Source organism: Streptomyces sp. NPDC014882 (assembly GCF_043081325.1).
Classification (GTDB): Bacteria; Actinomycetota; Actinomycetes; order Streptomycetales; family Streptomycetaceae; genus Streptomyces.
In genome coordinates, this window is sequence record NZ_JBIBWL010000005.1 from 1 (window position 1) to 451,943 (window position 451,943).

A 451,943-nucleotide genomic window follows, 5' to 3' on the forward strand; every position below is an offset into this window, starting at 1 on the left:
TGGTACTGCAGGGGGGACCCTGTGGGAGAGTAGGACGCCGCCGAACAATCATTCCGGGAGACCCCCGTGCCACTGGCACGGGGGTTTTCTGCATTTACGGGACTCACGGGAGTTTCCACGTGGGTTTATTCGGGTGAGTGCGTCGGCGCCCCGGTACTACGGTGGCCCCATGAGCTACCTGATCAGGTCCGTGCGCGCCGACGAGTGGCCGGCCGCGAAGGAGCTGCGGCTCCTGGCGTTGCAGGACCCGGTCGCGCACCTGGCCTTCCTGGAGACGTACGAGCAGGGGCTGGCGAGGCCCGACTCCTTCTGGCGGGAGCGGACGGCGGGAGCGGCCGAAGGGGCCGAGCAGGCGCAGCAGATCGTCGCCGAAGGACCGGACGGGGAGTGGGTGGGGACGCTCACCGTGCTCGTCGAGGAGGCCGGGACCGAGGACTGGGCGGGATTTCCCGTCGAGCGGCGGCAGGGGCATGTCGTCGGGGTGTTCGTGCGGCCCGAGTGCCGCGGGATCGGGCTGACCGAGGTGCTCTTCGACGCCGGGCTCGAATGGGCGTGGTCACGCGGGCTGGAACGCGTCCGGCTCATCGTGCACGAGGACAACGGCCGGGCCCGGACCTTCTACCGCAGGGCCGGCTTCGTACCGAGCGGGATCGTCGTGCCGCTGGCCGAGGACTCCGGCGGCCGTGAGCTGGAGTACGTCCTCGAGCGGACCCGGCAGGTGTAGGCGGACGCGGCTGTCACACCGGCAGTTCGCGGTGGGGCCAGCGCGCTCGCGCCTGCTCACGGGAGCGGAGCAGGGCCAGGGTGGGAAGACCGAGGCCGGTGCCCTCGGCGAGGAGCTCGGGGAGCTGGGCGAGCGGGGCCACGGCCGCGACGTCGTCCAGGACCAGGGTCAGTGGTGGGTCGAGCCGACCGGAGGATGACCGTTCGGCCACGCGCCGGCCGCGCTCGACCACGCTTGAGACGAGGGCCGTGAGGAAGGGCATCGCGCCGGGACGGGTCCTCGGGTCCTCGATGGATTCACCGACCACATAAAGCGTTCCCCCTTCGGCGACGAAGGAATCCAAGGCGAGGGCGTCAGTTCGATGAGGAGTGCAGGCCTCGCGGACGTTCACCGTCGAGAGGGCGGACAGGGCACGCGTCGTCAGTTCCTGGGCGATGTCGCGCCGTTCGGGGTGGGCCGTGAGGGCGGCTTCCAGCTCGCCCGCGGAACCGGCCGCGGCCTTCGGATTCGTACGCAGCGTGCGGACCGCTTCCTGGAGGGCGGTGCCCTGGGACCAGCGGTGCACGTGACGGACGGTGCGGCCGTCGATGGCGGCGGCGTGCAGATAACTGCGCAGGAGCGTCTCGGCGGTCTCGGCCACTGCCTGGTCCAGGCGGGCGGTGGGCCGGACGGGCGTGAGGAGGGCGCTCGCGCGGGCGGCCGCCGTCGCCTTGTCCTCGCAGCCCGCCGTGGGTGACCAGTGCAGGCGGGCCGGGGTGTCGCAGAGGTGGACGGGGTCGTAGAGGAGGACCGGGCCGAGCTTGGCCCGGGCGTCCTTGGTGTCCTGCCAGAGGGCGGGGCGCGAGGTGAGCACCAGGACGGCGCCCTCGGCGTCGCGTGCGGCCCGGGCCGCGGCGGTGTGGCGGACGTCGGGCGCGGCGTAGAGGACCGCGCCCTCCGGCCGGGACGCCGCCTCCGGGCCGACCGCCGGTTCGGTCCGGATGACGGGAGCGACAGGGGCGACGGGGAGGGGCTCCGCTGCCCGCGGTGCGGGTTCCGTCCGGGGGGCGGGCACCTCGTGCTGGACCGGCCGGGCCGCCGGCTCCGGGACCGGTGCCGGCAGGGGCACCTCGTGGCCGGGTGGCGTCCCGCGACCCGCCCGTACGGCCCGCCATCTCGCCACCGTGCCCAGCGCGAACACCGTGAGGACCAGGAGGATCATCACCTGGCCGATGAACAGGCCCCAGAACAGGCCGTAGCCGGAGAGGGCCGACGGGTCGGCGGCCGGCCAGGCGCCGGCGACGTCGTGCGGCCGGCCGACGAGGTGGCGCATGGCCAGGGGCGTGCGGGGGAAGGTGACGCCGGCCGGCCAGGAACCGTGGGCGAAGAGGGCCGCGAGGCCCGTCGCCGTCCACACCAGCAGCGTGATGCCGAGCAGGAACGCGAGCAGTCCGATCAGCAGGCCGTCGGGGACGCCCCCCTGACTCCGGCCCTGAATCCGGTCCCGGCCCTGGCCGTGGTGGTCGCCCGCTCTCATCGCACCGCCTCCCGCGCCTACGCCACCGTCGACTCGGACGAGCCGTCCAGGTCGGGCAGGTGCTGCTCCACGAAGGCCGCCGCCCGCCGCTCCTGCTCCAGCTCCGCGGCGCGCAGCGCGTCGTCCTCGGCGAGGTCGGCCGACGACTGGGTCATCGCGCGGTCGGTGAAGACCAGCGGGCGTTCCGTCTCAGTGATCAGGTGTTTGACGACCTGGACGTTGCCGTTGACGTCCCACACCGCGATGCCCGGGGTGAGGGTGGGGATGATCTCCACCGCCCAGCGGGGCAGGCCGAGCACGCGGCCCGTCGCCCTCGCCTCGTCGGCCTTCTGCGCGTAGATCGTCCGGGTCGACGCCATCTTGAGGATGGCGGCGGCTTCCTTCGCCGCCGCTCCGTCGACCACGTCGGACAGGTGGTGGACGACCGCGACGAAGGACAGACCGAGACGGCGGCCGAACTTCAGCAGCCGCTGGAACAGCTGTGCCACGAAGGGGCTGTTGATGATGTGCCAGGCCTCCTCGACCAGGAAGATGCGCTTCTTCCGGTCGGGGCGGATCCAGGTGTGCTCCAGCCACACGCCGACGATCGCCATGAGGATCGGCATGGCGATGGAGTTGCGGTCGATGTGGGACAGGTCGAAGACGATGAGCGGGGCGTCCAGGTCGATGCCGACCGTCGTCGGGCCGTCGAACATGCCGCGCAGGTCACCGTCGACGAGGCGGTCCAGGACCAGTGCCACGTCCAGGCCCCACGCCCGTACGTCCTCTATGGCGACGTTCATCGCCTCGGCCGACTCCGGCTCGGGGTGCCGTAGCTGCTCGACGATGTCGCTGAGCACCGGCTGGCGTTCGACGATCGTCTCGTTGACGTAGGCGTGGGCGACCTTGAGGGCGAAGCCGGAGCGCTCGTCCAGGCCGTGGCCCATCGCGACCTCGACGATGGTGCGCAGCAGCGCCAGCTGGCCCGTCGTCGTGATCGACGGGTCCAGCGGGTTGAGGCGGATGCCGTGGTCCAGGGCGGCCGTCGGGTCCAGGCGGATGGGGGTTATGCCGAGCGCCTGCGCGATGAGGTTCCATTCGCCGACGCCGTCCTCGCCCTGGGCGTCCAGGACGCACACCTGGCGGTCCCGGAAGCGCAGCTGGCGCAGGACGTACGTCTTCTCCAGGGCCGACTTGCCGTTGCCGGACTCTCCGAGGACCAGCCAGTGCGGGGCCGGGAGCTGCTGGCCGTACAGCTGGAAGGGGTCGTAGATGTAGCCCTTGCCCGAATAGACCTCGCGGCCGATGATCACGCCCGAGTCGCCGAGGCCGGGGGCGGCGGTCGGGAGGTAGACCGCCTGGGCCTGGCCGGTGGAGGTGCGGACGGGCAGGCGGGTGGTCTCGACCTTGCCGAAGAGGAAGGACGTGAAGGCGTCGGTGAGGACGGACATCGGGTCCCGCATGTAAAGCCCTACCTTCGGATGCCGGTGGCGAACGGGAGGGTGTTCACGAACGCGCGGTGGTGCTCTCGGTCGCACCACTCCAGCTTGAGGTACGACTTGCCCGCGGACGCCCTGATCGTCCGCTTGTCGCGGGCCAATGCCTCCGGATTGCGGGAGGAGACGGTGATGTAGCCGACGAGGTTGACGCCGGCCGCGCCGCTCGCGAGGTCCTCGCCGCGCTGGTCGATGCGGGAGTGGGCGGCCACGTCGCGCGGGTCCACCGTGCGGTTCATCTTGGCGGCCCGGCTCGCCTCCGCCTCGTCGTTCGTCTTCTCGGTCAGCATGCGTTCGATGGCGACCTCGGTGGGTTCGAGGTCCATCGTCACGGCGACCGTGCGGATGACGTCCGGGGTGTGGACGAGGAGCGGGGCCAGGAAGTTGACGCCGACGGGCGTCATCGGCCACTCCTTCACCCAGGCCGTGGCGTGGCACCAGGGGGCCCGGGTGGAGGACTCGCGGGTCTTGGCCTTGAGGTAGGTCGGCTCCATGGCGTCCAGCTCGGCCGGCCAGGCGTTGCGCCGGGTCATCGCCTGGATGTGGTCGATCGGGTGGTCCGGGTCGTACATGGAGTGGATGAGCGAGGAGAGGCGGCCCTGGCCGAGGGGCTGGCGGACCCGGATGTCCGCCTCCTGGAGGCGGGAGCAGATGTCGGTCAGCTCGCGGGCCATGACGACGGCGAGACCGGCGTCGCGGTCCAGTCTGCGGCCGTTCTGCGGGCGGGCGGCGCGGGCCATGGCGTTGGCCTCGGCGGCCAGTTCGCGCGTGTAGTGCATGCAGGCGACCAGGTAGGCGCGGTGCTGCTCGCTGCTCGTCGACACCATCGACTGGAGCTGGTCGTACGACGACTGCAGCCATGGCAGGGACTTGTCGTCGCCGCGCTGGGTGACGTCCTTGGCGTGGGCGTCGGGGTCGGCCGGGAGGGTGCGGGCGAGCATCTGGAGGCGGGTGACGAAGCCGTCGCCGTTGGCCACGTGCTTGAGGAGCGTGCCGAAGCGGTCGACGAGGGCCTCCTGGTCCTCGCTGTCGCGCAGGCCGACGCCGGGCCCCTCGATCTCGATGGCCGCGGTGACCGTACGGCGGTCGGCGTGCAGCAGGACGGCGATCTCGTCGGGGCCGAAGGGGGCGGCGAGCCAGCTGATCCGGCCGATGCCGGGCGGCGGGCCGATCTCGATCTCCTGACCGTCGATCCGGGTGCCCGCCTCCATGGCGGCCGAGCGGTAGACCGTGCCGCGGCGCAGGGTGCGCTTGTAACTGCGGTTGATCTCGAACCACTTGTAGAACGTGCGGTGCTTGTACGGCATGTAGACCACGGCGATCGCGATCATCGGGAAGCCGGCGAGCAGCACGATCCGCAGGGCCAGGAGGGGGACGAGGAGCCCGCACATCATGCCGAGGAACGCGCCGACGACGATGAGCGCGATCTCTCCGGACTCGCGGTTGCGGCCGACGATCGCGTTCGGCCGGGCGCGGCCGATCAGATATGTACGGCGGGGCGTGACCGCGTGGGACACGTGGGAATCAGTCGTCAACGCCCTTCACCTCCCGTGCGGTTGGTACTGCTGTTGCGGTTGTTGCCGGCGTGCGGGGTGTTCACCGGGCTGGCGGCGCGGGGCGCGGGTGCGGCGGAGGGGACGGATCCGCCACCTCCGTTCGCGGTGCGCGAGCTGTGCGCGGCCATGCCGCCGGAGGTCTGGTTGGCCGGGCGCTGACCGCCGGAGGACCCGCCGCCGTTGCTGTCGGCGCGGGTACTGTGGGTCTTGATGCCCTGGGCGACGAGGGTGGCGGGGGAGCTGATGACGGCCGCGGCCTTGCTCTCGGCGCCCTGCATCATGCGGTTGTTGCGCGAATGGGCGATCTCGTCGCCGAAGCCGGGTACGAAGCGGTAGATCATCGCGCTGGCGAAGATGGCCAGCAGGATGATGGACAGCCCGGAGACGACCGCGCCGAAGGCGCCCGGACCGTCGTCGGCGGAGAGCGCGCCGGCCAGGCCCAGGACGATCGCGATGACCGGTTTGACCAGGATGACGGCGATCATGATGCCGGCCCAGCGGCGGACGTGGCCCCACAGGTTCTTGTCGACGAGGCCCGCGTAGACGACGGTGCCGAGCAGGGCGCCGACGTAGAGGAGGGCGGCCCGCAGGACCAGTTCCAGCCACAGGACGCCGGCGGCGAGGATGGACACCAGGGAGACCACGATCAGCATGATCGGGCCGCCGCCGATGTCCTCGCCCTTCTCCAGGGCGGCGGAGAAGGTGCCGAAGAACGTGTCGGTCTGGTTGCCGGTGGTCTTCGTCAGGACCTCGCTGATGCCGTCGGTGGCCGAGACGACCGTGTAGAGGATCAGCGGCGTGAAGGCGGAGGCGAGGACGGTGAGCCACAGGAAGCCGACGGCTTCGCCGATCGCGGTGGTGAGGGGGACTCCCCGGACGGCCCGCTTGGCGACGGCCAGCAGCCACAGCAGGAGGGTCAGGACGGTCGACGCGGCGAAGACGACGGCGTACTGCTGGAGGAACCGGGCGTTGGTGAAGTCGACGTTCGCGGTGTCCTGCACGGCGACGCTGAGCTTGTCGACGGTCCAGGCGGCGGCCTCGGCACAGCCCTTGGCCAGCGAGGAGAGGGGGTCGACGGTGTCGGAGACGCTGGGGGTGGTGCCGGAGCGGTTGTTGCCCTTCTCGCAGTACTCCTCGGCGGGTCCGCGAATGAGGTCACAGGTGCTGTCACTGGGTGACGGGGATGCCGACGGAGAGGGAGTCGGGCTGGGTGTCGGCGCGGCGAGGGCACGGCTCGCCAGCAGCACCACGGTGCTCTGAGCGGCTACGACGGCAGCCGTCAGCTTCAGGGGGAGGTGCTTAGCGCGCATACGTGAACCCTCCGTACTCCTCGACGGCCTTCGTCATGTCGTCGGCGGTGGAGGCCTTCTGGTCGCGCCCGACCGGAACGGGCCCGTCCTTCTGCTGGAAGTCGGCGACCTTCCAGTCGTTGTTGATCCACTTGAGCTGGTAGGTGGTGGTGTACCAGCTCTCGGACACCGGGTTGGTCGATGCTTCGCCCGAGAGGCCGAACAGCGACGTGTACCAGACCTCGACGGTGGCCGCGTTCACGCTGTATGCCGTGGTCTTGGTGCCCACCGGGACGATGCGCGAGACGAATGCCTGGCCGTTCGGCGCGGTGCCGTCCTTGTCGAGGCCGATGTTGCTCAGGAACGTCTCACTCGAGTACGCGGCGTCCAGGGCGGACCGACGTGCCGCGGCGACGTCGGGCGCGTACACGGTGTCGACGATCTGGCGCCGTCTGGCCGTATCGAACATCTCCGCCGATCCCAGGACCACGGCGAAGTTGGCGGCCGCACTCTGGGCACCCTGTTCGTCGCGGGCGTACCCCGAGGGGATTCCCGCACTTTTTGCGTCCACCGGCTTCGTCCCGCTCGCCGCCGTCGACGAGGTCCTCGGCTTGTCGCCGTTGCCCTCGCCCGTGGCCGCCGTGGAGGAGGAATCGTCTCCTCCACGGTTCGCGAAGGCGATCGCGGCGATCAGGAGGACGACGACGCCGACCACCATGACCAGGTTGCGCGAGGACGAGCGGGCGGGGCGGCGGGCGCCGCCGTAGGGGTCGGCGTCGGGCAGGCGCACGCGGGTGCCCGACGGCTCGCCGTAGTCGTGTTCGTCTCCGGGACTCATGCCGTGTACGCCCCCTCGCTGCCGTACCGGAACGCGTGGTAGTACGACGGTAGCCGTGCTGGTTCCCGCGCGGGCGCGGTGTGGTGACTCGACATCAGGGAGACGCAACCTCAGCCGGTGGGCACGACGGGTGGGTGGGGTGGAGGGGGCCGGGAGTGCCCGGGACGGACTGGCGGCGGGCGGCGACCGCTACACGGCCATGCCGTACACGATCGTGAACAGGGTGCCGAGGGACCCGATGATGAAGACGCCCGTCAGCCCGGCGATGATGAGGCCCTTGCCCTGTTCCGCGCTGAAGGTGTCGCGCAGGGCCGTCGCGCCGATGCGCTGCTTGGCGGCGCCCCAGATCGCGATGCCGAGGCAGAGGAGGATGGCGATCGCCATCACCACCTCGATCATCACCTTGGCCTCGTTGCCCAGGCTGCCGAAGGGGCCCCAGTCCGGAGCGATCCCGCCGATGATGGTGTTGATGTCGCCCTTGTCGGCCGCAAAGAGCATGTAAGTCACCGCCCCTGGTGGGTAGTTCCGAGAGGCCCCCGCGGTGTGCAGAGGTCAGGTCTCATTGTCGCCGACAACGCCGCCTTCGTATGTCGACTTGGCGTCATTGACGGGCGGGATTCGTACGAATAGCACGCACTCGTCACTCTGTGTATCACGGCAGGTCACGCCGGGCAATGAAGTCGGAGCGGAACCCGTCGTGCGGTTCCGTCGTTGACCCACTTCACGGCCGTGCGCCGTTTCTGACGGCTGGTCGGGTGAGCGTCCGTTTCCGATGGTCTCATGACCGACGGCGAACGGGAGGCGGGGCCGTGGCCCGCCGTCCGCGCGCTTCCCGACCGTCCGTCAGGGGAGCGGGCGGGCGGTGGTCCCCGCGTCGCCGTCGGCGTCCGCCGTCCCCTCCACGCCTTCCACGAAGTGGTCGAACTCCCCCGCCCGCACGCCGAGGACGAACGCGTCCCACTTGCGCCGGTTGGTCGTGACCACGTTGTCCGGGTCGCTGGTCTCGCGGAGGTAGACGGGGGCCTCCGCGTCGTCGCCCTCGCCGAAGGCGATCTCGATCCAGGGGCCGGGGCCGGTCGCCTCCGGCGGCGCGGCGCGGACCCACGTCAGATCGGTGGGGATGTCGGTCACGGGAGATTCCTTCCGCACGGGCCTCGGCGACACGAGGACGATAGCGGGACCCGGTCCGGCCCCGCCCCGGCCGGGGCGGCGCACCGCCCGGGGCGGCGCACCGCCCGGGGCGTGAGGGGGAAGCGCCGGTTGCGCGGGATCCCGCGGGGGAAGCTCATACACTGACGCGGGCGGAAAGCCGTACGGGCGAGGGGCGGTTGACGGTGCGTAAGGCGTGGATCCTGGCGGGTGCCGCGACTGCGGCGGGACTCAGCTTCGTGATGCTGCTGGTCGTCGGCGTGTACGTCATCGCCGGGAACCTCGCGGGCGGCGCGGGCGGCAGGAGCGTCGGGCTGGCCAAGGGCGCCGTGCCGGCCGCCTACCAGGCGCTCGTGCAGAAGTGGGGCAACCTCTGCTCCGCGATCGATCCGGCGCTGCTCGCCGCCCAGCTCTACCAGGAGAGCGGGTTCAACCCGAACGCCAAGAGCCCCGCGGCGGCCCAGGGCATCGCGCAGTTCATCCCCGGCACCTGGGCCACCCACGGCATCGACGGCGACGGGGACGGCGACCGTGACGTGTGGGACCCGAATGACGCGATCCCGTCGGCCGCGTCGTACGACTGCGAACTCGCCTCGTACGTCAAGAAGGTGCCCGGCGACCCCACCCACAACATGCTCGCGTCCTACAACGCGGGGGCCTACGCGGTCATCAAGTACGGGGGCGTGCCGCCGTACCGGGAGACCCGGAACTACGTGAAGACGATCACCACGCTGGCCAAGAGCTTCGCCGCGCCGGTCACCCGGGTCGATCCGTCCGAGCAGGCCGCCGGGGCGATCTACTTCGCGCAGAAGAAGCTGGGGACGCCGTACCTGTGGGGCGGGAACGGCACGCCTGAGCAGGGCGGACGGTTCGACTGCTCGGGGCTGACCAAAGCGGCGTACGAGAGCGTCGGGATCACCCTGCCGCGGGTGGCCAACGACCAGTACAACGCGGGTCCGCACCCCTCGCGGGACGAGCTGCTGCCGGGCGACCTGGTGTTCTTCTCGACCGATCCGAACAACTCCCGGGCCATCGACCACGTCGGCATCTACGTCGGCGGCGGGTACATGATCGACGCGCCCCGCACGGGGGCGGTCATCCGGTTCGACCCGATCGACACCCGCAAGTACTTCGGTGCCACGCGGGTCACCGAAGATGGCGCGAAAGCGCTCCCCGCGAGGGTCTGAACCGGGCGGGGACCCGTTGCCTGAGCTGCGGAGACGTGTTTCTCTTCGATAACGTCTGCGTGATCATTCGGTGGAGGGCGGAACGTATCGGCGGGGGCCGTGCGTTCCTGTTGACGTAGCCGAGCGATGCCCGTGCCGACCGGCAGGGCGGCGGGCGCGGATCTACGACCACGGGGGTGGGTACGAGCGGCGTGCGTGAGGCGCGTCCGGCAGCAACGACGAAGGGGCCGCAGCACCATGGCTGGACTCGCCGCATCCGGGTCGAACCCTGACGTCGACCTGCTCTACGACATCAACGGCCTCGCCAGGGAGGCCCCGCACTGGTTCGACCGGATCGTCGAGTTCGTCGGCGAGTACGGGCTGCTCCTGGCGATGGTGCTGCTCGTGCTCTGGTGCTGGTGGACCGTGCGGCGGCGGCCCGTGCCGGCCGAGGACGCCGCCTCCTCCGTGGCCGCACTGGTGTGGGTGCCGCTGGCCGCCGCGGTCGCGGTCCTGGTGAACGTGCCGATACGCGGGTTCGTGGAGCGGCCCCGGCCCTTCCTCGACCACCAGGGCCTCGAGGTCCTGGTCTCCGGGAAGACCGACTACTCCTTCGTGAGCGACCACGCGACGATCACCATGGCGATGGGGGTCGCGCTGTTCGTCGCCCACCGCAGGTTCGGGCTCGTGGGGATCGGGCTGGGGCTGGTGGAGGGGTTCTGCCGGGTCTACATGGGGGTGCACTACCCGACGGACGTCGTCGGGGGGTTCGCGCTCGGTACGGCGGTGGCGCTGCTGTTGTCGCCGGTGGCCTCGATGCTGCTCACCCCCGTGCTGAAGGCGGTCGAGGGGACGGCGTGGCTGGGCTGGGCCGTGCGGGCGCGCTCCGCGCGGGGCGCGGGGCGGGACGCCGTGGTCCCGGGGGCCCGGGTCGAGACGGCCTCCGCCGAGGAGCGGGACCTGGCCGCGTAGGCGGTCGCGCCGGCCGCGGACCGTCACCGGCGGGCAGCGGGCAGCGGGCAGTTGCCGGCCGCGGGCCGGGCCGGTCCCGTCACAGCGACTGCGGGTACGTGAAGAAGCCGGTCGGGTCGTACGTGCGCTTCACCCGGGTGAGGCGCGGGAGCGCCGGGCCGTAGTACGCCTTCCTCCCGTTCGGCAGGGTGGGGTCCGCGTAGTTCTGGTAGGCGGCGCCCGAGGCGTGCGGGGCCATGGCGCCGTGGGCCTCGGCGAGCCAGGAGCGGGCCGTCGCGCCCGTCGTGCCCGCGCGCCACGACACCAGGTACTGGGCCAGCATCCGGGAGCGGCGGTGGACGAACGCCGTGGCCGTGGGGGAGACCCGGTTGACCGCGCCGCCCAGGGCGGTGAGCGCGACGCTGCCCGAGCCGCCCCGGACGCTCTCCAGCTGCCGGAGCAGGGCCCGCACGCCCGCCTCCGGCAGGGAGCGGTCGAAGAAGTCGGAGCGGGCCGCGTAGGTCTCGCGGCCCAGGGCGCCCCGCGGGGAGCGGCCGGGGGTCGGGCCGGGCAGGTGGCACTGGGCGTCGGTGGCGAAGGAGGAGCACCCGGCGTAGACCTCCATGGCCTCCTCGTAGGAGCGGCGGCGCAGCGACACGGTCGTCGCGGAGGCGCCCACGCGGTGCGCGAGGCGGTCGACGGCGTTCTGCAGCTGGCCGTGGGTGCCGATGCAGAAGGCGGACACGGAGATCCTCGGGGTGCCGCCGGGCGTGCTCGTCAGGTGGAGGGCGGACCAGATCTCGTCCGGCTGGGACGGTCCCCATTCCTGCCAGGCCCGCACCACCGCCGCGGCCCTCGACCAGGGCCAGGAGAGCCGGCCGGTCACCGCCCGGGGAGCCGGGTGGGTGGCGAAGCGCAGTTCGGTGACGACGCCGAAGTTGCCGTGGCCGGCTCCGCGCAGCGCCCAGAACAGGTCCTCGTGGTGTGTGGCGTCCGCCGTGAGCAGCCTGCCGTCCGCCGTGACGACGGTCGCGCCGGTGAGGCTGTCGCAGGTGAGGCCGTAGGCGCGGGAGACGACGCCGTGGCCGCCGCCCAGGACCAGACCGGAGACGCCGACCGTCGGGCAGGAGCCGGCCGGGATCGTCACGCCCCTGGCGGCGAGCGCGCGGTAGACGTCGATCAGTTTGGCGCCGGCGCCGACGACGGCCGAACGGCCGCTCGCACGGACCCGGTTCAGCCGGGAGACGTCGAGGATCAGCCGGCCGTCGCCCGAGGACCAGCCGCCGTAGGAGTGGCCGCCGTTGCGGACGGCGACCCCGGTGCCGTGGGCGCGGGCGTAGGCCAGGGCGGTACGGACGTCGTCGGGGTGGGCGACGTAGGCGACCGCGGCCGGCCGGAGGGTGTCGAAACGGGTGTTGTACAGCTGCCGGGCCGCCGTCCACGAGGCGTCCCCGGGGCGGATCAGGGCGCCGTCGAGGGAGCGGTCGAGGGCGGCCCAGTCGGCGGCGGCCACGGCGCTCGCGGTCCGCAGCGGGACCTTGCCGTCCGCCGTGCCGGAGAGGGCCCGCGAAGCGGAGCCGGTCCCCGGGACGAAGCCGGTTCCGGAGGTGGATCCGGTGCCGGAGGCGGAGGCGGATCCGGTGCCGAAGGAGCCGCCGCCGGCGCCGCCCGGCCGGCCCGCGGCCGTCGCGACTGCCGCCACGGCGGCCGTGCCGCCCGTGAGGAACGTACGCCGGTGCATGTCTGACCGCCCCCTGTGGCTTTCGTCTGCTTCATGGAGGCAGACGGGACCCCGGGCCGGGGGGTTCCCGGGGAGGGAGGGGAACGTCAGCCGTGGGTGTGGCCGGCGGCGTCCGTCCTGGCGAGGCTTCTCGCCCTGCGCGCCGGGCCGTGCCAGCCGCAGGTGCAGCGGGCCAGGCAGAAGGGGCCGCGTTCGACGGTCGTGGTGGTGTGGGTTTCCCCGTCGCCGGGGGAGGAGACCGAACGGTCCTGCTGGGTCACGCAGTCAACCGTACCCAGCTCCGCGGGAAAGGACGCCTGCGGTCATCGCGGGTCCCGGTCGCGCGTGACGGGGGCCGCCCGCCCGTCGTTATCGGGAACGACAAGGGGCCCGTGACGCACGTACCGGCTGGGGGTAGACAGGCGATGACTCAGCGGCAGCAGCGGCGGTGGGGCACGGCGGTCGTCGCGGGGCTGGCGGCCGGGGTCTGGGCCGGCGCCGCCGCCGGGTGCGCCGGGCCCGGGAACGCGGCCGAGGACGCGCGGGCCGCCGACCCGGTCGAGACGCTCCGCCGGGCGGCCGACGCGCTGGTGGCGGCGGGCAGTTCGAAGGCCCGGACGTCGATGGAGATGGCCACCGGCGGGACCCGCGTGACGATCCGTGGCGAGGGCGTCTACGACTACCGCCGGCGGCTCGGGCGCTTGAAGGTGGTGCTCCCGCAGGATCCGGCCGGCGCCAGTGAGCACCGGCCCATCGTCGAACTCCTCGCGCCGGGTGCGCTGTTCATGAAGAACCGGGGTGCGGGCGTGCCCGCCGACAAGTGGGTGCGGGTGGACACGGCGACGCTGTCCGACGGGAACCTGGTGACCGGCGGCGCGACCGACCCGTACGCCGCCGCCGAGGTGCTGCGCGGGACGCGCACCGCGACCTACGTGGGCCGGGACCGGCTGGCGGGGACCGACGTGCGGCACTTCCGCGGCACCGCCGACCTCGCGGCGGCCGCGAAGGGCGCCTCGGCGGGCGGCCGGGACTCGCTGGGGGCGGCGGCGAAGGGGTTCGCCACCGCCCGGGTCCCCTTCGACGTCTACCTCGACGACGAGGGGCGCATCCGCAAGGTCCGGCACCGGTTCACCTTCGTCAACGGACGGCAGAAGGAGGCCGTCGCGGTCGCCTCGACGACGCTGCTGTACGACTTCGGGGCGCCCGCCGACGTACGGCTGCCGGCGCCGGCGGACATCTACGCCGGGCGGATCGCGGAGGAGTGAGCCGGACGGATCCTGGGAAGGAGCGGCCGGCGATCGTCCGGTGGGGGCCGGATCCGGCCAGAGAACCGGTATGAGGACTAGCCCGTCCGTGCCATGCGCGGTCCGTGCGTCGCTCCCTACTCTAGGAAGTCGGTGACGGCAGGGACGAGGTGATGCGCGTGGCTCCGGTCGGCGGTACGGCGGTACAGGACCACGTGGCCCTCGCCGAGATCGAACTGTGCGGGGAGCTGATCATCGCGGCCTCCGCCGCCGAGGAGCGGCTCAGCCTGGAGAGCATCGACGAGGTGCTGAGGGTGGCCGAGGAGCGCGAGGCCCGCGCCGGCTGACGCGCGGGCCCCGCTGCCCGGTGCCAGGGGGCGGGGCCAGGGACCAGGGGCCCGGGGCGGGGTCGTGGCCGGATCAGGTCCGCAGCAGGCGGCCGATGGCCTTCGTGGCCTCCTCGACCTTCGCGTCGATCTCGTCGCCGCCCTTGACGGCCGCGTCGGCGACGCAGTGGCGCAGGTGCTCCTCCAGCAGCTGCAGCGCGAAGGACTGCAGGGCCTTGGTGGAGGCGGACACCTGGGTGAGTATGTCGATGCAGTAGGTGTCCTCCTCGACCATGCGCTGGAGGCCCCGGATCTGCCCCTCGACGCGGCGCAGGCGCTTGAGGTGCTCGTCCTTCTGTTCGTGGTAGCCGTGCACACCGCGGTCGTGGTCGGTCACGGCCTCTTCGGTGGCCGCCCCGGCCTCGGTGGTCGTCATGGTGTCCTCCAGACATATACCCCTACTGGGTATATCGTACCGAACTTTGCGGGGTAGGGGGGATGTGGCCGCGGTCGTCCGCGGTCCGGGGAGCGGACCACCGGGCCGCCCCGCTGCCGGTCGTCCTCGTCCATGGGTGACACTGGTGGGCGGCCCGTTAGCCGTGGCCGGATGATGCGCCTAGCATCAGCCTGACCGAAACCGATGCACCCTGAGGACCCCACGTGCGCTTTCGTCTGACCCCGAGGGAGACGAGCTTCTACGACATGTTCGCCGCGTCCGCGGACAACATCGTCACGGGCTCGAAACTCCTCATGGAACTGCTCGGGGCGGACACCGCCGGCCGGGCCGAGATCGCAGAGCGTATGCGGGCCGCGGAACACGCCGGTGACGACGCCACGCACGCGATCTTCCACCAGTTGAACTCCTCCTTCATCACGCCGTTCGACCGCGAGGACATCTACAACCTCGCCTCGTCCCTCGACGACATCATGGACTTCATGGAGGAGGCCGTCGACCTCGTCGTCCTCTACAACGTCGAGCACCTGCCCAAGGGCGTCGAGCAGCAGATCGAGGTGCTGGCGCGGGCGGCGGAGCTGACCGCCGAGGCCATGCCGAACCTGCGGACCATGTCCAACCTCACCGAGTACTGGATCGAGGTCAACCGGCTGGAGAACCAGGCCGACCAGATCCACCGCAAGCTGCTCGCCCACCTCTTCAACGGCAAGTACGAGGCGATAGAGGTGCTGAAGCTCAAGCAGATCGTGGACGTGCTGGAGGAGGCCGCGGACGCCTTCGAGCACGTGGCGAACACGGTGGAGACCATCGCGGTCAAGGAGTCCTGACCCCTTCATGGACACCTTCGCTCTGGTCGCGACCATCGGGGTCGCGCTCTTCTTCACGTACACGAACGGCTTCCACGACTCGGCGAACGCGATCGCGACGTCCGTGTCGACGCGGGCGCTGACGCCGCGGGCGGCGCTGGCGATGGCCGCGGTGATGAACCTCGCCGGCGCCTTCCTCGGCTCCGGGGTCGCCAAGACCGTCAGCGAGGGGCTGATCCAGACGCCCGAGGGGTCGCAGGGGATGGGGATCCTCTTCGCGGCGCTGGTGGGCGCGATCACCTGGAACCTCGTCACCTGGTACTTCGGCCTGCCGTCCTCCTCCTCGCACGCGCTGTTCGGCGGCATGGTGGGCGCGGCGCTGGCCGGCGGGACACAGGTGTACTGGAACGGGGTGCTGGAGAAGGTCGTCATCCCGATGTTCGTGTCGCCGGTGGTCGGCCTGGTGGTCGGTTACCTGGTGATGACGGCGATCATGTGGATCTTCCGGCGTGCCAACCCGCACAAGGCCAAGCGGGGCTTCCGCATCGCGCAGACGGTGTCGGCGGCCGGCATGGCGCTCGGCCACGGCCTCCAGGACGCGCAGAAGACGATGGGCATCGTGGTGATGGCGCTGGTCATCGCCGACGTCGAGGACTACGGCGACCCGATCCCGGTCTGGGTCAAGATCGTGTGCGCCGTGATGCTGTCGCTGGGCACCTACGCGGGCGGCTGGCGCATCATGCGCACGCTCGGCCGGAAGATCATCGAGCTGGACCCCCCGCAGGGCTTCGCGGCGGAGACGACCGGTGCCTCGATCATGTTCGTCTCCGCGTTCCTGTTCAAGGCGCCGATCTCGACGACGCACGTCATCACCTCGGCGATCATGGGTGTGGGCGCGACCAAGCGGATCAACGCCGTGCGGTGGGGCGTCGCCAAGAACATCGTCCTCGGCTGGTTCATCACCATGCCGGCGGCGGCGGTCGTCGCGGCCGGCGCCTTCTGGGTCGTCGACCTGGCGTTCCTGTAGGGCGCCCGGGGCCCGTCCGGCCCTCCCCGCAACGCACGAGCCCGCCCCCCGGGAGCCAGGGGGCGGGCTCTTCTGCGTCCTCGCGGTGGCACCGCCATGCAGCACCGCGAGGGGTCCGTACCCCCTAGCCGAAGCGGCCGGAGATGTAGTCCTCGGTGGCCTGGACCGACGGGTTGGAGAAGATGCGCTCCGTGTCGTCGATCTCGATCAGCCGGCCGGGCTGGCCGACGGCCGCCAGGTTGAAGAAGGCCGTGCGGTCGGAGACGCGCGCCGCCTGCTGCATGTTGTGCGTGACGATGACGATCGTGAAGCGTTCCTTCAGCTCGCCGATCAGGTCCTCGATGGCGAGGGTGGAGATCGGGTCGAGCGCGGAGCAGGGCTCGTCCATCAGCAGGACGTTCGGCTCCACCGCGATCGCCCGCGCGATGCACAGACGCTGCTGCTGGCCGCCGGAGAGGCCCGAGCCCGGCTTGTTCAGGCGGTCCTTCACCTCGTTCCACAGGTTCGCGCCCTTGAGGGACCTCTCGACGACGTCCTGCAGCTCGCTCTTCTTGTAGCTGCCGTTCAGCCGCAGGCCCGCCGCCACGTTGTCGAAGATCGACATCGTGGGGAAGGGGTTCGGACGCTGGAACACCATGCCGACCTCGCGCCGCACCGACACCGGGTCGATGCCCTGGCCGTACAGGTCCTCGTCGTCGAGCATCACCTTGCCCTCGACGCGGCCGCCGGAGGTGACCTCGTGCATGCGGTTCAGCGTGCGCAGGAACGTCGACTTGCCGCAGCCGGAGGGGCCGATGAACGCCGTCACCGAGCGCGGCTCGACGGTCATCGAGATGTCCTCGATCGCCTTGTGGGAGCCGTAGTACGCGGTCAGTCCGCTTACGTCGATTCGCTTCGCCATGTCTTCTACTTCACTTCCAAAAGTCCGGTGGGTCGCTGGGGTCCCGCGCGGCGGCAGCCGCGGAGCGGTGCTCAGCGACCGGTCTTCGGGGCCTTCCAGCGGGCGATGCCGCGAGCCACCAGGTTGAGGATCATCACGAAGGCGATCAGCGTGAGCGATGCCGCCCAGGCACGGTCGTACGCCGGCTGCGAACCGGCGCTCTGCGCGTACTGCTGGTAGATGTACAGCGGCAGCGACGCCTGCGCACCCTCGAAGGGGTTCGCGTTGATGAACGGGTTGCCGAAGACGAGGAGGAGGACGGGGGCGGTCTCACCCGCGATGCGGGCCACGGAGAGCATGACGCCCGTGATGATGCCGCCGATGGAGGTCGGGACGACCACCTTCAGGATCGTGCGCCACTTGGGGACGCCCAGCGCGAGGGAGGCCTCGCGCAGCTCGTTGGGGACGAGCTTGAGCATCTCCTCCGTCGAGCGTACGACGACCGGCATCATCAGGATCGCCAGGGCCAGCGAGCCCGCGAAGCCGAAGGGCTGCATGTCGAACATCAGCATGAGGCTGAGGATGAACAGGCCCGCGACGATCGACGGGATGCCCGTCATGACGTCCACGAAGAAGGTGACGGCGCGGGCGAGGTTGCCGCGCCCGTACTCCACCAGGTAGATCGCGGTGAGGATGCCGATCGGGGCGCCGATCAGGGTGGCGAGGCCGACCTGCTCCAGGCTGCCGAGGATGGCGTGGTAGATGCCGCCGCCGGCCTCGGAGTCGGCGACGACGCCCATCGAGTGGGTCAGGAAGTAGACGTCCAGGACCTTGGTGCCGCGCTCCACGGTCGCCCAGATCAGCGAGGCGAGCGGCACGACGGCGATCAGGAAGGCGACCCAGACGAGGGCGGTGGCGATGCGGTCCTTGGCCTGGCGGCGGCCCTCGACGCGGGCGGCGATGCCGTAGGTGGCCAGGAGGAAGAGGAGACCGGCGATCAGGCCCCACTGGACGCGGCTGTCGAGGCCCCCGGCCAGGCCGATGACCACGGCCAGCGCGATCGAACCGCCGGCGATGGCCCACGGGGACCACTTCGGCAGGCTGGCGCCGCGCAGCGTGCTGGGGCGCTTGTCGTTGACGACGGCGTGGCTCATGCGTTGGCCCCCGAGTACTCCTTGCGGCGGGCGATGATCGCGCGGGCCGCGCCGTTGACCAGCAGCGTGATGACGAACAGGACGAGGCCGGAGGCGATGAGCGCGTCCCGGCCGAACTCGTTCGCCTCGTTGAACTTGCTGGCGATGTTCTGGGCGAAGGTGCCGCCGCCCGGGTTGAGCAGGCTGGCGTGGATGTCGAAGTCGGGGGAGAGGACCGTGGCGACGGCCATCGTCTCGCCGAGGGCGCGGCCGAGGCCGAGCATCGACGCGGAGATCACACCGGAGCGTCCGAACGGCAGCACGGACATCCGCACGACCTCCCAGCGCGTGGCGCCGAGGGCCAGGGCGGCCTCCTCGTGCATCTGCGGGACCTGGCGGAAGACCTCGCGGCTGACGTTGGTGACGATCGGCAGGATCATGATCGCCAGCAGGATGCCGACGGTGAGCATCGAGCGCGGGGCGCCCTTGTCCCACGAGAAGATCCCCGTCCAGCCCAGGTACTCGTCCAGCCAGCTGAAGAGGCCGTTCATGTGCGGGACGAGGATCAGGGCGCCCCACAGGCCGTACACGATGGACGGCACGGCGGCGAGCAGGTCGATCACGTACGAGATCGGGCTGCGCAGCTTGCGCGGGGCGTAGTGGGTCAGGAACAGCGCGATGGCGACGGCGATCGGGACCGCGAGGACCATGGCGACGATCGAGGAGACCACCGTGCCGAAGGCGAGGACGGCGATGCCGAACTCCGGCGGCACCAGGCTGGTGTTCCACTCGAAGGCGGTGAGGAAGTTCGCTTCGTCCTCGCTGATGGCCAGCGAGGCCCGGTACGTGAGGAAGATCGCGATGGCGGCCATGATCGCGAGCAGCAGGATGCCCGACCCGCGGGAGAGACCGAGGAAGATCCGGTCACCGGGTCGGGTGGCGCCGCGCGCCGCGCGCTTCTGCTCGGCCGTGGCCGGCGGGGCCGTGGGTGGAGGTGCTTCGTCTGTCTTCTGCATCGATATGTCCATGGGGTTCTCCGGTCTGCGGAGCCGCTCGTGGGTGGGCGGCTCGGGCGGGGCCGGGTGTGCGTGCGGCCCCTGGCGGCGGTGCACCGGACGGTGCGGTCCGGGCCGGGTGGACCCCGGCCCGGACCGCACCTTCAGATCAGCTCAGGCCCTCGACGGTGGTGCGGACCTTGGTGATGATGGAGTCGGGGATCGGCGCGTAGTCGATGCCCGAGAGGATGCCCTGGCCCTGCTCGCTGGCCAGGTACCGCAGGAAGGCCTTGGTGGCCGGCAGGGTGTCGGCCTTGTTGCCCTTGTCGCAGACGATCTCGTACGTCACCAGGGTGATCGGGTACGCGCCCTCGGCCTTGGAGGTGTAGTCGATCTTCAGCGCCAGGTCGTTGCCCGTGCCGACGACCTTGGCGGCCGCGACGGCCTTGGTGGCGCCGTCGGAGGAGGCCTTGACCGGAGCGGCGGCGCCCGTGTTCAGGGCGACGGTGCCGAGACCGTCCTTGGCGTACGACAGCTCCATGTAGCCGATGGCGCCGTTGGTCTGCTTGACGCCCTGCGCGACACCGGAGGAGCCGGACGCGGACTGGCCGCCCTTGGCCTGCCAGGCCTTGCCGCCCTCGTACTTCCAGTCGTTCGGGGCGGCGGCGATCAGGTACTTGGTGAAGTTGTCCGTGGTGCCGGACTCGTCCGAGCGGTGGTACGGCTGGATCTGGAGGTCGGGGAGCTTCGCGCCGGGGTTCAGCTTCGCGATGGCCGCGTCGTTCCAGTTCTTGATCTTGCCGTCGAAGATCTTCGCCAGGGTCGGCGCGTCCAGGACGAGGTTCTCGACACCGGAGAGGTTGTACGCGACGGCGATCGGGCCGGCCACCATCGGCAGGTCGATGCCCTGGCCGCCGGTGCAGACCTTCTTGGAGGCGGTGACCTCTTCGGGCTTCAGCGCGGAGTCGGAGCCGGCGAAGGCGACCGTGCCCTGCGTGAACGCGGTGATGCCGGCGCCGGAGCCGGAGCCCTTGTAGTTGACCTGGACGCCGTTGCAGGCCTGGGTGAAGTTCTTGACCCAGGCGTCGATCGCGTTCTTCTGCGCCGAGGAGCCGTCGGCGAGGAGCTGGCCCTTGGCGTCGTCGCACTTGATGTCACCGGCGCCCGCGGCGGCGGAGCTGCTCTTGCCGCCGTCGCTGCTCTTGGAGCCGGTGTCGTCGGAGCCGCACGCCGTGAGGGCCAGGGCGCCGGAGACGGCGAGAGCACCGAGGGTGAGGGCCCGCCGGTTCATGCGCTGAAGCTTCACTTGAGGGAGATCCTTCCGAGAGCCGCCGTCCTGAATCCGGCGGCGTGCGAAGACTGGGCGGTACGAGCGCTTCCCTGGGGCCGCGCACCGCACCGGGTAAGGCCGAAATTAGGCAGAACAGGTGAAGCCGCCTACGGGGCCGAATGAACGGGAGGTGAACCCCTGAGGGCGGTGCGGTTAGGTCACGGAAAGCTCACGCCGAGGACACAGGGTGATTCCGGCCGGGTGCGGCCGCCGTCCCGTGCCGGGTGCCACGCCTGTGTCGTACCGGGTGGGGCTCGGGTCCTGTGTCGTGCCGGGCGTGGCGCGGTCCCTGCGCCGTCCCTGGCAGGGCGTGGCCCGGTCCCGTCCCGTACCGGGCGGGGGCCGCGCCCGGCGCGGGCCGGAGCGGTGTGCCGGGGCCGGAGCTATGCCAGGCGCAGGGCGGTGAGGAGCGCGTCCACGAGGGCGCGGTCCCTCGGTTCCGTGAGGCGGGCGCGGGCGGCCGCCGGGGGCAGCCACAGCACCCGGTCCACCTCGTCGTTCGGCGTGAAACGGCCGGCACCGGCCTCGGCCGCCCAGTAGCGGACCTCCTTCGGGCGGCCCTGGGCCAGGTAGCGGGCCGTGGGCAGCCGGGGCCCCGGGTGCGCCGCGTGGCCGGTCTCCTCGGCCACCTCGCGGACGGCGCACACCAGCCAGTCCTCGCCCTGCTTGAGCTTTCCCTTGGGGTGCGACCAGTCGTCGTACTTCGGTCGGTGGACCAGGCATACCTCCAGCTCACCGCCGAACGGCGACCGCCGCCACAGGACGCAGCCGGCCGCCCGCACCGGAACCTCTTCGGACGTGCCGTCGGGATGGCTCACCGGTCACCGCCTCCTGGACGAACGGGGTCCTCGCGGGCTCACGACGTGGTCGTGCCCACGGTCTGCTTCTGCCACGCATGCCGGAAGGCGTACCGGGCGGCCTCCACCTCGTGCCGCTGGTCCGCGTGCAGCACGCCCAGCGCGTACGCCGTCGCCGGGGCGATGCGGGGCGTCCGGGCCGCCTGGGCCGCCGCGGCCGCCGCCTCCGAGGCGTCGCGGTGGCGGTCGAGGGCCTGGCCGGCCGGGAGCAGCCGGCCGTCGTCGCCGTACGGGCCGTCGTCGCCGTGCAGGACCTCCAGGGCGTAGCGGTGCAGGCGCAGCAGGAGGCGGACCTGGTGCCAGGGCGCGTCCTGCGGGTGCGGGGACGGGTCCGGGGACAGGCCGTGGATCAGCGCCTCCGCGTTGTACGGATGGCCCGCTGTCACCAGGGGCAGCGCGGCCACCGCGTCCGCGAGGCGTTCCTCGGCCGCGGCGGCCAGCGGGCGCGGGTCGGCGGTGGCGGCGTGCGGGGTGAGGGGCACCTCGCTGGCCAGGACGGCGACCTTGTCCGCGACGGCGTGGAAGCGGGAGGAACCGAGGGCCTGGAGGGCGGTGGAGTGGGCCCGGGTGCGGGCGAGGGTGAGCTGGCGGTCCAGGAGGGCGCCCGCCTTGGCCGCGCCCACGGTCAGATTGCCGCGGTCGGGGGCGGTGTTCGCCGCCCCCGGCGCGGCTGCCTTGCGGGAGCCGGCCACGGACACGGCCGTTCCGCCGGCAGCGCCCGTCGCCGTCCCCGGCGCCTGGGCCGGTATCACCGTCGCCCCCGACAGCCGTTGCAGCGCGAGCAGCAGCCGCTCCAGGCGGGACGCGCAGGCGTGCTCCAGGGCCAGCGTGCCCGACACCCAGGCCAGTTCGGGGCGTATCTCCTCCGACCAGCCGGGGTCGAGCAGCGGGCGGAAGGTGTGCAGGCTGCCGCTGATCCGGCGGGCCGAGCGGCGCAGGGCGCGCGCCGGGTCGACGGCGTCCGCCGTGCCGCCGCCCGAGCCGTTCTGCCCGCCGCCGGTCTCCCGGTGCAGGCGCAGTGCGCGCAGGAACTCGGTGGCCTGGCCCCGGAGATAGCCGGCCAGGGCCTCCCCGGTCACGGGTGGGGCGACGTGCCCGGCCGTGGAATCCGTCAGGTCATGGTGTCGCGGTGCCACGCCGGCGCCTCCGGGCGTCTATGAGCATCTCCTGGACGTTGCGCAGGGGCTGGCCGTCCGTGTCGGTCGCGTGCCGTGTCCACTCGCCGTCCGGGCCGAGGTGCCAGGACGCGGTGGCGTCCGACATGCCGGTCTCCAGGAGCCGGTTCAGGGCCGCCCGGTGGGCCGGGTCGACGACCCTGACCAGGGCTTCGATACGGCGGTCGAGGTTGCGGTGCATCATGTCGGCGCTGCCGATCCACACCTCGGGCTCGCCGCCGTTGCCGAACCCGAACACCCGGGAGTGCTCCAGGAAGCGGCCGAGGATCGAACGGACCCGGATGTTCTCCGACAGGCCCGGCACGCCCGGCCGCACGGCGCAGATGCCGCGCACCCAGACGTCGACCGGGACACCGGCCTGGGACGCCCGGTAGAGGGCGTCGATGATCGCCTCGTCCACCATCGAGTTGACCTTGATGCGGACGTGGGCGGGGCGTCCGGCGCGGTGGTGCTGGACCTCCTTGTCGATGCGCGAGATCAGGCCGTCGCGCAGGGACTTGGGGGCGACCAGCAGCCGGCGGTAGGTCTCGCGGCGGGAGTAGCCGGAGAGCCGGTTGAAGAGGTCGGAGAGGTCCGCGCCGACCTGGGGGTCGGCGGTGAGCAGGCCGAGGTCCTCGTACAGCCGGGCCGTCTTCGGATGGTAGTTGCCGGTGCCGACGTGGCTGTAGCGCCGCAGCGTCTCGCCCTCCTGGCGGACCACCAGGGACAGCTTGCAGTGGGTCTTCAGGCCGACGAGGCCGTAGACGACGTGGCAGCCGGCCTCCTCCAGCTTGCGCGCCCACTTGATGTTGGCGTGCTCGTCGAAGCGGGCCTTGATCTCGACCAGCACCAGGACCTGCTTGCCGGACTCGGCGGCGTCGATGAGCGCGTCGACTATCGGGGAGTCGCCGGAGGTCCGGTACAGGGTCTGCTTGATGGCGAGGACGTCCGGGTCGGCGGCCGCCTGCTCCAGGAAGGCCTGGACGGAGGTCGAGAAGCTGTCGTACGGGTGGTGCAGCAGCACGTCCCGGTTGCGCAGGGCCGCGAAGATGTCGGGCGCGGACGCCGACTCGACCTCGGCCAGGTCGCGGTGGACGCCCGCGATGAACTTTCGGTACTTCAGCTCGGGCCGGTCCAGGCCGTGGATGCGGAACAGGCCGGTGAGGTCCAGGGGGCCCGGCAGCGGGTACACCTCGGCCTCGCCGATCTTCAGCTCGCGCACCAGCAGGTCGAGCACCTCGCGGTCGATGGACTCCTCGACCTCCAGGCGCACCGGCGGTCCGAAGCGGCGCCGCATGAGTTCCTTCTCCAGGGCCTGGAGGAGGTTCTCGGCGTCGTCCTCCTCGACCTCGAGGTCCTCGTTGCGGGTGAGGCGGAAGGCGTGGCTCTCCAGCACCTCCATGCCCGGGAACAGCTCCTCCAGGTGGGCGGCGATGACGTCCTCGACGGGGACGTACCGGCCCGGGGAGCACTCCAGGAAGCGGGACAGCAGCGGCGGCACCTTCACGCGCGCGAAGTGCTTGTGCCCGCTGACCGGGTTGCGCACGATCACCGCGAGGTTCAGGGAGAGACCCGAGATGTACGGGAAGGGGTGCGCCGGGTCGACCGCCAGGGGCGTCAGGACGGGGAAGATCTGGTGCCGGAACAGCGTGAACAGGCGGGCCTGCTCCTTCTCCGTCAGTTCGCTCCAGCGGACCAGGTGGATGCCCTCCTCCGCGAGTGCGGGGGCGACGTCCTCGTGGTAGCAGGCGGCGTGCCGGGCCATCAGCTCGCGGGAGCGGGCCCAGATCATCTCCAGCACCTCGCGCGGCTGGAGGCCGGAGGCGGAGCGGGTGGCCACGCCGGTGGCGATGCGCCGCTTGAGTCCGGCCACCCGGACCATGAAGAACTCGTCCAGGTTGCTCGCGAAGATGGCGAGGAAGTTGGCCCGCTCGAGCAGGGGCGTGTTCGGGTCCTCGGCGAGTTCCAGGACCCGCTCGTTGAACGCCAGCCAGCTGCGCTCCCGGTCGAGGAAGCGGCCCTGCGGCAGCTGGGGCCCGTCGTACGGCGACTCCTCGTACCCGTCGAGGTCGGCGTCGATGTCGGGTTCCAGATCGGATACCGCGGCGGCCACCGTGTGCGGGCGGTGCGCGGCTATGGAGCCCACGGAGGGCTGCTCGTGCTGGACCTTGGCCTGGGCGTTCGACTGGCTCATGGATCCATTCTTCCGCGCCGACGGCGAGACAGGCGCGTCGGATCGTGCGCGGGGGAGCGCGGCGGCGTTCCCGTCGAGGAGTCTGTCCTCGGGGGGCGGCGAGGGCTCGGGCACGGCGGGGTTCATTGGCCGAGCGTCGCAAGGTCGTCTGAACCGATGGTTACGGAGACATGGCGTGCGGGATATCGGGCGGCGGCTCGCGGGGGTGGGGCGGGGGAGTGAGGAGGGGAGCGAGGCGGGGGTGGGGCTGGGAGCGAGGGCGGGGAGTGAGGCGGGAGCGAGAGTGGCGAGCAGGGCGGGGCGGGCGGGATCAGGCCGTCGGCGGTGCGGGTGGCCGGTTCGGCGGTTGCTTCCCGTACCACCGGGGTGGCCGGCTCCCGTGGGGTTCCGGGCGGCCCCTGCGACGTCGGGCCCTGTACGTCGTTCCCCCTGGTGGAGGGACGTGCAGGGCCCGTGGCGGCGGAGGTGCCGGGCGGGTCAGGCCGTGCGGCGGCGCAGGAGGCGGAAGGACACGGCGCCGGCCGCGGCGGCGACGGCCAGGAGGAGAACGGTCGTGGTCAGCTGGAGGGGCCAGTAGTGGGACTCGGGGTGGTACTCCGTGAAGAACCCGGTGGCGTCGAGCCTGGCGTACACCTCGGTGCAGTCCTTGACGAACGACGGTCCGCAGCCCGGATCGGCGAGGTGCGCGCCGTCCGCGGTGACCAGGCCCGAGTCGACCGCGACGCCCGCCGTCACGTAACCGGTGTCGAGGCCGGTGACGCGCGTGACGGGCGGCCACAGGTACGGCATGACCAGGTCGGCCGCGAACCTCAGGACGAGGGTGAAGCCCAGCGCGGTGACCAGCGCGGGCAGCGTACGGCGCCACAGCAGGCCCGCGAGGACGCCGGCGGCGAGGCCCGCCAGGGCGAGGGCGACCGTGGTGGGGCCGTTCGCGTGCAGGGTGGGGGAGTCGTACCAGCTCTTGGACGTGTCGATGCGGTGCCGGTTCGCCGACCAGGCCAGGCGGTGCAGCACCACCAGCAGGCCGGTGCCGGCGGTGACCAGGGCCGCGGGCGCGGCGATCTTGGCGGCCAGCCAGCGGGTCGGGGAGAGGCCCGTCGTCCAGGCGAGGTGGGCGGTGCCGCTCTCCAGCTCACGGCCGACGAGGGCGGCGCCGGCCCAGGCCGCGACGAGGAAGGGCAGCGCATTCACGGCGAACGTCGTGTACGTGTACACGTCCCGGTACCGGACGATCGCGTCCTGGTCGTAGCCGCACGGTCCGTCGCCGACGCATGCCCGGTACTGCCGCCAGCCGTCGGCGGCCGCGTCACCGAGCGGGCCCCACAGCGCGAGCAGGGCGAGGGCCAGGACGGCGACGAGACCGGTCCACACGGCCAGCCCGGGGCGGTGCAGGCGCAGCAGCCACGGCAGCACACGGGGCGCCGGTGCGGGGTGCGCGGTGGCGGCCGGGGGCGGGGCGGGGGTGGCGGTGGCGCTCATACGGCGGGCTCCGGGTGGGCGGGGGCGAGGGGGGCCGCTCCGGGGTTGCGGAGGTAGGCGAGGACGAGGTCCTCCAGGGACGGCGCGGTGGGGCGCCAGCCGGCGGCGAGCGGACCCGAGGGGCGCAGGAGGGCGGTGAACTGGCGGCCGGTCACGCGGGACTCGACGATCGTGTGCGCGGCGAGGGCGCCGGCCTCCGCGGACGGGGCGGGCGCGCTCACGCGCGCGTGTGCGGCCAGCAGGTCGTCGATCTCGCCGGCCAGGCGGACCCGGCCGCCCCCGATCAGCAGCAGGTGGTCGCAGGAGTCCTCCAGTTCGGCGACCACGTGCGAGGACATCACGATCGTGGTGCCGTGCTGGGCGGCCTGTGCCATCAGGGTGCCCATCAGTTCGTGCCGGGCCAGCGGGTCGAGGTCGGCCATCGGCTCGTCCAGGAGGAGCAGTTCCGGCCGCTTGCCGAGCGCCAGGGCGAGCGCGACACGGGTGCGCTGGCCGCCGGAGAGGGTGCGGATGCGGGCCCCGGGGTCCAGTCCGCCCGCGGAGACGACGCGCTCGGCGGCGGCGGCGTCCCAGCGCGCCGGGTTGAGGTCGGCGCCCGACAGCAGCGTCTCGGCGACCGTGAGCTGCGGGTACAGCGGCTTGTCCTGGGCGACGTGACCGACACGCGCGCGTGCGGACGCCGGGTCCGTGCCGAGGACCGTGACCGATCCCTCGGAGGGTGCCAGCAGGCCGGCGGCGAGAGCGAGGAGCGTGGACTTGCCCGCGCCGTTGGGGCCGACGAGGGCGCAGACGCGCCCGGTGGGCAGCCGGAACGCGCAGTCGCGCAGCGCCCAGTCGCCGCGCCGGCCGAAGCGTTTGCCGAGCGCGGTCGCCGCCATGGCGGTGTCGGTCATGAAGGGTCCCCCTGGGAGTGTTCGCGGTGGGTGGCGGGGCCGGTGCGGCCGGGGCCACCGGTGGTGTCGGTGCGGTCGGTGCGGTCGGTGCGGTCGGTTGGGTCGGTGCGGTCGGCACCGGGCTGTCCGGGGGCCTCCGTCCGCCCGCGGCCGTCCGTGAAGTGCTCGTCCAGTACGGCGGTGAAGAGCGCGCTCACGTCGTCCCGGTCGAGGCCGGCCTCGCGGGCCCGGTCCGCCCACTCGTCCAGCTCGGTACGCAGGGGCGAGTCGGCGGGGGCGGTGCTCAGTCCGCGCCGGACGAAGGTGCCCAGGCCGCGCCGGGCCTCGACGAGTCCGTCGCGCTCCAGTTCGCGGTAGGCCTTCAGGACGGTGTTGGGGTTGATGGCGGTGGCCTCGACCACCTCGCGGGCCGTCGGCAGCTTGTCGCCGGGGCGCAGCATGCCGAGGCGGAGGGCCTGTTTCGTCTGCTGGACGATCTGGACGTAGGTGGCCACGCCGCTGTGCCGGTCGATGCGGTATTCCACCACTCGACAACCACCCTTTCACTAATTAAGTAGTGAAAGGGTGGTGCAAGGTTCCGAGCATGTCAAGCGGAGCCCGTGGGCCGGTGGGGGACGCGCGGAGAGAAGCGAGGTGAGGAGGGAGGCGAGAAGCGAGGTGAGGAGGGAGGCGAGAAGCGAGGTGAGGAGGTGGGCGAGGAGGGAGGCGGGAGGAGGGGGGAAGGGCTGGGCGCCGGGCGAAAAAAATCGGGTGCCGGATCGTGAACCGATCGGCGGGGCTCGTCCGATGAGGGGATGTGAGCGAAACGAGAAGCGACGGGGATCTGCTGCGGGCCATCGCGGCGGACGGTGACCGTCACGCCTTCGAGGAGCTGTACCGGCGATACGCGCCGTGGCTGACCGCGCGCATGCGCGGCCGCTGCGCCGACGCCGCGATAGTCGACGACGTCGTCCAGGAGACGTTCCTCGCGGTGTGGCGCGGCACCGCCCGCTTCCACGAGGGCCACTCCGAGGACGCGGCCGGCTGGCTGTGGCGCATCGGTGCCCGCCGCCTCGTCGACGCCGTGCGCGGTGACGGCGCGCGGGGGCGGCTGCGCCAGGCCCTGGCCCGGCTGCGCCACCGCGACGAGGCCTCCGCGGAGGAGCGGGTGCTCGCGGGAGTGGAGCACGGGGATCTCTCCGGGGCCCTCACCCGCCTCTCCCCGGAGCTGCGGGCGGTCCTCCAGGCCACCGTCATCGACGGGCTCACCACCCGGGAGGCCGCCGTCCTGCTCGGCATCCCCGCGGGCACGGTCAAGACGCGGGCCCAGCGGGCCCGCAAGCAACTGCGGGAGGCGCTGGCATGAGGCGGCACGTGACGGAAGGGTGCCCGCGCGGACGCGCGGAGGCCGACAGACTGAAGGAGGCCCTGGCATGACGTGGCACGTACCGGAGGAGGACCTGCGCGCCTACGCGCGGGGCGAGCTGGTGGCACCCCTGGTGTGGTCCGCCGACACGCATCTCGCGGGCTGCGCGCGGTGCCGGTCCCGCCTGGCGGGGGCGGTCGACCCGGTCGCGCTGGACGCCGGCTGGGAGCGGCTGGACGCCGAGCTGGACGCGCCGCGGCCGGGCCCGGTCGAGCGGCTGCTGGTGCGGCTCGGCGCGGCCGACCACACCGCCCGGCTGCTGACGGCCACCCCGGTGCTGCGCCGGTCGTGGCTGCTGGCCGTGGCGTCCCTGCTGGTCATGACCGTGCTGGCGGTCCACCTGGTGGACCGGCCCGCGCTGTTCCTCGCCCTCGCCCCGCTGCTTCCGCTCGGCGGGGTCGCCCTCTCGTACGGACCGGCCCTCGACCCGGCGTACGAGATGGCCGTCGTCGCCCCGATGCACGGCTTCCGCCTGCTGATGATCCGGACGGTCGCGGTGCTGACCGCGGGCTTCGTCTTCAACGGTCTGGCCACCCTCGCCCTGCCGGAGTACGGGCTGCTGGCCCTGGCCTGGCTGCTGCCCGCGCTCGCCCTGACCGCGACCGGACTGGCGCTGACCCCCCGGCTCGGTCCGGTCCTCGCACCCGCCCTGGTGGGAGGGGCCTGGCTGACGCTGCTGGTGGTGGCGCAGTCGCAGGCGCACTCCTCCGCCACGCTCGTGCCCTTCACGGCGGCCGGGCAGTCGGCCGCGGCGGCCGTCGCGGCTCTCGCCGCCGTGCTGCTCCACCAGATCCGGGACCGCTTCGACACGCGTCCCGTGGGCGGCTTCCCGGACGGCGGCGCCGTATGACGCCCGCGCCTGCTCCCGTGCCCGCCCCCGCCCACCGACCGGAATCCCAGGAGTCCCGCATGACCACCCCGCCCACCACCGTGACGGCCACCGGCCTGTCCCTGCGCTACGGCGGCACCCACGCCCTGGACGGCGTCTCGCTGCGCCTGACGCGGGGCGTGACCGGCCTGCTCGGCCCCAACGGCGCGGGAAAGACCACCCTGTTGCGGGTGCTGGCCACGGCGGTGCCGCCGGACCGGGGCGAGTTCACCGCCCTGGGCCACGACCCCGGCACGTCGGCCGGCCGCCTGGCCCTGCGTCGCACGCTCGGCTACCTGCCGCAGACGCCCGGCTTCCACCCCGACTTCACGGCCTTCGAGTTCGTCGACTACGTGGCGATCCTGAAGGAGCTGACCGACCGCGCCGCCCGGCTCCGCGAGGTGCGGCGCGTGCTGGACGCCGTCGACCTCGCCGACGTGCGGGGCAAGCGGATCAAGCGGCTGTCCGGCGGCATGCGGCAGCGCGTCGCGCTGGCCGCCGCGCTCGTCGGCGACCCCGGCTTCCTCGTCCTGGACGAGCCGACCGTCGGCCTCGACCCCGAGCAGCGCATGCGCTTCCGCGGGCTGATCGCCGAGGCCGGTGAGGAGCGCACGGTCCTGCTGTCCACCCACCAGACCGAGGACGTGGCGATGCTCTGCCACCGGGTCGTGGTCCTCGCCCGGGGCCGCGTCCGCTTCGAGGGCACCCCGGCGGAGCTGACCGCCCGCGCGGCCGGCCGGGTCTGGAGCAGCTCGGAACGGGACCCGGCCGCCCTGGCCGGCTGGCGCACCGGCACCGGTTCCTTCCGCAACGTCGGAGACCCGCCGCAGGGCGCCGACCTCCTCGAACCCACCCTGGAGGACGGCTATCTGCTCGCCCTCGACAGCGACGACCGGACGGTGACCGCATGAGCACCACGATCACGACGGCGCGGGAATCCGCCCCCACGCTCCCCGAGCCCCCGGGGCCCGGCCGCCGGACCGGCGCCGTGCTCGCCCTGGCCCGCTTCGAGGCCCGCGAACTCCTCCTCCAGGTCCCGATACTGGTCTTCCTGTTCCTCTACGTCGGCCTCACCACCGCACGGCTGATGTTCCAGGACGGCATGAGCGACTACCCCGTCCTCAACACGGTCGACCGCGACACCCAGACGTCCCCCCTGCTCCTCGCCGTCGCCCTGCTCGTCTGCACCAACGCCGCCGCCCTGCGCTCGCGCAAGCACGGCACGGTCGAGCAGTTCGACGTCATGGCGATGGAGCCCTGGCGGCGCGTCCTCGCGCACCTCCTGTCCGCGGTGCCGTTCGCGGCGCTCACCGCGGTCGTCGTCGGGGCCGGGTTCACCCGGGAGGCGCTGAAGCCCGGCGCGATCGGCCACGGCTCCGTCGCCGAACTGGCGGTGGGGCCGCTGGTCGTCCTGATGGCGGGGGTCACCGGTGTCCTGCTGGCACGGCTCGTGCCCACGTCCTTCGCCCCCATGATCTTCGTGGTCGCCGTGTATCTGCTCATGGTCCTCGCCACCGACGCCACCGAGTCGCACGAGCCGGGGGTGGGCTGGTTCTCCCCCATGGTCTTCTCCGGGATCTCCGGCGGCGATCCGGTCCCCAGCGACCTCCTCGGCCGCCCGGCCGCCTGGCACGCGTTCTACCTGCTGGGCCTGTGCGCCGTGCCGGCCTGCGCGGCCCTGCTGCTGGCCGGCGGCCGTACCCGCGCGGTCAAGGCGGCGACCGCCCTCGCCCTCGCGGTCACCGCGGCCGGCGCGGTCGGTCAGTTCCCGCGTGACACCGACGCCCTGGAGGCGGCGCGCAGGACGGCGTCCACGTCCCCGCAGAAGGTCCAGTCGTGCACGGAGCACGGCGGGTCGACCTACTGCTCCTTCCCCGAGTGGAAGGGGGTGCGGGACGACTGGGCGGCGGTCGTCGACCGGATCCGGTCCGCGGCCGGCGGCAGCGCGGCGACGGCACCCCTGACGGTCCGCCAGCGCATCGACACCAGCGGCGGCATCGAGGCCGACTCCGCGCTGACCTCCTCCACCACCCCGGGCCAGGTGACGGTCGGCACCCGCTGGGGCGGCAACCGCGTCCCCGAGTTCGCGGTGGGGGCGGCCACCGTCCTCGTGGCGGGCACGGAGGACGCCACCACCCGGAACATGTGCGACGCCCGCGCGGTGACGATCATGTGGCTGGTGCTGGGCACCGACCCCACCCCGAGCGCCACGTTCGCGGACGTGCGGCTGGACGACAGCACCACCGGCTCGGGCCTTGTCCTGGCCCCTACGAACGGACTGAGCCTGTCGGCCCACCAGACGGAGGTCATCGGTGAACTGCTCGCCCGGCCCCGGGCCGAGATCACCGCGCGGGTCAAGGCGCACTGGTCGGAACTGACGTCCGCGCGGACCTCGACGGCCGAGGCGGCGAAGCTGCTGGGCGTGGCGGCTCCGCGGGGGGTGGAGTCATGCGGCGAATAGGAGACGCGACCGGGGCGGGAAGCCCCACCCCGGGCAACTCGGGTGACTCCGTCCCCGGCCACGACCCGGCACCGCCCGCCGGCCGCGGCCCGACCCGCCGGCTCCGCACCCTGTTCAGGTCCCTCGCCCCGCCGGTGTGGCGGTCCCTGCCTTGGGCGGCGTTGACCGCGACGGCCGGTTCGGGACTGCTGTTCGCGGCGAGTACGCGGCTGCCGGACCAGGCGCCGGGGGCGGACTGGGGACTGGTGGTGCTGCGGCTGACCGCGCTGACCGGCGGGGTGGGCCTGGCCTTCCTGCTCGACGACCCGGCCCGGCACACCACCGCGGCCAGCCCGCTCGGCCGTCCCCTCCGCGCCGGCCTGCGCCTGGCGATGGTCCTGCCGCTGACGGCCCTGTGGTGGACGGCGGTCCTGCTGGCGCTGCCCGGGCCGACCCGCCCGCCCCTGGGCCCCGTCACCCTGGAGGCCCTCGCCACGGCCGCCTCCGCCCTCGCCCTGGCGGCTGCCGCCGTGCGCTTCACGGACGGTGCGCGGGTGGGGAAGAGGACGGCCGCACGGCTCGGCGCGCTGGCGGCGGTGGCGGTGCTCGTCCCGGCACGGTGGGGACTGCTGACCCTGCCGGGTGACCGCTGGTGGGAGGAGACCCACGTGCGGTGGGCGGTGCTCCTCGTGCTGACGCTGGTGTCGACGGCGCTGTGCACCCCCGAACCGCTCAGACGCCCTCGGGTGCGCCTCGGTCTCCCCGTCGGCACCCCCGTCGGGCGGGAGTGAGGGGCGGTCAGGTCTCCGTGCGGTACATCAGGTCCGTCTCGTACGTGACGAACCCCAGCCGCTCGTACACCGACACGGCCGCCTTGTTGTCCGCGTCGACGTAGAGCATGGCGGTGGGCAGCCGCTGGGCCGCGAGATGCCGCAGGCCGATCGTGGTCAGGGACTTGCCGAGGCCGCCGCCCTGTGCGCCGGGGGCGACCCCGAGGACGTACACCTCGCCGAGTCCCTCCTCGGCGTGGACCTTCGTCCAGTGGAAGCCGACGAGCCGGTCCCCGCGGAAGGCGAGGAAGAAGCCGGCGGGGTCGAACCACGGCTGGGCCTTGCGGTCGTCGAGGTCGCGCTGGGTGAGGGAGCCCTGCTCGGGATGGTGGGCGAAGGCGGCGGCGTTGACGGCCAGCCAGGCACTGTCGTCCTGCCCCGGGACGAAGGTCCGGACGGTCACTCCCTCGGGAAGCACCGGCTCGGTCAGGTCGAGGTCGGTCAACGGCCTGCGCATCTGACGCAGTTCGCGGAACAGCGCCAGCCCGAGCACCTGGGCGAGGTGCCGGGCGGCGGCGTGGCCGCCGTGGGCCCACACCCGCAGGCGTTTGCCGGAGGCGGCGAGCAGGGCGGAACCGAGCGCCCGGCCGTGCCCGTGCCCGCGGTGCGCGGGATGGACGACCAGCTCGGCGGCCGGGGCCTCGACGGGGTCGGTGTCCTCGAGCTGCGCGTAGGCGACGAGTTCGCCGGCCACGGAGAGCAGGAGGTGGGAGACGCCCTCGCGGGGGCCGCCCCGCAGTTGCAGCCGGCCCTGTTCGGACACCGCCTGCCGGCCGTCGCTGCGGGCGGCCTCCGCGAGGAGGTCGAGGACGGCCTCGGTCTGCGCGGGGGAGAGCGCGGAGAGGGTCTCGATGGATCGCTGGCCGGGGGCCGATGCCGGGACGTCGCTGGTCATGCGTACGAGGGTAAAGGGCGGGCTCGGCAAAGTGGCGGCATCGGGTAAGGGGGCGCGGATCCGACCGGACAGGGCATGCCGACCACGGGGGAACGGGGACGCGGACCACGGGGAACGGGGTCGCGGACCACTCCGGGACGGGGGACGTGGACCACTCCGGGACGGGGCTCCGAAGCGCCGGTGAACGGGGGGCGGCACGGGCGGAACACGGCCGGGAGCTGGGAGGACGACCGGAGGACGGCAAAGGGAAACCAGGATGTAACCATGAACCCCCTGTCGCGCTACGCGCGTTGACTCTAGGCTGCGGCCCGACGGGGCCACCGGCTCAGACGCCTCGCCGGGCCCCTCGGCCCCGAGGACGTCGACACCACAGCACACACCACAGGGGGGCGCATGCCAGCCACTTCCCACTCGCATTCGAGCCGCAGACGCCGTACGTACGGGCTGTTCGCGGCGGCCGCCGGTCTGGCCACCGCCGGCGCACTGGTCGCCGCGCTGCCGGCGGGTGCGCAGGACGCACGGCACGGAAAGCCGCTGCCGAGCCGTTACCAGGACGTGCAGCTGCTGTCGTTCAACGACCTGCACGGCAACCTCGAGCCGCCGAGCGGTTCCTCCGGCCGGGTCACCGAGGTCCAGGCGGACGGCACGACGAAGACGATCGACGCGGGCGGTGTGGAGTACCTCGCCACGCACCTGCGCCAGGCCCGCGAGGGCAACAAGTACTCCATCACCGCGGCCGGCGGTGACATGGTCGGCGCCTCCCCGCTGATCTCCGGCCTGTTCCACGACGAGCCCACCATCGAGGCGCTCAACAAGCTGGACCTGGACGTCACCTCCGTCGGCAACCACGAGTTCGACGAGGGCGCCCAGGAGCTGAAGCGCCTTCAGAAGGGCGGCTGCCACCCGACGGACGGCTGCTACACGGACGAGGAGTTCGGCGGCGCCGACTTCCCGTACCTCGCGGCGAACGTCCTGAACGAGAAGTCCGGCAAGCCGGTCCTGAAGCCGTACTGGGTCTGGAAGAAGAAGGACGTCAAGATCGGCTTCATCGGCGTGACCCTGGAGAACACGCCGGGCGTCGTCTCCGCGGAGGGCGTCAAGGGCCTGAAGTTCAAGGACGAGGTCGAGACGATCGACAAGTACGCCAAGGAGCTCCAGCGCCAGGGCGTGAAGTCGATCGTGGCGCTGATCCACGAGGGCGGCCAGCCCGCCTCCACCTCCTACAACTACGACTGTGACGCGCCGGGCGCGGGCGACGGCATCTCCGGCCCGATCGTCGACATCGCGAAGAACGTCTCGCCGTCGGTGGACGCCCTGGTCACGGGCCACACGCACGCCGCGTACGCCTGCACGATCAACGACCCGGCGGGCAAGCCGCGCACGGTGACCTCGGCCGCCTCGTTCGGCCGTCTCTACACGGACACCACGCTGACGTACGACCGCTTCACGGGGGACATCGCCCGTACGGCGGTCAAGTCGGCGAACCACGTGGTCACCCGGACCGTCCCCAGGGCGACGGACATGACCGAGCTGATCGGCAGGTGGAACACCCTGGCGGCGCCCATCGGCAACCGCGCGATCGGCTACGTCTCCGCCGACGTGCCCAACACGGGCACCGAGTCCCCGATGGGCGACCTGATCGCGGACGCGCAGCTCTGGTACGGCAGGACGCTGGACGCGGAGACGGACCTGGCGCTGATGAACCCCGGCGGGGTGCGGGCCGGTCTGACCTACGCCGCCAAGGGCACCGAGGGCGACGGCGTGGTCACCTACGCCGAGGGCTTCACCGTCCAGCCGTTCGCCAACACCGTGAACCTCCAGGACTTCACCGGTGCCCAGCTCATCCAGGTGCTCAAGGAGCAGGTGAGCGGCTCGAACGCGAGCGCGCCGAAGATCCTCCAGCCGTCGGCGAACCTGACGTACACGCTGGACCTGACGAAGAGCGGCGCCGACCGTGTCGTCGCGGACTCCGTCAGGCTGAACGGTGCCGCCGTCGACCCGGCCGCCACCTACCGCGTCGCGACGAACAGCTTCCTCGCGGGCGGCGGCGACGGCTTCACCACCCTGGGCCAGGGCACGAACGACCTCGTCGGCCTCGACGACCTGGCCGCCCTGGCGCAGTACCTGACGGCCAACTCCTCGGCCGCCGCGCCGATCGCGCCGCCGGTGACCAACCGGATCACGATCGTGCAGTAATCCGGGGTCTTCCCACCTCGCCCCCGGGAACCCTCCCACCGCAGAGGCGGCCGCGTCACCGACGCGGCCGCCTCTGCCGTCGGTGCGGGAAGGCGTCGCGGCGCGCGGCGCGGAGCCGCTCGCGACCGGTCCCCTGCGGGATCCCGCGGCGCGCGGCCCGGTCGCCGGGGGCCGTCTGCCGGTGGCGGGGTGCGGATCCACGATGCGCGTCACGTTTTATGCGAAAAAATTTTCACGTAAAGGTTGACGCGTTTCCCGGTCGGCGGGGACGCTGGAAGAGGTCTTCTTCCCTCTTCCGGAAGGTGTGACGGTCATGCCCTCCCTCCGCCCGCCCTCCTCGCCCGTCCCCGGCACCGCCTTCGCTCCCCGCCGTGTGCGCCTGCGGGCCCCCGTGGCCGCGGTGCTGGCCGACCGCCTCGATGACGTCTCCGTCGTGGACGACGCTGTCCGGCTCGCCGCCGCCCGCGGCGCCCCGCTGCTGCTGATCGCCGTGCTGCCGCCGCTGCCGCCGCGGACCGCGGCGTCCCGCCCGGACGGTGCGGCGGCCCGGGCTGTGCTGGGACGGGCGATGCCACGCGTGGCCCGCGCCGGGATCCCCCACCGGCCGGCCGTCTGCCACCGCCCCGCCGGGCGGGACGGACGGCTGGGCGCGGCCAAGGGGCTGCTGGGCGTGGCCGTCGCCCACGGCTGCCCGGTGCTGGTGGTCTCGCGCAGCGGGCCGCCGGGACTGGACGCGTGCACGGTGATGGAGGCGGCCGCCATCCGCGGCGGGCCGCTCGTCCACGCGGCATCACCGGTGCCCTGGGCCCCTTTGACCGCACCCTGCCGTCCTCCCGCCTGACGGACGCGCCGGGGCGAGGGGGGCGCGGCCCTCCGGCGTGCGCCCCCTCCGGCGCGCCTCCGTGGCCTTCGCCGAACGGCGTGTGGGCTCGGGCGAGTCCCGCTCCGGGCCCGGCGGGCTGCCGTCGCGGGCGATGGGCGGCCGCGCGGGCCGAAGGAGGTTCAGCCGGCCAGCGAGCCGGCGAAGATCTGCCAGGCCAGGAGTGACTTCGCCACGAGGCTGAGCACCAGGTAGGCCTTCTCGCCGTACGCGTGGTCGGACCACCGGCCGACTCCGCGGTACTGGAGCCACTGGTTGAGACCGAAGCTGAAGAAGAGGCAGGCCTGGACGAGGACGATCCCGTACACGAAGCCGGGGACGGTCCCGGCCACGATGACGTTGTACGCGATCGAGATCCACGGCGTCACCCCGACCAGCGTCCCGAACCAGAACGGGAGCATCGTGGTCACCGCCCGCCCCGGCGGGTTCATCACCTCCTCGACCCAGCCGAAGAGGATCATCCCGATGTTGGCGCCGGCGACGGCGATGACGGCGTTGAGGTTGGTGATGCCCGCGTAGAAGCCGATGAGGAGCACCATCAGGGTCGCGCTCAGCGTGTACTCCAGCCACCGGAAACGGTTGATGCCGTGCCTGAGGTCGCGTTCGTACGTGGTGCGGCACACCGTCGCCGTCAGCAGGTGGTCCAGTGCCGCGAGGGCGAGGAAGACGGCGACGGCCCAGCCGATCGGCACGTCGAACAGCGCTTCGGGGGCGGGCGCCTCCGTTCCCGGCGGCCCCTCGGGAACGGAGGAGGTGACGGTGATCGAGAAGCTTCCGGCGAGGAGGACGATCACCACGGCCTGGACCAGGTGCAGCAGCGTGAGCCCCAGGTTCCACGAGCGGAGCCCGGCGAGGCGTTCGTCGGTGACACCGGTTGCCACCGGTGTGCCGTCCTCTCCCGTCACAGTTCCTCCCGGGGCCGGCGCCGCAGTACGCCTGCATGGTCGTACCGGTCCGGGCGGGAATCGCGGCAGCCGCCCCGCGCCCCGCCGGAAGTCCCCCGAGTGGCTCCCGGCGGCCAGGTGCTCAGGAGGCGTCGCGCTCCGCTTCCTGCGCGGGCGGATCCTCACGGAGCAGGAAGGTGGCCAGCAGGTCGCCGACGGGGTGGCCGGCTTCGGCGGGGTGGCGCAGGGCCACGGTGGGGTCGATGGTGTAGCGGTTGCGGCGGCCGACGCGGGTGCGGGTGAGGTACCCGGCCGCTTCGAGGTCGGCGACGATCAGCTGCACGGCGCGTTCGGTGATGCCGATCAGGTCGGCGACGTCCCGTCCTCGTGCCTGCGGGTCCTGGGCGAGGGCGATCAGGACGCGGGCGTGGTTGGTCAGGAACGTCCACCGGTCGCCGCGCGCGGCGGAGGGCTGGCTCATGACCCTCATCATACGAATCCGGCTTCGCGTGACCAACATCATTTCACGAAATTCAATTGGCGAATTTTTTTTCGCGTAACTCTTGACGCTCCTCGGTGTGCCGGGTGACGCTGAACACATCCCCGCCTCTCCCCTTCGGCCTTCTCCGTCCGCCCCGTCTCCGTCCCAGGAAGCCGATCGACCATGAATGAACTGTCGTTCACCGTCCCGCTGTGGGCATGGGCCGCGGTCACCGTCGGCATCGGCGTCATGCTCGCCGTCGACCTGATCGCCCACCGCGACAACCACGTGATCGGCTTCCGCGAGGCCGCGCTGTGGAGCGCGCTGTGGATCGCCGTCGGCCTCGGCTTCGGCCTGATCCTGCTGGCCTGGCAGGGCGGTGAGACCGCCTCCACCTACTACGCCGGCTACCTGATCGAGAAGGCCCTGTCGATCGACAACGTCTTCGTCTTCGCGCTGGTCTTCTCGTTCTTCGCCGTCCCCGACGCCTACCAGCACAAGGTGCTGTTCTGGGGTGTCCTCGGAGCGCTGGCCGCCAGGCTGGTGTTCATCTTCGTCGGCGCCGAGCTGCTGCAGGTGTTCTTCTGGACCGCCTACCTGTTCGGCGCGTTCCTGATCTGGACCGGCTGGAGGATGGCCGTCTCCAAGGACGAGGAGGTCCACCCCGACCGCAACCCCGTCGTCCGCCTGGTCCGGAGGATCGTCCCGACCGACCCCCGGTTCCACGGCAGCAGGTTCTTCGTGCGCCTCGACGGCAAGCGCGTCGCGACCCTGCTGTTCGTGGTCCTGGTCGCGATCGAGGCCACCGACCTGGTCTTCGCCGTCGACTCCGTCGCCGCCGTCCTCGCGATCACCACCAACACCTTCCTGGTGTGGACCGCCAACGCGTTCGCCGTGCTCGGCCTGCGCAGCCTGTACTTCTGCCTCGCCGGGCTCCTGCGCCGCTTCCCGTACCTGCACTACGGGCTCGCGGTCCTGCTCGCCTTCGCCGGCGTCAAGCTCATCCTGTCCGAGACCCCCGTCGGCAAGCTGCCCGTCCCCCTCACCCTCGGCGTCATCGTCGTCACCATCACGGTGTCCGTCACCTGGTCCCTCGTCGCCACCCGCGGCCGGACCGACGGCACCGCGGCGGACGCGGACACGGACCGTCCGGACGGAGCCGGCGACGGCCCCGGCACCGGCCCCGGCGACACCGCACCGGCCACCGGCACCCGCCCCGCCGCCTCCTCCGCTCCCGCGCACCGCACGGAAGGACCACCGCCGTGACCGTCCCGCCGTGACCGCCCCGCCGGACGGGCTCGCCGTGGACGGCGTTCCCGCCCCACCCGGCGTACGGCCGGGACGCGCACGGCCGCACCGGTGGCGCCTTCACCCAGGCGTCCGGTGCGGCCGTGCGGCCGGTCCGGCGGGGGCGGGCGGTCAGGAGGCCGTCGGCGTCCAGTCGCCCAGCCAGTCCGCGACCTCCTGGTTCGCGGCCTGGGCGTCGGTCAGCTGCGGCCGGTCGCGGCTCGCGGCACCCGCGCCCGCCCCGGTGTTCCTGTACTCGGCGAAGCGGTCGTCCTTCCAGGAGAAGCCGCTCATGTCGGTCCAGGGGGTGGTACGGATCGCCGCGCTGAGCGTGGTGTTGCGGACCGTGGTCTGCGGGTCGAGGGTGGCGTCGCCGCCGGCGTGCCAGGGGCGGCCGAGGTGGAAGGTGCGGTCGGAGACGTCGCCGTTGACCGTGGAGTTGGCGATCAGGATGCCCTTGCGGCCCGCCGCGGTGCTGGGGGCGGTGACGTAGCCGGCCGAGGTGCCGTTCCAGCGCTTCTTCAGGGTGATGACCGACTTGTCGATGACCGCCGTCGCCCGGCCGAAGATGAAGTCGACGTTGCCGACGACGTACGAGTTCGTCATGTAGACCCGGCCCAGCCTGTCCTTGGCCGCGGTGTCCACCAGCAGGGTGTCCTGGTCGCCGCTGACGATGACGCCGTCGAGGAAGATCCTGTCGGCGGCGGTGCGCAGGGCGACCGCCTGGCCGGCGATGTCCTGGTGGGCGCCCTCGTCGAAGTCGTTGGAGATGGTCAGGTTGCGGGCCTGGAAGTCGTCCGCCTCGACGGCGACGGTGGCGCTGCCGCCGGTGCCGTACGTGCCGCCGCCGGGCTTGGGCGTGCCCGACGCGTTGTTGTAGACGATCGTGGTGTCCTTGCGGCTGCCGCCGGTGCCCTGGATGGTGACGTGCGGCTTGTCGGACGGGACCTTGACCAGCTCGCGGTACGTGCCCGGCCTGACGGCGATCACGACGCGGGAGGGGTTGTTCGCCGGTACGGCGTTCACCGCGGCCTGCACCGTGCGGTACTGGCCGCTGCCGTCCGCCGCGACGGTGAGGGTGGTCGCGGCGGCCGCCGCGGTGGTGGCGCCCGCCGCGGTGGTGGCGGCCGCCGTCGTGCCGATGGCCGAGCGGGGCCCGGCGCCGGCCTTGAGGAGCGCGGGCACGTCGGCGGTCTTGTCGAGGGTGTAGGCGTAGAAGGCCTCGGGGTCGAAGGCGGTGCCGCCGCTCTCGTTGCGCCCGGACGTCCCGACGAACGTGTTGCCCTTCTGGACGATCGTCGCGGTGCTGTCCTTGGTCACCGGGTTGTTCATGCCCTGGAAGTAGGAGTTCTCCAGGACCATCTTCGTCCGGCCGCGCGAGTAGTTGCCGTACGACGACTTGATCGTGGTGCCGGCCACGTCCTCGAGGAAGTTGTTGTAGAGGTGCGCCTGGGCGGCGTTGTCCGTCGAGGGGTTGCGCTGCTCGGTCTCACGGATCCAGTTGTGGTGGACGGTGATGTCGGTGACGACGTTCTCGGTCCAGCCGATGCCGAAGGCCTTGTTGTCGTCGCTCAGCTTGTTCCAGGACACCGTGACGTAGGTGCTGTCCTTGCGGATGTCGATGAGCCCGTCGGCCATGTGCCGCAGGTCGTTGTGGTCGATCCAGACGTGGTGCGCCCCGTCCGTCTGGATCGCGTCGAAGTCGTGGTCCTTGTCGTTCCAGACGCCCTGGTACGCGTCCCGGATGGTCAGGTTCCGGATGATCACGTTGTGGACGCCCTGCCCGAGGAAGAAGCCGCCGCCCACGATGTGCCCGGAGGTCCCGGAACCCACGATCGTCTTGTCGGAGGCGACCTTGATCTCCTTGCCGACCGGGTTCATGGTGATCGTCGCGGCGACGACGATGACGTACGGTTCGGCGGCGGTCGCGTACTTCTCCAGGTCGGCGAGCGTCCTCACGGTCACGGTCCTGCCGTCCCGGCCGCCGTACGTCCCGTTCTGGCCGAGCGCGTTCACCGAGGCGAAGCCGTCGGCGGTGGCGGTCGCCCAGGCGGGGGCGGCGGGGGCGGCGGACGCGGTCGCCTGCGCCTGCGCGCCGAACAGCCCGAGGTCCGTGCCGTAGACGAGGGTCCCGGCGGCGGTCAGGACCAGCGGCACGCCCAGCGCCATGCCGGTCCTGCGCCTGCGGTGCCGGGGTGTGCGGACGGTGTCGGTCATGTGAGGGGTTCCGTTCCGTGGGAGGAGGACCACCCGGAAGGGGTGCGGGTCACGCGATGGTCGCCGCTCACGACGGAAAGGTTGCCGAACCCGCCGCAACACGTGGGCGGTACGGCGAACGCGGGGGAGGTAAGGCACGACGGGCGCGCGGGGCGGACGGCCGTCACGGTCGCTACGGCCGCTACGGCCGCTACGGCAGCTCGGGCGGAGGCGTCGGGGCGCCGGGGAGCCGTACGGTCACCAGCGTGCCGTCGCCCTCCGCGCGGGTCACCGTGACCTCGCCGCCGGCCTCGCGCACCGTGCGCGCGACGATCGACAGGCCGAGGCCCGATCCCGGGAGCGCCCGCGCGCCCGGGGAACGCCAGAACCGGTCGAAGACGTGCGGGAGTTCGTCCTCCGGGATGCCGGGGCCGTGGTCGCGGACGGTCAGCACGCCGTCCGAGAGCCCGACCTCCACGGAGCCGCCCCGCGGACTGAACTTCACCGCGTTGTCGAGGACGTTGACCACCGCCCGCTCCAGCGCGGCCGGTTCCGCCCGCACGTACCAGGGGTCCAGGGCGGCCGTGATCGTCAGCTCCGGTCCCCGCAGCCGCGCCCGGCGCAGGGCGGACTCCACGGTGTCCCCGAGGGAGACCACCTGGACCCGCTCGCCCCGCTGCCCCTCCGAACGGGACAGCTCCTGCAGGTCACCGATGAGCGCGGCCAGTTCGGTCATCTGCGCCTTCACCGACGCGAGCAGCGCCTTGCGGTCCGTCTCCGGGAGGGGCCGGCCCGTCTCCTCGCTGCGGGTGAGCAGTTCGATGTTGGTGCGCAGGGAGGTGAGGGGGGTGCGCAGTTCGTGGCCCGCGTCGGCGATGAGCTGCTGCTGGAGATCACGGGAGCCGGCCAGGGAGGCGGTCATCGAGTTGAACGACCGCGACAGGCGGGCCACCTCGTCCTCGCTGTCGTCCTCGACGGGGATGCGGATGCCGAGGTCCTCGGTGCGGGCGACGTGCTCGACGGCCTCGGTCAGCTTGTCGACGGGGCGCAGACCCGCGCGGGCGACGGCCAGACCCGCGGCACCGGCACCGACGACCCCGATCCCGGAGACGAGGAGGAGGACGAGGGCGAGTTCGTTGAGGGTCTTCTCGGTGCTCTTGAGCGGCGTGGCGAGGACGAGCGCCACCGGCCCCGCGTTGGTCTGCACGGGCAGCGTCAGCACGCGTACGGCCTCACCGTTCTCGGCGGTGCCGTCGTGGAACATGCCGTCGGCGCTGTCGTCCGCGTTCGCGATCACCTTCCGGTCGGTGGCGGAGACCTTCACCTTGCCCGCGGAGAACGCGTTGACGCAGACCGTGCCGTCCTCCGTCACGACCTGGAAGTAGCTGGTGCCCGGGTAGCCGGAGTCGGCCCGGGTGTCCTGCGGGCACGTCCTGAGCACGCTCTCGATCTGGTCGTCGAGCCTGGGCTGGGCCACCATCCTCTTCAGGTCGCCGTCCACCTGCTCGTACAGCTTCCCCTGCACGATGAACCAGCAGGTCACCGACACCGCCGCCACCGCGAACGCCACCGCGGCGGCGACCAGCATCGACAGCCGGGCCCGGATGGGAAGGGTCCGCAGCCGTCGTGCGACCCGGTTCACTCCGCGCCGCCCTGCCGCAACACGTAGCCCACGCCCCGCACGGTGTGCACGAGGCGGGGTTCGCCGCCGGCCTCCGTCTTGCGGCGCAGGTACATGACGTACACGTCGAGGGAGTTGGAGGAGGGCTCGAAGTCGAAGCCCCACACGGCCTTGAGGATCTGCTCGCGGGTGAGCACCTGGCGCGGGTGCGCCAGGAACATCTCCAGGAGGGTGAACTCGGTGCGGGTCAGCTCGACGGCCCGCCCGGCGCGCGTCACCTCCCGCGTCGCGAGGTTCATGCGCAGGTCGGCGAAGGTGAGGACCTCGTCGTCGGTGCCCGCGGCGGCGGCCGCCGCGGCGTAGGAGCTGCGCCGCAGCAGGGCCCGTACGCGGGCGAACAGCTCGTCCAGTTCGAACGGCTTGACCAGGTAGTCGTCGGCGCCCGCGTCGAGCCCGGTGACGCGGTCGCCGACGGTGTCGCGGGCGGTCAGCATGAGGATCGGGGTGGTGTCGCCGGCGCCGCGGATGCGGCGGGCGGCGGTGAGGCCGTCCATGCGGGGCATCTGGATGTCGAGGACGACCAGGTCGGGCCGGTAGCCGGTCGCCTTCTCCAGGGCGTCCGCGCCGTCCACGGCGACCTGCGTGTCGTAGCCCTCGAAGGCGAGGCTGCGCTGGAGTGCCTCGCGCACCGCCGGCTCGTCGTCGACGATCAGGATGCGCTGGGTGTCACGGTCGCCTTCGACGGGGCTCATGGCGTGGATTCCCTCGGGTGCGGTGGGGGCGGCGGGGCGCTGGGGACGGGACCCTCTCAGCCTCGCATCGTAGTGAGCCGGCTCAGCGGCACCTTGCGGCGGTGCGGGCGGGCGGCGCCGGTGCGCAGGCCCATCAGCTGCGGGACGGCGATCTCCGGGGCCCGGGGCGGCGGTGTCGGGGCGTGCAGCTCGTGCGCCAGGTCGAGGGCCAGGGCGAGGTCGGCCGCGCCGACGCCGGTCACCCGGTGCGAAACCTGCTTGACCTGCTTGATCATGACGTACTCCCTGAGCGCTGGAAGGGATTCAGCTGTCGGAGCCGCCGGCCCGCAGCGTGGCGAGGTCGGCCTTGACGGTGTCGATCGGGATGGCGAAGCCGAGGCCGACGCTGCCCGCGGCGGAGGAGGAGGCGGCGTCGGCGGCGGAGTACATCGCGGAGTTGATGCCGATGACGTTGCCGCCCGCGTCGATCAGGGCGCCGCCGGAGTTGCCGGGGTTGAGGGAGGCGTCCGTCTGGAGCGCCTTGTACGTGGTGGTGGACGAGCCGGTGTCGCCGTTGAACTCCTGGCCGCCGAACTCGAACGGCCAGCCGCCGCCCTGCTGCTGTTGCCGCTGCCCCTGGCTCTCGTCGGTGGACACCGTCACGTCCCGGTCGAGGGCGGAGACGATGCCGCTGGTCACGGTGCCGGTGAGGCCCTCGGGGGAGCCGATCGCCACGACCGTGTCGCCGACCTTGACGCCGTCGGAGTTTCCGAGGGCGGCCGCCTTCAGGCCGGAGGCGTTCTCCAGCTTGATCAGGGCCAGGTCCTTCTTGCTGTCGGTGCCGACGACCTTCGCCGTGTACTCCTTGCCGTCGCTGGTCGACACCTTGATCGAGGAGGCGCCGGCGATGACGTGGTTGTTGGTGAGGATCTCGCCGTCGCCGGTGATGATCACGCCGGAGCCGGTCGAGGAGCCGCCGCCGAGGGTGGCGTTGACCTCGACGACGCTCGGGCCGACCGCGGCGGCGATGCCGGCGACGTCACCGGTCCTGGCGGCCGGCACCACGCTGGTGGTCGTGGAGGAGGCGGCCACCTGGTCCTTGCCGGTCAGTTCCTGGATGCCGTAGGCGGTGCCGCCGCCGATCGCGGCGGCGACGATCGCCACGGCGGCGAGCAGCGACACCGGACCACGAGCCGCGCGCTTCCTCGGGGGAACGGGCGCGGGGCCGGCGGCCGCGGGCATCAGGAGAGCGGTTCCGCCGCCGCCGTTGCCGCCGCCGTCACCGGCCGCGGCGTCGTCCCGGTCACCGGCGGGCCGGTCCGGCGTCTGCCGTCCGGCGGCCGGCCCGGCGGGCCGCGACGTGACGGGCTGCGACACGGCGGCCTGCGACGCGCCGGGTGCCCCGGCGGCCTGCGGCGCGGCCGGGCGGTGTGCCGGCGGGGGCGGCCACTCCGGGTTCACGGGGTTCACGGGGTCCACGGGGTTCACGGGGGCGAAAGCGTGCTGCGGGGCACCCTGGTACGGGTTCTCGTGGTTCTCGTACTCGCCGCTGCGGCGGATGCTCTCGGTCATGGAACAGAGCTTTCCCCCCGACCATGAGAGCCGCCTGAGTGCTTCCTGAGAAGCCCGGCAGAACCTCGTACGCCCGAGATGAGAGGTGGTCGCGCGGGGGCGGTCGCTCTCAGGGAGGTCTCATGCGGCCCGGCCGGGAGCGCGCGGGATCACTCGCAGCCGCAGGAGCGGCGGACCACCAGGCGGGACGGGAACACCTTGAGCCGCTCGCGGCGCGAGCCCGCGACCCGCAGCCCGTCGTCCAGGACCAGGTCGACGGCCGCGCGGGCCATCGCCGAGCGGTCGGAGGCGACCGTGGTCAGCGGCGGGTCGGCGAGCGCGGCCTCCTTGATGTCGTCGAAGCCGGCCACGCCCAGCTCGCCGGGCACGTCGATGCGCAGCTCGCGCGCCGCCCGCAGCAGACCGATCGCCTGGTCGTCGGTGGAGCAGAAGACGGCCGGCGGCCGGTCCGGGCCCGCCAGCAGCTCCAGCCCCACCTTGTAGGCGTCGTAACGGTTGTAGGGGGCCTCGAAGAGCCGGCCCTCGGTGGGGATGCCGGCCTCGTCCATGGCCCGCCGCCAGCCCTCGACGTGGTCGGAGACCGGGTCGCCGACGGAGGGCGTCTCGGCGGTGCCGCCCACGCAGGCGACGTACGGGTAGCCGTGCTCCAGGAGGTGGCGCACGGCGAGCTGGGCGCCGCCCAGGTCGTCGGTGACGACGGCGACGTCGTCGATGGCCTCGGGCCGCTCGTGGAGCAGCACCACGCGGGCGTCCCAGGCGTCGATCTCGGCGGCGGCGTTGTCGTTCAGCGCGTGGCTGACGAGGATCAGGCCGGAGACCCGCATGCCCAGGAAGGCGCGCAGGTAGTGGACCTCGCGTTCGCCGACGTAGTCGGAGTTGCCGACCAGCACCATCTTGCCGCGCTCGGAGGCGGCCTGTTCGACCGCGTGCGCCATCTCCCCGAAGAAGGGCTGGCGGGCGTCCGGCACGATCAGGCCTATGAGGTCCGTGCGCCGCGACGCCATCGCCTGGGCGACCCGGTCGGGCCGGTACCCCAGCTCCTTGATGGCGGCGAGGACACGCTCGCGCGTGGCCGGGGCGACCGGCCGGGGTCCGTTGTTGATGACATAGCTGACGACGGCGGTGGAGGTCCCCGCCAGCCGCGCCACGTCGTCCCTGGTTACCTTGGCCACGCGCGGAGTCTACGCGGATGGATCCGCCGCGGGCAGGGCGTCGGCAGGCTTCCCGTGCGGGAGCGACGCCCGGCCTGAGCGGCGGCTATGCCTCCGCGGAGATCCCCTCGGCGCCCACGGGCACCCCGGTGTCCGCATCTTCCGGCTTTGCCCGGCCCGCCGCGGCCTTGGCCTCCTCGGCGGCACGGTCGACCTTCTCGGGGGTAACGAATCGGTAACCGACGTTGCGGACGGTTCCGATCAGCGACTCGTGCTCCGGGCCGAGCTTGGCGCGCAGCCGCCGTACGTGCACGTCGACCGTCCGGGTGCCGCCGAAGTAGTCGTAGCCCCAGACCTCCTGGAGGAGCTGGGCGCGGGTGAAGACGCGGCCCGGGTGCTGCGCGAGGTACTTCAGGAGCTCGAACTCCTTGAAGGTGAGGTCGAGGACCCGGCCCTTGAGCTTGGCGGAGTACGTCGCCTCGTCGACCGACAGGTCGCCGTTGCGGATCTCCATGGGGGAGTCGTCGTTGACGATCTGCTGCCGGCCCATCGCCAGCCGCAGCCGTGCCTCGACCTCCGCCGGGCCGGCGGTGTCGAGCAGGACGTCGTCGATGCCCCAGTCGGCGGTGACGGCGGCGAGGCCGCCCTCGGTGACGACGAGGACGAGCGGACAGCCGGGGCCGGTGGAGCGCAGCAGCTGGCACAGGCTGCGGACCTGGGGGAGGTCGCGGCGCCCGTCGATCAGGATGACGTCGGCGCCCGGGGTGTCGACGAGGGCGGGGCCTTCCGCCGGGGCCACCCGCACGTGGTGCAGCAGCAGTCCGAGCGCGGGCAGCACCTCCGTCGACGGCTGGAGGGCGTTGGTCAGGAGCAGCAGAGAACTCATACGTCTGGTTCCTCCTCGGTCCCTGCGAGGACGTTTGCGGCACTGCGGCGTTGCGGCACTGCTCTGCGCGTCCCGGGGCCCCGTACACCCGCGGTTTCCCGCTTCGTATACAACGCTTCCGAAAGCACGAAAGGACCCGGGGGCTTCACTGCCCGAGTCCTCTGCCCAGCAGAATAGCCCACATGAGCAACGGTCCGGCAGGTCATGTGGCACGTTCCACCGTTCGTCCGAACCCTGAGACGGGCACGGGCGCACCATTGCGGACGTTTCTGCCCACGGCCGACGGGGTTTCCGTCGATTCCGTATACGACCCGGGTGCGGTCGTACACGACTCCCCGGAGTCACCCTCCCGTGGCCTGGCGTTCGTCGTGGCCCACGGCTTCACCGGGGACGCGGACCGCCCGCACGTGCGCCGCATCGCCTCGGCGCTCGCCCGGTACGGGGCCGTCGTCACCTTCTCCTTCCGCGGGCACGGCCGCTCCGGCGGCCGCTCCACCGTCGGCGACCGGGAGGTGCTCGACCTGGACGCGGCCGTCGCCTGGGCCCGTCGGCTCGGGCACCCGCGCGTGGCCACCGTCGGCTTCTCCATGGGCGGCTCGGTGGTGCTGCGGCACGCGGCCCTGCACACCGGCACGGTCGACGCGGTGGTCTCCGTCAGCGCCCCCGCCCGCTGGTACTACCGCGGCACCGCCCCCATGCGCCGGCTGCACTGGCTGGTCACCCGCCCGGCGGGCCGTCTGGTCGGCCGCTACGGCCTGCGCACCCGCATCCACGACCGCGACTGGGACCCGGTCCCGCTCTCCCCGGTGGAGGCGGTCCCCCGGATCGCCCCCACACCCCTGCTGATGGTCCACGGCGACCGCGACGGCTACTTCCCCCTCGACCACCCGCGCATGCTGGCCGAGGCCGCGGGCGGCCACGGGGAACTCTGGGTGGAGCCCGGCATGGGCCACGCCGAGCACGCCGCGGCCGACGACCTCGTGCACCGCATCGGTGCCTGGGCGGCCGCCCGGGCGGGCTAGCCTGACCCTGTCGAAGCAACAGGCCGACCGAAGAACGACCGAAGAACGATCGAAGAAACCGACTGAGGGACGAGATGGCGAAGGTCACGGTGCGCTACTGGGCGGCCGCCAAGGCCGCGGCCGGAGTCGCCGAGGAGCCGCACGACGCGGACACCCTCGCGGAGGCGCTCCGGGCCGCGCGTGAGCGGCACCCCGGCGAACTCGTACGGGTGCTGCAGCGGTGTTCGTTCCTCGTCGACGGTGACCCCGTGGGCACCCGCGGACACGAGACGGTACGGCTGGCCGACGGCGGCACGGTCGAGGTGCTCCCGCCGTTCGCAGGAGGGTGAGATGACCGACCAGCAGCCGTACGAGGGGGGCCGCTACCCGCAGGGGTACGACCCGTACCAGCAGCAGGCCCCGCGGCAGCAGGAGTGGCCGGGCCGGCAGGAGCACGGGTACGAGGACCCGCAGGCCCACCTCCAGCACGCGCAGCAGTGGCAGGGCGAGACCTGGGAGACCGGCGTGCAGCCGCCCGTCACGGCGGCGGACCCGGCCGAGACGGCGTACCTGCCCCCGCAGACGGGCGAGGCCCCGGCCTGGCAGCAGCAGCCCCCCGGGCACGGGCAGGACCGGTACCCGCAGCAGGGCCAGTACCAGCAGAACCAGTACCAGCAGAACCAGTACCAGCAGGGCCCGCCCCCGCGGCATCCGCAGGAGCAGCAGGGCCGACACCAGGCGTCGCACGGGAGCCATGCGTCGTACGGGGGCCACGTGGCACCCGGGGACCAGGCGTCGTACGGGGACCACGTGGCGTACGGGCACGAGGCGTCGTACGGGAGCCAGGCGTCGTACGGGCGCGAGGCGTCGCACGGCCGGCCGCAGGCCGCCCACGCGGCCCCGGTCGCCCCCGTGGTGCCGCCCGAGGGCGGGGCCGGGCCGTCCTACGGGCCCGCCACGACGGCCGGCAACGCGCGCGTCACCGACGCCCAGCGCGCCCGCCTCGAAGGCCGTTCGCCGATCATCGAACCCGGCATGCAGCCCGCCGCGCTCACCGCCCTCCTCGGTCTGCTCCTGTCCGGTACGGCGGCGATCGGCACGTACGCGCTGCTCGTCCCGCTCGTCGTCCTCCAGGCCGTCACGGCGGCCGGCTGGTTCCGGCTGAACGGCATGTGGCCGGCCCGGCAGGGCATCGCGCTCGCCTTCCTCGGCGCGCTGGTCTCCGACGCGGCGCTCCTCGCGGCCGGCCGCGCGAACGCCCCGGCCGCGATCCTGGGCACCCTCGGCGTCTGGGTCCTGCTCTGCCTCGTCCTCCAGCTCCGCTCGCACGCCGATCCCGACGAGCGCATGTACGGCCTGACGGCGACGGTGACCTCGGCCGCCCTGGCGATCCTGGCCACCGGCCACCTCGGGGCCGACCCGGACGCGGTGACGGTCGGCGCCGCCGCGGTCGCCGTCGCCGTGGTGGCCCGCGCGCTGCCGCTGCCGACGCCCGCCTCGGTGGTCGTCGCGCTGCTCGCGGCGGCGGGCGCGGGCATCGCGGTCGGCGGGATGACCGGACTGGGCACCGGGGGCGCGCTGCTCGGCGCGGGCGCGGCGGTCTGCGCACTGATCGGCCACCGGGTGGCGAGCTACGACTACCCGTCGCGTTTCGTGCACTTCACGGCGGGCGTCGCCCTGCCGCTGGCCGCGGCGGCACCGGCGGTGTACGTGCTGGGACGGGCGCTGGCGTAGGGCGGGCGGGCGGTCGCCCGTGCCGGTCGCCTGTGTCACAGGTGATCGACAAACTCCGGCCGCCCTCCCCCCGCGGAGTTACCGTGAGTGGTCACTGTCTGTCTGTCTGGCCGTCCGGGTGGGGGAACAACCGCATGCGAGCACTTCGAATACTGCTGGTCGTCGTCGTGGTCCTGGGCGGCCTGTTCGTGCTCGCCGACCGCCTCGCCGTCAACTTCGCCGAGGGCGAGGCCGCGGACAGGCTCCGGGCCGACGAGAACCTCGCCACCACCCCGGACGTGTCCATCAAGGGCTTCCCCTTCCTCACCCAGGTCGTCGGCGGCGAGCTGGACGACGTCGAGGTCGGCATCGACGACTACGAGGCCGTCGCCGGCGACGGGGGCCGGAAGATCCGCATCGCCGACCTCCGGGCGAACATGAAGGGCGTCGAGTTCTCCGGCGACTACAGCTCCGCCACCGCGGCCAGCGCCACCGGCACCGCGTCCATCGGCTACGCGGAGCTGCTGAAGACCGCCGCGTCCGAGCCCACCGAGATCGGCCCGGTCACGGCCCGGGTCGTCGGCCTCTCCGACGGCGGCAACGGCAAGATCAAGGTCACCGTCGAGGCGAGCATCGGCGGCACCAAGCTGCCGCAGCCGGTCTCCGTGCTCAGCACGGTCACCGCCGAGGGCGACACCGTCCGGGTGCACGCCGACTCCCTGCCCAGCTTCGGTCCGTTCCAGGTCGCCGAGGACCAGGTGCGCGGCATCACCGACTTCGAGCAGAAGATCGACGACCTGCCCGGCGGCATCCGGCTCGACAAGGTCGAGGCCGCGAAGAACGGCGTGGAGATCACGGTGAAGGGTTCGAACGTCCGCCTCGCCGGGTAGCCGACCCGCGGTGGACGAGGGATGTCCGACAGGCGAGACGTCGCCGTCCGTACCGCAGATGTGACGGCGGACACCGACAGGAGCGAGCGCCCGGAGGCCGTGCGGCGACGGCCCGGGCGCTCTTTGCTTCTCACTATTCGGACGATCGCGTCTCACCATGCGGAGTGCTGGTGACACGTCCGCCCCTACGTCCCTACGATCGACCGCATGAAGCAGCGACAGGCGGATCTCACGAAGCGGCGGGCAGTAGACCTGTGCCGCGTCGCCGCCATGCTCTGTCGCCCTGTCTGAGCGGAAGCGTCCCCCTTCCTTCCGCGTCCTCCCGGCGTCCTCGATCGAGGACGCCCTCGCGCCGGCCGCCGGCGAGACCCGGCCGCGCACCCTCCTTTTCTCTGCACACCCCCGCCGCAACTGCCCCGGAGGAGAACAAGCATGAGCCGCAGCGACGTCCTGGTAGACGCCGACTGGGTCGAGGCCAACCTCGACAACCCGGACATCGCCGTCGTCGAGGTCGACGAGGACACGTCCGCGTACGAGAAGAACCACATCAGGAACGCGATCCGGATCGACTGGACCCAGGACCTCCAGGACCCGGTCCGCCGTGACTTCGTCGACCAGGAGGGCTTCGAGAAGCTCCTGTCGGCGAAGGGCATCGGCAACGACACCCTGGTGATCCTGTACGGCGGCAACAACAACTGGTTCGCGTCCTACGCCTACTGGTACTTCAAGCTGTACGGCCACGAGAACGTCAAGCTCCTCGACGGCGGCCGCAAGAAGTGGGAGCTGGACGCCCGCGAGCTGGTCGAGGAGGTGCCCGAGCGCCCGGAGACCAGCTACCAGGCCAAGCCGCAGAACACCGCCATCCGCGCCTTCCGCGACGACGTCGTGGCGGCCATCGGCTCGCAGAACCTGGTCGACGTCCGGTCGCCCGACGAGTTCTCCGGCAAGCTGCTCGCCCCGGCCCACCTGCCGCAGGAGCAGTCGCAGCGTCCGGGCCACGTCCCGAGCGCCCGCAACATCCCGTGGTCGAAGAACGCCAACGACGACGGCACCTTCAAGTCCGACGAGGAGCTCAAGGCGCTCTACGAGGACGAGCAGATCGACCTGGCCAAGGACACGATCGCCTACTGCCGCATCGGTGAGCGCTCGGCCCTGACCTGGTTCGTGCTGCACGAGCTGCTCGGTGTCGAGAACGTCAAGAACTACGACGGCTCCTGGACCGAGTACGGCTCCCTCGTCGGCGTGCCGATCGAGCTCGGCGCCGGCAAGTAACCCCACCGACCCGACCTTCTGGTCAGACCCCCTCTGGAGAAAGACATGTGTGGAGCGAAGGCCGGCGGCCCGGACGCCTCGACGATCAAGCCCGGTGAGACCACCATCCAGGGTCAGGTGACCCGCGACGGCGAGCCGGTGACGGGCTACGTCCGACTGCTCGACTCGACCGGCGAGTTCACCGCGGAGGTCCCCACCTCCGCCACCGGACAGTTCCGCTTCTACGCGGCCGAAGGCACCTGGACCGTGCGCGCCCTCGTCCCCGGCGGCACCGCCGACCGCACGGTCGTCGCCCAGCAGGGCGGCCTCGCGGAGGTCGCGATCGCCGTCTGAGACATCCGCCGACGGACGCAGACGTCCGCAGACGTCCGCCGACGGACACAGCCGGCCGCGGGGCCGCACCTCTCGGGTTGGACACCTGAGGTGCGGTCCTGCGGCTTTTCCGGCTCCCGTCCGCCTCGCGCCGGACCGCCCGGACCGGCCTACCCTGGAGCCATGTACGCCCGCCGCCGGCACGCCTACTTCGCCATGATGGGCACCTGCATCGCGCTGTTCGTCCTGGCCTGGGGCGTCGTACGCCTCTGGTCGGTCCCGGTGGCCGTCGGGATGTGCGTGGTCGCGATGGTCATCCCGCCGGTGGCCGCGGTCGTCGCCAACCGGCGGGGCCCCGAGGACCGTTGGTGGGACGACCCGTCCGGGGACCCCGAGTCCGACGACTGGTGGGACGAACTGGACGGGAAGAAGCGGCACCGGTAGGACCGCGGAGCCGCCCCGGAGTCCCTCGGCACCTCCCCGTGCCTTCCTGTACCTTCCCGCGCCTCCCGGTGCCTCGCCGCGCCTCCCCCGTAAGCCTCGGCGCGCCTCAGTAGACGAGCGCCTGGGTCCCGTCCGCGAGGGCCTCCTGCACGAACACCTGCGCCCCGGCGATCCGTACGCCCTCCAGCACGTCCTTCTCGGTGATGTCCCGCCGGGCCGCGCACTGCGTGCACAGCGTGACCCGGCCGCCGAGCAGGAGCGAGTCGAGCAGGTCGGGCAGCGGCGCGGCGTGCGGCAGCTCGAACCCGGCGGCCCGGCCCGGCAGCGCGAACCAGGCGGACTCCCCGGTCAGCCACAGGGAGACCTCCACCCCGCTGGCCACGGCGACCGCCGCCACCGTGAACGCCTGCGAGCACCGTTCGGGAGCGTCGGCCCCCGCCGTCACCTTGATCACGAGCTTCTTCGCCATGCCCGAATCGTAATCAAGATCGCCACAACTCCCTCAGCCGACCGTGAGTCACCTGTGGAGCGCGCATACGGAACGCGCGCTTCACGTCATGAGGGGGACGTTGTGGAAGAACCCGAGGGGACGGCGGAACCGGAGGCCGGACCGGCCGGCCGGGAAGCCGCCGCGCCCCGGCCCCGCCGCCGGGGCCGCACCACGCTGCTGATCGCCGCGGCCGCCGCGCTCGGCGTCGTCGCCGGCACCTGCACCGGCTACCTGGTCCAGGCCGGCCGCGAGCCGACGAAGCTGCCGCCGCTGTCCCAGCCGGTCCTCACGCAGGCGAAGGGGCCCGGACCCGAACCGCTGTCCGCCGCCCAGGACCGCAGGCTGCGGACCGACGGCGACCTGCGGAAGCTGCTGCTGAAGAAGCCCAAGGGCGCCAAGGACGCCGAGTGGCTGGAGGGCCTGGACGGCTGGATGGACATGAGCGGCTACGCCGGCCTGTACGAGGAACCGGACGACGTGTTCCCCGGCCTCGTCGAGGACGAGTTCCGGAGGGCCGCCGTCACCGGCTGGTCCGAGGGCGAGACGTACACCGTGGAGATCCGCCTGGTGCAGTTCCGGCAGGAGGAGCTCCTGGGGGCCGCCGACTACAGCGACAACAACCAGCACTGGGCCGACGAGGAGGCCGCCACCGACAGCTGGGACCTCCCCGGCACCGGGGACGGCATGGTGTACGTCCACCGCAAGCCCGAGACCGAGCCGGGCTACCTGCCCGTCCACACCGCCGAGGCGCACGCCTGGCGGGGTGACGTGACGGTGGAGATATGGGTCTCCGGCACCAAGGCGATCCCCAAGAACAAGATCATGGATCTGGCCCGCCGGCAGATGGAGCAGTTGTGAGCGAGCAGGAGAACCCTCCGGCGGAGCCGCCCGTGACGACCGCGGCACCCACGGAGACCCCGGCGTCCATGGAGACCCCGGTGACCCCGGCGACCCCGGCGACCCCGGTGTCCTCCGACACCTCGGTGTCCCCGGCGACCCCGGTGTCCTCCGACGCCTCGGTGTCCCCCGGGACTCCCGTGCCCGCGGAGACCCTCGCGTCCCCCGAGGCCTCGGCGTCCCCCGACCCCGGGGCGTCCGTCCCCGCCGGGCGGCGTCCGAACGGGCGGCGCGTCGCCCTGGCCGCCGGGGCCCTGCTGCTCGCCGGGGCCGTCGTCGCCGGCGTCGGCACCACGGTCGTGATCGTGCGGGACGCCGACCGGGACGCGGGCGCGCCCGGCTGGAAGTTCCCCGCGGTCACGGCGGACGAGCCGGAGGCGGCCCGCGGACAGGGCCTCGCCGGGATGCTCCTGCCGTACGGGGGCACCGAAGGCTGGACGCGAGGGCCCGACCTCGACGAGTTCGGCTCCGACGTCCAGCTCAGCGGAGCGCAGGCCACGGCCCTGCGCAAGAAGTCGCTGAGCGACCTGCCCCGGTCCCAGCGCCTGCGGCTGGAGAAGCAGATCGACAAGCAGCGCATCCAGGGCATGGCGATGCGTAGTTACTACAACCGCCCGGCCGACACCTACTCCTCCAACGAGGACGTCTACTCGGTGAGCGTCGTGCTCTCCCAGCTGGACAGCAAGGCGGCGGTCCGCGAGATCGCCACGTTCCAGAGCGACTTCCTGGACGCCCTGGACATCTTCCGCAAGGGCCCCGAGATCAAGGGCCACAAGAACGCCAAGTGCTTCCTCCCGCCCAAGGACGACGACAGCGGCCTCAGCGCGATGTACTGCTCCGCCTACGTCGGGAACGTCCTGGTCAGCGCCACGGCGCAGGGAGTGGAGCCGATCGACACCAAGGACGTGGCGGCGTTTCTGCGCGCGCAGCTCGACCGCGTGGCGAAGCCCGGGGAGGCGGTATGACCGAGCAGCAGCGACTCACGGAGGCCACGGAAGCCGTGGACGTCACCGAGTCCCCCGCCCCCACTCCCGATCCCGCCCCCACTCCCGATCCCGCCCCCACTCCCGATCCCGCCTCCGTCCCTGCTCCCGGCCCCACCCCGGCCCCCAAGGACCGCAGGGTCCTGCGGGCCGTGCTGCGGTGGACCGCCGCCGTCGTCGTCTTCGCGGCGGTCGGCACCGGGTCGGCGTACGGCATCGCCGCGATGGAGCGCACGGACGTGCCGGGACTGGCGACCGAGTCGGACGGGCGGTGGGCGTACCCGACGCTCAGCAAACCGCCGCTGCCCTCGGGCAGTCCCGGGCCCTTCGCCGGGACGAACCCGGCCGGCACCCACCACGCCGACCTGCGGGCCCTTCTCCTGCCCGCCCCGCGGGGCGCCACGGAGGACAAGGCGCTGCGCGGCTCGGACGGCTGGCTGGCGACGAAGGACTACCTCGCGGAGTACGAGCAGGAGGAGCACCGCGAGGAGCTGGGCCAGAAGCTCGTCGACCACGGGCTGCGGCACATCGCCGCCCGCGGCTGGACGACCCCGGACGGCACCCGGACCCGCGTCTACCTCCTCCAGTTCGACACGGCGGCCGTCGTGGACCAGCTGCTGGCGAGCGAGGCCGTCGCCTTCGCGCCCCCCGTCCACCAGGTGCGGGGCGCCGCCGAGGCCGAGTACGACGAGGACTTCCCGGAGCGCGCCGCGGTGCCGGAGGTGCAGAACGTCCCCTACACCGAGACCGAGCCGTACGGACCGGAACAGGTGCGGTTCGCCCACATCGCCGCCGGTGACGTCCACGCCCTGGTCGTGCAGTCCCGCAAGGGCACCGCCGCGGCCGTCCCCTTCCAGCAGACGGTGACGCTGCAGAGCCAGCTGCTGGGGTGACGCCGGCGAGGGCCACCTCGCAGGGAGGGCCGGCCCCCGGCCGCGTAAGCTGGGGCCCGGCCCTGTAGTACGTAACCCCGAAGCACGCTCATCCGAGGAGCACCCCGTGGAGATCTTCTTCGAAGCCCTGCTGGTCCTGGTCTGCGTCGGCGTCCTCGCCTTCGCCGGGCTGACCGTGAAGAAGCTGTACCAGGGCCAGCGCTGACCCACGTCTAGGAAGTACCACCGATGATCGAGATCCCGTCCGACCTCCACAAGGACCTCGTCCCCCTCGCCTTCCTGCTGGGCACCTGGGCGGGCGCGGGCGTGCACGACTTCCCCGGCGCCGAGAAGTGCAACTTCGGGCAGGAGGCCACCTTCACGCACGACGGCCGGGACTTCCTGGAGTACCACTCCCGCACCTGGGTCCTGGACCAGGACGGCAACAAGGTCCGGGCCCTGGAGACCGAGTCCGGCTTCTGGCGGATCGACGCCGACCGCAAGGTCGAGGTGACGATGGTCCGCGACGACGGCGTCGTCGAGATCTGGTACGGCGAGATGGCCGACAAGAAGCCCCAGATCGACCTGGTCACGGACGCGGTGGCCCGCACGGCCGCCTCCGGCCCCTACACGGGCGGCAAGCGGCTCTACGGCTACGTCAAGAGCGACCTGATGTGGGTCGGCGAGAAGCAGACCCCCGAGGTCGAGCTGCGCCCCTACATGTCGGCCCACCTGAAGAAGGTCGTCACCCCGGAAGAGGTCGAGCGCTGGGCGAAGGCCCTCCCGGACGACATGCCGGACGACGGCATCGCCTTCTTCAAGTAGGCCCCACCTCCTTCTCGGACCCCGCTGCTCCTGTCAGCGGGGTTTGTTTCGCTCAAGGGGTTAACAGTTCGAGCAGCAGGGCAATGCGGTTGCGTAGTGCGTGGCCGGGCATCTACAGTGGGGATGTCTTCGCGGGAGTCCGTGTATGCAAGAAGTCCCGACCGCAACACGACTGCGGTCGGGACTTCGAAAGCCGTGCCCTGAGCGGCATGCGAAGCAGAGGCGGACTCGGGGCTTACATCAGGCAGGCTACCACAGCGTACTTATGGGTGCGCGTACCTGTCGCCGAGCAAGGGGGAAAACATGGACGACCGTCTGCCCGTATGGCTGTTGAAAGCGTTCTCCAAGCCGCGCATGGCTTCCTATCTCGCGGCGGCGAACGGTGACACCGCAGTGGCGATGCGCCTGTACTGGTGGAACGTAGCGGCTTCGGCCGCGCTGTACGGCCCCCTGCACTGCCTTGAAGTCACACTTCGCAACGCCCTCAACGACCAGCTCGCACAACATCATCGTCGCCCGGACTGGTGGTCGAACGCGCCGCTGAACCGCAACGGCCTTCGGCTCGTCGATGAGGCGCGCGAGAAGTGCGAGCGCAACGGAACCGCTCCGGCATCCGTGGACGGTATCGTCGCCGAGCTGTCATTCGGCTTCTGGATCTCCCTCGTCAGCGGTGCGCGGGGCTACGACCGAGGGTTCTGGGTGCCCGTCGTACACAAGGCGTTTCCGCACTACAGGGGACGCCGGGCGGATCTGCACGACGCCCTGCTCTCGCTGGTCCGGTTCCGAAACCGGATCATGCATCACGAGCCCGTCTTCCACCGGCACCTCGCCGCCGACCATGCGAAGATCTACCGCGTGCTCGGTTACCTCAGCCCCGAAATGGCTGCGGAAGCACGAGCCATGGACCGCTTTCCGGCTGTTCTGGCAGGTCGGCGAGCCGCTCTCCGCGGCAGCACGCCGCCGCAGTTCTGACTCGGGGAGAGACCGTGACCGACTTCGACACGCGTCCCGCCGCTGGGGCCGACGGCGCGTTCCCCGGTGTGCTCGTCTCCCGGCCCGACATCGCGCGCCTCGCGGGCGTGAAGCGCCCCGCCGTCACGAACTGGGAGCGACGGCACGCGAACTTCCCCACGGCGGTGAACCCCGGCGCCGACATCGAGCGGTTCCGCGCCGACGACGTGCTGGCCTGGCTCTCCGAGCGGGCCGTCCCCGCGAACGCCCGGCGTCCGGGCGAGGCTGCGGGCACGACCTACGGCGACCGGTTCCGCGCGGGGCTGTCCGGAGGCGCCGTCGGCGGCCTGCTCCGGGCGGTCGAGCGGTTCGCCGGACCGGAAGCGGACCGGCTGCGGGGGTCCATGCCCCTGGACCGTTACCTCTACTGGCTGTTGTACCTCGTCATGAACCAGATCGTGGAACCCGACGACGGTTTGGCGAACGCAGTCGATACGTTCCGCGAGTCGGACCGGGAACACGACCTGCCGGAGGACGTGTTTCCGCGCCACCTGCTGGCCGAGCTCGCCGACACGCTCGGCCGCACCCCCGCAGGCTCCGCGCAGGAGAGCCGAGCGGCCTTCGACCACGTTCTGGTGCTCTGGCGGGCCGCTTACGCGCGCGAGGGCGGCGCCTTCTTCACCCCGCCCTCCGTGAGCCGCGTCATGGCCGGGGCACTGGCCGCCGTACGGCCCGGTGCGGTGCGCGTGCACGATCCGTACGGCCGTACCGGAGAGCTGCTCGTCGCCTACCTGGACGCGGTCGCAGCGCAGTGCGGCAGTGCGCTGCCCCAGGTCCGGGGCCGGGTGCCCGAGCGCCTGGAACGGCAGGTGGCCGAATGGAACCTGCGGGTGCACCACGGTGGCTCCGTGCGGCTGGGCGAAGGACGGCTTACCCCGGCGCTCGCCCCCTTCGCCGACCCCCCGGGCGCCTTCGACGTGCTGCTGACCAACCCGCCCTTCGGCCGACGCCTGGAGGACGTGGCTCCGCCCTCGTACTGGACCTACGGTGCTGCCCGCCGGACCGAGTTCGACTGGCTGCAGTACGTCGTTTCGCTGCTGGCTCCGGAAGGACGGGCCGCCGTACTGCTGCCGGCCGGAGCCTCCTTCAACGCCGGGGCCGCCGAGACCGTACGGGCCGGGCTGGTCGAGGCCGGTGCCGTGGAGTGCGTGATCGCGCTCCCCGCCGGGCTGTTCACGCTCACCGCCGTGAAGACCCAGATCTGGTTTCTTCGCCCGCCCGGGTCCACCACGGCGGCCGACCCCAAGGTCCTGTTCGTGGCGGGTGAGCACTTGGGACACCGGCTCACCCGGACCCAGTGGACCCTGTCCGACGACGACGTCGCCCGGCTGGTGGGGGAGTACGTGTCGTGGCACAGGGCTCGCTCGGCAGGCCGTTGCTTCCCCGGCACCCCCGGCCTGAGCCGGGCTGTGCCGGTGCCAGGCATCGTGGAGCACCGCCACAGTCTGGATCCCGCACGCTATGTCCGGCCGCCAGGCCACGGTTCGGCCGCCGGCGCACCCGGCCCGGACGAGACCCGGGACGTCCTGGCGAGGCTGTCCCATGAGATCGCGAGTCTGCACGCGCGAGCGGAGGCGGCCGACGCCGAAGCGGCCGGGTGGCTCGGGAGGTACGGACTGTGAGGACGGCTGACGAACTCGTGCCACCGCCCGGCTGGTCGCGCCGGTCCTTGGCAGAGCTGTGCCTGTCCATCAGTACGGGCCCGACCCAACGTGCTGAGGACAAGGGCCGTACCCGGGCGGACGGCGGAACCCCCCTCGTACTGCCCCGCGACCTGCGCGGCCGGCGGATCGTCACCGTCGAGGACGCCGCGGCCGTACCGGTGATCCCCTGGGACCGAGCGCGCACGCTGGCGAAGTACGAGTTGGCCGAAGGGGACGTTCTGCTCACCCGGACCGGTACCGTGGGCCGTTGCGCCCTGGTCACCGGGGAGCACGTGGGCTGGCTGTTCCATCCCAACCTGGTCCGGCTCAGGCTGCCGGAGGCGGGGCCGGTCGGAGCCGCGTACCTTGCCGCCTATCTGAGTGCGACGGCGGCACAGGAGTGGATCAGGGACCGGACGTCCGGATCGGTCATCCCCTCGCTGAGCATCCGCACCTTGAGCGAACTGCCCGTCCTCCTGCCGCCGGCTGCCGAGCAGGCGGCGATCGGTGCCACGCTCGCCGCCCTCGACGACAAGATCCAGGCGCACAACGAGATCGCCCGCGCGACCCGCGCCTACCGTGGCGTGCTCGCCGATGCCCTGATGAACGGCGTCTTGTCGGCCGAGCCATGACCGGGCCCGGCCACCCTAGACTGGGGAGCGTGGTGAGCACCGACTGGAAGAGCGATCTGCGGCAGCGCGGCTACCGGCTGACCCCGCAGCGGCAACTCGTCCTCGAAGCCGTGGACACCCTGGAGCACGCGACCCCCGACGACATCCTCGTGGAAGTGAGGAAGACGGCGTCGGGGGTCAACATTTCCACCGTCTACCGCACGCTCGAGCTGCTGGAGGAGCTGGGGCTGGTCAGCCACGCCCACCTCGGGCACGGGGCGCCGACGTATCACCTCGCCGACCGGCACCACCACATCCACCTGGTCTGCCGCGACTGCGGCAACGTGATCGAGGCGGACGTGGAGGTGGCCGCCGAGTTCACGGCCAAGCTCCGCGCGACCTTCGGCTTCGACACCGACATGAAGCACTTCGCGATCTTCGGCCGCTGCGCGGACTGCGCGGCCGGCGCCGACGAGGGTGCGACCGGAGAGGGTCCGCCCACCGGGTCGTAGGCTTGCGTCCATGAAGAGCCCTCTGCTGTCCCTGCCCGGCGCCGTCCCCGCCGAAGGCGTGGACGAAGGCGTCGCCGCCCACTACGGCGACCTGTTCCGCGAGCAGCGCGCCCTCGCCGAGGGCACCGGCTTCGTCGACCTCTCGCACCGCGGAGTCGTCACCGTCTCCGGTGACGACCGGCTGAGCTGGCTGCACCTCCTGCTCACCCAGCACGTCAGCGACCTGCCCACCGGCCGCGCCACCGAGGCGCTGATCCTCTCCGCGAACGGCCACATCGAACACGCCCTCTACCTGGTGGACGACGGCAGCACCGTCTGGGCCCACGTCGAACCCGGCACCCAGGACGCGCTGATCGCGTACCTGGAGTCGATGAAGTTCTTCTACCGGGTGGAGGTGGCCGACCGCACGGCCGACATCGCGGTCGTGCACCTGCCCGCCGGTTCCATAGCCGAGGTCCCCGAGGGCGTCGTCGTCCGCGAGACCGCGTACGGCCGTGATCTGTTCCTGCCGCGCGCGGACCTCGAGTCGTACGCCGCGAAGGCCGGCCCCGCCGCCGGGATCCTCGCCCACGAGGCCCTGCGCGTGGAGCAGCACCGGCCCCGCCTCGGCTTCGAGACCGACCACCGCACCATCCCGCACGAGCTGGGCTGGGTCGGCACCGCGGTGCACCTCCAGAAGGGCTGCTACCGGGGTCAGGAGACCGTCGCCCGCGTGCAGAACCTGGGCAAGCCGCCGCGCCGGCTGGTCTTCCTGCACCTCGACGGCAGCGACGTGCACCTGCCCCCCGCCGGGACCGAGCTGCGCCGTGCCGACGAGGGCCCCGACGCCCGCAGGATCGGCTTCGTCACCACCTCGGTGCGCCACCACGAGCTGGGCCCGGTGGCGCTGGCCCTGGTCAAGCGGAACGTCCCCCTGGACGCGCCGCTGCTCGCCGACACCACGGCGGCCGCACAGGAGGTCGTGGTCGAGCCCTGAGGGCCGGCCCCGGCCCGGGCCGACCCGCTCCCCAAGCCGACCCGGCGCCCGCCCCGTCCCTGAGGACCCCGTCCCGAGGCCGCCCCGGCGCCCGGGCCCCCGAGGCCGCCCCGGCCCGGGCCGCCTCCCTCACATCTCGATCAGCACGGTGAACGGGCCGTCGTTCGTCAGCGACACCCTCATCCGCGCGCCGAAACGGCCCGTGGCCACCGTCGCGCCCAGCGCGCGCAGCCGGGCGACCACCTCGTCGACGAGCGGTTCGGCGACCTCACCGGGGGCGGCCGCGTTCCAGGTGGGACGGCGGCCCTTGCGGGCGTCGCCATAGAGCGTGAACTGGCTGACCACCAGGAGCGGGGCGTCGACGTCGCTGCACGACCGCTCGTCGCTCAGCATGCGGATCGACCACAGCTTGCGGGCCAGCTGAGCCGCCTTCTCCGGGGTGTCGTCGTGGGTGACCCCGACCAGGACGCACAGGCCCTCGCCCTCGATCGACCCCACGGTCTCGCCGTCCACGACGACGCTCGCGCCGTCCACTCTCTGCACCACTGCACGCATGCGCCCCATCATGCCGTGCGGCCGGGGGGCCTCCGCGGGGGCTTCCGCTCCGATCCCGTTGCCGCCGTCTGGGCCGTTCGGGGGCACTCGGTCACCGGAGGACCACGCGGAGTGGCACGATGCTTCCCACACGCCGGTCGAGGGGACGGGTAGAGCACATGAGCACACCGAGCACCGGGCGGCTGGGCCTGACCACCCAGCGTCCGCCCGCGCAGCGCAGGGGCAGTCCGCCCTGCCCGCCGCCGGCGGAACCGCCCCCGCACGAGCTGGCCCGGCTGAGCCTGCCCGAGCTGCGCACCCTGCGCCGGGACGCCCAGCGCGACGAGGCCGACCTCAGCTACGTACGACGGCTGCTGCAGGGCCGTATCGACATCCTCGGCGCGGAACTCGCCCGGCGGTCCCCCGCCGGGGCGGCGTCGGTCGTGGACCGGCTCCCGGAGATCCTCACCGACGCCCCGGCCCGGCACCGTTCCTCCGCCCGGCACGTCACGCTCGGCACCCCGCAGGGCGAGGAGTACCGGCGCCTGGCGTCGGAGATGCTCTCCGAGGTCGAACTCTCCGACCTCGGTGCCCGCACCGACCCCGAACTCCACGAGGCGATGGCCCGCCTCATCGGCTACGAGCAGTACGTCTCCCGCCGCCGCCAGCACTTCCAGCGCACGGCCGACGGGTGCGGCGAGGAGATCACCCGCCGCTACCGGGACGGCGAGGCCCAGGTGGACGACCTCCTGGTGTGAACCCGCCGGCGACGGGGGAGGGACGGCGCGGGGAGGGGAGGGCGGGGCGGGGGCGGAAAAATTCCCCGCCCCGCCCTCCCCTCCCCCCCTACCGTGACCCCATGACCACCACCCCCGCCGGCATGGACGTACGCCCGATCACCGACGCCGAACTCCCCGCCTGGATGCGCACCGCGAAGACCGGCTTCCTGCGCGCCCCCACCGTCACCGAGGCCGACGTCGCCGCCCGCCGCACCGCGCACGTCGGCTCCCGTACCTACGGCGCCTTCGACGCGGGCGCGTGCGTGGCCACCTTCCGCTCCTTCCCCCAGGAGCTGACGGTGGTCGGTGGCGCCACGGTGCCCGCCGACGCCGTCACCAACGTCGCCGTCCTGCCCACCCACCGCCGCCGCGGCATCCTCACCCGCCTGATGACGGAGGACCTGACCGCCGCCAAGGACCGCGGCGACGTCGTCGCCACCCTCATCGCCGCCGAGTACCGCATCTACGGCCGCTACGGCTTCGGCCCGGCCACCAGTGCCGCCGAGTGGACGGTCGACGTGCCGCGCACCGGCCTCGACCCGAACTGGCCGGGTCCCGGGGACGGCGGCCGCATCGACCTCGTCGGCCCGGAGGAGGTCCGCAAGATCGGCCCCGAACTGCACGGGCGGCTGCGCCGCGGCCTGCCCGGCGCGGTCAGCCGCACCGACGTGTGGTGGGACACGGACACCGGTGTGCTGCGCGGGTTCGGCGAGTGGAGCGAGCCGTTCTACGCCGCCTACCGCTCGGCCGACGGCGAGGTGCAGGGGCTGGTCTCCTACAAGGCGGACGACCACTGGGGCGACGCCAAGCAGCCGCTGAACACGGCGACGGTGGAGTGGCTGATCGCCACGACCCCGGCCGCCGAGCGCGCCCTGTGGCACTACCTCTGCTCGATCGACTGGGTGGTGCGGGTCAAGTCGGGCCCCCGCGCTCCCGACGACCTCCTCCCGCACTTCCTGCCGGACCCGCGGGCCGCGCGCGTCACCACGCAGGCGGACTGGCTGTGGGTGCGGATCCTGGACGTCGTACGGGCCCTGGAGGCGCGCACGTACGGCGGGTCGGGCTCGTTGGTGCTGGAGGTGACCGACCGGGCCGGGTACACCGGGGGTCGTTTCCTGCTGGAGGCCGGCCCCGACGGGGCGTCGTGCACGCCGACCGGCCGCGCCGCCGACCTCACCCTGGACGTGGCCGTGCTGGCCTCGCTGTGGCTGGGTGACGAGTCGGCGCCGCGGCTGGCGGCGCTGGGACGGCTCGGAGAGGAACGAGCGGGCGCCGCCCTGGAGGCCGACGCCCTGCTGCGTACGCCCGGGCGCCCTTGGTGCCCGGACATGTTCTGACGTCTCCTCCCTGCCACGACCGTGCGGCCGGCCGTCCCTGCGGGTCCTGCATCCGTAGCTGTTCAGTTGTGGCTGTGCGCTGGTGCCCTGTGAAGTTGTGGCTGTGCGGAGCTGTGAAGTTGTGGCTGTGCGTCGGTGCCGGCCCTCCGGGCTCCCGGCTCCCCTCCGGAAGGGAGCCCGACTGGCCAACCGTCTGGAAGTTTGACCACGTTGTCGAAGTTGGCAGCCAACTTCACTGTTCTTATGTCCGCTTGGAAGCGACCTATAACCATCTCTCCGTGAACTGCCGCAAGATGGCGGGAAGTTGTACTGTTTGGCCGTGGAGACGGAACATGCCTCCGTCAAAGGGCGGAAGAGACCGGAGCGGTCGCCGCGACCGCAGCCGTCCCCCCGTGACGTGGCCGACGAGCTGCGCACCCGGATCAGGACCGGGGTGCTGCGGCCGGGCGAGCGCATGCCCACCCAGGCGCGGCTCGCGGACGAGTTCGGCATCGAGCGCGGAGCCGTCCGCCAGGCCCTGCGCATCCTCCAGTCGGAGCGCCTGCTCACCAACGTCTCCAAGGGCGCGCCGGCGACGGTCGCCCCCGGTCCGGGTGTCGGCGCCCTCCCGACCGGCCCCGGAGCCCCGCCGCAGCCCACGATGGTGGCGCTGACCCCGCGCATCGCGGAGGCCTTCGCCGCCCCGCACGTGGAGATCGACGCCCTGTGCCTGACCGCCGTGTCGCTCACGCTGGCGATCGGCGAACCGCTGCGCCGGATCCACGCGGGGGAGCTGAAACCGGCCAAGATCGACGTCCGGGTCCTGCTGCCGTCGCGGAACATCGACCTGGCCTTCCCGGCGGCGGTGGACGGCGCGGCGACCGGCCGGCTGCAACGGCACTGGCTCGCCCACCGCAACGCCCAGGGCCAGGTGCTGCGGCACAACCTGCTGACGCTGCGCGCCACCCACGGCATCGACGTCCGGGTCAGCTTCCGCGCGCTGCCCTTCACCCCGCCGGTCAAGCTGTACCTCCTCAACGGGACGGAAGCGCTGTTCGCCTACTACACGGTCGAGCGGCACGAGCAGCAGATCGACCACGAGCGGCTGGAGACGTACGACGCCGAGGGCACGCGCTCGGTCCTGTTCCCCTTCGCGCAGGGCGCCGGGGCGCGGGACACGACCTTCGTGGAACAGTCGATGCTGTGGTTCGACGCCCTGTGGGAGACGATCAGTTCGGAACTGGTGCTCACGAGCTGACGGCGGGCCCGGTGTTCCTCCCTTCGTGAGGCGGGAAGCGCGGGGAGGTGCGGAGACGGGACATCCGCCAACTCGTCAAAGCTGGCAGCCAACTCCATTCATGTTGAACCCGTTTGGCGACAAACACTAAACAACTTCCGGGTAACTCCCGCCAGATGGATCGAAGTTGTACCGTTTGGTCGTGACCCAGGAGAACGCGGCAGCGAACGTGGCAGTGAACGGCAGCCGCAGGCTCTCGCCCCAGGAGATCGCCGACGTCCTGCGCGAACGCATCCGCGTCGGGGATCTCCGGGCCGGCGACCGGCTGCCCACGCAGGCCGAACTCGCCGACGAGTTCGGCGTGGAGCGCGGTACCGTGCGCCAGGCCCTGCGCGCGCTCCAGGACGACGGTCTCCTCACCCACGTGAGCAAGGGCAGCCCCCCGCGCATCGCGGAGCAGACCCCGGCCCGGGAGGAACCCAGGCCCACCATGGTGGCCCTGGCCCCCCGGCTGACCGCGGCCTTCTCCGCCCCGCACGTCCGCATCGACGCCGCCTGCCTCACCGCCGAGAGCCTCATCCCGGCCCTCGGCGAACCCCTCCGGCTGATCCACGGCGGCAGCCTCCGACCGCGGAAGATCGACGTCCGCATCCTGCTGCCGTCGCGCGACATCAACCTCGCCTTCCCGGTCCCGGTGGACGCGAGCGGGAGCGGCGACCCCGTCCACGAGCGCTGGCTGGCCATGCGCAACGCCCAGGGGCACGTCCTGCGCCACAACCTGCTCACGCTGCGCTCGCACGGCATCGACGTGAGCGTGTCCTTCCGGGCGCTGCCCTTCACCCCGCCGGTGAAGCTGTATCTCCTCAACGGGCAGGAGGCGCTGCTGGCGTACTACATGGTGACGCGCCGGGAGGAGCCGACGGACACGGGAGTGCTCGACATGTACGACGTGCTGGGCACCGAGTCGCTGCTGTTCTCCTTCGAGAGGGCGACCGGCGCGCGCGAGGCCACCTTCGTCGACGAATCCCAGAAGTGGTTCGACGCCCTCTGGGAAACCATCACGTCGGACCTGACACTCTCCTAGTGACTTCTGATACGACGCGGACCGAACAGGTGGCATCCGAGACCGACGACGACCGGAAGCCGGCGCTGGACGAACTGCTCACGCCCGCCCGCGTGGTCCTGTGGGACTTCGACGGACCGGTCTGCCGGCTGTTCGCCGGGCACTCGGCGGAGCGGGTGGCCGTCGGCCTGGTGGAGTGGCTGGAGGCCCAGGGGCTGCGGGGCCTGCTCACGGAGGACGAGCGGGAGTCCCCCGACCCCCACGCCGTCCTGCGCGCCGTGGACCTGCGCCACCCCGGCAGCGACCTGGTCGCGGAGCTGGAGGAGCGCCTCACCCAGGAGGAACTGCGCGCCGCCGCCTCGGCGATGCCCACGGCCTGGGCCGACCCGCTGATCCGCACCCTGGCGGCGGTGGGCCGCCGGCTGGCCGTCACGACCAACAACTCGCCGCGCGTCGTCACCGCGTACCTGGCGAGCCGCGGCCTCACCTCCTGCTTCGCCCCCCACGTCTACGGCCGCACCCGGGACCTGCACCTCCTCAAGCCCGACCCGGACTGCCTGCACCGGGCCCTGCGCGCCGTGGGCGCCGCGCCGTCCGCCGCGCTGATGATCGGCGACACCCCGTCGGACTGCCTCGCCGCCCGGGCGGCCGGGGTGCCCTTCCTCGGCTACGCCCGCACCCCGAAGAAGGAGGAACGGCTCAGGGGCGCGGGCGCGACCCACGTGGTGGACTCGCTGGAACCGGTGCTGGCCGCGGTCAGACGTCACGCCTGAGCCGTCATCACCACCGGCACGACGGCGGCCCCGACGGCCGGCCCGCCGTGCCGGGTGCGGACGCCCCTCCCCGCCATGAGCACGAGCCGCACGCCCAGCACACCCAGCACACCCGGCACGGCCGGCACACCCGGCAGACCCGGCCGTGTCCGCGCCAGGGCGGCAGCGGCGACGCCGGGGAGCTCTCGGAGCGCCGACGACAGGAGCGTGCCCTTCCCCTCCCGAGCGCTCTCGCGGATCGCCGGGCGGGCGGGGCGGGGCGGATCCTCTGGGCGGCCGGGCGGCCGGGCGGCCGGGGCGGATCGCCGGGGGAGGCCGAGCCGGTGCGCTAGCATGCCCGCATCGCGCGAGCCACGGCTTTCACCCTTCCGTGGGAGACGGCGAACCGGCCGTTCCCGGGCGGCCCGGCGCGGACGAAGGGCAGACCACCCGTTCGGCCACTTCCCCGTCGCTCCCGGTCGTTCGGCGCCCCGTCCGGCGCTTAACGTGTGCCGTACCCATCCGATCGAGTGTGAGCAACCGGAGCGGCCCGTGGTCGAGCCCCTCGTTCCCCGTGACCTGCTCGGGGTTCGACCCGCCGGTGACCCGTCCGACGCCCTGCTCCAGCGGTTCGTCGCGGTCGCCCGGTCCACTCCCGCCACCGGCGGGCACCACCACCGGAACCACGTGCTGCCCCTGACGGAGGACGTGGCGGCGCTGCTGGGCCGGCCGGCCGGTACACCGGTGACCGTGCGGATCCCGCGCGCCGACGCGCTGCCGGTGGTGATCAGGACCTGGCGGGACGAGGCCGCGATCCTCGACGCGGTCCACGAGGTCCTGCCCCACGTGCCCACATGCCTGGTCAGACGGCCGGGCTTCGCCCTCCACAGCTACGTCGAGGGCGTTCCGCTCTCCGCCGTCTGCGGGAACGGCAAGCCCGTCGACGCCCTGCTGACAGAGGCACTGGCCGAGCTGCTGTGCCGGCTGACCGAGGTGCGCCGGACCGCGCTGCCGCCCCTGCCGGCCGGCTGGCCCGGCAACCACACCGACAGCCAGGGCTTCCTGAAGTCCCTCGCCCGCCTCGCCGACCGGCAGATCCGCCGCCCCCACTGGGAGCGGTTCGGCGGCCTCTTCACGGCCCTCGGCATCCCCGAGGACGCCCTGCGGGCCCTCGCCGACCGGATCCCCCCGATGACGCGGCGGCCGTACAGCCTGCTCCACGCAGACCTGCACCGGGACAACCTGATCATGTCCTACGACGGCTCCCCGCCGCTCGTCTGCGTCGACTGGGAACTGGCCACCTACGGCGACCCCCTGCACGAACTCGCCACCCACCTGGTGCGGATGCGCTACCCGGACAGCCAGTGGCCGGAGGTGGTGGAGGCGTGGGCGCGCGCCATGGGCCGCCACCGCCCGGCCGCGGTCAACGGCCTCGCCAAGGACCTGCGGCACTACCTCGACTTCGAACGGGCGCAGTCGGTCTACCCGGACGTCATGCGGGCCGCGCGCGCGGTCCAGGGCCCCTTCACCCAGCAGAGCCTGGACGAGGTGACGGCGGAGGTGGGCCGGGCCCTGGAGGCGGCGGCGGAGCCGCTGCGGCTGCGCGACGTGCCCGCCCGCGGCGAGATCGAGGGCGCCCTCTTCCGGTGGCTAGCGTCGCGCGGCGACGTCAGCGGCCGGTCCTGGGCGGCGAAGGCCTACGACTGGCGGCCCGACCCGCGCCTGCCCGAGCGCGACGACTTCCCGGCGTCCGCGGTCCGCGAGGCCCTGCTGGCGGAGGGCGCCGCCCCGGCCGACCGCGTCTTCAAGGGCACCGCCCACCTCAACTCGGTGGTCTGGGCGGGGAACCCGGGCGCCCCCGTCGTCGTACGGCGCAAGCTGCCCGGCGTCACACGGCGCGAGCCCAGTCACCTGAGCGAGCACACCGTCCTGGAGGCCATCCAGCGGTCCCGGGCGCAGGTCGCCGCGCCCCGGGTCCTCGCCCTGGGCGAGAGCTACCCGAACGAGCCGTTCGCGATCCACACCTACGTCGGACCGCCCCGCCACCCGGTCGACGGCCTCCTCCCGCACGAGGCGGACGCCCTCGTCGACCAGCTCTGCGCGCTGACCGAGGTGGACCACGGCCTGGTCGAACCCGACGTCCACGAGGTCGACTTCTACCTGTGGCTCACCGAACAGCTGGTCGGCCTGGTGCGCGGCCTGCCGAAGGAGTCCCTCCAGCTCGCCCGGACGCTCGGCCTGCCCGACGACACCCGGCTGCGGCAGCTCCTCTCCCGGCACGGGCTGAGCCACCGCGAGCCCGCCCTGCTGCACGGCGACCTCAACCCGTGGAACCTGGTGCGGCGGGACGACCGGCTGGCGCTGACGATCATCGACTGGGAGATGGCCCTCGTCGGCGATCCCCTGTACGACCTGGTCCGGCACATGCACCTGACCCCGACCAGGCCGGAGATCCGGGAACGCATGTTCTCGCGCTGGGAGCGGAAACTGCCCGCCGCGCGCACGAGGAACTGGCGCGACGACTGGCGGGTCTACCGGTGGATCGAGATCGTCCGCTCGGCCTACATCGACCTCGACCGGCTGCGGACCGGCGCCGGCCTGGACGCCCCCAACGTCCGCCGCGCCGTCGACTCCTACGCCGAGACCCTCGCCGCCGCGACCGCCTCCCTGGGCCTGCCCGTGCCGGCCACCGCGAACCCGTTCCTGGCCCGGGCGCTGGCGTAGGCCGGCCCGGCGCCCCGTGCAGGCCGTCCCGCGCCCGGCGTGCCCCGGCGGGTCCGGGGCACGCCGGGCGGCTCGGGTCTCCAGCCGCGCGCTGCGCCTTTCAGGAGCGCTCACGCCTCCCGTCGCGCGCTCACGCCTTCAGCAGCACCTTCCCGACGACCGCACGCCCCTCCACCGCCGCGTGCGCGGCCGCCGCCTCCGCCAGTGGGAAGACCCGGCCCACCACCGGCCGCAGCCGTCCGGCCGCGGCCTCCCGGAGCGCGGCCGTCCGCAGGCGTCGCACCTCGTCCTCGCCGAACTGCACGTCCGCGATGCCGAAGAGGGCGATGTCCCGGCGTCCCGCCTCCGCGGGGTCGACGGGGGCGAAACCGCCGGTCGGGGCGCCGTGCGCGGAGAAGCGCCCGCCGTCGGCCACCAACGCGAAGGAAAGGGCGCCGAGTTCGCCGCCGACGCCGTCCAGGACGACGTCCGCGCCGGAGCCGCCGAGGGCCGCCCGCGCCGCCCCGGGCCACCCCGGCGCCGAGACGTCGACGACCGCGTCCGCGCCCAGTTCCCGCACCAGCGCCAGCTTCCGTCCGCCGCGCGCGCAGGCGACGACCCGGGCGCCGCGCGCCTTCGCCGACTGCACCAGCAGCGTCCCCATCCCGCCCGAGGCGCCCAGGACCAGCACCCGGTCGCCGGCCCGCACGCCCGTGACGTCGAGGACGCCCCGCGCGGTCACCCCGTCGTGCACCAGGGCCGCGGCGGTGCGCAGGTCGAGGCCGTCCGGGACCGGGGTGAGGGAGGTGACGGCGGCCGTCGCCCGCTCGGCGTAGCCACCGCGCACGAACGAGGCCACCCGCCGGCCCAGCCAGCCGTCCGCCACCCCCGCGCCGACCGCGGCGACCGTGCCGGAGACGCCGCCGCCGGGAACGTACGGCGGCTCGGCGTCGAAGTACTCGCGGCCCCAGCCCGCGCGGATCTGGGTCTCCACGAAGATCGTGTCCACGTGGTCGACCCCGATCAGGACCTCGCCGGGCCCGGGGGCCGGGTCGGGGAGGTCGGCGGTCTCCAGGACCTCCGGTCCGCCGAACGCCTTCACCTGTACCGCTCGCATGACGACTCCCTGCCGTGAATCCGATGCATGTGCATACGTGTGTGCGGGGACAGCCTCCGACCTCGACCCGACTCGAGGTCAAGGCGCGCCCCGTCCGGTCGTAGGCTCGGTCGACCCGGCCCTGGGCCCCGCGCTCCTGGCCCTCGGCTGCGACCTGGTGTGGGCCACGACCTGGGGCGAGGACGCGAACGCGGTCGTCGGCCCGCGGCTCGGACTGCCGCCGCTGCCGGTGGCGGACCTGCCCGAGGAGCCGCCCCCGCCCGGCGTCCACTGGAAGACGCGCCCCCTGCTGTCCCGGGCGGCGGGGCGCCCCTTCGTCTGGCTCGACGACGAGATCACCCCGGCCGACCGGGAGTACGTCGAGGCCTGCCGGCCCGCTCCCGCGCTGTTGTACCGGGTGGCCCCCGAACGGGGCCTGGTGAAGGGCGACCTCGAGGCGGTGGCGGCCTGGCTGTCGCGGACACCGGTCAGGAGAAGTCGTACACCGTGAAGTCGGTGAGCGGGACGTAACCCAGGCGCCGGTAGAGGGCGTTGCTGGTGGGGTTGGCCGCGTTCGTGTACAGCACCACCTCCTCGGCGCCCGCGGCGAGCGCGGCACGGCTGACCTCGGCCGTCACGGCGCCCGCGTAACCCCGGCCGTGCAGGTGGGCCGGGGTGTGGACGGGGTCCACCCGGACCTGGCCGCCGGCCATCGGGTTCGCGCCCGCCATGGAGACGGGTGTGCCGTCCGGCGTCTCCCAGAAGGTGTAGTGCTTCTCGGCGAAGCGGGTGCCGGCCCAGGTGCCGGCGTCGATGGTGACGTCCTCCGCCACGTCCGCGGCGAACTCGCGGCACCAGCGCATGAGGTGCTCGTGGTCACGCTCCCCCGCGAGCCGGGCCCGGCCCGCCGGCATCGGCTCCGGCGGGGTGAGCGTGCCGAGGCGGTGGAGGCGGAGCCGCACCCGGACCGTCGGCGTCGCGCCCGTGCGCCGCCGCCAGGCCTCGGCGAACGCCGTGGCGGTGCCGTCGTCCGCGGTGACCCACGGGAGGGAGTGCCCGAGGGCGATCAGGCGGGCGGCGAGCGCGTCCGCCTGCCCGGGGGTGAGGGAGGTGACGCTCAGGCCGCGGGCCGGGAAGCGGTAGAAGGTCGCCTCGACCTCGCCCGCCCGCTCCAGCGCACCGAACACGACGCCTTCGGTGGGCTGCGTCCGCAGCTTCTCGGTCACCGACAGCGGCGTGGTGTGCAGGGCGGGGCGCGAGCGCAGGAACCCTCCGGCGCGGGCGAGGAATTCGTCGACGTCTTCGGTGAGGTGCCAGTCATCGGTGCGCATGCCCCATCCTCGCGCGGCCCACTGACAACGGCCGGACCGCTCACGCCGGCAGGGCCCGTCGGCCGGGGCCGCACGGCCGTTGCGCGGATCGGGTGGTCCCCGGCGTGGCGTGGCGCACTTTTGCAAGCGAATGCTTGCAATTGTTAGCGAGAGTGGGGCACTGTGGAGGCATGGCATCGCTCAACGTCGGCAATCTCGGTGAGTACCTGCGCGAGCAGCGGCGAAACGCCCAGCTCTCGCTGCGGCAGCTCGCCGACGCCGCCGGGGTGTCCAATCCGTACCTGAGCCAGATCGAGCGCGGGCTGCGCAAGCCGAGCGCGGAGGTGTTGCAGCAGGTCGCCAAGGCGCTGCGGATCTCCGCCGAGACGTTGTACGTCCGGGCCGGCATCCTCGATGCCGAGCGCGACCGGGACGACGTCGAGACGCGGGCCGTCGTCCTCGCCGATCCCACGCTGACCGGGCAGCAGAAACAGGTGCTGCTGCAGATCTACGAGTCCTTCCGCAAGGAGAACGGGTTCGCGGGCGGCGACGGCACGGTGGACGCCCAGCACGGTGAGGGCGCCGTACCAGGCAGCACCCGCACGGTCGGCGGCACCGACGCCGATCCGCAGCAGACGGCCGGTTGACCGGTCCAGGGGACCGGCCGCCCGACTGCGGACCCGCACCAACCGACATCGACGAACGCGACGCACGCGAATACGGGAGGACCATCACCATGGCCATCAACGACGACCTGCGCAAGACCCTCAGCGACCCCACTCCGCTCTACTTCGCCGCCGGCACCGCCGACCTGGCCCTCAAGCAGGCGAAGAAGGTCCCGGGCCTGGTGGAGCAGCTGCGCACCGAGGCGCCCGCCCGCTTCGAGGCCGTCCGCAACACCGACCCCAAGGCCGTCCAGGAGCGGGCCGCCGCCCGCGCCAAGGAGGCCGGCGCCAAGGCGAAGGAGGCCCAGGAGACCTTCCAGACGAAGGTCACCGAGTTCCTCTCCTCCCTCGACGGCGACCTCAAGAAGCTCGGCACCACGCTCGACGCCGACCTGAAGAAGCTCGGCGAGTCCGCCCAGGACATCGCGCTGCGCGGCGTCGGCGTCGCCGCCGAGTACGCCGTCAAGGCCCGGGAGACCTACGAGAAGGTCGCCGAGCACGGCGAGCAGGCCGTGCGGACCTGGCGCGGCGAGGCCGCCGAGGACATCGAGGAACTGGCCATCGTGGTCGAGGGCCGGAACGAGCCGGTGACCGAGCCGAAGTCCGGCCCGGTCGCGGCCAAGGACGAGCCGAAGCCCGGGCCGGTGGCGGTCAAGGACGAGCCGAAGCCCGCCGCGGCCGCCATGGCCGACGTGGACGCCGCGGCGAGGAAGGCGGCCCCCGCCAAGAAGGCCCCGGTCGCCCGGAAGACCACCGCGAAGAAGACCACGCCCCCCGCCAAGTGAGACCGGCGGCCGGCACGCGGCGCGGACAGGGAAACGGAAACGGTGACGGGCCGGGCACTCGGGGAGTGCCCGGCCCGTTGTCCGGGTAGCGCGAGCGCGGTTGCGGGTACGGTGACCGCGTAAGGACGAGCGATGTCGTGCCGAGTCGGGTGGTGGACGTAGTGCTGATGCAAGGTTTCGCCGGGTTCATGTCTTTGCTGAGCCTGGCCCTGATCGTCTTCAGCGGCTTCGCCCTGTTCGATGCGGCGATCCGCCGCGAGGACGGCTACCGGGCCGCCGACAAGCAGACCAAGCCGTTCTGGATGATCATCCTCGGGCTCGCCTTCGTGGTGAACCTGATCTTTCCCATCCTGTCGTTCCTGCCGATCATCGGCCTGATCGCGACCATCGTGTACATGGTCGACGTCCGGCCCGCCCTGCGCTCCCTGCCGGGCGGCGGCCGCAGCCACCGGGGCGGCGGCTCCAGCAGCGACGGACCGTACGGGCCGTACAACGGCGGACGCTAGGCGGCCCCGTCGGCCGCCTGCCGCAAGAGCTCGCCCTGAGCGCCTTCCGCAGGAACCCACCGTGAGCGGCCGCCGTGCGCGTCGGCCGTGAGGACCGGCCGCGCTACAGCAGGCGGTCCAGCAGGACCACCGCCACGTCGTCCGTCAGCTCGCCGCCGTTCAGGTCGCGGACCTCGTTGACCGCGGACCGCAGCAGATCCTCGCCGCGCAGGCCCGCCGCGAGCTGGCGGCGGATCATCTCCACCATGCCGTCCTGGCCCAGCCGCTCCCGGCCGTCGCCGACGCGCCCCTCTATCAGCCCGTCCGTGTAGAGCATCAGGCTCCACTCCGCGCCCAGCTCGACCTGCATGCGCGGCCAGCGGGCGCCCGGCAGCAGCCCGAGCGCCGGGCCGTTGTTGTCGTACGGCAGCAGCCGGGCCGGCCGGTCGGGACGGGCGATCAGCGGCGCCGGGTGCCCGGCCAGGCACAGACCGGCGCGCCGGCCGTCGGGCGCGATGTCCACCGTGCACAGCGTCGCGAAGATCTCGTCGTCGTCGCGCTCGTGCTCCAGCACCTGCTGCAGCGTGTTCAGCAGCTCGTCGCCGCACAGTCCGGCCAGGGTCAGCGCCCGCCAGGCGATCCGCAGCTCCACGCCGAGCGCCGCCTCGTCCGGGCCGTGCCCGCAGACGTCGCCGATCATCGCGTGGACGGTGCCGTCCGGCGTGCGGACGGTGTCGTAGAAGTCGCCGCCCAGCAGCGCGCGGGAGCGGCCGGGGCGGTAGCGGGCGGCGAAGCGCAGCGGGGAGCCCTCCAGCAGGGGCGTGGGCAGCAGGCCGCGCTCCAGGCGGGCGTTCTCCTGCGCGCGCAGCCTGCCCTCGGCGAGCCGCCGCTCGGCGGAGTCCGACCGCTTCCGCTCCACGGCGTACCGGATGGCGCGGCTCAGCAGCCGCCCGTCCAGCTCGTCGCGGAACAGGTAGTCCTGGGCGCCGACGCGCACCGCCTCCGCGCCGCGCTCGGCGTCGCCGGACGCGGTGAGCGCGAGGACGGCGTGCCGGGGCGCCAGCTCCAGGACGTGCCGCAGCACGGCCAGCTCGTCGTCGGCGGCGGCGCGGCCCGGTGCCGGCAGGGCGAGGTCCAGCAGGATGCAGTGGACGTCGTCGGTGAGCAGCCGTCCGGCCTCGGTGAGGTTGCGGGCGGTGCGCACCCGGATCGGCTTGCCGGCCGAGTCGAGCAGGTCGGGCACGATCGGGGCGGCCGTGGGGTCGTCCTCGATGAGCAGCAGTGTGAGGTTGGTGTGGCTGGGGCCCGCTCCGTGCGGGACGCCGTCGCCGGGTGCGGCGCCGTTCCCGGCCTTCGCTTCCTTGCGGTCGTCACTCCGGTCGTCCGCGCGCGGGTCCACCTCCGGGGTGGTGCCACCGGCTGCGGGCGCGGCCTGAGCCTGACCACACTCCGCGGCCGGGATCGCTCTCTGCCGCGGTACGGGTACGGGCATCGTTTCGGGTTCCTTCCCTCCCCCCGAGGGCATGGCGGGGACGAGGGACCTCGACCCACCGACGGGGACCATAGCGGCAGAAGGCGCCGCAGCGGAATGGTGTACGGCACGTCGGTTGACCTCTGGTCACTGTCATATGCCGCGATCCCTACCGCAGTTGGGCAGGCCGGTACGGGGGCCGGAATGACGAAGGTCACGTCCGCCCGGGGTTTGGTGCCGGGAGGGCGTGCCGTGGGTCACGTGGCCACGGTCACGCGGGCCGGGACGCGCCAGGGGCGGTGCGGGGACGGGGGTTTCGACGACCGCCCGGCGCCGCGTCCGGGCCCGGTGCCGGGCACGGCACCTTCCGGCCGGTGTCCTACGCGTCGGGCCGCACCACTCCGAGGATCGGCATGGACCCCGCTCCCGCGAGGGTGATCGTCCGGCCGGGGCGCGGGGCGTGGACGATCGTGCCGTTGCCGACGTACATCCCGACGTGGCTGGCGTCGTCGAAGTAGATGACGAGGTCGCCGGGGCGCATGTCCTTCACGGCGACCCGCTTCAACTGCCGCCACTGCTCCTGCGAGGTGCGCGGGATGACGACACCGGCGCCGGCCCAGGCCCGGGAGGTCAGGCCGGAGCAGTCGAAGGAGTCCGGGCCCTCCGCGCCCCACACGTACGGCTTGCCGATCTGCGTGGTGGCGTACCGGACGGCCCTCGTGCCCTGCGCGGTGCCCTTGCCGGCGGTGGCGCCGTCGAGTACCCCGGTGTCCAGCCAGGCGGTCTGCGCCCGCTGCGCGGCCTGCTCCTGGAGGAGGGCGAGGCGCTCCCTCTCCTCCTTCTCCAGCTCCGACTCGAGCTTCTCGGCCGCCGCGATCTGCTTCTCGATCTTCTTCTGGGCGGCGGCCCTGGCCTTGCGGTTGGCCTCCAGCGTCTGCCACCGGGCGGAGGCGTCCTTGGTGTACTGCTCCAAGTCGTCCTGGGTGCGCGTCATTTCGCCGAGCAGGCCCTTGGCGGCGTGCTGACCCCGGATCACCCGGCCGGCACCGTCGAGGAACTCGCCCGGATCGTCGCTGAGCAGCAGCTGCGCCTCGTCGGGCAGGCCGCCGCCGCGGTACTGGGAGCGGGCCGCGGCACCGGCGCGGTTCTTCAGCCCGTCCAGCTTCTCGCGGCCCTCGACGATCTTCTTCGCCAGTTCGACCAGCTCCGCGGACTGCTTCTTCGTCTGCTCCTCGGCCGCGTTGTAGGCGTCGGTGGCGACGGCGGCGTCGTGGTACAGGGTGTCGAGCTTCTCGCGGACCGCCTCGAGCTCCTCGTCGGCCGCGGGCGGCGGGGTCAGGTCGGGGGCGGTCGTCGGGGCCGGGGTGGGGCTCGGACTCGCGAACGCCGTGCCCGGCACCGCCAGGACGGTGACCGCGCACACCACGGCCACGGCCGCCGCGAGCAGCCCGCGCTTGCCCGTACCCATAACGCCCCCCAGAGCTGATTTACCGTCAGTAACTTGTGGTCGCCCGGGGGATCGTGCCACGCCGCGACGGAAAACGACAGAGGAAGTCCTTCCCTCCGCTTCCGTCCCGGCACGACGATCTCCCCGCCTTTGTGACGAACGCCTCACGGGGATCGTTCCCGGGGCGGGTTCGGGGCGGGTTCGGGGCGGGTCCGAAGTGGGCTGGTCGGGGCGGGCCGGAGCCGGATCAGGTGAACGAGGCGCCGCCGGGCAGGTGTTCTGTCCGGTGTCATCCGGATTCCGCCGGATGCCGTCCCGGGCGCGGCGCCGGGCCGCGCACGAGAGGCCGCCCCGATTCCCGCCGCGGTCCCGGCCGGGGCCCGCCGGGACCCCGGCCGTGTTTGCCGTGCGCTAACCGCGCGGCGCCAACGCCTCCCACGCCACGGTCACCTCTCCCTGCCGCCACCGTGCCGGCCCGTCCGTCACCGGCCAGTCGGCGGCCAGGGCCCGCGCCGCGCGGATCCACCGCTGGCGGGCGCCGTAGGAGGCGTAGGGGGCGGCCGCGGCCCAGGCGCGGTCGAAGTCGCGGAGGAAGGCGTGCACGGGTTCGCCGGGCACGTTGCGGTGGATCAGCGCCTTCGGGAGCCGTTCCGCGAGGTCCGAGGGCCGCTCCAGGGAGCCCAGCCGGGTCGCGAAGGTGACCGTGCGCGGCCCCTCCGGCCCGAGCGCGACCCACACGTGCCGCCGCCCGATCTCGTCGCACGTCCCCTCGACGAGCAGCCCGCCCCGTCGCCCGCTCGCGGGGTCGGCGGGGGCGAGCCGGGAGCGCAGCCGCTCCCAGACCGCGGCGACCTCGTCCTCGTCGTACTGGCGCAGCACGTTCGCGGCGCGAATGAGGTGCGGCGGCCGGGTCACCGGGACCTCGAAGCCGCCGTGCCGGAAGACGAGGCCCTCGCGCTCGTACGGTCCCGCGGTGGCGACCCGGGCCGGTTCGATCTCGACGCCCACCACGCGCGTGCGCGGTGCGACGGACCGCAGCCGGGACAGCAGCTCGACGGCCGTCCAGGGCGCGGCGCCGTAGCCGAGGTCCACGGCCACGGGACCGTCGGCGCGGCGCAGCTCGGACCCGTGGACCGCGGCGATCCAGCGGTCCATGCGACGCAGCCGGTTGGGGTGGGTGGTCCCGCGCGTGACCGTTCCCACGACGGAGTTCCCCCCGCTCGAGCGAAGCCGAGAGCGGGGGAGGGACGGCGAACGGGGAGGCATGCCCACGAGGGTATGCGGTACCCGGCGGGGGAGGACCCGCCGGTCACCCGCCCCCTGACGCCTCCCGCCCTCGAACGGTTGAGCGACAAACGGTAACGGCCAGGCAAAAACCGCCCGGCAGCACATCCGTACGGAATGGGACTACCTCGCTCCGGCGTTGCAATCCCTCGGAGGGCGCCCCACACCCTCCGCCCGGCATGTCCGCAGCAAGGAGGAAACGCCACGTGAGCCAGTACGTCAGCAGGCTCGGGCGTCGCTCTTCGGCGGCACCCCCACGGCTGCGGCTGCACCGCCGTCCCCGGCGTGTCGCCATGCTCTCCGTGCACACCTCGCCCCTCCACCAGCCCGGCACCGGCGACGCCGGCGGCATGAACGTATACATCGTGGAGCTGGCGCAGCGCCTCGCCGCGATCAACATCGAGGTGGAGATCTTCACCCGCGCCACCACCGGCGGCCTCCCGCCCACCGTCGAACTGGCGCCCGGAGTCCTCGTCCGGCACGTCGACGCCGGCCCCTACGAGGGCCTCGCCAAGGAGGAGCTGCCCGCGCAGCTGTGCGCCTTCACGCACGGCGTCATGCAGGCCTGGGCCGGACACCGCCCCGGCCACTACGACCTCGTGCACTCGCACTACTGGCTCTCCGGCCACGTCGGCTGGCTCGCCGCCCAACGCTGGGGCACGCCCCTCGTCCACGCCATGCACACCATGGCCAAGGTCAAGAACGCCAGCCTCGCCGACGGCGACACCCCCGAACCCGCCGCCCGCGTCATCGGCGAGATGCAGATCGTCGCCGCCGCCGACCGCCTCATCGCCAACACGGCCGAGGAGGCCGGCGAACTCGCCCGGCACTACGGCGCCGACCCCGGCAAGATCGCCGTCGTCCACCCCGGCGTCAACCTCGACCGCTTCCGCCCGGCCGACGGCCGGGCCGCCGCCCGCGCCCGCCTGGGCCTCCCGCAGGACGCCCTGATCCCGCTCTTCGCCGGCCGCATCCAGCCCCTCAAGGCCCCCGACGTGCTGCTGCGCGCCGTCGCGGCCCTCCTCGACGAGCGCCCCGACCTGCGGCCGACGATGGTCGTCCCGGTCGTCGGCGGCCCCAGCGGCAGTGGCCTCGCCAAACCGGAGGGCCTGCAGAAGCTGGCCGCGCGGCTCGGCATCTCCGACGTCGTGTGGTTCCGGCCGCCCGTCGGGCAGGAGCAGCTCGCCGACTGGTTCCGGGCCGCGTCCGTGCTCGTCGTGCCGTCCTACAGCGAGTCGTTCGGCCTGGTCGCCATAGAGGCGCAGGCCACCGGCACACCGGTGCTCGCGGCCTCGGTCGGCGGACTGCCGGTGGCCGTCCGCGACGGCGAGACCGGCTTCCTGGTGCGGGGCCACGAACCGGCCCCCTACGCGCGCGTGCTCGCCGAACTCGCCGACCACCCCGAGCTGACCGCCCGCATGGGCGCGGCGGCCGCCCGGCACGCCCAGTCCTTCGGCTGGGACACCGCGGCCGCCGCGACCGCCGACGTCTACACGGCCGCCGTGCAGGCCCACCGCCGTCACGTACGCTCCCAGCATGGGTGACGCCAGCACGAGTGATGCCAGCACCGGTGCTTCCGGCAGGAGCGGTTCCGGCGGGAGCGACGCGGAGAGGACGGCCGCGCGGGTCATCGAGGACGTCCTGAAGGACGCCGAGCTGGAGTGGGAGAGCCCCGATCCCGGCAGCTACGTCGTCCAGCTCCCCGGCACCCGCAAACTGAGGACGACCGTCTCCCTCATCGTCGGCCGCCACTCCCTGTCGCTGAACGCCTTCGTCATCCGCCACCCCGACGAGAACGAGGCGGGCGTCCACCGCTGGCTCCTGGAGCGCAACCTCAAGCTGTACGGCGTGAGTTACGCGGTCGACCCCCTCGGCGACGTCTACGTCACCGCCCGCCTGCCCCTTGCCACGGTCACCCCCGAGGAGACCGACCGCCTCCTCGGCCAGGTCCTGGAGGCCGCCGACGGCGCCTTCAACACCCTGCTGGAGCTGGGCTTCGCCTCCGCGATCCGCAAGGAGTACGCCTGGCGCGTCTCCCGCGGCGAGTCCACCCGCAACCTGGACGCGTTCCGCAACCTGACGCGACGACCCCCCGAGTAGCCACCTGCCCTCCGTCGCCGACCTGCTGCCGTCCCGCCACCGGTCCACAGCGGCCCCCCGGTCCCCGCCGGCCCGAGGAGGTCACGCGCGTACGGGGCCGAACCGGCCGCCCAGGGGGCGCGTTCGCCGCACGGGCGGCCGGGTGCAGGGCGTCCACGGTCGCGGGCGGTCGGGGGTCAGGGCGTCCACGTCGACATCGGGCAGCCGCCCGCGGAACCGGGGGCGCGCACGGGCCCGAGCGCGCCCCCGGAGCCGTACCGTCCCGGTGTCACCCCCACCAACCTGCGGAAGTGCCGGGTGAGATGAGCCTGGTCGTAGAAGCCCGCGGCCACCGCGACCTCGCCCGGCGGCAGCCCGTCGAGCAGCAGCCGGCGGGCCCGGTCCACCCGCCGGGCGGTCAGGTACTGGTGCGGCGCGATGCCGTACGCCCCGCTGAACGCCCGTACCAGATGCGTCGGATGGGCCTGGAGCAGTCCGGCCGCCGTGTCCAGCGTCAGTCCCTCCGGCACGCGCGCGTCGAGCAGTTCCCGCAGCCGGCGCGCCAGGACGGGGTCGCGCGACGGTGTCCGTACGGCCCGGCCGGGCCGCAGCAGTCCGCGCAGCCGCTCGCCGACGAACGCCAGCCGGCTGTCGGCCTCCAGCTCGTCGCCGGGCCGGGACAGCGCGCCGTGCAGCCGGCCCACCCGCCGCCGCAGCACCGGATCCCGCAGATCGGGCCCGTCCACGGCCGGCCCGATCAGCTCCTCGCCGAGCACGCTCGCGTCGAGGTACAGCACCCGCTTGCGGAAGCCGTCCGGGGTGACGGCGGAACCGTTGTGCGGCACGTGCGGCGGCAGCAGCGACACGGTGTCGTGCGGGGTGCCGTGCTCATGCCGGTCGAGGTCGTACCGTACGGCCCCGTCGTCGACGATGAGCAGCGTCCACGCCTCGTGCACGTGCATCGGATAGGCGTAGTCGGTGAAGCGGGCGTGGAAGACCTCCACGACACCCGGGACCTGCGGGCGCCAGGCGCGGACGTCGGCGGTCGGCTGCCGGGCCGGGCGGGAAGCGGCCATGCAAAGAACGTACAAGACGCCCCCGTGTGCCGGACGGCAGTCTCGGGGCATGAGCACCGAACCCCTTCGCTTCGACACGAAGATCGCCGTCCTGCTGCGCGAGGACCTGGAGACCTGGCAGCGCCTGAACGTCACCGCCTTCCTGGTCAGCGGCCTGGGCACGGAGGTGCCCGAGGTCGTCGGGGAGCCGTACGAGGACGCGGACGGCGTCCCCTATCTGCCGATGTTCCGCCAGCCCGTGCTGGTCTTCGAGGGCGGCAAGGAGACCCTGGCGGCGGCCCACGCGCGCGTGCTCTCCCGGTCCCTCCCGCGCGCCGTGTTCACCGGCGACCTCTTCGCCACCGGCAACGACCGCGACAACCGGGCGGCGGTACGGGCCGTGCCGACGGGCGCACTGGATCCGGTGGGCCTGGCGGTGTACGGGCCGCGGAACGCGGTGGACAAGGTGCTGAAGGGGGCGCGGATGCATCCGTGAGGATCCGTGAGGCAGGCGGGGCGGGCCCCGCTCAGGCGGTCGCGACGTCCGCCGGGGCCGCGGCCGGCCCCTCGCCGGCGAGGTCCGTGGCGCGCTCCGCGGCGGGCTCGCCGGTGCGTGCCGCCGCCGGCCCGGTCGCGGGCTCCTCCGCGGGCAGGCGCCGCATCAGCACCGCGTACCCGGCGCCCGCCGCCGTCCCGACGACCGCGCACAGTCCCCACAGCCACTCCGCGCCGTACCGGTCGATGACGACACCGGACATCAGCGGGGCGACGAGCGAGGCCACCGCCCACGACAGGGTGTACATGCCCTGGTAGCGGCCGCGCCCGTGGACGGGGGAGAGGCGGACCACGAGCCCGGTCTGGGTCGGCGCGTTGACGATCTCGGCGAGCGTCCACACGCAGACGGTGAGCGCGAACACGCCGACCGATCCCGCGAAGGCGGTGAGCCCGAAGCCGTACCCCGCGAGCACGGACGAGACCACCAGCAGCCGGCCCGGGTCGCGGTGCTGGATGAAGCGGGTGACGGGGATCTGGAGGACGACGATCAGGACGCCGTTGACGGCGATCGCCATGCCGTAGTCGGCCGGGGTGAAGCCGGCCGCGCCCATCGCCACCGGCAGGCCGATCGCGCCCTGCTGGAAGATGAACGCGACCAGGAACGACAGCCCGACCACCCCCATGAACCGCCGGTCGCGCAGGACGGTCCCCAGCCCGACGGCCTCCTCCGGAGCACCCTTGCCGCCCTCGTCCCCCTTGCTGCCCTTGCTGCCCTTGTTGCCCTTGCCGCCCGCGCCCGGCTGCTCCGGCCGTGACTCGGGCAGCTTCAGGAAGACGACGATCGCGCAGGCCAGGGTCATGCCGGCCTCGATCAGGAAGCCGGCGAGGTAACTGAACTCGGCGATGAACCCGGCGCCCATGGACGAGATCGCGAAGCCGAGGTTGATGGCCCAGTAGTTCAGGGAGAACGCCCGGACCCGGTCCTCCGGCCGCACGATGTCGGCCATCATCGCCTGCACGGCGGGCCGGGAGGCGTTGGAGGCCATGCCGACGAGGAAGGCGACACCGGCGATGGCGAGCGGGTGGTGCACGAAGCCGAGCGCCGCCACGGACAGCGCGGTGGCGGTCTGCGCCACGAGCATCGTGGGCCGCCGCCCCAGCCGGTCGGCCATGACGCCGCCGCCGAGGGACGAGACGACCCCGCCCAGCCCGTGCAGCGCGGCGACGAGACCGGCGTACGAGGCGGAGTAGCCGCGGTCGAGGGTGAGGTACAGCGCCATGAAGGTGGCGACGAAGGCGCCGAGCCGGTTCACCAGGGTGCTGATCCACAGCCACCAGAACTCGCGGGGCAACCCGGAGACCGTCTCCCGGGCGGCATGCCGGAAGGCTCTGACGGAGACGACGGACGGCATGACGGATCCCCCGGATGTAAGCGGCGCAGGCGGTGCCTAGAACTTACGAGGGGCCGGGCCCCGGCGACCACTCGATTAACAGATCCCGTCAACCGTCCGCCGGCTGTCCGCCCCTCGGGCACGGGGCACCGGCCCCCAAAACCTTGGATTACGCTCATAGCCATGGCCGACGCACCGTACAAGCTGATCCTCCTCCGCCACGGCGAGAGCGAGTGGAACGCGAAGAACCTGTTCACCGGCTGGGTGGACGTCAACCTCAACGAGAAGGGCGAGAAGGAGGCGGTCCGCGGCGGTGAGCTGCTCAAGGACGCCGGCCTGCTGCCCGACGTGGTCCACACGTCCCTCCAGAAGCGCGCGATCCGCACCGCGCAGCTGGCCCTCGAGGCCGCCGACCGCCACTGGATCCCGGTCCACCGCTCCTGGCGCCTGAACGAGCGTCACTACGGCGCCCTCCAGGGCAAGGACAAGGCCCAGACGCTCGCCGAGTTCGGCGAGGAGCAGTTCATGCTCTGGCGCCGCTCCTACGACACCCCGCCCCCGCCGCTGGACCGCGACGCCGAGTACTCCCAGTTCGACGACGCCCGTTACGCGACCCTGCCGCCGGAGCTGCGCCCCCGGACGGAGTGCCTGAAGGACGTCGTCGTCCGCATGCTCCCGTACTGGTTCGACGCCATCGTCCCCGACCTCCTCACCGGCCGCACGGTCCTGGTCGCCGCCCACGGCAACTCGCTCCGCGCCCTGGTCAAGCACCTGGACGGCATCTCCGACGCCGACATCGCGGGCCTGAACATCCCCACGGGCATCCCCCTGTCCTACGAACTGGACGCCGACTTCAAGCCGCTCACCCCCGGCGGCACCTACCTCGACCCCGAGGCGGCCGCAGCGGCCATCGAGGCGGTCAAGAACCAGGGCAAGAAGAAGTAGCCTTCGCGATCACGTCCCCGGCCTGCGCTTACGGCGTGGGGCGGGGGCTTTTTCATGGTCCGGTCTCTCTGCGGGACCTCGTCCGGCGGGGTTCTGGGGCGGTCGGAGCGCATGGTCGAGTGCCGTCCGGGACGCAGCGGATGCGGAGCCTCGTGCCGCATCCGAGCATGGGTCCATGGGCGAAGGACACCGCAGCGCAGTGGGCCGGGACCACGGGATCAGCCGCGTGGCCGTGGATGACGTCCGCCGACCGGTCGAGGAGGCCTGCCGGGCTCTCGTCTCGGTGGGCTGCCACGTCATGGCGCCGCCCGCCGTCTCGACGTGTCTGGGCACGGACGAGCAGGGGTGGGCGCGGTTCGCCGCGCACTGGGAGGATCTGGCGCCGGACCCCTACGCGGCCGAGACGGGGACACGGCGGCTGCGACGCTACGGGCACTTCTCCCTGTCCCGCGCGGGGGAGCTCCGGACGAGGCCGCACGGCGCCTTCGTCCAGCCGGAGGAGAGCAATCCGCTGTATGTGGAGGTGAACCGTCACTTCGAACCGTTGACCGATGCCTTCCTGCGTGAGCCTCTGCTGGCAGCACTGCTCCGCATGCTCGGCCGGGTCGCCGCATGCCTGGACGCCGCGGACGAGTGGAGTGCCGAGGTGCACCCCTTCAGGGTCGTGGCCGAGGCCGGCAACGGGGGGCGGCCCACGCCCGAGGGACGACACCGCGACGGAGTCACCCTGGTCACCTCCTTGCTCATCGACCGGGTGAACGTCGTCGGTGGCGAGAGCACGGTGTCCACCCCGGACGGCGCCGAACTGCTGACCGCGACTCTCAGCCGTCCCGGCACCCTGCTCCTGGGCGACGACCGCACGACGTTGCACGAGGTCTCACCGGTCCGCCCGCTGGACGCCGGCCGGCCCGCCCACCGAGACGTCCTGGTCACCACCCTCGCGCGTGGCTGAGCGCGCCGCCCGGACCGGGGACACGCGTTCACGGCCGTCGTCACCCGTCCGACCCGCCACCGCGGAAGTGACCGGGAGGACTAGGATCCCGGCCGGGCGAAGCCGTAGCGCAGAGGTGGTCGCGCGCGGTCTCCAAAACCGCGAGGACGCCGGTTCGAATCCGGCCGGCTCCGCCCGCCTCGGCCACGCGTCCACGGGCAGGGCGCAAGGTCGCAAGGGCGCGGGAAGTCCCGTCGGCGGCGGTACGGATCAGGTGCGGCCGGGGATCGGCCGAGTGTCCGACCGCGCTGTGACAGTCCCGTTCCGGAGTGTCTCCGACGTCCACGGCCGACATCGGCAACGCCCGGCGCGGGCGTGCGCCGGTGTCCCCGCCCGGCCGTCGTACCGGTCGACGGCAGCGGTGCGGGGGGCCTGCCGGTGGGGCCGGGCACCGTCTCCGTGGGCCGGGACCGTCTCCGTCGCCGATGGCGCGGGCCCCGGTCACACCGACAGTGGCACCGCGTGGATCTCGTCCGCCTTGTGGCCCGCGCGTTCGTGGACGCGCTGGACCGCCTCCGCGGAGGGGCCCTCGGACAGGCAGTAGACGGTGCCGGACTCCGGGTCCGCCCAGGCGCCCTCGAAGTGGACGCTCTCCTCCGCCTCGATCGCGAGGTCGGCCTGGTGGGCCTGGTGGAGTTGGTCGGCGGTGATGCCCTTCATGCCGTGGTGGACGTCCATGAACCTGGTCATGACCGCATCCCCTTTCTCACGCAGGCACGCCGCGCATGAGGGCCCGCCTGCCGCCGCTCTCTCCATGCTGCGCCCGTACGTCCGCGCTCGCGCGGGCAGGGGACGCGTCAGGGGAGGAGCCGGGAGGGCGAGGAGGGGCCCGGGAGAGGAGCAGGAGGGAGCCAGGGGGGAGCCAGGGGGACGGCCGGGAGGGGAGGAGCGTGAGAAGAGGGGGCCGGCGCGTCCCGCGGCCGGCCCCCTCTCCTCGTAGCGTCTCAGCCGCACTGGCAGGGGCTGCCCGACTGGCAGCCGCAGCCGCACCCCGAGCCGCAGCCGCACGCCGCGAGCAGGGGCATGTTCCTGATCTCGGCGGGTTGCTCGGTCGGGTGGTCCTGGGTGGGGTCGGGCTTGCCGGGGGCTTCGGCCATGGGTTCCTCCTGGAGGCCTGGAGGCAGGAGCGCCTGTGCCCAGTTCACGCCCGTGGGGGCGGGCGCATCAACGGCGCACGGGGGCTTCCGGGAGCCTCCGGCCCGTGCCGGAGGGGACGTACCGCGCCCCCTCCGGCGACGCGCCCACGGGACGGACCGCGCGGACCGCGCCCCTCGGGCGGCCCCGCCGCAGAGGGCTCGACGGACCGCGCCGACCCCGGCCCGTTCCACCAGCGCGCCGGCCACGCCTCCTCCACCAGCGCGCCGGCCACGCCTCCTCCACCAGCGCGCCGGCCACGCCTCCTCCACCACCGCGCCGGCCGCGCACCCTCCGGCCGCGCGCCGGCTACGCCTCCTCCGGCCCCGCGACGGGCTGGATCTCGGTCGCCAGGTCCTGCTGGAGGTTGTCCGCGTGTTCGCCCGTCACCAGGAACACGACGCGCTTGGCGACGGCCACCGCGTGGTCGGCGAAGCGCTCGTAGTAGCGGCCGAGCAGCGTCACGTCGACGGCCGTCTCGATGCCGTGCTTCCAGCGGTCGTCGATCAGGTGCTGGAAGAGAGTGCGGTGCAGCAGGTCCATCGCGTCGTCGTCGGTCTCCAGCTGGAGCGCGAGGTCGACGTCCTTCGTGATGATCACCTCGGCCGCCTTGGCCATCAGGCGCTGCGCGAGCTGCCCCATCTCCAGGATGGTGGCGTGCAGGTCCTGCGGCACCGCCCGCTCGGGGAAGCGCAGCCGGGCCAGCTTCGCCACGTGCTGGGCGAGGTCGCCGGAGCGCTCCAGGTCGGCCGACATGCGCAGCGACGTGACGACTATGCGCAGGTCGGTCGCCACCGGCTGCTGGCGTGCGAGCAGCGCAATGGCCCGCGCCTCGAGGTCGTGCTGAAGCTCGTCGACCTTCTGGTCGGCCTCGATCACGCTCTCGGCCAGCTTGAGATCGGCATCGAGGATGGCGGTCGTGGCGCGCCCGATCGCCGACCCCACCAGCCGGGCCATCTCCACCAGACCGTCGCCGATCGAGTCCAGTTCCTCGTGGTACGCGTCCCGCATCAGGGTTCCCTCTCGTACGTGGTTCTCCGGGGTTCCGGGGGCCTGAACCGGCCATGGAACCGGCGCTGCGAACCCCACGGTGCCACGGTCCGCCCCGTACGCGTCGGATTCCGTCACCCCAAATGAACCACCCCTGGCTCCAAGGTGAACTCTGGGCGACGAGTGTTCGAGGTCGCACCTCGATGGCTGTGGCCAGGCCGTACGGCATGCCTAACCTGGACGCATGGACGTGAACGCGGCGGTCGCCGCAGCGGCAGCGATCGCCGGGGTGCTCACCGGTGTCATCGCCGTGCTGGCGTTCCGTTGGAGCGAACGCGACCAGAACCGACCCACCAGGACCTCCTTGCACACCGATCCCGTGCTTCCGCCGGGCGTGGACACCGTCCTGTCCGTGCTCCGTTCCTCGGCCGTCGTCCTCGACGAGGCCGACGCCGTCGTCAAGGCGAGTTCCGCCGCGTACGCCCTCGGGCTGGTCCGCGGCGGCAAGCTCGCCGTCGAACCGATGCTCCAGATGGCACGCGACACCCGACGCGACGGCGAGATACGGCAGGTGGAGCTGGACCTGCCCCGGCGCGGCACCGGCCGGGGCGAGGCCCTCGCGGTGTCGGCCCGGGTGGCTCCGCTCGGCTCCCGGCTCGTCCTCCTGCTCGTCGAGGACCTCACCGAGGCCCGGCGCATCGAGGCCGTCCGCCGCGACTTCGTCGCGAACGTCAGCCACGAGCTGAAGACCCCGGTCGGCGCCCTCTCGCTGCTCTCCGAGGCCGTCATGGACGCCTCCGAGGACCCCGAGGCGGTGGAGCGCTTCGCCGGCCGGATGCAGATCGAGGCGACCCGTCTGACCAACCTGGTCCAGGAGCTGATCGACCTCTCCCGGGTCCAGAACGACGACCCCCTCGAGGACGCCGAACCGGTCCGCGTCGACGAACTCGTCGCCGAGGCCGTCGACCGCTGCCGGCACCAGGCCGGCGCCAAGCAGATCACCATGGCCGCGAACGTGGGGGCGGCCGAAGGACTCGAGCCCGGTGCCGGTCAACGGGCGGAGGGCACCGCCGACCTGCGCGTCTGGGGAAACCGGGGCCAGCTGGCCGCGGCCCTCGGCAACCTGGTCGAGAACGCCGTCAACTACTCACCCGCCCGCACCCGCGTCGGCATCGCCGCCCGTCGGGTCACCGTGCACGGCGGGGAACTGATCGAGATCGCCGTGACCGACCAGGGCATCGGCATCTCGGACAAGGACAAGGAGCGCATCTTCGAGCGCTTCTACCGGGTCGATCCCGCCCGCTCCCGTGCCACCGGCGGTACGGGCCTCGGGCTGGCGATCGTCAAACACGTGGCCGCCTCGCACGGCGGGGAGGTCACGGTGTGGAGCGCAGAGGGACAGGGCTCCACGTTCACGCTGCGACTGCCGGAGGCGGGCGCCGCCCGCGACCGTGCCCAGCAGCACCCCGACCTCGACGACCACGTGGAGGGCGGGTCCTCCGCCGGCACCCCCCATGCCTCACCCGCTTCACCTGCTTCACCCCCTGAGTCAACCGCGTACCAGACGCTTTCCGCCCCGGAGGTCCTTCCGTGACCCGTGTGCTCGTCGTCGAGGACGAGGAGTCCTTCTCCGACGCCCTGTCGTACATGCTCCGCAAGGAGGGCTTCGAGGTCGCCGTCGCGACCACGGGGCCCGACGGGCTCGACGAGTTCGAGCGCAACGGCGCCGACCTCGTGCTTCTCGACCTGATGCTGCCGGGGCTGCCCGGCACGGAGGTCTGCCGCCAGCTGCGCGGCCGCTCCAACGTCCCCGTGATCATGGTGACGGCCAAGGACAGCGAGATCGACAAGGTGGTCGGCCTCGAGATAGGTGCCGACGACTACGTCACCAAGCCGTTCTCCTCCCGTGAGCTGGTGGCCCGCATCCGCGCGGTGCTGCGGCGCCGCGGGGAGCCGGAGGAGGTCGCCCCGGCGGCCCTGGAGGCCGGCCCGGTCCGGATGGACGTCGACCGCCACGTCGTCACCGTCTCCGGTTCCAAGGTCGACCTCCCCCTCAAGGAGTTCGACCTCCTGGAGATGCTGCTGCGCAACGCGGGCCGCGTCCTGACCCGCATGCAGCTCATCGACCGGGTCTGGGGCGCGGACTACGTCGGCGACACCAAGACCCTCGACGTCCACGTCAAGCGCCTCCGCGCGAAGATCGAACCCGACCCGGGCGCCCCGCGGTACCTGGTGACGGTGCGGGGCCTCGGCTACAAGTTCGAGCCGTAGACCGCGAGCAGCCGGCAGCCGGCAGCCAGCCGTGAGCCGCGAGCCGTGAGTGGTGATCCGTGAGTGGTGATCCGCCGGGGCTCATGACGAAGGGGCGGCACCCCGCCGGGGGTGCCGCCCCTTCGCCCTGCGTACGTGCCGGGCGTACGGCGCCCGGCCCGCTGCCGTCTCCGACTACGAGGCGCTCGGGGAGGCCGTGCCGCCCGGGCCCTGGCTCTCGGTGCCCGGGCTCGCGGAGGCCGACTCGCCGGCGGACGGGGACTCGGAGGCGGACGGCGACTCGGAGGCGGACTCCGCCGGAGCGCTCGGGACGTCGCTCGGACCCCACTCGGCGAAGTAGTGCTCGGCCGGGACGACGAAGGCGCGCAGGCTGATCTCGCCGGTCTCGCTGAAGGTGAAGGTGACCTTCTGGGCGTTGCCGTCCTGGACCGCCTCGGGGGTGCTGGAGAGGCTGGCGGTGGCGTTGTTCTCGCCGCCGATGACGACGGAGCCGCCGGCCGGGACGGTCAGCTTGCCGTCGCCCTTCGCGGGCTTGATCTCGGCGGTGCCGGGGGCACCGTCCACGGCGATGGACTCCAGGGTCTGCGCCTTGCTGCCGCTGTTGAAGACGGTCGCGGAGATGGCGGCGGGGCCCGTGGCCTCCGGGTCGGGCTGGGTGATGATGACGACGTTCTGCAGTTTGATGTCGCCCACGCTGGTGGCGGCGTTGTCCGGCTTGATCTGCAGTGTCTGGGGGTCGTTGCCGGCGCCGCAGGCGGCGAGCGTGGCGATCGAGAACACGAGGGCGGAGGCGGCGAGGGCGCCGCGTCGAAGGCTGCTGCTCACGGCGGCGGCAACTCCTTGGGAACGCAGGGGCAGCTCCTTGGATAAAGCCGCCCTAAGGGTCTGTCAGCGGCCTTAGGTTACCGAGCCGTTCCCGCACGGCCGCACCCGACCCGCCTCTGGAGCGGTCCGGGCCCACATCGGCCGCCGTGAGAGGCCCCTCGTCACCGTGGTCACCACCGTCCTGGCGGCCATAAGCGGCCTGTGAGCCGCATCGTCTTCCGGGCGATCGCGCCGGGACGTGGCCGCGCATTCACATAAGCGCCGCTCACCGGTGGTCGTGGATTTTCCGTGCGGGAATGCGGGGGCGTCGGGAGAATTGATCATCGCCTGTTCGGCCGGTCGTGTGATCAATTCCGGAAACGGCTCGGATCCTGCTCCGGACGCCGAACGGAGTAGCGGAAGTCGCACATCTGGAAGCGGACATTTGGGGATGTTCGGACACCTGGAGGGGTCTCCGGGCGCGTGTGACATGCGCGTTTCGGCGCCCGCGGAGAGCCGCTCCGACCTGCGAATACCTGCTTCCGTCGCCCGGTCGCAGCACGTTCCTGTTGCTGTTGTCAAGCCCCGAGATATGCCCTGACCTGCGAAAACGTCATTCAGAACCCGCAGTTTCCGTGTTACCCTGGATAGCCACGGAAGGGGTACCTGTCACATGACGTTCAAGGTTGGCGACACCGTGGTCTATCCCCATCACGGGGCCGCGCTGATCGAGGCCATCGAAACTCGCCAGATCAAAGGCGTGGACAAGACCTACTTGGTGCTGAAGGTCGCCCAGGGTGACCTGACGGTACGTGTGCCGGCGGACAATGCGGAGTTCGTGGGCGTGCGTGATGTGGTCGGTCAGGACGGGCTGGACCGGGTCTTCGAGGTGCTGCGCGCGCCGTATGCCGAGGAGCCCACGAACTGGTCGCGTCGTTACAAGGCAAATCTGGAGAAGCTCGCCTCCGGCGACGTCATCAAGGTCGCGGAAGTCGTGCGTGACCTGTGGCGCCGTGAGCGCGAGCGCGGACTCTCCGCCGGTGAGAAGCGCATGCTCGCCAAGGCCCGCCAGATCCTGGTGAGCGAGCTCGCGCTCGCGGAGAACACGAACGAGGACAAGGCCGAGGCCCTGCTCGACGAGGTCCTCGCGTCCTGACGCCGAGACCCGCCGGCCTCAGCTCGCTCAGCGCAGTGAACATGCCGTGGTGCCCGATGACGTATCCCCGTCGCCGGGCGCTGCGGCATGTTCATGCCCGAAACGCCGGCATTCCGAAACGCCGACGCGCCTGCGCCGATTGCCGTGCGTGTTCACCTCGGACGCACACCCCGAAATCCGGATGCGCACCCCCGGAGTCCGGCGTGCCGGGCCCCGGCCGCTCACTGCCTCGACCGGTGTCACGGAAGGGGTCGGTCAAGGCGTCGCGCCCGGCACGCTGTCTCCGTACCCACGTAGGCCGAGCACACAAACCTGACAGGAACCGATGTCTGACGATTCGCTTCCCGCCCCCGTCCCCGCCCGCACGGCCGCGGTGATCCCGGCCGCCGGCCGGGGCGTACGCCTCGGTCCGGGCGCGCCCAAAGCGCTCCGCACGCTGGGCGGGACCCCCATGCTGATCCACGCGGTGCGGGCCCTGGCCGCGTCCCGCGCCGTCTCCCTCGTCGTCGTCGTGGCCCCGCCGGACGGCGCCGCCGAGGTCAGGTCGCTGCTCGACGCGCACGCGCTGCCCGACCGCACCGACTTCGTCGTCGTCCCCGGCGGCGAGACCCGCCAGGAGTCGGTGCGGCTCGGCCTCGACGCCCTGCCGCCCGGCCACGACATCGTCCTCGTGCACGACGCCGCCCGGCCGCTGGTGCCCGTCGACACCGTCGACGCCGTGATCGAGGCCGTCCGCGACGGCGCCCCCGCCGTCGTGCCGGCGCTGCCGCTCGCGGACACCGTCAAGGAGGTCGAACCGGCCGAGGTCCCCGGCGCGCCCGAACCGGTCGTCGCCACGCCCGAGCGGGCGCGGCTGCGGGCCGTGCAGACGCCGCAGGGCTTCGACCGCGCCACCCTCGTGCGTGCCCACGAGACCGTCACCGACGACGTCACCGACGACGCCGGCATGGTCGAGCGGCTCGGCCTGACCGTCGTGGCCGTCCCCGGTCACGAGGAGGCCTTCAAGGTCACCCGCCCGCTGGACCTCGTCCTCGCGGAGGCGGTCCTCGCCCGCAGGAGGCTCAACGATGGCTTCTGAGACGACCCCGGCGCCGCCCCTGCCGCCCGTGCTGCCCCAGGTCGGCATCGGCACCGACATCCACGCCTTCGAGGAGGGCCGCGAGCTGTGGTGCGCGGGCCTGCGGTGGGAGGGCGAGGGACCGGGTCTGGCCGGTCACTCCGACGCGGACGTCGTCGCGCACGCCGCGTGCAACGCGCTGTTCTCCGCCGCGGGGCTCGGCGACCTCGGACAGCACTTCGGCACCGGCCGTCCCGAGTGGTCCGGCGCCTCGGGCGTGACGCTGCTGACGGAGGCGGCCCGGATCGTGCGCGCGGCCGGCTTCGGCATCGGCAACATCGCCGTCCAGGTCGTCGGCCCCCGCCCCAAGATCGGCAAGCGCCGCGAGGAGGCGCAGAAGATCCTCTCCGAGGCGGCGGGGGCGCCGGTGTCGGTGTCGGGCGCGACGACGGACGGGCTGGGCTTCCCCGGCCGGGACGAGGGCCTGATGGCGGTGGCGACGGCACTGGTGGTGCGGCGACAGGGCTGAGGACGGCGGCGACGCGGGGACGGCGGCGACGCGGGGACCGCTGAGGGCGGGCCCGTCCGCGCCCGTCCGGTCAGTCCGGGCAGTCCGGGCAGGCGCGGACTTCCGGCCCGTCCGGCCCGATCGGACGGGCGTGGGCCTCCGGTGCCGTCGGCTGCGGGCTCGCGGCTCCGCCAGTAGCGGGCTCCCGGCTCCGTCGGCCGGAGGCTCTCGGCCTCATCGGCTGCGGGCTCGCGGCTCCGCCAGTAGCGGGCTCCCGGCTCCACCGACCGTGAGGCCCCGGCTTCGGCGGTCGTGGGCTCCCGGCTCCATAGGCCGCAGGGCCCCGACTCCCTCGGCCGCGGGACCCCGCCACCGTCGGCCGGTGGGCCCCGCCACCGCGGGGTCACCGGCAAACCGGTGAAGGGTGTCGGGCACCCGCCCACGCCCACTACCCTGGAGCGGTGACCATTCGCCTGTACGACACCAGCGCCCGGCAGATCCGTGACTTCGCCCCGCTCACGCCGGGTTGCGTCTCGATCTACCTGTGTGGTGCCACCGTGCAGGCGGCCCCGCACATCGGGCACATCCGCTCCGGCCTGAACTTCGACATCATGCGCCGCTGGTTCACCCACCGCGGCTACGCCGTCACGTTCATCCGGAACGTCACCGACATCGACGACAAGATCATCGCCAAGTCGCGCGACCAGGACCGACCCTGGTGGTCCATCGGGTACGAGAACGAGCGGGCGTTCGGCGACGGCTACCAGGCCCTCGGCTGCCTCCCGCCGACCTACGAGCCGCGGGCCACCGGGCACGTCCCCGAGATGATCGAGATGATGCGCGGGCTCATCGAGCGCGGGCACGCCTACGAGGCCGACGGCAGCGTCTACTTCGACGTGCGTTCCTTCCCCGGCTACCTGGCGCTGTCCAACCAGGACATCGACGACCTGCGCCAGCCGGCCGAGGACGGCATCACCGGCAAGCGCGACCCCCGCGACTTCGCGATGTGGAAGGCCACCAAGCCGGGCGAGCCCGACTGGGAGACCCCGTGGGGCCGCGGCCGTCCCGGCTGGCACCTGGAGTGCTCGGCGATGGCCCACAAGTACCTGGGCTCCGCCTTCGACATCCACGGCGGCGGCCTGGACCTGATCTTCCCCCACCACGAGAACGAGATCGCCCAGGCCCAGGCCTACGGCGACGAGTTCGCGCGGTACTGGGTGCACAACGCCTGGGTCACCATGAGCGGCGAGAAGATGTCCAAGTCGCTCGGGAACAGCGTGCTGGTCTCCGAGATGGTCAAGCGGTGGCGCCCCATCGTGCTGCGCTACTACCTGGGCACCCCGCACTACCGCTCGATGATCGAGTACAGCGAGGAGGCCCTGCGCGAGGCCGAGTCGGCGTTCGCGCGGATCGAGGGCTTCGTGCAGCGCGTCGTCGAGATGGCCGGGGGAGTCGTCGAGCCCGCCGCCGACGTGCCGCCCGCCTTCGCCGAGGCGATGGACGACGACCTGGGCGTCCCGCAGGCCCTCGCCGTCCTGCACACCACCGTCCGGCAGGGCAACTCCGCCCTGGCCGCCGACGACAAGGAAGCCGCCGTGGCCCGCCTCGCCGAGGTGCGCGCCATGCTCGGCGTCCTCGGCCTGGACCCCCTCGACCCGCACTGGGCCGGGGAGACCGACCGGGGCGAGGACCTGCACGGCGTCGTCGACACCCTCGTCCGCATGGTCCTCGACCAGCGGGAGGCGGCGCGCGGCCGCAAGGACTGGGCCACCGCGGACGCCATCCGCGACCAGCTCAACCAGTCCGGGCTGTCCATCGAGGACGGCCCCCAGGGGCCGCGCTGGACGCTCGGCCCGCGCTGAGCGGCCCTGATCGATCCTTGATGCATCCTTGATCGATTGTGCCGCCCGGGTGTCCGGGCGGCACACTGCATTACGTACGCACGCACGCTTCACGACAGACGGGTAGGTCATGGCAGCCAACAACCGCCGCATGTCCGGCAAGAAGGGCGCGCAGGTCGGCAGTGGCGGCCAGCGGCGCCGGGGCCTGGAGGGCAAGGGTCCGACCCCGCCCGCCGAGATGCGCAAGGGCCACAAGAAGAACCGCCTCGCCACCGCGAAGGCCAAGCAGACCGCGCGCCGTCCGGTGCCCCGCGGCCGCGGCGGCAAGTCGGCCTCCGAACTGGTCGTCGGCCGCAACCCGGTCGTGGAGGCGCTCCGTGGTGGCGTGCCCGCCTCCACGCTGTACGTCCAGCAGTTCATCGACAACGACGAGCGGGTGCGCGAGGCGCTCCAGCTCGCGGCCGAGCGCGGCGGCATCAACCTCATGGAGGCCCCGCGCCCCGAGCTGGACCGCATGACCAACAACCTCAACCACCAGGGCCTGGTCCTCCAGGTCCCGCCGTACGAGTACGCGCACCCCGAGGACCTGGCGGCCGCCGCCTACGACGACGGCGAGGACCCGCTCATCGTGGCCCTCGACGGCGTGACCGACCCGCGCAACCTCGGCGCCGTCGTCCGCTCGGTCTCCGCCTTCGGCGGCCACGGCGTCGTCGTCCCCGAGCGCCGCGCGGCCGGCATGACCGCCGGCGCCTGGAAGACGTCCGCCGGCGCGGCGGCCCGCACGCCGGTGGCCCGCGCCACCAACCTCACCCGCGCCCTGGAGGCGTACAAGAAGGCCGGCATCACGATCGTCGGTCTGGCCGCCGACGGCGAGACCGAGATCGGCGAGCTGGCGGCCCTGAGCGGCCCGGTCGTCATCGTCGTCGGCAGCGAGGGCAAGGGCCTGTCCCGTCTCGTCGGCGAGACCTGCGACCACCGGGTGCGCATCCCCATGCCGGGCGGCGCGGAATCGCTCAACGCCGGTGTGGCGGCGGGGATCGTGCTCTACGAGGCGGCCCGGCGCAGGGACTGACACGGGCCGGATCCGCAACGGGGGCCCGGGGCCGGGGCTGCCTCGTCCCGGACCCGGCGGCCGGTGGCGGACGGTTCGCACGCCCGTCCGCCGGATCCCCCTCGCGGGGTGATTCCGGCGCGTCGGGCAACCTTGACGCTGTCCGGACAGATCCGGCGGGTCAAGGCAGTGTCCTAAGGACACATCACTCGGTTAGATGAGTGTGGACACCAGAACACCCCGCACACCCACGGGGGACCTCTCGTCGGGCTTCGACGACGCTCCCGCGCTGAGCATGGTGAAGGTGCCGAGCGACCCGGCGCAGATCATCGTCAATCACGCGAGTTTCCGCGTGCAGCTGGGAGCGTCGGCACGACGCAGCCCGTCCCCGCGGATCTCCCGGCACGCGAGCGTCGCCGGGGACACCGCGCGCATCCCCGTCGCCGGGGGCGGTGCCGCCCGTCGTCGGCCGGTCGTCTGGAGCGGCCGGTCCGCACCGGACGACACCGGCGCCCACCGGCTGCTCCAAGCCGTGCGGGCGGGCAGCGTCGGCCACGGCGAACCGCCCGCCGACGCCGGAGCCACCCAGGTCATCCCCCGCGTGGGGACCGACGACGGCTACGCCGGCGACTTCACCGCGCACACCCTCGAAACCCCCCTCGTCGGCGCCCAGCGCACCCACGGCGACGGCGAACAGCGGATCCTGCCGCAGATGCGCACCGTCGGCAGCGCCTACGACGAGCCCGGCCACGGCGGCTACGGCTACGGCTACGGCTACGACCGGTCCGGTCACGGCGACTCCGGGTACGGCGACTCGGGGTACGGCGACTCCGGCTACGACCGGCCGGCCCACGACGACGGCAGGTTCGAGGAGTTCGCGGAGGCCGCCGCCGCGGCGGACACCGGCCCGCGCGGCAGACGGCACGGCAGCGACCCGGCCCGGCACGTCTACTACCCCGGCCGCCGGATGAACCTCGGCGTCGTCCTGCTCCCGCTGCGCATCCTCCTCGGCTTCATCTCCGTCTACGCCGGCATGAGCAAGCTGTGCGACCCCGTCTACTTCGACGGCGGCGAGCGCGGCTCCATGGTGAAGTGGCTCAACACCCTGCACCCGTGGGAAGTCGCCGAGCCGCTGCGCCAGTTCGCCCTGCACCACCCCGTCGGATCCGGTCTCGTCATCGCCTTCCTCCAGGTCGTCGTGGGCGTCCTCACGGTCCTGGGCTGCTGGCAGCGGGTCGCGGCCGGCTTCGGCGCCATGCTCTCGGCCGCGCTCCTGCTCACCGTCAGCTGGAAGACCGTCCCGGTCTACGAGACGCCCGACATCATCTACCTCGCCGCCTGGTCGCCGCTGGTCATCGCCGGCGCCCCCGTCTACTCCGTCGACGGCCGCCTCGCGGCCGCCGCCTGGCGGCGGCTCGGCCCGCGGTCCGACCTGTGGGAGCTGCGCCGTTACGTGCTGCGCCGCGGCACCCTCGTCACCGCGATCGTCGTCGGGCTCACCCTGCTGACCGGATCGCTGCTCGGCGCCGCCGTCCGCGACGCCGACCGCGTCGTCGTCCCCGGCCCGGGTGAGGCCCCGCGCAACGAACTGCCCGGCTCGCCGCTCCCCGAGGAGTCCGACGGGCGCCGGCCGAGCAGGACGCCGTCCGCCTCCACCTCCCCGACACAGGGCAGCACCTCCGAGGCGCCGGCGCGGGACGAGGACTCCGCCCCGGACGCCACGCGGGACACCGGGACCGCCACGAGCGGCGCCCCCAGCCAGACCCAGGGCACCGGCGGCGGCGAGGCCCCGCCGGAGCGGTCCAGCCCGGTCGAGGAGGCCCCCAGCACCAGCGCGGGACCCACCTCCGGCGGCACCAGCACCTCCGGTTCCACCGGCGGCTCCGGCGGCGGCTCCCCGTCGGCGGACCAGCCCGGACTGGTGGGCGGCCTCCTCGGCTAGACGGCCGCCCCCGCCCGTACGACGAGGGGCCCCCCCCCGCCCCGGGGGGGGGGGGGGGCCCCCCCCCCCGGGGGGGGGCCCCCCCCCCCGGCCGCGGGCCGCCCCGTGCGTGGGGGGCCCCCGCCCCCCCCCCCCGGCGGGGGGGGCGGGGGCCCCCCGGGCGCCCCCCCCCCCCCCCCCCCCCCCGGGGGGGGGCCCCCCCGGGGGGGGGGGCGGGCGGGGGGCCCCTCGTCCCGTCGGGTGTCAGGCCGTCAGCGGCCGAGCGCGGCCAGTTCCTTGGCCGCCTCCGTGAGGTCCTTCGCCGTGTCGATGGCACGCCAGTAGGCGCCCTGCGGGATCGGGAACCCGGCCAGCCGCAGCTCGCGGGCCAGCCGCGGGAACGTGGTCCGCTCGTGGTCCCCGCGCTCGGGCAGCAGCCCGGCGAACTCGGGGGAGAAGACGTAGACGCCCGCGTTGACCTCGTACGTCGTGGGCGGGGCCTCGATGAAGTCCGTGATGTGACCGAAGCCGTCCGTCTGCACGGCCCCCCAGGGAATGCGCGGCCGGGCCAGCGCGAGGGTGGCGACCGCGCCGCGCTCGGTGTGGAAGTCCGCCATGTCGCGCAGCGAGAAACGGGTCCAGATGTCGCCGTTGGTGGCGTACCAGGGCCGCTCGGGGTGGGGCAGGCGGGCGGCCGCGTACTTCAGGCCGCCGCCGCGGCCGAGGGGCTCGGTCTCGACGACCGTGGTGACCCTCAGCGGCAGGTCGGCGGAGTTCAGCCAGTTCTCCAGGACGTCGGCGAGGTGGCCGCACGAGACCACGACGTCCGTCACGCCCTCCTCGGCGAGCCAGCCCAGCTGGTGGCCGATGATCGGCGTCCCCGTCCCGGGGATCTCGACCATCGGCTTGGGCCGGTCGTCGGTGTAGGGACGCAGCCGGGACCCCTGGCCGCCGGCCAGGATGACGGCTTGCGTGGGTCGGGACGCGGCGCGCGGATCGGTCATGCCCGAACTGTACGCGGCGCCCCCGACCCGTCGGGAGGCTCCCCTGCGAGGCCGTCCGGGGTCCTAGCCGCGCGCCGCCAGGACGCCCGAGGCGAAGGACGTGTCGCACACCGGGCGGGTGTAGGACTGGGCGCGCGAGGGGCCGTAGATGCGGACGGCGGCGCGGCCCAGGGCGCGGGCGATGGAGGTGCAGTGCCTCGCCAGGGACGGCTTGCCGTTCACCGCGGCCTGCAGGTGCGTCAGCGCGGTGCCCGGGTCCTTCTCCTGGAGCTCGGTCAGCAGCCGCTCGCGCAGGACGTCCTGCGGGGCCTTGGCGGCGTCCCGCGCGGTGCGGTGGACGGTGGAGACGTCGGAGGCGGTGAGCACCGAATCCGAGGGGTTCCCCGACCAGTCGACCCGGGTGACCGCGAGGGTTCCCGAGAGCACCATGACGACGGGCAGGACGAGGGCGAGCGAGCGGCCGATCCGTCGGGCGGGGCCCTGGCCGCGTCGCGACGGTTGGGTGGCGGAGTGGTTCACGGAGTGCTTCACGCGTGTGAGGGTAGCGCGGGGTAATGATTTGGCGACATTTAGTCACCCGGTCGGGGGATGGAGTAGTGCCTCTTTTTGGGTAAGGCGTTGACGCCCACTGCTCGAAACGCCCGTTGTGCCGGGGTTTCCGGCGTCCGGGCGGACCCACGCGAGAAGGGCCCCGCGGCAGCGGCCGCGGGGCCCTTCTCGTCGGTGCGGGTGGTGCATCCCGCCGAGCGCGTTCCGGACGCCGCTCGGGGCGTCGCCCGGGACGTCGCTCAGTCGGAGAGGCGCGCGCCCGTGGAGGTCGAGAACACGTGGGTCTCGCCGGCGCGCGGCACGACGTGCAGCGTGCTGCCCTTCTCCGGGACGTTGCGGCCGCCGACGCGGACGACGAGGTCCTTCGACTCGCCGCCGACCGTGGCGGTGCCGTAGACGAAGGCGTCGGAGCCCAGTTCCTCGACCACGTTCACGACGACCGCGAGGCCCTGGTCGGAGTCGGCGCCGGCCACGTCGAAGTGCTCGGGACGCACGCCGACGGTGACCGTCTTGTCGGTGGCGGCGGAGAGCGCGTCACGCTGCACCGGCACGACCGACTTGCCGAACTTCACGCCGCCGTCGGCGATCGGGACCTCGACGAGGTTCATCGCCGGGGAGCCGATGAAGCCGGCCACGAAGAGGTTCGCCGGGCGGTCGTACATGTTGCGCGGGGTGTCGACCTGCTGGAGCAGACCGTCCTTGAGGACCGCGACCCGGTCGCCCATGGTGAGGGCCTCGACCTGGTCGTGGGTGACGTACACGGTGGTGATGCCGAGACGGCGCTGGAGCGAGGCGATCTGCGTACGCGTCGAGACGCGGAGCTTGGCGTCCAGGTTGGACAGCGGCTCGTCCATGAGGAAGACCTGCGGCTCGCGCACGATGGCGCGGCCCATCGCGACACGCTGGCGCTGACCGCCGGACAGGGCCTTCGGCTTGCGGTCCAGGTACTCGGTGAGGTCGAGGATCTTCGCGGCCTCCTCGACCTTCTGCCGGATCTCCGCCTTGTTGACGCCGGCGATCTTGAGCGCGAAGCCCATGTTGTCGGCGACGGTCATGTGCGGGTAGAGCGCGTAGTTCTGGAACACCATGGCGATGTCCCGGTCCTTCGGCGGCAGGTGCGTGACGTCGCGGTCACCGATGCGGATGGCGCCGCCGTTGACGTCCTCGAGCCCCGCGAGCATCCGGAGCGAGGTGGACTTGCCGCAGCCCGACGGGCCGACCAGGACGAGGAACTCGCCGTCCGCGATGTCGATCTCGAGCGCGTCGACGGCGGGCTTGGTGGAACCCGGGTAGATCCGGGTCGCCTTGTCGAACGTGACAGTGGCCATGGTGATGGGCCCCCTTCTACCGGCAGGAACGTGCCGGACGATCCGTTGTAGGAAGGTGGTGAGCCGTCCCGGGCAGCACCCGGGAAGGTGTAGTCCACACGAGTGAACCGGATCTGGACGCTACCTGGCGTTCGCCCGGTCTGTCAGTACCCGGAGGCATGTGAACTTCGCGGAAATTCTCGGCGGGCGCTCCCGGCGACCTGGGTACACTGCTCGGGCGCGCCCGCGGCACGCGACGCGCACGCCTCCTTAGCTCAGCTGGTAGAGCACCGCTCTTGTAAAGCGAAGGTCGTCGGTTCGAATCCGACAGGGGGCTCCGCGCCCGACCAGGGACGACGCCCCCGCGATCTTGGACCGTGGGGGGCGTCGACGGTGGTTCCTGACGGCGGTCCCGTTCGGCGACGCCGTTTGAGCGGGCAGCCCCTGAACCGGGTCCCGACGCCTTCCGAGAGCGATCGAGGGCAGGGGCGGCGCCTTGCGAGGCCCCGTGGTCGCCACCGGAACCGGACGACTCACGGCTTCGGCCGGCGGAGTACCGGCAAGCCGGGACATCGTCACGGGGGAACCGGCCGTGAACGTGATGCGCTGCGGCGCGGGCGCCGGGAGCGTCGCCATCGACGTCCAGGAGGACGGCGTGCGCCGCTTCCGGGGCAGGGGCACGGGCGGCCTCCGGAGCCGACCGGCGTCCTGCCCCGGGCGTCGTCCCCCCTCGGGGACGGTCCTGAGGGCGCGGACCCTGTCCGGCTCCTCCCGGTTGTCGGCCGGGTCCGCATGGTGCTGGAGACGGACGCCCTGCCCTGACCGGCGCCCCGGCGCCGGGCACCGGCCGGGACCCGGCTGCCCCACCCGCGCGCGGACCTTGTCCCGGACAACCTCCTGATCGAGCACACCCGCCTCCCCGGAGGCGTCTCGCAGGTCGAGACCCCTCGCCCTGCCAAGGGCGTCGGTCCGGCCGCCGAAGGGCGCACAGCGTGGTGCGCCCCTGGCCCCGGCGGTCGCGGTCGACGAGGACGGGGCGGCCTGCCGACGCGAGCCTGTACGACGTCCACCTGGGCGTCGACGAGTTCGACGAGGAGACGGTCCTCTCCGCCGTCCGCGCCCATCCGGCAGGCGGGGGCCGGGTGGACGCGGGTACCGCCCGCCGGGAACCCGGCGCTCAGACCTCGGGAGCAGAGGCCGGCGCCGTTTCGGGTCCGGAAACGGAACCGGCCCCCGCCTCCGGACCGGAAGCCGAGCCGCTCTCCTCCCGCTCCCGCAGGGCCTGTTCCAGCCACTCGCGCTCGGCGCGCCGGGTGGCACGGGCGACCAGGAGCATCCCCTTCCGGAAGGGGTCGTCCACATCCCTGACGAGGGCGGGCTTTCCGTCCTTGCGGAAGAAGCTGCCGGGGCGGGTGAGGAAGTCCAGCCGCCGCCGGAGCACGGCCGCCTGCCGGGCCGGGTCGTCCAACTGCCCCAAAAAGGCGAGCAGGGTGAAGAAGGAGGCGCCGTCGGTGATCTCGGTCTCCTTGGGGGCGGCCAGCCGTCGCAGCAGCTCCGCCCGCCCGTCGTCGGTGAGGTGGAGCACCTGGCGGGCGGGCGCGCCCTCGCCGGGCTCGGCCCGCCGCTCGACGTGGCCCGCCTCGCGCAGCCGGTTGACCGCCGGGTAGAGCGCGCCGTCGCTCACCGGACGGTTGTGCCCGATCAAGTCGGAGACGACCTGCCGCAGTTCGTAGGCGTGCATGGGGCGTTCGGCCAGAAATCCCAGAATGGCAAGGGTCAGCACGGGTCTCCTCCCACGGGGCCTCTCGTGGTCCCCCTCATGCGTCTCCTTTCAGGCTATCTCTTTTCGAGTGACACTAATCGAGATAACCTGCCGGGCGAATCGGCGAACGGACGGATCGGAGGGAGGTGGCGCGACCGTGCGAGCGGTGACGTTGCGGCGCCCGGGCGGGCCGGAGGTGTTACGGCCCGGCGAGGTGCCCCGCCCCACCCCGCGCGGGGGCTGGACCCTCGTACGCGTCATGGCCTTCGGTCTGAACCGCTCCGAGCTGTTCACCCGCCGGGGCCAGTCCCCGGGGGTCACCCTGCCGCGCGTCCCGGGCATCGAGTGCGTCGGCCTCGTCGAGGAGTCCGACGACCCGGCCCTGCCCCCGGGCACCGCAGTCGCCGCCGCCATGGGCGGGATGGGCCGGAAGTACGACGGCAGCTACGCGGAGTACGCGCTGCTCCCCACCGCCCAGTTGATGCGACTGAGGTCCACCCTTCCCTGGACCGTCCTGGCGGCGCTGCCCGAGTCCTGGCTCAGCGCCCACGGCTCGCTCGAAGCGCTCCGCCTCCGGCCCGGCGACCGGCTGCTGATCCGCGCCGCCACCTCGTCCGTCGGCATGGCGGCGCTCTCCCTCGCGGCCGCGCTCGGCGTGGAGACCGCCGCCACCACCCGCGATCCGGCCAAGACGGACGCCCTGCGCGCGCAGGGCGCCGACCATGTCGTCCTCGACCGGGGTGAAGGCCTCGGGGACGCGGTCCGCGAGGTGTGGGCGGACGGAGCGGACCGGGTGCTCGACCTCGTCGGCGGCACCGCCGTGCTCGACTCCCTCGCCGTCCTCGCGCCGGGCGGCGGGGTGTGCAACTCCGGCATCCTCTCGGACACCTGGACCGTCCCCGACTTCGAGCCGCTGGAGGACATCCCTTCCGGCGCCACCCTCACCACCTTCTCCAGCAGCGAGATCAACCGGGGCGACTGGGCGCAGGCCGCCCTCGACGCCGTCGTCCGCGAGGTCGAGGCGGGCGCCTGCCGGGTCGTGATCGACCGGGTCTTCACGCTGGACGAACTCGCCGACGCCCACCGGCACATGGAAGACAACCGTGCCGTCGGAAAGGTCGTGGCCCTCGTCCACCGCACCTGACACCCGCATCACCCCCCGACGAGGCACCAGGCGCGCAGGTCTTCCGGGTTCGTCCGGTTCAGGGCTCCAGGACGACCTTGCCGGTCGTCCGGCGGGTTTCCAGGGCGCGGTGGGCGGCGGCCGCCTCGCGCAGGGGGAAGCGGTGGACGGAGGGGACGAGGCGGCCCGTGGCGGCCTCGGTGAGGGCGCGCAGTTCCAGGGCGCGCAGGCCCCCCGCCCTCTCCAGCATCACCGGGCCGAGGACCGACTGCGAGACGCCGTCCACGAAGTGGCCCCGGCCGTCCCGGAGGCCTTCCGCCGACCAGCCGAAGACGAGGTGCCTGCCCCCGGGGCCGAGCAGCGCCACCGCCTCGCGGGCGACCTCGCCGCCGACGCCGTCGAAGACGACGGTGGCGGGCCGGCCGGCCAGGAAGGCGCGGACCTCCCCGGGCCAGGAGGGGGCGGTGTAGTCGACGGCGAGGTCGGCGCCGTTCTCCCGGACCAGGGCCGTCTTCGCGGGCCCGCCGGCGAGCCCGACGACCGTGGCGCCCGCGTTCTTCGCGTACTGCACGAGCAGGGTGCCGATGCCGCCCGCGGCGGCCGGGACGACGGCCACCGTCGCGGGGCCCGGTTCGGCGAACTGGAGGATCCCGAGTGCCGTGCGGCCCGTGCCGATCATCGCGACCGCCCGGGCGTCGTCCAGGGCCGCGGGGATCTCGTGGAGGCGGTCGACGTCGGTGACGGCGAGTTCGGCGTACCCGCCGGGAGCGAAGCCGAGGTGGGCGACGACGCGTCTGCCGAGCCACGCGCCGTCCACGCCCTCGCCGAGGGACTCGACGACCCCGGCGACCTCCCGGCCGGGGACGGTCGGCAGCACCGTCGGCCGCTGCCCCGGGCCCGGGAAGCCCTCGCGCAGGGCGGTGTCCAGCAGGTGCACGCCGGCCGCCCCGACGGCGACACGGACCTGGCCCGGCCCGGGGAGGGGGTCCTCGACCTCTTCGAGGACGAGGTTCCCGGCCGGGCCGAAGGCGTGCAGGCGGACGGCGTGCATCTGGTTCTCCCGGAGTCGCTCGCGGGGACCCGGCCGGCCCCCGCGCGGCCCCGCACGGTCGTGCGGGGCCCTGTGCGCCCACTCTGCGACCTCGAGCATGCTTGAGGTCAAGGTGGTTCCGGCCGGGGCGGACGGCGCGGTGGACCGACGGCGTTCCCGGCGGCCGGCGGGATTGTCAGTGGCGGGGTGCAGCATGGGGGCATGGCGAGGACGGGTGCGGGCGGCGGGAGCAGGGCGGGTGCGGGTGGGGGGAGCAGGGCGGGGACGGCCACGGGCGGGGGCGGCCGGGTGAAGGCCGCGCGGCGGCCGGAGGTGCGGCTGCCGCCCCTGGAGCCGTACGGCGGCGGCGGGCTGGAACCCGACGGGGACCACGACGGGCTGGAGTTCGGCGGGTCGGACCTCTCCGGGCAGGACGGCGGGGGCGCCCGCTTCATGGACTGCGCGCTGTCGGCCTGCGTGCTGGACGGGACGCGTCTGCACCGCGCCCGCCTGCTCGACTCCGTCCTCACCGGCATCCGCGGCGTCGGCACCGACCTGGCCGAGGCGACCCTGCGCGACGTCGAGCTGGTCGACGCCCGCCTGGGCGGGACGCAGCTGCACGGCGCGGTGCTGGAGCGGGTGCTGATCCGCGGCGGCAAGATCGACTTCCTGAACCTGCGTCAGGCCCGGCTGCGGGACGTCGTCTTCCAGGGCTGCGTGCTGATCGAGCCGGACTTCGCGGGCGCCCGCCTGGAGCGCGTGGAGTTCGTGGACTGCGCCCTGAAGGCGGCCGACTTCACGGCGGCGACCCTGAGGGACGTCGACCTGCGCGGGGCGACGGAGCTGGGCATCGCGGGCGGCCTGGACCGGCTGTCCGGCGCGGTGATCGACACGGGTCAACTGCTGGATCTGGCTCCGGTGCTGGCGGCGGAGCTGGGGATCAGGGTGGAGGACTGAGACGGATGGGGACGTTCTACGGAAACGTGCTGGTGGCACGGCCGTGCGAGGAGGCGGTGCCGTTGCTGGCGGGGGAGGGCCTGTCGGGGTACGCGCTGCCGGTGGGGCCGGGGCACACCGTGGTCCACCCCGATCCGGACACCTCGTCGCTCGACGTCGCGGGACGACTGAGCAAGGTGCTCGGGGCGCCGACGGTGGGGACGTACGTGTTCGACTCGGACGTCGTGGTGATGTTCGTCTTCGAGGACGGCGCCCTCCGCCTCGACTACGACTCCTGTCCCGGCTACTTCGACGAGCAGGAGACCGACGAGAACGGAAACCCGCCGACCCCCGTGGACGACTTCGTCTTCCCGGCACCGGAGGGCGTCGACCCGGACGCCTTCCTGCCCCTGGCCGCGGGCCCCGTGGACCGCGCGGCACTGGAGTCCGCGCTGCGCGGCGTGCCGCTGGACCCCGACGACGGGGACGAGGGGCGGTACGTCCTCGCCGAAGCGCAGCACTACGACGTGATGGCCTGCCTGCGGCTCGACGCGAGTCGCTTGACCACGGGGTTCAGGTACCTGGCCAGGGGCGAGCTGCCGCGCGGCACGGTGGTGGAGGACCTGGTGACGCTCGGCGGGGCGGTGCGGCCGGCGCCGGCCGGGTGAGGGGGCCGTCCCGGACGCGGTCCGGCCGGCCGGGGGAGGGGCGGGCGGGGCGGCCGGACGGGGTGGAGTCCGGCCGCCGCCGCCGGCGCCGCTCAGCCCAGTCGGGGGAAGCGGGCCTGGAGGGTCCAGATCGCCGGGTTCTCGTCCAGGTCGTCGTGGAGGTCGGTCAGGTCCGCGATCAGGTCGTGCAGGAAGTCGCGTGCCTCGCGGCGCAGTTCGGCGTGGGAGAAGGTCAGCGGGGGTTCCTCGGCCGGCATCCAGTCGGCCTCGATGTCGACCCAGCCGAAGCGGCGCTCGAAGAGCATGCGGTCGGTGGACTCGGTGAAGTCCAGCTCCGCGTGCTGGGGGCGGGAGGCACGGGAGCCCGCCGGGTCCTGGTCGATCAGCTCCACGATGTCGCACAGCGCCCAGGCGAAGTCGAGCACCGGCACCCATCCCCAGGCTGTGGAGAGTTCCCGGTCCGCCTTGGTGTCGGCCAGGTAGACGTCCCCGCAGAACAGGTCGTGCCGCAGCGCGTGGACGTCCGCGCGGCGGTAGTCGGTCTGCGGGGGGTCGGGGAAACGGTTGGAGAGGGCGTAGCCGATGTCGAGCACGTAGGAGATGGTGTCACGGGTCCCGAAGGGCGGGCGTCCCCGAGATCCCGGCCGCCCCTCGCCCGCGCGGTTCCGCGACCCCGGACGCGTCCTGATCCCCGAGTGTCCTGTTCCTGACGTCTCCCGGTCCGCGACCTCTCCCGGTCCGCGACCTCTCCCGGTCCCCGACGGCTCCCGGTCCGGGCCGCCTAGGATCGCTCGTATGTCCCGATCCGCGCGCCTCGTCCGGACCGTCGCCGTGGCCGCCGTCTGGGGTCTCGCCCTGCCCCTCGCCCTCTCCGGGTGCGACGGGGGCGGGCCGGAGGACGCCGGCGGCGCGGGCGTCGGCGACCCGTACTTCCCCAAGGCGGGCAACGGCGGCTACGACGTCCGCCACTACGACCTCGACCTCGCCTACGACCCCGCCGGGCGCCGCCTGTCCGGCACCGCCCGCCTCACCGCCCGCGCCACCGAGCCCCTCTCCGCCTTCGACCTCGACCTGACGGGCATGACGGTCGAGGAGGTCACCGTCGGGGGCGGCGCGGCCTCCTTCGACCGCGACGGACAGGAGCTGACCGTCCGCCCCGAGGACCGCCTCGGCAAGGGCGAGACCTTCGAGGTCACCGTGCGCTATTCCGGCCGCCCCGGGACGATCACCGATCCGGACGGCTCGCAGGAGGGCTGGCTGCCGACCGCCGACGGGGCGCTGGCGCTCGGCGAACCGACCGGCTCCATGGCCTGGTTCCCCGGCAACCACCACCCCTCCGACAAGGCGTCGTACGACATCGCCGTCACCGTGCCGCGGGGCCTGACGGCCGTGTCCAACGGGGAGTTGCGCGGCGAGCGCACCACCGGCGACCGCACGACGTTCGCCTGGCGCGCCGCGGAGCCCGTGGCGAGCCACGTCGTCACGCTCGCGATCGGCCGGTACGCCGTCACCCGGACCCGCACCGGCGACGGCCTGCCGGTGTACGTCGCCGTCGACCCCACCCAGGCCGCCGCGAGCCGCGCCGTGCTGGCCCGGCTGCCCGAGGTCATGGAGTGGGCGGCGGACAACTTCGGCCCGTACCCCTTCTCCTCCTCCGGCGCGATCGTCGAGCGCCCGCGCGACTCCGCGTACGCCCTGGAGACCCAGAACCGCCCCGTCTTCCCGGGCGCCCCCGAGGTCGAACTCCTCGTCCACGAACTCGCCCACCAGTGGTTCGGCAACTCCGTGACCCCCAGGACCTGGCGGGACATGTGGCTCAACGAGGGCTTCGCGACCTACGCCGAGTGGCTGTGGACCGAGGACGAGGGCGGCCCCACCGCCGAGGAGACCTTCACCGAGCTCTACGAGCACGGCGAGGACACCTACGACGACCTCTGGGAGTTCCCGCCCGCGCGGCCCGCCGACGCCGACGGGATCTCCGCCGATCCCGTCTACCAGCGCGGCGCGATGGTCGTCCACAAGATCCGGCAGGCCGTCGGCGACGACGCCTTCTACGACCTCGTCCAGGGCTGGACCGCCGCCCACCGCCACGGCAACGCGGACACCGCCGACTTCACCGCGTACGTGGAGGAGCAGGCCCCGGACCAGGACTTCGAGCCGCTCTGGCGGGACTGGCTGTACGGCGAGGGCCGGCCGGAGCGCCCCTGACCCGCCGTCACCGGCCGCCCCGCCGTCACCGGCCGCCGCGCGCGGCCTCCCACGCGTCGAGCAGTCCGGCGAGGCCCTCCGGCCACACCGGTTCGGCCTCCTCGGCCAGCTCCCCGCGGGTCCACCAGCGCCAGGTGAGGATGCCGTCGGCGGCGTGCGCGGCGGCCAGGCCGGGGCCGGCGGGTTCCCGGTGCGGGCCCGGCGTGACGTAGATGTGCTCGTGCTGGTGGACGGGGACGCCCGAGTGGGTGAAGTCGTGTTCCCAGGTGTGCAGCAGTTCACCCGGTTCCAGGTCCGTCCACCCCGTCTCCTCGGCCAGTTCCCGCAGGGCGCCCTCGCGCGGGGACTCGTCCGCCTCCAGTCCGCCGCCGGGCAGCGCCCAGTGGACGCCGACCTCGACGTTGTCGTACCGGAAGAGGAGGACCGCGCCGGCCGGGTCCACCACGGCGACGCGGGCGGCGCGGCGCGGGGTGCGCAGGCTCTTGCGCAGGACGGCGCAGGGGCGGCCGAGCCGGCGGTCGGGCCGGTGCCCGACCACCTCGTAGCCGAGGGCCGTCCAGAAGGCGAGTCCCCGGGGATCGGCGTCCGGGACGGCGAGGCGCACGGCGCCGCGGTCCGCCGCCCGGAACCGCGCCTCGACGGCCTCGGCGATCCGCCGCCCGTAACCCTGCCGCCGCACGGCCGTGTCGACCAGCAGCAGCCCGATCCACGGGTCCGGGTCGTCCGGGTCGGGAGGGTGCGCCAGGGTGACGGCCACTCCGACGAGCCGCCCCGCCCCGCGCGCGAGCAGCACCTCCACCCCCGGCTCGGCCATCTCGTCGGCCAGCGCCCGGGCCACCTGCTCGGGCCGGATGTCGTCGGGGTCCGGGAAGTCTCCGCCGAGCGCCTGGAACTCCCGGTCACCGGCGTAGAGCGCGGTGAGTTCGGCGAGCAGGGGCGCCGGGATGTCGTGGTCGGGGCTGAGGGGGAGCGGCTGGAGGATCACGCGGGCAACCTACTCCCCGGGAACGGCGGAGCCCCCGGTCCGCGCGACCGGGGGCTCCGACGGGGTGTCGCGTCCGTCAGACGTTGACGCCGAAGTCCTGGGCGATGCCGACCAGGCCCGAGGCGTACCCCTGGCCGACGGCGCGGAACTTCCACTCGGCGCCGTTGCGGTACAGCTCGCCGAAGACCATGGCCGTCTCGGTGGCCGCGTCCTCCGACAGGTCGTAGCGGGCGATCTCGACGCCGCCGGCCTGGTTGACGATGCGGATGTAGGCGTTGCGGACCTGGCCGAAGTTCTGCGAGCGGTTCTCCGCGTCGTAGATGGAGACCGGGAAGACGATCTTGTCGATGTCGGCGGGGAGCCCCGCGAGGTTGACGTTGATCGCCTCGTCGTCGCCCGCGCCCTCGCCGGTGCGGTTGTCACCGGTGTGGACGATGGTCTGGTCCGGCGTCTGCTTGTTGTTGAAGAAGACGAAGTGGGCGTCGGAGTAGACCTTGCCCTGCGTGTTGACCGCGATCGCCGAGGCGTCGAGGTCGAAGTCCGTGCCGGTGGTGGTGCGGACGTCCCAGCCGAGGCCCACGGTGACGGCGGTCAGGCCCGGAGCCTCCTTGGTGAGCGAGACGTTGCCACCCTTGGACAGGCTTACAGCCATTGTTGGGAGTCCTTCCCTCGTTGTACAACGGGCACGAAGCTACAGCTACCCCTATGAACGCCGCGAGGGGGCGCCAAGGTTCCCCGTGTCTTTACTTCCTTTGCCAAACCCTAATTCGCGTGACGTGGACGGGTCAGGCGAGGGAACATGTACGGCATGTCCGGTCCCCATGTCATCAGAGGCTCCGTCTCCCTGCCCGAGGCCGAGCTGGTGTGGCGTTTCTCGCGGTCCTCGGGGCCCGGCGGGCAGCACGTCAACACCAGCGACTCGCAGGTGGAGCTGCGCTTCGACCTGGCGCGCACCGAGGCGCTGCCCGAGGTGTGGAAGGCGCGCGCGCTGGAACGGCTCGCCGGCCGCCTCGTCGACGGCGTCGTCTCCGTCCGCGCCTCCGAGCACCGTTCGCAGTGGCGCAACCGCGAGGCCGCCGCCGTACGCCTGGCCGCCCTGCTCGCCGAGGCCACCGCCCCGCCGCCCAAGCCGCGCCGCCCCACCCGCGTCCCGCGCGGGATCAACGAACGCCGGCTGCGGCAGAAGAAGCAGCGCTCGGACACCAAGCGCGGCAGGACGGGCCGGGGCTGGGGCTGACCGCTCCCCCCTCGCCGGGCGCCCCCTCGCCGGGCGCCCCCTCGCCGGGCGCCCCCTCGCCGGGCGCCCCTCGCCGGGCGGCAGCGGCGTGCCGTGCGGACGGCCGCCTTCACTTCCGTACACGCTCCAGTGGCAGCACGCCCACCGTCTCCCCCTCGCTGCGCTCCCCCGTGTCGCGGAAGCCCAGGCCGAGGTAGAAGCCCTCGGGGCCGTGGGCGCCGGGGTGCCAGGTGACGTACAGCTCGTCGCCGCCGCGGTCGAGGATCCGCCGGGCGACGGACTCGACGGCGAACCGCCCGTAGCCGCGGCCCTGCTCGCCCGCCCCGATGTTCAGCCGCCACAGGCCGGAGCGGATCAGGCTGCCGTCCCCGCGCCAGTCGATGTCGAAGAAGGCCATCAGGAAGCCGACGGGCCGTCCGTCGTCGACGATCAGGCGCGGCCAGGCGACCCCGGGACGCACATACGCCTCGGCGAGGGACTTCACCACGGGGGAGACCGCGAATTCCTGCTCGGGGCGGACCCGAATGCCGAGGGCGGCTTCCAGATTTGCGGCGGTTATTTCTTCCAGGCGGAGTGCGGAAGTCCTCGGCGGGGTGGTCATGGGGCCACCATAGGGAGGGAGTTCAGAGCCCGGCCACTGAATTGCCGTTCAGCTCAAGTGCCGGTAACGGCCCTGGAAATAGAGCAGCGGTCCGCCCTGCGCGCCCGGCACGCGCGCGTGCAGCACCCGGCCGATCACCAGCGTGTGGTCCCCGGCCGCCACCCGCTGCTCGGTACGGCACTCCAGCGTGGCCAGCGCGCCCCCGAGGAGCGGTGCGCCGGTGGCCTCGCCGCGGGTGTGGGGGAGGTCCTCGAAGAGGAGCCGGTCGCTGAGCCGGCCCTTCATCGCGAAGCGTCCGGCGATGTGCCGCTGGCTCTCCGACAGCACCGACACCGCCCACAGGGGCTGCTCGTCGATCAGGTCGTCCATCCGGGAGCCGGTGCGCAGGCTGACCAGCACCAGGGGCGGATCCAGGGAGACGGACAGGAACGCCGTGGCCGTCATCCCCGCCTTCTCGCCCTCCGGCGCCCCCGGGTCGTCCGGGTCCAGCGGGGGCTCCTGCGCGGTCACCAGGACCACTCCGCCGGCCAGCCGGGACATGGCGGCACGGAACTCTTCTTCGCTCACCCCCACAGCATGCCCAAGGGGGCCGGCGGGGGCGGACGGGGTCTTCAACGGGTGAGCAGGCACGCTCCGCACGCTAGTCCCCGGTCCGGCCGGCCCGCATCGGACCTTCGCCCGAGTGCGGTCGTAGGTCCCGGGACCGATTCCCGTACTCTCTCCGGAAGGGGAGTCGTACGCTCAGTAAACGCACAGGGAAAAACACAGAAACCCTTCGCAATTGCTCAGGTTTTCCTGTGACTTGAGTCACAAGGGGCGGTAATTGTTGACCCTGTGTACCGAGTGGGCAGCGCGCTGTGATTCAGTGGCGGAGGCGTCACAGGTACGGACACAACGACATGCGCAACGACAGAAACGACGTTACGCCGAAGACAACCCTTGATTCGCTGCGAAGTCTCGGGGGGAGGGCGAGCATGGAGGCCGAGTCGGAGCCTTACGTCCGTCTTGCGTCCCTGCGACAGCTGCACCAGGTCATGGCCGACATGAACACGGCCCGCAGCCTGGCCGACACGCTGCAGACGGTCGCCAACGGCGTCGTGGCCGCCCTCGGGTACGAACTGGCCTGCGTCAACCTCGTGCGCCCCGACGGCGACCTCGTCGTCGCCGCCTTCGCCGGGGACGCCACCGCCGAGGCCTTCATCACCGGCCGGGTCGGCTCCCGCGACTCCTGGGAGCGCCGGCTGGGCATGGGCGAGACCTGGGGCGACCTGGTCTTCATACCCCACACCGAGGGCTGGGTCCTCGACGACGACGACGTCCCGCAGTGGTACACGGACGGGCCCGCGCCCCGCTTCGAGGACGAGTGGCACCCCTCCGACCGCCTGTTCGCCCCCATGTACACGCCCGCAGCCCCCGGCGGCAACGGCGTCAGCGGCGAACTCATCGGCGTCCTGTCCGTGGACCGCCCGCGCAACGGCCGACGGCCCGGCGCCTGGGGCCGCGAGGCCCTCCAGATGTACGCCTTCCAGGCCGCCATCGCCATCAGCAACGCCCGCCTGCGCTCCAACATGCAGCGCGCCCTGGTCCGCCTCGAACGCGAACAGCAGGCCCTGCGCGCCAGCGAGGAGAGCTTCCGCCAGGCCTTCGAGTACGCCCCCTCCGGCATGGCCATCGCCGAGATGGGCGGCGACCAGCACGGCCGGATCCTGCGCACCAACGACGCCCTGTGCCGCCTGCTGGGCCGCCCCGCCTCCGCGATGCGCCGCTACTCCTTCTCCGACCTCGTCCACCCCGAGGACATCGGCACCCTGCTGCGGACCTCCGCCGAGGGCGGCCGCGCCGAACTGCGCCTCGGCCGCCGCGACGGCACGTACGTCTGGGTGTCGCTGCGCAACTCCGTCGTCGCCGACGCCGCCGACGGGCCCCGCTTCCTCCTCACCCACGTCGAGGACATAGAGGACCGCAAGCGCCGCGAGCTCCAGCTCGCCCACCGCGCCTCCCACGACTCCCTCACCGGCCTGCCGAACTCCGCCGAGCTGCGCTCGCGCCTGGCCTCCCGGCTGTGCCGGCGCCCGCAGTCCGCCCACTCCGCCGCCGTCGACGCGATGGACGCCCAGGGGCACCCCGCCTTCGACACCGGCGAGCGCGCCTTCGACACCCACGACCACGGCTTCGACTTCCGGACCGACGGCGCCGAGCGGTTCCACGGCGCGGAGCGGTTCGACGCCTACGACCACCACGTGCACACCGTCGCCCCCGAGGACGGCGTGCGCGACGACGGCGCCAAGGGGCTCGCGGTTCTCTTCTGCGACCTCGACGGCTTCAAGTCGATCAACGACCGGTTCGGGCACAACGCCGGCGACGCGGTCCTCATCGAGGTCGCCCGCAGGTTGTCCCGGGGCGTCCGCGACGGCGACACCGTCGCCCGGCTCGGCGGCGACGAGTTCGTGATCCTCGCCGACGGTCTCGGCCGCGCCGACGCCCAGGACCTCGCGGTGCGCCTGCGCAACGAGATCATCCAGCCGATCCGCGCCGAGGGACGGGCCGTCCGGGTGGGCGCCAGTTTCGGCATCGGCTGGGCGCACTGCGGGATGACCGCGGACGAGGTGTTGAAGTCCGCCGACGAGCGGATGTACGTAGAGAAACGATCTCGTCCCAAACAGCACAGACGGGCGGGATGATCCGCAGGTCAGCGCCCGGCCGCCCGCGACGGTGCGATCCGGGTCACCCGTTCGGCGGGTCGGGAGCGGGTAGGCTCGCTCTTCTCCGCACGTATGGACGCGTAGGGATACGCGGACCGCATCCGCCCCGCACCTGTTGAGGAGTACGAAGGGATGACGCCCGGCAACAACGGCGCGAGCACGCCCCAGGACGACGACCCGTTCGGCTACCTCTACGCCGACGGCCAGGCCAACGGAGCGCAGCCTCCGTCCGGCGGTGGCTACGGATACCCGTCGGTCAACCGCGTGCGCGCGGTCGGCGAGCGCCAGTACGGCCAGCAGCAGACCGCGCAGTACGGGCAGCCGGCGGCGCCGCCCCAGCAGGGCGCCTACGGTCAGCCGACCGGCCGGCCCGCCGGACCCGAGAACTTCTCCGGCGGCGCCGGCACGCCCACCGGTCACCGGGAGCAGGGGATCGGCGGTGGCGGCCGGGGCCGCGGCCCCAACACCAAGGGGCTGCTGATCGGCGCGGTCGCGGTGGTCGCGGCCGTCGTCATCGGCATCGCGGTGGCGATGACGGGCGGCGACTCCGACGACGACAAGCAGGCCGGCGGCGAGGTCTCCTCCGCACCCACCGTCTCCGAGAGCGCCTCGCCGAGCGCGTCCGGGGACGACGAGCCCGAGAAGGAGGCCGAGCTGCCGACGATCGACGCCAAGGCCCTGCGCCTCGGCGGCGCGGCCGCACTGGCCTCCGACATCGAGGGCGCCCGCGCCGACGGCGGCATCTACGTCGCCCTGAACCAGGTCGGCAACTCCGTCACCTGGAGCGTCGACGGCATCCCCGAGGACGGCGACTACACGCTGTTCGCGCACTACAGCGCCCCCGGCGAGGACCAGTCGATGACCCTCACGGTCAACGGCAAGAAGTTCGGCCAGCCGCTGAGCATGGAGAACTACGCGAAGGCCCCCAAGGGCGACTTCGCGAAGGGCTGGACCACCACCTACGCCTGGCCCACCCTCACCAAGGGCACCAACACCATCAGCCTGTCCTGCGAGGCCGGCGACAGGTGCAACGTGCTCCTGGACCAGTTCTGGCTGAAGAAGGGCCAGGTCAAGGACTGACCGCGGTCAGGCCGCGGTGACCTCCCCGGTCACCGCGACCCGGTCCAGCAGGTCCTCGTAGGCCACCCGGTCGAACTCGCCGGCCGTCGGGGACAGGGCGGTCGCCGCGGACAGGGCGAGTGCGCGGGCCAGGGTCCCGGGCCAGGGGAGACGCTCGACGAGGCCGGAGAGCAGGCCCGCGGACACCGCGTCACCGGCGCCCGTCGGGATGCCGGGCGGCCGGGTCGCCGGGTTGCCGCGCGGCCGGGGCGGCGGGACGGCGCGCCAGCGGCCCTCCGGGGTCGCCGCGACCAGGCCCTGCGCGCCCAGGGACGCCACCACTGAGCGGGCGCCGCGCCGGCGGGCGTCCTGCGTCGCGCGCAACGGCTCGTGGGAACCCGTCAGTTCGGCCAGTTCCCCGGCGTCCGGCTTGATCAGGTCGGGGCGCGCCGCCACCGCGCGGCGCAGCGCCTCACCGCCGGTGTCGAGCAGGACGGGCACGCCCGCGGCCCGCGCGGTGCGCACCAGGCCCCCGTACGCGCCCACCGGCACCCCCGGCGGCAGGCTGCCGCACAGGGCCACCGCGTCGGCGCCGGCCAGCAGTCGCTCGTACGTCTCCTGGAAGGCGGACCACTCGGCGGGGGTGACGACCGGGCCCGGTTCGTCGAACCGCGTGGTCTGCCCGGTGCGTTCGTCGGCCACGGTGAGCGTGCGGCGGGTCGGGGCGGCGCACGGGACGAGCGCGTCGGTCACGCCGACGAGGCGCTCCCGCACCACGCGGCCGGTGGGGCCGCCCGCGAAGCCGGTCACCGTCACCTCGTGCCCGAGGGCGGCCAGGACGCGCGCCACGTTCAGCCCCTTGCCGCCGGAACGTTCCGTCACCTCGGTCACCCGGTGCGCGGCGTGCGGCAGCAGGGCCGGGACGCGGTAGGTGACGTCGAGCGCGGTGTTCGGCGTGACCGTGAGAATCACCTGGCCCGACCTCCCCCGATCAGCGGCGTTCGGCCGCCGTTTGCATGGATGCGCCCTTCCGGACGGCCTGATCATGCCAAAGAGACGGCGGTCGGCCCACCCCCCGGGTCGGCCACCGTCCCCGTACGGGCGGAGATTTCAGCCCAGCCCGGGATCCACCACCCAAACCCCCTGCCGCATCACGCCCTTGAGGTCGAAGTCCTCGTCCAGCAGGACCAGGTCGGCGTCCTTGCCCGGCTCCAGGGAGCCCACCCGGTCGGCCAGGCCCAGCAGCCGGGCCGGGTTGGCGGACAGGGCCGCGACCACGTCCTCCACCGGCAGCCGGTCCACCGTCACCGCCCGCTGGAACGCGCGGTCCAGGGTCAGCGTCGACCCGGCGATCGCACCGCCCTCCACCAGCCGGGCCACGCCCCCGCTGACCTCGACCTCCAGCGGGCCGAGCAGGTACCGGCCGTCGCCGGTGCCGGCCGCGTCCATCGCGTCCGTGACGAACGCGACCCGCCCCGCGCCCGCCCGGTGGAACGCCAGCTCCAGTGCCGCCGGATGCAGGTGGACGCCGTCGTTGATCAGCTCGACCGTCACCCGCTCGTCCTCCAGCAGCGCGGCGATCGGGCCCGGCGCGCGGTGCCCGAGCGGCGGCATCGCGTTGAAGAGGTGGGTGGCGACCGTCGCGCCCGCCGCGATCGCCGCCGCCGTCTGCTCGTAGGTGGCGTCCGTGTGGCCGACGGCCGCGATCACCCCGTGCTCGGCCAGCAGCCGTACGGAGTCGATGCCGCCCGGCAGTTCGGTCGCCAGGGTGACCATCTTCGCCCTGCCGCGCGCCGCGTCGACGAGCTTGCGCACCTGCGCCGGGTCCGGGTCGCGCAGCAGGCCCTCGGAGTGGGCGCCCTTGCGGCACGGCGAGATGAACGGGCCCTCGAAGTGGATGCCGGCCAGGTCGCCCTGCTCGGCCAGTTCGCTGAGCAGGCCGGCCTGCCGGACCAGGACGTCCATGTCGTCGGTGACGGTGGACGCGACGAGCGTGGTGGTGCCGTGCCGGCGGTGGGCGCGGATCGCCCGCTGCACCTCGTCGGCGGTGCCGGAGAAGGAGGCTCCGCCGCCGCCGTGGTTGTGCAGGTCGACGAAGCCGGGGACCAGCCAGTGGCCCGTCACGTCGACGGTGTGGGCGGCTTCCCGCGGGGTCCCGTGCGGGGCGTTCGGCACGATGCGGGTGCCGTCGATCGTGACGCGGCCGCCGGGAACCGTGCCCGTGGGCAGCACGACCCGCGCGCCGGTCAGCACCCGCGGCCGCGTGGCGGCGCCTCGCGCCCCTGGGGGGGTGGCCATCAGGACGTTACCTCCGTACGGTCGGACGAATCGAGGAGATCCCAGGCCAGGAGTCCCGCTCCCCGGCATCCGGCGGTGTCGCCCAGCGCCGCCGGGACGATGTCCGGGAGCTTCTGGAAGGTGACCCGCCGGCGGACGGCGTTCCGCAGCGGTGTGAACAAGGTTTCCCCCGCCTCGGCGAGGCCGCCACCGATGACGACGGTGCGCGGGTCCAGCAGGGTGAGGGCGGTGACCAGGCCGTCGGCGAGCGCGTCGACCGCCCGCTGCCAGATCCGGACGGCGTCCGGGTCGCCGGACGTGACGGCCTTCGCGCAGTCCGCGGCGTCCGCCTCCGGGTTCCCGCGGGCCGCCGCCCACGCCTCGCCGACCGCCGCCGCCGACGCGAACCGCTCCAGGCAGCCGCGCTGCCCGCAGGGGCAGGGCGTACCGCCGGGGCGTACGACGATGTGGCCGATCTCGCCCGCGGAGCCGTGCGCGCCCGCCTCCACCCGCCCGCCCACGCCGATGGCGCCCGCGACGCCCGTGCCGAGGGCGACGAAGAGGTAGCGGTCGGCGCCCCGGCCCGCGCCGATGCGCCCCTCCGCGAGTCCGCCGGTGCGGACGTCGTGGCCGAGGGCGACCGGGACGCCGCCGAGCCGCTCGGTGAGGAGTGCGCGCAGGCCGACGTCGCGCCAGCCGAGGTTGGCGGCGTAGACGGCGACGCCGTTCGCCTCGTCGACGATGCCGGGGACCGCGACCCCGGCCGCGGCCGCGCCCCCGCCGAGGTGCTCCGCGCCGTACGCGTGCAGCTCGGCGGCGAAGTCGAGGACGCCGGCGACGACCTCGTCGGGACCGCGCTCGCGGCCCGTGGCCCGGCGGGCCCGGTGCAGCAGCGCGCCGTCCGCCCCGACGAGGGCGGCCTTCATCCCGGTGCCGCCCACATCGAGGGCGATGACGTGTCTCACGGGGACAGTGTGGACCGAGGACCCGTGAGAGGTCTAGTCCACTTGCGTGGTGTAGACCTTGTTCCGGATATCGGTTTCATTGGTCGGAGCAATCATGTGTGGATCGTGTGCGCACGGAGGGCCCGGCCGTCCAGGGGAACGGGAGAGCACAGTGCGGCGGCGGGCAGGGAAGTCGGGAACGATCGCGGTGGCGGCAGCCCTGAGCATGACGGCGGTGATCGCCGGCTGCGGGGTCACCGGCGGCTCCGGCGACGTCACCCTGACGCTCGTCGCCGCCGACTACGGCGACAGCGCCGCCAACAGCTCCCGGAAGTACTGGGACGCGCTGGTCGACGCCTACGAGAAGGACCACCCCGGCGTCACCGTCGAGGTCACCGTCCACTCCTGGAACGACGTCGACCGCGAGGTCAAGAAACTGGTCGACGCCGGCAAGGCCCCCGACATGGCGCAGATCGGCGCCTACGCCGACTACGCCGACGAGGACCTCCTTTATCCGGCGGGCGACGTCCTCTCCATCCCCGTCCAGGCCGACTTCGTCCCCCAGCTCGCCGACGCGGGCGAGGTGCGCGGCGTGCAGTACGGCATGCCGTTCGCCTCCTCCACGCGGCTGCTGTTCTACAACAAGACCCTCTTCGCCGAGGCCGGCATCAGCGCGCCGACCACCTGGGCCGAGCTGGCGAAGGACGCGGAGGCGCTGAAGGCGGACGGCGTGAAGTACCCGTACGCCCTGCCGCTGGGCCCCGAGGAGGCGCAGGCCGAGACCATGCAGTGGCTGCTCAGCGGCGGGGGCGGCTACACCGGGACCGCCACCGGCTACAGCCTCGACTCCACCGAGAACGTCCACACCTTCACCTGGCTGAAGAACGAACTGGTCGGCAAGGGCCTCACCGGGCCGGTCGCGCCGGGCAGGCTCGATCGGGCCGACGCGTTCGCCGCGTTCGCCGCCGGCCAGGTCGGCATGCTCAACGGGCACCCCTCGCTGATGAAGACCGCCGCGAAGAAGGGCGTGAAGTTCGGCATGGTCCCCATGCCCGGCATCGACGGGCCGACCAAGGTCTCCATGGGCGTCGCCGACTGGATGACGGCCTTCAAGCGGAACGGCCACGCCGAGCAGATCGGGGACTTCCTGAACTTCGTCTACAGCGAGGAGAACGTCCTCGACTTCTCCCGCGAGTACGACCTGCTGCCCGTCACCAACTCCGCCTCCCAGACCATGACGGCCGCCTCCCGGGACGCCGACCTCAAGCCCTTCCTCGACCAGCTGCCGGTCTCCGAGCTGTACCCGGTGGGGCGCACCTCCTGGGCGGCGGTCAGCGCGGACGTGAAGAAGCGGATCGGTCAGGCCGTGCAGCCCGGCGGCAGCCCGGCCGGGGTCCTCGGACAGCTCCAGACGACGGCCACCACCCTGGAGAGCGGCACCCGCGACTGAGCCGGGTCCCGTGCGGTTGGGCTACCGTGCGGGACATGGAGCGGGCAGCGGACGAGAACGGGCACGACGGGCCCGGCCGGCACGAGGGGCTCGGGGCGAGGGAGCGGGACATCCTCGCCCTGGAGCGGCGCGGCTTCCCGGGGCCCGGCGCGAAGGAACGGGCGATCCGCGAGGAGCTGGACCTGTCGCCCGTGCGGTACTACCAGCTGCTCAACGCGCTGCTGGACGACGTACGGGCGCTGGCGCACGACCCGGTGACGGTGAACCGGCTCCGCCGGGTGCGGGAGGCCCGCCGGGCGGAGCGGTGAGGCCCCCGGGACCGCGCCGGGGAGTCCGTGCGGGCGGGCCGGGGGCGCCGGCCCCGGCCCCCGCCACGGTCCCGGGGGCCTCGTCCTCGAACGCCGGACGGGCCGGGTCCGCCGAGTCGGTCTGGTCGGCCGGGTCCGCCGAGTCGACCGGGGCGACCGGGTCACCGTGCCCGGCAACCGGAGGTGCGGGCCCCGCCGGTTATCGTCACCGTATGGGCACCCAAGAGACGCACTCCACGGACTCCCACCCCTCCCTCCCCACCCCCGTCACCCCCCGCGGCCGCGAGGCGCTCGCCGCGATCCTGGCCGCGCCGCGCACCGCGCTCGTCGCGCTCGACTTCGACGGGACGCTCGCGCCGATCGTCGAGAACCCCGAGGACGCGCGGCCGCACCCGGACGCGCTCCCCGCGCTCGCGGAGCTGGCGCCGAAGGTGGCCTCGGTCGCCGTGGTGACCGGACGGCCCGCCGAGGTGGCCGTGCGCCACGGCGGATTCGCCGGGGTGCCGGGACTGGAGCGGCTGACCGTGCTCGGGCACTACGGAGCCGAGCGGTGGGACGCCCGCACCGGGGCCGTCTCCGCGCCCGCCCCGCACCCCGGCGTCGCGGCCGTGCGGGCCGAACTGCCCGCCGTGCTGGAGGCGGCCGGGGCGTGGCCGGGGACCTGGGTCGAGGAGAAGGGCCGGGCCGTCGCCGTGCACACGCGGCGGACGGAGGACCCGCAGGCCGCGTTCGAGGCGCTGCGCCGCCCGCTCGCCGACCTCGCGGCCCGGCACGGGCTCGTCGTCGAGCCGGGCCGGATGGTGCTGGAACTGCGGCCGCCGGGCGTGGACAAGGGCGTGGCGCTGACGGAGTACGTCCGCGAGATCGGCGCCGGGGCCGTGCTCTACGCCGGCGACGACCTCGGTGACCTGCCCGCCTTCGCCGCCGTCGACAAGCTCCGCTCCGACGGCGTCCCCGGGCTGCTCGTGGCCAGCGGCAGCTCCGAGGTGACCGAACTCTCCGAACGGGCGGACCTGGTCGTCGAGGGCCCCGCCGGAGTGGTGGACCTGCTGCGGTCACTCGCGGCCCGGCTGCGGTGAACCACCGGGGGCGCGTGCGCGTGCCCCCGGCGGGCTGGGGTGGCGGGTGCGGGCGTGACGGTGAGGTGCTGTCGGGGTCCTGCCGGGCGGCCGGGGCCGGTGAGGGCGTCGACGGCCCGGCCGCGGTGAACCACCGGGGGTGCGTGCGCGTGCTCCCGGCGGGGCGGGGCTGCCGCGGGCGTCCGCCGGCGGGCTGGGGTGGCGGGTCGCGGGGCAACTGCGCGTGCTGCCGGGCGGGGGCGGCCGGCGGGCGGTCCGGGCCGGGACGCGGGAGGGGCCGGGCGCGCGTGCGCGTGCCCCCGGCGGGCGGGCCGGGGGCACGGGGCGGCTCGGGTGGTCGTCGGGGTCAGTCGCGGGGGAGGGCCTGGAGGGCCTGGAGCTGTTCCAGGAACCAGCGGGCCGGAGGGAGCGCGGTCGCGGCCGCCGCCAGCCTCTTGGTGCGCTCCGCCCGCTCCTCCGGGGCCATGGTCAGCGCCTCGTGCAGGGCGCCGGCGGTCTCCAGGACGTCGTAGGGGTTCACCACGATCGCGTCCTCGCCCAGCTCCCCGTACGCCCCCGCCTCACGGGACAGCACCAGGGCGCAGCCCTCGTCGGAGACGACCGGGACCTCCTTGGCGACCAGGTTCATGCCGTCGCGGATGGGGTTGACCAGGGCCACGTCGGCGAGGCGGTACGCGGCCAGGGAGCGGGCGAAGTCGTCCTTCACGTGCAGCACGACCGGGGTCCAGCCGGGGGTGCCGTAGCGCTCGTTGATCTCCTCCGCCAGCCGCCGCACCTCGGCCGTGTAGTCGCGGTAGACGGCGAGGTCCTGGCGGGAGGGGTAGGCGAACGCCACGTGCACGACGCGCTCGCGCCACTCGGGGTGGTCGTCGAGGAGCTGCCGGTAGGCCAGCAGGCCGCGCACGATGTTCTTCGACAGCTCGGTGCGGTCGACGCGCACGACGGCCTTGCGGCCCTCGCCGATCTCCTCGCGCAGGGCGGCGATGCGCTCCTCGACGTCGCTCTCGCGGGAGCGGGTGCGCAGGAAGTCGGCGTCGGCGCCGAGGCCGTGCACCCCGATCTCCGTGCTGCCGGTTCCGCCCGCGAACTCCGCGCAGCACGCGGTGAAGGCGTCCGCCCAGCGCCTGGTCAGGAAGCCCAGGCGGTCCGCGCCGAGCATGCCGCGCAGCAGCTGCGCGCGGATGTCGGAGGGGAGCAGCGCGAAGTAGTCCACCGGCGCCCACGGCGTGTGCGAGAAGTGGCCGATGCGCAGGTCGGGCCGCAGCTCGCGGAGCATGCCCGGGACCAGGCAGAGGTGGTAGTCCTGCACCAGGACCGCCGCGCCCCGGCCGGCCTCCTCGGCGAGCGCCTCCGCGAACGCGCGGTTGTACGCCTCGTACGACGCCCACCGGCGCCGGAACTCCGCGTCGAAGACGGGCTCCAGCGGGGTCTGGTACAGCAGGTGGTGGACGAACCAGAGCACGGAGTTGGCGATGCCGTTGTACGCGTCGGCGTGCACGTCGGCCGGGATGTCGAGCATCCGGACGCCGTCCTCGCCGACCCCGCGCCGCACCGCCTCGCGGTCGTCGTCGGAGAGCGCCGAGCACACCCACAGGGCGCCCGCGTCCGGCCCGATCGCCGACAGGCCCGAGACCAGTCCGCCGCCGCCCCTTCTGGCGTGCAGCGAACCGTCCTCGCGCACCTGGTAGGAGACCGGGCCGCGGTTGGACGCGACCAGCACCTGAGCACCCTCGACAACAGCAGCACGCGTGGAAGCCATACGCCACAACCTAGCCCGGTCCGTAAACGCTCAAACGTACGGATGCGGTCCGTGGCCGGGTCGCGCCCGGCCGTGCACGCGACGCCGCCTAGGCGACCTTGCGCGCGACGCCGCCTAGGCGACCTTGCGTTCCGCGTACTCGGCGATCTCCGCCATCGGCGGCCGTTCCTCGGTGTCCACGGAGTGGGTGCGCGGCTCGAAGCCGTCCGCGCCCCGCTCGAACTGGGTGAGGGCGGGGCGGATCAGGTGCCCGCGCGCCAGCCGGAGCTGCGCGGTGCGGTAGATCGCCGCCGCCATCCTGCCGAGCGCCTGCCCGTCCTGGTGGCGGTGCTTGCGGACGCCGACGTCGACCTGGGCGAGGGCGTCCAGGCCGACCAGGTGCAGGGCGTCGACCAGCATGCCCAGCTCCACGCCGTAGCCGACGGGGAACGGGAGCCGTTCCAGCAGGCTGCGGCGGGCCGCGTACTCGCCGCCGAGCGGCTGCACGAAGCCGGCCAGCTGAGGCCAGTGCATGTTGAGCAGGGGGCGGGCCATGAGCTCGGTGACCCGGCCGCCCTGGCCCGCCGTCCCGCCGGAGGCGGACGCGTCCGGCCCGGTGCCCAGCGGACGGTCGTACATCGCCTTGACCAGGTCCACCCCGGGGTCGGTGAGCAGCGGGCCCACGATCCCCGAGACGAAGTCGGAGGAGAACTCCCTGAGGTCGGCGTCGACGAAGCAGACGATGTCCCCGCCCGTCACGAGCAGCGACCGCCACAGCACCTCCCCCTTGCCGGGCACGGCCGGTATCCGGGGCAGGATCTCGTCCCGGTGGACGACGCGCGCCCCGGCCGCCGCGGCGACCTGCGAGGTGCGGTCGGTGGAGCCCGAGTCGACGACGACGATCTCGTCGACGAGGGGGACCTGCCGCATCAGGTCGTGGCGGACGACCGCGACGATGTCGCCGACCGTCTCCTCCTCGTTCAGGGCGGGCAGCACCACGGACACCGACTGGCCCGAGGCGCGCTTCGCGGCCAGGAGGCGGTGCAGCGGGCGGTCGGTCACGGACCAGGAGCGGGTGGCCAGCCAGGTCTCGGCTTCCTTCAGCACGGTCTGCGGCTCCTCACTGTCGTGATCACACGCGGTGCACGCGGGGTGACCGTGTGATCCATCTCGCGGTTCGGACGTCTGTCTCAACTGTCCTGGCCTTCGGTTACAGTCTTGAACAACGCGGATGACCATCGCATGTCCGAGGTGGCCGCTGTTCACAACTTCATACCGCTCATCCAGAGGGGCAGAGGGATACGGCCCGATGAAGCCCCGGCAACCCTCCAGCCGCGCGCGCCGCCAGGCGTGACCGCCCACGCGTCACGTCGATGTGGTGAGGCTCCCGGCTAGGGAAGGTGCCAAATCCGTCTCACGGCGAGATGCGTCGTGAGGAAGATGAGGAGAAAGGGCCTCGCCTCACATGGCTGCGCAGACAGTTGCAAGCACCACGAACTCCGTCGACCTCGGTCCCGCCGCGGCGCTCTCCTGCCGCGAGTGCGGACACCGCGTGCCCCTCGGCCCGGTCTTCGCCTGCGAGGAGTGTTTCGGCCCGCTCGAGATCGCGTACGACTTCTCGTCCTACGAGGCCGAGGAGCTCCGCAAGCGCATCGAGGCGGGCCCCGCGAACATCTGGCGCTACGCGCCGCTGCTGCCCGTCCCGGCCGACGTGGCGGACAAGCCCAACATCAACCCCGGCTGGACCAAGCTCGTCCAGGCCGACAACCTGGCCCGCGAGCTGGGCGTCGACGCCGGCAAGCTGTTCGTCAAGGACGACTCCGGCAACCCGACGCACTCCTTCAAGGACCGCGTCGTCGCCCAGGCCATCGAGGCCGCCCGCGCCTTCGGCTTCACCACCCTGTCCTGCTCCTCCACGGGCAACCTGGCCGGGGCCGTCGGCGCCGCCGCCGCCCGCGCCGGTTTCCGCTCCTGCGTGTTCATCCCGCACGACCTGGAGCAGGGCAAGGTCGTCATGGCCGCGATCTACGGCGGCGAACTCGTCGGCATCGAGGGCAACTACGACGACGTGAACCGCTTCTGCTCCGAGCTGATCGGCGACCCGGCCGGCGAGGGCTGGGGCTTCGTCAACGTCAACCTGCGGCCGTACTACGCCGAGGGCTCCAAGACGCTGGCGTACGAGATCTGCGAGCAGCTCGGCTGGCGGCTGCCCGACCAGCTCGTCGTGCCGATCGCCTCCGGCTCGCAGCTCACGAAGATCGACAAGGGACTGCAGGAACTGATCGGGCTCGGCCTGGTCGAGGACCGGCCGTACAAGATCTTCGGGGCGCAGGCCGAGGGCTGCTCGCCGGTGTCCACCGCCTACAAGGCGGGCCACGACGTGGTCCGGCCGCAGAAGCCGGACACCATCGCCAAGTCCCTCGCCATCGGCAACCCGGCGGACGGGCCCTACGTGCTGGACATCGCGCGCCGCACCGGCGGCGCGGTGGAGGACGTGGACGACGAGCAGGTGGTCGACGCGATCAAGCTGCTGGCGCGGACCGAGGGCATCTTCGCCGAGACCGCCGGCGGCGTGACCGTCGGTGTGACGAGGAAGCTGATCGAGAACGGTCTCCTGGACCCGACGAAGACCACCGTCGTCCTCAACACGGGGGACGGCCTCAAGACCCTCGACGCGGTGGCCGGCACCGGCCTCACCGCCACCATCCGCCCCACCCTGGACTCCTTCCGAGAGGCTGGCCTCGCATGAGCGTGACCGTCCGCATCCCGACCATCCTGCGCACCTACACCGGTGGCAGGGCCGAGGTCCCGGCCGAGGGCGCGACCCTCGGCGAGGTCATCACCGACCTGGAGAAGAACCACACCGGCATCGCCGCCCGCGTCCTGGACGACCAGGGCAAGCTGCGCCGGTTCGTCAACGTGTACGTCAACGACGACGACGTGCGCTTCGAGCAGGGGCTGGACACGGCGACCCCGGACGGCGCCGGCGTCTCCATCATCCCGGCCGTGGCCGGCGGCTGACCGACCCTCCGTACCCGTCGGTAGTACCCGCTGGTAGTAACCGTGGGTAAGGTCAATTACCGAGAGTTCATCGAATTGCCCCCTCCGCGAGAGAAGCGGAGGGGGCAATTCAGTGTGGTTGAGCGCGGTAGGGTTGGGGAACGCGCCGCTCATTGCCCGCCGGCCGCGAAGGAGTTCCGCCGGGGCGGGCGATGAGAAACAGCCAAACTGTGCATGTGTTTTGCGCCTTTCCTTCCCTTTGCGGGGGTCGACTTGCCCTGAATTCGGGCGAATTCTCACTCTTCTGCGGACTCTTCACGTCCAGATTTCTCGTCCGATTGACCTGTTGCAGAGGGCAGTCGTGCGGATACATTCGGCCGCGGTCGACGCGTTCCGGCGCACGCCCCCAACCAACTGGGGGGTGAGGTCTGACCCGGATCCGCGAAGTGCGGATCTGTGCAAGGGCCAGTAATAGGGGAGTTAGGCATGGCTCAGGGCACCGTCAAGTGGTTCAACGCGGAGAAGGGGTACGGCTTCATCGCGGTCGACGGTGGTGCGGATGTTTTCGTCCACTACAGCGCGATCCAGATGGACGGATACCGCACCCTGGAAGAGGGTCAGCGGGTCGATTTCGAGATCTCGCAGGGCCAGAAGGGGCCGCAGGCGGACATGGTCCGGCTCGCGACCGGCTGAAGCACGCGCCGACTTGCAGCGACGTTCTTCTGTTCCACCGGCTTCATCAGCTCCACCGGCTTCACCGGCTTCACCGTCGAAGGGCTCGCACCTCCCGGGGTGCGAGCCCTTCGGCGTGTCCGCGGCCGCGCGCCGTCCGGAGCCGCCCGTGATCGCCTCCGGCCCGCGCGCGGCCGCCCGCCGGCGTCCGCCGCCACCCCCCGTTCACCTGCGTATCCCGGGGAGGCGCTTGCACTCGGCACAGGCGAGTGCTAATCATTGCGTTAGCACTCTGAAGGTGAGAGTGACAACGAAGGACCGGGTCGGTGAGGCCCGCAGGCCAGGTGGGGCAAGGAACCACGGGGCCGGCGAGCCGTCCGTCGCGGGCGCGGGCGCGGTCCGAAGGAATCACCCCCAGTCCTGGAGGGACCACTTCACATGGCCAAGATCATCGCGTTCGACGAGGAGGCGCGGCGCGGCCTCGAGCGCGGCATGAACCAGCTCGCGGACGCCGTCAAGGTGACGCTCGGCCCCAAGGGCCGCAACGTCGTCCTCGAGAAGAAGTGGGGCGCCCCCACGATCACCAACGATGGTGTCTCCATCGCCAAGGAGATCGAGCTCGAGGACCCGTACGAGAAGATCGGCGCCGAGCTGGTCAAGGAAGTCGCCAAGAAGACGGACGACGTCGCCGGTGACGGTACGACCACCGCGACCGTCCTCGCCCAGGCGCTGGTCCGCGAGGGCCTGCGCAACGTGGCGGCCGGCGCCAACCCGATGGCCCTCAAGCGCGGTATCGAGAAGGCCGTCGAGGCCGTCTCCGGTGCCCTGCTCGAGCAGGCGAAGGATGTCGAGACCAAGGAGCAGATCGCTTCGACGGCCTCCATCTCCGCCGCCGACACCCAGATCGGCGAGCTGATCGCCGAGGCCATGGACAAGGTCGGCAAGGAAGGCGTCATCACGGTCGAGGAGTCGCAGACCTTCGGTCTCGAGCTCGAGCTCACCGAGGGCATGCGCTTCGACAAGGGCTACATCTCGGCGTACTTCGCCACCGACATGGAGCGTATGGAGGCCGTCCTCGACGACCCGTACATCCTGATCGCGAACTCCAAGATCTCCAACGTCAAGGACCTGCTCCCGCTCCTGGAGAAGGTCATGCAGTCGGGCAAGCCGCTGCTGATCATCGCCGAGGACGTCGAGGGCGAGGCCCTGTCGACCCTGGTCGTCAACAAGATCCGCGGCACCTTCAAGTCCGTCGCCGTCAAGGCCCCGGGCTTCGGCGACCGCCGCAAGGCGATGCTGAACGACATCGCCATCCTCACCGGTGGCGAGGTCATCTCCGAGGAGGTCGGTCTCAAGCTCGAGAACACCTCCCTGGACCTCCTGGGCAAGGCCCGCAAGGTCGTCATCACCAAGGACGAGACCACCATCGTCGACGGGTCCGGCTCCTCGGAGCAGGTCGCGGGCCGGGTCAACCAGATCCGCGCCGAGATCGAGAACAGCGACTCGGACTACGACCGCGAGAAGCTCCAGGAGCGTCTGGCGAAGCTGGCCGGCGGCGTGGCCGTCATCAAGGCCGGCGCCGCCACCGAGGTGGAGCTCAAGGAGCGCAAGCACCGCATCGAGGACGCCGTCCGCAACGCGAAGGCGGCCGTCGAGGAGGGCATCGTCGCCGGTGGTGGCGTGGCCCTGCTGCAGGCCACCTCGGTCTTCGAGAAGCTCGACCTCGAGGGTGACGAGGCGACCGGCGCCAACGCCGTGAAGCTCGCCCTGGAGGCCCCGCTCAAGCAGATCGCCGTCAACGGTGGTCTCGAGGGTGGCGTCATCGTCGAGAAGGTGCGCAACCTGCCCGTCGGCCACGGCCTGAACGCCGCGACCGGTGAGTACGTCGACATGATCGCCGAGGGCATCATCGACCCGGCGAAGGTGACGCGCTCCGCGCTGCAGAACGCCGCGTCGATCGCCGCGCTGTTCCTCACCACCGAGGCCGTCATCGCCGACAAGCCGGAGAAGGCCGCGGCCCCGGCCGGCGGCGGCATGCCGGGCGGTGACATGGACTTCTGAGCCTGATCCGGCTCGGGTTTCCACCGAGGGCGGCATCCCCATCGAGGGGGTGCCGCCCTCGGGCGTTCCCGGGGTCCCGCCGTGCGGGGCGGCCCTGGCCGGCGTGGCCCGGATCACAGGGGCGGCGGGGGAGCGGGCGGAATGGCGGGAGCGGGAGGGCCGTTGAGAGGGGAGGGCAGTGCTTGCATGTGCACATACCATCCGGAATGTCCGCTGCTCCACGTCCGCCGCTCGATGTCCGCCGTGACCTCTCCGAGGAGTCCTCTGCCGTGACTGCCACCCCCGCCACCCCCGCCACCCCCGCCACTCCCGCCACCTCCCCCGCCGCCGCCCGCGCCGCCGAGGTCCTCGGGCGTCCCGTCTCCCTCAACGGCCTGACCGTGCCGAACCGCATCGCCATGGCGCCCATGACCCGCATGTTCTCCCCCGGCGGCATCCCCGGCGAGGACGTGGCGTCGTACTACGGCCGCCGCGCCGCCGCCGGTGTCGGCCTCGTCGTCACCGAGGGCACGTACGTGGGCCACGACTCCGCCGGACAGAGCGACCGGGTGCCGCGGTTCCACGGCGAGGAGCAGCTGGCGGGCTGGGCGAAGGTCGCCGAGGCCGTGCACGCGGGCGGCGGGACGATCATGCCGCAGCTGTGGCACATCGGCATGGTGCGCGAGCAGGGCCAGCCGCCCGTCGCGGACGCCCCCGCCGTCGGCCCCTCCGGCGTGCGCACGGACGGCACCGAGGGCACCGGCAAGGCGATGACCCAGCGCGACCTGGACGACGTCATCGGCGCCTTCGCCGAGGCCGCGGCGGCCGCGGAGCGCATCGGCTTCGACGGCGTGGAGATCCACGGCGCCCACGGCTACCTGGTCGACCAGTTCCTGTGGGCGGGCACCAACCGCCGCACCGACGCCTACGGCGGCGACCCGGTGTCCCGCACCCGGTTCGCGGCCGAGATCGTCGCCGCCGTGCGCCAGAGCGTGTCGCCGGAGTTCCCGGTCGTCTTCCGCTACTCGCAGTGGAAGCAGGACGCCTACGACGCGCGCCTCGCCGAGACGCCCGAGGAGCTGGAGGCCATCCTCGCCCCGCTCGCCGCGGCCGGTGTCGACGCCTTCCACGCCTCCACGCGCCGCTACTGGGTCCCCGAGTTCGACGGCTCCGACCTCAACCTCGCGGGCTGGACGAAGAAGCTGACCGGCCGGCCCGCCATCACCGTCGGGTCGGTCGGTCTCGACGGCGAGTTCTTCAAGGCCTTCCAGGGCGAGGGCTCCGGCCTCAGGAGCATCGACGACCTGCTCGACCGGCTGGAGCGCGACGAGTTCGACATGGTGGCCGTCGGCCGTGCGCTGCTCCAGGACCCGGAGTGGGCGGCCAAGGTCCTGACCGGCCGCCTCGACGAGCTGGAGCCGTACGACGCGGCGTCCCTGAAGACCCTGAGCTGACACGGACCGGACCGGATCAGACCGGGCCGGACCGGGCTGGACCGGACCGGACCGGACCGGGTCGAGGCCGACCGGTCCGATCCGCCGGGAGGGCGGCCCGGCCTACAGGTTGCCCAGCGGCTCGATGTCGGTCTTCACCGGGATCCCCCAGACGCGCAGCACCTCGTAGTCGGTGAACTCGTGCACCAGGCGGTAGGCCATGGCGGGGCGGGATCCCCGGCGCAGGGCGGCGAGGTACAGCTCGGCCTCGTGGCGGTCGCGCCGGGGAGTGCCGCACAGCTGCCACTCCTGGCCGTTCCACAGTTCCGGCAGCCAGCGCTGCTGGGGCTGGGGGCGGTCGCCGCGGACGCCGTAGCGGGACGGGGCGGTGGGGTGCGGGGCCTGCGGGGCGGGGCCGTTGAACTCGGCGCGCCGGGCCGCCCGCCGCCGGGTCTCGCACAGCAGGCACAGGTCGGGGGCGGCGTTGTCCACGGGTCCGTTGGGGTGCTCGGCGCACCGGGTGCTGGGCGCGGCCGAGGTCACGCCCTCCTCCAGGAGCTCCAGAGCGCGCCGCAGGTCCGCCTTGACCTCGTGCAGCTTGGCGTCGGGGGTGTCGGCGGTCAGGGCGTCCCCGTGCTCACCGAGCAGCCGCAGGGCGCGGCCCAGGTGGGTGAGCTGGGCGTGGTTCATGACGGGCGTCTCCGTTTCCTGCGGCGTGTCGTCCTGCGGCGTGCTGCCCCGGTGCGCGGTCCCGCCGCGGGTCCTCCCGCGGTCCGGGTGCGCGGCACCGGTGACCCAACCGTCGCACATCCCGCCGGCGGACCGGGGCGCGCCCGGTCCTTCCGGACCGACGGCCGGGCCGGACGGACCGGGCCGGCTTCCCCGGGCCGGCTTCCTCACCCGCGCCGCCCTCCGCGAGAAGAACCCGCCTTCCCCCGACGCCTCCGGGCCCGGCCGGGCCCGGCCCGGAGAGCACCCTCCGCGGACACCGGCTCCGGACGCCCCGCCGGCTCCCGCCCACTCCCGCCGTCCCCTGCCGGGACGGCGGCCACGGCGCCCGCCAGGACCCGGGTGGGGCATCGGCCGGGCCACGGCGCCCGTCAGGACCCGGGTGGGTTCACCGGCCGGGTCGTGGGGGTGGCCGGTGCCCGGGCGGGTTCACGGCCGGGTCGTGGGGCGGCCGGTCCCTGAGCGGGTTCACCGGACGGATCGTGAGGGCGGCCGGTCCCCGGGCGGTTCGTCGGCCGGGCGTCCGGAGCCGGCGGCCGCCATGACGTGGTCGGTGACGCCGAAGAGGTAGGTGGCGGCGAAGCCGACCGCGTACCCGGTCAGCAGGCCGCCCGCGTAGATCGCGAGGAGGGTGCCCCAGCCCCGGTTCCCGGCGAGCAGGGGGAAGAGGGCCCAGCCCGAGGGGCCGATCGCGGTCGCGCCGACCTTGTCGCCGAGCATCGCGAAGAAGCCGACGAAGGCCCCGCCGGCCGCCCCGCCCACGCAGGCCGTGAGGAAGGGGCGGCCCAGCGGCAGCGAGACGCCGTAGACGAGGGGCTCGCCGACGCCCAGCAGGCCCGCCGGGAGCGCCGACCTGATCGTCGTGCGCAACGCGGTGTCGTGGCGCAGGCGGACGTAGACGGCGAGGGCCGCGCCCACCTGGCCCGCGCCCGCCATCGCCAGGACGGGCAGCAGCACGGTGTGGCCCTGCTGCTCGATGAGCGTGGCGTGGATCGGGACGAGGGCCTGGTGCAGGCCCAGCATCACCAGCGGGAGGAACAGCCCGCCCAGGACCAGGCCGGCGAACGCGCCCGTCGTCGTCAGCAGCCAGTTCGCCGCAGTGCCGATGGCCGTCGAGACCGCGCCGGCCGCCCACATCAGGCCGTACAGCGTGGCCAGACCCGCGACGAGGACGGTCAGGGTCGGGGTCAGCAGCACGTCCAGGGCCGCCGGGACCCGGCCCCGGCACCCCCTCTCCACGCACGTCGCCAGCAGCGCCGCCGCCAGCGCGCCGAGGACCCCGCCCTGCCCGGGGGCGAGCGTCACCCCGAACGCCGTGACCTTCGCGACGCCCGGATACACCACGATCGCCGCCACCGCCCCGCCCAGCACGGGCGTGCCGCCGAACTCCTTGGCCGTGTTGACGCCGACGAACACCGCGATCAGCGCCATGAAGGCGGACGCCACGGCGGCCAGCGCGGGCGTCAGCCGGGGCAGCAGGCCGGCGTTGACCAGCAGCCCGTCGACGCCGGCGAGGACGCCGCAGCCGACCAGGGCGGGGACGAGGGGCACGAACACGGCGGCGAGGCGGCGCAGGGCGGTCCGGACGGGCGCGGCGTCGCGCCGCCACCGCGCGCCCTTCACCCCCGCGTCCCGCACCCCCGCGCCCTTCGTCCCCGTGTCCCGCGACCCCGTCGCCCCCGCGTCCCGTCGCCGCTCGTCCGTCGACCCCGCGTCCCGCGCCGCCGGTCCCGCCGTCACCGTCGGCCGTGCCGCGCGGACCAGCGCCTCGAACGCCGCCGTCACCCGCCCGACGACCCCCGGTCCGAGCACCACCTGGTACGAACCGCCGTCCACGACGAGCCCCAGCACCCCGGGCACCGCCCGCAGCGCCTCCTCGTCCGCCCGTGACGGATCGGCGAGTCCCAGCCGCAGCCGGGTCATGCAGTGGGCGACGGAGGTCACGTTCGCGGGGCCGCCGACCAGGGGCAGGAGCGCGGCGGCGGTGGCACGGTCATCGGTAGGCACCCGCTGAGCGTGCAGGTCAGGAGAGCGCGGCGACGACCGCGGCACGCAGATGGCCGCCGGACTCCTCCAGAAGGCGGGTGGCCGACGGCCCGTCGACCCCGGCGAGCAGCACGAGGATCGCGTTCTTCACCTCGCCGCCGGTGACCGTCAGGGCCCGTTCGATCTCCGCGTCGTCCGCGCCCGTCGCCAGCGCGACGATCCGCCGCGAGCGGGCCCGCAGCTTCTCGTTCGAGGCCCGTACGTCGACCATCAGGTTCCCGTACGTCTTGCCCAGCCGGATCATCGTGATCGTCGACAGCATGTTCAGCACCAGCTTCTGCGCGGTGCCCGCCTTCAGCCGGGTCGACCCGGTGAGCAGCTCGGGCCCGACGACCACCTCGATGCCGTGCTCGGTGGCCGCGGCCAGCGCACTGCCCGGGTTGCAGGCCAGCCCGACGGTCAGCGCGCCGGCCGAGCGCGCGTACTCCACCGCGCCGATCGCGTACGGGGTGCGCCCCGAGGCGGAGATCCCGACCACCGTGTCCTCGGCGGTCAGCGCGAGGCCGGCCAGGTCCGACCGCGCCAGCTCCCGCGAGTCCTCGGCGCCCTCGACGGACGTCGTCACCGCCCGCGGCCCGCCCGCGATGACCCCGACGACCCGGTCCGGGGCCGTGCCGAAGGTCGGCGGGCACTCGGACGCGTCCAGCACGCCGAGCCGCCCGGCCGTGCCCGCCCCGGCGTACACCAGCCGCCCGCCGTGCTCCATCCGCGCGGCGATCGCGTCGACGGCGGCCGCGATCTCGGGCAGCCGCGCGGCCACGGCGGCGGCCACGGTGGAGTCCTCGCCGTTCATGAGCCGGGCGATGTCGAGGGTGGACAGGCGGTCGATCTCGGCGAGTTCGGGCCGGAAGGCCTCGGTGGTGAGCGATCCGAGCTGGGTGCGCAGGTCGTCGGGGCGGGGGGCGGAAGTCATGGCAGCGGCTCTTTCTCTCCGGCGCGGGTCGGTCGACGTGTCTCCCACGGTCTACCGGTGCCGGTGCGCCAGGGCCTCGTACGACGCGGCCAGCGCCGGTGCCGCCGTGTCGTACGTGCGCTGCGCCACCCCCACGAACAGGCAGTCCACCACCAGCAGCTGACCGGTCCTGGACGACATCGCCGCGGGCCGCAGCTCGCTCTCCCGGGCCGTCGACGTCGTCAGCACCTGGTCCGCGTACTGCGTGACCGCCCCGCCCGGCCGCCCGGTGATGGCGACGGTCGTGGCGCCCTGCTCGAAGGCGACCCGCAGTGGTTCGACGACGTCCCGCGTCGTCCCGGAGTGCGTGATCGCGACGGCGACGTCCCCCGTCCGCAACTGCACCGCGTTCGTCACCGCGAGGTGCGGGTCGCTGTGCGCGTGGGCCATGAGCCCGATCCGCAGCAGCTTCTGCACGAGGTCCTGGGCGACGAGTCCGGACGCGCCGACGCCGTAGACGTCCGTCCTGCGGGCGGCGGCCACCGCCGCCACCGCCGCCCCGAGCTGCACGGTGTCGAGACCGGCGGCGGTGTCGGCGAGGGCCTGCCGTTCGTCGTGGGCGAGTTTGGCGACGACGTCCGCGATCGGGTCGTCGACCGCGATGTCGGTGGTGAGGGCGGGGGCGCGGCCCGACTGCTGCTGCGCCGCGAGCCCGGCGAGGGCGAGCCGCAGGTCGCGGTAGCCGGGGTAGCCGAGCAGCCGGGCGGTGCGCACGACGGTCGCCTCGCTGGTGCCGGTGCGTTCCGCGAGGCGCGTGACGGTGAGCGCCGCGCAGCCCGCGGGGTCGCCCGCGACGGTCTCGGCGACGCGCTGCACCGAGCGCGTCATGGACGGGGCCAGCGCGCGGACCCGGGCGGCGAGGGCGCCGCCGAAAATTTCCGTCACGTCCTGGGGCATCCGTGAAAAATATTTCCGTACCGGGAACGCGGTCAAGAGTGCGCACAATGGGTGCATGGACCCCTCCCCTCCCCGCATCAGCCCACTGGAACAGGCGTTGCACGCCGCGCGCGCCCTCGTCCTCGCCGACCTGGCCTCGGGCGAGGTGGCCGCGGCGGACGTGGTCTCCCTGGTCGAGGAGTCCGTGACGCAGCGGCGCTGGTGGGTGGAGCAGTGGCCGGACGGCGTGGCCTTCGTGACCGGACTGGTCGCGCAGGACGTGCAGGACGCCCTGCTGGAGCGCTACGGCCGCTGGCCGATCTGCCCGGTGTGCGGCTCGGGCGACCCGCACGCCCTGGAGGTCGAGCCCGAACTCGGGCCCGACCCGCACTGGGTGTGCCACCGGGCGGGCGTGAAGGTCGCGGCGGTGGGGGCGCTGGGGCCGGCGTCCGGCCGGACGGCGTGAGGCGCGCGTGACGATCTACGTCGACCCGCCGGACTGGCCCGGCCACGGGCGGATGTGGTCCCACCTCGTCAGCGACGTGTCCTTCGACGAACTGCACGCGTTCGCCGAAGGGTTGGGCGTGCCCCGGCGGGCGTTCGAACGCGACCACTACGACATCCCCTCGCACCGGTACCCCGACGTGGTCGCGGCCGGCGCGGTGCGGGTCAGCAGCCGCGAGGTGGTGCGACTGCTCACGGAGTCCGGACTGCGACGGCCCAAGGGGCGCCCCCGGGCGTAGGGACGGTGAGGTTTCAGGGGGCGGCGGGGGGTCGCGCGCGGCGCGTGTACAGCCGTGGCGTGTCGTCCTCCGGGAGGAACTCCCGCTCCACGTCGGCCCGGACGAACCCGGCGCGGGTCAGGACGTTCTGCGACGGGGTGTTCGCCTCCCGCACCGCCGCGCACAGCAGGCGTACGTCGTCGCGCGCGAGCGCCCACTCGGCGAGGGCGTCGACGGCCTCGGTGGCGTAGCCGTGGCCGCGGGCCGGCACCACGAGGTCGTAGCCGATCTCGGTACGGCCCTCCTCGTCGGGCGTCCCGTGGAAGCCCAGGCTGCCGACGGCCCGGCCGTCCTCCCTCCTCACGAGCGCGAACGCCCCGAACTCGGGCCGGTGCACCCCGGCGTGGTACGCCTTCAGCAGGCCGGCGGCGACCTCGCGGGTGCCCTCGTAGGGCGCGTCGCCGAGCCAGACGAAACCGCCGTCGCCGCCCGCGACCAGGTCGGCGGCGGCCGCCGGGGTGAGGCCTTCGAGGGTGAGGCGACCGGTGGGCAGGACCAGGTTGTTGTGCCAGCGCCAGCCGGTGACCGGGGCGCGGCCGGGCAGTTCGCCGCGGCCGGTGGCCCACAGCAGGGTCGGCCAGGGCTCGGGGCCCGGCCGCACGTGCGGGAAGATCCGGGTGAGGACGTCCTCGCACAGCCCGGCGGGCGGCTCGTACGCCAGGCCGAGGCCCTCGGCGATGTCGTGGGTGTGCAGGATGACCTCGGCGACGCCCATCGCGGCGAAGCCCTCGCGGTCCGCGCTGCGGAAGGGGTAGGGGTGGAAGGCGCGGACCCGGGGCGGGGTGGTGCGGACGACGGCGGCGAGCAGGGCGCCGGTGGTCTCGACGACGTCCAGGACGCCCGCCTGGCCGGCGTCCTCGTCGAAGGTGATCTCGAAGGGCGCGTACGCCGTCCGCGCCCGGCCCGCCAACTGCCCGGCGTAGGCGATGAGGTCACCCGCCACGTGTTCCGCCGTCCGCCGGCAGGTCCACTCCAGCCGGCCGGCCCTCACCCCGGTCCAGTCCTCGTCCGTCGCCGTCCGCAGCAGCTCCACGCTGCCCGCGACGGCCTCCGCCACCTGATCCCCGCCCCATGCGCGCATGACGGGCAGCGTAGGCGGGCGCGGGCTCAGACCGACAGCATGTCCAGCTCCGCGCGCAGGTTGTACCGGGCGGTCGCCTCCCACTCCCGCGCCCCGTACGGCGTGCGGAACAGCCGTGGCAGGCCCAGGAGATGCCGCAGCACGCCGGCCCGGCCCTCGCGGAAGGCGTCGTTCGGCACGAAGTGGTACTCCTCGCGGATCTTGGCCGTGTAGGCGGCGTACGCCGACGGCGGCGCGGCGAGGACCGCGAGGTCGGCGTCGCACAGCACCTGGCCGTCGCGGTCGCCGTCGGCCGGGTCGTGGGTGACGGTGAGCCGGACCAGCCGGGCCACCTCGGCGGTCTTCGCCGGCGGCAGTCCGGCCTCGGGGAGCGCGCGCTCGGCGAGGCGGGCGGAGCGCTCCTCGTTCTCGGAGCGGTCGGGGAGGTAGACGGCGTCGTGGAACCAGGCGGCCAGGCGGACCACGTCCGGGTCGTCGGCGTACTCCTGGAGCGTGTCGATCCGGTCGAGGACCGCGGCGAGGTGGGTGAGCGTGTGGTAGCGGCGCTGCGGCTCCCGCCAGCGGCGCAGGAGGTCGTCGGCGTAGGGGAGGGGGTCGGGGGCGGCCGGGCCGGCGGCGACCGGAGCGCGGGCGGCTTCCAGGGCGCGGCGGAAGCGGTCGCGGAGGACCTGCGGGGCGGGATCCCCGGCTCGGGGGCGGTCGGGCGCGGGACGGTCGGGTACGGGGTGGTCGGCCATGGGGTCATTCTCGCCCGGCCCGCCCGGTCCGGCCGGGGACGCGGGGGTGAGCGCGGCGGCTCACGGGCGTACCCTGGAATTGGACTAGACCTGTAGAGCCGTCGACGAATGGGGTCCCATGAGCAAGCGTGCAGTCCTGGAGGTGATCGCGCTCGACGCGCAGGACGCGGTCGCCGCCCAGGCCGGAGGCGCCGACCGCCTCGAACTGGTCACGGACATGGCCGCCGACGGGCTCACCCCGCCGGTCGCGGCCTTCGCCGCGATCCGGGCCGCCGTCGACATCGACCTGCGCGTGATGCTGCGCCTGACCGACGGGTTCGCCGCCGGGGACGTCGGGCGGCTCGTCCGGACCGCCGCCACGCTGCGGGCGGAGGGGGCGGACCAGTTCGTGCTCGGCTTCCTCGACGCGGAGGGCGGCGTGGACCTGGCCGCCGTCGAGCGGGTGGTCGCGGAACTGGACGGCTGCCCCTGGACGTTCCACCGGGCCATCGACCACACGGCCGACCGGGACGCCCTGCGCAAGCAGTGCGAGGCACTGCCCGGCCTGGACACCTACCTCACGGCCGGGTCCGCCGCGGGCGTCGACGACGGGCTGCCCGTGCTGGCCGCCGAGGCGGGCCGGCGCGGGGAGCAGGGGTACGAGCAGGAGGTCCTGGTGGGGGGAGGACTGCGGCTCGAGCACGTGCCGGCGCTGCGGGCGGCGGGCGTCGACGCGTTCCACATCGGCGGGGCGGCCCGGCCGGACGGCTGGGAGGGGCCGGTGTCGGCGGCGGCCGTGGGGGAGTGGCGGCGGGTGCTGGACGAGGGGTGAGGGGCCGCCGGGAGTGGGGGCGGTGCGGCGCCGCCCGGCGCCGCGGGGGCGCTCCCCCGCGCCCGGATTCACCCGAGCGGGGCCGGCCCACCGCCCGCCCTCCCGCGCCGCCGCACACCGTGCCGCTCCGCTCACCGGGCGGCCGGGCCGCCCGGGGCGTGCGGGCGGCCCGGCCCCTGCCGGAAGGCCCGAAAGCCCGCTACCGGTCGGCCAGTTGGGGCGGCAGGCCGGTGGCGTGGGTGACCACCAGTCCCGAGACGGCCCGGGTCAGCGCCACGTACAGGCGCCGCAGGCCCGTCCGTTCGTCCGGCTCGGCGTCCACCACCGCGCTCGGCTCGTCCAGGACGACGTGGTCGTACTCCAGCCCCTTGGCCAGGGAGGCCGGGACCAGGGTCAGGCGGATCTCCCGGGTGGTCTCCTCGCCGGGGGCCAGGAAGGGGATCCCCGCCGCCCCGAGGGCCTCCGCCAGCGCGGGCACGCGGGCGTCGGCCGCGATGAGGCCCGTCGACCCCTCGTTGCGGAGCGACTCCGCGCAGGCGGCGACGACGTCCCCGGCGTCCGACACCGCGCGGATCTCGAAGGAGCCGGGGTTCTCCCGGACGGAGGCGACCGGTGTCAGCCCCGGCGCGATGTGGGGCAGCAGCCGGGAGGCGTAGGCGATGACGTCCGTCGGCACGCGGAAACCGGCCGTCAGCTCCTCGACCACCGCGTCGGCCTTGCCGAGGTGGACGAGGGCCTCCTCCCAACTGCGCGTCGCCCAGGGCGTGGTGCCCTGCGCCAGATCGCCCAGGACGGTCGCGCTGCCCGTGGTGCAGCGGCGGCCGACCGCGCGGTACTGCATGGGGGACAGGTCCTGGGCCTCGTCGAGGACGACGTGGCCCAGGGAGGGCGTGCGCTCCACGAGGTCGGCGGCCTCGTCGATCAGCACCGCGTCCGCGGCGGACCACCGGGCCGACTTCACCGACCGCACCGGCTTCGCCCACAGGACCGTCCTCTGCTCGTCCCCGGTGAGGATCCCCGCCGCGTGCTCCGCGAGGAACTCCGCGTCCGTGAGCAGCCGCAGCACCAGCTTCGCCGGGTCGACGGGCGGCCAGACGGCCTTCACGGCGGCCTTGACGGCGCTGTTGCGGGCCACGGCGTCCTGCACCCGGTCGTCGGGCGCCTCCCCGGCCCGTTCCATCTGCACCAGCACGGCGTGCGCGACGCGCTGCGGGAGGGCGTCGCGGGCGGCGCCGTAGCGGATGTCGCGGTCGAGCAACTCGCGGACGATCTGCTCCAGTTCGTACGCCGGGACCCGCCAGCGGCGCGAGCCGCGGACGACGACGACCGGCTCGGCCGGCAGGGTGACGTGCGCGTACAGCGCCCGCCGCAGCACCTCGGCCATCCTCGCGTCGCCCTTGACGACCGCCGCCGCGGCCTCGTCGGCGCCCCGCACCTCGACGCGCGCGACGAGGTCGTCGACGGTGGCCTGGCGGACCGCCAGTTCCCCCAGGGCGGGCAGCACCTGCTCGATGTACCGGAGGAAGGACCGGTTCGGTCCGATGACCAGCGTGCCGGTGCGGGCCAGCCGCTCGCGGTGCGCGTACAGCAGGTACGCCACCCGGTGCAGGCCGACGGCCGTCTTCCCGGTGCCGGGTCCGCCCTGCACGCACACCGAGCCGCCCAGCCCGCTGCGGACGATCTCGTCCTGCTCGGGCTGGATGGTGGCGACGATGTCCCGCATCGGGCCGACGCGCGGCCGCTCGATCTCCCGCTGGAGCAGCTTGCTGGTGCCGGCCGTCTCGGCCGGGTCCGAGAGGTGCTCGTCCTCGTACGCGGTGAGGTCGCCGCCGGTGTAGCCGAAGCGGCGCCGCAGGCCGACGTCCATCGGGTCCTTCCGGGAGGCCCGGTAGAACGGCTGCGAGACCGGCGCGCGCCAGTCGACGACCATCGGGTCGCCGTCGTGGTCGTGGACGTGCCGGCGCCCGATGTAGAAGCGCTCCCCCTCCGCGCCCTCGGCCTGCTCGGCGCCGGGGGCGCGGAGGTAGTCCAGCCGGCCGAAGAACAGCGGGGTGTCGCTGAGGTCGGCGAGCTCCTTGATGCGGTCCGCGATCTGGCGGCCCAGGATCTGCGCGTTGACCCAGTTGGCGGTGACGTCGCTGATGTCGAGGGACTGCACGTCCTCGCGCATGGCCCGCAGCGCGGCGCGGGAGGCGGCGAGGTGGGAGCGCTCGCGGAGGAGCGGGTCGGCGGCGGACACGGGCGTGGACAAGGGGGTGCCTCCGGGCCTGCTGAGGGGGTGCTACGACGGGGGCCGTCCGGTTTCCGTCCGGACGGCGGCGCTCCGGCGAGGGAGGCGGGCAAGAGCGGAGATTCTAGGACCTGGGGGCCCCGCGATGCCAACGGGTTTCCTCCCGGCCTGCGCGGCCTGCGCGGCCTGCGCGGCCTCCCGGCATCGCCTCGCTCGTCCCCTAGGGGACAGGCCCCTTCCTCCCCGGAGGAGACGCTCCCCCTGAGGGTGGACGGGAAATCCACCCGAAGTGGACCCGGAGACCGATGCCGCCCTTATGTCCGCGATCGCACCATGGAGGCATGAGCGCAGCGACCTTCACCCCAGTCCCCGCCCCGGGCCGGCCGCCCGGCGCGACCTCCGTCACCGGCACCCCGCACCACCACCGCCTGGGCGACGCCCTGCACGCGATACGCGTCTTCGCGGGCGCAGCCTTCGACGTGGTGGTGCTCGGCGAGTACGGCGAGGAGGCCGGCGTCCGCCGCAGGCACCTCCTGCCCGCACCTCCTGCCGGCCCCGCCGCGCGGCTGAGCACGCGCGGCTGAGTACGCGGCCGAGCACATGCGGCTGAGTACGCGCGGCGCCCCCACCTGAGTACCCGCGCCGATGCCCGCCCGCACCGTCCGGCGGTTCACTCGGGGCATGACGACACCGCACCACGCGCCGTACCCGGGACCGCACGCGCACTTCGCACCGGTCCCCGCCGACCAGGACCGGCACGCCTGGGTGGCACCCCTCGTCGCGACCGTTCTCCTGGTCTTCCTGGGGCCGGCGGCCCTGTTCCTCGGCGGCATCTCGGCGATGGCGACCGACAGCTGCGGTCCCGACGACTGCTCGTCCGCGCTGAACACGTCCCTGAGCCTGGTCTACGGCATTCTCGAGTTCGGCGGCCCGGTCACCCTGGCCGCCTTCGTCGCCGCCTGGGCCCTGCCCTGGAAGCGCCGCTGGTCGGCTCTGCGCGCCTGCCTGGCCGCCGCGTCGCTGCTGCCGTCGCTGACCGTGCTGTTCCTGGTGCTCACGCTGCCCGCGCCGTAGGCCCCGCCCGGTCGGGCCGGCCGGGCGCCCCCGGTCCGCGCCGTAGGCCCCGCCCCGGTCAGACCTCCCCGGCCAGCAGCTCGTCCGCGTCCATGATCCGGTAGGCGTAGCCCTGTTCGGCGAGGAAGCGCTGCCGGTGGGCGGCGAAGTCCTGGTCGAGCGTGTCGCGGGCGACGACCGAGTAGAAGTGCGCCTGGTGGCCGTCGGCCTTCGGCCGCAGCACCCGTCCCAGCCGCTGTGCCTCCTCCTGGCGCGAGCCGAAGGTGCCCGACACCTGGATGGCGACCGTCGCCTCGGGCAGGTCGATCGAGAAGTTCGCGACCTTCGACACCACCAGCACGCTGATCTCGCCCTGCCGGAACGACTCGAACAGCTTCTCGCGCTGGGCGTTGGACGTCTCCCCCTTGATGACCGGCGCGTCCAGGTGCTCCCCCAGCTCGTCGAGCTGGTCGATGTACTGCCCGATGACGAGGATCTGCTGGCCGGCGAACCGCCGCACGATCGCCTCCGTCACCTTCCGCTTGGTCTCGGTGGTGGCGCAGAAGCGGTACTTCTCCTCGGCCTCGGCGGTCGCGTAGGCGAGCCGCTCGGAGTCCGTGAGGTTCACCCGGACCTCGACGCAGTCCGCGGGCGCGATGTAGCCCTGCGCCTCGATCTCCTTCCACGGGGCGTCGAACCGCTTCGGCCCGATGAGGGAGAACACGTCCGACTCGCGGCCGTCCTCGCGCACCAGCGTGGCCGTCAGCCCCAGCCGGCGCCGCGCCTGGAGGTCGGCGGTGAACTTGAAGACCGGCGCCGGCAGCAGGTGCACCTCGTCGTAGACGATCAGGCCCCAGTCGCGGGAGTCGAACAGCTCCAGGTGCGGGTAGACGCCCTTCCGCCGGGTCGTCAGCACCTGGTAGGTGGCGATGGTGACGGGGCGGATCTCCTTGCGCGTCCCGCTGTACTCGCCGATCTCCTCCTCGGTCAGCGACGTCCGCTTGATCAGCTCGTGCTTCCACTGCCGGGCGGAGACGGTGTTGGTGACGAGGATCAGCGTGGTCGACTTGGCCTGCGCCATCGACCCGGCCCCGACCAGCGTCTTCCCGGCGCCGCAGGGCAGGACGACGACCCCGGACCCGCCGTGCCAGAAGTTCTCCACGGCCTGCTTCTGGTAGGGCCGCAGCGCCCAGCCGTCCTCGGCCAGCTCGATCGGGTGCGCCTCGCCGTCGACGTACCCCGCGAGGTCCTCGGCGGGCCAGCCCAGCTTCAGCAGCGTCTGCTTGATCTGCCCGCGCTCGGAGGGGTGCACGGCGACCGTGTCCGGGTCGATCCGGGCCCCGACCAGCGGGGCGACCCGCTTGGACCGCAGGATCTCCTCCAGGACCGGCCGGTCCGTGGTGGTCAGCACGAGACCGTGCGCGGGGTGCTTGCTGAGCGTCAGCCGCCCGTAGCGGTCCATCGTCTCGGCGATGTCCACCAGCAGCGCGTGCGGCACCGGGTACCGGCTGAACTCCACGAGCGCGTCCACCACCTGCTCGGCGTCGTGCCCGGCGGCGCGCGCGTTCCACAGGCCCAGCGGGGTCAGCCGGTAGGTGTGGATGTGCTCGGGCGCCCGCTCCAGCTCCGCGAACGGCGCGATGGCCCGGCGGCACGCGTCGGCCCGCTCGTGGTCGACCTCCAGGAGCAGGGTCTTGTCCGACTGGACGATTAGGCAGGACACGCATACCTCCGCGGATAGGATTGGCACCGTGACAGACACCACACCTGCCACGGCTCGGGCCATGCCCCGTGCCCGGCGCCGGAAGGGCGTACCGGCCGGCGCGCCGGGGATGCGCGCCGCTATCTATGTTCGCCTATCGCGTGAAACGGACGAGACGACTTCTCCTGAGCGTCAGAGAGCGGCGTGCGAGGCGCTGTGTGAGGCACGTGGCTGGGACGTCATATTCGTCGAGGAGGACATCGATGTCTCCGGCTTCTCACGGGGCCTCGGTCGGCCGGGCCTGCAACGCGTCCTGACCAGGCTCGCCGAGCTGGACGTGATCGTGTTCTTCAAGATCGACCGGCTCGCACGCTCGACGGTCGACTTCGCGGAGATCATGCGACTTGCCGAGCAGGGGAGCGTCGCGCTCGCGTCGGCGACGGAGCCGCTCGACCTCACGTCGTCCATGGGCCGGGCCATGGCGAAGGTGATTGCGGTCTTCGCGGAGCTGGAGTCCGACACCATCGGCATGCGGGTGTCCACCGCGCATGAGCACCTGCGTCGCGAGGGCCGTTACACCGGTGGTCGTGTCCCGTACGGGTACATGGTCGTCCCGAACCCCAACGGTGCGGGCAAGGTCCTCACGGTCAACGAGGCCGAGGCCAAGACGATCAAGCGGATCGTGGAGCGGGTCCTGACCAAGGACTCGCTTATGCAGATCATCAACGACCTCAACAAAGAGGGCGTCCCGTCGCCCGGCCACTCCTCACGTCAGACCTCGGGCAAGCGCAGCGACTCCAAGCAGTGGTACACGACGACGCTGCGGAGTTTGCTGGGCAGCCCTCAGTTGCTCGGCCAGGTCATCGAGGACGGAAAGCCGATCCTGCGGACGGACGGGCTGCCCCTGGTCAACCGCCCGCCGATCCTCGACACGGACACCTGGCAGGCGCTCCAGGACGAGTTGGAGCGCCGGGCCAACCCCGGGGAGAAGCGCCGGGAGGGCACGTCGCTGCTGCGCGGCATCATGCACTGCGGAGTCTGCGGCGAGCGCATGTACACCTTCAGCGGGCGCAACGGTCAGCTTCGGTACCGGTGCATCGGCCCGTTGAAGTACCGCCAGCGGGCGGTCAAGGGGGAGGAGAAGCAGGGCGTGAAGTGCTACGGGCCGACCGTGGCCGGGGTGACCACCGAGGAGCACGTCACCGAGCAGTTCCTCGCGAAGTACGGGCACCTTGCCGTGATGCGGATGGTCCAGGAGGTGGGCGAGGACTTCCGCCCGCAGATCAGGCAGGCCGAGGAAGCGTTGGCCGACCTGCAAAAGGATCGCTACGACCGGGGCCTGTTCAGAGGCGACGACGGAGCGATCCGGTACGCGGAGCAGTACGCCAAGCTGGAAGAGCGACTGGCGACCCTGAAGGAGAGGCAGCGAACGGCGAAGCCGGGCGGCGTGAAGGCGGAGCCGACCGGCGAGACGCATGCCGAGCAGTGGAAGCGCTCGGACATGGCCGGTAAGCGGGATCTGCTGTTGAACGCGGGCGGCTACGTGGAGGTGGCACCCGCGCGGCGTGGCGGCAAGAAGCTGGACACGTCGCGTCTGTCGGTGCACTTCGGCGAGGAGGGGCACATGCGGCGAGCGGCAGCGACGAAGGAGAGCGGACAGGAGACCGAGGCGGCCGACGGCCAGGACTGACGCCGACGTCACCGGACACACGCAGCGGCGCCCCCACCGGACGAGGTGGAGGCGCCGCTGTCTGCGTTCCGATCAGAAGCTGTGCTGGAACCCGGAAATCTGTGACGCTCCGTGAGTCGTGGCTCATTCCGGACGCGTCAGGAGACATGAAGGGCCGGGTGTTTCCCGGACCTTCATAGTGGGGGGGGCGTGTGAGCTTGCCGCCTGCCCGCCGCGGCCGTGCGCCCGGCAGAAGTGGCTGCCGTCCTGCACGGACGCGGGTGCGGGTACGGTCAGCGCGGTACACGGCGGGCACGGCGCCAGGCGTTGCGCCAATGGCGCAATTGGTCCTTGCTGTTGACACCGACGACGCCCGCCACGACGACGATGAACCCCAGCCCGAAGATCCAGGAGAGGGAGAACCCTGCGAGGATCGCCATCCCCGCGAAGCTCACCCCGCTGTACATGGCGACCACCCGCTCGGCCAGTTCCGTGTACCGACTGGGCCCCTCGATCAGCAGCTCGCTCCCGAAGCTCAGTATGAACCAGCCGCCGACCAGGATCAGTGTGAGATAGATGAGTGTCCACAGCGGCCACGTTTTGTACAGTTCTTCCCACCGATAGTGCACGCTCTCCTGCCAGGCCCACACCTTGCCCTGCGAGTCGGCGACGACGACCTCCGAGCGGTACCGCTCACTCCAGTGCGGCGAGATCTCGAACGCCGGCTCCGAGGTCCCGTCGAGATACACGTCCAGCATGGACTCGCCCCACGCTCCGTGCAGCTTGACGATTTTTGTGATGGCGGCGGTCCGCGTCGGCAGGCACTGCTCGACACCACGCTCGGCGATACACGCCGCCACGACCCGTTGCTGGTGCTCGCGGTGGTGCGCCGGCCCGATGCGCCAGGCGCCCAGACCCACCAGGACCAACCCGAACACGATGTTGGCGACACACCATGAACGGCCGTTGCCTCGCCAGCGCATTCCGCAAGTAGAACAGCGAAAGGCGGAACCGTACAAGTAGCAGCGGATCCGCTGTTCCTGGCCCTCCGTCGCACTGCGGACCCGGAGCCCGCCGAGCGGACGCCCTCACCCGCCCCTCTGGCGAACGAACTTGCTCGCCAGTCACAGACGGTCACCGATCAAGGGATATGGCACAGCTTCTCGGGCGGCGTGCTGGTCGGGGTTGGACCAGGGGCGGGACGGACGCCGGCCAGGTTGGAGGGAAGCGGAGACATGCGGCCAGTGCCGGGTATGCCCGAGAGGACAGGAGTGCGGCCTTGTCGACGCTCGTTGGAGGCGCGGCCCCGCCGCTAGCCGGAGCTGAGCGCCGTTGACTACGGTCACTAGCGACAGCGGAGACGAAGATGGAGCCCCCGCCCGGCGGCCTGCCCGCTCCTACGGGGCGGAAGGTTGAAGGCTCGAACGCTGCAAGCCGTGCGGTGCTCCTGAGGTCGGCGGTGCCCCTTGGAAGGCTTACGCGGTCCCACTGTTGTCCTTTGCCTTGGATCGATGGCCGGTTCGCGACTCTCGGGCAGGCCGTGCAGGCATGGTGATGGCTCCTCGGTGATCATCGTTCCCCGCCCAAGGCTGACCCGAGTTCGCTCCGTGACGACGTCGACGCTCTCCCTCGGCGGGCCTGCGCACACTGACCAGGTGGACCACTCCACAGCTCGGACCTATCCGTTAGTGTGTGCATCACACCTGATCGCATGGACGATGAGTGGACCGTTCACGCGCGACACCCTTTCCTTCACGGCCGTGGCACGCGGCCAAACGTCCAGTGTGCCCTACCGGCCGCGACCGGGGCGGGGGTGAGCGGGAGTGGCCTTCATGACAGCCGCGGGCGAGCGGGTCGAACGAATCGAACGGATGGACGAACAGGATCGGGTGATCGGGGTGGTGGACCGCGGTGAGGCCGTCGCCCGCCACTAGGGCGTGTTGCGAAAGTAGCGTCGTCTGCCCGAAGGGCAGGCCCGGCGGCGTCTGGTGCGTGCGATCGCAAGGCGGAGGGTCGCCCCGATACTGGTTGTATCGGGGTGATCCCGACAACGCGGCGAGCGTGCGTGCCAGGCGTCGCCGGGCAGACGGGACTTTCGAAACACGCCCTAGCTGCACCGCGTCGCCACGACCGTCTGCCGGGACGCGCACGGCCGGTTCCCGGTGCACCGGCGGCCCGGGACCGCGTCCCGCTTCCCCGGCGCGTGCACCTGGCTGATCGGCGGAGCCGCCGAGCCCGCCGAGCCCGCCGAGTCCTGCGAGCGGGCCGCCGCCCGTGAACTCGCCGAGGAACTCGGCGTGCGGGCACCGGTCCGGCCCCCGTTCAGGTTCCCGTGCCGGGGAGCGATCAGCCCGTGCCGGCTCGGCGTCCACGAAGCCGTCGTCCCCGCGGACCTCACCCCGACCCGGCGGAGGTCGCCTGGCACGCCTGGGTGACGGGGAGCGAGCCGCGGGCCGTGGCCGCGCGTCCGACGTTCGTCCCCGACGGCGCCGAGGCCCTCCGCCGCCGTCCGGCCGGGGCCTTTCGTCCGGGTCGGACCGCGAGCCCGTCCTGATCCGGGCGGGAGGGACTACGCCTCGTCGTCCGCCGGCTCCGCCACTCCCGTGATCCGGTGCAGCGGGTACGTCCTGACCTCGTCCGCGGTGTGGTCGTACGCCGTCACGAAGCCGCCCTCCACCCGGACCGGGGCGATGACGCGCCGGCTGGCGGCCCCCTCGGCGTCGACGTAGCCGATCCACACGGCCTCGCCGGTGAGGACGGCGGCCTGCACGGTGGCGAGGGTCTCCGCGGGCGAGGTGCGGGGCAGGGCGCCGGGCGCCGGCGCCGTGGCGGCGCCGGCCGGCTTGCGGGGGGCCGTGGACGCCAGGTCACCGGCGCGGATCGCCCGGACCGCCGCCGCCAGCAGGGTGCCGTCGGGGACGGGTGGCCCCTCCGGCACCGGTTCCGGGGCGGTGCGGGGCGGGCTGCGGTGGGCGTCGGCGCGGGTGATCAGGACGTCGCCCTCCGCCGACTCGGCGGCCGGCGCGAACCCCATCGCCCGCAGCCCGTCGAGGAGGGCCGCCGGAGCGGCCTCGGCCGCCAGCACGGTCGGCGCGAGACGGCGCAGCCGCAGGGCGGCGGCCCGCTTGTCGGCGAGGATCTCGTTCAGCATCGCGTCGTCGTCGCAGCGGACGTACGCCGAGGCCGCGCCCACCCGGAGGTGCCCGTGCCGGCGCGCCACGTCGTCGATCAGGTACGCCAACGGCTGCGGGACCGGCGTACGGGAGTGCTCCGCGAGGAAGGCGTGCAGGTCGGAGGCGGTACGGCCGGCGTCCAGAGCACGGCGCACGGAACCGGGCGTGAAGCGGTAGACGGTCGCCCCGCCCTTCGACTCGACGTCGGCCAGCACGCCCAGCGTGTCGGCGAGCGGCCGGTGCAGCGGGCCCGGCGCCACCGCGGTGAGGTCCGCCTGGAGCAGCACGTGGTCCAGCGGCTCGGGCAGCAGCGGCGCCAGCAGCCGGACGGCGGCGGAGGCGGCGGCCTGCTCGGCGGCCAGGGGCGTCACGGCCGCGTCCGCGGCTGTGACGGTGGCGGTGGCTGTGTCCGGTACCAGTACCGGTGCCGGTGCCGGTGCGTGGTGGGGGAAGGGAAGCTTGTCGCCGGGCCCCTGCGCGGAGCCCGCACCCGCGTCCTGCGGCGAGCCCGTGTCCCGCGGGGAGGCGCCGCTTCGCCCGGTGGTGGTGCCGGCGGCCGGCCGGTCCGCCGCCGGGCCGAGGAGGGCCCGGCCCTGGGACGACAGGGCGCCCCGGCCCGTGACGCCCAGCAGCTCCGCCTCCGACAGGGTCCAGCCGGCCAGCCGGGCGCGCAGGTCGTCCTCGCGCCGGGGCCCGCGCAGGGGGCGCTCCCAGCTCAGCCGGGCGAGCACCGACCCGGCGGTCGGCGCGGTGCCCTCCGCGAGCCCGGCCAGCAGCGCCAGCACCCGGCGGCGCACCTCCGGCGCGGCCGAACGGTCCAGGCCCGGACCGAGCGCCGACAGCGTCCGCTCCTTCGCGTCCCGCCCGCCGACCAGCCCGGGCGTCCGGGTACCCGCCAGCCAGGCCTGGGCCAGCCGGACCCAGCGCTCGGCGGCCGGACGCTCCAGCCACTCGTCGTAGGCCGGGGTGGCCGCGTACCGCTCGTCGGCCTCGCCGTCGGAGGCGATCAGTCCGGCGGCGTACGCCAGCTCCACCCAGAACGCGGCCATCGGCTCCGGCACGTCCAGGGCGACCGCCGTCCGCTTCAGGTCCCGCTGGCTCAGCCCGCCCGCGCGCAGCACCGCGGGGCCGCCCTCGTCCCACTCCTTCAGCAGCTCCTCGACGGTCGCCAGCGCGGTGTACGCCTGCCCCGCCGCGGCCGCGTCCACCACCTGCGGACGGTGCGCCGCGGCCGGCTCGACGGCGGGCGGCACCGGCTCCGGCACGCGATGCGCGCGGCCGGCCCGCAGGTGCAGGGCCACCTCGCGCGGCAGGACGACCGTGCCGGGCGAGGTAGGCAGCAGCAGCCCCCGGTCCAGCAGCCAGCGCAGCCGCGCCCCCGGCTCGGCGGTGACCTGCCCGTACGGCGGCCCCCACACCAGCCGGTCCAGCACCTCGAGGGACTCGGCGGGGGCCTCGGCGAGCAGCGCGTCCATCGTCCGGCGGTCGCCGAACAGGCCGGCCAGCGCGGCGGCCGCGGAGACGGGGTCGTGGGTGGACGGCAGCCCGGCGGCCGTCACGATCTCCTGGATCCGGCCCGGCGACATGCCCGCGGTGGCCTCCCGCACGGACGGGCCGAGCCCGGTCGGCGAGGGGTGCTGCGGGGACGGGGCGAGCAGCTCGCGGGCGGTGCGCACCAGCCGGAGCCGGTCGTCGTCGCCCCAGACCAGGGCCTGCTCCCGCAGCACGGCCACCGCCCCCGGGAGGGCGGCCTCGACGGCCGCGTCCCGCTCGTCCCCGGCCATCAGCCCCAGCAGCTCCCCGTACGCCGCCGGTTCCGCCGCCACGGCCAGCGCCTCCGCCGTCTGGAGCGTGAACCGGTCCAGCCGCTCCAGGGCCCGCACCACCGACGCACGGGTCCCGGCGCGGGTGGCGAGCTGGGTGAGGTCGGTGGGGACCGGCGTGACGAGGTCGGGGCGGGCACGCAGGAGCGCGGCCAGGGACGCGTCGTCCCGGGCGCGGAGCGCCTCCGCGAGGGAACGCGGGGCCGAGGGCTTCTCGTCGCTGCTCATCCGCTCCACGGTAGCGGGTGGCGGCCGCGCGGAGAGGGCGCCGCCGGGGCCGGCGACCCGTGTGCCGGGTGCACGGAGGATGAAGGGAACGTTCCCCCGGTGACCTCCGGATGAACTTCCCGCGGCGGAACGCCATGGCCCTGGCGGCACTTCGCCCGCACTCGTCACCCTGGGCTCCCTGTCGGCCACCGTGGCGCGCAGGGGGATTGGGGGATCCTGGTGGACCTGGATTTCAACGAGTGGGTCGCCGTCCTGAGCATCGCGATCCCCTCCCTCGGTTTCCTGTGGGAGTTCGCCGTCGTCGGCCGCAAACGGCTCGGCTACCGGGTGCAGATGGACACGCTCGCCGAGCACGCGACCCAGTCCCCGTACGCCGGTGTGCTGCGGGACATGCAGCTGAACGGACACCGGCTCAAGGACCCCTCCTTCGTGCTCCTGCGCATCGAGAACGCCGGTTCGGCCCTGATCGACGACGTCGACTACCTGACGCCCAGCGACGATCCGTGCGGCATCCGGGTCACCTTCCGGCGCCGCCACGTCGCGGGTCTCGTCGTCACCGAGCTGAGCCAGGACGACCTGCGCGAGTCCTTCGTCCGCGAACGCCAGGACGCGCCCGGCTTCGTGGCCGTACCCGGCTTCGGCTTCGACAACGACGCCGACGCGCTCACCGGCGTCATCCGGCTGCCGAAGGTCAAACTGCCCCTGCGCGCCGAGTACAAGGTGCTGGTGGTGCTCGAACGCTGGAGCGAGGACCACAGCGGCGACCCCTTCCCCAAGCCCCTCTTCCGCGGCGCCGTCGGCGGGCACCGCCGCTGGTTCGACCCGCTGGCCCGGTTCGTCAGGCTCTCGGTGGCCAGGACGGAGAGCCACGTGTTCGCCTCCCGGCCGGCCTGGATAGGCATCGGCCTGCTGGCGGCGGCGGTCGTCGCCCAGGGCGCCATCACGCTGTTCCTGCCCGGGGACCGCGCGCCGCTGGACTGCGTCGGCGGCACCCTCCACGTGAACGGCTCGACCGCCTTCGCGCCGGCCGTCCGCGAGGCCGCCGCGCGGTACGAGGAGGCCTGCGCGGGCAAGGACGTCAGCATCCCCGTCGGGGAGGGCACCTTCGACGGCAGCGGCGCCGGGCTCGCCGCCCTGGAGAAGGCCGGCCGGGCCGCCGGCATCGAGGTCGGCGAGGGCCTCGGCGACCACATCACCTTCACCGACGGCATCGCCCCCGGCAAGCACCCCCGCGCGCTGTACCGGACCGTCGCGTACTCGGTGTTCACCCTCGTCGTCAACCGGGAGGCGGGCGTCGAGAACCTCACCGTCGGCCAGATCCGCGACCTCTACGCCGGCGGCATCACCAACTGGTCGCAGCTGGGCGGCGACGACGTGCCCGTCCACCTCGTCAACCGGCACGTCGGCTCGGGCACCCGCAGTGCCCTCGTCCAGCGCGTCCTGTCGCCGGGGGAGGGCGACGACCGGCAGCCGCCGCAGGCCACCGTGGACGACTGCACGGCCCTCGACGACGACGCCTACGGCGTCTGCGAGGTCGACGGCACGGAGAGCATGCTGGAGACCGTGTCCGGCACCGACGGCGGCTTCGGCTACAGCGAGGCGGCCGCCGCCGAGAAGCGGGCCGAGGACGACGAGAACCTCGTCCGGATCACCATCGCCGGCCAGCGGGCCTCCCTCGACGGCGTCGAGAACGGCGACTACCCCTACTGGCAGACCGAACTGGCCTACACCTACGGGGAACCCCCCGCCGGCTCCCTCGCCGCCGCCTTCCTGACCTATCTCACCGAGCAGGGCGGCAGGGACGTCCTGCGCGAGTACGGCAACCGACTCTGCTCGGAGGTGGAGAACCCCCGCGTGTGCGAGCCGTCGTGAACGGCGGGGCGGCGGCCACGCTGCGCTAACGTCGTAGCGCGGGGTATCCAAGGCACCGGCCCCGGAGGGGACTTCGTGGGTATCGAAAGCGATCAGGTCGTCTACGAGTATCTGAGCCGCGTCGGCGACGTGGCGCAGCAGCGGCAGCTGTCGTCCGCCACGCGCATGCGGCTCGTGTCGGAGCTGCGCGACGAGATCGACCGGCGCCGCGCCAGGGCGCCCGTCGACAGCCCGGCCGCGGTCCGCCGCATCCTCGACCGGCTCGGCAGCCCCGACGAGGTCGTCTCGGCGGCCGGCGGTGTCCCCGGCGACGCCGCCCCGCAGGCCCCACCCGCCGCGGTGCCCGTCCAGCGGCAGCAGGAACCGCCGGACACCGCCGGACGCCGGCCCCGGGGCCTGCGGCGTGTCGTGCCCCGCCCCCGGCCGCGCCCCGACGCGCCCGCCGCCGCCCCGGACGTCCCGTCGCCGCCGCACCGCGCGGGCGCGCACGAGCTGGGCGGGGGCGGGGAGACGCCGGACTGGTGGCGCCGGGAGGCGACCCCGTTCGGGGTGGGGGAGGAGGTGCCGGGGTTCGTCGGCGGGGTGGAGATCGCGGACATGCTGAGGCCGCCGCCCTCCTCGCCGCCGTCCCCGTCGGCGAAGGAGAAGGCACCCCCGGCGACGCCGGTACCGGAGCCCGGCCCGGAGGAGCCCGCCGCCCGTCGCCGCTTCCTTCCGCCGCTGCCCGGCGGCCGCCTGTCCAACCCGCTGCTGCTCCTGGCCGCCGCCTGCCTGGTGGCGGGCACGGTGACCGGGCAACGGCTCGCGCTGCCCGTCGGCTGGGCCATCGCCTACGTCTCCCGCCGGCTGTCCGACCGCGAGACCAAGACGGCGGTCATGGTCCTTCCCGGCCTCTCCGCCACCGCGGGCGTCGTCTGGCTCTGGGGCCGCACGGCCGGCCGCTGGGGCGACCCGATCCCCGAGGGCCACATGAACGAGGCCCTGGCGCAGACCTGGCCGTGGGTCCTGAACGGCGCGGCCCTGGCCTCGGCCCTGTTCCTGGTGTGGCGGTCCCAGCGGACCAGGTAGCGGACCGCGCGCCGAGGACGTCCCGGCCCCGGTGCCACCGGTCCGGCCCGCCCGCCCGGCACCGCGGGTGCGCCTGCCCGCCCCGCCCCTCCGACAGGGCCTGCCCCACGCCCCGAACGGCAGGCACCCCGCGGCCCGGATGACCCGGCGTCCGCCCGTCGCCGGTGTCCTCCCGGGGCGGGGGGTCGCCCCCGGGCGGCGGCCGGCGGGCGGCCACGGCCCGTGCGGGGCGCGTGTCCGTGGCCGGGCGGGCGGGGCCGTGCCGGCGTGGCCCGCGGGACCCGTGACCCCGTGGCCTCACGGGGGGCTCGGCAGAATGGGGGCATGATCTCCGCGCGCTCCGCCGCTCCCGTCGTCGGGTTCGATCTCGACATGACCCTCATCGACTCCCGGCCGGGCATCCGCGCCGCCTACCGGGAGCTGACCGCCCGCACCGGGACGTACATCGACGCGGACCTGGTGGTGACGAGGCTGGGACCGCCGCTGGAGGACGAGCTGGCGCAGTGGTTCCCGGCGGAGCGGGTCGCGGCGATGGCCGGTCTGTACCGGGAGATCTATCCGGAGTACGCCGTCACCCGCACGTCCGCGATGCCCGGCGCCCGGGAGGCGGTCGAGGCGGTGCGGGCGGCGGGCGGCCGGGCGATCGTGGTCACCGCGAAGTGGGAGCCGAACGCCGAGCTCCACCTGACGCACCTGGGCATCGAGGCGGACGCCGTCGTCGGCGGCCTGTGGGCGGAGCGGAAGGCGGTGGCGCTGCGCGAGCACGGCGCGGGCGTCTACGTGGGCGACCACGTCGGGGACGTCCGCGGCGCCCGCAGCGCCGGCGCGCTGTCGGTGGCCGTCCCTACGGGCCCGTGCGGCGCGGACGACCTGCGCGAGGCCGGCGCCGACGTGGTCCTCGCGGACCTGACGCACTTCCCGGCCTGGCTCACCGGACACCTGGCCGCCACCGGAGCGGCCTGACCGGCTGCGGCGCCGCCCGCTGAGGCGCCCATCGCCCCGCCCATCGCCCCGCCCATCGCCCCGCCCGCCGCACCGCCCCGCCGGCTACCGCGCCCCGCGCGCCTGCCGGCGCCCGGCCGCGACGGATCGCAGCACCCCCGCGCCCGCGATCAGGAATCCGACGCCCATGAGCATGCTCAGCACGAACATGTAGGTCGGAAACGGCGTCGTGCCGAGGAACAGCGGGGCCACGGTGACCAGTGTGGCCACGGCGCCGACGAAGAACACGATGGCACCGGCACGGATCAGTCGGTCACCGGGAGCGGCGGAATTCGTTTGGGTTTTGTCACGCACCCGACCAGGGTAGTTCCCAGCGCGAAGGAACAATCCGGAGACGCCTTGTCAGCGGGGCGAAGACCATTAGCCTTGGTGGCGGCGGGTCGAGGTCGACCCGCCGCGGTGCTGTCAAGGGCCGTTTCCCCTGCAATTTTCCCGACGAGTACGAGGACGAGGACAGACGTGCCCACCGGCAAAGTCAAGTGGTTCAACAGTGAGAAGGGCTTCGGCTTTCTCTCCCGCGACGACGGCGGTGACGTCTTCGTCCATTCCTCGGTCCTCCCCGCCGGAGTCGAGACGCTCAAGCCGGGCCAGCGCGTGGAGTTCGGCGTCGTGGCCGGACAGCGCGGTGACCAGGCGCTCTCGGTCGTGATCCTCGATCCGACGCCCTCGGTCGCGGCGGCCCAGCGCAAGAAGCCGGACGAACTCGCCTCCATCGTCCAGGATTTGACGACCCTCCTCGAGAACATCACGCCGATGCTGGAGAAGGGCCGTTACCCCGAGAAGAACTCCGGCAAGCAGATCGCGGGTCTGCTGCGCGCCGTCGCCGACCAGTTGGACGTGTGACCGGAAGCCGTCGACCCGTTCACGGGTTCCACGGGTTCACGGGTTCCACGGGTTCACGGGAAATCGAGTGACCGCGGGCCGAGGGGCGGGACCAGCCCCTCGGCCGCCGCGCGCGTGAGGAGTCCGCGCACGGCCGCGTAACCGTCCTCGCCGAGATCGGCCGTGAACTCGTTGACGTACAGCCCGATGTGCTGGTCGGCGACGCCCGGGTCCATTTCCTGGGCGTGTTCCATGACGTACGGGCGCGACGCCTCGGGATCGTCCCAGGCGGCGCGCACCGAGGCGCGGACGGAGTCGGCGAGGCCGGTCAGGACCGCCGCGCCGAGCGACCGCTTCGCGATGATGGCGCCGAGCGGGATCGGCAGGCCGGTGGTGGACTCCCAGTGCTCGCCCATGTCCGCAAGCTTGTGCAGTCCGTAGTTCCGGTAGGTGAACCTGGCCTCGTGGATGACCAGGCCCGCGTCGACCTTCCCGTCCCGCACGGCCGGCATGATCTCGTGGAAGGGCATGACGACGATCTCGCCGACCCCGCCGGGCACCATGTCGGCCGCCCACAGCCGGAACAGCAGGTAGGCCGTCGACCGCTCGCTCGGTACGGCCACGGTCCGGCCGGCCAGTCCCGCGCCGTCGACGGGCGCGGCGTCCCGGGGCCCGGCCTCCCGGGTCAGCACCAGCGGCCCGCACCCCCGTCCCAGCGCGCCCCCGCAGGGCAGCAGCGCGTAGTCGTCGAGGACGTACGGCAGCACGGCGTACGACACCTTGAGCACGTCGTGCTCGCCGCGCTCGGCCATGCCGTTGGTGATGTCGATGTCCGCGAACGTCACGTCCAGCGCGGGCGCGCCCGGGACGCGGCCGTGGGCCAGGGCGTCGAAGACGAAGGTGTCGTTCGGGCAGGGGGAGTACGCGATCTGCAAGGGGTCACCGGTCATGTCGGTTCCAACTCTCCAGGACGGGTGCGAGCTTCCCGAAGGCCGCCGTCAGGGCGGCCAGCGCCTCGCCGATCCGCCAGGCGGCGCGGTCGCGCGGGCCCACCGGGTTGGAGACCGCGCGGATCTCCAGCACGGGCACGCCGTGCGCGACGGCGGCCTCGGCGACGCCGAAGCCCTCCATGGCCTCGGCGAGGGCCCGCGGGTGGCGGGCGCGCAGGCCGTCGGCCCGGGCGGCGGTGCCGGTGACCGTGGAGACGGTCAGGACCGTGCCGGTGCGCGCCCCGGTGGCGGTCGCGGCCTGCCGCACGAGGGCGGCGGGCGGGCGGTGGGTGACGGTGCCGAAGCCCAGCTCGGTCACCGGCAGGAAGCCCTCGGCGGTCTCCGCGCCCAGGTCGGCGGCGGTGATCTCGTCGGCGACGACCAGGGAGCCGAGCGGCGCGCCGGGGGCGAAGCCGCCGGCGATCCCGGCGGACACCACGAGGCCGTACGGCGTGCCCGAGAGGGCGGCCGCGGTGAGGGCGGTGGCGGTGGAGGCGGCGGCGAGGGCGGGGCCCACCCCGGCCGCGAGGAGGTCGTACGCGGTGCCGGTGCCGGTGTCGGCACCGGTGCGGTGCAGGGCCGGGGCGCCGGGCAGGCGGACCTCCCGGGCGGGTTCCGGGAAGGCCCGTGCCACCGCGTCCCGTTCGGCGGGGACCGCGGTGGCCACGAGGACGCGGGCGGAGGACGTGGTCAGTCGTCCTTCTTCAGCTTGAACGACCACAGGCCGGTGACCGCCTGGCCGTTCTTCTTGCCGTCGCCCGCCTTGATGGAGACCAGGGTCGAGTCGCCCTGGGCGCCGTACTGGGCGTTGAAGAAGACGCTGCCCGGGATGGTGCGGTAGGTCTTGGTGCTGTCCTCGGTGAGCGGCTGGCCGTTCATCAGGATCGTCCAGCGCTGGTCGGCGATCTCCGGGTCGACGCCGAAGCGGACGGTCTCGTCCGGGTCGACGGTGATGGACTTGATGTCCTTGTCGGCCAGGCACTTCGTCAGCTCCGGGGTCTTGAGGACGCCGTCCTCACCACCGCAGGTGGCTTCCGAGCTGACCGAGGAGGAGCCGACGGTGATCGTCGACAGCGGGGTCGGCTTGTCACACGCCGACAGGACGAGCAGTCCGGCGGAAACGGCGCCGGCGGCGGCGACGGCGCGGCGGCGTCGCACAACGGATCGCATCGAGGTCATGGGGCGAAGGCTATCTGGCACGTCCGGCGCTCCTCCTACGTGGGGTGCGGCGCGGCCGCGGGTTACGCCACGCGGGCTCGGGCCCGCCCGCCCCGGCCGGCCGGCTTTCCGGCCGGGGCGGACACCGTGCCGGCGGCCGGGGCGCGGTGGTGGGGTGGGCGGGGACGCCGTGCGGGCCGGGTGGGACGCCGTGCCGACCGGACCGGGGGGTGGTGCCGGGCGTGGACGGGACGGGCGGCTTCCGGTCGGGGCGGGGCGTCGCGTCGGCGAGGGCGGGGCGTCGTACCGGGCGGGCAGGGCGCGGGCGGGATGGCCAGGCGGTGGTGACGGGCGTGGTCGGGGCGGGGTCAGGTGACCTTCGCCCGGGGCGGTCCCTTGTGCCGGGCCGAGCCGATCAGGCCCCGTGCGGTGGTCGCCCAGCCGGTGGCGATGACCAGGGCGGCCACGGAGAGCCCCAGGGTGCCGCTCAGCGGCATCACGATGCCGACCGCGCCCCCGAACACCCACGACACCTGCAACAGCGTCTCCGAGCGGGCGAACGCCGAGGTGCGCACCAGTTCGGGCACGTCCCGCTGGATCAGCGCGTCCAGGGACAGCTTGGACAGCGCCTGCGAGAAGCCGGCGACGGCCGTCAGACAGGCCACCAGGAACGCCCCGAAGAAGACCGCCGCCGTGATCGCCGTGCCCAGCACGACCGCGACCACGGTCACGATGATCAGTTCCGGGGCGCGGGAGCGCAGGGCCGCCCCCACGGAGGTGCCCAGCGCGTTGCCGACACCCGCCGCGACGGCCACGATGCCCAGCGACATCGCCGCGCCCTGGCCGGTCAGCGGGTGCTCGCGCAGCAGGAACGCCAGGAAGAACGTCAGGAACCCGGACAGCCAGCGCAGGGACGCGTTGGCGCCCAGGGCGTGGGTGACCGCGCTGCCGACCGTCCGCAGCCCGGGGCGCTTGACCGGGTGGAGGTGCGGACCGTGCAGATGCTCCTCGTCGGCCGCGAGCAGCGCCCGGTCCTCGCCCTTGGCCGAGTCCACCTTCGGGGGCAGCGAGAAGGACAGGAACGTGCCCACGACGAAGATCACGAAGGCGCCGTAGAGCGGATAGCGCGGGCCGAGGAGCTGGAGGCCCCCGCCCACGGGCGCGGCCACACCGGTGGCCAGGAGGCCGCCCAGGGTGACCCGGGAGTTGGCCTTGACCAGCGAGAAGCGCGGTGGCAGCAGGCGCGGCACGACGGCGCTCCTGACCACGCCGTACGCCTTCGACGCCACCAGCACGCCGAGGGCCGCCGGATACAGCTCCAGGCTGCCGCTGACGACGGCGCCGGACAGCACCAGGGCCAGGAGCGCCCGCGCGGCCATCGCGCCCGCCATCGCCGCGCGGCGGCCGTGCGGCAGCCGGTCGAGGAGGGGGCCGATCACCGGGGCGAGGAGCGTGAACGGGGCCATCGTGATGGCCAGGTAGAGCGCCACCCGGCCGCGGGCCTCGTCGGTGGGGACCGAGAAGAACACGGTCGAGGCGAGCGCGATGGTGATCATCACGTCGCCGGCGCCGTTCACGGCGTGCAGTTCGATCAGTTTGCCGAGCCCGGACTCGCCCGCGCCGTGCGCGTGCGTGGCCTTGCGGATGCCACGGGCGGTTCCGGTGAACGGCAGGTGCAGGGCACGGCCGATCGCGCGGACGGACCCGTTCACCCGGCCCGAACCGCTCACCCTGCCCCTCCCCTTGTAGCCCTTCGCCCCACCGGTCCCGGTGGCGCCCTGGGGTGTCCTCGCGGCTGCCACTCCGCCATAGTGCCCCGAGAAACCGGGATGTAGCGCGGTCACCGCACGTATGGGCGCGCACTTTCCGCTCGGTGCCCGGTTCCGCGGTCGGTTTCCCGCCCGGTTGCACGGGCGGCTCACGGTCGGTTGCTCGGGCGGCTCACGGCCGGTTCACGGGTGTCTCGCGGTCGGTTCACGGACGGCGCGCGGACGGCGCCCGGAGGGGCCGGGGCCGGTCCGGCGCCGGGGGCCGGGGCGGCGGACCGGGCGGGTCCGGCCGGGGACGAGTGCGGGGAAACCGCGGGGAAACTCGGCGCGGAGTGCCGTAGAAGCACCGTCGGTGTGGGATGAGCGGCCGCGAACAGGTAGCGTGCGTATCTCAGCCATCCCCCACAATGGATGGCACAGGTGCGCCCGAGCGCGATCGGACGCTGACGTCGACGCGGCCCACTGGTCCGCTCCGTCCGCTCCGCCGCCGGTGGCAACCGCACCCGAGTGACGGCGTAGGAGAGAAGCGATACCTGTGAGCGCAGCGACCACGCGAAGCCGCACCCCCGACCGCCTGTGCGCCGAGGCCGTCGACCTCGCCCGCGCGGCGGCAGAGGAGGCCGCCGCGCCCGGCGTGGTCGGGGAGCACGTAGGAGTCCTCGCCGAGGGTGACCGGGTGGTGACGCACTTCTTCGAGTGCAGGGAACTCGGTTACCGGGGCTGGCGCTGGGCGGCGACCGTCGCGCGGGCCTCGCGGGCGAAGATCGTGACGCTGGACGAGGTGGTGCTGCTGCCCGGTCCGGACGCGGTGCTGGCCCCCGAGTGGGTCCCGTGGAGCGAACGCCTCCGCCCCGGCGACATGGGCCCCGGCGACCTCCTCCCCACGGACGCGGACGACCTGCGTCTGGAACCGGGCTACACCGGCGAGGACGCCCCGCTGCCCGGCTCGCCCGTCTCGGAGGAGATGGCGGAGCTGGCGGAGGCCGAGGACGCCGAGGTGACGGCGGCGCCGCCCGCGCGGCTGCCGGCCGTCCCGTCCCGCGGGTCCATCCCCGCGGTGGCGGAGGAGCTGGGGATGCGCCGGGCGCGCGTGCTGTCGCGCTACGGCCTGCACACCGCCGCCGACCGCTGGGAGGAGGCGTTCGGGGCGAAGACCCCGATGGCGCAGGCGGCGCCGGCGGCCTGCGTCAGCTGCGGCTTCCTCACGCCGATCGGCGGCTCCCTCGGCCAGGCCTTCGGGGTCTGCGCCAACGAGTTCTCCCCGGCCGACGGGCGCGTGGTGTCGCTGGCGTACGGCTGCGGCGGGCACTCGGAGGCGGCGGTCATGCCGAAGCCGCCCCGGCCGCCCCTGCCGGTGATCGACGAGAACCGGGTGGACCCCTTCCCCCTGCGGCCGGCCCCCGACTCCGGCTCGGTACCGGCGGTGACGGACGAGGAATCGGCGGAACTGGGCCACTCCTAGGCTCGGCTCGGTCCGGCTCTGCCCGGCCCGGCTCTGCCCTGCCCGGTCCTGCTCTGCCCGGCCCGGTTTTGCCCGGCCCGGCCCGGCTCGGTTCTGCCCGACCCGACCCGACTCGGCCCGGCCCGGCTCTGCCCAGCTCACTTCGGCTCGGTCCCGCCCGGTCCCGCCCGACCCGACTCGGCTCAGCCTGGTCGTGCCCGGCCCCGCCGCCCCTCCCCGTCCTGACCGGGAGCGGGGGCGCGCCGCTCGCTCCCGGGGCCGCCGTCCCCGCCCCCGCTCCCGGTCCGGACGGCCTCGTCCTCGCAGCGCCGGGCGGGCCGGGACACCCGGCCCGTCGCCTGTCGTCCCACCGAGTCGGGTGGTGGGTGGGCACGGGCCCGGGGGGCCGGGGGCGGAGCCCCCGGACGGGACCGCGGGAGGCCGCACCTCACGACGCGAAACCGGCGGAGCCGATCCGCGCGGTACCTTCGAGCTCACGGCGATGAGGAGAGTGAACCGACGTGAGCAAGTTCGTGCGGCCCGCGGCAGAGGGGGCCGACCCGTTCGGAACGGCCCGGCTGCGGCGCGGAGTGCTGGACGCCTGGGCCACGAGTGCCGCCCGTTTCCGGGAGGACGCGAACGCCGAGGAGGATCTGGTCCTCGGCGGGTACCGGGACCGCCTCGTCGTCGAGCTGGCGCAGAACGCCGCCGACGCGGCCGCCCGCGCCGGCGTGCCCGGCCGGCTGCGCCTCACCCTGCGCGAGGGCGTCCTGGTGGCCGCGAACACCGGCGCCCCGCTGGACGCGGCCGGCGTCGAGTCGCTCTCCACCCTGCGCGCGTCCGCGAAACGCGAGACCCACCGGTCCGCGGTCGGCCGCTTCGGCGTCGGCTTCGCCGCCGTTCTCGCCGTCACCGACGAACCCGCCGTGGTCGGCCGGCACGGCGGGATCCGCTGGTCCCTGGCCGAGGCCCGCGTACTGGCCTCCGAGACCGCCCGCCACAGCCCCGGCCTGGGCGACGAGATCCGCCGCCGCGAGGGCCACGTGCCGCTGCTGCGGCTGCCCTTCGCCGCCGAGGGCACCGCCCCCGAGCCGTACGACACGGCCGTCATCCTGCCGCTGCGCGACACCCCCGCCGCCGATCTCGCGGAACGGCTGCTCACCGCCGTCGACGACGCCCTCCTCCTCGCCCTGCCGGGCCTGGAGGAGGTCGTGATCGAGGTCGGGGACGCGGCCCCCCGCATCCTGCGCCGGGACACCGACGGCGCCCTCACCGTCGTGTCGGACACGCGGGAGGGCACGACCCGGTGGCGGATCGCCGCCGCGCACGGGCCCCTCACGCCCGACCTGCTCGTCGGCCGGCCGGTGGAGGAGCGGCTGCGGCCCCACTGGTCGGTGACCTGGGCCGTACCGGTCGACGCCGACGGGTCCCCGGCCCGGCCCCGCACCAGCCCCGTCGTGCACGCGCCCACCCCCAGCGACGAGCCGCTCGGCGTGCCCGCGCTGCTGATCGCCTCCTTCCCCCTCGACACCACCCGGCGGCACGCGGCGCCCGGCCCGCTCACCGACCACCTCGTGCAGCGGGCGGCGGACGCGTACGCCGCACTGCTGGCCGCCTGGCGCCCGGTGACCGCCGGGATCATCGACCTCGTACCGGGCCCGCTGGGCAAGGGCGAACTGGACGGCGCCCTGCGGCAGGCGATCCTGGAGCGGCTGCCGCGCACGGCGTTCCTGCCGCCCGCCGCCGAGCCGGTGGAGGGCGACGACGAGCTGCCCGAGGCGCTGCGGCCCCGGGACGCGGAGGTCGTCGAGGGCGCGGGCGCCGACACCGTACGGGTGCTCGCCGAAGTGCTGCCGACGCTGCTGCCGGCCGGGCTGGAGCGCCGGGTGGAGCTGCGCTCGCTCGGGGTGGCGCGGGTCCCGCTCGCCGACGCGGTCGACCGGCTGGCCGGGCTGGAGAAGGACCCGCAGTGGTGGCACCGGCTCTACGAGAGCCTCGCCGGGGTCGACCCCGACCGCCTCTCCGGGCTGCCGGTGCCCCTCGCCGGGGGCACCCCCCAGGCCTTCGGCTCCGGGGGAGCACGCACCACGATCGGCCCCCGCCAGGTGCTGCTGCCCACCCCGGACGCGGCCCGGCTCGACGCCGACGTCCTCGCCCGCCTGGGCCTCAAGGTGGCCCACCCCGACGCCGCGCATCCGCTGCTGGAGAAGCTGGGGGCGCTGCCCGCGACGCCGCGCGCGATCCTGACCACCCCGCAGGTGCGGGCCGCCGTGGCCGCGTCCCTGGACGACGACCGCGGCGCCTGGGACGACCAGGACACCCCGGACGCCGAGGAACTGGCCGACACCGTCCTCGCGCTGGTGCGCGACGCGGGCCTGGAGCCCGGCGAGGAGCCCTGGCTGGGCGCCCTCGCGCTGCCCGACGAGGAGGGCGAGCTCGCCCCGGCCGGCGAACTCGTCCTGCCCGGCAGCCCGTTCGCGCAGGTCATCCGCGAGGACGAACTCGCCTTCGTCGACCCGGAGCTGGCCGGGAAGTGGGGCGAGCAGCCCCTCGCGGCCTGCGGGGTCCTCGCGGACTTCGCGCTCGTGCGGGCCACGGACGTCGTCCTGGACCCGGACGAACTGGAGCCCCGCGAGGGCGACTTCGCCGAACCCGACGACGCCGGCCTGCTGGACGCCGTGGACGTCTGGTGCGAGGACATCCTCGACCGCTTCCCCGACACGCCCGTCCCGCCGGTCGCCACCGAGCTGGTCGCCGTCCGCGACCTCGACCTCGTCGACGACGACCACTGGCCGCAGGCCCTCGCCCTGCTCGCCCGGCCGCCCCTGCGCGACGCCCTCGTCCAGCCGGTCCGGATCCTGCTCCCGGACGGCACCCACGAGGTCGTACGCCCGTACACCGCCTGGTGGTTGCGCGGCCACCCCGTCCTCGACGGCCGCCGTCCGGCGGGCCTGCTCGCGGCCGGCGGCGACCCCCTCCTGCACGGCCTGTACGACCAGGCCGACGCGACCGGATTCGACGACGAGCAGGTGCTGCGGGCCCTGGGCGTACGGACGTCCGTGGCCGCCCTCCTCGACGAGCCGGGCGGCGCGGCCGAGCTGCTCGACCGCCTCGCGGACCCGGACCGCCCGGTGAGCGCCGCCCAACTCCACGGCCTCTACGGCGCGCTGGCCGAGCTGGACCCGGAACAGGTGACCCTGCCCGACGAGTTGAGGGCGGTCGTCGACGGCCGGGTCGAGGTCGTCGACGCGGCCGACGCGGTCGTCGTCGACTCCCCCGACCTGCTGCCCTTCACGGCGGGCGTCCCGCTGCTGCCCGTACGGCCCGCGCGGGCCGCGGAGCTGGCCGAGCTGTTCCAGGTCCGCCGCCTCAGCGAGTCCGTGACCGGCGAGATCCACTCCGAGGGCGCCGAGCACGACGTCCCGGATCCGGTACGCGTCCTCCTCGGCCCGCGCACCCCCGCGACCTACGTCGAACACGAGGAACTCGTGGTGGACGGCGTGGAGATCGACTGGCGCCTGACCGGTGACGGCGTCCTGCACGCCGCCACCCTGGAGGGCGTCGCCGCGGGCCTCGCCTGGGCGGCCGGCCAGTGGCCCCGCCGCTTCGAGGTGGCCGCCCTGCTCGAAGACCCCTCCAGGACCGGCGAGTTGGCGCGGGACCGCTGGTTCGACTGAGCGACCGCCGCACGGACGGGGTGCCCCGGATCCGCCGGGGCACCCCGCACGGGCGGGCCCGTCCGGGCTTCCGCGCCCGGTGTCCGGGCTTCCGGGTTTCCGTACGAAAATCTCCACCGCTTTCGTACAACCCTTCACATCCGTCGTGCATCTGATCATGTGAGCCAACAGGCTCCGTGATCACCTGGGTCCTGCGCGATGACGATCCGTGAGGAACACCGCCGGCCAGGACCCTCTCTCCTCCCTGGAGAATGCATGCGCATCCGCGCCACCGTGGCCGCCGTCTCCGGCGCCCTGGCCCTGTCCGCCTTCGCCGTGCCGACCGCGCAGGCCGACGACCCCTCGTACCGCGAGAGCGCCGCCGCGGCCTTCGCCGCCGCCCACGGCACTTCCGGGAAGTCCGCGTTCACCACCGCCGTCGACGGTGACCTGAACGTCTCCTTCTCCAACTTCAAGATCGCCGGTGCGCTCAAGGTCGGCACCACCAACCACGTCGCCACCACGGTCACCTACAAGCTGACCCACGGCGCCGAGGTGGACATCCACGCCGAGGACTTCGCCACCGGCCCGTACATCTACAAGGGCGCGTTCGCCGACCCGGACAACATGCTGTTCGGCAACTACGCGGCCACCTGCACCGACACCTCGGCCACCACCGCCACCTGCAAGGGCGACATCGACGTCTACCCGGCCGAGGGGGAGCTGCTGAACTCCGACGCCGGCAGCTGGAAGGGCGGCGCGCTGGCCCTCAACTACACCAGCGGCGACTACGCAGACCAGGGCGCCCTCGGCTCCACGCTGGTCCAGCGCTACTCGAAGCTGACCGTCAACGCCTCCCCGGAGCCCGTCGTCAAGGGCAGGACCATCACGGTCAGCGGCAAGCTGTCCCGCGCGAACTGGGAGGACAACCTGTACCACGGTTACTCCACCCAGCCGGTGAAGCTGCAGTTCCGCAAGAAGGGCAGCAGCACCTACACCACCGTCAAGACCATCAACACCACCACGACGGGCGCCCTGAAGACGACCGTCAAGGCCACCGCGGACGGCTACTTCCGCTACAGCTTCGCCGGCACCTCGACCACCCCGGCCGTCAGCGCCGCGGGCGACTTCGTCGACGTGCGCTGAAGCGACCGACACCACTGAGGGACGGCCCGGCCCCGCACCCGGCGGGGACCGGGCCGTCACCTCGCAGATCCCCTTCCAGATTCTCCGAGGAACCCGCATGCGCGTACGCGCCACCACCACCGTCGCCGCCGTCATCGGCGCCGTCGCCCTGTCCGCCCTCGCCGTGCCGGCCGCGCAGGCCGCGCCGGCCGGTCCGGCGGTCACCTTCTCCAACCTGAAGGTCAACGGCGGCAAGCCCGTCGTCGTCGGCCCCACGGCCCAGGTCACGGTCACCGCGACCTACACCGTGACGAAGCCCGCGAGCCTGAACCCGAACGCCCTCGGGACGGTGCCGGTCCTCTACCGGGGCGCCACGCTCGGCATGACCTCCGACGACCTCATCGGCGGCGACGACGCCGGCACCTGCACGACGGTCTCCTCGACGGTCCTGAAGTGCACGGCCAAGATCCAGTTCCGTCCGAAGGCCACCTCCGGCGAGGACATCGACCTGGTCAACAGCCAGGCGGGCAGCTGGAAGCTGGGCGCCCTCGCGGCCAACGAGAGCGGCGGGCTCACCTGGCGGGGCGACCTCGGCACCGCCAAGCTGCTGCGCGCCTCGAAGCTCACCGCCGACGCCACCCCGGAGCCGGTGAAGAAGGGCAAGACCCTCACCGTCACGGGCAAGCTGTCGCGTGCCAACTGGGACAACAACACCTACGCCGGGTACTCCACCCAGCCGGTGAAGCTGCAGTTCCGCAAGAAGGGCAGCACCACCTACACCACGGTCAAGACCATCAAGTCGAGCACGACGGGCGTCCTGAAGACGACCGTCAAGGCGACCGCGGACGGCTACTTCCGCTACACCTTCGCGGGCACCTCGACCACCCCGGCGGCCACCGCCACGGCCGACTTCGTCGACGTGCGCTGACCCGGCCGACCCATCTGGCCGGCCGACCCGGCCGATCCGTCTGGTCGGCCGACTCGGCCGACCCGATCGATCGGGTCGGCCGGCCGAACGGCAGGGGGCCCGCACTCCGCACCCGGCGGAGTGCGGGCCCCCTGCCGTTCGCGGGAACGCGGCGCGGTGGTCCCGCCGCCGCGGATGCGCCCCCGGGCCCGCCCTCCGGGCGGACGGCGCCGCTTCCGCCACGCGCCCTACGCCGGGACGCGCCGGCCGATCCACCTCCACAGGAGTTCCAGGACGGCCGCCGCGACCGCGGCGACGCCCACCGCCGTCCACGGCATGGCCATGCCGACCAGCTTCAGCGCGAAGAAGTCCTGGAGCCACGGCACCGCCAGGACCAGCACGAAGGCCGCGCCCATGGACGCCACCAGCAGGACCCGCCACCAGGTGTAGGGCCGGGCGATGATCGCCAGCACCCACATCGAGATCAGGAACAGGGTCAGCGTCGCCGCGCTCGTCTCGGCCTCCAGCGACCCCGCCCCGGTGTAGTGGTGCCGGGCTACCAGGTACGTCACGAAGGTCGCCACCGCGGCCAGCACCCCGCCCGGAATCGCGTACCGCATCACCCGCCGCACGAAGTGGGGCCGCGCGCGCTCCTTGTTGGGGGCGAGGGCGAGGAAGAACGCCGGGACGCCGATCGTCAGCGTCGACAGCAGGGTGAGGTGGCGGGGCAGGAACGGGTACTCCACCTGCCAGCACACCACCAGCAGCGCCAGCAGCACCGAGTACACGGTCTTCACCAGGAACAGCGTGGCCACCCGTGTGATGTTGCCGATGACCCGCCGGCCCTCCGCCACCACCGACGGGAGCGTGGCGAAGCTGTTGTCCATCAGCACGATCTGGGCGACGGCCCGCGTGGCCTCCGAGCCCGAGCCCATCGCCACGCCGATGTCCGCGTCCTTCAGCGCGAGGACGTCGTTGACGCCGTCCCCGGTCATCGCGACGGTGTGCCCGCCCGCCTGGAGGGCGCCGACCATGTCCCGCTTCTGCTGCGGGGTGACCCGTCCGAACACCGTGCCCTCGTCGAGCGCGGCGGCCATCGGCTCCCGCTCGGCGGGCAGCCGGCGCGCGTCCACCGCGCGGCCGTCCAGACCCAGCTTGGCGGCCACGGCGCCCACGGACACCGCGTTGTCGCCGGAGATGACCTTGGCGCGGACGTCCTGCTCGGCGAAGTAGCGCAGGGTGTCGGCCGCGTCGGGGCGCAGCCGCTGTTCGAGGACGACCAGGGCGGTGGCGCGGACGCCGCGGGTGACGTCGGGGTCGTCGAGGTGGTGCGGGGTGCGGGCCAGGAGCAGCACGCGCAGGCCCTGCTCGTTGAGCCGTTCCGTCTCGGCGAGGGCGGGGTCGCCGTCGGGGAGGAGGACGTCGGGGGCGCCGAGCAGCCACGTGCTGATCGCGCCGTCGCCGTCGCCCTCGGCGAATGCGGCGCCGCTGTACTTGCGGGCGGAGGAGAAGGGCAGGGACTGCAGGCGGCGCCAGTCCGCGGTGTCCGGGCAGGCGTCGAGGACCGCCCGGAGGGAGGCGTTGGGCCGCGGGTCGGACGCGCCGAGGGCGCCGAGCACCTCGCGGACGTACCCGCCGTCGCTGCCGTCGAGGGCGCGGACCTCGGCGACGTCCATGCCGCCCTCGGTGAGGGTGCCGGTCTTGTCCAGGCAGACGGTGTCGACGCGGGCGAGGCCCTCGATGGCCGGCAGTTCCTGGACGAGGCACTGCTTGCGGCCGAGCCGGACGACGCCGATGGCGAAGGCGACGGAGGTCAGCAGGACGAGGCCCTCCGGCACCATCGGCACGATCCCGCCGACGGTCCTCGCGACCGACGCCTTGAGGTCGTTGTTCTTGACGAAGAGCTGGGTGACGACCAGGCCGATCGCGGCCGGGACCATCATCCACGTCACGTACTTGAGGATCGTGGAGATGCCGGTGCGCAGTTCGGAGTGGACGAGGGTGAAGCGGGACGCCTCCTCGGCGAGCTGGGCGGCGTACGCCTCGCGCCCGACCCTGGTGGCCCGGAAGGCGCCGCCGCCCGCCACCACGAAGCTGCCGGACATCACCTGGTCGCCGGGGCGTTTGACGACGGGGTCGGCCTCGCCGGTGAGGAGCGACTCGTCGATCTCCAGGCCGTCGGCCTCGGCGCACACCCCGTCCACCACGACCTTGTCGCCGGGCCCGATCTCGACGAGGTCGTCCAGGACGAGGGCGGAGGTGCCGACGGCGACGGCGGCCCCGTCGCGCCGGACGGTGGGGCGGGCCTCGCCGATGACGGCGAGGGAGTCCAGGGTCTTCTTCGCCCGCCACTCCTGGACGATGCCGATGCCGGTGTTGGCGAGGATGACGTACCCGAAGAGGCCGTCCTGCACCGGCGCGACGAACAGCATGACGATCCACAGGACGCCGATGATCGCGTTGAAGCGGGTGAAGACGTTGGCCCGGACGATCTCGCCGACCGAGCGGCTGCTGCGGACGGGCACGTCGTTGACCTGACCGCGCGCCACGCGCTCGGCGACCTCGGCGGCGGTGAGCCCGGTCGCCGCGGGGGTCCGGGCGGTGGTGGCGTCGGCATGGGTCATGGCATCGACGGTACGTGCGGAGGGGGGCGTTCACCCGCCGCGGTGGCGGAAGATCCGACCTGGGGAGGAGGGCCCTCGTGCGGCGGTACCACGCGCCGCCCACGGGTCCCGGCTCCCGGCTCAGGGTTCCCCCGGACTCCGGGCCGTCCCGTCCCGGCCCACCGGCCGTCCCCTCCCGGCCCACCGCCGTCCCGTTCCCGGCCCGCCCCCGCGGCTACTCCTGTCCGGCGGCGCCCCGCTTGATCGCCGCGTCCCGCCTGCGGACGTACCAGATGCCGATGAAGCCCAGACCGCCGCCCGCGAGGCAGGTCCACAGCCACCACAGGTGACCGTGGTCGTCGAACCAGCCGTAGAAGGGCAGCTGGACGAGGAAGAGGGCGAACCAGAGGATCGTGCCGCCGGTGATGGTGGCGACCACGGGGCCCTCCAGGGGCTCCGGCGCCTCGTGCTTGGGGGTCCACTTCGCCATGGGGACAGCCTACGAGGCGATCAGGTCTACGCGCGGAGATGGTGTTCACGGATTTATGTGTTCATACTGAATCCGTTTGCCTCTGACCATTTTCATTCGTAGGAAGCACCAAAGCGGCATGGGGGATGTCCGCCGGTGATGAGGTCCCACATGTCCACCTCGGCCCCCGCCAAGGTTCCCGCGCCCGGAGAGCCGGGCGGCACGCCCGCGTACGGCGCGCTCGACCGCTTCTTCCGCATCTCCGAGCGCGGCAGCACGCTGCCCCGGGAGATCCGGGGCGGTTTCGCCACCTTCTTCGCGATGGCCTACATCATCGTGCTGAACCCGATCATCCTCGGCAGCGCGAAGGACATGTACGGGCACCAGCTCGACAACGGCCAGCTCGTCACCGCCACCTGCGTCACGGCCGCGTTCACGACGCTGCTGATGGGCGTCATCGGCAACGTGCCCATCGCGCTGGCCGCCGGCCTCGGCGTCAACTCCGTCGTCGCGCTCCAGCTCGCCCCCCGGATGGCCTGGCCGGACGCGATGGGCATGGTCGTCCTCGCCGGTCTCGTGGTCATGCTGCTGGTGGCGACCGGTCTGCGCGAGCGCGTCATGAACGCCGTGCCGTTCGGCCTGCGCAAGGCCATCAGCATCGGTATCGGCCTGTTCATCATGCTGATCGGCCTCGTCGACTCCGGCTTCGTCACCCGCATCCCGGACGTCGCCCAGACCACCGTCCCGCTCCAGCTCGGCGCCGACGGTCACCTCAACGGCTGGCCGGTCCTCGTCTTCATCCTCGGCTCGCTGCTGACGCTCGCGCTGATCGTCCGCAAGGTGCCCGGCGCGATCCTCATCTCGATCGTCGCGATGACCGCGCTGGCGCTGATCGTCAACGCGGTCGCCACCGTGCCGTCCTGGGGCCTGACCACCCCGGAGTGGCCCGGCAACCCCGTCGCCACCCCCGACTTCGGGCTCATCGGCGAGGTCAGCCTCTTCGGCGGCTTCGGCAAGGTCGGTGTCCTGACCGGCGTCCTGTTCGTCTTCACCGTGCTGCTGTCGTGCTTCTTCGACGCGATGGGCACGATCATGGGCGTCAGCGACGAGGCCAAGCTGACCGACGCGCAGGGCCAGATGCCCGGCATCAACAAGGTCCTCTTCGTCGACGGCCTCGCCGTGGCCGCCGGCGGCGCCAGCTCCTCCTCCGCCACCACCGCCTTCGTGGAGTCCACGGCCGGCGTCGGCGAGGGCGCCCGCACCGGCTTCGCGAACATCGTCACCGGCGGTCTCTTCACCGTCGCCCTGTTCCTGACCCCGGTCGCCACGATGGTCCCCTCCCAGGCGGCCACCCCGGCCCTGCTCGCGGTGGGCTTCCTGATCCTGGCCGGTTCGGTCAAGGAGATCGACTGGGCCGACTACACGATCGCGATCCCGGCCTTCGTCACGATGGTGATGATGCCGTTCACCTACTCGATCACCAACGGCATCGGCATGGGCTTCATCACCTTCGCGGTGCTGCGCCTGGCGGCCGGCCGCGGCCGTGAGGTGCCGGTCCCGATGTACGTGGTCTCCGCCGTGTTCGCCTTCTACTACCTGATGCCGGCCCTGGGCCTGACCTGAGCCGCACGCCCGGCCTGAGCCGCGTGCTTCGCCCGGGCCGCTCGTCCCGCCCGGGCCGCGCGCCTCTTCGGCGCCGAGGCTCAGCCCGGGCCGCGTGTCTTCCGGGCGCCGAGGGCCTCGTCCGGGCTGCGTGCCCGGCGCCCGCGCCACCGGCCTCGCCCGAACCGCGTCACGCGGCTCAGGCGAGGCCGTAGAACTTCTCCGTCTCCTCGACCGCGGTCTGGAACCGCTCGTCGAAGTCGTCGCGCATGAGCGTCCGGACGACGTAGTCCTGGACGCTCATTCCTCTTCTGGCGGCATGGTGCCGGAGCCGTTCGAGCAGCTCGTGGTCCATCCGCAGGCTCAGCACCTCGGTCCCCATGGCTACGAGGGTCGCGGCACGATCCGGGACGATGGGTGCCGTTCCGCGCCTACATCACCCGTTTGAGTGACATTCGGGCGATGTGGCATCACAGTGACGCGCGTCACGGCGTGCACGCGTCCCCGCGGCGTTCCTTAGCGAGAGTAATGAGTTACTCTAAATACATGCCGGACCTCGAACATGGCGACGACGCTGCCGCCGTGAACTCCCTGAGATCAGCCGTGATGCGACTGTCCCGTCGGCTCAAGCACCAGCGCGTCGACGAGTCACTGAGCCCCACCGAGATGTCGGTGCTCGGCACCCTCTCCCTGTGCGGCAGCGCCACCCCCGGTGAGCTGGCCCGCAAGGAACACGTGCAGCCGCCGTCGATGACCCGCATCGTGGCGCTCCTGGAGGCCAAGAGCCTGGTCCGGCTGGAGCCTCATCCCGAGGACCGCCGCCAGAAGGTCGTCACGAGGACCGAGCAGGCCGAGGCCATGCTCGCGGAGAGCCGCGCCAAGCGGAACGCCTTCCTGGCCACCCTGGTCGACGGTCTCGACGAGGACGAGTGGGCGAAGCTGCGTGCCGCCGCCCCCGTCCTGGAGAAGCTCGCACACCTGTAGGCACTTCGCGAGGAGGCGACCCTTTTGAGTACGGGACCCGGAGCACACTCCGCCCCCGCACCGACCACCCACGACTCTTCCCCCGGCCCGTCCGGGGGCGCTCGCAGGTCCTCGATGTTCAGCTCCCTGAAGGTCAGGAACTACCGCCTGTTCTTCGCCGGCCAGGTCGTCTCCAACATCGGCACCTGGATGCAGCGCATCGCCCAGGACTGGCTGGTGCTCAGCCTCACCGGCTCCGCCACCGCCGTCGGCGTCACGACGGCCCTGCAGTTCCTGCCGATGCTCCTGTTCGGCCTCTACGGCGGCGTCCTCGTCGACCGCCTGCCCAAGCGCGGCGTCCTCCTCTCCACCCAGACGGCCATGGCCGTCACCGGCATCGCGCTCGCGCTGCTCACCCTCTCCGGGCACGTCGAGGTCTGGCACGTCTACGTCGCCGCCTTCGCCGTCGGGCTCGCGACCGTCCTGGACAACCCGGCCCGCCAGTCCTTCGTCTCCGAGATGGTCGGCCCCGACCAGCTCCAGAACGCCGTCAGCCTCAACTCCGCGAACTTCCAGTCCGCCCGGCTCGTCGGCCCGGCCGTCGCCGGCCTGATGATCACCGGGGTGGGCACCGGCTGGGCGTTCCTCGCCAACGGCCTGTCGTTCGTCGCGCCCATCGCCGGACTGCTGCTGATGCGGGGCCGCGAACTGCACGCCGCCCGGCGCGCCCCGCGCGGCAAGGGCCAGCTGCGGGAGGGCCTGCACTACGTCGCCGGCCGCCCGGACCTGATCTGGCCGATCGTCCTGGTCGGCTTCATCGGCACCTTCGGCTTCAACTTCCCCGTCTACCTCTCCGCGTTCGCCGACGACGTCTTCCACGCGGGCGCCGGCTCCTACAGCCTCTTCAACACCCTGATGGCCGTCGGCTCCCTCGCCGGCGCGCTGCTCGCCGCCCGCCGCGGGACCTCCCGCATGCGGGTGCTGATCGCGGCGGCCGCGGCGTTCGGCGTGATGGAGCTGGCCGCCGCCGCGGCCCCGTCCCTGTGGCTGTTCGCCCTGCTCATGGTGCCGATCGGGATGTTCGGCATGACGGTCAACGTCACCGCGAACACCACCATCCAGATGGGCACCGACCCGGCCATGCGCGGCCGCGTCATGGCCCTCTACATGATGGTCTTCCTCGGCGGCTCCCCGGTCGGCGCGCCGATCGCCGGCTGGATCACCGACGCGTACGGCGTCCGGGCGGGCCTCGCGGCGGGCGGCGCGGTCTCCGCGCTCGCGGCGGCGGTCGTCGGCCTGGTCCTGGCCCGCGTCGGCGGCCTGCGGCTCTCCGTCGGCTGGCGCCGCGGCCACCCGGTCCTGCGGTTCGTCCCGCGGGAGCGGCGCGAGGAACTGGCGGCCGTGGCGTGAACCGTCCGGGGCCGGCGGCGACCGGCCCCGGAGGCGGCGACGACCGGTCCGAGGCCGGTGGCCACCTGTCCAGAGCCGGCGACGGCCCGTCCGGAGCCGATGGCGACCGGTCCAGGGCCGATGGCGACCGGTCCGGGGCTGGCGGCGACCGGTCCGGGGCTGGCGGCGACCGGTCCGGGGCCGGTGGGGACCTGCCCGGAGCCGGTGGCGGCCGGTCCGGAGGAGGCGACGGCCGGTCCGGAACAGGCGACGACCCGTCCGGGGCCGGCGGCGGACGGCACACTGGCCCCATGAGACTCTTCGCCGCCGTGCTGCCCCCGCGGGACGTGGTCGACGAGCTCGCCGCCGAGGTCGCCGCGCTGAAGCGGCTGCCCGGCGCCGACCGGCTGCGCTGGACCGGCCGCCCCGGCTGGCACCTCACCCTCGGCTTCTACGGCGAGGTCGACGAGGAGGCCGTACCCGACCTGTCGGCGCGGCTGGAGCGGGCCGCGCGGCACACCGGCCCCTTCGCCCTGGCCCTGCACGGCGGCGGGCAGTTCGGGCACGGGCGGGCGCTGTGGGCCGGGGCCGAGGGCGACACGGCGGCGCTGCGGCTGCTGGCGGCCCGGGCGGAGGCGGCGGGCCGCAGGGCCGGCCTGGACCTCGGCGAGCACCGCCGCTACAAGGCCCACCTCACCCTGGCCCGCAGCCGCGACGCCGTCGACACCCGCCCGTACGTCGACCTGCTGCACACCTTCGCCGGCCGCGAGTGGACCGTACGGGAGCTGACGCTCGTGCGCAGCGACCTCCCGAGGTCCGGGGTGCCGGGGGAGCAGCCGCGTTACGAGCCGGTCGGCCGCTGGGCGCTCGGCGCGGCCGGTTAGGCTCGAAGGGTGGACCCGAAGACCCGGAACCGGATCATGGCCGGTGCGCTCGTGCTGATGTTCGTCGTGGTGGCGGTGGCGGCGGCACTCGGAAAGTGACCGCCCGCCGCCGCGCACCGCTGCCGCGGGCCTGACGGGGACGGCCCCTCCGGCCGGCGGACCGCCGCCCCCGACGCACCGGACACGGGGGACACGGGCCACCGTGCCGCCGCCCCCGGCTCACCAGGCGAAGGCCTCCGGCGACGGGCCCGGGCCCGGGAACACCTCGTCGAGGCCCGACAGCAGCTCCTCGCTCAGCTCCAGCTCGACCGCCCGCACGGCGGACGCGAGCTGCTCCTGCGTGCGCGGGCCGACGATCGGGCCGGTCACGCCGGGCCGGGTGAGCAGCCAGGCCAGCGCGACCTCGCCGGGCTCCAGGCCGTGCTTGTCCAGCAGGTCCTCGTACGCCTGGATCTGCTCGCGCGCCTTGGCGTCCTTGAGCGTGTCGGCCGCCCGGCCGCCCGCCCGGCGCCCGCCCTCCGCCTGCTTCTTGAGGACCCCGCCCAGCAGGCCGCCGTGCAGCGGCGACCAGGGGATCACCCCGAGGCCGTACTCCTGCGCGGCCGGGATGACCTCCATCTCGGCGCGCCGCTCGGCCAGGTTGTAGAGGCACTGCTCGCTGACCAGGCCGATGGTGCCGCCGCGCCGGGCGGCGATCTCGTTGGCCTGGGCGATCTTGTAGCCGGGGAAGTTGGAGGACCCGGCGTAGAGGATCTTGCCCTGCTGCACAAGCACGTCGACCGCCTGCCAGATCTCCTCGAAGGGAGTGTCCCGGTCGACGTGGTGGAACTGGTAGACGTCGATGTGGTCGGTCCGCAGCCGCTTCAGGGAGGCGTCGACGGCCCGGCGGATGTTCAGCGCGGAGAGCTTGTCGTGGTTGGGCCAGACGTCGCCGTCGGCGCCCATGTTGCCGTACACCTTGGTGGCGAGCACGACCTTGTCGCGCCGCTCGCCGCCCTGGGCGAACCAGTTGCCGATGATGGATTCCGTACGGCCCTTGTCCTCGCCCCACCCATACACATTCGCGGTGTCGAAGAAGTTGATGCCCGCGTCCAGCGCCGCGTCCATGATCGTGTGGCTGGTGTCTTCGTCTGTCTGCGGTCCGAAGTTCATGGTCCCGAGGACCAGTCGGCTGACCTTGAGTCCGGTGCGTCCGAGCTGCGTGTACTCCATGGGAGTCAAGCCAACGGCCTGGAGTGTGCTCCAAGCAAGGGGAAACCGTCAGTCGCGGGGGAAGGCGTCGGTCTTGAGGGTGAGGTTCAGGGCGGTGGTGGTCAGGTCGACGTTGGTCCCGTAGTCGACCCGCAGCTCGCACTGGTAGGCGCCGTCCTTGGGCTCGGTGTGGACGGTGCACCTGCCCAGGTAGGGATCGGCGATGAGGTACACGGGGATACCGGCGACCGCGTAGGCCGTCTTCTTGGGGCCGTAGTCGTTGTGCGCCGTACCTCTGGAGATGACCTCGCCGATGAACTCGATGTCCTCGGGCTTCCAACGGCCCGTGTCGTCCTTCGCCGCTCCCTCGCGGAACTTGGCCACGTCGGGGCAGAAGCCGTTCTCGTGACCGGGGAAATCCACCCGGACATCGGAGAAGATCCGCGCGTGCCGCCTTCCGAAACGGTCCTCGAGGGCCCAGAGGAGCTCCCGAACGGTCTCCCAGTGGATGTCTCGCTGCGGTGTCATGAAGACGTCGCCCCCGACGATCTCGACCTTGTATCCCTCGGGGACGGGCATCCGCTCAAGGCGTTCGAACCACTCGTCCAAGCGCTTGACGTTCTCGTCGGCCATGTCGATCTCGATCCTGTCTTCCAGGATGGTCATCCGGCGCTCCTCCCCGGCCGCCCCCACGCACGGGTGCGGCCGAGCGGTACAACGATACGCACGGTGACCTGGTCACACGGCGCGCACGGCACCGTCGCGCGCCCCCGGCGCGGTGCGGCCCCCGTACGGCCCGCCCAGCCCCCACCCCTGGTGGAGCGCCTTCGCGAAGGTCTCCGCCAGCCGGTGTTCGCCGCTCGCGTTCGGGTGGGTGCCGTCGTAGGTGTCGGCGGCGATGTCCCAGCCCTGTGGGACCGGGGCCAGGAGGAGGGGGGAGGCCGGCTCGTCCAGGTCGGCGGCGGTCTTCGCGAGGAGTTCGTTGAAGAGGGAGACCTGGGCGGCGAACGGCTCGTCCTGCGCGGCGCGGACGTTGGGGATCACCGGCAGGAGGACCATGCCGACCTTCGGGTTCGCCGTCCGCGCCTGCTCCACGAAGGCGCGGACGTTCTGCGCGGTCTGCTCGGCGTTCGTGTAGAAGCCCAGGTCGATCAGGCCGAGGGAGACCAGGAGGACGTCCGCCCGGCAGCCGCGGACCGCGTCGCCGACGAGCGGGGCCATGTGCAGCCAGCCCTCGCCCCAGCCGGCCAGGTGGCGGCGGGGGAAGCCGGGGTCGGCGTACGCCAGCGAGACGGGGGCGTCCGCCGCCTTGTCGTACAGCGTCTCGCGGGGGCCGACGAACGTGACCGGGCCTTCGTACGTCGCGCACAGGTGCCGCCACAGGCGGTGACGCCAGGTGTGCTCGCCCGCGCTGCCGATCGTCATCGAGTCGCCGACGGGCATGATCCTGAGCATCCGCTCATCATGGGGGATGCGCGCGGCGCGTGGGATGTGAGTCCGACCACGGGTCCGGCCGTGAGTTCCCCACGCGCTGGACGCGAGCCGGACGCGAGCCGGGTCGCAGGCCCGCGACGCGCGGGGCGCCGGCACGTGGGGTGCCGGCACGCGGGGCACCGACGGGTGGGACGCCGATGCGTGGGGCGCGAGCAGGGCCGCGCGTCCGCAACACGCGGGCGGGATGGCAGGCTTGGGGCATGCGCCGACCGTTCGCCCTCCTCGCCGGGGCCCTGCTCGTGGGTGCGCTCGCCGCGCCCGCCTCCGCCGCCGACGGCGACGGGAGCTTCACGATCGAGGACCCGAGGATCACCGAGTCCAGCGGCCTGGCCGCCTCCCGGCAGCACCCCGGCGTCTACTGGACGCACAACGACAGCGACGACGGCCCCTACCTCTACGCCGTCGACGGCGCCACGGGGAAGACGGTCGCCCGCCTCACCCTCACCGGCGTCGGCACCCCGCGCGACGTCGAGGCGATCTCGATCGGTCCGGGCAACCGGATCCTCGTCGGGGACATCGGCGACAACCTCGGCGGCACCTGGCCGTACGTGTGGATCTACGAGCTGCCCGAGCCGAAGGAGCTGAAGGACGCGACCGTGCGCGCCACGCAGTACGTCGTGACGTACTCCGACGGCGCCCGGGACGCCGAGGCGATGGTCGTCCACCCGAAGACGGGGCGCGTCTACATCATCGACAAGAAGGAGGACGGCGGCCACCTCTACGAGGGTCCGGACCGCCTCTCCGCCTCGGGGAAGAACGTCTTCCGCCCCGTCGCCCCCATCGACCTGTGGGCCACCGACGCCGCCCTCTCGCCGGACGGCGAACGGCTCGCCGTGCGCGGCTACTTCGGCGGCATCGACTACGACTGGAACGCCGGCGTCCCCAAGCGGCTGGGCCGCCTCGACGTGCCGTTGCAGCAGCAGGGCGAGTCCGTCACCTTCTCCGCCGACGGCTCGAAGCTGATGTACGGCACGGAGGGCTCCGGGAGCGAGGTGCGGGCGGAGGACGCGCCGGGTGACCCGGGGGCCGGGTCGTCCTCCGGCGGCGGCGGTTCGGCGTCCTCCTCCGACGGTGACGGGGACTCCGGGACGAGCGGGAGCGTGAAGGTGGGCGCGGTCGCGGTGGCGGCCCTGTGCCTGGCCCTGTTCGGCATCGGCCGGCTGCGGCGCAGGCGCTGAGGCGCCCGCCCCGGCCCCGGGCCGGGGCGCCCCGGGGCCGGAACGCCTGTCCCGGGGCCGGGACACCACCCGCTCCGGGCCGGGCCGGCGGGCTCGCCCCGCTCCGGGCCGAGGAGAAGTGCATCAGCTGACGTCGGCCATCTTGACGTGTCCATGTGATCCGCTTTCCATGGGAGGCGCGGTTGTGGGAGCGCTCCCACTCTTTCCGGGCCGCACCCCCGAGAGAAAGCAGCGACATGTTCCGCACCTTGCGCAGGGCACTGTGCGCGGCCGCCGCCGCACTCCTGCTGCCGTTGATACCCCTGGCCGCGGCCCCGCAGGCCCACGCCGCGGAGGCCGGTGGAGCCGGGTACTGGCACACCAGCGGCCGCCAGATCCTGGACGCGTCCGGGCAGCCGGTCCGCGTCGCCGGCATCAACTGGTTCGGCTTCGAGACCTCCAACAACGTCGTCCACGGCCTGTGGGCCCGCGACTACAAGAGCATGGTCGACCAGATCAGGACGACGGGCTACAACACCCTCCGGATCCCGTTCAGCGACGACATCCTCAAGCCCGGCGCCACGCCCGCCGGCATCGACTTCTCCGCCGGGAAGAACGCCGACCTGCAGGGGCTCAGCTCCCTCCAGGTGCTGGACAGGATCGTCGGGTACGCCGGCCGGACCGGCGTCAAGGTCATCCTGGACCGGCACCGCCCGGACGGGGCCGGCCAGTCGGCGCTTTGGTACACCGCGGCGGTCCCGGAGTCGACGTGGATCGCCAACCTCAAGTCGCTGGCCGGGCGGTACGCGGGCGACCCCGCCGTCGTGGGCATCGACCTGCACAACGAGCCGCACGACCCCGCCTGCTGGGGCTGCGGCGACACGACGAGGGACTGGCGGCTGGCGGCCCAGCGCGCCGGGAACGCCGTCCTCTCCGTCAACCCGGACCTGCTGATCTTCGTGGAGGGCGTGCAGACCTTCGAGGGGGTCTCCGGCTGGTGGGGCGGCAACCTGATGGGCGTCGCGCGGTACCCGGTCCAGCTCGACGTCCCGAACCGGGTCGTCTACTCCGCCCACGACTACGCGACCAGCGTGGCCCAGCAGACCTGGTTCAGCGACCCGTCGTTCCCCGCGAACATGCCCGGGATCTGGGACAAGTACTGGGGCTACATCTTCAAGCAGAACATCGCCCCGGTGTGGGTGGGCGAGTTCGGCACCACCCTCCAGTCGACGGTCGACCAGAAGTGGCTCGCGGCACTCGTGGACTACCTGCGGCCCACGTCCACGTACGGCGGGGACTCCTTCCACTGGACGTTCTGGTCCTGGAACCCCAACTCCGGTGACACGGGCGGCATCCTGAAGGACGACTGGCAGACCGTGGACACGGTCAAGGACGGCTACCTGGCGAGCGTCAAGGCGCCCGGCTTCGCGCCGGGGACCGGGGGCGGCGACCCCGGTGACCCCGGCGACCCGGGCGGCGGTACGGCGGCCTGCACCGCCGCGTACACGGTCGGCAGCGACTGGGGCGGCGGCTTCAACGCCGACGTCAAGGTCACCAACACCGGGACGACGGCGATCAGTTCCTGGAAGGTGACCTGGACCTGGTCCGGCTCGCAGAAGGTCACCAGCATGTGGAACGCGTCGTACACCCAGAGCGGCTCGACGGTGACCGCGACGAACGCCGCCCACAACGGGGCACTCACGGCGGGCGGTTCGGCGAGCTTCGGCTTCGGCGCGACGCCGGGGGGCGGGAGCGTGCCGAGCGTGAGCTGCACGGCGGCCTGAGCTGTACGGAGGATCGAGCCGCACGGCGGCGTGAGCGGTGCGGCCGCGGCGGCGGGTCGAGCGGTGCGGCCGTGAGGGTGGGGTGTCCGGCGGTGGCCGGGCACCCCTGGGAGCTTCTTCCGGGCCGGCGGCGGTTCCTCGTCCCGGGGCTACGGTTCCACCCGGGCGACCCCTCCCGTCTCCAGGGCCGCCCACAGGGCGCCGTCGGGCCCCAGCGTGATGCCGTGCGGCTCGGACGACGGTGAGGGCAGGTCGTACTCGGTGATCTCGCCGCCGCCGGTGATGCGGCCGATGCGGTTGGCTCCCCATTCGGTGAACCAGCAGTCCCCGGTGGAGGCCGCGACAATGGCGTGGGGCCTGGCCGCGCGGTCGGGGAGGGGGAACTCCTCGATCGCGCCGTCCACCGAGATCCTGCCGATCTGGCCCGCCGCGATCTCGACGAACCACAGGGCGGTGCCGTCACTGGTGATGCCCACGGGAGCGGCGCCGGGGGTGGGGAGCGGGTGAACGGTGATGTCCCCGTGAACGGTGATGCGGCCGATCGCGTTCGCCTGGTTGAGGGTGAACCACAGGGCTCCGTCAGGGCCCGCGGTGATGGCGGAGGGGAAGGCGCCCGGACGGGGAAGGGCGAACTCGGTGATCTCTCCCGTGCCGGTGATGCGGCCGATCCGGTCGGTGTTCATCTCCGTGAACCACATCGCGCCGTCCGGACCGGCGGTGATGCCGAAGGGGCCGCCGGCGGGTGTCGGCAGGGGGAAGGACTCCGTCTCACCGTCGGTGGTGACGCGGCCGATCCGGTGGTCCCGGGACCGGGTGAACCAGAGGGCTCCGTCGGATCCGGGAGCGATGACCGTGGGGCCGCATCCGGGCGGGTCCAGGGGGTGTTCGGTGAGTTCGCCGCCGAGGGTGAGACGCGCGACGCGGCCGCTGTGCACGAAGGTGAGCCACAGCGCGCCGTCGGGTCCGGCCGTGATGCCGTACGGCCCGGCCTTCTCGTCCGTCACGGGGGTCTCCCTGACGGTCGGGGTGTCGTGAAGGGGCACGGCGACTCACTCCTCGTGGGGCGGGGATCGATCGGTGTTCCGGACCGGGGCCGCGGCCCGGGTCCGTTCGTGGCCACGCGGGTCGAGGGCGCTCGGACGGCACTCGCTCACCAGGTGGGACGCCGTACCCGTCCGGACCGCGGTGTGGTGTCCGCTGCCGTGGACGAGCGGCGCGCCCTGACCGCGGCCGCCGAAGCCCCCACCGGACGGGACCCCGTCCACGCCAGGGATCTCGATCTCCGCTCCGGTCACCACCGCACCCTGCCCACGGGAAGACGGCAAGGTCAACTCCTTTTCCCACGGGGCGTCGGGGCGGGCCGAGGACGCGGTGGGACCGCCGAGGACGGAGGACGCACCCGCGGCAGTTCGCGTGGGCGGTGGGGGAGGCCGGTCACTGCGCCGGGCGCAGCGCGTCGGCGTAGAGCGCGAACAGGCGGGGGGCGGAGGCCCGCCCTGTCGGCGGGGCCTCGCGCAGGCGCTCCCAGCAGTCGGCCGCCAGGCGGCGGGCGCGGGTTCCGGGCCACGGCCGGGGGAGGAGCTGCGGCGGCAGGAGCGGGTCGGGCTCCATCGCCGCGGTGAACCGGGCGGCGAGCTCGACGGCCGTGGTGAGCCGCTCGGCGTCCTGCGCGGGCGGCCCCTCGGCGAGCCGCGCCAGGCGTGCTTCGGCGAAGGCGGCGAGGTCCTCGTGCCGCTGGGCGATCTCGGCGAGAGGCCACAGCGCGGCGGCCAGCGCGCGGGGGTCGGTGGTGACGCCGATCCGCAGGTCGGTGGTGGTCAGTCGGGTGAGGGTGTGCAGGATGCCGAGATCGCGGGCCCGGGCCTCGACGAGTTCGGCGACGGGGTTGGCGGTGACGTACAGGCCGCTGTGGAGGGACGCGGCGCCGAGGTGGCGCAGGTGCTCGCGCAGGGTGTCGCGGGCGGTGCGGTGCGACTCGGGGACGGCGAAGGCGAACAGGTGCCAGGTGCCGTCCCAGGGGGCGAGTCCGGCGTCCTGCCGGTAGGCGTGGCGGACGTGGGCCGCGTCGGGTGCCAGGGATCCGGTGACGTCGGCCACGGCGCGGAGGGTGGCTTTCCGGCCGCGTCCTTCCTGGGTGAACCGGCCTTCGGCGACGAGGCGTCTGACGCACAGCCTGATCTGCTGGTCGCTCATGCCGAGCAGGCCGGCGACGGTGTACAACTCGCCGGCGTCGACGGTGCCGTCCTCGCGGACCAGGGCGTGCACGAGCAGCCGGGTGGGGATCCCCGGCCCGTCGTCCGCGCTTCCGGCCGGGGCCGGGGCCGGGGTGCCGTTCACCGTGTCCTCCGTTCGCTCGTCGCGTCCGCCGGGGTGACCGGGCGGTGCATGGTGGTGACCGCGCCGAAGCCCATCAGGTCACGCAGCCAGGGGGTCCGCTCGGTGCGGTGGGCGGTGAAGCCGTGCCGTTCGTAGAGCGCCTTGGCGCGGGGGTTGGCGTCGATGACGTCCAGGCGGATCCGGCGGCAGCCCCGGTCGGCGGCGACGGCCGCGATCTCCCGGAGGAGGAGGCTGCCGACGCCCTCGCCCCGGTGCGCCGCCTCGACGGCGATGCCGTCCATGACCAGTTCGCCCGCGGCGGGGGTGCGTTCGAACAGGGCGAGGAGCGCCAGCCGGGGCAGGCCGCGGAAGCGGCCGTAGGCGGACAGGACGTCCCGCGCGCCGCCGCCGGTCAGGGCGCGGCCGCCGAGTTGGTAGCCGGCCACGCCGACCACCCGGCCGTCGGCGAGCGCGACGACGCCCCGGTCGTGGTGGAGGTGATCCGCCAGGAACGCCCGCCCGGTGGCGGGCGGGCCGAGTGCCGGGGCCAGCTTGCGGCCGAACGCTTCCCAGTACAGCGCCGCCACCTGTTCCTCGCTGCCTTCGGGGATGCCTCTGCGCACCACCGGCCCACTCCCCGCTGAGGGCCGGGCATCGTCCGCCGTCGTCCGCACGTCGCTCCTTCGTCGTCCACGGGACCACCTTGCGTGAATGACAGTAATACGTTCATTCTCGGAACGAGCGTTTTTTCGACGAACGATATGGGGGTCGGGATGTTCCGGAGACGGGGCGGGCCGATGCGACGCGGGTGGCGCCGGACGGTGTGGACGCTGGTGGGGGTGCTGCTGGCGGCCGCCGGACTCGCCGGGGTCGTGGTGTGGCAGAACACGTACGCGCTACGGGAGGAGAAGGTCTCGCTCCGGCACGACGGGAAGGTCCTCCAGGGCGTGCTCGCCCTGCCCGAGACGGGTGACGGGCCGTTCGGGCTGGTCGTCTTCGTCCACGGCGACGGGCCGGTCGACGCGACGCACGAGACGTTCTACCGGCCGCTGTGGGAGTCCTTCGCCCGCGCGGGGTACGCCTCGCTGTCGTTCAGCAAGCCGGGCATCGGGGGATCGGAGGGGGACTGGCTGGGCCAGAGCATGACGGACCGGGCCGACGAGACGCTGGCCGCCGTGCGGTGGGCCCGGAACCGCCCCGACGTCGACGACCGGCGCATCGGCCTCTGGGGGGCGAGCCAGGCGGGCTGGGTCCTGCCCGAGGTCGCCGCGCGGGACCGGCGGCTGCAGTTCGTCATCGCCGTCTCCCCGGCCGTCAACTGGCTGCGGCAGGGCCGCTTCAACCTCCTCGCCGAGCTGGAGCGGGACGGGGCCGGCGCCGAGCGGACGAACGCGGCGCTGCGCCGCCGGGAGACCACCCTGCGCCTGCTGGAGAGGGGGGCGTCCTTCGCCGAGTACCGGGCCGCCGTCGGGGACGTGGACGGCATGACCAGCGCGCGGTGGGCGTTCGTCGCCAGGAACTACCGCTCGGACGCGACCGCAGACCTGCGCGCCATGCGCGGCACCCCGGTCCTGCTGGTGCTGGCGGGCCACGACGTCAACGTGGACGTCGCCGACACCGAGGCCGTCTACCGCGAGGTCCTGCCGGCCGAGTCCCTGACGGTCGCCCGCTACGCCGACGCCACCCACTCCCTGGTCGACCACGACCTGGAGGACTCCGGCTGGCGCCTGACGCTGACCGCAGTCCTCGCGCCCCGGCAGCTGTACACCGACCGGTTCCTCGCGGACCAGGCCCGGTTCGTCCAGCGGCGCCCCGCCGTCGGGGAGGCACCGTGACTCTCCCTCCGGAGCGGCGACGGACGTGGCATCCCGGGGAGGGACCGGGGCGCGCGGCGGTGCCGGGCGTGAGCTGTACGGCGGTCCGAGGGACGTCACGGTCCGAGGACGTACAGGCGCACCAGGTCCTTGCCGGTCTCGCCGGTCTCGCTGGTCCGCCAGGACGGCGGTATGGGCGGGGGCGTGGTCACCCAGCAGGCCTCATCGCGGGGGAAAGGGAGGTAGCGGCCGGCCGCGCGGGAGCGCCGGGACCAGCGGCGCCAGCGGGCGTCGTGGGGGTCCGGCAACCGCCAGACGTAGGGGTCGGGCTGCCGCACCTCCCGCGCGAGATCGCTCATGAGGGGTTCGGGCGGCCGGGGCCGGGGCCGGGTGAACAGGCGGGTGACCGCGTCACGGAGCAGCCGGAACACGTTCCCTCGCCGCTACGTCCGTCTCCGCCTCCGCCGGCGAGAACCGGGCCCACACGCGTTTCGTGTACGGCTCCTGTCGGCACCCCCAGGCATCCGCCAGCGCCGCGACGAGCGCGAGGCCGCGACCGCCCTCCTCGTCCGGACCGGAGTGACGGAGCCGGGGGAGCCGGTCCCGGTCCGGGTCCGCGACCTCCAGGACCAGCTCCGTCCCGTGCAGGGTCAGCGTGACCTCGACCCGGGCGTCGGAGACGCGGCAGTGGGTCACGGCGTTGGTGACGAGCTCGTTGGCCAGGAGGGTGACGGAGTCGGCGAGTCGGCCGGTGACACCCCAGTCGGCGAGGGTCTTGCGGACGCGTTGGCGGGCGTCGGGGACGTGCCGTCGGTGTCGGGGGATGCGGAAGGTTTCGGTCGGTGGCATGGGGCGAAGCTACGGACGCATCCGATACGCCCACAACCTTCTTCAGTGAATACATGCAGTTGTGCACTCGATCGAGTGATGGGATCTCGGAGGCGATGACGCGTGTGGCATCGTTGCGGCCGGAGAGGGGAGATCCCATGCCCGCAGGGGGACGGCCGACCGTACGCAGCAGGCGCCTGGGGACGGCGCTCAGGCAGTACCGGCACGCGGCCAAGCTCGACCAGCCGCAGGCCGCCGAGATCATCGCGTCCAGCCAGGCCAGGGTCAGCCGACTGGAGAGCGGGCACGTCACCGCACGCGTCATCGAAGTGCGGCTGCTCCTAGACGCGTACGGCGTCACGGACCCGGAAGTGCGCGCCAAACTCGAGGAGTTGGCCAAGCACTCGAAGAAGCGGGGCTGGTGGCTGGAGCACGCGGCACACCTGCGGCCCGACTACCTCGACCACATCGCGCTGGAGGACGACGCCACCCACATCCGTGAGTGGCAGCCGGTGTTGGTGCCTGGTCTGCTGCAGACGCCCGCTTACGCCGAGGCGGTCACCACCGAGGGGCCCAACTACGTCTCTCCCGAACGGATCACCCAGCTGGTGAAGGTCCGGGAGAACCGTCAGGCGAAGATCGAGGAAGGCGGAGCGACGTACACCGCCATCGTGTGGGAGGCGGTCGTCGCACATCCGCTGGTGGACGTCGAGGTTCACAGGGAGCAGCTCTCCGCGATGCTCGAAGCCGGGAAACGGAAGAACGTCACGATTCAGGTGCTGCCCTTCAGAGCGGGACTCCTGGCGGCTGCGAGCTCGGCTTTCTCCACGTTCAGCTTCGACTCGGAGCCGACCGTCGAGGCGGTGACACTGGAGAACCTGAGGGGTGCATCCGTCCTTGAGGACCCCGAGGATCTGGCGGCTTACGCCAATACATATGACCTACTACGATCGTCCGCACTGGCCCCGGAGGCGAGTGCCAGTCTTATCGGAAGCGCACTGCGGACCCTCAAGGAAGACACGTCATGATCGAGGTCATAGGCCCGTTCCGGAAGTCCTCCTACTCGGGGCAGGAGAGCAACTGCGTGGAAGTGGCCGCTACCGCTGCCAACGGCCGCGCCGTCCGCGACAGCAAGTGGCAGGACGGTCCGTTGATCGCCGTCTCCGGCCGGAGTTGGCAGGGCTTCCTGCGGCAATTCGTGCAGGAGGGAGACTCATGGTGACCGAAGTGACAAGCTCGTTCTGGAAGTCTTCGTACTCGGGGCAGGAGAACGCTTGCATCGAGGTCGCCGAGACTGCTTCCGGTGGCCGCGCCGTCCGTGACAGCAAGCGGCAGGACGGCCTGTTGATCGCCGTCTTTGACCGGAGCTGGCAGGTTTTCCTGGGCAGTTCCGGTAAGTGGTGGTGAGGACGGTCAGCCGGGCCGGCCACGGGTCAGTGCGTGCCGCGCGGCGGTGATCACGTCATGTGCTTCGGTTCCGTACACCGCGGATTCCTTCAGCGTGTTCCACACCCGTAGATAGGTCGCGATGCTGTCGGAATCGTCCAGCCACAGCTCCGCATGCCAGTCCTCGACGACCACCCTCCGTTCGTCGTAGACCCAGAATCCGTTCCCCGGATAGATCTTGAGGGCGGCTGTGAACGGCACCACGCCGAGTTCCACGGTGTCCAGGCCCATGACGCTCGTGAGCCGGTCGAGTTGAGCGGCCAGTACCGGGGAAGGACACACCAGCGTGCGCAGGGCGGCTTCCCACATCAGGATCCGGTACGTCCTGCCGGGTTCGTAGAGGCTCTCCTGACGGCGGATCCGCGCGCGTACCGCGGCTTCGGTGTCGCGTGGCGACCGCATGAGGTCGGCGTGCCGTGTGAAGACGTGCCGGGCGTAGTCGGCGGTCTGGAGCATGCCGGGGACGAGGTTGTTCTCCCAGATGGTCAGTATCCGGGTGCGCTCGTGCTCAGCGGTGATCGCGTCCTGGACGGGTTTGTGCCCGGAGGCCAGTTGTCTTCGCCACGACCGGATGCGGGACTCGAACCCGCGGAGCTGGGCGAGCAGGCCGTCGTACGCCTCAGGATGGCCCGTGGCCTCGGCCCACACCCGGAGTTCCTCGGCCTCGGCGGTCTGCCTGCCGTTCTCCAGCTTGCTGACCTTGGACTTGGTCCATCCCGCACCGAGGCGCTCCGCCAGTTGGGCGCCGGTGAGCCGACCGTCAGGGCAGGCGAGCCTCAGCTCCCGAAGCTGGAGACCCAATGCTTCACGAGCCTGCTGATAGTCGGTGCTCACCGGACCTCACGTCACTTACATGGCGGCTTTGAACTGATCGTACGGAACCGCATGGTGCCAGGCCGCATCCCGCACCTGGCAACAGCGGTTGACGGCCGCCGGCTCCGTGACGAGTTCGATGCCTAACAGACCGTCGGCATCGTCGAAGACGAGCCGGGCGACCAGCCGGGAGTCGAAGAGCCAGAAGTCCTCGGCTGGCAGGCGCAGCCGCTCGGCCTCGGCGCGTGTGAGGTTGCGGATGTCCTCGCCGACGGCGCAGTTCCGTGCGGCGTTGTCGAGCAGGTAAAGCTGTCCGGTCGTGGCCGGGGAGTCGACCAGCCGCACTCGCTCGAAGCGCTTGCCCTGAGCCGTCTGGACACGTACGTTGCGGCACCAGTCGTCCTCGTGATCCCACTGGACCGGTCGGTTCGCCACGAACTGCGCCCACGTGTCGGTGGCTTCGTCACTCGCGTACCGGCGCCGTGTCTCCAGGCGCCAGGCGGTGTGCTCGAACGTCTCGAAGAGGCGGGCGAACTCGTCGTCGGCGTTGATGATCCGCGGTGTCTCGTCGCGTGGTCCGAAGTCGACCAAAGTGTTGCGCGGCACGACCACAGCCACCTCGCCCTCGTCGAAGTGGCGTAACTGCGCCAGGTCATCAGGGTTTACGAGCGGCGGTCCGTGCACGACGACTTCACCCGAGTCCAGGTCTTCGTGTACGCCGGGGCATCCGCCGCCGCCCGAGCCGGTGCCGTTGAACCGGAGCCGTCGCATGGTCTTCCCTTCGCCTGGGTCTGCTCCGACCAGCTTCTCCGAGGCCGAGGCCCCATAGGCCCGGTCCTGGCAACCTCGACAGAAACTTCGCGCAACTTGTCATGTCGATCGAGAAACTCTGGGAAACGACGGACTCGGTGACAACTGTCTTTCCCTAGCGTTCTGCTCATGGCCGCGTCTCCGTCCCGGGACGGGTCATCGCAAGTACGGCCCCGCACCGCTCGGAAGGGAGACGTCCGTGACCGTCACACTCGACAGCACATCGCTCATCCGTACCAGGGACCCGAAAGGGCTGCTCAACGCCGTCCAGCCCCACATCGGGCACCTGAGCGTCAACGTTCTGGACGGCGGCATGAGCCTGTGGGACCGCGAGGTCGCCCTGCTGCTGCGTGACCACACCATGGTCCGGGACATGGCCGAACGCGTCCTTGGGAACGCCGTCATGTACACCATCGGCTGCATGGAGCACCCCGAAGTGCACCTCGGTGTCGGCAAGCTCGTCGACATCGGTGTCCACCAGCTCATCCTCGACACCCCGGTCTGGTGGGCCCTCTGCGAGGTCTACAACGAGGGCCGGTACAAGCACCACGCGCCGTTCGTCGAGCGCCGCCGCGACGGCCTGTGCCTGCGCACCGCGGATTTCCTGAAGTCCATCGGCTTCGCCGTCGACGAGGAGCTGTGGGCCATCGACGGCACCGACTGCTCACCGTGCGACAACAAGGTCCCCGACAGCCACTGAACCGCCCGGAGCCGATCCCTGCCCTCGTTCCGTCCCGAGGGCAGGATGGCTGCTCCCCGAGAAGAGGAACACCCACTGTGCCCGTTCCGCACGACATTTCCGCCGAGACCGAACTCTGGGACGCCTACGCCGAGTCCGCGTTCAGGGACGACGCCGAGCCGATGTTCGGGTGGACGCAGTACGCCGGTCACGGCCCCGGTCCGGAACTGCTCGGTGCCCCGCGCAGCGTGCTGGAGATCGGGTGCGGCACCGGCCGCGCACTCGCCCACCTCGCCCTGCGCGGCATCACCGCGCACGGCGTCGACCTCTCTCCGGCCATGGTGAAGAAGAGCACCGAGCGGTGGGCGGGTACCGGCGCCGTCTTCGCCTGCGGTGAGGTTCTGGAGTGGCTGGCCTCCTCCGGCGAGACGTACGACGCCGTCTGTTCCATCTTCGGCGCCGCCTGGTTCACCGACCCGGGACGCCTGTTCCCGCTCGTGCGGGCGCGGCTCAACCCGGGAGGGGTGTTCGTGTTCTCGCAGCCGCCCGCCATCCCGGGCGCGTACGGCCCTCAGGGCATGTACAAGGGCGGCTTCGCCGGGAGGGCCATGTTCACCTACCGCTACAGCTACCGCCCGGCCGTCTGGGAGCGCCTGTTGACGCGGGCCGGATTCGCCTCGGCCGAAGCACGGGTGCTCGACGCTCCGGTGCCCGGCCACATCGGCACCCTGATCGTCCGCGCGGAGACGGCATCCTGAGCCTTGGTGGTCTCCGTACGGCGATGGGCGCCCGGTGATCCACCGGGCGCCCCTCGCCGTCGTACTACTAGCGGGTGTTGCTACAGCTGCTCGATCACGTAGTCGACGCACTTCGTCAGGGCTTCGACGTCCGCCGGGTCGATCGCCGGGAACATGGCGACGCGGAGCTGGTTGCGGCCGAGCTTGCGGTAGGGCTCGGTGTCGACGATGCCGTTGGCGCGCAGGACCTTGGCGACGGCCGCCGCGTCGACCTCGTCGGTGAAGTCGATCGTGCCGATGACCTGGGAGCGCTTGGCCGGGGACCGGCCCGCGGCCGGCGGATCCTGGAGAAGGCGCCCGTGGCGGTCTGGTCCGTCGAGGTCAGAATGCTGTCCGGCATGACCGGGACCGAGCGGTCGGACGCGTTCCGGATCCTGCGGGGCATGATCCACTCCCTGCGCGACGACGGCGACGGCGGCGCATAGCTCGTTCCACGGCGCGGGTCTCGCCGAGCCCGGGCAGGAGTGCGGCCGGGCGTGAAAATCCGTGCGGGTGACCTTGGAAACCGACAGCGACCCGGGTGCGCGAAATCCCCGATTCGCGCACCCGTACCGGCACTGCCGCGCCCGCGCTCGTGCGGGATCCGCTGTACGTACGGGAGAGGTCAGCCCACGAGGGCGACCGGGGCGTCCCAGGCGTTGCGGTCCACGGTGATCGTGTGACCGCCGCGGGTCTCCTTGCTGTTGACCATGTACTGGTGGCCGCGGCTGTGGTTCGTGTACAGCTTGGGGTCCCAGGGCCAGTCGGTGGTGGTCGTGTACTTCTTGTCCCACAGGGCGTACCAGAGGTTGCCCGGCAGGTCCGTCTTGTTCGTCGCGGTGGCGATCGCCTTGGCGCTGGAGCTGCTGAAGCCGTAGAGCCCGGCGCGGTAGGTCTTGGCTCGCAGGGTCTTGGTGAAGGAGCGCACATACGTCAGGGTGGCGTCGTTGCACGCCTTGTTCGTGATGTCGTACGACTCCATGTTGAGGTAGATGGGGCTGCCGGGCTTCATGCCGAGCGCGGCGGCCTTGGCGACCGCGTCCTTGGCGTTGCTGGCACCGACAGCGGCAGCGGTGGCGGCGGTGAACCTCTCCGGGTTCCTGCTGGTCTGGCAGGGCGGCTGGGCGCCGACGTAGAGCGGGATGAGCTTCCAGCCGGCCGTGTTGACCGACTTCACCCAGGACGGGGTGAGGTTGGCCTGGGTGCAGCCGCGGTTCTTGCCGCCGATGTAGACGGCGGCGGCGCCGTAGAAGCCGTCGCTCTTCCAGGCCTTCATCGCGGCCAGGGAGGGCGCGGTGCAGGTGTCGAAGGCGCGGCCGGTGTAGGTCTTCTGGGCGGGCCAGGTGGTGGCTGCCATCGACGTCTGCGCGGCGATGCCGGCCCCGGCCACGACCACGACGCCCGCGGTCGACCAGGCTATGTAGCGGCCTTTTCTGGACATCCGGTGACTGGACAATTCCCCCCCATTCGGAGAGCGGCCCACGGCCGCGACTGGTGCGCCCGCAGGTACTGGCGCCTGCGGTCGCACGGTGACGCGGGTGCGGCGCTCGATGACGCCCGCAACGGCGCGGTATGGCCCCGGCGTTCGAAGCGTTTCGCACCCTACCCAAAGTCTGAGGCGGGTGGGCCCCCGGGTGCGCCTTCTCGCCGCTGCGGAGGACGGGTCCGGCGCGCCGGTGCGGGGAGGCGGACGGGCGCAGGTGCGGTGGTGGCCGGGTGTTGCGGTGACGGTTGCGGAATGTTTCTTTCCGTATCGGTCACGTCACGTCATGTGATGTAGGTCATGATCGAGGTGGTGGGTTCGAGTGCCCGATAGAACCTCTTTAGGCGATCTTGGTCTTGTTGTGTCCCGGACTATTTTGCGAATTGATCACACTTCCTTTACGTGAACGGGTGAGAGATTCGTGAGACCAGTGGAAGAGCTGCCCTCCCCCGAGCAGAGGGGGCGGACGTGGCACGAGAAGAGTCGCAGTCTGCGCTGGATAGCAGGCGGGCTCGCGGTGCTGATGTCGGTGTCCGTGATGGAAGGCGCGGCCGCCGCGGCGCCTGACGGTCCGTCGGACAAGGTGCCGAGGGCGAACACGGTGACCGAGGCGGCGGACATCGCGTCGGCCAAGGTCGCGGCTCGCTTATCGGGTCAGCGCGTCGAGGCCCTGTCGGAGCGTACGGAGACGTCGCGGACCTGGGTGAACAAGGACGGCAGCCTGACCTCGGAGCTGTCCGCGGGCCCGGTGCGGTTCGAGCGGGACGGCACCTGGGTCGACGTCGACGTGGACCTGCGCGAGGCGGGGGACGGGGTGGCGCCGGTGGCCCACCCCAACGGCCTGCGGCTCGCGGGCGGGACCGGTGTGCCGGCGGTGTCGTTGAAGGCGGCGCAGCAGGCGAAGGCCGTCGACCTGGTGACCCTGGGCGAGGGTGACGAGCAGATCACCCTGCAGTGGAAGGGCGGGCTGCCGGAACCGAAGCTGCAGGGCAACCGCGCGGAGTACGCCGAGGCGGTGCCCGGCGCGGACGTGGTGGTGGAGGCGACCCGGACCGGTTTCGAGCAGTACGTCGAGATCAAACAGAAGCCTGCCGCCGGCGGTTACTCCTATACGCTGCCATTGAAGGCCAAAGGGCTGAAGGCCGAGCAACTGGCGGACGGCAGCGTGTTGTTCACCGACGACAAGGACAAGAAGCGGGCTGTCATGCCCGCGCCGGTGATGTGGGACGCGGCCGTCGACGAGCGGTCCGGTGAGCATCTGAACCGGGCCCGGGTGGCGATGAAGGCCGTACAGACCGGGGACGGCGTGGATCTGGTGATCACGCCGGACGCGGAGTTCCTCTCCGACCCCGCCACCCGGTATCCCGTGACGGTCGACCCGTCGACGTCGTCGCTGTCGAACGTCTTCGACACCTACGTCCAGCAGGGCGAGACGGTCGACCTGTCCACGGACACCGAACTGGACTTCGGCAACCCCGGCACGACCAACGCCGACGGCACACCGCGCACCGCGCAGTCCTTCATCTCCTGGAACTCCTCACCGATCACAGACGCCCTGGTCTCCAGCGCGAAACTGAGCCTGTGGAACTTCCACTCGGGCAACACCGACTGCACGGCGCAGCCCTGGGAGGTGTGGTCGTCCCCCGCCGCGTCGACGTCCAGCCGGTGGACGAACCGGCCGACGATGACGGCGAAGAAGGCCACCTCCACCGAGACGCGCGGCAACCCCGGGTGCACGACGGCTCCGGACGGGTGGATCAACGCCGACGTGACGACACTGGTGCAGGAGTGGGCGTCGGCGCAGGCCACCCGCGGCCACCTGGGCCTGCGGGCGACGAGCGAGTCGGTGGTGGCGCAGTGGAAGCGGGTGAACTCCGCGAACGCGGCCTCGAGCCCGCCGAAGCTGGTCGTGAACTACAACTACCGGCCGCGCACCGGCACCAAGCAGGAGGCGGGCCCGCCGTACTTCTCCTACGGCGGCGCCTACACGGTCAACACCACCACCCCGACCCTGCGGGACACCTTCGTCGACGCCGACGGTGACAAGGTCAACGGCACCTTCCAGATCTTCGACAACGCCACCAACACGCAGGTCGGCGACGTCATCGTGTCGAAGTACGTGCCGTCCGGGCAGGTCGCCTCGGTGACCGTGCCCGCCGGGGTGCTGACCAACGGCAAGACGTACAAGTTCCGCACCTCGCCCTACGACGGGGCGCACTACAACACCGGCTGGTCGGCGTGGAAGACGTTCACCGTCGACACCACCTCCCCGTCCGCCCCGACGAAGATCGTCTCCACGGACTACCCCTCGGCCTCGTGGGTCAAGGGCGCGGGCCAGGCCGGCACGTTCACCGTCACCCCGCCCTCCGGCACCGACCACGAATGGCTGGAGTGGACGCTGGACGGCGTGACCTGGACCAAGGTCACGACGAGTGGCGTCGGCGGTGACAAGGCGTTCCCCGTCACACCTCCGAAGAACGGCACGCACACCCTCCAGGTGCGCGCGGTGGACAAGGCCGACAACAAGTCCGACGCGATCGAGTACACCTTCCACGCCGGGCCCGGCGGGTTCGTCCAGCCGGGCGAGGGCGAGCGCACCGCGCGGCGCCTGCCCCTGGTCGCCGAGGCGGACGCCGGCAAGTACACCGGTGTGTCCTTCTCCTGGCGCCGCTCCGAAGCCGACACCTGGGTGCCGATCCCGGCCGCTCACGTCACCTCCGGCGGCACCGCGCTGACGGCCTGGCCGGTGGCGCTGACCAACGGCAAGAACGCGCAGCTGGTGTGGAACGCCACCGACACCGTCGACCCGGACGGCTCGGTCCAGATCAAGGCCTACTTCACCGGCCCCAACAGTGCCTCGGGCAGCACCGACCCGCTGACGGTCGTCGTCGACCGCAACGCCGACGGCGCCGCCACGCAGGAGGCCGGCCCGGGCAGCGTGAACCTGCTCACCGGCGACTTCTCCCTGTCGGCCACCGACGCGTCGGCGTTCGACCTGTCCGTCTCCCGTACGGCGTCCTCACGGGTCCCCGACAAGGGGACCAGGCAGGAGGGCCAGGCAGCGATCTTCGGCAAGGAATGGGTCGCCGGCACCGCGGCCGAGCTGACCGACTCCGACTACAGCCACCTGCGCCGGACCTCCGACACCGCCGTCGCCGTCGTCGGCGCGGACGGCGAGGAGACCCACTTCACCGCGAACGCGGCCAGGACCGCGTGGATCCCGGAGCCGGGCGCGGAGGACCTGACCCTCAAGGGCAGCGTGAGCGGCACCTTCACGCTCACCGACACCGAAGGCACGGTCACCGAATTCACCAAGCCCGACCCGGCCGCCACCACCTGGCAGGTCTCCAGCACCCTGCTCGACGGCCTGGCCGACTCCACCACCACCGTGGTCTCCGAGACCGTGACCGTGGACGGCAAGAAGCTCGCCCGCCCGAAGCGGATCATCGCCCCGACCTCGGCGGCGACGGCCTCGGCCTGCACGGCGGACCCGTCCACCAAGGGCTGCCGCGTCATGGAGTTCGTGTACGGGAGCTCCACCACCGCCACCGACAGCCTCTTCGGCGACGTGAGCGGGCAGGTGAAGGAGATCCGCCTGTGGTCGACCGACCCGGGTGCGGCCTCGGCCACCTCCAAGACCGTGCAGATGTACGCGTACGACGGCAGCGGCCGCCTGCGCCAGACCTGGAACCCGCAGATCAGCCCGGCGCTGAAGACCGAGTACGCCTATGACGGCGCGGGCCGCGTCACCGGGCTCACCCCGCCCGGCGAACTGCCCTGGACCCTCACCTACGGCAAGGCGGGCAACGCCACCACCGCCGGCGAGGGCATGCTGCTCAAGGCCACCCGGTCGGGGCTGAAGCAGGGCACGGCCGACGTGGCGGAGGGCACCGCCGCCACCAGCGTCGTCTACGACGTCCCGCTGACCGGCACCGCCGCCCCCCACATGATGGGCGCGGCGGATGTGAAGGCCTGGGGACAGCTCGACGCCCCCACCGACGCCACCGCCGTCTTCCCCGCCGACGCCGTACCGGCGTCGCACTCCGGCGGCTCCCTGACCGCGGCCGACTACAAGCGGGCCGAGGTCCACTACCTCGGCGTCTCCGGCCGTGAGGTCGACACTGCCGCCCCCGGCGGACACGTCACCACCACCGAGTACGACCGGTTCGGCAACACGGTCCGCGAACTGACCGCCGCCAACCGCGCCGTCGCCCTCGGCACGACCGCCGCCGACAAGGCCGTCCAGGCCGACCTCGGCATCGCCCAGCTCACCGGCGTCGAACGCGCCGACCTCCTGGCGACCAAGTCGGTCTACAACGACACCGGCACCCGCGAACTGGAGGAGTACGGCCCGCTGCGCCGGATCGACCTGACAGCCGACCTCAAGCAGGGCACCACCACCCTCGTGCCGGCCGGCACGTCGGTCACGGCCCGCACCTGGACGGTCAACGAGTACGACGCCGGCCGCCCGACCGACGGCACCGCCAAGGTCAAGGACCAGATCACCAGGACCACCACCGGCGCCCAGGTGCGTGAGCACCCGTCCGTCCAGGGCGAGAACCGCGCCGTCCAGACCGTCTTCGACTGGGCCAAGGGCCTGCCGACCAAGACGGTCAAGGACCCCGGCGGCCTCGCGATCACCGAGACCACGGAGTACGACGCCCAGGGCCGCGTCACCCGGCAGCTCCTGCCCGGCGCCACCGGCACCGACGCGGGCACCCGCGTGACGACGTACTGGTCCGCGACCGGCACCGGCACGTGCGCCGGCCGCCCCGAGTGGGCCGACCTGGTCTGCTCCGTGGCCGCGGGCGGCGCCGTCACCGGCGGCGGCTCCAACCCCACCGCCCTGCCCACGACCACCACCGAGTACGACCGGTGGGGCAACCCGGCCAAGGTCACCGACACGGCGAACGGCGTGACCCGCACGACCACCACGTCGTACGACAACGCCGGCCGCCCCACCACCGTCGCCGTCACCGGCGGCACCGGCCAGGCGGTCCCGCAGACCACCACCGAGTACGACCCCGCCACCGGAAAACCCGTCAAGTCGGTCTCCCCGACCGGCGGCACGATCACCAAGGCGTACGACAGGCTCGGCCGCCAGATCTCCTACACCGACGCCGACAACGGCACGACCACGACCGAGTACGACCTGCTCGGCCGCCCGGTCAAGGCCACCGACACCACCCCGTCGACCGTCACCTACACCTACGACCACACCACCGAACCCCGTGGCCTGGCCACCAGCACCACGGACTCCGTCGCCGGCACCTTCAGGGCCACGTACGACGCGGACGGCTCGGTCGCCACGGAGAAGCTCCCCGGCGGCTACACCCTCACCCAGACCGAGGACACCACCGGCTCCGCGGTCGCCCGCACGTACACGCGCGACAGCGACGGCGCGATCGTCTACACCGACACCACGGCCGAGTCCGTCCACGGCCAGGTCACCCGGCACGCGGGCTGGTCGGACCAGACCTACCGGTACGACGCCAGCGGGCGCCTGACCACGGTCGAGGACACGTCGGAGACGGTCTGCACGCGCCGCGTGTACGCCTTCGACGCCCGCACCAACCGCAAGTCCCTGACCACGGCGGCCGGCACCCCGGGGACCGACTGTCCCGCCGGCGGGGGCACCACGGTGTCCTCCACCTACGACAGCGCCGACCGCATCGTCGACTCCGGCTACGCCTACGACGCGTTCGGCCGCACCACCGCCCTGCCCGGTGGCGGAACCGTCGGCTACTACGCCAACGACCTCGCCCACCAGCAGACCGCGAACGGCAAGCGCCAGACCTGGCAGCTGGACGCCGGCCTGCGCTTCCGCTCCTGGAAGGTCGAGACCGGCAGCGGCACCACCTGGACCCAGGAGCAGTCCAAGCTCAACCACTACGACGGCGACGGCGACAACCCCCGCTGGATCGTCGAGGACACCGCCACCGGAGCCCTGACCCGCAACGTCGACTCGGCCTCCGGCGACCTGGCCGCCACGACGAGCAAGACCGGTGACACGACCCTCCACCTCACCACCATCCACGGCGACGTGGCCCTCCAGCTCCCGCTGGACACCAGCAAGGCTCCCGTCGCCCTGGACTCGGACGAGTACGGCAACCCGAGGGCAGGCCAGGCGGCAACCCGCTACAACTGGCTGGGTGGTAAGCAACGGTCCGCCGAGAGCCTCACCGGCCTGACCCTCATGGGCGCGCGGCTGTACAACCCACAGAGCGGCCGCTTCCTGTCCATGGACCCGGTCTATGGCGGCAACGCCAATGCCTACGACTATGTCCACGCCGACCCGCTCAACCGGTATGACCTTGACGGCAAGTGGAGCTGGAAGAAGAAATGGAGGAAAGTAAAGTCCTGGGGGCGCGGTGTCGGCCGACATTTTCGGCGGAACTGGCGTAACTATGCGTCATTCGGAATCGTGGTGGCCGGATTCGCCGGAGGTGCCGCATGCGCTGCCAGTATCGTCTGCGGTATCGCTGTGGGAGCCGCTGCCGGAATGGGTGCCTACGCGGCTTCAAACGCAGGTACTCGGAGTTGGAACTGGGGGCAGTTCGCCCTGGCGGGCGCAGGAGGCGGGGTGGGTGGCGGCTTGGCCGCTCGCATCAGCCGGGGTTCCTCGTTCGCCGGCAAAGCGGCACTGTGGAGACTGAATACCAGACTCCGGGTCGCCAGGTGGAAGATGAAGTGGAAATGGCGGAAGTTCCGCTGATCGAATCAGAGTGAGCTGATCGAATCAGAGTGAACTGACTCCTGATCGTGTGGGGGGTGGGAACCTGCCCCGCCCCCCACGTCGTGCCTAGGAAAGGAAAACAAGGATGAGCACTCCACGTCGAGGCCTGGTGTGGCCTGTGGGGGCCTTGGCGGCTGCACTCTTGTTGCTGGTGGCCGCAGTTGCCACCGCGCATGCGTGGATGACTGTCGCGGCAGCGGTTCTGGCCGTCATGGCCGGCGTTCTTTGGCGCGGGCGTCGTGACGCGACGCCCGATGCGGCCGTATCTCCGGGGGGTGTGTACGAAATAAACGAGGAAATTTTCTCGGAATTTCTCGCTTCCGGTCGGATTCTCGTGGGGAACCCGCACGTCAAGTCGGCGGTCGGGGAATCTTGGAGAAACTTTGAAATTCGTTATCTGCTTACGGTGAAGGAGGCTGAGGGGGGATTTGTTCGATCCTTGGTCTTGATTGAATCTCCGGCCGGTTCCCGCTTGGTGGAAGTGGAGGCTTCGCTGGCTGCCGTATACGAACTGTCGAAAATTGAGGACGCGGAAGAGAGTAGACGTCTCGTGCGACGATTCAATGACACCCGGTTCTTCATGCCCGAGCCCGGATGAAGACGGTAGAAAATTCATGGGCATTGCTCGGCCGGTCCGCGATGAATCGGATATGGGGCTGGTCGGCGAGCGCCCCGCGACCACAGAAGAGTACGGCAACCCGGGCGCTGGCCGGTCCCTCTCGGTAGACCTCGTCCACGGCGGAAAAGCCAACACGTACGAGTACGCGCACGGCGATCCTCTGAACCGTTTTGACCTCGACGGTGAGTGGAGCTGGAAGAAGAATTCGCCGGGGCCTCTGTCGGGAGGCTGGGGTACGCCCGCTATTTCTTCAAAGGCAAAGGTAAAGGCAAAGGTAGGCGGTGAAGGTGGCCGGGTGGGCTGAGTCTGCCAGTGTTTGATGTGTGGGGTGCGGGAGTGGGAACTCCCCTCCCGTGCCGCACGGTGAATTTCTCTTTCTGGGCAAGGGATCGGAGTGGCGGCGAAGTGTTCAATTTCTCTGTGCGGCTCACCGTTTGGGCCGCTGTATGGTGTGCAATTGGAGTTGCGGTCTCGCTCACGGCAACTGCGTTGGGGCTTGCGGATTCATCGACTGTCAAATCCGCGATCGTTGCGTGGGTGCTGTTTATCGGTATGGGGGTGACGGTTCAAAGGGTACGTGTCAAAGAAAAGTCCGTGAAATCGGATGGATCTGGATCCACCGATCGATGATCGAGGCGGGAAGGGCTGACGCAGAGAGGTGCTCACCGGGTGGGGCGAGGACCAGCACATTCCCGTTCCCGGCTGGCACCACTCGGTGATCTGTGCGCTGGAGACCGGCCGCAGCTCCTGCACCGCACCGCTGGACACGCTGTGTCCGGCCCCGGTACGGCGAGGGGCGCCCGGTGATCCACCGGGCGCCCCTCGCCGTCGTACTGGCGGCAGTTGCTACAGCTGCTCGATCACGTAGTCGACGCACTTGGTGAGTGCCTCGACGTCCGCCGGGTCGATCGCCGGGAACATGGCGACGCGGAGCTGGTTGCGGCCGAGCTTGCGGTAGGGCTCGGTGTCGACGATGCCGTTGGCGCGCAGGACCTTGGCGACGGCCGCCGCGTCCACCTCGTCGGTGAAGTCGATCGTGCCGATGACCTGGGAGCGCTTGGCCGGGTCGGTGACGAAGGGGCTCGCGTGCTTGGACTCCTCCGCCCACGCGTACAGGCGGGTCGAGGAGTCCTTGGTGCGGGCCGTCGACCAGTCCAGGCCGCCCTGGCCGTTGATCCACTCCAGCTGCTGGTTGAGGAGGAACAGCGTGGCCAGCGCCGGGGTGTTGTACGTCTGGTTCTTGCGGGAGTTGTCGATCGCCGTGGGCAGCGAGAAGAACTCCGGGATGTGGCGGCCGGAGGCGTGGACCCGCTCCGCGCGCTCGATGGCGGCGGGGGAGAACACGCCGATCCACAGGCCGCCGTCGGAGGCGAAGGACTTCTGCGGGGCGAAGTAGTAGACGTCCGTCTCGGCGATGTCGACCGGCAGGCCGCCCGCGCCCGACGTGGCGTCCACCAGGACCAGCGCGCCCTCGTCGGCGCCCGCCACCCGCTCGATCGGGGCGGCGACGCCCGTGGAGGTCTCGTTGTGGGTGAAGGCGTACACGTCGACGCCGGCCTCGGCCCGCGGGTCGGGGTGCGTGCCCGGGTCGGAGGAGACGACCGTCGGCTCGGCCAGCCACGGCGCCAGCTTGGCGGCCTTGGCGAACTTGGAGCTGAACTCGCCGAAGGTGAGGTGCTGCGACTTGTTCTCGATCAGGCCGTGCGTCGCGATGTCCCAGAAGGCGGTGGAGCCGCCGTTGCCGAGGACCACCTCGTAGCCCTCGGGGAGCCGGAACAGTTCGGAGATGCCCTCGCGCACCTGGCCGACCAGGTTCTTCACCGGGGCCTGTCGGTGGGAGGTGCCCAGCAGGGAGGTGCCGGTGGCGGCCAGCGCGTCCAGCGCTTCCGTCCGCACCTTGGAGGGGCCCGCGCCGAAACGACCGTCGGCGGGCTTGATGTCAGCGGGAATCCGGATCTCAGCCACGAGCGGGAGCCTAGCGGCTCCGTGAAACCGGGGCGAAACGTCGTCCGGCCGCTGAGACACGGAGGGGAGTCCCGAAGGGGAGGCGCGGGCGGTACGGGCCGGACGGCGGCCCGCACCGCACCGGACGGCTCAGCCGCGCAGGTTCACCGGCAGCTCGTACAAGTCGTTCTGCGTCACCACCGGCTTGTTGCGCAGCTCCGCCGCCGGGACCGCCAGGTCCAGGGCGGGGAAGCGGGCGTACAGGGCGGGCAGCGCCACGCCCGCCTCCAGGCGGGACAGCGCCGCTCCGGGGCAGACGTGCGGGCCGTGCCCGAAGGCGATGTGGCGGTTGGCCGTGTCGCGGGTGATGTCGAAGACGCCAGCCGACGGGCCGTGCGCCTCCTCGTCGCGGCCGATCGCGGCGTACGACACGATCAGCGCGTCCCCGGCCGGCAGCACCTTGTCCCCGACCGGTACGTCCTCGGTGGCGAAGCGGATCAGGACGTGGGAGGTCGGGGTGGAGTGACGCAGGGTCTCCTCCACCACCGCCGACCAGCCGGCCTCGCCGGACAGGACCAGCGCCCGCTGCCCGGGGTGGAGCGAGAGGTTGACGACGGCGTTGACGATCAGCGAGATCGTCGTCTCGTGGCCGGCCGCCACCATCAGCTGGAGCGTGGAGACGATCTCCTCGTCGGTGAGGCGGTCGCCGTCCTCGGACGCCGCTATCAGCGCGGACGTGAGGTCGTCGCCGGGGTTCTCGCGCTTCTCGGCGACCGCCGCCGCCATGATGCCCGCCAGCTCGGTCAGCGTCGCCACGACCTCGGCCGGCGGGGTCTGCGTCGAGAAGAACTTCTCGAACAGCTCCTTCAGCCGCGGCAGCCGGTCCTCCGCGAGCCCCATCAGGTCGGCGATCACGTACATGGGCAGCGGATAGGCGAACTCGGCCTTCAGGTCCACCGGGCCGGCCGGCAGCTCCGCGAGCCGGTCGAGCAGGCCCCCGGTCAGCTCGGCGATCCGGCCGCGCATCCGCTCCACCCGCCGGGGCGTGAGCGCCTGGGCGACCAGCGTGCGCAGCCGGCGGTGATCCGCGCCGTCCACCGTCAGCATGGACCGGCCCGGGTTGGCCAGCCCGATCAGCGGCCAGTCGGGGGCGATCTCGCCGCGCTGCCAGGCGCCCCAGACGTTGATGTCCTTGACGATCCTGGGGTCGGTCAGCAGCCGCTTCGCCTCGGCGTGGCGGGTGACCGCCCACACCGGCACGCCGCCCGGCAGCTCCACCGCGGCGAGCGGACCGGCGGCCCGCAGCGCGGCGCTCTCCCCGTCCAGGTCGGCGACGAAGGGGTCGAGGGCGATGCGTCTGCGCTCCGTACCGTTCGGCGTGTCCGTGGCAGTCGTCATGCGAGCGTGCCTCCAAGGGCGGGGGTCGGGGTGAACGTCACCGGCAGTTCCGTCAGGCCGCGCAGCCACGGCGACGGACGGCGGGTCAGGGAAGCGGCGGGCACGGCGAGGTCGATGTCCGGCAGCCGGTCCAGGACGACCTCGATGGCCGTGCGCGCGATGACCTCGGCGATCTCCTGCGCCGGGAACGGGCAGCGGTGCTCGCCGTGGCCGAAGGAGAAGTGCGCGCCGTTGCCGCCGGTCAGCGCCGAGCCGTCGGTGCGCACCTGGGGGTCGGAGTTGGCGCCCTGGAGGCCGAGCAGCAGCAGGTCGCCCGCGCGGACGCGGCGCCCGCCCAGGTGGGTGTCGCGGGAGGCCCAGCGGCCGGCGACGTTCTGGGTGGGGGCGTCCTCCCACAGCACCTCGTTCATGGCCTCGGCGACGCTGTTGCGGCCGCCGAACAGCGAGGCGGCGAACCGGCCGTCCGTCAGCATCAGCCGCAGCGAGTTGCCGATCCAGTCGGCGGTCGGCTGGTGGCCGGCCGCCATCATCACCATCAGGTCCTGGGCGATCTCGTCGCCGGTGAACCCGGAGGTGTCGGCGAGCATCCGCGAGACGACGTCGTCGGCCGGGGACTCCGTCCGGTCGGCCACCAGCCGCGTCATCGACGTGAACAGGTGGGTCTGGCCCGCCAGGGCCCGCTCCCGGCCGTCGACCATGTCGTTGAGCGCGGTGACCAGTTCCGGGCCCTCGTCGTCGGCGAAGCCGTAGAGGCGGGCCAGCACCCGCACCGGCAGCAGCATCGCGTACTCGCCGACGATATCGGCCCGGCCCCGCGGGCAGATGCCGTCGATCAGCTCGTCGGCGAACTTCTCGGCGTACCGGCGCAGTTCGAACGCGTCGACCCCCTCCAGCGCGTCGCCGAGCATCGTGGCCCGCTCGCGGTGCCGCTCGCCGACCGTGTAGAGGATCGACGCCTGCCTGCGGCCGATCATCGGCAGCAGCGGCCAGTCGTCGGGAATCGCGTCCCACTGGCTCCACAGCTCGGAGTCGCGGCTGAAGAGGACCGGATCACCGGTGACCTGGTGCAGTTCGCGGTAGCCGAGCACCAGCCAGGCCGGCACGTCGCCGTCCAGCAGCACCGGGACGACGGGACCGTGCTCGCGCCGCATCTCCCGGTACACCCGGGTCGGGTCGTCCTGGAGCAGGGCGCCGCTGAGGTGGACGGGGGCGGGGGCGGTGGTCACACCAGCTCCTGACGGAAGGCGGGGGAGGGGGTGGGAGCGGGGGACGGGCCGGAGCCGGAGCCGGAGGTTGAGCCGGAGCCGGCGTACAGGGACTGGATGTGCTCCACCAGGGAGATCAGGACCAGCTTGCTGGACGCCCGCGACCGCGCGTCGCAGGTGACCAGCGGCACGTGCGGGTCGAGGTCGAGGGCCTCGCGGACCTGCTCCGGGGTGAAGGCCGGGCCGCCGAAGTCGTTGCAGGCCACGATGAACGGCGTGCCGTGCTTCTCCAGGCGGTCGATGGCGTACCAGGAGTCGTCGATCCGCCGGGTGTCGACGAGCACGACCGCGCCCAGCGTCCCGGAGAACAGCCGGTCCCACAGGAACCAGAACCGCTCCTGGCCGGGCGCGCCGAACAGGTACAGCACGTTGTGCGCGTCGAGGGTGATGCGGCCGAAGTCGAAGGCGACGGTGGTCGCCGTCTTGCCGCGCACGCCGCTCAGGTCGTCCACGGTCTCCCCGGCCTGCGTCATCGTCTCCTCGGTGTTGAGGGGACGGATCTCGCTGACCGAGCGGACCATCGTCGTCTTGCCGGCGCCGAAGCCGCCCACGACCACGATCTTGAGGCCGTTGTCGGCCGACGCGCGAAGTGGCGTGCGCGTCTCAGAGGTTGCGGAGTCCAACGAGCACCTGCTCCAGAATGTCGGGATCGAGTACGGCGGCCTTGCGGGGGTGACGGGCACTGACCCGGCCCGAGGCGAGCAGGTCGGACAGCAGGATCCTGGTGATGCTCACCGGCAGCCCCAGCTCCGCCGCGATCTCGACGACCGCGGTGGGGCGGTCGGCCATCCGCAGGATCGCCGAGTGCTCCGACTGCATGCCCGGCGCCGGATCGCACTCGGCGACGACCAGGGTCACCAGGTCGAAGGGACTGTCCGGGCCGGGCCGGCTGCGCCCGCCGGTGAGCGTGTACAGCCGGTCCGGTGAGTCGTCCCTGCCGGGCCGGCTCATGAGCTGCGCGGCGGTGCGGTCAGGTGCTCCCCGAGCTGCTCGACCAGCTCGCTCATGTTGTGGCCGACGAGGCCGGGGTCCGCGTCCTCCGTGGTGACGACGGCCAGGTGCGCGCCCTGACCGGCCTCCACGATGAACAGCACGCCCCCGTAGAACTCGGTCATCGCCGACCGGACGCCTCCGCTGCCGTCCCCGAACTCCACGGACGCGCCGTGCGACAGCGACTGGATGCCGGCGGCGATCGCGGCGAGCTGGTCGGCCTGGTCGTTGGACAGCTCGGGCGTGCGGCACAGCTTCAGGCCGTCACGGGACAGCACGAGCGCGTGCCGAGCGCCCGGCGTGCGCGTCAGCAGGCCCTCTATCAGCCAGGTGAGCTTCTCGTCGGCGGTCGTCGTGCCGGTCATGAGGTGGGGTCGCCTTCCAGGTGGTTCTGCGCGTGCGGGGAGCGGGGGGTGGCGGGTACGGGGGTGGTGCCGTCACCCGGGCCGGGCGGGGCGGCGTCCGGGGCCGTGGTGGTGTGCGCGGCTTCCCGGGTGTCCGGGGCCGCGGTGGGGTGCGGGATGCCCGCGGCGGCGGGGGTGTCCTCGGCGGCCGGAGCGGCGGGGGTGCGCGGGGCGCCCTCGATGTCCGGGGTGGCGGGGGTGTGCGGAACGTCCGGGGCCGTGGTGGTGTGCGCGGCTTCCCGGGTGTCCGGGCCCCCGGGTGCGTGCGGGGTGTCCGCGGGGTCAGCGTCCGTTACGGCTGCGGCTTCGGCGGTGCTCCGGGCGGCCGTGGGTCCGGCCGGGTCCTGGGGCGGGGTGGGTGCGGAGCCGCGTACGGCCTGGCGGAAGTCGCTGAAGCGGGAGGCGCGGGCCCGGGTCTCCTCGGCCGTGGGGGCCGGTCGCGGCGTGGCGGCGCGGCTGCCCGAGCGGGCGCGCTCGGCCTCGGCGAGGGTGCGGCCGCGCCGGCGGCGGGGCAGCTCGAACGCCGCCGCGCCGTCCGGGGACCGGTTCCCGTCCCGGTCCGCGGAGTCGTGCCGGTTCGCGGAGCTGTGCCGGTCCGTGGAGTCGACCCGGTTCGCGGAGTCGTGCCGCGGCACCGGGTCGGGGTCCGGTGCGGCGGCGGCCGGTGCGGCGGCGTAGGGGGCCGGGGGAACGGGCTGCGGGGCGTCCGTCGTACCCGCCGTCGTACCCCCCGTCGCACCGGCCGGCCGGGTCCCGGTGCGCCGGGGCAGCCCGTCGGGGCCGACGGGGGCGGATCCGGAGGCCGGGCCGGCCGGCCGGGTCGGGCCCTTCCGGGCGGCCGGTGCCGTCCGCGGGGCGGGGACGGCCGGGGCGGCCGGGGCGATCGACGCGGCAGGTGCGGCAGCCACTGCGGGTACGGCGGGCGCGCCGTGCGCGGTGTCCTGGGACACGAGGATGTCCTGCGGGACGAGCACCAGTACGCCCGTGCCGCCGCGCGCCGAGGGGCGGTAGGAGACCTTCATGCCGTACCGCCGGGCCAGCCGGCCGACGACGGCGAGGCCGAGGCGGGTGCCGGTGAGGCCGCCGATGCCGGCCGTCTCGCCCGCGACCGCGGCCTCGGCGCGCCGGAGCTGGGCCTCGCTCATGACGAGACCGCTGTCCTCGACGGACACGATGACCCCGGCCGGCACCTCCTCCACGTACACGTGGACCTCGGCGGTCGGCGGCGAGAAGGTGGCCGCGTTGTCGAGGAGCTCGGCGAGCGCGTGCATGACGCCCTCGGCGGCGTGCCCGGCGACGGCGGTGTCGCTGGCGGAGTGCACGCGGACGCGCTGGTAGCCGCCGATCCGGCCCATGGCGCCGCGCAGGATCGACTCCATGGCGATGGGCCGGGCCCAGCGGCGGCCGGAGCGGGCGCCGGTCAGGACGGCGACCGAGTCGGCGAGCCGGCCGGCCTGGGCGGTGCGGTGGTCGAGGTGGAGGAGGTCGGCGAGGACCTCCTCGTCGGCGTGCCTCTCCTCCATCGCGCGCAGGTCGGCGAGCATGCTGGTGGCCAGGGCCTGCATGCGGCCCGCGGCGTTGGCGGTGGCGGAGAGGGCGGCGGCCCGCGCACTGTTGGCCTCGCGCAGCCGGGCGGCGAGCCGGGCGTTGCCGTCGGTGAGCCGGTCCCGCTCCTCGCCGAGGCGGGCGACCTGGGCGGCGTGCTCCTCGGTGAGCCGGGCCAGTTCAGCCGTGTGCTCGGCGGCGCGGGCGGCCAGCTCGGCGGCGTGCTCCTCGGTGAGCCGGGCCAGTTCGGCCGTGTGCTCGGCGGTGCGGCGGTCGTGCTCGGCGGCGAGGGCCTCGGCGTGCCGGGCGCGTTCCCGCTCCAGCTCGGCCGTCAGCCGGGCCTGTTCCCGGGCGAGGTCGCCGGTCAGCCGCTCGTGCCGGCGGCGGGACTCCTCACCCAGCCGGGCACGTTCCTGGAACAGCCTGCCGAGGTCCTGGTGGGCGGACGCCAGCCGGGCGCGGGCCGCACGCGCCGTCTGCCTGCCGTGCGCGGCCGCGGCGACGGCGGCGCAGAGCAGCAGGGCGGCCACCGCCCCGGTCAGCGCCACGGCCGTGCGCACGGAGGCTGGTGCCAGGGCGGCGGCCACGGCGACCGCGCCCCCGGCCGCGGCCGCGGTGAGCGCGAAGGCGGGCAGCAGGCCGCGAAGGGCGGGACGGTCGCCGGGGAGGGCGGGGGAGGTCATCAGCGGAGTCCTCGTTCGGGTCCTCGGGCTGCCACCGGGCAATTCGGGCCAACCCTAGGGCGGTTCCATGAGGTAATCCGGCCTCTATTGGGGGCTAGAGCCGTCACCTGCGCGCAACTGCCGGTCACTATATGCAGGTTGGTGATCACTTTGGGAGAGTCCCGTTCAGGTTCTTCGGAATTGGTGTGGCCGAAAAGCGAAAAGCGAAAAGCGAAGAGCACGGCCGGCCGTCCTCCGGAGGCGCGGGCGCGCGGGCTCCGGAGGAGGCCGCCGGTCCGCCGGGGCATCCTGAGGAGATGACCCAGAACCCCGAGAACGCTCAGAACACCGAGAACACCGAGAACGCGGAACGATGACCGGGAACGCGGAGCTGCGGGCCGCGCTGCGGGCCGCCGTGCGCGGCGAGGTGGCCTTCGACGTGACCTCCCGGGCGCTGGCCACCATGGACGCGTCCAACTACCGGCGCGTCCCCCTGGGCGTGGTCGCGCCCCGTGACGCCGACGACGTGGCGGCGGTGCTGGAGGTGTGCCGTGCGCACGGCGTGCCGGTCGTGGCGCGCGGCGGGGGGACGTCCATCGCCGGACAGGCGACCGGGACCGGGGTGGTGCTGGACTTCACCCGCCACATGAACCGGCTCGTCCGCCTGGACGCCGAGGCGCGCACGGCCGTCGTACAGCCCGGTCTGGTGCTGGACCGCCTCCAGGAGGCCGCCGCCCCGCACGGGCTGCGCTTCGGGCCCGACCCGTCCACGCACGGCCGCTGCACGCTCGGCGGGATGATCGGCAACAACTCCTGCGGCGCCCACTCGGTCGCCTGGGGGACGACCGCGGACAACGTGCGCGAGCTGGACGTCGTCACCGCGCGCGGGCTGCGCCTGCGGCCCGGCCGGGGATGGGCCGGCGCGCCGGACGGGCTGCGGGCGCTCGCCGAGGGCGAGCGGGCGCGGCTGCGCACCGGATTTCCCGAACTGCCCCGGCGCATCTCCGGCTACGCGCTGGACGCCCTGCTGCCGGAGCGGGGCGCCGACGTCGCCCGGTCCCTCTGCGGCTCCGAGGGCACCCTGGCCGTGCTCACGGAAGCGGTGGTCGACCTCGTCGAGGCGCCCCGCGCGCACGCCCTCGCGGTGCTCGGCTACGCCGACGAGGGCGCCGCCGCCGAGGCCGCCGCCGCCCTGGTGGCCCGGTGGTCCCCCCGCTCGGGCACGGCCGGGAGCGGGGGGCGGCCGCTGACGGTCGAGGGCATGGGCGCCGACCTGGTGCCGTCGGCGGTGGGACTGCCGCGCGGCGCGGCGTGGCTGTTCGTGGAGACGGGCGGGGACTCGACCGGTGAGGCACGCGCGCGTGCGGAGGCGATCGCGCGGGAGGCCGACGCCGTGGACACCCTCGTGGTGACGGACGCCGCCGGGCAGCGGGCCCTGTGGCGGATCCGGGAGGACGCCAGCGGTACGGCCACCCGGATGCCCGACGGCACGGAGGCCTGGCCCGGCTGGGAGGACTGCGCGGTGCCGCCCGCCCGGCTCGGCGCGTACCTGCGGGACTTCCGCGCCCTGCTGACCGCGCACGGCCTGCGCGGCACGCCGTACGGGCACTTCGGGGACGGCTGCATCCACGTCCGCATCGACTTCGACCTGCTCACCGCGGCGGGCGTCGGCCGCTTCCGCCGCTTCTCGGAGGAACTGGCCGACCTGGTCGTGGCGCACGGCGGCTCGCTGTCCGGGGAGCACGGCGACGGGCAGGCGCGCGCCGAGCTGCTGCCGCGGATGTACGGCGAGGACATGGTCGCCCTCTTCGAGCGGGTGAAGGGCGTCTGGGACCCCGACGACCTCCTCAACCCCGGCATGCTGGTCCGCCCCGCCCCCCTCGACGCGAATCTGCGCTTCGCCGTCCTGCCCCGCGGGCCCGTCGACGTGGCCTTCGGCTACCCCGGCGACGGCGGCGACTTCACCGCCGCGGTCCGCCGCTGCGTGGGCGTCGCCAAGTGCCGTACGCAGACGGCGTCCGGGCCCGCCGTGATGTGCCCCTCCTACCGGGCCACGGGCGAGGAACGGCACTCCACGCGCGGGCGGGCCCGGCTGCTGCACGAGATGCTCGCCGGCGAGGTGGTCACCGACGGCTGGCGGTCGGAGGAGGTGCGGGAGGCGCTCGACCTCTGCCTCGCCTGCAAGGGCTGCCGCTCGGACTGCCCGGTCGGGGTCGACATGGCCACGTACAAGGCGGAGTTCCTCCACCACCACTACGCCGGCCGCCGCCGCCCCGCCGCCCACCACGTCATGGGGCGCCTGCCGGTCTGGCTGCGCTGGGTGAGCCGTACGCGCACGGCGCCGCTCGTCGACGCGCTGGCGGCGGTGGGGCCGTTGGCGCGGGCCGCGAAGCGGGCCGGCGGGATCGCCCCCGAGCGGGGCCTGCCGCGACTGGCGCGCGAGACCTTCAGCCGGTGGTGGCGGAGGAGGGCGCCCGAGGACGGCTCCGGGCCCCGCGGCGGCTCCGGTCCCCTCGGTGCTTCCGCTCCCCTCGTGGTCCTGTGGCCCGACACCTTCACCGAGCACCTCTCGCCCTCGGTCGGGCGGGCGGCCGTCGAGGTGCTGGAGGCGGCCGGGCTGCGGGTGGCGCTGCCGCCGACCCTGCGGATGCGGGGGCGGCCGGTGGGCGACGGGCGGTCCAGGAACGCCGCGGCCCTGCTGACGGCCCGCCGCGCGCGGGTCTGCTGCGGGCTGACGTACGTCTCCACCGGGCAGCTCGACCACGCGCGCGCGGTGCTGCGGCGCACCCTCGACCTGATGGAGCCGGTGCTGGCGGCGGACGTGCCGGTGGTCGTGCTGGAGCCGAGCTGCGCAGCGGCCCTGCGGAGCGACCTGCCCGAGCTGCTGCACGACGACCCGCGCGCGGCCCGCCTCGCCGCCCGCGTCCTGACCTTCGCCGAGGCCCTGGAACGGCACGCCCCCCACTGGCGGCCGCCCCGCCTCGACCGTCCCGTCGTCGGCCAGACCCACTGCCACCAGCACGCGGTCCTGGGCGACGCGGCCGACCGGCGGCTGCGCGAGGCCGCCGGGCTCGACGGCGAACTGAGCGGCGGCTGCTGCGGACTCGCCGGGAACTTCGGCTTCGAGAAAGGCCACTTCGAGGTGTCGCGGGCCTGCGCGGAAGAGGCGCTCCTGCCGTCCGTGCGGGACGCCGCCCGGGACGCGGTGGTCCTCGCGGACGGCTTCTCCTGCCGGACCCAGCTCGAACAACTGGCGGGCGTACGGGGACGGCACCTTGCGGAGATCCTGGCGGAGGGGCTGGCGGCCGGGCCGGCGGGGGCACGGGAGGAAGGGAGGAAGAAGGGGAGGGAGGAACGGCCGGCGAGGCCGGGGGAGCCACCGGCGGAGCCGGAGGGCCGGCCCGGGGATCCGGGCGAGCGCTGAGAGGACGACGGGCGAGCGGCCGGGGGCGGCCGGGAGCCGGGCGGGGCGACGGCGCACGCGCGCGTGGCGGACACGTCCGCGCCCGGGGCCCGCGGTCCCCGGCACGGGCGCGGTCGGCTCCTACGCTGGCCGGACAGCCGTCGAAGGAGCCCGTGCATGAGCCTGCGTGTCCAGCCGATCACCCGCGCCGAGCACCTGGCGTTCGTCGCGGGCCGCCCCTCCGTCAGCCACCTGCAGACCCCCGCCTGGGGGGACGTGAAACCGGACTGGCGGGCGGAGAGCCTCGGCTGGTTCGACGAGCGGGGGGCGCTGGCGGGGGCGGGGCTGGTGCTGCTGCGGCCGCTGCCGAGGCTGAGGAGGTACCTGGCGTACCTGCCCGAGGGGCCGGTCGTCGACTGGTTCGCGGCGGACCTCGTCGAGCGCTGGCTGGACCCGATGCTCGCCCACCTGAAGGCGCGGGGCGCGTTCTCCGTGAAGATGGGCCCGCCCGTCGTCGCACGCCGCTGGAGTGCCGACGCCGTCAAGGCCGCCATCGCCGATCCGGACGTCCGGCGGCTGCGGGACGCCGAGCCCACCACCACCGAGGCCCCCGCCCTCGCCGTCGCCGAACGGCTGCGCGGCGCCGGCTGGCGGCGGGCCGAGCCCGGCGGCGAGGACGGCTTCGCGGCCGGGCAGCCGCGGTACGTCTTCCAGGTCCCGTGCGCCGGCCGGTCGCCGGAGGAGATCCAGGGCGGCTTCAACCAGCAGTGGCGGCGCAACATCAAGAAGGCGGAGAAGGCCGGCGTCAAGGTCGTCCGCGGCGACCGGACGGACCTGGAGGTCTTCTACGGCCTGTACCTCGAGACCGCCGAACGGGACCGGTTCGTCCCGCGCACCCTGCCCTACTTCCACCGCATGTGGACCGCGCTCAACGCCGAGCACCCCGACCGCATGCGCCTCTACCTCGCCCACCACGACGGCGAGGTCCTCGCCGCGGCCACGATGATCACCGTCGGCGAGCACGTCTGGTACTCCTACGGCGCCTCGACCGGCCGCAGACGCGAGGTCCAGCCGAACAACGCCCTCCAGTGGCGCATGATGTGCGACGCCCACGAGCTGGGCGCCGCCGTCTACGACCTGCGCGGCATCACCGACACCCTGGAGGAAGCCCACCACCTCCTCGGCCTCCTGCGCTTCAAGGTGGGCACGGGCGGCGAGGCGGTGGAGTACCTCGGCGAGTGGGACTTCCCGCTGAACCGGCTGCTCCACCGGGCGCTGGAGCTGTACATGGCGCGCCGCTGAGGCCGGCGGACGGGGGCGGGCCTCCCGGCGGATCGGGCCTCCCCGCGGACCGGGTCCCCCACGGTCCCGGCCCCTCGGGTTCCCTGCCTCCCCGTGGTCCCGCGGACAGCGGCAAACCCACTTCACACTCCTGATGTGGTCCATTACTCTGGACTTTCCAGTGCATCGTGATGGACGCCCGTCCTGGCGCAGAGCCCACCGAACCCTTGGACCGCCCGTGAGCACCCCCGACACCACCGCGCCGAACCGGCAGTCCGTCACCCCGGCCGGCACGGCCGCCCCGGCGAGCCGGACCGGCCCGGACGACCCGGCTCCGGCGCCCGGCCGGTGGGCCGCCCTCGGGCCCGTCGGGCTGGTGCTCGCCGGAGGGGTGTCGGTCCAGTTCGGCGGTGCGCTCGCGGTGACCCTGATGCCGCGGGCGGGCGCGCTCGGCGTCGTCGCGCTGCGGCTGCTCGTCGCCGCCGTCGTCCTGCTCGCCGTCTGCCGGCCCAAGCTGCGCGGGTACTCGCGCGCCGACTGGGGCACGGTCGTCACCTTCGGCGTGGCCATGGCCGCCATGAACGGCCTCTTCTACCAGTCCGTCGCCCGCATCCCCCTCGGCACCGCGGTCACCCTGGAGGTCCTCGGCCCGCTCGCCCTCTCCGTCCTGGTCTCGCGGCGCGCCCTGAACCTCGTCTGGGCCGGGCTCGCGCTCGCCGGGGTCTTCCTGCTCGGCGGCGGGGTCCGCGACCTCGACCCGCTGGGCGCCGCGTTCGCGCTGTCGGCGGGCGCGATGTGGGCGGCGTACATCGTCTTCAGCGCTCGTACCGGCCGCCGCTTCCCGCAGGCGGACGGGCTCGCGCTGGCGATGGCGGTGGGCGCGCTGCTGTTCCTGCCGCTGGGCGTCGCCGAGTCGGGCGCGAAGCTCCTCGACCCGGTGACGCTGGGCCTCGGCGCGGCGGTGGCGGTCCTGTCCTCCGTGCTGCCCTACACCCTGGAGCTCCTCGCGCTGCGGCGCATGCCCGCCTCCACCTTCGCGATCATGATGAGCCTGGAGCCGGCCCTCGCGGCGACCGCCGGCTTCCTCGTCCTCGACCAGGCCCTGTCCGCCGTCGAGGCGGCCGCGATCGCCCTCGTCATCGCCGCCAGCATGGGCGCGGTGCGGACCCAGACGGGCCGGCCGAAGGCGGCGGTCCCGGAGGCCTGACCGGGCCGGCCGGGAGGACGGCCTCCGCGCCCGGCCGGGAGGACGGCCTCCGGCGAGGGCCGGCCGGAGGCGTCGGGAGGGCTTCTCGGGAGCATCGCGGAGACCCGCCGGAGGCCTCGGGAAAGCCCCCTCGGGGGACATCGCGGGAGGCGCGCCGAAGGTGTCATGAGGGCCCCGCGGGGGCGTCGCGAGGACCGGCCGGAGGCGTCGGGAAGGCCCCGCGGGGGCACCACGGGAAACCCTCGGAGGAGACCTCGTGCGGCCCGTCGGGAGCGTCGGGGCGGCCCCTCAACAAATCATGCAAGCATGCTTGATTGTTTCCGGGGCCGCTGCCATGCTCCTCCCCATGGCCGACCCGACGCCCGTGCTCGACGACCTCCGTGCCGAAAGCGACGAACTGGACCGGCTGGTGGCCGCGTCCGCCCCGGACCGCTGGACCCTTCCGACGCCCGCCCCCGGCTGGACCGTCGCCCACCAGATCGCCCACCTCGCCTGGACCGACCACTCGGCCCTCCTCGCCGTCACGGACGAGGACGGGTTCCGGGCCCTGGTCGAACAGGCGCTCGCCGCCCCCGACTCCTTCGTCGACCAGGGTGCCGAAGAGGGCGCGGCGCTCCCGCCCGCCGAGCTGCTCGCGCGCTGGCGGGCCGGCCGCACCGCCCTCGACGAGGCGCTCCGCAAGGCGCCGCCGGGCGCCCGCTTCCCCTGGTACGGCCCCCCCATGGCCGCCGCCTCCCTCGCCACCGCCCGCCTCATGGAGACCTGGGCCCACGGCCTCGACGTGGCCGACGCCCTCGGCTTCACCCGCGCCCCCACCGACCGCATCCGGCACATCGCCCGGCTCGGCGTCCGCACCCGCGACTTCGCCTTCGCCGCGCACGGGCTGCCCGCCCCCGCCGATCCCGTCCGGGTGGAACTCCTCGGCCCCTCCGGCGAGTCGTGGACCTACGGCCCCGACGACGCCGCGCAGCGCGTCACCGGCCCCGCGCTCGACTTCTGCCTGCTGGTCACCCAGCGCGCCCACCGCGCCGACCTCGCCCTGCGCGCCGAGGGCCCCGACGCCGACCGCTGGCTGGACGTCGCGCAGGCCTTCGCCGGACCGCCCGGCCCCGGCCGCCCGCCGAAGGAGGCCGTCCGGTGACGGCCCCGCCCCTGCGCGTCGGCAACGCCTCCGGTTTCTACGGCGACCGCTTCGACGCGCTGCGCGAGATGCTGACCGGCGGCGAGCTGGACGTCCTGACCGGCGACTACCTCGCCGAACTGACCATGCTGATCCTCGGCCGGGACCGCCTGAAGGACCCCGGCGCCGGATACGCCCGCACCTTCCTGCGCCAGCTGGAGGAGACCCTCGGCCTCGCCCGCGAACGCGGGGTCGCGATCGTCACCAACGCCGGCGGCCTGAACCCGGCCGGACTCGCCGACGCCGTACGCGCCCTCGCGGAGCGGCTCGGCGTCCCCGTACGGGTCGCGCACGTCGAGGGGGACGACCTCGGGGCCCGGTACCCCGGCAGCCTCACCGCCCACGCCTACCTCGGCGGCTTCGGCATCGCCGCCTGCCTGCGGGCGGGCGCGGACGTCGTGGTGACCGGGCGGGTGACGGACGCGGCCCTGGTCACCGGGCCCGCCGCCGCCCACTTCGGCTGGGGGCCCGCCGACCACGACCGGCTCGCGGGGGCCGTCGTCGCCGGGCACGTCCTGGAGTGCGGGACGCAGGCCACCGGCGGCAACTACGCCTTCTTCGACGAGGCCGGCCGCGACGTCCGCCGGCCCGGCTTCCCGCTCGCCGAACTGCACGCCGACGGCAGCAGCGTGATCACCAAGCACCCGGGCACGGGCGGCTTCGTCGACGTCGGGACGGTCACCGCCCAGCTGCTCTACGAGACGGGCGGCGCCCGCTACGCCGGACCGGACGTCACCGCCCGGCTGGACACCGTACGGCTCACGCAGGACGGGCCCGACCGGGTCCGGATCGACGGCGTGCGCGGCGAGGCGCCGCCCCCGGACCTCAAGGTGGGCCGCACCCGGCTCGGCGGGTTCCGCAACGAGGTCGTGTTCGTCCTGACCGGCCTCGGCGTCGAGGCCAAGGCGGCGCTGGTGCGCGAGCAGATGGCGGAGGCGTTCGCCAAGTCGGCGCCGGAGGAGGTCCGCTGGGACCTGGTGCGCACCGACCGCGCCGACGCGGACACCGAGGAGACGGCGAGCGCGCTGCTGCGGCTCGTCGTGCGCGACCCCGACCAGGCCGTCGTCGGGCGGGCGCTGAGCGGCGCGGCCGTCGAACTGGCGCTGGCCAGCTACCCGGGCTTCCACGTCCTCGCCCCGCCCGGCAAGGGCGCCCCCTACGGGGTGTTCGAGGCCGCGTACGTCCCGCAGGGCGAGGTGGAGCACGTCGCCGTCCTCTCCGACGGGGGCCGCGTCCCCGTGCTGGCCCCGGCCGCCACCCTGGCCCCGGCCGACGTACCGCCGCCCGCGCCGCCCGCGCCACCGCCCCCGGGGCCCGTGCGCCGGGCACCCCTCGGGCGCGTCGCCGGAGCCCGCAGCGGCGACAAGGGCGGGGACGCCAACGTCGGGGTGTGGGCGCGGTCGGAGGCGGGCTGGCGGTGGCTCGCCCACACGCTGACCGTCGACCGGTTCCGCGAACTGATCCCCGAGAGCGCCGGGCTGCGCGTGACCCGGCACGACCTGCCCGGGCTGCGCGCCCTCAACTTCGTCGTCGAGGGCCTCCTCGGCGCCGGCGTCGCCTCCCAGCACCGCTTCGACCCGCAGGCCAAGGCGCTCGGCGAATGGCTGCGCTCCCGCCACCTGGACATACCGGAGGACCTGCTGTGACCGTCCTGCCGTCGGCGCTGGACCCCCACGGACCCGACCACCGAGAACGCCGCGACGGCATGCTCGCCAAGCTCGCCGCCCTCGACGAGGAGCACGCGAAGGCGCTGGCGGGCGGCGGCGAGAAGTACGTCGCCCGGCACCGCGCCCGCGGCAAGCTCCTGGCCCGCGAGCGGATCGAGCTGCTCCTCGACCCCGACACCCCGTTCCTGGAACTGTCGCCGCTGGCGGCCTGGGGCAGCGAGTACACCGTCGGCGCCTCCCTCGTCACCGGCATCGGCGTCGTCGAGGGCGTGGAGTGCATGGTCACCGCCAACGACCCCACCGTGCGCGGCGGCGCCAGCAACCCGTGGTCGCTGAGGAAGGCCCTGCGCGCCAACGACATCGCGCTCGCCAACCGGCTGCCCGTGATCAGCCTGGTGGAGTCCGGCGGGGCCGACCTGCCCTCGCAGAAGGAGATCTTCATCCCCGGCGGCGCGATCTTCCGGGACCTGACCCGGCTGTCCGCGGCCGGCATCCCCACCGTCGCCGTCGTCTTCGGCAACTCCACGGCCGGGGGCGCGTACGTCCCCGGCATGTCCGACCACGTCGTCATGGTCAAGGAGCGGGCGAAGGTGTTCCTCGGCGGGCCGCCGCTGGTGAAGATGGCGACCGGCGAGGAGAGCGACGACGAGTCGCTGGGCGGGGCGGAGATGCACGCGCGCGTGTCCGGCCTCGCCGACCACTTCGCCGTCGACGAACCCGACGCCCTGCGCCAGGCCCGGCGGATCGTCGCCCGCCTCAACCACCGCAAGGCGCACCCGGACCCGGGACCGGCCGAACCGCCGAAGTACGACCCGGAGGAACTCCTCGGCATCGTCCCCGGCGACCTCAAGGTGCCCTTCGACCCGCGCGAGGTGATCGCCCGGATCGTCGACGCCTCCGACTTCGACGAGTTCAAGCCGCTGTACGGGACGAGCCTGGTCACCGGCTGGGCGAGCCTGCACGGCTACCCGGTCGGCGTCCTCGCCAACGCGCAGGGCGTGCTGTTCAGCGCCGAGTCCCAGAAGGCCGCGCAGTTCATCCAGCTCGCCGATCAGCGCGACATCCCGCTGGTCTTCCTGCACAACACCACCGGCTACATGGTCGGCAGGGAGTACGAGCAGGGCGGCATCATCAAGCACGGCTCGATGATGATCAACGCGGTGTCCAACTCGAGGGTCCCGCACCTGTCCGTCCTCATCGGCGCCTCCTACGGCGCCGGCCACTACGGCATGTGCGGGCGCGCCTACGACCCCCGCTTCCTGTTCGCCTGGCCCAGCGCCAAGTCGGCCGTCATGGGCCCGCAGCAGCTCGCCGGCGTGCTCTCCATCGTCGCCCGCCAGTCGGCCGCCGCGAAGGGCCTGCCCTACGACGAGGACGGCGACGCCGCCCTGCGCGCGATGGTCGAGCAGCAGATCGAGTCCGAGTCGCTGCCCATGTTCCTGTCCGGGCGGCTGTACGACGACGGCGTCATCGACCCGCGCGACACCCGCACCGTCCTCGGCCTGTGCCTGTCGGCCGTCCACACCGCCCCCTTCGAGGGCGCGCGGGGCGGCTTCGGCGTCTTCCGGATGTGAGGGACCTTCCAGTGATCACTTCTGTGCTTGTCGCCAACCGCGGCGAGATCGCCTGCCGCATCTTCCGCACCTGCCGCGCGTCGGGGATCCGGACGGTCGCCGTGCACTCGGACGCCGACGAGGGCGCCCTGCACGCGCGCGTGGCCGACACCGCCGTACGGCTGCCCGGTGACACGCCCGCCGAGACGTACCTGCGGGCCGACCTGATCGTGAAGGCGGCCGTCGCCGCGGGCGCGGACGCCGTGCACCCCGGCTACGGCTTCCTCTCCGAGAACGCCGCCTTCGCGCGCGCCGTCCTGGACGCGGGCCTGGTCTGGATCGGGCCGCCGCCCGGGGCGATCGAGGCGATGGCCTCCAAGACCCGGGCGAAGGCCCTCCTGGGGCTCGCCCCGCTGGACGCCGACGAGGTCACCGAGTCCGACCTGCCGGTCCTGGTGAAGGCCGCCGCGGGCGGCGGCGGGCGCGGCATGCGCGTCGTACGCCGCCTGGCGGACCTGGCGCCCGCCCTGGAGGGCGCGCGCGCCGAGGCCGCGAGCGCCTTCGGCGACGGGGAGGTCTTCGTCGAGCCCTATGTGGAGAACGGCCGCCACGTCGAGGTGCAGGTCCTCGCCGACACGCACGGCACGGTCTGGGCCCTCGGCACCCGCGACTGCTCCCTCCAGCGCCGTCACCAGAAGGTCGTCGAGGAGGCCCCGGCACCCGGCCTCCCCGCGGACCTGGTGGACGAACTGCACGCGCTGGCCGTGCGGGCCGCGCGCGCCGTGGACTACACCGGCGCCGGGACCGTCGAGTTCCTCGTCGCCGACGGCCGCGCCCACTTCCTGGAGATGAACACCCGCCTCCAGGTCGAACACCCCGTCACCGAGGCCGTCTTCGGCCTCGACCTGGTGGCCGAGCAGATCCGGATCGCGGAGGGCCGCGCCCTGCCCGCCGAGCCGCCGCCCGCGCGCGGCCACGCCGTCGAGGCCCGCCTCTACGCCGAGGACCCGGCGGCCGGCTGGACCCCGCAGACCGGCACCCTGCACCGCCTCGCCGTCCCCGGCGGCGTCCGCCTCGACACCGGCTTCGGCGACGGCGACGTCATCGGCGTCCACTACGACCCCCTGCTCGCCAAGGTCGTCGCCCACGCCCCCACGCGCGAGGAGGCCGTCCGCACCCTCGCCGGCGCCCTGGAGCGGGCGGCCGTCCACGGCCCGGCCACCAACCGCGACCTCCTCGTCGCCTCCCTGCGCCACGAGGAGTTCACCTCCGGCCGTATGGACACCGGCTTCTACGACCGCCACCTCGCGGCCCTCACGGCACCGGCCCCCGACCCGTACGCCCCGCTGGCGGCGGCCCTCGCCGACGCGCACGGCCGCTCCCGCTTCGGCGGCTGGCGCAACCTGCCCTCCCAGCCGCAGACCCGGCGCTACCTCATGGCGGGCGAGGAGCACGAGGTCCGCTACCACCACACCCGCACCGGCCCCGCGGCGGACGGTGTCCACGTCGTCCACGCCGACGCCTCTCTCGTCGTGCTGGAGGCGGACGGCGTGCGGCGCCGGTTCGAGGTGGCCCGGTACGGCGACCGCGTCCACGTGAACGCCACCGCCCTCACCGCCCTGCCCCGCTTCCCCGAGCCCGAGGACCAGCGCGCCCCCGGCTCCCTGCTGGCCCCGATGCCCGGCACGGTCGTCAGGATCGCGGACGGCCTCGTCACCGGATCGGGTGTCGGGGCGGGCGAACCGATCCTGTGGCTCGAAGCGATGAAGATGCAGCACGTCATCTCGGCGCCGACGGCGGGGACGCTGACGGAACTGCCGGTGACGACGGGACAGCAGGTGCAGGTCGGCACCCTGCTGGCGGTGGTGCGGACGGGCTAGGGACTCCCGATCGGACCAGGCCGTACCGGCACGCGGTTCCGCCGCGTGAGCGCCCCACCCCCCCGACCCGCACGCGAAGGAGCCACGATGACCACCCTGATCGAGTCCGACGAGCACAGGGCACTGCGGGCCGCGGTGTCCGACTTCGCCCGCCACCGGCAGGCCTCCGACAACGGCACCCTCTGGCGGGAGGCCGCCGAGCTCGGCTACATCGGCGTCAACCTCCCCGAGGAGTACGGCGGCGGAGGCGGCGGCATCACCGAACTCTCCCTCGTCTCGGAGGAGCTCGGCGCCGCGGGCTCCCCCCTGCTGATGATGATCGTCAGCCCCGCCATCTGCGGCACGGTGATCTCCCGCTTCGGCACGGACGCCCAGAAGCGGGAGTGGCTCCCCGCCCTCGCCGACGGCTCCCGCCTCATGGCCTTCGGCATCACCGAGCCCGACGCCGGCTCCAACAGCCACCGCATCACCACCACCGCCCGCCGCGACGGGGCGAGCGGCGACTGGCTGCTGACCGGCCGCAAGGTCTTCGTCTCCGGCGTGGACATCGCCGACGCCACCCTCGTCGTCGGCAGGACGGAGGACTCCCGCACCGGCCGCCTCAAGCCCTGCCTGTTCATCGTCCCGCGCGACGCCCCCGGCTTCACCCGGCGGCCCATCGACATGGAACTGCACAGCGTGGAGAAGCAGTTCGAGCTGGTCCTCGACGACGTGAGACTGCCCGCCGGGGCGCTCGTCGGCGACGAGGACGCGGGGCTGCTCCAGCTGTTCGCCGGCCTCAACCCGGAGCGCGTCATGACGGCCGCCTTCGCGATCGGCATGGGCCGCCACGCCCTCGGCAAGGCGATCGCGTACGCCCGCGAGCGCACCGTCTGGAAGACCCCCATCGGCGCCCACCAGGCCGTCGCGCACCCCCTCGCCCAGGCCCACATCGAGCTGGAACTGGCCCGCCTGATGATGCAGAAGGCGGCCCACCTGTACGACGCCGGGGACGACGTCGGCGCGGGCGAGGCCGCCAACATGGCGAAGTACGCCGCGGGCGAGGCCTGCGTGAAGGCCGTCGACCAGGCGGTGCACACCCTCGGCGGCAACGGGCTCACCCGCGAGTTCGGCCTCGCCTCGCTGATAACGGCCTCGCGCGTGGCGCGCATCGCCCCCGTGAGCCGGGAGATGATCCTCAACTACGTCTCCCACCAGACCCTGGGCCTGCCCAAGTCGTACTGACCGCGCGGCCACCCGTCGGCCGGCGAGGAGGAACCGTGTTCCGCAGCGTGTACGCAGACGTCCCGCCCGTAGAACTCCCCATCCACGACGCCGTACTGGGCCGGGCCGCCGCGTTCGGCGACCTGCCCGCCCTCGTCGACGGCACCGACGGCACCACCCTCACCTACGAGCAGGTGGACCGGTTCCACCGGCGGATCGCCGCCGGCCTCGCCGAGGCCGGCGTCCGCAAGGGCGACGTCCTCGCCCTGCACAGCCCCAACACCGTCGCCTTCCCCACCGCGTTCTACGCCGCCACGCGCGCGGGGGCCACCGTCACCACCGTGCACCCGCTCGCCACCGCCGAGGAGTTCGCCAAGCAGCTCGGCGACGCGGCGGCCCGCTGGATCGTCACCGTCTCCCCGCTGCTGGAGACGGCCCGCCGGGCGGCCGGACTGGCGGGCGGCGTCCAGGAGATATTCGTCTGCGACAGCGCCCCGGGCCACCGCTCGCTCCTCGACATGCTCGCCTCCACCGCCCCCGAGCCGCAGGTCGCCATCGACCCCGGCGAGGACGTCGCGGCCCTGCCCTACTCCTCGGGCACCACGGGCGTCCCCAAGGGCGTGATGCTCACCCACCGGCAGATCGCCACCAACCTCGCCCAGCTCGAACCGGCGGTCACGGCGGGCCCCGGCGACCGCATCCTCGCGGTGCTCCCCTTCTTCCACATCTACGGCCTCACCGCCCTCATGAACGCGCCGCTGCGCAAGGGCGCCACCGTCGTCGTCCTGCCCCGCTTCGACCTGGAGACCTTCCTCGCGGCCATCCAGAACCACCGCATCACCGGCCTGTACGTGGCCCCGCCGATCGTCCTCGCCCTCGCCAAGCACCCGGCGGTCGCCCGGTACGACCTGTCGTCCCTGCGGTACGTCATCAGCGCCGCCGCCCCCCTGGACGCCGGCCTCGCCGCCGCCTGCGCCGACCGTCTGGGCCTGCCGCCCGTCGGCCAGGCCTACGGCATGACGGAACTGTCGCCCGGCACCCACGTCGTCCCCCTGGACGCCATGCGGGAGGCCCCCGCCGGCACCGTCGGCAGGCTCATCGCCGGCACCGAGATGCGCGTCGTCTCCCTCGACGACCCCGACCGGGACCTCGGCGTCGGCGAGGCCGGCGAGATCCTCGTCCGCGGCCCCCAGGTCATGAAGGGCTACCTGGGCCGCCCCGACGCCACCGCCGCCATGATCGACGCCGACGGCTGGCTGCACACCGGCGACCTCGGCCGCGTCGACGCCGACGGCTGGCTGTTCGTCGTCGACCGGGTCAAGGAACTCATCAAGTACAAGGGCTTCCAGGTGGCACCCGCCGAACTGGAGGCCCTGCTCCTCACCCACCCCGGCATCGCCGACGCCGCCGTCGTCGGTGAGTACGACGACGACGGCAACGAGGTGCCGCACGCCTACGTGGTCCGCCGGCCGGCCGCCCCCGACCTCTCCGAGGGCGAGGTCGCGATGCACGTCGCCGAACGCGTCGCCCCGTACAAACGCGTCCGCCTCGTCACCTTCGTCGACGCCGTCCCCCGGGCCGCCTCGGGGAAGATCCTGCGCCGCGAACTGAGGAAGCGCCCATGACGCCAGCGGAGGAAACGCCCGTGACCGCCCCGCGCGAAACGTCCGTGCCCGTACCGGAGGAAGCGTCCGTGCCCGTACCGGAGGAAGCGTCCGTGCCCGTACCGGAGGAAGCGTCTGTGACCGCCCCGCGCGAAGCGCCCGTGACCGCGCCGGAGGAGGCGTCCGCGGCCGCGCGGCTCGGCCGTACCCGGGACCGCGGCGTGGAGACACTCAGCCTCGACGCCGTCGGCACCCGCAACGCCCTGTCCGCCGCCCTCGTCGCGGAACTCGCCGCCGCGCTCGCCGACTGCGCCGCGGACCCCGGGGTCCGCGCGGTCGTCCTCACCCACACCGGCGGCACCTTCAGCGCCGGCGCCGACCTGCGCGACCCGCCCGACCCGGACGCCTTCGTCGCCCTGCTGCGACAGCTCGTCGAGCTGCCCAGACCGGTCGTCGCCCGCGTCACCGGCCACGTCCGCGCCGGCGGCCTCGGCCTCCTCGCCGCCTGCGACGTCACCGCCGCCTCCACCGCGTCGACGTTCGCCTTCACCGAGGTGCGCATCGGGGTGGCCCCGGCCGTCATCTCCCTGCCGCTCCTGCCGCGCACCGACCCCCGGGCCCTCTCCCGCTACTACCTCACCGGCGAACGCTTCGACGCCGTCGAGGCGGCCCGCATCGGCCTGCTCACCGCGGCCGCCGACGACGTCGACACCGTGCTCGCCCCCGTCCTCGACGGCCTGCGCAAGGCCTCACCCCAGGGCCTGGCCGAGACGAAACGGCTGCTCACGGTTAGGGTGCTGGAGGCGTTCGAGCGGGACGCGGCCGCGCTCACCGCGCTCTCCGCCCGCCTGTTCGCCTCCCCGCAGGCCCGCGAGGGAATGACGGCCTTTCTCGAACGACGGGAACCCGCATGGGTGTTGTGAGCCCGGTCGACCGCGACCGCGCCCCCAAGCAGGACCGCAGCCGGGCCACCCGGCAGCGGCTCCTGGAAGCCGCCGTGGCCTGCCTCGCCGAACGCGGCTGGGCGGGCTCCACGGTCTCCGTCGTCGCGGAACGGGCGGGCGTCTCCCGAGGCGCCGCCCAGCACCACTTCCCCACCCGCGAGGACCTCTTCACCGCCGCCGTCGAGTACGTCGCCGAGGAACGCTCCCTCGCCCTGCGCGCCCTGTTCCCGCAGGGCGCGGCGGGCGACCGGCGCGCCGTCGTGTCCGCCCTCGTCGACCTCTACACCGGCCCCCTCTTCCGCGCCGCCCTGCACCTGTGGGTCGCCGCCTCCGACGAGGAACAGCTCCGCCCGCGCGTCACGGAACTCGAGGCCCGCGTCGGCCGCGAGACCCACCGCATAGCCGTCGACCTGCTCGGCGCCGACGAGTCCCGCCCCGGCGTCCGCGAGACCGTCCAGGGCCTGCTCGACATGGCCCGCGGCCTCGGCCTCGCGAACCTCCTCACCGACGACGGCCCCCGCCGCGACCGGGTCGTCACCCAGTGGGCGGCCCTGCTGGAACAGAACCTCGGCCGGTGAGCGACCGGTTCCAGGTGACCGTCGGCCTCGACGCGGACGAGGGGCGGGCACCGCTGCCCGCCGAGCGCGTGGCCGCCCGCCCCGTCGCGCGGGGCATCGCGCCCGCCCCCCGGACCCGGTGCGTCCCCGGACGGTCCTCCGGGCGTCCGCCCGGCCCGCGCGGGCTCGTCCCCGCACGCCGGCCCGCCCTCACGGGCTGAGCCGCTCCACCCGCCAGCCGCCGTCCGCCTCCGCCACGTACCGCAGGCGGTCGTGCAGCCGGTTCTCCCGGCCCTGCCAGAACTCCACCGACTCCGGCACCACCCGGAAACCGCCCCAGTGCGGCGGCACCGGCACCTGCTCGCCCTCCGGGTAGCGGGCCGCCAGCTCGGCGTAGGAGGCGTCGAGGTCGTCGCGGGACGTGATCACCGCGGACTGCACGCTCGCCCACGCGCCGAGCTGGGAGCCGTGCGGCCGGGTCCGGAAGTACGCCGCCGTCTCGTCGCGTCCGGTGCGCCGGGCCACCCCCCGCACGAGGACCTGCCGGGCCACCGGATGCCACGGGAACAGCAGGCTGACGTGCGGGTTCTCCGCGAGGTCGCGGCCCTTGCGGGAGTCGTAGTTGGTGTAGAAGACGAAGCCGTGCGCGTCGAAGTGCTTCAGCAGCACCGTGCGGGAGGAGGGCCGCCCCTGGGCGTCCGCCGTGGAGACGACCATGGCGTTGGGCTCGAACAGGTGCGCCTCCGCCGCGGCCTGCTTGAACCAGCGCGCGAACTGCTCCACGGGAGTGGCGGCCAGATCGGCCTCGTCGAGGCCCTCCGCCCGGTACTGCTTGCGCATGGAGGCGGGATCGGGGGAAACGGTCTCTGCGTGGTCCACGCCGTCATCTTGCCGCACCGGAGCCGCCGGCAGCAGTGCCTCCACCCACCCGAAGGTGGCACTGAGTGCCGCAACATCTCCCCAAAGGTGGCACTCGGGGTTATGGTGCTTGTGCCATCCCGGTTGCGTGACCGCCGAGTTCACGGGGCATCACCGGAGTGACCGCCCAGGACCGCGAGTCCCGCACGGACCGCGGATCCACCGGCGCCACCTGTCGCACACATCACGAGGAGCCGCCTGATGTCCGACTTCGTACCCGGACTCGAAGGAGTCGTCGCGTTCGAGACGGAGATCGCCGAACCGGACAAGGAGGGCGGCGCGCTCCGGTACCGGGGCGTCGACATCGAGGACCTCGTCGGCCACGTCTCCTTCGGCAACGTCTGGGGCCTGCTCGTCGACGGCGCCTTCAACCCCGGACTGCCGCCCGCCGAGCCGTTCCCCATCCCCGTCCACTCCGGCGACATCCGCGTCGACGTCCAGTCCGCGCTCGCCATGCTCGCCCCCGTCTGGGGCCTCAAACCGCTCCTCGACATCGATGCCGAGCAGGCCCGCGAGGACCTCGCCCGCGCCGCCGTCATGGCGCTGTCCTACGTCGCCCAGTCCGCCCGCGGACAGGGCCGCCCCATGGTCCCGCAGAGCGAGATCGACAAGGCGCGGTCCGTCGTCGAGCGGTTCATGATCCGCTGGCGCGGCGAGCCCGACCCCAAGCACGTCGCCGCGGTCGACGCCTACTGGACCTCCGCCGCCGAGCACGGCATGAACGCGTCCACCTTCACCGCCCGCGTCATCGCCTCCACCGGCGCGGACGTGGCCGCCGCCCTCTCCGGCGCGGTCGGGGCCATGTCCGGCCCGCTGCACGGCGGCGCCCCCTCGCGCGTCCTCGGCATGATCGAGGAGATCGAGCGCACCGGCGACGCCGAGGCCTACGTCAGGCAGGCCCTCGACAAGGGCGAACGCCTCATGGGCTTCGGCCACCGCGTCTACCGCGCCGAGGACCCCCGCGCCCGCGTGCTGCGCCGGACCGCCCGCGAGCTGGGCGCGCCGCGCTTCGAGGTCGCCGAGGCCCTGGAGAAGGCCGCCCTCGACGAGCTCCACGCCCGCCGCCCGGACCGGGTCCTGGCGACCAACGTGGAGTTCTGGGCGGCCATCGTCCTCGACTTCGCCGAGGTCCCCGCCCACATGTTCACGTCGATGTTCACGTGCGCCCGTACCGCCGGCTGGTCGGCGCACATCCTGGAGCAGAAGCGCACCGGCCGCCTCGTCCGCCCCTCCGCCCGCTACACCGGCCCCGGCTCCCGCGGCCCCCGGGAGATCGAGGGATACGCCGACATCACCGACGTCGCCGACACCACAGACGTCGCCGACATCGCAGGCACCGCCCGCTGACCCGCCCGGGCGGCCGTCACGCGGGGCTGAGCAGCTCCGCGTGATGCCGCTCGGCCACCAGCGGATGGGCCCGCAGCTTGCCCTTCAGCTCGTTGAAGCCGTACTCGGCGAACAGCGGATTGGCCGGATCGTCGGTCACGCCGGGCGCGGCGGAGGCGTACGGGAAGGGCAGCGGCTCCACCCGCGCGTCGAGGCGCGGGTTGTAGAAGAACGGCACGGAGAACCGCTCGACCGCGCTCGGCGGGGACACCACCCGGTGGTTGGTGGCCACCAGGTACCCGTTCGTCGCCACCTCCAGCAGCTCGCCGAGGTTGACGACGAACGCCCCGGGCAGCGGCGGCACGTCGTGGAACGCCCCGTCCTCCCGCTGCACCTGGAGCCCGCCCACCCCGTCCTGGAGCAGCAGCGTCAGGAACCCGTAGTCCTTGTGGGCCCCCACCCCCTGACCGGTGCCGTCGCCCGCGCTCCCCGGATAGCGCACCAGCTTCAGGTGCGGGTGCGCCCGCTCCCCGAACACCGGGTCGTAGAAGTCAGCCGGCGCCCCGATCGAGGCGAGCAGCTCGTGCAGCAGCCGCTGCGCGACCGCGCTGAGCCGCTCGACCCACCGCAGCGCGGCCACCCGCAGCTCGGGCAGCCCGGCGGGCCACTGGTTGGGCCCCTCCAGCCACCAGTACGCGGGCTCCCCGGGCCCCGGCACCCGCGCCGGCCGCTCCGCCCCGATGTCCAGCTGGTCCCGCCAGTCCCGCCGGCCCCCGGTCCGCTCGTCACCGGTGCGCGTGTAGCCCCGGAAGTGCGGCGAGCGCACGTTGTCGAGCGCGAGCCGCTCGGCCTCGGGCAGCGCGAAGAACCGCCGCATCGCGGAGAGCAGCGCCGCCGTCTCCGCCTCGCTCACCCCGTGCCCGACGAGCTGGAAGAACCCCACGTCGTGCGCGGCGGCGTGCAGCTGCGCGCGCAACAGGTCCCGGGCCTCGGGCCCCCGGTCGGCGGCGGAGAGGTCGATGATCGGCAGTTGCTGGTACGACGGGTTCGTCGACACGTTCGTCATGGTGCGTCCGCGGGGTGTACGGGTCCCGCGCGAGCGCCGTGGGTGGGGCGGGCGCACGGGTGCCAAGTGGGCAGGGAAAGAGAAGGGGGGAAACACGGGCGGCTGCTGAACCGCGAAGGGGCCGGACGGCTCAGAGGGAGCGTCGACAGCCCATGCTCGTGACGCGGACGTAGTCCACGTGGCGGCGCCGAACGAGCGAAAGCATGCGGTCAGGGTACTCCCCGCCCGCACATTCGTACGTGGCGCGCGTCACATGCCGAAGGATCTGCGGTCGGCTCGTTCGGGCGGCGAGGCCCGGCTCGGGCGGCGGGGGCCCGACGGGAGCCCGTGAACGCAGGCGACCCGCGAGTCGGGTCCTCCGGGGAGGGCCGGCCGGACGTACCGGCGACTCGCGGGTCGGGTGACTGCTGGGATTGGGCCGGCTGCACGCGTCTTTCACGTGCCGGTCCGGCACCGCACTCGGTGGGGTGACGGGCCGCTAGCCCGCAGCCACCTCACGCGTCCGGTTCTCGTACATTCGCCGAACCACCTCCCTTCTCGTGTGCTCGCCACCTTAGGAAGCATCCCGCCGTCCGTTCAACCATTTTTTTCCGGCGGACGAGGACCGGGAGCGAGGCGGACACCCGTCGGCCCGCCCGCCGGCCCGCCGCCGGCCCGCGCGGCGGGGAGCGGGGCCGGATCCGCGACTTCGTTGACGCCCGCCCCGCCGCACGGTTGCCTGGGGCCGTGAACGCTCTTCGTCTTCGCATCGCGCCGGTCGCCGGCGAGGCCATGCTCGAGCAGTGGCGGCACGTCCACAACACGATCGTGCCCCCGGCCGCCATGTCCCCCGACGAGGCACGCGCGCGTGCCGGCCGCCACCGCCTGGAGAACGCCTACCTCGGCGACGTCCTCGTCGGCTGCTCGACGCTGCGGCCCCCGGCGGGCGAGGAGGCGGTGGCCACCGTCATCGCGCGCGTGCTGCCGCCGTACCGCCGCCGCGGACACGGCACCGCGCTGTACGAGAACGCCCTCGCCGGCGCGCGCCTGCTGGGAGCCCGGGCGGTGGAGACGTGCGTACTGGCCGTCAACGAGGACGGCCTGCGGTTCGCCGCGGCGCGCGGCTTCGTCGAGACGGAGCGCTACACGCTGGACGGCGAGGACGACCTCTGGGTCGACCTGAGGCTGACCGCGCCCCGGCGGGCCGGCTGACCGCGCCCTGACGGGCCGGGGGAACGGGGCGTGCCGGGCGGGACCGGCGCACGACCGTTCCCCGGCCATCTTGCGGGAACCATATGTGCGCTGCGTCACGTTCAAGTTCAATGAGGGCACGTGAGCGAAGCTGAGGGGGTCCGGGTGAGCGCTTCCCGCCGTAGGGGGACCACCGACGAACTGGGACCGGACGAGCCCGAGCGGCCCGGCCCGGAGGGCCCTGACGGCTCCGACCTGCTCGCCGCGCTGCTCGACGGGATGGACGCGGCCCTGTGCGCCTTCGACGCCGACGGCGTCGTCACCCACTGGAACCGCGAGGCGGAGCGCATCCTCGGCTGGACCGCCGCGGAGGCGGTCGGCCGGCACGGCTTCACCGGCTGGGCCGTGCGCGAGGCGGACGCCGGGGAGATCGAGGGCCGGCTGACGGCCGCGATGCGCGCGCCCGGCCGGCAGGTCCACGAGTTCGCGCTGCTCACCAAGGACGGCGGCCGGGTCCTGGTGCGCACCCAGTCCGCCGCCGTCCGCGGCCCCGACGGCAGGCCCGCCGGGCTGTACTGCGCGTTCAGCGAGGTGCACACCCAGATCGACCTGGAGCGCTCCATCGCCCTGAGCGAGGCCCTCTTCGCGGACGCGTCCTGGGGCGTGGTCCTCGTCGACGCCGACCTGCGCCCCGCCGTCGTCAACGCGCACGCCGCCCGCGCGCTCGGCACGGGCCGCGCGGCTGCCCTGGGCCGTCCGCTGGGCGACCTGCTCACCCGCGGCGTCGAGGAGCTGGAGAACGCGCTCACGCACGTCCTCGCCGAGGGCGCCCCGCCCGCGCCCGCCGAGCTGTGGGTGGGGGTGCGGACCCCGGACGGCGAGAAGCGGCGCTGCTGGCGCAGCGGCTTCGTGCGGCTCGCCTCCCCGCTCGCCGAGGAGCCGGTGCCGCTCGGCGTCGGCTGGCTGTTCCAGGACGTCACCGAGGCCAAGCAGGTCGAGCAGGAGGCGGCCCTGCTGCGGTTCCGGACGAACCAGCTGCACCGGGCGTCGCGGGCGGCCGCCGAGTGCGAGGACCCGGCCGAGGCGGTGACCGTCCACCTCGACTTCGCCCTCGCCGGCTTCGCCGACCACGCCGTGATCGACCGGGTCGCCGGCGCCCCGCGGGCGGACGGGGAGCCGGACGCCCCGCCGCGTCTGGTGCGGGTGGCGGCCACCCCCTCGGGCGGCCCGGGCCCCAGCGTCCTCACCGGCCACGCCGGACTGCCCGTGGGGTACGGGGAGGGCCACCCGGCGCTCCAGTGCGTGACCCGCGCGGGCTCGGTGCGCGCCTCGGCGGGCAAGGTGGCGCCGGACCGGGCCCGCGAGTGGGCACGGACGCGTCAGTGGCCCGAGGACACCGTGCACGCGCTCTGCGCGGTCCTGCGCAGCCGCGGCCGCACCCTGGGCGTCGTGACGTTCCTGCGCACGGCGGGCCGTACGGCCTTCGAACGCTCCGACGCCACCTACGCCGAGGACGTCGCCGTCCGGACGGCGGCCGCCCTCGACCTCGCCGGTCCCGCCGGGAGCGGCGACGGCGCCTGACGCGCGGGGGACCGCCGGGGGCGCGGCCCCGCGGTCCCGGCGGGCGCGGCCCCTCAGTGCCGGTAGAAGATCCGGTCCCGGTACTCGTCCATGATCCGGCCGTTCCAGTCGTGGCCGCCGTCCACGTTGCCGGAGCGCAGCAGCGGGGGCTCGACGCCGCGTTCCGCGAGGGAGGCGGCCGCCGTGGCCATGACCGCCTGGAGGAGGGCCGCGGTGACGACCGTGGAGGCGGGCGCGAAGGGCGCGGGGACGGTGTCGAGGGTCAGCTCGGCGTCCCCGACGGCGATCTTCGAGTCCAGGACGAGGTCGCAGTGGTCCTTGAGGAACGTCCCCGACCGGTGCCGGGACGTCGTCCCGGCGGCGTACGCCACCGAGGTCACGCCGATGACCTTCACGCCCAGGGCGCGCGCGGTGAGGGCCATCTCCACCGGGAGGGCGTTGCGGCCCGACAGCGAGACCACCACCAGGGCGTCGCCCGCGCGCACCGGGGAGGTCTCCAGGACCACGCCCGCCAGGCCCTCGACGCGCTCCAGGGCGGAGCCGAGGGTGGCCGGCGTGACGTCCACCCCCACGACGCCCGGCACCGCGAGCAGGTTCATCAGGGCCAGGCCGCCCGCGCGGTAGACGACGTCCTGCGCCGCGAGGGAGGAATGGCCGGCGCCGAAGGCGAACAGGCGTCCGCCGGAGGCCACGGTGTCGGCGAGGAGGACACCGGCGGCCTCCACGGCCCCCGCCTCCTCGTCGCGCACCCGCTGCAACAGGCCGATCGCGGCGTCGAAGAACTGCGCGGCGGGCGTGCGGTCACTCATCCGAGGGGCCCCTCTGCCGAATCCGGTGTCCGTGTCCGTGTCGCGGATCACCGTGCGGTCCGGACCGGCGCCCTGTCAACACGGCCGGGGGAGCGGCGGCCCCGGCGCGTCCCGCCGCTTCGGCGGCGCGGCACGCTTGTCAGTGGTATCCGGCAGAATTGAGGCCAGGGCCAGCGCACGAGCCGGAGAGCCGTCCAGCCTCCGGCCATCTCATCGAGGGGCACGTATGTCCGGACTGATCGACACCACGGAGATGTATCTCCGCACCATCCTCGAGCTGGAGGAGGAAGGTGTGGTCCCCATGCGCGCCCGGATCGCCGAGCGGCTCGACCAGAGCGGCCCGACGGTCAGCCAGACGGTGGCCCGCATGGAGCGGGACGGCCTGGTCTCCGTGGCCAGCGACCGGCACCTGGAGCTGACGGACGAGGGCCGCCGCCTCGCCACGCGCGTGATGCGCAAGCACCGCCTGGCCGAGTGCCTCCTCGTCGACGTGATCGGCCTGGAGTGGGAGCAGGTCCACGCGGAGGCGTGCCGCTGGGAGCACGTGATGAGCGAGGCCGTCGAGCGCCGGGTCCTCGAGCTGCTGCGCCACCCCACCGAGTCGCCGTACGGCAACCCCATCCCGGGACTGGAGGAGTTGGGGGAGAAGGACATCGCCGACCCCTTCCTGGACGAGGGCATGGTGTCGCTGGCCGACCTCGACCCGGGCCTGGAGGGCAAGACGGTCGTCGTGCGCCGCATCGGCGAGCCGATCCAGACGGACGCGCAGCTGATGTACACGCTGCGGCGGGCCGGTGTGCAGCCGGGCTCGGTGGTGAGCGTGACGGAGTCGGCCGGCGGCGTGCTGGTGGGCAGCGGCGGCGAGGCGGCCGAGCTGGGGGCGGACATCGCCTCCCACGTGTTCGTCGCGAAGCGTTGACGGTCGCGCCGGTCACTTGCCGGGCGTTGTTCAACTCCTGGGGTCGTCCGGTGGGTTGAGGGGTCCCGCCGATCTCCTCGAATCGGTGATTCCCTGTGTCGAACCGCAGCGCCGCGCCGTCGCGCGTGTCAGTCTGTGTCGTGAGGCATATGACCTGAGGGGGGTGCGGGATGATGCGCCGCGGATCATGGGAGGGCCCCGGCGCCCTGCGGCGCCGGGGCCTGTCCTCCCCTGTTCTGACCTGGAGCCCCGAGCTCTCAAGGTCACTCCCCACGGACCGGTTTCCCCGAGCGGTCCGCCTCCCGTTGAAGATCTCCCCTCGGTGGCGACGATCATTCCTTGAGGGGGGTCACTCGAACGAGCGGTGTTGCTCGCGGAAGCAGGCATTTTCGAATAGTCATTCGATAGCGTGCGGGTGAGGAGTCCGTAGGTCGCGCGATGCGCGGGGCGCGGGCGGCGAGGCAGTGGGCAGCACAGCGGTACGACGGCAGACACGACGCGTGACCGGACCGGCCGGCTCGAGCGGGAGCCGGGGGTCCGAGCGGAGCGAGGGGGTGCCAGGAGCTATGGCGCGACGCATCGACGTGACCGGGGCGGGCGGTGTACGCCTGGCGGCCTGGGAGTTCGGCGACCCGCCCAAGGAGGACCCGGCGGAGAACGGGCCGGAAGTCGTGATCCCGGCCCAGGCGGTCGGTCCGCCGGCCGGCGGACCGACCGGTGAAGCGGCCGCCGGACCGGCCGGTGAGGCAGCCGGGGGGCCGGCCGGGGCGGACGGGGGGTGGTTCGGGCCGGCGGCCTCCGAGCGCACCACCGGCGTGCTGTTACTGCACGGCCTGATGGGCCGTGCCTCGCACTGGGCGTCCACCGCCCGCTGGATCTCCGAGCGGCACCGTGCCGTCGCCCTCGACCAGCGGGGCCACGGCCGCAGCGACAAGCCGCCGCGGGCCGCCTTCACGCGCGAGGCGTACGTCGAGGACGCCGAGGCCGCCCTCGAACAGCTCGGTCTCGCCCCCGCCGTCCTCGTCGGCCACGCCATGGGCGCCCTGACCGCCTGGCAGCTCGCCGCCAAGCGCCCCGACCTGATCTCCGGCGTGATCATCTGCGACATGCGCGCCTCCGCGCTCGGCGCGGCCTCGCAGCGCGAGTGGGCCGACTGGTTCGCGTCCTGGCCCCTTCCCTTCGCCACCCTCGCCGACGTCCGCAAGTGGTTCGGGGAGGACGACCCCTGGGTGGAGCGGCCCAACCCGGCGCGCGGCGAGTTCTACGCCGAGGTGATGCAGGAGTCCGCCGACGGCTGGCGCCCCGTCTTCGAACCCGAGCAGATGCTGAAGTCCCGCGAGACCTGGGTCTACGACGCCCACTGGGAGGAACTCGCCCAGGTCCGCTGCCCCACCCTGGTCGTCCGCGGCCTGAACGGCGAACTGGGGCGCGCGGAGGCGCAGGAGATGGTGCGGGTGCTGCCGCGCGGGGAGTACGCGGAGGTCGCCGACGCCGGCCACCTCGTGCACTACGACCAGCCGGAGGGCTGGCGGACGGCCGTCGAGCCGTTCCTGGACGCGGTGCTGGCGCGCTGACCGGACCGGCGGGGGAGGGGCCGGGCCCTTCCGCGCGAGGCGCGTCCCCTGCGGGCGTCCCTCCGGCAGGCTGGTCTCCGGCAGGCGCGCATCCGGCGGGTGCGCCCCCGGCGGGCGTTCCTCCGACAGGCGTCCCCCGGCGTGTGCGTCCCCCCGGCAGGCGTCCCCCGGCGGGTGCGCCCCCCCCGGCAGGCGTCCCCCGGCGGGTGCGCCCCCCCGGCAGGCGTCCCCTGGTGGGCGCGTCCCCGGCCTGCTCGGCGGTGCCCCTACCGGTCCCTGCCGCAGGCGTAGGCCAGTGGGGGGATCAACTCCTCCGCGTCCGGCAGCCACCGGTTGGCCGGGGTGGGCCGGCAGGCCCACTGCACGGCCCCCCGCGACCCGAACCGCGTGGGCGGCGCCGCCACGTACGCGCCCTCGCCCAGCGCGACGAGGTCGAGGGAGGACGGCGTCCACCCCGACGCGCGGAGGAGGTCCGGCACTTTGGCCACGGCCCCGGGAAGGACGAAGAAGTGCATCCGCCGGTCCGGCGCCGCCGTGACCGGGCCCAGCGCCGACCCCATCCGCTCCATCCGCGCCAGCGCCAGGAACCCGGCCGTCTCCGGCACGGAGATCGCGTCGAAGGTCCGCCCGGTCGGCAGCAGGATCGACGCGTCGGGCCGCTGCTGCCACATGCGCCGCGCGACGGTCGCGCTGCCCGTCGCCCGCGTCGCCCAGTCGGGCCGGTCCGGGTGCGCCCCGGGCGCCGGACACGCCGCGTCGTCGCAGGAGCAGCGCTGCGCCCCGTCGACGGTTTCCCACCAGGTGCCGGGGACGACGTCCCAGTGACGCTCCTCGGTGTAGCGCACGGCGGTCTCCAGCAGCGATTCCCCGCGCTGCTTCGGGATCTGGGTGGCCTCGGCGCCCGCGATGGTCTTTTCCACGATGAACACAACTCCGGGCGTCACCAGGGGTTACGGCCCGCCCACGTGCGCGGGGGAGGAGCACCGGTCCGCCGTCCGGGGCGCACGGGTGCATCACCGGGGGCGCGCGCGAGGAACGAGCGCGGGAGCGGGTAGGGAGGCTGGGGGAAGCTTCCGTCTTTACCCAGGCAATCCTCGCATGTCTCGCATTCTCGTCCTGTCCGCGGGGCATTGATCTTCACGGCCGGAACTTTTCGGTGGAAGACACATCAACTCGGTGCGCGGGAAAGGCACCGCAGCCACAGGGGGTAGTGCCAATGGCCGCAAGGCCTCTCGTCGCGCGGCAGCCGAACGAACGGCTGCAGGCGCTCATCCAGGAAGCGGGATGCTCGAACGCCGGGCTCGCCCGCCGCGTGAACATGTGCGGCGCCGAGCACGGCCTCGACCTGCGCTACGACAAGACGTCCGTGGCCCGTTGGCTGCGCGGACAGCAGCCGCGGGGACGCGCCCCGGCGGTCATCGCCGAGGCCCTGGGCCGCAAACTCGGCCGTACGGTCACGATCGACGAGATCGGCATGGCCGACGGCAAGAACCTCGCGTCGGGCGTCGGCCTCCAGTTCTCGCCGACGGTACTGGGGGCCATCGAGCAGGTCTGCGAGCTGTGGCGCAGCGACGTGGGCCGGCGGGACTTCCTCTCGGGGTCGTCCGTGGCCGCCTCCGCGCTGGTCGAACCGAGCCGCGACTGGCTGATCTCCTCGCCCGACGCGCAGGTGGCGCGCTCGGCCGGCCCCCGGGTGGGCATGCCCGACGTGGCGGCCGTCAGGGCGATGACCCAGGCGCTGGTCGAACTGGACCACCGGCACGGCAGCGGACACGTGCGCCCGGTCGTCGTGCACTACCTCAACAGCGTCGTCTCCGGCCTGCTCGCCGGCTCCTACCGGGAGGCGGTGGGGCGCGAACTCTTCGCGTCCGTGGCCCGGCTGACCGAACTGGCGGGCTACATGGCCGTCGACACCGGGCAGCCCGGCCTCGCCCAGCGCTACTACATCCAGGCCCTGCGCCTCGCCCAGGCGGCGGGCGACCGCGGCTACGGCGGCTACGTGCTCGCCGCCTCCATGAGCCACCTCGCCGCCCAGCTCGGGAACCCGCGCGAGATCGCCCAGTTGGCGCGCGCGGCACAGGAGGGGGCGCGGGGGCGGGTGACGCCGCGCGCGGAGGCCATGTTCCACGCCGCCGAGGCCCGCGGGCACGCCCTCATGGGCGACGTACGGGCGGCTCACGCGGCGTCCGGGCGGGCCGTGTCGGCGCTGGAGGCGGCCGATCCGGCGGCCGGGGACGACCCGGCGTGGATCGCGCACTTCGACGAGGCCTATCTGGCCGACGAGTTGGCGCACTGCCACCGTGACCTCGGCCAGGCAGAGGCGGCGGCGCGCTGCGCGGAACAGGCCCTGGCCGGACACCCGGAGAGCCGGGCCCGCCGACGGGCCATCGGATATGTGCTGTTGGCCACGGCGCAGGTGCAGCAGCGAGAGGTCGAGCAGGCCTGCAACACCGGTACGAAAGCGGTGGAGTTGCTGGAGACGCTCCGCTCCGACCGCGGTGCCGAGTACCTGGACGACCTCCAGCAGCGGCTGGAGCCGTTCCGGGAGGAGCCCGTGGTCAGGGAGTTCGGGGCGCGACTGGATCTCCAGGCCGCCGCGTGAACATCCGGGACGCCGTGGTGTGAACGGCCGGGAAACGGCCCGTCGTCGGGAAGCCGGCGCCGGGTACGGCACACGGCGTTCCGGTCCTCCGTCCTTCGTACGAGGGGGAGATCATGACCTGAGCTGCGTGGCACGGGGTTCCGGGGACCCGGTAGCGTGAGCCGACGATTCCGAAGGTCCCCCATCAGCAGGAGTCCCGGTGACGCAGAGTGGACAGGGCGAGGAGCCCTCGGCGCGACCCGCGCGCGAAGGCATCGTGCTGCCCTCCGACGGCGGGGAACCCCTGCTGCCGGGCGCGGTGAACGGTCCGCGGCACGATCCCCACGGCGGACAGCGGCAGTACGGCGGGCAGCCGTCGCCCCCGCCGGCCGGCGGACAGACCTGGGACCGGTCCTGGGGGCCGGAACAGCAGCCGGACCACCCGGCGGGCCAGCAGACCGGACACCAGACCGGACACCAGGCGGGTCACCGGACCGGGCAGCAGCCGGGGCAGGCCTGGCCGCCCCCGGCGGACCAGCAGCAGTGGGGCGGGGACCGGCAGTGGGACACCCCGCAGCCGACGGGCCCCGACGCGTGGCGGGCCGCACCGCAGCCCGGCCCCGCTCAGGGCGCCGGCCCGCTGCCGCCCGAGGGCGCCCCCGCGCCGCCGTCGTACGGCCACGGCGTGCCGTCCGCGCCGCTGCCCCCCATGGCCGACGGCGCCACCCAGTACATACCCCCGGTCTCCGCGTCCGGGCCCGCGCCCGTGGACGAGGGGGCCACCCAGTACATACCGCCCGTCCCCGCACCGGGGGCGGGGGACGAGGGCGCGACGCAGTACCTCCCGCCGGTCGCACCGGGCATGCCCGGCATGCCGGGCGCCCTGCCGCCCGAGTCGCCCGCGGAGTCCACCCACTACCTGGGCCGCGCCCGGCAGCACGCCCCGGGGCCGCAGGCCGCCCACGGCGGGCAGCACGGCGCCCACGCCGACGCCGAGGCCACCCAGTACATTCCGCCGGTGACCGGCCAGGGCCCCTACGGCGCCGGCGAGAAACAGCCGCCCGCCGAGTTCGACAACCTCTTCCGCGGCGGCCCCGCCGACGACGGCCCGGCCGGGTCCACGCAGCAGATGCCGCGCTTCTCGGAGCCCGAGCCCCCCGGCTACGGCGCCCGCCCCGCCGCCCACGCCCAGCCCTCGTACACCCCGCCCGGCGGCGGCTCCGGCGGGCGGCGCGCGATGCGCGACGACGACCACCGGGGCGGCGGCGGCCGGAGCGGTTCGCGGGTGCCGCTGTTCGCGGCGATCGGCGTGGCCCTCGTCGTCGTCGGAGTGGGCGCGGGCGCCCTGCTCTCCGGCGGGGGCGGCGACGAGCAGGGCGACGACGGCAAGACCGTCGCCGCGTCACAGCCCGCCACGGGCGAGGGCTCCGCCTCGCCGTCCGCCGACGCGGCGAAGCAGCAGGCGATCGCCCTGGACGAGCTGCTCGCGGACAGCGGCAGCAGCCGGGCGACCGTGATCAGCGCGGTCGCCGACGTGAAGAGGTGCGGCAACCTCGCCAAGGCCGCCGCCGACCTGCGGGAGGCGGCGAAGCAGCGCACCGGGCTGGTGACCTCGTTGTCCGGCCTGGCCGTCGACAGACTTCCGGAGCACGCCGCGCTGACCGCCGCGCTCACCAAGGCGTGGCAGGCCTCGGCCTCCGCCGACGACCACTACGCGGCCTGGGCCGACCAGGTGGCCGCCGACAGGGGCAAGCTCTGCAAGAAGGGCCAGGCCCGCGCCACGGGCCGGACGCAGGAGGCCAACCGCGCGAGCGGCACGGCCAGCGCCCAGAAGACGCAGGCCGCGAAGCTGTGGAACGCGATCGCGAAGACGTACGGACTGACGGAGCGGCAGCCGACGCAGCTGTGACCCGGGGAGGGCCCCGGCCGGCACCGGCCCCGACCGGCGTCGGCCGGGTCCCTCCCCGGCCGGCGCCGTCCCCGGTCCGCGTCCGCCGGTCTCAGTCGACGTCGGCGTTCTCCAGCGTCTTCGTGACGTCCACGAAGCCCTCCTTCGCCGCCGCCAGCCGGCCCTGCTTCACGGTCTGCAGGGTCACCTCGGCGTTGACCAGGCGCGGGAAGCCGATCGAGGCGAGCTGGTCGGTGAACTCCCAGCGCAGGGTGGGGGTGAGCCCGCCCGTGTCGATCCGCAGGCCGTCGTCGAGCGCCCCGGTGACGGTGTCCGCGGTCACCGCGCCGCCGCCCAGCGACTCCACGACCTTCCGGAAGACGGTGTAGGCGATCCAGGTGGTCTGCACGCCCGTGTCCGCGGGGTCGATCCGGGTGTCGGAGAAGGCGCTCTCGCTGATCACCTTCTTCATCGGGTCCCAGCGCGGGTCGCTCGCCACCGGGTACCAGCCGGTGACGTACGCCCCCTCGAAGGCGCTGGACGCGCCGCCGGTGGAGTTGATGACCGTCTGGTCGACGCTGCCGAGGACGGTGGCGGTGCTCACGTCGGAGTGGTCCTCGCGGGCCCGCCGGAAGGAGTCCATGAAGGTGTCGGTGCGGTCGCCGAGGACGGGGACCACGCACCCGCCGCCCTTTCCGGTCCCGCCGTTCTCGCCGGCCGGGCCGGTCCCGCCCGCCGCGGTCACCTCCTTCAGGGAGGCCTCGGCCTGCACCGAGTACTCGGTGGCGTCCTCCGCGGCCAGCTGGTCCACGGCCTTGTCGTGGCCGCCCGCCGTGAGGCCGGCGTCGAGCATGGGGGTCAGGGTGTCGCCCGCGATGGTGTCGGGGCGCACCAGGGCGACGCGGCCGCAGTCCGCGGCGAGTTCCTTGCCGAGGCCGGCCAGCAGTGCCGGCTGGCCCCCGTTGACCGGGTAGGAGAGGGGGCTGGTGAACTCGGCGTTGGTGACGCCGTAGCCGCCGATGTAGGGGATGCCGGCCCCCTCCAGGTGCGGGAGGAAGGCGTCGGAGCGCTGGCTGTAGGAGCCGACGACGGCGACCGCTCCCGCCTTCACGGCCTGCCGGGCGCACTTGGCGGCGTCCACGCCGTTGTTGTGGTCGTTGCAGGTGAGGACCTCGAGCTTGCGGCCGTTCAGTCCGCCGTGGGCGTTGACCCAACGGGCGTAGGCGCGGGCGAAGGCGGGCATGCCGGGCTTGTTGGTGGCCGCGGTGCCTTCCGGCGCCCAGGTCATGACGACGATGGGGTCGTCCCCGGAGCTGCCCGAGACGCTGGGGGCGAGGCCGCAGCCGGCGGCGAGCGACGCACACGCCGCCAGAACGCTCGCCGACCGGACGACGGAGGGGAAAGACCTGGCGGGGCGGGTGGCCCTGAGGAGGAAGGTGTTTTTCGTGTGTTGCCTACCGGTCATGCTCGTGCACGATTCCGTCACATGACCAACCGGTGAGTGACCCAACGTCAAGGGAAGGTGACGGAGAGGTGAATTGCGGGGGCTGGTGCGTCGCGCGGGGCGGGGAAACGTACGATCGACGACCGTGCAAGGTTCGGAGAACTCTTCCCGTCGCGGCCGTCGCTCCTCCACCATGGGCGGCATGCCACTCAACGACATGCCGTGGTGGCGCTGGCGCAGCAATGTGCGCTCCGCGCTGCACATGCTCTCCGACCCGGTGTTCCAGCGGGACGTCTGGCTGGCCGGCGCGGACGGGTACGGCGACGTCACCGACGCCGTGTACCGCCTGGTCGAGGACACCTGGCTCGACAACTGGTCCGCCGAGAAGTACGTCGGCACGATCTTCCGGGACTCCCAGGAGGCGGCGCTCGTCGACACCGCCGTGCTGCGCGTGCTGCGGATCATGCACCAGGTCGGGCCGGACGCCCCGGTCTCCGCCTACATCGACCACGAGGGCTGGCCGGACGCGGTTCGGGCGGCGCGCGACGCCCACGTGCGCATGGCGGTGGCCGACGGCGAGGAGCCGGACACCCCGCCGCGCACGCTCGAAGTGCTGCGGATCATGACGCGGACGGCGTGACGGACGGCGTGGCGGGCCGTGTGACGGACCGCGCGGGGGGCGTGCGGCGGACCGCGTGGTGAGCCGGCGAGCGGCGTGACGGACGGCATGACGGGCCGGCGTGACGGGCCGGCGAGCGGCGTGGCGGGCGCGCGTCACGGGCGGCGTGGCGGGCGGGATCCCGCCCTGCGGACGGATTTCCTGCGGGCGCGGCCCGTCATGAGACCCTGTGCTGCATGAGTGAGCAGTCCACCCGCCCCACGGCGACCCTCGCCGACCAGTACGTCCTCACGCTGTCCTGCCCCGACAAGCAGGGCATCGTGCACGCCGTGTCCAGCTACCTGTTCATGACCGGCTGCAACATCGAGGACAGCCAGCAGTTCGGCGACCACGACACGGGACTGTTCTTCATGCGCGTCCACTTCTCGGCGGAGTCGCCGGTGACCGTGGACAAGCTGCGGGCGAGCTTCGCGGCGATCGGCGACTCCTTCCACATGGACTGGCAGATCAACCGGGCCGACGAGAAGATGCGCGTCGTCCTGATGGTCAGCAGGTTCGGCCACTGCCTGAACGACCTGCTGTTCCGCGCCCGGACCGGCGCGCTGCCGGTGGAGATCGCGGCCGTGGTGTCCAACCACACCGACTTCGCCGAACTGGTGGGTTCGTACGGCATCCCCTTCCACCACATCGCGGTGACGAGGGAGAACAAGGCCGAGGCGGAGGCGCGGCTGCTGGAGATCGTCCGCGCCGAGGGCGTCGAGCTGGTCGTGCTGGCCCGCTACATGCAGGTCCTGTCGGACGACCTGTGCAAGCAGCTCAGCGGCAGGATCATCAACATCCACCACTCGTTCCTGCCGAGCTTCAAGGGCGCGAAGCCGTACCACCAGGCGCACGCGCGGGGCGTGAAGCTGATCGGCGCGACGGCCCACTACGTGACGGCCGACCTCGACGAGGGGCCGATTATCGAGCAGGAGGTCGAGCGGGTCGGGCACGACGTCACGCCGGACCAGCTCGTGGCCGTCGGGCGGGACGTGGAGTGCCAGGCGCTGGCGCGGGCCGTGAAGTGGCACGCGGAGCGCCGGATCCTGCTGAACGGGCGGCGGACGGTCGTCTTCGCGTAGACCGGCGCGGCCCCGGCGCCCGGGGCTCCCGCGGGCGCACTCCGCCGCCGTACCGGACGGCCCCCGCACCCGGCGGCGTCCGGCGGCCGACCGGCGCCGTCCGGCTGGGTCCGTCTGGGTCCGTCTGGGTTCGTCTGCGTTCGCCTGTGTTCGGCTACATCCGGCTCAGGGACGCCGCCGCGGACAGGACGTCGCGGATGGCCGTCCGGTCGCCCGACTGGCCGGCCGCCGCCTCCTCCGGGGAGACGTGGCCCGCCGCGAGCCGGCAGAACTCCACGTCGTCCAGGGCGACATGGGCCACCTCGTGGTCGGCGGAGCCCACCGCGGCCGGGGAGTCGAGCGGGATGAACCACTCGCCGCCGCCCCGCCCCTCGATCTCCAGCCGCAGGCTGCGGCCGGGACGGCCGGCGGTCACCAGGTGCCGGTGGTCGCCCGGCCCGGCCAGTCCCGCGCGGCGGCGTGCGGCGAGGACGGACGGCAGCATCCGGGCGGCCAGGCCGACCATGCCGCGCAGGTGGCGCGGCGCGGGCGGGTCGTAGGGGTAGTCGACGGCCTCGGCGATGTCCACGGCGTGCACCCAGCATTCGAAGGCCCGGTCCACCAGCGCGTCCCGCAGGGGCAGTTCGAAGTCGCCGTACGACACCGCGGTGGCGGCGGGGTCCTCGCCCGGCCCGGCTCCGCCCGTGCGGGAGGCGCCCCCGTCGCCGAAGGACACCGTGCGCACGACCGCGTGGGCCTGGTCCCGCCAGGGGCCGCGCACGGACCGGGTCGGCGGGAAGCGCGAGGCCTCCCAGAACGCCTCCGTCCGCTCCGCGGGCGTGCCGGCCGGCTTGCCCGCGGTGGTGCCGGTGACCGGGCCCAGCGGATCGTCGAGGCCCAGGGCGACGGCGACCAGCCCGTCCACCGCGAGCAGGTGGGCGATGACCCCGGCGACGGTCGTACGGCGGCTGGTGGGGTCCTGGCCGCGGAACCAGCGCAACCGCACGGGCGCGTGCCACTCCGCGTCCCCGAAGTCCTGGAGCAGGGCGTCGAGCCGGGCGGTCTCCGCGTCGTACGCCGCCGCCCAGCCGGGCACCGGGACGCGTGGCGGGCGCCGGTCCAGGCAGCCCTCCAGGACGCGGGTGCGCAGGCCCGGATCCAGGTCGAGGCTGTCGGGACGCTGGAGCAGGCCGACCGCCTCGCGCAGCCGCCGGGCCTCGTCGGCACAGGCCCCGCAGTCGCCGAGGTGCTCCTCGACGGCGGCGGTCTCCCCGGCCGAGCAGGCGGCCAGTGCCCAGGCGCCCAACAGGGCCTTGAGCACCGGGTGTTCCAGGCGCGGCGGCGCCGGAGCGGCGGGGCACCGGTCCTCGGTCACGCCGCACCCCCGTAGTGTCCGGGCGGCGCGCCGGGGGCGGCGGCGTCGTGGGCCGTGGAGAGCAGCTGCAGGCCGAGGCGGAGGCGCCGGCGCGCCTCGTCCTCGGTGACGCCGAGGTCGGCGGCGGTCTGGCGGTAGTCGCGGCGCTGGAAGTACGCCAGTTCCAGGGCGGCGCGCAGCGGGGCCGGCATCGACTGGACGATGTAGTCGGCGCGGGCGGCGACCGAGGCGTGCCGCACCTTGTCCTCCAGCGCCTCGGCGCGTTCCCCGGCGCTGCCGGAGCCGTCCGGCGCGAGCGCCGCGGCCTCCGTGGCGCGCAGCCGCCGCACCGCCAGGCGGCGGGTCAGGGCGGCGACCCAGGTGCGCAGGGAGCCGTCCCGGGGGTCGTAGGAGTCCGGGTGCTCCCACACGTGCGCGAAGACCTCGTGCGTGACGTCGTCGGCGGCCCGCTCGTCCCCCAGCACGCGGTGGGCCAGACCGTGCACCAGCGAGGCGAACCGGTCGTACAGCTCGCCGAGGGCGGCGGCCTCCCCGCGCGCGAGGCGCTGCTGCATCGTGCGGTCCCAGCGGGGCGGTGCGTCCTTCTTCGCCATGCGGCCCCCTCAGCCCTGCCCGTGCCCGGCGCCCCCGCCGGGACCTTTCCCTGTCCAGCCTGCGTGCATCGTCCTGCCGAATGTAGTCGGCACGTCCGAGGACGCACGCCCCTTTGGTGCAATGTGCGCCCCCCTGCGCGTCGAGGGTGGTAAAGGCATGCTCTGGGCGCGCCTACCCGACTTGCCACCGATCAGACGGGAACAGATTGAATCAAGTCTGGATCAGGACTGGTTGAGTCCGGTCTTGAGGGGATCGAACAGGACCTGTGGCGATCAGAACAAGCCTCTTTCTTGAATTGGTTGTTTTTTGCTCGCAGTTTCGGGGAACGGCCGCTGGGCAGCCGCGCTGCGAGGAAGCGAAGGGACAGCTTCCGTTCGGGCGGACGAAGGGCGTGTGGGTGGCTTTCAAAGTGACCGTCGGCGAACGGGGCGGATGGGCCGTGCTCCGTGTGTCGGGCGAACTGGACCTGGTGACCTCCCCGTTGCTGCGCCAACGGGTGCACGACGAAGTGGCCGAGGGCCGCCACAGCCTCGTCCTGGACCTCTCCGAGGTGCATTTCTGCGACTCCAGCGGAGTCGGCGTCCTCATCGCCTCCCGGCGGCTGATCCGCTCCTGCCGGGGCCGTCTGCGGCTGATCCTGCCGGCGCGCGGAGCGGTCGAGGACTCCCACGTCAACCGGGTCCTCGGCGCGCTGGGGGTACGCCGGCTGTTCGACGTGTACGGCGACGTCGCCGACGCCGTGGACGGGACCGAGCCGCTGTCCGCCTAGGTGTGTCGGCCCGGGGGGCGGGCCCGGTCCGGTGGATGGGCCCCTCCGGGGCGCGTGCGGGGCGCGTGCGGGGCGCGTGCGGGGCGCCGCGGGGCGCCGCGGGGCGGACGGGAAGGTGACGACAGGGCCCGGGGTCCGGCTCCACCCCGGGGCGCCGGCGTCGTACGCTCCCCGCGGAGAGTCCACCCCCACCCGACGCGACGACGTGAGGCGGTCCACAGACATGGTGAGCAGCGAGTACGAACGCAGGATCGCCGACCGGTTCGCCACCTTCGACCAGGACGGCAACGGCTACATCGACCGCGAGGACTTCGCCTCCGCCGCGAAGGCCGTGCTCGCCGAGTTCGGAGTGCCGGCCCGGTCCGACAAGGGGCAGGCGCTGTACGCCGGCGCCGAGGCGTTCTGGCAGGGCATGGCCGGGATCGCCGACCGCGACGGGGACCAGCGCATCACCCGCGACGAGTTCGTGGGCGGGGCGGTCAAACGGCTCCGTGACAATCCCGAGCGGTTCGCCGAGATCGCCCGGCCGTTCCTGCACGCGGCGCTCGCCGTCGCGGACGGTGACGGGGACGGGCGGGCCACGGTCGACGACACGGTGCGGGTGCTGAGGGCGCTCGGTGCCGGTGAGGACGTGGCCCGGGGGGCCGCGGGTGTGCTGGACGGCGACGCGGACGGGAAGGTGGGGGAGGCGGAGGTCGTGCCGGCCTTCGCCCGCTACTTCACCGTGCCGGAGTAGGCGGCCGCCGCGGGGCCGCGCCCCGGACCCCGTCCTCTCCCGTCCCACCCGCCCGTCCCGTTCGGCGGGTTGAGGGGCGACGCCGCGGGGCTCCGCCCGGACCCGTCGCCGGCCTCCCCGCCGCCCTTTCCTCCGCGACCGTGCAACACGCCCGGGCGCGCGAGCAGTTCGGTCGGCCGATCGGAGTCCTCCGGTCCGTCGGACGGCTGCGCGCGACCCGCCGCCGGAGCGGGACCGGCCGGGTGCGCGAAGTGAGGGATCCGGTACGCAGAGTGAGGGTCCGGTGGTGGCGACCTGCTGTCCTGGAGGGCTTTCAGGGGCCTCGGCCTGCGGCGACGGGCGTCGGCCGGGGGCTGTGTCACCGATCGTGGCACGGGGCGGTCACGGAACGTGAGTAGCGGTTGTGGCCGAGGCGTGACCCGTCACGGGCTGGAGTCGGGGGGTCGCTCCGGTACCTTCTGTGGGATGCGAGTGGCTGCGAGCGCGAGCCGTGCCGGTGGTGCCCCCGGGGCAGTGCCGGATCCGGCGGTGCGCGCGCCTGCTCGCAGGCCGGACGGGCGCGGGGGCGCGGCCTGTTCGACTCGCCGCGACAAGCGTCGCACAGTATGCCGCACGCGTACTCCTTCGCGCTGGAATATGCCCGAAGCGCTTGTTGAGGTGACTGTATGTCAACCAAGCTGTCTCGTAAGGGAATCACGTTCCGTCACTCCGCCTCTGGCCGTTGTTCTGGCCATGCGGAAAATGGCTACGATCGTGGCCCCCGTCGTCATGGTGCTCGCGTGGCTTGCGTGGCTCACGTGGCGCGCGGCCATGTGTCCGCCGGTTCGGATGGTGTGAGCGGTGCAGGTGCTTCAAGTGCAGCTGGAGATCCGGCCCGACCCCGCTGAGGTGGGTCGCGCCAGGCGATGGGCCCGTTCGCGTCTCGCCGGGTCCGGGATAGGGGCCGACGAGCCGCTCGCCGAGACGCTGATCCTGCTCGTCTCCGAGCTGGTCACCAACGCCGTGGTGCACACCGGCCGTCCGGCCGTGCTGCGGCTCTCGCTGCCCGGTGTCGAGGCGGGCCGGACCACCGTCCGGCTGGAGGTGGCCGACAGCAGCAGCCGGGCGCCCGTGCCCCGCTGCGTGGGCGACGAGGCGACGGGCGGCCGCGGACTGGCCCTCGTGGACGGCCTCGCCGACCGCTGGGGCTGGAGCGTCGAGGGCCCCGGCAAGCGCATCTGGTGCGAAGTCGACCGCTGCGCGCGGGTCCTGGAGGACGCCGACCGCGCGAGCGCCGCGGACCGCGGCGGCGTGGCGGACCGCGGCGGTGCGGCCGGGGACGGGGCCGGCGCCTTCCGCTCGCCGGCCTACGGGGGATTCGCGTACGAAGCCGTGTGAGCGGGCGTACGGCGACGGTGCACGGGCGCGTCCGGAGCCGAACGGTGCGCGGGGCCCGGTGCACGGGCGCAGAAAGCGCTGTCGGTCCGGCCGGGGCGGGCGGTGGTGCGCCCGGACGTGCTTCCGTGCGCGCCCAGTTCAAAAGGGATGTAAGTCACAAATCGCCGATCGGGTGTTGACGGCAGGTGTCCGTTTGATCACGCTTGTGGGCAGCGATTCGCCGTGAGGGGACGACGAGGGGTCCGGTGACGGGAGCCCTCGCCGAGTGTGGGTCGTGATTCGGCGTCGGGTCCCTCAGGGCCGGGGAGACCGGGGCGGGTACGCCGAGTCGGACGGTGGCGCGCGGTGCCGTGCTCGGGGCGGCACGGGGGCACCTCCCGCCCGACCGCGGTCGAACGCGGCCGGGCGGGGGAGGCGCGCCGCCATCCGGCATGCGTCCCGGGGTGGTTGACCCCAGGGACCCCGGACCGCCGCCACGGGCGTCCTCACCCTCCGGCCACTTCGACGGTGCCGCTCTCCGCGCCGTGCTCTGCGCCGCTCTCCGCGCCGTTCTCCGTCCGGAACGTCCGCCGGTACGCCGTCGGGGTCACCCCGAGCGCCGCCTGCAGGTGCTGGCGCATCGACTGGGCGGTGCCGAAGCCGGCGTCCCGGGCGACCCGGTCGACGGAGAGGCCGGTGGACTCCAGTAGGTGCCGGGCGCGTTCGACGCGCTGCCGGGTGAGCCACTGGCCGGGACTGACCCCGACCTCCTCGCGGAAGCGGCGGGTGAACGTCCGTACCGACATGGCCTCGCGGGCGGCCATGTCCCGCAGCTGGATGGGCTCGTGGAGGCGGTCGAGCGCCCACGCGCGCGCCGCGGTCGTCCCGGACAGCTGCGGGTCGGGCACCGGCCGCTCGATGTACTGCGCCTGCCCGCCGTCGCGGTGCGGCGGTACGACCGTACGGCGGGCGACCTCGTTGGCGACGGCCGTGCCGTGGTCGCGGCGCACCATGTGCAGGCACAGGTCGATCCCGGCGGCGACGCCCGCCGAGGTCAGGACGTCGCCGTCGTCGATGAAGAGGACGTCGGGGTCGACCCTGACGCGGGGGAACAGGCGCTGGAGCCGGGCGGCGTCGGCCCAGTGCGTGGTCGCGGGGCGGCCGTCGAGGAGACCGGCGGCGGCCAGGACGTACACGCCGGTGCAGATGGAGGCGAGGCGGGTGCCGGGGCGGACGAGGGCGAGCGCGGCGGCGAGGTCGTCGGTCAGGACGCCCTCCTCGAAGACCGGGCCGAGTTCGTACGACGCCGGGACGATCACGGTGTCGGCGGTGGCCAGCGCCTCCGGGCCGTGCGCGACCTCGATGGCGAAGTCGGCGTCCGTCTCGACCGGCCCCGGCGGCCGGACCGAGCAGGTGACGACCTCGTACAGGTGCCGCCCGCCGGAGTCCTTGGGGCGGCCGAAGATGCGGTGCGGGATGCCCAGCTCGAAGGGGAGCAGGCCGTCGAGGGCGAGGACGACGACGCGGTGCGGGCGGAAGCCGGGGGAAGGGCCCATGGCCCGATCCTAGCGAACAACGGCCTTCGGGCCACTCGCTCCGGGCGGTCGCGGACCCGAAGCTCTATGGCGTGACGCAGACAGACATGACGGAGGCCGGGGCGAGCGGGGCCGGAGCGACCGGGACCGGGGCCGAGGCCGAGGGGACCGAGGTGACCGGGACCGGAGCGAAGGGGACCGGAGCGAAGGGGACCGAGGCGACCGGGACCGGGGCCACCGGCGTGCCGGACGCGGGCGTCCCCGGGGCGGCGGGGGACTCCGCCGGCGGGGATCCCCGGGCCGGCGGGCGGCGGCCGCGCGTTCACCGGGCGTGGTTCGTCGCCGCCGTCACCTTCGTCACGATCATCGGCGCGGCGGCCTTCCGCTCCCTGCCCGGCCTGCTCATCGACCCGCTGAACGAGGACTTCGGCTGGTCGCGCGGCACGATCGGCGCGGCCGTGTCGGTCAACCTCGCCCTCTACGGACTCACCGCGCCCTTCGCCGCGGCGCTGATGGACCGGTTCGGCATCCGCCGGGTGGTGGCCGTCGCGCTGACCGTGATCGCGCTCGGCTCCGGCCTGACGGTGTGGATGACGGCGGCCTGGCAACTGATGCTGTGCTGGGGCCTGCTGGTGGGTCTCGGCTCGGGCTCGATGGCCCTCGCCTTCGCCGCGACGGTCACCAACCGCTGGTTCACCGAGCGCCGGGGCCTGGTCAGCGGCATCCTCACCGCGGCCTCCGCCTCCGGCCAGCTGGTCTTCCTGCCGCTGCTGTCCTGGATGATCACGCGGTACGACTGGCGCCCGGCGGCGGTGACGGTCGCGCTCGCCGCCCTCGCGGTCGTCCCCTTCGTCTGGCTGCTGCTGCGCGACCACCCGGCGGACGTGGGCCGGAAGCCGTACGGGGCGAAGGAGTTCGTCCCCAAGCCGGCCCCGGTGCCGGGCGCGGCGCGGCGCGCGGTCACGGTCCTGTTCTCGGCGCTGCGCACCGGCCCGTTCTGGCTGCTGGCCGGGACCTTCGCGATCTGCGGCGCCTCCACGAACGGCCTGGTCCAGACCCACTTCGTGCCGGCCGCCCACGACCACCACATGCCCGTCACGGCGGCGGCCTCCCTGCTCGCGGTGATCGGCGTGTTCGATGTGGTCGGCACGATCGCCTCCGGCTGGTTCACGGACCGCTTCGAACCGCGCCGGCTGCTGGCGGTGTACTACGCGCTCCGCGGCGTCTCGCTCCTGTTCCTGCCGATCCTGCTGGCCCCGACGGTCCACCCGCCGATGGTCTTCTTCATCGTCTTCTACGGCCTCGACTGGGTCGCCACCGTCCCGCCCACCCTGGCCCTGTGCCGCGAGCACTACGGCGAGGACAGCGCCATCGTCTTCGGCTGGGTCCTGGCCTCCCACCAGGTGGGCGCGGCCCTGGTCGCCTTCCTCGGCGGCGTGGCCCGCGACGCCTTCGGCTCCTACGACGTGGTCTGGTACGCCTCGGGAGCGCTGTGCGCGGCGGCGGCGCTGATGGCGCTGGTGATCCGGCGCAGGCCCACGGCGGCTCCCCTCACGCCTGCGACGGCCTGACGGGTCCGCGAACGGCCTGACGGGTCCGCGACGACCCGACGGGCCGCCCCGCGGCGGGCGGCCCCTCAGCCCCGGCCCAGCCGGCGGTGCACCGCCTTCGCTATGCGTTCCGCGTCGCGGGAGAGTTCGCGGAGGCTGCCGCTGATGGGGTTGGTGAAACCGGTGAAGTAGAGGCCGGGGGCGGCGGCCGGGGTGCGGGGCCCGTGGGCGGTCGGTCTGCCGCGGGCGTCGAGGACGCCGAGGTGGCCGACCAGGCCCTCCAGGGCGCGGACGTAGCCGGTCGCGGCGATCACGGCGTCCGGCCGGACGCGGGCGCCGTCGGCGAGGACGACCTCGCCGTCCTCGAACCCCTCCACCGCGGCCACGACCTCGACCTTCCCCGTGCGCACCGCGTCGATCAGGCCGACGTCCTGCACCGGGATCGCCCCTTCGCGGACGCGGGTGTAGAGCCCGGTGTCCGGACGCGGCAGCCCCCGCGCCGACAGGTCCGGCACGCTGACCCGGGCCAGTGCCCGGCCGGCGCGGTCGACGAGCCCGACGGGCAGCCGCCGTACGAGGATGCCGCTGTACTGGGCCGGCCAGCCGGCGGTCGAGCGGCGCACGATGTGCGGGACCGTGCGCACGGCCAGCCGTACCCGCCCGGCGCCGCTCTCCACCAGGTCGACGGCGATCTCGGCACCGGTGTTGCCGGCGCCGACGACGAGGACGTCCCGGCCCGCGTAGGGGGTGCCGTCGCGGTAGGCGGACGCGTGGACCAGCTCGCCGGTGAACGTGTCGCGGCCGGGCCAGTCGGGCAGCGACGGGGTGTGGTTGTGGCCGGTGGCCACGACGACCGCCGCGCCGGTCAGCTCGCGCCCCCCGGAGGCGTGCAGCAGCCAGCCCGTGCCGTCGGGGGTCCGCTCGACGCGGGACACCTCGACGCCGGTGACGATCTCCAGCTCGTGGTGCTCGGCGTACTTCTCCAGGTACCGCACCACGTCGTCGCGGGCCGGCCACCGCCCGAAGCGGCGGGGCATCGGCAGGCCGGGCAGGGCCGAGCCGCGCCGGGTGGTGTGCAGGCGCAGCCGGTCGTAGTGCCGCCGCCAGGACGCGCCGACCCGGTCGGACCTCTCCACCACGACGGCGCGGACCCCCCGGGCGCGCAGCGCGTACGCGGCGGCGAGGCCGCCGGGGCCGCCGCCGATGACGTAGACCGGGCGGTCGGCGGCGTGCGCGGCGCCGGCCGCGGAGGGGTTCGGCTGCGGTGCGGAGTCTTCCATGAGCGCGAGCGTAATCATGCGCGGCATTGATGGGTCTCGGTCAAGACCGGAATTGGTTGCGGATCGATCACGCCTGTACGAGTGGTGTGCGCGGACGGTGACGCGGGTCACCCGGTTGTGGAGATGCCGCGACGCCGGACCCCGGTGCGCGGGGTCCGGCGTCGCGTGGGCGGCGTCGGTCCTTGTGACGGGAAGGCGGGAGGCGGGAAGGCGGGAAGCGGGCGCCGCCGCCCGGGAGCGGCTCGGCGGAGGCCGCCGGGAGGGTGCTGCTTCCCGTTCGTCTCGTGTCCCGTCTCACCTCGGCGATCCACCGGATGAAGTCGCCCGGGTCGGTGTTCGCGCCGTGGCCCTGGTCCCGGTAGGAGAGGTGGTTCACGTCGTCGCCGAGGACGTGCGCGGCGCGATGTGGGAGGCGGGCCGCCGGGACGCCCGGCGGGACGTGCACGGCCACGCCCGCCTCGGGACGGACCCCGATCCGGCAGCCGGGCTCGGCTGACGCGCCGCGACGGCGGCGCGGTACGCGCCGAGGACGGTGCCTTCCGCGGCCGCGACGGCGTGCCCCGGGGCCCGTCCCCGTCCTGCCGGTCGAATGGTTACATCAGAGATAGTATTGCTGGAGATAGTATCTCTGGACGGAGTCTGTGGCATGCGTCGATTCATCGGGCGGGAGCGGGAGCTGCGGGTGCTGGACGCGGCGCTCCGGAAGACCGCCGGGGGAGGCGGCGGCTCCCGGCAGGCCGGTGAATGCGTCCTGCTGCGGGGACGACGCCGCGTGGGCAAGTCGAGCCTGGTCGAGGAGTTCCTGAGCCGGGCGGATGTCCCGTACCTCTTCTTCACTGCGGCGGGGGGCTCGGCCGAGGACGAACTGACCGAGTTGCTCGACGCGGTCGCTTCCTCCACGCTGCCGGAGCGCTCCCTGTTCGCCGAGGAGGCGCCGACGCAATGGAACGCCGCGTTCCGTCTGCTGGCGGAGATCCTGCCCGACGACAGCCCCAGCGTGGTCGTGTTCGACGAAGTTCCGTACCTCATGGAACGGATCGACGCCTTCGAGGGCATGCTGCAGCGGGCATGGGACCGGCTGCTCGGCCGCAAGCCGGTCCTCCTGCTGCTGGTCGGTTCCGATCTGTCGATGATGGAGGCGCTGAACAGCTACGACCGGCCCTTCCACCAGCGCGGGCGCGAGATGGTCCTGGGGCCGCTCGATCCCGCCGACATCGGTGACATGCTCGGTCTGGAACCGGCGGCGGCCTTCGACGCGGCCCTGGTCACCGGCGGGCTGCCTCTCGTCTGCGCCGAGTGGGAGGAGGGCGCCTCGCTGTGGGAGTTCCTCCGCACCTCGCTCGACAACCCCATCTCGGCCCTCCTCGTCTCCGCCGAACGCTCCATGGCCGCCGAGTTCCCGCCCCACGCGATGAGCCGGGAAGTGCTGAGTGCGATCGGGAGCGGCGAGCGCACGTTCACCAACATCGCCCGGGCGGCCGGCGGAATCGCCCACACCACCCTCACCCGGGCCACGGACCTCCTGACGGAGAAGCGCGTGGTCGCGGCCGAACTGCCGGTCTCGCTCAGGCCGTCCAGGGAACGCCGTTACCGGGTGGCCGATCCGTACCTGCGTTTCTGGCTGGCGTTCCTCGGTCCGCACATGGCGGAGATCGAGCGCATGCGCGGCGACCTGACCCTGAGCCGGATCGAAGCACAGTGGACGAGCTGGCGCGGCCGGGCCGTCGAGCCGCTCGTACGCGAATCGCTTGCCCGCCTGCTCCCTGACGGGGACGTCCCGGCCGCCCCGGTCATCGGCGGGTACTGGACCCGCAGCAACGACGTCGAGATCGATCTGGTCGGCGCCGACCGGCAGCCGGTCGCCAAGCGGCTGCTCTTCCTCGGATCGGTCAAGTGGCTGGAGAACTCGGCCTTCGACGGGCACGATCTCGCCGCGCTGCACAAGCACCGGGCGGCCGTCACCGAGGACCCCGTGCCGCTGATCGCGGTCTCCCGCGCCGGCGTCGGCTGCACCGGACTCCAGGCGGCGTACGGGCCGGAGGAACTGCTGACCGCCTGGCGACGGAACTGAGCCGGCTCCCTCGTACGTCCCGTGCGAGGGAGCCGGTGATCGACGGGCGCCCCGCTCACAGCAGGTGGTCCGCCTTCCCGGCCTTGATCTCCAGGATGAGGGCGCGGAGCGCTTCGCGGGTGTCGGTGAGGGGTGTGTCCTCCCGTCCGGCGACGGCGATGTAGGCGTTGCCGGTGGGATCGGTGCCTATGCGGAAGCAGTTGGCGCCCTCGGCGCAGTAGGGGTCTTCCCAGGTGATCTCGGCCATCGGGATGCTCCTCAGAGTTGGCCCGCGATGCCGCGCATGAAGTCGCGCGACTCTGCGGGCGGTAGTGACGCGGATTCCATCCAGTCCAGATGGGCTCGGTACTTGTCGAGTTGGGACTGCCCGTGGAGGAACTCCGGGCCGTGGGCCGAGTCGAGCTCCACCGTGGCCACGCCCGCCACACCAACGCCCGCCTGGGCGCGGCCTGCGACCTGCGCCGCCGGGTCTCCCTCCGTGTGCTCGACCGGGTGGTCCGGGCCTGCCACGGCGAGTGGGGCATCGGCGGTGACCGAGAGTCGAGCACGGGCACCCGCATGTGGGCGGTGCTGCCGTACGCGGGGGCGAGCGGGTATCTCCCGGGCGACCGCACATATGAGTGACGGTGACAGTGAACGGAGTGCCGTGTCTCGCGGGAGTTCCTACGTTTGCGGAGTGACCGAACCCTATGTGATCGAGTTGGAGCCGGAAGTGCGGTTCTGGCTCGAGCACCTGTCCGCGCAGCACTATCGCCAGGTCGAGGAGAAAGCCGACCTTCTCGCTGAGAAGCCGACGACGCTCGGGGAGCCGCATTCTCGTAACCTGGGGGAGGGAGTGCGTGAACTGCGATTCGTACTGAGCGGATGTGCCACGCGAGTCACGTACTGGCTGGCGCCTCGTCGACGGATCGTGCTGCTCACCGTTTTCCGGAAGACCAGGATGCGGGAGGAAGCAGAGGTCAAGCGCGCCAGACTGGCGAAAGAACGGTGCGAGGCGGAGCATGGCCCCGCGCATGACGAGTTCACTCGTGAGTTCCGGGAGGACCTGTGAGCCACACCCGCTGGAAGCTGTCACGGGAGCGGAGAACTGCCGAGGGGGGTGCCGAGCCACCGGAGGTGGTCGCGGAGCGGGAACAGATCCGGCTGGCCCATGCGCTGGGACAACTGGTTTACGACCGTCGTGTCGCCCTCGGGCTGACCCAGTCCGCGCTGGGGCTGCGGATCGGGATGTCCGAGGACGAGGTGGAGACCGTGGAACTCGGCGGCCTGCTGCCCCTCACCGCCGATCTGCTGGTCCGGCTGGCGGGAGCGCTGGATGTCACGGTGGACCTGCACGTCGTCTCCGACGGGCACAACACGCTGGTGTTCGAGGAGCGTGCCGCGTAACCGCTGCCGAGGGCGTGGACGTCGGGCACGTCGCGTGCCGCCATTCCGGCGATCTTCTCCACCACCACATCGGCGATGAAGGTCCGGCCGTGAGAACCGGGCGCTCCACCGTGTCGTACACCGGTGTTCTCGGTCATCGGGACGTTTTTTCCTTGTGAGGCCCGCACGGCACTCACAAGTGAAGTAATAGTCTCTTTGGTGTATTTCGCCGGAATTGCGGAGTGGGTGCCCGAGCGAGCGGCCCGAGCACCCCTGGCCGCCGTCCTCGTCACGGACACGCGGCCTGGTCGGGCTGGTCGACGCCCCTCCGGAGGAGTTCCTCGTCGACCGCGCGGAGCATCCCGCGCCACTCCCGCGCGGCCTTGGGGTTGCGGCCCGCGCCCCGTGCCGCCGCCCGCTCGGCCCGCCGGGCGGCGAGCGCCCGGCGTTCCCGCAGCTGCTCGACGGACAGCGAGGGCAGATCGGCGTACCAGTTGTCGTGGAGCTTCCAGCGGCTCATCGTCCCAGGGTGCCGGAGGCCGCGCCCCGGGCGCTCGGCGATTTCTCCCCGCCGTTCGGGGGACGCGGCGCCCGGCGCCGGCGCACCTCCCGCCCCGCGGGGCATCCCTTGACGGGACGGAAGGGAGACACGATGCCGCTCTACCTGTCGAGGTTCAGCTACACGCCGCAGACCTGGGCGCGGCTGACCGACCACCCGGAGGACCGGGCGCAGGCCGCCCGGTCGTACATCGAGTCCGTGGGCGGGAGGCTCCACGGCTTCTGGTACGCCTTCGGCACGCACGACGGCTACAACCTGTGGGAGGCCCCGGACAACGTGTCCATGGCCGCGGTCGCGCTGGCGATCAGCGGGGGCGGCGCGCTCGACTCGTTCGAGACGACCGTCCTGCTGACCGTCGACGAGACGCTGGAGGCCCTGCGCGCGGCCGGGAACGTCCGGTACCGGCCTCCTGGCGCGTGACGGTCGGCCCACACCCGCCCCTCACGGCCACAGCAGCCCCCGCGACCAGCCGTCCGCGGTCCGCCGGTACACCAGCCGGACGTGCCGGCGCCGGACCTCGCCCTGGAAGAACTCCACCTCGTCCGGGCGGAGCCGGTACAGGGTCCAGGTGGGGGACTCGGCGGTCGGTTCCGCGCGGGCCCGCTCCCAGGCGGCGGACGACACCGTCGCCAGCTCCTCCAGCGAGGCCAGGTCCTCGCTCTGGTGACCGGTGAGGGCGGCGGCCAGGGCCCCCGTCGACCGGGCGTGCAGGTCCGCCCGGGCCTCCGCGGCCGGGGCGGCCGTCACCGGGCCCCGCACGCGCACCTCGCGGCCCAGCGCGGACCAGTAGAAGGTGAGGGCCGCGAACGGACGGACCGTGAGGTGGCCGCCCTTGCGGCTGGTCACGTGCGTGGCGAAGGACCAGCCGTCCTCGTCCGCGCCGTGCAGGATCACGATGCGCGCGTCCGGCAGGCCGTCCCCGTCGGCCGTCGACAGGGTCATGGTGTGCGGCTCCCGTTCGCCCGCCGCGACCGCCTCGGCGAACCAGCCGGTGAACAGGGCCAGCGGATCGGCGGGGGCCGCCGCCGGATCGAAGGGCGGCAGCTCGGTCACCTCCGGGTCCCACACCCGCAGCGACCTCAGCAGCTCGTGAAGATCCGTGGCATCCGTTCCCATGGTCCGAGTATCGGGCAGGGCGGGATGCGCGGTCGTGCCCCGTACCGGTCGGTCGTGTCCCGTACCGGTCGGTCGTGTCCCGTACCGGTCGGTCGTGCTCCTCCCGGTCGGTCGTGCTCCTCCCGGCCGGCCGCGCTCCTCCCGGCCGAGCGTGCTCGTCCTGGCCGGTCGTGCCCGCCCCCGCTGCTCGTCCCCGCTGCTCACCCCCGGCCGGTCGTGCCCGGCCGACGAGATCCGCCCGTTCCGGCCCGGCCGCCGGAGCCCGCCGCCGAGGCTCAGCCGCCGAGGGCCAGCCGCCGGACCAGCAGGAACGCCCCGGTGCCCGGCATCGCCGCCCCGGACGTCCGGGTGACCGCGCGGGCCGCCGCAGACCGGCGTACGCCGTCGGCCTCCTCGGGCGAGGTGCCCGTACAGCGCGACAGGCGGCGGCCCGTCCGGGTGACCGGACGGACCGCCGCCTGCCAGACAGGACGGGGGACGTGGAGCGGGGGACGTGGAAGTCGGAACGTGGGGAACGTGGGGAAAAAGAAGGCCCGCGGCGGCCGCGGGCTACTTCGTCGGCTTCTTGCCCGTGATGCCCAGGTGCACCAACAGGGCGACGTTCGGCTTGAGTTCAGCCTGCTTGACGCCCCACGCGGTGAAACCCTTCTGGTGCGAGGCGACCGCGGCGAGCATCGCGACCAGCGAACCGGCGATCGCGCCCGGGTTCACGTCCTTGTCGACCCTGCCCTTGGACTGGAGTTCGGCCACGGCGTCCGAGAGGGAGCTGTTCACCGAGTTGAGGATCTTCATGCGGAGCTTGTAGAAGCGCTTGTCCCCCTCGGCCGCGCCGAGGTCGACGACGCGCAGGATCGCGTCGTTGCGCTTCCAGAACTCCAGGAACTCCTCGACGAGTTCCTGCGCGGTCTGCCAGCCGGCCTTGCCGACCCAGGACCGCCCCTCCAGCACTTCGGTCAACCCGGCGCTCTCGGCGGCCATTTGCTCCGCGATCTCCAGGACGGCGCCCTCGACGTCCGGAAAGTACTGGTAGAAGGTCGCGGGCGAAGTGCCCGCCTTCCGGGCGACATCGATGACCTTGACGTCCCGGTAGGGAGAGGAGCTGAGCATCTCGCTGAGGCAGTCGAGCAGTTTCTGCCGCGTCGCCTGCCCGCGCCGACCGGCCACGCGGCCGTCGACGGTACGCACTTGTCCTGTCATGTCGTCAGCTTACCGAGGGGTGATGGGAGCGCGATTCGGCCGACTGCAAATGGGGTGCGCGGGGGTCCGGAGGAAGGCGTGCCTGGTCTGCGGCTTGCGTGAAGCGCCGTTAGGTTGGCTGTATGGCCGAAAACAGGGCATCGGTGTACGCGGAGGGCGTCCCCTGCTGGGTGGACGCGCAGCTCCCCGACGTGGACGCGGGCAGGCGGTTCTACGGGGAGCTGTTCGGGTGGGCCTTCGAGGAGGCGTACGGCTCCTCCGTGTGGGCCCGACTGGACGGTGAGCCGGTCGCCGCCCTCGCCCACAAGACGGACGGCCGGATGCCCACCGTGTGGACGGTGTCCTTCGCCACCCCGGACGCGGAGGCGACCGTGCGCCGCATCCGCACCGCCGGCGGGCAGGTGGTGACCGCGCCGGCGCCGGTCGACGGGGCGGGGGTCGCGGCCCTGGCCGCCGACCCCGAGGGCGCGGTCTTCGGCCTGTGGCAGGCGGGCAGCCACCCGGGCTTCGGGGTGCGGCACCGACCCGGCGCGTTCGCCTGGGCGCAGCTGTACGCCCGTGACACCGGGGCCGCCAACACCTTCTACGGCCATCTCTTCCACGAGGCCCTGTTCGGTCCGGGAGCCGAGCCCGACTTCGGGCGGGCGCCGGTCTCGGACGTGTTCCCCGACGTCATGCCGCCGCACTTCCTCGTCCACTTCGGCGTCGACGACTGCGGGGCGGCGCTCGGCGCGGTGAACCGGCTCGGGGGACGGGTGCAGGCGGGGCCGTTCACCGCCTCGTACGGAACGGTGGCCGTCGTCACCGACAATCAGGGGGCGTCGTTCGCGCTGCTCCAGCGCTGAGCCGTCCCGGTCGCCCCCGCCCCGGCCGTGCGGCGGACGCGGACGCGGGTGCGGGTGCGGGTGCGAATGCGGATGTGGGTACGAGGAGCGGGGACGTACGTGCGGGCCGGGCGCCCGTGCATGTGGCTACTTGCGCGTATATGAAATGAGACACCCCGATTGTCGCGGGGTTCGCAACCGGTGGCCCGGCCAGGAAGAATCGGGGTGCGTGCCGCCACGGCGGTGCGGTGGTGAGACGCTGCACGGGGTCGCGTACACATGTGGGTGGCGCGGCCCGTACGGGGAGGTGGCAGGCAAGTGGTGGATCAGCTGACGCAGCACGATCCGCGGCGGATCGGGCCGTTCGAGGTGCTGGGACGGCTGGGGGCCGGCGGCATGGGGCTGGTCTATCTCGCGCGTTCGGCCTCGGGCCGGCGGGTGGCGATCAAGACGGTCCGCACGGAACTGGCCGAGGACCAGTTGTTCCGGGTGCGCTTCACCCGCGAGGTGGAGGCGGCGCGGGCGGTCTCCGGCTTCTACACGGCCGCGGTCGTCGACGCCGATCCGCGGGCCGCCGTGCCGTGGCTGGCCACCGCCTACGTGCCCGCGCCCTCCCTCGAGGAGATAGTGAACGACTGCGGGCCGCTCCCGGCCCAGGCGGTGCGCTGGCTGGCGGCGGGCATCGCCGAGGCCCTCCACTCCATCCACGGCGCCGGGCTCGTCCACCGCGACCTGAAGCCCTCCAACGTCCTCGTCGTCGAGGACGGCCCCCGGGTGATCGACTTCGGCATCGCCTCCGGTGTCTCGAACACCCGCCTGACGATGACGAACGTCGCCGTCGGCACCCCCGCCTACATGTCCCCGGAGCAGGCCAAGGACTCGCGCAGCGTCACCGGCGCCAGCGACGTCTTCTCCCTCGGCTCGACCCTCGTCTTCGCGGCCACCGGACACCCCCCGTTCCACGGCGCCAACCCGGTCGAGACGGTCTTCATGCTGCTGCGCGAGGGCCCCGACCTGAAGGGCCTGCCCGCCGAGCTGCGCCCGCTCATCGACTCCTGCATGCAGATGGAGGCCACCGGCCGGCCCAGCCCCGCCGACCTCCAGTCCCAGCTGGCCCCGCACCTCTTCGGCTCCGGCTCCGACGACAGCGGTACGGCGTCGGCCTGGCTGCCCGAGAAGGCGGTCGCCCTCATCGAGACGCGGCGCGGCGGCCGCCCGCCCGTCAAGGCGGCGGCGAGCCCCCGCGGCAGCGGCGGCGGCGTCGGCCTGGCCCGTCCCGCCGTGCCGCCGCCCCCCGCGCACGACCCCGTGGTGCCCGCCCGTACGGCGCCCGCGCCCGTCGCGGTCGGCGCCCCCGACACGGGGCCCGTCCGGCTCCCCGGAGCGGCCGTGCCGATCGGTCCCGGCCCGCGGGTCGCCGACGCGCGTGCCACCGCCGCCGTCAAGGCGCCCGTCCCCGATCCGGGCCTGGTCGCCTACTGGTCCCGGCCCCGCCCCGGCACGGGCGGCGTCGACCCGGCCCCCACGGCGGCCCCCACGGCCGCGCCCACGGCCGCGCCCACGGCCGCCGCCGCGACCCCGGCGGGCTGGCGCCCCTGGCGGTTCCGCATGTCCAACGACGTGTGGGGCACCCCGGCCGTCGCGGGCGACCTCGTCTACGTCACCTCCTTCGAGGTGCACGCCCTGGACGTGGCCACCGGCCGGCGCCGCTTCAAGACGCGTGACGTGGCCTGGTCGATGGCCGTGGCGGACGGCCGCATCGTCGCCTCCGACGGCCCCACCCTGTTCGCGCTGGACGCCCGCGAGGGCACCGACCTGTGGCGGCTGCCCACCGACTCCTGGGTGTACTGCCTCCGGGCCGACCGGGGCACCGTCGTCACCGGCACCCGCGGCGGCGGCGTCCAGGCCTGGGAGGCCTCCACCGGGCAGAAGCTGTGGGAGGTCACCGGCTGCCAGACCGACTTCGAGTCCCCCGAGGCGGGCCCCGCCCTCCACGACGGCACGGTCTACCTCTGGCAGGACGCCCGCCTGCGCGCCCTCGACGCCCGCACCGGCGACGAACGCTGGTCGTACCCCATCGGCGACTCCGCCTCCTGCGGCGGCGTCCCGGTCCGGGTGACCGCGGCCCCCGACGGCTACGTCTACGTCTCGGCCGGCACCCGCGTCCTCGCCGTCGACGCGGCGAGCGGCATGGTCCGCTGGCACTTCGAGGCCCCCGCGGTCTTCCTCTCCCCGCCCACCTTCGTCCCCGGCCCGGCGGTCACGGGCGGCGGCGTCTACCTCGCCGACTACCTCGGCACGGTCTACGCCCTCGACGCCACCGACGGCCGCGACCGCTGGCGCATCGCCACCGAGGCCCGCTCCTCGGTCGACCCGGTGCTGGTCGCCGCGGGCCACGTCCACGTGGGCAGCGGCAAGGGCCTCTACACCCTCGACGCCGTCACCGGCACGCCCAAGTGGCGCTTCCAGGCGGGCGGCGACATCGTCGGCGCCCCCGTGGTGGCCGAGGGCCGCATCCACTTCGGCTCCACCGACCACCTCCTCTACACCCTGAAGGCCGACGACGGCCGCCTGCGCTGGAAGCTGGCGACCGGCGGCGAGATCACCGGCTCCCCGGTGGTCCGCGACGGCGTCGTCTACGGGTGCAGCAAGGACCGCTGCGTCTACGCCCTCGACGCGGAGAAGGGCACGGGCACGGCGCGGACGGCGTGACGCCGCCCGGCGCCCCGCGCGTGCTCAGCCGAGGACGCGGACGGCCTGGTAGTAGGTCCAGGCTGTGCTGTTGCAGGACGTCTGGGTGGCGCCGGTGTACTTGTTGCACACGCGCTTGAGGTCCTCGTAGAAGGCGCTGTCGAGGCGGGACTTGTTGGCGTCGAAGGTGCCGATGGCCTTGTAGTTGCGGTAGCCGAAGTCGTGCCGGGCGCAGGAGGTGGAGAAGGGGAAGCCGAACGGGTTGTCCGGCGAGGAGGAGCAGTAGTCGGTCGACCAGTTGAAGCCGTACGCGGACCAGGCGGACTGGTTCGCGCGGGCGGCCGTCCACGCGCTGTAGCTCGTCGCGCTGGTCTGCGTCCAGCTCGCGAGGACCTGCGGCTTGTCGGCGGGAGCGGCCTCGGCGGCGGTCGCCGTGACGAACACGGCGCCGAGGGCGAGGGCCGGGGCGGCGAGAGCGGTGGCAAGTCTGCGGGTCATTCCCACACCTCCGTACGGCTGTTGCCCGCTTCTCGGGCAACAGGTGCATGTCAAGATGGTTGCCATCCGTGACGCGCACTCACACCCCGTCAGGCCGACGACTTCGTGAACTCCGGGAGGTGCCGGGCGAGCGGAACATGACGCACCGCTTCGCGCCGCCCGCCGAAGGCCGCCGGACGCACCACAACCGCCGGACGGATCAGGGCCGTCGGACACACCACGGCCGCGGCGGCTCCCCCTCCGCGCCGCCGCGGCCGATCGGTCCCCGTGGGATGAAGCCCTACTTGCCGCCGCCCAGGTCCAGGGCGGGCGGAGCCGGCATGTTGTTGTCCATCGTCGTGATGGTCTCGCCGGCCGGCTCGCTCGGCATGTTGTTGTCCATCGTGGTGATGGTCTCGTCCGTCTTCGGCGGGCTGGGCATGTTGTTGTCCATCGCGGTGACGTCCGCGTTCTTCTTGTCGCTCATGGTCCCGGTTCCTCTGCTGCGGATGACGAATGGGGAACGCCCGTCCAGAAGCTCCCCCGAGGGCTGCCGGACGGGCGCTCGAAGCCGCACAGTAACCGCTCGGCTTCCGGTCAGACCGCCTGCCCCCCGACGCGACGGTGTGACACGTAGAAGAGTGGCGGACGCCGATAAACGAATGCTGAACGCCCCTGGAGCCGCAGGGGGGTTCCCGGCCCGCCCCTACGCCGCGGTGGCGGGGGAGAGCAGGGCGCGGACGTCCTCGGCCTCGCCCGCGCCGTTCTGCTCGTAGAGGTTGAGCGCCTCGCGCCAGCAGGCCTTCGACCGGTCCGCCTGGCCCAGCGCGGAGAGCGCGTGCCCGAGGAGCGTCAGCACGCTGCCCCGGGTCCGGTCTCCGCCGATGCACCCCGTGGCGAGGGCCTGTTCGGCGTGCTGTGCCGCCCGCGCGGGGCGCCGCGCGGCGATGTGCGCCTCGGCGATCCTGAAGTGGGTGGTGCCTTCCCAGAGCCGCTGCCGGTGGTCCACGAAGATGGTCAGGGCCTCCGAGAACTGGCTGAGGGCCTCGGCGTGCCGGTCGGCCTTGGTCAGCGCCACCCCCAGGGCGTAGTACCCGTTCGCCAGCCGCATCGTGCTGCCCACCTCGATGTGGACGGCGAGGCCGTGCTGGGCGAACTCGACGGCCCTGGTGATGTCGCCCATCCCCATGTACGCCCGCGAGAGGTTGCCCAGGGCGGTCGCCTCGCACAGTCCGTTGCCGGCCGCCCGGAACCCCGCGATGGCCTGGTCGAAGAAGACCTTGCCGTCCTCGTACCGGCGCTGGTGCAGGGCGATGAGCCCCCGGTCCTGCGCGGCCCAGCTGGCGGCGGTGGCGTCCCCGGCGGCGATCGCGCACTCCATGGCCGACCGCGCCTCCTCCGCGGCCTGCTGGATGCGGCCGGAGACCAGCAGGACACTGGTGAGGGTGTTGCGCGCCCGGCCCTCCGTCCGCATGTCCCCGGCCGCCTGCGCCGCCTCGCACATGGCCACGGCCGTCGTCTCGTACTGCCGGGAGTTGGCACCCGACTCCACCAGGTCCCGGGCCGCCCAGAGCAGGTCCACGGCCCGCCGCAGCCGCTCCGTCCCCGCCGCCTGCCGTACGCAGGCCAGCAGGGGGCCCGCCTCGGAGTAGAGCCAGTCCAGGGCCGCCGGGCCCTCGGTGAAGGCCAGCCCCGTGTACTCCGTCGGCTCCAGGTCGTCCACCAGCCGGTCCCCCGGCCGCTCGATCGCGTACACCCCCGCCGCCGTGGCCAGGTAGAAGTCCAGCAACCGCGACAGCGCCGCCCCCCGCTCGCTCGGCGGCCACTCGTCCCGCTCCGCGCAGGCACGCGCGTAGAGGCGGACCAGGTCGTGGAAGCGGTAGCGGCCCGGCGCGGCCGACTCCAGGAGGGAGGTGTCGACGAGCGACTCCAGCAGGTCCTCGGTCTCCTCCGGCGGCAGGTCGAGCGCGGCCGCCGCCGCCGCGAGGGACAGGTCGGGGCCGTCGGCCAGACCGAGCAGGCGGAACGCGCGGGCCTGGGCCGGTTCCAGCTGGCCGTAGCCGAGTTCGAAGGTGGCCTTGACGGCGAGGTCGCCGGCCTGGAGCTCGTCGAGGCGGCGGCGTTCGTCGGCGAGCTTGGCGGCGAGGACGGACACCGTCCAGGTGCGCCGGGCGGCCAGCCGGGAGGCGGCGATGCGGATCGCCAGGGGCAGGAAGCCGCAGGCGGCGACCACGTCCAGCGCGGCCTCGCGCTCCGACGCGACCCGTTCCCCGCCGACGATCTTCGTGAAGAGCGCGAGCGCCTCGTCGGGCGACATCACGTCCAGGTCGACGAGGTGCGCCCCGGCCAGGCCCACCATCCGCACCCGGGAGGTGACGAGGGCCGCGCAGCCCTCCGTGCCCGGCAGCAGCGGACGCACCTGCGCGGCGTCCCGGGCGTTGTCCAGCAGGACCAGCACGCGCCGGCCGTCCAGCACCGAGCGGTACAGCGCCGCCCGCTCCTCCAGGGAGTCCGGGATCGCCGAGTCGGGGGTGCCGAGGGCGCGCAGGAAGGCGCCCAGGACCGTGACGGGTTCGGCGGCCCGCGCGCCGGCGCCCTGGAGGTCGACGTAGAGCTGCCCGTCGGGGAAGGCGGGGCGGGCCCGGTGGGCCACGTGCACGGCGAGGGTCGTCTTCCCGACGCCGCCGATGCCCGCCAGCGCCGACACGGCCATCACCCGGCCGCCGCCTCCGCCACCACCGTCGCCCTCGCCGGACGCCCCCGCGAGCACCTCGCTCAGCTCGGTCACGAACGCGGAACGGCCGGTGAAGTCGGGCACCGTGGCCGGGAGCTGGGCGGGCCGCACCGGCGCGGCGGACGGCTCGGCCTGCGGCGCCGAGGGCTCCGCCAGGTCCGGGTCGGCCTGCAGGATGCGGCGCTGGAGGTCGCGCAGGCCCGGTCTCGGGTCGACGCCGAGTTCCTCCGCCAGCAGCCGCCGGGTGTCGGCGTACACGGCGAGGGCCTCCGCCTGCCGGCCGCCGCGGTACAGCGCCAGCATCAGCAGCTCCCGCAGCCGCTCGCGCAGCGGGTACGCCGCCGTCAGCGCGGTCAGTTCGGAGACGGCCTCCGCGTGGCAGCCCTGCTCCAGGTCCAGGTCCAGGCGGGATTCCAGGAGGCCGAGCCGCCACTCCTCCAGCCGCACGCGCTGCGCCTCCGCGTACGGGCCGGGCACGCCGGCCAGCGTCTCCCCGTCCCACAGGCCGAGCGCGCGGTTCAGCAGGTCCCGCGCCCGGCCGAGGGCGCCGGCCGCCCGCGCCTTCTCCGCCTCGGCGGCCCACTCCTGTGCCACCGTCAGGTCCAGGGCGCCCTCGCCGAGCCCGCGCACCGCGTACCCGCCGGACTCGCTGACCAGGACGCCCGGGTCGAGGACCTTCCGCAGCCGGGAGGCGTACGTCCGCACCGCCGCCAACGCCTGCGACGGCGGCTCCTCGCCCCACAGCGCGTCGATCAGCTCGGCGGCGGTGGCCGTACGGCCCTCGCGCAGCAGGAGGGCGGCGAGCAGGGCGCGTTGCTGGGGTGATCCGGTGGTCAGCGCCTCCTCGCCGCGCCGGGCGCGCACCGGGCCGAGCACGTCGAAGCGCAACGTCGCCGGCTCCCGGTGGGAGTCGTGACGCTTCTGCTCCGGCACGCTCGGTACACGGTCGTCCATCGGGCTCCCCCTAGGCATGATGACCAACTATGTCAGTTTGCCTTGTGGGCGCCCGGACCGTCAGCCGTGGGAGACGCCGATCACAGGGTGACGCACGGGAGTCCACACACCCGGCACACGCTCTGCGCACACTTTCGCCCACGATCGGCCACCGAAGGCCTCCGGCACCGCTGTTGACGCCTCGTCAAGTCGGCTTCGCCGCGCCCTCCCCGGTCAGCCGTCCAGATCCACCCGCACGGTCAGCAGGTCCGTCCCGAGGGCCCGCACCGCCACGCTGTTGAACCGGGGCAGGCCGCGCAGCCGCGCCACCGGGTCGTCGTCGGGCAGCAGCCGCGCCGTGCCCGTGTGCCACCGCCCGCCGATCCGCACCCGCACCCGCGGGTCGGCCTCGATGTTGCGCACGTACTGGGACCGCTCCCCGAACTCCGACACCAGCCAGAAGACGTCCCCGACCCGCCGGCCGCCCACCGGCGTCCGCCGGGGCAGCCCGGAGACCCGGCCGGTGGTCTCGACGACGGTCTGGAAGGGCAGGCGCCGCAGCAGCGGGTTGAGGCGGCGCTGGATGGCGGTGGTGGCACGGAACCGCCGGTCGTCGAGGCGGGACATCGTCGGTGCGACTCCTTCGTGCGGCAGGCCGGTCGAACTGTCGCGTCCATGATCCCGGACACCCGCGCGACGAGGGCCGCGGGCGACCGCGGACACCGGCCGCCTCCGACGGGGTCAGCCCCGGCTCCGCCGGCCGATCGAGTCGAGGAGGGCGGCGAAGGCGGCGGGGTCGGTGGTGAGGACGGCCCGGGAGGGGTCGGCGGATTCGGTGAGGTGGACGGCGGCGGGGGAGGAGGCTATGTGGACGCAGGCGTCGCCTTCTTGGCAGTAGGACGACCTCTGCCAGCTGTACGGGGACATGGCGGTTCCTTCAGAGGCTCTGGGCGATGGTGTGGATCAGGTCCCGGGATTTCTCGGCACTGAGGGCGATGGTCTCCACGACGTCGAGAAGGCTCCGGTACTTCTGGAGATGCGCCTCGGCGTCGAGCAGCAGGGGACCGTGGAACTGGTCGAGTTGGGCGGTGTCGAGCTGCGGTACGGCGCCGTACAGGTAGTTGATGGACTGACCTGAGCCGGGGAACGCGCCGATTCCGAACGGGAGCACGCGAATGCGGATGTGCTCCCGTTCGCTCATGTCGAGCAGATGCAACAACTGGGCGCGGGCCACATCGCGACCACCCACTCCCATGCGCAGGGCCGCCTCGTGGACGACCGTGCTGTACGAGGTCGGGTCGGCACGGTAGAGCACACCCTGTCGCTTGACACGATGTGTGACGCGGTGCTCGACCTCGGGGGGTGTGGGCGTGGGAATGACGCGGCGGAAGATCTCTCTCGCGTGATCGGCGGTCTGCAACAGACCTGGCATGTGAGACGTGTACGCCGTCCGTATGGCGATGGCGTGATGTTCCAGCTCGGCAAGGTCCAGGAGACCCGACGGCAACACTTCCCGGTAGGACTCCCACCAGCCGGGAGTCTTCTCGCTCGCCATCCCGACCAGGGCCTCCACGAAGGGCTGGTCGGGGCAGGAGTAGATACGGGCGAGTGATCTGATCCGTTCGGGGCTCACTCCGAACCGGCCCGACTCCACATTGCTGAGCTGGCCCTGACTTGTGCCCAGCGTCCGTGCTGCGTCGGTCGCCGTCATGCCCGCCCGCTCACGCATCTTGCGCAGTTCCACGGCGAGCCGGAGGCGGCGGGCCGTCAGTGGGGGTCTTGCCGGCACGTCATTTCCTCTCGGACGCACGTTCTGATGGATCACTCACACGACTGATAGATGAGCACAAGTATCGCGACGGCTCGCAAATGTCATTTGCGATGCCCTACTTTCTTGCTCAGGCGCCCGTCCTGGAAGCGCACCGTGGGACGCCACGGCAGAGACACCAGGCACCCGTCCAACTCCCCTCAGTGACCGGAGACTTCTCATGGCCACCGTATCGCCGCCCTGGAACTACACCCTGCACCTCCCGCGAGATCCCCGCGCACCGGGTGTCGCGAGGGGCGCCCTGCGCCTGATCCTCGCCGCCCACGAACTGCCCGAGCTGACCCCGACCGCGGAGCTGCTCGCGGCGGAACTGCTGACGAACTCGCACCGCCACACGACCGGCCTCTACGCCCTGAGGGTCCTGTCCCCGGAGCCCGGCAGGGTCCGCGTCGCCGTATGGGACACGGACCCGAGGGTCCCGCCCGGCTTCTCGGAGGACAAGGGGGCCCCGCCCCTGGACGCCGAGAACGGCAGGGGCCTCCACCTCGTGCGGGCATGCGCGGACAAGGTCGGAGTGTCCGCGCTCGGCCACCCGGGCGCGCCGAACGGCGGCAAGCTGCTGTGGGCGGACTGCGTGGGTGGGTCGGCGTGGTGAGGACGAGCCGTTCGCGCGGGCTCGGCGCGGCCATACTGGAAGCCGGAGCCAGGCCCGCCCACCAGGAGCAGATCATGAGCGCACAGCCCGAACACGGCTGGGGAGCGATGCCCCTCCCGGAGATCCGTACGGTGGACGACCTGCGCGGCGCGCTCAGCCGCTACGGGTTTCCGGGCGACCGGGAACACTTCGAGGAGGAACTGGCGGCAGCCATAGGAGCCGCTCCCACCGACGACTTCGCAGGCGCCGCGGCAGTGGTCCGGGCCTACCGGCACCGGATCCTGATCCGGAACTCGCCCGAGGTCATGGCCGCCCTGGAAGACGCGCGGGCCGAAGGCGGCCGTACGTGAGCGGAGTCCCGTCGGAGGAGGCCGAGCCTGCGAGGAAGGCGTTCGGTGACCTGACGGAGGGGGAGCGGGAGGTGGTCCGGGAAGCACTCGCGGCCATCGGCCGGGACCCGGCGGTCGGCCGGGAGATCCCCGGATGGCGGCCACCGTCCGTCGAGTACACGTACACGACGCCCCTCGCCCGCGACTCGGCCGAGGCGATCACGGTCGTCTACACGCACACTCACGGCATGGGTGTCACCGTCGTCCACTACTTCCGCGATCCACAGGTCGTGGACTGAGTCACGCCGCCGGTCACCCCGTCACCGGCGTACGCCGCAGCCTCGGAGGGTGGGCTGCCTGCCCCACATGGTGGAGGGGCGGGCCGCCCGGGGGCCGGCCCGCCGAAATTCGCTTGTGCGGCCTCGGCGCACGGGCCAACGTCGCCGGATGACCACGCAGACCTCCCCCGTCGACCACGAACTCGTCCAGGCCGCCGCGCACGTCGCCCGCACCCGCTGCCGGGGCGACAACCACACCATGGCGGCGGCGGCCCGCGCCCGGGACGGCCGCATCGTCACCGCGGTGAACGCCTACCACTTCACCGGCGGCCCGTGCGCCGAGCTGGTCCTCATCGGCGCGGCGGCCGCCCAGGGGGTCTACGAACTGGACACCGTCGTCGCCGTGGGCGACCGGGACCGCGGAGTCGTCCCCCCGTGCGGCCGGTGCCGCCAGGTCCTCCTCGACTACTTCCCCGGCATCGGGGTCATCGTCGGCACGGACGACCGCATCCGCACGGTCCCCATCACCGACCTGCTCCCCGAGACCTACGTCTGGGCCGACCACCAGCTCGATTCCGTCCACCCCCCGTCATCGGGCGCGAGCTGACACCGTCGGCCGTCGGCCCCGGCCCGCCGGGGCGGTCGGCCGGCCCCGCGCCGTGATCCCGACCGGTCGGTATGGACACCGGGCCGGTCTCCCGGTACAGATGACGGCGACGGCACCCGCGTCGAGGGAGCCGCACGAACCGCACCGCCCAGGAAGCCGCACCACCGCATCCCCAGAGCCGCCCGCCCCGAAAGGCCGCCCATGCGCATCGCCGTCACCGTCTTCCTCACCGACGAGACGATCAGCCCCACCCGCCTCGCCCGCGAGCTGGAGCAGCGCGGCTTCGCCGGGCTGTACCTCCCCGAGCACACGCACATTCCCGTCGAGCGCACCACCCCGTACCCCGCGGGCGGCGACCTGCCTCCCGAGTACGGCCGCACGCTCGACCCCTTCGTCGCCCTCGGTCAGGCGGCGGCCGTGACGGAGTGCCTGGGGCTCGGTACCGGGATCACCCTCGTCGCCCAGCACGACCCGATCGACCTCGCCAAGCGGATCGCGACGGTGGACCACCTCTCCGGCGGCCGCTTCACCCTCGGGCTCGGCTTCGGCTGGAACGTGGAGGAGGCCGCCGACCACGGCGTCGAGTGGCGTACCCGCCGTGAGCTGGTCCGCGACCGGATGGCGTTGATGCGGGCGCTGTGGAGCGAGGAACCCACCTCGTACGAGGGCGAGTTCGGCGGCGTGCGGGCCAGCCACGCGTACCCCAAGCCGGTGCAGAGGCCGCGCGGCCCGGTCACCGGGCCCCGCACCCTCGTCGGCGGCGCCGCCGGTCCGAAGCTGTTCGCGCACATCTGCGAGTACGCCGACGGCTGGCTGCCGATCGGCGGGCGCGGCCTGTCCGAGTCGCTGCCCGTGCTGCGCGCGGCCTGGGCGGACGCGGGCCGCGACCCGGCGGCCCTCCAGGTCGTGCCGTACGCCGTCCACCCCTCGCCCGGCAAGCTCGCGCACTACGCCGAACTGGGCGTCGAGGAGGTCGTGGTGCAGCTCCCGCCGGCGGGGGAGGCGGACGTCCTCGCGGCCCTCGACGCGTGCGCCCCCTACCTGACCGGCGCCCCGGCCGCCGGCGGCACGGCGTGACGCGCGCGGCCGGAAGGCGATCGCGGCCGAAAGGCGATCCCGGCGTCCCCGCCGGTCCTGATCAGCCCGAACGTATGCTCAGGGGATGACGACTTCCGCGACCTCCGGAACCGGTCCCACCGAGAACTCGCTGCGTCGCGCCCTCAAACGTGCCCGGGACGGCGTCGCCCTCGACGTCGCCGAGGCGGCGGTCCTGCTCCAGGCCCGGGGCGAGCACCTCGTCGACCTGACCGCGTCCGCCGCCCGGGTGCGGGACGCGGGCCTGGAGGCGGCCGGACGACCCGGCGTCATCACGTACTCCAAGAGCGTCTTCGTCCCCCTGACCCGGCTGTGCCGGGACAAGTGCCACTACTGCACGTTCGTCACCGTGCCCGGCAAGCTGCGGCGCGCCGGGCACGGGATGTTCATGTCCCCGGACGAGGTGCTCGACATCGCCCGCAAGGGCGCGGCCCTCGGCTGCAAGGAGGCGCTGATCACCCTCGGCGACAAGCCCGAGGACCGCTGGCCGGAGGCGCGCGAGTGGCTCGACGCGCACGGCTACGACGACACCGTCGCCTACGTCCGCGCGATCTCCGTCCGCATCCTGGAGGAGACCGGCCTGCTGCCGCACCTCAACCCGGGCGTCATGACCTGGACGGACTTCCAGCGGCTCAAGCCGGTCGCCCCCTCGATGGGCATGATGCTGGAGACCACCGCGACCCGGCTGTGGTCCGAGCCCGGCGGCCCGCACTTCGGCTCCCCCGACAAGGAACCGGCCGTACGGCTGCGCGTCCTCGAGGACGCGGGCCGCTCGTCGGTGCCGTTCACCTCGGGGATCCTGATCGGCATCGGGGAGACGTACGAGGAGCGCGCCGAGTCGCTGTTCGCGCTCCGCAAGGTCGCCCGCGCCCACCACGGCATCCAGGAACTGATCATCCAGAACTTCCGCGCCAAGCCGGACACGGCGATGCGCGGCATGCCCGACGCCGAACTCGACGAGCTGGTGGCGACGGTGGCCGTCGCCCGCCACCTCATGGGCCCGAGCGCCTGCCTCCAGGCCCCGCCCAACCTGGTGGCCGGCGAGTACGAGCGGCTGATCGGCGCGGGCATCGACGACTGGGGCGGGGTGTCCCCCCTCACCATCGACCACGTCAACCCCGAACGCCCCTGGCCGCAGATCGACGAACTCGCCGCCCGGTCGGCGGCGGCCGGCTTCGAGATGCGCGAACGGCTCTGCGTGTACCCGGAGTTCGTGCGGCGCGGCGAGCCGTGGCTGGACCCGCGCCTGCTGCCGCACGTGCGCGCGCTCGCCGACCCGGAGACGGGCCTGGCCGTGCCGGACGCCGTCGTCGAGGGCCGGCCGTGGCAGGAACCGGAGGAGGTCTTCACGGCCACCGGCCGCACGGACCTGCACCGGACCATCGACACCGACGGCCGCACGGCGGACCGCCGCGACGACTTCGACGAGGTCTACGGCGACTGGGGCGCCCTGCGGGAGGCCGCCGCGCCCGGCATGGTGCCGGAGCGCATCGACACCGACGTGCGGCAGGCGCTGGCCACGGCGGCCGACGACCCGACGAGGCTGACGGACGACGAGGCGCTGGCCCTGCTGCACGCCGACGGGCCCGCGCTCGACGCCCTGTGCCGCGTCGCCGACGACGTCCGCCGGTCGGCGGTCGGCGACGACGTCACCTACATCGTCACGCGGAACATCAACTTCACCAACGTCTGCTACACCGGCTGCCGTTTCTGCGCCTTCGCGCAGCGCCGCACCGACGCCGACGCCTACACGCTCTCCCTGGACCAGGTGGCCGACCGGGCCCGGCAGGCCTGGGACGTCGGCGCGGTGGAGGTCTGCATGCAGGGCGGCATCCACCCCGACCTGCCCGGCACGGCGTACTTCGACATCGCGAGGGCGGTGAAGGAGCGGGTGCCGGGGATGCACGTGCACGCCTTCTCACCGATGGAGGTCGTCAACGGCGCCACCCGCACCGGCCTGTCGATCCGCGAGTGGCTGACGGCCGCCAAGGAGGCCGGCCTGGACACCATCCCCGGCACGGCCGCCGAGATCCTCGACGACGAGGTCCGCTGGGTCCTCACCAAGGGCAAACTGCCGGCGGCGACCTGGATCGAGGTCGTCACGACCGCCCACGAACTGGGCATCCGCTCCTCGTCGACGATGATGTACGGCCACGTCGACCAGCCCCGGCACTGGCTCGGCCACCTGCGGACCCTGGCCGGGATCCAGCAACGCACCGGCGGCTTCACGGAGTTCGTGACGCTCCCCTTCATCCACACCAACGCGCCGGTGTACCTGGCGGGCATCGCGCGGCCCGGCCCGACCGTGCGGGACAACCGCGCGGTCACGGCGATGGCCCGCCTGCTGCTCCACCCGCACATCCCGAACATCCAGACCAGCTGGGTGAAACTGGGCGCCGAGGGCGCGGCGGAGATGCTCCGCTCCGGGGCGAACGACCTCGGCGGCACCCTGATGGAGGAGACCATCTCCCGCATGGCGGGATCCTCCTACGGCTCCTACAAGTCGGTCCGGGACCTGATCGCGGTCGCCGAGGCGGCCGGCCGGCCGGCGCGGCCCCGCACGACCCTGTACGGCGAGGTCCCCGAGGAGCGGCAGCGGGCCGCCGCGGCGTCCGACGGCCACCTGCCGGAGCTGCTGCCGGTGCTGGACTGAGAGCTGGCGAACGAGGAGACCGAGGGCCGGGGCACCGAGGGACCGGGGGACCGGGGGGATCCGCCGGGCGGAGGGCCGGGGGACCGGGAGCGTCGCAGTACGATGATCGGGCTCCCGGTGTCGGGGGCCCGAGACTGAGGAGATGCGTGCCCGTGCCTGCCCGACGGCTTCCTTCGTGGGCCTGGGTCACCGGTCTGACGGCCGGCGCGATCGTCGTGGTCGGCGCCCTGACGGTGCAGGCCGAGAAGGGCCCGCACCCCACGGCGGCGGCGGCGAAGCCGTCCCCGTCGGCCTCCGCGGACGCCAAGCCCCCGGCCTCCCCCGCCCCGGCCCCGAAGGCCGCGCCCGTCCCCGACGCCTCGGGTGCGGGCCGCCGTATCGTCTACTCCCTCGGCCAGGACCGGGTCTGGCTGGTCGACGCCGACGACGCGGCCCGCCGCACCTTCACGGTCTGGCCGGGCACCGTGGACCCGGCGGCCGGCAGCTACACGGTGTCCCTGCGCAAGGACGCCACCACCGGCTCCGACGGCGTCGAGATCGAGCACATCATCTACTTCTCCGCGAAGTCGGGCGTCAACATCGCCTTCTCCAACGCGGTCGACGGCTCCTCCCCGCCCCCCGCCCAGGGGACGCCGACCGGCGGCATCCGCATGCCGAAGGCGGACGGCGCGGCCCTGTGGGCGTTCGGCGCGACCGGGACGAACGTCCGGGTCGTGGAGTAGCGCGGGCGTCGAGCGGCCGGGCGGGAGCGAACGTCCGGGCCGCCGGGCGACCGCGGGATCAGTCCCCGGCGCCGACCGGCAGGTACTGCGCGAACAGCACGACCCCGCCGAACACGAAGACCCGCGTCGCGGCGTCCAGCCCGTTCCAGTCCTCGGACTGCCACATCGCGAACCACTCCCCGCCGATCGCGAGGAACCCGCCCCCGAACAGCAGCAGCACCATCAGCAGCCCGTACGTCGACACCTGCCGGGCCCTGCCGGTGTCCCGCCGCGCCCAGAACCACGTCCCGGCGGTCAGCACCAGCGCGGCGACGGTCTCCCAGGCGATGATCAGCACGTAGGCGGCGTCCTGGAGTCCCTCGGTGGTGACCGCCCGCCACATCAGGTCCTCGTCCCCGAACGTGGTGTCCATCGCCAGCACGTGCCGCACGAACTGCTGGTTGGTCCCGAAGTCGGTGATGTTCCCGAAGGCCACCAGCGCGGTCCACAGCGCGACCGAGGCGGTGAGCAGGGTGACGGTGAGGCGAAGGGCGCGTGACGTGGGGGTGGAGGTCGTGGCTGCCATGGGGAAGGTCTGCCCGGAAAGAAGGGCTGACATGTTCACGGCCCCCCATCCGTCGATCCTGTTCGATTACAGTGACGGACGTCGTGCGTACGGACGGTGCCCGGGAGGTCTAGGTGGGTGCGACGGGCGGTGCCGTCTGGGGGCGTGCCGAACAGCAGGACTTCCGCAGCCGGGTGCGCGGCACCCTGCTCGGCGCCGCCGTGGGGGACGCCCTCGGGGCGGCCGTCGACCGGCTCGGGCTGGAGGAGATACGGCGGGCGCACGGGCCCGGGGGACTCGTCGACCTGGCGCCCGCCCACGGGCGGCGCGGCGCCGTCACCCACCTCACCCAGCTCACCCTGTTCAGCGTGGACGGGCTGATCCGGGCCCAGGTGCGCCGCGACACCGGCGCCTGGCACCCGCCGACCGACCTGCACCGGGCGTACCTGAGGTGGGCCGCCACCCAGCGCGACTGGGGGCCCGACCTGCGCCGCGAGGACGACGGCTGGCTGGCCCGCGAGGAGTGGCTGTACGCCCGCCGCGACCCCGCCCGGTCCCTGCTGCTCGGCTTCGGCGACGACACCATGGGCACCCTCGACGCACCCCGAGGTCCCGGCGAGGACGGCCCCGAGGCCACCGCCCGTTCGGCGCCCTTCGGGCTGCTCGTCGGCTGGGAGCCGCACCTGGTGGCGCAGCTGGCCGTGGAGTGCGCGGCGCAGAGCCACGGCCACCCGTGCGGGTACCTCGCGGCGGGCGCGTACGCGGTCACCGTGCACGGGCTGGCCCGCGGCGACAGCCTCGAGGGGGCGGTGCGGGGGGCGCTCGTCCTGCTGTCCGGCCGGCCGGGGCACGAGCCGGTGTCGGAGGCGCTGCGGCACGCGCTGGACGCCGTGCGGCAGGGGGTGCCCGGACCGGCCCGGGTGGCGGAGCTCGCCGGGGCGGGGTCGGCCCGGGCCGTGCTCGCGGCGGCCGTCTACTGCGCCCTGGTCGCCGAGGACGTACGGCACGGGCTGCGGCTCGCCGTCAACCACGACGGCCCGTCGGCCGTGACCGGCGCTCTGGCCGGCGGGCTGCTCGGGGCCCTGCACGGCGAGACGGCCCTCCCGCCGGCCTGGCTGGCCGAACTGGAGGGCCGTCCCACGATCCTGGAACTGGCGGACGACTTCGCGATGGAGATGACCCAGGGCCCGGCCCTGCACACCCCGGCGAGCGCGTCCCCGGGCTGGCTCGCCCGGTACCCGCGGGGCGTCTAGCCCCGCCGTCCGCCGTCCGCCGCCTAGTCCTTCACGGGGGTCGGTGCCGCGTCCCGCGGGGCGGGCACCCCGGCCGCCGCCGCCGCGGCCGCCCCGCCGTCCCCGTCCGTGTTGATCCGGTCGATGATCGCGAGCCGTTCCGGGGTGTCCTCCGGCTTCAGGAAGCCGATGAGGACGTAGAGGACGAGGGAGACCGCGAGCGGCACGGAGACCTGGTACTGGAGCGGGACGCCGCCGTCGACGTTCCAGTTGATCGGGTAGTTGACCAGCCAGAAGGCCAGCAGGCCCATGGACCAGCTCACCAGCGCCGCCGTCGGGCCGGAGCGGCGGAACGGCCGCAGCAGACCGAGCATCATGGGGATCGCCATCGGGCCCATCAGGCCGGCCACCCACTTGATGACGACGGTGATGATGTCCTTGAACGCGGGCGAGTTGACCTGGGTGGCCGCCGCCATGGACAGGGCGAGGAAGACGACCGTCGCGACACGGGCCGCGATCAGCCCCGACCGCTGGTTCCAGGCCCGTGCCCGTGCCGAGATCACCGGCGCGCAGTCACGGGTGAAGACGGCGGCGATGGCGTTGGCGTCGGAGGAGCACATCGCCATCGTGTGGGAGAAGAACCCGACGATGACCAGGCCCAACAGGCCGTGCGGCAGCAGCTGTTCGGTCATCAGGCCGTAGGAGTCGGAGCCGTCCGGCTTCTGCGACTCGACCAGCAGCGGGGACATCCACATCGGGTAGAACAGCACCAGCGGCCACACCAGCCACAGCACCGCCGACAGCCGCGCCGACCGCGCGGCCTCCTTCGGGGTGGCGGTGGCCATGTAGCGCTGGGCCTGGTTGAGCATGCCGCCGTTGTACTCGAACAGCTTGATGAAGAGGAACGCGAGCAGGAACACCGTGCCGTACGGCCCCACCAGCGGCTTCCCGTGACCCTGGAGCTCCGGTTCGTCCCACGCGCCGAGGAAGCCGATGCCGAGGTCGGACAGTTTCAGCACCACGGCGACGAACATGGCGACACCCGCGAGGAGTTGGATGATGAACTGCCCCAACTCGGTCAGCGCGTCGGCCCACAGGCCGCCGATCGTGCAGTAGACGGCCGTGATGGCGCCGGTGATGAGGATGCCCTGGTTCAGCGAGATGCCGGTGAACACGGACAGCAGGGTGGCGATTGCGGCCCACTTGGCGCCCACGTCCACGATCTTCAGCAGCATCCCGGACCAGGCCAGCGCCTGCTGCGTCTTGAGGTCGTAGCGGTTCTTCAGGTACTCCAGCGGGGAGGCCACGTGCAGCCGTGAGCGCAGCCGGTTGATGCGGGGCGCGAACAGCCGGGAACCGATCGCGATGCCCAGGGCGATCGGGAAGGACCAGGTGACGAACGAGGTGACGCCGTAGGTGTAGGCGATGCCGGCGTAACCGGTGAACATGACCGCGCTGTAGCCCGACATGTGGTGCGAGATGCCCGACAGCCACCACGGCATCTTGCCGCCGGCGGTGAAGAAGTCGCTGACGTCGTCGACCCGTTTGTGGGACCAGACACCGATGGCGACCATCACGCCGAAATAGCCGATGAGCACGGCCCAGTCGAGACCGTTCATGTGCGTCCTCCCAGGGTTCAGCCCGGCGCTCATCGTGGGCGTTGGCGCGTGGACACGACAAGGCGATGTAAGGTCAAGGGGAGGTAAAATCATTCGGTATGGTGGCCTCGGTTCATCCATATGAACGTCTGGTGTCGGCTCTCCGGCGCTGACCAGCGACGACCGTCCGGCGCCCGTCCGCACCCGGTCCTTCAGGTGATCGACGCCGTCGACCTGCGGTGGGACGCCCCTCCAGCGCCCCCGCGCCCCGCGTCCCCCGCTCCGGCCCGCCGGCCGGCCGGTCCGCCGGAGCGGCCGGGCACCCGCCGCCCCCGCGCCTCGCCGTCGGGACGGCCGCTTCGCGGGCCTGGAGGGGGCGGTGACGAAGACCGGCTCCGTGCGGGGGAGGGGAGAGCCCCTCGCCCGTTCACCCGGCGGTGCCGGACCCGGGTCCAGGACCGGACCCGGACCGGTGCGCCGGCCGGCTCCGGTGGGCCGCGCGGCCCAGGCGGCCCGCGTGGCCCACGCGGATCGTGCGGCCCGCGCACGCGCGTCCGGTGGGTGCGGCGGCTAATTCCTCAGCTCGTCCGGGCACGGCGTGCCCCGGGGCAGCTGGTACGGCGCCGCCAGTCGGTAGGTGCCCGGCTCCGGCGCGATCAGCACCGTCCACCGGTCGCCGTCCGCGTCCTCCTCCGTCTCGAAGAGGCAGCCGTTGACGTTGTCGTACGCCTTCGGCTCCCCCTCGGCCCGGTCCCTGGACGCCTCCGTCTCCTGCGGCGGCTTCAGGCTCCTGCCCTCCGCGTCGACGATGCTCAGCCACGGCGAGTACGGGATCCGGATCAGGATCCGGCCCGCCTCGCGCACGTCGATCGTCATCTCGCCCTGCGCCGCCCGCTGCACGACCGCGTTCGGCTCGGCCAGCGACCCCGGGTCCTTGACCCGGAACAGCTGCCAGTTGGCGTCGCCCCAGATCTGCTCCAGGTACGGCAGCCCCCGCTGCACCAGCTCCCGCTCCCGCTGCCCGCCGTCCCCGTCCGGCACGTCCTTGGGCACGACCACGAAGTGCACCGCCCACCGCTTGAGCCACTCGCGGTAGTTCGCCGAGTTCAGGGTGTCGTCGTAGAAGAGGGGGTTGCGCTCCATGTCGGCCTGCCGGTTCCAGCCGCGGGCCAGGTTGAAGTACGGGGCGAGCGCGGACGCCTCGCGGTGCGAGCGCGCCGGGACGACCTCCACCCGGCCCTTCTCCGCGCCCACCTCCTGCAACTCGTTGACCAGCGGCGCCAGCTCGCGCGCCCAGGACGCCGCCGGAGTCGTCCGGTAGACGTCGTCGACCGACTTGAAGCCGATCCAGCCGACGAAGACCAGTGAGGACACCGCGATCGCGTACCACTTGCGGGTGCGCGGCACCGCGAACGGCAGCGCGGCCATCAGCACCACACCCGAGTACAGCATCGCGAGCCGGGTGATGTTGGACCCGATCTGCGAACTGACCACCCACACCCCGAGCACCCCGAGGCCGTAGACCGCCGCCGTGATCCGTACGGTCTTCCAGTCGTGCGGGACGACCGCGAAGACGACCGCCGAGAACACCAGCGGCAGCGCCGCCGAGCCGAAGGACATCGGCTGCGTGCCGGAGAACGGGAACGCCCACGCCGACACCGCGACGACGGCGGTCGGGGCCAGTCCGAGCGCCCACGCGCCCGGCCGCCGCTTCTGCAGGAACAGCGCGGCCGCGACCAACCCCAGGAACAGGCCCGCCACCGGCGACCCCATCGTGGCGAGCGCGGCGAGCGGCGCCGCGCACAGCGCCTTCGCCCACCGTTTGTAGCGCCAGCGGTACGGCCAGCAGAACACGACGGCGACCGCGCCGAGCGCGAACATGTTGCCGAGCCCGAACGTCACCCGGCCCGACGCCGCGTTGCACAGCAGCGCGAACACCCCCGCCAGCGCGGGCCACACCGGGTCCCGCACCGGCCGGCAGCGCAGCAGGATCAGCGTCAGCAGCCCGGCGGAGATCGTCCCGGCGATCATCATCGTCGTGCGGACACCGAGCACCGACATCAGGTACGGCGACACCACGCTGTACGACACCGGGTGCATGCCGCCGTACCAGGCGAGGTTGTACGCGGAGTCGGGGTGCCGGCCGACGAACTCGGCCCACGCGTCCTGCGCGGCGAGGTCGCCACCGCTGTTCGCGAACGCGAAGAACCAGGCGAGGTGCAGCACGCCGGACAGGACCGTCACCGAGAGCACGGGATGCCGGCGGAACAGGTCGCGCACCCGGCTGGTGAACGCTCTCACGCGAGGCTCCCCGGCGGCCGCCTCCCGCTCACCCGCCCCGGGGGCGGGGCCGGGGCCGGATCCGGCGGTCCCGGCGGCGGATCCGGCGGTCCCGGCGCTGTCCGGCACGCGGACCCGGCCGCCGGTGGCCTCGTGGTCGTGGTCGTGGTCGTGGTCGGCGGTGGCGCCGTGGTCGGCCGTGCCGCCACGGTCGTGGTCACCGGACTGGGGTGCGGGCAGCCGCACCGGCCGGCCCGCGTCCGGGTCCGGACCGGTTCCGCCGGCGCGTGTCGGCTCCGCAGTGGCCACCTGAAGGCACTCCCCGTGTTCCCGTCTTCCGCTCTCGGCCGCGCCCCGCCCGCGACCGCTTCGCGACCCGCGTGGCCGTGACCGCCGACCTGTCCCGTTTCGTGACGCTAGCACGCACCCCGCCGGGCAGCCGCCCGGCGGGGTGCGTGCGCGACGGCGCCCGTGCGGCGGCTCAGCCGACGCGCGTCAGCCTGTCCGGGAGGCCCGGCTCGGTCAGCTCCCGCTGGAGCGAGACGGGCACCTTCACCGCGTCGCCGGAGCCGTCACCGACCGTCAGCGTGCCGACCTGGGTGCCGGCCTTCGCGGTGTGCGGGACCTCGCCGCCGGCGAAGGACAGCTTCACCGTCAGCCCGGCCCAGCCGACCGCCGTGACGTCCTCCGCCACCACGACCGGGGTGTGGTTGCCCATCCGGTCGTCCACGTAGCCGACGACGTCCCCCTTCTTCAGGATCTTCGCCGAGGTCAGGGCGTCCTGAGCGGCGAGCAGCGCGGTCTTGCTGACCGCGTTCACCGTGTCGATGATCGGCGACCTGTGCTGGCCGAGGACCGCGCCGACGACGGTGACGGTCTCCCCGCCGGCCTCCTCGGTGGCGGCGAACAGCAGGTTGCCGCCGGCCTTGGTGGTCGAGCCGGTCTTGATGCCGAGGGCGTTGTTGTAGGGGACGAGCGTGTTGTAGTTGCGCCACTTCTGGCCGGACGGGTCGATCCACTCCGGCAGCTTGGTGATCTCCATCAGGGCGGGGATCTTCACCAGCTCGTTGCCCAGCTTCACCTGGTCCGCGGCGGTGGAGACGGTGGTCTCCTTCAGGCCCGAGGCGTCGGTGTACGTCGTGTTCGTCATCCCCAGGTCCTCGGCGGCGTCGTTCATCTTCTTGATGAACTCCGCCTCCGTGCCGGCGTCCCAGCGGGCCAGCAGCCGCGCGATGTTGTTCGCCGACGGGATCATGATCGCCGAGAGGGCCTGGCGGAGCGTGAGCTCGTCGCCCGCCTTGACGGTGTTGAGCGTGGACTCGCCGTCCGCGTCGTAGCCGCCCTCCTTCTCTGCGGTGGCGTCGACGGGGACCTTCTCGCCCTCCTGGCCCGACTTCAGCGCGTGGTCCTTGAGGACGACGTACGCCGTCATCGCCTTGGCGACGGAGCCGATCGCAACCGGCTTCTGGTCGCCGAAGACGTCCATCGTGCCGATGCCGTTCACGTCCACCGCGCCCTGGCCCTCGGACGGCCACGGCAGGGAGACCTTCCCGCCCTCGAAGGTGTACGCGTCCTTCGCGGTGAGCGTCAGCGCGGTCGCCGGCAGTGGCCGTACGGCCTGCACGATCGCAAAGGCGATCACCAGCAGGATGACCAGCGGCGTCCAGATCTTCACCCGCCGGGCCAGCGTCCGCAGCGGGGTCGGCGGCGGCGGCGGGGTGTTCGTCAGCTCGGCCAGCAGATCCAGCGGCGGCTTCGGCGGCAACGGCTGCTGCGTCGTCCGCTCGGGCCCGATCTGCGGCACGACGGCGGTGGCGTCGGCGGCGGGCCTCACCGACCGGCCGGCGGAGTCGTCCAGCGGCTTCAGCGCGACGAACTTGCCGGCCCGCTCGGCGGGGGCGCCGGGCTTGGGGCCGGCCTCGGATCCGGCCTCGGGCTTGGCCCCGGCGTTGTCCTTGGGTGCGGGGCTCTTCTCGGGCTTGGCCCCGGCCTTGTCCTCGGGCGCGGGGCCCTTCTCGGGCTTGGCCTCGGCCGCGGACTCGGGTTCGGCCTTGGGTTCGGTCTCGGGCGCGGCCCCGGCTTCGGCCCTGGCTTCGGTCTCGGGCTCTGTTTCGGTCTCGGTCTCGGTCTCGGATCCGGTCTCCGGGGCCTTCGCACCGGCGGGCTTCTCGGCCTTCGGGACGTCGCCCAGCTTCAGCATGGTGGTCGGCTGATCGACCCCGCGCCCGGCAGGCGGCCGTACGGCCTTGAAGACGGCGGTGGGCTGGTCGACGGGGGAGTCGGACTCCTCGGCCTCCGATTCGGCCCGGGCCCCGGACTCGTCGTCCTGGTCGACGTCACCGTCCCGGGTCCCGTCCGCCGCGTCCGCGTCGGTGTCGGTGTGGGCGTCCGTACCGGTCTTCGGCCCGTCCGTCTTCGGCTCGCCGGGCTTCGTGGCGGCGGCAGAGCCGAGCCGGGGGTCTTCGGCCCCGACGGACTCGGCGGCCCCGGCGTCCGTACGGGCCTCGGGTGCGGTGTTCCCGTCGGCCTCGTCCGCGTCTGAGTCTGAGTCTGCGTCGGCGGCGTCGGCGTCGGCGGCGGCGTCGCTCTCGGGCTGCTCGCCCCCGTCGCTCCCTGCGGCCTCCGCACCGCCCTTCGCCCACTTCGGCGCGGCCTTGGACGGCTTCCGAGGAGCGGACTCCCCGGCCTCGTCCGATGCCTCGTCCCGCCCCTCCGGCTCCTCGGCCGGCTTCTCGTCCGCGGAGGCCACCCACTGGGCCACGGCCGACCGCAGGCGGTCGTCACGGCCCCCGGCGCCGTCGGCCGCCGTCGCGGAGACGTCCGCGTCCTCGGCGTCCTCGGCGTCCGCGGCCTCCTCGGCGTCCTCCGAGGCCTCCGGAGAGCCTTCGGCGGCCCGCCCGGCCTCCGCCGGCTCCTCCGGGCCGCGTCCGTCCGCCGAGCGCGCGGCGGAACCCTCGCCGGCGTCCGAGGGGGACTCGCCGGCCGGAGCCCCGTCCGCCCCCGCCGGCTCCTCGGCAGGCTCCTCGGTCACCGGCTCCCGTACGGAGAACACCCGCGTCGCCGTGTCCACCCCGCCCCGGGACGCGGCCGAGGACGCCGAGGACGCGCTCCCGGCGTCCCGTGCCACCGCCAGCCGCGGATCGCGTGCCTCGGGAACCGCTCCCGTACTCCCCGACGTCGGTTCTGCCGACGACTCGCGCTGCTTCGACCTGTCGGGGGACTCGCCCGCCACCGATGCCTCCTCGCTGTGCCGCACGCCCACCGCGCGCCTGCCGAACCGTGAACCGCCCGCCCGGACCCGCCTCACGGCAGTGTCCGAACCATGTACCAGTGTCCTGTGTAGTGGGCTCGGCTCCTGCGGTAGACGAGAACGACATACCTATTGGTTCCACTACGAACTGGTCACGCACTCTCGACAGATGAATGTGAGAGGGGTCACCCTGTCATTCATCCACGCGGGGAGGCATGGATGGGCAGGAGCCGCAGAACAATTCCGGAAGAGCTTCTTCTGCTGGCATTGGACCCGGCCACGGGTACCACTGCACAGCCGCAGTCGCTCGACCTTGGTCTGGCCGGAGCACAGCTAGTGGAGCTGGCGATGGCCGGACGGATAGCCCCGGACGGGGATCGTATCGCCGTGGTGTCCCCACGGCCGACCGGAGATCCGACTCTGGACTGCGCGTTGGAGTTGCTGCGAAGGCGTGGCGCTCCCGTACGGGCGGTCCATTGGATAGGCGGACCCCGACTGGGGCTCCGTCAGACGTACCTCTCGCATCTGGAGCGGTGCGGCATGGTGCATGCCGTGGCGGGTCAGATGTGCGGAGTGCTGCCGACTACTCGCTACCAGGCGACGGAGACGGCGATCAGCCGGGAGATCAAGGCCCGGCTGGACACGGCCATCCGCACCGGCGTTCCGCCGGACCCGCGGACGGCGGCGCTCGCCGCGCTGGCCCACGCGGTCGGTCTCGGCAAGCACCTGTACCCGGGGAACGAGGGGCGCTCGTCCCGATCCCGGTTGCGGGACCTGATCCGGCACGACCCCATGGGCGGTCTCGTGGCGCACGCCGTGATGGACGTCCAGAACGGCGCGGTCGTACAGCCGCGCCGCAACCCGGCCCAGGCCGGCCGTCCGGCCGGACCCGGAGCCAGGTCCGCTCCGGAACCCGCCCGTGGCGTTCCGGCGCAACCGCACCGAGGCTCCATGGCACGCGTCGTGGCGCACTGAGCCGGGTCGCACCGACACCGGAACCGACAGGCCGTGAGGCCGGGACAGACCCGTTCGGGAGCCGCCGCGCCCGCGCGGGGTGGTGACGCCGTACGTCCCCGTGACGCAGGGCCCACCACCCCGCGCGGACGCATGTCCGCGGACGGCCCGCCGGGGCGACCGCACATCCCCGGTTTTCCAGCGGCGGAAAGCGCCTTGGTGGCAGTCTGCTGAACAGCAGATACGCAAAGTGTCAGTTCAGGCACGCAGCCGGAGGTGCACGTCCCGTGGCGTCGAATGTCAATCCCACCGTCCGGCGGCGCCGGCTGGGGCAGGAGCTGCGCAGGCTCCGCGAGGACAAGGGCATGACGGCCGAACAGGTCGCCGACCGCCTGCTGGTGTCCCAGTCGAAGATCAGCCGCCTCGAGAACGGCAGGCGCAGCATCAGCCAGCGCGACGTGCGCGACCTGTGCGGGGTCTACGAGGTGGAGGACCAGCGGATCGTCGACTCGCTGATGCAGATGGCGAAGGACTCCCGCCAGCAGGGCTGGTGGCACGCCTTCGGCGACGTCCCCTACAGCGTGTACATCGGCCTGGAGACGGACGCGGCCAGCCTGCGCGTGTACGACCCGCAGGTGGTGCCCGGCCTGCTGCAGACCCGTCAGTACGCCGAGACCCTGATCTCGGGGGCGCTGCCGGAGACCGCGGCGACCGAGATCGAGAAGCGGGTGCAGGTGCGGATGCGGCGGCAGGAACGCATCAGCGCCGAGGAGAACCCGCTGCGCCTGTGGACGGTGATGGACGAGGCGGCGCTGCGCCGGGTCGTCGGCGGCAAGGCGCTGATGCGCGACCAGTTGGAACACCTCGTCGAGCAGTCCCGGCTGCCGCACGTCACCGTGCAGGTGATCCCGTTCGAGATGGGCGCGCACCCCGGCCTCAACGGCCAGTACGCGATCCTGGAGTTCCCCGACGCGGCCGACTCCAGCGTGGTCTACATCGAGGGCGTCACCAGCGACCTGTACCTGGAGAAGCCGAACGACGTCCAGAAGTACAGCGTGATGTACGAGCACCTGCGGGCACAGGCCCTGAACGTGGACCAGTCCCGCCAGTTCATCGCCGACATCGCCAAGGAGTACACCCTCTGAGGCACCGCCCGACGTGCCCCCGGGAGCACGCCGGGAGCATGCCGGGAGCCTCCCGGCCGGAAAAGTGCCGTACGGTACACCCTCACCTGGCCGGGGCGGAAGCCCTGCCTGGAATATGCCATCCAGTCGAGTGAATAGTCGCTTCGCTCCCCGAAGGCGGCGAGTAGCGTCGATCACGCCACCGGGCAACACCGTTGGCGGAAACCGTGCCGTGGGCCCGCAGTCAGGCCCCCGTGCGGCGACAGCAACTCATCACATCTGGCAATCCGGAGCGAACATGGCAATTCGTCAGGGCACCACGCACGCGTGGACCAAGTCCTCCTACTCGACGGGCAACGGCGCGTGCGTCGAGGTCAAGTCGCCGGTCGTCGCGGCCATGGCCGTGCGGGACTCCAAGGTCCAGGACGGGCCGGTGCTGGGCTTCCCCGCCGACGCGTGGAACCTCTTCGTCGCATCGGTCAAGGCGTAAGGGGGAGATACCTCCGACCCCTCGGGCCGTGTCAGGACCGACCACCCCGCACGCGGTACCGCTGCTCACGCAGGACGACGTCACGCGCAGGACCACTGCTCATGCTGCACGGCGTCGCACGCAGTACCGGGAAGAGCCCTCTCGACGAGCTCGCCGTCCTTGCCGAGAGGGCTCGGTTTCCTCCCCGCCGTCAGGACCTCACCGCACGGGGAACGCCACGTCGCACACCGGGTCCTCCGGCCCCGCCGAGGACCAGTCGGCGAAGTAGACCTCCCGGCACGGGCCGTCGTACTCCAGGCCCTCCCGTCGCGTCCACGCCTCCACGGCCTCGAACGCGGCCAGGATCTGGGGGTACGCGACCTGTGCCTTGCCGATCCGGGTGAAGGCGAGCCGCCGGGCCGGTTCCACCCGGACCGCGATCTCCCGTCCGCGTCCCCGCGCGGCCGCCCAGGCCCGCGCCGCCGCCTCGTCGGCGACCGGCACGCAGGACTCCACCGGCCCGTCGCTCTCCGTCGTCACCTCGGAGTGGTAGACGACGAACGGCGCCCCGGCGGCGCCCCCGCAGGCCGCCGCGGCCTCCTCCAGCCGGCCGAGCGACGCGCCGATCCAGGCGGGCAGTTCGTCCGCCAGCGTGTGCCGCTTCTCGGTGATCACCACCTGCGCGGGCACCTCGACCGTCTCGACCTCGAACGTTCCGTACATCTCGGAGCTCCTGCCCGACAGACGTCCACGGAGATATCCGGCGAGGGCGCGCTGGGCGGCGATCCGCGCCTCGACGTCCGCCCAGTAGGCGGCGAGCCGGTCGGCGGCCTCCTCGCCGTCCGCCGCGCCGATCACCTCGGCGACCCGCGCGAGGGGCATGTCGAGCCGCCGCAACAGCGCCACCAGCCGGGCGCGTTCGACCTGCCCGGCACGGTAGTAGCGGTACCCGCTCACCTCGTCGACGTGCGCCGGCGCCAGCAGTCCGAGCCCGTCGTACAGCCGCAGTGCCTTGGCCGACAGCCGGGCCCGCGCGGCGAACGCGCCGATGGTGAGCAGCGCCTCGTCGTCCATCCGGTCCCTCGCCCTCCGTCGCCGGGCGGCCTCTCCGCCCGGCGACGGGAACGCTCGGCCCTGCCCCGGGGGCAAGGTCAAGGCCGAGCGGGCGGGTCAGCCCAGCTGCTTCTCGACGGCGGCGACGAGCTCGGGCGACTCCGGCTCGGTCTGCGGCGAGAAGCGGGCGACGACGGCACCGTCCCGGCCGACGAGGAACTTCTCGAAGTTCCAGCGGACGTCCCCGCTGTGCCCCTCGGCGTCGGCGAACTCGACGAGCCGCTCGTACAGCGCGTGCCGCCCGTCCCCGTTCACCTCCGTCTTCTCGGTCAGCGGGAAGGTCACGCCGTACGTCGCCGAGCAGAACTCGGCGATCTCCTCGGCGCTGCCGGGCTCCTGCCCGAGGAACTGGTTGCAGGGCACCCCGAGCACCGTGAAGCCCCGGGCGGCGTACCGCTCCTGGAGCTTCTCCAGGCCGTCGTACTGGGGGGTCAGGCCGCACTTGGAGGCCACGTTCACGATCAGGACGACCTGGCCCGCGTACTGCGAGAGGTCCGCGGAACCGCCCTTGAGGGCGCCGATCTCGACATCGAGGGGGGAAGCACCGGCATCAGTAGTCATCCCCGGATGCTAGCCCCGCCGGACGGCCGACGGGTCGCGGGCACCGCCCCCGCCCCCCGCCGCCCACTCCGTGCCGCGTGCCTCCGGTCCCGCCGCCCGCTGTCGTTGCTGCGGTCGTGAGGGTCGTGAGGGTCGTGCGGGTCGTGCGGTCGTGCGGTCGTGAAGGCCCTGCGGGTTCCGCGGCCCCGTTGGCGTCCGGGTCGCCGACGGACGCGGTACCTGACTCCCCACTCCCGAAAACCCTTCCGCGACAGACCCGTTGCCCGTGAAGTGACCCACGTCACGGCCCCTGTGCCGCGCCTGCTGCCAGCCTCTGGGGATGGCACTCCTGCTCCTCCTGGTCGTCCCCGGCGGCCTGGTCGCGGCCTTCGCCTTCACCGGCCACGCCGTCGGCTCCCTCGGCCGTACGGGCCTGCGCGCGGCCGGCCGCGCCGTGTGGCTCAGCAGCGCCGCCGCACTCGTCGCCGCCGTGGCGGCCCTGCTCTACACCTGGGGCCTGCTGCACGTCGTCGCGGCCGTCACCGAGACCTGGGAGGGCGGCACCGAGTCCGCCCCGCTGCCGCCCTGCCTGACCCCCGGCGGGGAGGAACGGGCGTCGCGCGTCGTCGGCCACACCGTGTCCTACGTCCCCCTCGGCTTCGTCTGCGAGACGTCCGGCGGCGGCAGCTACACCAGCGACACCGTCCCGGCGTACGTCAACCCGGGCGTCCTGGTGCTGGCCCTGACCGCGGCGGGCGTCGCCGCGGGCGCGCGGGCCCGGGACGCGCAGGCCCGGAGCGCGCGGGGCGCGGGCGGGACAGCCGCACGACGCCGCCGGGACGGCTGACCCGGCGGCGCGCCCGCGCCCCGGCTCCGTCACTAACTGTCGGAAAGTGCCGTCTCCCCGGTACCGTACGGGCATGGAAGCGAGCGACCTGACCATCGTGGACCGCGTCCGGGGCGAGGGCGGCGACGGCCCGTGCCCGCACCGCCTGGTCATGGAACACGTCACCAGCCGCTGGGGCACCCTGATCCTGATCGCCCTGCTGGACCGCTCCTACCGGTTCAGCGAACTGCGCCGGGCGATCGGCAGGGTCAGCGAGAAGATGCTGACCCAGAGCCTGCAGACGCTGGAACGCGACGGCCTGGTGCACCGCGACGCCAAACCCGTGATCCCGCCCCGCGTCGACTACTCCCTGACGTCCCTCGGCCGGGAGGCCGCCGAACAGGTCCGCGCCCTGGGCCGATGGGTCGACGAACGCATGCCGGCCGTGGAGAGGGCCCGCGAGGAGTACGACGCGAAGCGGGCGTCGGTCTGAGGCGGACACCGCCTGCCGTCCGCCACCGCGTGCCGAAGGACCGAACGATGTCCACGAACACAGGCACCCGGACGGCCGACCCGTGCCCCCGCTGCCGCACCGAGGCGTTCCGCCCCGGCACCCCGACCCCGGCGACCGGCCCCCACACGGCCGTCGCCTACACCTGCGGCCGCTGCGCGCACACCTGGTCCCGCCCCCTCGACGACGACCTGGAACCCCTCGACACCGTCCGGGCCGACCTCCCCGACGCCACCCTCTACGGCACCGCCTGGCAGGTCGAACCCGACCGCGTCCAGGTACGGGGCACGGGCGGGGCGTGGCTGCGGTGGGTGGAGCGGTGGAGGGTCCACGTGTACTGAACGCGGTCCGGCGGAGCCGCCGCGGGCCCCCGGCGCACAGGGCCCCGTCCGGGGAGCGCGGGGAGCGCGGGGGCCCCACCGCTTCTCACCTCCCCCGCCGCGAGCGCTCCTTCGACCGCCGGTGCACGCTGAGGAAGCAGGCGAGCATGCCCAGAGCCCAGGCGATCAGGAGGGCACCCCACAGCGGCATGGTCACGGTCGGGACGAGCAGCCGGATCTCGACGTCCGCGCGGTTCTCGAAGATGAAGATCAGAGCGATGGCGGTGGTCACGACGAACGGTGCGAGGCGGCGGACACCGGGCCGGGAAAGGAACGGCGTACGGACCTCGTGGTCCTTGCTCTGAGCCATGGGGCGTCTCTCCCTCACCTCACGTTGCCCCCACCCCCAGCGTCCCCTCCCCGCACGCGGCGCGCCACCGAGCGCCCCGCCCTCCGGCCGGGAGCCGTACCCGCACGCCTCCCGGCGCGACGTCGGCGCGGTCGGCCGGAGCCGCGGTGGCCGCTGCTCCGCTGCCGTGCGGCGACCACCGCCGCGGTCCCCGGACGAGGGGCGTGGCCCGACTGCCACAGGGCAGGTGAGCGCTCGCCGGCCCGGTCGCCGCTCTCAGCCGTCGGTCACCGTGATGAGCAGTGGTCCGCCGGGCACGGGCAGGCTGCGGCCGCCGGGGTAGCCGTACTGCGCGCGGAGGCCACCCGCGTCCGTGAGCGTGAAGCCGACCGTGTACTCGCCCTCGGCGAGGCCCTGTTGGAGGGGTACGTTCAGTTCGAGCGGGCCGTTCGTCACGGAAGGGACGCCGCCGGACATGCCGTTGACGGAAGCGCCGCTCGCGTCGTACACGGTCAGGCTGAAGCCGTTGACGCCCACGAACGACGTCACGTCGAGGGTGAGTCTGGCGTTGCGCGGCAACGTGCTCGCGGGCACGGACGTGACGTCCAGCGAGGCCGAGTTCACCACCGGGGCCGCCGTGTCGGGGATCTGCGTGGCCACGAGGTCCAGCACGGGGCCGTGGAAGGCCGTGCCGTAGGCCGCCGATTCGCCGGCGCCGTCCGTGATGCCGATTCCCGTGACGGTGCACCGCCTGGTGTAGACCGGCGGCACGGTGGCCCGCAGCGAGATCGAGCCGTCGGGCGCGATCACGGGGTTCTCCGTGACCGATCCGCTGCAGCCGTCCAGCAGCACCGTCGCGGAGGCGATGCCGTCGCGGAAGCCGGACGGCTTCATGGTGATCGTCAGCGGCGCCGTTCCGTTCCAGTTGTTGTACTCGGCGGGGGTGAGGGCGAAGTCCGACGCCTGCACCGAGCTGTTCTGCGTGACGTGCACCGGATCCTGCGACAGCCCCTCGACCACGCTGACGTTCCCCGACGCGTCCGTCAGCCCGACTCGCGAGACGGACCACGTACCGGCGGGAGCACCGGCGGGGATGGTGACCTCCACCGTGCAGAAGACGTCGTGGCTGTCGTACGAGTTGTAGTCCCCGCACCGCAGCGTGCCGTCGGTTTCCCGGGTCGGACGGATGGCCCCGCTCGCCGTCGCCCCCCGCGGGCCGCTGAGGACGAGCCGTCCGCGGAAGAAGCCGGACTCGGCGTCCGCGATGTTCAACCGGTACCGCGCGGTGACGGAGGCGTCGGCGTTGTAGAGGTACTCCGGCTGGTCGCGCACCGCTCTGAGGCCGTCGTACGTCGGTCCGGTCGAGTCGACGACGTGGGTGGCGGTGAATTCCGCGTGGAACCTCTCCAGGCCCTGCCGTTCCACGGTGAACGTGCCACCCTGGTCGTCCCTCGCCGTGACCTTCACCACGGCCCAGCGAGCCGTGGACCGCGCCGCGTACCGCGGTACGGGGAAGGCGTGGCTGTAGTCCGCGGAGGCCATCGTTCCGGCGACCGCGCTCGCCTGGTAGGGCCATCGCGGCTCGAACGAGAACGTCAGGGTCCGCGGTGCCCCGATGAGGCGTCCGTCGGCGCCGACCTGCTGGAAGGCGATGTCGCCGAACATGTCGGTGGCCGCCGCGTTCCCGTCCGTGACGTGCCAGTCGACCGTGACCGTGGCGTCGCCGGACGTGGCGTCCACCGTGCTCTGCCCGACCGAGAGGGCCGTCAGCTGTGGCCCGGTCTGTCGTGCCTGCCCCTCGGCCTGTGCGGGACCGGCCGCGAGCGTCCCGATCAGCAGTCCGCCCAAGGCCGCCGCGAACAGCCGGAACCCCCGGGGTCTTCTCTTGACCTGTAACACGAAAATCCCTCCCCTTGAACCGCCCATGACAGAGCGTCGGGCGATGCTAACAGCGGTGACTTCGCAGGACAGAGCGCTTTTCCCTGTGGCCACGGCCGACGCCACCGGCCCGTCGGCACACCGGTCGCCTACGGGGAAGGACGCGATCCGCCCCGGATCCAGCGGGGTGTTCGTGGCCCGGCGATCACGTGTGGACGGACGGCGGCTGAGCCGGCGTCACCGGATGCGATGCGGCGTTCCTGCTTCACGTCCTTGGCCGGGACGGCGACGGCGACCCTGCCCGCCACCGTCGTCAGGACGTAGTTGGTCGAGCCGCTGAAAACGACACCTGCGCCGGCGGGTATCGCCCTGGCCGTCGCCCTCCGGGTGAAGGTGATGGACACCCGCCTGGACAACTGCTTGATCGTGACCAGGGCGGGTCCTCTCCGGTACTGGCAGACCCGCTTCTCGGCGATCTTCACGACCGCTGCCTTGCCGCCCTTCGACGCCCTCTGCTCCACCGAACCCGCCGGCGCGGGCACGAAGGTGAGGTGCTTCTCGTCCTCATCGCTCAGCTCGGTCTCGTACACCTCGACCAGGCGCATGCACATGTCGACCGGGTCAGGCCACGTCGTCCAGGCCCTCCGCGCGACGGATCATCCGCCACGCGGCCTTGCGGGCGCTGCGGGCCTTGCGGGCGCTGCGGTCCAGGCCGGACCGCAGCGTGCGGGGACGCGGTGTCGTCGCGTGCGGTGGGACACGTGGGGCGTTTCAGGCGGAACGACCGTCCGGGGCCTCCGGGCTGGCAGGGCCGTCCGGGCCGTCCGGGTCGTCCGGTGGCAGGAGGACGCCGGCGGTGAGGCCGGTGGTGAGGGTGGCCACGGTGTCGGCGGCGAGGTCGGTGGTCCGGCGGACGGCCGCGCGCAGCTCGTGCACGCGGCGGAAGGCCTCTCCGTAGCGCCGCTGCTCCTCCAGGGGCAGCAGCGGTACGCGCAGGCGGCCCGGTGCGACGTGCACGAGGGTGGAACCGGTGGACGCGGAGGCGATGTTGTCCTCGGCGCCGAGGAACCCGGCCAGGAACCACGGGTCGAGGCGGGCCGGGTCGGGGCGCAGGAGGTGGACGTGCGGACCGAGCAGGGCTCCGGCGTCCCGGTCGTCCGCGACCCGGGTCATCGCGGCCGCCTCGCCGCCGCCCCCGAGGGCGCGTACGAGGACGTCACCGGCGGCGACGGACTGCGTGGCGTCCGCATGGAGGCCGACGGCCCTGGGGGACGGGGGGTTTCCGGCGGAGATGTCCGAGGCGGTGAGGACCGGCCGCTCCGCGGTGGGGGCGGCGGAGCCCTTGGAGCCCCGGGCGCCGGACGGGGCCGCCCGCAGCACGGTCAGGGCCCCGCCGCGCGCCAGGTCGGAGACGGTCGCCGTACGCCACTCGCGGGCCGCGGCCCCGGACGGCCGCCACCCGCCGGACGCGGAGGCGGCCGCCAGGACGGCGACCTGTCCGGCCAGTCGCCCGTGCAGGTCGTCGACGCGGCGGGCCAGGGCGGCCGGGTCGATGTCGGCCGCGGTCACCCGGACATGGCGGGCCGGGGTGACGTCGACGACGTCGTCGAGGAGGTCGACGAGCGGCACCGCGCGGGCGACGCCGGGCTCGTCGGCGTAGGTGTCGGGGGCGGTGGTGAACGCGGCCCACTGGGCGAGGACCCGGTCGGTCAGCCCCGCCCAGTCGAAGGAGGCGGCCGAGGCGGAGGCGGAGCGGCGGGGGCGGGTGCCGGCGCCGGCCGTGTCGGTGGCGGACGGCGTGCCCGCGGCGTCGTCCCGCTGCTCGCCCTCCCCGTCGACGAACAGCACCGTCGTACGGTCCGCGCCGCCCGGCTCGGGGCGCTGGAACACCCAGATCTGCAGGCCGATGTGGAGCGGGTACGCGGCACGCGCCGGAAGGGAGACGACGGCGCGCAGGGCCCCGCTGCGGATGAGTTCCGCGCGGACGCGGCGGCCGGAGGAGCGGAAGGCGAGGGCGGGCGGCAGCAGCATGACCGCGTGGCCGCCGGGTTCCAGGTGCGCGAGGGCGTGCTGCACCCAGGCCAGTTCGGACTCGAAGCGCGAGGGGAGTCCGTACGCCCAGCGCGGGTCGTAGGCCAGCTCGTCGTGACCCCAGTCGCGGTCGCCGAACGGCGGGTTGCACAGGACGGCGTCCACGGTGACGTCGGGGAAGGCGTCGGCGCGCAGGCTGTCGCCGACGCGGACCGCCGTCTCGGCCCCGGGCGCGGCGAGCAGCAGCCGGACCGCGGTGCGCCGGCCCTGGACGGCGAGCGAGTCCTGCCCGTACAGCTCCCGCGCGCCCTGCCGGGCGGCGGCGGCGAGGAGCGTGCCGCTGCCGCAGGCGGGGTCGAGGACGCGGGACGCGCCGGCGGGCAGGAGCCGTGCCATGAGCAGGGCCAGGCCCTCCGGGGTCTGGTAGACGCCGCTGGCGGCGCTCTCGTCCAGTTCGCGTTCGGCCAGGACGTCGACGGCGGCCTGCGCCCCCGCCTCACGGACGCAGCCCAGCAGGGCGCGGAGCACCCCCGCGTCGTCCGGACCGTACCGGGACGGCTCGGCCTCGGGCACGGCGACCGGGAGTTCGCCCGCGGTCCTCTCCGCCCGGGCGACCAGCGCGTCGTCGGACAGGGTGGCGAGTTCGGCCAGCTCCTCCGGCGTGCGCCGGGACGCGGCTGCCACCAGCGGGAACAGCCGCGCGGCCACACCCGAGCCGGGCCCCAGCAGCCGTAGCGCGGTACGCAGTTCCTCGGTCGGCGAGGCGGTGGAGGTGTGCCCGCGCGCCCGCAGCCAGGCCTGGACGGCCGTCAGGTCGTAGAGCGGGCTGGTCTCCGTGCCCGCGCTGGGGGCCGGGAAGTCGTCGTGGCGACGGCGCCAGTTGCTGACGGTGGCGCGCGTGACCCCCGCGATACGGGAGATCTCGGCGGCCGTCACGTGCGCCGAGGGCGCCGGTGGGGCTGGTGGCTGCTGGGGCATGGCGTGGGGTTCCGTACCTCTCGGGCCAGGGGGTAGACGGTTAACACCTTACAGAGGTCGTCAAGCGCATAAACGCGATTGACGATGCTTTCAGTGTTGTGTTTATCTGATCTCGCTTCCGAGTGGAAGCGGCGTCCCGGGGCGCTCTGCCGAGTCCGCGTCGCGCATCGGATCTCTCCACTCGCAGCCCCGCACCCCGCGCCCCGCACCTCGCGCATCGCAACAGGAGGAACCCAGATGACCACCCAGCCCCCGCAGCAGCCGGGTCACGCACACCAGCCCGGCTTCCCGCAGCAGCCCGGCCTCCCGCAGCCTCCCGTGCCGCCGAAGAAGCGGTCCAAGGCCAGGCTGGGCTGCCTCGGCGTCCTGGCCGTGATCGTGATCGGCGGTATCGCCTCTGTGGCGGGGTCCGGCTCGGACGACTCCTCGGCCGGCGCCCCGTCCTCCGCCGCGTCCACCGGCTCCGCCAAGGGCACCGGCTCCGACAAGGACGGTGGGTCCTCCAAGGGTGCCGACTCCGCCAAGACCACCGCGCCCCGGCAGTCCACCGTCGACGCCTTCAAGGCGTACGTGAAGAAGCACGAGTCCGCGAAGACGCAGGAGGCGGCGACGCACGTCACCAAGGTCCAGGGCGCCGACGAGAACAACGACATCCTGGACACGGCCGACATCTACACGGACTACACCGGGGACATGATCAGCGCGGATGCCGGCAACGCCAAGCTGCTCGCCTCGGCCTTCGCCGACTTCCAGTCCAGTCGGGGGAAGGACAGCAAGAACGGCCTCGTCACCGTCTACAACGCCGACGGCGACCTCCTGGGCAACGGCAACTACTGACGCCCTGGCCGGAGCCCGCGCCCTCCCGAACACGCCTGTCGCACCCGGCGGTTCTCCCGTCCCGGCACCGTCGCCGACCGGCCTCTGCCGGGAGATCCCGGCACGGCCCACGGCCCACGGCCCACGGTCCACGGCCCGCCGAGGACGGCAGTGACGACGGAAGGCCGTCCGGAGAGCCGTCCCGCCCGGGCGCAGCGCCCCCACTGCCCACACCGGCCACCCCGCTCGTGACGTGGAAGGTCAACGTGACGATCACCCCGCACACCGAGCTGGTCCGGCACTACGCCGAAGACTTCACCGCTCTGCAGGACGCCGCCCTCGCGCGCATGAACGGCATGGCCTCCCCGGAGACCGCCGCGGCCCTGGCCCACCCCTCGCTCGCCGAGCCCCTCGCCGTCGCGCTGGCCCACGCCGACGTCCTCGCCCGTGGGGACATCAGGCGCACCGAGCTTTCAGGGGTGTCGGCACCCCACCGGCTGCGGCGCCTGCGCGAGCACGCACGCAGGGTGCGCCGGGCACGGTCCGAGGCGGACGCCGTGTGCAAGGAGCAGCGGGCGCGCCGCGTCGCCGGCCGTCGCAGGCCCCCGCTGGAGCCGCTCGAGCTGCGCGTGGCGCGCGCCGCGGACCCGGAAGCGTACGGCCGGGCCCTGCGGGAGGTGCTCATCGATCACGGATCGCCGGCCGCCGACGTGCCGGTGCCGGTGCCGGACGACGATCTCGCCCTGTGGGCCTGGCAACGGGGCCCGGCGGCCGCCGAACCGCCGGTCGCCGTCCGTGAACTGCTGGAGTGCCACGACGACGCCTTCGTCCAGGTTCTCCTGCGCGACGCCCGGGAGGAGGAGAACCCGCACCTCGCGCACGACGCGGTGGTGGAACGGTGGGGCCGGCACGCCCGTACGGCGCTGGCCTGGGGGCGTTACGCCATCGCCCGGGCCGAACGCCAGGTGCTCGCCCGTCCTCTCACCGCCCGCCGTGTGCAGCTCGACGCGCTCGACGACGCCTACCAGGACGCCGCGATCCTCGCGGCCCGCGCCCGCGAGGCCAGGCACCGGACCGCCGACCTCCACGACCGGATCCGGGACCGTGCGGCCGACGGGCCCCTCGCGGAACTCGTCGCGCGGTGCCGCGCCGCTGCTCTCCTGCGCCTCTCCGCCGACGAGCCCGAGTTGTGGCAGCGGGCCTGCCGGCTGGCCACCGAGCACCGGGCGGACTGCGACGCGCGGGTCGACGGCTGCCCGCGGTGCCACCGGACCCTCGCCGCCCGCCTCGCCGAGGACGTGTCCGCCGCCACGTCCCAGGACCACGACGGCGACGAGGGCAGCGACGACGGCGACGGCGACGGCGACGGCGGTCCGGAGGGTCTCGCCCCCGACTACAAGGAGCGTTACGCCATCCTCGACGACTCCCCGAGCCGCGCCGCGGTGGCCGTCGCCGACGCCGCGGTCGGCGACGAGTCCGCGCTGTGCGGCTACGGCTGGGCCGCCGAGGACGGAACGACCGGATACGGCGACTCGATGGCCTCGTGCAGCGGCGAGGCCGAGGTCATCGGTATCTGCCAGGCCGCCCTCAGCCTCCTGGACCGCCACCCGGAAGCCCCCGTGGTCGTCCTGTGCGACAGCACCGAGGCCGTCGGGGCGGTGAACCTGGCCCTGACGAACGCCGGTCCGGCGGCTGCCCGCCGCACCGTCCTCTTCCCCGAAGGCAGGGAACTCCTGGAGCGCCTGGTGCCCCATCGCCACCGCCTCCAGGTCCGCTGGCTCAAGGGCCACATCGGACATGACCTCAACGAGACCGCCGACGCCCTCGCCGGCCTCGCCGTCCGACGCGTCACCGGCCGCGTCGCCGCCTCCGCAGCCCGCAGGCAGGAGGCGCGGATCCTGCGCTCCGCCACTTCCGGCCGGCCCCCGGTCCTGGTCGCCGCCTGACCTCGACGGACTCCGCCCCGGCCGCCTGACCACACGCCATCAGGCGCTCACCACAACTCCTTTCACCGGTGTACGGGCACACACCCGGCGCAGACCCTTCGGGGCGCTGCGAGGAAGGGGCTGCACATGGGCACCACCACACGTGACCGGATCATCGCCATCGCGCAGAAGGCGGTGGACCGTACCTACGACTGCTACGCCGCGCGGCCGGCCGAACTGACCGGGGGGCCGATCGCCACGGCCTCCGCGAGCGGCAAGGGCAGCGTCGCCAACCGTCTCGCGGCCGAGGAGCGAGCCGCGGCGTACGGAGGTATCGGCGACGCGTCGCCGGTCGTCAGCCGCGTGGACGTGCAGGACGGCCCCGGCGGACCGAAGACCGGCGGCGACTGCCGCCCCGTACAGCCCGTCGTGGCCACGAGGACGATCGCCGCGAGCACCCCACGGTCCCCGTGACGACGCCGCCCAGCGCCTTGCGGCCGTGGCGGAGCGGGCGGTACCACCGGCTGGAACAACTCCCGCAATCCGTCCGGGACCAGCCGCTCCACGATCGTCATGCCTCAAGGTCACGAACCCGGATGAGACGACGTCTCGGGAGGGAGGCGGGGAGGTCGTGTCGGTGGCCTGCGGCTTCGATGCCTGGAGAGATGCCCGGCAACTCAGCCCCCGGACGATCTGGTTGACCGCTGCGTCCGGCACGGCAGTGGCACGAACCCCGGTCGACGACAGCCGGCCACGACGGCGGGTGCACCGGCCGACCACACGCGTGTACCTCCCCGCACCTCCTGTCCTCGGCCACGCCGCCCGTACCGCCGGCCAGAGCAGACTGCACCAGCGGAACCGTCGTGACGAGTCCTGGGCGACAACTTCTCTTTTCGATCTCGAGCGGTGGCGGTTGAACGCGGGTTTCCGATCCGGTGATCCCTCCGTGGCGAGGGCGTGAGGAAGGGACCCCCCGAACCGTTCGTGGGTGTCGAACCCATGAGCGGCAGGAGGTCCCTGTGGCGCACTCTTCCGTGTCGACGGTCGGGCGATCCGTCGTCGTCCCCCGGGGCTGATCGCGATCGCTGCGCTTCACGCGCGATCAGCCACCCGACAGGTTCTTATACGCGCCCGAAGACCAGGCTCCCCGGGGCGGCCGGGTCGGGGGAGAGGAAGAACTCGCGGGAGGACCGGATGAGTTCCGGACGGGAGATGTGTCCGTCTCCGTCGGTGTCCAGTGCCACGAACGCCTGTGCAGCCTCGTGAGAGGGGATACCCCAGACGTTGTTCGCGTGCCGGAGGTACTCGTCCTTGCTGATCTGGTTGTCGCCGTCGGTGTCCATCACGTCGAACGCGGCTTCGGCGAGGCCGTTGACGGCATCGAAGCGACTGGTGTCGATGACCGTGAAGCGGGTCGCCGCGACGTACTCCTCCTCGGAGACGCGCTGGTCACCGTTGGCGTCCGCGTGACGGGCCAGCTCCTGCCAGAGCATGGCGTAGGCGGCGTGGAGGGCCATGGCCCTGCGGTCGCTCTTGTTCAGCCCGTACTCGCTGAGGTACCGGTCGATGATGACCTGGAAGTCGCTCCAGTCGATGTATCCGTCGTTGTCGGCATCCAGGGCGCTGAAGACCTTCTTGATCTTCAGGCCAATGGCGTCAGCAGTTGCAGTGCCCATACGGATTCCTTTCGTGTGTGCGGGGGCTGGATGGGCAGCTGGAACTATTTCCGGCCGCTCCTCTCCGAAGCTAACATCAGGCATCATCTGGACCGGCGAAGCATCATCATTACTGACCCGAACGGATGCGAAGATTCGCAGAGCAACGCAAGGGAAGCCCGCGACATCGAATTGCCGAATAGGCCCGGAAGATCGCCGTGCAATACGGTAATGATCTCTGAGGACCGCGCCGGAGAGGCTGCCCCACCCCACTGCGCGCCCGCGCTTGCGCGAGCCTTGATGACGGGTCCGGCGGGTTGCTGCAGACCATCCGGCACGGGGGGGGGGAGTTCGCGGCGGGCAGTCTGTTGCAAGACTTTCTGCCCCTACGTGGCCGGGTCGCCGGGGGGCACAGTGGCACGTCCATGGCACGACACCTGAAACGCCGAAGGGTCGGCCCGGGAGGAAACCCTCCTGAGCCGGCCCTTCCATCTGTGCCCCCGGCAGGATGCGAACCTGCGACACCGGCTTCAGGACAGCGGCAAGGACGCCTTGCCGGTGACCTGCGGCTTCTTTGATCGTGCTAGCGGGCCTGAAGGCGTCCGGGACTGCTGCACGAGTAGGTGGGAGCTACTTGGGTGCGCTCACAGGCACCGGGTCGCTGAAATTCTTGAGTTTCACGACGTTATGCCCCGAGTTGCCAGAGACCTCCAGCCACTGTTCGAAGCGCACGACTCGACCGGATTCGTTGACCCATACGTCGCAGGCGAACTCCTGAGTACCTTCGGTACGCATCCTGTCGTATACCCGGCGGTCCACCGTTCTGAGCTGGTCCTGGGTGAGGCTTCCGGAAAGTCGGTACGCAGGGACTCCGTCCACCTCCTCCGGACCCTTCCGGGCCTTCGCCCCGAGGCCCAGGAGCAGCTGTGCGTAAGCGCCGTAGTCCGCCAGGCCCGTGCTTGCGGGGTCCAGGCCCGTACGCTGCCACTCCCCAGCCGCTCCGTCGTCATCAAGCGTGCGCGTGTAGCTGGCGTCCTCCAGGAGGATCGTCTCCATACTGAACGCTTGGTCCTCCGGGACACTTTCGGAAGTCTTCAAGGTCAGTTTGCCCGTAGGAGCTGGTCCGTTGAAGTTCATTCGGCCGGCCATGACGACCGTCAGCGTAGAACCCGCATAGGTCTCCGTCGTGATCTCGGCCGAGTAACGCGCTGGGTCAGCGTTTTTGAGTGCCGTTTCGACCTCGAACGAACCAACGGACCCCGACGTAACCGATGTTCCGTTCTTCGACGTCGGTGCAGTGGTTTTCCCGGCATCCCCAGCGCCACAGCCGGTGAGTAAGATGGCGGCCGCGATACCGGCCGCCGTGGTGGCCAAGTGGCGCATGACTGGGGACCTCCTCAAGTAGGACTGACAGGCGAATCTGTCATGGGCACAAGCTAAGCGCTCCCCCTGACGAGCTCGTGCACGGTCGGCGGTGAGGCGTCGAGATTCTGATCGGCGATCATGGCCGTGTGGTAAGGAACGTGTCTCGTGCAGGGATTATCAGCGACCGGAGGATCACGGGCCTGTCGGCCGACGTGATCGCTGAACTCGTCGCAGAGCTGGGCCCGTTGTGGCACGAACGGCACCAGGCCAAGCTTGCGTCCCGGCCGCGGAAGCGGGCGCTGGGCGCGGGTGCGAAGCACCGGTCGGTGTTCGTCGACCGGCTCCTGGCCACGTTCGTGAATCTCCGGCATGCCACCACGCACGACGTGCTCGCCTGCTGGATCGGTTATCTCAATAACTGGGACATCGAGCGGAAGACTGCTGACGACTTCGTCATGGACTTGATCGACTTGGACGACCGGGTCGTCTACGGGTGCGTGATGGAGATAGCAGACAGCCGGACACGGATACCAGTCACGTTCGAGGACATCTTGGACCAACTGGAGAGGTCTCAGCTGATCGGGGCCGTGAGCATGCTCCGTGCTGGCCCCAACCCGAGCGCTTGACGAAAGGTGCGAAGCCGCCGTCACCGACAATGACGGGATTTACGGCGCGGCGGATCAGGGCCATGCCTGCGGCCCGGCCAGTCCGCGCGGTGACTCTCCCTCATGGAAGAACTCGGCGAGAGGCTGCCCGTAGGCACCTTCAGCAAGGTCGTCAGATGCCGGTCTGCCTGCACCGTGGTGGTGCAGACAGTGACGACGTGCCCGAGCGGCCGGTCCTCACGGTCGCGGAGGTCTTCGCCGTCGCCGACTCCATCGCGCCGCGCTACCGGCTGCTCGTGCTCCTGGCGGCCTTCACCACGCTGCGGTTCGGAGAACTGGCGGCCTTGCGGCGCTGGGACATCGATCTGGAGGGGCTGACCGTCACCGTGCGTCGCGCTCAGGCCGAGTTGCAGGACGGCCGGCTTTTCGACAGGGCGCCGAAGTCTGCTGCCGGGGTGCGCTCCGTCTCCTTCCCGGCCGAACTGCTTGACGCGGTCACGCACCACCTGGAGCACTTCGCCGCTCCTGGCCGTGACGGGCACGTCTTCGTCGGGCCGCAGGGCGGACAACTGCGGCGGAGCGATTTCCGCGACGACTGGATCAAGGCCCTAAAGACCGCAGGCATCACGGTTGATCCGCACTTCCACGACCTGCGGCACACGGGTAACATCCTGGCCTCCACGACCGGTGTCAGCACGCGGGAGCTGATGACGCGCATGGGGCACAGCAGCTCTCGGGCCGCACTGATCTACTAGCACATGACCAGCGACCGTGACCGGGCCATCGCTGATCGGCTCGGGGCCATGATCCGCCGGGATGGGCGACCGGGCGGCCGATAGCTTTAGGGGGTCCGCATCACGGCAAGGAACACGACCACCACCATGTACATCGGGATGGCCAAGGCCACGGCCAACCCGGCAAGGCAGCCCCATATGGTCAGTCGCCAACTGGTTCTCGCGTAGTCATCGTTCTTCGACATGCCCATATCCAACAGCGAGGGACACCGACCCTCTACCCAGGGGATGTGGACTCCGCGCGGAGTCTAGTGGCACGCGTGTGGCACGACCCCGAATACGACGAAGGGCCAGCCCGGGAGGAAAACCTCCTGAGCTGGCCCTTCTTCTGTGCCCCCGGCAGGATTCGAACCTGCGACACCCGCTTTAGGAGAGCGGTGCTCTATCCCCTGAGCTACGAAGGCGTGGGCCCGTGTGTGTGGGTCCAGGCGTCAGCGTACCGGAATCGGTAGGGGGTGTGGGGGTCAGGTCAGGGGGGCGGGGGTGAAGCGGGAGGCGGTGTGGAGGTCGGTCTCGATGCGGGCGGCTGTGGTGGTCAGGACGGGGAGGAGGGTGTCGAGGCAGTCCCGGGGGGTGCGGCGGGCGGTGTGGGTGGAGGGGGTGAGGGCGGCGACCACGTGGCCGGTGCGGTCGTGGAGGGGGACGGCGAGGGTGCGGACGCCCTCCTTCAACTCCTCGTCGGCCAGGGCGTGTTCCTGGTCGGTCAGGAGGACGCGACCCACCGCCGTGTCCGTCGTGGCCGGCAGCCGTGTGCCGACGCGGATGTCGACGCGCATGACGTGGCGGGCGGTCACCCGGGCCGTGCACTGGATCTCGTCGCCCGTTTCGGTGAGGGATGCGAGGCAGGTCGTTTCCTGGACGCGGTCGGTCAGGGTGCGCAGGTGGGGTTCCGCGAGGCGGGGGAGGGAGGTTCCCGCGAGCGGGGGGAGACCGAGGGAGAGGACGCGGGGGGAGAGGCTGAAGGTGCGGTCGGTGGCGTCGTGGGTCACCAGGTTCAGGTGTTCGTGGGTGATGAGGGCCCTGCGGGTCGTCGCCCTGGCCAGGCCCGTGGCCTTCGCCACCTCCGTCAGGGCCAGGGCGGCCCGGCCCGCCCCGAAGGCCGTGAGCACGGTCAGGCCGCGGGCCAGGGACTCGATGAACTCGCGGCCCAGTTCCTGCTTCGACGCGCTCGTCCAGCCGGCCAGGCCCGCGGGTGGCGTGCCCGGTTCGGCGTGCGGGGCCCGGCGCAGGTCCTCCTCCATCGCCGCGACGGCCCCGCGGAGCCGGGGGAGCAGGGTGTCGCGCAGGTCGGCCGCCGTGTGCCGGCTGGTGTGGCTGACGACGTCGGCGACGCAGGCGAGGCGTCCCGTACGGGCGTCCCGTACGGGGGTCCCGTACGGGCGCGGAGACCGCCACCGGGCCGGGTTCGATCAGCTGGTCGTCCAGGGACCAGCCGTCCGCGGCCGCCCGCCCGGTCCGGCGTACGAAGTCGTCGCCCGCACGCGTGGCAGGGGCCGGGACCGGGTCCGGGCTCGGGCTCGGGCTCGGAGGGACGGCGGGGGCGGCGGGATCGGCCGGCTACTTGCGGGTGATCCGCACCCGGTACGTCCCCTCCAGGTCCGCCGCCACCACGGAGACGCGCACCCCTCTCTCCGCGTCCTCGAACGTCTCGCCCGGCACGAGCGGCGCGTCGGACAGCTCGGCGTGGACGTTCGGGCTGCGGGTGCAGCCGCCGCTGCCGCGCCGGGAGTCGTGGACCCTGACCGGTCCCATGCCGGTGTCGATGTTCGCGTCGACCTTGTAGACGAGGATGCCGGGGCGGCACACCGCCTCGTCGTTGCCGCCGCGGGTGCGCAGTTCGACGGCGTACCCGGCGCGGCTGTTGAGCGGGACGAAGACCAGCTTGGGGCCGCCCCGTTCGGCGAGGGGGGTGAGCGCGTACTCGCCGGTGCCGGGGGCGGAGGCGCAGCCGATCTGGTCGGCGTCCAGCCAGCCCAGCTTCCACTTGTGCCAGCCCAGGAGGTCGTTGTTGGCGCCCCAGTCCTCGCTCATGATGTCCCAGTGGCCGACCGCGCCGCCGCCCTCCTGGGTGTAGAGGTCGGGCAGGCCGAAGACGTGGCCGTTCTCGTGCGGCAGGACGCGGTAGCCGGTGCGGTCGTAGGAGCCGGAGCCGTCGTCCTGGCGCGAGTAGACGAAGGACGCGTTCGCGACGGGGACGCCGTCAGCGACCGGGGCCTCGTGGTTGCCGGCGAACGTCACCGACAGGACGGTGTCCAGCGCGGAGGGGCCCGCGTTCGGGGTGACCAGCACGTTCAGGAGGTCGTACGCCCGGAAGTCGACGGTCGGGTCGGCGGCGGCCACGATGTCCTGGACCAGCTCGCGGTAGCCGGGATCGAAGGGCGCGCCGCGCTCTATGCCGTACGACCGGAACGGCTTGGGCATGCGCAGCCAGCCGGGTACGGGGGTCTCGGCGCGGTAGTCGAGGCGGCCGTAGGACGCGGTGCGGAACCACTCCTGCGTCTGGGGGAAGAACTCGCGGAACCGGTCCTGCGCCTTGCCGAGGCCGGGCGCGTCCGAGAAGTCGATCATGAGGGTCAGGGCGCGGACGGTGCCCGTGGCGCGGGCGTAGCCGCCGGTCGTCGGGACGCCCTCGGACATCTGGACGGCGGCCCCGGCGGTGATCAGGCAGGGGGCGAGGGCGGGGGTGCGGGCCGGCGAGACCGGTCCCGCGCCGGCCGGGCTCGGACGCGGCGCGAGGTGGCCGGTGCCCGCCGAGGTGCTGACCGCGAAGGTCAGCGCGGTCGCACAGGCGAGGCCGGCCGCGCGCCGCCGGCGTATGTGTCGGCGGAGCGACTCCTGGGGCGTGCCGCGACGGCCTGCCCCGGGTCGCTCAGGCTGCGGCTGCATGCGGGGACCCTTCGCGCCGGGCAGCCGCCGATCACCGGCTGCGTCCTTTCGATCACCCTCGTCGGGAGCGGTCGGCGGCGCGCGTTGGAACGGCCGATCGTGGGTTACCGGGGAGTAGAAGTGAGGCGAGAGGAATCTGTGACTCAGGTCACGTGAAAAGAATCGGCGTCGAGGAAATAACCGGGGATCGTCTCCCCGTTTAGTCAGGTGTCCGGCTGAAACGGGGAGCGCCTCCCCGGATCGCCCGGCGGTGGCGGCATCGGCGGCACGCCTCGGCGCCACCAGCACCGACATCAGTGCCATCGGCATCACCGGCACGAACGGCACCACCGGTGCCGGCAGCACCGACAGCAGCATCAGCACCACCCGTCACGTCATCGACCGAAGGAGTACGCCGTGCAGACCGCCACCGCCCCCGCGCAGCGCAAGGTGACCCGGCCGCGCGCCGACGCCCTGCGCAATCGGGAGCGGATCGTCACCGCCGCCCGTGAGCTGTTCGTCGAACTCGGCCCCGAGGTGCCGCTCGACGACGTCGCCCGCCGGGCCGGTGTCGGCAACGCCACGGTGTACCGCAACTTCCCCGACCGGCAGGCACTCGTCCGCGAGGTCGTCTGCTCCGTCATGGACCGCACCGCGGAGGCGGCCGCCCGGGCGCTCGCCGAGACGGGCGACGCCTTCGGCGCGCTGGAGCGCTTCGTGCACGTGGCCGCCGACGAACGCGTCAGCGCGCTGTGTCCGATGATCGCCAGCACGTTCGACGAGAACCACCCGGATCTCCTGGCCGCCCGCATGCGGGTCGAGCGGCTCATCGAGGAGGTCATGGAGCGCGCCCGGCAGGCCGGTCAGCTCCGCGACGACGTCGGCCTCGGCGACCTGATGGTCACCGTGGCCCAGCTCAGTCGGCCCCCGGCGGGCGCCGCCTGCCTCGACGCCGACCGCTTCGTCCACCGCCATCTCCAGGTGTTCCTGGACGGACTGCGGGCCCCGGCCCGGTCGGTCCTGCCGGGTACGGCCGTGACCATGGAGGACCTGCGCCAGGCCTGAGCCACAGCAAGGCATGACGAGCCGTCGCGAGGTATGCGGCGGGCCACCACCGGGCGTGACAGGCCGCCACAAGCCGATGCGCCCCCATATGCCCCGATGCACGTCAATACACGTCAATGCGAGTCACCGGAAACCATCCCGAGCCACCGAGAAGCACTGCCGGTCCGATCGCCGACCGACCGATCCCCGACCGACCGACCGACCGATCGCCGACCGGCTGGTCACCGGCTGACCGATCACCGACCGGCCGGCCACCGACCGGCTGATCACCGTCCACCGGCCACCGGCAGCCGGCCCACCGATCCTCCCCGCGGCCGCCACCGTCGACGAGCCGCTCTCCCGCTCCGCCCTTTTTCCCTCGCCAAGTCCTGACTTTTCCGTCACGAAGTTCCGAAGTGGGTACCTCCATGTCTGACACAGCCACCAAGGCTCCGGGCGTCCGCCAGGCGGACCCGGCCCGCTGGAGAGCGCTCGTGTTCATCGCGCTCGCCCAGCTGATGGTCGTCCTCGACGCGACCATCGTGAACATCGCGCTCCCCTCCGCCCAGCAGGACCTCGGGATCTCCGACGGCAACCGCCAGTGGGTCGTCACGGCGTACGCCCTCGCCTTCGGCGGGCTCCTCCTCTTCGGCGGCCGCATCGCCGACCTCTGGGGCCGCAAGCGCACCTTCGTCCTCGGCCTGGTGGGCTTCGCCGCCGCCTCGGCGCTCGGCGGCGCGGCCACCAACGAGGCGATGCTGTTCGGCTCCCGCGCGCTCCAGGGCGCCTTCGGCGCGCTGCTCGCGCCCGCCGCGCTCTCCCTGCTCGCCGTGATGTTCACGGACGCCAGGGAGCGCGCCAAGGCGTTCGGCATCTACGGCGCCATCGCGGGCGGTGGCGGCGCGGTCGGCCTCATCCTCGGCGGCTTCCTCACCGAGTACCTGGACTGGCGCTGGACGTTCTTCGTGAACATCCCGTTCGCGGTCGTCGCCGCGGCCGGCGCCTACTTCGTCATCCGTGAGCCCGAGGGCGGCCGCAACCGCTCCCCGCTCGACATCCCGGGCGTCATCCTGTCGACCCTCGGCCTGGTGGCCCTGGTCTACGGCTTCACCCGCGCCGAGTCCGAGGGCTGGAGCGACGCCCTGACGATCGGCATGTTCGTCGCGTCCGCCGTGCTGCTGGCGGCCTTCGTGGCCGTCGAGGCGCGGGTCGCGTCCCCGCTGCTGCCGCTGCGCGTGATCACCGACCGCAACCGCGGCGGCATCTACCTCTCGCTGGGTCTCGCGATCATCGCGATGTTCGGCCTGTTCCTCTTCCTGACCTACTACCTCCAGATCGTGAAGGGCTACACGCCGGTCAAGACCGGTTTCGCGTTCCTCCCGATGATCGTGGGCATGATCACGGGCTCGACCCAGATCGGCACCCGGCTGATGACCCGGGTCGCGCCCCGGCTGCTGATGGGCCCCGGCTTCCTGGTCGCCGCGCTCGGCATGCTGCTGCTGACCCAGCTGGAGATCGGCTCCTCGTACGCGGCCCTGCTGCTGCCGGCGATGCTGCTGCTCGGCCTCGGCATGGGCACGGCGTTCATGCCGGCCATGTCCCTGGCCACCCAGGGCGTCGAGCCGCGGGACGCCGGTGTCGCCTCCGCGATGGTCAACACCTCGCAGCAGGTGGGCGGCGCGATCGGTACGGCGCTGCTGAACACGATCGCCGCCTCGGCCACCACCTCGTACATCGCCGACCACATCGGCGGCGCGGGCACCCGCTCCCAGCAGGAGCTGGTCCAGCTGGAGGGCCTGGTGAACGGCTACACCAGCGCGATCTGGTTCGCCGTCGGCATCCTGGTCGTCGCGGCCACGATCGCCCTGACCTTCGTCAACGCCGGCAAGCCGGACATGAGCGCGGTCATGGGCGCCGACGAGGGCGCCGAGGACGTCGTCCCGGTCCCGGTGGTCGCCCACTGACGATCTGACGGCGTACCGCCCCCGCCCCGGCGGCTAGCGCAGCCAGGGCAGGTCGGCACCCGCCTCGTTCGGCTGGAGTCCCTCGGCGACGATCTGCATGATCTCGCCGAGGGACTTCTGCTGTTCCGGGGTGAGTCGGTCGAAGAGGGCGTTGCGCACGGCGGCCACGTGGCCCGGCGCCGCGCTCCTGAGGACGTCCAGGCCCTCGCCGGTCAGCACCGCGAACTGGCCGCGCTTGTCGGAGGGGCAGTCCTCGCGCCGCACCCAGCCGTTCTTCTCCAGGCGGGCGACGGCGTGGGAGAGGCGGGAGCGGGTGATCTTTGCGTCCCTCGCGAGTTCGGTCATCCGCAGCCGGTTGTGGGGGGACTCGGCGAGTTTGACGAGAAGGCCGTAGTAGACGTGCGGCATCCCGGCGTCGCGTTGCAACTGCCGGTCCATGTGGTCCTCGAGGAGAGTGGTGGCGTGCAGATACGAGCGCCAGATGCGCTGCTCCTCTGCGGTGAGCCAGTGCGGCTCCGGAGCGGGTGCGGCTGCCTTCGTCATGCGTTCCACTCTACGGGCTTCGTTCTTGAAAATTAAACTAATGGAGTCTACAGTTACGTGCGAACGGGAGATTTAGAGTTCAAGTAAACATGGATCCGCCCGAACACGTCGAGTCGCCGAGGGAGTTGCCGCGATGTCCGCCGCCACCCAGGAACGTGCCGTTCCGCAGGAGCGCATGCCCGCCCTCTATCTCAGCCACGGGGCCCCGCCCCTCGCGGACGACCCCGTCTGGCCCGGTCAGCTCGCCGCCTGGTCCGCCGGTCTGCCCCGCCCCAAGGCGATCCTCATGGTCTCCGCCCACTGGGAGGAGGCCCCCCTCGCCCTCGGCGCGGTCGAGCCGGTCCCCCTGGTCCATGACTTCTGGGGCTTCCCCGAGCACTACTACCGGGTGCGCTACGACGCCCCGGGCGCGCCGGCGCTCGCCGAGGGCGTGCGCAAGCTGCTGCGCGCCCCCGGCATCCCCGTCCAGGACATCCCCGACCGGGGTCTCGACCACGGCGCGTACGTCCCGCTCGTCGAGATGTTCCCGGACGCGGACATCCCGGTCCTCCAGATCTCCATGCCGACCCTCGACCCCGTGAAGCTCATGGAGATCGGCCGCAGGCTCGCGCCCCTGCGCGACGAGGGGGTGCTCATCGTCGGCTCCGGGTTCTTCACCCACAACCTGGCCGCGCTGCGGCACCCCGGCGGGGGCGTGCCCACCTGGTCCTCCGAGTTCGACGACTGGGGGCGGCACGCCCTGGAGGCCCGCGACTGGGACCTCCTCCTGGACTTCCTGCACAAGGCCCCGGCGGGCCGGTACGCCCACCCGCGCACCGAGCACTTCGCCCCGCTGTTCGTCACCATGGGCGCCGCGGAGGCGTCCGGCGAACTGGACGCGCAGAAGTCGGTGATCGACGGGTTCTGGCTGGGGCTGGCGAAGCGGTCGGTGCAGTTCGGCTGACCCGCCTGCCCGCCGGCCGACCTTGCCATCGGCCCGCCTGCCCGCCGGCCGACTCGTCCACTGACCGACTCGTCCACTGACCGGCCGGCCCGTCGGTCGGCCCGTCGGCTACAGGCGCTTCTCGTACCGGGCGACGTCCCGGTGGCGGCCGAACTTGCGGCCCGCCTCGCGGTAGGCGCCCACGTGCCGGAAGCCGAGGCGTTCGTGCAGGCGCACGGACGCCTCGTCGGGCCGGGCGACGCCCGCGTACGCCCGGTGCGGGTCCTCGCCGGGCAGGGCCTCGAAGGGCGCCCCGTGCAGCGGCGTGCCGACGCCGCGGCCGGCCGTGGCCGGGCGGAGGTGGACCGTCACCTCGACGGAGGTCGCGTGGGCGGGCTCGGCGCGGAAGGGGCTGGAGGTGGCGTACCCCGGAATTTCCCGTGAGTCCGGGTCCGCGGCAACCATCAGCCGGTACGGACCGTCTTCAGGGTGGGAGAGCAGCCGGGGGCGACGCTCCTCCGGAGTGAAAATCGCGGTATCGCATGTGATCGGCGTCTCACGTACGTAGTGGGGCAGAGGTCGGTGCGGGCTTCGAGGTCCTCCTCGGCTCCCGGCCTGACCTGCACCTCTGTACGGTCCGACGGCGTGCGTCCTCCTCCTGGGGCCGGACAGGGTACTGCATGATCAGAAAATCGGGGGACGGGTGGGGAATTCTGTCCTGATTCCAGTCGTTGTATCCATCGGATGCAGGGCACCCGAGGAGAGTCCCGAGAGAGTCCCGGGAGGACCCGAGTCAGTGCCCCGGTGTCCACGGACCACCCGCTGACCCCATCATCGCAAGGGAGCACGCATGGCAACCCGTGCCGTCGCCCGTCGTCAGTCCGCCTCCGGCGAGACCGGCGCGGCAAGCAGCGCTCGCGTCCACGGCGGAGAGGTCGCCGACCGCGATCTGGTCGGCATGTACCTCGACGAGATCGCGCGCACGCCTCTGCTCGACGCCGCCAAGGAAGTCGAGCTGTCGCAGATCATCGAGGCGGGTGTGTTCGCGCGGCAGGTCCTCGAAGGGTGCGAGGAGTCCCAGGCGGACGCCTCCCGCGAGGAGCTCGAGGCGCTCGTCGCCGAGGGCGAGCGCGCCAAGGACGTCTTCATCCGTTCCAACCTCCGGCTGGTCGTCGCGGTCGCCCGCCGCTACCCGCGCAGCGGCCTGCCCCTGCTGGACCTGGTCCAGGAGGGCAACGCGGGCCTGGTCCGCGCGGTCGAGAAGTTCGACTACCGCAAGGGCTTCAAGTTCTCCACGTACGCCACGTGGTGGATCCGCCAGGCCATCACGCGGTCCATAGCGGACCAGTCGCGCACGATCCGGCTGCCCGTCCACCTGGTGGAGGAGCTGGGCCGGATCCGCCGCGTGCAGCGGGAGTTCAACCGCGAGCACGGCCGCGACCCGGAGCCCCTGGAGATCGCCACCGAGCTGGGCTCCACGCCGGAGCGCGTCACCGACGTGCTCGACTGGGCGCGCGACCCCGTCTCGCTGAACATGGCGGTCGACGACCAGGGCGAGACCCAGTTCGGCGACCTGCTCGAGGACACCTCGGCGGTCTCGCCGGAGCAGTCCGTGCTCACGCTGCTGCGCAGCGAGGAGCTGGACGGCCTCATCGACCGCCTCGACCCGCGCACGGCCTCCATCATCAAGATGCGGTACGGCATCGAGGACGGCCGCGAGCGCACGCTGACCGAGGTCGGCAAGGAGCACGGTCTGACGCGCGAGCGGATCCGGCAGATCGAGAAGCACGCGCTGCTGGAGCTCAAGAAGCTGGCCCGGGACACCGGGTTCGAGGCGGCGGCGTAGGACGGGCGCGCCGCACCCGCGGGAGTCCACGTCCGGGGCGGGTCCCGTCCCGGCCCGGATCCCCGGCGGGTGCGCGGCCCGCCGCCGGCGGGTGGCCGGCGGGTGCACACCTCGCCAGGGGCGTACGCGGGTGGCGGAAGTACGCGCAAACATGGCGCAGAAGGTCGCTTTCAACCGGTGGCGCCGGGGGAAAAAGACTTCTGGGCGCGGGAGTTCGAGCGCAGGAGCACGAACCGCCCCGCCGACCCGCCGGACCTCGCAGCCCTACCGCGTTCGCACCACCCTCGTCCTCCGTGCCGGTGATTTCTCCTGAACGACATGGGCGACGTGCACGATACGCACGACGTGAACGACACGAGTGACATGAGCGACACCCACTGAGCCACGTCCCGACGCACACCCCCCCGGTGCCGGGACGTTCCCGAGCCGGGCTCCGGCGCCTCCCCCCCGGGCGCCGGAGCCCGGCTCCCTTCGGGGGGCCTGCTCCTTTTGACGCACCCGGAAGCGGGGAGCGGTCGGGAACCCGGGCCGTCCGGGCCGGATCTCGGACCGCGGCCGCAGGGGCCGGATCGCGGCCGCACAGAGCGGGGGAGAACCCCTGCGGGGCGAGGCGGACGGCCGGGGCGCGGCCGGGCGGGCGTGCCGCCATGCTGAAGGGCGGGGCACCCCGTACCTGAACCCCGGGGTGACCCGCCTGGATGGCAGATTGTGCCACATGGGCATAGCCTGCCGACGTGACAAGCCCCACCCCCGCACCACCCCCCTCCTCCGCCACTCCGCCGGCCCCGGCTTCGCTCACCGAGCGGCGCAAAGCGGCGACCAGGATGGAGATCGCCCGGGCGGCCGCCCGCCTCTTCGCCGACCGCGGCCTCAGGGCCACCCGCGCCGAGGACATCGCCCAGGCGGCCGGTGTCGCGCCGCGCACGTTCTACCGGTATTTCGCCACCAAGGAAGAGGCGGTCGCCCCGCTGTACGCGGTCGGCGCCCGGCGCTGGGTGGAAGCGGTGCGCGAGGCCCCGCCGCGCCTGTCCCCGCCCGAGGCACTGGAACACGCGGTACGGCAGACCCTCACACCCGGCGTCGGCGTGTCGGCGGCCTCCTGGGAATGGGTCCGCACCCTCATCCGCCTCGCCTCCACCAGCCCCGCCCTGGGCAAGGTCTGGGCCGAGGTCTGCCACACCTCGGAGGGCGACCTGGAAGAGGTGCTCAGGGGGCGCGGCGCCGGGGACGGGGCCGGGCCCGACAACGTTGCCGGGCCCACCCCCCGGCGGCGCTTCGTCGCGGCGGTCGCGTGTGCCGCGGTCCGGGTCGCGGTGGAGAGCTGGGCCACGACCGACGGCCCCCCGAGCGGCCCGCAGGGCCCGGCGGAACTGGCCCTGCGGAACCTGGAAGCGGTACGGGGGATGGAGTGGGGGAGCGGCGCCGGCACCTCCGGCACCTCCGGCTAACCGTTCCCACCGGGTTCCGCGCTCCCACCGGGTTCCGCGCCCGTGCCGGGTTCCGCGGCCCCACGGACATCCCCTGCCGACGCACCCGCACCCGCGCCCGCTGTCGCACCCGTTCCCGCGCCCGCTGCCGCCCGCCCCAGCCGTTCCCCCAATTCACTCACGCACCGCACCAGTTCGTTCGGGGAGTGGACCGTGAACTCGTGGCCCAGCATGGCCAGCCGGACCGCCAGCCATTCCACGGGATCGCCGGTGACGGACCGCAGGCGGCAGCCTCCGGGGGCCCGCTCCGGGCGGTCGAACCAGGCCGGGAGCTGCGCGGCGACGGTCTCCGCCGAGGCCTGGAAGGTGACCTCGAACGCGTACGTCTCCTGGTGGCGCTGGATCGACCGGCGCAGGTACTCCGCCGCGTCGCCCTGCGGCACCTCGCGCGGGGCGAACCGGGTGCCGGTGGCGAAGGGCTCGTCCACCCGGTCGACGCGGAAGGTGCGCCAGTCGTCGCGTTCGAGGTCGTAGGCGACGAGGTACCAGCGGCGGCCCGTCGAGACCAGGCGGTACGGCTCGGTCAGGCGGCGCGACCCGGTGCCGTCCTTCGCGCGGTAGGCGAACCGCAGCCGCTCGTGTCCGGCCACCGCCGAGGCGATGACGGTCAGCGTCTCGGGCGCGATGCTGGCGCCGTCCCCGCTGGTCAGCGGGGTGGTCGCGGCCTGGAGGGTGGATACCTGGTGGCGCAGCCGGGCCGGCAGGACCTGCTCCAGTTTCGCCAGGGCCCGTACGGACGCCTCGTCCACGCCCTCCAGCGCGTGCCCGGCGCCCGCCCGCAGGCCGACCGCGATCGCCACCGCCTCCTCGTCGTCGAGGACGAGCGGGGGCATCGCCTTGCCCGCGACCAGCCGGTACCCGCCGTCGGAGCCCTTGGTGGCCTGGACGGGGTAGCCCAGTTCCCGCAGCCGGTCGATGTCCCGCCGGACCGTGCGACGGGACACCCGGAGCCGGTCGGCGAGTTCGCCGCCGGGCCATTCGCGGGGTGTCTGGAGCAGGGAGAGGAGTTGCAGCAGCCGAGCCGGGGTGTCCGTCGTCATGCGTCGAGGATGCCGCACCACTAGGACACGATCTGGCCTACTGGACTTCTAATGTCTTCGCATGACCTCCAACGAGACCGAGTTCTCCGCCGGTTCCGGCCCGACCGGGCACCCCGCAGGAGCCGACGGCCCGACCGGGCACCCCGCGGGCGCCGACGTCCGGGCAGCCGGGGACGTGGCCGACCGCCGCCGGTGGTTCGCTCTGGCGATCGTGATGACCGCGGCCTTCATGGACCTCGTCGACGTCACGATCGTCAACATCGCCCTCCCGTCCATGCAGCGCGACGCGGGCGCCTCCGACAGCCAGATCCAGTGGATCACCGCCGGTTACGCGCTCGCCTTCGCCGCCGGCCTCATCACCGGCGGCCGCCTGGGCGACATCCACGGCCGCAAGCGGGTGTTCCTCCTCGGCATCGGCGGCTTCACCCTCGCCTCCGCCCTCTGCGGCTTCGCCGTGAACCCGGAGATGCTCGTCGCCTCCCGGCTCCTCCAGGGCGGCATGGCGGCGCTGATGGTCCCCCAGGTGCTGTCGATCGTGCACGCCACCTTCCCCGCGCACGAACGCGGCAAGGTCTTCGGGCTCTTCGGCGCGATCGTCGGCCTGGGCGCGGTCTCCGGACCGCTGCTCGGCGCCCTGCTGACGGAGTGGAACCTGTTCGGGCTGGAATGGCGGCCGATCTTCCTCATCAACCTGCCGGTCGGCGTCGCGGCCCTGATCCTGGGCGGCCGCTTCATCACCGAGTCGCGGGCGCCGAAGGCGCTCAAGCTCGACCTGGTCGGCGTCACGCTGGTGACGCTCGGTCTGCTGATGCTGCTCTACCCGCTGACCCGCGGCCGCGAGCTGGGCTGGCCGCTGTGGGGGTACCTGTCGATGGCCGGCGCGTTCGTCGTCTTCGGCGCGCTGGTGGCGTACGAGCGGCACAAGGGCGCGCGGGACGGCTCGCCGCTGATCGAGCTGCCCCTCTTCCGGGTCAAGAGCTTCGCCGCCGGCATCGCCGTGCAGACGGTCTTCGGCGTCGGCCTCGGCATCTTCTTCCTGGTCTGGACGCTGTACCTCCAGATCGGCCTCGGCTGGAGCGAACTGCGCGCCGGTCTGACGGGCATCCCGTTCTCCCTCGCGGTGTCGACGGCCGCCGGTCTCTCCGTGCAGAAGCTGGTCCCGCGCTTCGGCCGCAAGGTGCTCCAGGCGGGCGCGCTGACCATGGGCGCGGGCGTGCTGCTCTACCTGTGGGAGTCCGGGCACTACGGCCTCGGCATCACCCCGTGGCAGATGATCCTCCCGCTCACGGTGATGGGCGCCGGCATGGGGCTGATCGTCGCCCCGCTGACCGACGCGGTGCTCTCCGAAGTGCCGCGCGAGCACGCCGGGTCGGCGTCCGGGCTGATCAACACCGTGCAGCAGATGGGCAACGCGCTCGGCCTCGGCCTGGTGTCCGTCGTCTTCTTCGGCCGGATCGGCGACCGGCTGACCCCCGCCGACATCGGCCCGGAGTTCGTGGCCGCCTTCCGGTACGCGCTGGGCTGGGTGGCCGTCGTGATGGGCGTCATCTTCGTGCTGATGTTCGCCCTGCCGAAGCGGCCCGCCCAGCACGTGGAGGGCGCGGGGGACACGGAGCCGCCCGTTGCCCGCAAGGAGCCGGAACTCGTGTCCTGAGGGCGGAGAAAGCCCGGAACGGCGGGACGAGGCCGGGGCGACGCCGGAACGGCCGGGAGGGAACCGGCCCGGCCGGGGAGGGCCCGAACCGGCGGGCAGGGGCCTGGCACCTGAGGGTGCCAGGCCCTTCTCTCCTGTCCGGGGCGAGGAGCGGAAGTCCGTTCATGCCCGAGTGACATCCGAATCTGTTTACTTTCCGGAATTACGGGCGTAGCCTCCCAGCGAAACCACACATTCGGGCATGGCCCGGAAACGGTCGGAGGCGAACGGACATGTACGCACCGGAGCGGCAGCAGGAGATCCTGCGGCTCGCCCGTGACGGCGGCCGGGTGGACGTCCTGTCGCTGGCCGAGGAGTTCCAGGTCACGGCGGAGACCATCCGACGCGATCTGAAGGCCCTCGACCGCGCCGGGCTCGTCCGCCGCGTGCACGGCGGTGCCATACCGGTCGGACGCCTCGACTTCGAGCCGGACCTCGCCGAACGCGAGTCCACCTCGACCGACGAGAAGGACCGCATCGCCAAGGCCGCCCTGACCGAACTCCCGGCCGAGGGCACGATGATCCTCGACGCCGGCACGACGGTCGCCCGCCTGGCCGCCGCCCTCCCGCTGGAGGCCTCCCTGACGGTGGTCACCCACTCCCTGCCGATCGCGGCCCGCCTCGCCGACCACCCCGGCATGCAGCTCCACCTGATCGGGGGGCGCGTACGGCACCGCACGCGCGCCGCCGTGGACGCCTGGGCGCTGCGCGCGTACGGCGAGATCCGCGCCGACGTCCTGTTCGTCGCCGCGAACGGGTTCTCCGCCGAGCACGGGCTCACCACCCCCGACCTCGCCGAGGCGGCGGTGAAGCGGGCGGCGATGGCCGCGGCCCGCCGGGTCGTGCTGCTCGCCGACTCCTCCAAGCACGGGCAGGAGCACTTCGCCCGCTTCGGCGGCCTGGCCGACGTGGACCTGTTGATCACCGACAGCGGGCTCAGCCCCGACGACGCGGCCGCCATCGAGCGCGGCGGCACGGAAGTAGTACGCGCATGATCCTCACCGTCACCCCGAACCCGTCCCTCGACCGCACCTACGAGGTCCCCTCCCTCGACCGCGGCGAGGTCGTCCGCGCCACCGGTGAGCGCATGGATCCCGGCGGCAAGGGCGTGAACGTCTCCCGTGCCGTCGCCGCCGCCGGCCGGCGCACGGTCGCCGTACTGCCCCTGGGCGGTGCGCCGGGCGCGCTCGTCGCCGACCTGCTCGACGCGCAGGGCATCGAGGTCGCGCCGGTCCCGGTCGCCGGTGCCACCCGCTCGAACATCGCGCTCGCCGAGTCCGACGGCGTGCTGACGAAGATCAACGCGCCGGGGCCGGAACTCTCCCGGGAGGAGCAGGAACTCCTCCTGGAGACCGTGCGCGCGCAGTCCCGCGACGCCGACTGGATCGCCTGCTGCGGCAGCCTGCCGCGTGGTCTCGCGCCCTCCTGGTACGCCGAGGTGGTCGCGCGGGCGCATGCCGGGGGTGCGCGGATCGCGCTGGACACCTCGGGGCGCGCCCTGCTGGAGGCGCTGCGCGAGCGGCCCGACGTGGTCAAGCCGAACGCCGAGGAACTCGCCGAGGCCGTCGGGCGCCCCCTGGCGACCGTGGGCGACGCGGTGAAGGCGGCGGAGGAACTGCGCGAGATGGGCGCACGCGCCGTGCTCGCCAGCCTGGGTGCCGACGGACAACTGCTCGTGGAGGACACGGGCACCTGGTTCGGCACCGCACGCGTCGACGCCGTCCGCAGCAACGTGGGAGCGGGGGACTCCTCCCTCGCGGGGTTCCTCGTCGCCGGCGGCAGCGGCCCGCGGGCGCTCGCCTCCGCCGTCGCCCACGGCGCGGCCGCCGTCCGGCTGCCCGGCAGCGTGATGCCGACCCCGGCCGACCTGGACCCGGCAGCGGTGACGGTCACCTCGGACGTGCCGGTGGACCGCGAACTGAAGGAGCCCGTGTCATGACCCCCGACCCGGCGCCCGGCACAGGCCTTCACCCGGGCCTCCACCTGGGCCTTCACCCAGTCCTTCACCCGGGGCTGTGCCCGGCGGCCACGCCACCGGTCCCGTCCGCACCGGCGGCCCGTGCGGAGACCCGCACGGAGACCACCCGTACGGAGATCCGTAGGGCGTCCCGTACGGAGACCAGCCGTACGGGAGGCAGGGCCGTGGCCCGGACCGAAACCCCGGTCCCGGCATCCGCAGTGGCCCGGACAGCGGTCGGGACGCGGCGGGGTTCCCCTCCACCCGCCGCCCGGCACGAGCGGCGGGGCACCCCGAGCCGCCCCGGCGGCCCGGGCGCGCAGGGCCCCGACCTGCCGGCCACCCCGCGGAGGCGGGGCTTCCCCGACCCCCTCCCCGCACGCCTCACCTCCCTCCACAGCACCCCCGTCACCCCCGTCACCCCCGACACCCCCGTCACCCTTTGCGCCCAGCACACCCCCCGGGCGATACGCGAGCGAAGGAGCCCGCGATGAGCGAGATGATCACCGCGGAACTGGTCGACCTCGACCTGTCCGCCGACACCAAGGAAGCAGCGGCGCGGTCCCTCGCCGAACGCATGGTGGCCCAGGGCCGGGTGACCGACCTGGAGGGCTTCCTCGCCGACGTGGCCGCCCGCGAGGCCCAGATGCCCACCGGCCTCGACGGCGGCATCGGCATCCCGCACTGCCGGAGCGCCCACGTCACCGAGCCGACGCTCGCCTTCGGGCGCAGCGCCGCCGGCGTCGACTTCGGCGCGCCGGACGGCCCGGCCGACCTGATCTTCCTGATCGCCGCTCCCGTGGGCGCCGACGACGCCCACCTGACGATCCTGTCGTCGCTGGCCCGTCAGCTGATGAACGCCGACTTCACCTCCGCGCTGCGGTCGGTGCGGGAGGCCGCGGCCGCGGCGGCGCTCATCCGCGGGGAGGAGCCGGACCGGGCACCCGCCGAGGGCGCGAGCGCCCGCAAGGACCCCGCTGTGGCGTCGGTGGCGGCCTCCGCCGACGCCACAGCGGCTGACACCGGAACGGCACCCACCGGCACCCCGTCCGCCCCCGCCGCGACCGCGCAGGCCCCGTCCGCCCCCGCCGCGACCGCACCGGAGACCGCCGCGTCCGCCCCCGTCCCGGACGCCGCCCCCTTCCGCATCGTCGCGGTCACCTCCTGCCCCACCGGCATCGCCCACACCTACATGGCGGCCGAGTCCCTGGAGAACGCCGGACGGGAGGCGGGCGTCGAGCTGGTCGTCGAGACGCAGGGCTCGGCCGGTTTCACCCGCCTCGACCCGGCCGTCATCGCCGCCGCGGACGGCGTGATCCTCGCCCACGACGTCCCCGTGCGGGACAAGGACCGCTTCGCGGGCAAGCCCACCGTGGACGTCGGCGTGAAGGCGGGCATCAACCGGCCCGCCGAGCTGATCACCGAGGTGCGCGGCAAGGCGCAGCGCGGCGAGGTCACCTCCGGGTCCGCCCCCGGCACGCCGGTCGAACGCGCCGGCGACTCCTCCGAGGGCTACGGCACCAGGCTCCGCAAGTGGCTGATGTCCGGCGTGAGCTACATGGTCCCGTTCGTCGCCGCCGGCGGTCTCCTGATCGCCCTCGGCTTCGCGATCGGCGGCTACGAGATCAACAAGGCGCCGTCGGTCATGGACCACTTCGTCTGGACCCAGGCGGACAGCTGGGGCGCCCTGCTCTTCCAGATCGGCGGCGTCGCCTTCGGCTTCCTCGTCCCGGTCCTGGCCGGTTACATCGCCTACGGCATGGCGGACCGGCCCGGTCTGGTGCCGGGCTTCGTCGGCGGCGCGATCTCGCTGACCGTCAACGCGGGTTTCCTCGGCGGTCTGGCGGCCGGCCTGATCGCCGGTGGCGTGGTGATGGCGATCCAGAAGGTCCGGATCCCGGCGGCGCTGCGCGGCATCATGCCGGTGGTGGTGATCCCGCTGATCTCCTCCGCGGTCGTCGGATTCCTGATGTTCGTGGTCATCGGCAAGCCCATCGCCGAGGCGCAGAAGGGCATGACCGACTGGCTGAACGGCCTCACCGGCACCAACGCCGTCCTCCTCGGCGCCCTGCTCGGCCTGATGATGTGCTTCGACCTCGGCGGTCCGGTCAACAAGGTCGCCTACGCCTTCGCCACCGCCGGTATCGCCGTCGCCGACCCGAGCGACTCCGCGATGAAGGTCATGGCCGCGGTCATGGCGGCCGGCATGGTCCCGCCGCTGGCGATGGCCCTGGCCACGACCGTCCGGGGCAAGCTGTTCACCCGGACGGAACGCGAGAACGGCAAGGCCGCCTGGGTCCTGGGCGCCTCCTTCATCTCCGAGGGCGCGATCCCGTTCGCCGCGGCCGACCCGCTGCGCGTCATCCCCTCCTCGATGGTGGGCGGCGCGATCACCGGCGCCCTGTCGATGGCGTTCGGCGCGACCCTGCGCGCCCCGCACGGCGGCATCTTCGTGGTCCCGCTGATCGGCAACCCGTTCCTCTACCTGGTCGCCATCGCGGCCGGCGTGTGCGTCACGGCGGCCCTGGTCGTCGTCCTCAAGGGCCTGCGCAAGCCGGTCACCGACGCCGCCCCCGGCGCGGACGGCGGCGCGACCGCCACGGCGGCGGGACGCAAGCAGCCGGTGGCGGCGTAACCTCCGCACCGCACGGGGCCTCGGGGCGACCTGCCCCACCTGCGAGATACGTCACGGTCCGGGACGAAAGTCCCGGACCGTGACGTATCTCGGTGTCTACTGGTCGGTATGCCCGAGCACCTCTCGATACCCCACCCGACGGGCGCGGCGGCCGTCGCCCTCGCCGTGGCGGGAGTCGCCTGGCTGGTCGCCATGATCGTCCTGCTGCGCCGCGGTCTTCCGGGCGCGGGCGCTCGGGGTTCCCGCGCCGGCGCCCGGCGCACACGCCGCCCGGCCCCGGGCGCGACGCGCCCCGATCCCGACGAGACACGCCCGGACGCGACAAGCCCGAGCCCGGACGCGACAAGCCGGGACAAGGGCGTACGCCGTCCGGGCCGCGCCCGTCGGCCACGCCCGCCGGCCGGGCGGGCCCTCCCCGCCGTCCCGCTCCAGGGACAGGACGGGCCGCACCGGGAGGCCGTCGAGCTCACCCCGGCGGAGCGGGCCGCCTTCGAAGGACTCGTACGCCGGCTCGGCGGCGACCGCTGAGGACGGACCCGTGTGCCCCGGGCGGGCGCCGCGGGCCGGTCGGCCCGGCCCGCTCCGGTCGGCCCGCCCCAGCTCTCAGGAGACCTGTGCCGCCCGCCGCTCCATCGCCTCGCGGGCCGCGTCCTCGGTGGGATACACCTCGCACATGTGCCGCCCGTCGGGTGTGGCCGTGTGCTCGACCTCCCAGAGGGAGATCTCCCGGCCGTCACGGAGCAGGAACGCGTGCTCGTACAGCGCGAAACCGAGGCCGATGCGCCCCGCGCGGCAGGGCCGGCCGAAGGCCTGGATGATCTGGTGCGCGAAGGCCGACCGCAGCAGCGCGGCCGTGTCCGCGCCCGGCCGGTCCGCGTTCTCCGCGCGGCGCAGCAGCCGGCGTGCGTGATCGGCCGAGTCGTCCGGAACGTACACGTGCCGGGGAGCGGGGACCGGCGCCAGCTGGACCAGCACCGGCAGTTCGAAGTCCGGCGCGTCCGCCGGGAGCGGCAGCCGGGCCGTGGCGGCCCGCAGCTCCTCCTCGTCGACGTACACCTCGTGCTGCGGCTCGCTGCCGGGGGTCGGGTTGTGGACCAGCTCCCACAGGGTGAGTGCGGAGCCGTCCGACAGCAGCCAGGTGTGCCGGTACGTCTCCCGGTGCAGACCCGCGCTGTGGTGCGCGGAGTGCAGCGAGCTGTCGTGCGCCAGGGCGCAGTCCAATCGTCTGACGCACTCGTCGGGCAGTTCGAACGAGTTCAGGGCGCGGCCGAGGAGCCGCGCGAGGTGCTCCTCCGGAGTCTCGGGCGACTCGGCCGCTTCGTGCGCTGCCGTCTCGTACGGAACGCTCAAGGTTTCTCCCGGCGTCGCTGCATGTCACCTTGTGGGTGCATACCGTAGCCCCTCGGTCGGACATCGTGTCCGGGAACCGAGAAAACGTACGCCGGGAAAACGCGGAAGCCGCGCGAGAAGTTCCCGCGCGGCCCGATGATCCGTCAGAAACCGCCGGTCGGGGACCCCTTCCGCCGCAACGGGGCCCCGTCCGTCAGGCCGTGCTTCCCGTGCTTCCCGTGCTTTCTGCGGGTCCCGCGATCCACTCGCTCCAGGGCAGGTTCCACCCGTTGAGGCCGTTGTCCGGGGCGACCGCCTTGTCGGGGGAGTTCTTCACGACCACGACGTCGCCGACCAGGGAGTTGTCGTAGAACCACTTGGCGGGGGTGTCGCCCTGCGCGCCCCGCACGTCCGCGAGCCCGACGCAGCCGTGGCTGGTGCCCTCCCGGCCGAAGGGCGGATTGCCCTGGTTGTACCAGTAGTTGCCGTGGATGAAGGTCCCGGACTGCGTCAGGCGCATCGCGTGCGGCACGTCCGCGATGTCGTACTCGCCGCCCAGGCCGACCGTCCGGCTGTTCATGCGCGTCTGCGTGAACTTCTCCGTGATCACCATCTGGCCGTTGTACGTCGTGTGCTGGGCGCTGCCCGAGGAGATCGGGACCGTCTTCAGCGTCGTCCCGTCCCGCACCACCGACATGGTCTGGGTGCCGACGTCGACCGTGGAGACCTGCGAGCGCCCGATGGCGAAGGTGACCGTCTTCTTCTGCACGCCGCGGACGCCGTCGGCGCCCCGCACACCGTCCAGGTCGATCTTCATCGTGACCTTGGAACCGGCCTTCCAGTACTCCTCCGGCCGGAAGTCGAGCCGCTGCGACCCGAACCAGTGCCCGACCACCTTCTGCCCGCTGCTCGACGAGACCGTGATGTGCGACTGCACGGCCTTCTTGTCGTCGATGGCCTTGTCGAAGGTGAAGGACACCGGCATCCCGACCCCGACCGTCGTGCCGTCGTCCGGCGTGTACGTCCCGATGAAGCTGTCGGCCGGGGACACCGTGGTGAAGACCGAGTCGGCCGCCACCGTCCGGCCGTTCGCGCCCTTCGCGGTCGCCGCTATCTCGTACTTCGTGCCGCGCTCCAGCTGCTCCTTCGGCTTCCAGCTGCCGCCGTCCGCCGCCAGCGAGCCCGCCACGACCTCCTGCGTCCCGGCCACCGTCATCCGCACGGTGGTCAGCCGGCCGTCACTCACCTTCACGCCTGTGTTGTTGATCGACGCCCCCGTCGACCCGTCCTCGGCCGAGATGGTGATCCTCGCGGTGGCCGTCCCGGAGGAGTCCTTGCCTCCCTTGCCCTTGTCGTCCTCGGCGTTGGCGCTGCCGCCGCAGGCGGTCAGGGTGAGGGCGCCGACCACCAGGGCGGCACAGGCCCCCAGTGTGCGCCGCGCTGTTTTGTTCGGCGTTGTCACGGGCTGCTCCAGCTTCGTGTGATGTGCGGGGTCTGCTCCAGTACGCCGGGGAAGAGGACCGCCACGGCCGCCGGGGTTCCCGCCGTCCGCTCCTGAGCCCGTCGCGTGACAGAACCGGGACAATGACCCACGCGGGCCCCACGTCGTGACGACCCGCGGGGCCCCTTCCGCCGGTCCTACCGTTCTCCGTGCGGCTCCCCGTACAGCTCCCCGTACGACGGCCACGTCCCGCCGGCGCCCGTCACCGGCTCCGCGGCGCGCACGGCCCGCACGATCGCCCGCGTCACCGTGTCCGCGCCCGCCGCGAGGACGTCGTTCAGGGCGAGCGGATGCGCGGTGCCGGCCGGGCCGGTGCCCAGCGGCCGGGTGCCGGTCGCCAGCGCGAAGACCGTGTCCCCGTCGTGCAGCAGGTGCACCGGCCGGACGGCGCGGGCGATGCCGTCGTGCGCCGTGCCCGCCAGCTTCTGCGCCTGTGCCTTCGTGAGGTCCGCGTCGGTCGCGACCACCGCGAGGGTCGTGTTCAGCGGCGGGGGCGCGCTCCTGGCGGCGCTCTCCGCCAGCCGCCGACGGGCGGCCTCGTGCACCCGCGTCCGCGGATACCGCACCCGCCCCTGGAACAACTCTCCGTACAGCACGCCCGTTTCGGGGTCCATGACCGAGCCCGCCGCGTTGGCGACCACCAGCGCGGCCACCGTGACGCCCGAGTCGAGCACCGTGGCGGCGGTGCCGACCCCGCCCTTCATCGGGCCGACCGCGGCGCCCGTCCCGGCACCCACACAGCCCTCCGGCACCCGGGCACCGGGCCCGCTCGCCGCGGCCGCCTCCACCGCGGCCCGGCCCAGCGCGGCGTCCGGCCGGGCCCGGAAGTCGCCGCCGCGCCCCAGGTCGAAGACACACGCGGCGGGCACCACCGGCACGACGTGCGCGGGGTCCGCGCCGACCGGCACCCCGCGGCCCCGCTCCTCCAGCCAGGCCATCACCCCGGACGCCGCGTCGAGTCCGTAGGCGCTGCCGCCGGTCAGCACGATCGCGTCCACACGCTGCACCACATTGCGCGGATCCAGGGCGTCGGTCTCCTTGGTGCCGGGACCGCCCCCGCGCACGTCCACGGCGGCCACCGCCCCGCCCTCCGGCGCGAGGACGACCGTGGTGCCGGTCAGCCAACCACCACCGGTACGACCGGCATGCCCCACGCGCATCCCCGCGACATCGGTCAGACCACCGACTGCCAGAGCGTCAACTGTCATACGCCCCAGTCTCGCGCGCCGCCACCCACCCGGCCGCGCCCCACTCCCGCGCCGGCTCCCCACTCCCGCTTCCGCTCCTGCTCCGCCGCGCCCCTACCCCGTCCCCGGCCCCGTCCCCGGCCCCGTCCCCGGCCCCGTTCCTGCGCCGTCCGGGCTTCCGTCCCGGTCCGTGCCAGGGGCCGTACCCTGGAGGCATGAGCACCCCCGCCGCCCCCGAGCCGCGCGAGCCCAAGGCCGCGCTCGTCTTCGACGACCCGCTGGACCGGCAGTCCTCGGACGACACGGACCAGGGGTGGGGCGAACGGCCGGGATCCGGCGTGGACGGTGCGGCCGACCTCAAGCGCTTCCTCGACGAGAAGCCGCCCCACCACATCTGAACCCGGTGGAGCGGGACCGCCGCCCCCGGCTTCCCGCACAGGACCGCTACGGCTGCCGCTCGCCGTGTCCGGAGCCGCGCTGGGCGACCAGGGCGTCGCGGATCTCCTTGAGCACCTCCAGCTCGGTGACCTCGATGATCTCGTGCGTGCTCTCCTTGGCCTTCCTGCGGGCCTCCATCCTCGCCAGGTACTTCGACATCGGCAGGACCATCAGGAAGTAGACGACGGCCGCCGTGATCACGAAGGTCAGGGTCGCGCCGAGCACGGAGCCCCAGAGGATCCGGACGCCCGTCGCGGTGTCGCCGGTGCCGGTGCAGGGGCCCTTGAGGCAGGAGCTGTAGCTGTCCAGGTTCTTGGTCCCGACGGCCCCGACCAGCGGGTTGATGACCCCCTTCACCACCGAGTTGACGATGTTCGTGAAGGCCGCGCCGATCACCACCGCGACTGCCAGGTCGACGACGTTCCCGCGCATCAGGAAGGCCTTGAAGCCCTGCAAGACGCTCGTCTTCTCGCTCACCTAGGTGACACTCCTCACATGTACAGGTTGTGGAACAAACAGCTCCGCAACCTACGTCACCCGGATGAGGGCGTGTCCAATTCGGTGACTCCGACGAGGGGCGGGGCGGCGGGTTCCTCCCCGGGCGGGCGGTGAGGCTCACCACAGGGTCACCGCCAGCCGGGCCGTGGTACTCGCGCCCGCGAGGCGGGCCGCTGTGGACCGGGGCACGGACAGCACGACCAGCGCGCCGTCGTCACCGCCCTTCCCCACGCCCCAGGCCGTGCCCAGGTCGGCGCTCCGTTCCGCGCCGTCGTCACCGGTGCCGCCCCGGTCGGCCGACGGCTCCGGCACCCTCGTCACGAGCGCGCCGCGCGCGACCACCCGGGCCTCGCCGTCCCGCGCGGCGGGCCGCTCGGCGGGGTCGACCGCGATGACGTCCACCCGGTCACCGGGACGCAGCAGCCGGACGGTCGCCGCGTCGGCGATCCGTACCGGCGCCCGCACGCGGCCGGCGGTGCGACGGCCGCCGGAGAGGGCGCGCGCCGACGACTGCGCGCGGACGTGGGCGCCCCCGCCCGCGGGGGAGCCTCCCCCGGGGTGTCCGCGAGCCGTGTCGCCGTCGCGCGGGCCCGCCGCCACGAGTGCGGCGGCCGTGACCGCGAGGCCGACCGCGAGAGCCCGCCTCCGGGTCCGTACCAGCAGGCGCATCCGGTGCAGCCCGCCCCGCACCCGCACCGGAGCGAACTGCGGCACCTCGCACGAGGGAGGCACGGGCAGGGACGGGGACGGAGGCGTCGCGACGAACGGAGGCGGAGGCGTTCCGAGGAAAGGAGGGGCGTGAAGAGAAGGAGGGGCAAGGGGAAAGGAAGGGGAAGGAACGCGAAAGGACAACGGGATCACCACCAGCGACGACGGGACGAGCCTGCCCGTCCACGATGGGCCCTGCCGCCGCCGCCCGCCCGAACCGGTGGATCACCGCCCGTCTGTGGACAACCGCCTCACCCGAACGACGAGTTCCGCCCCTCCCGCCGGAGCCCGGGGATCCCCTCCCGCCGGAGCCCGGGGATCCCCAGGTCTCAGGTCTCAGATCTCAGGTCCCAGGGATCCCCAGGTCCCCAGTGGCTCCGCCCGCTACGGCAGTTCGAATCCCGGATTCAGCCCACCCAGCGCGTTCACGCACAGACAGTTCCGCTCCTCGGTGGCGGGCAGCGCGGCCACCGCGTCGAACAGGACGCCCCGCAGCCGGTCCACGTTGGCCGCGAACACCTGCAGCACCTCCTCGTGGGAGACGCCCTCGCCCGTCTCGGCCCCCGCGTCCAGGTCCGTGACCAGCGTCAACGACGTGTAGCAGAGTTCCAGTTCACGGGCGAGAGCCGCCTCGGGGTGGCCCGTCATGCCCACCACCGACCAGCCCTGCGCCTGGTGCCACAACGATTCCGCGCGGGTGGAGAAGCGCGGTCCCTCGATCACGACGAGCGCTCCGCCGTCCACCGGCTCCCACTCCCGCCCGCGTGCCGCCTTCAGCGCGGCCGAGCGGCCGGTGGGGCAGTAGGGGTCGGCCAGGGACACGTGCACCACGTTGGGCACCGAGCCGTCGGGCAGCGGCAGCCCGTCGAAGTACGTGCCCGGCCTCGACTTCGTCCGGTCGACCAGCTGGTCCGGCACCAGCAGCGTCCCGGGGCCGTACTCGGCGCGCAGACCGCCCACCGCGCACGGGCCGAGGACCTGGCGCACGCCGACCGAGCGCAGCGCCCACAGGTTGGCCCGGTAGTTGATCCGGTGGGGCGGCAGATGGTGGCCGCGGCCGTGCCGGGGCAGGAAGGCGACCCGCCGGCCGGCGATGTCGCCGAGGAAGAGGGAGTCGCTGGGCGGCCCGTAGGGGGTGTCCACCTGGATCTCGGTCACGTCGTCCAGGAACGAGTAGAAGCCCGAGCCGCCGATTACGCCGATCTCTGCGTTCACCATGACCAGCACAGTAGCGGGCGTCACCGGCGCCCCGGATCCGCCTCCGGAATCCCCGCCGCTCTCCCCGCCACCGGCCGCTCTCGCCACCCACCGCTCGGCTCCCCCGCCACCGGCCGCTCTCGCCACCCACCGCTCGGCTCCCTGGGCGGGCGGCCGGTGGCGCGGACGCACCGAGGACCCCGCCGTCGTACGACGGCGGGGTCCCGGAAGGGGTCTTACGCGGCGGAGGTGCCCGCCGAGGTGCCGGAGCCGGCCGGCTTCGAGTCCGAGGAGGACGCCGAAGACGTGGTCGAGGACGCCGAGGACGCCGACGACTTGGACGTCGAGGACGCCGGCGAGCTGCTCGACGAGGAGCCGCGGCTGTCGTTCCGGTAGAAGCCGGAGCCCTTGAAGACGATGCCGACGGCGGAGAACACCTTCTTGAGGCGGCCACTGCAGTTGGGGCACTCGGTCAGGGCGTCGTCGGTGAACTTCTGCACCGCCTCGAGGCCCTCGCCACACTCGGTGCACTGGTACTGGTAGGTCGGCACTGTCTTCCTCCTGGCACTCTCACTCAATGAGTGCTAACGACGGTCCATACTGACGCATTCCCCGGGTTCAGTCCACTGTGACCGGCGAGCGGTGACCGACGCCACGTGCGACGGTGCGTCCCCGCGGGCGCGCCACCAGCCGCGAACGCAGCGCCAGCAGGGTCCCCAGGGCCAGGGCCGTACCGGCCAGCGGCACCAGGAAACCCGCGCCGCCCCAGAAGCGGTCCTCCAGCTGACCGGCGGCGGTGACGGCCGCCGCCTGGCCGAGCGCCACCGCGCCGGTGAGCCAGGTGAACGCCTCGGTGCGCGCGCCCGCCGGGACCAGGCTCTCGACCAGCGTGTAGCCGGTGACCAGCGCGGGCGCGATGCACATGCCGACCAGGAGGCCGAGGCCGGCCAGCAGCGGCACGGAGTGCGCCGCCCACAGGCCGGACGCCGTCAGGGCCAGCGCCGCGTATCCGACGACCAGACGGTGCTGCGGGGACGCCTTCCAGGCGACGGCGCCGCAGACCAGACCGGAGATCATGTTGCCGGCGGCGAAGGTGCCGTACAGGACGCCGTTCAGGCCGGGCTCGCCGATCGACTCGGTGAACGCGGCCAGCGAGACCTGCATGCCGCCGAAGACCGAACCGATGCCGAGGAAGGCCGCGATCAGCACGCGCACCCCGGGGATCCGCAGGGCGGAGGCGTGTTCCACGCGCGCGTGCCCGTCGACGGCGACCGGCGGCTGGGTGCCCCGCTGCGCGGCGAACAGCAGACCGCCGAGCAGGGTCAGCGAGGCCTCCGCCACCAGTCCGGCGGCCGGGTTCACGGCGGTGCACAGGGCGGTCGCGAGGAGCGGGCCGACCACGAAGGTGAGCTCGTCCGTGACGGACTCGAAGGCGGCCGCCGTGGTCATCAGGGGCGAGCCCTTCAGCTTCACGCCCCAGCGGGCCCGCACCATCGGGCCGACCTGCGGCACCGAGGCGCCGGTGGGCACGGCCGCCGCGAACAGCGCCCACAGCGGGGCGTGGGCCAGCGCCAGCGCCGTCAGGGCCAGCCCGGAGGCCGCGTGCACCAGGACGCCGGGGACCAGGACGGCGCGTTGGCCGTGACGGTCGGCGAGGCGGCCGGTGAAGGGCGCGCACAGCGCCATGGAGACACCGGTGACGGCCGCCGCGGCGCCCGCCGCGCCGTAGGAGCCGGTGGTGTGCTGCACCAGCAGCACGATGGAGAGGGTGAGCATCGCGAACGGCTGCCGCGCGGCGAAACCGGGCAGCAGGAACGTCCAGGCACCGCGGGTGCGCAGCAACTGCCCGTACCCCGGGCGGGGCGAGTCCGACGAGTCCGGCGAGGCCGATGGGTCCTTCGACGGCTCGGAGGTGACCGTGGATGCCACGGCCCGTGCCTTTCCGCCGCCTGGTAGCGCGACCCCTCGTGTGTCCGGGTGGCGCCGAGAGCTGTCCTCTTGCGCGCACTGCGGTAGATACCGGCGCCCACCCGGGAGGTGTTCCGGCCGCCATACGGTCGCGCCAGCTCTGCGTCAGGCAGAGTTGGTTCGATCAAGGTGTGCCTTCATCGTACAGGGATCACCGTCCGCCGTACCTGTGAAAGTGAGCACCATGGGCGGCCACACCTCCGAATGAAGGAGGTGTGAACGGTGCGAAACCCGCACTTAACGTGCGCCGTTGCGCGCTCCCGCCGCCGGAGCACACCCTCGCCGCCGGAGCGCGCCCTCACCGGGCGTCCGCGCCGTCCGTTCCCAGCCAGTGGGCCAGTTTGCCGCCGTGGCTCACGGCGCGCAGCCGTCGCTCGGCCGCGTCCCGGACCGGGTCGGTGGCGACGACCAGGAGCTCGTCGCCGCGCCGCAGCACCGTCGTCGGCAGCGGCACGAAGGAGGTGCCCTCGCGCACGACGAGGGTGACGGCCGCCCCGGCGGGCAGCCGCAGCTCGTTGACCTCGACGCCGTGCATCCGGGAGCCCTCGGGGATCGCCACCGACAGCAGGTGCCCGCGCAGCCGCTCCAGCGGCGCCGACTCGATGCCGAGGTCGGCGGCCTCGGCCTCCTCGCCCAGGCGCAGCTTGCGGGCCAGCCAGGGCAGCGTCGGCCCCTGGATCAGGGTGTAGACGACGACCAGCACGAAGACGATGTTGAAGATCCGGCGACTGCCCTCGATGCCGCTCACCATGGGGATCGTCGCCAGGATGATGGGGACCGCGCCGCGCAGTCCGGCCCAGGACATGAGCGTCTGCTCCTGCCAGGGCACGCGGAACGGCGTCAGGCAGAGCACGACGCTCAGCGGGCGCGCCACCATGGTCAGCACCAGGCCGATGACGAGCGCCGGAACCACGTCGTCGCCCAGTTCGTGCGGGGTCACCAGCAGGCCGAGCAGGACGAACATGCCGATCTGGGCGATCCAGCCGAGTCCGTCGGCGAAGCCGCGGGTGGCGGGCCAGTGGGGGAGCTTCGCGTTGCCCATGACCATGGACGCCAGGTACACGCCGAGGAAGCCGCTGCCGTGCGCCATGGCGCCCGCCGCGTACGCCGTGACCGCGATCGCCAGGACGGCGATCGGGTAGAGGCCGGAGGCGGGCAGGGCCACGTGCCGCAGTCCCCACGAGCCCAGCCAGCCGACCGCGAGGCCGACGGCGGCGCCGATGGCCAGCTCCATCGCTATCTCGCCCAGCAGCACGTACCAGTGCTCGACGGGACCGGCGGTCGAGAAGGCGACGACCAGGATGACGACCGGGGCGTCGTTGAAGCCGGACTCGGCCTCCAGGGTGCCCGTCACGCGCGCGGGGAGCGGGATCCTGCGCAGCACGGAGAAGACGGCCGCCGCGTCCGTGGAGGACACCACCGCGCCGATGATGAGCGCCTGCCGCCACTCCAGCCCGACGAGGTGGTGGGCGGCCGTGGCGGTGACGCCGACGCTCACCGCCACCCCGACCAGCGCGAGCACGGAGGAGGACGGCAGGGCCGGCCTGATCTCCTTCCACTTCGTGCCGAGGCCGCCCTCGGCCAGGATCACGACCAGGGCCGCGTAGCCGATGACCTGGGTCATCTCGGCGTTGTCGAAGTGGATGTCGCCGATGCCGTCCTGGCCCATGAGGACGCCGATGCCGAGGTACACGAGCAGGCTGGGGAGCCCGCTGCGCGAGGAGACGCGGACCGCCGCGACGGCGACGAGCAGGACGAGCGAGCAGACGAGCAGGAGCTGGTTGAGGTGGTGGACAGTCAGCGGCGGTTCCCTTCGCTGGCCCGCGCGTCTCACGCGCGGGACGCATACGTACATCGGACACGAAGCGGTGGCATCACGGATCCGATTACTTCGTTACCTTACCTAATTCTTGACGATTTCTTGACGCTCGCCGTCGGGAGATCGAACGTCCTTGCGTGCCGGTTGCCGACTCCGCGTCAAGTGGCGCGGACCCCTGCGCCTATGGTTGCTCCAGCGCTCATTCACAGTCATGGCCCGACCTGCCGCTCGCGTTAGGACAGCAAGGACAGCGATGCCCCCCAACACCACCGCCACAACGGGTGACAAGCCCGCCGAGTCCGGCAGGAAGAAGGGGCGCAAAGCCCGACTTATCGTTCTCGTCCTGGTTCTGGCCCTCATAGGGGGCGTCGCGTACGGCGGTTACTGGTCCATCAGTACCGTCCGCGCCTCGTTCCCGCAGACCAAGGGCTCGATCACACTCGACGGCCTGTCCGGGCCGGTGGACGTGAAGCGGGACGGCTACGGCATCCCGCAGATCTACGCGTCCTCCGACGAGGACCTGTTCATGGCGCAGGGATTCGTCCAGGCGCAGGACCGGTTCTACGAGATGGACGTGCGCCGGCACATGACGTCCGGCCGCCTGTCGGAGATGTTCGGCAAGAGCCAGATCGACAACGACGAGTTCCTGCGCACCCTCGGCTGGGACCGGATCGCCGAGCAGGAGTACGCCAAGGAGCTCTCGGCCGACACCAAGAAGTACCTTCAGGCGTACGCCAAGGGCGTCAACGCCTACCTCCGGGGCAAGGACGGCGAGGACATCTCGCTGGAGTACGCGGCGCTCGGGTTCACCAACGACTACAAGCCCGCCGAGTGGACGCCCGTCGACTCGGTCTCCTGGCTGAAGGCGATGGCCTGGGACCTGCGCGGCAACATGCAGGACGAGATCGACCGCGCCCTGCTGACCAGCCGCCTCGGCCCGCAGCAGATCGCCGACCTGTACCCGCGGTACCCGTACGACCGCAACAAGCCGATCGTCCAGGAGGGCCGGTACGACGAGCTGTCCGAGACGTTCGAGCAGAGCGGCTCCGGAAGCTCGGACGGCTCTGCCGGCTCCGGGGATACCGGCTCCTCGGCGGACGGCTCCTCGGCGGACGGCACGACCGGCGGCACCGGTTCCGGCTCTGGCACCGGCACCGGTTCCGGCACCTCCACCGGTACGTCCGGCTCGGCTCTGGAGAGCCAGCTCGCGGGCCTCTACGACGTCCTCGACGACCTGCCCACGGCGGTCGGCGTGAACGGCAACGGCATCGGTTCCAACTCCTGGGTCGTCGGCGGCGAGCACACCATCACCGGCAAGCCGCTGCTGGCCAACGACCCGCACCTGTCGGCCTCGCTGCCGTCCGTCTGGTACCAGATGGGCCTGCACTGCCGCAAGGTCTCCGCCACGTGCCGGTACGACGTCTCCGGCTACACCTTCGCGGGCATGCCCGGCGTGGTCATCGGCCACAACGCGGACATCGCCTGGGGCATGACCAACTCCGGCGTCGACGTCACCGACCTCTACCTGGAGAAGCTGTCCGGCGACGGCTACCTCTACGACGGCAAGGTCAAGCCCTTCCTCACCCGTGAGGAGACCATCAAGGTCGCCGGCGGCACCGCGAAGAAGATCGTCGTCCGGCAGACCGAGGACAAGATGCCCCTGCTGTCCGACCGCGACGACGAACTGGTCAAGGTCGGCAGGAAGGCCACCGTCGACGACGGCGCCCCCGACCGCGGCGACGGCTACGCGGTCGCCCTGAAGTGGACGGCGCTGGAGCCGGGCAACACCATGGACGCCGTGTTCGCCATGAACAGGGCGGCCGACTGGGACGACTTCCGCAAGGCGGCCGAGAAGTTCGACGTGCCCTCGCAGAACCTCGTCTACGCCGACACGAAGAACCACATCGGCTACCAGCTGCCCGGAAAGATCCCCACGCGCGCGAAGGGCCTCGACGGCCGGGTCCCGACCCTGGGCTGGGAGTCGAAGAACAAGTGGGGCGGCTACCTGGACTTCGACCAGCTGCCCTACGAGTACGACCCGGAGCGCGGCTACATCGTCACCGCCAACCAGGCCGTGGTCGACCCGGAGAAGTACCCCTACACGCTCACCACGGACTGGGGCTACGGCACCCGCAGCCAGCGGATCACCGACCTGATCAAGCAGAAGATCAAGGGCGGCGGCAAGGTCTCCACCGACGACATGCGCCAGATGCAGACGGACAACACCAGCGAGATCGCGAACATGCTGGTGCCGACGTTGCTGAAGATCAACCTGGACGACGCGGACGTCCGTGAGGCACAGGAACTGCTCCAGGGCTGGAACCGCACCCAGGACGCCGACTCGGCGGCGGCCGCGTACTTCAACGCGGTGTGGCGCAACATCCTCAAGCTGGCCTTCGGCCACAAGCTGCCCAGGGAACTGCGCGTCGAGGGCCAGTGCCTGTGGGTCGACCCGGTCGACACCACCGGTCCGGTCGACGACAAGGACAAGGTCCGCGAGTGCGGGCAGCGCGACGGCGACCAGGCGCAGCCGGACGGCGGCGACCGCTGGTTCGAGGTCGTGCGCAACCTCATGGAGAAGCCGGACAGCGACTGGTGGACGACGCCCGAGGCGGGCACCCGCCCCAGTGCCGAGAAGGACCGTGACGCGCTGTTCGAGCGCGCCATGATCGACGCCCGCTGGGAGCTGACCGCCAAGCTCGGCAAGGACATCGACTCCTGGAGCTGGGGCCGGCTGCACCGCCTGTTCCTGAAGAACCAGACCCTGGGCACCAGCGGCCCCGGCTTCCTCCAGTACGTCCTCAACCGCGGCCCGTGGAAGCTCGGCGGCGGCGAGGCGGCGGTCGACGCGACCGGCTGGAACGCCGCGGGCGGCTACGACGTCGTGTGGGTGCCGTCGATGCGGATGGTGGTCAACCTCGACAACCTCGACAAGTCGAAGTGGATCAACCTCACCGGTGCCTCCGGACACGTCTTCAGCGCCCACTACACCGACCAGACGGACAAGTGGGCCAAGGGCGAGCTGCTCGACTGGTCGTTCAAGTCCAAGGCGGTCGACGACAGCACGGTCGACACCCTCGTGCTGAAACCGTGAACCGGTGAGCCGGTGAACGGCTGAAGGGGCCCTCCACGCGCGCGTGGAGGGCCCCTTTCCGATGCGCGGCGTCCCCGTCCGCCCCGCTGGCCCCGTTCGCGTTCCGTCCGCCGTCAGCCGGTGAAGCGCCGCACCCCCGACGGCGTCACCACGGCGTCGACCGGCCGGTCGTGCGGCTCCTCGGGGAGGTGACCGACGACCTCGGCGTCGTACAGCAGCACCAGCAGGGAGGGATCCGCGCCCGCGCGTTCCAGCCGCGCCAGCACGCGGTCGTACGACCCGCCGCCGCGGCCGAGGCGCATGCCGCGCGCGTCGACGGCGAGACCCGGCAGCAGCACCACGTCGGCGTCCGTCACGGCGTCGGGTCCCAGCCGCTCGCCCGCGGGCTCGAAGAGGGTCATCCTCCCGCCGTGCCGGACCCGCGCGAGGGAGCCCTCGCCGGTGTAGGCGCCCCAGTCGAGGTCGTTGTCGGGCAGCAGCGCGGGGAGCAGGACCCGTACGCCCCGCGCGAGCAGCGCGTCCAGCAGCGCGAGCGTGCCCGGCTCGCTGCCCACGGAGACGTACGCCGCGACGGTCCGCGCGGCGGTCAACTCCGGCATCCCCAGCGCGTGCTCGGCGATCAGGGTGGCGGTCTCCCGCAGGTCGTCCGTCGTCAACCTGTTCCTCACCGTGAGGAACTCTCCCCGCAACGTACGTTTGTGAGACTCTGCTCCGCCTTCGGTGTGGCTCATGTGTTGCTCCCGCGCGATCCTCGTACGCTCATATGATCATGAATTAACCGGAGCTACAGATACCTCACATAGCCACCGGATAAGGTTCCCGGCATGACTCAGTCGCACCCCAGGATCAGCAAGGCTGTCATCCCCGCAGCCGGCCTCGGCACCCGGTTCCTGCCGGCGACCAAGGCCACTCCCAAGGAGATGCTGCCGGTCGTGGACAAGCCCGCGATCCAGTACGTGGTCGAGGAGGCCGTCGCCGCCGGCCTCGACGACGTCCTCATGATCACCGGACGCAACAAGCGCCCGCTCGAGGACCACTTCGACCGCAACTACGAACTGGAGTCGGCGCTTCAGAAGAAGGGCGACGCCGCCCGCCTCGCGAAGGTCCAGCAGTCCAGCGACCTGGCGACGATGCACTACGTGCGACAGGGCGACCCCAGGGGACTCGGACACGCGGTGCTCTGCGCGGCCCCGCACGTCGGGCAGGAGCCCTTCGCCGTCCTGCTGGGCGACGACCTGATCGACCCCCGCGACCCGCTGCTCCAGCAGATGATCGAGGTGCGGGAGCGGCACGGCGGCAGCGTCGTCGCCCTCATGGAGGTCGCCCCCGAGCAGATCCACCTCTACGGCTGCGCGGCCGTGGAGGACACCGCGGACGGCGGCGTCGTCAAGGTGACCGGCCTGGTGGAGAAGCCGGAACCGGCGGACGCCCCGTCGAACTACGCGATCATCGGACGCTACGTCCTCGACCCGGCCGTCTTCGACATACTCCGCCGGACCGAGCCCGGGCGCGGCGGCGAGATCCAGCTCACCGACGCCCTCCAGCAGCTCGCCCAGGACGAGAAGGCCGGCGGCCCGGTGCACGGCGTCGTCTTCACGGGCCGCCGCTATGACACGGGCGACCGCGGCGACTATCTGCGTGCCATTGTCAGACTCGCGTGCGAACGTGAGGATCTGGGACCGGACTTCCGTTCCTGGCTTCGCCGTTACGTCACCGAGGAGATGCAACAGCCTTGAGCACCGCCGCGCCCCGCACCGCCGGACAGGACCGTCTGTGGTCGGTGGACGAGCACCTGGAGGACATCCTCGCCGCCGTCCGCCCCCTGGAACCCATCGAGCTGCGACTGCCCGATGCCCAGGGCTGCGTCCTGGTCGAGGACGTCACGGTCCCCCTCTCGCTGCCGCCCTTCGACAACAGCTCGATGGACGGGTACGCGGTGCGGGTCGCGGACGTCGCGGGCGCGAGCGAGGAGTACCCGGCCGTCCTGGAGGTCGTCGGGGACGTCGCCGCCGGCCAGGCCGGCCTCCTGCACGTCGGGCCCGGACAGGCCGCCCGGATCATGACCGGGGCCCCGCTGCCGTCCGGCGCCGAGGCCGTCGTCCCGGTGGAGTGGACCGACGGCGGCCTCGGCGAGGGCCCCGTCGACGGGATGCGCGCCCGCAGCCTCGCCCCCGAGCAGGCCTCGGGGCAGGTCCGCGTGCACCGCTCCGCCGAGGCACGCGCGCACGTGCGCGCCAAGGGCAGCGACGTGCGGGCCGGTGACCGCGCCCTGGAGGCCGGCACCGTCCTCGGCCCGCCGCAGATCGCCCTGCTCGCCGCCGTCGGACGCGGCACGGCCCGGGTCCGCCCGCGCCCGCGCGTCGTCGTCCTGTCCACGGGCAGCGAACTCGTCCAGCCCGGCGAGGAACTGCGCGAAGGCCAGATCTACGACTCCAACAGCTTCGCCCTCACCGCCGCCGCCCGCGACGCCGGCGCCATCGCCTACCGGGTGGGCGCGGTCGCCGACGACGCCGAGACCCTGCGGTCCACCATCGAGGACCAGCTGGTCCGCGCCGACCTGGTGGTCACCACCGGCGGCGTGAGCGTCGGCGCGTACGACGTCGTCAAGGAGGCCCTGTCGCACGTCGGGGACGAGGACGAGGCGGGCAGCGGCATCGACTTCCGCAAGCTCGCCATGCAGCCCGGCAAACCCCAGGGCTTCGGCTCCATCGGTCCCGACCACACCCCGCTGCTGGCCCTGCCCGGCAACCCGGTGTCGTCGTACGTCTCCTTCGAGCTGTTCGTGCGGCCCGCGATCCGCACCCTCATGGGACTCACGGACGTCCACCGGCCCACCACCCGCGCGAAGCTCGTCGCGGACCGGGCGCTGTCCTCGCCGAAGGGGCGCCGGCAGTTCCTGCGCGCGACCTGCGCCGGGGGCACCGTGCGCCCGGTGGGCGGCGCCGGCTCGCACCTGGTCGCGGCCCTCGCGCACGCCGACTCGCTGATCGTCGTCCCCGAGGACGTGGAGTCCGTGGAGCCGGGGAGCGAGGTCGAGGTCGTGCTGCTCGGCTGAGGCACTCGCAGGGCGGGTCCGCGGGCCGGTCCTGGTCCGCCGCGGGCCCCCGCATGGGGGTACCGTGTCGCGCACCACACGCCCGGACCGGGAGCACCACACCACCATGACTGTGCCTTCCCGGGGGAAGACCCCCGGACCCCCTGTGCAGGACCGACTGACGCACGTCGACGAGGCGGGCGCCGCCCGCATGGTCGACGTGTCCGGCAAGGACGTGACGGCGCGGACGGCGCGCGCCAGCGGGCGCGTCGTCGTCTCGCCCCGCGTGGTCGAGCTGCTGCGCGGCGAAGGGGTTCCCAAGGGGGACGCGCTGGCCACCGCCCGGATCGCGGGCATCATGGGCGCCAAGCGCACGCCCGACCTCATCCCCCTGTGTCACCCGCTGGCCGTCTCCGGTGTGAAACTGGACCTGTCGGTCGCGGACGACGCCGTCGAGATCACCGCCACGGTGCGGACCACGGACCGTACGGGCGTCGAGATGGAGGCCCTCACCGCGGTCTCCGTCGCCGCGCTCACCGTGATCGACATGGTGAAGGCGGTCGACAAGGGAGCGGTCATCACGGACGTGCGGGTCGAGGAGAAGACGGGCGGCAAGTCGGGCGACTGGAGCCGGTCGTGAGCGCCGCGCCGTACCGCGCGCTGGTCGTGACGGCCTCCAACCGCGCCTCGGCCGGTGTCTACGAGGACCGGGGCGGCCCACTGGTCGCCGACGGCCTCACGGGCTTCGGGTTCGCCGTCGACGGGCCGCGGGTCGTGCCCGACGGGGACCCGGTGGAAGCCGCCCTGCGCGCCGCCGTGGCGGCCGGCTACGACGTGGTCGTCACCACCGGGGGAACCGGCGTCTCGCCCACCGACCGCACCCCCGAGGCGACCCGCGCGGTCATCGACCACGAGGTGCCGGGCATCGCGGAGGCCATCAGGGCGTACGGCCGGGACAAGGTGCCCACCGCGGCGCTGTCGCGGGGCCTCGCCGGCGTGGCGCAGCGCACACTGATCGTCAATCTGCCGGGCTCCACCGGCGGGGTCAGGGACGGGCTGGCCGTCCTGGAGCCCCTGCTGGTGCACGCCGTGGACCAGCTCCGCGGCGGTGACCATCCCGGACCCGGCGCCGGCCCCGGGGGTGCGAGCTGAACAGCCCTTCCTGGCCCGTCGAACTGACGGAGGGCGACGTCGTCCTGCGGCCCATAAAGCTGCGCGACCAGCGGGCCTGGCGCGAGGTCAACCGGCGCAACCGGGACTGGCTGCGCCCCTGGGAGGCGACCATCCCGCCGCCCGCGCCGAGCGGGCCGGTCACGCACCGGCCGACCTACCGGCAGATGGTCCGCCATCTGCGGTCCGAGGCGAACGCGGGCCGGATGCTGCCGTTCGTCATCGAGTACCAGGGGCGGCTGGTCGGGCAGTTGACGGTCGCCGGGATCACCTGGGGGTCCATGTGCTCGGGGCACGTCGGCTACTGGGTGGACGAGTCGGTGGCCGGCCGCGGGGTGATGCCGACGGCCGTGGCGATGGCCGTGGACCACTGTTTCCGCAGCGTCGGGCTGCACCGCATCGAGGTCTGCATTCGCCCCGAGAACGGACCCAGCCGCCGGGTGGTGGAGAAACTCGGATTCCGCGAGGAGGGGCTGCGGCCGCGTTATCTCCACATCGACGGGGCCTGGCGCGACCACCTCGTGTTCGCGCTCACGGCCGAGGAGGCGCCCGAGGGGCTGCTGAACCGCTGGCGGCGCAATCGTCCACGCAGCGCGCCCCGTGACCCGCGGAACATCCACGGGAATCCCGCGAACCCCGGAAATTGAATAAATGTTCGAAAATGATCGTCCGGTGACCGTCCGGAGCGTGGAATTCACCGCTCCGGCGGTCCGCTGATCGGATCGGTCGCAAAAAAAGCTCGAAATATCAGCCAGATCGTGCGACACACCGGCGCAATTGGCGGATGGCCTCACGTAAACCCCTCTACCGTGTGAGGGGTGAGCAGCAGCGGCCTGATCTACGCAGTCATCGTCGGGGCCTGGGCCGCCTACTTGGTGCCGATGTGGCTCCGTAGGCAGGACGAGCTGAACGAGGCCCGTCCGACCGAGCGCTTCAGCACCGCCATCCGGCTTCTGTCCGGACGGGCGGGCATGGAGCGCCGGTACGCCAAGGACCTGCGGGCGCGCTCCGCCGACGAGGGGGAGTTCGACGCCGACGCACCGGACGTCCCCACCGAATCGGTGGACGTCCGGGCCTTCGCCGTGCCTCCGGACCGCCCCCGGGCGACGGCGACGGTCCAGGAGCACGAGTCGGCCCGCTCGGAGTCGGCCCGCTCGGAGTCGGTCCGCGAGCAGGCCGCCGGGCCCGCGCAGGAATCCGGCACCGCGCCGGCGCATCCGCGCGTGCCCGGGACACGGCGCGCGCCCTCCGCGCCGGCGGCCCCCGCCGCCGGATCCGCGCAGGCGCAGGCGGCCGCCGCGCGCGCCCAGCGCTCGAAGGTCCTCGCGCGCCGCAGGCGCACCACCGTCGTCCTCTTCCTCGCCTTCACCCTCGGCGCGATCGTCGCCGCCGTCGGCGGACTGACGTTCCTGTGGGCGCCCGGCGTGCCCGCCGTCCTGCTCAGCGGATACATCGCCCACCTGCGCTCCCAGGAGCGCCGCCGGTTCGCCTACCAGATGGACCGCAGGCAGGCCGAGGCCGCCGCCCAGCGGCTGCGTGAGCGGCAGCCGCGCCGACGGGCGTCCGCCCCGGCCGCGCACGCCTCCGCCGACCCCGGTCTCGACGCCGGCGCAGAGGAGCCGCACGCGGGTCCCGAGGCCGGGACCGACCCGGGCCTGGTGGCGCTCGCCGCGGACCGCAGGGCGCTCGTCGAGCAGACCGACCACGCCGAGTGGGTCGACCAGCAGCGCGAACGCCAGCGGCGGCCGGACCACGGAGACAGCTGGGACCCCGTACCGGTGCCGCTGCCGACGTACGTGACCGCGCCGGTCGCGCCGCGGGCCACCTCCGACGTGGACCTCGGGGCGCCGGACACCTGGAGCTCGGCCCGGTCCAGCGCCGTAGCGCCCGAGCACGAGGCGGCCGGCGAGACGCCCGACCGGGACGCCGCGGACGGCGCCGAGGACGTGCCGGACGGGGACGCGGGACCGGCGGAGGACGGCGAGCGCAGCGACGCGCGCCGCGCCGCGTCGGCCCGGCGCTCGCGCGAGCGGGGCCGCACGCCGCTGTTCGACCAGTACGAGGACGGCGAGCGGCCGCGGGCCGCCAACGAGTGAGCGGCGACGGGTGTCCGGCGACGCGCGGACGACGCCGGATACGCGGTGGTCGGAGGCCCGGGGAACGGATTTCCAAGCACCCCGACGGGGATGCTAGAGTTTCACTCGTTGCAAGGGCCTGTGGCGCAGTCCGGTAGCGCACCTCGTTCGCATCGAGGGGGTCTGGGGTTCAAATCCCCACAGGTCCACGCATCATGGAGGCCCGTTCCTGATATCAGGAACGGGCCTCCTGTCATGTGCCGGTGTGACACGAAGCCCCTGCCGCTGTCCCTGTCACCGCGTCGGCCGGGACCCGCACCCGGTGGATCCCCACCGACCCGGCGACCCGGCGGGACCTCGCCCGGATGCCGGTCGGCCCGGTGGTCGGGATCGTCCTGGCCCTGCTGCCGCTCACCCTGACCGCGTTCGGCGTCCTCGGCCTCCTGATGCCCGTGCCGTGGGGCGGCATCAGCGGCGACGGCGGCGACAGCCGGTGCCGGTTCGTCAAGGTGACTGACCGTCAGAGAGCGCTGCGAGCGCTCGGGTCGGGCATCCCGGGCCTGCCGGCGCTCGTCCTCTCCCCGTACGTCGAGCGGCTCTACGCGCGTGAGCCGCTCGCCGACGGCAGCGGCGGCATCGGCTGCCTCCTCAAGGACCGCGTCTTCGGCCCCGACCAGTTCGTGGAGTCCGTCCGCCGGGCCGCCGCCGACGGTACCGCCATGGACCCCGACGTCGTCGCCAAGCTGTTCGCCAAGGACGGCAACGGCCCCACCGGCTCCCTCGTCCGCCTCACCCCGCGCGAGCGGGAGGTGCTGGCGCTGATGGCCGAGGGCCGCTCCAACGCCTTGATCACCCAGTCCCTGGTGATCACCGAGCGGTCGGTCGTCAAACACACCTCGAACATCTTCGCCAAACTCGACCTGCCGGTCCCCGAAGACGCCAACCGGCGGGTCCTGGCGGTCCTGGCGTTCCTCGAACGACCCGCGGTCGAGGTGAGGAGTCGCCCCGCTCAACGGGCTTCCGAACAGACGAATCACATTCGTCTGAGTGTGTGCGCTCGCGAAACCTTTCTTCACGCAACGCGTCCGTGCGCGCACTTTCCGTGCGATACCGTCAGCGCGAATACGGCCCCCGCGACGGCTGCAACCGTCCGCGAGGGCCTGAACCACCAGTGGACAGGACCTCCACCGTGATTTACCGGCACCATATCGCGCCCCCGCGCGCCTTCACCCAGTTCTCCCACGACCTCATCCGGCACCCCCGGCTGTCGTCGGACGCCGTTCGACTCCTGACCTGGCAGCTCTCCCTCCCGGAGGGAGCACGCGACTCGCTCTCGCGCACCGCCGAACGCGCCCGTATCAGAGCAACCGCCTTCACCCGCGCCAAGCGCCAGCTGAAAGACGAAGGCTTCGTCCACGAGCGCCGCGTCCAGGGTCCAGGCGGTCACTGGGTCACCCAACAGCTCGTCTCCAACGTGCCGCTGAACTCGGCCGAGGCCGCCAAACTCCTCGCCCGCACGCCCGTGGGACCCGGTGGGGACATCATCGGCGAGCGCGTATCGCCGCAGGTCGCGCCGAGTCGCCGCCATCCGGCGGTCGGTGAGCCGACTGCCCCGCTCTCCGACGGTCATCCAGACGCGGACACCCGTAGGGACACCTCCCACCGACCCCCCGAACCCCCCGAGCGGACGGCTCCGGTGGCGGCCGAGCCCGCCCCACCGGCCCGACCGGTGGCCGGGACGGAGCGGTTCCTCGGAGAGGCCCACGCCCTCGCCTCCGGCTACCGTGACCTCGATCCGGCCCTGCGCGGCATCCCCCGCGCCATGGACGCCGAGCTGACGGACCTCACGGCCCGCTGGCTGGAGGCCGGCCACCCGCCCACCGCCATTCGCGCGTACATCCTCCGCGGCCTCCCCGACGACGACACCGCCGTCCGCCGCCCCGGCGGTCTGTTGCGCCACCTGCTCCGCGAGGTTCCCCCCGCGCCCGTCCCCACGCCCCCGGTGAGTACCGCGGACGCACTCCCGTCCGCACCACCCGCACCGCCCACCGGCCCCCGCCTCTCCGACCGCCTGACCGGCACCCGGGAGTGCGAGGGCCGTCACATCCAGACGCGGCTCTTCCGGCCGACCGACGAGGAGACCCTGTGCCCGGAATGCGCCACCCACCCCGCCCCGCCGGCGCTCCCGGTCTCCGACGGACCGACGGACCAGGCATCGGAGACCGGTGCCCCGGCCGATGTCCGTGCTTCCCGTCAGCGCTTCTTCCGGGTGACAGCTTCGGGAGAAGGGGACCGGCACGGTGGCAGGCTTCGCGTACCGTGACGGCTCAGGCGCTTTACGGCATCGCCGACGCGAGGAGGTGCGGCATGAGGATCGAGCTCGCGCTGAAGCTACGGGGACCACACGCGGGCATGGACGCCCAGGACTCCCTACGGACCCTGCAGACCATGCTGTCCCTCCTGCGCGAACTCGAGGTCACGGAGACGGCGCGGCCGGGCGGAGAAGGCACCCGCTGGGCCTTCCACGAGCTTCGGCTCGGCAGCGTCGCCTGTGTTCTCGAACCTCTGCGCATCGCCGAGCACTCCACCTACGACGTGGTGGAGCGTGTGGTCCGTACCGCGGTGTCGGGGCTGCACGAGGCCGAGTCCAGTGCGCGGATCCCCACCGGCTGGACCTTCCGTGCGGCGAACCTCGGGCGGCGCGTCGCCCGGTCCCTGGGAGCGTCCCCGGACGTGGGAATGTCCGTCGAGGTCAGAGCGGACGGCGTGGCGCTTCGTTCGGCAGAGGTCACGCAACGGGCCGCCCTGCACCTGGATGCCGCCACGAAGGCCCGCTTCCGTACGTTCGGCTCCCGGCGTGGACGGCTGAGTGGACTGGAGGAGGACAAGCAGCACCATCGTCCCCGGGCCTTGCTGCGTACCGAAGTCGGCGGAGAGGTGATCCCGGTGTACTTCGGTGACGACCTCGACCCCGAGCTCCGGAGGGCCTGGCGGCGTGACCGCGTGGAGGTGACGGGCGAGATCACGGAGAACGCGCAGGGGCAGAGCGTCCGGATGCGGGCGGCCGAGATCGAGCTTCTGCCCACGGAGCCGCTGCTGTCGGACGAGGACCTGCGAGCCGGCTTCTGGCCGGACATGACGGGTGGCCGGGACGCGGTGGACTACGTGGAGGCACTACGTGGGGAGAAGTGACCGCCCTGAGTCCGTGTACCTGGACAGCAACTGCTTCATCGACTGGGCCCAGGGGACGGGAAGCGCACGTGAGGCCGAAAGCATGCTGCGGGCTGCGAAGGCCGGGCACGTGCGGCTCCACACCTCGACGCTCACCTTCGCGGAGGCCCGCGGAACCAGTGTCAGCGACCACCGGCTCCGCATCCGTGCGTTGCTGCAGGAGCCCTACGTCATCCTCGTGGAAGTGACCCGGCGCGTCGGTCTGCTGGCGAACGACATCACCGCCGAGCGTCCGAAGATCAAAGGCGCTGACGCGATTCATCTGGCGTCGGCGTGTTTCGTCGGCGTCGATGTCCTCGTGACACGCAACTTCCGTGATTTCAAGCCGGATGACGTGTACAGGGGAGTGCTCATGCGCATGCCCTTCGAGTTCGGAGGCGAGGGGCTGTTCGCCGCGTCGGATGTCGGCCGACGGGGCGGAAGCGGGTGAGTCAGCCCTGCTCCGCAGTCCATCGGTCGGCGGACCTCGGTACCGTCACCTGGCGGAACCGGACCGGGCAGCCGCGAGGCGTGCACCGCGTCCTGCCCGGACGGGCCTGCTCCCGTGTCGTCGTAGCGCCGGGTCGCATGGCTCCGCCTCCTCGGCGGCGCGGCGGGCGGGCCGTTGCGCCTCGGGCGGCACGGTCGTCGACCCCGAGGTCGTACGGCAGTTGCTGCGCCGCCGCCGCGACCCGCTGGGCCGGCTCACCCCGCGCGAACGGGAGGTCCTGGCACTGGTCGCGGAGGGCAGGTCGAACGGTGCGATCGCGCGGGCCCTGGTGGTCTCCGAGGCCGCCGTGGGCAAGCACATCGGCGGCATCCTCACCAAGCTGGACCTGCCCCCGGCGGACGACACCCACCGCCGGGTGCTGGCGGTCCTGGCCTACCTCAGGAGCTGAGCGGCTTCGCGTAGCAGAGGCTGGCCTCGTGGAAGCGGTAGTAGCCGAACTTCGCGCACGGCTCGTAGCCGCTGGAGGTGTACAGCGCGATGGCCTCCGGCTGCTGGGTGCCGGTCTCCAGCACCATGCGCAGCCGGCCGGCCGCGCGGGCGTCCTCCTCCAGCTCGGCGAGGATCCGGCGGGCCAGCCCGAGCCCCCGCGCCTGCCTGACCACGAACATCCGCTTCAGCTCGGCGTCCCCGTCCCGGTTGCCCTCGCCGTTCTCGTCCTGGCTGCGCCAGCCGCCCGTGGCGACCGGACGGTCCAGCTCGTCGTAGGCGATGAGGTACACGCCGCGCGGCGGGTCGAAGTCGGCGGGTGCCAGGACCGTGGCGTCACCGCCGTCGCCGTAGCGCTCGTGGTACTCGGCCTGGACCTCGTCGTTGAGCTTGACGGCGTCCGGGTGGTCGAAAGCGACACGGCGTATATTCATGCTGCTCAAGGTACATCCATGCATCAGTAGTCGGTGGGCGGGGAAACGGACCTCGTCCAGTGTGCCGGTATCGTGCCGGGGTGCTGACCGTGACCTCCGTGAACGTGAATGGGCTGCGGGCCGCCGCGAAGAAGGGTTTCGTGGAGTGGCTCGCCGACACCCCCGCCGACGTGCTGTGCCTCCAGGAGGTGCGCGCCGAACCGCAGCAGCTGCCGGAGGCGGTCCGCGCCCCCGAGGGCTGGCACGTCACCCACGCGCCCGCCGCCGCCAAGGGCCGCGCGGGCGTCTCCCTCTGCACCCGCCGCGAACCGGACGCCGTCCGCGTCGGCTTCGGCTCCACCGAGTTCGACGCGTCGGGCCGCTACGTCGAGGCCGACCTGCCGGGTGTGACGGTCGCCTCCCTCTACCTCCCGTCCGGTGAGGTCGGCACCGACCGCCAGGACGAGAAGGTCCGCTTCCTGGACGAGTTCCTGCCCTACCTCAAGGACCTGCGCGAACGCGCCGCCGCCGACGGCCGCGAGGTCCTGGTCTGCGGCGACTGGAACATCGCCCACCGGCAGGCGGACCTGAAGAACTGGCGCGCCAACCAGAAGTCCTCCGGCTTCCTCCCGGAGGAGCGCGACTGGCTGACCCGCGTCCTCGACCCGGCGGACGGCGGCTACGTGGACGTGGTCCGCGCCCTGCACCCGGACGTGACGGGCCCGTACACCTGGTGGTCGTACCGGGGGCGGGCCTTCGACACCGACGCGGGATGGCGGATCGACCTTCAGGTGGCGACCCCCGGTCTCGCGGGAAGGGCCGTGAAGGGCCTGGTGGAGCGGGCGGCCACGCACGGCGAGCGCTGGTCGGACCACGCGCCGGTGACGGTGGTCTACGACCTCTGAGTGCGCGGACGGCGGCTCGCGTGAGCGTGCGGACGGCGGCTCACGGCCCGTCCGCCCGCCGCAGCCGCCGGTCCAGCGCCAGCGAGAGCTCCGCCTCGACCACGCTGCGCGCCAGCGGGCGCAGGCGGGGCAGGGACCGTTCGTCCGCGTGGCGGAGGATCAGGTCGGCGAAGAGTTCCGCGAGGGCGTCTGCGTGGACGCGGACGCGGGCGCCGGCGGCGAGGACCTCCGCGAGGGGGATGCCCTCGCGGACCAGGGCGGCGGAGACGTCCAGCAGCCGGCGGCTGATGTGGACGATCTCGTCGCCGTCGGTGCCCAGGTAGCCGAGGTCGAGGGCGGTGGCGAGGTTCTCCGGGGTGACCTGGCCCTCGAAACGGGCGGCGAGTTCCTCGGGGGTGAGGCGGACCGGTTCCTCCTCGCTGGGGCCGCCGACGCCGATCAGGTCGGCGACGTCGCGGCCGTGGTCGAGGGCGTCGGCGAGTTCGGCGATGCCGGTCAGGGTGTGGCCGCGTTCCAGCAGGGCCGCGATGGTGCGCAGGCGGGCCAGGTGGTGGTCGTCGTACCAGGCGATGCGGCCCTCGCGCCGGGGTGGCGGGAGCAGTTTGCGTTCGCGGTAGAAGCGCAGGGTGCGCACCGTGATGCCGGCCTCCCCGGCCAGCTCCTCCGTCCTGTACTCCCGCTTGTCCGTCACCCGGGAAGCCTATGTCGTACCGCCGGTAACTTGCCTCCTCCGACCCCTACCCATCGGTACGGAGCTGCTCTACGCTCCGATTGCGCCAGTGTTCACTGGCGGAGTCACGCAGTCGCAGAGTCGCAGAGTCGCAGAGCCACGGAGTCGCAGAGTGGCGGATGCACGGAGTTGTCGCAGTGTCGCGAGGCAGGGAGGCGTCGGGATGACCGAGCACGAACATGTGCGGGTGGCGGTGATCGGGTCCGGGTTCGGCGGACTGGGTGCCGCGGTGCGGCTGCGCAGGGAGGGGATCACCGACTTCGTCGTCCTGGAACGGGCGGGCAGTGTCGGCGGCACCTGGCGGGACAACAGCTACCCCGGGTGCGCCTGCGACGTGCCGTCCCACCTGTACTCCTTCTCCTTCGCGCCCAATCCCGACTGGCCGCGCACCTTCTCCGGCCAGGAACACATCCGCGCCTACCTGGAGCACGTCGCGGACGTCTTCCGGCTGCGCCCCCACATCCGCTTCGACGCCGAGGTCGAGCGGATGGCGTGGGACCCGGAGCGGCTGCGGTGGGACATCGAGACCGCCGGCGGGGGAAGGCTCTCGGCCGACGTCGTCGTCTCCGCGACCGGGCCGCTGTCCGACCCGAGGATCCCCGAGATCCCCGGCCTGGACTCCTTCCCCGGCAAGGTCTTCCACTCCGCCCGCTGGGACCACGACTACGACCTCACCGGCAAGCGCGTCGCCATGGTCGGCACGGGCGCCTCGGCCGTCCAGATCGTGCCCGCCATCCAGCCGAAGGTCGGCCGCCTCACCCTCTTCCAGCGCACCCCGCCGTGGGTGATGCCCCGCGTCGACCGGGCGATCAGCGGCATCGAACGCCGGCTGCACCGGCGGCTGCCGTTCACCACGCAGGCCCGCCGCGGGCTCCTGTGGGGCATCCGCGAACTCCAGGTGCAGGCCTTCACCAAGCACCCGGACCAGCTCGGCTTCGTCGAGCGGCTCGCCCGGCGGAACATGGCCCGCGCGGTCGAAGACCCGGCCCTGCGCGCCAAGCTCACCCCGGACTACCGCATCGGCTGCAAGCGGATCCTGCTGTCCAGCGAGTACTACCCGGCCCTCACCCGTCCCAACGTGGACGTGGTGGCGAGCGGGCTGCGCGAGATCCGCGGGAACACCCTCGTCGCCGCCGACGGCAGCGAGGCCGAGGTGGACGCGATCGTCTTCGGCACCGGTTTCCGCGTCACGGACATGCCGATCGCCGAGCGGGTCGTCGGCGCCGACGGGCGGACCCTCGCGGAGAGCTGGAAGGGCGGCATGGAGGCCCTGCGCGGCGCCAGCGCGGCCGGGTTCCCCAACTGGATGACGATCATCGGCCCCAACACCGGCCTCGGGAACTCCTCCATGATCCTCATGATCGAGTCCCAGCTGAACTACCTGGCGGACTACCTCCGCCAGCTCGACGTCCTGGGCGGCCGGGTCGCCCTCGACGCCCGCCCGAGCGCCGTGCACGCCTGGAACCGGCGGGTGCAGGACCGCATGACGCGCACGGTGTGGAACACCGGCGGCTGCACGAGCTGGTACCTCGACGCCAACGGCCGCAACACCACCATCTGGCCGGGCACCACGGGCGAGTTCCGCCGCGCGACCCGCCGGGTGGACCTCGCCGAGTACGAGATCCTGCGCGCCCCGGCCGCCCCGGAGGCGGCGGCCGCCCCGGCCGGCGGGGACGCGGACCGCGGCGAGCGCCCGGAGGTGACCGCGTGACGGCCCCCGCAGCCCCCGCAGCCTCCACGGCCCTCGGCCCCTACGCCCCGCCCGCCCCGGCCCGGGTCCTGGCCGCGCGCTCCGCCGACGGCACGGAACTGCACGTCGAGGTGCACGGCCCGGACTCCGCCCCGGCGGTCGTCCTCGCGCACGGCTGGACCTGCTCGACCGCGTTCTGGGCGGCGCAGATCCGCGCCCTGTCCGCCGACCACCGGGTGATCGCCTACGACCAGCGCGGTCACGGCCGTTCCCCGGCGAGCCCGGTGTGCAGCGTGGACATGCTCGCCGACGACCTCGAGGCCGTGCTCGGCGCGACCCTCGCCCCGGGAGAGAAGGCCGTGGTCGCCGGGCACTCCATGGGCGGCATGACCATCATGGCCGCCTCCGGCCGGCCCGCGTTCCGCGAGCACGCGGCGGCCGTCCTGCTGTGCAGCACGGGCAGTTCGCGGCTGGTCGCCGAGTCCACCGTCGTACCGCTGCGGCCCGGCCGGCTGCGGACCTGGCTGACCGGGCACGTCCTCGGCTCGCGCGCCCCGCTCGGCCCGGTCACGCCGCTCGCCCGCCGGATCCTCAAGTACGCCACGATGGGCCCCGGTTCGGCCCCGCACATGGTGGAGGCCTGCGCGCGGATCGTGCACGCCTGCCCGCGCCGGGTCCGGCACGCCTGGTCGAACGTCCTCGACCTGCTCGACCTCGACCACGCCGTACGGGAGTTGCGGGTACCGGCGGCGGTGATCGTCGGGTCGGCGGACCGGATGACCCCGCCGGTGCACGCCCGCCGGCTCGCCGAGGCGCTGCCGGTCTGCGCCGGCCTGACGGTGCTTCCCGGCCTCGGCCACATGACACCGGTGGAGGCGCCGGAGCTGGTCACCGGCGCGATCCGGGACCTCGTCACCACCCACACGGCCACGAAGGAGGGCGCATGAGCAAGATGAGCCTCGAAGGACAGGTCGCGGTCGTCACCGGCGCCGCACGGGGCGTCGGCGAGCTGCTCGCGCGCAAGCTCTCCGCGCGCGGGGCGAGCGTCGCGCTCGTCGGTCTGGAGCCCGACGAACTCAAGGCGGTCGCGCAGCGGCTGCACGGCGACGCCGACCACTGGCACGCCGACGTCACCGACCACGTGGCGATGGCCCGGGTCGCCCGGGAGGTGAAGGAGCGCTTCGGCAAGGTGGACATCGTGGTCGCCAACGCGGGCGTGGCCACCGGCGGGCCGTTCGCCGACTCCGACCCGGAGGCCTGGCGCCGGGTCATCGAGGTCAACCTCATCGGCTCGGCGGTCACCGCCCGCGCCTTCCTGCCGGTGCTGACGGAGAGCCGCGGCTACCTCCTGCAGATCGCCTCCCTCGCGGCGATCACCCCTGCCCCGATGATGACGGCGTACTGCGCCTCCAAGTCGGGCGTGGAGGCGTACGCGCACAGCCTGCGCGCCGAGGTCGGCCACAAGGGCGTGCGGGTGGGCGTCGGTTACCTGTCCTGGACCGACACCGACATGGTGCGCGGCGCCGACCAGGAGGACGTGATGAGGGAGTTGAGGCAGCGGCTGCCCTGGCCGTCGAACAAGACGTACCCGCTCGGACCGGCCGTGGACCGGATCGTCGCCGGGATCGAGCGGCGGTCCTCCCACGTCTACGGGCAGTGGTGGCTGCGCGGGATGCAGGGGATCCGCGGATATCTGCCGGGGATCATCGGGACGGTCGGGCAGCGGGAGATGCGGCGGTTCGAGCCCCGGCTGCGGGGCATGCGGACGGGCCTGGTCGGAGCGGGCGGCGCGGCCGACGAACAGGCCCGTGCTACGCAGCGTAGTTGATCGAAATGCGCGGAATGTCCCGCCGTGTGAATCTGGTCGAGGCCCCACCGAGGGCCATCCCCCTCACCCTCATCCGGGAGTGAACCCACATGGGTATGAAGGACAAGTTCCAGGACCAGGCCGAGCAGTGGCAGGACAAGGCCAAGCAGAAGATGGACGAGACGAAGGAACGGGCCACGGAGCGCGGCCGGCAGCGTGGTGAGCGCGAGCACGGGCGTGAGCACGGGCGCGGGCAGGACCCGCAGCGCACGGTCCGGGACGAGGAGGACCGCTACGACGCGGACTTCGACCCCGAGGCGATGCGGTAACGCTGCCGCTGGGCTCGAGCGCACAGGGGTGCCCTCCGTCAAGGGGGGCACCCCGCGTTTGCCGTCCACCGGGGGCGCGTCGTCGGGTGCGGGCCGGTGGGGGCCGGTCGCGCAGTTCCCCGCGCCCCCGAGCGAGCTGCAGTGCAGCCCACTTGAGGGGCGCGGGGCTGTACCGGCATGCGGCTCCGGCACCCGGCCGCGCCCGACGACGCACCCTCAACGCCCCCGCGGAGGCAGCCGGGGGCGGGACCGGTCGGGGACGTCGGCGAGGCTCGGCGGGGACGCCGGCGGGTTCGTCTCCAGCAGGGTCAGCGCCAGCGACACCGCGTCGTCGAGCTGTGCGTACCGCCCCTCCGCCCAGTCCAGCGGGGTCCGCAGCGCCTCCAGGTCGGGGGCGACCCCGCGGTTCTCCACGGACCACCCGTACGCGTCGAACCAGGCCGCGTTCATCGGCACGGTGATGACCGACCCGTCGCCGAGCCGGTGCCGCCCCGTCATGCCGACGACCCCGCCCCACGTCCGCTGCCCCACCACCGGCCCGAGTCCCAGCAGCTTGAACGCGGCCGTGATCATGTCGCCGTCGGAGGAGGTCGCCTCGTCGGCGAGGGCGACCACGGGGCCGCGGGGCGCGTCGGTGGCGTACGACACGGGCTGGGCGTCGCGGGTGAGGTCCCAGCCGAGGATGGTGCGGGTCAGCTTCTCCACCACGAGTTCGCTGATGTGCCCGCCCGCGTTGCCGCGGACGTCCACGATCAGCGCGGGCCGGGACACCTCCCTCCGCAGGTCGCGGTTGAACTGGGCCCAGCCGGAGCCGCCCATGTCGGGGATGTGCAGATAGCCGCACCGTCCGCCGCTCAACTCCCGTACCACCTCGCGCCGTTTGGCGACCCAGTCCTGGTAGCGCAGCGGCCGCTCGTCGACGAGGGGGACGACGGCGACCCGCCGGGTCCGTCCCCCCTCGCCCTCGGCGGGGGTGAACGTCAGCTCCACCGTCGTACCGCCCGCTCCCGCCAGCAGCGGGAAGGGGCCGGCGACCGGGTCCACCGGCCGCCCGTCGACATGGGTGAGCACCGCGCCCTCGCGGATGCCGGTCCCGGCCAGCGGCGAACGCGCCCTGGAGTCGGAGGAGTCACCGGGCAGGATCCGCTTGACCGTCCAACGCCCCTCCCGGCAGACGAGGTTGGCGCCGAGGAGCCCTTGCCGGCGCTGGTAGTGGGCGGGGCCCTCGTTGCGGCGGGCGGCGGTGACGTAGGCGTGGGAGGTGCCGAGTTCGCCGAGGACCTCCCGCAGCAGGTCGGCGAACTCGTCCGGGGAGGCGACCCGTTCGACCAGGGGCCGGTACTGGTCGAGGATCGCGTCCCAGTCGATGCCGCACATCCCCGGGTCCCAGAAGTAGGCGCGGATGAGGCGGCCCGCCTCCGCGTACGACTGCCGCCACTCGGCGCCCGGGTCGACCTCGTGGAGGATGCGGCGCAGGTCGATCCAGACCGTGGAGTCGAGGTCGCCGGACTCGGTGGCCGGCACCGCGCGCAGCTCGCCCTCGTCGACGACGACCAGCCGGCTGCCGTCGCCGCTGACCGCGAACCAGTCCAGGTGCTCGACGAGTTCGGACTTCTTCGCCTTGCCGAGGTGGAAGTGCTCCAGCGTCGGACGGCCGCTGGTGTCGTCGGGGTTGGCGAAGGTCTCGCCGAGCGCCCCGGAGATCGGCCAGCGCAGCCAGACCAGACCACCGCCCGCGACCGGGAACAGCGCCGAGTACTTGGAGGCGGGCACCGGGAACGGTGTCACCCGGCTCGCCAGCCCCTCGACCTCGACGCCCACCGTGCCGTCGCCGCCCTCGTCCTCGGCCGGGTCGAGCCCGCCGGCGGCCGGCCGCCCCTCCGGGGTGAGGGCGAAGGGGGACGGGGTCGCGGAGTTCAGCGGCACCAGGTAGGGGCGGCAGCCGAGCGGGAAGGACAGGTCGCCGGTGTGGACGTCGTACACCGGGTCGAAGCCGCGCCAGGAGAGGAAGGCGAGATAGCGGCCGTCGCGCGTGAAGACCGGGTTCTCGTCCTCGAAGCGTCCGTTCGTCACGTCGACGACCAGCGCGTCGCCGCGGCCGGGTGCCGGGAGCCGGGCCATCCTGATCTGCCGCAGCGACCGCCCGATCCCCGGGTGCGACCAGGTCAGCCAGGCCCCGTCGGGGGAGAACGCGAGGTCGCGCACGGGCCCGTTGACCGACCGGACCAACTCGACGACCTTGTCTTCGGGGCCGCCGGGGCCGCCGGGGCCGCCCGGCTCTTCGGAGCCGCCGGGGCCGGTCGATCCGCCGGAGCCGTCCGCCTTCCCGGCCTCCCCGGCCTCCCCGGCCCCCTCCGGTCCTCTGGTTTCTCCGGCCTCTTCCGTCTTCCAGACCTCCCCTCCCCCCGACGGACCCCCCGTCCCGCCCGCCGCCGGCGCCTCGTCGTCGGACGTCGTCACCAGCAGCAGGCGGCCGTCGTGCGAGGCGATCGCCAGCCGCTCGCCCGCCGGGTCGGCGACCATCTCCAGCACCCGGCCGAGGCCGCCGGAGGCCAGTCGCCGCGGCGCGCGGTCGCCGCTCGCGCGCGGCAGGTGGGCGATCTCGACGGCGTCCTCGCCCTCCGCGTCCGTCACGTAGGCGACCTGCCCGCCCGGGCCGAGCATCTCGGGGAGCCGGACCCGTGCGCCGGGCGGGTCGGTGATGGTCCGCGCGGGCCCGTCGCGGTGGGTCAGCCAGTACAGGCTGCCGCGCACGGCGACCGCGCTCGCCCGCCCGGTCTCGTCGACCGAGATCCCGTCCACGTGCTGTGCGGCCGGGATCGGGTAGCGCCGCCGTCCGGTCCGCGGCCCGCCGAGCCGGACGTCGATCCGGCGCGGCTCGGAGCCGGGGGACAGGTCGTCGACGATCCAGAGGTCCCCGGCGCACTGGTAGACCACGCGGGTGCCGTCGCAGGCGGCGTTGCGGGCGTAGAAGGCGTCGTGGTCGGTGTGCCGGCGCAGGTCGGAGCCGTCGTGGGCGCAGGAGTAGAGGTTGCCGACGCCCTCGTGGTCGGAGAGGAAGGCGACCCGGCCGCCGACGAGCATGGGGTCGGCGAGGTGGCCCCCCAGACCGGCGAGCAGCCGCCGCCCGTGCAGCCAGAGCCGGCCCGTGGCACCGCCCCGGTACCGCTTCCAGGAGGCCGGCTCGTGCGGCGGGGTGCCGGTGAGGAGCAGGGTGCGGCGTTCGCCGTCGAGGTCGGCGCTCTGGAGGTCGGAGACCGGGCCCCAGGGGAGTTTGCGGCCGGGGGAGCCGTCGGGGGAGACCTTGTAGGCCCAGGTGAAGTAGGAGAAGGGTTCGCCGTGGGAGCCGACGGCGAGGATCTCGCCGTCCGGCGTCCAGCCGCAGACGCGGGTGTCGGGGCTGCCCCAGTACGTCAGCCGCCGTCCGGGACCGCCGTCCACCGGGACCAGGTGGATCTCGGGCGCGAGGCTGCGCCAGCTCGTGTAGGCGACCTGGCCGCCGTCCGGCGAGAAGCGGGGGTGGCCGGCCTTGGTGCGGTCGGCGGTGAGCCGCCAGGCGCGGCCGGGTCCGTCGAGCGGGGCCAGCCAGAGGTCGTCCTCGGCCACGAAGCACAACTGGTCGCCGCTGAGGTGCGGCAGGCGCAAATAGGTCACGTTCCATGCTTTTCCGGCACCGGGGGCCGGGCAACTCATGGGTTCCCGGCAGGCGTGAGCCAGAACACGTACGAAACCGTTTCGTTTCGAAAAGGGGCAGGGTATCTTCTTGGTGTACGGGATGGGTCCGTGCCGGGATCGGAAGGTGAGGGGCATGACTGAGGTCGCAACGGCGCGTCGCAGTCGCATCACGCCCGAGCGCGAGGCCGAGCTGTACGCGGCCGTGCTCGACCTGCTCCGAGAGGTCGGCTACGACGCCCTGACCATGGACGCCGTCGCCGCCCGCACCCGGTCCAGCAAGGCCACGCTCTACCGCCAGTGGGGCGGCAAGGCCGACCTGGTCGTGAGGGCCATCAAGCACACCAAGCCGGACCACGGCGAGGGGATCGACACCGGCTCGCTCCGGGGCGATCTGCACGCGCTGATCCGGCTCGACGACGACTGCACCATCGAGCAGAACTCCGCGCTCATGCGGGGCGTCGCCATGGCGATGCACAACAACGCCGACCTGCGCCGGGCGTTCCGGGCGCAGCTCGTCGAACCCGAGCTGTCCGGGTTCCACCAAGTGATCCAGCGGGCCGTCGACCGCGGCGAGGTCCGTGCGGACTGTCCCGCGCTGGAGTTCCTGCTGCACATGATGGTCGGCGGCTTCGCCACCCGTGCCCTGCTCGACGACCAGCCGCCGACGCAGGCCTTCCTCACCTCGTACATCGACGCCGTGGTCCTCCCCGCCCTCGGCATCCCCGCCACCTCCTGACCGTTTCCGCGGTCCGCCCTTCCCGGCCGTTTCCGCGGTCGCCATCTCCCGACCGTCCTCGCGGTCGGCCCTTCCTGACGCCACCGCTCACGTCGTCGGGCCGATCACCCCTGCCTCCCCGCCGGGTCGGTCACCCCTGCCCCGGGGTCCGTACCGGATTCCGGCCCCTCCACCCCACGACCTGAAGAGAGGCCGGTGAGGGCCCCGTGAGGACGGGGAGCCCTCACCGGCCTTTTGTTCGCCCGACCCGTTGTGACCCACTTTCGGGTGATACCCGATGGCCGGAGGGGCCCGCGGGCCAGCTCCGGCAACGGTCCCGTGCCTTCAGGGCGTAGATGGACGGAGAAGGTTACTGTCACCGAAATATGGATGATTCGTAACGTGAGGCGTCAATCGTCCCCTTGCGGGACGTGTGGTGGTCAAGTGTGGGTTCTGCGGCCGATGTGGTCGCAACTCGCACAAAACTAGGAGACCTTGTGTCTGCTTCCGTTGTTTCCGCCCGCAGTCTCGCCGCCGCCGGCCTCGCGGCCGCCGCCGTGGTCGGTGCCGTGGCGCTGCCGGCGTCCGCCGCCGACCACAGGGACCGGCCGCGCGTGGAGATCAGCGCCGTCCAGTACGACGCGCCGGGCGGCCGTGACGACCGCTCCAACCGTTCCCTGAACAGGGAGTGGGTCGAGCTCACCAACACCACCCGCCACGCGGTCAACCTGGACGGATGGCGCCTGTCGAACCGGGACGGCCGCACCTACACCTTCGACCACTACCGCCTGGCCCCCCGCGCCACCGTCAGGATCCACACCGGCGAGGGCCGCGACACCCGCAGCGACCTGTTCCAGGACCGCCGCCGCGAGATGTGGGACAACCGCTCCGACACGGCCACCCTGCGCAACGACCGCAACCGCTTCGTCGACGCCGAGTCCTGGGGCGGCCGTCACGACCGCGACGACCGCTACCGCGGTGGCGACCGTCACCACGGCGGCGACCGCTACGACCGCCACCACGGCGGCGACCGTCACGACCGCGGCGACCGTCGCTGACACACCCTCACCGGCGGCGCGCCCGTCCCCTTCTTCCGGGGGCGGGCGCGCCGCCCTGACATGCGCCGGGTGCGGTGGTCGATGTGTTCGCCCGCCCGTTCCCCGCGCCGCTACCGTGCGGTGCATGACGACGACAGCCGCCACTGACGCCGACGAACCCGGAAACCCCACGGCCACCGGGACCGGTGGGGCCACCGGGACCGCCAGGTCCGTCGGCTTCTCCGCGGCCGGGGCCCCGCACACCGTGTTCCCCGCGGCACTCGTCGAGCACGCCGATGCCGATGCCGATGCCGATGCCGATCCCGACGCCGACGCCGACGCCGACGCCGACGCCATCGGCGCGGACGTGCGCGAGCGCACCGCGTGACGCCACTGGTCGCCTCGGCGGTCCTGCTCGCCGCGGTCACCCACGCCGGCTGGAACGCGATCGCCCACCGGATCCCCGACAAGCTCACCGGCTTCACCCTCATCTCGGGCGGCGGGCTGCTCATCGGCCTCGCGGCGGTGCCGTTCGCGGCGTTCCCCGCGGCGGCGGCGTGGCCGTACCTGCTGGTCTCGGCCGTGATCCACATCGCCTACTACGCGCTGTTGATGCGCTCGTTCCGGCTGGGGGACTTCGGGCAGGCGTACCCGATCGCGCGTGGTTCGGCGCCCCTCGTCGTGACCGTCCTGGCCGCCGTGTTCGCGCACGAGGTGCCCGACCGCTGGGCCGCCGCCGGGATCGCCGTGTCCTGCGCGGGCCTCACCGGTGTCGCCCTGTGGGGGCTGCGTGGACGGCGCCCCGAGTGGGCGGCGATCGGCGCGGCGCTGGCGACCGGCCTGACCATCGCCGCGTACACGGTCGTCGACGGCCTCGGCGTCCGCGCGTCCGGTTCCCCCCTCGGCTACATCGCCTGGCTGATGGCCGTCCAGGGCACGGCCCTGCCCCTGTACTCCGCCGTCCACCGACGCGGCGGAGCCCTGGCCCTCCTCCGCCCCCACGCCGTCCTCGGCCTCCTCGGCGCCGCTCTCTCCGTCGCCGCGTACGCCCTCGTCCTGTGGGCCCAGACACGCGCCGAACTGGCTCCGGTCTCCGCCCTGCGCGAGTCGTCGATCATCGTCGGAGCGGTGATCGGCGCCGTTTTCTTCAAAGAACGCTTCGGCGCCCCCCGCATCGCCGCCGCGGCCCTCCTGGTGGTGGGCATCGGCCTGATGCTGCACACGGGGTGAGGACGGCGGCGGACCCGTCATGCTCCCGGCCGGCAACCGGCAACCGGGAACAGGCAACCGGCAACCGGCAACCGGGAACAGGCGTCGTCGCGACGGCCGGGGATGCCGGGGATGCCGGGGACGCCACGGATGCGCGCGGGGACCGGCTCTCGGAGACTGGTGTCATCAGAGCCGACGGCACGGCCGATGAGGTGAACCACCATGACGACGCACGCGACCAGGACCCCCGTCCCGCCCGGCATCGAGTGTCCCGACGAACTGCGGACCCGGCTGGGGACGCTGAGGTTCTCCGACGGCTTCCCGGACGACGCGACGGTCCGGACGCTGTTCGACAACCTCGACTTCCAACGCGCCGTCGAGGCGTACCTGCTGGGGCTGGCCCCGGTGGACATGGCGGTGATGCGCACGGCGCTGGCGCGTTGGGGCCCGGCGAACTCCACGATGGCGATCTGGGAGGACCTGGTCCACCCGCGCTTCATCGGGCTCGTCTACAACACGAGCACCTCCTACTGCTACGCGTGGCTCGACCTCCGGGACGGGCCGCTGGTGGTCGAGGTCCCGCCCGGCGTGTACGGCGGGGTCGACGACCACTGGTGCCGGTGGGTCGTCGACGTCGGTCTGACCGGGCCCGACCGCGGCGAGGGGGCAGCTACCTGTTCCTGCCGCCCGGGTACGACGGCGACGTCCCCGACGGTCACGTGGTGGTGCGGCCGCCCACCTACGGCAACTTCCTGGGATACCGGGGTTTCCGCGACGAGCACGGCGACCCGCACCCCGCGGTCGAGGTGATCAAGGCGAACACCCGCATCTACGCGCTCTCGCAGGCCGACGACCGGCCGCCGATGCGGTTCGTGAACGCCTCGCCCGAACCGGCCGTCGCCGTCCCGCCCGCCGACCACCGGTTCTGGGAGCTGCTCGACCAGGTCGTGCAGTCGGAGCCGCCCGCGTCGGCCGACCCGCTCACCCTGGGGATCTTCGCCTCCCTCGGCATCCGGAACGGCAGGGCCTTCGCCCCGGACGACCGGATGCGGGCCGTCCTGACCGAGGCGGCGGCGGTGGGCGACGCCACCGCACGCGCCCTGACCTACCGGTTCCGCCAGCCCGAGGCCTACTACTGGCCCGGCAGCGCCTGGCGCACGGGCTTCCTCGGCGGCTACCGGTTCGAGGAGGACGGAGCGGCACTGCTCGACTCCGCCGCCCAGCTCTACTTCTGGGGCGGTTCGACGAGTCCGGCGTGGGAACAGAAGATGGTCGGCGCCGGCTCGCAGTACGCCTTCGCCTTCGTCGACGCCACCGGCTCGCCGTTCGACGGCGGAGGGGCCTACCGGCTCCACGTCCCGCCCGAGGTGCCGGCCGCCACCTTCTGGTCGGTGATCGTCTACGACACCCAGACCCGGTCCATGCTGCAGACCGGCCAGGAGTGGCCGTCGGTGACCAGCCAGGACCAGGCCCTCGTCACGAACGAGGACGGCTCCGTCGACGTCCGTTTCGGGCCCGGACCGCCCGACGGCGCCGGCAACTGGATCCAGACCCTGCCCGGCAAGGGCTGGTTCACGATGTTCCGGCTCTACGGCCCCCTGGAACCGTGGTTCGACAAGACGTGGCGCCTGCCGGACATCACCAGGGTCTCCTAGGGTCTGCCCGGCGGATCACGCCGGAGACGCGGGACCCGGCACGCCCTCCCCGGAGGGGTGCCCCCGGCGGCGGCGTCGTCGGCCGCGGACGCCCCACGCCCGACCGCGCCCGCGCGGGGGCGCCCCCATCGCGTCGACGCCCTCCTCCGCCCTGCGGCCGGACGCACCGGCCCCCGCCCACCCGGGCCCCGAGGCGCCGCCGCTCTCCTTCGGCCTGATCCGCCGGACGAGCCCCGGGGGAGACCGGGACCCGCGCGCACCCGGTCCGCCCTCGGGCCGACTGGGTGCGCCCCGGCGCTTCGTGGAGCACCCTGGAAGCAGGTGTTCCGGAGGTGATCGTCATGATGCACACCACAGTCGGATGGCACGTCGAGCTGGAGTTCGAGGAGGACGACCAGCACACGCGGGCGGTGGCACTGGTCAGGTTGCCCGACGGGTCCGAGGTGCGGGCCCACGGGCAGGCCAGCCGCCACCGGGTCGACCCCAACCAGCCGCGGGTCGGCGAGGAGATCGCCGGCGCCCGTGCGCTGAACGAGATCGCCATGCAACTGCTCACGAAGGCCCACGGGGAGATCGACGGAGCGTCGGGGAGGACCTCGCACCCCATCCACGTGTGAGCGCGTACGGGAGGGGTCCGGTCAGGCGGTGGCGGTGGCCGCCCGCACGGCCCGTACGAGTGCCTGCGCCCGCGGGTCCGCCGTCACGCTCGACCGGAAGCCGTTGGTGACGTAACCGAAGGCGATGCCCGACTCCGGGTCGGCGAAGCCGAGGGGGCCGCCGCGGCCGGGGTGGCCGAAGGAGGCGGGGGACAGCAGCGGCGACGCGGCGCCGTGCAGCATGTAGCCCAGGCCGAAGCGGGTGTGCACGACGAGCACTTGGTCCGCCCCGGCCGACCGCTCACCGCGCGCCGCGGCCGCCGTCTCCGGGGTGAGCAGGCGGCGGCCGCCCTCGGCCACGCCGATCAGCGACGCGTAGAAGCGGGCCAGGCCGTCCGCCGTGGCGATGCCGTTGGAGGCGGGCAGGGACGCCGCCCGGTAGGCGGGGTCGTTCTCGTCGGGCAGCGGGGTGATGGCGGCGAAGGCGCGGCGGGTGAGCGAGCCGGGGTCGGCATAGGCGTCGGCGACCGCGCGCTTGGGGCGCGTGCGCAGCGCACCCGCCTGCGCGGGCGCCTCGGTCTGCCCCACGCGTCCCACGCGCGCCCGCTCGCGCTCCGGCAGACCGAGCCACAGCTCGGCCCCGGCCGGTGCGGCGATCTCCTCGGCGATCCAGGCGCCGATCGTGCGCCCGGTGACCCGTCGCACCAGCTCGCCGGTCAGCCAGCTGTAGGTCTGCGCGTGGTAGCCGTGGTCCGTCCCCGGCTCCCACGCCGGTGCCTGCGCGGCGACCGCCGCGGCGCCGAGATCGGGGTCGAGGGCCTCGGCGGGCGTCAGCGGCCGGTCCAGCACGGGCACCCCGGCGCGGTGCGCGAGCACGTCCCGCACGAGGGTCCGGTCCTTGCCGGCCGCCTTGTACTCCGGCCAGTACGCGCCCACCGGCGCGTCCAGGTCCAGCTCCCCGCGCTGCCACAGCATCAGCAGGACGGCGGCGGCGACCCCCTTCGTCGCCGAGCGCACGATCTGCGCGGTGCCCCGCTCCCAGGGCGCCCCGCCGTCGACGTCGCGGCTGCCGCCCCACAGGTCCACGACCCGGCGCCCGTCCCGGTAGACGGCGACGGCCGCGCCCCGCTCCCCGAGCGTGTCGAAGTTGCGGGCGAACGCCTCCCGGACCGGCTCGAAGCCGGCGGTCACCGTGCCGTGCACATCCACGTCCGTACGTCCTCTCGGCTCACTGACGACCGAGGGGACAACGCCCTCGCGCGGCCCGCGATTCCGGCGCCCGGTCAGCCCAGCAGAATCGTTACGTCGATGTTGCCGCGGGTCGCGTTCGAGTACGGGCACACCTGGTGCGCCGCGTCCACCAGCTCGGCGGCGAGGCCCGCGTCGAGCACGGGCAGCGAGACGCTGAGGGCGACCGCGAGGCCGTAGCCGAGGGTCCGGTTGGGGCCGATGCCGACCTTCGCGGCGACGGTGGAGCCGGTGAGGTCGTATCCCGCCCGGTTGCCGACCAGGATCAGCGCGTTGTGGAAGCAGGAGCTGTACCCGGCCGCGAAGAGCTGTTCGGGGTTGGTGCCGTTGCCGTCGCCGCCCAGTTCCGGCGGCATGGCCACCTTCAGGTCGATCCGGCCGTCCTGGCTGGTCACGTAGCCGTCCCGGCCACCGTGGGCGGTCGCCTCCGCGACGTACATGATCTTCGTCGGACGGGTGTCGACCGCGTCGGCGGTACGGACCGCGTCGACGGTGCCGACGGCGTCGACAGCGGTGCCTTCGATCACTGCGGGACCTCCCCGGAGCTGTGCCCAATTACATCGTGCACAAGGTACCTGCCGGTGGGGGAGGACTCGGCCGAGGGGGCGGTGACCGCGGGTAAGAGGCCTCGCCCCGGGAGCCCGGCGGCCTCCCGCCGGAACCACGGCGGTCTCACCGGTCTCGGTACGCGGCTCGGCGGGCTCGGCGAACGGGCTCGCCGGGCTCGGTGCGCGGTTCGGCGGGCTCGGCGGGCTCGGCGGTTCCAGCGCACGTGAACGGCTCGGCGGTCTCGCCGCGCGGGCTCAGCGGCCCCGCTCCGCCGCCCCGTGCGCCTTCTCCGCGAGCCCTCGCAGCTCCCCGCGCAACCGCACGGCCTCCGCCGCGTCGAGCCCGGTCGCCGCGAGCAGCGCGCCGGGCACCCGCTCCGCGCGCTCCCGCAGTTCCTCCCCGCGCCCGGTGCAGGCGACGAGCACCGAGCGCTCGTCGCGCGCCGAGCGCTCCCGGCGCACGAGCCCGGCCGCCTCCAGCCGCTTCAGCAGCGGCGACACCGTGCCGTAGTCGAGCCGCAGGGCCGCCGCCAGCTCCTTGACCGTGGTCTCGCCGCGCTCCCACAGCACCAGCAGCACCAGGTACTGCGGGTAGGTGAGGCCGAGGTCGTCGAGCAGCGGCCGGTAGGCGGCCGTCACCGCCCGCTGGGCCGCGTAGAGCGCGAAGCACAGCTGCTCGTCCAGCGACAGCGAGCCCTCGACGTCACGGTCCTGGCGGGTCACGCGCGCATTCGTCACGCCCCCATTGTCACGGAGCGCGGGTCGAACCCGAACGGCAGCTCCAGGCGGTGCGCCCGCATCAGCGCGTCGTCGGCGAGCAGTTCGCCCGTGCGCCCGTCCGCCGCGATCACGCCCTCGCTGAGGATCAGGGAGCGCGGGCACAGCTCCAGGGCGTACGGCAGGTCGTGCGTGACCATCAGGACCGTGACGTCGAGGGAGCGCAGGATGTCGGCGAGTTCGCGGCGGGAGGCGGGGTCGAGGTTGGAGGACGGCTCGTCCAGGACGAGGATCTCCGGCTCCATCGCCAGCACGGTCGCGACGGCGACCCGGCGGCGCTGCCCGAAGGACAGGTGGTGCGGCGGACGTTCCTCGAAGCCGGCCATGCCGACCCGCTCGAGCGCCCGGTCCACGCGCGCCTCCAGCTCCGCGCCCTTCAGCCCGGCCGCCGCGGGCCCGAACGCCACGTCCTCCCGCACGGTCGGCATGAACAGCTGGTCGTCGGGGTCCTGGAAGACGATGCCGACCTTGCGCCGGATCTCGGCCATGTGCCGCTTGCCGACGGGCAGTCCGGCGACCGTCACCGTGCCGGCGCCGCCGGTCAGGATGCCGTTGAGGTGCAGCACGAGGGTGGTCTTGCCGGCGCCGTTCGGCCCGAGCAGCGCCACCCGTTCCCCGCGCGCGATCGAGAAGTCCACGCCGAACAGGGCCTGGTGGCCGTCGGGGTAGGCGAAGGCGAGGCCCGAGACCTCGAGGGAAGCAGTCATACGGTCCATCCCAGCACGCAGACGACGAGGGCGGTCAGCGGCAGGGTCAGCGCGTACGACCACTGCCCGCGCGAGGCGGTCACCTCGTCGATCACCGGCATGGAGCCGGCGTACCCCCGGCTGACCATGGCCAGGTGCACGCGCTCCCCGCGTTCGTAGGAGCGGATGAACAGGGCGCCCGCGGACTTCGCGAGGACGCCCCAGTGCCGCACGCCGCTCGCCTCGAACCCGCGTGACTCCCGCGCGATCCGCATGCGGCGCATCTCGTCCGTGATGACGTCGCCGTAGCGGATCATGAAGGAGGCGATCTGCACGAGCAGCGGCGGCAGCCTCAGGCGCTGGAGGCCGAGGAGGAGTTCGCGCAGTTCGGTGGTGGAGGCCAGCAGGACCGAGGCGGCCACGCCGAGGGTGCCCTTGGCGAGCACGTTCCAGGCGCCCCACAGTCCGTCGACGCTGAGGGACAGCCCGAGGACGTCCACCCGCTCGCCCTCGGCCACGAACGGCATCAGCACGGCGAACGCGACGAACGGCACCTCGATCAGCAGCCGCTTCAGCAGGAAGCCGGCCGGGACGCGCGCCCGGAACGCGACGACGCCGAGCAGGACGGCGTACAGGCCGAACGCCCACATCGCCTCCCGGGGCGTCGACACCACGACCACGACGAACGCGAACACGGCGGCGAGCTTGGTGTGCGGCGGCAGGGCGTGCACCGGCGAGTGCCCGTGCCGGTAGAGCCGGTGGGCGTGCCCGGCGCCCATGTCAGACGTTCTCGACGGCGGTCGGGGAGGCGTCGGCGCCGCGTCGGCGGCGCACCGCCCAGAACACGGTGCTGCCCGCGACGACGGTCACGCCGACGCCGATGACGCCCGCGAGCCCGCCGGACAGCCGGGAGTCGTCGACGTCCTCGACGCCGTAGTCGGCGAGCGGGGAGTCCGCGGCGGCGTGCTCCTCCGTCTTGCGGTCGATGCCCTTGTCGGCGGCGACCTTCTCCAGGCCGTCCGGGTCCGCGGAGGCGTAGAAGCTGACGAAGCCGGCGAGGACGAGGGAGGTGACCAGGCCGGTCGCCCACAGCGTGCGGCGCGAGACGCGCGCCGCCACGGGCGCCGGGCGCGCCCCCTCGGCGGGCACGTCCACGAGCTCGCCGTGCACCCGCAGCCGGAGCCGCTGCCCCAGCCCGCGCGCCCCGTACACGAGATCCGGCCGTACGGCGATGACCGCGCCGACCGTCAGCGCGGTGATCGCGGCCTCGCCGACGCCGATCAGCACGTGCACGCCGACCATCGCGGTGACCACCTTGCCGATCGCGACCTCGGTGGTGCCGCCGACCGCGTACACCAGCGTGAAGGCGAGGGCCGCCGCCGGCACGGACAGCAGCGCGGCGGCGAAGGAGGCGACGGTGACGGAACGGCGGCCGCGCGGCAGGATCCTCAGCAGCCCGCGGAAGACGGCGTAGGCCACCACGGTCGTCACGAGCGCCATGTCGGTGATGTTCACGCCGAGGGCGGTCAGGCCGCCGTCGGCGAAGAGGATGCCCTGCATCAGCAGGACGACCGACACGCACAGGACTCCGGTGAAGGGGCCCACGAGTATCGCCGCGAGGGCGCCGCCGAGCAGATGGCCGCTTGTTCCGGCCGCGACGGGGAAGTTGAGCATCTGTACGGCGAAGATGAAGGCGGCCACCAGGCCGGCCAGCGGCGCCGTGCGCTCGTCGAGTTCGCGGCGCGCTCCTCGCAGGCTCACGGCGATGGCGCCCGCGGCGACGACTCCGGTCACGGCGGAGGTCGGGGCGTTGATGAATCCGTCGGGTACGTGCACCGTTCGATGATAGTGGCTTAATGCGAACGGGTTGCAAGAGCGAGGGAGTCCTGATGTGGGACGCGCGGTGAGGTCCGGGTGCCGGAGGTCTTCGTGCCGCACGGGTGGGACGTGTCCGTCCGGACGGGCGCGTCCCGGAAAACGTGCGACATTGGAGAAGGGGTGGACGCGCAGATTCCGCACAGGTCACGCTGAGTGAGAGGGCGGCTGATGTCTGTAGTCGAGCAGTATGCGCGAGCCCACATCGTCACGGACGCGGACCCGGGCGAGGAGGAGCGGAGCGCCGTCCCCGTCGTCCTGCGCTACGACCCCGAGGAGGATCCGCGCACCGTCCGCGTCGGGCTCCCCGGAAACCGTGAGCGCAGCATCGCCCGCACCCTTCTGGAACAGGGCCTGCGCACCCCGGCCGGCAGCGGGGAGGTCCGCGTCTGGCCCTGCGGACGGGTCCAGGCCATCGTCGAGTTCCACTCCCCGCAGGGCGTCTCGGTCGTGCAGTTCGAGTCCAAGGAACTGCTGCGCTTCCTGCGCCGCACCTACACGGCGACGAGCGCGTCGGGCCGGCAGCTGACCGGCTAGCCGTCGGGCCCGGCCCGGCTGGCTCGGCCCTGGCTGGTTCGCCCGGCCTGGTTGCCCCGCCTTGTTGCTCGGCGTGGCGCGCCCGGCGTGGTCGTCCCGGCCGGTTCGTCCGGCGTGGCCGCCCGGCCTGGCTCGTCCGGCCCGGTTCGTCCGGCCCGGTTCGTCCGGCCCGGTTCGTCCGGGGTGGTTGATCCGGCCCGCCGGTTCGCCAGGCCTGCCGGTTCGCCCGGCGTGGCCGCCCGGCCCGGTTGCCCCGGCCGGCCTAGGGCGTGTTTCGAAAGTCCCGTCTGCCCGGCGGCGTCTGGCACGCACGCTCGCCGCGTTGTCGGGATCGCCCCGATACAACCAGTATCGGGGCGACCCTCCGCCTTGCGATCGCACGCACCAGACGCCGCCGGGCCTGCCCTTCGGGCAGACGACGCTACTTTCGAAACACGCCCTAGCCCCCCGCCTTCAGCAGGGCCGCCACGATCGGGCCCGCCGACTCGCTGCCGTGACCGCCCTGCTGCACCACGCCCGCCGCCGCGAGGTCGCCGCGGTAGGCCGTGAACCAGCCGTTGGGCTCCTTCTGCCCGTCGACCTCGGCGGATCCCGTCTTGGCCCCGTAGTCCGGGCCGAGCCCGGCCATCGGCTCGGCCGCCGTGCCGTGCGCGGCCGTGTAGTTCATCAGCTCCCGCAGCTGCGACAGCGTGCCCGCGGACATCGTGCGCGGGGCCTTCGCCAGGGTGCGGCCGTCGACCGACGGGGCGACCAGGTACGGCTGGTGGAAGGTGCCCGACTTCACCGTGGCCGCCACCGACGCCATGTTCAGCGGGTTCATCCGCACCCCGCCCTGGCCGATCAGCTCCGCCGCCTTCTGGGCCGCCTTCTGGACCGGCACCGAACCGTCGAAGGTCGGCACGCCGACCGCCCAGTTGTTCGACGACAGGCCGAAGACCTGCTGGGCCTGCTCGGTCAGGCTGTCGTCGTCGAGCTTGCCCGCCTGGCTGATGAAGGCCGTGTTGCAGGAGCGCGCGAAGCTCGCCTTGAAGGAGCCGCCCTTGATCTCGAACTTGTCGTCGTTCTGGAACTTCCAGCCGCCGTAACTGAAGTACTTCGGGCACGGGTGCGCCTTGTCCGCCGACGCCAGGCCCTTCTCGATGAGCAGTGAGGAGGTGACCACCTTCATGGTGGAGCCGGGCGCCAGCGAGCCCTGGAACGCCGTGTTGAAGTTCGGGTTGCTGTTGGCGACGGCCAGGATCTCGCCGGTGGAGGCGCGGGTCACCACGACCGAGGCCCGCTCGGCGCCCGCGACCTGCTTCTCCGCGGCGGCCTGGAGCGACGGGCTCAGCGTCGTGCGCACGGTACCGGGGGTGCCCTCGCTCAGCTCCACCAGCGTCTTGTCGGAGGCCTTCTTCGCCTTCGACGCCTTGCCGCGGACCACCCGCAGCTCGACCCCGGCGGTGCCGCCGGCCTTCTCGCCGTACTTCTCGCGCAGCCCGTCCAGGACGGTGCCCAGGGACGGGTACTCCTTCGCGGTCAGCTCACCGCCGTCGCGGTCGAGCGCCTTGACCGGCGGATCGCCCGCCTCGCCGGTCACCAGGGTGTCCCCGTCGGCCAGGTCGGGGTGGACCACGGACGCGTGCCAGTCGACGAGCGGCTCGCCGTCCTCCGCCCGCCGCACCACGGTCAGCGCGCTGTCGTACGCCACCGGCTTGCTGGTCTTGCCGAAGGTGACCGTGCCCTTCACGGCGAAGGGCACCTTGTCGCCCGCGCGCGGTCCGGCCGTGAGGGTGGCGCCGGTGATGCGGGCGTCCTTGGTCCAGCCGGTGAGCAGGGCGCCGGCGGCGGCCGGATCGTCGGTGACCGCGGCGGCCTCGGCGACCTTGCCCTGCTGCCAGGCCGTCAGGAACGCCCGCGCGGCGGTGGTGACCTCGGCCGCCGCCAGCGGACCGGTCCGGACCTGCGGCTTCTTCGCCGCCGCCGGACCGTCCTCGGCCGCCGCTCCACCGCCGTACAGCGCGTAGCCGCCGAGGCCCGCGCCTCCGACGACGACGGCGATCATGCCGCCGACCACGGCCGGCCGCGTGCTCCGCCGTTCGGTGACGCGCCTTCTCTTGCCCACTGTCCGCGATCCTCCGTGCCCTACGGGGCCGCCTCGCCCCCCTGTCCCGCTCGGCGGGTCGTCCCACCGGCGGTGCGAGTCCCGTCCACCGGCGGTGCGAACCGTCCCCACCGGCACCCACGACGGCGCCCAGCCTAGAGTCCCCGCCCGCGGGGTGCCGTCACGTGTGACCTCACCCACGCCTTACGGGTGGCCTCAGGCGCCCGACCGCAGTACGGCCGCGACGATCGGGCCGGCCGCGTCGGTGCCGTGACCGCCGTCCTGGACCATCGCCGCGGCGGCGACGTCGCCCCGGTAGCCGGTGAACCAGCTGTCGGAGCTCGCCCTCCCGTCGACCTCCGCCGAACCCGTCTTCGCGCCGATCCGGCCGCTCAGGCCGGACATCACCTGCGCCGCCGTGCCGCTGGTCGCGGTGCGGTTCATCATGGCGCGCAGCTGCTGCACGGTGCCGGCCGGCAGCCCGCGCGCGTGGGCGAGCTCGCGGCCGTCGAGGCTGCGCGGCACGATCACCGGCTGCCGGAAGGCGCCCGTCGCCGCGGTCGCCGTCACCGACGCCATGGTCAGCGGGTTCATCTGGACCTGGCCCTGGCCGATCATCGCGGCCGCGGTGTCCGGGCCGCCGGAGGCCGGGACGGAGCCGTCGAAGGAGGGGATGCCGGTCTTCCAGTCGAGGCCGATCCCGAAACGGTTCCTGGCCTCGTCGGTCAGGGAGTCCACCTTCACCTCGTCCGCGTACTTCACGAACGCGGTGTTGCAGGAGCGCGCGAAGCTCTCGGAGAGGGTCGCCTCCTCGTTCGGGGGCATGTTCTCGATGTTGTGGAAGGTCTGGCTCTGCCAGGTCGCCTCGGACGGGCAGGGCGCCGGGCCGGTCGCGGTGGTGATGCCGTTGTCGATGAGGGCGGCCGCGCTGACGATCTTCATGGTGGAGCCGGGCGCCACCTGCCCCAGGAAGGCGGCGTTCCAGCCGTCGTCGCGGTTGTTGGCGACCGCCAGCACCTCGCCGCTGCTCGGCTGGACGGCCACCACCGACGACTCGGGGTACTTCAGGACCGCCTTCTCGGCGGCCGCCTGCGCGCTCGCCCTGAGCGTGGTGGGCAGCCGGCCCGCCCTGCCCTCGGCCAGGGTCAGCAGCGGCGTGTCCGCGGAGTCCGGGGCGGCGTGGCGGACCGCCAGTTCGACACCGGCCGTGCCGCCCGCCTTGTCGCCGTACTTGGCGCGCAGCTCGTTCAGCATCGGCCCGAGCGAGGGGTACTCCTCCTTCGTCAGCACCTTGCCGTCGCGGTCCACGGCCTCGATCGGCGGCGCCGCCGACTCGCCCGTGACCAGCGTGTCGTCCATGTCCCTGAGCTGGGGGTGCACGACCGACGGCTGCCAGTCCACCAGCGCCCTGCCGGTGGTCACCCCGCGCACGACGGTCAGCCGGCTGCCGTAGGAGAGCGGCTTGGACTTCCCCCCGTACGACACCGTGGCCCTCACCGTGAACGGCACGCTGCGCCCGGCCGGCGCACCCGGCGTGATCGTGACGCCGGTGATGTGCGCGCTCCGGCCGTACGAGGTGAGCAGCGGCCCCGCCTTCCCGGCGTTGTTCGTGAGCGCCGCCGCGCTCGCCGCCTGCCCCTTCTCCCAGGCCGCGAAGAACGCGGCGCTGGTCTCCTTCACCTCGGCGGCGCTCGGCGGCCCGGTCCGCACGGGCGCCGGCCCGTCCGCCGCCGGTGCGCCGCCGCCCCCGTCCAGCGCGTTCACGATGTTGAAGGCGCCGTACCCGGCCCCGCCCACCATGACCGCGAACACCGACCCGACGATCGCCGCCTTGGCCCCCTTGCGCATGACCGTCCTCCCCGTTGACCCGTCAATCCTTTCTGAACGCGTTCAGAAAGATCCCCCGACCTTCACAGTAAGCGGAAGAGGGGCCTGCGGGGCGGGAGTTGTCGCAATCGTTAGACCCAGGTGTCCAGCCACATACGTGAACACCAGTCGTCGATCGGGATGGTGGTGCCGGTGTACAGGGGTCAGAAGTACCGGTGTACAAGGGCCGGAAGCAGATGAAGACGACCTCATGTACGCAGCGGGCACGGGTCTCATCGGATCACTGGGGGTCCGGCGTCGGCGGACCGCACGGCCCCAGGCCAAGGTCGCCGGATACGTGGCCGAGTACGCCACCGAGAACGCCCTCGATGCCCCCGGCGCGTGGCGAGGAGCATCAACCCCGTTTCCGTGAAATCGAGTTGGTCATGTCACGGGACCGTGACGGCGTCGTCCTGGATCGAGGACCGAGGCAACCGCTCGGGTCCTGGTCGTCTCATACTGATCAAGAACGTGCCGGGGAACGCCCGCACCTCAGCCCGACCGATCGACCAGCAGGGGGAATCGACCCATGATCCGCAACCGCCGCAAGGCCTTTCTCGTCTCGGCCGCACTCCTGGGCGGCACCCTGCTGATGACGGCGTGCAACCAGAGCGACGACGCCGCCGACAGCTCCTCCGGCAAGGCCGACGCGGCTGCGGCGGCGAGCAAGGCCGGTGCCGCAGGTGCCGGCGGTGCCTCCGCCTCCCCCTCCGGTTCCGAGGACACGTCCGGCGGCACGTCCGGTTCCGGGAAGACGTCCGGCAGTGGCAGTACGTCCGGTTCCGGGAGCACGTCCGGCGGCGGCACGTCCGGTTCGGGGAGCACGTCCGACTCCGGCGAGACCGTCGTGGAGGGCCTCGACAAGGGCAAGGGCGTCAGCGGCACCTGGTACGGCATCGTGCGGTACGTGGCGCCCGGCAAGTACCTGGTCGACGGTCCTGCGGCCCAGGGCTCCGGCGGTGAGCAGCAGGCCTTCTTCCTCGCCGAGGACACCGTGATCCTGGGCGGGGGCCAGATCTGCGGCACCGCCGGCTCGAAGGTGGACGCCCCCTGCGAGGAGGCCGACCTGGAGAAGGCCGCCAAGAAGGGTGTGGAAGCCGAGGTCGTGGTCAAGAACGGCATGGCCACTCAGATCACCGACGGCGCGCTTCTCTGATCCGGCAGCTCGCAACGGGCGGAGGCGGTCTGCCGGAAGGCAGCCCGGCCGATCTCGCCGTCGTCGCACTCGACCGGCTCGAGGCCCTCGTCCGCAACCGACTCGAACGCCTTCAGTACCGGCCCGAAACCCTCGACGGCTGCATGGCCGGCACCGGCCTCGCCCTCGACGAAGTCGCCTCACCTTGAAGCGCCGAAGTCGGTGACGGCCGGCAACGACCACGGGGGTGCGGCCGTCGGCCGCACCCCCGTGGCGTGTCTGCCCAGCTAGACCCAGGTGTCCAGCCACATCCGCGACCGCCAGTCGTCGATCGGGACGGCGGTGCCGGTGTACAGCGGCCAGAAGTAGATGAAGTTCCACGCGATCAGCAGCACCAGGACGCCCGCGCCCGTCGCGCCCACCACCCGACGGGTGTCGCTCGACCCCGGCCGGCCGACGAGCGCGCCGGCCATCATCGCCACCGCCAGGCACAGGAACGGCAGGAAGACGACGGCGTAGAAGAGGAAGATCGTGCGCTCCTGGTACAGGAACCACGGCAGGTACCCGGCCGCGATGCCGCACGCGATCGCGCCCGCCCGCCAGTCGCGGCGGAAGAACCAGCGCCACAGCACGAACAGCACCGCGAAACAGGCCGCCCACCACAGCATCGGCGTGCCGATCGCCAGCACCTCGCGCGCGCACTTGCCGCCCGCGTCCACCGGACAGCCGTCCGTGCCGGGCGCCGGGGACTCGTAGAAGTACGACACCGGACGGCCCAGGACCAGCCAGCTCCACGGGTTCGACTGGTAGGTGTGCGGCGAGGTGAGGTGGGTGTGGAACTCGTAGACCTCGTGCTCGTAGTGCCACAGGCTGCGCAGCCAGTCCGGGAACAGCCAGGTCCAGCTGCCGCCCTTGCCGTCGGTCGCCGCCCAGTTGCGGTAGTAGCCGCCCGAGCCGCTGTCCGAGGAGAGGATCCAGCCCGTCCACGACACCAGGTAGGTGACCAGCGCCACCGGCACGGTCGCCAGGAACGCCAGGCCCGTGTCCCGCCTCAGCACCACCCGGTAGGGGCGCCGGGCACCGGCCACCCGGCGCGCGGCGACGTCCCACAACACCGTCATCAGGCAGAACGCGACCATGATGTACAGGCCGTTCCACTTCGTGCCGATCGCCAGCCCCAGCATCACGCCCGCCGCCCAGCGCCACGGGCGCAGGCCCAGACGGGTGGTCTCGGCGGCGTGCGCGTCGGGGCGGCGGCGGCCGTCCGCGTCCGCCGGCAGCGCGGCGGCCAGCCGCGCGCGCGCCCGGTCCCGGTCGACGACCAGGCAGCCGAACGTGGCCAGCACGAAGAACATCAGCACCCCGTCGAGCAGCGCGGTGCGGCTCATCACGAAGTGCAGCCCGTCCACCGCCATCAGCGCGCCCGCCAGGCAGCCCAGGAACGTGGAGCGGAAGAGGCGGCGCCCGATCCGGCACAGCAGCAGGACCGACAGGGTCCCCAGCAGCGCCGTCATGAACCGCCAGCCGAACGGGTCGAACCCGAAGAGCAGTTCGCCCAGCCCGATGACGTACTTGCCGACCGGCGGATGCACGACGTACGCCGCGTCCGTCGGGATCGTGACGTGGCCGCCGCTGTTCAGGATGACGTCGTTGGCGTTCTTGTCCCAGTTGACCTCGAAGCCGCGGTGGACGAGCGCCCACGCGTCCTTGGCGTAGTACGTCTCGTCGAATATCACCTTCCTCGGCGTGCCCAGGTTCCAGAACCGCAGCACGCCCGCCACCAGCGTGACCAGCAGCGGACCCAGCCAGCCCGACCAGCGGGTGATCCGGTCGGCGAGCCCGGCCGGCACCCCGAGCGCCTGCCAGAGCCGCGGGCTCGGTTCGGCGAACGGCGGCACCAGCCGCTCCCGGACGTCGCCGTCCGGTGCCGCCGCGTAGCCGAACCGGCGCAGCCGCGACTGCCACCCCGGCCGCCGGTCCTGCGGTGCCTGGTCCTGCCGGTAGTCCGTGGAGTCCGTGGAGGACGCGGTACTGGTCACCGCGCCATCGTAGGGAACGGGGCTGTGGGAGTCCCGTGCATGGGCCTGTTCGACCGGTCATGCCCGGCTCCGGGCGATCCGGCCCGGCCGGTCGGACGGGGCCCGGCGCCCCCTGCGAGGATGGAAACGTGACAGTCGCACCCGGAACCCTGGTCCTTGCCGGCACGCCCATCGGGGACATCGCGGACGCCCCGCCCCGGCTCGCGGAGGAGTTGGCCGGCGCCGACGTCATCGCCGCCGAGGACACCCGCCGGCTGCGCCGGCTCACGCAGGCGCTGGGCGTGACGCCCAAGGGGAGGGTCGTCTCCTACTTCGAGGGCAACGAGTCCGCCCGCACCCCCGAGCTGGTCGACCACCTCCTCGGCGGCGCCCGTGTCCTCCTCGTCACCGACGCCGGCATGCCCTCCGTCTCCGACCCCGGCTACCGGCTGGTCGCCGCGGCCGTCGAGAAGGACGTCCGGGTCACCGCCGTGCCCGGCCCGTCCGCCGTCCTCACCGCGCTCGCGCTGTCCGGCCTGCCCGTCGACCGCTTCTGCTTCGAGGGCTTCCTGCCGCGCAAGGCGGGGGAGCGGCTGTCCCGGCTGCGCGAGGTCGCCGAGGAGCGCCGCACCCTCGTGTACTTCGAGGCCCCGCACCGGCTCGACGACACCCTCGCCGCGATGGCCGAGGTGTTCGGCGCCGACCGGCGCGCCGCCGTCTGCCGCGAACTGACCAAGACGTACGAGGAGGTCCGGCGCGGCCCGCTCGGCGAGCTGGCGGAGTGGGCGGCGGAGGGGGTGCGCGGCGAGATCACCGTCGTCGTGACCGGGGCGCCCGAGCGCGGCCCCGGCGAACTCGACGCGGCGGAACTGGTCCGGCGGGTGCGGGTGCGCGAGGAGGCCGGCGAGCGGCGCAAGGAGGCGATCGCGGCGGTGGCGGCGGAGGCCGGGGTGCCCAAGCGGCAGGTCTTCGACGCGGTCGTCGCGGCCAAGAACGCCGCCGGCTGAGAAGCTCCCGTCACCGCCGGGCGGGAGGTATTCCCACCGGGCGGCAAAGAAGTGCCGTCGACGGCAAAGCCCAGAAGTCGACCCCCGTCCCGCTTCGGCAAGGAACGCCCAAATCGGGCCCAACACTCGACAGGTCGGCTGCGTCCGCCCCGGCGGAGCGCTCCACTGGACGACAGGGACGCACCCGTCCCCGCGTCCAGCGGACAGAGGAGCCTGCATGAGCGAGACGAGCGGGATGAGCGGGACCGGCGGGACGGCCGGGTGGAGCGGCAGGACGGCCGGGTGGAGCGGCGGCCCGCGCACGGCGGTCCCCGTCGTGCACGAGTCGTACTCCTTCGCCTGCATGCGCTGCGGGCACGGCTGGGAGCAGGCGTACGAGATCGAGCACCACACGGACGCGGAGGGCCACGAGTTCGTCCAGTACGTGGCGGACGGACGCCTCGTGCCGTCCCCGCTGAGCCGCCCCGCCTGCCACCACTGCGACGGCCGGCTGCTGCGCATCATGCGGGCCGGCCAGGTCTCCTCCGTGCTGGGCGCCGCCCACCCCCGCACGGCGCCCCCGGCCGGCCCCGTGGAGGTACCGGCGACCGCGGCGCCCGGGGAATCCGGCCGGCAGCACCACTGGCACCTGTCCGACCTCCTCCACCCCTTCCAGCGCCGGGCCAGCTGAGGCCGGGCGGTCCGGGCGGTCCGTGCCGGTCGTGCCCGTCGGCCGCCCAAGCCGTCCAAGCCGTCCGTGCCGTTCGGGCCGGTCGTGCCGGCCGGGCCGCCCAAGCCGTCCGTGCCGTTCGGGTCGGTCGTGCCGTCCAGGCTGTCCGGGCCGGTCGGCCCGGTCGTGCCGTCGTGCCGGGGCGGGCCCGCGGCCGACGGCCGGACGCGCCCCTTCCGTAGGATCGGGGCATGCCTTCGAACGCCGACAAGAACGCGGCGCCGCCGCTCCCGGCCCCCCTGCGGGTTCCGGTCGCCGACTCCCACACCCACCTCGACATGCAGTCCGGCACGGTCGAGGAGGGCCTCGCGAAAGCCGCGTCGGTCGGCGTGACGACGGTCGTCCAGGTCGGCTGCGACGTCGCCGGCTCCCGCTGGGCGGCCGAGACGGCGGCGGCGCACGACAGTGTCCACGCGGCGGTCGCCCTGCACCCCAACGAGGCGCCCCGCATCGTCCACGGGGACCCCGACGGCTGGTCGCGGCAGGGGGCGCGCGCGGCCGGCGGTGCCGGGGCGCTCGACGAGGCGCTCGCCGAGATCGACCGCCTCGCCGCGCTCCCCGAGGTCAAGGGCGTCGGCGAGACCGGACTGGACTACTTCCGCACCGGACCCGAGGGCAAGGACGCGCAGGAGCGCTCCTTCCGCGCCCACATCGAGATCGCCAAACGGCACGGCAAGGCTCTCGTCATCCACGACCGCGACGCCCACGCGGACGTGCTGCGCGTGCTGAAGGAGGAGGGCGCCCCCGAGCGCACCGTCTTCCACTGCTACTCCGGCGACGCCGCGATGGCGGAGACCTGCGCCCGCGCCGGCTACTTCATGTCCTTCGCCGGCAACGTCACCTTCAAGAACGCCCAGCACCTGCGCGACGCCCTCGCCGTCGCCCCGCTGGAGCTGGTCCTCGTCGAGACCGACGCGCCCTTCCTCACCCCGGCGCCCTACCGCGGCCGGCCCAACGCCCCCTACCTGGTGCCGGTCACGGTCCGCGCCATGGCGGCCGTCCGCGGCATCGACGAGGACGTCCTCGCGGGCGCCCTGGCCGCCAACACGGCCCGCGCCTTCGGATACTGACCCCGGGGCGCCGCACCGGCCACCACCGTGGGTAGTCGCGCCGCTTTGGAGAGTGACGCCCGCTCCGCTAGGTTCTGGGGGCCCGATCCGGACCTTCCCGGCCCCTTCCGGATCCCAGGACCCCTGGAGCGTGTCGGCGTGAGCAACGTGCACCACCCGCGCAACACGTACGGCGCCGACGGCACGTACGTCGACGTCCACAACGCCGAGACCCTCCCCCACGGGGTGCCGCAGGCCCCCGCGGGCGCCCACCGGGCCGCTCGCGCGGCGACGATGCCCGCGGTGCCGCCGGAGCCCCCCGGGCCGGCGCTGCCGCGCCGGGCGGACGGGCCGCCGTACGCCACCGTCACTGCCGCTGCCACCACCGTCGCCGTCGCCGTCACCACCACTGCCACCGGCACCGCCACCGGGCGCGCCGCGCGCCGGCGCAGGACGCGCGACGCCGAGCGCGCGGACTCCCCGCTGCGCCGACTGCTGCCCCTGCTCCCCCTGGTGCCGCAGGCGCTGGTCGTCGCCTTCCTCGCGGGCGGCACCACCGCCTTCGTCGCGAAGGACAAAGCGGTCGAGCTGACCGTCGACGGCAAGCCGCGCACCCTGCACACCTTCGCCGACGACGTGGGCGAACTGCTGGCGGAGGAGGGCGTGCGGGTCGGGCCGCACGACATGGTGGCGCCCTCCCCGGGCACGGCCCTCGCCAGCGGCGACGAGATCGCCGTGCGCCACGGCCGCCCCCTCCGGCTCACGCTCGACGGCCGGCGGCACGAGGTGTGGACGACGGCCCGCACCGTGGAGGAGGCGCTCGGACAGCTCGGCGTGCGGGCGGACGGCGCCCACCTCTCCGTCTCCCGCTCCCGGCGCATCGGACACGGGGGACTCGCGCTGGACGTCCGTACCGAACGCGCCGTGACGGTCATGGCCGACGGCCGGGCCCGCACCGTGCGCACCAACGCGGCGACCGTGGGCGAGGCCGTCGAGGAGGCCGGCATCACCCTGCGCGGCCAGGACACCACGTCCGTCCCGTCCGGCAGCTTCCCGCGCGACGGCCAGACGATCACCGTCCTGCGGATCACTGACGGGAGGGAGGTGCGGGAGGAGGCGGTCCCGTTCCCGGTACGGCGCACCGACGACCCCGCGCTGTTCCGGGGCACCGAGGTCGTGGAGCGGGCCGGCCGGCCGGGGCTGCTGCGGATCACCTACGCCCTGCGCACCGTCAACGGGGTCCGGCAGCGGCCGCGACGCGTGCGCACCGAGACCGTGCGCGAGCCGCGCGCGCAGGTGGTCAGGGTCGGCACGAAACCGCGGCCGGCCTCCGTGCGGGGCGCCGACCACCTCGACTGGCAGGCGCTCGCGGCCTGCGAGTCGGGCGGCCGCGCCGACGCCGTGGACCCGTCCGGCACCTACGGCGGCCTCTACCAGTTCGACACCCGCACCTGGCACAGCCTCGGCGGCACCGGCCGCCCCCAGGACGCCCCCGCCTCCGAACAGACCTTCCGCGCCAAGAAGCTCTACATCCGCCGGGGCGCCACCCCCTGGCCCCACTGCGGCGCCCGCCTCCAGAACTGACGCCGGGGCGAGCAGCGCCCCCGCACCCCGCCCCCACGCCCCCGCCGGGGACCTGCGGGTCCCGCTCCCCGCACCCGAGCCCTCCGCACCCGCCCCCGCGCCCCGCCCCCACACCCCGCCCCCGCGCCCCCGCCGGGGACCTGCGGGTCCCGCTCCCCGCACCCGAGCCCTCCGCACCCGCCCCCGCGCCCCGCCCCCACACCCCGCCCCTGCGCCCCCGCCGGGGACCTGCGGTCCCGCTTCCCGCGCCCCCGTACCCTTGTCCCGTGACGAGCCCCACCCCCGACGCCCTCCTGGGCCCCGCCGACATCCGCGAGCTCGCGGCAGCCCTCGGCGTACGGCCCACCAAGCAGCGCGGCCAGAACTTCGTGATCGACGCGAACACGGTCCGCCGTATCGTCCGCACCGCGCAGGTGCGCCCCGAGGACGTGGTCGTCGAGGTGGGCCCGGGCCTCGGCTCCCTCACCCTCGCCCTGCTGGAGGTCGCCGACCGCGTCACGGCCGTGGAGATCGACGACGTCCTGGCGGGCGCCCTGCCCGCGACGATCACCGCCCGCATGCCGCGGCGCGCGGACCGCTTCGCGCTGGTGCACTCCGACGCCATGCACGTGACCGGCCTGCCGGGCCCCGCCCCCACCGCCCTGGTGGCGAACCTGCCGTACAACGTCGCGGTCCCCGTGCTCCTGCACATGCTCGAGACGTTCCCGAGCATCGAGCGGACCCTCGTCATGGTCCAGTCGGAGGTCGCCGACCGCCTCGCCGCCGGCCCCGGCTCGAAGGTGTACGGCGTGCCCTCCGTGAAGGCCAACTGGTACGCCGACGTCAAGCGGGCCGGCGCCATCGGTCGCAACGTCTTCTGGCCGGCGCCGAACGTCGACAGCGGCCTGGTCTCGCTGGTGCGGCGAGCGGAGCCGATCGCCACCACGGCCTCCCGGCAGGAGGTCTTCGCCGTCGTCGACGCGGCCTTCGCCCAGCGCCGCAAGACCCTGCGGGCCGCGCTCGCCGGATGGGCCGGATCGGCGGCCGCCGCCGAGGCGGCCCTGGTCGCCGCCGGGGTGTCCCCGCAGGCGCGCGGCGAAGCCCTCACGGTCGAGGAGTTCGCCCGGATCGCCGAGAACAAGCAGGAGGACGCGGCGTGAGCGTCACCGTGCGGGTCCCCGCCAAGGTCAACGTCCAGCTCGCGGTGGGCGCCGCGCGCGCGGACGGCTTCCACGACCTGGCGAACGTGTTCCTCGCGGTCGGCCTGTACGACGAGGTCACCGTCACCCCGGCCGACGGCCTGCGCGTCACCTGCGCGGGCCCGGACGCCGCCCAGGTCCCGCTGGACCGCACCAACCTCGCCGCGCGCGCGGCGATCGCCCTCGCCGAGCGGTACGGCCGTACCCCGGACGTGCACCTGCACATCGCCAAGGACATCCCCGTCGCCGGCGGCATGGCGGGCGGCAGCGCGGACGGCGCGGGCGCCCTCCTGGCCTGCGACGCGCTCTGGGGCACCGGCGCCTCCCGCGACGAACTGCTGGAGATCTGCGCCGAACTGGGCAGCGACGTGCCGTTCAGCCTGGTGGGCGGGGCCGCCCTCGGCACCGGACGCGGCGAGAGGCTGGCCCCGCTGGAGACCGGCGGCACCTTCCACTGGGTGTTCGCGATGGCGGAGCGCGGGCTGTCGACCCCGGCCGTCTTCCGCGAGTTCGACCGCCTCGGCGAAGGCCGCGACATCCCCGCGCCCGTCGCCTCGCGCGACCTCCTCGACGCCCTCGCGAAGGGGGACGCGGACGCGCTCGCCGCCACCGTCTCCAACGACCTCCAGCCCGCGGCGCTGTCGCTGTTCCCGGAGCTGGCGGACACGCTCGCGGCGGGGCGTGCGGCGGGTGCGCGGGCCTCACTGGTGTCGGGCTCGGGGCCGACCACGGCGTTCCTGGCGCGGGACGCGGAAGCGGCGCAGGGGATCGCGGGCGCGCTGCGGGCCTCCGGCACCTGCCGTGACGTACGGACGGCCTCGGGCCCGGTGCCGGGGGCGACGGTGGTCCGAGGGATCAGGAACGGGTATCGACCCTGACCAGTTCGATGGCGATGGCGGCAGGCTTGTCGACCTTGATCTGGTCGCGCTGCATGCTCATGTGCACGTAGCACCGCGTCATCGGGTCGAGCTCGTACACGTGGACGAGGGGACGGCCGGTCGTTCCGTCCTGCTCGACACGCCAGTAGTGGGGGATTCCGGCGGAGGCGTACTTCTGCGGCTTGGTCGTGCGGTCCCGGGATTCCGAGTCGGGTGAGACGACCTCCACGGCGAGCAGGACGTCCTTGGCCTCGAAACTGGTCTGGTCCAGCCCGGTGACCGCGTCGGCCCGCACCACGCTGACATCGGGTTCGGGGCCGTTGCGCCGGTCCAGGACGACGGTCATCTCCCGCTCGACACTGAAGTCGGGGCCGAGGCAACTGCGCAGTCCGTCGACCAGGAGGTCGATCACCAGGAAGTGGAAGCGACGCTGCGGCCTCACGAAAACCAGGCTCCCGTCGATCAGTTCGGTGTGCGGCGGGAGATCGGGCAGCGTGAACAGGTCGTCCACGGTGTAGCCGTCCTGCGGCGGCACCGGCCACTGGACGCGGTGCTGTACGGACTCGGCGGTCATGGTTCCTCCCATGGACGGGATCCTGCTGCCCGCCCTCCACGGTAGCGGCCCTTTCCCGATCGCGTCATCACAAAGAGTGACCGCACCCTCGCGCCCCGTCCCGTGCCCGGCAGGCCCTAGGCTAGAAGGCTGACCGACCCCCATGCGCAGGAGAAAAATGGCCGTCAACCTGGTCAATGTCGAGAACGTCAGCAAGGTGTACGGCACCCGTGCGCTGCTCGACGGTGTCTCGCTCGGCGTCTCCGAAGGGGACCGGATCGGGGTCGTGGGCCGCAACGGCGACGGCAAGACCACCCTGATCCGCATGCTCGCCAAACTGGAGGAGGCCGACACCGGGCGAGTCACCCACTCCGGCGGGCTGCGCCTGGGCGTCCTCACCCAGCACGACTCGCTCGACCCGGCCGCGACCGTGCGGCACGAGGTCATCCGGGACATGGCCGACCACGAGTGGGCCGGCAACGCCAAGATCCGCGACGTCCTGACGGGCCTGTTCGGCGGGCTCGACCTGCCCGGCTTCCCGCAGGGCCTGGACACCGTCATCGGGCCGCTCTCCGGCGGCGAGCGGCGCCGCATCGCGCTCGCCAAGCTGCTGATCGACGAGCAGGACCTGATCGTCCTCGACGAGCCGACCAACCACCTCGACGTCGAGGGCATCGCCTGGCTCGCGAAGCACCTGCGCGAGCGCCGCTCCGCGCTCGTCTGCGTCACCCACGACCGCTGGTTCCTCGACCAGGTCTGCACCCGCATGTGGGACGTGCAGCGCGGCGCCGTCCACGAGTACGAAGGCGGCTACTCCGACTACGTGTTCGCGCGCGCCGAGCGCGAGCGGATCGCCGCGACCGAGGAGGCCAAGCGGCAGAACCTGGTCCGCAAGGAGCTGGCCTGGCTGCGGCGCGGCGCGCCCGCGCGGACGTCCAAGCCGCGCTTCCGGGTCGAGGCCGCCAACGAGCTGATCGCCGACGTGCCGCCGCCGCGGGACAGCAGCGAGCTGATGAAGTTCGCCTCCTCCCGGCTCGGTAAAACCGTCTTCGAGCTGGAGGACGTGACCGTCCAGGCGGGCCCCAAGGTGCTGCTCCAGCACGTCACCTGGCAGCTCGGCCCCGGCGACCGCATCGGCCTGGTCGGCGTCAACGGCGCCGGCAAGACGTCGCTGCTGCGCGCCCTGGCCGACGCCGCCCGCACCGGGGGCGAGGCCCAGCCGGCCGGCGGGAAGGTCGTCGTCGGCCGCACCGTCAAGCTCGCCTACCTCTCCCAGGAGGTCGGCGAACTCGACCCGGACCTGCGGGTCCTGGAGGCCGTCCAGCAGGTGCGCGAACGCGTCGACCTCGGCAAGGGCCGCGAGATGACCGCCGGGCAGCTGTGCGAGACGTTCGGCTTCGGCAAGGAGAAGCAGTGGACGCCGGTCGGGGACCTGTCCGGCGGTGAGCGCCGCCGCCTGCAGATCCTGCGGCTGCTGATGGACGAGCCCAACGTCCTCTTCCTCGACGAGCCCACCAACGACCTCGACATCGAGACCCTCACCCAGCTGGAGGACCTCCTCGACGGCTGGCCCGGCTCGATGATCGTCATCTCCCACGACCGCTTCTTCGTCGAGCGCACCACGGACCGCGTCTTCGCCCTCCTCGGCGACTCCGCCCTGCGCATGCTGCCCCGCGGCATCGACGAGTACCTGGAGCGCCGCCTGCGGATGGAGGAGGCCGCGGCCGCCGCGGCGCCCGCCGCGCAGCAGAAGGCGGCGCCCGAGAGGAGCGCCGCCGACCAGCGCGCCGCCAAGAAGGAACTCCAGAAGATCGAGCGCCAGTTGGACAAGGTCTCCGAGAAGGAGGCCAAGCTGCACGCGCGGATCGCCGACAACGCCACCGACTTCGCGAAGGTCGCCGAACTGGACGCCGAACTGCGCGGACTGGCCGGCGAGCGCGAGGAACTCGAGATGCGCTGGCTGGAGTTGGCCGAGGACGCGTGAACCGACCGGCGTGACCGAAACTCGCGCCCGCGGGGCCGGGGGACCCCGCGCGCACGCACCGGGCACGCTCCGGCACGCACGGGGTGCGCGGCCCGCGCGCGGCAACGGCGCGCGCGCCGCGTGAAGGGGGCGTGAAGGCGCATAACGGCGACATCACGGCCCGGTCCTCCCTTGGGAACAGGGGCGGACGCGGGCCCCTTCGCCGTCGGTGCCGGGTGATAGAAAGAGCCGTCCGGGACTTTCCGAGCACGAGTCCGGGCCCGTCACGAGCCTCAGGGCGTGGCTAAAAATCAGTGAGCGAGGGGGAGACGCTGATGACTCAGCCGCCCGACCAGCAGCCGCCGCAGGGCGGTTTCGGAGCACCGCAGGACCAGCCGGACCGGCCGCCGCAGGGCGGCTTCGGCGCGCCGCAGATGCCGCCCCCGCCGCCGCAGGGCCCGCCCGCCCAGCCGCCGCAGGCCCCGCAGCCCGGTTACGGCTACCCGCAGCAGCCCCCGCAGCCGGGGCCGTACGGACAGCCGGGCGGACCCTACGGCGCACCGGGCGCACCGGGCGCACCGGGCGCACCGGGACCGTACGGGCAGCCGGGGCCGTACGGGCAGCCGCCGCAGCCGGGGCCGTACGGACAGCCGGCCGGTCCCTACGGGCAGCAGCCCGGCCACGGCTACCCGGCGCCCCAGTTCCCCGGCGCCCCCGGCACCCCGCGGTCCGGCTCCCGCAACCCCTTCCGGGGCAAGCCCGCCCTGGCCGTCGGCGCCGCGGTGGCGGCGCTGCTGGTGATCGGCGGGACGGTGTTCGCGGTCACGAGCGGTGACGACGGCGGCGGCGAGAAGAAGCCGGTCGCCGGACCGAGCGACGACGGCAAGCCGTCCGTGAGCGCCGCCCCCGTCAACCCGGGGGACGGCAGCGGCGACGGCGGCGAGGACCCCGAGGACCTCAACGCCGGCCGCAAGTCCGGCGAGGCCAAGGTGCTCTGGTACAAGGAGGCGCCCGACGTGCCCGCCTCCGGCGGCGAGGCCCCCGGCATGTGGATCACGTCCAGGACCGCGGTGAAGGCCGCCTACAAGGACGTCGTCGGATACGGCGTCGGGGACGGCAGGCCCGCCTGGGACACCATCACCCTGCCGCAGAAGATCTGCGCGGTCACCCCGCAGAAGACGGCGGCCGGCAAGGTCGTCGTGGCCTACATGAACGGCACCAGCGACCGCGCCAAGTGCAACCAGCTCCAGCAGATCGACCTCGACACCGGCGCCAAGGGCTGGACGGGGACCGTCCCCGACGGCGCGCTGTTCGACAGCGCCATCACCGTCGAACTGTCCGTCGCGGGCAACACGCTGATGGTGGGCCGCTCGCAGTCGGGCACCGCGTACGACGTGAACACGGGCAAGAAGCTGTGGGAGAAGAAGAAGTACGGCGACGCCTGCTTCCCGACCGCGTTCGCGGGCGGCGCCAGGCTGATCTCCGTGGCCTCCTGCGACGCGACCAAGCCCGGCGAGCACGACGAGCTGCAGGAACTGGACCCGGCGACCGGCAAGGTCAAGTGGACCCAGAAGTTCGACAAGGGCTGGACGGTCGCACGCGCCTACTCCCTGGACCCGCTCGTCGTCTACAGCACCAACAAGGGCAAGAACGCCTGGAACATCTCGACGCTCAAGCCGGACGGCACGTTCCGTTCGCAGGTCGGCGTCGACGAGGACTTCGCCCCCGAGTGCGGCTGGGCGATCCTCCGGCGCGACCTGACCGGCTGCAAGGGCACGGCCGCCGACGCGAACACCCTCTACCTGCCGACCAAGGCGACCACCGGGGCCAACGAGATCGTCGCGATCGACCTCGCCACCGGCAAGGAGAAGTGGCGCGTGAAGTCCCCGACGGACGAGTCGATGCTGCCGGTGACCGTCGAGGGCGGCAACCTCGTCGCCTACGTCGAGCCGTCGTACGACGCCGGCGGGCGGGTCGTGTCGATCCCGACCGCCGGTGCCGCGCACACGCCGTCGACGCTGCTCCAGCTGCCGGAGAGCACGACCAAGCTCGAGAACAGCTTCTTCTCCCGCGACCTCGCGTGGGCGGACGGCCGCTTCTACCTCTCCACCACCCGGCTGGCGGGCAGCGACGACGCGAAGGAGAAGCTGATGCTCGCCTACGGCAAGTGAGGCGGGCGAACCCGGCCGGGGCGGCCCGCCACGGCCGGACGAGCGGGCCACCGCCGCGTCCCGCGCCCGCACGGCCCGCACGGCCCGCACGGCCCGCACGGCCCGTGCGCGGTCCGTCCCGCGGGCCGCTCCGGACGGCGCCGGCCGCCCGTGGCCCCGCCCGGCGGGCCGCGCGGGCCGCACCGTCCGGCCCCGGCCCCCTCGCCGCCCGTCCGCCCCGCCTCCGCGAGGTCCCGTACTCCCGTCCCCGTCTCTCCCCGCGCCATCCCGAGGTACCCACACCATGACCCAGCCGCCGCCTCCGAACCAGCCGCCCCAGGGCACCCCCGAGGACCGGTCCCCGCAGCAGCAGGACCCCTCCGGCACACCCCAGGACACCCCGCCGCAGGACACCCCGCCCCAGGACGCGGCTCCCGCGCAGGACGCTCCCGCGGCTTCCGGGGAGCCGCAGGACGCCCCGCCCCCGCCGCAGGACGGTTCCGCCGTGCCCGCCCCGCAGGCCCCGGCGGCACCCCAGCCTCCGGCCCCGGCGGCACCCCAGAGCCCGCCGCCCGCGGCGCCTCCGGCTCCGCCCGCGGGACCGCAGCTCACCAAGGACCCGGCGCCGCAGCCCGGTTACGGCTACCCCGGCCGGCCGGCCCCGCAGGCTCCCGCGGGCCCGCCCCAGCCCCCGGCCGGCCCCGGTTACGGCTATCCGCAGGCGGCCCCGCCCGTCCAGCCGCCCCAGCCCCCCGCGGGCCCCGGCTACGGCTACCCCGGCCAGCCTGGCCAGCCGAACCCGTACGCCCAGCAGCCCCCCGCCCCCGCGCCCTACGCCCCGCAGGCCCCGTACGCCCCGCAGGCCCCGTACGCCCCGCAGGCGCCGTACGGCCAGCAGCAGCCGGGCTACGGCTACCCGGGGCAGCCGGGGCAGCCCGGCCAGCCGGGGCCGTCGGCCATGCAGGCCTACCCGACCCAGCCGGCCTACCCGGGCTACCCGGGACAGCCCACCGTGCCGATGCAGGTGCCGCCCACCGGGGGCGGCCGCAAGGGCAACGCCCAGGTCGCGATCGTCGTCGCGGCCGTGGTCGCGATCGCGCTGATCATCGGCGGCGGCGTCTGGTACGCGAACTCCGGCGACAAGAAGGACGACACCGCGAGCACCGCCGGCCCGACCGGCGGGGGCGGCGGGGGCGGTGACGAGAAGGGCGGCGACGGCGGCACGACGTCGGCCGGCGGGACGGAGAAGGTGCCCGGCGACCCGGACTCCGAGCTCCTCTTCAAGATCCCGTCGCCCACGGTCGCCAAGGACGACAGCGTCGTCGTGAGCGGCTCCTGGCTGACGGAGAAGGCGTACGTGAAGTCGGGCGTCGCCGAGATCGTCGGCTACGACCCCGACAAGGGCACGAAGCTCTGGACGGTCAAGCTGCCCGGCCCGGTGTGCACCGCCAGCCGCAAGGCCACGGCGGACGGGAAGACCGCGGTGGTCTTCCAGCCGAAGATGCCCGCCAAGGACTCCCACGCCGGGTGCAGCGAGGTCGCCGCGATCGACCTGAACGCGGGCAAGCAGCTGTGGCGCAAGACCGTCGCGGTCGGCGACTACCCGGTCACCTTCGACAACGTCACCGTCGGCGGGAACACCGTCGCGCTGGGCGCCACCGAGGGCGGAAGCGCCTTCGACATCACCACCGGCAAGCTGCTGTGGTCCCCCAAGGCGGCCGACACCTGCTACGACGCCGGCTACGGTGGCGGCGCGAAGCTGGTCGCGGTGCGCAAGTGCGGCAAGTACGACGCGCGCGAGCTGCACATCCAGACCATCGACCCGGCCTCCGGGAAGGTGCTCTCCGAGTACAAGATGGCCACCGGCATCGAGTACGCGGCCGTCGTGTCCACCGACCCGCTGGTCGTGGCCGCCGACGTCGGCGACAGCGCCCAGGACGGCAGCGGCATCTCGGACTTCTTCTCCATCGACAACAAGACCGGCAAGCTGCTGACCCGGATCTCCGCGCCGGGCGAGCAGTTCGCGGCCCGCTGCGACGGCATCACCGAGATGGAGAAGTGCTCCGGCGTCGCGGTCGGCCCCAACCGGCTGTACCTGCCGACGGAGGAGCACGACGGCACCGGCGAGTACAGCCGGACCAACGAGATCGTCGCCTTCGACCTGACCACCGGCAAGCAGACCGGCCAGCGTGCCGACGCCGGCGACGGCCACGTGCTGACCCCGCTGCGCACGGACGGCGAGAACGTCATCGCGTACAAGCGGCCGCCCTACGACGAGGGCGGACAGGTCGTCAGCATCGACAGCGGCACGTTCAAGCAGACGACGCTGCTGCAGAACCCGTCGACGGAGGCGGTGCGGGAGGCGGAGAGCAGCCTGCTGCCCGAGTACTCCGAGATCATCTACTCCCAGGGTCACCTGTACATGTCCGCGCTGTACGCGGACAGTTCCGGCTCCGACGACGAGGAGTACCTGGCGCTGGCGTTCGGCGCGACCGGCTGACCGTCCCGCCACCGCCGTCGCGGCCCCGTCCCCGTTCGGGGGCGGGGCCGTACGCGTACCGCCCCGCGCCCCCGCACGCGGAGAACTTCGGCGATCAGGGGTCCTTCTCGCCGGTAGGGGGAGCGCGGCGTCGAACAAGCGTGTAGCTTCCGGGGGCATGAAGGACGGGGTGCCGGGGGGCGCCTTCTGTCCGTCCGCACATGTCCGCACGTGTGCCGGTGGTGGCTTTGCCTGTGTGCCCGGGTGGGCATCCATGGGGGTACTGGGGGTGGGGTTGTCCGATGGGAGTGCGGCTGATGGTGGTCGACGACCACCGACTGCTCGCCGAGGCGCTGGCCTCGGCGCTGAAACTGCGGGGGCACCGGGTGCTCGCCGCGACGGCGCCCGTCGCGGGCGCGGCGGAACTGGTGATCACCCGGGCGCCCGAGGTGTGCCTGCTGGGCACGGCGACCCCGGACGGGCCGGGCTTCTTCGACCCGGTCGTCCGCATCAAGCGGGAACGGCCCCAGGTGGCCGTCCTGGTCCTGGGACCGGTGCCGAACCCGCGCGGCATCGCGGCGGCCTTCGCCGCGGGCGCCTCCGGCTACGTACGCCATGACGAGCGCATCGAGGGAGTGGAGCGGGCGATGATGAAGGCCCGGTCGGGGGAGGCGGCGGTGGCCCCCCAGCTCCTGCAGAGCGCCTTCGGCGAACTGCTCAACCCCGCGGCCCGGCCCGACGACGAGGGCCGGCGCCTCCTCGGGCTCCTGACGCCCCGAGAGGTGGAGGTCCTGGTCCGCCTGGCCGACGGCGAGGACACCCGCATGATCGCCGCGGGCATGGGCATCGCCCCCTCCACGGCCCGCACCCACGTCCAGCGCGTCCTGATGAAACTGGACGTGAGCTCACGGCTGGAGGCGGCGGCCCTGGCGGCCCGCACGGGGCTGCTGGACCGCGCGGGATCCCTGACGCGGGGGTCCCGGGACGGTGAGGCGGGGCCGGGGGGCCCGTAGGAACGGTGAGGGGATGCTCTGGATGGACGTGCTGCTCAGGCCCGCACGGGCGGCGGAAGCCGGGATGCTGACCGACCTGGCACTGCGGTCCAAGGCGCACTGGGGCTATGACGCCGGGTTCCTGGAAGCGTGTCGCGACGAGCTCAGCGTCGCCGCGCACGAGGTCGTGCTCCGACGCGCCACGGTGGCTGACGGAGACGGCCGCATCCTGGGCTTCACGACGCTCGAGGGAGAACCGCCCACGGCAGTCCTGGGCATGATGTTCGTCGATCCGCAGGCCATCGGCCGGGGAATCGGCCGCCTGCTGTTCGAGCACACCGTCGCCGCCGGACGAGACCTGGGATTCACCCGGATCACGATCGACGCCGACCCGAACGCCGAGCCCTTCTACCGCGCGATGGGCGCGGTCCGCACGGGGAGCGTCCCCTCGGGATCCGTCGCCGGCAGGGTGCTGCCGCGGATGGTCGTCGTCCTACGGGCCTGAAGCAGCGCCGAGGACTTCGGCCGAGGCCGTGATCCTCCGCCCGGGCGACGAGCACGGGAAGTGGGCCGTCGCGGACGCCTACGACATCAGCACCGTGCCCGCGTTCATGGCCCGATGGTGGGGCGAGTACGCGATCGCCCGTGACGGGAGGCTCGATGCCCTGGTGACGGACCTCGAACACCGTGCGGCCGATTCCACCGACCTCGCCGAGGCCAAGAGACTCCTCGAAGAGGTCTCCCACCTCCGCTACGAGGCGCAGCGGCTGGAGCCCGGTCAGAGACCGGTGAGGGGTTCATGGGCCCGCCCTGGCAGACGGACTGGACCCTCAAGGCCCAGACGGCCCGCGATGTACTGCCGGAGCGCGTGCGGAAGATGATCGACGCGGTGCGCGCGGAGATGGTCACCGCGGCCGACCCCCTACTTCCGGTCGGATGCGACGACAGAGGCGTGCCGGCGGGGGACGGCCGTCATTCCAGCCACGTCCCGTCGCGCATGACGACCCTCCCGCGCAGTTCCGGCTCGCCGCGCCAGGCGCGCACCGTCCTCGGAACCACGCGCACGTACAGAAAAGAACCGTCCTCCACGCGTGGATCCCATCCGAACTTGTCGGCGAACGCCTCCGCCGCGTCCGCGGGCACCTCCTGGTCCGGGAAGCGCTCCGCCTCCCCCTGGAGGAGCACCACGTCGGAGGTGTCCGGCAGTGCCAGGCGCACGCGCGGCTCCGCGCGGACGTTCCGCGCGGTCACGGAAGCGGCACCGGTGCACATCCACACCGCTCGCCCGTCCCACAGGAACCACAGCGGCACCTGGTGCGGCCCGTGATCAGGGTGAGCCGTCGACACCCACACGTCCCGCTCGGTGACGAGCCGCTCCAGAACGTCGCGCACCCGCTCCGCCGTCCGGCGACGGACGATTCCCGTGGTCTCCATGAGGGCCGACCCTGGCCGGCAGGCGCGCAGCGCGCCTGAGGCGCAGGACCTGCTCCCAGCGACCGATGGACCCGCTGCGGACGGGCGGGTCCGTGCGAGCGGTCAGTCGACGAGGGCGGTGGCTTCGATCTCGACGAGGAAGCCGGGCTGGAAGAGGCAGTCGACGCCGATGAGCGACGACGGGGGGAGGGGCAGCGACAGCCCGATCTCGTCGGCGACGCTTTCGATGCCCGCCATGAAGGCGTCCATCTTCTCCGGCTCCCACTGGGTGACGTAGACCGTCAGCCGCACCACGTCGTCGAACGTCGCGCCGGCCCCGGCGAGACCGCGTGCGGTGTTCCGCAGTGCCTGCGCGACCTGCCCGGAGAGGTCTCCCGCGGCGACGGGCGTCCCGTCCGCGAGAACGGAGATCTGCCCACTGACGTGGACGTGCTTGCTTCCCGTGCCGACGGCGACGTGGTGGTAGGGGGTGGGCTGCAACAGGCCCTCGGGGGTGAAACGCTGGACGGGCATGAGGTCTCCTCGTGACGTGACGGATGTGGTACCTCTTTGATACCTAGGAGACGCAGGACACTTCAACGAGACCAGGTTTCATGAGCGATACCGCCGCTTCCCACGACGACGAGCTGAGCATCTCCGCGCCGCACCGCGAACTGCTCGACCAGGTGCTGGACAAGTGGTCGCTGAGCGTCCTCGGCGAGCTGTGCGAGGGGCCGCGCCGGTTCAACGACCTGCGCCGCGCGATCCCCGCGGTCACCCAGAAGTCGCTGACCGCCACCCTGCGCAGACTGGAGCGCAACGGCATCGTCGAGCGCGAGGTCGTGAACACCAGGCCGGTCGCGGTGGAGTACCGGATCACCCCGCTGGGCAAGACGATGCGCCCTCCCGTCGACGTCCTCCTGGAGTGGGCACGGGTGCACATGCCCCAGATCGAGAAGGCGCGCGAGGCCTACGACGCCGAGTGAGGGACGGAGGGGTCAGGGCACCGCGCCCGGCCGTGCGGCGTTCACAGGGCGCCGTCGCGTATGCCTTCCAGGAGGCGGGCGAGGGCGGCGGGGGTGGTGGTGAGGGCGGTGGCGGGGGTGTCGCTCTCGCGGAGGTGGATCGCTCCTCTAGAGGTGGCGAGCTCGACGCAGGCGTTGCCTTCGGCGCCTCCCGAGTACGTCGACTTCTGCCAGTGCAGTGCCTCAACCATGGGACGCCTCACAGTTCCTTCGACAGGCGGTGGACGAAGTCGCGGGACGCGCAGGGGTCGAGCGTCGCCCTCTCCACCTTACGGAAAAGCGTTCGAAGCATTTTCAGTTGGGGTTCCGCGTCGATGAACGCCGTGCCGGTCGCTCCCTCCCGTAGTCCGGTGTCGAGTTGGGGCACCGGCCCGTCCATGTACATCATCGAGGCACCGGCGCCACCGAAACCGTCCTGGTCGGTGGGGATGACGCGCACGGTGACGTGCTCCTGCTCGGACTGCTCCAGGATTCGCAGGAGTTGGGCACGGGACACCTGGCGGTCGGCGACGCGGATGCGCAGGGCGAACTCGTGGACGATCACCTCGTACGGAGTGGGCGTCTCGCCCCCGATGACACTGCGCCGCCTCATGCGGTGCTCCACGCGTGGCGTCAACTCGCCGTCGGGCAGTTCGGGGCGCATGTATCCGAAGACTGCTCGGGCGTACTCCGGCGTCTGGAGCAGTCCGGGAACGTACGTGATGACGACTTCACGCAGCAACGTTGCATGGTGCTCCGCCTCGGCCAGGTCCAGGTTCACCGGCGGCAGGACACCCCGGTACTCCTCCCACCAACCGCGCGTGCGGTCGGTCGCCATGGCCACCAGAGCCTCGATCAATCTCTCGTCCGTACAGGCGTAGTGGGCCGCCAGACGGCGAACACGCTCTGCGCTGACGCCCGCCACACCGGACTCGATCTGGCTCATCTGGACTGCGTCAGCACCCAGTAGCGCGGCAGCTTCTCGAGCCTTCATGCCCGTGGCTTCGCGGAGTTTGCGCAGCTCGGTGCCCAATCGCACCCTGCGGGCCGTGAGGTGTCTCTTCGGTGGCAACCGGCATCTCCTCGTCGCAACTGCTTTGTCTACGTACCTCGTTCGGGGGTCAGGATAGGACAGCGGCTTGCTTCTTCCTAATGTTAGGAAATACCGTCAGTCATGCGTTGAACACGCTGCGGAAGCGCACCGCCCCGTCCTGCCGTGACGGCCGCGGCACTGCCACCGCGCCCTCACCCACCCTCCCCTCACCCGGAGTTGACGCATGCCCGAAAGCACCCCCGACACCTGGGAGTACTCCCTCCACATCCCCAACGACGTCAGAGCCGTCCCCGTCTGCCGCCGCACCCTCCGCCTGATCCTGACCGTGCACGGCCTGATCGGCATGGTGGACACCGCGGAGCTGATCGCCTCGGAGCTGGTCTCCAACGCCGTACTCCACACCAAGGGCCCGGCGGCGCTGCGGATCCGCTGGGCGGACGGCGTACTGCGGGTGGGGGTGTGGGACGCCGACCCGGAGCCGCCCGACCCGCCGCGCGAGGTGGCCGACCCGGCGGACGCCGAGCGCGGGCGCGGCACCGTACTCGTCCGGGCCTGCGCGCAGGTGTGGGGCTGGCACCCGCTGTCCCGCTTCGGGCACCGCGGCAAATACGTCTGGTGTGACCTGCCGGTGGCATAGCTCGTTGATCTTGTCGCACAGAGAGGAGAGCCGATGGTCGGCTCGTCACACGAGGCCATGCACCGGATCTTCCAGAAGGATCCCGCGCTGCTGACACGTGCCCTGCAACAGGTGTTGGGCGTCCCGTTCCCCGAGCCGTACGACTTCGCGGGGATGAACGTCGACCTCACCGAGATCGAGCCCGTCGAGCGGCGGGTGGACACGCTGCTGCGGGCGGAGACGGACGAGGGCGCGTACCTGCTGGTCGTGGAGTCGCAGGGCAAGCCGGACGAGAGGAAGCGGGGCAGCTGGCCGTACTACCTGAGCTATCTGTACGAGAAGTACCGGTGCGAGCCGGTGCTGATCGTGGTCACGCAGAACAGTGCCACGGCCCGGTGGGCGGCCGAGCCGATCCACCTCGGGGTGCGGGGGTGCCCGTCGCTGACGGTGCGCCCGTTCGTGCTGGGCCCGGACAACGTGCCGGTGATCGCGGACGAGCGGGAGGCCGAGCGGGACGTACCCCTTGCGGTGCTGTCGGCCATGACGCACGGCCGGGGCCGGGAGGCTCCCGCCATACTGGAATCGCTGGCGGCCGCCCTGCGGACCATCGACCGCGACAGTGCCGCGGTCTTCGTGCAGTTCGTCGACTCGTGCCTGGCGGACAGCCGGGCCCGGCAGATGTGGAGGGACATGATGACGACGATCCAGTACTTCTGGCGGCACCCGCTCGCCGAGGAGGTACGCGAGGAAGGCCGCGAAGAAGGCCGCATCGAGGCACTCGCGGAGACGACCCTGAACATCCTGCGCTGGCGTGGCATCGACGTGCCCGACGACGTCCGCACGCGGGTGCAGGCCTGCACCGACCTCGACCGGCTCACCACCTGGTCCCAGCGCGCCGTCCACGCCGCCACCGCCGCCGACCTCTTCACCGGCGAGTAGGCCTGCCACCGTCCCTCACCACCAGCCGCACGCACGGCCGCACACGTACGGGGCCGGACCCCGCCACCCGCGCGGGCTCCGGCCCCGTACGCACGCCCGGAAGGACCCCTCAGTCCTTCGGCTCCAGCGCCTCCGTCGGCAGCCGGGCCGGCGGTGTCGTCGGGCGGAGCTTCAGCCAGACCAGGAAGAAGATCCCCAGGGCCAGCATGCCCAGGCCCGTCCACAGGTTGATGTTGATGCCCTGGGCCTTGTCGATCTCCGCGTCGCCGTCGGTGATGCCGACGATCGTGACGATGACGCCGTAGACGACGAACAGGCCGCCGATGATGCGGCGCAGGTCGAAGATGCGGGCCGCGGTCGCCGACTTCTGCTCCAGGTCGGAGACCTCGCGCTGGACGTCGGCCTCGGAGTAGCCGGCCTTGCGGAGCCGCTGCTCCGCCTCCGCCCGCTCGGACGGTTCGAATTGCTCTGACATGGTTCTTCCATCCTCCCGCGAACGGCGTCAGCGGGCTCGGGCGGGCTCAGAACGAGAACGGGATGTAGCAGGCGGCGGCGATGACGATCGCGCCCCATCCCAGCAGCGCGGGCTTGCGGTACCAGGCGTCGTCGCCCTCGGCCGGCGGCTCGGCCATGCCGGGCGAGACGGTGCCGTAGACCAGGCCCTGGAGTTCCTCGGCCGGCTTGGGGGCGGTGAACAGCGACACCGCGACCATCACGACCGCGCCCGCGACGAAGCCCGCGATCGCGGAGACGAAGTTGGCGCCCTGGTCGGTGGGGATGCCGATGACGTCCTGCTTGTAGAGGACGAAGTAGTTGACCATCGCGGCCGTGGTGCCCGCGAGCAGGCCCCAGAAGCCGGACTTCATCGAGGCGCGCTTCCAGAACATGCCGACGATGAAGACGACGAACATCGGCACGTTGAAGAAGGAGAACAGCGTCTGGAGGTAGCTCATGATGTTCGAGAACGACGAGGCCAGGAACGCCGTGCCGATCGACGCCAGCACGCCGATCGCCGTGATCAGGCGGCCGAAGCGGACGTAGTAGGAGTCCTCGCGGCCCTTCACCACGTACTTCGCCCAGATGTCGCTGGTGAACACCGTGTTGAAGGACGACACGTTCGCCGCCATGCCCGCCATGAACGCGGCCAGCAGACCGGTCACCGCGATGCCCAGCACGCCGTTGGGCAGCAGCTGTTCCATCAGGTAGGGGATCGCGTCGTTGTACTGCAGGTCGGAGTCGGCCGTGCCGATCTTCGGGACGAGGACCGCCGCCACCAGGCCCGGGATCATCACCAGGAAGACGATGAAGATCTTCGGGAACGCGGCGATCAGCGGGGTGCGCTGGGCCGCGGAGAGGTTCCGCGCGGACAGGGCGCGCTGCACCTCGGCGAAGTTCGTCGTCCAGTAGCCGAAGGAGAGCACGAAGCCGAGGCCGAGGACGATCGTCAGCCAGTTCGCGCCCAGCGGGTTGTCGCTGCCGATGCCCGTGCCGCCCCAGGCGGAGGTGAAGTTCTCGCCGTGCGCCTCGGTCAGCGAGTCCGTCAGGCCGCCCCAGCCGCCGGTCTTCTTCAGGCCCAGCACCGTCAGCGGGATCAGGGCCGCCAGGATCACGAAGAACTGGAGCACCTCGTTGTAGATCGCCGACGACAGGCCGCCCAGCGTGATGTACGCCAGGACGAAGAAGCCCGCGACCACGATCGCCACCCACTGCGGCCAGCCCAGCAGCGCCTCGACGACGATCGCGAGGGCGTACAGGTTCACGCCGGAGATCAGGATGGCGGCGAAGGCGAACAGGGCCGAGCTGAGCAGGTGCGCGCCCCGGTCGAAGCGCAGCAGCAGGAACTCGGGGACCGAGCGGACCTTGGAGCCGTAGTAGAACGGCATCATCACCAGGCCGAGGAAGACCATGGCCGGGATGGCGCCGATCCAGTACCAGTGGACGGTGTACGCGCCGTACTGCGCGCTGTTGGCGGCCATGCCGAGGATCTCCGTGGCCGCCAGGTTCGCCGAGACGAAGGCGAGACCGGTGATCCAGGCGGGCAGCGAGCGGCCCGAGAGGAAGAAGTCGAGGCTGGTCTTCACCGAGCGGCGCGCGGCGAAGCCGATGCCGAGGACGACCACGAAGTAGATCGCCATGATCGTGTAGTCGAGCCAGTTGGTCGGAAGGCGTAGCTCAGCCGCGAGATACGTGGGGGTTCGCATGCACTGCTCACTTCGCTTGGTGGTCTTTGTTTGGTTGTGGTGGTGACTCTCGTGGGGGATTGTGGTTTGATGTGTTTAGTTCTGTTGGAAGCTTGTTCTGCTCGGTACGCGCGTGTGGTGCCCGACGCAGGGATGGAGAGCCGCGGTGAAGAAGACCTCGACCCGCCTGGCCGACGGTCGTGAGCTCATCTACTACGACCTGCGGGACGACACGGTGCGCGACGCGGTGGACCGGCGCCCGCTGGACCCCACGGTCACCACTTCGGAGGTACGCCGCGACCCGCTCCTCGGGGACTCGGTCGCGATCGCCTCGCACCGGCAGGGCCGCACCTACCACCCGCCGGCCGACGAGTGCCCCCTGTGCCCCTCGCAGGGCGACCGGCTGAGCGAGATCCCGGACTCGGCCTACGACGCCGTCGTCTTCGAGAACCGCTTCCCCTCGCTGGCCGGCGACTCCGGACGCTGCGAGGTGGTCTGCTTCACCTCCGACCACCACGCGTCCTTCGCCGACCTCACCGAGGAGCAGGCGCGACTCGTCCTGGACGCGTGGACGGACCGGACGTCCGAGCTGTCGCATCTGCCCTCCGTGGAACAGGTGTTCTGCTTCGAGAACCGCGGTGCCGAGATCGGCGTGACGCTGGGTCACCCGCACGGGCAGATCTACGCCTACCCGTTCACCACGCCCCGCACCGCCCTGATGCTGCGCCAGGTGGCCGCCCACAAGGACGCCACCGGCGGCGAGAACCTCTTCGACGCCGTCCTGGAGCGCGAGCTCGCCGGCGAGCGGGTCGTCCTCGAGGGTGAACACTGGGTCGCCTTCGTGCCGTACGCCGCGCACTGGCCCTACGAGGTGCACCTGTACCCCAAGCGGCGGGTGCCCGACCTGCTCGGCCTCGACGAGGCCGCGCGCACCGAGTTCCCCCGGGTCTACCTGGAACTCCTGAGGCGCTTCGACCGGATCTTCGGGGAGGACCAGCCCCTCACGCCCTACATCTCGGGCTGGCACCAGGCGCCCTTCGGCGCGCTGGAGGAGTTCGAGGGCGTCAACCGCGACGACTTCGCGCTGCACCTCGAGCTTTTCACCATCCGCCGTACGTCCGGCAAGCTGAAGTTCCTCGCGGGTTCCGAGTCTGGCATGAACGTGTTCATCAACGACGTGCCGCCGGAGCACGCGGCGAAGCGACTGCGAGAGGTAGCGAGTTGATGAGCGGCAAGTACTTGGTCACGGGCGGCGCGGGATACGTCGGCAGCGTGGTCGCCCAGCACCTGCTGGAAGCCGGACACGAGGTCGTCGTCCTCGACAACCTGTCCACCGGCTTCCGCGAGGGCGTCCCCGCGGGCGCCGCGTTCGTCGAGGGCGACATCCGCGACGCCGGGAAGTGGCTCGACGCCTCCTTCGACGCCGTCCTCCACTTCGCCGCGTTCTCCCAGGTCGGCGAGTCCGTCGTGAAGCCCGAGAAGTACTGGGAGAACAACGTCGGCGGCACCATGGCCCTCCTGGGCGCCATGCGCGAGGCCGGCGTGCGCACGCTCGTCTTCTCCTCCACCGCCGCGACCTACGGCGAGCCCGTCAGCACCCCCATCACCGAGACCGACCCGACCGCGCCGACCTCCCCGTACGGCGCGTCCAAGCTCGCCGTCGACCACATGATCACCGGCGAGGCCGCCGCCCACGGGCTGGCCGCGGTGTCGCTGCGCTACTTCAACGTGGCCGGCGCCTACGGCGCGCAGGGCGAGCGGCACGACCCCGAGTCGCACCTCATCCCGCTCGTCCTCCAGGTCGCGCAGGGCCGCCGCGAGGCCATCTCCGTCTTCGGCGACGACTACCCGACCCCCGACGGCACCTGCATCCGCGACTACATCCACGTCGCCGACCTCGCCGAGGCCCACCTCCTCGCCGTCGAGGCCGCCACCCCCGGCGAGCACCTCATCTGCAACCTCGGCAACGGCAACGGCTTCTCCGTCCGCGAGGTCGTCGAGACCGTCCGCCAGGTCACCGGCCACCCGATCCCCGAGGTCGTGGCCCCGCGCCGGGGCGGCGACCCCGCCGTCCTGGTCGCCTCCGCCGCCACCGCCCGCGAGCGGCTCGGCTGGAACCCGTCCCGCGCGGACCTCGCGGGCATCGTCGCCGACGCGTGGGAGTTCACGCAGAAGATCGCAGAGGAGCGGTAAGTGGGGGCAGAGCAGCAGGTCAGCGCCGGCTTCGCCGAGCTGTACGGGACCGCGCCCGAGGGCGTGTGGGCGGCCCCCGGCCGCGTCAACCTCATCGGTGAGCACACCGACTACAACGACGGCTTCGTGATGCCCTTCGCGCTGCCGCACACCGCCGTCGCCGCGGTCTCCCGCCGCACGGACGGCCGTCTGCGCCTGCACTCGGCGGACGTCGAGGGCGGCGTCGCCGAACTCCGCCTCGACGACCTCGCACCCGAGTCGGACCGCTCCTGGACGGCGTACCCCGCCGGCGTGGTGTGGGCGCTGCGTGAGGCCGGGCACCCGGTCACCGGCGCCGACGTCCACCTCACCTCGACGGTCCCCTCGGGCGCGGGCCTGTCCTCCTCGGCGGCCCTGGAGGTCGTCGTCGCCCTCGCCCTGAACGACCTGTTCGAGCTGGGCCTGCCCCCCTGGCAGCTCGCCCGCCTGTGCCAGCGCGCCGAGAACGTCTACGTCGGCGCGCCCACCGGGATCATGGACCAGACCGCGTCCGCCTGCTGCGAGGACGGCCACGCCCTGTTCCTCGACACCCGCGACCTGTCGCAGAAGCAGATCCCCTTCGACCTCGCCGCCGAGGGCATGCGCCTGCTCGTCGTCGACACCCAGGTCAAGCACGCCCACAGCGGCGGCGAGTACGGCAAGCGCCGGGCCGGCTGCGAGAAGGGCGCCGCCCTGCTGGGCGTCGACGCCCTGCGCGACGTCCCCTACGCCGAACTGGACGCGGCGCTGGAGCGCCTCGGCGACGAGGAGGAGGTCCGCCGGCTGGTCCGGCACGTCGTGACCGAGGACCGGCGGGTGGAGCGGGTGGTGTCCCTGCTGGAGTCCGGCGAGACCCGCGCGATCGGCCCGCTCCTGGTCGAGGGCCACGCCTCGCTGCGCGACGACTTCCGCATCTCCTGCCCCGAACTCGACCTCGTCGTCGACACCGCCCTCGCCAGCGGCGCCCTCGGCGCCCGCATGACCGGCGGCGGCTTCGGCGGCTCCGCGATCGTCCTCGCGGAGGCGGCCGACGTCGACACGATCGGCAAGGCGGTCGAGGAGGCCTTCGCGGCAGCGGGCTTCACCGCCCCGAGGATCTTCGAGGCCGTCCCGTCGGCGGGCGCCGCCCGCCTGGTCTGACCGCCCTCCCGGCGGACCGCACCGGCCCCCCGCGCGTGTCGACCGCGCGGGGGGCCGGTGTGCTGTGCGGGGTGCTCGTCCGGCGCCCCCGCCATGCGGGGGACCGGTGACGGAGACCGCCGGGCCCGCTCACCCCAGCCGCTTCGTCAGCGTGTACTCCGTGATGCCCGGCGGGTAGTCCTCGATCACGCAGACCACCTCGTAGCCCTGCCTGCGGTAGAAGCGGGGGGCCTGGAAGTCCCAGGTCTCCACGCGGGAGCGCAGGCAGCCGCGGTCGTCGCGGGCCAGGCGTTCCGCCTCCCCGAGCAGGCGGGTGCCCAGGCCGGTGCCGCGGTGGCGCTCGTCGACCCAGAGGTAGGTGACGTGCAGCCAGGTCGTCCAGGTGTGGCCGACCAGGCCGCCGGCCAGCGCGCCGGTGTCGTCCGACGCCCACACGTGCAGCGGCGCCTCGCGTTCGGCGGGCGTGCCGCGCAGCGCGCGCAGGACGGGAGAGGCCGCCGTGTTGGCGTCGCGCAGCCGGGAGCGGAGCAGGTCGCGTCGGGATCTGTCGACTTCTGCCTCAAGACGGAACATGCGCCACACCATAAACGCGCGGGACGACCAGTTCTGCGATTCCCCTTCCCCTCTCCCCGCACGGCCCTACTCTGTTCGACAGCACCGGTGGGGGCCGGTGCTGATCAGGGGGCGGGACAGCCGGGTACGACGCCCGCGGTGGGGGTAGCACTCTCTGCACGGCGGCGGCCGTGCGGTCGGGCACCCCTCCCGGGCGCCGGGCCCGCGCCGGTCGTCGTTCTCCGGGCCTGGAGTATCCCCTGCTCCGTGGAGGAGCCTGGGGGAGGGGGGTTTCGTGGTTCGCATCCGCGTTCTGGTCGTCGACGACCACCGCATCTTCGCCGAGTCGCTCGCCGCCGCGCTGGCGGCCGAGCCCGACGTCGACGTCTTCGCCGCCGGCAGCTGCCCGGCGGCCCTGCGCAGCCTGGAGCGCGCCGCCGCCGAGGGGCGCCGCTACGACGTCCTGCTCGTCGACGCCGACCTGGGCGCCCGCCCGCCCGGCGCACAGCCGGCCGTGCGGGAGGCGGGGGAGGACGGGCCGGCCGACGGCCTCTCCCTCGTCGCCGGCGTCCGCGCCGCCCAGCCGTACGTCAGGATCGTCGTCCTCGCCGAGAAGGACGACCCGCGCCGGGCGGCCCTCGCCCTCCAGGCCGGCGCGTCCGGCTGGGTGGCGAAGGACTGCTCGCTGTCGCGGCTGCTGACCGTCGTGCGCGGGGTGCTGCGGGAGGAGACGCACCTGCCGCCCGCCCTGCTCACGGGCGTGCTCAAGGAGCTGACCGCCGCGCGCAGGCACCGCACCGAGAGCGAGCGGCTCGTGGAGTCCCTCACGCCGAGGGAGCGCGAGGTGCTGCGCTGCATGGTCGCCGGGCTGGGACGCAAGGCGGTCGCCGAGCGGCTGTTCCTGTCCCCGCACACCGTCCGCACCCACATGCAGAACGTCCTCGGCAAACTGGGCGTGCACTCCACGCTCGCCGCGGTCGCGCTCGCCCGGCGGGCCGGGGTCGGACCGGCGGAGCCGGGGCAGGCACGGGAGCCCGTCCGGCGGATCACGTCGGAGGAGACCGGCGGCGCCCTGCAGCCCAGCTGAGCGGAGCCCGCGCGTGCGGCTGCGCGGCGGAGGGGAGTAGGGGGGCGACGCGACGGGGATCCCCCGCGCGGGCGCAGCCGAGCACGGGGGAGCCGGCCGCCGACGGCGACACCGCCGGGACGCCCCCTCCCGGCGAGGTCGTGCCGGACCCCGCGTCCTGGACCCCGTGCCCCGCGTCCCGTGCCCCGCGTCCCGGACCCCGCGTGCCGGACCCCGCGTCCCAGACCCCGAGCGCCGGACCCCGTCTCTTCGGCCTGACCCGCCGGGCGGGCCCTAGCCGGGAATGTTGTCGAACGGGGCGGTCAGCTGGCGCAGCAGCGCGGCCAGCTCGGCGCGCTGGGCGTGGGAGAGTTCGGCGAGGATCGCCCGCTCCTGTTCGAGCAGGCCGGCCAGCGCCTGGTCGGCGCGGTCCTTGCCGCCGTCCGTGAGCCGCACCAGCACACCGCGCCGGTCGCTGGGATCGGGCAGCCGCTCGACCAGGCCCTTCTTCGCCAGCCGGTCGATGCGGTTCGTCATCGTGCCCGAGGTGACCAGGGTCTGGGTCAGCAACTGTCCCGGCGACAGCTGGTACGGCGGCCCGGCGCGCCGGAGCGCGGTCAGCACGTCGAACTCCCAGGGCTCCAGCTGGTGCTCGGAGAACGCCAGGCGGCGTGCGCGGTCCAGGTGCCGGGCCAGTCTGCTCACCCGGCTGAGTACTTCCAGCGGCTCCACGTCGAGGTCCGGGCGCTCCCGGCGCCACGCTGCGACCAGCCGATCGACCTCGTCCTCCATGACGATCAGTGTAGTGGTTGTGTCGACGTGAAGTCTCTTGATGTCAAACTTCTTGACGTCGAGATGAATCGGCGGGACGGTGGACCCGCCGAACGGCGAGGACCGCACGGCACGCCACCCCACCCGAGGAGCCGCCCATGACCTCCCCCGCCTGGGACCCCGCCCAGTACCTGCGCCACGCCGGCCACCGCGCCCGCCCCTTCGCCGACCTCCTCGCCCGCGTCCCCGGCCTGCCCGGCACCCCGCCCCGCATCGCCGACCTCGGCTGCGGCCCCGGCAACGCCACCCTCCTGCTCACCGACCGCTGGCCCACCGCCCGCGTCACCGGCTACGACAACTCCGCGCGGATGCTCGCCGAGGCCCGGGCGCACGCCGGCGCCCACCTCGACTTCGCCCACGCCGACCTCACGACCTGGGCGCCCACCGAGACGTACGACCTGATCGTCTCCAACGCCGCCCTGCACTGGGTCCCCGGCCACCTCGACGCCTTCCCCGCCTGGCTGGCCGGCCTCGCCCCCGGCGGCACCCTCGCCTTCCAGGTCCCCCACACCATCGACGCGCCCCTGCACGCCCTCCTGCGCGAACTCGCCGGCACCCCCCGCTGGAAGAGCCGCCTCCGCGGGGTGCTCCGCCCCCGGGACTCCGTCCACGCCCCCGGCGTCTACCTCGACCACCTCGCCCGCCTCGGCTGCGAGGCCGACGTCTGGACGACGACATACCAGCACGTCCTCACGGGCGAGGACCCCGTCCTCGACTGGGCCCGGGGCACCGGCCTGCGCCCCGTCCTCACCGCCCTCGCCGACGACCCCGAGGCCCGCGACGCCTTCGTCACCGACTACCGCGACCTGCTCCGCGAGGCCTACCCGGCCCGCCCCTACGGCACCGTCCTGCCGTTCCGCCGCCTGTTCGCGGTGGCGCGGAAGAGGGCCTGAGCTACGGGGTCCGGCCCAGGTGGGTGACCAGGATGCGGATCACGGCGTCGTCGATGACGTACAGGACCCGGTAGTCGCCGATGCGGAGGCGACGGAGGTCGGGGGACCCGTAGGGGGTCGAGCCCGCCGGCCGGGGATCGTGGGCCAGTTTGTCGATGCCGTCGAGGAGCAGGGCAAGGCCGCTCGGGTCCTCCTGCAGAAACCGGGTGGCCATGTCCAGGGCGTGCGGCTCGAACTCGATCTCGTAGGTCACTTCTGCTCGAGCCCCAGCCGCCTGCGTACCTCCGCCATGGGGATGCCGGGGGGCAGCGCGCCCTCGGCCTTGCGCCGTCGGTAGTCGGACACCGCCAAGGCGTCCTCGAGATCCTCTATCACCTGGGGCGAGACGAGAAGTGCCGCCACATGCCCGTGATCGGTGAGGGCGATGGTCTCGCGACTGTGGGCGGCGCGCCGGACCAGGTCGCCGAGCTGGGCACGGGCCGCGCTGATCGTGATCTCGTTCATGTGCACATGATGGCAGAACATTACTCTTCATGTATGTGGTTTGGGATGCCCGCAGCAGGTCACCCGGTGAAGCACGAGAGGCCAACCTGACTGGGAGTGAGACACCGTGGCAGGCGAGCAGAAGTCCAAGGCGAAGACGGAACAGGTCAAGGGCAAGGTCAAGGAAGCGGCCGGACGAGCCGTGGGCAACGAGCGGCTCGAGGCCGAGGGCCGCGCCGAGCAGGCCAAGGGCGACGCCCGCCAGACCAAGGAGAAGGCGAAGGACGTCTTCAAGCACTGACCCGGACACGCACGAAGGGGCCCCGTCGCACGGACGGGGCCCCTTCGGCGCGTGTACGCCTTCGACACGTGTACGTCAGCTCTTGCGGCGGCCTATCAGGTGCGGCTTGGCCTCCAGGCCGTCCAGACCGTGCCACGCCAGGTTCACCAGGTGCGCCGCCACCTCCGCCTTCTTCGGCCGCCGCACGTCCAGCCACCACTGACCGGTCAGCGCGACCATCCCCACCAGCGCCTGCGCGTACAGCGGCGCCAGCTTCGGATCGAAGCCCCGGAGCTTGAACTCCCGGCCCAGGATGTCCTCCACCTGGGTGGCGATGTCCGAGATCAGCGAGGCGAAGGAGCCCGTCGACTGGGGGATCGGCGAGTCCCGCACCAGGATGCGGAACCCGTCCGTGTACTCCTCGATGTAGTCCAGCAGGGCGAACGCCGCCTGCTCGCACAGCTCCCGCGGATGACCGGCCGTGAGCGAACCCGTCACCATGTCCAGCAGCCGCCGCATCTCCCGGTCGACCACCACCGCGTACAGCCCCTCCTTGCCGCCGAAGTGCTCGTACACCACCGGCTTGGACACCCCGGCCTTCGCCGCGATCTCCTCCACCGACGTGCCCTCGAACCCCTTCTCCGCGAAGAGGGTGCGACCGATCTCCAGCAGCTGCTGGCGACGCTCCGCACCGGTCATCCGGGTGCGACGCACTCGCCGCGGCTTCTCATTGCTCGGGGTACTGCTGGAGTCGGTCGCCACGCCGTCCATCATGCCGCTTCGACGGTCGCCTTCCGGCGCCGGGAGCCGTCCCCGCCCGTGTTCCGGCGCGAATCGATACGCGAGCGTGACGGCCAGCGCACGTCGTACGCCCAGCCCAGCATCTCGAACCAGCGGATGAACCGCGCCGAGGAGTCCACCTGGCCCCGCATCACCCCGTGCCGCGCCGACGTGGGATCGGCGTGGTGCAGGTTGTGCCACGACTCCCCGCACGACAGCACCGCCAGCCACCACACGTTCCCGGACCGGTCACGCGACTTGAACGGCCGCTTGCCCACCGCGTGACAGATCGAGTTGATCGACCAGGTGACGTGGTGCAGCAGCGCCACCCGTACGAGCGAACCCCAGAAGAACCCGGTGAACGCGCCCCACCAGGACATCGTCACCAGCCCGCCGATCACCGCCGGCAGCGCCAGCGACAGCACCGTCCACAGCACGAACTGCCGCGAGATCGCCCGCAGCGCCGGGTCCTTGATCAGATCCGGCGCGTACTTGTCCTGCGGCGTCTGCTCCTCGTCGAACATCCAGGCGATGTGCGCCCACCACAGGCCCTTCATCAGCGCCGGCAGCGTCTCCCCGAAACGCCACGGCGAATGCGGGTCGCCCTCCGCGTCCGAGAACTTGTGGTGCCTGCGGTGATCCGCCACCCAGCGCACCAGCGGCCCCTCGACCGCCATCGACCCCATGACCGCCAGCGCGATCCGCAGGGGCCGCTTCGCCTTGAACGAACCGTGCGTGAAGTACCGGTGGAAACCGATGGTGATGCCGTGGCACCCGAGGTAGTAGAAGAAGACCAGCAGGCCCAGGTCCAGCCAGCTCACCCCCCAGCCCCAGGCCAGCGGCACCGCCGCCACCAGGGCCAGGAACGGCACGACGATGAAGACGAGCAGCGCGATCTGCTCGATCGAACGCTTCTGCTCACCGCCCAGAGTGGCGGACGCCGCGGAGGAGGAGTGGAGGGAGGCACCGGAGCCGTCGGGCGCCGGTGAAGGGTCTTCGATCACGTCGGAGCTTGAGGTCATGCGCGTCCCCTGGGGGGTCGTGGTGTGCAGGGATGTGCCGGGCCCGGAGGACCGCACCGCACTTCCTACGGTTCCGTAACCTACGGCGTCGTAAGTATGGCAGTGCGTCACCCGGCGACAAGAGCCCGCCAGACCGCGCGTCCACCCGGACACCTATCCTTGGATCGGTCGGACAGCGCGGTCCGCTCTGTTTTCTTCCCGGACGACAGACCCGCAAGCGGCCCCGCCGCAGGGTCTGACGTCCGGGTTCCCTCCCGGACGAGCTTCAACACTGCAAGGAGCCGCACCTGTGAGCAGTGCCGACGACCAGACGACAACCAGCCCCGAGCTGCGCGCCGACATCCGCCGACTGGGTGACCTCCTCGGTGAGACCCTCGTCCGGCAGGAGGGCCCCGAGCTCCTCGACCTGGTCGAAAAGGTCCGCCGCCTCACCCGCGAGGACGGCGAGACAGCCGCCGAACTGCTGCGCGGCACCGAACTGGAGACCGCGGCCAAGCTGGTCCGCGCCTTCTCCACCTACTTCCACCTCGCCAACGTCACCGAGCAGGTCCACCGCGGCCGCGAACTGCGCGCCAGGCGCGCCGCCGAGGGCGGCCTCCTCGCCCGCACCGCCGACCGCCTCAAGGACGCCGACCCCGAACACGTCCGCGAGACGGTCCGCAACCTCAACGTCCGCCCCGTGTTCACGGCGCACCCCACCGAAGCCGCGCGCCGCTCGGTCCTCAACAAGCTCCGGCGCATCGCCGCGCTCCTGGAGACCCCCGTCATCGAGGCCGACCGCCGCCGCCACGACACCCGCCTCGCCGAGAACATCGACCTCGTCTGGCAGACCGACGAACTCCGCGTCGTCCGCCCCGAACCCGCCGACGAGGCCCGCAACGCCATCTACTACCTCGACGAACTCCACGCCGGAGCCGTCGGCGACGTCCTCGAGGACCTCACCGCCGAACTCGAACGCGTCGGCGTCACCGTCCCCGCCGGCACCCGCCCCCTCACCTTCGGCACCTGGATCGGCGGCGACCGCGACGGCAACCCCAACGTCACCCCCCAGGTCACCTGGGACGTCCTCATCCTCCAGCACGAACACGGCATCAACGACGCCCTGGAGATGATCGACGAACTCCGCGGCTTCCTCTCCAACTCCATCCGCTACACCGGAGCCACCGAGGAACTCCTCACCTCCCTCCAGGCCGACCTCGAACGCCTGCCCGAGATCAGCCCCCGCTACAAGCGCCTCAACGCCGAGGAGCCCTACCGGCTCAAGGCCACCTGCATCCGGCAGAAGCTGGAGAACACCAAGCAGCGCCTCGCCAAGGGCACCCCCCACGAGCCCGGCCGCGACTACCTCGGCACCAGCGAACTCATCGGCGACCTCACCCTCGTCCAGACCTCCCTGCGCGAGCACCGCGGCGGCCTCATCGCCGACGGCCGCATGAACCGCACCATCCGCACCCTGGCCGCCTTCGGCCTCCAGCTCGCCACCATGGACGTCCGCGAACACGCCGACGCCCACCACCACGCCCTCGGCCAGCTCTTCGACCGCCTCGGCGAGGAATCCTGGCGCTACTCCGACATGCCCCGCGAGTACCGCGCCAAGCTCCTCGCCAAGGAACTCCGCTCCCGACGGCCCCTCGCCCCCACCCCCGCCCCCGTCGACGCCGCCGGCGAGAAGACCCTCGGCGTCTTCCTCACCGTCAAGCGCGCCCTCGAGGTCTTCGGACCCGAGGTCATCGAGTCCTACATCATCTCCATGTGCCAGGGCGCCGACGACGTCTTCGCCGCCGCCGTCCTCGCCCGCGAGGCCGGCCTCGTCGACCTCCACGCCGGCTGGGCCAAGATCGGCATCGTGCCCCTCCTGGAGACCACCGACGAGCTCAAGGCCGCCGACACCATCCTCGAGGACATGCTCTCCGACCCGTCGTACCGCCGCCTGGTGGCACTGCGCGGAGACGTCCAGGAGGTCATGCTCGGCTACTCCGACTCCTCCAAGTTCGGCGGCATCACCACCAGCCAGTGGGAGATCCACCGCGCCCAGCGCCGCCTGCGCGACGTCGCCCACCGCTACGGCGTCCGCCTGCGCCTCTTCCACGGCCGCGGCGGCACCGTCGGCCGCGGCGGCGGCCCCTCCCACGACGCCATCCTCGCCCAGCCCTGGGGCACCCTCGAAGGCGAGATCAAGGTCACCGAACAGGGCGAGGTCATCTCCGACAAGTACCTCATCCCCTCGCTGGCCCGCGAGAACCTGGAACTCACCGTCGCCGCCACCCTCCAGGCCTCCGCCCTGCACACCGCCCCCCGCCAGTCCGACGAGGCACTCGCCCGCTGGGACGCCGCCATGGACGTCGTCAGCGACGCCGCCCACGCCGCCTACCGCGCCCTCGTCGAGGACCCCGACCTGCCGACGTACTTCCTCGCGTCGACCCCGGTGGACCAGCTCGCCGACCTGCACCTGGGCTCCCGCCCCTCCCGCCGCCCCGGCTCCGGCGTCTCGCTCGACGGCCTGCGCGCCATCCCCTGGGTCTTCGGCTGGACCCAGTCCCGCCAGATCGTCCCCGGCTGGTACGGCGTCGGCTCCGGCCTCAAGGCCCTGCGCGAAGCCGGCCTCGACACCGTCCTCGACGAGATGCACGGCCAGTGGCACTTCTTCCGCAACTTCATCTCCAACGTCGAGATGACCCTCGCCAAGACCGACCTGCGCATCGCCCAGCACTACGTCGACACCCTCGTCCCCGACGACCTCAAGCACGTCTTCGACACGATCAAGGCCGAACACGCGCTCACCGTCACCGAAGTCCTCAAGGTCACCGGCGAACGCGAACTGCTGGACGCCACCCCCGCCCTCAAGCAGACCTTCAGCATCCGCGACGCCTACCTCGACCCCATCTCCTACCTCCAGGTCACGCTCCTCAAGCGCCAGCGCGACGCGGCGGCCGCCGGCCAGGAACCCGACCCCCTCCTCGCCCGCGCCCTCCTCCTCACCGTCAACGGCGTCGCCGCCGGCCTGCGCAACACCGGCTGACCCCCACCCCCACCGCACACACGCGAAGGGCGCCCCCGGAGAACCCCGGGGGCGCCCTTCGCCCGTCCCACCACACCACCACACCCGCCCCCGGTGCCGTACCGGCGTGCCCGCCCGCGGCCACCACCCCGGCGCACCCGTCCGCAGCGCTACACCGCCACGAACGCCGCCGTCAGCAACGCCACCCCCGACCCCGCCAGCACCCACCCCAGCCGCGCCCGCCCCAGACCACCCGCGACCACCACCGACGCCAGCAACAACGCACCACCCATCGGCACCCACGCGTACAGCACCCCGGCAGGACCGGACCGCACCACGTCGTCACCACCGCCCGGCTTGACCACCACGGTGTACGTCCGCCCCCCGCGCACCGCCACCGTCTTCTCGATCACCACCCGCTCCCGCGCCAACGACCCCGGCGACAACGGCGTGTACGGCCCCGAACAGCTCTCCGCACCACAGCGCACCACCGTGATCGTCCCCTGCTCCCGGCCCTTCGTCAGCATCACGTGCTGCGCCGTCCCCCAGGACCCCCACACCCCCGCCAGCAGGATCAGCGACACCACCACCCACGCCGCCGCCAGCCGGCCGAACCGCCACACCACGGCCGAGGCCCGACGGGAAGCACCCCGGCCGACGGGACCCCGGCGAGCGGAACCCCGACGAGCAGGACCCCGGTGAGCGGAACGCCGGTGGGACGCGGCGGCGGTGGCAGGCATGGCCGGGATCATTGGCCATGCCTGAACCGCCCGTCAACCTCCACGGGTGACACGTCGCGACTTGTCCGCCCTTTCCCCACCCCCGCGCACCCGAGCCCCGCGCACCCCACCCCCCGCGAGCCCCGCGCTCAGGAGTTGTACGTCCCCTGCGCCCGCTCCAACCCCTCGATCACCAGACACTCCACCGCGTCCGCAGCCCGGTCCACGAAATAGTCCAGCTCCTTGCGCTCCGCCCCCGAGAAGTCCTTCAGCACGAAGTCCGCCACCTGCATCCGCCCCGGCGGCCGCCCGATCCCGAACCGCACCCGGTGGTAGTCCGCCCCGAACGCCTTCGTCATCGACTTCAGACCGTTGTGCCCGTTGTCCCCGCCCCCCAGCTTCAGCCGCAGCACCCCGTAGTCGATGTCCAGCTCGTCATGAACCGCCACCACCCGCCCCACCGGCACCTTGTAGAACTCCCGCAGCGCGTTCACCGGACCACCCGACAGGTTCATGTACGACATCGGCTTCGCCACCACCACCCGCCGGCTGCCCGGCCCCGGCGGACCGATCCGCCCCTCCACGACCTGCGCCTGCGCCCGCCCGGCCCGCTTGAACCTCCCCCCGACCCGCCCGGCCAGCAGATCGGCCACCATGAACCCCACGTTGTGCCGGTTCATCGCGTACTCCGGACCCGGATTCCCCAACCCCACGATCAGCCACGGGGCATCGGCGTCGCTCGTCACGTCCAACTCTCCTCGATACGCGCCAGCCGCTGCCCCCCGAGGGAACAGCGGCTGACGAACAAACGACGGCGGTACGGGGATCAGGCCTCCGCGGAAACCTCTCCGCCCTCACCCTCGCCCTCGGTGGGCTCCTCCGCCTGCGCGGCCAGCACCTGCAGCACCACGGTCTCACCGTCGACACCCAGCTTGGTGCCCGACGGCAGCGGGATGTCCTTGGCCAGGATCGAGTCACCGGCCGTCAGACCCTCGACCGACACCGTGACCGACTCGGGGATGTGCGTCGCCTCGGCCTCGACCGGCAGCGCGTTCAGGACGTGCTCCAGCAGGTTGCCGCCCGGAGCCAGCTCACCCTCGGTCTGCACGAAGATCTCGACGTTGACCTTCTCGCCACGCTGGACCAGCTGAAGGTCGACGTGCTCCAGGAAACCCTTGATCGGGTCACGCTGCACCGACTTCGGGATCGCCAGCTCGTTCGTCTTGCCGTCGATGTCCAGCGAGATCAGGACGTTCGGCGTACGCAGCGCGAGCAGCAGCTCGTGACCCGGCAGCGTCAGGTGGATCGGGTCCGAACCGTGGCCGTACAGCACACCGGGAACCTTGCTGTCACGACGGATACGGCGAGCCGCACCCTTACCGAACTCGGTACGCGACTCAGCGGCGATCTTTACCTCGGACATGACACTCACTCCTCGTAGAAAAAGCGACGACGGAAAGGTCACCCGGCCACGAACGGCCTGCTACGAAGAGCGCGTCGATAACGGACCGCCGTACACACGCGTCACACGCGTACGGCCTCCCTCGCCGAGCAACTCGCGCAGTCTACTCGGCGGGGGAGGCCGCAGAAAAATCGATCAACCCGGCAGAAGCGGGCGCACCGCCTACTGCTCGTCGAACAGGCTCGTCACCGAACCGTCCTCGAACACCTCACGCACCGCGTTCGCGATCGTCGGCGCGATCGACAGCACCGTGATCTTGTCCACCTCCAGCTCACCCGGCGTCGGCAACGTGTTCGTGAACACGAACTCACTCACCTTCGAGTTCTTCAACCGGTCCGCCGCCGGACCCGACAGCACACCGTGCGTCGCCGTCACGATGACGTCCTCCGCACCGTGCGCGAACAACGCGTCCGCCGCCGCACAGATCGTGCCACCCGTGTCGATCATGTCGTCGACCAGGACACACACCCGGCCCTTGACCTCACCGACCACCTCGTGGACCGTCACCTGGTTCGCCACGTCCTTGTCACGCCGCTTGTGCACGATCGCCAGCGGCGCACCCAGACGGTCACACCAACGGTCCGCGACCCGGACCCGACCCGCGTCCGGCGACACCACCGTCAACTTCGAACGATCCACCTTGCTGCCCACGTAGTCCGCCAGCAACGGCAACGCGAACAGGTGATCCACCGGACCGTCGAAGAAACCCTGGATCTGGTCCGTGTGCAGATCCACCGTCAGGATCCGGTCCGCACCCGCCGTCTTCATCAGATCCGCGATCAGCCGCGCCGAGATCGGCTCACGACCACGGTGCTTCTTGTCCTGCCGCGCATAACCGTAGAACGGCACGATCACCGTGATCGAACGCGCCGAAGCCCGCTTCAACGCATCGATCATGATCAACTGCTCCATGATCCACTTGTTGATCGGAGCCGTGTGGCTCTGGATCAGGAAGCAGTCCGCACCACGCGCCGACTCCTCGTAACGGACGTAGATCTCACCATTGGCGAAATCGAAGGCCTTCGTCGGGACGACCCCGACACCCAGCTGGTGGGCGACCTCCTCGGCAAGCTCGGGGTGGGCGCGGCCGGAGAAGAACATCATCTTCTTCTCGCCGGTCGTCTTGATCCCGGTCACAGCACTGTCTCCTCAGAGGTGTCTCAGCCGGCTGACCCAAAACCTCGCCGCCGGTCACGACGAAGCCGTCTCAGCTGGTGGGGGTGCGGGTGTGCACCTATCACGGTACGCCGTCCACGACGCACTCGTTTCCGGTCAGTTCTCGCCCTCGCCCTGCCGGGAAGCAGCCTCAGCAGCCTTCGCCGCCGCACTCCCCGGACGCTTACGCGCCACCCAACCCTCGATATTCCGCTGCTGACCACGGGCCACGGCCAGCGAACCGGGCGGCACGTCCTTCGTGATCACGGACCCGGCAGCGGTGTACGCACCGTCCCCGACCGTGACAGGAGCCACAAACATGTTGTCCGAACCCGTCTTGCAGTGCGACCCGACAACGGTGTGATGCTTGTCCTGTCCGTCATAATTCACAAACACACTCGCCGCACCGATGTTCGTGTACTCCCCGATCGTCGCGTCCCCCACGTACGACAGATGCGGCACCTTCGTACCCTCACCGATCACCGCGTTCTTCGTCTCCACGTACGTACCGACCTTCGCCCTCACCCCCAGCCGCGTACCCGGCCGCAGATACGCGTACGGCCCCACCAGCGCCTCCGGACCCACCTCGGCCCCGTCCGCCACCGTGTTGTCCACCCGCGCCCCCGCACCCACCACCGTGTCCTTCAGCCGGCAGTTCGGACCCACCTCCGCACCCTCACCCACACGCGTCGCACCCAGCAACTGCGTCCCCGGCAACACCACCGCGTCCCGCCCGAACGACACCGTCACGTCCACCCACGTCGTCGCGGGGTCGACCACCGTCACCCCCGCCAGCATCGCGTCCGTCAGCAACCGGTCGTTCAGAATCCGACGCGCCTCCGCCAACTGCACCCGGTTGTTGATCCCCGCGATCTCACGGTGATCACCCGCCACCGACGCACCCACACGGTGACCGTCCGCACGCAGGATCCCCAGCACGTCCGTCAGGTACTCCTCACCCTGACTGTTGTCCGTACGCACCTGCTTCAACGCCTGAGCCAGCAACCGCCCGTCGAACGCGAACACACCCGAATTGATCTCCCGGACCGCCCGCTGCGCCTCCGACGCGTCCTTGTGCTCCACGATCCCCGTGACCGCACCCGACACCTCGTCCCGCACGATCCGCCCGTACCCCGTCGCGTCCGGCACCTCCGCCGTCAACACGGTCACCGCGTTCCCGTCCGCGTGATGCGTCGCGGCCAACCGCGCCAGCGTCGCACCCGTCAGCAGCGGAGTGTCACCGCACACCACCACCACGGTCCCGTCCACCGCACCGCCGAGCTGCTCCAGACCCATCCGCACGGCGTGCCCCGTGCCGTTCTGCTCCTCCTGCACCGCGGTCCGCACGGCCGGGTCGATCGCGGCGAGGTGCGCGGTGACCTTCTCGCGCGCGTGCCCGACGACGACGACCAGGTTCTCGGGGTCCAACTCGCGGGAGGCGGCCAGGACGTGCCCCACGAGACTGCGGCCGCAGATCTCGTGCAGGACCTTCGGTAGGGCCGACTTCATACGGGTGCCCTCACCCGCTGCGAGAACGACGACGGCTGCCGGGCGGATGGCGCTCACGGAGTTGCCCTTCGGCTGTGGAGAGGGGGGACATCCGAAGGATACCGGGGCGTTTCTTGGCGGACATGAGAGTGGGCCCTGACAGTGCTGTCAGGGCCCATGGGGGCTCCCGGGGAAGGAATCGAACCCTCATTCAAGAGACCAAAACTCTTTGTCCTACCATTAGACGACCCGGGATGGTTTGCTCGCTATGTCCGATTTTTTGGATCGGTGGCGAGTGCAGCCCCTACTATGCCGTACCACCAGCCCTCCACGCGACGATGCAGGTCGGCACTTTTGAGGACGGCGACCCGTAGGCAACCGTGGTAGGTGTCGCCGGTGTTGGTTCGGTTCGTCTTGGGGTTGTGCTTCTTGAGGCTCGTCTTCAGGAGGTCGCCGACGTCGATTCCGAGCCGCTGCGCCCAGTAAGCCTCGGCTCCCGGGACGTCCGCCGACTCGTGAATGGCGACGGAGAATCGTCGGCGCTCCGGCTCCACGCCGAGCAAGTCGAGCCAGGACAGGAAAACCTCGATCATGCTGGGGTCGCTGTTCACGAAGATGACCCGACGGTTTGTGCCGGGCTTGGCCTTCGCCCCCTCGGACCAGTAGAGCCCGACACCTAGAAGGAAGAGTTCGCGGGGTGTCATCGGGCCGATCTCGGCGGAAGCCTGAGCTCTCAGCTCTTCCCGTGCCACGGTGCGGTTCTCGACCGCACGCTGCAGTCCGCGTTGTGCCGCAGAGGTGTCGGTGGGGCGCGGGCGTTCCGGTGAGGGCAGGTCCCGCACCCACAGCGAAACCGAGCTCTTGGAGCAGCCCAGCTCCGCCTGGATCTGGTTGTACGTCCAGCCTCGCTGCCGCAGCTCGCGCGCCTTCTCGCGCAGGTCGTCCTTCGCCCGAGGGCGTTTCGTCCACTCCGGGGGCGGCTCCCCTTCGACCAGTCGCTGGAGGGTGTCCTTGTTGTGGACCTGAAGTTCGTCCCGGATCTGCCGAAGGCTGTAGCCCGCCCGCCGCAGGGCGACCGCCCGTTCCCGTAGTCCCTCGAAGTCCGCGTACTTGCCGAGTGAATGTGTCATAGGCATACGGTCCGGTCGGAATGTGAGGTTCCGGGCTCGAACGGGAGTCATTCAGCAGTTCGAGGGATACCGGGGGGTTTCGATGCTGTTCGGTTGTGGGGTGTGGTGGGGAGGAGTCGGTGAAAGTCGCCGGAAAAGGCGGGGTGGGCGCCCGTAGGGTGGAGGTATGACCACGACGGGGGAAGAGCACGCCTCGGCTCGGGGAGGGCCGTGGTGGTGGGGCAGGCGCCGCAGTGCGGTGTTCGACTGGAGTCTCGCGGTGGTGTCCGCCGCGGAGTGTGCGGCGGAGGGGTATCCGTTCGCGCGGGACGCGGGTGTGCCGGTGGCGGCCGGGGTGGTGTTCGGGCTGCTCGCGGGGTCGGTGCTGCTGGTGCGGCGGAAGTGGCCGATCGCGGTGGTGCTGGTGGCGATCGCCGTCACGCCGGCGCAGATGGGTTTCCTGATGGGGATCGTCGGGCTGTACACCCTGGCCGCGTCCGAGCTGCCGCGGCGGATCATCGCCTCGTTGGCGGGGATGCAGCTGGTGGGGACGTTGATCGTGACGTTCGTGCGGGTGGGGCAGAGCATGGACCAGGGGCGGCTGACGATCGGGGACTGGTTCATTCCGTTCGCGGCGATCACGACCTCGCTGGGGCTGACGGCTCCGCCGTTGCTGCTGGGGCTGTACGTGGGGGCGCGGCGGCGGTTGATGGAGAGTCTGCGGGAGCGGGCGGACAGTCTGGAGCGGGAGTTGCAGCTGCTGGCCGAGCGGGCCGAGGAGCGGGCGGAGTGGGCGCGGGGTGAGGAGCGGACGCGGATCGCGCGGGAGATGCACGACGTGGTGGCGCACCGGGTGAGTCTGATGGTGGTGCACGCGGCGGCGTTGCAGGCGGTGGCGCGGAAGGATCCGGAGAAGGCGGTGCGCAACGCGGCGCTGGTGGGGGACATGGGGCGGCAGGCGTTGACCGAGTTGCGGGAGATGCTCGGGGTGTTGCGCAGTGGGGACGGGCGGGGGCGGGGTGCGGAGCCGTCGGTGTCGTCGGCCGCTGTGGCGGCGGTTTCGCGGGTGGCGGAGGAGGGGGAGGGGCCGTGTCTGTCGGAGTTGGACGAGTTGGTGGGGCAGTCGGCGGCGGCGGGGATGGTGGTGGATCTGTCGGTGGAGGGTGTGGTGCGGGGTTATGCGCGGGAGGTGGAGCAGACGGCGTACCGGGTGGTGCAGGAGGCGTTGACGAACGTGCACAAGCATGCGGCGGGTGCGAAGACGTATGTGCGGTTGGCGCACCGGGTGGCGGAGATCGCGATGCAGGTGGAGAACGAGCCGCCGCCGGAGGTGGGGGCGGCGTCGTCGGCGCGGTTGCCGTCGGGGGGCAATGGTCTGGTGGGGATGCGGGAGCGGGTGGTGGCGTTGGGCGGGGTGTTCGTGTCGGGGCCGACGGAGGCGGGGGGTTTCCGGGTGTCGGCGGTGATTCCGGCGGTGTAGGGGGTGGGGGGCCGGTCCGGTGGGTCTTGGGTGGCGTGGGGGTTCTGGCGGGGCTTCGGTGGTGCGGGTGCGGGTGCGGGTGCGGGTGCGGGTGCGGGTCCGGGGCCGGTGCGGGTCCGGTGTGGGTGGGCCGGGGTCCGGTGGGTCCCGGTGGGTGGGGGTCCGGTGGTGTCAGCCGGCGGTGAGGCGGACGGGCTGTATGCCGGTGACGAGGGTGCCGAGGGCCTGGTCGATGTCGGGGCCGAGGTACCAGTCGCCGGTGTGGTCGAGGGCGTAGACGCGGCCTTCGGCGTCGATGGCGAGGAGGGAGTGGCTGTCGGTCTCGGCGCCGAGGGGGCTGACGTCGGTCTCGAGGGCGCGGCCGAGGTCGGCGAGGGTGCGGGCGAGGTGGAGGCCGTGGAGGGGGTCGAGGTGGAGGGTCGCGGGGGCGATCTGGCGGCCGGGTCCGGTGGGGGTGATGTGGAGGCCGCCGAATTCGGCCCAGGCCTCGACGGCGGCGGGGAAGACGGCGTGGCGGTGGCCGGCGGGTGAGGTGTGTTCGCGCAGGGTGTCGGCCCAGATCTCGGCCTGTTTGATGTCCCAGCGTCCGGGTTGCCAGCCGGCGGTGCGCAGGGCGGCGTCGACGGGGACGGGGAAGCGTGTGGTGGTGCGGTCGGGGTGCATCTGCCCTTCGTCCGTCGGGGTCGTGGGTCGGTGTGGGGCCGTCGTGCGGGTGTGGGGGGTGGTGCGTGGTGGCGGCATGGGTGTGGCGTGTGAGGTGTGCGGGCGGGGGTCAGCTGTCGTCGGTCGTGGGGTCGACGATGCGGACGCCGAAGTGGGCGCTGAGGGCGGTGCAGGCGCGGCAGGGGGTGGCGAAGCTGCCGTGGAGGGGGTCGCCGTCCTCGCGGATGCGCCGGGCGGTGAGTTTGGCTTGTTTGAGTGCTTTGCGGGCTTCGCCGTTGGTCATGGGTCTGCGGGCGGCGCGTTTGCTGCGGGTGGTGTCGACGGTGGTGATGTGGCGGGAGATGAGGAGTGCTTCGGCGCAGCGTCCGGTGTAGCGGTCGCGCCGGTCGCTGGGGAGGGTGTCGAGGAACTCCTGCACGAGGGGGTGCAGGGCGGGGGGCTGGTCGCCGCGGGCGGCGGTGCTGGTGAGGGTGGCGCCGCGGACGGAGAGGGCGGCGGCGACGGTGGGGAGTATGCCGTCGCGGCGGTGGCGGAGGACGGGCGCGTGGGGGGTCTCGGCGCTGCTCCAGCCGATGCGGGGGTCGCCGGAGCGGCTGGTGTGCGGTCCCGTTTGCGTGGCGTTCATGATCGTTTCTGCCCTCCCGTGCATCCCCCCGGAGGTCTCAGAGTGCCAAACGGCGTGGCCTGTGTGGAAGCTGGGGCGCTGCGACACGCCCGGGCCGGGGCCGGCTGTCACGGCGGGGTGACGGCTGGTCACGGAAGTGGAGGGCCGGTGACCGGTGCCGTCGTACCGCTTAGGCTGTCGGCACCGCCTGGCGCGTGGTTGACGCGCGTGGGAGACCGTTGGAGACAGTCGGATACGGGGCGTGGTGGTCGGTCCGCAGGCGGATCGGGCCGCCGGGGTCCGTCCAGAGCGCCGCAGGGGGCAACCGCCATGACGACAGGTCGGCTCGGGCAGCGAGCCGCGCCGCCGAACGCGGCCTATGCCGGGCAGGTCGTGCATTTCCCGGATCCGGTCCGGGCTGCACGTCACCCGAGAGGGGTACGGGTCGACGAGCACGGTCACCCGGATTTCTCGCCCTACGCGCGGGCGGCCGCGGAGATCGCGGAGCCGCCGGAGGGTTTCGGCGTCGACGAGCTGCGGCTGACGGACTACGTGTCGGCGAACGCGGCGTTGTCGGCGTCGGGGCACGAGTTGTGGGACACGGTGGACAGTGTGGCGACGCCGCACGGCTGGACGTGGCACCACGTGGCGGGTTCGCGGCGGCTGGAGCTGGTTCCGGTCGAGGTGAAGGCGTTGCTGCGGCACCACGGTGGGATCGCGACGGCGGTGGTCGACCAGGCGAAGCGCGGGACGCGGCCGTTGCAGGAGACGCGTCCGGCGCACTTCGGGCTGCCGAAGTCGGGTGTGGCGGTGACGGAGCAGCAGGTGCAGGGGGTCGAGGAGGACCTGGGGTACCGGCTGCCGGGCGCGTACCGGACGTTCCTGAAGGCCGCGGGCGGTTGTGCTCCGGTGGGGGCGGCGCTGGACGCGGAGTTGGGGTTGCTGGTGGACCAGCCGTTCTTCACGGTGCGGGACGAGGCGGCCGTCAACGACCTGGTGTACGTGAACAAGTGCCTGCGTGACCATCTGACCAAGGACTATCTGGGGGTCGGGTTCGTGCAGGGCGGTCTGCTGGCCGTGAAGGTGAAGGGTGACCGGATCGGTTCGGTGTGGTTCTGCGCGTACGACGACGTGCGGGACGTGGATCCGGCGTGGTCGCCGGCGGAGCGGGTGGAGCGGTTGCTGCTGCCGTGCGGTGAGGACTTCGACGTCTTCCTGTCGCGGCTCGCGGGGCGGCCGCCGGAGTTGGAGACGGTGGCGAATCTGATGGTGGACGGTGGTTTCGCGCGGGTTGTTCCGGTCGCTTCCGGTTCTTCCGTTCCGTCCGTGGGTGTGGGGGAGTGATCCGGCGATGGTGACGTTCGCGCAGGCGCAGGAGCGCGGTGAAGAGTGGGTCAACGGGGACGTTCCGGCGTATCAGCACCGTGAGGTGCGGGTGCGGGAGTTCGGGCTCGGGTTCGTGGTGTGGGCCGAGGACCGTGCGGAGGGGCCGCGTTCGGACGGGGGCGGGCAGCGGTTGGTGCTGGCCCGCGACAGCGGTGAGGCCACGTTGTGGCCGGCGCTGCCGGTGGGTGAGGTGATCCGCCGGTACGAGGAGGAGTACGGCCGTCCGGAGGGCGAGCCGGCGCCGGTGCCGCCGGCCGCGGCGCGGGTGGATCTGAACCAGACGTCGTTCCTGCTGTCGCCGCCGGAGTGGTTGCAGGAGGCGGCGGACCGGCTGGGGATCGGGGAGGCGGCGGATTCCGCGCCGTCGTCCTCGACTCCTGCCTCGACCCCGACTCCGGCCTCGGCCCCGACTCCGGCCTCGGCCCCGACTCCGGTCTCGGCCTCTTCGTCCGGGGCTGCTTCCGCTTCCCCTCCGTCTTCCTCTTCCTCTTCCTCTTCGTCGGTTTCTCCGGCTGCTCCCGTCCCGCCGGCGCCTGCCGCTGCGGCGGGTCCGGCCGGGGACTTCGGTGATCCGGCGCTGCCCCGGACGCAGGCGGGGGTGCCGACGCCGGTTCCCACGCCCGCCGGGGCCACGCCCTGGGCGGGTACGGACACCAACGGCGATGCCGGTGACGACCGTTCCGTGCCGCTGCCGGCGACGGTGTTCGCGCCGCCGCTGAGCGGTGTCGACGACGAGGTGCCGCCGCCGCCCTCCGCCGCGTCGGACGCCAAGACGGCGCTGATCTCGGGCGGCAGCCGGATTCCGCCCACGGCGGTCGCGCCGGCGATCCCCGACGTGGACGGGCCGGGAGCGCCGGGCGGTGCTCCCGCGCCGTCGTCCGCCCCCACCCCGCCTCCGCCGCCGGGGCCGTCGTCCTACGGCGGTGCGCAGGCGCCCGGTGCGCAGGCGCCCGGTGCGCCGCAGCCGCCGGCCGGTCCGGGGGCCACGGGTGCTCCGGCGCGGCCGCTCGCGCCGAACGCCGGGGACATCGCCGATGCGGCGACCAGCAAGGCGGCCCCGCCGCCGCGCCGGCGTACCGGTGGGGCACCGCCGCCGCCTCCGCCGAGCGCGCCGGGCATGCCCGGCGCGCGGCCGGGTGCCACGCCCGCGCCGTCCGCCGGTCCGGGTGGGCCGGGCGCGTCGGCGGGCGGTTACGTGCCCACGCAGCTGGTGTCGTCGCTGGGTCCCGAGGGACCGGCGGGACCGGGGACGCCGGGCGCTCCCGCCGGCCCCGGTGCTCCGGGTGCTCCGGGCGCCCCCGGTGGGCCGCGCCCGCCCGCCCCGCCGAACCCGCCCGGCGGTACGCCCCCGGGCGGGGTGCACCACGCCGCGACGATGCTCGCGGACCCGAGCCGGATGGGCCCGGGCGCGCCGCAGCCGCCGGGCGCCCCCCAGCCTCCCGGCGCTCCCCACCCTCCGGGCGCTCCCGGCGCTCCGGGGATGCCTCCTGCCCCGGCCGCGCCCGGGGGGTCCGCCGGTGGGGCCCAGGGTGCCGCGCACCGGGCCGCCACGATGCTTTCCGGGCCCCCGCCGGGCGGCCCCGGCGCGCCCCCGCCCCCGCCGCCCGCTCCCGGCGCTCCGGGGATGGCTCCGGGCGCCCCGCGACCGCCGATGCCGCCGCCCGGCGCGATGCCGCCCCCCGGCGCCGTGCCGCCGCCGGGCGTGCCCGGTCCCGGGCAGCCGCAGGCGTACGGGTATCCCCAGCAGGGGCAGCCGACCGTCGGGCCGGGCTACCAGGCCGTGCTGCGCTACCGGGCGCACGACGGGTCGGAGCAGCAGGTGATCCGGCGTTCGGCGCCGGGCATGCCGCACCCGGAGTGGCAGATCTTCCACGAGCTGCGGGCGATGAACGTGCCGCAGGACCAGGTGCTGGAGCTGCACACCGAGCTGGAGTCGTGTGAGCTGCCGGGGGCGTACTGCGCGCGGATGATCCGTGAGCAGTGGCCGCAGGCGCGGATCACGAGCATCGCGCCGTACGGCACGGACCATGCGAGCCGGCAGCAGGGGATGCAGCAACTCCTGGCTCATCAGGGCGAGTTGCATCAGGTCGCCGACGGTCCGGCGCGTCCCGCCCCGGTGCGCGCGCCGTTGCCGCCGGTGCAGCCGTTGCCGCCGGTCCCGCCGGAGGCGATCGCGCAGGAGATGGGTGCGGCGTTCGGGCCGGGGGTGTTCCGGTTCGAGCAGGCCGCGGTGTCCCGGCAGGGTGTGCCGCCGATCGTGGCGCACACGCTGGTCGTCGCGGGTCTGCCGGTGGACATGGGGCCGTTCTTCTGGGCGCAGGCCCAGCCGGGGCGGCCGGTGCCGACGCTGGCCGAGCTGGCGGCGGAGCGGGGGGTGCGTCCGGCGGCGGACGCGGGCTCGTACCTCGTCATGGGCAGCGACTTCGGCAAGGCGCTCTGCGTGCAGTACGGCACGGCGCACATCGTGGCCGTGCCCGTGGAGGCGGGGCCGGGCGGGGCGCCCGTGGCGCCGCAGTTCGTGAACAGCGGGCTGCCGGAGTTCGCGCGCTGCCTCGCGCTGCTGGGGCGGATGTGGCGGCTGCGGTTCGGGCTGAACCAGGAGCAGGCGGGCCGCTGGACCGTCGACTTCCAGGCGCAGCTGGCCGCGCTGGACCCGGTGGCGCTCGGTTCGCCGGAGAGCTGGTGGTCGGTGCTGCTGGAGGAGATGTGGGACGGGCTGCTGTGAGGCGTCCGCCCCGCTGACGCGCGGGTGCGCGGGAGGGCCGGGCCCGGTCGAGTGACCGGGCCCGGCCCTTTCGCATGGGCGGACGGCCTCGACCCGCGCGCGGAGTGTCGCGTGACGGGCGTTTACATCTGATACCTCATGATATGCGGGAAATCATTTCTTCCGCGGCCGTCCGGTGGAGAGGGGTTCCAGGTGATCGGCGTCTCGAAGGCACCACCCGGGTTCAGGACCGTTCGCGGACGCGGTTACCGGCCCGGACAGGTCGACGCGTACCTCGCCGCGCTCTCGGCCGACCGGGACGCCGCCTGGGAGCGGGCCGCCCGGCTGACCGTGCTGGCCAAGGACATGGAGGCCGAGGCCGTACGGCTGCGGGAGGCCGTGAGCGGGCTGGCGCCGCAGACGTACGACGCCCTCGGGGAGCGCGCCCGGCGCATCTTCCAGCTCGGGCAGGAGGAGGCGGCGGCCGTGCGGGAACGCGCCCGGAGCGCGGCGCGGGAACAGGTCGCGCGGGCCGCGGCGGACGCCCGGGCGGTGCGCGCGACGGCGCGGGAACGGGCCGACGAGGTCCGCGCACGGGCGCAGGAGCGCGCCCGGCAGCACCTGCTCGCGGCGCGCGCCGAGGCCGACGGGATCCGCGTCGGCGCCCGGCGCGAGGTGCGGGAGCACCGGGGCGAGGCCCTCGCGGCCCTGCGCGAGACGCGCCGGCGCACCGCCGCCCTGCTCGCCGGCCGGGAGCGGGACGAGGCCGGGCGGTGGGCCGCGGCCGAGCGCGCGGAGGCCGACCGGGCCGCCGCGCTCGACGCGCACCACGCGCGGCTGGTGGCGCGCGCCGAGGCGGCGCTGTCCGCGGCACGGCAGGACCTCGCCGACGCCGGGGAAGCCGCCCGCCTGCGCCAGGAGGAGGCACACGCGCGTGCCGCCGAAGTCGTCGCCGAGGCCCGCGCGCGTGCGGAACGGATCGCCCGCGAGACGGAACGGGTGCTGCGCGAGCACGGCGAGCGGTGGGACGAGGTGCGGGCGCAGATCGACTCCGTGCGCAGCAGCCTGAGCACCCTGACGGGGCGCGGCGCGCAGTGAGCCCCCGCCGGGCCCCGCCCCGATCCCCTTACGGGGCGTACGGGGGTCAGGGGCCGGTGCGGTGGGAGGGCCGTGGGGCGTGGGGCGTACGAGGATCAGGGCCCGGCGCGGCGAGAGGGCGTACGGGGTGTCGCGGGGCCAGGCGGGACGGTGACGACAGGGCCCGGGGCGAAGCAGGGCGCGACGGCGACCGGACCGGTCGACCGGCGGAGGACCGCCGCCGCAGCACGGCGCCGGGCCGGGCCGGGGCAGGCCGGGCCGGACCGGGGCGGGGCGTCACCCGCCCGGACGGGGCGGGCGGCCCCCCGCCGCCGGCGCCGGATCAGTCGCCCGGCTCGGCCAGCACCGGGAAGTGACGCGGGGCCAGGCACAGCAGCAGCAGGAAGGCGAGCGCGGCGGCGCCCGCCGCGCCCAGGTACACCGCGTGCACGGCCTCCGCGACCGCGTGCCGGGTCGCCCCGGCGGCGGCGCCCGCGTCCAGGTCGCGCACGACGGAGTCCAGGTCGCCCGCGCCGCCCAGCCGGGCCGCCAGCACACCGTTGGCGACCGCCCCGAAGACGGCCGCGCCGATCGTCTGCCCGCTCTGGCGGCAGAAGAGGACGGACGCGGTGGCGGTGCCGCGCTCCGACCAGCCGACCGTCGACTGCACGCCGACGATCAGCGGCAGCTGGAACAGGCCCAGGGCCGCGCCGAGCAGCAGCATCAGCAGCATCGGCTGCCAGGCCGCCCCCGGATACGGCAGCAGGGGGAACGCGAGCAGGACCAGCGTCGCCGCGCCGATGCCGAGCAGGGCGGTGTCGCGGAAGCCGATGCGCCGGTACACGTGCTGGCTCAGGGCCGCCGACAGCGGCCAGCTCAGCGTCCACACCGACAGCACGAACCCGGCCGTCACCGGGTCCAGGCCCAGCACCGCCTGCGCGTACGTCGGCAGGAACACCGCGGGCGCCACCATCAGCAGGCCCAGCGCGCCCAGCGCGAGGTTGACCGCGGCGATCGTACGGCGGCGCCACACCCAGCCCGGGATGATCGGCTCGGCGGCTCGGCGCTCGATCGCCACGACGAGGCCGGCCAGGACGAGCCCCGCGGCGAACAGGGCGAACGACGGCGCCGACCGCCACGGCCAGGCCACCCCGCCCTGCACCAGCGCGGTCAGCAGCACCCCGCCGGTCGCGAAGACCGCCAGCGCGCCCGCCCAGTCGACCCGGCCGCGTGGCCCCGACGTCCGCTCCGGCTCGTGCAGGTGACGCACGATCAGCCACAACGCCACCGCCCCGACGGGCAGGTTGACCAGGAAGATCCACCGCCAGTCGGCGTACGCCGCCAGCAGCCCGCCCAGCCCCGGCCCCGCGACCGCGGACACCGCCCACACGGTGGACAGCCTGGCCTGGATCCTCGGGCGCTCCTTCAGCGGGTAGAGGTCGGCGGCGAGGGTCTGCACGGTGCCCTGCAGCGCGCCGCCGCCCAGGCCCTGCACGACGCGGAACGCGATCAGCGCGCCCATGTCCCAGGCGAGCGCGCACAGCAGCGAACCGAGCAGGAAGAGGACCGCGCCGGCCACCAGCACGGGTTTGCGGCCGAAGGTGTCGGAGAGCTTGCCGTAGACGGGCAGGGTGACGGTGACGGCGAGGAGATAGCCGGAGAACAGCCAGGAGAAGACGGAGAACCCGCCGAGGTCGCCGACGATCTGCGGCACGGCGGTGGACACGACGGTGGCGTCGAGCGCGGCCAGCGCCATGGAGAGCATCAGCGCGGCGGCCACCGCCCCCCGCTTCGCGGTGGCCGCGCCCCGCCCCCGCCCCTGCCCCGCGGCCTCCCGTGCCGCGGGTCTGGTGTCGCCCATCCGGTGCTCCTCCCCGCCTGTCCCGTGCCCCTTGCACCTATCGGCCCCGGACAGCCTCCCACCCGACCCCGGCCCGACGGGAGGGTGGAGCCTGACCGGGCCCCAGGGTGGACACGACCCCGAGGAACACTCCACCTCTCGGTGGACAGCCCCTAGGGGTATCTCCGTACTACGGCTCGGGGAGGGTTCGTACCGACGGAGGACGAGAGAGGCCCGGGCTGCTCCTTAACCTGGCTTTACGCCGCTGGGGCGGACAACCCCACCGGCCGGAGGTGGGGTTAACCCCCCACGAAGACGGGCCCGAGCCCCAGCGCGCCGGACCCGGTCGCACCGACAGACTCTTCGACGTAGCACCCGGCACGCGCAGTACCCAGCACGGCAGCGCCGCACCAAGCGCAGCACCACGCGAGCACCGCACCAAGCGAGCACCGCACCACGCACCGACGCGGCAGGCACCACGCGCGCGTCCCGCTCGCTTCCTCACTTTCGACCTTTGGAGATTCACGTGACTTCGGCTGTGACCATTCCCAGGCACGGGGGCACTGGAGGGCGTACGGCCGTTGCCGCTCGGGCGCGGCAGGTCGTCAAGGCGTACGGGTCCGGGGAGACCCGCGTCGTCGCCCTCGACCACGTCGACGTGGACATCGCCCGTGGCCGCTTCACCGCGATCATGGGCCCCTCGGGGTCCGGCAAGTCCACCCTGATGCACTGCCTCGCCGGCCTGGACACCGTCACGTCCGGGCAGATCTATCTGGACGAGACCGAGATCACCGGGCTCAAGGACAAGAAGCTGACGCAGCTGCGCCGGGACCGGATCGGGTTCATCTTCCAGGCGTTCAACCTGCTGCCCACGCTCAACGCGATCGAGAACATCACGCTGCCCATGGACATCGCCGGCCGCAAGCCCGACCGGGCCTGGCTGCAGCAGGTCGTCGAGACGGTCGGGCTGTCCGACCGGCTCAGGCACCGGCCCACCCAGCTCTCCGGCGGCCAGCAGCAGCGCGTCGCCGTGGCCCGCGCCCTCGCCGCCCGCCCCGAGATCATCTTCGGCGACGAGCCGACCGGGAACCTCGACTCGCGGGCCGGCGCCGAGGTCCTGGGCTTCCTGCGCCGCTCCGTGGACGAACTCGGCCAGACCATCGTGATGGTCACCCACGACCCGGTCGCCGCCTCCTACGCCGACCGCGTCCTGTACCTCGCCGACGGCCGCATCGTCGACGAGATGCACCAGCCGACCGCCGAGCAGGTCCTGGACCGCATGAAGGACTTCGACGCCCGGGGGCGTACGTCATGACCGTGCTGAGAACCTCGATGCGCAACTTCTTCGCGCACAAGGGACGCATGGCCCTGTCGGCCGTGGCCGTCCTGCTGTCGGTGGCCTTCGTCTGCGGGACGCTGGTGTTCACCGACACCATGAACACCACCTTCGACAAGCTGTTCGCGGCCACCTCCTCCGACGTGACGGTGAGCGCGAAGGGCGCCTCCGACACCGGGGAGACCACCGCCAAGAACGGCAAGCCGCCGGTCATGCCGGCCGACGTGGTCGGCAGGGTCCGCGGGGCGGCCGGCGTGAAGTCGGCCGAGGGAACCGTCTTCTCCAGCGCCGTGACCGTCGTCGACGCCGACAAGGACAGCCTGTCGCCGTCCAGCGGCGCCCCCACCATCGTCGGCAGCTGGAACGCCAACGAGGCCCGCACCATGGAGATCACCGAGGGTGCCGCCCCCGCGGACTCCGGCCAGATCATGGTCGACGCCGACACCGCCGACAAGCACCACCTGAAGCTCGGCGACGAGATCGCCGTCATCACCGCGGTCGGCACCCACACCGCGAAGGTCTCGGCCATCGCGTCCTTCACCGTCACCAACCCCGGCGCGGCGATCTTCTACCTGGACACCAGGACCGCGCAGGAGACCCTCGTCGGCGAGACCGGCGTCTTCACCAACGTCAACGTCACGGCCGCGGCCGGGGTGAGCGACGCGCAGTTGAAGAAGAACGTGGTGGCCGCGCTCGGCGGCGACTACAAGGTGCAGACCGCCAAGGAGACCGCGGACGCCAACCAGGAGCAGGTCGGCGAGTTCCTGAACGTGATGAAGTACGCGATGCTCGGCTTCGCCGGGATCGCCTTCCTCGTCGGCATCTTCCTGATCATCAACACCTTCTCCATGCTGGTCGCCCAGCGCACCCGTGAGATCGGCCTGATGCGGGCCATCGGCTCCAGCCGCAAGCAGGTCAACCGCTCGGTCCTGGCCGAGGCGCTGCTGCTCGGCGTCGTCGGCTCCGTCCTCGGCGTCGGCGCGGGCGTCGGCATCGCCGTCGGCCTGATGAAGCTCATGAGCATGACCGGCATGAACCTGTCCACCGACGACCTCACGGTGGCCTGGACGACCCCGGTCGTCGGCCTGGTCCTCGGCGTCGTCGTCACCGTCCTCGCCGCCTACCTGCCCGCCCGCCGGGCCGGCAAGGTCTCCCCGATGGCCGCGCTGCGCGACGCCGGCGCCCCCGCCGACGCCAGGGCCGGTGTCGTACGGGCCGTGCTCGGACTGCTGCTCACCGGCGGCGGCGTGGCCGGCCTCTACCTCGCCTCCGCCGCCGACAAGGCGAGCGAGGGCTCCCTGTGGCTCGGCCTGGGCGTCGTCCTGAGCCTGATCGGGTTCGTGGTGATCGGCCCGCTCCTCGCGGGCGGCCTGGTCCGGGTGCTCGGCGCGGTCGTGCTGCGGGCCTTCGGCCCCGTCGGCCGGATGGCCGAGCGCAACGCCCTGCGCAACCCGCGCCGCACCGGCGCCACCGGCGCCGCCCTCATGATCGGGCTCGCCCTGGTCGCCTGCCTGTCGGTGGTCGGCTCCTCCATGGTCGCCTCCGCCTCCGAGCAGCTCGACAACAGCGTCGGCACCGACTTCATCATCCAGAACGACGGCGGCCAGCTGATCATCCCGCAGGCCGTGCAGGCCGTGAAGGCGACGCCGGGCCTGGAACGGGTCACCGAGTACAAGCTCCTCGACGCCGACCTGACGACCCCGGACGGCAGGACGTCCAAGGGCGAGACGATCAACGCCGCCGACCCGACGTACGCGACGGACGTCTCCACCGAGACCGTCGCCGGCAAGCTCGCCGACGCCTACCGGCCCGACTCGATGTCCGTCTTCGAGGGCTTCGCCGAGGAGCACGGTCTGACGATCGGCTCTAAGGTCCAGGTCGCCTTCAAGGACGGCACCGCCGCCGAGCTCACCGTCCGCGCGATCACCAGCGACGAGGTCGTCATCGACAAGGGCGCCATGTACGCCTCCATCTCGACCGTCGCCACGTACGTGCCGGCCGGGAAGATGCCGCTCGACCAGCTCGTCTTCGCCACGGCGAAGGAGGGGCAGCAGGACGCCGCCTACGCCTCGCTGAAGTCCGCGCTGCACGGCTATCCGCAGTACACCGTCCGCGACCAGACCGACTACAAGGAGCAGCTGAAGGACCAGATCGGCCAGATGCTGAACCTGATCTACGGCCTCCTGGCACTCGCGATCATCGTGGCGGTGCTCGGCGTGGTGAACACCCTCGCCCTGTCCGTGGTCGAGCGCACCCGGGAGATCGGCCTCATGCGGGCGATCGGCCTCTCCCGCCGCCAGCTGCGCCGCATGATCCGCCTGGAGTCGGTCGTCATCGCCCTCTTCGGCGCGCTGCTCGGCCTCGGCCTGGGCATGGGCTGGGGCGCCACCGCCCAGCAGCTCCTCGCCCTGGAGGGCCTGACCGTCCTCGACATCCCCTGGCCGACGATCATCGGCGTCTTCGTCGCCTCGGCCTTCGTGGGCCTGTTCGCCGCGCTGGTCCCGGCGTTCCGGGCGGGCCGGATGAACGTCCTGAACGCGATCGCCACGGACTGACCTCCGGTCGGGCGGGCCGGCGCCGAGGAGCCACGGGGGGCTCTTCGGCGCCGGCTCCGTCGTGCCCCGGGCGGGAGCCTCCGCCCCCTCCGGATCCCGCAGGGTGGTACCTGCCCCTGGATCCCGCCAGGGGTTTCCTGCCCTGGATCCCGCCAGTGGGTTCCGTCCCGGGCCCCGGCCTGTGCCTGGATCCCGCCAGTGGGTTCCGTCCCGGGCCCCGGTCCGTCCCGGATCTCCTCAGGGGCTTCCGTCCCCGGATTCCGCAGGGGATCCCCTTCCTGGACCTCGGCAGAGGGCTTCCGCCCCCGGATCCGGTCAGAGGGTCCCCGCCTCCCGGACCTCGTCAGAGGGGCGCGGCCCCCCGGGCCGCGTCAGGGGCTTCCGCCCCGCCCCGGATCCCGGCCCGTGTCCGCCCACCCGGCCCGGTGGGAAAGGGGGCGGCGGTGGGGCGGGGCGGCCCGTCCGGTGTCCGGCGGGGGCGGAACGGCCCCGCCCGCCGCCCCGAGTCGTCCACAGGCCCGGGCGGTCCGCCCCGCCCCGTCGTACCCTGGACACCCCCGGCTCGTGACACGCGTCGGGCCCTTCGCGTTGTCCACTCGGCAAGCCCACCTCGGACCAGATCACCCACCTCGGACCCCCGGACGGAAAACCCCCTCCATGAGCCTGCACGGTCTGCTCGACGCCGTAGTGAAGGATCCCGCCCTCGCGGAAGCGGTCTCCGCCGCCGCCGACGGCAACCGCCCGCACGTCGACCTCGTCGGCCCCCCGGCGGCCCGCCCCTTCACGATCGCCGCCCTCGCCCGGGAGACCTCCCGCACGGTCCTCGCGGTCACGGCGACCGGTCGCGAGGCGGAGGACCTCGCCGCCGCCCTGCGCTCGCTCCTGCCCCCGGACGGCGTCGTGGAGTACCCCTCCTGGGAGACCCTCCCGCACGAGCGGCTCAGCCCGCGCAGCGACACCGTCGGCCGCCGCCTCGCCGTCCTGCGCCGCCTGGCCCACCCCCGCCCCGACGACCCCGAGACCGGCCCGGTCTCCGTCGTCGTGGCGCCCGTGCGCTCGGTGCTCCAGCCGCAGGTCAAGGGGCTCGGCGACCTGGAGCCGGTGGCCCTCAGGGGCGGCCAGACCGCCGACCTGGACGAGATCGTCGCAGCCCTCGCCGCCGCCGCGTACGCGCGCGTGGAACTGGTCGAGAAGCGCGGCGAGTTCGCCGTGCGCGGCGGCATCCTGGACGTCTTCCCGCCCACCGAGGAACACCCCCTGCGGATCGAGTTCTGGGGCGACGACGTCGAGGAGATCCGTTACTTCAAGGTCGCCGACCAGCGCTCCCTCGAAGTCGCCGAACACGGGCTGTGGGCGCCCCCCTGCCGCGAACTCCTCCTCACCGACGACGTCCGCACGCGCGCGCGTGCCCTCGCCGAACAGCACCCCGAACTGGGCGACCTGCTCGGCAGGATCGCGGAGGGCATCGCCGTCGAGGGCATGGAGTCCCTCGCGCCCGTCCTCGTCGACGACATGGAGCTGCTGCTCGACGTGCTGCCCGAGGACGCGATGGCCGTCGTCTGCGACCCCGAGCGGGTCCGCACGCGCGCGACGGACCTGGTGGCGACGAGCCAGGAGTTCCTCCAGGCGTCCTGGGCGGCCACCGCGGGCGGGGGCGAGGCCCCCATCGACGTCGGCGCGGCCTCCCTGTGGTCCCTCGCCGACGTGCGGGACCGCGCGCGCGAGCTGGACATGATGTGGTGGTCGGTGTCCCCCTTCGCCGCCGGCCTGGAGCTGGAGAGCGACACCCTCAAGCTCGGCATGCACGCCCCCGAGGCCTACCGCGGCGACACCGCGAGGGCGCTGGCCGACACCAAGGGCTGGCTCGCCGACGGCTGGCGCACGGTCTTCGTGACCGAGGCGCACGGCCCGGCGGCCCGCACGGTCGAGGTACTGGGCGGCGAGGGCGTCGCGGCCCGCCTCGACGCGGACCTCGGCGAGATCTCCCCCGCGGTCGTGCACGTGGCGTGCGGCTGCATCGACCACGGCTTCGTGGACCCGGCGCTCGGACTCGCCGTCCTCACAGAGACCGACCTGACCGGCCAGAAGGCGGCTGGCAAGGACGGCGCCCGGATGCCCGCCCGCCGCCGCAAGACCATCGACCCGCTCACCCTGGAGGCGGGCGACCACATCGTCCACGAGCAGCACGGCGTGGGCCGCTACATCGAGATGGTGCAGCGCACGGTCCAGGGCGCCACCCGCGAGTACCTGGTCGTGGAGTACGCCCCCGCCAAGCGCGGCCAGCCCGGCGACCGCCTCTACATCCCCACCGACCAGCTCGAGCAGATCACCAAGTACGTCGGCGGCGAGGCGCCCACCCTGCACCGCCTCGGCGGCGCCGACTGGACGAAGACGAAGGCGCGCGCGAAGAAGGCCGTCAAGGAGATCGCCGCCGACCTGATCAAGCTGTACAGCGCCCGCATGGCCGCACCCGGGCACGCCTTCGGCGCGGACACCCCCTGGCAGCGCGAACTGGAGGACGCCTTCCCCTACGCGGAGACGCCCGACCAGCTCACCACCATCGCCGAGGTCAAGGACGACATGGAGAAGTCGGTCCCCATGGACCGCCTGATCTGCGGCGACGTCGGCTACGGCAAGACGGAGATCGCCGTCCGCGCCGCCTTCAAGGCCGTCCAGGACGGCAAGCAGGTCGCCGTCCTGGTGCCCACGACGCTGCTGGTGCAGCAGCACTTCGGCACGTTCAGCGAGCGGTACGCGCAGTTCCCGGTGAAGGTGCGGGCGCTGTCGCGCTTCCAGTCCGACACGGAGGCCAAGGCGGTCCTGGAGGGCCTGCGGGAGGGCTCCGTCGACGTCGTCATCGGCACCCACCGCCTGTTCTCCTCGGAGACGAAGTTCAAGGACCTGGGCCTGGTCATCGTCGACGAGGAGCAGCGCTTCGGCGTCGAGCACAAGGAGCAACTGAAGAAGCTGCGGGCCAACGTCGACGTCCTGACGATGTCGGCCACCCCCATCCCGCGCACCCTGGAGATGGCGGTGACCGGCATCCGCGAGATGTCGACGATCACCACGCCCCCCGAGGAGCGCCACCCCGTCCTCACCTTCGTCGGCCCCTACGAGCAGAAGCAGATCGGCGCCGCGATCCGCCGCGAACTGCTGCGCGAGGGCCAGGTCTTCTACATCCACAACCGGGTCGAGTCCATCGACCGGGCCGCGGCGAGGCTGCGCGAGATCGTGCCCGAGGCCCGGATCGCCACCGCCCACGGCCAGATGTCGGAGACCGCGCTGGAGAAGGTCGTCGTCGACTTCTGGGAGAAGCGCTTCGACGTGCTCGTCTCCACCACCATCGTCGAGTCCGGCATCGACATCTCCAACGCCAACACCCTCATCGTCGAACGCGGCGACAACTTCGGCCTGTCCCAGCTGCACCAGCTGCGCGGCCGGGTGGGCCGCGGCCGCGAACGCGGTTACGCCTACTTCCTGTACCCGCCGGAGAAGCCGCTCACGGAGACGGCCCACGAGCGGCTGGCGACCATCGCCCAGCACACGGAGATGGGCGCGGGCATGTACGTGGCGATGAAGGACCTGGAGATCCGCGGCGCCGGCAACCTCCTCGGCGGCGAGCAGTCCGGGCACATCGCCGGCGTCGGCTTCGACCTGTACGTGCGGATGGTCGGCGAGGCGGTCGCGGACTACCGGCGGCAGCTGGAGACGGGGGAGATCGAGGAGGCCCCCCTGGAGGTCAAGATCGAGCTGCCCGTCGACGCGCACGTGCCGCACGACTACGCCCCCGGCGAGCGGCTGCGCCTCCAGGCCTACCGGGCCATCGCCTCGGCCAACTCCGAGGACGACGTCAAGGCCGTGCGCGAGGAACTCGTCGACCGCTACGGCAAGCTGCCCGAGCCGGTGGAGAACCTGCTGCTGGTGGCCGGGCTGCGGATGCTCGCGCGTTCGTGCGGCGTCGGGGAGATCATGCTCCAGGGCACCAACATCCGGTTCGCGCCGGTGGAACTGCGCGAGTCCCAGGAACTGCGGCTGAAGCGGGTCTACCCGGGGACGGTCGTCAAGCCGGCCGCGCACCAGCTCCTCGTCCCCCGCCCCAAGACCGCGAAGGTCGGCGGCAAGCCGCTGGTCGGGCGCGAACTGCTCGGCTGGGTGGGCGAGTTCCTGGTCACGGTGCTGGGATAGGCGCGGTGGGCGGGCGACGGGCGGGTGGTGTCGGCGGCAGGCGGTCGGCGGCAGGCGGCAGGCGCCCGGCGGGCGCCGGGGCCCGCCGGCCGGGCGCCGCCGGACACCGCCCGCCCGCCCCCGTGCGCCCCTGCCCTACGGTGTACGCGGGTCCGGCGGGGGAAAACGCCCTGTGCGGGGTGTCAGCGATCCGGCAGGGGAGGGACGCGTGCGGCGTCTGAGCGGTGGAGCGGCGACGGCCGCGGTACTGGTGTGCGTCATGAGCGGCTGCACCGACCAGGTCCCCGGCACCGGCACCACCGGGTCCGGACGCACGGGGGGCGGGGGAGCCGCCCTGGCGGCCGCCGAGTCGCTCACCGTGAAGGGGCGGGCGCCGCGCACCGGCTACGACCGCGACAAGTTCGGCCGCGCCTGGGCCGACACCGACTCCAACGACTGCGGGACCCGCGACGACATCCTCAAACGGGACCTGGAGGACGTCCGGTTCACCGGCGGCACCTGCAAGGTGTCCTACGGCGTGCTGGAGTCGGACCCGTACTCCGGCAAGGACGTCACCTACCGGCGCGGCAGCAGCAAGGTCGACATCGACCACGTCGTCGCCCTGTCCGACGCCTGGCAGAAGGGCGCCAAGTACTGGGACGCGAGCAAGCGCATCGCCCTCGCCAACGACCCCCTCAACCTGCTGGCCGTGGACGCGAGCACCAACCGTTCCAAGGGGGACGGCGACACGGCGACCTGGCTGCCGCCCAACAAGGCCTACCGGTGCCCGTACGTGGCGGCGCAGGTCGCGGTGAAGAAGAAGTACGAGCTGTGGGTCACCGCCGCCGAGCAGGCCGCCATGAAGAAGGTCCTCTCCGGCTGCCCGGACCAGAAACTCCCCACGGGCGGCAACCCGACCAAGGCGCCGGAACGTTTCCACGCCGGCTGAGCGCCCCCGGCCGGGCGCGTCGACCGGCTGCGGGTCGCCCGGCCGCGCGTCGGCCGAGCGCGTCGACCGGCGGCGGAAACCCGTACCGCGGTGCCGAAAACCCGTACCGCGGCCGCCTCGCCGCCGCCTACCGTGCCCGCATGGAACCGAAGGTCCTCTCCCTCGCCGACCGGCCCGAGATGCTCGGGCCGGTCTTCGACATGCCCGACAGCTGGCCGGAGTTCGCCACCCAGGACCCGGTGGGCAACGCGCACTACGGGCGGATCCCCGTCGAGCTGCCGGAGCACGTGCTGTTCGCGCAGGACGAGCGGGGCCGGGTCCTCGCGCACGCCTTCAGCGTGCCGTTCGCCCTGCGCGCCGAGGGACGCGGCGAGCTGCCCGCCCGCGGCTGGGACCAGATGCTGGTGTGGGCCTTCTCCGACCTGCGCCGCGGGGTGCGTCCGGACACGGTCGGGGCGATCTCCGTCGTGGTCGCCCCGCACGCCCAGGGACGGGGCCTGTCCGGCCGCATGCTCCACGCGATGCGCGACAACGCCCGCGCGCGGGGCTTCACCGAGGTCGTCGCCCCGGTCCGCCCGAGCGCCAAACACCTCGAACCGCACACCCCCATCGAGGAGTACGCCCACCGGGTGCGGGACGACGGACTGCCGTACGACCCGTGGCTGCGGGTGCACGCCCGGGCCGGGGCGCGCATCGAGCGGATCGCTCCGGCGTCGATGACGGTGGCCGCCTCCCTCGCGGAGTGGCGCCGCTGGACGGGACTGCCCTTCGACAGCCGGGGCGACGTCGAGGTGCCCGGCGCGCTGGTGCCGGTGCGCTGCGAGCCGGAGCGGGACCAGGCGGTGTACGTCGAGCCGAACGTGTGGATGCGGCACCCGCTCTGACCGGCGCCGCCGGGCCGGCCGCCGAGGCAGCCGGCCACCGCCGGGTCGGCCACCGCCGGGTCGGCCACCGCCGGGCCGACCGGTGCCGCCGGGCCCCGTACCGGGAGTGCCGGGAGTGCCGGGACTACCGCCCGTACGGGTACCCCTGCTGGTAGGGGTGCCCCTGCGGCCCCGGAGCGCCGTACGCCATCGCCGGCATCGTCGGGACCCGCTTGTCGAACATGGCGAACAGCAGCATGCAGGCCGCCGTCACCAGCGTCACGATGATGGCGAGGCCCATGAACCCGTCCCCGTCGGAGCTGTCGTCCGTCGCCATCCACGGCACGGTCACGCACTCGTACAGTGCGTACGCGCCGAAGGCGACCCAGTCCGAGGACCGCCCGCGGCGGAGCGCCACGTACAGGAACGGCACCCACGCCAGCAGGCCGAAGGACAGCCACGCCAGCGCCACCCAGGCGATCCGCTGGAACCAGCCCGCCTCGAGCCGCTTGTCCGCATCCGTCATCACTGTCGTCATGTCGCCCCCCTGGTAGCCAGGGAGCAAGATTAGGCCACGACGGGGCCCGCCCGGACCTCCCTGTCTTTACCGTGACATGAGCGAATCTTGCCGCTGCGAAGGCCCGGTGTTTCCCGATCACCGAGGAGCCGCGGGATACGGTGCGTTCGATTCAGGGGGCACGCATTTGCGCACACGTGTACGCCACGACCGGGCCGTACGCGCGCGGACGAGACGATGGGGTGGGGATGGCCGAGCACCGGCAGTCCAGAAGACGCAGGTACATCACGTGGGGGGTGGCCGGAGCCGCCGTCCTCGCCGGGGCCGGGATCGCCGCGCAGACGTCGATGGCGGCCACCACCTGGCCCGCCCAGAAGACCTACACCGGCCGCGCCTTCGACACCTGCACCGCGCCCTCCCTGGCCGCGATGAAGGCCTGGAAGAGCGACGGCTTCTACGGCGCCGCCGCCGTCTACGTCGGCGGCAAGAACCGCGGCTGCGCCCAGCCCAACCTCACCGCGTCCTGGGTGAAGTCGGTCGACGCGGCCGGCTGGAAGCTCATCCCGCTCTACGTCGGCGCCCAGCCGCCCTGCCAGACCGGCACCAGCCCCGAGAAGATCAGCGCCGCCACCGCCGCCTCCCTCGGCGCCACCGACGCCGCGGACGCCGTGGCCAAGGCCGCCGCGCTCGGCATGAAGGCCGGCAGCCCGGTCTACCTCGACATGGAGCCGTACGACATCACGAACAAGGCGTGCAACGACGCCGTGCTCACCTACGTCCGCTCCTTCACCAAGACCCTGCGCGCCAAGACCTACCGGGCCGGCTACTACGGCTTCAGCAGCTCCAGCGCCAAGGCGATCGCCACCGCGACGAACAAGACGGACCTGCCGGGCAACCTCTGGTACGCCCTGTGGGACAAGAAGTACACGACCACCACCGACTGGCCCTGGGACCCCAAGCTGTACACGAACCACAGCCGCGGCCACCAGTACATGGTCAACAGCAAGGAGACCCGCGGCGGTTACACGATCACCGTGGACCGCGACGCGTGGGACGCCCCGGTCGCCCTCGTGGGCTGACCCTCCCCGTACGGGCGCGGGCGCGGCGGTGCCCGAAGTCCCGGTGAATCGTTGGTCCAATGGGTTGGCCCCAGCCGCGCCACTGCCTACCATCGATCACCGCAAGACTTTGTGCACCGCCGCACAATCTCCTCGGGAGGCTTCCTTGCACCGCCGTCGTCGCACCGCGCTCCTGCTGTCCGCCGCGATCGTCGCGGCGGGCCCGCTCCTCACGGCCTGCGGGAACGAGGCCCATCCCGGAGCGGCGGCCGTCGTCGACGGCCGGCGGATCACCGTCTCGCAGCTGGAGAGCCGGGTGAACGAGGTGCGCGAGGCGCAGCGTGCCGCCGTCCCCGACGAGACCCAGTACGCCCAGGCCGTCGCCCGCACCGGCACCCTCGCCCGCGACACCCTGCACGGCATGGTCCTCGACCAGGTGCTGCACCGCGCCGCCGAGGACGCGGGCGTCACCGTCAGCCGCAAGGAGGTCCAGGCGATGCGGGCCGGTCTGGAACAGCAGGCGGGCGGCGCCAAGGGCCTGGAGGCCACCTGGCTCCAGCAGTACGGCATCCCGCCGCAGCGCCTCGACGAGAACCTCCGTCTCCAGCTGGAGGCCCAGAAACTCGCCACGCGGCTCGGCACCGACACCAGCCGGCCCGAGTTCTGGAACGCCCTGTCGAAGGCGTCGAAGGAACTCGACATCGACCTCAACCCGCGCTACGGCGACTGGGACGTGCAGAAGGTCAGCCGCGTCGACGCGAAGACCCCCTGGGTCCGCGACGTGACGACGACGCCCCAGCCCCCGCAGGCTGCCTGACAGCAGACGGCAGACGGCAGACGGCAGGCGGCCTGACGGCGGACGGCCGGTCCGCGACGGCCCGGCCGTCCGGCGCGGCCGGGGGCCGTCGGCGGGTTGGGTTACGTTCGGAGGGTGAACGCAACGAGTCCCGAAGGCGCCCCCACCCCCGGCCGTGTCGTCCTGCTCACCACCAGCCACCGGGTCGCCCCCGGCCTGCTGTCCTGGCCCGCCTGGCAGGCGCTGCGCGAGGCCGACCAGGTGATGTGCGCGGACGGCACCCACCCCCAGCTGCCCTACCTGCGCGAGGCCGGCATAACGGTGGCGGAGACCGCCCCCACCGCCGAGGACCTCCTCGCGGCCTGCGCCGGCGGCCGCACGGTCGTCGTGGTGGCGACCGGCGAGGGGGAACCCGCCCTGACGGACGGCCTGGCCCGCCTGGCCGGCTCCGGCCGCGTGACCATGCCCGAACTGGAGCTGCTCCCCGCCTCCTACGACCTCCCCGGCGCCCGCCTCCTCGACCTCGTGCAGGTCATGGACCGCATCCGCGCCGAGTGCCCCTGGTCCTCCCGGCAGACCCACCGGGGCCTCGCGAAGTACGGCATCGAGGAGGCGTACGAACTCGTCGAGGCCATCGAGGACGGCGACCGCGACGAACTGCGCGAGGAGCTGGGCGACGTCCTCCTCCAGGTCGTCTTCCACGCCCGCATCGCCGAGGAGGACGAGGAGGCCCCGTTCTCCGTCGACGACGTCGCGGGCACGATCGTCACCAAGCTCGTCCACCGCCACCCGCACGTCTTCGGCGACGCCACCGCGACCACCCCCGAGGAGGTCAAGGAGCACTGGCTGCGCACGAAGGCGGTCGAGAAGCGCCGCGAGTCGGTCACCGACGGCGTCCCCCTCCACCAGCCGGGCCTGGCCCTGGCGGCGAAGCTCGCGTCGCGGGCCCGCTCGGCGCACCTGGAGGTGCCGCTGCCGGCGGCGGACGGCATCGGCTACGAACTGCTCGCCCTGGCGGCCCGCGCGGAGGCGGAGGGCGTGGACCCGGAAGCGGCCCTGCGAGCGGCGGCCCGCACCTACCGGGACGCGATCCGCGCGGCCGAGGGCGTGGGGGAGTAGGAGAGGGATCGCGCGGTCGGCGGTCCGGGCCCGGTTACCGTCGGGGAGTGACCCAGCAGCCCGTACCCGAGCCGTCCGCGCCAGCCCTGTTCACCTGGGAGTTCGCCACCGACCCCTATCCCGCCTACGCCTGGCTCCGCGAGCACGCGCCCGTGCACCGCACGCGGCTGCCCAGCGGTGTGGAGGCCTGGCTGGTCACCCGGTACGCCGACGCCAAGCAGGCCCTCGCCGACCAGCGGCTCAGCAAGAACCCGGCGCACCACGACGAGCCCGCGCACGCCAGGGGCAGGACCGGGATCCCCGGTGAGCGCAAGGCCGAGCTGATGACGCATCTGCTGAACATCGACCCGCCGGACCACACCCGGCTGCGACGCCTCGTCAGCAAGGCGTTCACGCCCCGCCGGGTCGCCGAGTTCGCGCCCCGCGTGCAGGAACTGGCGGACGGGCTCATCGACGGGTTCGCGGAGCGCGGCACCGCCGACCTCATCCACGACTTCGCGTTCCCGCTCCCCATCCACGCCATCTGCGACCTGCTCGGCGTCCCCCGCGAGGACCAGGACGACTTCCGGGACTGGGCGGGCATGATGATCCGGCACGGCGGGGGCCCGCGCGGCGGTGTGGCCCGGTCGGTGAAGAAGATGCGCGGCTACCTCCTGGACCTCATCCACCGCAAGCGCCTGGAGCTTCCCGCGGACCCGGCCCCCGGCGAGGACCTCATCTCGGGTCTGATCCGCGCCTCCGACCACGGCGAGCACCTCACCGAGAACGAGGCCGCCGCCATGGCCTTCATCCTGCTGTTCGCCGGGTTCGAGACGACCGTGAACCTGATCGGCAACGGCACCTACGCCCTGCTGACCCACCCCGGACAGCGCGCCCGCCTCCAGGACTCCCTGGCCGCGGGCGAGAGCGGCCTCCTGGCGACCGGCGTGGAGGAACTCCTGCGCTACGACGGCCCGGTGGAGCTCGCCACCTGGCGGTTCGCCACCGAGCCCCTGACCGTCGGCGGGCAGGACATCGCCCCCGGCGACGCCGTCCTCGTCGTACTGGCGGCCGCCGACCGGGACCCGGAGCGGTTCGCCGACCCGGACGTCCTCGACCTGTCCCGCCGCGACAACCAGCACCTGGGCTACGGCCACGGCATCCACTACTGCCTGGGCGCCCCCCTCGCCCGCCTGGAGGGGCAGACCGCGCTGGCCACCCTCCTGACCCGGCTGCCCGATCTGCGGCTGGACGCCGATCCGGCCGACCTGAGGTGGCGCGGCGGCCTCATCATGCGCGGACTGCGCACCCTGCCCGTGCGGTTCGGCCCCGCCGGTTCCGGCGCACCCCCCGCAGCCGTCCGCTGACCATCCGTTATGTGCCCGGACGGCGAAGCAGAAGTGACGGTTCCTCACCTCTGTGATCTTCACGTGATCTACGCGGCATTAACTTGTGACAAGTGATCGTCTGCCGATACGTTCACCTGTCAGCACGGCGCCCCCGTTCCACGGGCCCGCGCAAGCACTGCTGTCTCGAGAAAGGTCCTCGCATGCTCTCCGGCAACGGTCGACACCGGCGCCCCCGCCAGGCCCCGGCCCTCCTCGTCGCGGCCGGCGTGACCGGCTCCGCGATCGCCATCCCGCTGCTCGGCGCCACCGGCGCGAGCGCGGCCGACGGCACGGTGTGGGACGCGGTGGCGGAGTGCGAGAGCGGCGGCTCCTGGAGCGCCGACCAGGGCACCGGACAGTACGGCGGTCTGTCGCTGAGTCAGAAGGACTGGGAGGCGTACGGCGGGCTCGACTTCGCCGAGCGCCCCGACCTGGCCAGCCGCAACCAGCAGATATCCGTCGCGCAGAAGGTCCTCGACGACCAGGGCGTCGGCGCCTGGGGCACCTGCGGGCTGACGTCCGGACTCACCAAGGAGAACGGCGGGGGCGACCTGGACACCGGAGTGGCGGGCGACTCGTCCGGTTCCTCCGCGTCGTCCGGCTTGTCCGACCTGTCCAAGGGGGCGTCCGGCTCCTCGAAGTCCCCGGGCTCCTCGGACTCCTCGGGGTCCCCGGACGGCAAGGACGCGTCGGCCTCCCCGTCGACCGGATCCTCCCCGGACGTCCCGGACGAGACCTCCTCGCCCGCCTCCTCCTCTTCCTCCCCCTCCTCCGGCAAGCCGGACGACTCCCCGGAGTCCGACGCGCCGGCGGGTGCGGACGCGGGTGCCGCGCAGACGGACGGCGGCTCGCCCGCAGCCACCCCCGAAACGGACGACTCGGACAAGTCGGTCCAGGAGGCGGGCTCTTGGAGCCTCGTCGACACCGGCTCCCTCGTCTCCGGCCGCCACCGCGGCACCTCCGCCGAGGAGGTCGTGCCGGACGGCACGACCACCGCCTCCTCGGGCCGGCACGCCGCGAGCGTCTCCGGCGGCGCGGTGGGCACCTACGTCGTGCGCGACGGCGACTCCCTCGTCTCGATCGCCGACTCCCTTGAGCTCGACGGCGGATGGCGCGCGCTCTACGCCGAGAACAAGGCCGCCATCGGTGCCGACCCGAACGACATCACTCCCGGTCAGACGCTCGACACAGCGGTCGAATAGGGCGGAAAAACGGGAAAAACAGCGGGAGTTCACGTCACGCTTCGCGCCGAATGTCCGGTTTGGTGAAAGTGTGGGATGAGTCTCAGAAGTCGTGATCGTCTTTGAAATTCCGCCGGGGGCATGTCTACGGTCGTGATCGCTCGGCAACCCGAGCCCCGGCTGTCGCAACGCCGAATCCTGCCAGTGGCAGCCCGGGAACAGTCGTCGCGTCAAGCGCCGTAGGCAGGAGCGGGGGACCCAAGGTAAGTGCCGCACCGGTCGGTCGACCGGAACGGCTCGGGGTGAAGCCACGCCTTCCGGGGAGCAGTGCTCCCGGGCGGGAGTGGCCGGGCAACTCACACGGCCCGAACCCGACAGCTCACCTCGCAGGCGTCGGTGAGGGGATCCACCATGCTGTTTTCCGTCAAGGGCAAGCACCGCCGTCCGTCCAGGGCCACCCGCGCCGCCGCGCTCGCCGGCGTCACCGGTGTCGCCATCGCCGCCCCGCTGATGGCGGCCGGCAACGCCTCCGCCGCCTCCGCCTCCGAGTGGGACGCGGTCGCCCAGTGCGAGTCCGGCGGCAACTGGTCCATCAACACCGGCAACGGCTACTACGGCGGCCTGCAGTTCTCCGCCTCCACCTGGGCCGCGTACGGCGGCACGCAGTACGCGGCCACCGCCGACAAGGCCTCGAAGTCCCAGCAGATCCAGATCGCCGAGAAGGTCCTCGCGGGCCAGGGCAAGGGTGCCTGGCCGGTCTGCGGCGTGGGCCTGTCCGGCGCCGCGTACAACGGCGGCTCGGCCTCCACCGGCAGCTCCTCCGACGGCTCGTCCTCCAACGGCTCGTCCACCGGCGGCTCCTCGGAGACCACCACCCGCTCCACCGAGAAGCAGAGCGCCTCCCGCTCCGCCGAGCGCCCGGCCGCCAAGTCCCAGAAGACCGTCACCACCCCGACCGGCAAGAAGGTCAAGAAGGGCGACGGCGAGTACAAGGTCGTCACCGGCGACACCCTCAGCTCCATAGCCGAGGCGCGGGGCGTCAAGGGCGGCTGGGCCGAGCTGTTCGAGCTCAACGGGGACATCGTCCAGGACGCCGACCTCATCTACCCGGGTCAGCAGCTGCACCTGAAGTGACACCCGGCTCCCCGCCGGGCCACGGCTCCCGCACGGCCCGGGCCGTCACGCCGAAGGCCTCGTGAGGGAGCCCCGTCCCCACGGTCCCCCCGCCCCGGTGCGTGTTCCCCCGTACGCACCCGGGCGGGGTTTTCTTTTCCCGTTCGCCGCCTTCTGTTGGCCCTCCCCTTTGTTCCGGGCTGAAACAATGGGTACCGTCTCCCTGTCCACGGGACGGTCGGTCGGCCGACCGGCGCCCCGGGGCGGTTAGGCTCTAGTCGCAAGGCTCGGCAAGGCCTCCACACGGCCCGCCCGCGCCCCGCACAACCAGCGTCACATCCCAAGAAGGAGATGCTCGTGCCGTCCATCGACGTCGTCGTAGCCCGGGAAATCCTGGACTCCCGAGGCAACCCCACGGTCGAGGTCGAGGTCGGCCTCGACGACGGCAGCACGGGTCGTGCCGCCGTCCCCTCCGGCGCCTCCACCGGCGCCTTCGAGGCCATCGAGCTCCGCGACGGTGACCCGAACCGCTACCAGGGCAAGGGTGTCGAGAAGGCCGTCCTCGCCGTCATCGAGCAGATCGGCCCCGAGCTGGTCGGCTACGACGCCACCGAGCAGCGCCTGATCGACCAGGCCATGTTCGACCTGGACGCCACCGACAACAAGGGCTCCCTCGGCGCCAACGCCATCCTCGGCGTCTCCCTCGCCGTCGCCCACGCCGCCTCCGAGGCCAGCGACCTCCCGCTCTTCCGCTACCTGGGCGGCCCGAACGCGCACCTGCTGCCCGTTCCGATGATGAACATCCTGAACGGCGGCTCGCACGCCGACTCCAACGTGGACATCCAGGAGTTCATGATCGCCCCCATCGGCGCGGAGTCCTTCTCCGAGGCCCTGCGCTGGGGCGCCGAGGTCTACCACACCCTCAAGAAGGTGCTGAAGACCAAGGGCCTGTCCACCGGCCTGGGCGACGAGGGCGGCTTCGCCCCGAACCTGGAGTCCAACCGCGCCGCGCTCGACCTCATCATCGAGGCCATCAAGCAGGCCGGTTACGTCCCCGGCGAGCAGATCGCGCTCGCGCTCGACGTCGCCGCGTCCGAGTTCTACAAGGACGGCGCCTACGAGTTCGAGGGCAAGTCCCGCTCGGCCGCCGAGATGACCGAGTACTACGAGGAGCTGGTCTCCGCGTACCCGCTGGTCTCCATCGAGGACCCGCTGTACGAGGACGACTGGGCCGGCTGGAAGGTCATCACCGACAAGCTGGGCGACAAGGTCCAGATCGTCGGCGACGACCTCTTCGTCACCAACCCGGAGCGCCTGGCCCGCGGCATCGAGGAGGGCTCCGCGAACGCCCTCCTGGTCAAGGTCAACCAGATCGGCTCGCTCACCGAGACGCTGGACGCCGTCGAGATGGCCCAGCGCAACGGCTTCAAGTGCATGATGTCCCACCGCTCCGGCGAGACCGAGGACGTCACCATCGCCGACCTCGCCGTCGCCGTGAACTGCGGCCAGATCAAGACGGGCGCGCCGGCCCGCTCGGACCGCGTCGCCAAGTACAACCAGCTGCTGCGCATCGAGGAGATCCTCGACGACGCCGCGGTGTACGCCGGCCGCAGCGCCTTCCCGCGCTTCAAGGGCTGACGGACCAGGGCTGACGAAGCCCGCGCGGCCCAGGGCCGGACCGGCCCGGCTGGGCCGTTGAGGGCTCGTCCTGAGCCAGTCGTACGTACGTCCCCGTACCGGTCCCGTACCGTGTCCGGGGACGTACGCACGTGTGAGACGGGAGGCGGGGACGACATGGCCGTGAAGGACCGGGACCGTTTCTCCACCGCGACCAGGATCAAACTGCTCGGCGAGCAGACCGCGGCCCGGGTCTACCGGTCCCAGACCAAGCGCCAGGCCCGCCGCTCGCGCCTGACCGGCCGCGCGGCGCTCCTCGCGCTGGTCCTGTGCACGCTGATCGTGGCCCTGGCCTACCCGATGCGGCAGTACGTCTCCCAGCGCGCCGACATCGCCGACCTCCACCGCGAGAAGGAGCAGGCCCGCGAGCGGGTGGAGCAGCTGCGCGACCTCAAGGCACGCTGGCAGGACGACGCCTACGCCGAACAGCAGATCCGGCTGCGGCTGCACTACGTGATGCCGGGGGAGACGGGCTACATCGTCGTCGACCCCGACGCCGCCGAGCAGTCCCGCGCCGACCGGGGGGCCGCCGACCGCCCCTGGTACGCGAACGTCTGGGACGCCGTCGACAAGTCCGACGCCGCCGCCGACCGATGAACTGACGAGAGAGACTTCCGTACAGGCATGGAAAACCCCCCGCCCACCACCGCCCGCACCGAGCCCACCGACGCCGACGTCGAGGCCTTCAGGCAGCAGCTCGGACGACCGCCGCGCGGACTGCGCGCCATCGCCCACCGCTGCCCGTGCGGTCAGCCGGACGTGGTGGAGACGGCCCCCCGCCTCCCCGACGGCACCCCCTTCCCCACGCTGTACTACCTGACGTGCCCGAAGGCGAACTCCGCCATCGGCACGCTCGAGGCGAACGGCGTGATGAAGGAGATGACGGAACGGCTCCGGACCGATCCGGAACTGGCGGCGGCCTACCGGGCGGCCCACGAGGACTACGTGCGGCGGCGCGACGAGATCGAGGAGCTGAAGGGCTTCCCCAGCGCGGGCGGCATGCCGGACCGGGTGAAGTGCCTGCACGTGCTGGTCGCGCACTCCCTGGCCGCGGGGCCGGGGGTGAACCCGCTCGGGGACGAGGCGCTCGCCATGCTGCCCGAGTGGTGGAGCAGGGGAGCCTGCGTGACGCCCTCCCTGCCGCTGTCCGAGGGGTCCGACGGGGCCGACGGGGCCGAGGGGTCCGAGGCGTCCGAGGCGTCCGAGGGAGAGGCCCGATGACCCGCGTCGCCGCCGTCGACTGCGGCACGAACTCCATCCGCCTGCTCGTCGCCGACGTCCACCCCGCGACGGGTGAACTGGTCGAGCTGGACCGCCGCATGACGATCGTGCGGCTCGGGCAGGGCGTCGACCGGACCGGACGGCTCGCGCCCGAGGCGCTGGAGCGGACCTTCGCCGCGTGCCGGGAGTACGCGGCGGTCGTCAAGGAGCACGGCGCCGAACGGCTGCGCTTCGTGGCCACCTCCGCCTCGCGCGACGCGGAGAACCGGGACGAGTTCGTGCGCGGGGTGCTGGACATCCTGGGCGTCGAGCCCGAGGTGATCTCCGGCGACCAGGAGGCGGAGTTCTCCTTCACCGGCGCCACCAGGGAACTGACGGGCCGTGACGACCTGACGCAGCCCTACCTCGTCGTGGACATCGGCGGCGGCTCGACCGAGTTCGTCGTCGGGGACGACCGGGTGCGCGCCGCACGCTCGGTGGACGTCGGCTGCGTGCGGATGACCGAACGGCACCTGGTCGTGGACGGCGCGGTCGCCGACCCGCCCACCGGGGAGCAGGTCGCGGCGATACGCGCCGACATCGAGGCGGCCCTGGACCTCGCGGAACGCACGGTCCCGCTGCGCGAGGCGCACACCCTGGTGGGCCTGGCCGGCTCCGTCACGACGGTCTCGGCGATCGCGCAGGAACTCCCGGAGTACGACTCGCGGGCCATCCACCACTCCCGGGTCTCCCGGGAACGGGTCCGCGAGATCACCGAGTGGCTGCTGCGCTCGACCCACGCCGAGCGGGCGGCGGTCCCCTCGATGCATCCGGGCCGGGTCGACGTCATCGCCGCGGGCGCCCTGGTGCTGCTGTCGATCATGGAGCGGATCGGCGCGGAGGAGGTCGTGGTGAGCGAGCACGACATCCTCGACGGGATCGCCTGGTCGGTGGCACAGCCCCTCCACTGAGCAGGTGGGGCAACGTTTGAGCGCGTCCGAGAGGGCCGGAAACGCCCCTCGGACGCACCCCCTCGGAAAACTTCGTGAAGTTCTTCACAAGGAAAACGGCCCCCTCGGGGGGCGAAGTGGGGCCGCTTGGCCCTTCCGGGTCCCCGACGGCCGGGTGAACATGTTCAAAAGAGGAGGGCGCGGGCGTTTCGCGAAGGTCGCGCACGACGTGTTCCGGAGGTCTCGCCCGGCACCCCGAAGCCCGGAGAGGCAGCTCACGCGGCATTGACAACGGCACCTGACGCACACGGGTTCCCGTCGCGCACCATGACGTGGATCACGTGGGCGGCGGAGGATAGCACACACCCCGGGGAAGCTTGTGAAGGGGCGCACGAGCCACCCCCCTGAGGCGGGTGGATACTCGATGGCATGAGCACCACGGAGCGTCCCAGGATCCTCGTAGTAGGCGGTGGGTACGTAGGCCTGTACGCAGCTCGGCGTATCCAGAAGAAGATGCGCTACGGCGAGGCGACCGTCACGGTCGTCGACCCCCGGTCGTACATGACCTACCAGCCCTTCCTCCCCGAAACCGCCGCCGGCAACATCTCCCCGCGCCACGTCGTCGTCCCGTTGCGACGCGTGCTGCCCAAGGCGGAGGTCCTCACCGGCCGGGTCACCACCATCGATCAGGACCGCAAGGTCGCCACGATCGCCCCGCTGGTCGGCGAGGCGTACGAGCTGCCCTTCGACTACCTGGTCATCGCCCTCGGCGCGGTCTCCCGCACCTTCCCGATCCCCGGCCTCGCCGAGCAGGGCATCGGCATGAAGGGCATCGAGGAGGCCATCGGCCTGCGCAACCACGTCCTCGAGCAGCTCGACAAGGCCGACTCCACCACCGACGAGGAGATCCGCCGCAAGGCGCTCACCTTCGTCTTCATCGGCGGCGGCTTCGCCGGCGCGGAGACCATCGGTGAGGTCGAGGACATGGCCCGCGACGCGGCCAAGTACTACAAGAACGTGTCCCGCGAGGACATGCGCTTCATCCTCGTCGACGCCGCCGACAAGATCCTTCCCGAGGTCGGCCCCAAGCTGGGCGCCTACGGCAAGGAGCACCTGGAGAGCCGCGGCGTGGAGATCTACCTCTCCACCTCGATGGACTCCTGCGTCGACGGCCACGTGGTGCTGAAGAACGGCCTCGAGGTCGACTCGAACACGATCGTCTGGACGGCCGGCGTCAAGCCGAACCCCGTCCTCGCCCGCTACGGCCTCCCGCTGGGCCCCCGTGGTCACGTCGACACGGCCCCCACGCTCCAGGTGCAGGGCACCGACTACATCTGGGCCGCCGGCGACAACGCCCAGGTCCCCGACGTCGCCGCCCGCAAGGCCGGCGTCGAGAACGCCTGGTGCCCGCCGAACGCGCAGCACGCGCTCCGTCAGGCCAAGGTCCTCGGCGACAACGTGATCTCCGGCATGCGGGGCTTCCCGCAGAAGGAGTACGCGCACTCCAACAAGGGTGCGGTGGCGGGCCTCGGCCTCCACAAGGGCGTCGCGATGATCGTCATGGGCAAGATGAAGATCAAGCTCAAGGGCCGGCTGGCGTGGTACATGCACCGCGGCTACCACGGCCTGGCGATGCCGACGTGGAACCGCAAGATCCGCGTCTTCGCCGACTGGACGCTCGGCATGTTCCTCAAGCGCGAGGTCGTCTCGCTCGGCGCGCTGGAGTCCCCGCGCGAGGAGTTCTACGAGGCCGCGAAGCCCGCTCCGGTGGCGGCGAAGCCGGCGGAGCAGACCGAGAAGACCGGCGAGAAGGCCAAGGCCTCCTGACGTAGTCCCACCGATCCCCCCGAAGGGGCCGCCCGCCATCCGTGGTGCGGGCGGCCCCTTCGGCGTGAACGGGGCGGGCGGGCCCGGGGCCGGTACGGAGCCCCGAGCCGGTGGCCGGCCGCCGACCGGGCCGGGCGGCGCGACCGTCCGGCGTGGGCCGGGCCCGCGTCCGGCGCCTCGGCACGGCGGCCTCCGCGCTCGCCCCCGAACGCCACCGCGTCGGCGTCAGCCAGGTCCTGGCCGTCCGCACCCCGGCCTCCGGCGCCTCCGGCCCGCCCCTGCGCAGCCGCGTCCGGAACCGACCTCCGGTCCCTGACTTCCGGCCTCTGCTCTCCGGATTCCGGCTCACGGCCTCCGGCTCACGGACCCTGCTCTCCGGCTTCCGGTCCCGGCGGACAGCGAAGGGCCCCGTCGCCGTGGCGACGGGGCCCCCGAACTCCTCTCACCTCACTCGGACTTGATGGCCGTCAGCACGTTCAGCCGGGCCGCCCGTCGGGCCGGCCAGAGCGCCGCGAGCACCCCGACCGCGCCGGCCAGCGCCAGGAACACGGCCATCCGGCCCCACGGCAGGACGAGTTCGTAGGTCGGCATCGACGTGCCGATCAACTCACCGGCCGCCCAGCCGAAGAACACGCCGAGCCCGATGCCGAGCACCCCGCCGAACAGCGAGATCACGAGGGACTCCAGCCGCACCATCCGCTTCACGGCCCGCCGGTCCAGCCCGATGGCCCGCAGCATGCCGATCTCCTGCGAGCGCTCGAACACCGACATCGCCAGCGTGTTGACCACCCCGAGCACCGCGACGATCACGGCCATCGCGAGCAGGCCGTACAGCATGTTCAGCATCAGCGTGAACATCTGCGCGATCTCGTCGGAGAGGTCCTGCTTGCTCTGCACCTTGATCGCCGGGTTGGCGCCGAGGGCCTTCTCCAGCCGGTCCTTCACGGCGTCCGACGCGCCGCCGGCCGTCTTGACCATGACCTGCATGTCGGTCGGGTCGTCCTGGTGCGGGGCGAGGGCGGTGTTGTCCAGGATGATGCCCCGGATCATCTCGTTGCCCCGGTAGACCCCGGCGACCGTCAGCCGCTGCTTCGCGCCGTCCTCGTACGCCATCGTGAAGTCCGAACCGGCCTTCCAGCCGTGGGACTTCGCGGTGTCCTCGTCCACGACGACCCGGCTGCCGCCGACCCGGAAGGCGCCGTCGTCGACCGTGAGGTCGGTGAGCCGCGCGATGGCGGGGCCGGTGACGCCGGTGACGTACTCGGTCCGGCCGTCGACGCGGGCGGGGGCATTGCGCAGCGGGCTGGTGAGGGCCACCCCGTCGGTCGCCCCCAGCGTCCGCTCGACGTCGGGGGAGAGCCCGCGGCCGTTCGCCATCGACACCACGTAGTCGGCCTCGATCGCGGCCGACGCCATCTTGTCGATCGACTTCTGGAGGCTGCCCGCCATCACCGTCATGCCGGTGATCAGGGTGAGGCCCACCATCAGCGCGGAGGCCGTGGCGGCCGTACGACGCGGGTTGCGCACCGAGTTCTGCCGGGCCAGCTTGCCGGACACGCCGAAGATCCGCAGGACCGGCGCGGCGGCCGCGATCAGCGGCCGGGACAGCAGGGGGGTGAGCACGAACACGCCGACCACGAGCAGGACCGCGCCGAGCCCCATGGGGGCCTGCCCGTCGGAGCCGCTCATCGTGGTGGCCGCGAGGACGACCGCGACACCCGCCGCCGAGAGGAGGGCGCCGAGGGTGTTGCGCAGCACCAGCGACCTGGTGGACGCGGTGGCGTGGACGCTGCTCATCGCGGCGACCGGCGGGATCTTCGCGGCCCGCCGGCCGGGCAGCCAGGCCGCCAGCACGGTGATGACGACACCGACGGCCAACGCGGTCGCGGCCGTGCCGGGCGACACGACCAGCGGGCCGTCGGGAACGGTCGCCCCCAGCGTGCCCATCAGCGAGCGCAGTCCGGCGCCGATGCCGACGCCCGCGACCAGTCCGGTCAGCCCGGCGACCGTGCCCACCACGAACGCCTCGACCAGCACCGACCGGGTCACCTGCCGGCGGGAGGCACCGACCGCGCGCAGCAGCGCCAGCTCCTTGGTGCGCTGGGCGACCAGCATGGTGAAGGTGTTGGCGATGATGAAGGTGCCGACGAAGAGCGCGATGCCGGCGAAGACCAGCAGGCCCTGCTTCAGGCCGCTCATCTGCGAGGAGATCAGTTTCGCCTGCTCGTCGGCGAGCCGGCGGCCGGTGGTGGTCTCGACGAGGTCCTTCGGCAGCGCCTTGTCGAGGGCGGCCTTCAGCGCGGTCTGCGAGGTGCCGGAGGCGGCCTTCACGTCGATCTCGTGGTAGGTGCCGGGCTTGCCGAACAGCCCCTGGGCGGTGGCCGTGTCGAAGAGGGTGAGGCTGCCGCCCGCGGCGACGTTGCCGTCGTCGGTGGTGAAGACGCCGGTGATCCTCGGGGTGAGGACGGGCCCGTCCACCGAGAGGCGCACGGTGTCGCCGACCTCGTAGCCGGTCCGCCGGGCGGTCTCGGAGTCGAGGGCGATCTCGCCGGGACCCCGCGGGGCGGTGCCTTCCCGGAGCGGGTACCGGGGGTCCTCGTCGCCCCAGTAGTTGCCGCCCTGCGACTGGAAGCCCTCGCCGACGAGCTTGCCGTCCTTGTCGGCGATCGCGGTGAAGCCGCGGACGACACCGATGGCGGACGCGGCGCCGGGCGCCTTCGCGCTCGCGTCGAGGAGGGACCGGGTCAGATCCGGCGTGCTGCCGATGCGGTCGCCCTCGTCCTCCTGCGGCTCGGCCGTGACGGCGACGTCGACCTGGTCGAATCCCTTGGCCGAACTCCTCTGGTAGGCGTCGGAGATGGTGTTGGTGAAGACCAGCGTCCCCGACACGAAGGCCACGCCGAGCATCACGGCGAGCACGGTCATCAGAAGCCGGGCCTTGTGCGCGAGGACGTTGCGCAGGGCGGTACGGAACATGGGTTCTTTTCTTCTCGGTCCTGTCGGTCCTGCCGGTTCATCGGTCCTGTCGGACCCGGCCGGGATTCAGCTGGTGCGGCCCTTGGCGTCGAAGCGCTTCATGCGGTCGAGCACGGACTCGGCGGTGGGGCCGTGCATCTCGTCGACGATCCGGCCGTCCGCGAGGAAGACGACCCGGTCCGCGTACGCCGCGGCCACCGGGTCGTGGGTCACCATGACGACCGTCTGGCCCAGCTCGCGCACGGAGTTGCGCAGGAAGCCGAGCACCTCGGCGCCCGACCGCGAGTCGAGGTTCCCGGTCGGCTCGTCGCCGAAGACGATGTCCGGCCGGGAGGCCAGGGCGCGGGCGACGGCGACGCGCTGCTGCTGGCCGCCGGAGAGCTGCGAGGGGCGGTGGCCCAGCCGGTCGGCGAGCCCGACCATGCGGATGACCTTGTCCAGCCACTCCTTGTCCGGCCTGCGGCCGGCGATGTCCATCGGGAGGGTGATGTTCTCCAGGGCGTTCAGGGTGGGCAGCAGGTTGAACGCCTGGAAGATGAACCCGATCTTGTCCCGGCGCAGCTTGGTGAGCTGCTTGTCCTTCAGGGAGCCCAGCTCCGTGTCGCCGATGCGCACGGAGCCGGAGGAGAAGGTGTCCAGCCCGGCCACGCAGTGCATCAGCGTGGACTTGCCGGAGCCGGAGGGGCCCATGATCGCGGTGAACTCGGCCTGCCGGAAGTCGACGGAGACCCGGTCCAGGGCGACCACCCGGGTCTCGCCCTGTCCGTAGGTCTTGGACAGGTCCGTGGCGCGTGCGGCCACGGCGGTGGACCGGTCGGCGAGGGGCGTGGTGGTCACGGCGGAGCTCCTGTGGGGACGACGGCGTGGTGTCTTTCGGGATCCGCACCATCGTCTCGGCCGCCCGGCGCCGTGTAGTCACCCGCTGTTCCGGTCTCGGGGGCAGACTTCGGGCGGACCGTCGGCCGCCGTGTCATACCAGGGGATGACACGCGCCCCTGAGGCGTTGCCCGAGGTTCCGTCCGAAGCGCCGCCTGAAGTGCCGCCTGGAGTGCCGGTCGTCAAGAACCGGTGGAGCGCCCTTGTTCGGACGGTGAAATTCCGTCATTCCGCATGTGGCGGCCGACGTCCTGCACGAGGCTGTTGGCACGTGCGGATGGCCTGTTCCGGTGCTGATGCACCCTCAGAAGTCAATAAAATAAGACAACATCGGGTTGCCCGCCCCCTGCCGGTCGGACGCCTCCCGATAGGGTCGAGCCGCGACGCGGAGCCCATGGCCTGCCCGGATGGTGGAATGCAGACACGGCGAGCTTAAACCTCGCTGCCCCTCGCGGGCGTACCGGTTCAAGTCCGGTTCCGGGCACCACCCCAGCCACCGTGAGTGACGAGTGAGCACGGAGTGTCGTCGTATCACGTTCCTCCGGAGACGGGCCCGCCGCCGCTTCGCCCGCGTCGTCGTCCGCTCCGGTCAGGTGGCGAGCGCGGCTTCGAGCATCCGCCGGACGACCGGGGCCAGTTCGGCCGCGTCGGGCACCGGGCGGGTCGCGGCCGTCGCACCGGCGAGCCGGTCGTACAGCAGGCCGTCGGTCCAGGCCACGAGCAGCTCCGCGGCCGGAGCCGGACGGGGAGCCCCGAGTGCGGCCAGCAGGGCCGCCACCTTGGACCGCGCGGCGAGCCCGGCGGCCTGCAGATCGGCGCGCAGCTCCGGCCGACGGGTCGCCTCCAGGCTGAGTTCGAAGCGGGCGAGCTGGCGGTCGCGCCCCTCCGTCAGCCAGTGGTGCAGCAGCGCGGCCATCACGCCCGCGGCGGAGTCCAGGTCCGGGTGCCCGCGGTCCGCCTCCCAGCGATCCACGTCGGCGACCGAGAGTTCGGCCAGGCGCAGGTAGCAGGCGCCGATCAGAGCGCTGCGGGTGCGGAAGTAGTACGACGTGCTGCCGGCCGGCAGGCCCGCGGTGGCGTCGACCGCGCGATGGGTCAGACCGCGCAGCCCGGCGGCGGCCACGGTGCTGATGGCGGCGTCGGCGATCAGCTCTCGCCGGTGGGGGATGGACATGCCCGCACTCTACAGCTGTAGAGTGCACCTCATCGGCCTCTACAGACGTAGAGGTAGGGAGAGGGGAGGCGGTCGGCATGCGTGCTCGTCATGTGGTGGTGGCCGGAGGCGGCATCGGGGGCCTGACCGCGGCGGTGGCCCTGAGGCGCCACGGATGGCGCGTCACCGTCTGCGAACGGGCCGCCGCGCTCACCGGTGTCGGAGCCGGCATCGTGCTCGCCCCGAACGCCCTGCGCGCCCTGGCTTCGGCCGGCCTGGACCCCGGCCGGTGGGCGGGTGACGTCCTGCCGGGTCAGGTCGGACTGCGCACGCCCGACGGCACGTGGCTGAGACGGTCCGACGACGACGAACTGTCCACCCGCTACGGGCTCTCCGCGCGCGCCGTGCACCGGGGCTTCCTGATCGACACCCTCGCGGCCGCCCTGCCGGCCGGCGTCGTCCACCTCGGCGTGTCGGTGACCGGAGTGGACGACGCGGGGGACGCCGTGGCCGTGCGCACGTCGGCCGGCGACCTGCGCGCCGACGTCGTACTGGCGGCGGACGGCGCGCGCAGCGCACTGCGCGGGCGGCTCTTCCCCCGGCACCCCGGACTGCGGCACGCCGGCGAGGCCGGGTGGCGGGCGGTGCTGCCCGGTGCGGACCCGCCGGTCCGGCAGGCCGCCGAAACCTGGGGGCGGGGCGAACGGTTCGGCGTCGTCCCCCTCGCCGACGGCCGCGTCTACCTCTACGCCACCGCCGTTTCCGGCCCCGGCGCGAGACCGGCCGACCACCACGCGGAGCTGACCCGGCGCTTCGGCGCCTGGCACAGTCCGATACCCGAGCTGCTGGACCGGCTGGACCCGCGGGACCCGGACCCGGTCGGCGTACTGCACCACGACTTCCACGAACTGGCCGCGCCCCTGCCCCGCCTCCACGCAGGCCGGGTGGCCCTGCTCGGCGACGCCGCCCACGCGATGACCCCCAACCTGGGCCAGGGCGGCTGCCAGGCCGTCGAGGACGCCGTCGTCGCGGCGCACCTCCTCGCGTCCGCCGACGACGTACCGACCGCGCTCGCCGCCTACACGAAGGCCAGACACCGGCGAACCACCCTGATCGCCCGCCGCTCCCGGCGCGTCGGCGAACTCGCCCGGCTCTCCCACCCGCTCGCCGCGCCCCTGCGGAACCTGGCCGTACGCGCCACGCCGCGGGCGCTCTCGCTGCGAGCCCTGGACACGGTCTTCGGCTGGCAGCCGCCCGCCGCCCCCGCCCCTGGCCCCGCCACCCCCGCCCCCGTCGACGTCGAGGAACAACGGTGAACACCACGATCGCGTCCCGCCCGCTCCGCCGGGCGGACCCCGTACGGCCCTTCACGGCCGGCGCCTGCGGCCTGATCCTCCTGGGCGTCGGCCACCTCGCCCTCTCCGCCGCTTCGACCCTGGCCACCCGGACCCCGCAACAGCGTGCGGCCGACACCGCCATGCGGGAGTCCACCCTCACCCTGCTGGGCCTGGAGCGCACGCTCCTCGACGTCTTCGACGGCATCAGCGTCGCCATGACCCTCTTCGTCGTCACCTGCGGCCTGCTGATCCTCGCCGCCGTCCGCCACGCCCCCACCCTCGTCCGGCACCGCACCGCCTTCGGGTGGATCGCCCTCTCCGCCTCCCTGGCCGGCCTGGCGACATCCGTCCTGCTGCTGCCCCCTCCGCCGATCATCGTCCTCACCGGCACCAGCTGCGCCTTCGCCGTGTCCCTGCGCAGGGCGCTCCCCGCCGCCCGCACGGGCCCGTGAGGCGGGAGGGCCGTCCGTCGAGGTGACGACCGGTTCCGGGTGAGGCCGGGGACGAGCGGCGCCGGCCCCGCCGGGATCCGTCCGCCGCGGGGAGGTGCGGCCTCCACGGACCGGGCACCGCACCGTTGACACCCGGCGCACCGGACCGACCTGGCGGAGGGCTGCACCGGATTCCCGTTCGAGTGACGCGAGCGATGTGAGCGATGTGAGCGACGCCGGGGGTGCGGGAGACGCAGGGGCGGCGTCGGCGGATCGTCACCGGCCGGTCCCGGACCGGTCCCGGAGCGGTACCGGGCCGGTACCGGATCGGTCAGGAATGAGGTCCTCCGCCCCGGGGAATCAGAGATCGACATAGCGTGTTGCTCAAGACGGCAAGGGAAAGATCCTCCCCAAGCAGTAGGGTCATTCCTTTGCCTACCTATTACTCTTGAGCCAAGGCCGCGCTGTGTGGCCATGGAGGAGTGAAATGAGGAGCAGAAACCCGGTCTTCTCGCGACGGGGGTTCAGCCGCGACAACGGCTACGCGGGCTTCAACGCCGCGCCGCAGGCCGGGGGTCCCGCTGTCGGCACGCAGCAGGGCAACCCGTACGCGCAGGGCGGCCCCGCCGCCCAGCCGGCCGGCAACCCCTACGCGCAGAACCCCTACGCCCAGCAGGACGTCCAGTACGGCGCACCGCAGGCCCCGGTCACCACCGGCGGCGTCATGACCATGGACGACGTCGTCGCGCGCACCGCGACCACGCTCGGCGCCGTGGTCGTCACCGCGGTCCTGTCCTGGCTGCTGCTGCCCGTCGACGAGGCCAACCTCGGCAAGTCCTACGCCATCGGCGTCGGAGCCGGTCTGGTCGCGATGGTGCTGGCGCTCGTCCAGTCCTTCAAGCGCCGCCCGTCGCCCGCGCTGATCCTGTCGTACGCCGCCCTCGAGGGCGTCTTCCTCGGCGTGATCTCCAGCGCGGTGTCCACGTACATCGCGGACGGCGTCGTCGCCCAGGCCGTGCTCGGCACGATGGCGGTCTTCGCCGGCGTGCTCGTGGCCTACAAGGCGGGCTGGATCCGCGTCAACCGCCGCTTCTACGGCTTCGTGATGGCGGCCGCGCTCGGCTTCGTCCTGCTGATGGCGGTGAACCTGCTGTTCAGCGTCTTCGGCGGCGGTGACGGCCTCGGCTTCCGCAGCGGCACCCTCGGCATCGTCTTCGGTGTCATCGGCATCATCCTCGGTGCCTGCTTCCTCGCCCTGGACTTCAAGCAGGTCGAGGACGGCATCACCTACGGCGCCCCGCGCGAGGAGGCCTGGTTCGCCGCCTTCGGCCTCACGCTGACCCTGGTGTGGATCTACATGGAGTTCCTGCGACTCCTGTCGATCCTCAACAGCAGCGACTGACGCGAGCCGCTCCGGCAGCGACGCGCCGACGTCACGAAGGGCCCCGGGTCACCCCGGGGCCCTTCGCCGTGGGCGGCGCGTGCCGTGCCGTGCGGGCGCGCTACCGGAACTTGCGCGCGGCCCTCCTCAGGTCGTACTCGTGGACGATCGCCTTCGCGTGGCCGTACGCGAGGTCGTACTCGTGGCGGAGCCAGCTCACCTTCTCCTCGAAACGGAAGAGGGCGGGGCCGTCCTCCACGGTGCGGAGCCAGTCGGAGACTTCGCGACCGGTGCAGTGGGGGATGCGGGCGAGCATATTGCGGTGGGTCTCCTCGGAGAGGACATGGGACATCGGCGCCTCCGGACGCAAAGGGGATGTGAGCCGGTCCTTCAGGCCACCGTGCCCGAGCGTTCGCCCGTTGGCAACAGCCCCGGTACGGCGCGTACGCTCGCGGCGTGGTGGATACGAAGCGTCTGACGCAGGCCGTGGATCACTTCGCCGACCGGTTGCGGGCGGCGCCCCAGAGCCGGCTCCAGCGGGGCGGCGCGGCCGAAGCGCTGGGGCTGGCCAGGGAGTTCGCCCGGCGGGCCCAGCTCGCGGAGGCGCCGGGGGCGCAGCCCCGGGAGATGCCCGACGCCGGGATGTTCGCCGTGGCCGACCAGATCACCGTCGCCGTGCACGACCTGGCCCTCGTCCTCGCGGACGAGGGCCAGGTCGACGAGGCCGTGCGCCTGGTGGAGGAGGCGCAGAAGCGGGCGGGGGTCTGAGGGGGAGCGGATCCGGCTGCCGGGGGTGCCTTCGCCGGGCGCCTCAGAGGCTGGCTATGACCCGGTCCGCCAGGATGTAGACGCTCTCCGCGCCGCAGGCGAAGGTCAGGGCGTACGCGCCCGAGATGCCCGAGCCGCCCAGCAGGTACGGCCGCTCGCCGGCCGTCAGGGCCCGCGCGAGGCGGTCCGCGGTCTCCCGGTGGCCCGGGGTCATGCACAAGGTGGTGCCGTCGGCGAAGACGTAGACGTCGAGGGTGCCGAGCGGACCCGGCCGCACGTCGGTCAGCTCGACGCGGGCGGCGGCGAGTTCCTCCAGCGCGGTCACCGTGCGCTCGTGGTCGTCGGCGACGGGCGACTGGACCGGCACGAAGTCAGGGTGGGAGGGGTGACGGCGGCGGGCCGCGGCCAGCTCGGGGGAGTCGCCGGCGAACTCGTCGGCGTCCGCGGGCGGCTCGGTCACCGGCTCCAGCGGCTCCAGGCCCACGAAGTCGGCCTGCCGGGGCAGGAACAGCTCGCTGTCGGGCAGACCCAGCAGGGAGGGCGCGTCGGAGGCGTCACGGGTCTCCTGGGCGGCCCAGAAGGCGCGCGCCTCGGCCAACTCCCGTTCCCGCTCCTCGGCGAGGGCGTCGGCCACCGCCGCGCGTATCTCCTCCGCGTCGGCCGTGGTGCGGGCGGCCGGCACGAAGCCGCGCGTCCCGGCGGCGGCGCTCTCGGCGGTCTCCGCGAGCTGCGTGTGCAGAGCCGCGACCTGACGGCGCAGCTGCAGCAGGGTGCGCAGGACGGCGACGCCCACGGCGCCCGTGGCGGCCGTGGTGACCAGCAAGGCGATCGGCATGGCGCTCACTGACGTACTCCCGGTTCAAAGTCGACCCCCGACTTCCTACATCAGCTTGAAGGGCGGACTATCCAGCTGTCAGTGCGTAACGTCACGAAACGGGCAGGAAATTGGTCTCGGCCCCAGCTGGTGAAACCGCTCTGAGCTGCGTAAATCCCTCCGGGGAGGGAGATAGGTCACATCCTGGGGGAGATTGGATCACAAAACGGCCCGGAATCCAGGTGTTTTCCGGATTCCGGGCCATCGGCTCACGACGGGTGCTCCGGCGACTACCGAGAGGTGCCCGACGGGCCGCCGTGCGACCCGTCGGGGCCGCCGTGCGTCCCGTCGGGGCCGCCGCGGGACTCAGCTGAGGCGCTCGACGACCATCGCCATGCCCTGGCCGCCGCCGACGCACATCGTCTCCAGGCCGAACTGCTTGTCGTGGAACTGGAGGGAATTGATGAGCGTGCCGGTGATGCGGGCGCCGGTCATGCCGAAGGGGTGGCCCACGGCGATCGCGCCGCCGTTGACGTTCAGCTTCTCCAGCGGGATGCCGAGGTCGCGGTAGGAGGGGATCACCTGGGCGGCGAACGCCTCGTTGATCTCGACCAGGTCGATGTCGTCGATGGTGAGGCCGGCCCGGCGCAGGGCCTGCTTGCTCGCCTCCACGGGACCGAGGCCCATGATCTCGGGGGAGAGGCCGGAGACGCCGGTGGACACGATCCGGGCGAGCGGGGTCAGGCCCAGGTCGCGGGCCTTGGTGTCGCTCATGATGACGAGCGCGGCGGCGCCGTCGTTCAGGGGGCAGCAGTTGGCGGCCGTGACCATGCCGTCGGGGCGGAAGACCGGCTTCAGGCCCCCCACGCCCTCCAGCGTGACGCCGGCGCGCGGGCCGTCGTCCTTGCTGACCACCGTGCCGTCGGGGGTGGTGACGGGGGTGATCTCCCGCTCCCAGAAGCCGTTCTTGAGGGCTTCCTCGGCGAGGTTCTGCGAGCGCACGCCGAACTCGTCCATGTCCTGGCGGGTGACGCCCTTGAGGCGGGCCAGGTTCTCGGCGGTCTGGCCCATCGCGATGTAGGCGTCCGGGACCAGGCCGTCCTCGCGCGGGTCGTGCCAGGTGGTGCCCTCCTGCTCGGCGACGGCCGCGGTGCGGGCCTCCGCCTCCGCGAAGAACGGGTTGTGCGTGTCGGGCAGGCTGTCGGAGTTGCCCTTCACGAACCGGGAGACCGTCTCGACGCCGGCCGAGATGAACACGTCGCCCTCGCCGGCCTTGATGGCGTGCAGGGCCATGCGGCTGGTCTGGAGGGACGAGGAGCAGTAGCGGGTGACCGTGCAGCCGGGCAGGTGGTCCATGCCCATCTGCACGGCGACGACGCGGCCGAGGTTGTTGCCCTGCTCGCCGCCGGGGAGGCCGCAGCCGAGCATCAGGTCGTCGATGTCCCTCGGGTCCAGCTCGGGGACCTTGGCGAGGGCGGCCTGGATGATGGTGGCGGTCAGGTCGTCCGGGCGCAGGTCCTTCAGGGAGCCCTTGAAAGCACGGCCGATGGGGGAGCGGGCGGTCGAGACGATGACGGCTTCGGGCATCACGGCTCCAGAGAGGAAGGGGGCGGCGCGCGGCACCTCGTCGAGGGGCGGCGGGCGGGCGTACGGGGTGGTTCTCCCGGACGGGACGTGACTGGAAGTTACCCGTACGTATGGGCCAGGTCACGGGTGCGGCGGTGTGACCCTGGCCGCAGTTTTCTAAGCGCTTGCTTTTTCCGGTGCCCTCTTCTGTCGTTTCTGCACCTTCTGCCTCTTGCGGCCCTTTCGGGTTCCTGGTCCC

413 protein-coding genes, 6 tRNA genes, 8 pseudogenes and 2 riboswitches are annotated in these 451,943 nt (G+C 73.0%); of the genes and pseudogenes, 240 read left to right on the top strand and 187 right to left on the bottom strand.

Annotated features, from left to right (window positions below; translation table 11 throughout):
• The first annotated feature begins 169 nt into the window (after window positions 1–169).
• The gene (locus ACF09K_RS13560; RefSeq protein ID WP_392243214.1) at window positions 170–724 is read left to right on the top strand and encodes a GNAT family N-acetyltransferase; all 555 of its coding nucleotides are present in this window, start codon (window positions 170–172) and stop codon (window positions 722–724) included.
• Window positions 725–737: 13 nt separating this feature from the next.
• Here ACF09K_RS13560 and ACF09K_RS13565 read toward each other — a convergent pair whose 3' ends face one another.
• The 7 genes from ACF09K_RS13565 to ACF09K_RS13595 all read right to left on the bottom strand — a co-directional run bounded on the left by ACF09K_RS13565 (window position 738) and on the right by ACF09K_RS13595 (window position 8,529).
• Window positions 738–2,240 (bottom strand): type VI secretion protein, encoded by a 1,503-nt coding sequence (locus tag ACF09K_RS13565; RefSeq protein ID WP_392243216.1) that lies wholly within the window; start codon window positions 2,238–2,240, stop codon window positions 738–740.
• A gap of 17 nt (window positions 2,241–2,257) precedes the next feature.
• Window positions 2,258–3,682, bottom strand: a complete 1,425-nt coding sequence (locus ACF09K_RS13570) for an ATP-binding protein (RefSeq protein ID WP_392243218.1) — start codon at window positions 3,680–3,682, stop codon at window positions 2,258–2,260.
• Between the two features lie 8 nt (window positions 3,683–3,690).
• Entirely contained in the window at window positions 3,691–5,250 is a 1,560-nt protein-coding gene (locus ACF09K_RS13575; protein WP_392243220.1) for an SCO6880 family protein, read from the bottom strand.
• Window positions 5,247–6,581 carry a hypothetical protein gene (locus ACF09K_RS13580; protein WP_392243222.1) on the bottom strand — a complete coding sequence of 445 codons (1,335 nt, stop codon included), beginning with the start codon at window positions 6,579–6,581 and terminating at the stop codon, window positions 5,247–5,249. The genes ACF09K_RS13575 and ACF09K_RS13580 overlap by 4 nt, the downstream gene beginning before the upstream one ends.
• Window positions 6,571–7,398 carry a hypothetical protein gene (locus tag ACF09K_RS13585; RefSeq protein WP_392243223.1) on the bottom strand — a complete coding sequence of 276 codons (828 nt, stop codon included), beginning with the start codon at window positions 7,396–7,398 and terminating at the stop codon, window positions 6,571–6,573. The genes ACF09K_RS13580 and ACF09K_RS13585 overlap by 11 nt, the downstream gene beginning before the upstream one ends.
• 189 nt (window positions 7,399–7,587) lie before the next feature.
• Complete coding sequence (locus ACF09K_RS13590) at window positions 7,588–7,896, bottom strand: hypothetical protein (protein ID WP_073499096.1); 309 nt, start codon at window positions 7,894–7,896, stop codon at window positions 7,588–7,590.
• Between the two features lie 345 nt (window positions 7,897–8,241).
• Window positions 8,242–8,529 (bottom strand): DUF397 domain-containing protein, encoded by a 288-nt coding sequence (locus tag ACF09K_RS13595; RefSeq protein WP_392243225.1) that lies wholly within the window; start codon window positions 8,527–8,529, stop codon window positions 8,242–8,244.
• A gap of 197 nt (window positions 8,530–8,726) precedes the next feature.
• Here ACF09K_RS13595 and ACF09K_RS13600 point away from each other — a divergent pair, with 197 nt between their 5' ends.
• Together ACF09K_RS13600 and ACF09K_RS13605 are read left to right on the top strand one after the other, a co-directional pair.
• Window positions 8,727–9,734, top strand: coding sequence for an NlpC/P60 family protein (locus ACF09K_RS13600; RefSeq protein ID WP_392243226.1), 1,008 nt, complete (start codon window positions 8,727–8,729; stop codon window positions 9,732–9,734).
• A gap of 237 nt (window positions 9,735–9,971) precedes the next feature.
• The gene (locus ACF09K_RS13605) at window positions 9,972–10,685 is read left to right on the top strand and encodes a phosphatase PAP2 family protein (protein WP_392243227.1); all 714 of its coding nucleotides are present in this window, start codon (window positions 9,972–9,974) and stop codon (window positions 10,683–10,685) included.
• Window positions 10,686–10,764: 79 nt separating this feature from the next.
• On the opposite strand, the gene ACF09K_RS13610 is transcribed toward ACF09K_RS13605, so the two are convergent.
• Together ACF09K_RS13610 and ACF09K_RS13615 are read right to left on the bottom strand one after the other, a co-directional pair.
• Window positions 10,765–12,405, bottom strand: coding sequence for an FAD-binding oxidoreductase (locus ACF09K_RS13610; protein WP_392243229.1), 1,641 nt, complete (start codon window positions 12,403–12,405; stop codon window positions 10,765–10,767).
• 86 nt (window positions 12,406–12,491) lie between these two features.
• Window positions 12,492–12,665 (bottom strand): hypothetical protein, encoded by a 174-nt coding sequence (locus tag ACF09K_RS13615; protein WP_392243230.1) that lies wholly within the window; start codon window positions 12,663–12,665, stop codon window positions 12,492–12,494.
• 144 nt (window positions 12,666–12,809) lie between these two features.
• Here ACF09K_RS13615 and ACF09K_RS13620 point away from each other — a divergent pair, with 144 nt between their 5' ends.
• Entirely contained in the window at window positions 12,810–13,649 is an 840-nt protein-coding gene (locus ACF09K_RS13620) for a hypothetical protein (RefSeq protein ID WP_392243232.1), read from the top strand.
• A 152-nt stretch (window positions 13,650–13,801) separates the two neighbouring features.
• Window positions 13,802–13,975, top strand: coding sequence for a hypothetical protein (locus ACF09K_RS13625; RefSeq protein WP_366061017.1), 174 nt, complete (start codon window positions 13,802–13,804; stop codon window positions 13,973–13,975).
• Window positions 13,976–14,048: 73 nt separating this feature from the next.
• Here the strand turns inward: ACF09K_RS13625 and ACF09K_RS13630 are convergent, their stop codons facing one another.
• Complete coding sequence (locus ACF09K_RS13630) at window positions 14,049–14,390, bottom strand: metal-sensitive transcriptional regulator (RefSeq protein ID WP_392243234.1); 342 nt, start codon at window positions 14,388–14,390, stop codon at window positions 14,049–14,051.
• A 224-nt stretch (window positions 14,391–14,614) separates the two neighbouring features.
• On the opposite strand from ACF09K_RS13630, the gene ACF09K_RS13635 reads away from it, so the two are divergent.
• The gene (locus tag ACF09K_RS13635) at window positions 14,615–15,235 is read left to right on the top strand and encodes a DUF47 domain-containing protein (RefSeq protein ID WP_392243236.1); all 621 of its coding nucleotides are present in this window, start codon (window positions 14,615–14,617) and stop codon (window positions 15,233–15,235) included.
• 7 nt (window positions 15,236–15,242) lie between these two features.
• Window positions 15,243–16,241, top strand: a complete 999-nt coding sequence (locus ACF09K_RS13640) for an anion permease (RefSeq protein WP_392243238.1) — start codon at window positions 15,243–15,245, stop codon at window positions 16,239–16,241.
• A gap of 124 nt (window positions 16,242–16,365) precedes the next feature.
• Here the strand turns inward: ACF09K_RS13640 and pstB are convergent, their stop codons facing one another.
• From pstB to ACF09K_RS13690, 10 genes are all read right to left on the bottom strand, one after another.
• Window positions 16,366–17,142, bottom strand: coding sequence for a phosphate ABC transporter ATP-binding protein PstB (gene pstB, locus ACF09K_RS13645; RefSeq protein WP_392243240.1), 777 nt, complete (start codon window positions 17,140–17,142; stop codon window positions 16,366–16,368).
• A 71-nt stretch (window positions 17,143–17,213) separates the two neighbouring features.
• A complete protein-coding gene (gene pstA, locus ACF09K_RS13650) occupies window positions 17,214–18,275 on the bottom strand; it encodes a phosphate ABC transporter permease PstA (protein ID WP_392243242.1) in 1,062 nt (353 codons plus the stop codon).
• Window positions 18,272–19,282: a phosphate ABC transporter permease subunit PstC gene (gene pstC / locus ACF09K_RS13655; protein ID WP_392243244.1), complete on the bottom strand. Its 1,011-nt coding sequence runs from the start codon at window positions 19,280–19,282 to the stop codon at window positions 18,272–18,274. The genes pstA and pstC overlap by 4 nt, the downstream gene beginning before the upstream one ends.
• A gap of 136 nt (window positions 19,283–19,418) precedes the next feature.
• The gene (gene pstS, locus ACF09K_RS13660; RefSeq protein WP_392243245.1) at window positions 19,419–20,555 is read right to left on the bottom strand and encodes a phosphate ABC transporter substrate-binding protein PstS; all 1,137 of its coding nucleotides are present in this window, start codon (window positions 20,553–20,555) and stop codon (window positions 19,419–19,421) included.
• A 407-nt stretch (window positions 20,556–20,962) separates the two neighbouring features.
• Entirely contained in the window at window positions 20,963–21,397 is a 435-nt protein-coding gene (locus ACF09K_RS13665) for an NUDIX hydrolase (RefSeq protein ID WP_392243247.1), read from the bottom strand.
• A gap of 38 nt (window positions 21,398–21,435) precedes the next feature.
• Window positions 21,436–22,572, bottom strand: a complete 1,137-nt coding sequence (locus ACF09K_RS13670) for a CHAD domain-containing protein (protein WP_392243249.1) — start codon at window positions 22,570–22,572, stop codon at window positions 21,436–21,438.
• On the bottom strand, window positions 22,553–24,910 hold the full coding sequence (locus ACF09K_RS13675; protein WP_392243251.1) for an RNA degradosome polyphosphate kinase: 2,358 nt from the start codon (window positions 24,908–24,910) through the stop codon (window positions 22,553–22,555). Before ACF09K_RS13675 ends, ACF09K_RS13670 begins: the two co-directional genes overlap by 20 nt.
• 351 nt (window positions 24,911–25,261) lie before the next feature.
• A complete protein-coding gene (locus ACF09K_RS13680) occupies window positions 25,262–26,263 on the bottom strand; it encodes an ABC transporter permease (RefSeq protein ID WP_392243252.1) in 1,002 nt (333 codons plus the stop codon).
• Window positions 26,260–27,156, bottom strand: coding sequence for an ABC transporter ATP-binding protein (locus tag ACF09K_RS13685; RefSeq protein WP_392243253.1), 897 nt, complete (start codon window positions 27,154–27,156; stop codon window positions 26,260–26,262). The genes ACF09K_RS13680 and ACF09K_RS13685 overlap by 4 nt, the downstream gene beginning before the upstream one ends.
• On the bottom strand, window positions 27,153–27,683 hold the full coding sequence (locus ACF09K_RS13690; RefSeq protein WP_392243255.1) for a GntR family transcriptional regulator: 531 nt from the start codon (window positions 27,681–27,683) through the stop codon (window positions 27,153–27,155). Before ACF09K_RS13690 ends, ACF09K_RS13685 begins: the two co-directional genes overlap by 4 nt.
• A 269-nt stretch (window positions 27,684–27,952) precedes the next feature.
• Between ACF09K_RS13690 and ACF09K_RS13695 the strand changes: the two genes are divergently transcribed.
• The 5 genes from ACF09K_RS13695 to ACF09K_RS13715 all read left to right on the top strand — a co-directional run bounded on the left by ACF09K_RS13695 (window position 27,953) and on the right by ACF09K_RS13715 (window position 32,660).
• Complete coding sequence (locus ACF09K_RS13695) at window positions 27,953–28,501, top strand: RNA polymerase sigma factor (protein WP_392243257.1); 549 nt, start codon at window positions 27,953–27,955, stop codon at window positions 28,499–28,501.
• 67 nt (window positions 28,502–28,568) lie between these two features.
• On the top strand, window positions 28,569–29,411 hold the full coding sequence (locus ACF09K_RS13700) for a zf-HC2 domain-containing protein (protein WP_392243259.1): 843 nt from the start codon (window positions 28,569–28,571) through the stop codon (window positions 29,409–29,411).
• Window positions 29,412–29,470: 59 nt separating this feature from the next.
• On the top strand, window positions 29,471–30,340 hold the full coding sequence (locus ACF09K_RS13705) for an ABC transporter ATP-binding protein (protein ID WP_392243260.1): 870 nt from the start codon (window positions 29,471–29,473) through the stop codon (window positions 30,338–30,340).
• Complete coding sequence (locus ACF09K_RS13710; RefSeq protein WP_392243261.1) at window positions 30,337–31,890, top strand: ABC transporter permease; 1,554 nt, start codon at window positions 30,337–30,339, stop codon at window positions 31,888–31,890. Before ACF09K_RS13705 ends, ACF09K_RS13710 begins: the two co-directional genes overlap by 4 nt.
• Complete coding sequence (locus tag ACF09K_RS13715) at window positions 31,878–32,660, top strand: ABC transporter (protein ID WP_392243263.1); 783 nt, start codon at window positions 31,878–31,880, stop codon at window positions 32,658–32,660. Before ACF09K_RS13710 ends, ACF09K_RS13715 begins: the two co-directional genes overlap by 13 nt.
• A 7-nt stretch (window positions 32,661–32,667) precedes the next feature.
• On the opposite strand, the gene mshD is transcribed toward ACF09K_RS13715, so the two are convergent.
• Window positions 32,668–33,594, bottom strand: a complete 927-nt coding sequence (gene mshD / locus ACF09K_RS13720; RefSeq protein ID WP_392243265.1) for a mycothiol synthase — start codon at window positions 33,592–33,594, stop codon at window positions 32,668–32,670.
• Window positions 33,595–33,987: 393 nt separating this feature from the next.
• Here mshD and ACF09K_RS13725 point away from each other — a divergent pair, with 393 nt between their 5' ends.
• Together ACF09K_RS13725 and ACF09K_RS13730 are read left to right on the top strand one after the other, a co-directional pair.
• Window positions 33,988–35,790 (top strand): bifunctional metallophosphatase/5'-nucleotidase, encoded by a 1,803-nt coding sequence (locus ACF09K_RS13725; RefSeq protein WP_392243267.1) that lies wholly within the window; start codon window positions 33,988–33,990, stop codon window positions 35,788–35,790.
• 313 nt (window positions 35,791–36,103) lie between these two features.
• Entirely contained in the window at window positions 36,104–36,631 is a 528-nt protein-coding gene (locus tag ACF09K_RS13730) for a universal stress protein (protein ID WP_392243269.1), read from the top strand.
• Window positions 36,632–36,792: 161 nt separating this feature from the next.
• Here the strand turns inward: ACF09K_RS13730 and heR are convergent, their stop codons facing one another.
• Window positions 36,793–37,551 carry a heliorhodopsin HeR gene (heR, locus tag ACF09K_RS13735; RefSeq protein ID WP_392243270.1) on the bottom strand — a complete coding sequence of 253 codons (759 nt, stop codon included), beginning with the start codon at window positions 37,549–37,551 and terminating at the stop codon, window positions 36,793–36,795.
• Between the two features lie 145 nt (window positions 37,552–37,696).
• Window positions 37,697–38,035: a helix-turn-helix transcriptional regulator gene (locus ACF09K_RS13740; RefSeq protein ID WP_392243271.1), complete on the bottom strand. Its 339-nt coding sequence runs from the start codon at window positions 38,033–38,035 to the stop codon at window positions 37,697–37,699.
• 183 nt (window positions 38,036–38,218) lie between these two features.
• Between ACF09K_RS13740 and ACF09K_RS13745 the strand changes: the two genes are divergently transcribed.
• The gene (locus tag ACF09K_RS13745) at window positions 38,219–39,301 is read left to right on the top strand and encodes a TerC family protein (RefSeq protein WP_392243273.1); all 1,083 of its coding nucleotides are present in this window, start codon (window positions 38,219–38,221) and stop codon (window positions 39,299–39,301) included.
• A gap of 153 nt (window positions 39,302–39,454) precedes the next feature.
• Here ACF09K_RS13745 and ACF09K_RS13750 read toward each other — a convergent pair whose 3' ends face one another.
• From ACF09K_RS13750 to ACF09K_RS13780, 7 genes are all read right to left on the bottom strand, one after another.
• Entirely contained in the window at window positions 39,455–41,539 is a 2,085-nt protein-coding gene (locus ACF09K_RS13750; RefSeq protein ID WP_392243274.1) for a pectinesterase family protein, read from the bottom strand.
• 190 nt (window positions 41,540–41,729) lie between these two features.
• Entirely contained in the window at window positions 41,730–43,160 is a 1,431-nt protein-coding gene (locus tag ACF09K_RS13755) for an ATP-binding protein (RefSeq protein ID WP_392243275.1), read from the bottom strand.
• Window positions 43,157–43,891 (bottom strand): response regulator transcription factor, encoded by a 735-nt coding sequence (locus tag ACF09K_RS13760; protein WP_392243276.1) that lies wholly within the window; start codon window positions 43,889–43,891, stop codon window positions 43,157–43,159. The genes ACF09K_RS13755 and ACF09K_RS13760 overlap by 4 nt, the downstream gene beginning before the upstream one ends.
• A 56-nt stretch (window positions 43,892–43,947) precedes the next feature.
• Window positions 43,948–44,166 carry a hypothetical protein gene (locus ACF09K_RS13765; RefSeq protein ID WP_392243277.1) on the bottom strand — a complete coding sequence of 73 codons (219 nt, stop codon included), beginning with the start codon at window positions 44,164–44,166 and terminating at the stop codon, window positions 43,948–43,950.
• Between the two features lie 28 nt (window positions 44,167–44,194).
• Complete coding sequence (locus tag ACF09K_RS13770; protein WP_392243279.1) at window positions 44,195–45,442, bottom strand: S1C family serine protease; 1,248 nt, start codon at window positions 45,440–45,442, stop codon at window positions 44,195–44,197.
• A 149-nt stretch (window positions 45,443–45,591) separates the two neighbouring features.
• Window positions 45,592–46,614, bottom strand: a complete 1,023-nt coding sequence (locus ACF09K_RS13775; RefSeq protein WP_392243281.1) for a LacI family DNA-binding transcriptional regulator — start codon at window positions 46,612–46,614, stop codon at window positions 45,592–45,594.
• An 85-nt stretch (window positions 46,615–46,699) separates the two neighbouring features.
• Window positions 46,700–47,479 (bottom strand): response regulator transcription factor, encoded by a 780-nt coding sequence (locus ACF09K_RS13780; protein ID WP_392243283.1) that lies wholly within the window; start codon window positions 47,477–47,479, stop codon window positions 46,700–46,702.
• A 182-nt stretch (window positions 47,480–47,661) separates the two neighbouring features.
• Here ACF09K_RS13780 and ACF09K_RS13785 point away from each other — a divergent pair, with 182 nt between their 5' ends.
• The 8 genes from ACF09K_RS13785 (at window position 47,662) to ACF09K_RS13820 (ending at window position 53,111) form a co-directional block, all read left to right on the top strand.
• Entirely contained in the window at window positions 47,662–48,501 is an 840-nt protein-coding gene (locus tag ACF09K_RS13785) for an alpha/beta hydrolase (protein ID WP_392243284.1), read from the top strand.
• A 74-nt stretch (window positions 48,502–48,575) separates the two neighbouring features.
• On the top strand, window positions 48,576–48,830 hold the full coding sequence (locus tag ACF09K_RS13790) for a MoaD/ThiS family protein (protein WP_392243286.1): 255 nt from the start codon (window positions 48,576–48,578) through the stop codon (window positions 48,828–48,830).
• A 1-nt stretch (window position 48,831) separates the two neighbouring features.
• Window positions 48,832–50,214 (top strand): hypothetical protein, encoded by a 1,383-nt coding sequence (locus ACF09K_RS13795; RefSeq protein WP_392243287.1) that lies wholly within the window; start codon window positions 48,832–48,834, stop codon window positions 50,212–50,214.
• Window positions 50,215–50,348: 134 nt separating this feature from the next.
• Complete coding sequence (locus ACF09K_RS13800) at window positions 50,349–51,083, top strand: DUF2993 domain-containing protein (RefSeq protein ID WP_392243288.1); 735 nt, start codon at window positions 50,349–50,351, stop codon at window positions 51,081–51,083.
• 207 nt (window positions 51,084–51,290) lie between these two features.
• Window positions 51,291–51,374 carry an Ms5788A family Cys-rich leader peptide gene (locus tag ACF09K_RS13805; RefSeq protein WP_353850233.1) on the top strand — a complete coding sequence of 28 codons (84 nt, stop codon included), beginning with the start codon at window positions 51,291–51,293 and terminating at the stop codon, window positions 51,372–51,374.
• Between the two features lie 141 nt (window positions 51,375–51,515).
• Entirely contained in the window at window positions 51,516–52,355 is an 840-nt protein-coding gene (locus tag ACF09K_RS13810) for a sulfurtransferase (RefSeq protein WP_392243290.1), read from the top strand.
• A gap of 45 nt (window positions 52,356–52,400) precedes the next feature.
• Window positions 52,401–52,688: a DUF1416 domain-containing protein gene (locus ACF09K_RS13815; protein WP_004986406.1), complete on the top strand. Its 288-nt coding sequence runs from the start codon at window positions 52,401–52,403 to the stop codon at window positions 52,686–52,688.
• A 162-nt stretch (window positions 52,689–52,850) separates the two neighbouring features.
• Window positions 52,851–53,111: a DUF3099 domain-containing protein gene (locus ACF09K_RS13820; protein ID WP_392243291.1), complete on the top strand. Its 261-nt coding sequence runs from the start codon at window positions 52,851–52,853 to the stop codon at window positions 53,109–53,111.
• A 106-nt stretch (window positions 53,112–53,217) separates the two neighbouring features.
• Here ACF09K_RS13820 and ACF09K_RS13825 read toward each other — a convergent pair whose 3' ends face one another.
• Window positions 53,218–53,580 (bottom strand): DsrE family protein, encoded by a 363-nt coding sequence (locus ACF09K_RS13825; RefSeq protein WP_392243293.1) that lies wholly within the window; start codon window positions 53,578–53,580, stop codon window positions 53,218–53,220.
• Window positions 53,581–53,682: 102 nt separating this feature from the next.
• Here ACF09K_RS13825 and ACF09K_RS13830 point away from each other — a divergent pair, with 102 nt between their 5' ends.
• The 9 genes from ACF09K_RS13830 (at window position 53,683) to ACF09K_RS13870 (ending at window position 61,931) form a co-directional block, all read left to right on the top strand.
• Entirely contained in the window at window positions 53,683–54,459 is a 777-nt protein-coding gene (locus ACF09K_RS13830) for a hypothetical protein (protein WP_392243295.1), read from the top strand.
• A complete protein-coding gene (locus ACF09K_RS13835; RefSeq protein ID WP_392243297.1) occupies window positions 54,456–55,463 on the top strand; it encodes a hypothetical protein in 1,008 nt (335 codons plus the stop codon). Before ACF09K_RS13830 ends, ACF09K_RS13835 begins: the two co-directional genes overlap by 4 nt.
• On the top strand, window positions 55,460–56,374 hold the full coding sequence (locus ACF09K_RS13840) for a hypothetical protein (protein WP_392243298.1): 915 nt from the start codon (window positions 55,460–55,462) through the stop codon (window positions 56,372–56,374). Before ACF09K_RS13835 ends, ACF09K_RS13840 begins: the two co-directional genes overlap by 4 nt.
• Window positions 56,375–56,602: 228 nt before the next feature.
• The gene (locus tag ACF09K_RS13845) at window positions 56,603–57,178 is read left to right on the top strand and encodes an FABP family protein (protein WP_392243300.1); all 576 of its coding nucleotides are present in this window, start codon (window positions 56,603–56,605) and stop codon (window positions 57,176–57,178) included.
• A gap of 303 nt (window positions 57,179–57,481) precedes the next feature.
• On the top strand, window positions 57,482–58,150 hold the full coding sequence (locus ACF09K_RS13850; protein ID WP_392243301.1) for a hypothetical protein: 669 nt from the start codon (window positions 57,482–57,484) through the stop codon (window positions 58,148–58,150).
• A 14-nt stretch (window positions 58,151–58,164) separates the two neighbouring features.
• A complete protein-coding gene (locus tag ACF09K_RS13855; protein WP_392243303.1) occupies window positions 58,165–59,811 on the top strand; it encodes an N-6 DNA methylase in 1,647 nt (548 codons plus the stop codon).
• The gene (locus ACF09K_RS13860) at window positions 59,808–60,464 is read left to right on the top strand and encodes a restriction endonuclease subunit S (protein WP_392243305.1); all 657 of its coding nucleotides are present in this window, start codon (window positions 59,808–59,810) and stop codon (window positions 60,462–60,464) included. The genes ACF09K_RS13855 and ACF09K_RS13860 overlap by 4 nt, the downstream gene beginning before the upstream one ends.
• A gap of 29 nt (window positions 60,465–60,493) precedes the next feature.
• Window positions 60,494–60,955: a Fur family transcriptional regulator gene (locus tag ACF09K_RS13865; RefSeq protein ID WP_392243306.1), complete on the top strand. Its 462-nt coding sequence runs from the start codon at window positions 60,494–60,496 to the stop codon at window positions 60,953–60,955.
• A gap of 10 nt (window positions 60,956–60,965) precedes the next feature.
• Window positions 60,966–61,931, top strand: coding sequence for a YgfZ/GcvT domain-containing protein (locus ACF09K_RS13870; protein WP_392243308.1), 966 nt, complete (start codon window positions 60,966–60,968; stop codon window positions 61,929–61,931).
• Between the two features lie 129 nt (window positions 61,932–62,060).
• Here ACF09K_RS13870 and dtd read toward each other — a convergent pair whose 3' ends face one another.
• Complete coding sequence (gene dtd / locus ACF09K_RS13875; RefSeq protein WP_392243309.1) at window positions 62,061–62,486, bottom strand: D-aminoacyl-tRNA deacylase; 426 nt, start codon at window positions 62,484–62,486, stop codon at window positions 62,061–62,063.
• Between the two features lie 158 nt (window positions 62,487–62,644).
• On the opposite strand from dtd, the gene ACF09K_RS13880 reads away from it, so the two are divergent.
• The 5 genes from ACF09K_RS13880 to ACF09K_RS13900 all read left to right on the top strand — a co-directional run bounded on the left by ACF09K_RS13880 (window position 62,645) and on the right by ACF09K_RS13900 (window position 67,633).
• Entirely contained in the window at window positions 62,645–63,223 is a 579-nt protein-coding gene (locus ACF09K_RS13880) for an aerial mycelium formation protein (protein ID WP_392243310.1), read from the top strand.
• A gap of 101 nt (window positions 63,224–63,324) precedes the next feature.
• Window positions 63,325–64,581: a GNAT family N-acetyltransferase gene (locus ACF09K_RS13885; RefSeq protein WP_392243312.1), complete on the top strand. Its 1,257-nt coding sequence runs from the start codon at window positions 63,325–63,327 to the stop codon at window positions 64,579–64,581.
• A 313-nt stretch (window positions 64,582–64,894) separates the two neighbouring features.
• Complete coding sequence (locus ACF09K_RS13890) at window positions 64,895–65,818, top strand: winged helix-turn-helix domain-containing protein (protein ID WP_392243313.1); 924 nt, start codon at window positions 64,895–64,897, stop codon at window positions 65,816–65,818.
• Window positions 65,819–65,993: 175 nt separating this feature from the next.
• Window positions 65,994–66,881: a GntR family transcriptional regulator gene (locus ACF09K_RS13895; protein ID WP_392243924.1), complete on the top strand. Its 888-nt coding sequence runs from the start codon at window positions 65,994–65,996 to the stop codon at window positions 66,879–66,881.
• Window positions 66,830–67,633 (top strand): HAD family hydrolase, encoded by an 804-nt coding sequence (locus tag ACF09K_RS13900; protein WP_392243315.1) that lies wholly within the window; start codon window positions 66,830–66,832, stop codon window positions 67,631–67,633. The genes ACF09K_RS13895 and ACF09K_RS13900 overlap by 52 nt, the downstream gene beginning before the upstream one ends.
• Here the strand turns inward: ACF09K_RS13900 and ACF09K_RS13905 are convergent.
• Window positions 67,624–67,752 carry a hypothetical protein gene (locus ACF09K_RS13905; protein ID WP_392243317.1) on the bottom strand — a complete coding sequence of 43 codons (129 nt, stop codon included), beginning with the start codon at window positions 67,750–67,752 and terminating at the stop codon, window positions 67,624–67,626. The genes ACF09K_RS13900 and ACF09K_RS13905 overlap by 10 nt on opposite strands.
• Window positions 67,753–68,164: 412 nt before the next feature.
• Here ACF09K_RS13905 and ACF09K_RS13910 point away from each other — a divergent pair, with 412 nt between their 5' ends.
• Window positions 68,165–70,336, top strand: coding sequence for a phosphotransferase (locus tag ACF09K_RS13910; RefSeq protein ID WP_392243318.1), 2,172 nt, complete (start codon window positions 68,165–68,167; stop codon window positions 70,334–70,336).
• A 130-nt stretch (window positions 70,337–70,466) separates the two neighbouring features.
• Here ACF09K_RS13910 and ACF09K_RS13915 read toward each other — a convergent pair whose 3' ends face one another.
• Window positions 70,467–71,432, bottom strand: a complete 966-nt coding sequence (locus tag ACF09K_RS13915) for a zinc-binding dehydrogenase (RefSeq protein ID WP_392243320.1) — start codon at window positions 71,430–71,432, stop codon at window positions 70,467–70,469.
• 37 nt (window positions 71,433–71,469) lie between these two features.
• Between ACF09K_RS13915 and ACF09K_RS13920 the strand changes: the two genes are divergently transcribed.
• A complete protein-coding gene (locus ACF09K_RS13920; protein WP_392243321.1) occupies window positions 71,470–71,922 on the top strand; it encodes a hypothetical protein in 453 nt (150 codons plus the stop codon).
• Here the strand turns inward: ACF09K_RS13920 and ACF09K_RS13925 are convergent.
• Window positions 71,900–72,742, bottom strand: coding sequence for a GNAT family N-acetyltransferase (locus tag ACF09K_RS13925; RefSeq protein ID WP_392243322.1), 843 nt, complete (start codon window positions 72,740–72,742; stop codon window positions 71,900–71,902). The two genes, ACF09K_RS13920 and ACF09K_RS13925, sit on opposite strands and share 23 nt — an antisense overlap.
• Window positions 72,743–72,912: 170 nt before the next feature.
• On the opposite strand from ACF09K_RS13925, the gene ACF09K_RS13930 reads away from it, so the two are divergent.
• The 3 genes from ACF09K_RS13930 (at window position 72,913) to ACF09K_RS13940 (ending at window position 74,677) form a co-directional block, all read left to right on the top strand.
• Window positions 72,913–73,368: a helix-turn-helix domain-containing protein gene (locus tag ACF09K_RS13930; RefSeq protein ID WP_392243323.1), complete on the top strand. Its 456-nt coding sequence runs from the start codon at window positions 72,913–72,915 to the stop codon at window positions 73,366–73,368.
• An 89-nt stretch (window positions 73,369–73,457) separates the two neighbouring features.
• The gene (locus tag ACF09K_RS13935) at window positions 73,458–74,171 is read left to right on the top strand and encodes a hypothetical protein (RefSeq protein WP_392243325.1); all 714 of its coding nucleotides are present in this window, start codon (window positions 73,458–73,460) and stop codon (window positions 74,169–74,171) included.
• A 188-nt stretch (window positions 74,172–74,359) separates the two neighbouring features.
• Window positions 74,360–74,677: a DUF2516 family protein gene (locus ACF09K_RS13940; protein WP_392243326.1), complete on the top strand. Its 318-nt coding sequence runs from the start codon at window positions 74,360–74,362 to the stop codon at window positions 74,675–74,677.
• Window positions 74,678–74,780: 103 nt separating this feature from the next.
• Here the strand turns inward: ACF09K_RS13940 and ACF09K_RS13945 are convergent, their stop codons facing one another.
• The 3 genes from ACF09K_RS13945 to ACF09K_RS13955 all read right to left on the bottom strand — a co-directional run bounded on the left by ACF09K_RS13945 (window position 74,781) and on the right by ACF09K_RS13955 (window position 78,777).
• Window positions 74,781–76,148 carry a PP2C family protein-serine/threonine phosphatase gene (locus ACF09K_RS13945; protein ID WP_392243327.1) on the bottom strand — a complete coding sequence of 456 codons (1,368 nt, stop codon included), beginning with the start codon at window positions 76,146–76,148 and terminating at the stop codon, window positions 74,781–74,783.
• 358 nt (window positions 76,149–76,506) lie between these two features.
• Window positions 76,507–77,595 carry an NlpC/P60 family protein gene (locus ACF09K_RS13950; RefSeq protein ID WP_392243328.1) on the bottom strand — a complete coding sequence of 363 codons (1,089 nt, stop codon included), beginning with the start codon at window positions 77,593–77,595 and terminating at the stop codon, window positions 76,507–76,509.
• Window positions 77,596–77,985: 390 nt separating this feature from the next.
• Window positions 77,986–78,777 (bottom strand): class I SAM-dependent methyltransferase, encoded by a 792-nt coding sequence (locus ACF09K_RS13955; protein ID WP_392243330.1) that lies wholly within the window; start codon window positions 78,775–78,777, stop codon window positions 77,986–77,988.
• 287 nt (window positions 78,778–79,064) lie between these two features.
• Here ACF09K_RS13955 and mshA point away from each other — a divergent pair, with 287 nt between their 5' ends.
• Complete coding sequence (mshA, locus tag ACF09K_RS13960) at window positions 79,065–80,402, top strand: D-inositol-3-phosphate glycosyltransferase (RefSeq protein WP_392243331.1); 1,338 nt, start codon at window positions 79,065–79,067, stop codon at window positions 80,400–80,402.
• Window positions 80,395–80,958, top strand: coding sequence for a YbjN domain-containing protein (locus ACF09K_RS13965; protein ID WP_392243333.1), 564 nt, complete (start codon window positions 80,395–80,397; stop codon window positions 80,956–80,958). Before mshA ends, ACF09K_RS13965 begins: the two co-directional genes overlap by 8 nt.
• Window positions 80,959–81,134: 176 nt before the next feature.
• On the opposite strand, the gene ACF09K_RS13970 is transcribed toward ACF09K_RS13965, so the two are convergent.
• Window positions 81,135–82,013 (bottom strand): helix-turn-helix domain-containing protein, encoded by an 879-nt coding sequence (locus ACF09K_RS13970; protein ID WP_392243335.1) that lies wholly within the window; start codon window positions 82,011–82,013, stop codon window positions 81,135–81,137.
• Here ACF09K_RS13970 and ACF09K_RS13975 point away from each other — a divergent pair.
• Entirely contained in the window at window positions 82,012–82,488 is a 477-nt protein-coding gene (locus tag ACF09K_RS13975; protein WP_392243336.1) for a DUF2000 family protein, read from the top strand. The genes ACF09K_RS13970 and ACF09K_RS13975 overlap by 2 nt on opposite strands.
• Window positions 82,489–82,519: 31 nt before the next feature.
• Here the strand turns inward: ACF09K_RS13975 and ACF09K_RS13980 are convergent, their stop codons facing one another.
• The gene (locus ACF09K_RS13980; RefSeq protein WP_392243338.1) at window positions 82,520–83,899 is read right to left on the bottom strand and encodes an MDR family MFS transporter; all 1,380 of its coding nucleotides are present in this window, start codon (window positions 83,897–83,899) and stop codon (window positions 82,520–82,522) included.
• Window positions 83,900–84,061: 162 nt separating this feature from the next.
• On the opposite strand from ACF09K_RS13980, the gene ACF09K_RS13985 reads away from it, so the two are divergent.
• From ACF09K_RS13985 to ACF09K_RS13995, 3 genes are all read left to right on the top strand, one after another.
• Window positions 84,062–84,823, top strand: a complete 762-nt coding sequence (locus tag ACF09K_RS13985) for a phosphoglyceromutase (protein WP_363086845.1) — start codon at window positions 84,062–84,064, stop codon at window positions 84,821–84,823.
• A gap of 175 nt (window positions 84,824–84,998) precedes the next feature.
• Window positions 84,999–85,775 (top strand): 2OG-Fe dioxygenase family protein, encoded by a 777-nt coding sequence (locus ACF09K_RS13990; RefSeq protein WP_392243339.1) that lies wholly within the window; start codon window positions 84,999–85,001, stop codon window positions 85,773–85,775.
• A 98-nt stretch (window positions 85,776–85,873) separates the two neighbouring features.
• Window positions 85,874–85,948: transfer RNA gene (locus ACF09K_RS13995), tRNA-Trp, on the top strand.
• A gap of 307 nt (window positions 85,949–86,255) precedes the next feature.
• Here ACF09K_RS13995 and ACF09K_RS14000 read toward each other — a convergent pair.
• The 3 genes from ACF09K_RS14000 to phoU all read right to left on the bottom strand — a co-directional run bounded on the left by ACF09K_RS14000 (window position 86,256) and on the right by phoU (window position 87,959).
• Window positions 86,256–86,504 carry an SCO4226 family nickel-binding protein gene (locus ACF09K_RS14000; protein ID WP_392243340.1) on the bottom strand — a complete coding sequence of 83 codons (249 nt, stop codon included), beginning with the start codon at window positions 86,502–86,504 and terminating at the stop codon, window positions 86,256–86,258.
• A 254-nt stretch (window positions 86,505–86,758) separates the two neighbouring features.
• On the bottom strand, window positions 86,759–86,911 hold the full coding sequence (locus tag ACF09K_RS14005; RefSeq protein WP_392243342.1) for a hypothetical protein: 153 nt from the start codon (window positions 86,909–86,911) through the stop codon (window positions 86,759–86,761).
• A 346-nt stretch (window positions 86,912–87,257) separates the two neighbouring features.
• Window positions 87,258–87,959, bottom strand: a complete 702-nt coding sequence (gene phoU / locus ACF09K_RS14010) for a phosphate signaling complex protein PhoU (protein WP_392243344.1) — start codon at window positions 87,957–87,959, stop codon at window positions 87,258–87,260.
• A 223-nt stretch (window positions 87,960–88,182) separates the two neighbouring features.
• Between phoU and ACF09K_RS14015 the strand changes: the two genes are divergently transcribed.
• Together ACF09K_RS14015 and ACF09K_RS14020 are read left to right on the top strand one after the other, a co-directional pair.
• Window positions 88,183–89,532 (top strand): sensor histidine kinase, encoded by a 1,350-nt coding sequence (locus tag ACF09K_RS14015; protein ID WP_392243346.1) that lies wholly within the window; start codon window positions 88,183–88,185, stop codon window positions 89,530–89,532.
• On the top strand, window positions 89,529–90,209 hold the full coding sequence (locus ACF09K_RS14020) for a response regulator transcription factor (RefSeq protein WP_073941673.1): 681 nt from the start codon (window positions 89,529–89,531) through the stop codon (window positions 90,207–90,209). The genes ACF09K_RS14015 and ACF09K_RS14020 overlap by 4 nt, the downstream gene beginning before the upstream one ends.
• 174 nt (window positions 90,210–90,383) lie before the next feature.
• On the opposite strand, the gene ACF09K_RS14025 is transcribed toward ACF09K_RS14020, so the two are convergent.
• Window positions 90,384–91,034: a DUF461 domain-containing protein gene (locus ACF09K_RS14025; protein ID WP_392243347.1), complete on the bottom strand. Its 651-nt coding sequence runs from the start codon at window positions 91,032–91,034 to the stop codon at window positions 90,384–90,386.
• A 652-nt stretch (window positions 91,035–91,686) separates the two neighbouring features.
• On the opposite strand from ACF09K_RS14025, the gene ACF09K_RS14030 reads away from it, so the two are divergent.
• The 6 genes from ACF09K_RS14030 (at window position 91,687) to ACF09K_RS14055 (ending at window position 98,568) form a co-directional block, all read left to right on the top strand.
• Window positions 91,687–92,169, top strand: a complete 483-nt coding sequence (locus ACF09K_RS14030; RefSeq protein ID WP_003953493.1) for a CarD family transcriptional regulator — start codon at window positions 91,687–91,689, stop codon at window positions 92,167–92,169.
• Window positions 92,170–92,494: 325 nt separating this feature from the next.
• On the top strand, window positions 92,495–93,247 hold the full coding sequence (gene ispD, locus ACF09K_RS14035; RefSeq protein ID WP_392243348.1) for a 2-C-methyl-D-erythritol 4-phosphate cytidylyltransferase: 753 nt from the start codon (window positions 92,495–92,497) through the stop codon (window positions 93,245–93,247).
• A complete protein-coding gene (gene ispF, locus ACF09K_RS14040) occupies window positions 93,237–93,755 on the top strand; it encodes a 2-C-methyl-D-erythritol 2,4-cyclodiphosphate synthase (RefSeq protein WP_392243350.1) in 519 nt (172 codons plus the stop codon). The genes ispD and ispF overlap by 11 nt, the downstream gene beginning before the upstream one ends.
• A gap of 440 nt (window positions 93,756–94,195) precedes the next feature.
• Window positions 94,196–95,596 carry a cysteine--tRNA ligase gene (gene cysS, locus ACF09K_RS14045; protein ID WP_392243351.1) on the top strand — a complete coding sequence of 467 codons (1,401 nt, stop codon included), beginning with the start codon at window positions 94,196–94,198 and terminating at the stop codon, window positions 95,594–95,596.
• Window positions 95,597–95,705: 109 nt separating this feature from the next.
• The gene (gene rlmB / locus ACF09K_RS14050) at window positions 95,706–96,647 is read left to right on the top strand and encodes a 23S rRNA (guanosine(2251)-2'-O)-methyltransferase RlmB (protein WP_392243353.1); all 942 of its coding nucleotides are present in this window, start codon (window positions 95,706–95,708) and stop codon (window positions 96,645–96,647) included.
• Between the two features lie 196 nt (window positions 96,648–96,843).
• The gene (locus ACF09K_RS14055; protein WP_392243354.1) at window positions 96,844–98,568 is read left to right on the top strand and encodes a DoxX family membrane protein; all 1,725 of its coding nucleotides are present in this window, start codon (window positions 96,844–96,846) and stop codon (window positions 98,566–98,568) included.
• A gap of 251 nt (window positions 98,569–98,819) precedes the next feature.
• Here ACF09K_RS14055 and ACF09K_RS14060 read toward each other — a convergent pair whose 3' ends face one another.
• The 3 genes from ACF09K_RS14060 to ACF09K_RS14070 form a co-directional block, all read right to left on the bottom strand.
• Window positions 98,820–99,551: an NDP-sugar synthase gene (locus ACF09K_RS14060; RefSeq protein WP_392243356.1), complete on the bottom strand. Its 732-nt coding sequence runs from the start codon at window positions 99,549–99,551 to the stop codon at window positions 98,820–98,822.
• Window positions 99,552–99,614: 63 nt separating this feature from the next.
• Window positions 99,615–100,082 carry a hypothetical protein gene (locus tag ACF09K_RS14065; RefSeq protein WP_392243357.1) on the bottom strand — a complete coding sequence of 156 codons (468 nt, stop codon included), beginning with the start codon at window positions 100,080–100,082 and terminating at the stop codon, window positions 99,615–99,617.
• 257 nt (window positions 100,083–100,339) lie between these two features.
• Window positions 100,340–101,428, bottom strand: coding sequence for an ABC transporter ATP-binding protein (locus ACF09K_RS14070; protein ID WP_392243359.1), 1,089 nt, complete (start codon window positions 101,426–101,428; stop codon window positions 100,340–100,342).
• Window positions 101,429–101,671: 243 nt separating this feature from the next.
• On the opposite strand from ACF09K_RS14070, the gene ACF09K_RS14075 reads away from it, so the two are divergent.
• Window positions 101,672–101,744 (top strand) — tRNA-Thr (locus ACF09K_RS14075).
• A gap of 840 nt (window positions 101,745–102,584) precedes the next feature.
• On the opposite strand, the gene ACF09K_RS14080 is transcribed toward ACF09K_RS14075, so the two are convergent.
• Window positions 102,585–103,190, bottom strand: coding sequence for a PadR family transcriptional regulator (locus ACF09K_RS14080; protein ID WP_392243360.1), 606 nt, complete (start codon window positions 103,188–103,190; stop codon window positions 102,585–102,587).
• 145 nt (window positions 103,191–103,335) lie between these two features.
• On the opposite strand from ACF09K_RS14080, the gene ACF09K_RS14085 reads away from it, so the two are divergent.
• Entirely contained in the window at window positions 103,336–104,313 is a 978-nt protein-coding gene (locus ACF09K_RS14085; protein ID WP_392243361.1) for a zinc-binding dehydrogenase, read from the top strand.
• Window positions 104,314–104,371: 58 nt separating this feature from the next.
• Here ACF09K_RS14085 and ACF09K_RS14090 read toward each other — a convergent pair whose 3' ends face one another.
• Window positions 104,372–105,343, bottom strand: coding sequence for a zinc-binding dehydrogenase (locus tag ACF09K_RS14090; protein ID WP_392243363.1), 972 nt, complete (start codon window positions 105,341–105,343; stop codon window positions 104,372–104,374).
• Between the two features lie 201 nt (window positions 105,344–105,544).
• Between ACF09K_RS14090 and ACF09K_RS14095 the strand changes: the two genes are divergently transcribed.
• Window positions 105,545–106,279, top strand: a complete 735-nt coding sequence (locus ACF09K_RS14095) for a pentapeptide repeat-containing protein (protein WP_392243364.1) — start codon at window positions 105,545–105,547, stop codon at window positions 106,277–106,279.
• Window positions 106,280–106,284: 5 nt separating this feature from the next.
• Window positions 106,285–106,926 carry a hypothetical protein gene (locus ACF09K_RS14100; protein WP_392243366.1) on the top strand — a complete coding sequence of 214 codons (642 nt, stop codon included), beginning with the start codon at window positions 106,285–106,287 and terminating at the stop codon, window positions 106,924–106,926.
• A 92-nt stretch (window positions 106,927–107,018) separates the two neighbouring features.
• Here the strand turns inward: ACF09K_RS14100 and ACF09K_RS14105 are convergent, their stop codons facing one another.
• Window positions 107,019–107,519, bottom strand: a complete 501-nt coding sequence (locus tag ACF09K_RS14105) for a hypothetical protein (protein WP_392243368.1) — start codon at window positions 107,517–107,519, stop codon at window positions 107,019–107,021.
• A 202-nt stretch (window positions 107,520–107,721) separates the two neighbouring features.
• Here ACF09K_RS14105 and ACF09K_RS14110 point away from each other — a divergent pair, with 202 nt between their 5' ends.
• Window positions 107,722–109,134: a M1 family metallopeptidase gene (locus ACF09K_RS14110; protein ID WP_392243370.1), complete on the top strand. Its 1,413-nt coding sequence runs from the start codon at window positions 107,722–107,724 to the stop codon at window positions 109,132–109,134.
• A 25-nt stretch (window positions 109,135–109,159) separates the two neighbouring features.
• Here the strand turns inward: ACF09K_RS14110 and ACF09K_RS14115 are convergent, their stop codons facing one another.
• Together ACF09K_RS14115 and ACF09K_RS14120 are read right to left on the bottom strand one after the other, a co-directional pair.
• A complete protein-coding gene (locus ACF09K_RS14115) occupies window positions 109,160–110,119 on the bottom strand; it encodes a GNAT family N-acetyltransferase (RefSeq protein WP_392243372.1) in 960 nt (319 codons plus the stop codon).
• A 76-nt stretch (window positions 110,120–110,195) separates the two neighbouring features.
• Complete coding sequence (locus ACF09K_RS14120; RefSeq protein ID WP_392243374.1) at window positions 110,196–110,771, bottom strand: TerD family protein; 576 nt, start codon at window positions 110,769–110,771, stop codon at window positions 110,196–110,198.
• 147 nt (window positions 110,772–110,918) lie between these two features.
• On the opposite strand from ACF09K_RS14120, the gene arfB reads away from it, so the two are divergent.
• On the top strand, window positions 110,919–111,356 hold the full coding sequence (gene arfB, locus ACF09K_RS14125; protein ID WP_392243376.1) for an alternative ribosome rescue aminoacyl-tRNA hydrolase ArfB: 438 nt from the start codon (window positions 110,919–110,921) through the stop codon (window positions 111,354–111,356).
• A 109-nt stretch (window positions 111,357–111,465) separates the two neighbouring features.
• Here arfB and ACF09K_RS14130 read toward each other — a convergent pair whose 3' ends face one another.
• Both ACF09K_RS14130 and ACF09K_RS14135 read right to left on the bottom strand, forming a co-directional pair.
• A complete protein-coding gene (locus tag ACF09K_RS14130) occupies window positions 111,466–111,957 on the bottom strand; it encodes a GNAT family N-acetyltransferase (protein ID WP_392243377.1) in 492 nt (163 codons plus the stop codon).
• Between the two features lie 48 nt (window positions 111,958–112,005).
• A complete protein-coding gene (locus tag ACF09K_RS14135) occupies window positions 112,006–112,524 on the bottom strand; it encodes a flavin reductase family protein (protein WP_392243379.1) in 519 nt (172 codons plus the stop codon).
• Window positions 112,525–112,931: 407 nt separating this feature from the next.
• Between ACF09K_RS14135 and cdgB the strand changes: the two genes are divergently transcribed.
• Together cdgB and ACF09K_RS14145 are read left to right on the top strand one after the other, a co-directional pair.
• Window positions 112,932–114,638, top strand: coding sequence for a diguanylate cyclase CdgB (gene cdgB, locus ACF09K_RS14140; RefSeq protein WP_392243381.1), 1,707 nt, complete (start codon window positions 112,932–112,934; stop codon window positions 114,636–114,638).
• A 153-nt stretch (window positions 114,639–114,791) separates the two neighbouring features.
• On the top strand, window positions 114,792–115,739 hold the full coding sequence (locus tag ACF09K_RS14145; protein ID WP_392243383.1) for a carbohydrate-binding protein: 948 nt from the start codon (window positions 114,792–114,794) through the stop codon (window positions 115,737–115,739).
• A 6-nt stretch (window positions 115,740–115,745) separates the two neighbouring features.
• On the opposite strand, the gene ACF09K_RS14150 is transcribed toward ACF09K_RS14145, so the two are convergent.
• The 3 genes from ACF09K_RS14150 to ACF09K_RS14160 form a co-directional block, all read right to left on the bottom strand.
• Window positions 115,746–116,690: a 1-phosphofructokinase family hexose kinase gene (locus tag ACF09K_RS14150; protein WP_392243385.1), complete on the bottom strand. Its 945-nt coding sequence runs from the start codon at window positions 116,688–116,690 to the stop codon at window positions 115,746–115,748.
• Between the two features lie 138 nt (window positions 116,691–116,828).
• Complete coding sequence (gene nagA, locus ACF09K_RS14155) at window positions 116,829–118,016, bottom strand: N-acetylglucosamine-6-phosphate deacetylase (RefSeq protein ID WP_392243387.1); 1,188 nt, start codon at window positions 118,014–118,016, stop codon at window positions 116,829–116,831.
• Complete coding sequence (locus ACF09K_RS14160; protein WP_392243389.1) at window positions 118,016–118,960, bottom strand: ROK family protein; 945 nt, start codon at window positions 118,958–118,960, stop codon at window positions 118,016–118,018. The genes nagA and ACF09K_RS14160 overlap by 1 nt, the downstream gene beginning before the upstream one ends.
• 205 nt (window positions 118,961–119,165) lie before the next feature.
• Between ACF09K_RS14160 and ACF09K_RS14165 the strand changes: the two genes are divergently transcribed.
• The 3 genes from ACF09K_RS14165 to otsB all read left to right on the top strand — a co-directional run bounded on the left by ACF09K_RS14165 (window position 119,166) and on the right by otsB (window position 121,776).
• Window positions 119,166–120,389, top strand: coding sequence for an extracellular solute-binding protein (locus ACF09K_RS14165; RefSeq protein WP_392243926.1), 1,224 nt, complete (start codon window positions 119,166–119,168; stop codon window positions 120,387–120,389).
• A gap of 35 nt (window positions 120,390–120,424) precedes the next feature.
• A complete protein-coding gene (locus ACF09K_RS14170) occupies window positions 120,425–120,697 on the top strand; it encodes a DUF3263 domain-containing protein (protein ID WP_392243391.1) in 273 nt (90 codons plus the stop codon).
• A 212-nt stretch (window positions 120,698–120,909) separates the two neighbouring features.
• On the top strand, window positions 120,910–121,776 hold the full coding sequence (otsB, locus tag ACF09K_RS14175; protein WP_392243393.1) for a trehalose-phosphatase: 867 nt from the start codon (window positions 120,910–120,912) through the stop codon (window positions 121,774–121,776).
• Window positions 121,777–122,122: 346 nt separating this feature from the next.
• On the opposite strand, the gene ACF09K_RS14180 is transcribed toward otsB, so the two are convergent.
• A complete protein-coding gene (locus ACF09K_RS14180) occupies window positions 122,123–123,535 on the bottom strand; it encodes a trehalose-6-phosphate synthase (RefSeq protein WP_392243395.1) in 1,413 nt (470 codons plus the stop codon).
• A gap of 114 nt (window positions 123,536–123,649) precedes the next feature.
• Window positions 123,650–124,621 (bottom strand): glucosyl-3-phosphoglycerate synthase, encoded by a 972-nt coding sequence (locus ACF09K_RS14185; RefSeq protein ID WP_392243397.1) that lies wholly within the window; start codon window positions 124,619–124,621, stop codon window positions 123,650–123,652.
• 169 nt (window positions 124,622–124,790) lie between these two features.
• A riboswitch (SAM riboswitch) is annotated at window positions 124,791–124,961 on the top strand.
• A gap of 18 nt (window positions 124,962–124,979) precedes the next feature.
• Between ACF09K_RS14185 and thrC the strand changes: the two genes are divergently transcribed.
• From thrC to ACF09K_RS14210, 5 genes are all read left to right on the top strand, one after another.
• Complete coding sequence (gene thrC, locus ACF09K_RS14190) at window positions 124,980–126,263, top strand: threonine synthase (protein WP_392243399.1); 1,284 nt, start codon at window positions 124,980–124,982, stop codon at window positions 126,261–126,263.
• Window positions 126,260–126,535 (top strand): MoaD/ThiS family protein, encoded by a 276-nt coding sequence (locus tag ACF09K_RS14195; RefSeq protein ID WP_392243400.1) that lies wholly within the window; start codon window positions 126,260–126,262, stop codon window positions 126,533–126,535. The genes thrC and ACF09K_RS14195 overlap by 4 nt, the downstream gene beginning before the upstream one ends.
• Before the next feature lie 465 nt (window positions 126,536–127,000).
• Window positions 127,001–127,207, top strand: coding sequence for a cold-shock protein (locus ACF09K_RS14200; protein ID WP_007493268.1), 207 nt, complete (start codon window positions 127,001–127,003; stop codon window positions 127,205–127,207).
• Between the two features lie 417 nt (window positions 127,208–127,624).
• The gene (gene groL / locus ACF09K_RS14205; RefSeq protein WP_363086811.1) at window positions 127,625–129,247 is read left to right on the top strand and encodes a chaperonin GroEL; all 1,623 of its coding nucleotides are present in this window, start codon (window positions 127,625–127,627) and stop codon (window positions 129,245–129,247) included.
• A 269-nt stretch (window positions 129,248–129,516) separates the two neighbouring features.
• On the top strand, window positions 129,517–130,680 hold the full coding sequence (locus tag ACF09K_RS14210) for an NADH:flavin oxidoreductase (RefSeq protein ID WP_392243402.1): 1,164 nt from the start codon (window positions 129,517–129,519) through the stop codon (window positions 130,678–130,680).
• A 102-nt stretch (window positions 130,681–130,782) separates the two neighbouring features.
• Here ACF09K_RS14210 and ACF09K_RS14215 read toward each other — a convergent pair whose 3' ends face one another.
• From ACF09K_RS14215 to ACF09K_RS14230, 4 genes are all read right to left on the bottom strand, one after another.
• Window positions 130,783–131,349, bottom strand: a complete 567-nt coding sequence (locus ACF09K_RS14215; RefSeq protein ID WP_392243404.1) for a hypothetical protein — start codon at window positions 131,347–131,349, stop codon at window positions 130,783–130,785.
• A 507-nt stretch (window positions 131,350–131,856) separates the two neighbouring features.
• A complete protein-coding gene (locus ACF09K_RS14220) occupies window positions 131,857–133,395 on the bottom strand; it encodes a PTS transporter subunit EIIC (RefSeq protein ID WP_392243406.1) in 1,539 nt (512 codons plus the stop codon).
• 16 nt (window positions 133,396–133,411) lie between these two features.
• Complete coding sequence (gene murQ / locus ACF09K_RS14225; RefSeq protein ID WP_392243408.1) at window positions 133,412–134,347, bottom strand: N-acetylmuramic acid 6-phosphate etherase; 936 nt, start codon at window positions 134,345–134,347, stop codon at window positions 133,412–133,414.
• A 51-nt stretch (window positions 134,348–134,398) separates the two neighbouring features.
• The gene (locus ACF09K_RS14230) at window positions 134,399–135,283 is read right to left on the bottom strand and encodes a MurR/RpiR family transcriptional regulator (protein ID WP_392243410.1); all 885 of its coding nucleotides are present in this window, start codon (window positions 135,281–135,283) and stop codon (window positions 134,399–134,401) included.
• A 55-nt stretch (window positions 135,284–135,338) separates the two neighbouring features.
• On the opposite strand from ACF09K_RS14230, the gene ACF09K_RS14235 reads away from it, so the two are divergent.
• Both ACF09K_RS14235 and ACF09K_RS14240 read left to right on the top strand, forming a co-directional pair.
• Complete coding sequence (locus ACF09K_RS14235; RefSeq protein WP_392243412.1) at window positions 135,339–135,728, top strand: hypothetical protein; 390 nt, start codon at window positions 135,339–135,341, stop codon at window positions 135,726–135,728.
• A gap of 7 nt (window positions 135,729–135,735) precedes the next feature.
• Window positions 135,736–136,005, top strand: coding sequence for a DUF4031 domain-containing protein (locus ACF09K_RS14240; RefSeq protein ID WP_392243414.1), 270 nt, complete (start codon window positions 135,736–135,738; stop codon window positions 136,003–136,005).
• Window positions 136,006–136,018: 13 nt separating this feature from the next.
• Here ACF09K_RS14240 and ACF09K_RS14245 read toward each other — a convergent pair whose 3' ends face one another.
• Together ACF09K_RS14245 and ACF09K_RS14250 are read right to left on the bottom strand one after the other, a co-directional pair.
• Window positions 136,019–137,125 carry a GNAT family N-acetyltransferase gene (locus ACF09K_RS14245; RefSeq protein WP_392243416.1) on the bottom strand — a complete coding sequence of 369 codons (1,107 nt, stop codon included), beginning with the start codon at window positions 137,123–137,125 and terminating at the stop codon, window positions 136,019–136,021.
• A gap of 26 nt (window positions 137,126–137,151) precedes the next feature.
• Window positions 137,152–137,862 carry a hypothetical protein gene (locus ACF09K_RS14250; RefSeq protein ID WP_392243418.1) on the bottom strand — a complete coding sequence of 237 codons (711 nt, stop codon included), beginning with the start codon at window positions 137,860–137,862 and terminating at the stop codon, window positions 137,152–137,154.
• A 118-nt stretch (window positions 137,863–137,980) separates the two neighbouring features.
• On the opposite strand from ACF09K_RS14250, the gene ACF09K_RS14255 reads away from it, so the two are divergent.
• Window positions 137,981–138,673: a copper homeostasis protein CutC gene (locus ACF09K_RS14255; protein ID WP_392243419.1), complete on the top strand. Its 693-nt coding sequence runs from the start codon at window positions 137,981–137,983 to the stop codon at window positions 138,671–138,673.
• 199 nt (window positions 138,674–138,872) lie between these two features.
• Here ACF09K_RS14255 and ACF09K_RS14260 read toward each other — a convergent pair whose 3' ends face one another.
• On the bottom strand, window positions 138,873–140,924 hold the full coding sequence (locus ACF09K_RS14260) for a HelD family protein (RefSeq protein ID WP_392243421.1): 2,052 nt from the start codon (window positions 140,922–140,924) through the stop codon (window positions 138,873–138,875).
• Between the two features lie 320 nt (window positions 140,925–141,244).
• On the opposite strand from ACF09K_RS14260, the gene ACF09K_RS14265 reads away from it, so the two are divergent.
• Both ACF09K_RS14265 and ACF09K_RS14270 read left to right on the top strand, forming a co-directional pair.
• Window positions 141,245–141,487, top strand: coding sequence for a hypothetical protein (locus ACF09K_RS14265; RefSeq protein ID WP_392243423.1), 243 nt, complete (start codon window positions 141,245–141,247; stop codon window positions 141,485–141,487).
• A 97-nt stretch (window positions 141,488–141,584) separates the two neighbouring features.
• On the top strand, window positions 141,585–141,977 hold the full coding sequence (locus ACF09K_RS14270; protein WP_392243424.1) for a hypothetical protein: 393 nt from the start codon (window positions 141,585–141,587) through the stop codon (window positions 141,975–141,977).
• 58 nt (window positions 141,978–142,035) lie between these two features.
• Here the strand turns inward: ACF09K_RS14270 and ACF09K_RS14275 are convergent, their stop codons facing one another.
• A complete protein-coding gene (locus ACF09K_RS14275; protein ID WP_392243426.1) occupies window positions 142,036–143,679 on the bottom strand; it encodes a DNA repair helicase XPB in 1,644 nt (547 codons plus the stop codon).
• Window positions 143,680–143,788: 109 nt separating this feature from the next.
• Here ACF09K_RS14275 and ACF09K_RS14280 point away from each other — a divergent pair, with 109 nt between their 5' ends.
• Window positions 143,789–145,348, top strand: coding sequence for a recombinase family protein (locus ACF09K_RS14280; protein WP_392243928.1), 1,560 nt, complete (start codon window positions 143,789–143,791; stop codon window positions 145,346–145,348).
• A 272-nt stretch (window positions 145,349–145,620) separates the two neighbouring features.
• Here ACF09K_RS14280 and ACF09K_RS14285 read toward each other — a convergent pair whose 3' ends face one another.
• A complete protein-coding gene (locus ACF09K_RS14285) occupies window positions 145,621–146,310 on the bottom strand; it encodes a hypothetical protein (RefSeq protein WP_392243428.1) in 690 nt (229 codons plus the stop codon).
• 1,179 nt (window positions 146,311–147,489) lie between these two features.
• On the opposite strand from ACF09K_RS14285, the gene ACF09K_RS14290 reads away from it, so the two are divergent.
• On the top strand, window positions 147,490–147,762 hold the full coding sequence (locus ACF09K_RS14290) for an NUDIX domain-containing protein (protein ID WP_392243430.1): 273 nt from the start codon (window positions 147,490–147,492) through the stop codon (window positions 147,760–147,762).
• Between the two features lie 134 nt (window positions 147,763–147,896).
• Here ACF09K_RS14290 and ACF09K_RS14295 read toward each other — a convergent pair whose 3' ends face one another.
• Window positions 147,897–150,551 carry a helicase-associated domain-containing protein gene (locus tag ACF09K_RS14295; RefSeq protein ID WP_392243432.1) on the bottom strand — a complete coding sequence of 885 codons (2,655 nt, stop codon included), beginning with the start codon at window positions 150,549–150,551 and terminating at the stop codon, window positions 147,897–147,899.
• 219 nt (window positions 150,552–150,770) lie between these two features.
• On the opposite strand from ACF09K_RS14295, the gene ACF09K_RS14300 reads away from it, so the two are divergent.
• The 3 genes from ACF09K_RS14300 (at window position 150,771) to ACF09K_RS14310 (ending at window position 154,454) form a co-directional block, all read left to right on the top strand.
• Entirely contained in the window at window positions 150,771–152,423 is a 1,653-nt protein-coding gene (locus ACF09K_RS14300; protein WP_392243434.1) for a substrate-binding domain-containing protein, read from the top strand.
• A gap of 75 nt (window positions 152,424–152,498) precedes the next feature.
• Window positions 152,499–153,491 (top strand): hypothetical protein, encoded by a 993-nt coding sequence (locus tag ACF09K_RS14305; protein WP_392243435.1) that lies wholly within the window; start codon window positions 152,499–152,501, stop codon window positions 153,489–153,491.
• A 324-nt stretch (window positions 153,492–153,815) separates the two neighbouring features.
• A complete protein-coding gene (locus tag ACF09K_RS14310) occupies window positions 153,816–154,454 on the top strand; it encodes an HAD family hydrolase (RefSeq protein WP_392243436.1) in 639 nt (212 codons plus the stop codon).
• A gap of 84 nt (window positions 154,455–154,538) precedes the next feature.
• Here ACF09K_RS14310 and ACF09K_RS14315 read toward each other — a convergent pair whose 3' ends face one another.
• Window positions 154,539–154,787, bottom strand: a complete 249-nt coding sequence (locus tag ACF09K_RS14315; RefSeq protein WP_392243438.1) for a hypothetical protein — start codon at window positions 154,785–154,787, stop codon at window positions 154,539–154,541.
• A 165-nt stretch (window positions 154,788–154,952) separates the two neighbouring features.
• Between ACF09K_RS14315 and ACF09K_RS14320 the strand changes: the two genes are divergently transcribed.
• On the top strand, window positions 154,953–155,336 hold the full coding sequence (locus ACF09K_RS14320) for a cold-shock protein (RefSeq protein WP_392243440.1): 384 nt from the start codon (window positions 154,953–154,955) through the stop codon (window positions 155,334–155,336).
• Window positions 155,337–155,389: 53 nt separating this feature from the next.
• Here the strand turns inward: ACF09K_RS14320 and ACF09K_RS14325 are convergent, their stop codons facing one another.
• From ACF09K_RS14325 to ACF09K_RS14340, 4 genes are all read right to left on the bottom strand, one after another.
• The gene (locus ACF09K_RS14325; protein WP_392243441.1) at window positions 155,390–156,265 is read right to left on the bottom strand and encodes a 1,4-dihydroxy-6-naphthoate synthase; all 876 of its coding nucleotides are present in this window, start codon (window positions 156,263–156,265) and stop codon (window positions 155,390–155,392) included.
• The gene (locus ACF09K_RS14330) at window positions 156,255–157,025 is read right to left on the bottom strand and encodes a futalosine hydrolase (RefSeq protein WP_392243442.1); all 771 of its coding nucleotides are present in this window, start codon (window positions 157,023–157,025) and stop codon (window positions 156,255–156,257) included. The genes ACF09K_RS14325 and ACF09K_RS14330 overlap by 11 nt, the downstream gene beginning before the upstream one ends.
• Window positions 156,995–157,474, bottom strand: a complete 480-nt coding sequence (locus ACF09K_RS14335; RefSeq protein WP_392243929.1) for a DUF2771 domain-containing protein — start codon at window positions 157,472–157,474, stop codon at window positions 156,995–156,997. The genes ACF09K_RS14330 and ACF09K_RS14335 overlap by 31 nt, the downstream gene beginning before the upstream one ends.
• Window positions 157,475–157,830: 356 nt before the next feature.
• Window positions 157,831–159,264, bottom strand: coding sequence for an MFS transporter (locus ACF09K_RS14340; RefSeq protein WP_392243444.1), 1,434 nt, complete (start codon window positions 159,262–159,264; stop codon window positions 157,831–157,833).
• A 502-nt stretch (window positions 159,265–159,766) separates the two neighbouring features.
• On the opposite strand from ACF09K_RS14340, the gene ACF09K_RS14345 reads away from it, so the two are divergent.
• From ACF09K_RS14345 to ACF09K_RS14360, 4 genes are all read left to right on the top strand, one after another.
• Entirely contained in the window at window positions 159,767–160,693 is a 927-nt protein-coding gene (locus tag ACF09K_RS14345) for a DUF3027 domain-containing protein (RefSeq protein WP_392243446.1), read from the top strand.
• A gap of 500 nt (window positions 160,694–161,193) precedes the next feature.
• Entirely contained in the window at window positions 161,194–164,349 is a 3,156-nt protein-coding gene (locus ACF09K_RS14350; protein ID WP_392243448.1) for a sacsin N-terminal ATP-binding-like domain-containing protein, read from the top strand.
• A 255-nt stretch (window positions 164,350–164,604) separates the two neighbouring features.
• A complete protein-coding gene (locus ACF09K_RS14355; RefSeq protein ID WP_392243449.1) occupies window positions 164,605–165,474 on the top strand; it encodes a hypothetical protein in 870 nt (289 codons plus the stop codon).
• Between the two features lie 97 nt (window positions 165,475–165,571).
• A complete protein-coding gene (locus tag ACF09K_RS14360; protein WP_392243451.1) occupies window positions 165,572–166,381 on the top strand; it encodes a hypothetical protein in 810 nt (269 codons plus the stop codon).
• Between the two features lie 227 nt (window positions 166,382–166,608).
• Here the strand turns inward: ACF09K_RS14360 and ACF09K_RS14365 are convergent, their stop codons facing one another.
• On the bottom strand, window positions 166,609–168,984 hold the full coding sequence (locus ACF09K_RS14365; RefSeq protein WP_392243453.1) for an HAD-IC family P-type ATPase: 2,376 nt from the start codon (window positions 168,982–168,984) through the stop codon (window positions 166,609–166,611).
• Window positions 168,985–169,198: 214 nt separating this feature from the next.
• The gene (locus tag ACF09K_RS14370) at window positions 169,199–169,453 is read right to left on the bottom strand and encodes a DUF2530 domain-containing protein (protein WP_392243455.1); all 255 of its coding nucleotides are present in this window, start codon (window positions 169,451–169,453) and stop codon (window positions 169,199–169,201) included.
• Between the two features lie 150 nt (window positions 169,454–169,603).
• Between ACF09K_RS14370 and ACF09K_RS14375 the strand changes: the two genes are divergently transcribed.
• Window positions 169,604–171,055, top strand: coding sequence for an NCS2 family permease (locus ACF09K_RS14375; RefSeq protein ID WP_392243457.1), 1,452 nt, complete (start codon window positions 169,604–169,606; stop codon window positions 171,053–171,055).
• 178 nt (window positions 171,056–171,233) lie between these two features.
• Here the strand turns inward: ACF09K_RS14375 and ACF09K_RS14380 are convergent, their stop codons facing one another.
• On the bottom strand, window positions 171,234–171,416 hold the full coding sequence (locus ACF09K_RS14380) for a ribbon-helix-helix protein, CopG family (RefSeq protein ID WP_392243458.1): 183 nt from the start codon (window positions 171,414–171,416) through the stop codon (window positions 171,234–171,236).
• Window positions 171,417–171,580: 164 nt separating this feature from the next.
• Here ACF09K_RS14380 and ACF09K_RS14385 point away from each other — a divergent pair, with 164 nt between their 5' ends.
• The 3 genes from ACF09K_RS14385 (at window position 171,581) to thpR (ending at window position 174,270) form a co-directional block, all read left to right on the top strand.
• Entirely contained in the window at window positions 171,581–172,018 is a 438-nt protein-coding gene (locus tag ACF09K_RS14385) for a MarR family winged helix-turn-helix transcriptional regulator (RefSeq protein ID WP_392243460.1), read from the top strand.
• 24 nt (window positions 172,019–172,042) lie between these two features.
• Window positions 172,043–173,407: an MFS transporter gene (locus ACF09K_RS14390; protein ID WP_392243462.1), complete on the top strand. Its 1,365-nt coding sequence runs from the start codon at window positions 172,043–172,045 to the stop codon at window positions 173,405–173,407.
• 290 nt (window positions 173,408–173,697) lie between these two features.
• Complete coding sequence (gene thpR / locus ACF09K_RS14395) at window positions 173,698–174,270, top strand: RNA 2',3'-cyclic phosphodiesterase (RefSeq protein WP_392243464.1); 573 nt, start codon at window positions 173,698–173,700, stop codon at window positions 174,268–174,270.
• A gap of 219 nt (window positions 174,271–174,489) precedes the next feature.
• On the opposite strand, the gene ACF09K_RS14400 is transcribed toward thpR, so the two are convergent.
• From ACF09K_RS14400 to ACF09K_RS14410, 3 genes are all read right to left on the bottom strand, one after another.
• Window positions 174,490–175,482, bottom strand: a complete 993-nt coding sequence (locus ACF09K_RS14400; RefSeq protein WP_392243465.1) for an aldo/keto reductase — start codon at window positions 175,480–175,482, stop codon at window positions 174,490–174,492.
• A 48-nt stretch (window positions 175,483–175,530) separates the two neighbouring features.
• Complete coding sequence (locus tag ACF09K_RS14405) at window positions 175,531–176,127, bottom strand: Uma2 family endonuclease (protein WP_392243466.1); 597 nt, start codon at window positions 176,125–176,127, stop codon at window positions 175,531–175,533.
• 72 nt (window positions 176,128–176,199) lie between these two features.
• A complete protein-coding gene (locus ACF09K_RS14410; RefSeq protein ID WP_392243468.1) occupies window positions 176,200–176,916 on the bottom strand; it encodes an SGNH/GDSL hydrolase family protein in 717 nt (238 codons plus the stop codon).
• 239 nt (window positions 176,917–177,155) lie between these two features.
• Here ACF09K_RS14410 and ACF09K_RS14415 point away from each other — a divergent pair, with 239 nt between their 5' ends.
• Together ACF09K_RS14415 and ACF09K_RS14420 are read left to right on the top strand one after the other, a co-directional pair.
• Window positions 177,156–178,133, top strand: a complete 978-nt coding sequence (locus ACF09K_RS14415; protein ID WP_392243470.1) for a WD40 repeat domain-containing protein — start codon at window positions 177,156–177,158, stop codon at window positions 178,131–178,133.
• Window positions 178,134–178,369: 236 nt separating this feature from the next.
• A complete protein-coding gene (locus ACF09K_RS14420; protein WP_392243472.1) occupies window positions 178,370–179,896 on the top strand; it encodes a cellulase family glycosylhydrolase in 1,527 nt (508 codons plus the stop codon).
• Between the two features lie 149 nt (window positions 179,897–180,045).
• On the opposite strand, the gene ACF09K_RS14425 is transcribed toward ACF09K_RS14420, so the two are convergent.
• From ACF09K_RS14425 to ACF09K_RS14435, 3 genes are all read right to left on the bottom strand, one after another.
• The gene (locus ACF09K_RS14425) at window positions 180,046–180,939 is read right to left on the bottom strand and encodes a virginiamycin B lyase (RefSeq protein WP_392243474.1); all 894 of its coding nucleotides are present in this window, start codon (window positions 180,937–180,939) and stop codon (window positions 180,046–180,048) included.
• A gap of 391 nt (window positions 180,940–181,330) precedes the next feature.
• A complete protein-coding gene (locus ACF09K_RS14430; RefSeq protein ID WP_392243475.1) occupies window positions 181,331–182,233 on the bottom strand; it encodes a PaaX family transcriptional regulator C-terminal domain-containing protein in 903 nt (300 codons plus the stop codon).
• Complete coding sequence (locus ACF09K_RS14435) at window positions 182,230–182,838, bottom strand: GNAT family N-acetyltransferase (protein WP_392243477.1); 609 nt, start codon at window positions 182,836–182,838, stop codon at window positions 182,230–182,232. Before ACF09K_RS14435 ends, ACF09K_RS14430 begins: the two co-directional genes overlap by 4 nt.
• A gap of 171 nt (window positions 182,839–183,009) precedes the next feature.
• Here ACF09K_RS14435 and ACF09K_RS14440 point away from each other — a divergent pair, with 171 nt between their 5' ends.
• Window positions 183,010–184,047: an alpha/beta hydrolase family protein gene (locus ACF09K_RS14440; protein WP_392243479.1), complete on the top strand. Its 1,038-nt coding sequence runs from the start codon at window positions 183,010–183,012 to the stop codon at window positions 184,045–184,047.
• Between the two features lie 95 nt (window positions 184,048–184,142).
• Here ACF09K_RS14440 and ACF09K_RS14445 read toward each other — a convergent pair whose 3' ends face one another.
• Window positions 184,143–184,385, bottom strand: a complete 243-nt coding sequence (locus ACF09K_RS14445; protein ID WP_392243480.1) for a hypothetical protein — start codon at window positions 184,383–184,385, stop codon at window positions 184,143–184,145.
• Window positions 184,386–184,437: 52 nt separating this feature from the next.
• Window positions 184,438–184,875, bottom strand: a complete 438-nt coding sequence (locus tag ACF09K_RS14450; RefSeq protein ID WP_392243482.1) for an ATP-binding protein — start codon at window positions 184,873–184,875, stop codon at window positions 184,438–184,440.
• Between the two features lie 137 nt (window positions 184,876–185,012).
• Here ACF09K_RS14450 and ACF09K_RS14455 point away from each other — a divergent pair, with 137 nt between their 5' ends.
• The 3 genes from ACF09K_RS14455 to ACF09K_RS14465 are packed head-to-tail and all read left to right on the top strand — an operon-like array spanning window position 185,013 to window position 186,261.
• Window positions 185,013–185,882 carry a helix-turn-helix domain-containing protein gene (locus tag ACF09K_RS14455; RefSeq protein ID WP_392243484.1) on the top strand — a complete coding sequence of 290 codons (870 nt, stop codon included), beginning with the start codon at window positions 185,013–185,015 and terminating at the stop codon, window positions 185,880–185,882.
• Window positions 185,879–186,076, top strand: a complete 198-nt coding sequence (locus ACF09K_RS14460; protein WP_392243486.1) for a DUF397 domain-containing protein — start codon at window positions 185,879–185,881, stop codon at window positions 186,074–186,076. The genes ACF09K_RS14455 and ACF09K_RS14460 overlap by 4 nt, the downstream gene beginning before the upstream one ends.
• The gene (locus ACF09K_RS14465) at window positions 186,070–186,261 is read left to right on the top strand and encodes a DUF397 domain-containing protein (RefSeq protein ID WP_392243488.1); all 192 of its coding nucleotides are present in this window, start codon (window positions 186,070–186,072) and stop codon (window positions 186,259–186,261) included. Before ACF09K_RS14460 ends, ACF09K_RS14465 begins: the two co-directional genes overlap by 7 nt.
• Before the next feature lie 6 nt (window positions 186,262–186,267).
• Here the strand turns inward: ACF09K_RS14465 and ACF09K_RS14470 are convergent, their stop codons facing one another.
• Window positions 186,268–187,134, bottom strand: a complete 867-nt coding sequence (locus tag ACF09K_RS14470; protein ID WP_392243490.1) for a helix-turn-helix domain-containing protein — start codon at window positions 187,132–187,134, stop codon at window positions 186,268–186,270.
• A 15-nt stretch (window positions 187,135–187,149) separates the two neighbouring features.
• On the bottom strand, window positions 187,150–187,884 hold the full coding sequence (locus ACF09K_RS14475) for a DUF6879 family protein (protein WP_392243492.1): 735 nt from the start codon (window positions 187,882–187,884) through the stop codon (window positions 187,150–187,152).
• Between the two features lie 238 nt (window positions 187,885–188,122).
• Between ACF09K_RS14475 and ACF09K_RS14480 the strand changes: the two genes are divergently transcribed.
• Both ACF09K_RS14480 and ACF09K_RS14485 read left to right on the top strand, forming a co-directional pair.
• Window positions 188,123–188,623: a hypothetical protein gene (locus tag ACF09K_RS14480; protein WP_392243493.1), complete on the top strand. Its 501-nt coding sequence runs from the start codon at window positions 188,123–188,125 to the stop codon at window positions 188,621–188,623.
• A gap of 77 nt (window positions 188,624–188,700) precedes the next feature.
• Window positions 188,701–189,360, top strand: coding sequence for a class I SAM-dependent methyltransferase (locus ACF09K_RS14485; protein WP_392243495.1), 660 nt, complete (start codon window positions 188,701–188,703; stop codon window positions 189,358–189,360).
• A gap of 80 nt (window positions 189,361–189,440) precedes the next feature.
• On the opposite strand, the pseudogene ACF09K_RS14490 reads toward ACF09K_RS14485, so the two are convergent.
• Together ACF09K_RS14490 and ACF09K_RS14495 are read right to left on the bottom strand one after the other, a co-directional pair.
• Window positions 189,441–189,659 (bottom strand): annotated as a pseudogene (locus ACF09K_RS14490) (phosphoserine transaminase); the annotation flags it as partial.
• A gap of 344 nt (window positions 189,660–190,003) precedes the next feature.
• Window positions 190,004–190,834 (bottom strand): glycoside hydrolase domain-containing protein, encoded by an 831-nt coding sequence (locus ACF09K_RS14495; protein ID WP_392243496.1) that lies wholly within the window; start codon window positions 190,832–190,834, stop codon window positions 190,004–190,006.
• A gap of 550 nt (window positions 190,835–191,384) precedes the next feature.
• On the opposite strand from ACF09K_RS14495, the gene ACF09K_RS14500 reads away from it, so the two are divergent.
• The 3 genes from ACF09K_RS14500 (at window position 191,385) to ACF09K_RS14510 (ending at window position 198,520) form a co-directional block, all read left to right on the top strand.
• Complete coding sequence (locus ACF09K_RS14500) at window positions 191,385–197,576, top strand: DNRLRE domain-containing protein (RefSeq protein ID WP_392243931.1); 6,192 nt, start codon at window positions 191,385–191,387, stop codon at window positions 197,574–197,576.
• A 106-nt stretch (window positions 197,577–197,682) separates the two neighbouring features.
• A complete protein-coding gene (locus ACF09K_RS14505; protein ID WP_392243498.1) occupies window positions 197,683–198,195 on the top strand; it encodes a hypothetical protein in 513 nt (170 codons plus the stop codon).
• Window positions 198,196–198,211: 16 nt separating this feature from the next.
• Entirely contained in the window at window positions 198,212–198,520 is a 309-nt protein-coding gene (locus ACF09K_RS14510) for a hypothetical protein (protein ID WP_392243500.1), read from the top strand.
• Window positions 198,521–199,062: 542 nt separating this feature from the next.
• Here ACF09K_RS14510 and serC read toward each other — a convergent pair.
• From serC to ACF09K_RS14545, 7 genes are all read right to left on the bottom strand, one after another.
• Window positions 199,063–200,181: a phosphoserine transaminase gene (gene serC, locus ACF09K_RS14515; RefSeq protein WP_392243501.1), complete on the bottom strand. Its 1,119-nt coding sequence runs from the start codon at window positions 200,179–200,181 to the stop codon at window positions 199,063–199,065.
• Between the two features lie 129 nt (window positions 200,182–200,310).
• Window positions 200,311–201,558, bottom strand: coding sequence for a cytochrome P450 (locus ACF09K_RS14520; protein WP_392243503.1), 1,248 nt, complete (start codon window positions 201,556–201,558; stop codon window positions 200,311–200,313).
• Window positions 201,555–202,784 (bottom strand): cytochrome P450, encoded by a 1,230-nt coding sequence (locus tag ACF09K_RS14525; RefSeq protein ID WP_392243505.1) that lies wholly within the window; start codon window positions 202,782–202,784, stop codon window positions 201,555–201,557. The genes ACF09K_RS14520 and ACF09K_RS14525 overlap by 4 nt, the downstream gene beginning before the upstream one ends.
• Window positions 202,781–203,446, bottom strand: coding sequence for an ATP/GTP-binding protein (locus ACF09K_RS14530; protein ID WP_392243507.1), 666 nt, complete (start codon window positions 203,444–203,446; stop codon window positions 202,781–202,783). Before ACF09K_RS14530 ends, ACF09K_RS14525 begins: the two co-directional genes overlap by 4 nt.
• Window positions 203,427–203,774, bottom strand: a complete 348-nt coding sequence (locus ACF09K_RS14535) for a DUF742 domain-containing protein (protein WP_392243508.1) — start codon at window positions 203,772–203,774, stop codon at window positions 203,427–203,429. Before ACF09K_RS14535 ends, ACF09K_RS14530 begins: the two co-directional genes overlap by 20 nt.
• The gene (locus ACF09K_RS14540) at window positions 203,771–204,178 is read right to left on the bottom strand and encodes a roadblock/LC7 domain-containing protein (RefSeq protein ID WP_392243509.1); all 408 of its coding nucleotides are present in this window, start codon (window positions 204,176–204,178) and stop codon (window positions 203,771–203,773) included. The genes ACF09K_RS14535 and ACF09K_RS14540 overlap by 4 nt, the downstream gene beginning before the upstream one ends.
• Window positions 204,175–206,445 (bottom strand): ATP-binding protein, encoded by a 2,271-nt coding sequence (locus ACF09K_RS14545; protein ID WP_392243510.1) that lies wholly within the window; start codon window positions 206,443–206,445, stop codon window positions 204,175–204,177. Before ACF09K_RS14545 ends, ACF09K_RS14540 begins: the two co-directional genes overlap by 4 nt.
• A 352-nt stretch (window positions 206,446–206,797) precedes the next feature.
• On the opposite strand from ACF09K_RS14545, the gene ACF09K_RS14550 reads away from it, so the two are divergent.
• The 12 genes from ACF09K_RS14550 (at window position 206,798) to ACF09K_RS14605 (ending at window position 223,124) form a co-directional block, all read left to right on the top strand.
• A complete protein-coding gene (locus ACF09K_RS14550) occupies window positions 206,798–209,848 on the top strand; it encodes an FAD-binding and (Fe-S)-binding domain-containing protein (protein ID WP_392243512.1) in 3,051 nt (1,016 codons plus the stop codon).
• Window positions 209,849–210,004: 156 nt separating this feature from the next.
• Window positions 210,005–211,129: a lipid II:glycine glycyltransferase FemX gene (locus ACF09K_RS14555; protein ID WP_392243513.1), complete on the top strand. Its 1,125-nt coding sequence runs from the start codon at window positions 210,005–210,007 to the stop codon at window positions 211,127–211,129.
• A gap of 217 nt (window positions 211,130–211,346) precedes the next feature.
• On the top strand, window positions 211,347–212,315 hold the full coding sequence (locus ACF09K_RS14560) for a DMT family transporter (protein ID WP_392243514.1): 969 nt from the start codon (window positions 211,347–211,349) through the stop codon (window positions 212,313–212,315).
• Window positions 212,316–212,661: 346 nt separating this feature from the next.
• The gene (locus ACF09K_RS14565; protein WP_392243515.1) at window positions 212,662–213,456 is read left to right on the top strand and encodes a TIGR03084 family metal-binding protein; all 795 of its coding nucleotides are present in this window, start codon (window positions 212,662–212,664) and stop codon (window positions 213,454–213,456) included.
• Window positions 213,453–215,141, top strand: a complete 1,689-nt coding sequence (locus ACF09K_RS14570; RefSeq protein ID WP_392243516.1) for an acyclic terpene utilization AtuA family protein — start codon at window positions 213,453–213,455, stop codon at window positions 215,139–215,141. Before ACF09K_RS14565 ends, ACF09K_RS14570 begins: the two co-directional genes overlap by 4 nt.
• Window positions 215,138–216,736 carry an acyl-CoA carboxylase subunit beta gene (locus ACF09K_RS14575; protein WP_392243518.1) on the top strand — a complete coding sequence of 533 codons (1,599 nt, stop codon included), beginning with the start codon at window positions 215,138–215,140 and terminating at the stop codon, window positions 216,734–216,736. The genes ACF09K_RS14570 and ACF09K_RS14575 overlap by 4 nt, the downstream gene beginning before the upstream one ends.
• A gap of 11 nt (window positions 216,737–216,747) precedes the next feature.
• Window positions 216,748–218,595 carry a biotin carboxylase N-terminal domain-containing protein gene (locus ACF09K_RS14580; RefSeq protein ID WP_392243519.1) on the top strand — a complete coding sequence of 616 codons (1,848 nt, stop codon included), beginning with the start codon at window positions 216,748–216,750 and terminating at the stop codon, window positions 218,593–218,595.
• Between the two features lie 87 nt (window positions 218,596–218,682).
• Complete coding sequence (locus ACF09K_RS14585; protein WP_392243520.1) at window positions 218,683–219,819, top strand: acyl-CoA dehydrogenase family protein; 1,137 nt, start codon at window positions 218,683–218,685, stop codon at window positions 219,817–219,819.
• Between the two features lie 35 nt (window positions 219,820–219,854).
• Window positions 219,855–221,423, top strand: a complete 1,569-nt coding sequence (locus ACF09K_RS14590; RefSeq protein ID WP_392243521.1) for a 4-coumarate--CoA ligase family protein — start codon at window positions 219,855–219,857, stop codon at window positions 221,421–221,423.
• Between the two features lie 116 nt (window positions 221,424–221,539).
• Window positions 221,540–222,325 carry an enoyl-CoA hydratase family protein gene (locus ACF09K_RS14595; protein WP_392243522.1) on the top strand — a complete coding sequence of 262 codons (786 nt, stop codon included), beginning with the start codon at window positions 221,540–221,542 and terminating at the stop codon, window positions 222,323–222,325.
• Window positions 222,313–222,924 carry a TetR/AcrR family transcriptional regulator gene (locus tag ACF09K_RS14600; protein WP_392243524.1) on the top strand — a complete coding sequence of 204 codons (612 nt, stop codon included), beginning with the start codon at window positions 222,313–222,315 and terminating at the stop codon, window positions 222,922–222,924. The genes ACF09K_RS14595 and ACF09K_RS14600 overlap by 13 nt, the downstream gene beginning before the upstream one ends.
• The gene (locus tag ACF09K_RS14605; RefSeq protein ID WP_392243526.1) at window positions 222,921–223,124 is read left to right on the top strand and encodes a hypothetical protein; all 204 of its coding nucleotides are present in this window, start codon (window positions 222,921–222,923) and stop codon (window positions 223,122–223,124) included. The genes ACF09K_RS14600 and ACF09K_RS14605 overlap by 4 nt, the downstream gene beginning before the upstream one ends.
• On the opposite strand, the gene pdxH is transcribed toward ACF09K_RS14605, so the two are convergent.
• Window positions 223,114–223,743 carry a pyridoxamine 5'-phosphate oxidase gene (gene pdxH, locus ACF09K_RS14610; RefSeq protein ID WP_392243933.1) on the bottom strand — a complete coding sequence of 210 codons (630 nt, stop codon included), beginning with the start codon at window positions 223,741–223,743 and terminating at the stop codon, window positions 223,114–223,116. The genes ACF09K_RS14605 and pdxH overlap by 11 nt on opposite strands.
• Before the next feature lie 279 nt (window positions 223,744–224,022).
• On the opposite strand from pdxH, the gene ACF09K_RS14615 reads away from it, so the two are divergent.
• Window positions 224,023–225,168 (top strand): citrate synthase 2, encoded by a 1,146-nt coding sequence (locus ACF09K_RS14615; protein WP_392243528.1) that lies wholly within the window; start codon window positions 224,023–224,025, stop codon window positions 225,166–225,168.
• A 16-nt stretch (window positions 225,169–225,184) separates the two neighbouring features.
• On the opposite strand, the gene ACF09K_RS14620 is transcribed toward ACF09K_RS14615, so the two are convergent.
• The gene (locus tag ACF09K_RS14620; RefSeq protein ID WP_392243530.1) at window positions 225,185–226,213 is read right to left on the bottom strand and encodes an isopenicillin N synthase family dioxygenase; all 1,029 of its coding nucleotides are present in this window, start codon (window positions 226,211–226,213) and stop codon (window positions 225,185–225,187) included.
• A gap of 726 nt (window positions 226,214–226,939) precedes the next feature.
• Between ACF09K_RS14620 and ACF09K_RS14625 the strand changes: the two genes are divergently transcribed.
• Complete coding sequence (locus ACF09K_RS14625; protein WP_392243531.1) at window positions 226,940–227,404, top strand: GNAT family N-acetyltransferase; 465 nt, start codon at window positions 226,940–226,942, stop codon at window positions 227,402–227,404.
• A gap of 144 nt (window positions 227,405–227,548) precedes the next feature.
• Complete coding sequence (locus tag ACF09K_RS14630; RefSeq protein ID WP_392243934.1) at window positions 227,549–228,964, top strand: PAS domain-containing protein; 1,416 nt, start codon at window positions 227,549–227,551, stop codon at window positions 228,962–228,964.
• Window positions 228,965–229,017: 53 nt separating this feature from the next.
• Here ACF09K_RS14630 and ACF09K_RS14635 read toward each other — a convergent pair whose 3' ends face one another.
• On the bottom strand, window positions 229,018–229,773 hold the full coding sequence (locus tag ACF09K_RS14635; protein WP_392243532.1) for an SIS domain-containing protein: 756 nt from the start codon (window positions 229,771–229,773) through the stop codon (window positions 229,018–229,020).
• 226 nt (window positions 229,774–229,999) lie between these two features.
• On the opposite strand from ACF09K_RS14635, the gene ACF09K_RS14640 reads away from it, so the two are divergent.
• The gene (locus ACF09K_RS14640) at window positions 230,000–230,692 is read left to right on the top strand and encodes a metal-dependent transcriptional regulator (protein WP_392243534.1); all 693 of its coding nucleotides are present in this window, start codon (window positions 230,000–230,002) and stop codon (window positions 230,690–230,692) included.
• A 566-nt stretch (window positions 230,693–231,258) separates the two neighbouring features.
• Window positions 231,259–232,266, top strand: coding sequence for an alpha/beta fold hydrolase (locus tag ACF09K_RS14645; RefSeq protein ID WP_392243535.1), 1,008 nt, complete (start codon window positions 231,259–231,261; stop codon window positions 232,264–232,266).
• Window positions 232,267–232,532: 266 nt separating this feature from the next.
• On the opposite strand, the gene ACF09K_RS14650 is transcribed toward ACF09K_RS14645, so the two are convergent.
• A complete protein-coding gene (locus ACF09K_RS14650; RefSeq protein ID WP_392243537.1) occupies window positions 232,533–233,186 on the bottom strand; it encodes a bifunctional DNA primase/polymerase in 654 nt (217 codons plus the stop codon).
• Window positions 233,187–233,482: 296 nt separating this feature from the next.
• On the opposite strand from ACF09K_RS14650, the gene ACF09K_RS14655 reads away from it, so the two are divergent.
• Window positions 233,483–234,868 (top strand): transcriptional regulator, encoded by a 1,386-nt coding sequence (locus tag ACF09K_RS14655; RefSeq protein WP_392243539.1) that lies wholly within the window; start codon window positions 233,483–233,485, stop codon window positions 234,866–234,868.
• A gap of 199 nt (window positions 234,869–235,067) precedes the next feature.
• Window positions 235,068–236,756, top strand: a complete 1,689-nt coding sequence (locus ACF09K_RS14660) for a hypothetical protein (protein WP_392243541.1) — start codon at window positions 235,068–235,070, stop codon at window positions 236,754–236,756.
• A gap of 91 nt (window positions 236,757–236,847) precedes the next feature.
• Here ACF09K_RS14660 and ACF09K_RS14665 read toward each other — a convergent pair whose 3' ends face one another.
• On the bottom strand, window positions 236,848–238,200 hold the full coding sequence (locus tag ACF09K_RS14665; RefSeq protein ID WP_392243542.1) for an ABC transporter substrate-binding protein: 1,353 nt from the start codon (window positions 238,198–238,200) through the stop codon (window positions 236,848–236,850).
• Window positions 238,201–238,372: 172 nt separating this feature from the next.
• Here ACF09K_RS14665 and ACF09K_RS14670 point away from each other — a divergent pair, with 172 nt between their 5' ends.
• Window positions 238,373–238,819, top strand: coding sequence for a hypothetical protein (locus ACF09K_RS14670; protein ID WP_392243544.1), 447 nt, complete (start codon window positions 238,373–238,375; stop codon window positions 238,817–238,819).
• A 215-nt stretch (window positions 238,820–239,034) separates the two neighbouring features.
• Window positions 239,035–239,919, top strand: coding sequence for a formyltetrahydrofolate deformylase (gene purU, locus ACF09K_RS14675; RefSeq protein ID WP_392243545.1), 885 nt, complete (start codon window positions 239,035–239,037; stop codon window positions 239,917–239,919).
• A 154-nt stretch (window positions 239,920–240,073) separates the two neighbouring features.
• Here the strand turns inward: purU and ACF09K_RS14680 are convergent, their stop codons facing one another.
• Window positions 240,074–241,273, bottom strand: a complete 1,200-nt coding sequence (locus ACF09K_RS14680; protein ID WP_392243546.1) for a zf-HC2 domain-containing protein — start codon at window positions 241,271–241,273, stop codon at window positions 240,074–240,076.
• Window positions 241,270–241,866 (bottom strand): sigma-70 family RNA polymerase sigma factor, encoded by a 597-nt coding sequence (locus ACF09K_RS14685; protein WP_392243548.1) that lies wholly within the window; start codon window positions 241,864–241,866, stop codon window positions 241,270–241,272. The genes ACF09K_RS14680 and ACF09K_RS14685 overlap by 4 nt, the downstream gene beginning before the upstream one ends.
• Before the next feature lie 392 nt (window positions 241,867–242,258).
• Between ACF09K_RS14685 and ACF09K_RS14690 the strand changes: the two genes are divergently transcribed.
• The 3 genes from ACF09K_RS14690 (at window position 242,259) to ACF09K_RS14700 (ending at window position 244,749) form a co-directional block, all read left to right on the top strand.
• Window positions 242,259–242,636 carry an STAS domain-containing protein gene (locus tag ACF09K_RS14690; RefSeq protein ID WP_392243550.1) on the top strand — a complete coding sequence of 126 codons (378 nt, stop codon included), beginning with the start codon at window positions 242,259–242,261 and terminating at the stop codon, window positions 242,634–242,636.
• A 223-nt stretch (window positions 242,637–242,859) separates the two neighbouring features.
• The gene (locus ACF09K_RS14695; RefSeq protein WP_392243552.1) at window positions 242,860–243,372 is read left to right on the top strand and encodes an EF-hand domain-containing protein; all 513 of its coding nucleotides are present in this window, start codon (window positions 242,860–242,862) and stop codon (window positions 243,370–243,372) included.
• Window positions 243,373–244,227: 855 nt separating this feature from the next.
• Window positions 244,228–244,749 carry an ATP-binding protein gene (locus ACF09K_RS14700; protein ID WP_392243936.1) on the top strand — a complete coding sequence of 174 codons (522 nt, stop codon included), beginning with the start codon at window positions 244,228–244,230 and terminating at the stop codon, window positions 244,747–244,749.
• 485 nt (window positions 244,750–245,234) lie between these two features.
• On the opposite strand, the gene ACF09K_RS14705 is transcribed toward ACF09K_RS14700, so the two are convergent.
• Window positions 245,235–246,284, bottom strand: a complete 1,050-nt coding sequence (locus tag ACF09K_RS14705; protein WP_392243553.1) for a GlxA family transcriptional regulator — start codon at window positions 246,282–246,284, stop codon at window positions 245,235–245,237.
• A gap of 71 nt (window positions 246,285–246,355) precedes the next feature.
• On the opposite strand from ACF09K_RS14705, the gene ACF09K_RS14710 reads away from it, so the two are divergent.
• A complete protein-coding gene (locus ACF09K_RS14710) occupies window positions 246,356–247,834 on the top strand; it encodes an MFS transporter (protein WP_392243554.1) in 1,479 nt (492 codons plus the stop codon).
• Window positions 247,835–247,899: 65 nt separating this feature from the next.
• On the opposite strand, the gene ACF09K_RS14715 is transcribed toward ACF09K_RS14710, so the two are convergent.
• Complete coding sequence (locus ACF09K_RS14715) at window positions 247,900–249,093, bottom strand: flavin-containing monooxygenase (protein ID WP_392243555.1); 1,194 nt, start codon at window positions 249,091–249,093, stop codon at window positions 247,900–247,902.
• A gap of 367 nt (window positions 249,094–249,460) precedes the next feature.
• Here ACF09K_RS14715 and ACF09K_RS14720 point away from each other — a divergent pair, with 367 nt between their 5' ends.
• Together ACF09K_RS14720 and ACF09K_RS14725 are read left to right on the top strand one after the other, a co-directional pair.
• A complete protein-coding gene (locus ACF09K_RS14720; RefSeq protein ID WP_392243556.1) occupies window positions 249,461–249,589 on the top strand; it encodes a hypothetical protein in 129 nt (42 codons plus the stop codon).
• Between the two features lie 150 nt (window positions 249,590–249,739).
• On the top strand, window positions 249,740–251,164 hold the full coding sequence (locus ACF09K_RS14725) for an ATP-binding protein (protein WP_392243558.1): 1,425 nt from the start codon (window positions 249,740–249,742) through the stop codon (window positions 251,162–251,164).
• 55 nt (window positions 251,165–251,219) lie between these two features.
• On the opposite strand, the gene ACF09K_RS14730 is transcribed toward ACF09K_RS14725, so the two are convergent.
• Window positions 251,220–251,411 (bottom strand): hypothetical protein, encoded by a 192-nt coding sequence (locus tag ACF09K_RS14730; RefSeq protein ID WP_392243560.1) that lies wholly within the window; start codon window positions 251,409–251,411, stop codon window positions 251,220–251,222.
• Window positions 251,412–251,500: 89 nt separating this feature from the next.
• Between ACF09K_RS14730 and ACF09K_RS14735 the strand changes: the two genes are divergently transcribed.
• From ACF09K_RS14735 to ACF09K_RS14745, 3 genes are read left to right on the top strand one after another with little or no spacing between them, the layout of a single operon-like run.
• On the top strand, window positions 251,501–251,788 hold the full coding sequence (locus ACF09K_RS14735) for a hypothetical protein (RefSeq protein ID WP_392243562.1): 288 nt from the start codon (window positions 251,501–251,503) through the stop codon (window positions 251,786–251,788).
• Between the two features lie 52 nt (window positions 251,789–251,840).
• Window positions 251,841–252,215: a type II toxin-antitoxin system RelE/ParE family toxin gene (locus ACF09K_RS14740; protein WP_392243564.1), complete on the top strand. Its 375-nt coding sequence runs from the start codon at window positions 251,841–251,843 to the stop codon at window positions 252,213–252,215.
• Window positions 252,212–252,550: a helix-turn-helix domain-containing protein gene (locus ACF09K_RS14745; protein WP_392243955.1), complete on the top strand. Its 339-nt coding sequence runs from the start codon at window positions 252,212–252,214 to the stop codon at window positions 252,548–252,550. Before ACF09K_RS14740 ends, ACF09K_RS14745 begins: the two co-directional genes overlap by 4 nt.
• Here ACF09K_RS14745 and ACF09K_RS14750 read toward each other — a convergent pair.
• Both ACF09K_RS14750 and ACF09K_RS14755 read right to left on the bottom strand, forming a co-directional pair.
• A pseudogene (locus tag ACF09K_RS14750) lies at window positions 252,550–252,687 on the bottom strand (Asp23/Gls24 family envelope stress response protein); the annotation flags it as partial. The gene ACF09K_RS14745 and the pseudogene ACF09K_RS14750 sit on opposite strands and share 1 nt — an antisense overlap.
• Before the next feature lie 131 nt (window positions 252,688–252,818).
• Window positions 252,819–253,049, bottom strand: coding sequence for a hypothetical protein (locus ACF09K_RS14755; protein ID WP_392243566.1), 231 nt, complete (start codon window positions 253,047–253,049; stop codon window positions 252,819–252,821).
• Window positions 253,050–253,181: 132 nt separating this feature from the next.
• Between ACF09K_RS14755 and ACF09K_RS14760 the strand changes: the two genes are divergently transcribed.
• The gene (locus ACF09K_RS14760; RefSeq protein WP_392243567.1) at window positions 253,182–253,508 is read left to right on the top strand and encodes a GYD domain-containing protein; all 327 of its coding nucleotides are present in this window, start codon (window positions 253,182–253,184) and stop codon (window positions 253,506–253,508) included.
• Between the two features lie 21 nt (window positions 253,509–253,529).
• Here ACF09K_RS14760 and ACF09K_RS14765 read toward each other — a convergent pair whose 3' ends face one another.
• Window positions 253,530–254,204, bottom strand: a complete 675-nt coding sequence (locus ACF09K_RS14765; RefSeq protein WP_392243568.1) for a pyridoxal 5'-phosphate synthase — start codon at window positions 254,202–254,204, stop codon at window positions 253,530–253,532.
• 549 nt (window positions 254,205–254,753) lie between these two features.
• Entirely contained in the window at window positions 254,754–255,389 is a 636-nt protein-coding gene (locus ACF09K_RS14770; RefSeq protein WP_392243937.1) for a TetR family transcriptional regulator, read from the bottom strand.
• A gap of 134 nt (window positions 255,390–255,523) precedes the next feature.
• On the opposite strand from ACF09K_RS14770, the gene ACF09K_RS14775 reads away from it, so the two are divergent.
• Both ACF09K_RS14775 and ACF09K_RS14780 read left to right on the top strand, forming a co-directional pair.
• Entirely contained in the window at window positions 255,524–256,246 is a 723-nt protein-coding gene (locus ACF09K_RS14775) for a VOC family protein (protein ID WP_392243569.1), read from the top strand.
• Window positions 256,247–256,543: 297 nt separating this feature from the next.
• Window positions 256,544–258,937 (top strand): PQQ-binding-like beta-propeller repeat protein, encoded by a 2,394-nt coding sequence (locus tag ACF09K_RS14780; protein ID WP_392243570.1) that lies wholly within the window; start codon window positions 256,544–256,546, stop codon window positions 258,935–258,937.
• A gap of 24 nt (window positions 258,938–258,961) precedes the next feature.
• On the opposite strand, the gene ACF09K_RS14785 is transcribed toward ACF09K_RS14780, so the two are convergent.
• The 6 genes from ACF09K_RS14785 to ACF09K_RS14810 all read right to left on the bottom strand — a co-directional run bounded on the left by ACF09K_RS14785 (window position 258,962) and on the right by ACF09K_RS14810 (window position 264,849).
• Complete coding sequence (locus ACF09K_RS14785) at window positions 258,962–259,414, bottom strand: phospholipase (RefSeq protein ID WP_392243571.1); 453 nt, start codon at window positions 259,412–259,414, stop codon at window positions 258,962–258,964.
• A gap of 280 nt (window positions 259,415–259,694) precedes the next feature.
• Complete coding sequence (locus ACF09K_RS14790; RefSeq protein ID WP_392243572.1) at window positions 259,695–259,880, bottom strand: hypothetical protein; 186 nt, start codon at window positions 259,878–259,880, stop codon at window positions 259,695–259,697.
• 219 nt (window positions 259,881–260,099) lie between these two features.
• Window positions 260,100–263,081 (bottom strand): BTAD domain-containing putative transcriptional regulator, encoded by a 2,982-nt coding sequence (locus ACF09K_RS14795; protein WP_392243573.1) that lies wholly within the window; start codon window positions 263,079–263,081, stop codon window positions 260,100–260,102.
• A gap of 213 nt (window positions 263,082–263,294) precedes the next feature.
• On the bottom strand, window positions 263,295–263,687 hold the full coding sequence (locus ACF09K_RS14800; protein WP_392243575.1) for a nitroreductase/quinone reductase family protein: 393 nt from the start codon (window positions 263,685–263,687) through the stop codon (window positions 263,295–263,297).
• Window positions 263,688–263,801: 114 nt separating this feature from the next.
• On the bottom strand, window positions 263,802–263,987 hold the full coding sequence (locus tag ACF09K_RS14805) for a DUF397 domain-containing protein (protein WP_392243577.1): 186 nt from the start codon (window positions 263,985–263,987) through the stop codon (window positions 263,802–263,804).
• Between the two features lie 10 nt (window positions 263,988–263,997).
• On the bottom strand, window positions 263,998–264,849 hold the full coding sequence (locus tag ACF09K_RS14810; RefSeq protein ID WP_392243579.1) for a helix-turn-helix transcriptional regulator: 852 nt from the start codon (window positions 264,847–264,849) through the stop codon (window positions 263,998–264,000).
• A gap of 199 nt (window positions 264,850–265,048) precedes the next feature.
• Here ACF09K_RS14810 and ACF09K_RS14815 point away from each other — a divergent pair, with 199 nt between their 5' ends.
• From ACF09K_RS14815 to ACF09K_RS14845, 7 genes are all read left to right on the top strand, one after another.
• Window positions 265,049–265,483 carry an ATP-binding protein gene (locus ACF09K_RS14815; RefSeq protein ID WP_392243580.1) on the top strand — a complete coding sequence of 145 codons (435 nt, stop codon included), beginning with the start codon at window positions 265,049–265,051 and terminating at the stop codon, window positions 265,481–265,483.
• Between the two features lie 74 nt (window positions 265,484–265,557).
• A complete protein-coding gene (locus tag ACF09K_RS14820) occupies window positions 265,558–265,833 on the top strand; it encodes a hypothetical protein (RefSeq protein ID WP_392243582.1) in 276 nt (91 codons plus the stop codon).
• A complete protein-coding gene (locus ACF09K_RS14825) occupies window positions 265,830–266,111 on the top strand; it encodes a hypothetical protein (RefSeq protein ID WP_392243584.1) in 282 nt (93 codons plus the stop codon). The genes ACF09K_RS14820 and ACF09K_RS14825 overlap by 4 nt, the downstream gene beginning before the upstream one ends.
• Before the next feature lie 148 nt (window positions 266,112–266,259).
• Entirely contained in the window at window positions 266,260–266,697 is a 438-nt protein-coding gene (locus ACF09K_RS14830) for a cytidine deaminase (protein ID WP_392243586.1), read from the top strand.
• A gap of 201 nt (window positions 266,698–266,898) precedes the next feature.
• Window positions 266,899–267,774, top strand: a complete 876-nt coding sequence (locus tag ACF09K_RS14835; RefSeq protein ID WP_392243587.1) for an LLM class F420-dependent oxidoreductase — start codon at window positions 266,899–266,901, stop codon at window positions 267,772–267,774.
• Window positions 267,775–267,859: 85 nt separating this feature from the next.
• On the top strand, window positions 267,860–270,445 hold the full coding sequence (locus ACF09K_RS14840; RefSeq protein WP_392243588.1) for a bifunctional FO biosynthesis protein CofGH: 2,586 nt from the start codon (window positions 267,860–267,862) through the stop codon (window positions 270,443–270,445).
• A gap of 146 nt (window positions 270,446–270,591) precedes the next feature.
• Entirely contained in the window at window positions 270,592–271,167 is a 576-nt protein-coding gene (locus ACF09K_RS14845) for a hypothetical protein (protein ID WP_392243589.1), read from the top strand.
• Window positions 271,168–271,225: 58 nt separating this feature from the next.
• On the opposite strand, the gene ACF09K_RS14850 is transcribed toward ACF09K_RS14845, so the two are convergent.
• Window positions 271,226–271,732 (bottom strand): DUF2165 domain-containing protein, encoded by a 507-nt coding sequence (locus tag ACF09K_RS14850; RefSeq protein ID WP_392243590.1) that lies wholly within the window; start codon window positions 271,730–271,732, stop codon window positions 271,226–271,228.
• A gap of 113 nt (window positions 271,733–271,845) precedes the next feature.
• On the opposite strand from ACF09K_RS14850, the gene ACF09K_RS14855 reads away from it, so the two are divergent.
• Window positions 271,846–272,964: an ADP-ribosylglycohydrolase family protein gene (locus tag ACF09K_RS14855; RefSeq protein ID WP_392243592.1), complete on the top strand. Its 1,119-nt coding sequence runs from the start codon at window positions 271,846–271,848 to the stop codon at window positions 272,962–272,964.
• A 23-nt stretch (window positions 272,965–272,987) separates the two neighbouring features.
• Here the strand turns inward: ACF09K_RS14855 and ACF09K_RS14860 are convergent, their stop codons facing one another.
• The 3 genes from ACF09K_RS14860 to ACF09K_RS14870 all read right to left on the bottom strand — a co-directional run bounded on the left by ACF09K_RS14860 (window position 272,988) and on the right by ACF09K_RS14870 (window position 280,053).
• Window positions 272,988–274,562 (bottom strand): sodium:solute symporter family protein, encoded by a 1,575-nt coding sequence (locus tag ACF09K_RS14860; protein ID WP_392243594.1) that lies wholly within the window; start codon window positions 274,560–274,562, stop codon window positions 272,988–272,990.
• A 549-nt stretch (window positions 274,563–275,111) separates the two neighbouring features.
• Window positions 275,112–277,130, bottom strand: a complete 2,019-nt coding sequence (locus tag ACF09K_RS14865; protein WP_392243596.1) for an MFS transporter — start codon at window positions 277,128–277,130, stop codon at window positions 275,112–275,114.
• Between the two features lie 172 nt (window positions 277,131–277,302).
• On the bottom strand, window positions 277,303–280,053 hold the full coding sequence (locus tag ACF09K_RS14870) for a D-alanyl-D-alanine carboxypeptidase (protein WP_392243597.1): 2,751 nt from the start codon (window positions 280,051–280,053) through the stop codon (window positions 277,303–277,305).
• 237 nt (window positions 280,054–280,290) lie between these two features.
• Between ACF09K_RS14870 and ACF09K_RS14875 the strand changes: the two genes are divergently transcribed.
• The 3 genes from ACF09K_RS14875 to ACF09K_RS14885 all read left to right on the top strand — a co-directional run bounded on the left by ACF09K_RS14875 (window position 280,291) and on the right by ACF09K_RS14885 (window position 282,639).
• Window positions 280,291–281,046: a GPP34 family phosphoprotein gene (locus tag ACF09K_RS14875; RefSeq protein ID WP_392243598.1), complete on the top strand. Its 756-nt coding sequence runs from the start codon at window positions 280,291–280,293 to the stop codon at window positions 281,044–281,046.
• A gap of 266 nt (window positions 281,047–281,312) precedes the next feature.
• Window positions 281,313–282,170 (top strand): helix-turn-helix domain-containing protein, encoded by an 858-nt coding sequence (locus ACF09K_RS14880; protein WP_392243600.1) that lies wholly within the window; start codon window positions 281,313–281,315, stop codon window positions 282,168–282,170.
• Between the two features lie 277 nt (window positions 282,171–282,447).
• Window positions 282,448–282,639, top strand: a complete 192-nt coding sequence (locus ACF09K_RS14885) for a DUF397 domain-containing protein (RefSeq protein WP_392243601.1) — start codon at window positions 282,448–282,450, stop codon at window positions 282,637–282,639.
• A gap of 198 nt (window positions 282,640–282,837) precedes the next feature.
• Here the strand turns inward: ACF09K_RS14885 and ACF09K_RS14890 are convergent, their stop codons facing one another.
• Both ACF09K_RS14890 and ACF09K_RS14895 read right to left on the bottom strand, forming a co-directional pair.
• Complete coding sequence (locus ACF09K_RS14890; protein ID WP_392243603.1) at window positions 282,838–283,692, bottom strand: MerR family transcriptional regulator; 855 nt, start codon at window positions 283,690–283,692, stop codon at window positions 282,838–282,840.
• Window positions 283,693–283,788: 96 nt separating this feature from the next.
• Window positions 283,789–284,292 carry a glutathione peroxidase gene (locus ACF09K_RS14895; protein ID WP_392243605.1) on the bottom strand — a complete coding sequence of 168 codons (504 nt, stop codon included), beginning with the start codon at window positions 284,290–284,292 and terminating at the stop codon, window positions 283,789–283,791.
• A gap of 319 nt (window positions 284,293–284,611) precedes the next feature.
• Between ACF09K_RS14895 and ACF09K_RS14900 the strand changes: the two genes are divergently transcribed.
• From ACF09K_RS14900 to ACF09K_RS14910, 3 genes are all read left to right on the top strand, one after another.
• Window positions 284,612–285,118, top strand: coding sequence for a hypothetical protein (locus ACF09K_RS14900; protein WP_392243606.1), 507 nt, complete (start codon window positions 284,612–284,614; stop codon window positions 285,116–285,118).
• Between the two features lie 73 nt (window positions 285,119–285,191).
• On the top strand, window positions 285,192–285,590 hold the full coding sequence (locus ACF09K_RS14905; protein ID WP_392243607.1) for a winged helix-turn-helix transcriptional regulator: 399 nt from the start codon (window positions 285,192–285,194) through the stop codon (window positions 285,588–285,590).
• 47 nt (window positions 285,591–285,637) lie between these two features.
• A complete protein-coding gene (locus tag ACF09K_RS14910; RefSeq protein ID WP_392243609.1) occupies window positions 285,638–285,949 on the top strand; it encodes a hypothetical protein in 312 nt (103 codons plus the stop codon).
• 85 nt (window positions 285,950–286,034) lie between these two features.
• On the opposite strand, the gene ACF09K_RS14915 is transcribed toward ACF09K_RS14910, so the two are convergent.
• From ACF09K_RS14915 to ACF09K_RS14930, 4 genes are all read right to left on the bottom strand, one after another.
• Window positions 286,035–286,298 (bottom strand): hypothetical protein, encoded by a 264-nt coding sequence (locus ACF09K_RS14915; RefSeq protein WP_392243610.1) that lies wholly within the window; start codon window positions 286,296–286,298, stop codon window positions 286,035–286,037.
• A gap of 255 nt (window positions 286,299–286,553) precedes the next feature.
• Complete coding sequence (locus ACF09K_RS14920; RefSeq protein ID WP_392243612.1) at window positions 286,554–288,176, bottom strand: hypothetical protein; 1,623 nt, start codon at window positions 288,174–288,176, stop codon at window positions 286,554–286,556.
• 128 nt (window positions 288,177–288,304) lie between these two features.
• Entirely contained in the window at window positions 288,305–288,766 is a 462-nt protein-coding gene (locus ACF09K_RS14925) for a hypothetical protein (RefSeq protein ID WP_392243613.1), read from the bottom strand.
• A gap of 160 nt (window positions 288,767–288,926) precedes the next feature.
• On the bottom strand, window positions 288,927–291,122 hold the full coding sequence (locus ACF09K_RS14930; RefSeq protein WP_392243938.1) for an N-6 DNA methylase: 2,196 nt from the start codon (window positions 291,120–291,122) through the stop codon (window positions 288,927–288,929).
• A 279-nt stretch (window positions 291,123–291,401) separates the two neighbouring features.
• On the opposite strand from ACF09K_RS14930, the gene ACF09K_RS14935 reads away from it, so the two are divergent.
• From ACF09K_RS14935 to ACF09K_RS14945, 3 genes are all read left to right on the top strand, one after another.
• Complete coding sequence (locus ACF09K_RS14935; RefSeq protein ID WP_392243615.1) at window positions 291,402–292,001, top strand: hypothetical protein; 600 nt, start codon at window positions 291,402–291,404, stop codon at window positions 291,999–292,001.
• Between the two features lie 245 nt (window positions 292,002–292,246).
• Window positions 292,247–293,926, top strand: coding sequence for a ribonuclease HI (locus ACF09K_RS14940; protein WP_392243616.1), 1,680 nt, complete (start codon window positions 292,247–292,249; stop codon window positions 293,924–293,926).
• Between the two features lie 126 nt (window positions 293,927–294,052).
• A complete protein-coding gene (locus ACF09K_RS14945) occupies window positions 294,053–294,379 on the top strand; it encodes a hypothetical protein (protein WP_392243957.1) in 327 nt (108 codons plus the stop codon).
• Here ACF09K_RS14945 and ACF09K_RS14950 read toward each other — a convergent pair.
• From ACF09K_RS14950 to ACF09K_RS14960, 3 genes and pseudogenes are all read right to left on the bottom strand, one after another.
• Window positions 294,286–294,480 (bottom strand): annotated as a pseudogene (locus ACF09K_RS14950) (transposase); the annotation flags it as partial. The gene ACF09K_RS14945 and the pseudogene ACF09K_RS14950 overlap by 94 nt on opposite strands.
• Window positions 294,481–295,026: 546 nt before the next feature.
• A complete protein-coding gene (locus ACF09K_RS14955; protein ID WP_392243618.1) occupies window positions 295,027–295,581 on the bottom strand; it encodes an EF-hand domain-containing protein in 555 nt (184 codons plus the stop codon).
• A 609-nt stretch (window positions 295,582–296,190) separates the two neighbouring features.
• Window positions 296,191–296,943, bottom strand: a complete 753-nt coding sequence (locus ACF09K_RS14960; RefSeq protein WP_392243619.1) for a hypothetical protein — start codon at window positions 296,941–296,943, stop codon at window positions 296,191–296,193.
• Between the two features lie 128 nt (window positions 296,944–297,071).
• Between ACF09K_RS14960 and ACF09K_RS14965 the strand changes: the two genes are divergently transcribed.
• Window positions 297,072–297,551 (top strand): hypothetical protein, encoded by a 480-nt coding sequence (locus tag ACF09K_RS14965; protein WP_392243620.1) that lies wholly within the window; start codon window positions 297,072–297,074, stop codon window positions 297,549–297,551.
• Window positions 297,552–297,748: 197 nt separating this feature from the next.
• On the top strand, window positions 297,749–298,285 hold the full coding sequence (locus ACF09K_RS14970; protein ID WP_392243622.1) for a tyrosine-type recombinase/integrase: 537 nt from the start codon (window positions 297,749–297,751) through the stop codon (window positions 298,283–298,285).
• A 370-nt stretch (window positions 298,286–298,655) separates the two neighbouring features.
• Here the strand turns inward: ACF09K_RS14970 and ACF09K_RS14975 are convergent.
• The 3 genes from ACF09K_RS14975 to ACF09K_RS14985 all read right to left on the bottom strand — a co-directional run bounded on the left by ACF09K_RS14975 (window position 298,656) and on the right by ACF09K_RS14985 (window position 301,210).
• Window positions 298,656–298,728, bottom strand: a tRNA-Arg gene (locus ACF09K_RS14975).
• A gap of 60 nt (window positions 298,729–298,788) precedes the next feature.
• Window positions 298,789–299,565, bottom strand: coding sequence for a helix-turn-helix domain-containing protein (locus tag ACF09K_RS14980; RefSeq protein WP_392243623.1), 777 nt, complete (start codon window positions 299,563–299,565; stop codon window positions 298,789–298,791).
• Window positions 299,566–299,881: 316 nt separating this feature from the next.
• Entirely contained in the window at window positions 299,882–301,210 is a 1,329-nt protein-coding gene (locus tag ACF09K_RS14985; protein WP_392243625.1) for a M6 family metalloprotease domain-containing protein, read from the bottom strand.
• A gap of 396 nt (window positions 301,211–301,606) precedes the next feature.
• Between ACF09K_RS14985 and ACF09K_RS14990 the strand changes: the two genes are divergently transcribed.
• Together ACF09K_RS14990 and ACF09K_RS14995 are read left to right on the top strand one after the other, a co-directional pair.
• Entirely contained in the window at window positions 301,607–302,254 is a 648-nt protein-coding gene (locus ACF09K_RS14990; RefSeq protein ID WP_392243626.1) for a TetR/AcrR family transcriptional regulator, read from the top strand.
• Window positions 302,255–302,661: 407 nt separating this feature from the next.
• Window positions 302,662–304,197 (top strand): MFS transporter, encoded by a 1,536-nt coding sequence (locus ACF09K_RS14995; RefSeq protein WP_392243628.1) that lies wholly within the window; start codon window positions 302,662–302,664, stop codon window positions 304,195–304,197.
• A gap of 33 nt (window positions 304,198–304,230) precedes the next feature.
• Here ACF09K_RS14995 and ACF09K_RS15000 read toward each other — a convergent pair whose 3' ends face one another.
• Window positions 304,231–304,740 (bottom strand): MarR family winged helix-turn-helix transcriptional regulator, encoded by a 510-nt coding sequence (locus tag ACF09K_RS15000; protein WP_392243629.1) that lies wholly within the window; start codon window positions 304,738–304,740, stop codon window positions 304,231–304,233.
• A 133-nt stretch (window positions 304,741–304,873) separates the two neighbouring features.
• On the opposite strand from ACF09K_RS15000, the gene ACF09K_RS15005 reads away from it, so the two are divergent.
• On the top strand, window positions 304,874–305,683 hold the full coding sequence (locus tag ACF09K_RS15005; RefSeq protein ID WP_392243631.1) for a dioxygenase: 810 nt from the start codon (window positions 304,874–304,876) through the stop codon (window positions 305,681–305,683).
• A gap of 108 nt (window positions 305,684–305,791) precedes the next feature.
• On the opposite strand, the pseudogene ACF09K_RS15010 reads toward ACF09K_RS15005, so the two are convergent.
• Window positions 305,792–306,288, bottom strand: a pseudogene (locus ACF09K_RS15010) (GNAT family N-acetyltransferase).
• A gap of 224 nt (window positions 306,289–306,512) precedes the next feature.
• On the opposite strand from ACF09K_RS15010, the gene ACF09K_RS15015 reads away from it, so the two are divergent.
• Both ACF09K_RS15015 and ACF09K_RS15020 read left to right on the top strand, forming a co-directional pair.
• Window positions 306,513–307,508, top strand: a complete 996-nt coding sequence (locus ACF09K_RS15015) for an RNA polymerase sigma factor RpoD/SigA (protein ID WP_392243632.1) — start codon at window positions 306,513–306,515, stop codon at window positions 307,506–307,508.
• Window positions 307,509–308,332: 824 nt separating this feature from the next.
• Entirely contained in the window at window positions 308,333–308,956 is a 624-nt protein-coding gene (locus ACF09K_RS15020; protein WP_392243940.1) for a TetR/AcrR family transcriptional regulator, read from the top strand.
• On the opposite strand, the gene ACF09K_RS15025 is transcribed toward ACF09K_RS15020, so the two are convergent.
• On the bottom strand, window positions 308,953–310,035 hold the full coding sequence (locus tag ACF09K_RS15025) for a helix-turn-helix transcriptional regulator (RefSeq protein ID WP_392243634.1): 1,083 nt from the start codon (window positions 310,033–310,035) through the stop codon (window positions 308,953–308,955). The two genes, ACF09K_RS15020 and ACF09K_RS15025, sit on opposite strands and share 4 nt — an antisense overlap.
• A 61-nt stretch (window positions 310,036–310,096) precedes the next feature.
• Between ACF09K_RS15025 and ACF09K_RS15030 the strand changes: the two genes are divergently transcribed.
• The 5 genes from ACF09K_RS15030 to ACF09K_RS15050 all read left to right on the top strand — a co-directional run bounded on the left by ACF09K_RS15030 (window position 310,097) and on the right by ACF09K_RS15050 (window position 316,848).
• Window positions 310,097–311,689, top strand: a complete 1,593-nt coding sequence (locus tag ACF09K_RS15030; protein WP_392243636.1) for an MFS transporter — start codon at window positions 310,097–310,099, stop codon at window positions 311,687–311,689.
• Window positions 311,690–311,961: 272 nt separating this feature from the next.
• A complete protein-coding gene (locus tag ACF09K_RS15035) occupies window positions 311,962–312,723 on the top strand; it encodes a DeoR/GlpR family DNA-binding transcription regulator (RefSeq protein ID WP_392243637.1) in 762 nt (253 codons plus the stop codon).
• Window positions 312,720–313,667 (top strand): 1-phosphofructokinase, encoded by a 948-nt coding sequence (gene pfkB / locus ACF09K_RS15040; RefSeq protein ID WP_392243639.1) that lies wholly within the window; start codon window positions 312,720–312,722, stop codon window positions 313,665–313,667. The genes ACF09K_RS15035 and pfkB overlap by 4 nt, the downstream gene beginning before the upstream one ends.
• 508 nt (window positions 313,668–314,175) lie before the next feature.
• A complete protein-coding gene (locus tag ACF09K_RS15045) occupies window positions 314,176–316,320 on the top strand; it encodes a fructose-specific PTS transporter subunit EIIC (RefSeq protein WP_392243641.1) in 2,145 nt (714 codons plus the stop codon).
• Window positions 316,321–316,428: 108 nt separating this feature from the next.
• A complete protein-coding gene (locus ACF09K_RS15050; protein WP_392243643.1) occupies window positions 316,429–316,848 on the top strand; it encodes a hypothetical protein in 420 nt (139 codons plus the stop codon).
• 75 nt (window positions 316,849–316,923) lie between these two features.
• Here ACF09K_RS15050 and ACF09K_RS15055 read toward each other — a convergent pair whose 3' ends face one another.
• The 3 genes from ACF09K_RS15055 to ACF09K_RS15065 form a co-directional block, all read right to left on the bottom strand.
• A complete protein-coding gene (locus ACF09K_RS15055) occupies window positions 316,924–317,670 on the bottom strand; it encodes a DUF6227 family protein (RefSeq protein ID WP_392243644.1) in 747 nt (248 codons plus the stop codon).
• A 193-nt stretch (window positions 317,671–317,863) separates the two neighbouring features.
• Window positions 317,864–319,111, bottom strand: coding sequence for an Ig-like domain-containing protein (locus ACF09K_RS15060; RefSeq protein WP_392243645.1), 1,248 nt, complete (start codon window positions 319,109–319,111; stop codon window positions 317,864–317,866).
• Window positions 319,112–319,287: 176 nt separating this feature from the next.
• Window positions 319,288–320,358, bottom strand: a complete 1,071-nt coding sequence (locus ACF09K_RS15065; protein ID WP_392243646.1) for a P1 family peptidase — start codon at window positions 320,356–320,358, stop codon at window positions 319,288–319,290.
• Window positions 320,359–320,552: 194 nt separating this feature from the next.
• On the opposite strand from ACF09K_RS15065, the gene ACF09K_RS15070 reads away from it, so the two are divergent.
• Window positions 320,553–320,735 (top strand): hypothetical protein, encoded by a 183-nt coding sequence (locus tag ACF09K_RS15070; RefSeq protein ID WP_392243647.1) that lies wholly within the window; start codon window positions 320,553–320,555, stop codon window positions 320,733–320,735.
• 46 nt (window positions 320,736–320,781) lie between these two features.
• On the opposite strand, the gene mscL is transcribed toward ACF09K_RS15070, so the two are convergent.
• From mscL to ACF09K_RS15100, 6 genes are all read right to left on the bottom strand, one after another.
• The gene (mscL, locus tag ACF09K_RS15075; RefSeq protein WP_392243648.1) at window positions 320,782–321,252 is read right to left on the bottom strand and encodes a large conductance mechanosensitive channel protein MscL; all 471 of its coding nucleotides are present in this window, start codon (window positions 321,250–321,252) and stop codon (window positions 320,782–320,784) included.
• A 138-nt stretch (window positions 321,253–321,390) separates the two neighbouring features.
• A complete protein-coding gene (locus tag ACF09K_RS15080) occupies window positions 321,391–321,987 on the bottom strand; it encodes an RcpC/CpaB family pilus assembly protein (RefSeq protein WP_392243650.1) in 597 nt (198 codons plus the stop codon).
• A gap of 378 nt (window positions 321,988–322,365) precedes the next feature.
• On the bottom strand, window positions 322,366–323,199 hold the full coding sequence (locus ACF09K_RS15085) for an S-methyl-5'-thioadenosine phosphorylase (RefSeq protein WP_392243652.1): 834 nt from the start codon (window positions 323,197–323,199) through the stop codon (window positions 322,366–322,368).
• A 215-nt stretch (window positions 323,200–323,414) separates the two neighbouring features.
• A complete protein-coding gene (locus tag ACF09K_RS15090; RefSeq protein ID WP_392243654.1) occupies window positions 323,415–323,729 on the bottom strand; it encodes an FmdB family zinc ribbon protein in 315 nt (104 codons plus the stop codon).
• 67 nt (window positions 323,730–323,796) lie between these two features.
• Entirely contained in the window at window positions 323,797–325,107 is a 1,311-nt protein-coding gene (locus ACF09K_RS15095) for an MFS transporter (RefSeq protein WP_392243655.1), read from the bottom strand.
• A gap of 337 nt (window positions 325,108–325,444) precedes the next feature.
• Complete coding sequence (locus tag ACF09K_RS15100; protein ID WP_392243657.1) at window positions 325,445–327,001, bottom strand: potassium/proton antiporter; 1,557 nt, start codon at window positions 326,999–327,001, stop codon at window positions 325,445–325,447.
• Window positions 327,002–327,218: 217 nt separating this feature from the next.
• Between ACF09K_RS15100 and ACF09K_RS15105 the strand changes: the two genes are divergently transcribed.
• A complete protein-coding gene (locus ACF09K_RS15105; protein WP_392243659.1) occupies window positions 327,219–330,059 on the top strand; it encodes a penicillin acylase family protein in 2,841 nt (946 codons plus the stop codon).
• 113 nt (window positions 330,060–330,172) lie between these two features.
• Here ACF09K_RS15105 and ACF09K_RS15110 read toward each other — a convergent pair whose 3' ends face one another.
• Window positions 330,173–330,790 carry a 5-formyltetrahydrofolate cyclo-ligase gene (locus ACF09K_RS15110; protein ID WP_392243661.1) on the bottom strand — a complete coding sequence of 206 codons (618 nt, stop codon included), beginning with the start codon at window positions 330,788–330,790 and terminating at the stop codon, window positions 330,173–330,175.
• Window positions 330,791–330,883: 93 nt separating this feature from the next.
• Between ACF09K_RS15110 and galU the strand changes: the two genes are divergently transcribed.
• The 12 genes and pseudogenes from galU to ACF09K_RS15170 form a co-directional block, all read left to right on the top strand.
• Window positions 330,884–331,795: a UTP--glucose-1-phosphate uridylyltransferase GalU gene (gene galU, locus ACF09K_RS15115; protein ID WP_392243663.1), complete on the top strand. Its 912-nt coding sequence runs from the start codon at window positions 330,884–330,886 to the stop codon at window positions 331,793–331,795.
• The gene (glp, locus tag ACF09K_RS15120) at window positions 331,792–333,114 is read left to right on the top strand and encodes a gephyrin-like molybdotransferase Glp (protein ID WP_392243665.1); all 1,323 of its coding nucleotides are present in this window, start codon (window positions 331,792–331,794) and stop codon (window positions 333,112–333,114) included. Before galU ends, glp begins: the two co-directional genes overlap by 4 nt.
• Window positions 333,115–333,220: 106 nt before the next feature.
• Window positions 333,221–333,733: a cyclic pyranopterin monophosphate synthase MoaC gene (gene moaC, locus ACF09K_RS15125; protein WP_392243666.1), complete on the top strand. Its 513-nt coding sequence runs from the start codon at window positions 333,221–333,223 to the stop codon at window positions 333,731–333,733.
• Window positions 333,730–334,245, top strand: a complete 516-nt coding sequence (locus ACF09K_RS15130) for a molybdenum cofactor biosynthesis protein B (protein ID WP_392243668.1) — start codon at window positions 333,730–333,732, stop codon at window positions 334,243–334,245. The genes moaC and ACF09K_RS15130 overlap by 4 nt, the downstream gene beginning before the upstream one ends.
• Window positions 334,242–334,910, top strand: coding sequence for a GNAT family N-acetyltransferase (locus ACF09K_RS15135; RefSeq protein ID WP_392243942.1), 669 nt, complete (start codon window positions 334,242–334,244; stop codon window positions 334,908–334,910). Before ACF09K_RS15130 ends, ACF09K_RS15135 begins: the two co-directional genes overlap by 4 nt.
• Window positions 334,911–335,081: 171 nt before the next feature.
• Window positions 335,082–336,359: a gephyrin-like molybdotransferase receptor GlpR gene (glpR, locus tag ACF09K_RS15140; protein ID WP_392243670.1), complete on the top strand. Its 1,278-nt coding sequence runs from the start codon at window positions 335,082–335,084 to the stop codon at window positions 336,357–336,359.
• Window positions 336,360–336,473: 114 nt separating this feature from the next.
• Window positions 336,474–336,547: transfer RNA gene (locus tag ACF09K_RS15145), tRNA-Ala, on the top strand.
• Between the two features lie 345 nt (window positions 336,548–336,892).
• Window positions 336,893–337,318 (top strand): annotated as a pseudogene (locus tag ACF09K_RS15150) (LuxR C-terminal-related transcriptional regulator); the annotation flags it as partial.
• A 209-nt stretch (window positions 337,319–337,527) separates the two neighbouring features.
• Window positions 337,528–338,661, top strand: a complete 1,134-nt coding sequence (locus tag ACF09K_RS15155; protein WP_392243672.1) for a hypothetical protein — start codon at window positions 337,528–337,530, stop codon at window positions 338,659–338,661.
• Window positions 338,662–338,705: 44 nt separating this feature from the next.
• On the top strand, window positions 338,706–339,530 hold the full coding sequence (locus tag ACF09K_RS15160; RefSeq protein ID WP_392243674.1) for a hypothetical protein: 825 nt from the start codon (window positions 338,706–338,708) through the stop codon (window positions 339,528–339,530).
• Window positions 339,531–339,543: 13 nt separating this feature from the next.
• Window positions 339,544–339,999, top strand: a complete 456-nt coding sequence (locus ACF09K_RS15165; protein WP_392243675.1) for a type II toxin-antitoxin system VapC family toxin — start codon at window positions 339,544–339,546, stop codon at window positions 339,997–339,999.
• A 175-nt stretch (window positions 340,000–340,174) separates the two neighbouring features.
• A pseudogene (locus tag ACF09K_RS15170) lies at window positions 340,175–340,447 on the top strand (response regulator transcription factor); the annotation flags it as partial.
• Here ACF09K_RS15170 and ACF09K_RS15175 read toward each other — a convergent pair.
• Window positions 340,437–340,919, bottom strand: coding sequence for a GNAT family N-acetyltransferase (locus ACF09K_RS15175; RefSeq protein WP_392243676.1), 483 nt, complete (start codon window positions 340,917–340,919; stop codon window positions 340,437–340,439). The pseudogene ACF09K_RS15170 and the gene ACF09K_RS15175 sit on opposite strands and share 11 nt — an antisense overlap.
• A gap of 80 nt (window positions 340,920–340,999) precedes the next feature.
• Between ACF09K_RS15175 and ACF09K_RS15180 the strand changes: the two genes are divergently transcribed.
• The gene (locus tag ACF09K_RS15180) at window positions 341,000–341,803 is read left to right on the top strand and encodes an exodeoxyribonuclease III (RefSeq protein WP_392243678.1); all 804 of its coding nucleotides are present in this window, start codon (window positions 341,000–341,002) and stop codon (window positions 341,801–341,803) included.
• A gap of 40 nt (window positions 341,804–341,843) precedes the next feature.
• Here ACF09K_RS15180 and ACF09K_RS15185 read toward each other — a convergent pair whose 3' ends face one another.
• A complete protein-coding gene (locus ACF09K_RS15185; RefSeq protein ID WP_392243679.1) occupies window positions 341,844–342,494 on the bottom strand; it encodes a MerR family transcriptional regulator in 651 nt (216 codons plus the stop codon).
• Between the two features lie 202 nt (window positions 342,495–342,696).
• On the opposite strand from ACF09K_RS15185, the gene ACF09K_RS15190 reads away from it, so the two are divergent.
• From ACF09K_RS15190 to ACF09K_RS15205, 4 genes are all read left to right on the top strand, one after another.
• A complete protein-coding gene (locus tag ACF09K_RS15190; RefSeq protein WP_392243680.1) occupies window positions 342,697–344,244 on the top strand; it encodes a flavin-containing monooxygenase in 1,548 nt (515 codons plus the stop codon).
• Window positions 344,241–345,170: an alpha/beta fold hydrolase gene (locus ACF09K_RS15195; protein ID WP_392243681.1), complete on the top strand. Its 930-nt coding sequence runs from the start codon at window positions 344,241–344,243 to the stop codon at window positions 345,168–345,170. The genes ACF09K_RS15190 and ACF09K_RS15195 overlap by 4 nt, the downstream gene beginning before the upstream one ends.
• Entirely contained in the window at window positions 345,167–346,051 is an 885-nt protein-coding gene (locus tag ACF09K_RS15200) for an SDR family oxidoreductase (protein WP_392243683.1), read from the top strand. Before ACF09K_RS15195 ends, ACF09K_RS15200 begins: the two co-directional genes overlap by 4 nt.
• Before the next feature lie 89 nt (window positions 346,052–346,140).
• Window positions 346,141–346,359, top strand: coding sequence for a hypothetical protein (locus tag ACF09K_RS15205; RefSeq protein WP_392243684.1), 219 nt, complete (start codon window positions 346,141–346,143; stop codon window positions 346,357–346,359).
• A gap of 216 nt (window positions 346,360–346,575) precedes the next feature.
• On the opposite strand, the gene ACF09K_RS15210 is transcribed toward ACF09K_RS15205, so the two are convergent.
• Window positions 346,576–350,013 (bottom strand): S41 family peptidase, encoded by a 3,438-nt coding sequence (locus ACF09K_RS15210; RefSeq protein WP_392243685.1) that lies wholly within the window; start codon window positions 350,011–350,013, stop codon window positions 346,576–346,578.
• A gap of 154 nt (window positions 350,014–350,167) precedes the next feature.
• On the opposite strand from ACF09K_RS15210, the gene ACF09K_RS15215 reads away from it, so the two are divergent.
• The 7 genes and pseudogenes from ACF09K_RS15215 (at window position 350,168) to ACF09K_RS15245 (ending at window position 355,267) form a co-directional block, all read left to right on the top strand.
• A complete protein-coding gene (locus ACF09K_RS15215) occupies window positions 350,168–350,770 on the top strand; it encodes a TetR/AcrR family transcriptional regulator (RefSeq protein WP_392243687.1) in 603 nt (200 codons plus the stop codon).
• A gap of 476 nt (window positions 350,771–351,246) precedes the next feature.
• A complete protein-coding gene (locus ACF09K_RS15220) occupies window positions 351,247–351,807 on the top strand; it encodes a lamin tail domain-containing protein (protein WP_392243688.1) in 561 nt (186 codons plus the stop codon).
• Between the two features lie 124 nt (window positions 351,808–351,931).
• Window positions 351,932–352,174 carry a hypothetical protein gene (locus ACF09K_RS15225; protein WP_392243690.1) on the top strand — a complete coding sequence of 81 codons (243 nt, stop codon included), beginning with the start codon at window positions 351,932–351,934 and terminating at the stop codon, window positions 352,172–352,174.
• Window positions 352,171–353,016, top strand: a complete 846-nt coding sequence (locus tag ACF09K_RS15230) for an EamA family transporter (protein ID WP_392243691.1) — start codon at window positions 352,171–352,173, stop codon at window positions 353,014–353,016. The genes ACF09K_RS15225 and ACF09K_RS15230 overlap by 4 nt, the downstream gene beginning before the upstream one ends.
• A 441-nt stretch (window positions 353,017–353,457) precedes the next feature.
• Window positions 353,458–353,768 (top strand): annotated as a pseudogene (locus ACF09K_RS15235) (DUF1254 domain-containing protein); the annotation flags it as partial.
• Between the two features lie 495 nt (window positions 353,769–354,263).
• Window positions 354,264–354,650, top strand: a complete 387-nt coding sequence (locus ACF09K_RS15240) for a DUF1214 domain-containing protein (protein ID WP_392243943.1) — start codon at window positions 354,264–354,266, stop codon at window positions 354,648–354,650.
• A 341-nt stretch (window positions 354,651–354,991) separates the two neighbouring features.
• Window positions 354,992–355,267: a DUF1876 domain-containing protein gene (locus ACF09K_RS15245; RefSeq protein ID WP_392243693.1), complete on the top strand. Its 276-nt coding sequence runs from the start codon at window positions 354,992–354,994 to the stop codon at window positions 355,265–355,267.
• A gap of 21 nt (window positions 355,268–355,288) precedes the next feature.
• On the opposite strand, the gene ACF09K_RS15250 is transcribed toward ACF09K_RS15245, so the two are convergent.
• From ACF09K_RS15250 to ACF09K_RS15275, 6 genes are all read right to left on the bottom strand, one after another.
• Window positions 355,289–356,455: a serine hydrolase domain-containing protein gene (locus ACF09K_RS15250; RefSeq protein WP_392243695.1), complete on the bottom strand. Its 1,167-nt coding sequence runs from the start codon at window positions 356,453–356,455 to the stop codon at window positions 355,289–355,291.
• Window positions 356,456–356,529: 74 nt separating this feature from the next.
• The gene (locus ACF09K_RS15255) at window positions 356,530–356,934 is read right to left on the bottom strand and encodes an organic hydroperoxide resistance protein (RefSeq protein ID WP_392243945.1); all 405 of its coding nucleotides are present in this window, start codon (window positions 356,932–356,934) and stop codon (window positions 356,530–356,532) included.
• 363 nt (window positions 356,935–357,297) lie between these two features.
• On the bottom strand, window positions 357,298–357,780 hold the full coding sequence (locus ACF09K_RS15260; protein WP_392243697.1) for a MarR family winged helix-turn-helix transcriptional regulator: 483 nt from the start codon (window positions 357,778–357,780) through the stop codon (window positions 357,298–357,300).
• Entirely contained in the window at window positions 357,777–358,526 is a 750-nt protein-coding gene (locus ACF09K_RS15265) for an energy-coupling factor ABC transporter ATP-binding protein (RefSeq protein ID WP_392243699.1), read from the bottom strand. Before ACF09K_RS15265 ends, ACF09K_RS15260 begins: the two co-directional genes overlap by 4 nt.
• A complete protein-coding gene (gene cbiQ / locus ACF09K_RS15270) occupies window positions 358,523–359,284 on the bottom strand; it encodes a cobalt ECF transporter T component CbiQ (protein WP_392243701.1) in 762 nt (253 codons plus the stop codon). The genes ACF09K_RS15265 and cbiQ overlap by 4 nt, the downstream gene beginning before the upstream one ends.
• Window position 359,285: 1 nt before the next feature.
• Window positions 359,286–360,341, bottom strand: a complete 1,056-nt coding sequence (locus ACF09K_RS15275; RefSeq protein WP_392243703.1) for an energy-coupling factor ABC transporter permease — start codon at window positions 360,339–360,341, stop codon at window positions 359,286–359,288.
• 210 nt (window positions 360,342–360,551) lie between these two features.
• On the opposite strand from ACF09K_RS15275, the gene ACF09K_RS15280 reads away from it, so the two are divergent.
• Window positions 360,552–360,917: an SsgA family sporulation/cell division regulator gene (locus ACF09K_RS15280; protein ID WP_392243705.1), complete on the top strand. Its 366-nt coding sequence runs from the start codon at window positions 360,552–360,554 to the stop codon at window positions 360,915–360,917.
• Window positions 360,918–361,356: 439 nt separating this feature from the next.
• Here ACF09K_RS15280 and ACF09K_RS15285 read toward each other — a convergent pair whose 3' ends face one another.
• Both ACF09K_RS15285 and ACF09K_RS15290 read right to left on the bottom strand, forming a co-directional pair.
• Window positions 361,357–363,021, bottom strand: a complete 1,665-nt coding sequence (locus tag ACF09K_RS15285) for a penicillin-binding transpeptidase domain-containing protein (RefSeq protein ID WP_392243707.1) — start codon at window positions 363,019–363,021, stop codon at window positions 361,357–361,359.
• 195 nt (window positions 363,022–363,216) lie between these two features.
• Window positions 363,217–364,848: a penicillin-binding transpeptidase domain-containing protein gene (locus ACF09K_RS15290; protein ID WP_392243708.1), complete on the bottom strand. Its 1,632-nt coding sequence runs from the start codon at window positions 364,846–364,848 to the stop codon at window positions 363,217–363,219.
• A gap of 547 nt (window positions 364,849–365,395) precedes the next feature.
• Between ACF09K_RS15290 and ACF09K_RS15295 the strand changes: the two genes are divergently transcribed.
• Window positions 365,396–366,022 (top strand): hypothetical protein, encoded by a 627-nt coding sequence (locus ACF09K_RS15295; protein ID WP_392243710.1) that lies wholly within the window; start codon window positions 365,396–365,398, stop codon window positions 366,020–366,022.
• A 266-nt stretch (window positions 366,023–366,288) separates the two neighbouring features.
• On the opposite strand, the gene ACF09K_RS15300 is transcribed toward ACF09K_RS15295, so the two are convergent.
• Window positions 366,289–368,040, bottom strand: coding sequence for a dolichyl-phosphate-mannose--protein mannosyltransferase (locus ACF09K_RS15300; RefSeq protein WP_392243712.1), 1,752 nt, complete (start codon window positions 368,038–368,040; stop codon window positions 366,289–366,291).
• Window positions 368,041–368,168: 128 nt separating this feature from the next.
• On the opposite strand from ACF09K_RS15300, the gene rsmI reads away from it, so the two are divergent.
• The 6 genes from rsmI to ACF09K_RS15330 all read left to right on the top strand — a co-directional run bounded on the left by rsmI (window position 368,169) and on the right by ACF09K_RS15330 (window position 374,424).
• Window positions 368,169–369,026, top strand: coding sequence for a 16S rRNA (cytidine(1402)-2'-O)-methyltransferase (gene rsmI / locus ACF09K_RS15305; RefSeq protein WP_392243714.1), 858 nt, complete (start codon window positions 368,169–368,171; stop codon window positions 369,024–369,026).
• Window positions 369,027–369,243: 217 nt separating this feature from the next.
• Window positions 369,244–369,696 carry a hypothetical protein gene (locus tag ACF09K_RS15310; RefSeq protein ID WP_392243716.1) on the top strand — a complete coding sequence of 151 codons (453 nt, stop codon included), beginning with the start codon at window positions 369,244–369,246 and terminating at the stop codon, window positions 369,694–369,696.
• A 230-nt stretch (window positions 369,697–369,926) separates the two neighbouring features.
• Window positions 369,927–370,805 (top strand): TatD family hydrolase, encoded by an 879-nt coding sequence (locus tag ACF09K_RS15315; protein WP_392243717.1) that lies wholly within the window; start codon window positions 369,927–369,929, stop codon window positions 370,803–370,805.
• A gap of 138 nt (window positions 370,806–370,943) precedes the next feature.
• Window positions 370,944–372,368 carry a ubiquitin-like domain-containing protein gene (locus ACF09K_RS15320; protein WP_392243719.1) on the top strand — a complete coding sequence of 475 codons (1,425 nt, stop codon included), beginning with the start codon at window positions 370,944–370,946 and terminating at the stop codon, window positions 372,366–372,368.
• Window positions 372,369–372,634: 266 nt separating this feature from the next.
• Window positions 372,635–373,507 carry a 16S rRNA (adenine(1518)-N(6)/adenine(1519)-N(6))-dimethyltransferase RsmA gene (rsmA, locus tag ACF09K_RS15325; RefSeq protein WP_392243721.1) on the top strand — a complete coding sequence of 291 codons (873 nt, stop codon included), beginning with the start codon at window positions 372,635–372,637 and terminating at the stop codon, window positions 373,505–373,507.
• Window positions 373,504–374,424: a 4-(cytidine 5'-diphospho)-2-C-methyl-D-erythritol kinase gene (locus ACF09K_RS15330; protein WP_392243723.1), complete on the top strand. Its 921-nt coding sequence runs from the start codon at window positions 373,504–373,506 to the stop codon at window positions 374,422–374,424. Before rsmA ends, ACF09K_RS15330 begins: the two co-directional genes overlap by 4 nt.
• On the opposite strand, the gene ACF09K_RS15335 is transcribed toward ACF09K_RS15330, so the two are convergent.
• A complete protein-coding gene (locus tag ACF09K_RS15335) occupies window positions 374,402–374,998 on the bottom strand; it encodes a Uma2 family endonuclease (RefSeq protein WP_392243947.1) in 597 nt (198 codons plus the stop codon). The two genes, ACF09K_RS15330 and ACF09K_RS15335, sit on opposite strands and share 23 nt — an antisense overlap.
• Window positions 374,999–375,155: 157 nt before the next feature.
• Between ACF09K_RS15335 and ACF09K_RS15340 the strand changes: the two genes are divergently transcribed.
• The 6 genes from ACF09K_RS15340 to ACF09K_RS15365 all read left to right on the top strand — a co-directional run bounded on the left by ACF09K_RS15340 (window position 375,156) and on the right by ACF09K_RS15365 (window position 383,442).
• Entirely contained in the window at window positions 375,156–376,961 is a 1,806-nt protein-coding gene (locus ACF09K_RS15340) for an ABC-F family ATP-binding cassette domain-containing protein (RefSeq protein WP_392243724.1), read from the top strand.
• A 314-nt stretch (window positions 376,962–377,275) separates the two neighbouring features.
• Window positions 377,276–379,111 carry a PQQ-binding-like beta-propeller repeat protein gene (locus ACF09K_RS15345; protein WP_392243726.1) on the top strand — a complete coding sequence of 612 codons (1,836 nt, stop codon included), beginning with the start codon at window positions 377,276–377,278 and terminating at the stop codon, window positions 379,109–379,111.
• A gap of 283 nt (window positions 379,112–379,394) precedes the next feature.
• A complete protein-coding gene (locus ACF09K_RS15350) occupies window positions 379,395–381,590 on the top strand; it encodes a PQQ-binding-like beta-propeller repeat protein (protein WP_392243728.1) in 2,196 nt (731 codons plus the stop codon).
• Between the two features lie 281 nt (window positions 381,591–381,871).
• The gene (locus tag ACF09K_RS15355) at window positions 381,872–382,582 is read left to right on the top strand and encodes a LuxR C-terminal-related transcriptional regulator (RefSeq protein ID WP_392243729.1); all 711 of its coding nucleotides are present in this window, start codon (window positions 381,872–381,874) and stop codon (window positions 382,580–382,582) included.
• A gap of 22 nt (window positions 382,583–382,604) precedes the next feature.
• A complete protein-coding gene (locus ACF09K_RS15360) occupies window positions 382,605–383,066 on the top strand; it encodes a GNAT family N-acetyltransferase (protein ID WP_392243948.1) in 462 nt (153 codons plus the stop codon).
• Between the two features lie 28 nt (window positions 383,067–383,094).
• A complete protein-coding gene (locus ACF09K_RS15365) occupies window positions 383,095–383,442 on the top strand; it encodes a hypothetical protein (protein WP_392243731.1) in 348 nt (115 codons plus the stop codon).
• Between the two features lie 91 nt (window positions 383,443–383,533).
• On the opposite strand, the gene ACF09K_RS15370 is transcribed toward ACF09K_RS15365, so the two are convergent.
• The gene (locus ACF09K_RS15370) at window positions 383,534–383,995 is read right to left on the bottom strand and encodes a pyridoxamine 5'-phosphate oxidase family protein (RefSeq protein ID WP_392243733.1); all 462 of its coding nucleotides are present in this window, start codon (window positions 383,993–383,995) and stop codon (window positions 383,534–383,536) included.
• 102 nt (window positions 383,996–384,097) lie between these two features.
• Window positions 384,098–384,508, bottom strand: a complete 411-nt coding sequence (locus ACF09K_RS15375; RefSeq protein ID WP_392243735.1) for a RidA family protein — start codon at window positions 384,506–384,508, stop codon at window positions 384,098–384,100.
• An 80-nt stretch (window positions 384,509–384,588) separates the two neighbouring features.
• On the opposite strand from ACF09K_RS15375, the gene ACF09K_RS15380 reads away from it, so the two are divergent.
• Window positions 384,589–384,960: a winged helix-turn-helix transcriptional regulator gene (locus tag ACF09K_RS15380; RefSeq protein ID WP_392243737.1), complete on the top strand. Its 372-nt coding sequence runs from the start codon at window positions 384,589–384,591 to the stop codon at window positions 384,958–384,960.
• 41 nt (window positions 384,961–385,001) lie between these two features.
• On the opposite strand, the gene ACF09K_RS15385 is transcribed toward ACF09K_RS15380, so the two are convergent.
• Window positions 385,002–385,190, bottom strand: a complete 189-nt coding sequence (locus tag ACF09K_RS15385) for a DUF397 domain-containing protein (protein ID WP_392243739.1) — start codon at window positions 385,188–385,190, stop codon at window positions 385,002–385,004.
• Between the two features lie 8 nt (window positions 385,191–385,198).
• The gene (locus ACF09K_RS15390) at window positions 385,199–386,050 is read right to left on the bottom strand and encodes a helix-turn-helix domain-containing protein (protein WP_392243740.1); all 852 of its coding nucleotides are present in this window, start codon (window positions 386,048–386,050) and stop codon (window positions 385,199–385,201) included.
• A gap of 205 nt (window positions 386,051–386,255) precedes the next feature.
• On the opposite strand from ACF09K_RS15390, the gene ACF09K_RS15395 reads away from it, so the two are divergent.
• A complete protein-coding gene (locus tag ACF09K_RS15395; protein WP_392243742.1) occupies window positions 386,256–386,669 on the top strand; it encodes an ATP-binding protein in 414 nt (137 codons plus the stop codon).
• A 33-nt stretch (window positions 386,670–386,702) separates the two neighbouring features.
• Window positions 386,703–387,587, top strand: coding sequence for a hypothetical protein (locus tag ACF09K_RS15400; protein ID WP_392243743.1), 885 nt, complete (start codon window positions 386,703–386,705; stop codon window positions 387,585–387,587).
• A 109-nt stretch (window positions 387,588–387,696) separates the two neighbouring features.
• On the opposite strand, the gene ACF09K_RS15405 is transcribed toward ACF09K_RS15400, so the two are convergent.
• Window positions 387,697–388,062, bottom strand: a complete 366-nt coding sequence (locus ACF09K_RS15405; protein WP_392243745.1) for a hypothetical protein — start codon at window positions 388,060–388,062, stop codon at window positions 387,697–387,699.
• 46 nt (window positions 388,063–388,108) lie between these two features.
• Window positions 388,109–389,788, bottom strand: a complete 1,680-nt coding sequence (locus ACF09K_RS15410; protein WP_392243746.1) for a sodium:solute symporter family protein — start codon at window positions 389,786–389,788, stop codon at window positions 388,109–388,111.
• Window positions 389,789–389,933: 145 nt separating this feature from the next.
• On the opposite strand from ACF09K_RS15410, the gene galT reads away from it, so the two are divergent.
• From galT to galK, 3 genes are read left to right on the top strand one after another with little or no spacing between them, the layout of a single operon-like run.
• On the top strand, window positions 389,934–390,992 hold the full coding sequence (galT, locus tag ACF09K_RS15415) for a galactose-1-phosphate uridylyltransferase (protein ID WP_392243748.1): 1,059 nt from the start codon (window positions 389,934–389,936) through the stop codon (window positions 390,990–390,992).
• Window positions 390,992–391,960: a UDP-glucose 4-epimerase GalE gene (gene galE, locus ACF09K_RS15420; protein ID WP_392243750.1), complete on the top strand. Its 969-nt coding sequence runs from the start codon at window positions 390,992–390,994 to the stop codon at window positions 391,958–391,960. Before galT ends, galE begins: the two co-directional genes overlap by 1 nt.
• On the top strand, window positions 391,961–393,118 hold the full coding sequence (galK, locus tag ACF09K_RS15425) for a galactokinase (RefSeq protein ID WP_392243752.1): 1,158 nt from the start codon (window positions 391,961–391,963) through the stop codon (window positions 393,116–393,118).
• A gap of 129 nt (window positions 393,119–393,247) precedes the next feature.
• On the opposite strand, the gene ACF09K_RS15430 is transcribed toward galK, so the two are convergent.
• Complete coding sequence (locus ACF09K_RS15430; RefSeq protein ID WP_392243754.1) at window positions 393,248–393,703, bottom strand: GNAT family N-acetyltransferase; 456 nt, start codon at window positions 393,701–393,703, stop codon at window positions 393,248–393,250.
• Between the two features lie 262 nt (window positions 393,704–393,965).
• On the opposite strand from ACF09K_RS15430, the gene ACF09K_RS15435 reads away from it, so the two are divergent.
• Window positions 393,966–394,757, top strand: coding sequence for a LuxR C-terminal-related transcriptional regulator (locus ACF09K_RS15435; protein WP_392243756.1), 792 nt, complete (start codon window positions 393,966–393,968; stop codon window positions 394,755–394,757).
• A 273-nt stretch (window positions 394,758–395,030) separates the two neighbouring features.
• Here ACF09K_RS15435 and tamR read toward each other — a convergent pair whose 3' ends face one another.
• On the bottom strand, window positions 395,031–395,528 hold the full coding sequence (gene tamR, locus ACF09K_RS15440; protein WP_356568718.1) for a MarR family transcriptional regulator TamR: 498 nt from the start codon (window positions 395,526–395,528) through the stop codon (window positions 395,031–395,033).
• Between the two features lie 137 nt (window positions 395,529–395,665).
• Between tamR and ACF09K_RS15445 the strand changes: the two genes are divergently transcribed.
• Window positions 395,666–396,460 carry a trans-aconitate 2-methyltransferase gene (locus tag ACF09K_RS15445; protein ID WP_392243758.1) on the top strand — a complete coding sequence of 265 codons (795 nt, stop codon included), beginning with the start codon at window positions 395,666–395,668 and terminating at the stop codon, window positions 396,458–396,460.
• Window position 396,461: 1 nt separating this feature from the next.
• Here the strand turns inward: ACF09K_RS15445 and ACF09K_RS15450 are convergent, their stop codons facing one another.
• Together ACF09K_RS15450 and ACF09K_RS15455 are read right to left on the bottom strand one after the other, a co-directional pair.
• Entirely contained in the window at window positions 396,462–396,713 is a 252-nt protein-coding gene (locus ACF09K_RS15450; RefSeq protein ID WP_392243760.1) for a type II toxin-antitoxin system RelE/ParE family toxin, read from the bottom strand.
• Window positions 396,710–396,964, bottom strand: coding sequence for a type II toxin-antitoxin system Phd/YefM family antitoxin (locus tag ACF09K_RS15455; RefSeq protein ID WP_392243762.1), 255 nt, complete (start codon window positions 396,962–396,964; stop codon window positions 396,710–396,712). Before ACF09K_RS15455 ends, ACF09K_RS15450 begins: the two co-directional genes overlap by 4 nt.
• A gap of 106 nt (window positions 396,965–397,070) precedes the next feature.
• Here ACF09K_RS15455 and ACF09K_RS15460 point away from each other — a divergent pair, with 106 nt between their 5' ends.
• The gene (locus ACF09K_RS15460; RefSeq protein ID WP_366057331.1) at window positions 397,071–397,244 is read left to right on the top strand and encodes a CsbD family protein; all 174 of its coding nucleotides are present in this window, start codon (window positions 397,071–397,073) and stop codon (window positions 397,242–397,244) included.
• Between the two features lie 75 nt (window positions 397,245–397,319).
• Here ACF09K_RS15460 and ACF09K_RS15465 read toward each other — a convergent pair whose 3' ends face one another.
• Together ACF09K_RS15465 and ACF09K_RS15470 are read right to left on the bottom strand one after the other, a co-directional pair.
• Window positions 397,320–397,997, bottom strand: a complete 678-nt coding sequence (locus ACF09K_RS15465) for a TetR family transcriptional regulator (protein ID WP_392243764.1) — start codon at window positions 397,995–397,997, stop codon at window positions 397,320–397,322.
• On the bottom strand, window positions 397,994–399,025 hold the full coding sequence (locus ACF09K_RS15470) for an acyl-CoA desaturase (protein ID WP_392243765.1): 1,032 nt from the start codon (window positions 399,023–399,025) through the stop codon (window positions 397,994–397,996). Before ACF09K_RS15470 ends, ACF09K_RS15465 begins: the two co-directional genes overlap by 4 nt.
• A 289-nt stretch (window positions 399,026–399,314) precedes the next feature.
• Between ACF09K_RS15470 and ppc the strand changes: the two genes are divergently transcribed.
• Window positions 399,315–402,044, top strand: coding sequence for a phosphoenolpyruvate carboxylase (gene ppc / locus ACF09K_RS15475; RefSeq protein WP_392243767.1), 2,730 nt, complete (start codon window positions 399,315–399,317; stop codon window positions 402,042–402,044).
• Window positions 402,045–402,193: 149 nt separating this feature from the next.
• Here ppc and ACF09K_RS15480 read toward each other — a convergent pair whose 3' ends face one another.
• From ACF09K_RS15480 to ACF09K_RS15510, 7 genes are all read right to left on the bottom strand, one after another.
• Window positions 402,194–402,775 carry a hypothetical protein gene (locus ACF09K_RS15480; protein ID WP_392243768.1) on the bottom strand — a complete coding sequence of 194 codons (582 nt, stop codon included), beginning with the start codon at window positions 402,773–402,775 and terminating at the stop codon, window positions 402,194–402,196.
• A gap of 116 nt (window positions 402,776–402,891) precedes the next feature.
• Window positions 402,892–403,494 carry an aminoacyl-tRNA hydrolase gene (pth, locus tag ACF09K_RS15485; RefSeq protein ID WP_392243770.1) on the bottom strand — a complete coding sequence of 201 codons (603 nt, stop codon included), beginning with the start codon at window positions 403,492–403,494 and terminating at the stop codon, window positions 402,892–402,894.
• Window positions 403,495–403,568: 74 nt separating this feature from the next.
• On the bottom strand, window positions 403,569–404,165 hold the full coding sequence (locus ACF09K_RS15490) for a 50S ribosomal protein L25/general stress protein Ctc (protein ID WP_392243772.1): 597 nt from the start codon (window positions 404,163–404,165) through the stop codon (window positions 403,569–403,571).
• 201 nt (window positions 404,166–404,366) lie between these two features.
• Complete coding sequence (locus ACF09K_RS15495; protein ID WP_363086569.1) at window positions 404,367–405,341, bottom strand: ribose-phosphate diphosphokinase; 975 nt, start codon at window positions 405,339–405,341, stop codon at window positions 404,367–404,369.
• 135 nt (window positions 405,342–405,476) lie between these two features.
• Window positions 405,477–406,925, bottom strand: coding sequence for a bifunctional UDP-N-acetylglucosamine diphosphorylase/glucosamine-1-phosphate N-acetyltransferase GlmU (gene glmU, locus ACF09K_RS15500; protein ID WP_392243774.1), 1,449 nt, complete (start codon window positions 406,923–406,925; stop codon window positions 405,477–405,479).
• 106 nt (window positions 406,926–407,031) lie between these two features.
• Window positions 407,032–407,102, bottom strand: a tRNA-Gln gene (locus ACF09K_RS15505).
• An 11-nt stretch (window positions 407,103–407,113) separates the two neighbouring features.
• Window positions 407,114–407,977, bottom strand: coding sequence for a hypothetical protein (locus ACF09K_RS15510; protein ID WP_392243776.1), 864 nt, complete (start codon window positions 407,975–407,977; stop codon window positions 407,114–407,116).
• Window positions 407,978–408,143: 166 nt separating this feature from the next.
• On the opposite strand from ACF09K_RS15510, the gene ACF09K_RS15515 reads away from it, so the two are divergent.
• Window positions 408,144–409,436 (top strand): sensor histidine kinase, encoded by a 1,293-nt coding sequence (locus tag ACF09K_RS15515; protein ID WP_392243778.1) that lies wholly within the window; start codon window positions 408,144–408,146, stop codon window positions 409,434–409,436.
• Between the two features lie 171 nt (window positions 409,437–409,607).
• Here ACF09K_RS15515 and ACF09K_RS15520 read toward each other — a convergent pair whose 3' ends face one another.
• Together ACF09K_RS15520 and ACF09K_RS15525 are read right to left on the bottom strand one after the other, a co-directional pair.
• A complete protein-coding gene (locus ACF09K_RS15520; RefSeq protein WP_392243780.1) occupies window positions 409,608–410,099 on the bottom strand; it encodes an SUKH-3 domain-containing protein in 492 nt (163 codons plus the stop codon).
• A gap of 109 nt (window positions 410,100–410,208) precedes the next feature.
• The gene (locus ACF09K_RS15525; protein WP_392243782.1) at window positions 410,209–410,724 is read right to left on the bottom strand and encodes a YwqJ-related putative deaminase; all 516 of its coding nucleotides are present in this window, start codon (window positions 410,722–410,724) and stop codon (window positions 410,209–410,211) included.
• A gap of 309 nt (window positions 410,725–411,033) precedes the next feature.
• Between ACF09K_RS15525 and ACF09K_RS15530 the strand changes: the two genes are divergently transcribed.
• The 3 genes from ACF09K_RS15530 (at window position 411,034) to ACF09K_RS15540 (ending at window position 415,891) form a co-directional block, all read left to right on the top strand.
• Window positions 411,034–412,047, top strand: a complete 1,014-nt coding sequence (locus tag ACF09K_RS15530) for an SMI1/KNR4 family protein (RefSeq protein ID WP_392243784.1) — start codon at window positions 411,034–411,036, stop codon at window positions 412,045–412,047.
• A gap of 7 nt (window positions 412,048–412,054) precedes the next feature.
• Window positions 412,055–414,814 (top strand): SUKH-4 family immunity protein, encoded by a 2,760-nt coding sequence (locus ACF09K_RS15535; RefSeq protein WP_392243785.1) that lies wholly within the window; start codon window positions 412,055–412,057, stop codon window positions 414,812–414,814.
• A gap of 192 nt (window positions 414,815–415,006) precedes the next feature.
• Window positions 415,007–415,891: a DivIVA domain-containing protein gene (locus ACF09K_RS15540; protein WP_392243787.1), complete on the top strand. Its 885-nt coding sequence runs from the start codon at window positions 415,007–415,009 to the stop codon at window positions 415,889–415,891.
• A gap of 322 nt (window positions 415,892–416,213) precedes the next feature.
• On the opposite strand, the gene ACF09K_RS15545 is transcribed toward ACF09K_RS15540, so the two are convergent.
• Entirely contained in the window at window positions 416,214–417,731 is a 1,518-nt protein-coding gene (locus ACF09K_RS15545; RefSeq protein ID WP_392243789.1) for an MFS transporter, read from the bottom strand.
• A gap of 505 nt (window positions 417,732–418,236) precedes the next feature.
• Here ACF09K_RS15545 and ACF09K_RS15550 point away from each other — a divergent pair.
• From ACF09K_RS15550 to ACF09K_RS15570, 5 genes are all read left to right on the top strand, one after another.
• On the top strand, window positions 418,237–419,025 hold the full coding sequence (locus tag ACF09K_RS15550) for an ABC transporter ATP-binding protein (protein ID WP_392243791.1): 789 nt from the start codon (window positions 418,237–418,239) through the stop codon (window positions 419,023–419,025).
• Window positions 419,022–421,601, top strand: coding sequence for an ABC transporter permease (locus ACF09K_RS15555; RefSeq protein ID WP_392243793.1), 2,580 nt, complete (start codon window positions 419,022–419,024; stop codon window positions 421,599–421,601). Before ACF09K_RS15550 ends, ACF09K_RS15555 begins: the two co-directional genes overlap by 4 nt.
• 657 nt (window positions 421,602–422,258) lie before the next feature.
• A complete protein-coding gene (mfd, locus tag ACF09K_RS15560) occupies window positions 422,259–425,786 on the top strand; it encodes a transcription-repair coupling factor (protein WP_392243794.1) in 3,528 nt (1,175 codons plus the stop codon).
• Between the two features lie 208 nt (window positions 425,787–425,994).
• On the top strand, window positions 425,995–426,714 hold the full coding sequence (locus ACF09K_RS15565) for an HNH endonuclease family protein (protein ID WP_392243795.1): 720 nt from the start codon (window positions 425,995–425,997) through the stop codon (window positions 426,712–426,714).
• Window positions 426,715–426,854: 140 nt separating this feature from the next.
• Window positions 426,855–427,598, top strand: a complete 744-nt coding sequence (locus ACF09K_RS15570; protein WP_392243796.1) for an N-acetyltransferase — start codon at window positions 426,855–426,857, stop codon at window positions 427,596–427,598.
• Window positions 427,599–427,722: 124 nt separating this feature from the next.
• Here ACF09K_RS15570 and ACF09K_RS15575 read toward each other — a convergent pair whose 3' ends face one another.
• Window positions 427,723–428,115: a hypothetical protein gene (locus tag ACF09K_RS15575; RefSeq protein ID WP_392243797.1), complete on the bottom strand. Its 393-nt coding sequence runs from the start codon at window positions 428,113–428,115 to the stop codon at window positions 427,723–427,725.
• 227 nt (window positions 428,116–428,342) lie between these two features.
• On the opposite strand from ACF09K_RS15575, the gene ACF09K_RS15580 reads away from it, so the two are divergent.
• From ACF09K_RS15580 to ACF09K_RS15635, 12 genes and pseudogenes are all read left to right on the top strand, one after another.
• Window positions 428,343–429,173, top strand: a complete 831-nt coding sequence (locus tag ACF09K_RS15580) for a glycoside hydrolase domain-containing protein (RefSeq protein WP_392243799.1) — start codon at window positions 428,343–428,345, stop codon at window positions 429,171–429,173.
• A 145-nt stretch (window positions 429,174–429,318) separates the two neighbouring features.
• Window positions 429,319–429,969, top strand: coding sequence for a SurA N-terminal domain-containing protein (locus ACF09K_RS15585; RefSeq protein WP_392243801.1), 651 nt, complete (start codon window positions 429,319–429,321; stop codon window positions 429,967–429,969).
• A 114-nt stretch (window positions 429,970–430,083) separates the two neighbouring features.
• Window positions 430,084–431,067, top strand: coding sequence for a nucleoside triphosphate pyrophosphohydrolase (locus ACF09K_RS15590; protein WP_392243803.1), 984 nt, complete (start codon window positions 430,084–430,086; stop codon window positions 431,065–431,067).
• A 47-nt stretch (window positions 431,068–431,114) separates the two neighbouring features.
• Window positions 431,115–432,413 (top strand): cytochrome P450, encoded by a 1,299-nt coding sequence (locus ACF09K_RS15595; RefSeq protein WP_392243804.1) that lies wholly within the window; start codon window positions 431,115–431,117, stop codon window positions 432,411–432,413.
• A gap of 182 nt (window positions 432,414–432,595) precedes the next feature.
• Window positions 432,596–433,636, top strand: a complete 1,041-nt coding sequence (locus ACF09K_RS15600; protein WP_392243805.1) for a transglycosylase family protein — start codon at window positions 432,596–432,598, stop codon at window positions 433,634–433,636.
• A 204-nt stretch (window positions 433,637–433,840) separates the two neighbouring features.
• A riboswitch (cyclic di-AMP (ydaO/yuaA leader) is annotated at window positions 433,841–434,023 on the top strand.
• A gap of 3 nt (window positions 434,024–434,026) precedes the next feature.
• Entirely contained in the window at window positions 434,027–434,749 is a 723-nt protein-coding gene (locus tag ACF09K_RS15605) for a transglycosylase family protein (protein WP_392243806.1), read from the top strand.
• Between the two features lie 330 nt (window positions 434,750–435,079).
• Complete coding sequence (gene eno / locus ACF09K_RS15610) at window positions 435,080–436,366, top strand: phosphopyruvate hydratase (protein WP_363086550.1); 1,287 nt, start codon at window positions 435,080–435,082, stop codon at window positions 436,364–436,366.
• A gap of 156 nt (window positions 436,367–436,522) precedes the next feature.
• Window positions 436,523–437,002, top strand: a complete 480-nt coding sequence (locus ACF09K_RS15615; protein ID WP_392243808.1) for a septum formation initiator family protein — start codon at window positions 436,523–436,525, stop codon at window positions 437,000–437,002.
• 27 nt (window positions 437,003–437,029) lie between these two features.
• Window positions 437,030–437,626, top strand: a complete 597-nt coding sequence (locus tag ACF09K_RS15620) for a DUF501 domain-containing protein (RefSeq protein WP_392243809.1) — start codon at window positions 437,030–437,032, stop codon at window positions 437,624–437,626.
• Window positions 437,623–438,576 (top strand): exopolyphosphatase, encoded by a 954-nt coding sequence (locus tag ACF09K_RS15625; RefSeq protein WP_392243811.1) that lies wholly within the window; start codon window positions 437,623–437,625, stop codon window positions 438,574–438,576. Before ACF09K_RS15620 ends, ACF09K_RS15625 begins: the two co-directional genes overlap by 4 nt.
• 408 nt (window positions 438,577–438,984) lie before the next feature.
• Window positions 438,985–440,382, top strand: coding sequence for an NAD(P)/FAD-dependent oxidoreductase (locus tag ACF09K_RS15630; RefSeq protein WP_392243813.1), 1,398 nt, complete (start codon window positions 438,985–438,987; stop codon window positions 440,380–440,382).
• A 131-nt stretch (window positions 440,383–440,513) separates the two neighbouring features.
• Window positions 440,514–440,681, top strand: a pseudogene (locus ACF09K_RS15635) (SAM-dependent methyltransferase); the annotation flags it as partial.
• Window positions 440,682–440,829: 148 nt separating this feature from the next.
• On the opposite strand, the gene ACF09K_RS15640 reads toward ACF09K_RS15635, so the two are convergent.
• Window positions 440,830–443,358 (bottom strand): ABC transporter permease, encoded by a 2,529-nt coding sequence (locus ACF09K_RS15640; protein ID WP_392243815.1) that lies wholly within the window; start codon window positions 443,356–443,358, stop codon window positions 440,830–440,832.
• Between the two features lie 66 nt (window positions 443,359–443,424).
• A complete protein-coding gene (locus ACF09K_RS15645; protein ID WP_392243817.1) occupies window positions 443,425–444,195 on the bottom strand; it encodes an ABC transporter ATP-binding protein in 771 nt (256 codons plus the stop codon).
• 440 nt (window positions 444,196–444,635) lie between these two features.
• On the opposite strand from ACF09K_RS15645, the gene ACF09K_RS15650 reads away from it, so the two are divergent.
• Window positions 444,636–444,721: transfer RNA gene (locus ACF09K_RS15650), tRNA-Leu, on the top strand.
• Between the two features lie 102 nt (window positions 444,722–444,823).
• On the opposite strand, the gene ACF09K_RS15655 is transcribed toward ACF09K_RS15650, so the two are convergent.
• Window positions 444,824–445,408 (bottom strand): TetR/AcrR family transcriptional regulator, encoded by a 585-nt coding sequence (locus ACF09K_RS15655; RefSeq protein ID WP_392243819.1) that lies wholly within the window; start codon window positions 445,406–445,408, stop codon window positions 444,824–444,826.
• 77 nt (window positions 445,409–445,485) lie between these two features.
• Between ACF09K_RS15655 and ACF09K_RS15660 the strand changes: the two genes are divergently transcribed.
• The 3 genes from ACF09K_RS15660 (at window position 445,486) to ACF09K_RS15670 (ending at window position 448,557) form a co-directional block, all read left to right on the top strand.
• Window positions 445,486–446,703 carry an FAD-dependent monooxygenase gene (locus tag ACF09K_RS15660; RefSeq protein ID WP_392243820.1) on the top strand — a complete coding sequence of 406 codons (1,218 nt, stop codon included), beginning with the start codon at window positions 445,486–445,488 and terminating at the stop codon, window positions 446,701–446,703.
• The gene (locus ACF09K_RS15665; protein WP_392243821.1) at window positions 446,700–447,176 is read left to right on the top strand and encodes a hypothetical protein; all 477 of its coding nucleotides are present in this window, start codon (window positions 446,700–446,702) and stop codon (window positions 447,174–447,176) included. The genes ACF09K_RS15660 and ACF09K_RS15665 overlap by 4 nt, the downstream gene beginning before the upstream one ends.
• 466 nt (window positions 447,177–447,642) lie before the next feature.
• Entirely contained in the window at window positions 447,643–448,557 is a 915-nt protein-coding gene (locus ACF09K_RS15670) for a Bax inhibitor-1/YccA family protein (RefSeq protein ID WP_392243822.1), read from the top strand.
• 100 nt (window positions 448,558–448,657) lie between these two features.
• On the opposite strand, the gene ACF09K_RS15675 is transcribed toward ACF09K_RS15670, so the two are convergent.
• Window positions 448,658–448,888, bottom strand: a complete 231-nt coding sequence (locus tag ACF09K_RS15675) for a DUF4287 domain-containing protein (protein WP_392243824.1) — start codon at window positions 448,886–448,888, stop codon at window positions 448,658–448,660.
• Between the two features lie 104 nt (window positions 448,889–448,992).
• Between ACF09K_RS15675 and ACF09K_RS15680 the strand changes: the two genes are divergently transcribed.
• Window positions 448,993–449,304, top strand: coding sequence for a hypothetical protein (locus tag ACF09K_RS15680; RefSeq protein ID WP_392243826.1), 312 nt, complete (start codon window positions 448,993–448,995; stop codon window positions 449,302–449,304).
• A 43-nt stretch (window positions 449,305–449,347) separates the two neighbouring features.
• On the opposite strand, the gene ACF09K_RS15685 is transcribed toward ACF09K_RS15680, so the two are convergent.
• Entirely contained in the window at window positions 449,348–450,148 is an 801-nt protein-coding gene (locus ACF09K_RS15685) for a hypothetical protein (protein WP_392243828.1), read from the bottom strand.
• A gap of 336 nt (window positions 450,149–450,484) precedes the next feature.
• The gene (locus ACF09K_RS15690; RefSeq protein WP_392243830.1) at window positions 450,485–451,705 is read right to left on the bottom strand and encodes an acetyl-CoA C-acetyltransferase; all 1,221 of its coding nucleotides are present in this window, start codon (window positions 451,703–451,705) and stop codon (window positions 450,485–450,487) included.
• Between the last annotated feature and the right edge of the window lie 238 nt (window positions 451,706–451,943).

What these genes read in the sequence shown, in the direction of transcription:
- ACF09K_RS13560 (WP_392243214.1), top strand. Translation starts at nt 170, where the DNA reads ATGAGCTACCTGATCAGGTCCGTGCGCGCCGACGAGTGGCCGGCCGCG.
- ACF09K_RS13565 (WP_392243216.1), bottom strand. Translation starts at nt 2,240, where the DNA reads ATGAGAGCGGGCGACCACCACGGCCAGGGCCGGGACCGGATTCAGGGC.
- ACF09K_RS13570 (WP_392243218.1), bottom strand. Translation starts at nt 3,682, where the DNA reads ATGCGGGACCCGATGTCCGTCCTCACCGACGCCTTCACGTCCTTCCTC.
- ACF09K_RS13580 (WP_392243222.1), bottom strand. Translation starts at nt 6,581, where the DNA reads ATGCGCGCTAAGCACCTCCCCCTGAAGCTGACGGCTGCCGTCGTAGCC.
- ACF09K_RS13585 (WP_392243223.1), bottom strand. Translation starts at nt 7,398, where the DNA reads ATGAGTCCCGGAGACGAACACGACTACGGCGAGCCGTCGGGCACCCGC.
- ACF09K_RS13590 (WP_073499096.1), bottom strand. Translation starts at nt 7,896, where the DNA reads ATGCTCTTTGCGGCCGACAAGGGCGACATCAACACCATCATCGGCGGG.
- ACF09K_RS13605 (WP_392243227.1), top strand. Translation starts at nt 9,972, where the DNA reads ATGGCTGGACTCGCCGCATCCGGGTCGAACCCTGACGTCGACCTGCTC.
- ACF09K_RS13610 (WP_392243229.1), bottom strand. Translation starts at nt 12,405, where the DNA reads ATGCACCGGCGTACGTTCCTCACGGGCGGCACGGCCGCCGTGGCGGCA.
- ACF09K_RS13620 (WP_392243232.1), top strand. Translation starts at nt 12,810, where the DNA reads ATGACTCAGCGGCAGCAGCGGCGGTGGGGCACGGCGGTCGTCGCGGGG.
- ACF09K_RS13625 (WP_366061017.1), top strand. Translation starts at nt 13,802, where the DNA reads ATGCGCGTGGCTCCGGTCGGCGGTACGGCGGTACAGGACCACGTGGCC.
- ACF09K_RS13630 (WP_392243234.1), bottom strand. Translation starts at nt 14,390, where the DNA reads ATGACGACCACCGAGGCCGGGGCGGCCACCGAAGAGGCCGTGACCGAC.
- ACF09K_RS13640 (WP_392243238.1), top strand. Translation starts at nt 15,243, where the DNA reads ATGGACACCTTCGCTCTGGTCGCGACCATCGGGGTCGCGCTCTTCTTC.
- pstB (WP_392243240.1), bottom strand. Translation starts at nt 17,142, where the DNA reads ATGGCGAAGCGAATCGACGTAAGCGGACTGACCGCGTACTACGGCTCC.
- pstA (WP_392243242.1), bottom strand. Translation starts at nt 18,275, where the DNA reads ATGAGCCACGCCGTCGTCAACGACAAGCGCCCCAGCACGCTGCGCGGC.
- pstC (WP_392243244.1), bottom strand. Translation starts at nt 19,282, where the DNA reads ATGGACATATCGATGCAGAAGACAGACGAAGCACCTCCACCCACGGCC.
- ACF09K_RS13675 (WP_392243251.1), bottom strand. Translation starts at nt 24,910, where the DNA reads ATGAACCCCGCCGTGCCCGAGCCCTCGCCGCCCCCCGAGGACAGACTC.
- ACF09K_RS13680 (WP_392243252.1), bottom strand. Translation starts at nt 26,263, where the DNA reads ATGAGCGCCACCGCCACCCCCGCCCCGCCCCCGGCCGCCACCGCGCAC.
- ACF09K_RS13685 (WP_392243253.1), bottom strand. Translation starts at nt 27,156, where the DNA reads ATGACCGACACCGCCATGGCGGCGACCGCGCTCGGCAAACGCTTCGGC.
- ACF09K_RS13700 (WP_392243259.1), top strand. Translation starts at nt 28,569, where the DNA reads ATGACGTGGCACGTACCGGAGGAGGACCTGCGCGCCTACGCGCGGGGC.
- ACF09K_RS13705 (WP_392243260.1), top strand. Translation starts at nt 29,471, where the DNA reads ATGACCACCCCGCCCACCACCGTGACGGCCACCGGCCTGTCCCTGCGC.
- ACF09K_RS13710 (WP_392243261.1), top strand. Translation starts at nt 30,337, where the DNA reads ATGAGCACCACGATCACGACGGCGCGGGAATCCGCCCCCACGCTCCCC.
- ACF09K_RS13715 (WP_392243263.1), top strand. Translation starts at nt 31,878, where the DNA reads ATGCGGCGAATAGGAGACGCGACCGGGGCGGGAAGCCCCACCCCGGGC.
- mshD (WP_392243265.1), bottom strand. Translation starts at nt 33,594, where the DNA reads ATGACCAGCGACGTCCCGGCATCGGCCCCCGGCCAGCGATCCATCGAG.
- ACF09K_RS13725 (WP_392243267.1), top strand. Translation starts at nt 33,988, where the DNA reads ATGCCAGCCACTTCCCACTCGCATTCGAGCCGCAGACGCCGTACGTAC.
- ACF09K_RS13730 (WP_392243269.1), top strand. Translation starts at nt 36,104, where the DNA reads ATGCCCTCCCTCCGCCCGCCCTCCTCGCCCGTCCCCGGCACCGCCTTC.
- ACF09K_RS13740 (WP_392243271.1), bottom strand. Translation starts at nt 38,035, where the DNA reads ATGAGCCAGCCCTCCGCCGCGCGCGGCGACCGGTGGACGTTCCTGACC.
- ACF09K_RS13745 (WP_392243273.1), top strand. Translation starts at nt 38,219, where the DNA reads ATGAATGAACTGTCGTTCACCGTCCCGCTGTGGGCATGGGCCGCGGTC.
- ACF09K_RS13750 (WP_392243274.1), bottom strand. Translation starts at nt 41,539, where the DNA reads ATGACCGACACCGTCCGCACACCCCGGCACCGCAGGCGCAGGACCGGC.
- ACF09K_RS13760 (WP_392243276.1), bottom strand. Translation starts at nt 43,891, where the DNA reads ATGAGCCCCGTCGAAGGCGACCGTGACACCCAGCGCATCCTGATCGTC.
- ACF09K_RS13765 (WP_392243277.1), bottom strand. Translation starts at nt 44,166, where the DNA reads ATGATCAAGCAGGTCAAGCAGGTTTCGCACCGGGTGACCGGCGTCGGC.
- ACF09K_RS13770 (WP_392243279.1), bottom strand. Translation starts at nt 45,442, where the DNA reads ATGACCGAGAGCATCCGCCGCAGCGGCGAGTACGAGAACCACGAGAAC.
- ACF09K_RS13780 (WP_392243283.1), bottom strand. Translation starts at nt 47,479, where the DNA reads ATGAGTTCTCTGCTGCTCCTGACCAACGCCCTCCAGCCGTCGACGGAG.
- ACF09K_RS13785 (WP_392243284.1), top strand. Translation starts at nt 47,662, where the DNA reads ATGAGCAACGGTCCGGCAGGTCATGTGGCACGTTCCACCGTTCGTCCG.
- ACF09K_RS13790 (WP_392243286.1), top strand. Translation starts at nt 48,576, where the DNA reads ATGGCGAAGGTCACGGTGCGCTACTGGGCGGCCGCCAAGGCCGCGGCC.
- ACF09K_RS13795 (WP_392243287.1), top strand. Translation starts at nt 48,832, where the DNA reads ATGACCGACCAGCAGCCGTACGAGGGGGGCCGCTACCCGCAGGGGTAC.
- ACF09K_RS13800 (WP_392243288.1), top strand. Translation starts at nt 50,349, where the DNA reads ATGCGAGCACTTCGAATACTGCTGGTCGTCGTCGTGGTCCTGGGCGGC.
- ACF09K_RS13805 (WP_353850233.1), top strand. Translation starts at nt 51,291, where the DNA reads ATGAAGCAGCGACAGGCGGATCTCACGAAGCGGCGGGCAGTAGACCTG.
- ACF09K_RS13810 (WP_392243290.1), top strand. Translation starts at nt 51,516, where the DNA reads ATGAGCCGCAGCGACGTCCTGGTAGACGCCGACTGGGTCGAGGCCAAC.
- ACF09K_RS13815 (WP_004986406.1), top strand. Translation starts at nt 52,401, where the DNA reads ATGTGTGGAGCGAAGGCCGGCGGCCCGGACGCCTCGACGATCAAGCCC.
- ACF09K_RS13820 (WP_392243291.1), top strand. Translation starts at nt 52,851, where the DNA reads ATGTACGCCCGCCGCCGGCACGCCTACTTCGCCATGATGGGCACCTGC.
- ACF09K_RS13825 (WP_392243293.1), bottom strand. Translation starts at nt 53,580, where the DNA reads ATGGCGAAGAAGCTCGTGATCAAGGTGACGGCGGGGGCCGACGCTCCC.
- ACF09K_RS13840 (WP_392243298.1), top strand. Translation starts at nt 55,460, where the DNA reads ATGACCGAGCAGCAGCGACTCACGGAGGCCACGGAAGCCGTGGACGTC.
- ACF09K_RS13845 (WP_392243300.1), top strand. Translation starts at nt 56,603, where the DNA reads ATGATCGAGATCCCGTCCGACCTCCACAAGGACCTCGTCCCCCTCGCC.
- ACF09K_RS13850 (WP_392243301.1), top strand. Translation starts at nt 57,482, where the DNA reads ATGGACGACCGTCTGCCCGTATGGCTGTTGAAAGCGTTCTCCAAGCCG.
- ACF09K_RS13870 (WP_392243308.1), top strand. Translation starts at nt 60,966, where the DNA reads ATGAAGAGCCCTCTGCTGTCCCTGCCCGGCGCCGTCCCCGCCGAAGGC.
- dtd (WP_392243309.1), bottom strand. Translation starts at nt 62,486, where the DNA reads ATGCGTGCAGTGGTGCAGAGAGTGGACGGCGCGAGCGTCGTCGTGGAC.
- ACF09K_RS13880 (WP_392243310.1), top strand. Translation starts at nt 62,645, where the DNA reads ATGAGCACACCGAGCACCGGGCGGCTGGGCCTGACCACCCAGCGTCCG.
- ACF09K_RS13885 (WP_392243312.1), top strand. Translation starts at nt 63,325, where the DNA reads ATGACCACCACCCCCGCCGGCATGGACGTACGCCCGATCACCGACGCC.
- ACF09K_RS13915 (WP_392243320.1), bottom strand. Translation starts at nt 71,432, where the DNA reads ATGCGAGCGGTACAGGTGAAGGCGTTCGGCGGACCGGAGGTCCTGGAG.
- ACF09K_RS13925 (WP_392243322.1), bottom strand. Translation starts at nt 72,742, where the DNA reads ATGCGCACCGATGACTGGCACCTCACCGAAGACGTCGACGAATTCCTC.
- ACF09K_RS13930 (WP_392243323.1), top strand. Translation starts at nt 72,913, where the DNA reads ATGGCATCGCTCAACGTCGGCAATCTCGGTGAGTACCTGCGCGAGCAG.
- ACF09K_RS13935 (WP_392243325.1), top strand. Translation starts at nt 73,458, where the DNA reads ATGGCCATCAACGACGACCTGCGCAAGACCCTCAGCGACCCCACTCCG.
- ACF09K_RS13940 (WP_392243326.1), top strand. Translation starts at nt 74,360, where the DNA reads ATGTCTTTGCTGAGCCTGGCCCTGATCGTCTTCAGCGGCTTCGCCCTG.
- ACF09K_RS13945 (WP_392243327.1), bottom strand. Translation starts at nt 76,148, where the DNA reads ATGCCCGTACCCGTACCGCGGCAGAGAGCGATCCCGGCCGCGGAGTGT.
- ACF09K_RS13950 (WP_392243328.1), bottom strand. Translation starts at nt 77,595, where the DNA reads ATGGGTACGGGCAAGCGCGGGCTGCTCGCGGCGGCCGTGGCCGTGGTG.
- ACF09K_RS13965 (WP_392243333.1), top strand. Translation starts at nt 80,395, where the DNA reads ATGGGTGACGCCAGCACGAGTGATGCCAGCACCGGTGCTTCCGGCAGG.
- ACF09K_RS13975 (WP_392243336.1), top strand. Translation starts at nt 82,012, where the DNA reads ATGCAAAGAACGTACAAGACGCCCCCGTGTGCCGGACGGCAGTCTCGG.
- ACF09K_RS13970 (WP_392243335.1), bottom strand. Translation starts at nt 82,013, where the DNA reads ATGGCCGCTTCCCGCCCGGCCCGGCAGCCGACCGCCGACGTCCGCGCC.
- ACF09K_RS13980 (WP_392243338.1), bottom strand. Translation starts at nt 83,899, where the DNA reads ATGCCGTCCGTCGTCTCCGTCAGAGCCTTCCGGCATGCCGCCCGGGAG.
- ACF09K_RS13985 (WP_363086845.1), top strand. Translation starts at nt 84,062, where the DNA reads ATGGCCGACGCACCGTACAAGCTGATCCTCCTCCGCCACGGCGAGAGC.
- ACF09K_RS13990 (WP_392243339.1), top strand. Translation starts at nt 84,999, where the DNA reads ATGGGCGAAGGACACCGCAGCGCAGTGGGCCGGGACCACGGGATCAGC.
- ACF09K_RS14000 (WP_392243340.1), bottom strand. Translation starts at nt 86,504, where the DNA reads ATGACCAGGTTCATGGACGTCCACCACGGCATGAAGGGCATCACCGCC.
- ACF09K_RS14005 (WP_392243342.1), bottom strand. Translation starts at nt 86,911, where the DNA reads ATGGCCGAAGCCCCCGGCAAGCCCGACCCCACCCAGGACCACCCGACC.
- phoU (WP_392243344.1), bottom strand. Translation starts at nt 87,959, where the DNA reads ATGCGGGACGCGTACCACGAGGAACTGGACTCGATCGGCGACGGTCTG.
- ACF09K_RS14015 (WP_392243346.1), top strand. Translation starts at nt 88,183, where the DNA reads ATGGACGTGAACGCGGCGGTCGCCGCAGCGGCAGCGATCGCCGGGGTG.
- ACF09K_RS14030 (WP_003953493.1), top strand. Translation starts at nt 91,687, where the DNA reads ATGACGTTCAAGGTTGGCGACACCGTGGTCTATCCCCATCACGGGGCC.
- ispD (WP_392243348.1), top strand. Translation starts at nt 92,495, where the DNA reads ATGTCTGACGATTCGCTTCCCGCCCCCGTCCCCGCCCGCACGGCCGCG.
- ispF (WP_392243350.1), top strand. Translation starts at nt 93,237, where the DNA reads ATGGCTTCTGAGACGACCCCGGCGCCGCCCCTGCCGCCCGTGCTGCCC.
- rlmB (WP_392243353.1), top strand. Translation starts at nt 95,706, where the DNA reads ATGGCAGCCAACAACCGCCGCATGTCCGGCAAGAAGGGCGCGCAGGTC.
- ACF09K_RS14055 (WP_392243354.1), top strand. Translation starts at nt 96,844, where the DNA reads ATGAGTGTGGACACCAGAACACCCCGCACACCCACGGGGGACCTCTCG.
- ACF09K_RS14060 (WP_392243356.1), bottom strand. Translation starts at nt 99,551, where the DNA reads ATGACCGATCCGCGCGCCGCGTCCCGACCCACGCAAGCCGTCATCCTG.
- ACF09K_RS14070 (WP_392243359.1), bottom strand. Translation starts at nt 101,428, where the DNA reads ATGGCCACTGTCACGTTCGACAAGGCGACCCGGATCTACCCGGGTTCC.
- ACF09K_RS14090 (WP_392243363.1), bottom strand. Translation starts at nt 105,343, where the DNA reads ATGCACGCCGTCCGCCTGCACGCCTTCGGCCCGGCCGGGAACCTCGTC.
- ACF09K_RS14095 (WP_392243364.1), top strand. Translation starts at nt 105,545, where the DNA reads ATGGCGAGGACGGGTGCGGGCGGCGGGAGCAGGGCGGGTGCGGGTGGG.
- ACF09K_RS14100 (WP_392243366.1), top strand. Translation starts at nt 106,285, where the DNA reads ATGGGGACGTTCTACGGAAACGTGCTGGTGGCACGGCCGTGCGAGGAG.
- ACF09K_RS14110 (WP_392243370.1), top strand. Translation starts at nt 107,722, where the DNA reads ATGTCCCGATCCGCGCGCCTCGTCCGGACCGTCGCCGTGGCCGCCGTC.
- ACF09K_RS14120 (WP_392243374.1), bottom strand. Translation starts at nt 110,771, where the DNA reads ATGGCTGTAAGCCTGTCCAAGGGTGGCAACGTCTCGCTCACCAAGGAG.
- arfB (WP_392243376.1), top strand. Translation starts at nt 110,919, where the DNA reads ATGTACGGCATGTCCGGTCCCCATGTCATCAGAGGCTCCGTCTCCCTG.
- ACF09K_RS14130 (WP_392243377.1), bottom strand. Translation starts at nt 111,957, where the DNA reads ATGACCACCCCGCCGAGGACTTCCGCACTCCGCCTGGAAGAAATAACC.
- cdgB (WP_392243381.1), top strand. Translation starts at nt 112,932, where the DNA reads ATGGAGGCCGAGTCGGAGCCTTACGTCCGTCTTGCGTCCCTGCGACAG.
- ACF09K_RS14145 (WP_392243383.1), top strand. Translation starts at nt 114,792, where the DNA reads ATGACGCCCGGCAACAACGGCGCGAGCACGCCCCAGGACGACGACCCG.
- nagA (WP_392243387.1), bottom strand. Translation starts at nt 118,016, where the DNA reads ATGGCCACCCCCCCAGGGGCGCGAGGCGCCGCCACGCGGCCGCGGGTG.
- ACF09K_RS14165 (WP_392243926.1), top strand. Translation starts at nt 119,166, where the DNA reads ATGACGGCGGTGATCGCCGGCTGCGGGGTCACCGGCGGCTCCGGCGAC.
- ACF09K_RS14170 (WP_392243391.1), top strand. Translation starts at nt 120,425, where the DNA reads ATGGAGCGGGCAGCGGACGAGAACGGGCACGACGGGCCCGGCCGGCAC.
- otsB (WP_392243393.1), top strand. Translation starts at nt 120,910, where the DNA reads ATGGGCACCCAAGAGACGCACTCCACGGACTCCCACCCCTCCCTCCCC.
- ACF09K_RS14180 (WP_392243395.1), bottom strand. Translation starts at nt 123,535, where the DNA reads ATGGCTTCCACGCGTGCTGCTGTTGTCGAGGGTGCTCAGGTGCTGGTC.
- thrC (WP_392243399.1), top strand. Translation starts at nt 124,980, where the DNA reads ATGGCTGCGCAGACAGTTGCAAGCACCACGAACTCCGTCGACCTCGGT.
- ACF09K_RS14195 (WP_392243400.1), top strand. Translation starts at nt 126,260, where the DNA reads ATGAGCGTGACCGTCCGCATCCCGACCATCCTGCGCACCTACACCGGT.
- ACF09K_RS14200 (WP_007493268.1), top strand. Translation starts at nt 127,001, where the DNA reads ATGGCTCAGGGCACCGTCAAGTGGTTCAACGCGGAGAAGGGGTACGGC.
- groL (WP_363086811.1), top strand. Translation starts at nt 127,625, where the DNA reads ATGGCCAAGATCATCGCGTTCGACGAGGAGGCGCGGCGCGGCCTCGAG.
- ACF09K_RS14215 (WP_392243404.1), bottom strand. Translation starts at nt 131,349, where the DNA reads ATGAACCACGCCCAGCTCACCCACCTGGGCCGCGCCCTGCGGCTGCTC.
- murQ (WP_392243408.1), bottom strand. Translation starts at nt 134,347, where the DNA reads ATGACTTCCGCCCCCCGCCCCGACGACCTGCGCACCCAGCTCGGATCG.
- ACF09K_RS14230 (WP_392243410.1), bottom strand. Translation starts at nt 135,283, where the DNA reads ATGCCCCAGGACGTGACGGAAATTTTCGGCGGCGCCCTCGCCGCCCGG.
- ACF09K_RS14235 (WP_392243412.1), top strand. Translation starts at nt 135,339, where the DNA reads ATGGACCCCTCCCCTCCCCGCATCAGCCCACTGGAACAGGCGTTGCAC.
- ACF09K_RS14245 (WP_392243416.1), bottom strand. Translation starts at nt 137,125, where the DNA reads ATGCGCGCATGGGGCGGGGATCAGGTGGCGGAGGCCGTCGCGGGCAGC.
- ACF09K_RS14250 (WP_392243418.1), bottom strand. Translation starts at nt 137,862, where the DNA reads ATGGCCGACCACCCCGTACCCGACCGTCCCGCGCCCGACCGCCCCCGA.
- ACF09K_RS14255 (WP_392243419.1), top strand. Translation starts at nt 137,981, where the DNA reads ATGAGCAAGCGTGCAGTCCTGGAGGTGATCGCGCTCGACGCGCAGGAC.
- ACF09K_RS14265 (WP_392243423.1), top strand. Translation starts at nt 141,245, where the DNA reads ATGAGCGCAGCGACCTTCACCCCAGTCCCCGCCCCGGGCCGGCCGCCC.
- ACF09K_RS14270 (WP_392243424.1), top strand. Translation starts at nt 141,585, where the DNA reads ATGACGACACCGCACCACGCGCCGTACCCGGGACCGCACGCGCACTTC.
- ACF09K_RS14280 (WP_392243928.1), top strand. Translation starts at nt 143,789, where the DNA reads ATGCGCGCCGCTATCTATGTTCGCCTATCGCGTGAAACGGACGAGACG.
- ACF09K_RS14285 (WP_392243428.1), bottom strand. Translation starts at nt 146,310, where the DNA reads ATGCGCTGGCGAGGCAACGGCCGTTCATGGTGTGTCGCCAACATCGTG.
- ACF09K_RS14295 (WP_392243432.1), bottom strand. Translation starts at nt 150,551, where the DNA reads ATGAGCAGCGACGAGAAGCCCTCGGCCCCGCGTTCCCTCGCGGAGGCG.
- ACF09K_RS14310 (WP_392243436.1), top strand. Translation starts at nt 153,816, where the DNA reads ATGATCTCCGCGCGCTCCGCCGCTCCCGTCGTCGGGTTCGATCTCGAC.
- ACF09K_RS14325 (WP_392243441.1), bottom strand. Translation starts at nt 156,265, where the DNA reads ATGACCGGTGACCCCTTGCAGATCGCGTACTCCCCCTGCCCGAACGAC.
- ACF09K_RS14335 (WP_392243929.1), bottom strand. Translation starts at nt 157,474, where the DNA reads ATGCGATCCGTTGTGCGACGCCGCCGCGCCGTCGCCGCCGCCGGCGCC.
- ACF09K_RS14355 (WP_392243449.1), top strand. Translation starts at nt 164,605, where the DNA reads ATGCGCATCCGCGCCACCGTGGCCGCCGTCTCCGGCGCCCTGGCCCTG.
- ACF09K_RS14360 (WP_392243451.1), top strand. Translation starts at nt 165,572, where the DNA reads ATGCGCGTACGCGCCACCACCACCGTCGCCGCCGTCATCGGCGCCGTC.
- ACF09K_RS14365 (WP_392243453.1), bottom strand. Translation starts at nt 168,984, where the DNA reads ATGACCCATGCCGACGCCACCACCGCCCGGACCCCCGCGGCGACCGGG.
- ACF09K_RS14370 (WP_392243455.1), bottom strand. Translation starts at nt 169,453, where the DNA reads ATGGCGAAGTGGACCCCCAAGCACGAGGCGCCGGAGCCCCTGGAGGGC.
- ACF09K_RS14375 (WP_392243457.1), top strand. Translation starts at nt 169,604, where the DNA reads ATGTCCACCTCGGCCCCCGCCAAGGTTCCCGCGCCCGGAGAGCCGGGC.
- ACF09K_RS14380 (WP_392243458.1), bottom strand. Translation starts at nt 171,416, where the DNA reads ATGGGGACCGAGGTGCTGAGCCTGCGGATGGACCACGAGCTGCTCGAA.
- ACF09K_RS14385 (WP_392243460.1), top strand. Translation starts at nt 171,581, where the DNA reads ATGCCGGACCTCGAACATGGCGACGACGCTGCCGCCGTGAACTCCCTG.
- thpR (WP_392243464.1), top strand. Translation starts at nt 173,698, where the DNA reads ATGAGACTCTTCGCCGCCGTGCTGCCCCCGCGGGACGTGGTCGACGAG.
- ACF09K_RS14400 (WP_392243465.1), bottom strand. Translation starts at nt 175,482, where the DNA reads ATGGAGTACACGCAGCTCGGACGCACCGGACTCAAGGTCAGCCGACTG.
- ACF09K_RS14405 (WP_392243466.1), bottom strand. Translation starts at nt 176,127, where the DNA reads ATGACCATCCTGGAAGACAGGATCGAGATCGACATGGCCGACGAGAAC.
- ACF09K_RS14410 (WP_392243468.1), bottom strand. Translation starts at nt 176,916, where the DNA reads ATGCTCAGGATCATGCCCGTCGGCGACTCGATGACGATCGGCAGCGCG.
- ACF09K_RS14415 (WP_392243470.1), top strand. Translation starts at nt 177,156, where the DNA reads ATGCGCCGACCGTTCGCCCTCCTCGCCGGGGCCCTGCTCGTGGGTGCG.
- ACF09K_RS14420 (WP_392243472.1), top strand. Translation starts at nt 178,370, where the DNA reads ATGTTCCGCACCTTGCGCAGGGCACTGTGCGCGGCCGCCGCCGCACTC.
- ACF09K_RS14440 (WP_392243479.1), top strand. Translation starts at nt 183,010, where the DNA reads ATGCGACGCGGGTGGCGCCGGACGGTGTGGACGCTGGTGGGGGTGCTG.
- ACF09K_RS14445 (WP_392243480.1), bottom strand. Translation starts at nt 184,385, where the DNA reads ATGAGCGATCTCGCGCGGGAGGTGCGGCAGCCCGACCCCTACGTCTGG.
- ACF09K_RS14450 (WP_392243482.1), bottom strand. Translation starts at nt 184,875, where the DNA reads ATGCCACCGACCGAAACCTTCCGCATCCCCCGACACCGACGGCACGTC.
- ACF09K_RS14455 (WP_392243484.1), top strand. Translation starts at nt 185,013, where the DNA reads ATGCCCGCAGGGGGACGGCCGACCGTACGCAGCAGGCGCCTGGGGACG.
- ACF09K_RS14460 (WP_392243486.1), top strand. Translation starts at nt 185,879, where the DNA reads ATGATCGAGGTCATAGGCCCGTTCCGGAAGTCCTCCTACTCGGGGCAG.
- ACF09K_RS14465 (WP_392243488.1), top strand. Translation starts at nt 186,070, where the DNA reads ATGGTGACCGAAGTGACAAGCTCGTTCTGGAAGTCTTCGTACTCGGGG.
- ACF09K_RS14475 (WP_392243492.1), bottom strand. Translation starts at nt 187,884, where the DNA reads ATGCGACGGCTCCGGTTCAACGGCACCGGCTCGGGCGGCGGCGGATGC.
- ACF09K_RS14500 (WP_392243931.1), top strand. Translation starts at nt 191,385, where the DNA reads ATGTCGGTGTCCGTGATGGAAGGCGCGGCCGCCGCGGCGCCTGACGGT.
- ACF09K_RS14505 (WP_392243498.1), top strand. Translation starts at nt 197,683, where the DNA reads ATGAGCACTCCACGTCGAGGCCTGGTGTGGCCTGTGGGGGCCTTGGCG.
- ACF09K_RS14510 (WP_392243500.1), top strand. Translation starts at nt 198,212, where the DNA reads ATGGGCATTGCTCGGCCGGTCCGCGATGAATCGGATATGGGGCTGGTC.
- ACF09K_RS14520 (WP_392243503.1), bottom strand. Translation starts at nt 201,558, where the DNA reads ATGACGACTGCCACGGACACGCCGAACGGTACGGAGCGCAGACGCATC.
- ACF09K_RS14535 (WP_392243508.1), bottom strand. Translation starts at nt 203,774, where the DNA reads ATGAGCCGGCCCGGCAGGGACGACTCACCGGACCGGCTGTACACGCTC.
- ACF09K_RS14540 (WP_392243509.1), bottom strand. Translation starts at nt 204,178, where the DNA reads ATGACCGGCACGACGACCGCCGACGAGAAGCTCACCTGGCTGATAGAG.
- ACF09K_RS14545 (WP_392243510.1), bottom strand. Translation starts at nt 206,445, where the DNA reads ATGACCTCCCCCGCCCTCCCCGGCGACCGTCCCGCCCTTCGCGGCCTG.
- ACF09K_RS14550 (WP_392243512.1), top strand. Translation starts at nt 206,798, where the DNA reads ATGACCGGGAACGCGGAGCTGCGGGCCGCGCTGCGGGCCGCCGTGCGC.
- ACF09K_RS14555 (WP_392243513.1), top strand. Translation starts at nt 210,005, where the DNA reads ATGAGCCTGCGTGTCCAGCCGATCACCCGCGCCGAGCACCTGGCGTTC.
- ACF09K_RS14565 (WP_392243515.1), top strand. Translation starts at nt 212,662, where the DNA reads ATGGCCGACCCGACGCCCGTGCTCGACGACCTCCGTGCCGAAAGCGAC.
- ACF09K_RS14585 (WP_392243520.1), top strand. Translation starts at nt 218,683, where the DNA reads ATGACCACCCTGATCGAGTCCGACGAGCACAGGGCACTGCGGGCCGCG.
- ACF09K_RS14600 (WP_392243524.1), top strand. Translation starts at nt 222,313, where the DNA reads ATGGGTGTTGTGAGCCCGGTCGACCGCGACCGCGCCCCCAAGCAGGAC.
- pdxH (WP_392243933.1), bottom strand. Translation starts at nt 223,743, where the DNA reads ATGCGCAAGCAGTACCGGGCGGAGGGCCTCGACGAGGCCGATCTGGCC.
- ACF09K_RS14615 (WP_392243528.1), top strand. Translation starts at nt 224,023, where the DNA reads ATGTCCGACTTCGTACCCGGACTCGAAGGAGTCGTCGCGTTCGAGACG.
- ACF09K_RS14620 (WP_392243530.1), bottom strand. Translation starts at nt 226,213, where the DNA reads ATGACGAACGTGTCGACGAACCCGTCGTACCAGCAACTGCCGATCATC.
- ACF09K_RS14635 (WP_392243532.1), bottom strand. Translation starts at nt 229,773, where the DNA reads ATGAGTGACCGCACGCCCGCCGCGCAGTTCTTCGACGCCGCGATCGGC.
- ACF09K_RS14640 (WP_392243534.1), top strand. Translation starts at nt 230,000, where the DNA reads ATGTCCGGACTGATCGACACCACGGAGATGTATCTCCGCACCATCCTC.
- ACF09K_RS14645 (WP_392243535.1), top strand. Translation starts at nt 231,259, where the DNA reads ATGGCGCGACGCATCGACGTGACCGGGGCGGGCGGTGTACGCCTGGCG.
- ACF09K_RS14655 (WP_392243539.1), top strand. Translation starts at nt 233,483, where the DNA reads ATGGCCGCAAGGCCTCTCGTCGCGCGGCAGCCGAACGAACGGCTGCAG.
- ACF09K_RS14665 (WP_392243542.1), bottom strand. Translation starts at nt 238,200, where the DNA reads ATGACCGGTAGGCAACACACGAAAAACACCTTCCTCCTCAGGGCCACC.
- ACF09K_RS14670 (WP_392243544.1), top strand. Translation starts at nt 238,373, where the DNA reads ATGGGCGGCATGCCACTCAACGACATGCCGTGGTGGCGCTGGCGCAGC.
- purU (WP_392243545.1), top strand. Translation starts at nt 239,035, where the DNA reads ATGAGTGAGCAGTCCACCCGCCCCACGGCGACCCTCGCCGACCAGTAC.
- ACF09K_RS14685 (WP_392243548.1), bottom strand. Translation starts at nt 241,866, where the DNA reads ATGGCGAAGAAGGACGCACCGCCCCGCTGGGACCGCACGATGCAGCAG.
- ACF09K_RS14695 (WP_392243552.1), top strand. Translation starts at nt 242,860, where the DNA reads ATGGTGAGCAGCGAGTACGAACGCAGGATCGCCGACCGGTTCGCCACC.
- ACF09K_RS14705 (WP_392243553.1), bottom strand. Translation starts at nt 246,284, where the DNA reads ATGGGCCCTTCCCCCGGCTTCCGCCCGCACCGCGTCGTCGTCCTCGCC.
- ACF09K_RS14715 (WP_392243555.1), bottom strand. Translation starts at nt 249,093, where the DNA reads ATGGAAGACTCCGCACCGCAGCCGAACCCCTCCGCGGCCGGCGCCGCG.
- ACF09K_RS14725 (WP_392243558.1), top strand. Translation starts at nt 249,740, where the DNA reads ATGCGTCGATTCATCGGGCGGGAGCGGGAGCTGCGGGTGCTGGACGCG.
- ACF09K_RS14730 (WP_392243560.1), bottom strand. Translation starts at nt 251,411, where the DNA reads ATGGCCGAGATCACCTGGGAAGACCCCTACTGCGCCGAGGGCGCCAAC.
- ACF09K_RS14735 (WP_392243562.1), top strand. Translation starts at nt 251,501, where the DNA reads ATGGGCTCGGTACTTGTCGAGTTGGGACTGCCCGTGGAGGAACTCCGG.
- ACF09K_RS14755 (WP_392243566.1), bottom strand. Translation starts at nt 253,049, where the DNA reads ATGAGCCGCTGGAAGCTCCACGACAACTGGTACGCCGATCTGCCCTCG.
- ACF09K_RS14760 (WP_392243567.1), top strand. Translation starts at nt 253,182, where the DNA reads ATGCCGCTCTACCTGTCGAGGTTCAGCTACACGCCGCAGACCTGGGCG.
- ACF09K_RS14765 (WP_392243568.1), bottom strand. Translation starts at nt 254,204, where the DNA reads ATGGGAACGGATGCCACGGATCTTCACGAGCTGCTGAGGTCGCTGCGG.
- ACF09K_RS14775 (WP_392243569.1), top strand. Translation starts at nt 255,524, where the DNA reads ATGGCCGAAAACAGGGCATCGGTGTACGCGGAGGGCGTCCCCTGCTGG.
- ACF09K_RS14785 (WP_392243571.1), bottom strand. Translation starts at nt 259,414, where the DNA reads ATGACCCGCAGACTTGCCACCGCTCTCGCCGCCCCGGCCCTCGCCCTC.
- ACF09K_RS14790 (WP_392243572.1), bottom strand. Translation starts at nt 259,880, where the DNA reads ATGAGCGACAAGAAGAACGCGGACGTCACCGCGATGGACAACAACATG.
- ACF09K_RS14795 (WP_392243573.1), bottom strand. Translation starts at nt 263,081, where the DNA reads ATGGACGACCGTGTACCGAGCGTGCCGGAGCAGAAGCGTCACGACTCC.
- ACF09K_RS14800 (WP_392243575.1), bottom strand. Translation starts at nt 263,687, where the DNA reads ATGTCCCGCCTCGACGACCGGCGGTTCCGTGCCACCACCGCCATCCAG.
- ACF09K_RS14805 (WP_392243577.1), bottom strand. Translation starts at nt 263,987, where the DNA reads ATGTCCCCGTACAGCTGGCAGAGGTCGTCCTACTGCCAAGAAGGCGAC.
- ACF09K_RS14815 (WP_392243580.1), top strand. Translation starts at nt 265,049, where the DNA reads ATGGCCACCGTATCGCCGCCCTGGAACTACACCCTGCACCTCCCGCGA.
- ACF09K_RS14820 (WP_392243582.1), top strand. Translation starts at nt 265,558, where the DNA reads ATGAGCGCACAGCCCGAACACGGCTGGGGAGCGATGCCCCTCCCGGAG.
- ACF09K_RS14830 (WP_392243586.1), top strand. Translation starts at nt 266,260, where the DNA reads ATGACCACGCAGACCTCCCCCGTCGACCACGAACTCGTCCAGGCCGCC.
- ACF09K_RS14835 (WP_392243587.1), top strand. Translation starts at nt 266,899, where the DNA reads ATGCGCATCGCCGTCACCGTCTTCCTCACCGACGAGACGATCAGCCCC.
- ACF09K_RS14840 (WP_392243588.1), top strand. Translation starts at nt 267,860, where the DNA reads ATGACGACTTCCGCGACCTCCGGAACCGGTCCCACCGAGAACTCGCTG.
- ACF09K_RS14850 (WP_392243590.1), bottom strand. Translation starts at nt 271,732, where the DNA reads ATGGCAGCCACGACCTCCACCCCCACGTCACGCGCCCTTCGCCTCACC.
- ACF09K_RS14860 (WP_392243594.1), bottom strand. Translation starts at nt 274,562, where the DNA reads ATGAACGGTCTCGACTGGGCCGTGCTCATCGGCTATTTCGGCGTGATG.
- ACF09K_RS14875 (WP_392243598.1), top strand. Translation starts at nt 280,291, where the DNA reads ATGGGCAGGAGCCGCAGAACAATTCCGGAAGAGCTTCTTCTGCTGGCA.
- ACF09K_RS14885 (WP_392243601.1), top strand. Translation starts at nt 282,448, where the DNA reads ATGGCAATTCGTCAGGGCACCACGCACGCGTGGACCAAGTCCTCCTAC.
- ACF09K_RS14890 (WP_392243603.1), bottom strand. Translation starts at nt 283,692, where the DNA reads ATGGACGACGAGGCGCTGCTCACCATCGGCGCGTTCGCCGCGCGGGCC.
- ACF09K_RS14895 (WP_392243605.1), bottom strand. Translation starts at nt 284,292, where the DNA reads ATGACTACTGATGCCGGTGCTTCCCCCCTCGATGTCGAGATCGGCGCC.
- ACF09K_RS14900 (WP_392243606.1), top strand. Translation starts at nt 284,612, where the DNA reads ATGGCACTCCTGCTCCTCCTGGTCGTCCCCGGCGGCCTGGTCGCGGCC.
- ACF09K_RS14905 (WP_392243607.1), top strand. Translation starts at nt 285,192, where the DNA reads ATGGAAGCGAGCGACCTGACCATCGTGGACCGCGTCCGGGGCGAGGGC.
- ACF09K_RS14910 (WP_392243609.1), top strand. Translation starts at nt 285,638, where the DNA reads ATGTCCACGAACACAGGCACCCGGACGGCCGACCCGTGCCCCCGCTGC.
- ACF09K_RS14915 (WP_392243610.1), bottom strand. Translation starts at nt 286,298, where the DNA reads ATGGCTCAGAGCAAGGACCACGAGGTCCGTACGCCGTTCCTTTCCCGG.
- ACF09K_RS14925 (WP_392243613.1), bottom strand. Translation starts at nt 288,766, where the DNA reads ATGTGCATGCGCCTGGTCGAGGTGTACGAGACCGAGCTGAGCGATGAG.
- ACF09K_RS14935 (WP_392243615.1), top strand. Translation starts at nt 291,402, where the DNA reads ATGACCACCCAGCCCCCGCAGCAGCCGGGTCACGCACACCAGCCCGGC.
- ACF09K_RS14945 (WP_392243957.1), top strand. Translation starts at nt 294,053, where the DNA reads ATGGGCACCACCACACGTGACCGGATCATCGCCATCGCGCAGAAGGCG.
- ACF09K_RS14955 (WP_392243618.1), bottom strand. Translation starts at nt 295,581, where the DNA reads ATGGGCACTGCAACTGCTGACGCCATTGGCCTGAAGATCAAGAAGGTC.
- ACF09K_RS14960 (WP_392243619.1), bottom strand. Translation starts at nt 296,943, where the DNA reads ATGCGCCACTTGGCCACCACGGCGGCCGGTATCGCGGCCGCCATCTTA.
- ACF09K_RS14980 (WP_392243623.1), bottom strand. Translation starts at nt 299,565, where the DNA reads ATGGAGGAGGACCTGCGCCGGGCCCCGCACGCCGAACCGGGCACGCCA.
- ACF09K_RS14985 (WP_392243625.1), bottom strand. Translation starts at nt 301,210, where the DNA reads ATGCAGCCGCAGCCTGAGCGACCCGGGGCAGGCCGTCGCGGCACGCCC.
- ACF09K_RS14995 (WP_392243628.1), top strand. Translation starts at nt 302,662, where the DNA reads ATGTCTGACACAGCCACCAAGGCTCCGGGCGTCCGCCAGGCGGACCCG.
- ACF09K_RS15000 (WP_392243629.1), bottom strand. Translation starts at nt 304,740, where the DNA reads ATGACGAAGGCAGCCGCACCCGCTCCGGAGCCGCACTGGCTCACCGCA.
- ACF09K_RS15005 (WP_392243631.1), top strand. Translation starts at nt 304,874, where the DNA reads ATGTCCGCCGCCACCCAGGAACGTGCCGTTCCGCAGGAGCGCATGCCC.
- ACF09K_RS15015 (WP_392243632.1), top strand. Translation starts at nt 306,513, where the DNA reads ATGGCAACCCGTGCCGTCGCCCGTCGTCAGTCCGCCTCCGGCGAGACC.
- ACF09K_RS15020 (WP_392243940.1), top strand. Translation starts at nt 308,333, where the DNA reads ATGGAGATCGCCCGGGCGGCCGCCCGCCTCTTCGCCGACCGCGGCCTC.
- ACF09K_RS15025 (WP_392243634.1), bottom strand. Translation starts at nt 310,035, where the DNA reads ATGACGACGGACACCCCGGCTCGGCTGCTGCAACTCCTCTCCCTGCTC.
- ACF09K_RS15030 (WP_392243636.1), top strand. Translation starts at nt 310,097, where the DNA reads ATGACCTCCAACGAGACCGAGTTCTCCGCCGGTTCCGGCCCGACCGGG.
- ACF09K_RS15035 (WP_392243637.1), top strand. Translation starts at nt 311,962, where the DNA reads ATGTACGCACCGGAGCGGCAGCAGGAGATCCTGCGGCTCGCCCGTGAC.
- pfkB (WP_392243639.1), top strand. Translation starts at nt 312,720, where the DNA reads ATGATCCTCACCGTCACCCCGAACCCGTCCCTCGACCGCACCTACGAG.
- ACF09K_RS15045 (WP_392243641.1), top strand. Translation starts at nt 314,176, where the DNA reads ATGAGCGAGATGATCACCGCGGAACTGGTCGACCTCGACCTGTCCGCC.
- ACF09K_RS15050 (WP_392243643.1), top strand. Translation starts at nt 316,429, where the DNA reads ATGCCCGAGCACCTCTCGATACCCCACCCGACGGGCGCGGCGGCCGTC.
- ACF09K_RS15065 (WP_392243646.1), bottom strand. Translation starts at nt 320,358, where the DNA reads ATGACAGTTGACGCTCTGGCAGTCGGTGGTCTGACCGATGTCGCGGGG.
- ACF09K_RS15070 (WP_392243647.1), top strand. Translation starts at nt 320,553, where the DNA reads ATGAGCACCCCCGCCGCCCCCGAGCCGCGCGAGCCCAAGGCCGCGCTC.
- ACF09K_RS15085 (WP_392243652.1), bottom strand. Translation starts at nt 323,199, where the DNA reads ATGGTGAACGCAGAGATCGGCGTAATCGGCGGCTCGGGCTTCTACTCG.
- ACF09K_RS15100 (WP_392243657.1), bottom strand. Translation starts at nt 327,001, where the DNA reads ATGTACGTATGCGTCCCGCGCGTGAGACGCGCGGGCCAGCGAAGGGAA.
- ACF09K_RS15105 (WP_392243659.1), top strand. Translation starts at nt 327,219, where the DNA reads ATGCCCCCCAACACCACCGCCACAACGGGTGACAAGCCCGCCGAGTCC.
- ACF09K_RS15110 (WP_392243661.1), bottom strand. Translation starts at nt 330,790, where the DNA reads ATGAGCCACACCGAAGGCGGAGCAGAGTCTCACAAACGTACGTTGCGG.
- galU (WP_392243663.1), top strand. Translation starts at nt 330,884, where the DNA reads ATGACTCAGTCGCACCCCAGGATCAGCAAGGCTGTCATCCCCGCAGCC.
- moaC (WP_392243666.1), top strand. Translation starts at nt 333,221, where the DNA reads ATGACTGTGCCTTCCCGGGGGAAGACCCCCGGACCCCCTGTGCAGGAC.
- ACF09K_RS15160 (WP_392243674.1), top strand. Translation starts at nt 338,706, where the DNA reads ATGAGGATCGAGCTCGCGCTGAAGCTACGGGGACCACACGCGGGCATG.
- ACF09K_RS15175 (WP_392243676.1), bottom strand. Translation starts at nt 340,919, where the DNA reads ATGAATATACGCCGTGTCGCTTTCGACCACCCGGACGCCGTCAAGCTC.
- ACF09K_RS15190 (WP_392243680.1), top strand. Translation starts at nt 342,697, where the DNA reads ATGACCGAGCACGAACATGTGCGGGTGGCGGTGATCGGGTCCGGGTTC.
- ACF09K_RS15200 (WP_392243683.1), top strand. Translation starts at nt 345,167, where the DNA reads ATGAGCAAGATGAGCCTCGAAGGACAGGTCGCGGTCGTCACCGGCGCC.
- ACF09K_RS15205 (WP_392243684.1), top strand. Translation starts at nt 346,141, where the DNA reads ATGGGTATGAAGGACAAGTTCCAGGACCAGGCCGAGCAGTGGCAGGAC.
- ACF09K_RS15215 (WP_392243687.1), top strand. Translation starts at nt 350,168, where the DNA reads ATGACTGAGGTCGCAACGGCGCGTCGCAGTCGCATCACGCCCGAGCGC.
- ACF09K_RS15225 (WP_392243690.1), top strand. Translation starts at nt 351,932, where the DNA reads ATGACGACGACAGCCGCCACTGACGCCGACGAACCCGGAAACCCCACG.
- ACF09K_RS15240 (WP_392243943.1), top strand. Translation starts at nt 354,264, where the DNA reads ATGGTCGGCGCCGGCTCGCAGTACGCCTTCGCCTTCGTCGACGCCACC.
- ACF09K_RS15245 (WP_392243693.1), top strand. Translation starts at nt 354,992, where the DNA reads ATGATGCACACCACAGTCGGATGGCACGTCGAGCTGGAGTTCGAGGAG.
- ACF09K_RS15255 (WP_392243945.1), bottom strand. Translation starts at nt 356,934, where the DNA reads ATGTACGTCGCGGAGGCGACCGCCCACGGTGGCCGGGACGGCTACGTG.
- ACF09K_RS15265 (WP_392243699.1), bottom strand. Translation starts at nt 358,526, where the DNA reads ATGACTGCTTCCCTCGAGGTCTCGGGCCTCGCCTTCGCCTACCCCGAC.
- cbiQ (WP_392243701.1), bottom strand. Translation starts at nt 359,284, where the DNA reads ATGGGCGCCGGGCACGCCCACCGGCTCTACCGGCACGGGCACTCGCCG.
- ACF09K_RS15280 (WP_392243705.1), top strand. Translation starts at nt 360,552, where the DNA reads ATGTCTGTAGTCGAGCAGTATGCGCGAGCCCACATCGTCACGGACGCG.
- ACF09K_RS15290 (WP_392243708.1), bottom strand. Translation starts at nt 364,848, where the DNA reads ATGCGCAAGGGGGCCAAGGCGGCGATCGTCGGGTCGGTGTTCGCGGTC.
- ACF09K_RS15295 (WP_392243710.1), top strand. Translation starts at nt 365,396, where the DNA reads ATGATCCGCAACCGCCGCAAGGCCTTTCTCGTCTCGGCCGCACTCCTG.
- ACF09K_RS15310 (WP_392243716.1), top strand. Translation starts at nt 369,244, where the DNA reads ATGAGCGAGACGAGCGGGATGAGCGGGACCGGCGGGACGGCCGGGTGG.
- ACF09K_RS15315 (WP_392243717.1), top strand. Translation starts at nt 369,927, where the DNA reads ATGCCTTCGAACGCCGACAAGAACGCGGCGCCGCCGCTCCCGGCCCCC.
- ACF09K_RS15335 (WP_392243947.1), bottom strand. Translation starts at nt 374,998, where the DNA reads ATGACCGCCGAGTCCGTACAGCACCGCGTCCAGTGGCCGGTGCCGCCG.
- ACF09K_RS15340 (WP_392243724.1), top strand. Translation starts at nt 375,156, where the DNA reads ATGGCCGTCAACCTGGTCAATGTCGAGAACGTCAGCAAGGTGTACGGC.
- ACF09K_RS15345 (WP_392243726.1), top strand. Translation starts at nt 377,276, where the DNA reads ATGACTCAGCCGCCCGACCAGCAGCCGCCGCAGGGCGGTTTCGGAGCA.
- ACF09K_RS15350 (WP_392243728.1), top strand. Translation starts at nt 379,395, where the DNA reads ATGACCCAGCCGCCGCCTCCGAACCAGCCGCCCCAGGGCACCCCCGAG.
- ACF09K_RS15355 (WP_392243729.1), top strand. Translation starts at nt 381,872, where the DNA reads ATGGGAGTGCGGCTGATGGTGGTCGACGACCACCGACTGCTCGCCGAG.
- ACF09K_RS15360 (WP_392243948.1), top strand. Translation starts at nt 382,605, where the DNA reads ATGGACGTGCTGCTCAGGCCCGCACGGGCGGCGGAAGCCGGGATGCTG.
- ACF09K_RS15370 (WP_392243733.1), bottom strand. Translation starts at nt 383,995, where the DNA reads ATGGAGACCACGGGAATCGTCCGTCGCCGGACGGCGGAGCGGGTGCGC.
- ACF09K_RS15375 (WP_392243735.1), bottom strand. Translation starts at nt 384,508, where the DNA reads ATGCCCGTCCAGCGTTTCACCCCCGAGGGCCTGTTGCAGCCCACCCCC.
- ACF09K_RS15380 (WP_392243737.1), top strand. Translation starts at nt 384,589, where the DNA reads ATGAGCGATACCGCCGCTTCCCACGACGACGAGCTGAGCATCTCCGCG.
- ACF09K_RS15385 (WP_392243739.1), bottom strand. Translation starts at nt 385,190, where the DNA reads ATGGTTGAGGCACTGCACTGGCAGAAGTCGACGTACTCGGGAGGCGCC.
- ACF09K_RS15395 (WP_392243742.1), top strand. Translation starts at nt 386,256, where the DNA reads ATGCCCGAAAGCACCCCCGACACCTGGGAGTACTCCCTCCACATCCCC.
- ACF09K_RS15400 (WP_392243743.1), top strand. Translation starts at nt 386,703, where the DNA reads ATGGTCGGCTCGTCACACGAGGCCATGCACCGGATCTTCCAGAAGGAT.
- ACF09K_RS15405 (WP_392243745.1), bottom strand. Translation starts at nt 388,062, where the DNA reads ATGTCAGAGCAATTCGAACCGTCCGAGCGGGCGGAGGCGGAGCAGCGG.
- ACF09K_RS15410 (WP_392243746.1), bottom strand. Translation starts at nt 389,788, where the DNA reads ATGCGAACCCCCACGTATCTCGCGGCTGAGCTACGCCTTCCGACCAAC.
- galE (WP_392243750.1), top strand. Translation starts at nt 390,992, where the DNA reads ATGAGCGGCAAGTACTTGGTCACGGGCGGCGCGGGATACGTCGGCAGC.
- ACF09K_RS15430 (WP_392243754.1), bottom strand. Translation starts at nt 393,703, where the DNA reads ATGGTGTGGCGCATGTTCCGTCTTGAGGCAGAAGTCGACAGATCCCGA.
- tamR (WP_356568718.1), bottom strand. Translation starts at nt 395,528, where the DNA reads ATGGAGGACGAGGTCGATCGGCTGGTCGCAGCGTGGCGCCGGGAGCGC.
- ACF09K_RS15445 (WP_392243758.1), top strand. Translation starts at nt 395,666, where the DNA reads ATGACCTCCCCCGCCTGGGACCCCGCCCAGTACCTGCGCCACGCCGGC.
- ACF09K_RS15455 (WP_392243762.1), bottom strand. Translation starts at nt 396,964, where the DNA reads ATGAACGAGATCACGATCAGCGCGGCCCGTGCCCAGCTCGGCGACCTG.
- ACF09K_RS15465 (WP_392243764.1), bottom strand. Translation starts at nt 397,997, where the DNA reads ATGATGGACGGCGTGGCGACCGACTCCAGCAGTACCCCGAGCAATGAG.
- ACF09K_RS15470 (WP_392243765.1), bottom strand. Translation starts at nt 399,025, where the DNA reads ATGACCTCAAGCTCCGACGTGATCGAAGACCCTTCACCGGCGCCCGAC.
- ACF09K_RS15480 (WP_392243768.1), bottom strand. Translation starts at nt 402,775, where the DNA reads ATGATCCCGGCCATGCCTGCCACCGCCGCCGCGTCCCACCGGCGTTCC.
- ACF09K_RS15490 (WP_392243772.1), bottom strand. Translation starts at nt 404,165, where the DNA reads ATGTCCGAGGTAAAGATCGCCGCTGAGTCGCGTACCGAGTTCGGTAAG.
- ACF09K_RS15510 (WP_392243776.1), bottom strand. Translation starts at nt 407,977, where the DNA reads ATGACACATTCACTCGGCAAGTACGCGGACTTCGAGGGACTACGGGAA.
- ACF09K_RS15515 (WP_392243778.1), top strand. Translation starts at nt 408,144, where the DNA reads ATGACCACGACGGGGGAAGAGCACGCCTCGGCTCGGGGAGGGCCGTGG.
- ACF09K_RS15520 (WP_392243780.1), bottom strand. Translation starts at nt 410,099, where the DNA reads ATGCACCCCGACCGCACCACCACACGCTTCCCCGTCCCCGTCGACGCC.
- ACF09K_RS15525 (WP_392243782.1), bottom strand. Translation starts at nt 410,724, where the DNA reads ATGAACGCCACGCAAACGGGACCGCACACCAGCCGCTCCGGCGACCCC.
- ACF09K_RS15530 (WP_392243784.1), top strand. Translation starts at nt 411,034, where the DNA reads ATGACGACAGGTCGGCTCGGGCAGCGAGCCGCGCCGCCGAACGCGGCC.
- ACF09K_RS15535 (WP_392243785.1), top strand. Translation starts at nt 412,055, where the DNA reads ATGGTGACGTTCGCGCAGGCGCAGGAGCGCGGTGAAGAGTGGGTCAAC.
- ACF09K_RS15545 (WP_392243789.1), bottom strand. Translation starts at nt 417,731, where the DNA reads ATGGGCGACACCAGACCCGCGGCACGGGAGGCCGCGGGGCAGGGGCGG.
- ACF09K_RS15555 (WP_392243793.1), top strand. Translation starts at nt 419,022, where the DNA reads ATGACCGTGCTGAGAACCTCGATGCGCAACTTCTTCGCGCACAAGGGA.
- mfd (WP_392243794.1), top strand. Translation starts at nt 422,259, where the DNA reads ATGAGCCTGCACGGTCTGCTCGACGCCGTAGTGAAGGATCCCGCCCTC.
- ACF09K_RS15570 (WP_392243796.1), top strand. Translation starts at nt 426,855, where the DNA reads ATGGAACCGAAGGTCCTCTCCCTCGCCGACCGGCCCGAGATGCTCGGG.
- ACF09K_RS15575 (WP_392243797.1), bottom strand. Translation starts at nt 428,115, where the DNA reads ATGACGACAGTGATGACGGATGCGGACAAGCGGCTCGAGGCGGGCTGG.
- ACF09K_RS15580 (WP_392243799.1), top strand. Translation starts at nt 428,343, where the DNA reads ATGGCCGAGCACCGGCAGTCCAGAAGACGCAGGTACATCACGTGGGGG.
- ACF09K_RS15600 (WP_392243805.1), top strand. Translation starts at nt 432,596, where the DNA reads ATGCTCTCCGGCAACGGTCGACACCGGCGCCCCCGCCAGGCCCCGGCC.
- ACF09K_RS15605 (WP_392243806.1), top strand. Translation starts at nt 434,027, where the DNA reads ATGCTGTTTTCCGTCAAGGGCAAGCACCGCCGTCCGTCCAGGGCCACC.
- eno (WP_363086550.1), top strand. Translation starts at nt 435,080, where the DNA reads ATGCTCGTGCCGTCCATCGACGTCGTCGTAGCCCGGGAAATCCTGGAC.
- ACF09K_RS15615 (WP_392243808.1), top strand. Translation starts at nt 436,523, where the DNA reads ATGGCCGTGAAGGACCGGGACCGTTTCTCCACCGCGACCAGGATCAAA.
- ACF09K_RS15620 (WP_392243809.1), top strand. Translation starts at nt 437,030, where the DNA reads ATGGAAAACCCCCCGCCCACCACCGCCCGCACCGAGCCCACCGACGCC.
- ACF09K_RS15625 (WP_392243811.1), top strand. Translation starts at nt 437,623, where the DNA reads ATGACCCGCGTCGCCGCCGTCGACTGCGGCACGAACTCCATCCGCCTG.
- ACF09K_RS15630 (WP_392243813.1), top strand. Translation starts at nt 438,985, where the DNA reads ATGAGCACCACGGAGCGTCCCAGGATCCTCGTAGTAGGCGGTGGGTAC.
- ACF09K_RS15640 (WP_392243815.1), bottom strand. Translation starts at nt 443,358, where the DNA reads ATGTTCCGTACCGCCCTGCGCAACGTCCTCGCGCACAAGGCCCGGCTT.
- ACF09K_RS15655 (WP_392243819.1), bottom strand. Translation starts at nt 445,408, where the DNA reads ATGTCCATCCCCCACCGGCGAGAGCTGATCGCCGACGCCGCCATCAGC.
- ACF09K_RS15660 (WP_392243820.1), top strand. Translation starts at nt 445,486, where the DNA reads ATGCGTGCTCGTCATGTGGTGGTGGCCGGAGGCGGCATCGGGGGCCTG.
- ACF09K_RS15670 (WP_392243822.1), top strand. Translation starts at nt 447,643, where the DNA reads ATGAGGAGCAGAAACCCGGTCTTCTCGCGACGGGGGTTCAGCCGCGAC.
- ACF09K_RS15675 (WP_392243824.1), bottom strand. Translation starts at nt 448,888, where the DNA reads ATGTCCCATGTCCTCTCCGAGGAGACCCACCGCAATATGCTCGCCCGC.
- ACF09K_RS15690 (WP_392243830.1), bottom strand. Translation starts at nt 451,705, where the DNA reads ATGCCCGAAGCCGTCATCGTCTCGACCGCCCGCTCCCCCATCGGCCGT.